The following is a 456,968-nucleotide window of genomic DNA, read 5'->3' as shown; positions in this document are numbered from 1 at the left end:
GCTCGCCGGCCACCACCAGGTAGCCGTACAGGAACACAAAGAAGTTCAGGCCAATCTGCAGGTCCAGCACGGAATCGACCAGCATGGCGGCGGCTTCGATGACCAAAAAGAGGCACACCGCCGCGTCGCGGCGGGCCCAGCGCTGCGTAAAGGGCCAACCCAGCAGCCCCAGCAGCAATAACACGCCCGGCACCCCGCCTCCCAGCAGCGACTGCACGTATTGATTGTGCACCTCGACGCGGTTTTCGGCCCGCAAACCTAGGCTCTGCCAGTCGTACTGCGCCATCATGGCGTCACGTACGTCGGCCGGACCCACGCCCAGCATCCAATGGCCCTCCACAACGTTGCTGGCCGTTTGGAGGGCGGCCAGGCGGCGGGCCACCGAGTACTCATTGATGTCGTGGCCCTGGGTGTACTGCTCTACGTCCCAGAGCGTGCCATTCACCCGCTCGTGCACCGTGGGCAGCACCTGGTAGGCCAGCCACGGGGCCAACGCCAACGCTGCCAGCAAGGCCAGCCCCAGGGCCAGATGCCGCCGGGCCAGCACGCGCAGGGCCAGGGCCAGCAGCCCGGCATAAAACACCAGCAGGCCAGTGCGATACGCCAGTACGTGCAGGGTGAGCGCTGCCACAGCCGCCGCTACTAGCAGCCCCGCGCGCAACACGCGCCCGGCCCGCGGGTTGCTCCGCAGCAACAGCCCTGCGAAGAACGCCAGCGCCAGCATCACCCCAAACGCAATGTGGAAGATGTGCGTGATGGCCGGCATGTTTTGCCCTACGCGAATGGCCTCGGCCGCCGCCGCGGTGTTGAGCAGGTATTGCCCCAGCGTGCCCAGGCCCACGGCAGCCGTGCCCAGCACAAACGTGCTGCCCACCACCAGCCGTTGCCAGCTCGCCAGTGGTACGGCCACGGCAAAAGCCAGCGGCACGCCCAGCCACACCAGGTCACGGTACAGCTCGTGGCGCCAGGTGGCCCAGTTGCTGGTGTAGAGCCCGGTCAATAAAAGAAAAGCCGGGATGGCGGCTGCGCGCATGGCGGCGCCATTACGAAAATACCGGGGCAGGGCCCGCAAGAAGTCAGGATTGGTCAGGGCCGCTACCACGCCCACAATGGGCGCAATGGCAATGAGGGCCCGCGAAGCCAGCAGCCCCGCGATGCCCGCCACGCAGGCCAGCAATAGCAGGTATTGTGAAAGTCGGCCGGACAGATAGTACTGCACTGAAAAAGAACGAAAGAAAAACGTTGGCGAGCGCAAGAACGGCATAGCTCAGCCAAGCCGTATGCGGCCGCCCGATTTTACCAGCCGCTGGCCAGCACGTCGGCCACGTGCAGGCATTTAAGCGGCAGCTTTTCGCGCTTGATGTAGGACTCCAGGTGCATGAGGCAGCTCACGTCGGTGCTCACGAGGTAGTCGGCGCCGGTGTCGAGGGCGTGCTCTACTTTCTGCTGAGCCATGGCCACCGAAATGGCCTCAAACTTCACCGCAAACGTGCCGCCGAACCCACAGCAGGTAGTGGTTTCGGCCATTTCGATTCGTTCCAGCCCCTCCACGGCGTCGAGCAGCTGCCGGGGCTGCGGCCGGATGCCGCACTCGCGCAGGGCCGAGCAGGAGTCGTGGTAGGTGTATTTGCCCGCCAGCCGGGCGCCCGGCACCGCCGCCACGCCCAGCACATCCACCAGGAATTCGGTCAGCTCATACACGCGGCCCTGCACGCCCCGGCAGGCCGCTTGCTGCGGCGTGCCGGCAAACAGTTCGGAGTAACTATTGCGCACCATGCCCACGCAGGAGGCCGAAGGACTCACCACATAGCGCGGCCCGGCCGTGGCAGGCGGCGCGGCAAAATCGGCCAGAAATTTTTCAGCTACGGCGCGGCTCTGGTCGTGGTAGCCGGCGTTGTAGGCGGGCTGGCCGCAGCAGGTCTGGGCCGGGTTGTAGTTGACCGTGACGCCTACTTTTTCCAGCACCTTCACCATGTTCAGGGCCGTGGTGGGGTAAAGCTGGTCGACGAAGCAGGGAATGAAAATATCGACGGTGGGCATTAGGCTAAGTAATTAAAAAAGCAGGCAAGCTAGTGCCCGGCAAACACGGGTTGGCTGAGCAGTTGGGCTTCGTGAAAGGCGGCCATGTTCAGGCCCGTGGGCACGCCCTGCTCCGCCAGAAACGCGACCAAGTTCTCCGTCGCCATGTTGCCCGTCAGCTCGTCGGCCGCCATGGGACAGCCGCCGAAGCCGCCCAGGGCCCCGTCGAAGCGGCGGCAGCCGGCCTCGTAGGCGGCGGCCACTTTCTCGCGCCAGGTGCCGGGCGTGGTGTGCAGGTGCGCCCCAAACTCTATCTGCGGGTATGCCGGAATCAGGGCCGAGAACAGCGGGGCAATGGTGGCCGCGGAAGACGTGCCCACCGTGTCGGACAAGGCCACGATGCGCACGCCCAGCGCCGCCAGCTGCCGGGTAAAATCCGTCACGATTTCCGGGCTCCAGGCATCGCCGTAGGGGTTGCCAAAGCCCATCGAGAGGTACACCACCAGCGTTTTGCCGTTGCGCTCGCACAGCGCGTGCATGGCGGCCACGTCGGCCAGGGCCTCGGGCGTGCTTTGGTTGGTGTTGCGCCGCTGGAAGGTTTCCGACACCGACAGCGGGAAGCCCAGGTAGCTGATTTCGGGGTGCTGGGCGGCGGTTTCGGCCCCGCGCAGGTTGGCCACAATGGCCAGCAGCTTGGTTTTGGTGTTAGTTAAGTCGAGACCGGCCAGCACCTCGGCCGTATCGCGCAGTTGCGGAATAGCTTTTGGCGATACGAACGAGCCGAAATCGAGCGTATCGAAACCGACTTGCAGCAGGGCGTTGAGGTAGGCGGTTTTGGTAGCCGTCGGGATAAAGTCGTGCAGGCCCTGCATGGCGTCGCGCGGGCATTCGATAAGCTTCATGGGAGCAAAATAGGGGGTGGGAGGGGCCGTAAAGGTAGCAGCCGATGGGGGCGGGGGGAAGCCCTGCTCCCGAACTAGCCACCGGCCGCCATTGTTGGGAGGAATGCTTTTCAAAAGGAATGTGAATGCCGCGCGGCCGACTACCCAGCCGCGCGCCCGCGTGTGGTGGGGTTTATTCGCCGTGGCTTTGCTAGGCCTGGGCGGCTGCAGCAAGCAGCAAACCCTGCAGGCACTCTTTCAAAAATCGACCCCGCACGAAGCCTACGCCCGCCAGCTGCACCAGGCCGGCCTCGACCAGCGCCCGGCCGGTCGGGCCTGGCTAGGGGCGGCTTCCCAGGCCCTGCGCGACTCCTTAGTGGTCACACTACCCTTTGCCGAAACGGGCTATTTCCGCCCCGAGCGGCCCACGGCGGCAAGCTACCGCTACGCTGTGCGCGCCGGCGAGCAAGTTCATGTGAGCCTGGCCCTGGCGCCGGGCGTGAATGCCCGGGCGTTCGTCGATGCCTTTGAAGTGGGCCCGGGCCGGCGCCTGCTGCCCCTGGCCAGCGCCGACACCTTGGTGCTCGATTTCCGCTACCGGGCCGAAAACGATGGCCAGCACCTGCTGCGCCTGCAGCCCGAGTTGCTGGCCGCCGGTCGCTACACCCTACGCCTGAGCCGCGAGCCCAGCCTAAGCGTGTTTCCGGTGCAGGGCCGGACCGATGCGGCCGTGGGCAGCTTCTGGGGCGCCGCGCGCGACGCCGGGGCCCGCCAGCACGAGGGCATCGACATCTTCGCGCCGCGGGGCACGCCCGCTGTGGCCGCTGTGGCCGGCTACATTACCCGCACCGGCGAAACGCCGCTGGGCGGCCGCGTGGTGTGGCTGGCGGCCGATGGCCGTCCCGACCACCTCTACTACGCCCACCTTGATAAACAGCTCGTGACGCCCGGCCAACGCGTGCAGCCCGGCGACACCCTGGGCCTGGTGGGCAACACCGGCAACGCCCGCACCACCGTGCCGCACCTTCACTTCGGCATCTACCGCGGCGGCCGCGGCGCCCTCGACCCCTTTCCGTTTGTACAGCGTCCGGCCGCCCCGGCCCCCACGCCGGCCGGCCCCGACCGCCGCGGCGAGTTTGTGCGCCTGCGCAAAGGCGCTGCTCTGCAAGCCACGCCTTCTTCGAAGACAAACCGTCAGGCCGAGTTGGCCGCCATGCCGGCCCGCGTGCCGCTGCTGGTGCTGGGGCAGCAGGGCGCAGCTTTGCGCGTGCAACTGCCCTCGGGCGAGGTAGGCTACGTGCCGGCGCAAGGCGTGGTGGCCGCGGCTGCCGCCCCGCTGCGCCGCCTGAGCCTGAGTGGCCTCACCGAGCTGCATGCGGGCCCAGCTGCCACGGCGCCGGCCATTGGCGCGCTGGCGGCCGGCACGGCGGTGGCCGTGCTGGGCCAGGCCCAAGCCTACAGCTTGGTGCGCGGCCCCCGGGGCGAAACCGGCTGGGCCGTGCTGTAGGCAACTCCGCTGGGCTGGTTTCGTTAGGAAGTGGGGCCGTACTTTGCGGCCATCCGGTGTGCGGCTTTCGCTCCTACGCCGGCATCACCCTCACTCCACCCAGCACCATGGCTGATTCTTCTTCCAACTTCGCCGACATCGCGGCCTCCCTGCTCAACAAGCTCTCCGGCGGCGTCGAGCTGAGCTGCGCCTTCGACCAGGTCGAACTGCAAGTGCCCAACGCCCAGAATCCCAACGCCCCCGCCGCCACTTGGAAGCTCAACGGCTCGGTGCGCATCCGCACGCGCGGCGAGCAGCCCAGCGCCCCCCAACTGCCGGCCAGCCCCTCCGAGCCCGGTGCCTAGCGTCCTCGAAATTGATGCCCAGCTGGTCATCACCTGGAATGGCCACCCGCTGCAGCTGGCGGCGGCCGGCACCTATCTCATCCTGAACATTCCCAGCCAGCAGGTGCTCGACCAGCTCACCGCCGGCCCGCCCAAAGCGCCCGGGGCGCCCAAAGTGCCCAAGCCGCCGGGGCCCGACCCGCTGCAGCAAATCAACGACCTGGCCCGGCAGTTGGGCTGGGTGCTCGACCTGCGCGTGGGCGGCAAAACCTACGTCACTTTCGGGGTGCAGCGCACGCCCAAAATCACCCTCAACGCCGTGTTGGGCAAGATTGGCTCATTCTTTAAATAACAAGACACACCGGCCCCTATTAGCCGCCCTGCTGAGCGCAGCCGAAGCATCTCTACCGCAATAGTAAATCTGATTACTTGCGCAGTAGAGATGCTTCGGCTGCGCTCAGCATGACGGCCATTATAAAAGGCCAAATTCGGGTTTTTTGCAACTAATTTTTGCGCGATTAGTTTCGGTACTATACCCCTTGGTACCCCCCGATGAACCCCGAGAATAACCCCGATAACCAGGTCGGCGCGCGGCGGCGCCCGTCGCCGTTTGGCCGCATCGAGCGGCTGCCGCCGTTGGCGGTGGCGCTGTATCTGGCGCTGCTGGCTATCACGGTCATGTTTTTTGTGCTGATTGTGGCCTACGTGGCGGCCCGGCTGCGAAGCGGCGTGCCCACGGGACTGCATCCGCTGCCGCGTTACTTCTCGCTGAGCACCATTGTACTGGTGCTTAGCAGCTACACCATGGCCCAGGCGCCGCGCCTCTACGCGCAAGACGACCTGGGCAGCCTGGCGCGCTGCCTGGGGTCCACACTATTGCTGGGCTGCGTGTTTGCCGGCCTGCAGGGGCTGGGCTGGCGCGAACTGCTGGCGCACGGCGTGCCGTTTGGCGGCCCAGGTGGCAAAAGCAGCGGACAGTTCGTTTACCTGATTTCGGCCTTGCACGTGGCGCACTTGCTGGGCGGTATGCTCTTTTTGCTGGCCTTTCTGCTGCGCGTCATTCACAACGAGCGCGACGCCGTCCGCACCCTTGTTTTCATCCGCAACCCCTACTACCGGCGCCAGCTGCGCCTGCTAGGCACCTATTGGCACTTTGTCGACGTGCTGTGGGTGGTGTTGTTTGCGGTATTTCTGTTTATGTATTGAGAAGTGAGAGGGTGAGGATTGGGACGGTAGAAGTTAGTGTTAATACATTGATTATCACAGTATTGCTTCTCGCTACGGAATCACCTCCAGCCAGCCCTTAAACCGGCGGCCGTCGGTGTAGGTGATGAAATAGTAGAACATGCCGCCGCTGCCGGTACCCGGCCAGTGAAAATCCCGGTCGGTGGACTCGAAAACCTGCTGGCCCCAGCGCGAGAAAATGCGGATGTTGGTGAACTGCGAGTCGCAGAAATTGGGCGGGAGCTCGGGCAGGCGGAATTCGTCGTTTTGCCCGTCGCGGTTGGGCGTGATGACGTTGTAGAGCTTCACGGCCACGGTGTCGGGGCTTTTCACGCGCAGGCGCACGCGCTGTACCTGCGGTAGCGGCCGGCAAGTCGCGTCAATCAGCTGGAAGGCCACCACCAGGTCACGGTGCAGGTTGGCAGCGGCGCAGCTCACGTCCCATCGGAAGGTGCCCGTGGCCACCCCACTGCCGTTTTGGGCCACGAAGCGCATGCCCGCGCTGCCCAGGTCGAAGCCTTCCTTGCCATCAGAGGCCGTGCCCGTGGCCATGAGTGTGAGCCCGTCGCGGTCGGGGTCGACGCCGTTGAACGTGGCCGTATACGTCTGGCCCAGGGGCAGTACTACCTCGGGCAGGTCCGCACCATTTTTGGGCGCAGGAAGGTCGGAGGTGAGGGTAGGGGGGCGGTTGGCGTAGCGCACCACAATGGGCACGCTCACCGTGGCGGCCTGGCGTTCCGAGCACGGCGAAGTAGCTGCTGCAAACTGAAAATTGAACACCGAATCGGCGCCTACAGCCCGGCAATCGACGCGCCAGGTGAAGCGCCCGCGCTGCTGGTTGGCCTGCGTGCCCTGCGACAGCGTGGCCCCCAGGCTAGCCGGATTGAAGCCCTGGCCGGTCATTTCCAGTTGAATGGGGTCGTTGTCGGGGTCGGTGCCGGTCACGTCGAAGCTCACCAGGTCGCCCACGCGGGCGTGCAGGGGCAGGGTGGGGCCGGCCGTGGTCACGAGCTGCGGGGGCGAGTTGGGCGGGGGCACGGCCGTGAAGGCCACGCGCACGGTGTCGCGCTTGGGCAGGCTGCAGCCGTCGTCGCCCACCACCACGTCCAGCAAAAACACCCGCCCGCGCGAATTCAGGCATTCGGGAAAGCAGAGCGTGGCCGTGAGCGTGTCGGGGGCGCCGGGGCTGCGCACGGCGCCGGTAGTGGAGGTGGTGAAATTCGGCAGCAGCCCCGTAAAGTTGACCGGGCTCAGCGTCAGGGTGAGGCGCGTGTTGGGGTCGGGGTCGGTGAAGCGCAGGCGCACGCAGCGGTTGCCGCCGGGCACGAAGCGCAACGTGTCGCGCCCGGGCCGGTAGATGCCGGCGCCGGTAGCCGTGGGCTGAAGCACTATCCGGGGCTTGGTGTTGGTGGGGCAGGCCAGGGCCATAAGCTGGAAATCGCGCCGGCATTCCCCAATCTTTTCGCCCCGCCGATACTCTGCGCAGCGCACCCCAAACACAAACAAGCCCTGGTTGGTGGGGCGCACCGTGAGGCGCCCGGTGCGGCGGTCGATGCGCAGCGTGGGCGCGCCCGGAATCTGGTTGGTGGTGCTCAGGCCCGGATTCCAGCTGATGTCGGAATACGGGGCGGGCTGGGCCGAGGCGGGCTTCGGGGTGTTGGTGTCGGCGTGGCCGTTGAGCGGCGTCACCAGGTCGTATACCAAGGAGTCGCCGTCGGCATCGCGCCCCCCGAAGTCGTAGTAAAACAGCTCGTTGATGCAGGCGTAGTCGGCCAGCGGCGGGAAGATGCGCGGCGTGGAATCATAGAAAGGGCTGCCGCGGCGCACCACGGCCGGAAACTCCAGGTAAAACGTCTGGGCCGCGTTGCCGGGCGCCACAATGTTGCTGATGCTGTTGTTGCGGCAGCAGCGCTCCACGGCCACGTAGTAGCCGGCGGCGTTGGTGTAAGTGTTGGCCGATAGGGTAATATTCTTGCTGTACACCAGCCGGCGGGTACTAAGCGAGGGCTGGGCGCAGGCCGGGTTGGTGTAGTTGACGAAGGTGTTGCTGGTGAGGGGCAGCACCACGTTGGCCATGCGCGAATTGGAGCCTTTCTCGAAGATGCTGGCCGTCAGGTCGGCGTCGAGGGCGCTGGCGCTGCCGTACACCGCGTCGAAGTACAGATTAAGCACCAGCGTATACGAGTCGCCGGTGTTGTGTACCAGTTCCATTTCGCCGCCCACGATGTGTGTGGCCCGCGCCGGCCCGGCCAGCAGCAGCCAGCCAAGTAGCAGCAATACCAGCCGCAACGCGCCAGGCAGACGAAAGCGAAAGGGCATGGGTACCGGAGTAAGCGTCCTAAAATCCTGATTTAAAACCGAAATATACAGCTGCCTCGGTCAACTTCGAATGGAAAGTTGTCGTTTGCCGACGGGCGCCGCCGCCGTACCTTCGAAGGCCAACCGGCCTGAAGCCTAACCCACCTTTCTGTCAATTTGTTGCTCCCCTTCAGCTTATGCGCTTTCTTTTTTACGCTCTTGCTCTGAGTAGCTTGTTTATTGCGCCGGGCCGGGCTACGGCCCAAACGGCGCCACCGCAGCCCGCGACCCGGCCGGCCGGCCCCGTCGAGCTGAATGCCGGCCAGCTTTGCGCGGCGGCCCATGTGCGCGCTGCCCAGCGCACGGCCACCTCGTCGGTGTCGCACCGGCGCAAGATGGACCGCTACGACGTGAAGTACTACAAGCTGGATTTGGCGATGGAAAACAACTCGCTGAACGTGGCCGGCTTGGTGTGGATGCGCGTGCGGGTGGGCGCTCAGGCGCTCGACTCCCTGGCCTTTGAGCTGTACCAGGCCCCAACTGGCTCTCCGGCCGGCACGGCCACCATGCTTATCGACTCGGTGGTGGTGAACGGGCGCCGCTCGCCCGGCATCCGCCGCGCCGGGCCCGATGCCACGGCGGCGCTGGCCCAGCCCGCAGCGGCCAATTCGCTCGCCGACGCCCGCATCTACTACCACGGCACGGCCCCGAGCGGCAACTCCGCCGCCATTGGCAACGGCCTGAGCACCCGCAGCACGGTGCACCTCGACACCTACCAGGGGGCGCCCGATTTTGCTTATAACCTCACTTGGTCGTTGTCGGAGCCGTTTTCGGCCCACGAGTGGTTCCCCTGCAAGCAGGTGCTCACCGACAAAGCCGACTCCTCCGACGTGTGGGTTACGACCACCTTGCCCAACAAGGTGGGCTCCAACGGCGTGCTCGTGCGCAGCGTGCCGCTGGCCGGCAACAAGATGCGCTACGAGTGGAAATCGCGCCACCCCATTGATTATTATCTTATTTCGGTGTCGGTGGCGCCCTACGTGGAGTACGTGACCACGGCCCACCCGGCGGGCGGGCCGGCGGTGCCCATCGTGAGCTACCTCTACAACCAGAATTACCTAAACTACTGGCAGTCAGACATCAATCAAACCGCGGGTTTCATCGAAAATTATTCGGCGTTGGTAGGGCTGTACCCATTCGCTGACGAGAAATACGGCCACACCTCGGCCCCCATCTACGGCGGCATGGAGCACCAAACCATGACCACCCAGGACGGCTTCAGCTTCACGCTCGACGCTCACGAGCTGTTTCACCAGTGGTTTGGCGACAACGTGACCTGCGCCAGCTGGGAGCACATCTGGCTGAACGAAAGCTTTGCTTCTTACGGCGAGTATCTGTCGTTACAGGCCTTCCGGCCCAGCGACGCCCGGCCCTGGATGGACAACGCCCACCTCTACGCCCTGCAAAACCAGGGCACCATCTACGTGGCCGATACCACCAACGTGGGCCGCATTTTCGACTATTACCTGACCTATAAAAAAGGCGCTGGCGTGGTGCACATGCTGCGCTATCTGCTCAACGATGACACCAAATTCTTCCGGGCCCTGCGCACCTACCAAACGCAGTACCGCGGCTCCACGGCCCGCACCGCCGACTTGCAGCGCATCTTCGAAGCCGAAGCGGGCCGGCCGCTGGGATATTTCTTCCAGCAGTGGTTCTGGGGCGGCGGCTACCCCATTTTCAACGTGCGCTGGAACCAAAGCGGCAACAACCTCGTGCTGCGCGTGAACGAAACCGTGACGCAAGCATCCATCACGCCCTTCTTTGAGACGGATGTGGACTACCGCCTCACCTTTTCTAACGGCACTACCCAAACCGTGCGCCGCCGCCAAACCACGGCTACCCAAACCTTCGCCCTGACGGTGAGCGGCAACGTAACCGCCATCACCGTCGACCCCGACCAATGGGTGCTCGACGCGCCCGGCCCTACGCCCGTGCGCGACAACACACTGCTGGCATCTCGGCCGGCGGCCACGGCTGCGCTTCCGGTCTATCCCAATCCCTGCCACGAGCAATTGCAGCTGCCCGCCACTGCGGCCACCGCGGCCGAGGTGCGCGACGCCACCGGGCGGCTGGTGCTGCGCCAGCCCTTGGCAGGCGCCCAGCCTCAACTCATCACCCACAGTTTGGTGCCCGGCTTGTACCAGCTGCGCTTGGTTGGCGCGCAGGGAGAGCTCCTGGGCCAAACCCGTTTCGCGAAAGAATAACTCCTGCCGGGGCAAACGCAACAAGGGCAGCAAGCACGTACGCTTGCTGCCCTTGTTGCGTCTTAATATCCTCAAAAAGTGTCGTGGAATTCGCGGATGCGGGCTTGCGCGTCGGCATCGGCCGGGGGAGCGTCCAGCAGGTTGCTCAGGAGTTCTTCAAACGGACGAGCCGGCGTAAAGCAGGGGTCGAATACGGCGTTGCTGGCCAAGCGGATGAAGAACGGCGCCCCGTCGACGGCCACCAGGTCGATGGTGATGAGGCCGAAGCGCTGGTTGCAATGGCCCGTGTGGGGGCAGTCGGTGGGGTTGGGCTTGAAGAGCTGCTTGAGCGTGATTTCGGTGTGGCCGGCGCCGCGCCGGGTGCCGCGGTCGGCACAGGCGCGGTGGTAGCCTTGCGCAAGCAGGCGCTCGCCCAGATGCTCGAAGAAATGGCGGAAATTGCCGGGCCCGATGCTGGGGTCGTAGAACAGCAGCGCGCCCCGGCGGCCCTTTTCCGCCAGTAGTTCTACGCGCAGGCCGCGGCTGCCCGCGGCGCCGCCTTTGCGCAGGTGGTAGGCTTTGTAGTAGGGCCCCAGCCAGTTCAGAAACACCCGCTGCTCCACCCAGCGGGCGTGCCGCTTGGCCTGGCCCGGGGTCAGCTTCACGGCCCGCCACGGGGCTTGCGCTTTCGCCCGCTGCGGGCGGAAAAGTTTCTGGAGGAAGTCGAACAAGGGTGGAAAGGTTAGTGGAGTCGAAACACGGGCTGGTAGAAATAGTTTCGGGGTGGGGCAGAAGCCAGGGCCGCATTTTCGTCCAGCCCCGCATGGCTTAACCCATACGAAGCCACAAAAAAGCCAGCTCCCTGGCGAGGAAGCCGGCTTTTGATAATGAGATTAATAAGCCCGAGATGGCTGTGTTTATTTCACCCGCGTCCAGGTTTGCGACTTGCCAATGAGCGAGAAGCCGATGTAGCCTTTCACTTCCATGGTGTTGGCGTTTTCCATCTTCATGTAGCAGGAGTAGGTTTTGCCGCTTTCGGGGTCGTAGATTTTGCCATCGTCCCACTTGTTGTCGCTGTCGTACTTAAAACCCTGCATGAACACCAGGCCCAGGCGGGGGCGGCTGCGCAGCTTGGGGTCTGGGTTCTGGGAGTCGGTTTTGGGTTTGCCGGTGGCCGGGTCGTTGGGCGTGGTCAGGCTTACAATTTTGCCGCACAGCTTATCGCCGCACTTGTAGATTTCAAACGTGGCTTTCTTCTCCGAGTTCGTCCACACCCCCAGCGGAGACATGGATTGGGCCGAGGCCATGCGGGCGGCGCCCAGCACGAGGAGAACAAACAAGAGCAGGGTTTTTTTCATTGTAAAATGAAGATTGGGTGAGATTTCGAAGAAAAGGTAAGGGAAAAATATCCGGAAGCTGAACCAGGGGCTTCGCTCAGCCCTTAGGCAAGTTTACGGCCAAGTTCGAAGCCACAACATGGGGGGCAAATTTTTTGGCCGGCAAGCTAAAATTAATAGCACTGTAAATCAGGCCTAAAGCCGCGCTGCGGGCCAAATAGCCCGAAAATAGGCCCGCAAATTTTGAACCTTACCCCCTGCTATTAACTTTACCGCTCAGTAGTGAGTGCTACGGCCTCGCTCAAGCAGCCCTAAGGTGCTGGGCCGCGCGAGCAGAGGTTATGTCGAACGTAAAGAAAGGAGGTACAAAATGTCTAGTAGTCCCAACCAAATCCTGCCAAGCCTGTCGAATGTCGTACGCTTCACCGCAGTACGCGCCTAACAACAGCTTCGTGGGGTAGCTCCTAAGGCTTCCCACATTCGGCCAGGTCTTATCTTAAAAGACGCCGGAACTGTACCCCAGTTTCGCCGCTTGGTAAGATTTGAAGGATTAGATGCCCGGTTTGCCCAGTCGCCCTTCAGTGGGACGGCAGAGGCAGGCCGGGCATCGCTGCGTTTAGGCCTTTGTGGGAATAGCTTATTCGCTTAACGCTTGCGAGTAGTAACTCTGGGCTTAGCGGCGGGCTTGCTCGCTGCCTTCTTCGCTGCTACTTTCTTTTTCGCAGGTGCCTTGGCCGCCGCCGTGGTTTTAGGGGCAGTGCGCTTTTTAGCGGCGGTGGCTTTTCGGGCAGCAGCGGCTTTAGCTGGCTTCGCATACTTTTTGGTGGGCAGCTTTTGCGGCAAGGCCGGGGCGAGCACCTCGGCCGTGGCGGCCACGGGCACGTCGTGCACCGGCAGGGCTGCTATTGGCGTTTTGCGGGGCGTGGCAGGTTCGGATTTTGGTCGGGCGGCGGTCACCTCACCAGCGCCCAGCACGCGTCGCACTTGCATGAAGCGCCGCTCGTAGTCGGAATCTTCTACCTGGCTCACTTTCACGAAGGGCTCGCGGCGCCCCGACGAGGCGTGCACGAAGCGCAACGGCACCTCGCCCCGCTTCGAGATGACGATGCCCGCGTGCCCGGGCGTGGTGCTGGTGCTGGCCGTGCCAGTGAATACCACAATGTCGCCGGGCTGAGCCTCGGCGCGGGGCACGGGCCGTCCCACGTCGATGAGCAAAGCCGTGGAGTGCGGCACGGCCACCCCAAAATGCGCAAATGTGTACATGATGAACCCCGAGCAGTCGAAGCCGGTGAGGGGTGAGGTGCCCGCATACACGTAGGGGGTGCCGCGCTGAGCCAACCCAAAGGCCACAAGGCTGTCGGCGCGGGCGGCCAGGCCGGGCCGGGGCGGTTCGCGCAGGCTGGCAAAAGCTGAAGTGGGGGGTGGCGCTTTAACGCTCTTTGACTGGGGCGTGCGGTGGCCGAGGCGCGGGAGCACCAGCACCATCAGGGCCATAAGCCCAGCGAAAGCCATCCATACAAAGCGCATATACAAGAAGGTAACAGTGGTGCCGGCTCAGTTTAGCGCGGCCTTGGCTCCTAACGGGACGGCTGCCCGTTGGGTTAGGGGCAGCGGCGGGGTGTATTTTGCAGGCTCGAATTCATTCACAACGCTGTCAATGCTCATAAAAACTCCCACCTTCCTTTCCGCCGCCCTGCTGGCCGGTGCTATTTCGTCCCAGGCCCGCCCCGCAGCGGCTGTGCCCACCCTGCGCTACTCGCTGGCCATGCCGGCTCCGCAAACGCATTATTTTGAGGTGAAAATGGAGCTCGGCGGCTTCCCGGCCGAGTACACCGACGTGAAAATGCCGGTGTGGGCGCCGGGCTCCTATCTGGTGCGTGAGTACTCCAAAAACGTGGAAGGCTTCCAGGCCCGCACGGCCGACGGAAAAGCGCTGGCCTTCGAGAAAATCAACAAGAATACCTGGCGGGTGAAGCACCCCAAGCAGGCCAATTTCACGGTGAGCTACCGCGTGTACGCCTTCGAGCTGAGCGTGCGCACCTCCTTCGTCGATGCCGACCACGGCTACCTCAACGGCAGCAGCGTGTTTATGTACCCGGCCGACAACAAGATGCTGGGCAGCACCGTGGTGGTGCAGCCCGCCGCCGGCTGGTCGCAGGTGAGCACCGCGCTGCGCCCCAGCACCGGCAAGTTCACCTACAAAGCCGTGAGCTACGACGAGCTGGCCGACTCGCCCATGGAAATCGGCAACCACAAAGTGCTGGAGTTTACCGCCAACGGCACGCCCCACCAAGTGGCCATGTACGGCACCTACCAGGCCGACGACGCCAAAGTGGTGGCCGAAATGAAAAAGGTATGTGAGGAAGCGCACCGCGTGGTGGGCCAGAACCCGCTCGACCATTATCTCTTCATCGTGCACAACCTGGAACGCGGCGGCGGCGGCCTGGAGCACCTGTACTCGACCACGTTGGAGGTGGGCCGCACCACTTACAGCACCGATGCGGGCATGAAGTCCTTCCTGGGCTTGGTGGCGCACGAGTACTTCCACCTCTGGAACGTGAAGCGCATCCGCCCGATGGCGCTGGGCCCGTTCAACTACGACCAGGAAAACTACACCCACATGCTGTGGGTGAGCGAGGGCATGACCGAATACTACTCCAAGCAGATTCTGGAGCGCGCCGGCGTGCTTTCAAAAGAGGAGTACCTGGGCAAGCTGGCCAACGCCATTGGGGAGGTGGAAAACACGCCCGGCAACAAGGTGCAGTCGGCCGCCGAGTCGAGCTTCGATGCCTGGATTAAGTATTACCGGCCCAACGAAAACGCAGCCAACACCCAAATCAGCTACTACTCAAAGGGCGACCTGATTGGTACCTGGCTCGACCTCAACATTGCGCAGGCCACTCAGGGCCAAAAGCACCTCGACGACGTGTTTCGCCTGCTCTACGACACCTACTACAAGAAGGCCGGCCGCGGCTTCACCGACAAAGAATACGAAGACGCCGTGGCCACGGTAGCTGGCCGCCGCTTCGACGAGTTCTTCCAGAACAGCGTGTACGGCACCAAAACCATCGACTACGCCACGGCCCTCGGCTACGCCGGCCTCAGCCTGACCAGCGCCCCGCTTACCACCTCCGGCACGCTGGGCGCTACTTTTTCGAACCGCACCGGCAAGCTGCTGGTGACCAGCGTGCTGCGCGACGGCGCCGCCTGGAACACCGGCCTGAACGTGAACGACGAAGTCTTGCTCATCAACGGCGTGGCGCCCAGCGAAGAATCGGTGAAGTCGCTGCTCAGCGGCTCGGTGGGCAACGAGGTGGCCCTGCAGGTGCGCCGCGACGGCCTGCCCCGCGAGCTGAAAATCAAGATGGCCGCCAACACTGACGTGAAATACACCATTCAGCCGGTAGCCAACCCCACTGCCGCCCAGCAGAAGGTGCTGGCCAAGTGGCTCGGCAAAGCATAAGTAGCTTTATAATCAGGGAAACAAAAAGCCCCGTGCAGTTGGCACGGGGCTTTTTTATTGTATATGAGTCAGAAAAAACGTCATGCAGAGCGCAGCGAAGCATCTCGCTCAGGGAAGTGACTCATTTCACATGCAACGAAGCGGGCGAGATGCTTCGCTGCGCTCAGCATGACGTTCTTACTTAATGCGCTTCAGCGCCACCTCGCGCACGGGCGCAATTACCAGAGGCACTTTTTCCACCTTCACCGACGAGGTGTCGAGGCCGAAGTATTGGTCTTCGGAGGCGATGAACTGGCGGATGTAGAAGTAGGCCTGCATCACCAGTTTCTCCAGCGTCGGGAAGTCGTTTTCGATGCTGAGGAATTTCTCCAGCACCACGAAACGGAAGTCGCCGGTCACGTGCTGCTTGTTCAGAGACTCGTAGCGCGAGGTGATGTCTACTTCCTTATTGCGCACCAGGTCTTCAATTACCTTTCTGAAATACAGGTTGATACGCTGCTGCACCCGGAAGCCCAGGCGGAAGTTGATGCGGAAAACGTCGTCTTTGGCCACTTCGGTCACCTTGTACTCCATCGTGTACGGCTCGTCGGTGGTGTCGACGTGAATAAACCAGTAGATATCAGCGCGCTTAGGGCGCTTTTGGAAGATGGAATAGATGATTTTCTGCTCAATCTCGGTGCTGCGCTCGGCCGAGGTAAGGAACACCAGGTGGGTGGAGTATTTCGGAATGGAATCGTCGTCGCTGAGCTGCTTGAGGGCATCGACGTAGGGCTCGAGGCGCACGAATTCGGTGAGGCGGCGCTTGATGTAGTACGACTTAAGCCACACGTACATTACCCCCATCAGCGTGGAGCCAATGGCCAGCGACACCCAGCCGCCGTGCGGGAACTTCACCAGGTTGGCAATGAGGAAGGAGCCTTCGATGAGGCCATATACAACCGTGAACAGCAGGATGAGGGGCAGGGCCACCCGCTTCATGCGTAGCCACATGGTAAGCAAAATGGTGGTCATCAACATAGTGAGCGTGATGGCCAGGCCGTAAGCCGCTTCCATGTTGGTCGATTCGCGGAAGTAGAGCACCACCCCGATGCAGCCCAGCAGCAACAGCCGGTTCATGCTCGGCACGAAGAGCTGGCCCTTCACGTCGGTGGGGTAGTTGAGCCTCACTTTCGGCCACATATTCAGGCGAATAGCCTCAGCCACCAGCGTAAACGAACCCGTGATAAGCGCCTGCGAGGCAATGATGGCCGCAATGGTGGCCACGCTGATGCCGATGAGCAGAAACCACTGCGGCATGAGTGCATAGAACGGGTTTTTGCCGTTCAACATCTGGCCCTGGTGCTGCAGCAGCCAGGCGCCCTGGCCCAGGTAGTTAAGCAGCAGCGTGGTCTTTACAAAAGTCCAGCTGATGCGGATGTTACCCTTGCCGCAGTGGCCCAAGTCCGAGTACAGCGCCTCGGCCCCCGTGGTGCACAGAAACACCGAACCCAGCAGCCAGAATCCCCCGGGGTAGCGCACCAGCAAATCGTAGGCGTAGTAGGGGTTGATGGCCTTGAGGATGACAGGGTTCTGCACTATCCAGATGGTGCCCAGCACGCCCAGCATCGTAAACCACAGGAACATGATGGGACCGAAGGCCTTGCCTACTATCTGAGTGCCAAAGCTTTGCAGCAAGAACAGCCCCGCGATGATGCCAATGACGATGTACACCACCATGTCCTGCGTGAGGTGCGGAAACACGTTCTTGAGCCCCTCAACCGCCGACGACACCGAGATGGGCGGCGTAATCACACCATCGGCCAGCAGCGAGGCGCCGCCGATGATGGCCACGGCCGAGAGCCAGGCCCCGCGCCGCCGCACCAGGGCGTAGAGCGAGAAAATGCCGCCTTCCCCGTTGTTGTCCGCGTTCAGGGTGAGCAGCACGTACTTGACGGTGGTTTGCAGCGTCAGCGTCCAGATGACGCAGGAAATGCCACCAAGCACAAGGTGGGCGTCAATCAAATCGGGCACGCGCCCGCTCTTGAGGATGGACGACATCACGTAGAGCGGCGAGGTGCCGATGTCGCCGTAAATAATGCCGAGCGCAATAAGAAGCCCAGCGCCGGATATAGCGGTGTGCGAATGTTTGGAATCCATAATGGAAAAACGATTGTCTGCAGCGGCTACTGACCAACTGAATTACGGGGCGCGAAGGTAGCAGCCAAGCTGCTGCCGTGCGCTTACGAAGCTGCCCAGAAAAAGGCGAACTAATTAGCCGGCAAGGTATTATTATTTGCAGAAGCTTCGCTTTCTGCTGCAGCCTGGGCCTCGCGGGCGGCTTGCTGCATGGCGGCATCGGCCGCGGCGAGCAGGGCAGCGGCTTCGCGGGCGGCGTGGTCGTGCACCCGAAAGATGCGGCGGTTCACCTCGGCGCTGAGGCTTTGCCAGGGTGCAGGCTCGCCGGGGAGGGCAAAATTGAGGGCCTCGCGGCCCAGGCGGTGCAGGCGCAGGCGGTTGGTGCCGCGGTGACCGTAGGCCAGCAGCAGTGCCGTGAGGGCCATGCCCGTCATGGCTGGCCCGGTCCGCAGCCAGTTTTGCAGGAAGGCTATCATCACCCCCGCCAGGCCCAGCGCGCCCAGCAGATACCACAAAATCCACTTAACCGGCGTGAGCTCGGCGCGCTCCAGCTCGCGCAACGCAAACTCCTGCCCGCGCACCGTGAGCGAGGTGCCCGTGAGCGTGACGCGGCCGTCCTTGCTCTGTACCGTGGGCAGCGGAGGCAGCGGAGCCACTTCCTCCGGCGGCGCGGGGGCGGGCTGGTACACCGGCCCGCTGGCCGGGCTGGCGGCCGCGTCCGTCAGCAAAGCGGCCCCGGAAATGGGTTCCGGGGCCACGGGGGCTGATTCAGCCGGGGGCTGGTTATCAACGTTGTTCATGGGTTTGGCTGACGCAGAAAGGGTGGAGGTGCGCGTCCAGGTGGGCGGCGCGGTGCGCGTGGCGGCGGAGGCCCGGGTGGGCGCGGCCGCCGCCACGGCGGTCCCTCAGTTGTTCACTTTCAGCAGCTCCACGTCGAAAATCAGCGCGGTGTCGCCGGGGATGTCGCGGCCCGCGCCGCGCTTGCCGTAGGCCAGGTCGGAGGGGATGTAAAGGCGCCACTTCGAGCCTTCGGGCATGAGCTGCAGGGCTTCGGTCCAGCCGGCAATCACCTGGTTCACACCGAAGGTAGCGGGCTGGCCGCGCTGGTAGCTGCTGTCGAATACCTTGCCGTTAATCAGGGTGCCGTGGTAGTGGGTGGTCACCTTGGAGCTGGGGCCAGGCTTGGGGCCGCTGCCTTCCTTGATGACTTCGTACTGCAGGCCGCTGGGCAGGGTGGTGACGCCCGACTTGTGGGCGTTTTCGGCGAGGAAGGCTTCGCCTTCGGCTTTGTTGTTGTTCATGGCGTTAGGGTCTTGGTCGTCTTCGGCACCGCCCATTTGCTCCTGCAGCTGCTGCATGGCGGCTTGCATCTGCTCCTGGGTGAGGCGGCTGGGGAGGCCCTGCAGGCCTTCTTTGAGGGCGCCGGCCAGGGTGTCGATGTCCAGGTCGAGGCCTTGCTGGGCAAAATTGCGGGCCAGGTCGCGGCCAATGATGTAGCTCACCTGAGCCTGATGGGAATCGAGGTTCATAAGAAACCGGGGGTGCGTTGGGGCTGACGGGCGGGGCCGCAGCCGGTGAAAAAATAGCTCAACGGGTTACGCCGTTGCAAAGCGAAAGTTCCAAAAGCCGGGCCGAACCCATGAGGCCCGCCGCATTGGCCGATTCTCGAACAAACCGAAAGCAAAAAAGCCCGGCCGGAGGGCGGGGCTTTTTTGCAAAACAGGCGGAATGGTAGCCGCAGGGCTACAAAAGGGCTTAGCAGTAGTGCGCGTGGTCGTCGTCGCCGTCGAAGAAGAACGTCAGGTCCAGGTCGGCCAGTTTGGCAGCCAGGTAGCTCACGCCGCCCAGCAGCAGCAACGAAGAGAAGGAGAGGGCAGTGGTGGACTTTTTCATCGGATAACGCGAATAGCATTAGTGGTTGATTCGGGTGCAAAGATACGGCTCAGCGGCTAAAATGTTAGGCATGCAGCATAAAATTAACATCGATGGCACAAATGCGAATGGAAAAGACACAATTTGAAATGGATTTTCTAGCAAAGAAGACAACCTTTGAATCAGTCATTTAACCCGCCAACACCATGGAGCTACGCATTACCAATCTTTCCAAAACCTACCCCAACGGCACGCGGGCCCTGCGTGGCGTCACGCTCACCATTCCGAACGGCATGTTCGGCCTGCTGGGACCCAATGGCGCGGGCAAGAGCAGCCTCATGCGCACCATTGCCACCTTGCAGGAACCTGACACGGGCAGCATCATGCTCGGCGACATCGACGTGCTAACCCAGAAAGATGAAGTGCGCAAGGTGCTGGGCTACCTGCCGCAGGAATTTGGCCTCTACCCTGGTATCTCAGCCGAGGTGCTGCTCGATTACTTTGCCGGCCTCAAGGGCATCCGCGATGCGGCCGAGCGCAAGCTGGCGGTGGAAAGCTTGCTGCAGCAAACCAACCTGTGGGCGGCCCGCAAGAAGGCCGTGGGCGGCTACTCGGGCGGGATGCGCCAGCGCTTCGGCATTGCGGTGGCGCTGCTGGGCGCCCCGCAGCTCATCATCGTGGACGAGCCCACGGCTGGCCTCGACCCCACCGAGCGCAACCGCTTCCTGGATTTGCTGAGCGAGATAGGGGAGAATGTGGTGGTGATTCTGAGCACGCACATCGTGGAAGACGTGACCGAGCTGTGCCCCAACATGGCCATCATCGCGGGCGGCGAGGTGGTGGCCACGGGCTCGCCCAACGAGGTGATTGGCGAAATCAGGGGCAAGGTGTACCGCACCAAAACGGAGAAGGCAGCACTGGCCCAGCTCAAATCCGAATACGAGGTGATTTCCTCGAAGCTGGTGGCCGGGCAGCCCATCGTGCGGGTGTTCAGCGAGGTGCCCATCAACGGGCAGTTTCAGCCGGCCGAGGCCACGCTGGAAGACGTGTATTTCCACCGCTTGGCGCGGCGGGAGCAGGCGGTCCACTAAACACATCGTTGTCATGCTAACGAAGGAAGCATCTTATCACGGCTGCCCTCGTCGGATTTGCAAACCCTTGAGCCGCAGGCGTGATAAGGTCCTTCGCTGCGCTCAGGATGACATACTTATACATCATGTTCCTGCAAACGCTTCGCTTTGAGCTGCGCTACCGCTTCACGCAGCCCACGACCTACCTCTACTTCGGGGTCTTCGCCCTGTTCGCGTTTCTGTCGCAGACCGTGGACGACTTTGGGTTCAACTCCAGCCCCAAGGTGCACGTGAACGCGCCCGATGCGCTGGCCCAGCTATTTCTGGTGTCCTCCATTTTCGGCATGTTCATCACGGCCGCGCTGCTGGGCACGCCCATATACCGCGACGATAAAGACCAGATGATCGGGCTACTTTATACCACGCCGCTGCCCAAGTGGGGCTACCTGGGTGGGCGCTTTGTGGGCTCGCTGCTGGCCATGTGGTTTGTGCAGGCGGGCACGACGGCGGGCGCGCTGCTGGGCATGTTGGCGCCCTGGGTGGAGGCCACCAAGCTGGGGCCGGTGCAGCCGCTGGCGCTGCTGGTGCCTCTGGTGGCGGTGGGCTGGGCCAACGCCTTGTTTGCGGGCTGCCTGTTTTTTGCGGCTTACCTAGTGTTTCGCTCGCCGTTGGTGGTATATCTGGGGGGCATTGTGCTGTTTGTGGGCTACCAGCTGTCGCTGCAATTTAGCCAGCGGGTGACCAGCGACTTCCTCTTTGCCATGCTCGACCCCTTCGGCATCGTGGCCAAAAACCTGGACGTGAAGTACTGGACCATTGCCGAGCGAAACACGCAGCTGGCCAACTACCTCGGCGGCTTTCTGCTGGCCAACCGCCTGCTGTACATGGGCATTGGGCTGGTGGTACTGGGGGTGGCCTGCGCTACGTTCCGGCTGGCGCTGCCCCGCACCCGGGCTGCCAAGGCCGGGCCCGCCGAGGCACCGCCGGCCGTGGTGGCCGGGGCGGGGCTGCGGCGCACGGCCCCCGCGTTTGGCGCAGGGCTGAGTGGCTGGCAACTGCGCCGATTGGTGCGGGTGCAGGTGGCCAACGTGGTGAAGGCGTGGCCGTTTCGGGTGCTGGCGCTGCTGGGCACAGTGTACGTGCTGTTCAACTTCTACTGGACCTATCACGACATGCGCGGCGTGCAGCTGCCCGTCACCTACCAGATTCTGAACGTCATCAACACCAACTTTACCCTCTACCTGTTCGTCATCATCACCATATACGCCGGCGAGCTGGTGTGGCGGGAGCGGGAAACGCGCCTGCAGGGGGTGTTTGATGCGCTGCCGTTTGCCAGCTGGCTGCCTTTCGTCAGCAAGCTGCTGGCACTGGTGCTGGTGAGCGCCATGCTCACGGCTGCGCAACTGGTGGTGGGCATGGCCGTGCAGGCTTTTCTCGACCCAAGTTTGATTGAGCCGCTGCTGTACCTGAAGAACTTCCTGATTCAGCTGGCCTCGCTCACGGTGCTGTGCACGCTGGCGCTGGTGGTGCAAACCGTGGCCAACAACAAATATGTGGGCCATGCGCTGATGCTGGTGTACTACGCGGTGGTATTTCTGCTGGCCGATGCGCTGGGGCTGCACCACGCCATGCTCAAATTTGGGGCGGCCGTGCCCTACACCTATTCAGATATGAATGGCTACGGACACCTGGCGGCTCCGCTCTTGTTCATCAACCTCTACTACCTGGCCGGGGCAGCCCTGCTGGGGCTGCTGGCCAGCCTGCTGTGGGTGCGCGGCAACGACACCGGCGCCCGCACCCGTCTGCGCCTGGCTGCGCAACGGCTGCGCGCCCCGGGCATGCGGCCGGCCGTGCTGCTGGCCGCGCTGGCGGTGCTCACGGCCGGCGGTTGGGTGTTTTATAATGCCAACGTGCTGAACGAGTTTGTGACGCCTCGCGGCCTGGAGGCCCGGCAGGCCCGCAAGGAACGGCAGTACAAGCAGCTGGAAAACCTGGCCCAGCCCAAAATCACGGCCGTGGCGGCGAAGGTCGACCTGTTCCCGACGGCCAGCCCCCGCGGCTACCGCCTGCACCTCGACTACACCCTGCACAACCAGACCACCCGCCCGCTCGACTCGCTGCTGGTGAACTACGACCCCAGCCGCAGCATCCGGCGCGTGCTGGCCACGCCCGGCCGTTCGGCCCGCGTGTTGTTCGACGACCCGGTGGCAGGCCTGCGCCTGTTTCGGCTGGCGCAGCCGCTGGCGCCCGGCGACTCGCTCACACTGGCTTACGACGAGGACTACCGGGCCCGGGGCTTTAGTTCGCGCCTGAATGGGACGGGCGTGTTCGACTGGGCCAACATTTCGCCCGAGGACCGCCTCACTGAAAACGGCACCTTCCTGGATTTGGTAAGCCTGCGCATTGGCTACCAGCCCGATGGCGAACTGGAAGAAGACGAGGCCCGCCACCGCCAGGGCCTGGGACCCAAGGAGCGCACGCCCCGCCTCAACGACCCACGCGGCCGCATGCAGGCCGGCTTTGCCCGCGACGCCGACCGGGTGCGCTTCGAGGCCACCCTCAGCACCGATGCCGACCAGCGCGCCGTGACGGCCGGCTACCTCGACCGGGAATGGACCCAGGGCGGCCGCCGCTACTTCCACTACCGCATGGACCAGCCCATTCAGCCGCTCATCAGCGTGCTCTCGGCTCGCTTCAAGGAATATAAAACGCAGTGGCAGAGCCCGGCCGGCGGCCCGCCGGTGGCCATTGAAATATACTACGACCCGCACCACCCCGCCAACGTGCGCCGCATGGCCCAGGCCCTGAGCGACGGCCTGGCGTATTACACCAAAGCCTTCGGGCCCTACCAGTACCGCCAAATCCGGCTGCTGGAGTTTCCGCGCTACAAGTCCTTCGCCCAGAGCTACGCCAACACCATTCAGACTTCGGAAAGCGCGGGCTTTATTGATGATTTGCGCGACAAAACCACGCCGGACCTTACCTATTTCATCACCAGCCACGAGCTGGGCCACCAGTGGTGGGGCCACCAGACCGTGGGCGCCAATGTGCAGGGCGGCAGTGTGTTGTCGGAGTCGCTGTCGGAGTATTCGGCCATTATGAACGCCAAGCACGCCTTCACGCCCAACCAGATGCAGCAGTTCATGCGCCGCGAGCTGATGAACTACCTCATGGGCCGCCGCAGTGAGCGCAAGAAGGAGCTGCCGCTCATGCTCTGCGAAAATCAGCCCTACATTCACTACTACAAGGGCGGCATGGTGTTCTACGCCCTGCAGGACTACATCGGGGAAGAGAAGCTGAACGCGGCGCTGCGCGAATTTCTGGCCGCCAACCACCAGAGCCGTCCGCCCTATCCCACATCGACCGACCTGATGGCCTACCTGCGCCGCGCCACGCCTGACTCGCTGCAGTACCTGCTGCGCGACCAGTTCGAGCAAATTACGCTTTACAAAAACGAGCTGAAGGACGCCACTTACACCCCGCGCCCCGATGGCCGCTACGACGTGGCCATGACTATCAAGGCCGAAAAAGTGCACGCCGACAGCCTCGGCAACGAGAGCCCTGCCAAGCTGGCCGACTACGTAGAAGTTGGCGTTTTCGGGCCCGACCAAACCCCCGGCGGCGAGGTATGGGACGTGCGCGGCAAGGCCCTGCTGCTGCGCAAGGTCAAGCTCAGCAAGCCCGAGGAAACCCTGCATTTCGTGGTGAATGAGAAGCCCGCCAAAGCTGGCGTCGACCCCTACCAGAAGCTGATTGACCGGTTTTATTACGACAACGTGAAGCCGCTGGAAGAAAAGAAAACTGGCGCGAAGGCGGTGGCGGCAAAGTAGCCAGCGACTGATGGTAGGTGGAATTGTGTCTTAAACTAATTCACTTAGCTTTAACATGTTGATGCCTTGTCTCAAATGAAATTTATTGACTCTTCTCTTTTCTCGATGAATCCACTCACTCTCTTCACCCGCCGTCAGTTCTGCCTGTTGCTGCTGGTACTCCTGCTGCCCAGGCTCGGGCATACCCAAACGGCTGCCACCCCTTACCCCGGCCTGGTGCAGCCCGCCGACGCACCGGTGCCCCTCTACTGCACGCCCGGCACCGAGGCGCGGGCGGCCGCTATGGCCGCCCGTTGCGCGGCTGCCCTTAAGTGGATGCAACAGCCCGCGCAGCTGGGCTTTGCGCCCCGCGTGACCATGCTTGTGCTGGGCAAAGCCGACTGGGCGCGCTACGCTGGCAAGGGCCAAGTATTAGGAATGCCGCACACCAACGGCCCCGCCGTGCTGGTGGTGGCGGGCGAAGATAATGAGCTGTGGCAGCACACGCTGCCGCCCACCGACCAGCTGCCCGCCGCCCTGGCGCAGCGCGTAAAAACGCTTTACCGCACCCCAACAGGTCAGCTCTCGGCCGGCAAGATGTTCGACCTGACGGTCGTGCACGAACTGGCTCACTTGGCCTACCGGCAGGCCCGGCTCAACCGCCCGCGCTACTGGTTGGAAGAACAGTTCTGCAACCTGCTGCTGCATACCTTCATTGCCAGCCAGGAACCGGCCCAGCTACCCGCGCTCGAAACTTTCCCCGAAGCCGTGGTGCAGGGCACCGACCGGGCCACCCTTAAGTATACTTCGCTAGCCGACTTCGACCGGTATTATAACCTGATGGAGCGCGAGCAGCCCATGCTCTATGGCTGGTACCAGTGCCGCCTGCACCGGGCCGCCGCCCGCATCTATGATGCTCAGCCCGACGGCCCGCATGCCCTGCACCAGCTGTGGGTGGCCCTGAAGGATAGCCAAGCCACCTACACCGATGCCCAGCTGGCGGACATGCTCAGAACCAAAGTAAGCCCCGAACTGGCCCAGGTACTAACGAACTGGTAGCCCGCTGGTCAGCTTAAAATCCGAAGCCCGCGACTTCCCGCACCTCGCCTGCCGCCAGGTCGCCCAGCCAGATGTCGCCCACTCGCACGCGCAGCAAGCGCAGGGTGGGGAAGCCCACCGCCGCCGTCATCTTGCGCACCTGCCGGAATTTGCCCTCCGTCACGATGATGCTCACCCACGACGTGGGCCCGTGCCGGTCGTCGCGGATTTTGCGGGTGCGGGGCGGGAAAACGGGGGCAGGGTCGAGGCGGCGGGCCTGGCAGGGGGTGGTTTGGTACTTCACGCCGTGGATGCCGATTTCGACGCCGGTTTGCAGCTGAGCCAGGGCCGCGTCGGTTACCAGGCCGTCGACTTGGGCGTAATATTCCTTCTCAAAGTGGCGGCTGCGCACCAGTTCGCTGGTGCGCCCGTCGGTGGTGAGCAGGAGCAGGCCTTCGCTGTCCTCGTCGAGCCGGCCAATGGCCATGATGCCTTCGGGGAAATCATAAAATTCGCCCAGCTTCTTCTTCTTGGCCTCGCCCACAAACTGGCTCAGGTAGCCGTAGGGCTTGTGAATAAGAAAGTGGCGGTGCGACATGAAGCAGAAAGCAATAGCGGGAATTTTCAACTCTCAGGCAGCCGGGTGGCAAGAGCCCAGCCTGCTGAACGAAGCCGCAAAAATAGCTTTTGAACTCCGGCTGTGTCCGGCTACCTCGCGGTGGAATCATCAGCCCGTAAGCTACCGCAGCTCTTCAATCTCGACACGCTGGTTGCGGGCGTCGGGCGTGGGATAAAGCAGGTGGGTATCGCCGTAGCCCACGGTTTGGAGCCGGGCCGCCGCGGTGCCGGCCTGCACCAGGTAGGCTTGCACGGTCCGGGCGCGCTGTTCCGACAAAACCAGGTTTTTGGCGGCTTCGCCGATGCGGTCGGTGTGGCCGGCAATGCGCAGGCGCAGCGTGGGCCGGGCCCGAAGCGTGGCGGCGAGCTGGTCGAGGGCCGGGCCGGATTCGGGCTTTAGGACGGCCGTGGCCGTGCGAAACAGCACCGTGGGCAACACCACGGGCGCTGCGCTGGGGCGGGCCACAGCGGGCGGCGCCCGGCGGGGCGCAGGCTTGGGGGCCGCTGGTAGCACCCGCACCGTGAGCGGCACTGGGCGGCTGCGCGAGGTGGCATAGTAGCCCTGCGTCACGTAAAAGGTGGTGGTTTTCTGCAGCTTCACACGGAAACTGTTGCCGCTGGCCAGCTTGTGCTGCCGGGCCGAGTCGGCAAACCACTCCACCTCGCGGCCCGACACGTGCAGCGTGCTCTCGGCCCCGGCGGGCACTGCGGGCGCCGATTTCAGGCGGATGCGGTACAATGTGAACAGGCCGCTGTTGCAGTCGCCCCGGGGCTGGTAGGTGGCGCGGCCGCTGAGGCTTTCGTCGGCGGGGTTGTAGGTGAGGGCGAGGCTACCCTGGCACCAGAAGCCACCCTCGGAGGCGCGCTGGCTGATGATGCGGGCGTGAATGAGGCTAAGCGCGCGGCCGGCTTGCGTGCCGCGCATTTCAAAATCACCCGTAAAATCGGGCCGGGCGTCGCTCCGCTGGTACAGCTCGCCGCTAACGGTGTTGCCCGGCCCGGCCCGCAGCACCAGCTGCGCCGACCAGCTGCCTACCCGCGGCGGCGTCACTTCCACCCCCTGCCAGGTCCCGCTCAGGTCCTGGCCGTGTGCTGGCGCGGCCAGCCCCACGGCCGCACTGCCCAAAAGAAAGAGAAAGGCCGCCTTCAAAGGTTAGGGCTGCTTTTTGGTGGCCCCAGGCATTTGCACCGCCTTTATCTGCTGCGCCACCTCCACCATAGGCGCCACCCAAATATCCTTTTCGTGCGCCTTGAGGTAGCGCAGCAACTGGCGGTGCGCGGGCAACGCCACGTTCAGCGAATGCCCGCCGCCCACGCCATGAAACAGAAACACCAGCAGCGTGTGCGACTGCTGCGCCTGCTTCACCAGGTCAATCAGGTACTGCCCGTTCTGGCCGTTGATGGAGTAAGCGTCCACGTTGCTCAAGTCGACCTGGGCGACGGTTTGCAGGCCCGGCGCCACGCCGCGGGCGGCCACGAAATCGTTTTTCAGCTGGTCGTAGAACTTCACACCGCCAATCTGCAGGTCGCCGCAGGGGTAGGCGAAGGTGCGAGAGGTGCGGCCATCGATGGCAGTGAGAAGCGTGTTGTTGGCCCGGATTTCATCCACGGCCCGGCCTAAGGTGTAAGTGTGCAGGTCGTGGTCGGGCGTCACGAAGGCGCGGCCGGGCAGGCTGCCGTCACAAGGGTGGAACAGGGCGTGGTTGCCCAGCTCATGCCCGCGCTTGGCGGCAGCCCGCCACTCGGGCAGGCGCTTGGTGACCACCGGCGAGGAACCGATGAGGTAGAAGGTGCCCCGCAACTTGGCTGAATCAAGCGCTGGCACCACGTTATCAAGGTCTACGTCGATGGCGTCGTCGTAAGTCAGCACCACGGCGCACTGCTTGTTGTGCCAGGAGTTGGGCGCAGGTGAGGTTTGGGCCGGGGCCGCGCCGGTAGCTAGCAGGCCGATGGCGAGCGCGAGGAGTAGAAATTTCATTACAGCAAAGTGGTTTAGATGCGCACTTCAACGGCCATGCCGAACGCAGGGAAGCATCTTTACCGCAATAGTAAACCCTTTCAATTGGATTACTGCGGCGGCAAAGATGCTTCCCTACGTACGGCATGGCCGTTCTATTTGCTTGCTGGCCACCCTGCCTAAGCCAGCTATTCTACTTCACTTCTTCCACTTCCACGCGGCGGTTGCGCACGTCGGGTGAGGGGTGAAGTGGGCGGGTGTCGCCGTAGCCAATGGTGCTAATGCGCTCGGCTGCAATGCCGGCCTTCACCAGGTAAGCTTTCACCGCTTCGGCCCGCTGCTCGCTCAGTACTTGGTTCTTATCAGGTTCGCCCACCTTGTCGGCGTGGCCCGATACACGGATTTGCAGCGTAGGCCGGCTTTTCAGCTCAGCCGCCAGCTGGTCAAGCGCTGGGCTGGACTCGGGCAGCAATTCCGGCTTGCCCACCTTGAATAGCACCGTGGGCAGCACCACGGGCGTGGTCGAAATCAGGGGCGCGGCCGGGGCGGGGCGGGCCGTATCGGGCGCAGGCACGGGCGGTGGGGGCGGGGCAGGCGTGGCGGTTTTCGGCGGAGTGCCCGTTACTTTGATGGTGACGGGTACGGCCGAGCTTTCCTTGGTGGGGTAGTAGCCCTGCGTGATATAGAAGGTGGTGGTTTTGTTGAGCTTGGTGCGGTAAGTGTTGCCGGTGTTCACCGGCTGCTTCAGTTCGGCGTCGGCGTACCAGAGCACGTTGCGGCCCGACACGCGCAGGCTACTCTCAACGCTAGCCGGCACCGTAGCGGCCGATTTTAGCTTGACGCGGTAGAGCGTGAGCGTGCCCACGCTGCAATCGTTGTGCGGGCGGTAGGTGGCGTGGCCGGTGAGTTTCTCCAGGGCCGGGTCGTAGGTGAAAGTGATGGAGCCGTCGCACCAGTAGCTGCCGGGCGTCCAGCCGGTTTCGTTCAGCTTGTTCACATGCTCCAGGCGCAGGCCCGTGGCGGTGCGGGTGCCCTTCATCTGGAAGGTGACCGTGACATTCGGTTGGTCGCCCACTTCTTCGTAGAGAATGCCAAAGGCATCCGGGCCTTTGCCTTGCTGCAGGCGCAACAGCGAAGGCCAGTATTTGTCGGGTTGGGAAGTTTCGTTTTCCACGCCCTGCCAGATGCCCGACAGGGAGGGGGTGGCGGTTTGGGCTTGGGCAGGGGCCGACAGGAACAGGGCCCCGATGCCATACCAAAAGCAGCGTTTCATTGCGGCAATCAATAAGCTCAGTAGATGGGTGGATGCGCTAATAGACGCAGCGCCAAAACCGAGAGTTGCCCCAGAAAGGTGCCCGACCAAGCAGAACCATTTCAGAACGTCATGCTGAGCGCAGCCGAAGCATCTCGCGTGCTGAAGTAAATAATTACTCCTGCGGCAGAGATGCTTCGGCTGCGCTCAGCATGACGTTTTTTTCAATGCATCCAGCTACCCCAGGTACGCCATGTCCTCGGCGCTGAGCTGGATTTCGGCCGCTTTCAGGTTCTCACGCAAGTGCGCCAACGACGACGTGCCGGGAATGGGCAGCAGCCAGGGCGACCGGTGCAGCAGCCAGGCAATGTTGAGTTGGGCCTCCGTCACGCCTTTTTGCCGGGCCAGTTCGGCCAGCCTGTCGCCGGCTTTGGGCAGGCCATGCACCAGCGAAAAGAAAGGAATCAGTGGAATGCCGTGCTTCTCGCACAAATCCAACACTTCCTCGCCGCCGGGGTTGGCGCCGTGAGGCAGCGTCACGGTGGTGCGCTGCGCGTAGCTGTACATATTCTCCACGGTGGCAATAGGGCCTTGCTGTAGCCCGGCTTCCAGCTCGGCGCGGGTCACGTTGCTCAGCCCAACGTGCAGGATTTTGCCTTCACGCTGCATCTCAAACATAGCCCCCAGCTGCTCATTCAGCGGCACCGGGCCGTGGCCCATCAGCCGCAGGTGTACCAGCTGAATCTGCTCGCGCCGCAGCGTGCGCAGGTTGTTGTCGATGCTGGTGCGCAGGTTATCGGGGGTGTTGAAGGGCACCCAGCTTTTGTCGGGCCGGCGGGTGGCGCCCACTTTGGTGCAAATCACCAGGTCGGCCGGGTAGGGGTGCAGGGCCTCGGCAATGAGGCGGTTGGTCACGTCTTCGCCGTAGTAGTCGGCCGTGTCGAGGAAATTGACCCCACTGGCCACAGCGGTTTTCAGGATTTCCAGCGCTTGCGAGCGGTCAGCGGGCTCGCCCCAGATGTCGGGGCCGGTGAGGCGCATGGTGCCGTAGCCCAGGCGGCTGACGGTGAGCGGCTGAGCGGAGTGTTGGGCAATGGTGATGGTGGACATGAGAAAGGTTGAGGTATTTGGATAAGGGGAGGACGGTTTGGCGGCCGGGATATTTGACACACGAAAAGCCGTCTGTCATGCAGCGCGCAGCAAAGCATCTCTACTGTAGAGTAATTATTTACTTCAGCACGCGAGATGCTTCGCTGCGCGCTGCATGACGGGGCATGCTTGGCAGAAAGATTGATGCGAACTTCGCCCCCCATGAAGTCTTACCACTCGCCCTGGCAGCGCCCTTTGCAACGGTTCTACTGGCACTCGGTGCTGGCCCTGACGGTCTTTTTCATGGTGGGCACCCTGCTGTTGGTGCTGCTGGTGCGCGGCACCTTATCGGGCGCCGACATACGGCTGGCCCTGCAAGTGGGCGGGCCGGTGGGCCTGCTGGTGGCCGCTCTGGAGGTGTACGTGTACCCGCCGCTGTTTGCGCGGCTGCGGCTGGGCGCGCGGCTGGCGCTGGGCCTGCTGCTCTACTTGGCAGGCTTCTGGCTGCTGCTATTCCTCATCCGCCGCATCTTTGCGCCGGGCCCCGGCAATATTCTGCTGGATGCCCTTGATGCCGAGGGCTTCCGGGGCTGGCGCAGCCTGGCTGTGGGGCCCGAGGGCCGGGCCTTCGTGCGCCTGCTCACCGGCTACGGCATCCTCAGCTTGTTTACCTCGCTGCTCTACCAACTCAGCAACAAGATTGGCCGGCCGGCCTTGCTGCGGTTGTTTCTGGGCCGCTACCACCACCCGGTGGCCGAGCAGCGCATCTTTCTGTTTGTGGATGTGAAAGGCTCGACCACCCTGGCCGAGCAGCTGGGCAACGAGCGGTACAGCCAGTTTATCCGTGACTTCTTCTTCGACATGGGCGCGCCCATTGTGGCGCACCGGGGCGAGATTTACCAGTACGTGGGCGATGAAGTCGTGGTCACCTGGGAATGGAAAACCGGCATCGGGCGGGCGCGCTGCGTGGGCTGCTTCTTCGCCATGCAGCAGGCCATCGACCTGCGCCGCACCTACTACCTGCGCACCTACGGCACCGTGCCCGTCTTCAAAGCCGGCCTGCACGGCGGCCCGGTGATGGCCACCCAGGTGGGCGCCGTCAAAACCGAACTGGTGTTCCACGGCGACGTGCTCAACACCACCGCCCGCATCGAGGCCCAGTGCAACGCCCTCCACAGCCGCCTGCTGCTTTCTGCGTCGCTCTACGACGCCCTGCCGCACCCGCCCGAATTCCGCTTCGAGGCCAAGGGCGAGTTTCCGTTGCGCGGCAAGGCCGGCACGGTGGCCTTGTATTCGGCCGAAACCAAGGCCTGAGAAATCGGACGGCGGCTGGTTACCGAGCCGCGCGGAAGCCACCCGCCGATGCTAATTCCCCGGCGCTGTCGGGCTGAGCAACCGCAACTTGCGTGCCTCCAAGCTTGTGCTGCTTCCGCTACAGCTGGGCCGGGCTGCCAACCTTTGGCTTGAACCGACAGTTCTACTCGCTGAAACCAAGCCGAAATGGACCTCACCGAAACCCCTGCTCGCACCCGGCCCTACGTCATCGCGTGGGTATTCTCGCTCATTTTTTACTTCCTCGAATACGCCGTGCGTTCCGGGCCGGCGGTGATGATACCGGAGTTAGCGCGCACGTTCGGGGTCGATGCGGTGGGCGTGGGGGCCATTTTGGGCACGTATTACTACACCTACTCGGTGACCGGCCTGGTGGCGGGAGTGGCCCTCGACCGCACGGGCGCGAAGTACGCGCTGCCCACGGGCATTGCCATGGTGGCGCTGGGCTGCCTGCTGTTTGCGCTGCCCGGGGCCACGGCCGGCAACAGCGGCCGGCTGCTGCAGGGCGCCGGGTCGGCGTTTGCGTTCACGGGGTCGGTGTACCTGGCGTCGCGCGGGTTTCGGGCGCAGTCGTTGGCCACGGCTATTGGGGCCACGCAGTGCCTGGGCATGCTGGGCGGGGCGCTGGGGCAGTCGCTGGTGGGGCCGCTCATTCACGGAGGTTTCGACGTACGCGTGTTCTGGGTGTTGATGGGCCTGGCCAACCTGGCCACCGGCGTGGCCTTGTACTTCATCACCCCCAACGATGCCAACGAGCAAGCCCGCCAACCCGCAGCGCAAGGCGGCCTGCTGCAGCCCTACAAAATCGTGTTCAGCAACCCGCAGTCCTACCTCTGCGGCCTGGTGGCGGGCTTGCTGTTTGCGCCCACTACCATTTTCGCCATGAACTGGGGCGTGGCCGCCCTGCAGCAGGACCAGCGCCTGAGCTACGCCGCTGCCATCTGGGCCTGCTCTATGGTGCCGCTTGGCTGGGTGGTGGGCTGCCCGGCACTGGGCTGGCTGGCCGACCGCCTGGGCCGCCGCAAGCCGGTTATCTGGCTGGGGGCTGGCGGCATGGTGCTGCTGGGCCTGCAGCAGCTCTACCTGCCCGCGCTGCTGCCGCTGCCGGTCAGCCTGCTGCTGTTTGGCATCGCCTCGGGCGCGGCCATGATTCCCTATTCCATCATTAAAGAAGCCAACCCCGACCACGTGAAAGGCAGCGCCACCGGGGCCATGAACTTCCTCACCTTCGGCGTGTCGGCCGTGCTGGGGCCGCTGTTTGCCCGCCTCTATGGCCAAAGCCTAGGCCTGGCCGACCCCGCCGCGCACTTCGAACGTGGCGGCCTGTTCTGGATAGCCTGCACCTGCCTGGCCCTCTTGGCCAGCCTGCTGCTGCGCGAAACCGGGGCCGCCGCGCGCCCGGCAACCTCAATGCCGGCCACAAATCCCAGCCCAGCCCTGACCTAATCCAACTCAACGGTTTGGGCACAATTCGCTTTCGCTCAAGAAGGCCGCGACGTAGCAGCAAGCGCCCACGCCGGGTGGTACCGCCGGCAAGTGCGGCTTCAGTCCCGTTGTACCATCACCAGCCAGTTCGACTGCCGGGCCGTTTCGCTGCGGCGGTGGCCCAGCCTTACCACCTGGCCACCGGCCCGGTACCAGCCTTCGTCCCAGTCGCCCATGTCGAGGTAAAGCGCATTGTGGGCGCCCAACTCCCGCAGGTCGTCGCCAAATTGCCTTAGGGTGAGGTTGTCGGCCACGCTTTCCACCACCGCATACCGATGGCCCGCCATTTCTACCAGCGCCCGGCGTTGAAACACGCTGCCGCCCGCCGCATGCACGCTCCGGCCCTGGTACACCAGCAGCTCCTGGAGCAGCAGCGTGCCCTGTTTTCGTTGAATGCGTTCCATTTCCGTGCGAAGCCGTGGCTGCCCTTCCGGAATCCGGCTTATCGTGAGGCTGTCGCCCACCAGCGTCAGCATGCCGTTCAGGAATCCCACTTTGGCGCGGGCCTGTAGCTCGCGGCCGTTGCACACCAGCAAATCCAGGGGCTGGTTGGTGTCCAAATCGGTGTAAGCGGCAGCCACGCTCAGCTTGTTGCGGTCGTCGGCCACGTCTGGCCGGGTGGTTACGAGCTGCAGGGCCAGGCCCTGGGGGTGAAAAAGGGAATACTGGTTGCCGTTGGCTGTGGTTTTGCCTTCCAGCCGCACCGCGGGCGCCCGGCTGCTACAAGCCCAGAAGGCCGGCAGCAGGCTTAGCAGTAGAAGGTTATTGAGGGCGCGCATAATCGCAAATAAGGGCCACGCGGGCCAAATTGCCGCAAGTGGTTGCAATTACCCAAAGCGGCACTCGGTTCGAAATTTCCTTGAGCTGCCGACTCACGCGCCGGGTTGAATCGGTTCCGGCTCAATGCCTTGCCGGCTCTTTTTGAGCACCGGCTGTTTGGCCTTGCCCCCGGGGCGGCCTTTCTTGAAGGTGATGGTCCAGATGCTGTCGTAGTCGTCATCGGGCCATTCCTGCGGCTCGGCAATGCCCAGAGCCTCGGCAATGCGCACAATGTTGTGATGCTCCCACACCAGCAGCACGGTGCCGCGCAGGCGTCGCAGCTCCTTCACCAGCCCCTTCACTTCATCGGGTGCGTAGTCGCTGTTGATGGTCAGGTTGTGTTGCACGGCGTAGGGCAGCACGGTTTGCATCATGCGCACGCGGGTGGTTTCTTCCTTGTCGGTGCCGATGCACGGCACATAAGTGAAATCGGGCGGCCGGGGCAGGAGTTCGTTGAGCACGTCGGGCAGGGCCAGCGCCCGCGCCAGGCCTTCGGCCGAAAGGTTGTCGCCCTCGGTGGGCTTCTCGCCGTGCCGGATAATCACAATCCGCAGCAGAGGCCCTTTGGGTATGGGCGGCGCCTTGGGTTCTACCGGGTTGAGGTGGTAGAGCAGCAGCAGTTTGGCCCTGTCCAGTTCGTTGAAATGGGTAATCATGAAGCGCAAGCAAAAATTTATGAAGCGGTAGACGGGCAAAGTAAGCCCGCACTACGCTAGCTGCGGCATACTTGCCCGCCGGTATCAGGGTTGCAAACACGGCCCCGCCCGGCCCCCTAGCCGTGGCAATGGCGCTGAAGCGGCACAGCAACTGTACTGCCACGCAATTGGCGCTGCGGCTGGCTAAGGAGGTATTAAAAAGCCCGTAGAAAAAACTACGGGCTTTGTAAGTCTGCTTCACCAAAAGAGCTCCCGGGCATTGCCGGTTTTAGCTTTTCTTCTTGGCATTAAACTGCTTGTCAACCTTTTTCAGCAACATGCCAACCTGACCTTTATAATAATAGATAAAGGTTTCGCTGAAATCATCGAAAACGTACTTGTCGCCGCTGTTCAATTCTTGTACGTACAGGTCAACCGAGGTCGTAGTCATCACCCGGGTACTTCCCCCGGGACTGCCCGTGCCGATGGTGTTGCCGGTGGTGCCCTGAAAGGTCCCGTCCGCCACCGAGTTGAAGGAACTCTGCATGAGCATGTACTTGTACCCGTGCTCCTGGTAATAAGCCACCGAGTCCAGCGTCGTGATGCGGTGCGCGTAGGGGTAAAGCTTCGCGGCTTCCTGCAACTGCTTATTGGCCTCCGGAAAAACATCGTTGTGCTTTTTCTTGAGGAAATAATTGCGGCGTTGGATGCCCCAGCCTTTAGGGCCTTCGGGGGGCAACGTCAAGGGCTGGTACTTCACAAACAGCAGCTTTTCCTGCGGCAGGTCGTCGGGCAGCTTCTTTTTGATGACGCCGTTCGACTTCTTAAGGATGGCACCCGGCGACGTGTCCGGGCTGGCCGTGGGCATGGGCACCGGCTGGAGCATGGCCGGAGCCTGCGAAAAACCGGGAAGTGCCAACGCAATGGCGGCGCAGGTGCAGATGAGGGTAAATGGTTTTTTCATGCGATGAGTTTTAGCTTGAAAGGTAGGCGAAAGAAGGCCAACCTCAACATTGAAACACCATCAACAGAAGCGACAGTCTAAGTTGCTGGTTAATGGATCCCCCGCGCCCTTCGCTGCCACTTGCGTGGCGGGGGAGGCGAGTGAAGCTACCTGCAAAGCGACAAAATAGGACGGTTGCCGGGTGCCCTAAACAGGGTAAGGCTGCCAGAACGAATTCCGACAGCCTTATCGTAGTCCTTGGTGCCTTGGCCTTTGCTGCCGGCTGTAACCCCTTAGCGCAGGGGCGTTTTGAGCTTCACGAAATAAATGCGGTTCAAATCCACCTTGCCGGTGGCGGGCAGGGTTTTGGTCGCAAATCCATTGGCTCCGTTATCCACCACGCCAAAATCGTCGTCGTTGGAAATGGCCAGCATGTCGTTGCCGATGATGGTGAGGCCCTCGGCTTTGTCGTGCGGGTATACGGGCGAAATGTCGGTGAGCAGGTCTAGCACCAGCGTTTTGGTTACCGGCACGATGCCGGCCGTAGTCAGACCGGCGCGGTCTTTCAACTGCTCCACCGTGAGGCCGCCGTAGAGCTTGCCGGCGGCAGTGTTGGCGGCATCGGAGATGTCCGTGGCGCCGGCGAGGTCGAATTTATACACTCGCTTAAAAGTGGCCGGCGACGTTGTATTGCCCCCGTAGAGCCCGTCGCGCTCCAAGGCCAGAAAAGTGGTGTTGGTGATGGCCACAATTTCGCTGCACCCGGTCAGGCTGGCGTTTTCCATCAAATAGGCAAACTGCTTGGTGGCGCCGGTGGCGATATCGAACGTGAGCACGCGCAACACCACCGAACCCGAAACGGCGCTCGACGACGGGTTGTACAGGGGCGACTGCATGAGGCCCACCAGCGTTTTGCCATCGGGCGTGATGGTCAGGCCTTCCATGCCCCGGTTGGGGCGGCGGCGGGCCAGCACCAGGGGCAGCGTGCGGCCCCCGGTGCCTGTGCCGAAGGGATTGATGCGCTCGATGGTTTTGCCGGTGGCATCGAAATGGGCGATGTGTGGGCCGTACTCGTCGCTAATCCAAAAGGAGCCATCGGCGGCCAGTACGAGGCCTTCCGAGTCGATGCCGTCGGCGCTGGGCGCGAGGGCCTGGCCCGTGAGGTCGAGGGCAGTTTCGCCGGTGCTGCCTTGGCCGGAAGGGTTAGGGAGGCCGGTGAGGGGCTGGCCCGCCGCGTTTTTCAGCAGGATGGTTTGCTCCAGCGTTAGCTGCCCGTCTTTCATCCGGAACTTGCCAATCTGGGGCGTAAAGTCGGCTTTGCCGAAGATGATGGAGTTGGCTGCCACCCCCGCCGCATTCGGGCCGCGGTCGGTAAGCAGGTAAAACACCGCGGGGTCGTTGGGGTCTTGGGCAATGGACGAGCCAAAGCCGCCATTGTAGAGCACCGTCCCGTTCGGAGCCGTCGACAGCACCCTAGGGTTGGCCGCTTCGGCAAAAGCCGGGTAGGTGATGGCTGGCGTTGTCACCTGGTCATCATCCTTTTTGCAGCTGCCGAGCAGGGCGCTACCAACCAGAATACCACCAACAACCCGAAGCAACGGGTAAGACTTAATTTGCATAAAGCGGGTAAGAAAAATGAATTATCCCGCAAAGCTCCGCTCGTGGTGTTTCTCTAATATTATGGTTGCGCTATGGTTGTTTGGTAGCCAGTTGGTAGGTGTTTCCATCCCCCGCGCCCCCGCCGCCTCTTGCGTGGCTGAAGAGGCGGGAGAAGCTGCTCAGAAATTTCTCAATCCGAACAAGAAGCTGTAAAGGGTCGCAAGTCCAAATGTTCCTTGTAGCCCGTAATCTTCTATTTCTTTAGTTTGGCCATTAGTGTAACGAATGGTCAAATAAGCAGTTTGCGAATCAGTATAATCAACTTGATAATTATCTTCTAGTAGTGGCAAATTAAGATTAGTTAATAGTTTGTTTAAATAATTGAGCTCTGACTTTGTCATTATTAAATTGAAATCGCCCTTTTTTTCGACGTACTCAATCCCCTTATAGCTAACCGAGCCGTCCTGTTTGATAATAAGTTGAAAAACAGGGCATGTCCCAAAATACTGTGTTGTCGAAAACTTGATTGATTCAATTTTGAGTTTTGAAGGATGAGAAGCATAAACTATTGGTTTGGCATCTAGCACAGACAACGTGTCGTGAGTTACAGTGTACGCTAGTCGAATTCCCCAACCTCCGGTCTTCAAACGAGGAATCTTTGCTGTCAAGCAATACATAACTAAGTAATCCAGATTTGACTTCGAGTAGATTGCCCATGACGTTGTACCTCCGTGCATCCAATAATCAAGAGGATGGCCAATATCTACTTTGGAATAGTGCTTATGGTCGCTTGCAAGTATGAGGAATAGGTCATGAACACCTCGTTTGCCCTCGTCAACAGATGCAGCTGCAAATAGGTCTATTTTTCCATCATGATTGAAGTCGGCTTTTAACCAATACTTCGGGTCAGAAGCCGGCAAAGCGGTACTATCTTTTATGATAGAATTTACTTCTTTCAGTTGAAAAGACTTGTAATGATATCTGTGCTTTAGGTAAGCTTCAATACTAGCCTTACTGCGCAAAGTGTCAATCTGAGCATTTGCAGTTGAGTACTGAAGAATCAGCAAAAGTGTTAGCAAGGATTTCAGTGTCATAAATATCAAACTACCTATAAAAGAAAAGGAAGCTGCCTACACCTAGACAGCTTCCTTTCAGATGCCAAAGACTATAAGATTACATATTCCGCCGGTACTGGCCCCCAACCTCAAACAGCGCGTTCGTAATCTGCCCCAGCGAGCAGAATTTCACCGTTTCCATGAGCTCGGCGAAGAGGTTGCCGTTGGCCACGGCCACTTGCTGCAGGCGCTTGAGGCGGGCCTCGGTCTGGTCGGCGTTGCGGGTGTGCAGGTTTTGCAGCATCTCGATTTGGTACTGCTTTTCCTCCTCCGTGGCGCGGATGACCTCGGCCGGCACCACCGTGGGCGAGCCCTTCGACGAGAGGAAGGTATTCACGCCGATGATGGGGTACTCGCCGGTGTGCTTCAGCATCTCGTAGTGCATGCTTTCCTCCTGGATTTTGCCGCGCTGGTACATAGTTTCCATGGCCCCGAGCACGCCGCCGCGCTCCGTGATGCGGTCAAATTCGGCCAGCACCGCCTCTTCCACCAGGTCGGTGAGCTCCTCGATGATGAAGGAGCCTTGCAGCGGGTTTTCGTTTTTGGCCAGGCCCAGCTCCCGGTTGATGATGAGCTGAATGGCCATTGCCCGGCGCACCGACTCCTCGGTGGGCGTGGTGATGGCCTCGTCGTAGGCGTTGGTGTGCAGGGAGTTGCAGTTGTCGTAGATGGCGTAAAGCGCCTGCAGCGTGGTGCGGATGTCGTTGAAGTCGATTTCCTGGGCGTGCAGGCTGCGGCCCGAGGTCTGGATGTGGTACTTCAGCATCTGGCTGCGGGCGTCGGCGCCGTACTTCAGCTTCATGGCCTTGGCCCAGATGCGGCGCGCCACCCGCCCAATCACGGCGTACTCCGGGTCGATGCCGTTGGAGAAGAAGAAGCTCAGGTTCGGCGCGAAGTCGTTGACACTCATGCCGCGGCTCACGTAGTACTCCACAAACGTGAAGCCGTTGGAGAGCGTGAGGGCCAGCTGGGTGATGGGGTTGGCGCCGGCCTCGGCGATGTGGTAGCCGGAGATGGACACGGAATAGAAATTCCGCACCTTCTGCTGGATGAAGTACTCCTGCACGTCGCCCATCAGGCGCAGGGCAAACTCGGTGCTGAAGATGCAGGTGTTCTGGGCCTGGTCTTCCTTCAGAATGTCGGCCTGCACGGTGCCGCGCACCTGCGTCAGCGTGCGCGCCTTGATGTCGGCGTACACGTCGGCGGGCAGCACCTGGTCACCGGTCACGCCGAGCAGCATCAGGCCCAGGCCGTCGTTGCCGGCCGGCAGCTCGCCCTGGTAGCGGGGGCGGGACAGGTTCTTCTCCGCGTAAATCTGGTCGATTTTGGCGTCGACCTCGGCTTCCAGGCCCTGCTCCTTGATGTATAGCTCGCACTGCTGGTCGATGGCCGCGTTCATGAAAAACGCCGCCAGCTGCGCCGCCGGGCCGTTGATGGTCATCGACACCGAGGTGCTGGGGTTGGCCAGGTTGAAGCCCGAATACAGCTTCTTGGCATCATCAAGGCAGCAGATGCTCACGCCCGCGTTGCCGATTTTTCCATAGATGTCGGGCCGGTGGTCGGGGTCTTCGCCGTAGAGCGTCACCGAGTCAAACGCCGTGCTCAGGCGCTTGGCCGGCAGGCCCATGCTCACGTAGTGGAAGCGGCGGTTGGTGCGCTCCGGCCCGCCTTCACCAGCAAACATGCGGGTCGGGTCTTCGCCCTCGCGCTTGAAGGGGAACACGCCGGCCGTGTAGGGGAATTCGCCGGGGAAGTTTTCCTGCATGGCCCAGCGCAGGCGGTCGCCCCAGCCGGCGTAGCGCGGCGTGGCCACCTTCGGAATGTCGTTGCCCGACAGCGACTTGGTGTGCGTTTTCACCCGGATTTCCTTGCCGCGCACCGAGTACACGTACTCCGGGTTGCGGTAGTTCTGCAGGGTGCTTTCCCAGTTTTCCAGGATGGCCTGGCTGTCGGCGTCGAGGCGGCGGAGCTGGGTTTGCTTGTTCTTGGCAAACTCCTCCACCATGCTGTCGGCGCTCTTTTTCTCGTCGCGGTAGTGCTCTTCGAGCTTGGCAAAGGCGCCGGCTACTTCCGCAATCTGGGCCTGCTCACGCACGCGCTGGTCGTAGGCGCGGTTGGTTTCGGCAATCTCGGAGAGGTAGCGGGTGCGGTGCGGCGGGATGATGTAAATCTTCTCCGAGTCCTCGGCGCTGGTTTCCAGGTGCGAGGCGAAGGTGGCGCCCGTTTTGGTTTCCAGCATCTTCAGCACCGCCCGGTACAGGCGGTTCATGCCCGGGTCATTAAACTGCGAGGCGATGGTGCCGAACACCGGCATTTGGTCGGTGGGCGTGTCCCAGAGGCCGTGGTTGCGCTGGTACTGCTTGCGCACGTCGCGCAGGGCGTCCTGCGCCCCGCGCTTGTCAAACTTGTTCAGGGCAATGACGTCGGCGAAATCGAGCATGTCGATTTTCTCCAGCTGCGTGGCCGCGCCGTACTCGGGCGTCATCACGTACAGGCTGGCGTCGGAGTGCTCGATGATTTCGGTGTCGGACTGCCCAATACCCGAAGTCTCCAGAATAATCAAATCGTAGTTGGCGGCGCGCACCACGTCCACGGCATCCTGCACGTAGCGCGACAGCGCGAGGTTGCTCTGGCGCGTGGCCAGGCTGCGCATGTACACCCGCGGCGAGTTGATGGAGTTCATCCGAATCCGGTCGCCGAGCAGCGCGCCGCCCGTCTTTCGCTTGCTGGGGTCGACGGAAATAATGGCAATGGTCTTCTCCGGAAAATCAAACAGGAAGCGCCGCACCAGCTCATCCACCAGCGACGACTTGCCCGCGCCGCCCGTGCCCGTGATGCCCAGAATGGGAGCTTGGCTTGTTTTGGGTTTTTGGGTTTCGGTGGTTGGCTGGCTCGTGCCGTTCTCAGCTTTCTGGAAATCCGAAACCAACTGCGACTTCACGCGCTCAAATTCCTCGGGGAAGTTCTCGGCGGCCGAAATCAGGCGGCCGATGCTGCGGGCGTCCTTGTCCTGCACGTGCTTGGCTTCACCGTTCAAGTTTTGCCCGGTGGGGAAGTCAGCCTTCTCAAGCAAGTCATTAATCATGCCCTGCAGCCCCAATGCGCGGCCGTCGTCGGGCGAGTAGATGCGAGTGATGCCGTACCCCATCAGCTCCTCAATCTCGCTGGGCAGAATCACGCCGCCGCCGCCACCGAAGATTTTGATATGGCCCGCGCCGCGCTCCTTCAGCAGGTCATACATGTACTTGAAGTACTCGTTGTGCCCGCCCTGGTAGCTGGTAATGGCAATGGCCTGGGCATCTTCCTGAATGGCGCAGTCCACAATTTCCTGCACCGAGCGGTTGTGCCCGAGGTGAATCACCTCCGCGCCGCTGCTCTGAATAATGCGGCGCATGATGTTAATGGCGGCATCGTGGCCATCGAACAAAGCGGCGGCCGTGACGATGCGAACGTGATTCTGAGGCTTGTAAGGCGCGGTGGGAGCGGGGTGCATATAACAAGGAGTAGCGCGGACTTACAGTCCGCGGCTGTGAGGATAGAAAACGCAGGCGAAGGTACGAAAAAGCCCCGGCGAGGGTGGCCGAGGCTTTTCGCACTGCTGAAGAAATGGAGCCTACTTATACTCCTGAACGGCCAGATACATGCTGACATTGACCGGAAGAGTCCGCCACTCTGCCTCACTTTTGTCACGCACCAGCACGCGGTGACCTACCGACGGAAAGGCACCCGGGCCGCTCAGCGCCCCACGTTTGGGGCCGCCTTTGGGGTCCAGCTTTTCTCCTTCCAACCATTGGATACCCGCGGCCACCGTCTGCCCTTTGCGAAGCTCAATATTATAAGAGCGCAAATCCAGACTGGCCCAGCCGGTTTGCTGGCTGGGCAGCGTAAACTGAATATCGTCGGTAAGCAGTTGGCGCGTGGGCTTGTCGTTGGTTAACTCATAGAGGACAAATCGGAACCGGACGGGCTTAAAATCATTCTGGCTGACGTAGAAACGAAAACTGTCGACGTAGCAGCTGCGGCGTACCGGCAGCACTGTGGCCACTTCCCAGCCACGTTCATCGCTGGCCACAGTGAGGGTAGAATCCCGGATTTTAGTAGTCCAATAGGCAATTCCTCCTACCGCAGTTCGGCCCATGATGGCTGGCTTCAACTGGGGATGGCGCACATGCACTTCGTTCAGCGATTGGGCTTGCGGCTGCAAGCGCCAAACAGCCCCCGATTCTGCCCTCAATTGGCCTACCGTTATCCGCAACGCCCGAAAACCAACGCAGGAAATAACTACAGAATCAAGGCTGGGCAGAGTGCTGGGCACCGCAAAGGCAAAGCGTCCGCTTTCATCGGCCGTCGACCCAAGAGCCTTGCCTCTGATGCCAACCGTGGCAAAAGCCACCGGTTTGTCTGAGGAAGCCGCGAGTACGCGTCCTCTTAGCTCCTGCGCCCGAATTGCTAGGTTGGCCCACAAGCAGTTGGTAAGCACTAATAAAAAAAGTCGTTTTAGCATCACAATAGACAAATAGAAACCCCCGCTGCTTTCATCGCTAGGCAGTGGAGGGAGCTAACAATCTGGCGTAAGGTTGCTTTTTTCAACAAAAACGCCCCGGCATTTCGGCCGGGGCGTTTCAAAATCAAATTACAAAAGCCTATTGCCCCTGAATGGCATTCACCCCGGCCTGGGCCACGGCATGGTCGTCCTCCACGGTGCTGCCCGATACGCCGATGGCGCCAATCACACGGTTGCCCGAGTCCATGATAGGGATGCCACCGGGGAAGCTGATGAGGCCGCCGTTGGAATGCTCAATGTTGTAGAGCGGGCCGCCGGGCTGGGCCAGCTTGCCGATTTCCCCGGTGGGCATGTCGAAGTAGCGGGCAGTTTTGGCCTTCTTAATGGAAATGTCCAGCGAGCCCAGCCAGGCGTCGTCCATTCGGGCGAAGGCGGTGAGGTTGGCGCCGGCATCCACTACGGCAATGTTCATTTTGACGCCCATGTCGAGGGCTTTCTGGTGCGCGGCCTTGATGGCGGCCTGGGCCTGTTCGAGGGTAATGCCCATGAAGATGAATCGGAAACGGGTGAGTAGAGACATTCCCGTAACGGCCTAGCCCCGGTTTCGTTTCCCGGCCCGCGCCATCTTATCCAAAATGGTGCGGCGGACTCAGCTCCAGGCGCCAAACAAGGGCGGTTATGACGGCCAGCACCACAAAGCCCCAGGCCACGTGCGTGGGCTGGGCCCCCTGCACCGTGAGGTCGAAAGGGTCGCTGATGCAGCCCAGGATAAGGGAAAAGAGCAGGAGCCCCATTATCAGCAGGTGCAGGAACTCGTACATGGAAAAATAAGGCAGCTTGAAGACGGCAATAAAAAGGCCTCCCAGCAGCCAGGGCGCCATGATGGTACTGAACACCATGCGTCGACGGTTCCGAAACTGCATCAGCGTGTGCGAGTCGTGCGCCTGCAGGAAGGGCACTGTGGCCAGCCGACCGACGATGAGCTGGATGGCTCCCGCCAGCAGGGCCACGGCCGTATTCGCAATGCTGCCGAGGCGCATTATCCAATCGGGCACGTACCAAAAACCCTCCTGGCGTAGCGAATCGGCCAGCAGCGCGCCGAGTATGGCATTGCAGGCGTGAAAGGCAATCCAGAGCAGCAAAAGCTTGAAAATGCCCGGACGAGCCCTTTCGCGCTTCCAGTACCACAGGAATGCCACAAAGCCAAACACCAGGCACAACAGCGGCCCGATGCCGTACACGGCAATGATGCGGTGCTGCGTCCACTCGCCGTCGGCCATGATGTAGTTGATGCGGCTGGGCTCCCAGTTGCCCCGCAAGTGCAAGCGCTTCGACAACGCAAACTTGGCTACCTGGTGCACGCCCCACACGAGGTAATAGGCCAGCACGTAGATGGCGGTGCTGTTGAGGGCCGCCATCCGAAACTTTTGACGGTCGGCGGAGCTGAGTGGGCCCGACTCAATGGCAGAGGCGGTCGGTTGCATGTAGAGATAAAAAAATAGCGCAATCAGGATACAATCGACAAAACTAACCCGGGTCGCCCGATTCTGACAAGCTGAACCTTGATTGGGGCACGGGCGGCGGCTGGCTTTTGCGCCCCGGCCGTCGTACCTTTGGGCTCTGAAAAACCGCCCTCTGTGAAGAATATCCGCAATTTTTGCATCATTGCCCACATCGACCACGGCAAAAGCACCCTGGCCGACCGCCTGCTTGAGTTTACCAGCACCGTGGCCAAGCGCGACATGCAGGCCCAGCTGCTCGACAACATGGACCTGGAGCGCGAGCGGGGCATCACCATCAAGAGCCACGCCATCCAGATGCAGTATCCTTATAAAGGGGAACTGTACACGCTGAACCTGATTGACACCCCCGGCCACGTCGACTTCAGCTACGAAGTGAGCCGCAGCATCGCCGCCTGCGAAGGCGCCCTGCTCATCGTGGATGCTTCGCAAGGCATTGAAGCCCAGACCATTTCCAACCTATACCTCGCCATCGGGGCCGACTTGGAAATCATTCCGGTGCTCAATAAAATCGACCTTCCGCACGCCATGCCGGAGGAAGTGACCGACGAAATCGTGGACCTCATCGGCTGCAAGCCGGAGGACATCATCCACGCCTCGGGCAAGGCCGGCATTGGCATCGAGAACATCCTGAACGCCATCTGCGAGCGGGTGCCCGCGCCGAAAGGCGACCCCAACGCCCCGCTGCAAGCCCTTATTTTCGACTCCGTTTTCAACTCCTACCGTGGCATCGAGGTACTGTTCCGCATCAAGAACGGCACCATGCGCAAGGGCGACAAGCTGCGCTTCATGGCCACCGGCAAGGAGTACGGCGCCGACGAAATCGGCGTGCTCAAGCTCAACCAGGAAGCCCGCCAGGAGGTGAGCGCCGGCGACGTGGGCTACCTCATCTCGGGCATCAAGGAAGCCCGCGAGGTGAAGGTGGGCGACACCATCACCCACGTCAACAACCCCACGCCCGAAGCCATCCAGGGCTTCGCCGACGTGAAGCCAATGGTATTCGCCGGCATCTATCCGGTTGACACCACCGAGTACGAAGAGCTGCGCTCCAGCATGGAAAAGCTGCAGCTCAACGACGCCTCGCTGGTGTGGGAGCCCGAAACCTCGGTGGCCCTGGGCTTTGGCTTCCGCTGCGGCTTCCTGGGCATGCTGCACATGGAAATCGTGCAGGAGCGCCTCGAGCGCGAGTTCAACATGACGGTCATTACGACCGTGCCCAGCGTGCAATTCCACGCCACCGGCACCAAGGACCAGGAACTGGTCATCAACGCGCCCTCCGACATGCCGGAGCCGAACCTCATTAAGCACATCGAGGAGCCCTACATCAAGGCCCAGATTATCACGGCGTCGGAGTACGTGGGTGCCATCATCACGCTGTGCATGGACAAGCGCGGCATCATCAAGGGCCAGAGCTACCTGACTTCCGAGCGGGTGGAAATGAGCTTTGAGTTGCCGCTGTCGGAAATCGTGTTCGACTTCTTCGACAAGCTCAAATCCATCAGCCGTGGCTACGCCTCGCTCGACTACGAGCTGATTGGCTTCCGCGAATCCGACATGGTGAAGCTCGACGTGATGCTGAACGGTGAGAAGGTCGACGCTCTTTCTGCCATTGTGCACCGCTCCAAGAGCTACGAATGGGGCAAGCGCCTCTGCGAGAAGCTGCGCGAGCTGCTGCCCCGCCAGATGTTCGACATCGCCATTCAGGCGTCCATCGGCCAGAAAATTATCGCCCGCGAAACCGTGAAAGCCCTGCGCAAAAACGTAATTGCCAAGTGCTACGGCGGCGACATCAGCCGCAAGCGCAAACTGCTCGAAAAGCAGAAGGAGGGCAAAAAACGGATGCGTTCCGTGGGCTCCGTCGAAATTCCGCAAGAGGCGTTTCTGGCAGTGCTTAAAATTGATTAACGAAAAAAGGCGGCTCCATTGGGGGCCGCCTTTTTTGTTTCTGGTATTTGACTTAATACGAAGTGGCCGGAGCCAGATTTTGATTGGGACCTTCTACCGGACCAACGTATTGCACCTCATTAGAGAAGCCCCACAAGGGAATGAAAATGATGCCCAGGAAAATAAGTGCCAGATAGTTGCCAATGCCATACTTACCATATGCTTTGGCAAAGCTGACATAGAGCGTGATGCCGAAGTAAATATTGACCAATGGGATGAAAAGCAAAATGATTTTCCATGCCTCGCGACCGACAATCTCCTGCATCACAATGATGTTATAAATAGGAATAATGGCAGCCCATCCAGGCTTGCCTGCTTTTACGAAGAGCTTCCAAAGGCCCGCGATGACCAGGATGAATACAGCAAGCTCAATAAGTAGAAAAAAGAGAATGCCAGCTACTGAAGTTTGGTTTTCCATGAAAGATGGGTGGATGAAGATGAAGGCGGAAAAGACGATTGTGGCCGCCAATGTATTGACTATTTGCCAAAACCAAACACTTAAATGACGCTTTGTATGAATAATGACTTTCCCGTAACAATGACCTCCAACCTCATCGACGGCAAGCAAACGGCCGAAGACATCAAAGTTGAAATTGCCGCCGAAGTGACAGCCCTAAAAGCTGCCGGCCAAAAGGTGCCCCACCTCGCTGCTATTCTAGTGGGCCACGACGGCGGCTCCGAAACCTACGTGCGCAACAAGGTGCTGGCCTGCGAACGGGTGGGCTTTGCCTCTACGTTGCTGCGCTACGAGGATGACATCACCGAAGCTGAACTGCTGGCCAAAGTGAATGAGCTGAACCACGACCCTGAAATCGACGGCTTCATTGTACAGCTCCCCTTGCCTAAGCACATCGACCCTGAGAAAGTCATCGAGGCCATCCGGCCCGAGAAAGACGTGGACGGCTTTCACCCCATGAACACCGGCCGCATGGTGGCCGGCTTGCCCGCACTGCTGCCCGCCACGCCCTCGGGCATTGTGGAATTGCTCAGCCGCCATGGCATAAAAACCAGCGGCAAGCACGCGGTGGTGATTGGCCGGTCCAATATTGTGGGCACGCCCGTTAGCATATTACTGGCTAAGAACTTGGACACAGCCAACTGCACGGTTACTTTATGCCACTCGCGTACCGAAAACCTGGCCGAAATCTGCCGCACGGCCGACATTGTGGTGGCCGCCATTGGCCGGCCCGAGTTTGTGACGGCCGACATGGTGCGGCCCGGCGCCGTGGTGATTGACGTGGGCACGACCCGTGTGGCCGACGCCAGCAAGAAAAGCGGCTACGCCCTGAAAGGCGATGTGAATTTTGCCGAGGTGGCGCCCTTGGCATCGGCCATTACGCCGGTGCCCGGCGGGGTGGGCCCCATGACCATTGCCATGCTTTTGCTGAACACTTTGCGGGCCGCGAAGGGTGAAATTTACCCCAAGCCGGCCAACTGATTTTTTAGGAATATTTGGTTATCGGGTTCCAAGGCTGTACTTTTAAAGTCCGGCCTTGGAACACTGTGTTCTATGGTCAGCGTTTGGACTGTTTAGTTTCTAAGCGCGTTTTTAGATATGATAGAAGTGAATCTAATTTATCCTGAAATAATTGTACCTTCCGATGAACGGCAAGCCGGCGAGCAAGGTGTTCTGCTGCCCGTAATGGAGCAGTTCTACACCATTCAAGGTGAGGGATACAACACGGGGAGGGCTGCTTATTTCATCCGGCTGGGTGGCTGCGACGTAGGTTGCCACTGGTGCGACGTGAAAGAATCGTGGGATGCCGATGCGCACCCGCGGCAGTCGGTAGCGCAACTGGTAGAAAACGTGCTGGCCTACCCTGGGCGCAACGTTGTCATTACGGGCGGCGAACCGCTGATGCACGACCTGGGGCCGCTCACGGCGGCGCTGCAAGCTGCGGGCTGCCGCACCTGGATTGAAACCTCAGGCGCCCACCCGCTGTCCGGCAGCTGGGACTGGGTGTGCGTGTCGCCTAAGAAATTCAAAGCCCCGCTGCCCGAAGTGCTGGCCGCGGCCCACGAGTTAAAAATCATCGTGTTTAACAAGCACGACTTCACCTGGGCTGAGGAACACGCGGCCTTGGTACCTTCGACTACGCGCTTATACTTGCAACCTGAATGGAGCCGGGCCACGGCTATGACGCCCGAGCTGGTTGAATATGTGAAGCAGCACCCGCAATGGCAGGTTTCGCTGCAAACTCATAAGTATCTGGACATCCCTTAGCGTACCTTATGCGTCGCAATACAATGTTGGGGGCATTGCGCCTCGGAGTGATGAGCTTGCTGTGCCTGACAGTGGCCGAAACGGCCCAGGCCCAGCTGACGCCCAAGGTGCAAACCCCCACCAACACAAAGGCGCGGTCGCTGCTGGAAAAAGCCCAGCAGCAAACCAAGGAGCGCGACTTTGTGAAGGCCGTGGAAACGCTGAACCAGCTCAACGAGAAGTTTCCCTCCTTTGGTGAAGCCTTCCTGCTGAAAGGGTCGCTGTTGAAAGCCATGGGCGACAACCGCAACGCCATGGCTGCCTACCGCGACGGCCTGGGCAAGGTGCCGCTCGAAGCTTCGCACGCTTCAGAGTATCAGCTTTTGGGGGATTTGGCTCTGAGCTACGGCGACTACCAAACCGCCCTCGACGCCTATAAGAACCTGCTTAAGGTGGCACCCAAGACGCAGAAAAACCTGGCCAAGTCGCAGCGCCAGCTGCTCACCTGTGAGTTTGCGCTGAACGCCATGAAGCATCCGGTGGGCGAGGCGCCGGTGGCGTTGCCTTCGCCCATGAATTCCTTCAAGTTTCAGTACTTCCCGGCGCTGACGGCCGACAACCGCTTCCTGCTCTTCACAGGCCGGCCGGCGGCCAGCAGCGGTGAGGACCTATATGTGAGCCGCCAAAGCAAAGACGGCAGCCTGGGCGCTCCGGTGCCCATCTCGCCGGCCATCAACAGCAGCTACAACGAGGGCGCGGGCTCCATTTCGGGCGACGGCAAAACGCTGGTATTTGCCTCCTGCGACCGGCCTAAAGCCATCGGCAACTGCGACCTGTACATCTCGCGCCGCACCGGCAACAACTGGAGCACGCCCGTGAACCTGGGCACCAACGTGAATTCTACAGAGTGGGACTCGCAGCCCTCGCTGTCGGCCGACGGCCGCACGCTGTACTTCACCTCGACGCGCCGTGGGGGCCAGGGCCAGGAAGATATTTACGTGACCACGCTGCAGCCCGATGGCACCTGGAGCATGGCCCAAAACGTAGGCACGCCAGTGAACACGGCCGGCAAAGACATGGCCCCGTTCATCCACGCCAGCGGCACCACGCTGTATTACGTGACCGATGGGTTGGTGGGCATGGGCGGCCTCGACGTGTTTCGCTGCGAGAAAAACGCCAACGGCAGCTGGAGCGAGCCACGCAACCTGGGCTACCCGCTCAATACCTTCGAGAACGAGGCCTCACTTTTCATCACTTCCGACAACCAGAAGGGGTTCTGCTCGCGCACCAAGGCTTCGGACGAGCCGCCGGGGGGCTACCGCCTGGCCCGCGAGCGGCCGGTGGAGTTGTTCAGCTTTGCCGTACCCCAGCCCGTGAAGGCCCGCGAAACCAGTACATACACCCAAGGGCGCGTGTTTGACGCCAACACCAAGAAGCCGCTCAAGGCTGAAGTCAAGCTCTACGACCTGGATACCGACGTGCTTACTCAGTTCGTGACCTCCGACCCCGAGTACGGCGACTACACCGTGGTGCTCAACGAAGGCCACCATTACGCCATGTACGCCTCGGCCGATAAGTACCTGCTCAAAAGCCTCAGCTTCGACTATTCCAACCAGCACACCTTCGACCCACTCGCGCTGGATATTTACCTGGAGCCCGTGCGCTCGGGCCGGAGCGTGGTGTTGAATAACCTGTTTTTCGATACCAATAAGTACGACCTCAAGCCCCAGTCGCGCACCGAGCTCAACCGGCTGATTGAATTCATGCGGCAGTACCGCGACGTGCAGATTGAAGTGTCGGGCTACACCGATAACGTGGGTTCGCCCGAGGCCAACATTCAGCTCTCGCAGCGCCGGGCCCAGGCCGTGGTGGAGTACCTGTCCAGCCACGGCGTCTCCATCAACCGGCTCCGGTCGAAGGGCTACGGCGAAGGTCACCCCCTCGCTGCCAACGATACCGAAGCCCACCGCCAGCTAAACCGGCGCATTGAGCTACATATTTTGTAAGTCGCCCGGTCTTCGAATGTTCTTAAAGGCCTCTGGTGGAAGTTTCCGCCGGAGGCCTTTTTACTTAAAGCAAGGCTTTAAGTAAGTGAAAATATTATAGCATTCGCGCTCAACAAAAATATGAATCTTCCGCTGAGGCAATTTTTTTTGATTTCAGGGAGCTGTTTTTTTAATTTCAAAAATGGATTTATAATCAGGAACTTATAGTGAGATAGAAAAACGAATCAAATAAAAAAGTGATATAAAAGTGGTTTTTTGTGCAAGTGAAAATTGTGACTACGTTTGGATAGGTCAACCGCTTCAAAATGACCCTTGACAACACGTTTCACCATTAACCCTTTCATACCATGAAAAACTTGTTCCTGGCCACCTGCCTTGCCACAAGCGTTTGCTCGAGCCCGGCGATGGCCGCCGGCCCTGGCGACGGCTCTTACTCGCCGGCCATGATGACCCGCGCCACCACGCTCACCCGGGCCCTGGCGCGGCACATCCACTTCAACGAGGCGCAGTACCTCGCCGTGAAGCAGCTGCACCTGAATATGCTCACCGAGCGCCGCGACTTGGAAATCCTGCTCAACGGCGCCAGCGCCGAGGAGCGCGACACCCGCCTAGCCGAAGCCCAGCAGCGCTATGAATTTGAACTGGCTGCGCTGCTGCAGCCCCAGCAACTGGTGGCGTACCAGTCGCTGCGCAACAACTTCACCGCGCACCGCATCAAGTAAGCTTTCGTGGCAGCCCCGATTCGCAAAGAAGCGGGGCTGCATCGCCGCACCTTATGAAACGCTTTGAATACCGATTGCTGGACACCGTGAGTGGTTTTTTCAGCGGCATCGACTACCAGGAACTAACCAATCACCTGAACGCCCTGGGACGGGAAGGGTGGGAGGTGGTTTCCGTTGTGGACACCATGTTCACGTCGCATCAAACCCGCGGTTTGCTTATTACCCTCAAGCGCGAATACTAGCTCGAAGGATTCCTCGCAGGAGGTACAACGCAAAAAAGCAGGGCCCTGAAACGAATTCGTTTCAGGGCCCTGCTTTTTTAGTATCCGAAAGCGTTTACGCGCGAGCGTCGATGCTCACGTAGTCACGCTCCAGCTCGCCGGTGTAAATCTGGCGGGGACGGCCGATGGGCTCTTTGTTTTCGCGCATCTCTTTCCACTGGGCAATCCAGCCGGGGAGGCGGCCCAAGGCGAACATTACCGTGAACATCTCGGTGGGGATGCCCAGGGCTTTGTAGATGATGCCCGAGTAGAAGTCCACGTTCGGGTACAGCTTGCGCGAGATGAAGTACTCGTCGGTGAGGGCAGCTTGCTCCAGTTCCTGCGCGATTTTCAGCAGGGGGCTGTCCTGCAGGCCGAGGGCTTGCAGCACTTCGTCGGCGGCCTTTTTGATGATGGTGGCGCGGGGGTCGAAGTTCTTGTACACGCGGTGGCCGAAGCCCATGAGGCGGAACGAATCGTTCTTGTCCTTGGCCTTGGCGATGAACTTGCTGGTGTCGCCGCCGTCGGCCTCAATGGCTTCCAGCATTTCGATAACTTCCTGGTTGGCACCGCCGTGCAGGGGGCCCCACAGGGCGTTGATGCCGGCCGATACCGAACCGTAGAGGCTGGCGTTGGCCGAGCCTACGAGGCGCACCGTGCTGGTGGAGCAGTTTTGCTCGTGGTCGGCGTGCAGGATGAGGAGCTTGTTGAGGGCGCTTACCACTACCGGGTTGATTTCGTACTTCTCGGTGGGGAAGCTGAACATCATGTAGAGGAAGTTCGCGCAATAGTCCATGTCGTTGCGCGGGTAGTTCAGCGGGTGGCCCATGTTGTTCTTGTAGGTCCAGGCCGCGATGGTCGGCATCTTCGCCAGCAGGCGGATGATGTTGAGCTCCATCTCCTCGGGGCTCAGGTCCGGCGACACGCTCTGCGGGTAGAAGCCGGTGAGGGCGCAGATGAGCGACGACAGGATGGCCATGGGGTGCGTGGCCGAGGGGAAGCCGTCGAAAATCTTGCGCATGTCCTCGTGCACCAGCGTGTGCTTGGTGATTTGGCCGCTGAAGTTGTCGAGCTCGGCCTTGGTGGGCAGAGCGCCGTAAATCAGCAGGTAGGCCACTTCGAGGAAGCTCGACTTCTCAGCCAGCTGCTCGATGGGATAGCCGCGGTAGCGCAGAATGCCTTCTTCGCCGTCGAGGAAAGTGATGGCGCTTTTGGTGGCGCCGGTGTTTTTGTAGCCCGAATCGAGGGTCACGTAGCCGGTTTGGTCGCGCAGCTTGCCGATGTCGAAAGCTTTTTCGTGTTCGGTGCCTTCAATGACGGGCAAGGTAATAGACTTGCCGTCGAGGATGAGTTCAGCGGTTTCTGCCATGGGCGGGAGGGGTGAGGAAAAAATACGGTGCGAAACTAACGCATAAGCCGTAAGCCGGGAAATTTCCAGGCTTGCTACGACCTGTTCACTACAAAGCAAGGCCCCGCTTGGTTTCGCAAAACGGCCCAAAAACCTGCCTGAGTGCCCTCGGCATCGTTTGCGAAGATTTAGCGGTGCTACCGGTTAAATCGACGTTAAAGCCGAATTATTTGCCAATGCAGAACTGCGTAAAAATGCTTGTGAGCAAGTCTTCGGAGGAGATTTCGCCGGTAATCTCGCCCAACGCAGCCAGGGCGTGGCGCAGGTCGGCGGCCAGCAGTTCGGTGCCGCGCCCGGTATCGAGGCCGGTTTGCACGGCCGCAAGGTGAGCAGCGGCCGTTTCCAGGGCCCGGGCGTGGCGCACGTTGGTGACGATGGTAGCCGAGGCCGTGTTTTCCAGCGCCGAGCCCCGCACCTGGGCTACTAAGGCCGCTTGCAGCGTCTCCAGGCCTTGGTTCTGACCGGCGGACAGCAACACCAGCGGCGTTTGCCCGGCGCCGAATGCTTGCTCAAACGCCCGGATGGTTTCCGCCAAGGCTAAGTCCGTTTTGTTGCCAACGGCAAGCACTGGTAAATCTAAACCAGCGGTTAACTCTTGCATTTCAGCTTGAACCTCTGCTGGAGCCAGTTCGGATAAGTCGAACAAGTACAGCAGCATAGCTGCCTGCTTCACGCGCTGGCGAGTGCGCTGTACCCCAATGGCTTCGACCTCATCAGCCGGGTTGTCGCGCAGGCCGGCGGTGTCCACAAAGCGGAAGCGCAGACCGTCGATGCTCACCTCATCCTCGATGAAGTCGCGGGTGGTGCCGGGAATGGCCGACACGATGGCGCGCTCCTCGCGCAGCAGCGCGTTGAGCAGGGTAGACTTGCCCGCGTTGGGCCGGCCGGCAATGACAGCCGTAATGCCGTTTTTAATGACGTTACCGAGCTCGAAGGAGCGGAGCAGGCCCAGCACTACGCCGCGCACTTCGGCCAGCAGCCGGGCTAGGCCGGTGCGGTCGGCAAACTCGACGTCTTCTTCGCCAAAGTCCAGTTCCAGTTCCAGTAGCGCCGCAAACTGCACCAGCCGGGCGCGCAGGTCGCGCAGCTCCTGCGAGAAACCGCCACGTAATTGGTTCAGGGCTACCTTATGGCTGAGGGCCGAGTCGGCGGCAATAAGGTCGGCCACAGCTTCGGCCTGAGCCAGGTCCATGGCGCCGTTCAGGAAGGCGCGCTTGGTAAACTCCCCGGCTTCGGCCAGGCGGGCGCCGTGGCGCAGGAGCAGGGCCAGCACCTGGCGCACCACATAGTCGGAGCCGTGGCAGCTGATTTCGACCACGTCTTCGCGGGTGAAGGAGCGGGGCGCCCGGTACAGGGCCACCACCACTTCATCGATGATTTCACCGGTGTCCGGGTCACGCAGGGTGCCGTAGTGCAGGGTGTGACCGGCAGCCTGGGTCAGGCTTTTCTTGGAGAAAACCGCCGCCGTAATGACCACCGCCGCTGGGCCCGACAAGCGTACCACGGCCAGAGCGCCCGCGCCGGGCGGCGTCGATAGAGCGACGATGGTATCGGAGAAAATTGTCTGAACCACGGATTCGGCGGATTTATCGGATTGGTCGGATTTTATCGGTGGCGCCTGCTGGATGGGCTTACTCCGTCACAAACAAATTGCGGCTCACTTCGGCTGAAATAAGCGCCGTGCGCTCTTGGTTTATCTTAAGCTCGAAAGAGTTATCAAATGCCACCTTGTCCAGCACTTCAACCACAGCGCCGAGCTGCAGCCCCACTTTGTCGAGGTATTGCAGGAAGGGAGCAGTGGTATTTTTAACGGCGCACAAGGTGCCGTGGTCGCCGGGGCAGAGGTCGGCCAGCAGGCGGTGGGCGGGGCGCCGAATGGCGCCGTCCTCGGCCGGAATGGGGTCGCCGTGGGGGTCGAGGGCGGGGTGGCCCAGGAAGGCATCGAGCCGGCGCATGAGCAAGGGCGACTGCACGTGCTCCAGCTCCTCGGCCACATCGTGCACCTCATCCCAGCTAAAACCAAGCTGCTGCACCAGAAATACTTCCCAAAGCCGGTGCTTGCGGATAGTGAGCAGGGCCAGCCGCTGTCCCTCGGCCGTGAGCTGCACGCCGCGGTACCGCTCGTAGTTCAGCAGGTTTTTCTCGGACAACCGCCGTAGCATGTCCGTGACGGAAGGGGCCCGGGTGGCCAGCGCCGCCGCAATGCGGTTGGTACTAACGCCCGTGGCTTCGGGCTCTTCCTCGGCCAGCTTGAAAATGGCTTTTAAGTAGTTTTCTTCGGTTTGACTGGGCATGCAATACAAAGAACGTCATGTTGAGCGCACCGAAGCATCTCTACTGCTGTACTAATCATTTAGTATTGCGGTAGAGATGCTTCGGCTGCGCTCAGCATGACAGGCAACCTACCATTTAATCAGCGCCGAGGCCCAGGTGAAGCCGGAGCCGAAGGCGGCCAGGCACACGAGGTCGCCGCGCTTGATTTTTCCTTCCTGCACGGCTTCGCTTAGGGCGATGGGCACGGAGGCGGCGGTGGTGTTGCCGTAGCGCTGGATGTTGCTGAACACCTTGTCGTCGGTCAGGCCCATTTTCTGCTGCACGTACTGCGTGATGCGCAGGTTGGCCTGGTGCGGGATGAGCATGTCGACATCAGAGGGCTGATAGCCGTTCTGGTCCAGGGCCTCTTTGATGACCTGCGGGAAGCGCACCACGGCGTGCTTAAACACGTTCTGGCCGTTCATGTAGGGGTAGAGGTCTTGCTTGTTAGCTACCACGTATTCAACACGATTGTCACGGTTTGAGCCGGGCTCTTTCACAATGAGCTCCTCTGCGTGCTCGCCCTGCGCGTGCAGGTGGGTGCTGAGAATGCCCTGGCCTTCGGTTGTGCTGGGACGCACCACCACGGCGCCCGCGCCATCGCCGAAGATGACCGAGACGCCGCGGCCTTCGGGCGACTTATCCAGGCCGGAGGAGTGAATTTCGGAGCCCACCACCAGCACGGTGTCGTACATGCCGGTGCGCACAAACTGGTCGGCCACCGAGAGGGCATAGATGAAGCCCGAGCACTGGTTGCGCACGTCGAGGGCGGGGCAGTTGTTGGTCATGCCCAACTCGCGCTGCAGGAGCACGCCGGAGCCCGGGAAGAAGTAGTCGGGCGAAAGCGTGGCAAATACTATCATCTGCACGTCGTTGGCCTCCACGCCGGCCATTTCCAGGGCCTTGCGGGCGGCGTTGGCGCCCATGTTGGCGGTGGTGTCTTTGCCTTCCTCAAACCAGCGGCGCTCCTGAATGCCGGTCCGCTCCTGAATCCAGGCGTCGGAGGTGTTCATGAGGGATTCGAGCTCGGTGTTTTTCACCACCCGGCTGGGAACGTAGTGGCCGACTCCGGCGATGTAAGAATGACGTAGCGTAGCCATGGGCTGATGGAAGTGAAGTGGGAATTCTGAGAGGATTAGCGCCTGTTGGGCGTGTACTCAACCAGAATGGTTGACGCAAAATGGGCGCAAAGGTGGCGGTTTAAAACAGAGAATCCAGCAAAAGCCACAATTTTTTGCCTTCGGAAGCCCAAAGCGCATCAGCAGGAATGCCATCGGAATAGAAATTGGCCCGGCGCAGCTGCGCCACCAAAGCCGGCGCATCGAGCGGACGGGCAAAGTCAACTTCTAGCCCGGCGCCGTGCTCCCGAATGAGGGCGCCCCAAAGGGGATTGGGCGTGGCCAGCACGGGCAGGCCGTGGGCCAGGTACTCGAATAGCTTGGTGGGCCGGCACCGCTCGGTGCTGATGTGCGGGCGGTAGGGCAGCAGGCCCACATGGCTCCGACCTATTTCAGCCACAATTTGCTGGTGGGGCACCAGCGCGGCACCGCCAATCAGTTTCACCCATGCCGGCTTTTGGACCACCACGTTGTGCAACCACTCGAGCACCTCCGGCTGCTGGCAGTAGCCGATGATGGTGAGTTGCACCCCGCCCGGCCACGCCGCGTGCAACTGCTCGGCGAAGGCAATGGCCTCCCGCACCCCATTCAGCTCCGAGATGGTGCCGGAGTAAAGCAGGCACAGGGGCTCGCCAGGTGGCGGCAGGGCCCGCGGCTGCACGGCGCTGATTTCGTCGGGGGCGGGTTGGTATTTGTTTTCGAGTACCAGCACCCGGCCGGCCGGCAGTTGTTCTAGAAAAGGCAATTCATTGGCATAGCTGGCTTCGGCCAGCAGCACAGCGGCGGCGCGGCGCGCGGCGCGGCTCTCGACCCAGCGCAGGCCAGCCGCCAGCGCGCGTTTCAGGTAGCCGTGGTACACCTGCTGCGTCGAAACGTTCAGGGCGTAATTTTCGCGGATGTCATAGATGAATTTCCGGCTCCGGCCCAGCCGCTGCCAGAGCAGCGTGAGCGGCAGCAGTTCCGGCGCATGCACCACGACCAGGGCGGGCTTCAACTGCTGCAGCAGCTGCCAGTAGCGCCATTGCGCTGCCAGTCGGCCCAGGCTCAGGCGGGAACCTTCAAAAATGCCGTGCTGCTGTACCACCGAAGTCTCGTTGGCTTCGCTAGTACCATCCTGCCTCTCCGGGCCGCGCCCCGCTACGTGCACCCGCACGCGGGGCCGCGCTCGCAGGCTTTCGGCAAACTTGCCCCGCATACGGGTGTCGTCGACCGGCTTCAGCACCGACGCCAGCAATACCACGAAATCAGAACCTGCGGAGCCTAACACGGGCCAAAGATGCTAGTTTTGCTGATTCTAAGCCGCTGCGAGTCTTTCGGTACGGCGCTCTCCCTTCATTAAGCTAATCTGATAATGGCTAACCTGCAATCCCAAATTGAAGCCGCTTGGGCCGACCGTGCCCTGCTCCAAACCCCTGAAACCAAAGCCGCCATCGAGCACGTCATCGAGGAGCTTGACAAAGGCCGCCTGCGTGTGGCCGAGCCGCCTGCCGAAGATGGAGGCGAGTGGACCATCAACGAATGGGTGAAGAAGGCCGTGATTCTGTACTTCCCCATCCGTCAGATGAGCACCCAGGAAGTGGGGCCCTTCGAGTACCACGACAAGATGCTGCTTAAAACCGACTACGCCGGGCAGCAGGTGCGCGTGGTGCCACCCGCCGTGGCCCGCTACGGCGCCTTCCTGGCTTCGGGCGTTATCCTCATGCCCAGCTATACCAACATCGGTGCCTACGTGGGCGAGGGCACTATGGTGGACACCTGGGCTACTGTGGGCAGCTGCGCTCAAGTGGGCAAGGGCGTACACCTGAGCGGTGGTGTGGGCCTCGGCGGCGTGCTGGAGCCCGTGCAGGCGGCCCCCGTCATCATCGAAGACGGCGCCTTCATCGGCTCGCGCAGCATCCTCGTGGAAGGCTGCCGCATCGGCAAAGAGGCCGTGATTGGCGCGGGCGTCACCATCACCGGCAGCACTAAAATTATTGACGTGACCGGTGCCGAGCCCAAGGAATATAAAGGCTACGTGCCACCGCGCTCGGTGGTCATCCCCGGCTCCATTAACAAGCAGTTCCCTGCCGGCGAGTACCAGGTGCCGTGTGCCCTCATCATCGGTCAGCGCAAACCCAGCACAGATTTGAAGACGTCGCTTAATGACGCGCTGCGCGATTTTGGCGTTAGCGTGTAAGCTGAAAGCCATGCGGGAATTCAAGCTGAGCAACAGATATTTTTGGCGAGAATTTGCCCTATCTAATCTGATTTTCGGCTCGATTATATTCTTGCTAAGTATCACGAGGTTTAAGGGTTCGTCTCCCATTTTACCAGTCGCTGTGCTGCTGATAGTTAATGTTTGCAACATAATCAACTACCTCATCTGGCCGCCACTGAAGGAAATTATCATCGAACCGGCTACGCAAGAATTAATTTACAAATTGCTTTGGCGGCATCCGGTGAAGGTTAAACTAAACCAACTGACGGTCAATGTGGGAAGCTGGGCAACGCGTGGCGGCACCCAAACCGGCCTGTTATTTCACAAAGGCTTCGAATTGTTGTTTCGCGCTGCTAAAGGGCCTTGGAAGGAAAATGATTTAGCCGAGATTCGGCAGCTTGCTACCTCAATTCGGAATATTTAATAACCAGAAAAGGCCGCTTCTTAGGAAGCGGCCTTTTCATTTCTCAGATTCCTCGCTACACTCGGAATGACAACTACACCCCCGCCTTCAGCTTCTCGCCAAACAGGGCCTTCACCTTTTCCACCTTGGGGCGGGCCACAAACTGGCAGTAGGGCTCGTGGCCGTGCAGGTTAAAGTAATTCTGGTGGTAATCCTCGGCGGGGTAGAAGGCCGGGGCGGGCAGAATTTCTGTCACCACAGGGTTGGGGAAGGCCTGGTTGTCGTTGAGCTTCTTCTTGTACTCCTCGGCCAGCTGCTTCTGCTCCTCGTTGTGGTAGTAGATGCCCGAGCGGTACTGCGTGCCCACGTCGTTGCCCTGGCGGTTGAGGGTGGTGGGGTCGTGGGTTTTCCAAAAGATTTCAAGCAGCTCTTTGTAGTTGATAACGGCCGGGTCGAAGGTGATGTCGATGACCTCGTTGTGGCCAGTGAGGCCGCTGCATACTTCTTTATAAGTGGGGTTGGCAATGCGGCCGCCGGTGTAGCCGGATACCACTTTCTCCACCCCCTTCAGGTTCTGAAAAACGGCCTCGACGCACCAGAAGCAGCCGGCGCCAAATGTTGCATGTTGCATGGGTAGGAAATTAATTCGTTGGTGTTGGTAACAACGCGGTAGACGCAGCTGTGGTTATTTCCTTACATCGTGCCCGCGTCTGTCATTGCGAGCGGAACGCAGTGAAGCGCGGCAATCCCTCCTCTCAGCCGCGACCAGCCCTGAGTTGTGACGAAGCATTTTAAAAACGCATAAAGCCCCGACGCCGGTGAGGTGTCGGGGCTTTGTCACAATAGAAGGCTAGTCGCTGAGAACAGGACGGATTGCTTCGTCGTGCCTCCTCGCAATGACAAACTGTACGCTTACTTCCGCAGCCGCTCGGCCACCACCAGCTCTTTCGAGCCGGCCGTGTGTTGGTAGAAACCTTCGCCCGACTTCACGCCCAGGCGGCCGGCCGTCACCATGTTCACCAGCAGGGGGCAGGGGGCGTACTTGGGGTTGCCCAGGCCCTCGTGCAGCACCCGCAGAATGGCCAGGCACACGTCGAGCCCGATAAAGTCGGCCAGCTGCAGCGGGCCCATGGGGTGGGCCATGCCCAGCTTCATCACCGTGTCTATTTCCTCCACGCCCGCCACGCCCTCGTGCAGCGTGATGATGGCCTCGTTAATCATCGGCATCAGAATGCGGTTGGCCACGAAGCCGGGGTAGTCATTCACCTCGGTGGGCGTTTTACCCAGCTGGCGCGAGAGGTCCATCACTTTTTGCGTCACCTCATCCGACGTGGCGTAGCCGCGAATTACCTCCACCAGCTTCATCACCGGCACAGGGTTCATGAAGTGCATACCGATTACCTGCGCGGGCCGCTTGGTGACGGCCGCAATCTTAGTAATCGAAATCGACGAGGTATTCGAAGCTAAAATGGCTTCGGCGGGGGCGTGCTGGTCCAGGTCGCGGAATATTTGCAGCTTGAGGTCCACGTTTTCGGTGGCGGCTTCCACCACCAGCTGGGCGTTGGCCACGCCCTCGGCCAGCGAGGTGAAGGTGCGCAAACGGCCCAGGGTGGCCGTTTTGTCGTCTTCGCTCAACGTGGCTTTGGCCACCTGACGGTCGAGGTTTTTGGTGATGGTGCCCAGGGCGCGGTCGAGGGCCGGCTGGTTGATGTCGATGAGGGACACAGCAAAGCCGTGCTGCGCAAATACGTGGGCAATGCCGTTGCCCATGGTGCCGGAGCCGATTACGGCGACGTTCATAACTAACAACTGAAAGGGTGGGTGGGAATGCAGGTGCGGGCCAGTGGCCGGGCCCGACAAAGCTACAGCAGCAAGGGCAACCGCCATTTTGTTTGCCCGCAACCAAATTTTTTTCCAATTAATATATCCTTTTGAAAACACCCGCGTACAATGCGGCATAGTCTGTTTCTTTCACCTCCTTCACACACACACTAGCCATGGGCAACCTCCTGTATATCATCGCCGTCATCCTCATCATCATTTGGGCTGTTAGCTACTTTGGTGGCTACTACACGGGCGGCATCATTCACACCCTGCTGGTTATTGCCATCATCGCCGTACTGCTGCGTGTTATCAGCGGCCGAAGCGCGGTGTAAGCATCCCTTTGGGTTAACTTTAAAAACACAAAAAAGCCGTGCTGATTCGTCAGCACGGCTTTTTTGTGTTTAAATCGACACCGTTCGACTATCGGCCGATGTTGTACAAAAAGCAAAAGCGCAGGTTCAGCCCGGGGTAGAGCGAAAAAGCGGAACTGCCAAAGTTGTACAGGCCCAGGATATCGACGGCCGCCCTTTCGCCCAATTGCGAACGGTAGCCGATACCGGCCAGGGGCGAAGTCACGGTTCTATTTAATTTAACGAGGTAATTGTACTGGTCGTAACCGGCCAATTGCGCGTTGGTGACTTCGTACTCGGCGTGCAAAAAGAATTCTTTGTACACGATGTATTGCGCAAAGGCTTTAAATCCGAGGCTGCTGCTGGAGAGGCTGTTGGCGCCGCTGGCCGTAAGCGTACCCGACGGGGTGGGGTACGTGAAACCATAGGTGCGATAGAAGCTTTCCGGCGAAAGCGAATAGTTGTTGTAGGAGTAAGAAAGGCCCGGACCGATGGCGAGCTTATCGGTAACGCGAAAGCCCAGAGCCGGCGCCAAGCTGGCGTTGAAATTGCCGATGCCGTCCACCGACGTGTAGCCCAAGCCCAGGTTGGCGTAAATAAATTTCTTCGTCGGTGGCTTGTCCTCGGCACCGCCCGCCTTGGTGTTTTGACGGTTTGGGAAGTCCAGGCCCGACGGAGCATCGGGGGTGGGGCGAGCTTCCGGCTGCGGCTCCTGCGCGGGAGCCGGGGCCTCCGGCGTGGTGGCCGGGGCAGGAGTGGGCTCCACGGGGCGGGGCTGCGCGGGCGGCGGGCCGGGAGGCGCCGAGTTCAGCACGGGCTTGTCCTGAGCCTGGGCTCGGTGGGCCGGCAGGTAAGCCACGCCCAGCAGCAACACCAGCGGAAGCAAATGACGTTTCATGGGAAGAATATCGGAATGAGAAGGAAAGATGGCGATGAATGGGTTAACAGTCGATGAAATAACGAAAGTTAACCCATCCATCGTTCGGCCATCCGTCGAATACTTATGCCAATTGGTACATTTTCTGGCGCTGCGCTTTCAGCGTTTCGTCGGCCAGGTATTCTTCGTAGTTCATACGGCGGTCGATGATGCCGTCCGGGGTCAGTTCGATGATGCGGTTGGCCACGGTGTCGATGAACTGCAAGTCGTGCGAAGCGAAGAGCAGCGAGCCCGTGAAGTCCTTCAGGCCGTTGTTCAGGGCCTGAATGCTTTCCAAGTCGAGGTGGTTCGTGGGGTCGTCGAGCACCAGCACGTTGCCGCTTTCCAGCATCATCTTGCTCAGCATGCAGCGCACCTTCTCGCCGCCGCTCAGCACGTTGGGCTTTTTCTGCGATTCCTCACCCGAAAACAGCATCCGGCCCAGCCAGCCGCGCACGAAGCTTTCGTCTTTCTCCACCGAGTATTGGCGCAGCCAATCCACGAGGTTCATGTTGTCGGCCTGGAAAAAGGCGGAGTTTTCCTTGGGGAAGTAGCTGGGCGTGATGGTGGTGCCCCACTTGTAGTCGCCTTTGTCGGCCTTGGTTTCGCCAAAGATGATGTCGAACAGCAAGGAAGCGGCCCGGTCGTCGCGGCCCACAATGGCCACTTTGTCGCCCTTATCGAGGTTAAAGGTTACGTTCTTGAGCACCGGCACGCCGTCCACGCTCTTGCTCACGCCTTCCACGCTCAGCAGCTGGTTGCCGGCTTCGCGTTCGGGCTTGAAGGCGATGTAGGGGTAGCGGCGCGAAGAGGGCTTGATTTCCTCCAGCGTGAGCTTTTGCAGCAGCTTCTGGCGGCTGGTGGCTTGCTTCGATTTCGAGGCGTTGGCCGAGAAGCGGCGCACAAACTCTTCCAACTCCTTGCGCTTGTCCTCGGTTTTCTTGTTCACTTCCTGCTTCTGGCGCAGCGCCAGCTGGCTGCTCTCGTACCAGAAGGAGTAGTTGCCGGGGTACATCGTGATTTTCGAGAAGTCCAGGTCGGCCATGTAGTTGCACACAGCGTCGAGGAAGTGGCGGTCGTGGCTCACCACAATCACGGTGTTCTCGAAGTTATCGAGGAAGTTTTCGAGCCAGAGCACGCTCTCGGCGTCGAGGTTGTTGGTCGGTTCGTCGAGCAGCAGCACGTCGGGGTTGCCAAACAGGGCCTGGGCCAGCAGCACGCGCACCTTCTCGCTGGCGCCGAGGTCGGCCATGAGCGAGTAGTGCTTGTCTTCGGTAATGCCAAGGCCCGAGAGCAGTTCGGCCGCCTTGTACTCGGCGTCCCAGCCTTCCATGTCGGCAAATTCGCTTTCAAGCACGCCCAGGCGCTCGCCGTCGGCGTCGGTGGCCGTGCCCGCGTCGTACTTGGCGTAGAGGGCGTCCTTTTCGGTCATCACCTCGGCCAGGCGCTGGTGGCCCTGAATGACGGTTTTCAGCACTTCCTGGTCGTCGTAAGCAAACTGGTTCTGCTTGAGCACGGCCAGGCGCTGGCCGGCGGGCATTTCCACCGAGCCGGTGTTGGGCTCAATCTCGCCCGAGAGGATTTTCAGGAACGTGGATTTGCCCGCGCCATTGGCCCCGATGAGGCCGTACACGTTGCCGGGCAGGAATTTAACGGTGACGTCTTCAAACAGCACGCGCTTGCCGTAGCGCAGGCTCACATTGGAGGTGGAAATCATTCAACTAACGAGAAAGAGGAAATAAAAAGGCGCAGGGAGCGCCGCCGGCCGCAAAATTACGCACGATGCCGGCGTCGGCGCATTTTATCAAACGGGTAGCAGCGCAAATAAGTGCCTGTCAGGCCGGTGCCTGCACAACCCCGCGCGGACCAAGGCAGTATAATAAGAGAACATCGTGGCATCCGCACCACTTTTTTTCCACACCTACCTTCAAATCGAATTTCCAATGGCAACTGCATCTTCTTCCGCATTAAAAGGCTCGGCCGCTCGTTCGGCCCGCCGCATGGCGGCGCTGCGCGCCACCGCTGAAAATAATGGCGTGCGTTATGGCATCTACACCGGTGTCGTCCTGATAGTGTACTTGGTGATAGCTGCCGTGACCGGCTTTTTGGGCAATATTGAAGCCAGCGCGCTCAACGGTGCCATCATCGTGACGGGTGTGGTGCTTTCCATCCGCCACCTGCGCATGACCAAAGGAGCCCACATGGGCTACCTCGAAGGCTATGGCACGGGCATTGTGACGGCGCTGGTAGCTTCCGTGATGCTGGGCGCTGCTTTCTGGGTGCTGGGCGGCGTTAGCCACCAGGCCATTGCCCAAATCCGCACCCGCGACCTGTTTGGCGCCGACCTGGGCGTGCTCATCAGCGGCCTGGGCATTATTCTTATGGGCGCCATGACCGGCGTTATCACCTCGCTCATCGCCATGCAGTACTACCGCTCCGACGATGAAGAGCAGACGGTTGCTGAACGGAATAAAGACTAAGGTTCATAACCTGCACACTAAAAGGGCCAGCTCATTGAGCTGGCCCTTTTAGTGTGCAGGTTAATTGTTTATGGCAATAATAAGAACAAGTAGACTAATCCAGAAACTAAACACTATCTTGCGGCCGTTAAGAACAAATCCAAACATCTTCCCTGTCAAATATTTGTTTTTTATGTGCAAGTCCAACGCCATACTGCTGACACTCCTGTTAGCCGGCGTCTCCTTCGGCGCACAAGCCCAAATGGCAGACCGGCTGAGCGAACACCCCACGTTCGGCAAAGCCGTGAATGCCGATGCCCAAGTGGCCACCCGCGAAATGGTGACCCGCCTGCACCTCAACGAGGGGCAGTACCTGAAGCTGTTGCCGCTGAACCGCACCAAGCTGGCCGGCCTCAACAGCATCAACCGCGACTACAAGAACGACGAAGCTACCCGTGCTTCCAAAACCGCCGAACTCGAAGCCCAGTACGAACAGGAGTGCAGCCGCATTCTCACGCCGTCGCAGCTGAGCCAGCTGCAGCAAGACAACAACCAGCCCGCCACAGCGCCCGCCACTTCGGGCAACGGATTGGGTTAATAATTCCCCGTTTTAGCAAATAAAAAGCCCCGGCACTTGTTGCCGGGGCTTTTTATTATGGTTGCGCAGTAGGCTTCAGTGGGTCCGTCAGTACCTCCGTGACGGTGCCGAGGGGGCCGAAGCGCAGGCTGAGGCAGGCCGCGCTGGAACGTGGATGCCGGGCTTCGCACTGCGTGCCGGGCTCTAGGTAGTAGTAATATACTTTCTCGGTGTTGGCGCGCAATTCTTCTTCGTCGGGCGGGCCAAGCAGGGCGGTTACGTCGTTGGCGCGGGCTTCGTAGAGCTGTTCTTTGGCGCGCGCCAGGGCCGGCACGGCGGCGCGGCGCAGGTTGCGGCAGGCATAGGGGTCGGCCCGCCAGGCGGCCGCATCAAAGCCTTCGACTTTGGGCAGCGCATGGCCGCAACCGCTCAGGCACACCCAGCCCAACGCCCAGACAGCGGCGCAGCACAAAGATTTGGCAGAAAGAAAAAGCTTCGGCATTAACAGGAAGGTGTAGGGACGGCGCGCAGGAAACCGCTTAAAAATTGACGAAACTAAGCACTAAATTTGGCACGATGCTGTATAATGCCCTTACCTGGGATAAATAGAATAAGAGTAATTAGCTATCAGCGATGGAAGTAAAAAAAATAGTGACCTTGCTGCTGGCGGGCGCCTGGCTGGGGGTGGCGCCGGTGGCGGCCCAGTCGGGGCCGGCGGCCGTGGCAGCACTGCCCGCGGCGGCGCGGCAGGCTTACTATCAGGCCGCTTTTGAGCAGCGGGCCGCGCAGCTTTATGCCAACCTGCGGCTGGGGGCCACGGGGCTGTCGTTGCCGGTGTTTCGGGAGGGGCTGGTGGGTTACTACAACTTGCAAAAAGCCGGCGGTTCGTCGGTGCTCACGCTCATTGATTTCAGCCGGCCGAGCCAACAGAAGCGGCTATGGGTGATTGACGTGGCCCGCGCCAAAGTGCTGTTTCACACCTTGGTGGCGCACGGCAAGGCCAGCGGGGGCGATGTGCCGGTGGCGTTTTCGAACAAAGACGGCTCGGAGATGAGCAGCCTGGGTTTCTACCGCACGGCGCCCACTACCTACACGGGTAAACACGGCCTGTCGCTGAAAATCCGGGGCCTCGACCCCGGCTTCAATACCAACGCCGAAAGCCGGGCGGTGGTGGTGCACGGGGCCGAGTATGTGTGCGAGGATTTTGTGAAAGCCCACGGCCGGCTGGGGCGCAGCCAGGGCTGTCCGGCCCTGCCGGTGGCCGAAACGGCGGCCATCGTGAAGGCCATCAAGGGCGGGAGCGTGGTGTACTTGCACGGCCCGGCCACGGCCGGCTACCGCTCGCAGTGGCTCAACCTGAACACGGCGGTGGCGGCTTACGCGGGCCTGCAGCAGGGCGGAGGCGCGGCCGGCGTCAACTGAGCAGCATAACCAGAACGAGAAGCGTGCGTTATAAGCGCGAACCGGCTTGTGCAATGGCCGGTTCGCGCTTTTTTCATCACCCTTTTCCTTCCTAGCTATGCGTCTTAATCTCCGCGTCATCATTGCCCTCATCGTGGCGGCGGTGTCCCTGTTCGGTTACTTTTTCAATACCTCGAAAAACGAGGTGACCGGCGAAACCCAGCACGTGAACATGAGCGCCGACCAGGAAATTGCCCTGGGCGTGCAGGCGGCGCCAGAAATGGCCGCCCAGTACGGTGGCGAAAGCACCGACGCCCGCGCCACGGCCGCCGTGCAGGCCGTGGGCCAAAAAATAGTGGCCAGCACCAAGGCCGGCCAAACGCCCTACCGCTTCCAGTTCCATTTGCTGGCCGACGACCAGACCATCAACGCCTTCGCGCTGCCCGGCGGGCAGGTGTTCATCACGAAGGGCATCCTGAACAAGCTGACCTCGGAGGCCCAACTGGCGGGCGTGCTGGCGCACGAAATCGGCCACGTAGTGGCTCGCCACTCGGCTGAGCAAGTGGCCAAATCGAACCTGACGCAGGGCCTGGCCGGTGCGGCCGGCATTGCTTCCTACGACCCCAACAACCCCGGTAGCTCGGTGGCCAAAGCGGCCATTGCGGCCGCAATTGCCAAGGTGGTGAACCTGCGCTTCGGCCGCGAAGACGAGCTGGAGGCCGACCGCCTGGCCGTCGACTTCACGCCCCAGGCCGGCTACGACCCCCGCGCCATGATTCAGGTGATGCAGATGCTGCAGCAGCAGGGCGGCCGCAGCTCCACCCCCGAGTTCCTCAGCACCCACCCCGACCCCGGCAACCGCATCGGGGAGCTGCAGAAAGAAATTGCGGCGGAGTTCCCGCAGGGCGTCCCGGCCGGCCTGAAGCAGTAGGGAGGCGCCTGTCATTGCGAGGCCGCAGGCTGTGGCAATCCGTCCTGTTCTCAGCGACCAGCTTTCTATTGTTACCAAGCTCTAATACAAAGCCCCGGTACCGTAGTGGTGCCGGGGCTTTCTGGTAAAAGGACGTGTTTGGTATTGACAGGAAGGATTAGCTACGCTGTCCTTCGGTTGCCACGGCCTGCGGCCTCGCAATGACAGGCGTGTATGTGGCGACAGACTACTAAAAATTAGGTGGCGTCAGGTTTTTAAAGTGGCCGTTCAAGCGCACCCGGTCCTTGAGGCGCTCGGTTTCGAGAACGACGGGCAGGATGGTGTCGAGGTGTTCGCGCACCATCTCCTGGCGCTCCTGCTCGCTGGTGGTGGCCAGCAGCTGGTATTCCTGGTCGGTGCTGAAGCCGATGTGGTGGGCCACGTCGAAGATGCAGTAGTCGGGGGCCAGTTCCAGCAGCAGCTTGCGCAAGCCCAGCGCCTCGTAGAGCTGGCGCACCTGGCGGGTGATGATGTCGCGTAGCACGGGGTCGGCCACGTCGTCCTGCACCACGTCTTCGACGAGGCCGCCGGCGTAGAGCTTGCCGGGGGCCTGGCGGTAGAACTTGTTGATGCGGAACACGCCCACGGCCCGGGTACGGATGTCGAGCTCGCCGCTGGCATAGGTTTGCTCCACGCTGATGAGGCGCATTTCGGTGCCCAGCTCGCTGAGGGAATTGTCGAGGTAGGGCGGAATGCCGAAGGTGGTATTCTGCTCAATGCATTCGCGCACGAGCTGGCGGTAGCGCGGCTCGAAGATGTGCAGGTTCAGCTTTTCGCCCGGAAAAACCACCAGATTGAGCGGAAACAAGGGCAGCAGGCGGGCCATGGGTGCAGGGAAGGTGGGGGCGAGGGGCGGAAGCGGGCAATGGGGCAAGCAGGTAACAGCAAAGCCCGGCCTTTGGGTTTGGGTGAGTGGGTGGCCCCAAGCCGAAAGGGCGGCAAGGTAGGCGGGAAAGCCGAAACCCGGCGCGCCACGCTACTTTTGCTCCAATGTCATCGGCCAAACCCACCCCCCTGATTCCTGATTTTTCGATATTGCTCAAGCAAGCCGGGCGCCTGTTGCTGCAAGTGGTGGCGGCGCTATTTCTGACCTCGGTGGCCTGGGTGCTGATGTACCGCTGGGTGGCTCCGCCCGCGACCTGGCTGATGCTCGACCGACGCGCGCACGCGCCGGTGGGGCTGGGCTACTACGGCATTCAGCCCGACCCGCGCCACATCAACTACCAGTTCCGAACCCTGGACGAAGTGGCGCCCTCGGTACCGCTGGCCCTGGTGGCGGCCGAGGACCAGCGCTTCCTCATCCACCACGGCTTCGATTTCGATGCCCTCACCAAGGCCGCCAAGCGCAACTGGAACCGCGCCGAGGGCAAGCCCGTGGTAGGCGGCAGCACCATCTCGCAGCAGGTGGCCAAAAACGTGTTTCTGTGGCAGGGACGGAGCTACGTGCGCAAGGCCGCCGAAGCCTACTTCACGGTGCTGATTGAGTTTTTGTGGAACAAGCGGCGCATCATGGAGATGTACCTGAGCGTGGCCGAGATGGGCGACTGCACCTTTGGGGTAGAGGCGGCCAGCTTGCGCTACTTCGGCAAGCACGCCAGCCAGGTGAGCCCAGCTGAGGCCGCGCTGCTGGCCGGCGTGCTGCCCAACCCGCTGCGCTTCCGTGCCTCCAACCCCGGGCCAGTGGCGCGGGCCAAGCAGCTGCGGGTGCTGCGCAACATGAAGCGGCTGGGCGGGACGCAGTTTGTGGCGGAGATATTGAAGTAGGGAATAGGGAGTAAGGGATAAGCAATAGGGAAAAAGGAACGTCATGCTGCGCGCAGCCGAAGCATCTCTACCGCATAACTAACTCAATCGGCGCAGTAGAAGCAGGAGGGATGCTTCGACTGCGCGCAGCATGACGTTCTTTTGTTGGCATGAAGCACAAATACATTCTTCAACTGCTACTATTCAGCGGTGTAGGTTTGGTCGGCTGCACCGCCATGCGCCCCGCCGCTACCGCCGCCGCCCCGGCCGCCGCGCGACGGGCCATCGTGCAGCTGCTCACGACGCAGACGGCGGCCTGGAACCGGGGCGACATTCCCGGATTTATGGAGGGCTACTGGAAGTCAGACTCGCTGGTGTTTATCGGGCGGAAGGGGCCGACTTATGGCTGGCAGCCAACGCTGGATAATTACCGCAAGGGCTACCCCGATGCGGCCGCCATGGGCCAGTTGGCTTTCTCAGGACTGCAGGTTACACTGCTGGCGCCCACGGCCGCGCAGGTGGTGGGCCGCTGGCACCTGGCTCGGCCCGCCGCGGGCGACGTGGGCGGGTACTTTCTGCTGGTGCTGCGGCAGTTTGACGGACAGTGGAAAGTGGTAGCCGACCATACCAACAGTGCACAGTAGGCGTTGCGTACTGCGGGGCCTGATGGCCCGCTACGAATAGAAAAGCCCGGCCAGCATCTTGAGCTGACCGGGCTTTTCAGTAACCCACCGATGGAGTTTTCAAGCATCAGGCTTCGGCCAGCACTTTCTTCATGAGCTGCACGGCGTAGGGCTGGAAGGTGACGCCGGCCACGGTACTGCTCACTCTCAGGGTGAAGGCGTAGGCCGTGGCCACTACCTTATCAACCACGCCATTCAGGTCGCCGTCGAATTCCTGCCAGCCAAACACGCCTTGCTGATTGGTGGGGAAGGAAGCGTGCAGCAGGTTTTGCAGGCTGTCGGGCGACTGGCTGCCGGCCTGCTCCAACTCGGTGCCGCCACCGGCCACTTTCTGGCCGGTGCCCAGGCCCGCGAAGCTGGTGCCGTGGCTTTGCAGCCCGCCATTGTTTTTGACCACGATTTTGCTGATGGCTATTTCGGGGGCGCCGGGGGCCTTTATGCCCACGGCCCAGGCCTGGAGGGTAGCCGCTGAGGCGTTGGCGTAGTCGTGGCCCCGGGCCACCCAGGCGTTGTAGTCGCTTCCGCCCACGGCGCTGGGGAAGCTGCCCGTCACGAACCGCGCGTACTGCTGGCCGCTGCCGGTTTCGATGCCGCCGCCTGTGAGCAGGCAGCCGTCGGCCACCTGCGCAGTGGCCGAGTCGGCGCCGATGGTGGGGTTGCTTCCCTGGGCAGAGGTGCAAACGATTTTCAACAAGTTGGCCGGGTCGTGCACGCCCAGTGCGTAGGCCACAAGGGCGGCCCCGCCCGGCGAGGGAATCATGCAGTCGTGCGACACGGTTTGCCAGCCATTAACGGCCTGGGCGGAATCCAGGGTCGGAAAGCAGGCGGTGAGGAAGTCGGGGCCGCTGGGGTCGAGCCAGGCTCCGCCGCCGATAATCTTGTAGCCGGCGTCGACGGTGGCCGTCACGGTGTTGTATTGGTAGGCCGTGAGCGGGCCGTAGCTGGAAAAGACAACTGGATTTTCGAGGCTGTGCTTCAGTAGGCACAGGTCGAGGTAGTGCTTGAGGACGGCGCTGGCCGTGGCGTTGCTGGCCAGCCGCCACCATTCGGTGGATTTGTAGAGGGCCCGTACCGAGGACGCGTCGCAGGTAGCCAGCCAGGCTTTGATGGAAGCTTCGTCGGCTAAATCGAGGCCGGCCAGGGCGCTGACAGTGCCGCCCAACGCCTTGAGTTCTTGCTTGAGGGAACTGGAACCGGCGGCAACTTTAGAGTCGTGGGCCGCTTTGGCCACGGCCGACATGCTGCCAATGCCATCGTAATTGGCCTTAATTTCACTGGATAAGGTCTCCTTTTGGGCGAATGTGCTGGCGCTACTTTGAATGACGATGGACAACGTGCCGCCTAAAATGACTCCCAGCACCACGTGAGTGCCGTGGGTTTTGGTGAAGGCCTCGGCATCGGCCAAGGTTCGGATGGCGTTGAGCGCATCTACCGCCGCGGTGTTGATATTGGCGGCAATTGCGGTGGGGTCGTCGCTTTGGGAAAACAGCAGCGTGCCGCTGGTGAGGTCGGACGTATAGTTGGAGTAAGTGGTTTTGGAGGTCGTGTCCGTTTCCTTTTCGTAGTCGACCGCGACCGAGCCGCTGTAGACACCGTAGCTGCCCTCAATGCCCAGCGAAAGGGCGGTTTTGGTATAGGAGCTCTGCGACGACTCTTCCTGGCTGAACTGATGATGAAAGCCGTTGGAGGAAGTGGAGCTAATTACCTGGTCGGGCGTGAGGGGGCTGCGTCGCGAATCGAGGAGGTTGTAAAGAATCTGGGTGGGGTCTTCGGCCACGCGCGGGTCGAGGGCATTGAAAGACCTCAACAGAAAGTCGATGGGTTGGCTAGAGTCGTTGGCTTGCTGCATGGCGAAAGAGATGAAGGGGTTGTGGTTGGAAGATTTGCGAAAAAGGCCTGCTAATGCACCGATTGACACGGGAACGAGACTGACCGGAGTGGCCGGAAAACCGTGTTTTCGATTTGCGCCCGGCGGGTTAAGAACCAGCGCAAGCGCTACCATAGCACCGCAAAGGAAGCGGATGCTGCCCCGCGGCCAGCCACGTAGATTTACCTGATTTTGTGGGTAATTCTACCCGTTTTTAGGCGTCAGGCTCGGCATGTGGCGATGAAACAGATTTCAAGTGACGCTTCACCGCTCCAGGCTTTTCCAGCCGGGCTGGCTACTACCAAAGAAGGCGTCATCATTGGTACCAGGGCTCCAGCCTCAGCGCCGCGCGGCGGCTATGCTCCGAAAAGGCTACGCTCGGCCTGGCCCACATCAGCAGGAAGTAGTCGACCCGCGCCGGTGGCCGCTTTATACTTGGCTGCTCGACTCGTTTGGCCCCAGCCTGCTAGTAGAGCTGGGCGAGCCACGTGCGGCCGGGTAGGAGAGGTATCATTCTAAAAGCAAAAAGCCTGCTCCAAACCAGAGCAGGCTTATTCTATATTTAATAGCAGGTACCACTGCACCGCTCGCCGGCTGATAACAGTAGTTACAAAAGTGACAAAGGCAGCAATGTCGTTGGTGAGGTGTCGCGGGCTCTCTTGTTTTCGCGTTTCTACCCCACTAGCCCCAGGCCCGCCGCGTGCGCAGCTGCCGCAGCATAGTCCGTTTCCAGCACCATGGGTACGTTTACGCGGCCCAACTCCTCGATGATGGGGCCGACAAGCGCGGCCCGCTCGGGAATCTGCACATCGCGGATGTAAATGGCTTTGATGCGGCCGGGGTGGCGGCGCACCACCTCGCGGTAGATGCGGGCGTCTTCCTGGCCGCTGTCGCCGCATAGCACGAAAGGCAGCGCGGGGTAGGTGGTGAGAATGTCGTCGATTTCGTGGAGCTTGTGGGCGAAGTGAATGGCGGCCGAGCCCGTGACGCCGGCCGGCACGGGGGCCTTGGGGCGGGCAATGCTGAGGTCGCGCAGCAGGAGGGGGCCGGAGGGAATGTCGTGCAGCTTCAGAAACTCGGCCAGCAGGTCGTAGAGGTTCCAGGGGCTGCTGCTCACGTAGAAGAACGGGTTGTCGGGGCGGCCGGTGCCGCCGCGCTGGAGCTGGCGGTAGAACTCGGCCACGCCCGCGAAGGGCTGTTTCGATTGGGCGTTGCTGAAGAGCACGCGGCCCAGCATCTTGACAATGTTGGTAGCGCTGGTTTCGAACACCGTGTCGTCGAGGTCGGAAATCACGCCGAATTCGGCGCCGGGGGGAGGCACCAGCACGTGGGCGGCCGTGGCAATGGCCTTCGCGGGCAAGGTGAGGAAAGAGGGCAGCCGGGCCACCCGCACCGGCACGGGGTACCAGAGGAAGTTGACGGGCGCGGGCAGGGCCTGCGGCTCGATGACGAGGGTGAAGTAGCCCTCGTCGTCGGTGCTCACGAGGTGCTGGCTGCCGTCGGGCAGCTCGGCCACGAGGTCGGCCCCGGCCACTTCGCGGCTATTGAAGCGGCGCACCATGCTGCGGAAGTTTTGCCAGCGGGTATCGGTGGCCGTGGCGGCCGTCAGACCAGGGTCGGCCAACAGGCGGCCTTTGATGTAGAACTTTTGGGCGGTGCCGTAGCTGCGGTAGGCGTCGATTTGCAAGGGACGCAGCCAGCCGCGTCGGGCTGAGAAACGGGTGAACAGGTGGTCAGTCCATTCCGAAATGTTGGACAGGGCTTTGGGCAACTTCATGGGGCAAACCTACGGCCGAGCGGCTGTAGCGTGGACTCTGCGAGTCCGCGCATGCCGGAACGTTCTACCAGGCGCGGACTCGCAGTGTCCACGCTACAGCCAGCCGCTCAGCCTCCTTTTGCGTAGAAGCTCAACCTTGAATTCCCGTTCTGTTCTCAGTTCTATGTCCACCGCCACTGCTGCTCATCCCAAAACCCGTAAGAAAAAGCTTCTCCCGCAGGAAGAGGCCCACATTGTGTACAAAGACCCCGCCCGCCAGGCCGAGATGGCGGGCCTGCGCTATGCCACCGACCAGGGCAAGGGCATCAGCCGCAAGCCTACACGGGCAGGCCATTTTGCGTATTATGACGCAAAAGGCGAAAAAATAACCGATGATAAAACGCTGACCCGCATCAGCAGCTTCGTGATTCCGCCGGCCTGGACGGACGTTTGGATTTCGCCCTCAGCCAACACTCACTTGCAGGTGACGGGCCACGACACGCTCGGCCGAAAACAGTACCGCTACCACCCGGCCTGGGACGAGATGCGCAGCCTCACCAAGTTTTCGCGGCTGCGCACCTTCGGCGAAAAGCTGGCCCCCCTGCGCGAGCAGCTTCGCAAAGACCTGAAGCGCCCCGACCTCGACCGCGAGAAAGTGGTGGCCCTCGTGCTCACGCTCATGGACCAATCGTTTATCCGCGTGGGCAGCAAGGAATACGCCAAGAAAAACGGCAAAACCAAGCCCAGCTACGGCCTGAGTACCTTGCAAGACAAGCACGTAGCTATTGATGGGGCCGACGTGCGATTCAACTTCGTGGGCAAGAAAGGCGTGGCCCACGACGTGACCCTGCACGACGCCCGCCTGGCCCGGCTGGTGCGCAAGTGCAAAGAGATTCCCGGCCAGCACCTGTTTCAGTACTACACGGCCGACGGCCAGCGCCACGCCCTCGAATCGGGCGACGTTAACGAGTACCTGCACCGCCACACCGGCCTCCAGCTCTCAGCCAAAGACTTCCGTACCTGGGGCGGCACTGTGAAAATGGTGGAGTGCCTTGAAGCGGTACTGCAAGGGGAGCCCGACCTAGCCCCCGAAAAAGTGGTGAAGAAGGCAGTTAAGGAAGTCGCCACTGGCCTGGGCAACACGCCCACGGTGTGCTCGAAATACTACATTCACCCCCAAGTGGTGGAGCTGTTCAAGTCGGGCCAGCTCATCGAATACCTGCGCAAGCACGACGCCGAAGCTAAGGCCGGGGACCTGCTGTCGCCCGTGGAGCGGCTGGTGCTGAAAATGCTGGAGCAGGCGTAGCGAAGCTGTAGCGTGGACGCTGCGAGTCCGCGCATGGGCAGATGTTCGCCCCGGCGCGGACTCGCAGCGTCCACGCTACAACCTCGCCGGGCTCCGCACTTTTCCTTATTCCTCCGGCGGCTTGTCATATGCCCGCTTTGCTGGGGCGCTTTCCTGGATGAAGCGGATTCCGTGATGGCCGTTGGCAGCCTTCAAGTCGTCCTGGCCTGTACCGCCGTAAACGCGAATTTGGGGCTTACTAACGCCACGTACAGCATGGTTTTCAACAATAACCACGTCATCGCCGGCCAGCGCTTCCAGGTCAATGCGGCGCGTTTCGGCAGGCAGGAAGGCGCGGCGGTACAAGGGCGCCGCGGCAGCCGAGGCTGATACGAGCTGCACGGATACCACCGTGGAATCGGCGTAGCGCTGGATGAGAAACCGCTCGGCTTGGGCCGTGCCGCCTATGCACGGGCGCTTGGCCAGCAGTAGGTAAAAGTCATCGGCCAGCGCGGGTAGCTTATTCCGCCGGGCTTGCAGCGCGGCGCCGAGGCGCGGGCCTTCGAGGGCAAAAGCGGTGGGAGGCAGCTGGTGCAGGGCCCGGGTGATGAGCGAATCGGGCAGGCGGCGCTGCAAGTCTTGGGCGGCAGACCGGAACTGGTTTCGATTGAGCTCATTGAGCCCGCGTTGGTCGAGGTAGTGGCCGGAACTCATCAGGCCGGCTGGGTGCTTGTAGCGCGGCGCAAACGTGACCCAATGGCGCAGAAACAAGTGGCCCACCAGCCAGCCCAGTGCCCCGTCATCGAGGCGGTAGAACACCATGTCGCGGTCCTTGGGCAGGGCAGTGAGGGTGACACGGCCGCCGCGGCCGGGGCGACTCAGGGCCCAGCTCCACTGGCCGGGGTGCCGGTCCCAGTCGCCCATCCATCCATCTAGTAGGCGGGCGCGCAGCAGGGCCGGCTGGTCGATGCGGTGGGTGGGGCTGGCAAAAACCGCTGCAAAGGCCTTGGTGCTGTTGACGACGGTTGCCGGCGCCGGCTGGAGCGGGGCCGCTTTTTCCTCCAAGAAAGCCAGCTGGCCCCGGAAGTGCACCAGCGAATCGGTTTGAAAAGCCGGGTCGTCGGCCCGCACGTAGAACAGGCGGGGGTTGGCATGCGGCACCCCCGCCGCCTCGGCCAGCGGCGGCACCACTAGGCCAGCGTAAGGGTTAGTGGAGGAAATGTTGTCGCGCAGCACGTTCACCAAAAACGTGCCCCGCAGTACCTGTGGCGTGGCCCGAACGGGGTCTTTGTCGACGGTGCGCACCACGTAGCTGCGGCCGTCGGAGGCGGCTAGGTTCAGGCTGGTGCTGTTAAAGCCACCGCCCACTTTGCCGGGGCTCAGGCCGCCGGGCAGCACTGTGCCCAGCCGCAGCACCGGGGCCGAAACCGGCACTGCCCATGTGGGGCGGTGGTGCTGGCCCACTAGCGCGTTATAGAGGCTGCCGTGCCGGGCGTATTGGCGGCCGGCCGTGGCGCCGCGCACGCTGTCGGCCGTGAGCGGCAGTGGCTGGGAAGCGTCGAGCCGGGCATCGGGCTGAAAAAACTGGCGGCGTACGCAGCCCGTGCTCAGGAGCAACGCGGCCAAAACGCCCGCCAGATGAAAAGAAGTGCGCAAGCGAAGCGTGGGCAAAAGCGGAATAAAAAGTTAGCTGAGCATTGAACGGCGCTGGGCCGAAAAAAGCCACGGCGCTGGCGCGGTTTGGTTAATTTTTATCGTCGGTGTTGCTGCCGACTCCCCGCTCGACGGGTGTATGGCGCCGGCGCGAGAGGTAAGGCTGCCCCCGCTCCACCGCCGAAAAGTTGGACGATTCCTGCGGGTAGTACCGCAGGCGCCCGGCGCTACCTTCGGGCAGCAGCTGGTTGCGGCCCTCGCCGCCATAAAGGCGTAGCGGCAGGGCACGCCCCGCGCCGGTGGTGTGCACCTCAAACACGTCGTCGCCGCCCAGCCCGTCGAGAGTCAGCTGGTGCGTTTCGTTGTGGAAGTAGGTGCGCCGGAAGCGCAGCGTATCGGCCGTGGTAGGCAGGTGGTGCGCGGCGGTGAAGATTTGCACCGTGGTCGAATCGGGGTAGCGGTGCACCACATAGCGGTCGGCCTGGGCGGTGCCCCCCAGGTTGGGCTTGCGGGCCAGGGTCAGGTAAAAGGCATCGGCGGCTTGGGCCAGGGCCTCGCGCCGGGCCTGGAGGCGGCTGCCCAGGCGCTGCCCTTCGAGGGCATACACGGCGGGCGGCAGGCGGCGCATGGCCCGCGCAATAAGCGAATCGGGCAGGCGCTTTTGCAAGTCAGCGGCCATGCGCTGGAAGTCGGCCCGCCGGAGCTGCGACAGCCCGTGCTGGTCGATAAATTCGGCTTGAAATACCAGGCCCGGCATGTAGCCGTAGTGCGCGTGAAAAGTGTGGAACTGCGGTGCAATGAAGCGCCGCGAGGCCAGCCACGGCACCAGGCCGTCGTCGAAGCGGAAATACACTTGGTCACGGTCTTTGGGAATGCTGCGGTAGCGCACCCGGCCGCCGGCCTCCTCGAATTCGGCCCAGTCCCACTGCCGCTCGTGCCGGTCCCAGTCGCCGAGCCAGATATCGAGCAGCCGGGCGCGCAGGAAGGCGGGCTGGTCGATGTAGTGACCGGGGTTGAAGTACATTTTCTTCAGCACGTTCTCGCCGCCCACAAAATTGGTGGTGCCGGCTAGGTCGGGCGTGGCCGAGGCCAGCTCCTCGTACTTCTCTTCCAGCAGCGCCACCTTGCCCCGAAACCGCTCCGACATCGAGCCCAACCCGGTTTCGTCGGGCCGCACATATACCAGGTGGGGGCGGGTGTGGGGCACGCCCGCCGCCTGGGCCAGCGGCGGCACCGTGAGGGCGCCGTAGGGCATGGCGGCCGAGGTGGCGTCGCGCACCACGCTCAGCACAAAGGTGGGGCGCAGCACTTTGGGCAGGGTTTTTTGCGGGTCTTTGTCGAGGGCGCGCAGGGCGTACTCGCGCTTCTGGCGGCCCACCAGGGTGGCACTGATGCTCTGGTAGCCACCGCCGGCTTTGTCGAACTTCAGGCCACCCGGCGCGGCCGAGGCCAGGCGCAGCACCGGCACCGTGGCTGGCGCGGCCCACACCCGCCGGTAGTGCCGGCCCCAGAATAAGCAGTAGAAACCCGAGTGGCGGTTGTACTGGCGGCCGGCCGTGGCTAGCACCGAGTCGGCCGAGGCGGGCAGGGCCGCCGCGCTGCCGGGCCCCACGCGGGCATCGGGCTGAAAGAAGTTGCGGCGCGCGCAGCCGGTAGTGACCACGAGCCCCACCCCCAGCGCGGCCAGCAGGCGCCGGCTCCGCGGAGGCAAACAAAAAAACAAGTGCAGCATTCAGGCAAAAAGATGGGCGGATACAGGCCTTTAACGCAAGCTGGCGCGAAAGGTCGGCCGTTGCATCTTGGAATGCGCAGGGCGTGGCTTGCCTTCGCCCGCCGGTGGAGCAGCGCACTTGCGGCGGGTACCAACGGGGTAGCAGGACATGCCCTGTGCCGCCAAGCCGCCACAAAACACTTCGGGCGGCACAACCGTAGCCGCCGGTTTTGCGCTATACCCGAAGCAGGTGCTACGGCCCAGCTCCTTTGTGTTTTGGGCAGCGCCGCTGTCTACCATCGTTTATGCTTGGGTTTGTGAATTTGCGCACCTGGATTTTTTGCGGGGCCTGGGGCCTTGTGGCGCAGCAACTTACGGCGTGTAGTAGCCCGGCCCCGGCCCGGCCGGCCGCCGTGCACTGGGATGCCGATTCGACCTCGGTGCGGGTGCCGGCCGGGCCGCAGTACGCCCGCGGGGCCGTGTGGCGGTTCTTCTGGGGCCAGCACTACCGCGGCATCTGGAACACCCCCGTGACGGCGCCGGTGCTGCGCCTGGCCTCGGCCGAGCGCGACAGCCTACTGCCCCTCCGCGCCGGGGGCAGCTACCAAAGCCGCACCCTGCGCCTGCGCACAACCAAAGGCTACCAGTTTGTGCTGCGCTCCATCGATAAGGACATGAGCGCGGCCCTGCCCGTGGGCTGGAAGCGCAACCTGCTGCGCGGCCTCATGAAAGACCAAACCAGCGCCACGCTGCCCTACGGTGCCTACGTGGCCGCCCGCTTGGCGGCCGCCGCCGGCGTGTACCACGCCAATCCGCGCCTGGTGTATCTGCCCGACGACCCCTTTCTTGGGCAATTCCGGGCCAGCTACGCCAACGCTCTTTACCTCTTGGAAGAGCGCCCTGAGGGCGACCAGCGGCACGCCCACAGCTTCGGCTTCTCGCCGGCCATCTATAACAGCCGACACTTGCTCACGGTGCTGCGAAAACGGCCGAATGCCAGCGTCGACCCACACGCTTTTTTGCGGGCTCGCCTGCTTGATATGTGGCTGGGCGACTGGAGCCGGCGCGAAGACCAGTGGCGCTGGGCCAGCTTCCCCGGGCCCGGTGGCACCCGTTTTCGGCCCATTCCGCGCGACCGGGACCAGGCGTTTTTTCGGTTCGATGACGGGGTGCTGACGCGGGTGCTGTCGTGGTTTCTGACTAAGTTTCAGAGCTTCCACACCACCATGCGGCTGAGCAATGTGGACGCCCTCACCATCACCGCCCGCAACCTCGACCGCACCCTGCTGAGCCCCCTCAGTTCCGCTGATTTTCGCGCCGAAGCCGATTCGTTGCAAAAACGCCTTAGCGATGCAGTGATTGACGAGGCACTCAAAGCCGGCCCGGCCGAAACCCGGGCCGTTATTGCCGCAGAACTGGCGCCGTTGCTGCGTGCCCGCCGGGCCCAGCTGGCGGCGGTAGCGCAGCGGTACTTCGAAATTCTAAGCACCGAGGCCTGGGTGGTGGGCACCGACCACGCCGAGCGGTTTGTGCTGAGCGGCGCAGGGCCGGGCCGCCTGCGGGTGCAGCTGCTGGCCATCCGGAAAAACCAAGCAGACAGCCTGATACTGGAACGCGTGTACGACCCGCAAACCACCAAGCAGCTGAACCTGTACGGCCTTGCCGGCGATGATGAATTTCGCATTGCGCCCGATGCGGCCGTGGGGGTGCGGGTGGGCATCTACGGCGGCCTGGGCCAAAATCAGATTACTATACATTCTTTGGCAGGTTCTAAAGCCACGGCCGGGCCTTCGCCCGGCTTTACTTTATACACCAGCAACGCAGCTGCTACAGAATCGGGCGGCCTTGCCACACAGCCCGACGCGCACCCCGAGCTAACCAACAACGCCCTGGGTTGGGTGAAGCATTACCGGCTAGATGATTGAATAGGTGAAAGCAACCCGGCCAGCGGCTCTACGCCGTCGAGGGTGCCCGTGCTGCTCAGCACCTGGAAGCGCGCAAACAGCTCTTCGGCGTACCATTTTTCGCGTCGCGTGAGCTGGATAACCTCGCGGTGCCGTGCGTCCTTATAGGCGTATTCCTGCATGGCCCGGGCCGATTCCCACACGCTGAACGTGGCCTGCCGTACCAGCGGCAACTCTCCCAGGCCAATGGCTGCCCGCACGCCCACGGCCTGGGCCAGCGCCGCACTGGTAGGCTCCACAAACTGCCAGAAACGCGGCGTTTTGCGCCAGCGGATGCTGGCGCGCGTGAGCACGGCCACAGGGCCGGGCTCGTTGGTGGCTGCGGTGGGTTGGAACGGCGCCTGGCCGTCCCACAAGCCTTGGGCCTTGAGGGGCGCGAGGTGTACCGTCCAGGTTTCGGCGCTACGCTGCTGATAAGCCGCCCAGAGCGGGTGCTGAGCAAAAAATGCCTCGGCTGCCGCGGCGTCGTCCCATACGGCCATGAAGCCGTAGCGCCGCAGGTTGGGCCAAAAGCCAAAGCCATTGTTGGCCCCGCTGCCCATCAGCTTGAAAAACCGAAGGCCCGGCACCCGCTTAAGTTGGGGCGGAGCCGTGCCCATCTGAGCCAGGGCCCAGCGCGCATGGCCCGGGCGGAAAGTGAAAACAGTGAGGGTGGTGAGCGGCATATTAAGGTTTCAATCAACAAAAAAAGGCCGGAATTGCTTCCGGCCTTTTCGCAAACCGCGGCTGGCGCGATACTACTTGGGAATGACTACCGATTGGCGGTCAGCGCTGGGCTGGTCACGTTCGCCAGTAATGACGGCTTTGGCGTAGGTGTAGGCGCGCAGTAGGGTGGAGTTGGGCGAATCCCAGAACTCACCTTTGGTGATGGTCACCTTTAGCAGGGCAATGTTCGGGTCGTCGGAGCCTTTGGGGAACCAGCCGCGCAGACCTTCGCTCCACAGCTCTTTGATTTTGGCCTGGTCGGTCACCACCTGGGCCGTGCCCGTGATGGCCACGTAGAGGTTGTCGTCGGGCTTGGAATAGCCCAGGCTGACGTGGCGGTCCTGATGTAGCTCGTCTACTTTCTGCGAATCTTTTTCGGTGAAAAACCACAGCGTGCCATCCTGCTCGGGCTGGGAGGTATACATGGGGCGCGAGTGCAGCTCATTGCCGTTCTCGATGGTGGTCATCATCGCAATTTTGATGTCCTTGATTTTCTCGACGAGTTTGGTTACGTCGTGGCTTACGGCAACTTGGTCGGCCATGGGAGTGGGGTGTTAAGGGAAACGGTGAGGATAGGAAAGTGCTTGGTTTACGGCCCCGGGCGGCAGTTGTTTCCAATTGGTTAGACTTACGGCCGACTTTCCGGTTGCTATGCCAATGAATTTCCTGGCCCACCTCTTCCTCTCCGGCTCCGCTGCTGCGCCCGCCTACGCCGACGTGCTGCTGGGCCAGTTCATTGCCGACTCCGTGCCCGGGCGCCAGCTCGAAAAGTACCCGCCCGCCGTGCAGGCCGGCATCCGCCTGCACCGCGCCATCGACACCTTCACCGACCAGCACCCCGTGGTGCGGCGCAGCACCCAGCGCCTGCGCGAAGCCGGCTACGGCAAGTACGCCGGCGTGATTTCCGACATGTTTCTGGACCACTTTCTGGCTCGCAACTTCCCGGAGCTTTCCTCCGAAACCCTCTCAGATTTTACTCGGCGCGTTTACGCGGTACTACAGGCGCGTGAAGCCGAAATGCCGCCCCGCGTGCAGCAATTCTTCCCCCATTTGGTGCAGCACAACTGGCTGCTGGGCTACGCCGAAACCGCCGGCATCGCCCGCGCCCTCAGCGGCCTGAGCCGCCGGGCCCTGGCCGGTTCGGGCATGGAAACGGCGGTGGGGGAGCTGGAGGCTAATTATGAAGCGTACGAAACGGATTTTTGGGAGTTTTTTCCGGAGTTGCAGGCGATGGCAGCCAGTTTGTTAGCGGGCTCTAACCAAAGCTAAACGGTCGTGCTGCCAATAGTAATGCCCGGGCCGGGCAAAGGGCGCCCCACCTGCTTCCCTAAGGTCTTGCGCGTCACACTCGCACGGCGCGGTTGAGTGGTTGCGCTCGCACGTGGTCCGCACGGGGCCAATACGGAGAACCCCGTAGCCAGCCGTCACTTGTTGCGTCTGTTCAAAGTTGTTCAGTTCCCCGTCTTCCCAGGAGTGGTGATAGTTAGCGCATCCGACGCGCATGGCCAACAACGAATCAACGATTGGCCCGGTGCGCAAAATGTGGAGCGTGCGAATGATGCCGTAGTCCGGATTGCCGGAGCGTTTGTATTCGATGGTGAGCAGCAATTCCGGCTCGCCTTGCCGGTCTACATTGGCCGTATCAAGCTCCACGGAGCGGCCGTACACCTGCGGGATTTCTACCCACGCACTGTCGGAATAAGGCTTGTAAAAGACGGACGCGTAGCCCTCATCATCGTGCGCAAGCACGTATTTGCCAAATAGCAGGGTCGTGTCGCGATAAGACGAAAAAGGCTTTTCCGGCAGTGAAGTTGTTCCTGGCTTGGCCGGGCGTGGGGCGGGAGTAGAGGGCGCTGGCAAAGCGCTGACTGGCTGGCCTTCTTTCTCCGCGCGCCTGGATAGATGACTGCAACCAATTGCCAGCCAACTCGTGAGCAACGTAAGAAGGCTGAGCCAGACTACCCCGCACGGACGGCGCTCACTCATATGTCATTGTGGAATTATCGGGCAGGTTCCCACAGCTCTACCTTGTTGCCTTCGGCGTCCATGATGTGAACGAATTTGCCGTAGTCATAGCTCGCAATTTCATCAAGGACGGTCACGCCATTGACGCGCAGTTTCTCCACCAGGCCTTCGATGTTCTGCACCCGGTAGTTAATCATAAACGGCTTTGCGGACGGTGCGAAATAGTCGCTGCCGGTTTTAAAAGGGCTCCACTGCAGTTGCGTCACTTCTTCGGGCCGCTCCACGTTCCGGGAATCAAACGTCGCACCCCATTCTGTCACCTCAAAACCCAGGTTTTTAGCGTACCACTCCCGCGTTTCCTGCGGGGTGTCGCTGAAAAAGAAGATGCCGCCGATGCCCACTACTTTCGGAGTGATTTCGGATGACACCGATGCATTATTCAGCTCGTTTCGAAGCTCTTCCATATAAATCGTGTGCTGGGGGACGGAGAGGATTTGTGGAGGCCTGAAAGTAGCGGATTTTATTTGATGCTAAAAATATTGTCTTTTATTAAATTGCTACAGTAACTAATTTGATTGGCGAGTTTGGGTTCTTGGCAAAACAAAAAGCCCCCGCACTGCGCAGTGCGGGGGCTTTTTTAATAAAAGGAAGTGTCTGGCGTAGTCAGGACGGATTGCCGCGCTTCGCTCGCAATGACAATCCACCAATCCGCTATTAGTGGTGGTGGCCGCCTTCGCCGTGCACGTGGCCGTGAGCCAGCTCCTCGGCCGAGGCATCGCGGACGTCCTGAATTTTACCGTGGAAGTGCATCACCATGCCGGCCAGCGGGTGGTTGAAATCCATTTTAACAGCCGAGTCACCGATGCTCACCACTTTGGCTTGCATGTGGTTGCCTTCGTTGTCGGCCATGGGCAGGAAGTTGCCGGGCTGCAGCATCTCGTCGTCGAGCTTGCCGTCGATGAGGAATACTTCTTTGGGGATTTCAACCAGCGCCTGCTCGTCGTAGTCGCCGTAGGCCTGGTCGGGGGTGAGGCTGAACTGGAACTCGTCGCCGGGGTTTTTGCCGTTGAGCTGGGCCTCAAACTCCTCGGGCAGGCCGCTGTGGCCGAAGAGGAACACCATGGGCGAGTCGGCTTCGGCCGATTCTACCAATACCTTGTCCTGGTTTTCGTCGGTCACGCTGAGGTCGTAGGTGATGGTAACGACTTTGTTTTCGCTGATTGCAGCCATGAGTTTTAAAAGGAATGTGGGGAGAAGTACGAGCCCGCTCAGGCGGCAGGTGCACAAAGAAAGGAAGTTCTATCCGGAACGAAAGACGGACCGGGCGTTCAATACCGAAATTTTGAAAAATAGGCCGTCATGCTGAGCGCAGTCGAAGCATCTCGCCTGCAATAGTAAAATAATTACTACCTCACGCGAGATGCTTCGACTGCGCTCAGCATGACGGCCTGATAATTAGCCGAAACCCTATGCCGGCATCGCCTTCAATTCGCGGCTCCAGAAACGGTGCTTCTTAATGGCGGCGATGAACTTCGGGGCCAGTCCACCCACCTGCGCTTCGGAGCTGGTTACCACGCCGTCGGCGGTCAGGATGTCTTCGGCGCCGGGGTAGGCGGCGGCTTGTAGTAGTTCGATGCCGGCGCCCGAGGCCGCCAGGGGCTTGCAGTGGCGGAAGGCCTCATTCACGAAGCGCACGGCGTCGGGATTTTGCTTGAGTGCGGTTACGCTTTTCTCGCCGCCGGCCACATACACGGCATCAAACAGCACCGAGGCGGTGGAATGGAACGTGCCATTCACCAGCAATTGCTCACCGCCCAGGCCCGTGACCGAGCCCAGGTGGGTGGCAATGATGGCGCTCTGCGCACCTTCGTCCATCAGCGCTTTCATCAGGTTGCCGATGGCAAGAACGTCGGCGCCGTCGGTGGCCAGAATGGCGATGTGGCGGGTTTTGATGCTGGCTTTGCCGGTATTGATGGGGCTGTCGGGCGCAACGCTGAGCGTGGGCGAGCTGGCGCTGCCGACCTTCACCGGCTCCGATTGGTAGTGGGCGGCTTCGCCATCGGCGGGTACGGCCAGGTTCAGCTGCACGCTGTCGGCGGTGGGCACCGTGGCGCCCAGGCCTTCGGCCACGCGGCGGGCCAGGTCGGCATCTACCTGGGCCAGCTGCAGGATGGTGCGGTTGCGCACAAATTCCTTCTGCACGTGGCTGAGCTCGAAGCGCAGGGCTTTCACAATGTGCATCTTCTCGGCGTCGGACTGGCTGTTCCAAAACAGCTTGGCCTGGCTGTAGTGGTCGACAAACGACTTGCTGCGGAGGCGGATTTTGTGGCCCTCCACGCGCTCGTGCACGGTGTTGAAGCCGCCCTCGCTTTGCTTGGCCTGCTGCGGGTAGCCATCGTTCAGCTGATTCACGCCGTAGGCCACTTGGCCTTTGTTGATGGTTTGGCGCATGTGGCCGTCGCGCTGGTTGTTGCGGATAGGGGCCAGCGAGCGGTTAATCGGAATCTCGTGGAAATTGGGGCCGCCGAGGCGCTTGAGCTGGGTGTCGAGGTAGGAAAACAGGCGGCCCTGCAGCAGCGGGTCGTTCGAGAAATCGATGCCCGGCACGATGTGGCTCAGGCAGAAGGCCACCTGCTCGGTTTCGGCGAAGTAATTGTCGACGTTGCGGTTGAGTACCATTTTGCCGATTTTCTGCACCGGCACCAACTCTTCCGGAATCAGCTTGGTCGAGTCCAGGATGTCGAAGTTGAACTTGCGCTCGTCTTCTTCGGCCACCACTTGTACGCCCAGCTCCCACTCGGGGTAGGCGCCCATTTCGATGCAGTTCCACAAATCGCGGCGGTGGAAGTCGGGGTCTTTGCCCGAAATCTGCTGGGCTTCTTCCCAAGCCACGGCGTGGGTGCCAAGCAGCGGCTTCCAGTGAAATTTCACAAACACCGACTTGCCCTCGGCGTTCACCATGCGGAAGGTGTGCACGCCGAAGCCTTCCATCATGCGCAGGCTGCGCGGCAGGGCGCGGTCGCTCATGGCCCAGAGCAGCATGTGGGTGCTTTCGGGATTGGCCGAGATGAAGTCGTAGAACGTGTCGTGGGCCGAGGCGGCCTGCGGAATCTCATTGTGCGGCTCGGGCTTCACGGCGTGGATGAGGTCGGGAAACTTGATGGCGTCCTGGATGAAGAACACCGGGATGTTATTGCCCACCAGGTCGTACACGCCTTCTTCGGTGTAGAATTTCACGGCAAAGCCGCGCACGTCGCGAGCCAGGTCGGAGGAGCCGCGCGAACCGGCCACCGTGGAAAAGCGCGTGAAAACCGGCGTCACAGCGCCAGGCTGTAGGAAAGCGGCGCGGCTGAACTCGCTGGCGTTGCCGTAGGCCTCAAAATAGCCGTGGGCAGCCACGCCACGGGCGTGCACCACCCGCTCGGGAATGCGCTCGTGGTCGAAATGCGTGATTTTCTCGCGCAGCAAAAAGTCCTCGAGCAGGGAGGGGCCGCGTTCACCGGCCTTTAGTGAATTCTGGTCGTCGTTGACGCGCAGCCCTTGGTTAGAAGTGAGAAACTGGCCGTAGCCGTCGTCAGTGTTTTTGGCGAGGTCAGCCGTTTTGGCGGTACTGACGGTGTCTTCGTGGGTTTGTTTGGCTACGGGTTTCTTACTCATGGAAAGGAGGATTGACGGTTTACTGCTGACTGAACGGGGTTTGTAGTGACGAGGTTGGGCAGTTTTTTGCGCTTTACGCGACTGCTTGAGCCACGCTGCTGGTTATCGTTTGACGGTCAGGCCAAGCGCCGCATCTAACGAGGAGTATGTTCAGGAAAGCTGTAAAAGAAATAAGCCGAACAAGGCAGTAAGGAAGAGGAAAGCCAGTAGCAGCGCCATGAGTAAATAACCTCGTTTCGGCGCGGCGCGTACCGTAGGCGTTGCTTTCCTCCTTAAAATCATTTCTTTCCAATGCACCCGAATACTTTAAACTCTGCGGTGGTTCTGCTGCTCAGCGGCACCCTGCTGGCCGCCTGCCAATCCGACCCGCCTACCACCGAACGCGAAGCCGTTAACAAAGAGGCTGTGGTGAAAACCAATGCGGACACGGCGAAAACCGCGGCCGCCGCAGCCGATACCATGGGCCTCCCGGCTGGTTCTGTTCCGACTATCGGCAGCCCGAAGCTGCTCTTCACCCTCGACGACGCCCACAACACGCCCGACGGCCTGGCGCTGGCCCCCAACGGCCACCTCATTCTCTCGGTGCCCAACCTGGCCGACAATTCTAAGCCGGCCTCGCTGATGGAAATTGACGGCTCCACCATCAAGCCCTACGCCACCAACCTGCCCGTGGAGCCCACCACCCAAAAGGCGGCCCCCATGGACCTAGCCTTCGGGCCCGATGGCAACCTCTACTACGCCGAAAACCAGTACGAAAACAGCAAGGATTTCAAATCGCGCCTGATGCGGGTGGAAGTGAAAAACGGCAAGCCCGGCGCCATCACCACCGTGGTGGACGGCTTCGCGCTGGCTAACGCGGTGGTGTGGAAGGGCAACACGATTTACGTGACTGACAGCCAATGGGACCTGCCCGACAACGCCCAAGGCAGTGCCATTATGAAATTTTCGCTGGCCGAGCTGAGCAAGGGCACCGTGCACCTCAAGCCCAAAACCAAAGACCCGCACGTGCTGGCCATGTTCACCACCACGGTGAACGAAACCGGCGTGGACAACGGCGCCGATGGCATGGACTACGACAGCAAGGGCAACTTATACACCGGCAGCTTCGGCGATGGTAAGCTCTACAAGGTATCATTGAAGCCCGATGGCAGCCTGGCCAAGCAGGAAACCCTGACGCTGAGCGGCAAGCAGATTCCCTGCGTAGATGGCCTCATCATTGACCGGGCCACCGATAAAATGTACCTCTGCAACTCCCGCGAAAACGCCATTGAAGTGGTAGACCTGCGCAATGGAAACAAGGTGACCACCCTGGCCCAAAACCCCGACACCGACGGCAGCGGCGGCAAGCTCGACCAGCCCGCCGAGGTGCTGCTCAAGGGCAAGCGCCTTTATATCTCCGACTATGACAACCCGGTGAAGCACTTTGCCAACACCAAATCGGACGCCCCGCACACCATGTCGGTGATTGATTTGCCTTAGGTGTTTTTTTGAGGAAAAGACTGTCATGCAGAGCGCAGCGAAGCATCTCGCGTGCAACAGTAACTAAGTACTACCCCAAGCGAGATGCTTCGCTGCGCTCTGCATGACGTTTAAGCATCAGTTCCTGATACTCCCCGCCGGCCTGTGCCGGCGGGGATTTTTATTTTCAAACAGGGCTAGCTTTGGGATTCCAAATCTGTGTTTTCAGTTCTTCTTTTCAGATGAAACAATTCCTTGTTCGTCGGGCCGCTCTGGCCGGGGCCTTTTCAATGCTGACGGCTGCTGCCTGGGCCCAAAACCCCGGCACCCAATGGACCAAAGACGGCTACGGCTACCTGCAGGTGCGCCCCGACTCCGTGGTGCAGCTCGACATCCGCCAACCCGGCCAGACGCGCACGCTGCTCAGCAAGCGCCAACTCACGCCCGCCGGCCAGACTAAGCCGCTCGGCGTGCGGCGCGTGGCGCTGTCGGATGACGGACGGCTAATTCTGCTGAATACCAACACCAAGAAGGTGTGGCGTTACGATACCCGCGGCGATTACTGGGTGTACGACACCGGCAGCAAGCAGCTCACGCAGCTGGGCAAGGGCCGGCCGGAGGCCTCGCTGATGTTTGCCAAGTTCTCGCCCGATGGCCGCAGGGTGGCCTACGTAAGCGGCCACAACCTCTTCGTCGAAAACCTGGCCGACCACGCCATCACCCAGCTCACCACCGATGGCACTGACAAACTCATCAACGGCACCTTCGACTGGGTGTACGAGGAGGAGCTGGACTGCCGCGACGGCTTCCGCTGGAGCCCCGACGGCCAGCACCTGGCCTACTGGCAGCTCGACGCCCGCAAGACGCCCAACTACCTCATGCTGAACACCACGGATGCACTGTATCCGTTCACAGTGCCGGTGGAATACCCCGTGGTGGGCGAGGACCCCAGCCGCTGCCGCATCGGTGTGGTGGCCGTGGGCGGTGGCGACACCAAGTGGATGGACGTGCCCGGCGACGCCGTGCAGCACTACATCCCGCGCATGGAGTGGGCTGGCGCCAACGAGCTGATTATTCAGCAGCTGAACCGCCGCCAGAACGAGAGCAAGCTCATGCTGTGTACTGCCGCCACCGGCGCCACCAAAACCATTTACACCGACACCGACAAGGCCTGGGTGGAAGCCAAGGACCAGCCCGTGGGCTGGGACTGGCTGCAGGGCGGCAAAAGCTTCGTGTGGGTGAGCGAGAAAGACGGCTGGCGCCACCTCTACCAGATTGACCGCAGCGGCAAGGAGAAGCTCCTCACGCCCGGCAACTACGACGTGGTGAGCGTGGAAGGCATCAGCGAAGCCACCGGCACCATCTACTTTCTGGCCTCGCCCACCAATGCTACCCAGCGCTACCTCTACAAAGTGCCGCTGAAAGGTGGCAAGGCCGAGCGCGTGACGCCCGCCGCCCTCAGCGGCACCAACAGCTACGAGGTGTCGCCAAACGGCAAGGTGGCACTGCACCGCTACGCCAGCGCCGGCAGCTACCCGGTGGCCGACGTGGTGGACCTGCCCGCCCACAAGCGCCTGAGCGGTGGTGAGATGCCCGAGCAGGCCAAGAAGATAAAAATGCCCAAAACTGAGTTCTTTCAGGTGAAAACCGCCGATGGCGTGACCCTGGACGGCTGGATGGTGAAGCCTACCAACTTCGACCCCGCCAAAAAGTACCCCATTGTGTTCATGGTGTACGGCGAGCCGGCCCGCCAAACGGTGCTCGACAACTTCGGCGTGAGCAGCAACCGCCTCTACCAAGGCAGCATGGCCGACGACGGCTACATCTACGCCTCGCTCGACAACCGTGGCGCCCCGGCCCCTCGCGGCCGCGAGTTCCGCAAGGCCATCTACCACAATCTGGGCATGCTCAACATCCGCGACCAGGCCATGGGCGCCAAGGAAGTGCTGAAAAACAGTTGGGTGGATACCAGCCGCGTGGCCGTGTGGGGCTGGAGCGGCGGTGGCAGCTCCACGCTCAGCCTCATGTTCCAGTACCCGCAGATTTATAAAACCGGCATCAGCATCGCAGCAGTCGACAACCAGCTGAACTACGACAACATCTACCAGGAGCGCTACATGGGCCTGCTGCCCGAAGACAAGCACTACTTCGTGGACAACTCGGCCTTGGCCCACGCCAGTAAACTGCGCGGTAACCTACTCCTCATCCACGGCACCGGCGACGATAACGTGCACTACAACAACGCCGAGCAAATGATAAATGAGTTGGTGAAGCACGGCAAAACCTTTCAGATGATGGCCTACCCCAACCGCACCCACGGCATCTCGGAAGGCGAGGGCACCAGCAAGCACCTGGCCGCTACTTACACCAAGTTCCTGAAGGAAAACTGCCCTCCTGGTGGGCGGTAGGCGCACCCTGAGGCCATAACCTCACCCCCGGCCCCTCTCCTTGGGGAGAGGGGAGCCTATCGATTATAAACGAAAATCCCGGTCCATTAATGAGCCGGGATTTTCTATTTTATGTCTTCTACTTAGCGCTGCCGTAGCTCCCCTCTCCCAAGGAGAGGGGCCGGGGGTGAGGTTAATCCTGCAGTTCCCAGGCCGTCCGGTACCCGCCAATCTGCTCCACGTACTCTATCAGGGCCTTGAAGAACGGGTGGGCGCTGAGCGTGGAAGAGTCGCCCACGAGCAGCAGTTTACGGCGCGCACGCGTCATGCCCACGTTCATGCGGCGGATGTCGCTCAGGAAGCCGATTTCGCCGTGGTTGTTGCTGCGGGTGAGGGTGATGGCGATGATGTCGCGCTCCTGGCCCTGGAAGGAATCCACGGTGCCCACACTGAGCTGGCGGTGCAGCATGAGGCCACTGAGCTCGTCGTTTTCCTCTATGGCGTCCTTTAGGTAGTTAATTTGGGCGCGGTAGGGGGCGATGACGCCGATGCTGAGCGGGTCGTCCTCGTGGTCGGCGGGGTCGTAGGGCTCCAGCAGTTGGGCCAAGCGCTTGAGCAGCAGGTCGGCTTCCTCGGGGTTGGCGGTGGAGCGGCTTTCGGGGATGGTGATTTCCTGGAAGCCGAAGCCGGCCGTGTCGAGGAATTCCACGGGCAGGTCGGGGGCGAATTTCAGGTCGTAGGCGTCGAGGCCGGCGTGGCGCACGGTTTCGTAAGCTTCGAGCTTGCCGTCGTAGAACTGGTCGGAGCTGAACTGCATGATTTGCTCGTGCATGCGGTACTGCACCGTGAGCATGCGGGCCGTGGCCGGCTGGCGCTTAATGCACTTCTCGAACAGCGTTTCGCGCAGCTCGCCCGCTTTTTCACTTTTCACGGTGGGCGGCAGCTGGTGGTGGTCGCCGGCCAGCACCACGCGGTTGGCCTTGGCAATGGGAATCCAGCAGCCCGGCTCCAGGGCCTGGGCGGCCTCGTCGATGAACACCGTTTCGTAGGTGAGGTGGCGGATGTTGCGGTTGGCAGCGCCCACCAGCGTGCAGGTGATTACCTGTACCGATTCGAGCAAATCCTCGGTGATGTAACGCTCTAGGTCGTCGGCCTGCTGAAACAGCATGCGCGCTTCCTCCTTGAGCTGGCGGCGGTGCTGCTGCTCCTCCCAACCAAAGTTGCGCACGTACTTGCTGGCGGTTTCGCGGTACTGGTCGGCCGTCTGGCGCATCGAGCGCATCTCGTTGTAGCTCTTGTGGTTCATCACCTGCGCATCGAGCGTGTGCTCCAGCAGCAGGTCGCTCACCCGCGAGGGGTTGCCCATGCGGATGACGTTGACGCCGCGCTCGGCCAGCTTTTCGGTGAGCAGGTCCACGGCCGTGTTGCTGGGGGCGCATACCAGCACGCGCCGCTCGCGCCGGATGGTTTCCAAAATGGCCTGCACCAGCGTGGTGGTTTTTCCGGTGCCGGGCGGGCCGTGAATGATGGCCACGTCTTTAGCGGCCATGACGTGGCGCACGGCGGCCAGCTGCGACTCGTTGAGCGGGCTGGGGTAGAACAAATCCGAAGCCTTTTCCTCGCGGAAACGGGCCTCGCGGGCGCCCAGAATGGTGTCGCGCAACTCGGCCAGGCGGTCGCCGTAGGCGCCCATAACCTTGCCCAGGGCGTAGTCCATCTCGCGGTAGCTCACCTCGTCGAAGGTGAGGTCGATGCCCAGCTTATTGCCTTCAATGGCCCAGTCGGGCAGGTCTTCCTTGGTGGTGGCCAGGGTCAGTTTGTTGCGGCGCACGCTGGTGATGACACCGCTCAGGGTGGGCCGGTCGGTGGCCGAGCGGCCGGGCACGTTGCCAAATAGCGAGGCGTTCTTGCCCACCTGAAACAGGTGCAGCCCTTGCTGCCCGGCGGGCCGTTCCAACTCCAGCACCAGCTTGCCGCCGAAGCCGATGTCTTCCTTGCTGATGGTGACGGGGTACCAGGTGAGGCCGCGTTGCTGACGCTCCTGAATGCTGGCCTTGGCGTTTTTGAGCTTGAATTGCTCCAGGTCCTCCTGCTGCTCCAGCTTCATCAAAGCCTGCACGTGGCGCAGCTCCTTTTCGAGGGCGTAGGGGTCGGAGGGGGTGAAAGTGAGGTCGGACAAAAGAATATGGCTTGATTTCGTTGGTTGGATAACAACGAAAAAGTAAAATGAGTGGCCGAAAGGCACCAGAAAAGAGCGGCCGTTTTTAATTCATGGTCGGCCTGAATTCAGGCAATAGGTGAGCAATGACCTGAATGGAATCGCCGCGCTCCACGTGAAGGGCCGGCGCTTCGGACCAAAGAAACCCCACGCCACCTACGCGCAAGCGGTGTCGGCCGGGGCCGATTACACGCGCATACCTGCTAGAATTATCGGCAAAGGTATGGGCGCCGTCAATGGTGATGAGGGCGCCGGGAAAAGGCCTAAGCTTGCCGTCGGGCTCTTGAATGTCCACTCCGCCTGTGATAACCGGGTCAGCGGCGAGATTGGTGCGGCGCAAGCGATTGAGGGTAACCGGTGGCCCCACCCACTTCCCTTGCTTTTGGTGGGGGGAATAGTGGCGCACGTACTCCTGCGCTTTGGCTTGGCCTTGCTCGTAACTCAGGATGTGAATTACTTTCCCGCCCTGGCAGCCTGCCAACGCTCCCGTTGCGAGGAGGAAAGCAAGCTTAATGCTGCGAAAGGACAGGCAAATTGGAGTGCTCACAGCCAAATGTAGGAGAATGCTGCTTAAACGGTAACAACGATGCCCGCCGCGCCGGCAAGCATTGCTGCCTACTTGGAAGCTTGCTCGCAGACCCCATAAGCCTCCTGGTTCGCTACAAACAGGGAACTGCCGTATGAGCAACCACTTTAACACTCTTCAATTCCAATGGCTGACCCTGCCAAGCCCCCGCTGCCCGGCCCCGACCTGCTCACCGACGGCATTCCGCTCGCCGACCTCGCCGATGGCGCCACGGCCACCGGCCACGCCCTGGGCGAACCCGTTCTGCTGGCTCGGCGCGGGGAGGAAATCTTCGCCATCTCGGCCAAATGCAGCCACCTGGGCGCGCCGCTAGGCAAGGGCTTGCTGGTGGATGACACCGTGCGCTGCCCCTGGCATCACGCCTGCTTCAGCCTGCGCACCGGCGAGGCCCTACGCGCCCCCGCCCTCGACCCGCTGCCCTGTTGGACGGTGACCCAGCGCGACGGCCGCGCCTTCGTTACCGGCAAACAAACCCGCGACCCACTGGCGCCCGTCGGCCCCACCGAAAAGCAGGCTTACCCCGTCGCCGTGGTCATCATTGGGGCGGGCGCGGCGGGCAGCGCGGCGGCCGAAATGCTGCGTCGCGAAGGCTACGAGGGAAGTATCACCATGCTCGACGGCGAAGCCGAAGCACCCTACGACCGGACCATGCTATCCAAGAGCTTCCCGGCTGATGAGAAAAAGCCGGTAAGCTTGCGGCCCGCTGATTTTTACGCCCTGCACAACATTGAGCTGGTACGCGGAGAAGTGTCCCGCATTGAAGTGCCTGGTCGCCGCGTGCTGCTGGCTGACGGCGCGGCGCATGCCTACGACCGGCTACTTTTGGCCACCGGCGCCTCGCCCTTATCGCTAGACATTCCGGGCCATGACCTGCCGCACGTGCACGTGCTGCGCTCCTTGGCCGACCACCACGCCATTGCGACCAGTGCCGCCGCGGCGAAGCGGGCGGTGGTGCTGGGCGCCAGCTTTATTGGGCTGGAAGTGGCGGCGGCCCTGCGCACCAAAGGTTTGGAGGTGCACGTGGTGGCGCCCGACGAACTACCTCTGGCGAAAGTACTGGGACCGGAACTGGGCGAAATCGTGCGGAAGCTACACCAAGACAAAGGCGTATTTTTTCATCTGGAGCAAAAGGCCACCCGCATCGAAGCCGACGCGGTGACCTTGGAAAACGGCGACCGACTGCCGGCCGATTTGGTGGTGGCCGGCATCGGCGTGCGGCCCCGGCTGGCATTGGCGGAAACCGCTGGGCTGGCGCTCGACAAGGGCGTGAGTGTGAACGAATACCTCGAAACCAGTGCGCCGGGCGTCTTCGCAGCCGGCGACATTGCTCGTTGGCCCGACCCACACTCAGGCCAGAACATCCGGGTGGAGCACTGGGTGGTGGCCCAGCGCCAGGGCCAGACGGCCGCCCGCAACATGCTGGGCCAGCGCGAGAAATTTGAGGCCGTGCCCTTCTTCTGGAGCAAACATTACGACCTCTCCGTTCGCTACGTGGGCCACGCCGAAAAGTGGGACGAAGCCCAGGTGAGCGGCGATTTGGCCAAGCAGGAGTTCTCTATTGCGTACAAAGCCGGCGGCAAAACCATGGCCGTGGCCAGCGTGAAGCGCGACGTGGACAACCTGAAAGCCGAAGTGGCCCTGGAAGCCGACGACGCGGACGCGCTGGCGGCGTTACTAGATGGTGAAAAGGCGGCTCAAGCCGGATAATGAAGGGCCGTCCTGCTGAGCGTAGCCGAAGCATCTCGCTCGCGCCGTCTGTCATGCTGACAAAGGAAGCAACTTATCACCACTGAACGACAGTCGTTCTTACTTGATAAGGTCCTTCGTCTCTGCTCGAGTCGCAGAATGCTCAGGATGACAGACGGCGCGGTAGAGATGCTTCGGCTGCGCTCAGCAGGACGGCCCTTCGGGTCAAATGAAACTGGGTTTCGCGCTACACCTCCAGTTTTTGCCCCTGAATGGCCTTGGCCATTAGTTCCGGAAACTTAGCCGGCGTGCAGGCGAAGCTGGGAATGCCCAGCGCCGCCAGTTGCTCGGCCACGCGGCGGTCGAAGCTCGGGGCACCGTCGTCGCTCAGGGCCAGCAGCACCACCACGTTCACGCCGGCAGCTTTGAGGGCAGCGGCGCGCTTTATCATTTCCTTCTCGTTGCCGCCCTCGTAGAGGTCGGTGATGAGGACAAGGATGGTGTCGGTAGGGCGCGAAATTAGTTGCTGGCAGTAGGTGAGGGCCAGGTTGATGTCGGTGCCGCCGCCTAATTGTACGCCGAAAAGCAGGTCCACTGGGTCGTGCAGGTTTTCGCTCAGGTTCACCACGGCCGTGTCGAACACCACCATGTGGGTTTTCACGGCTTTGAGCGAGGCCAGCACCGCCCCAAACACGCCTGCATAAACAACAGATGAGGCCATCGAGCCGCTTTGGTCCACGCAGAGCACGATTTCCTTTAGTGCCTGCCCGCGCCGGCCGAAACCCACCAGCCGCTCCGGAATCACGGTTTTGTGGGCAGCCTGGTAGTGCTTGAGGTTGGCCCGAATGGTGGCGCCCCAGTCGATTTCGTGGTAGCGCGGGCGCGGGTTGCGCACGGCCCGGCTCAGGGCGCCCTGCACGGCTTGGCGCAGCGGGTTGGCTAGCTTTTTTTCCAGCTCGCGCACCACTTTGGTGATGACCTCGCGGGCCGTTGCCTTGGCCTTCTGCGGCATTACCCGGCTCAAGGACATCAGCGTGCCCACCAAGTGCACGTCGGCCTGCACCGTGCGCAGAATCTCGGGCTCCAGCAGCAGCTGGTTCAGGCCCAGGCGCGTCATGGCGTCTTGCTGCATCACGGCCACCACTTCGGTGGGAAAGTACTCCCGAATGTCGCCCAGCCAGCGGCTCACGCGCGGCGCGGAGCCGCCCAAACCTGCTTTCCGCTCCGATTTGTCGCCGTCGTAGAGGGCGGTGAGCACGTCGTCCATGCGGCCGTAGTCGGGCGGCAGGGGCACGGCGTCGGCCGCGTCGGCGGCACTGCCGAGCACGAGTTTCCAGCGGGTAGGAGTGGAGGAGGACATGGGCGGGCGTAGTCGGGAAGTTGGCGGCCGTAAATATGGGAATGAGGCAGCTGAAAATGCAGAGACGCGACACTTCGCGTCTCCCCCTTGAACGACATCGTCCGCACGGGAGCCGCGAAGTATCGCGTCTCTACAGCTTTACCGGTCTTTATACCGCCACGCTGTCCACCGCCTTGGCTAGTGCGGTAGGCTCCAGGTCGGGGATGCTGGTGCCTTCCACCCGCACCACTTCCACATCGGTGAGGCCGATGAAGCCCAGCACCGGCTTCAGGTAGGGCGCCATGAAATCGTAGGCGGCCATGGGGGAGCCGCCGGAATACACGCCGCCGCTGGCTAGGGCGAGGTACACCTTTTTGCCCGTGAGCAGGCCTTGGGGGCCATTGGGACCATACTTGAAAGTGACCCCGGCCCGCACCACGTGGTCGAGCCAGGCCTTGAGCGAGGAGGAGATGCTGAAATTGTACATGGGCGAGCCAATGACCAGCACATCGGCCGCCAGCACCTCGTCAATCACCTCATCGGAGTGCTGCACGGCGGTAGCCTGGCCGGGCGTGCGGGCTTCGGCCGGCGTGAAGATGCCCTGCACAAAAACCTCTTCGAGGTGGGGCAGCGGGTGGTTGCTGAGGTTGCGCTCGTGCACCGTGCTGCCGGGGTGGGCGGCCAGGAGCTTGGCCACAATTTGATGGCCCAGCCGGGCGCTGTAGGAATTGGAACGGGGGCTGGAAATGATGTGCAGAATATGCATGATGGAGTGGGGCCAGCCGCAATGGTGTGGGCTGACTGGCCCGGCAAACCTATCTGCCCCTCAAGCCCAATTCCTAGGTGATTCTCAAAACAGTACCGGTACTGCAAACAGTAGCTTTCTGGCCCACAGTTCGTTGCGCGGCCGCTCGTCCGGCCCTGGCAAACTTCCCGGCCGGCCGTTGGTAGTAGAGCCAAACGACTATTTCTGCTATGGCTCCCGAAACAGTTGCGCCCCGTGCCGCCTCCGTTCAACTCGACTTCTCCCGCGCCGGCGAGTGCCGCAGTGCCCACCGGTCGGTGCGCGACACCCTGGATGTGGTGGGTGGCAAGTGGAAACTGGTGATTCTGGCGGCGCTGGCGGAGCGCAAATACCGCTTTAAGGAGTTGAGCCGGGCCCTCGGTATTTCACCCAGCATGCTCTCCAAGGAGCTGCAGGAGATGGAAATGGACCGGCTGGTGACGCGCACCGTGCTCAACACCACGCCCCAAACCGTGGAATACGAGGTGACTGAATACAGCAAAACCCTCGGGGAGGTGCTACAGGCCCTGCGCAACTGGGGCGAGATGCACCACGAAACCATCGTGGGGAAAAAGCGGCAGGCAGTGCGTTAGGCTGCGCTAAAAGAGCGTCATGCAGAGCGCAGCGAAGCATCTCGCCAGCACAACTAATTTCCTTAGATTGAGTCACTCTTGCACGCGAGATGCTTCGCTGCGCTCTGCATGACGGTCACACCCCCAGCAACTCCCGCAGCCCTGGCAGCACCAGCGCCCCGCGCTCCCAGTCGAAATCCTCCGCCTCTGTTGCGGCCGCAACTGGCGCATCGGAACTGGCAATCTCCAGAATCTGCCGCCGCTCGGGCAGCGAGAAGTCGGTGAAGGCGCGGCGGAGCAGCGGCACGATTTCGCGAAAAGTTTCTTCGTTTAGGTCACCTAACCAGCCATCCAGCAGGTCGAACAGCTCGCGGTGGTGAATGAGCAGCAGGCCCGAGCCGCGCAGGAAGCCCTCAATCCAGGCGGTGGCGTAATCTGTGGGCTGGGCAGGGGCCAGGGCCAGGCCGAGGGCCGTGGCGGTATCGTCCGGGTCGGTTTGCTGTGCGTCGAATAGCAGGCGAGTGGCGGCGCCGGCCAGCAGGCCGTTGCTGGCCGGGTTGCGCTGCACAGCGGCCAGAGCGGCGTACCAGTCGGCTTCGTGCGCGTCGTTTTGCAGCAGGCGGATGGCCTGGTGGGTGGCTTCGAGACGGGCTAAAAGGGCCTTGGCCGCATCGTAATCGAGGCCGACGCAGGCGACGGGCAGGCCGATGCACAGGCGTGGCACCAGTTGCTGCACCACTTGGGCTACTTGGGCGGTATCGGTGCGGCGCACATTGCCATAGCGTAGCACCTGGGCCAGCGGGGGCAGGGCGGCCAGCAGGTGGGTCACGTCGCGGGTGTCGGCCCCAATGGTTTCGAGCCGGGCCACCAGCGCCGGAATGGCTGGCCCCAGGTCGGCGCGCAGGGCTTCTTCGAGTAACGTGCTCACGGCTTCGAGGCTGGTGGCTTCGGCGGCGCGAGCGGTGGCGCGGGCGGCGGCGGCTGCCAGCACGGTATTGCCCCAGCGGCCGGCTTCTATCACAGCCAGAGCCATTTCGGGCTCCCATTCCAGCGTCCAGAGCTCGTGGAAGGTGCCGCTTTTGCCCGACACTTCCTCCGGCTCGCCCCAGTTGATGTCGAGCAGGCGCAGGCGGTGCAGCAGGTGGCTGCGGTCGAGTTGGGCGGGCTGGCGCAGGTCGAGGTCGAGCGGCTTGGCCACGGCTTCGGGTTTGAGGCGTAGCGTTTTCTGCTGCTGGGCCAGGTCTTGCTGCAGGGGCGTAGCGGGCAGGCCGGCGGGCACCTCGCCCAGCTTGTGTCCAATCACTAGCTCCTTGTGCACTAGCGCCAATGGCTCGGCGTAGCCTCCGCCCAAAATGGCCACGGCAGCTTCCTGCAACTCATCAATGCCCGGCAGGGCCAGCCCGCGCACACTGGCCAGCGCCGCCGCCAGCCGCACGCCCTCAATGGCGTGGGCCGAGGAGGCGTCCACGTCCTGCCCGCGCAGCAGGCGGGTGGCGCGCACCATCCAGTGCGTGAGCACCTCAGCGCGGGGCTGAGCAAAAAGCAGTTCGTACCAGGCCGGCGACAGCACCCCCGCGCCGTAGCCCGAGCTAAACGACAGCCGCTCGTAGGTCCACGGAATCCAGGTGGTTTCGGTGGGCACTTTCTTCAGGCCTTTCAGCCGGGCTTTATCTTCCTTTTTCAGCAGTTCGGCTTGCAGCACCGGCGCGTGCCAGGCCCCGCACACTGCCGCCACCCGCGGGTAGCCCTGGGCCAGGGTAGCACGCAGGGTTTCGCGCATGAAGGCCTCGCGCAGCAGGGTTTCTTCGGTTTCGGGGCGTTTTAGCTCCTCCCGCAGGGCCGTCATCAGGTCCAGCACCACGGCAAAGGTATCGGCGTTCCCGGGGGCGTGCTCCAGGTGGGTTTCCCACCACTGCTCCGAGTCGGTATAGCCGGCCAGGCGGGCAATGTAGGCCACAGGGTCGGTGTCGGGTTCGACCTCCGGTGCTTCACCCCCTTCAGCAGAAACAGGAGTCGCTTCGGCGCCTGAAGCTTCGTCATACTCCCGAGCCGGTGCATCCACTTCGGGGGAAAGGGGAGTGGGGGGAGGGGTTTCGCCAAGCGGCATCAAAGCTGCTTCCCGCATTCCAAACCGCAAACTCATTGGCAAGTCCATGCACCGCACGTGCGCCGCATTACGCGCCGCCCAGTGCACCGCCTGCCACTCCGGCGAAAACTCCGCGAATGGCAGAAACGAAGCCTGCCCTTGCAGCTTGGGGTTATACACTAGCAGCGCCACGGGCGGCACCAGTTCGGGGTTGGTGGCGGTGGCCAGGGCGCTTTCGGCATCGGCGGGGCATTCGAGCAGAATGATGTCGGGCCGGAAGTCGTCGAGCGCCGCTACCAGGCTGGCAGCGCTGCCGGGGCCGTGGTGGCGAATGCCGAACAGGCGGAGGTCGGAAGGCATAGGGCGGAAATGCAGGGCAGGGGCTGCAAATGAACAACACCCCGCCCAACCCTTCCCGCGTTTTAAGTAAAACTTTCGTCAATCAGCTCCTTGTTGAGGACGGCCCCGGCCTTGGAGCCCGCCGCCACGGCGGCCGCTACGGCCCGCATGGGCGTGGTGTTGTCGCCGGCTGCGTACACGCCTGCCACGCTGGTGCGCTGAAAATCATCCACCTGCACGTAGCCCATCTCCGTGATGGCGCAGCCCAGCTGCTGAGCCAGCGTGCCGGGAAGTGCGAAGGGCACGCGGGCAAAAACCCCATCGAGCGGGTAGCTGCTGCCATCGGCCAGCTGCACGGCGCGGAGTTGGCCTTGGTCGTGCGCAAGGCCGCGGATGGGCGTTTCGACCACGCCAACTAGGTGGCGGGCCAACGTGGCCCGCTGGGATTCAGTGAGCGTGGCCGGGCCGTCGGTAAACAACGTGAGCTGGGCAGACCATTGCCGAATTAACCGAGCAAATTCAAAGCCCACGTCGCCATTTCCGAGCACGCCTAGGCGCTGGTCGGCCACTTCGTAGCCGTGGCAGTAGGGGCAGTGTAGCACCGAGATGCCCCAGCACTCAGCAAAGCCCGGCAAGGCGGGCAGCATGTCGGTAATGCCGGTGGCCAGCACCACTTTCCGGGCCTTAATGCTAGTGCCAGCGGCCGTTTCGATGCGGAAACCGCCCTCGACGGACGCGGCTGTCAGCGCCTCGTCGGCCCGTAACTCGATGGTGGGGTACTGTAGCACCTGCTCAATGGCCCGGGCGCGTAGGGCCGCCGGCGTGGCGCCATCCTGCGTGAGGAAGTTGTGCGAATGGGGCGTCTGGCGGTTGCAGGGCCGGCCGGTGTCGAGGATTAGCACCCGGCGGCGGGCGCGGCCCAGGGCCATGGCAGCGGAAAGACCGGCGTAGCTCCCGCCGATAATTAGAATGTCAAATTCTTGCATGAAAAGGAAGGTTGAAAGCAGCCGCGCTACCTGCGGGCCATTGGGGCTGACGCGGGCTGGCGAACCTCCTTACAGCGTTAGTTATGATGTTGGAGCTATAGGCTAGCGGCGGATGCCAAATAGGCAGAGGTCGAAAGGCTTAGTTGTTACAGCGGAGCGATAAATACTAGGCGTAGATAGAAATTGGAATCACTTGAAGTACTGGTCCCGCAATTGTGGTATTAATCTCAACATCCTTCAATCCATGCTGCGCTAAATTCCGAAATCCCGAAAAGAATTTTTCTAGCATTGGAGGTGAAAAATTGCCTAAACTTGTTTTTCTAAGAAGATTAATTTCTTCATCGGCTGAAGTAATGACTCTAATAGTCTTTCCTAGAACGTAAAAATCTCCATCGACTATATCAGATAGAGAAGGGTCATTTAGATAGTCCCTATCAATAGTTAAAACAACCTTAAATTCCTCTTTGCCTTTGTTGTCACCTACTAGGTCAAGGCTACCTTCTAATTTTAGTTGTTTGACTAATATTTCAAACTGGTTGATAAGCTTGCTGTCGGATTGTTCTTTGGACTTATTAGTCTTATTCGAATGATTGTTTTCTTGAAATTCTTGAATAAGTTTGAATAAAGCCAAATGGCTTTCTAATGCATCTATAGCTGGATTCTTTCGAAGAGTAGCTTTAAATAGGATAAAATCACCAGTGTTAGATTGCAATATATTCTCTTTTTTACAAAGATTTTTCTCTTCTAACAAGGATATTAATTTGCCGAAAAGTGAGTTTGGAGTGTGAATTTTTTTAGTCTCAGATGCTACTTCATTTCCATCTTTATTGTTTTTGCCAGCTTCACCTGACATTTTAATTCCTAGAAATGCAAATACATTATTTAGACCAACTTCTCCTTGCGACTTTAGCGCTGTTTCGATTGAGGTTGAAGAAACAGTTTTCAATGTTTGAAAATGGCTGAATCCATCTTCTAACATGGCGAGTATGTCAAATACATACTTTTGATTTAGATAAATAGGGATTGGGAATTTCGTCATAATGTTGGTGGGTGTATAGTAATTGATTATCAAAAATTATTCCACCACCTCCCGGCACGCCCGGTACAAGTCCTTCCAGCCTTCGCGCTCCTTCACCACGGTTTCGAGGTATTCGAGCCACACCACGCGGTCGGGGGCGGGGTCTTTGATGACGGCGCCGGTGAGGCCGGCGGCCAGGTCGGGCGCGCGCAGGGTGCCGTCGCCGAAGTAGGCGGCCAGGGCCAGGCCGGCGTTCATCACCGAGATGGCCTCGCCAGTGCTGAGCGTGCCGCTGGGGCTCTTAAGCTTGGTTTTGCCGTTGTCGGTCACGCCTTGGCGCAGCTCCCGGAACACGGTGACGAGGCGGCTGATTTCGGCTAGGGCAGGGGCTTCCACGGGCAGCTGAAGGGCCTGGCCCTGCTTAGCCACGCGGGTTTGCACGATGTGCACTTCCTCGGCCAGGGTGGCGGGCAGGGGCAGCACCACGGCGTTGAAGCGACGGCGCAGGGCGCTGCTCAGCTCGTTCACGCCCCGGTCCCGGTCGTTGGCCGTGGCGATGACGTTGAAGCCCTGCCGGGCCTGAATTTCGGTGCTCAACTCGGGGATGGGCAGCACTTTCTCAGACAGCATGGTGAGCAGCGTATCCTGCACATCGGAGGGGATGCGCGTCAGTTCTTCGATGCGGACGAGCTGGCCGGTTTCCATGCCCTGGTAAAGGGGGCTGGGCACCAGCGCGCCTAGTGTGGGGCCTTCGGCCAGCAGGCGGGCGTAGTTCCAGGAGTAGCGCAGGCTGTCTTCGGCGGTGCCGGCGGTGCCCTGCACCAGCAGGTTGGTATGCCCGCTGATGGCCGCCGTCAGGTGCTCGCTCACCCAGCTTTTGGCCGTGCCGGGCACGCCCAGCAGCAGCAGGGCGCGGTCCGTAGCCAGGGTGGCCACGGCAATTTCCATCAGCCGCCGCTGGCCGATGTACTTGGGCTCCACCTCAAACCCGTTGTCGAGCTTGCCGCCCAGTAAGTACGTCACCACCGCCCAGGGCGAAAGCTGCCAGCCCGGCGGCTTGGGGCGGTCCTGGTCGAGGGCTTTGAGGGCGGCGAGCTCTTCGGCGTAGAGGTCTTCGGCGTGGGGGCGGAGCAGGGCGGTGGGCGTCATGGAGTTTGGGGGTGTGAGGGCAGGAGGGTGTGGGGGTAGGAGTTTATTTGGCGTCATGCCGAGCGCAGCACCTTTACTGCGCAACGCAATTATTTACCATTGCGGTAAAGATGCTTCGTTGCGCTCGGCATGACGTGCTGTTTTGATGACGTTCCGTTTTCATGACGTTCCGTTTTCATGACGTTCTGATTTATCGAATTCACTCGCTCAGCGACCCTTCCAAGTCGGCCTGGAAGCGCAGGGTGTCGGTGAATTCGTGGAGTTGAGGAAGGAAGGTCTGGTGTAGGTCGGGAATGACTTCAGCTTGCTGAATGATGGCTGCCGAATCGGCGGGAGAAGTACTGGGAGCCACAGTTTGGGGCAGCAGCCACGCCAACTGGCGCAGGTGGTAGGGCGGCGCATTGACCTGGTACAGGGTGGCCGTGTTGGCCAACTGGCTGGCAATAGCCCTCACAACTGCCAGACTGAAAGCGCGGGGCCAGGGCGCGGGCACCAAGCCGAGGTCCTGCGTCCAATTGGGCACCTGGCGGCGCACACGCTCTAAAATTGGCTCAAGCACCAGCTCCTGCCGGGCCTTGTCGGGAAGCATAGCAGCCAAGGAAATCCAGTCGATGCCCCGGTCACCGTGGGCTTTTTCCAGGGCCGGCCGCTCGTTCAGCCACAGGCTAAGAAAGGCAGCGGCAAAGTCCGAATCCCGGTGCAGCAGCGTGCTTTGGCCCCAGGCCGAGAGCAGTGGGAGTGCCCATTCCGAAGCCAGGGCCGCAGCCAGAAGTTCAGCCGGCGTCAGGCCGAGGTGGGCGGTCCAGCGGCGGGGCGGCAGCAGGGTCAGCAGGTTGGCGAGGCGAGCGGTGGCGGGCCCCACGGCCGTTTTAAACGTAGCCCCATAAGGCGACAGAAAACGGGCATTTTTCTCCTCAATGCCATCGGCCAGCCAGGACTTGTCCCAGGCCTCGGGGAGGATAACGTCGAGCTCCGGCTTGCCCAGGCCCAGCAGCTTGCGCTTGGCCGTGAGTAGCGGCGCGGCCCGAGCCCACAGCCGCTCGGTGAGCGCCGCTCCTGGCAGCTGCACCAGCAGCTCAGCGGCTAGCCGACGCACGTCCTGGCCGCGGGCTTTCAGCAGGGCCTCCAGCGCGGGCTCGGCGTCGGGGTGCAGGTGCCCCGCCAGAATTTCGAGGAAGGCCTCCTGCGCCTTGGCCGGCTCGGCGGGCAGGGCGGCCAGGAGCAGCGCGCGGGCCTCGTCGGGGGCCAGGGCGAAGCGTTCGGCCAGCCAGGCGCGGCGCTGGGGCAGCGTGCCGGTTTCCCAGGTTTCGGTGGTGGCCGGACTGCTTGCAGCGGGGGCAGCGACATCGGCCAATTTGGCCCAATCGGGGTTTTGCCGGCTCAGCCAGAGGCCGCGTGCGCCCAGCACCGGCCCCAGCGCCGCCCGCGTATCAGCCGAGCGAACGGCGTGGTGCAGCAGCGGCACCAGCAGGGCCGGCGGCACCCGCAAATCGCGGCCCGCCAAGCGGGTGAGGTAGTCGGGTAGCAGCTCCAGATGCAAGTTGTTGACGAGCATCTGGTGCAGGTGGGCCGTGCCCTTGGGGCCCACCACCGGTAGCAGTTCGGGCGGCGCGGGCGCAAGGGCGGGCGTGGTAGCTGTAGCGGGCCGGTGGCCGGCCTTGCGCATGAGGGCCAGGGTACCGGCAGCCAGCAGGAGCTGCTGCTCAGGCGAAGCAGCGGGCGTGGGGAAGGCGGGAACGGTTTCGCCGCTTTGGCGCGTGCCGAGCAGGGCAATGCGAAGGAGCTGAGCGGCACTGGGTAATACCGCTGCGCCCGTGGGGGCTTTATCCTCTAATTCTTTGGCTTCGGGAGAGAGAAAACCAGACTTACTTCTGATGTCAGTGGGGTTGAAATCGGACTCACGAACGGGCCTTTCTTCCTTATCAGTGAATGCGGCAAAGGGGAAAGCCCCAGGAGGCGAAACACCCAACCAGCTGCTCAGCGGCCGAAACGCCTGCCCATCCCACTCGCCAAACAGCGTCAGCGGCTGTCCTCCACTTTCGGCTAGCAGCTGCCAGCCAAAGTCCTCATCGGTGAGGCGCAACGGCAGCGTGCCGGTTTCGGTGGCATGGTTCAGCTGCCAGCGGCCATCGGGCAGGGGCGTGGGCAGCACCTCGCTGAGAGTGGCGGGCCACTCGCGCAGCCAGGGCAGGCGGGCCATGGCGTCGGCGTAGTCGTATAGCAACTGGCTGATGGTTTGACCGGCAGGTACAGCGCCGAGCGGCACGGTACCATCAAACTTCACCTGAACCGGCGCGGCGCGCAAGGGCAGCAGGCCGGGGTAAAAAGCCAGCTCACCCAAGTAGCTGCCGTGCGGGATGAACGGCGTGCCAAAGGGCTGCCCGCCGAAGGAAAACTCCAGCACCAACGCGGTACGGCCGGTGTGACGGCCGTGCAGCCAGGTGCGGCGGGCGGTGAGCCGGTCTTCCTCCCAGCGGAATTGGCCCAGTATGCGCCAGGCATCGGCCACGGGCGGCGCAGTAGCCAGGAGGTCCTCTTTTTTGAGGTTGACGCCGACTTGCTGGAGGATTTCCGGCCGAGCCTCGGGGCTGAGCTGGGGTAGGTTCTGAAAGGCACGCACTAAAAGGTACAGCTCGCCCAGGCGGCCGAGCATGCGGGCCGGCCAGTCGGCGTGAGCATGGCGCAGGGTGGCCAGCTCGCGCACAACTGCAGCCAGGCCAGGCAACTGGTTGTCGACCAGGCGGGCGGCCTGGCTTTCCCAGAACTTCGCGGGCTGCTGGTCGAGGGTGGCCAGGCCGGCCCGCATTAGGTCCTCGAGCCAGGCGGCTAGGTCTTCAGCCCCGGCGGCCATGCGGGCCATGCGCTTGGCGTCGACATTGAGGCCAGCTGGTTTTGCCGGCTCATCGGCTGCCTCCGGGGTCGTAGTGCCGTCCAGGACAGCCGTAGCATCTGCCGAATCATCCTTATCGAGCAGAGCGGCTGCGGCCGCTGCTTTGGGGGCTTTCGCAACGGGCGTGGTTTTCTCGGCCTTTTTCTCCTGCGTTTGCTGGCGCTTGCTGAGCCACTCTTCCAGCCATGCCGGCGGCGTGCTTCCCGCCAGCAGTTCCGGCTGGCGGGCCATGAGCAGGAGCAGGCCGGCCCCGTGCTTGCAGGGAAACACCCGGCTCGGGCAGCTGCATTTAAAGGCGGGCTCCGTGAGGTCGATGCCGGTGAGGTAGGGCTTGCTACCGCTGCCGGCGCACTCGCCCCAGGCGGCCGTATCGGTCCGGCCCAGGTTGGCCCATTTGGCGGGTTTTAGCAGCTCCTGGCCCCGTTTCAGGGTGCCGGGGTCGGTGATGAGGGCCTGGGCTTGCGCTTCGGTGAAGGATATCATGGGAGCGGGGTAGGCGCCAAATGTAGGAGGATTTGCCGGTCTGAATGAACAGAATAAATCTGTCATCCTGAGCGCAGCGAAGGACCTTTTCATCGAATAACACTTGGCATCAACGGCTACCGCTCAAAAGTGAGATGGTCCTCCGTTGCGTTCAAGATGACAGACGTATTGTAATCAGCCTCACCTGAAAAAATCTGCCGGGTCGGCCTGGCTCAGGTACTGCTGCAGGTGCGGCAAAGTATCAAAATGAGGCAACACGCAGGTCATAAAATCGGCTACGGCCGCTGGCCCGCTGGCGTAGGCCACAAACGTGTGCCCACCCTCGCCAAACTCCAGCTCCTCCAGCAGCCCGGGCTGCTTTTCCTCGATGATGGTTTCGATGTGCTCGGCCCAGGAGTCGGCCGTGCCGCCAAAGCCGTAGTGCTGGAACAGTTGGTAATAGTCGTCCAGCCCGCCCACGTCGGCGAAGATGAGCAGTTGGTATTCGGGCTGCACCGCCGGCGGTGCGGCCGTGACCTGGAAAGGAAAAGTAGCGGACATGGCGGTGAAAGTACGGCTTACTTGCGCCGCCGGCGCACCAGCAACAGGCCCAGACAGGCCACCGCCAATGCCGCAATCAGGGCGTCGCGCACGAAATGGCCTTGCTTGGCTTCCGCTACTTCGGCTTCGAGGTCGCGCTGTTTGGCGAGCTGCTGTTTTTCGCGCTGGCGCAGGTTTTGGGTTTCGTTTTCCAATTCCAGCAGGCGCTGGGCAGTGAGGTTGCGGTCGTCGCGGGAAGTGCTTTCCAGCTTGGTGGTAGTGGCGGCCAGCCGCACCGAAGTGGTGGTGGCTTTCTGGGCCGTCTCGTTGAGCACGTCCACAATTTGCTGGTCCTTGTCGACGATGCCCTGCAGAGCATCTACCACTTCCTGCAAGTCCTTTTTGGAGGGCTTGTTGCCGAACAGGCTGTGGCGCTGGGCGCTGGCTTCGGCGTAGCGCCGCGTGAGCTCGGCCCGCTGTTGGAGCAGGCCGGGCAGACGACTGTCGGGCGTCACGGCCGGGGCCTGGGCGGCGCTGAGCAGGGGTAGCAGGGACGCCGCCGCGAAGCAAAACCGAAACATAAGCTGCTGTGTAGTTCTTTGTAGGCCGGAAAACAGTGGAGAAAACGGCATTGGTATGAAGAAAATCCAGTTAATGAAAAAAGCCAGCGTCCTGCTGCTGGCCGCATTGGGCGTGTGGGGCTGCGAAACCATCCGTCCGAAAACTCCGCCCACCTACGGCGGCGCCGTGTCGGAGGGCCTGCACGAAAAAGGCGCGAGCGGCGTGCTGCCCTTCCTCGTTAAGGAAACCAGCACCGACACCACCTACGGCTTTACGGAAACCAACCCCGTGCGAGTTGGCGGCGGCAAGGAGGCTGGCGCCCGCAACCAGCAGCGTTACCTCAACGCGCTACTAGGTCCCAAAGGGCAGCCTATTGAATACCAGCTCGAAGGCAGCTGCTGCGCTTTTAAAATAGAGGCGGGCGGTGTGCTCAATGAAGGCCAGCTCGACATCTATTCCGTTACCTGGAAAGGCCGGAAAGAACCGCTGAAACTCTACCTCAACATGTACGAAGAGGGCGCGTTGGCCGCACCCATGGGGCTCACTGCGGCCCGGTAGCGGGTATGGCGCAACTCAGTTGGCTTTCGCCAGCCGTCCGGCGTAAAACATGAAAAGACTATTGCCATTCCTTTCGCTGCTGACGGCCAGCTGCGGAAGCTGCGAGCAGGTGCAGCTCACGCCCGACGAACGGGCCTGGTTTCCGGCGCATCCCAAAGGCAGCACCATCAGCTTCCGCAGCAACCGCGGCCATGCCAACACCATGACCCTGCTGGAGCAGCGCGAATGGTTCAGCAACACCGACTGCAACCAGCTGGAATCGGGGTCTTACCAGCCCATCCACGTGCAGTACGGCTTGGAGTCTGCTACGCTGTACGACCCCAAGCGGCCCTATTTCAGCATTGTGGCCGATAAAATCAGGCCCGACGTGCCTGCCCGGCTGCAGCTTAGCATGGCCGGCCTGGACTACCCGCTGCCCGCCGGCCAGAAAATTGGTCCCACCGACGTGCTGGTGCCGGAGCCCTGCCACCTGAGCAGCGGCAAAACCTATCCCGGTGCCTTTGTTTTTCGCGACGGCCAAAACGCCAAAAACTACGGCTCCGGCCGCATGAAATCCTTCCATTGGGACAAGCAGGCCGGCCTGATTCGCTACGAGCTGGCCGACGGGGAAGTGTTTGAGCGGGTGGGGGAGTAGAGTGATTCAGAGGAGAGGTTTCCGCCAAACTGATGTAAAATCTCTCCTTTAGCGGTAATTTTAACCTTGTTCTACCGCCGAAGCTTATGCCTGCCCGCTATTTTCCACGCCTCGCGGCCCTCGCCACCGACGCCACCGCCACGCCGGCCGACCAGCTCCCGCGCCTGCGCAAGCTGCTCGAAGCCGTGCTGCGCGACGAGTACAAGCGCCGCGGCGTGAGCTTTGGCAACCTCAGTCAGGCCATCGGTTTCGTGGCGTATGAGCACGAGCTCACGGGCCGCCTGCGCCACCAGCTGCAGGCTTTGCGTCTGAGCGCCAACCTGGTGCTGCACGAAAGCTACCCCGGTACCGCAGCCGAAGTCGTTTCTGGCTTCAATGCGGTGGTAGAACTAATTGAGCAGCTCAACGGCGTGCTCTACGACGGCCCGGCCCTGCAGCTGCCGCCCGATGCTGGCCTGGAAGAAAACGAGCAGGCCGCCTTCGAAGCCGCGCTGGCGGCCCAGGCGGCGGCCCCGCTGCCGCCCGCTACGCCCCTCGAGGCCTGGCGCGTGCACGTGCTGGCCACCAACCTGGCCACTGGCGAGCTGACGGTGGAAATGAATCAGCCCGCCGACGGCCGGCCCGCCGGCCCGTTCGACGTGGTGCTGCCCGAAGCCTACGCCGGCCTGCTGCCCACGGCCGCCGCGCTGCACCCCACGTTGCACCTCATCGGCCCGGTGCTGCTGCCCGATGGCCGCGTGCAGCCGCGCCGCGTGGTGCTCGAGCCCGACTACCTCATCAGCGTAACCACCGTGGCCGAATGCGCCCAAAAGGATGGCACCATCCCCGAGTGGGCTCTTATTAGCGCCTTTTTGCCCGATGAAATATCGCGCCCGCTGGTGCTCGGTAACCTGGTGAACATGCTGCTGGACGAAGAAGTGAGCCATGCCGCCCGCAACGAGGAGCTGAAAAGCCAGCGCAAAGATTCCGAAGTGAAGGAGCGCATGGCTGCGTTGTCGAACCTGCTGGAAAAAGGCCGGCCCGGCCAGGGTTTCGCAAGAAATAGCTTCACCGGAATTGAAAACACGTTTGATGCCGCTGCCAGCACTAACGTGGCTGATGAGCCAGGCACCAAGCCCCAGGCACTAGGCACTTCCGACTTCGACCTCGAGCACTTCCTTCACAAGCGCCTGTTCCGCCTCGCGCCGCTGTCGCTGAGCACGCTGCCTGAGTTTCAGACCCGCAACGGCGTGCCGGAGCTGTTCAACGACCTGCGCCGCCACCACGCCACCCTGCGCGATACCCAGCGGCGCGGCTTCGTGGCCGACAGCCGCACCGGCTACCAGCAGCAGCGCTTGCGCGTGGCCGACTGCTTCCTCGAACCCACCTTCCTCTCGGCCACCTACGGCCTGCAGGGCCGCCTCGACCTGTTGCACGAAAGCAACACCGGCTACGACCTCATCGAGTTGAAGAGCTCGAAATCGGTGCCCAGCGGCCCGCCCTGGACCAACCACACCGCCCAGGCCCAGCTCTACCGTCTGCTGCTGGAGTCGGTGTTCGGGGCCGACGGCGAAACCGCCGGCCGGGGCCGCACCAGCATTCTGTATTCCAGCGCTGCCGATGGCCAGAGCGCCGTGCGCCGCGTTGACCAGGACCAAGCCCTGATTGACCGCCTGCTCAACGCCCGCAATCAATTGGTGGGGGTGGAGCTGCAGCTGGCCCGCGCCACCGGCCCCCGCCAGACGCGGCAGCTGCTCACGCCCGTTATCAAACCTGACCTGAGCGGGCTGCCCAGCTTCGGCCGCGACAAAGCCCAGCACGTGGCCAACGCCTGGGCCGCGGCCGACCTGGTGGAACGCGCCTACTGCCTGGAGCTGATTCGCTTCTCGGCCCGCGAGATGCGCCTCACCCTGCTCGGCGACGAGGCCCGCCCCGGCGATGCTGGCGGGCAGGCCGGCCTCTGGCTGCTGCCCCAGGCCCGCAAACATCAAAACTTCAGCCTGCTCGATGAGCTGGAATTAATTGAAGACCAAAGCAATGCCGACGACGAAGCCCGCGACGGCCTTGGCCCGCACCTGGTGTTTCAGCGCCCGGCCGGTGGGCGCGAAGTCAACTTCCGAGCCGGCGACACGCTGATTCTCTACCCGCGCCGCAAGGCCGGCGTGGCGCCCGACCAGGCTGCGCCCCTTAGCGTCCTCGATGCCCAGGTAGTGAAAGTGGTGCTGGCCGAGGACCTCGGCACCGACGGCCGCGTGGTGCTTTCCATCCGAAACCGGCGGCTGGCCCCGCGCTACCTGCACGGCCACTCGCACTGGGCCCTGGAACCCGACACCTACGATACCTTCCGCCGCGAGTGGGCCAGCATTTCGGCCTTCCTAAGTTTGGCGCCGGAGCGCCGCCAGCGGCTGTTGGCCCGCACTGCCCCCCGTCGGCCCGAGCCCGAATTCTGGACACCGGCCTCGCCGCCCGCTACCACGGCGCCCGAGGTGGTGGCCCGCGCCTTGGCCGCACCCGATTGGTTTGTGCTCTGCGGCCCGCCCGGCACCGGCAAAACCCGCGCCGTGCTACGCGAACTGGCCGAGCGGCTTTACAAGCAGGACAAGCACACGCTGCTGGCCGCCTACACCAACCGCGCCGTGGATGAAATCTGCGAGCAGCTGGTGGCGGCCGGGCTGCCCTTTATTCGGGTGGGCTCGCGGCTGGGCACGGCGCCGCACTACCGGCCCTATTTGCTCGATAACATGCTGCGCGACTGCGCCACGCGCCAGGCCGTGCGCGACCGGCTCAAGAACTGCCCGTTTTACGTGGGTACCGTGGCCAGCCTGCTGGGCAAGCCCGAGCTGTTCACCCTCAAGCAGTTCGACCTGGCCGTGGTGGATGAAGCCAGCCAGGTGCTCGAAGCGCCCATGCTGAGCCTGCTCTCCAAAGTCAATAAGTTCATCCTCATCGGCGACCATCGCCAGCTGCCGGCCGTGGTCACGCAGGAGCCCGAAGCCAGCGCCGTGGCCGAGGAGGTGGCTGAGCTGCTGCAGCAGGAGCTGGGCCTCAGCAACCTGCGCAATTCCTACTTCGAGCGGCTGTTCAAAAAAGCCGAAGCGCAGTGGCCCCACGCCCACGGCACCCTCGCCGACCACTACCGCATGCACACCGAACTGGTGGCGCTGGTGAACGACGACTTCTACAACGGCCTGCTGCGCTGCCCCATGCCCTGGCAGCACGAGCCCCTGAACCGCGCCACCTGGCCCGCACCCACCGATGCCTTCACCGAGCAGCTGTACGCCCGGCGCCTGGTGTTTGTGCCCACGCGCCGCCAGCCCGAAGATTTATCCATGAAAGAATCGGCCCAGGAGGCCGACCTGGCGGCCCGCACCGCCGCCTACGTGGTGCAGGGCTACGGGCCCGATTTCAACCCCGAAACCACGCTGGGCATCATTGCCAGCTACCGCAACCAGGCGGCCCTTATCCGAGCCCGGCTGGCGGCACTAGCGGCAGAGCTGAAGCTGCCCACGCTAACGCAGGTGAGCGTGGATACCGTGGAGCGCTACCAAGGCTCGCAGCGTGACGTCATTGTGGTGAGTTTCTGCTGCCACCACGAGCACCAACTGGAGCTGATGGTGTCGCCCAACGAGGACGGCACCGTCGACCGCAAGCTCAACGTGGCTCTCACGCGGGCGCGGCAGCAGCTGGTGCTGCTCGGCAATGAGGAGATTCTGCGCCGGGCCCCGCACCACGCCGCGCTGCTGGCACGGGTGGGTGGGGCCTGAAGGCACTGCGCTGGCTATTGAATGTCAACCAGCTCGACCTCGAACCGCAGCACCGTGTTGGGCGGAATGGAACCGGCCTGCTGGTCTTTGTAGCCCAGCGCTGAGGGGATTAGCAATACGCTTTTCTCGCCTTTGCGCATGAGCGCAATGCCTTCGTCCCACCCTTTGATAACCTGGTTATTGCCCAGTACGAAGCTGATGGGCGTGTACCGGTTCTTGGAAGCATCGAAAACTTTGCCATCGAGAAACGTACCGGTATAGAGCACCGAAACCGTTTTGCCCGCCACCGCTTTCTGCGCCGTGGGCACCGTCGTCACAGGCACGTAGTATAGGCCTGAAGCCTGGCGCTGCGCGTTGGTGATGTTATTGTCGGCGATGTACTTCTTGATGTGGCCTTCATCGACGGCCGCGTAATCAACGGTTTCTTCTTTCTGGCAAGCGGTGGTGACCACCGCGGCCGAGCCCAGCAGCACGGGGAATAAGAGCCGGAGCAAGCCGGTTGAAAAAGGAAATTTCATGTGTTTTTTTAAGTAAAAATAAGGGTGACCTGCCATGGTTTGCATGAAGCCGGTCGGTTAAGGCGGCTTTCGTCCTTGTTGGCAGCTTCCGAACTATCTAAAAAAGCCGGTGACCAGGCATAGTGCTGGCCACCGGCTTCTCATGGGCGCATCGGCGCATTGGGCACTTAGCGCACGTCCACTACCTCCACTTCAAAGCGCAGCACGGTATTGGGGGCAATGCGGGTGCTGGCGCCCTGCGGCCCGTAGGCCAAGCCCGACGGAATCAGCAGTTCCGCCTTATCGCCTTTGTGCATCAGGGCAATGCCTTCCTCGAAGCCGGCAATCAGCTGCCCCCGGCCCAGGGTAAATGTGAGCGGCGAGCTGGGCGTGGAAGCATCGAACACCGTGCCGGCCGCATCGAGCAGGTGCCCGGTGTACTGCACCACCACCGTGGAGCCAATGGCCGGCCGCACCGCATTCGCGTTGGTAACGACGGGCAGGAAGTACAGCCCCGACGTTTGTTTTTGCGCCGTGGTGATGTTCTTGCTGGTTAGGTAGCTCGTAATCAGGTTGTCATCTACTGCTTTGTAATCGACCACTTCCACCTCAAAGCGCACCACCGAATTGGCCGGGATAAGGCCGTTGCCCGTCGAAGCGCCATAAGCCAGGCGGGACGGAATCAGCAGCTCGGCCTTGTCGCCGATGTGCATCAGGGAAATGCCTTGCTCAAACCCGGAAATCAGCTGCCCGGCGCCCACCACAAAGGTCACGGGCAGGTTGTTATGGCGCGATGAGGCGTCGAACACCGTGCCGGCCGCATCGAGCAGGTGCGCCGTGTAGAGCACCGATACGTAGGAGCCCACGGCCACCTTTGTAGCGTTCGGGTTGGTTCGCACCGGTAGGAAATAAAGCCCCGAGGCCTGCTCCTGAGCCGTGGTGATGTTGTTGGCGGTCAGATAGTCCTTAATCAAGCCCTGGTCGCGGGCACTGTAGTCCTGAATTTCGGGCTCATCTTTCTTGCAGGAAGTCGTGGCCAGGCTGGCCGCGCCGAGCAGCAACAGGAAAAAGAACCGGAGCAGGCCGGGAGCAAAAAGAAATTTCATAGCAGTTTTTTGGTAAAAATAGCACCGGGCCGCCAAAGCCTTCCCGGCTGGCCAGACCCACGTTGGCCCTAACCTGACGTGCCAAGCCATTCGTTCCGGGCGGTGGAGCGGGCCCTCACCATGCCCTCCGCCAGCAAAGCCAGCGCCACGCCACCGGTATAGGCCAGCAGGTCGGCCCACTCAAAATGGTTGCCCAGCAGCACGGCCACCAGCCGGTGGTGTTGCCAGCCCAGCAACGCCAGCAGATGAAAATATTGCAGGCACTCTATCAGATATGAGATGAGCAGCACCCCCATAGCCGCGCGCTTGGGCGATATCAGAAGGCCACCGCGCACCAGGCAGTAAAGGAAGATGGGAGCCAGAACATCCCCCACGTAGGGCCGAATGATTGTATCGTGCAGGAAAAGCGCAATGAGGGTTTCCAGTATCAACAATGTGCTGGCACAGAGCAAATACCACTTATTTATTCGTAGCTGCATGCCCATTCTAGCTGTGCAAAAAATGCATCGGGCAGCGTTTGGGCAACGGCTGCGAACCCACCGCGGCGGCTTGGTCCAGCGGTGGGGCATTCAGAGCCTGAATGCGGCCTTGATACTCGGCCGGCAACATGGCGTTTTTGGCCCATTGGCTGACCGGCCACTGCTTGGTGAGGCGGTAGGCGGTCACGGCCGGGCTTATCAGGCCCCCAGGCGGCAAGTCGAGCATCTCTCGCACGGCTGGCGGCACCACCAGGCCCTGCACGGCCCGTAGCAAGTGGTAGCGGGGGCCGCCCAGGTGCTTGTGGTATTGCACATATAAGTCTTTTGTATAGGAGCTCAGCAAGAGATTTTGGGCCAGGTGCTGCTGCCGGGCCACTTGCCAGGCTGCGTAAGTAGTGGGCAAATCGGGGATGCCCATGCGCTGGCCCACCCGTGTGAATACGGCCATAATTTCGGCGCACTCAGCCTCGGTGAGCGGCCGCTCCAGTACCTCAAATGCCCGAATGGAATAGCCTATCAGCATGAACAGCACGTCGCGGTAGGCCCAGTCGGGGATGGCCCGGCCGCGCTTGGCCTCCACCGCGCCGTGAATGGCGGCGATGGTGTCGATGGCCTTCTCGGCCCCGGCGCGGTCGGCAAACACGATACGGCGGGCGTAGTCGACGGTGGAGAACAGGCGGTCGAGCGGGTCGGCGGGCAGGCGGCCGGTGAAATAGAGCCAGTCCACGGCCTTATTCAAGGCAAACTCGGCCGCCGCACCGGCGAAAATGAAAAGCACCGTATCGGCCGAGCCCCAGATGCGGCGCACAATGGAATCGGGAGCAACGAAATAGTTCATGGTGAAAAAGAACTTTGAGTTGCAAAGTTAATGGATGTTCTGATTCCACACTTATGGTGAGAAGCGATGGCCTACCTCATGAGCCAAAATGAGGGGAGCATTAGCCCGTTTCTTGTATCGGTAATGTCGGATTTTTAGCTTGACAAATACTGCCAGTTAGCTACAATCCTGCTTTTAAAAGCCTGGGGCAACGCTTCTAAAAGTCCTTTTCTGAAAAAAGTTAGATTGTCTGTCGGCACAGAGCCAAATACTTTTGGACAAATCCACTGGTTCTCACTTCACCGCGCTATGGAAAAGTTATTCAGCACCATTCTGTATGGTATTGCCGTAATCAGTTGTGTCAGTTGTAAGAAGGAAGAGGTAGAGGAGCCAGCGTGTAGCGACCATTGCACCACAATAGTGGGGCGTTTCACCACCGATAACCGCGCCACCCCGCTTGCCGGATTGCCGGTCCGCATGCAGTGGGTACGTTGGAAAGGTGCCTTCAGCACAGACGTCCGGACTAAAGCCAAAACGGTGACGGATGCCCAAGGAAATTACCGCCTCAATTTCTATGTAAAAGAGGATGAGTTGAAAGATGGCTATTTCGAAGTTTGCTATTCGGGTGATGCCAGCAAGTACATCCTTGACCGTGACCAAACGGGAGCTAGCTGGCTGGGCCTGAGCCGGGATACAGTCATTGTAAGTGATTGGCTTCTGCCCCGTAAAGCGTTTGTCCATCCGGAAATCACCAATGCCGCGCAGATTGTGGGCGATTACTGGGGCGAATACGGCTTTGCGAACGGAGCCTACCGCGGCCGCGGGCGTTTCACTTATGCCGTCGTATTCACTTTCAACCAATTGCCAAGCGGCAATATCGAAGTGGCCGCAAACCAACCAGTCGATTTAAAAAGCTTTAAAACGGTCAATGGTCAGTTGGTAGTAGCGCACGATACCGTTCGGCTGGCTCCTGGAGCTACCTATGTGCATCGAGTTACTTATTGAATATCCTGACTTTCACTTAGCTACGGAAAGGTCGCTGCGTGCGTCTTTCCCGTAGCTAGCCGCACGAAATTTACGCCGCTGACTGGGCGGCGACACCACGTATCGCGGGCTGCATATCCAGCCGCGGCAGGGCATGGCGCTAATTTTCCTGAACAGCCTCTTCCACGAATGTAGCGAAGTGACGCAGGGCGTGAAGTACGTGCTGCGCTCAAACGTTATTTACCGGACGGAGGGAGTTTAAGGAAATCCAATAACCGTTTTAATCTGTCTGCTACAGCTTATGGACCATTTCCAGTGACAAGTTGGCTAATCACAAATTCCTTGTTATCTGCAGTTGTCCAACTGCCAAACGGATACAATGATTGATTGGTAATTACGAAGAATGAGGTGTTTTTATACTTGGCAATTAATTCACTTAATTCAGTAGAGCCTTGAAAATTATTCGCATCCAGTGTCACTAAAAGGTACTGCCGTTTAGCGATGTTAATAATTTGGTTGTCGCCAATGATGTTCCAGCCCAATTTCTGATTTGCCTTTATGTTATTCGTGACAAAGGCAATAAGAAGCAGCCTGTTATCAACAGTTGTCTTTGGCGAGCCAGATGCTAACAGGCAATTATTTGCTGCTTTGATGCTGGTGTATGTTGTGTCACAACAATCGCAGCTATTAACAGCCTGAAGAGAACTGCGGCAGCCGAAACATCCAAGTGCGAGAAGCAAACTGAATGTTGCGGCGATTTTCATGGCTATGCAGATAATGAATATTAAGCTAATGATTCCGCTGCTGGTTCTACTATCGCCTTAGGCTTGTGCCGGTAGAAATACAGTATCAGCAGCGGCAGCAGCGTGAGCTCGGCCACCACGCCAAAAAGCAGCGTGAGGCCGATGAGCAGGCCCACGTAAAACGTGCCGTCGAAGGACGAGAACAGCAGGGTGGAGAAGCCGCCCACCAGGATGAGCGAAGTGACGATAACCGCCTTGCCGGCCAGCAGGTAGGTGTGCTTCACGGCTCGGAACAGGTTGGGCTCGTGGGCGAGCGTGAGGCGCAGCTTGCTGATAAAGTGGATGGTATCATCGACGGCGATGCCGAAGGCGATGGTGAAGATGATGCTGGTGCTCACCTTCATGCTCACGCCGGCCAGGCCCATCACACCGGCCACAATGAGGATGGGCACGAGGTTGGGGATGAGCACCACCACCGTCATGCGCAGCGAGCGGAACAGGGCCAGCACAATGAGCGTGACCATCAGCACGTCGATGCTCATGCCGGTTATCATATTCAGCGTGAGGTTCTCGTTGTTCTTGTCAATCAGGTTGCTTGAGCCGGTGAGGCGGGTACGCAGCACGGTGCTGTCGATGCTCGTGCGCAGGTAGCGGCGCAGGCCCTCGTTCAGGGCATCGGCGCGGATGCTGCCCACGTCGGCCATGCGGCCGGTGAGGCGGCCCGCGCTGCCGTCGGGCAGGGCGAGGGCACTGAACTCGGGCTTTTTGCGGAAGAGCTTGAGTTTGCCGCGCAGGCGGGCCAGTTCGGCCGAATCGGCTGGAAGACGGTACTCGGCCAGGCCACCGCCATTGAAGGCTTTGCGCACCGACTTCACCAGTGTGACGGGCGAGGCGGCGAAGCGCAGGCCGTAGGTGCGCTGCAGGTAACCTTCAATCTGCTCCGTCTGGCGCAGCACCGTGAGGTCATAAATGTCGCGTCCGCCGGCCGGTTTTAGCTCCAATTCGAAGGGCCGGACGCCGGCGAACTTCTGCTCAAAAAAGGCAAAATCCAGCCTCACGGGGTCGTTTTTCGACAAGTCATCGAGCAAGGAGGAATTGATGCGGACCCGTGTAGCCAGGCCGATGGAGGCGGCCAGCACCAGCGCACTCACGGCAAAAATCAAGCGTCGCCGCACCAGCACCGTGCGAAACAGGCGGCCCAGCACGCCGTCCCAGCTGTGGCCCTGCTGGCGCGGCACCCGCAGCTGCGGCTTGCGCAGCAGCAAGAGCAGCGCCGGCAGCAGCGTGAAGCTGAGCACAAACGCCAGCAGCACCGCAATGCCCGTGAACAGCCCAAAGTTGTAAATAGGCCGGATGGTGCTGGTCATCAGCGTGAAAAAGCCCAGGCTGGTAGTGAGCGCCGACAGCCCCGAACCGAAGCCCGATTCCTTGAGCGTGACCCGCAACGCGTCGCGCTTGCTGGCGCCGTAGCCCAGCTCGCTCACGTAGCGCGTGATGATGTGCACCGTGTCGGAAGTGCCCACCACGAACATCATCACCGGCAGCAGAGCCGTCATCAGGTCGATGCTCACGCCGCAGGCGCCCATCACGCCCAGCCCCCACAAAATGGCGCCCAGCACCACCACCAGCGGCAGCACCACGCCCCACCAGGTCCGGAACGTGAACCAGAGCAGGCCCGTGACGAGCAGTACCGACAAGCTCATGAACACGGCCAGTTCCCATTGCAGCCGGTCCACAAAAACCGATTGGGCCACGGCGCGCCCGGCGAAGTGGTATTCATTTTCGGGGACTTTTAGCTTGGCCAGCCCGCTGCGCAGGCTAGCCAGCAGCGAGTCGCCGGGCGGCTTTTTGAGGTCGGGCGTGGTTTGGATAACCAGCGTGACGGCCCGCGCGTCGGGGCTGAACACGTTGCCGACGAGGCCGGGCGTGCGGTAAATCAGCGTGGAATCCTGGGCGCGCCGGGCGGGCTCGTCGGGGTGCAGGTAGGGCAGGCTGAAGAAACCCAGCCCCTCCACCACGGGGTTGCTGATGGTGGTGGGGGAGGTGACGGCCACCACGTGCCGCTCGCGCCGGGCAAGGCGGGTGAGGGAGTCGACGCGCCGGATAAAATCGGGCGCGAATACGGTCTGGCCGGTGGGCGCCTCCAGCCCCAGCAGCAGGTAGTCGTTGTCGTTGCCGAAGCGGCGGGTGTAGCCCTGGTAGTAGTCCAGGTCGGGGTCGCCGGCGGGGTAGAAGTCGTTGAAATTATAATTGAAGCGCAGCTGCGCCACATAATAGGCACTCAGGGCAGACAACAGCCCCAGCACGAGCAAGGCCAGATGAGCAATACGACGAAGGGGCATGCGGAAACGGGGCCGGCGGCCGGCAGGAGGGTGGCCCGCAGCATTACGCGGACGTTGGGATTTAGTCGAGCCGTTGTATCTTTCAGCTACGAACCCCAACAACCATCCAACCATGAAAAAGTCCCTGCTCGCCCTCGCCCTGTTCGCCGTTGCCGGCACCACTGCCTTCGCCCACGACGGCCATGACAAAGACGGCAAAAAAGGCAAGAAAGCCGCTTGCTCGACCGAAGCAAAAGCTTCCTGCTCCAAAGACATGAAGGGCGGCATGGCCGGCGGCCACTCCTGCTGCATGAAAGGCGGCAAAACCGCCGCTGCACCGGCTGCTGCCAAATCAGAAGTGGCGGTTAAACAATAGCTGCGCAGGGTTTCGGCCCGCAATAGATAAAAAAAAGCCCCGTCGGCATAGTCCGGCGGGGCTTTTTTCTGCTACCAAAGCTGTTTGGAATATCGGCATTGGGACCGGCTGCTTGCCTGATATCTGGCTTTCTAAGCCGCATCATCCACAAAATCAGTGGAATTCGCTAAAACCCGAGCCTATCCGTGGCCTAGTGCACGGCGTTGGTTTTCTTGCAGCAGTCGGGCAGGCGGTTGTAGGCGCGGGCGTCGGCGGTGAGGTCGTCGGCGTCGTAGCCGGTTTTTTGCACGGCGGTGCGCAGGGCAGCGGGCGTGGTTTTGTCGGCCTTGTAGGTGACGGTTACTACCTGCGTCGGCACGTCGAGCACTGCGCTTTGCACGCCCTTCTCATAAGCCAGGCTTTTTTCAATGCGGGCTTTGCACATGTCGCACACGGCGGAAGTTTTGAATTTCACCGTGGCCAGGCCGTTAGCCGAAGCCTGAGCAGTTGCTGGCGCTGTTGTGGCGGGCGCCTGGGCCTGAGCCGAGATGCTGAGCAGCGACAGAAACGAAAGGGAAAGCGAGAGGAGGAATTTCATAATCGAAGATTAAAAGCGGGTGACGGCAGTCTAACAAAATTGCTGCCGGAAAAATTTGGGATGAAGCCTCAGCCGGCCGCCCTACTCTATGCGGTAGCGCAAGCCTGCATAAGTCAGGCGGCCATACACGGGCCCCCACACCATGGCCGCGTCAAACGTAGGCCCGAACGGGTTGGAAGCACCCTCGATGGGGTTGGGCTGGCGGTAGTTGGTCAGGTTTTCCACGCCCGCATACAGCTCCAGCCGCTTGAAAGCACGCGTGAGCTGGGCGTTGAGCAAGGCGTAGCGGGGCGTGGTTTCGGGGCTATACTCCTGCGCCGCGCCGTGGGCGTGCGCAGCCGTGATGTGCGCCACCGGCCGCTGCCCAAACCATTGCACTGTGAAATCGCCGCGCCACTTATCGAAGGCGCTGGCATAGCCCATGTTCAGGAAGGCGCGGTGGGCGGGGGTGAGGGGCTTGGGCAGCAATACGTTGTCGTAGGTGGTGCGCACGTCGAGGTACTTGTAGGCGCCTTTCACCTGCAGGCCTTTCAATGGTTCCAGCTGCAGTTCGGCCTGCAGGCTGCGGGCGAAGGAGCGGGCTCCCGGCGCCAGGTTGTCGAGGGTAATGATGCTGGGCGCCGTGTACATGTCGGCCACCACTTGGTTCTGAAACTCGGTGTGGTAGTAATCGAGCACGAACGTGGCGGGGTGACCGAGGGCCGTGAAGTACTGCGTGGCGCTGCCGCCCAGGTTCCAGGCTTTTTCGGGCTGCAGGTTGGGGGCAATGACGAACTCGCGGGCGCTGGCCAGCACGGCGGCGTTGTCGGCAATGGGGTTGGCCACCCGGAAGCCCCGGCCGGCGGCGGCCCGCAGCACGGTATTTTTTAGTACGTCGTACTTCAGGTTTAGCCTGGGCGTCACCTGCCAGCCGTAGAGGTTGTGGCGGTCGGCGCGCAGGCCGGCCACCACGGTCAGGTTGCGGCTGTTCTGGTAGGTGTACTCGGCGAAGGCGCCAGGCACCAGCTCGCGGCGGGTGCGGTGCTCGCGGGCCTCTACGTCGGCCGGCGTTTCGATGACGTAGCGGCGGCCGGCGGTGAGGCGCTCGTCGTAGTTGTCATACAAAAAGCTCAGGCCCGTGCGGTACACATGCGCCGTGTTGCCCAGCGCGCTCTGGAACAGCAGCGTGGCCTGCCCGGTGCGCTGCCGCCCGTCGTAGCTGCGCGAGGATGGGTTTGTCACGAAGTAAAAAGGCTCGCTCGGGTCGTGGTCGGTGTGCAGGGTCTGGTAGCCGTAGGAATACCGCGAGGTGAAGTCGTGGTCGGTACCCGTGAGCAGCAAACCCAGGCTTTGGAAGGGGCGGCTGGGCCAGGTGTAGGAGGTTTTGGCGTAGCCCGTGTAGCGGGTAGTGGCCTGCGTGGTGCCGTAGCTCTGCGTGAAGGCTTCGGCGCCGGTGTCGCGGAAATCGAGCTGGCCACCCTGCCGGGTTTCGCGCAGCGCGCCCAGGCCCACTTCGCTCACCCAGCCTTTGCCCGAGAGGTACTTCCACTTATTAAAGGCGTTAAACTGCGTGGCCAGCGGCAAATCCAGGAAACCGTCCTTGTTGCGGTCCACGCGGTTGCCGAGGTGGTCGGTGTGCAGCAGCAGCACGGTGCTCCACTTGGCGTTTAGGCGGGCCGAGGTGTTCAGGTTGACGTCAAACTTGCCGAGGTCGTTGGCGTAGGCGTTGAACAACAGCTGGTCGGTTTTCTCCGGCTCCTTCAGCTTCACGTTTATTTGGCCCGAAATAGCCTCGTAGCCGTTCACCACCGAGCCCGTGCCCTTGATGATTTCGATGTTGTCAATCCAGGGCCCGGCCAGGTAGCCCAGGCGGTAGGGGGCGGCCAGCCCGCGCAGGGCCGGCTGGTTGTCCACGGTCAGCAGCGAGTAGCTGCCATCCAAGCCCAGCAGCTGAATCTGCTTGGCCCCTGACACCGCATCCGACGTCGTCACCTCCACCGAGGCATTGGTTTCGAAGCTCTCGGCCAGGTTGCAGCAGGCCGATTTGGTGAGGTCGCGGCTGGAAATGACCTGCGTGTGGGCCGGCGTCAGCGAGGAGTAGGCGGGCGCGCGGTCCGTCACCGTCACCTCGCCCAATTCCTGCCCGGGGCGCAGGGCTGCCCGCAGGTAGGGGGCGCCGGTGGCGGGCACCGCCAGCGTATCGGCCCGGTAGCCTAGGGCCTGCACCACCAGCCGCGAGGCTGCCCGCGCCGGCCGAGGCAAGGTGAAATGCCCGCCCGCATCCGAAGTAGTGGTGATAACCGGGGCATTAGCGTCTTCGGCATCAAAGAGCCAGCGCAGCACGGCGCCGGGCAGGGGCGTGCCCTTGCCGGCCTCGGTCACTTCGCCCCGCACCGGGGCAATGGTTTGGGCTTGGGTAGCGCCCGGCACCAGGCCGGCCGCTATGCCTGCCACGAGGGCCAAAGGCGGGACTATCCCGCGAATAGGTTTCATAAGGTCTGTAAGTTAAGGCTTTCTGAATAATAGGCGGCCACCGCCGCCCTGCCGCCCCGGCGCAGCGAAGCCGCCGGGCGCATTTTCAGAAAACCCTAAACCACCAGCGTACAGACAAACGCCAGCAAGCCGCGTCCGCCCAGCGGGGGCGGTGACGAATCGGCCGCGAACCAGCGTGGCGTGCTGGCAGGAGGCAGCGCGGCCGAAACCAGCGCCGGCCAGGCCGGCGCTGTAGGCAGCAGGGCCGGGCCCGGCAGGGGCAGCAGCACTTTAGCCGTTAGCTCGTGGGCCGGCGTGGTAAGCTTATGCAGCTGCTTGCTGAAGTCGCAGCAGTTGTCTTTGGCCGTGGGTTTGGCCGGCGTCATGTCAGCCGTGCAGCCCTGCAAGTCGGCCCGCCCGGCCACCGTCAGGGCCACCGTGCTGCGGCCGCTCATGCGGCAGGTCAGGCGCTGCACCGTGAGGCCCACCGAGGTGGTGAGCACCAGCACAGCCAGCAGCAGGCTGACGAGGCGACGGAACAATGTATAGCGCGGCATGACTACCGCAAAGATACTATCGGCCGGCCGCTGACTGCGGTGTGAAAATCGGGCTGGCTCGGTACAACATCGTGGCCAGCATTGGCTGCGTTAGCGTTGCGTCTTGCTTCCTTTTTCTCAGCCTGACAGATTGTCAAATTACATATAGCCGACCGCAATCAGGTAATTCAATGCCTTTAATATCGGTGCAAAAAGTGCCTTTCCGGGTGCATTTTCGCTGTTTTTCTTTTGTGGTAAGAAATGGTAAATTGTGGTTGAATTTCAAAATCAGTCCCGTACATTTGCATATATCGCCTCCTTCTCCTGGCGACTAAAGCCTATGAATCTGTTGTCCGGCGAATACGAATGCAAGCTTGACCCCAAGGGGCGGCTTGTGTTGCCGGCCAAAGTGAAAGGCAACCTGCCGGAGCAATCCGGCAACCAACTCGTGCTGGTGCGCGGCTTCGAGCCCTGCCTGGTGCTCTATCCCCGGTCCGCATGGCAGGTCATCCACGAGAAAGTGATGGCACTGGACGAATTCAACGAGGAATACCGGCAGTTTCAGCGCAACTTTTTCCGGGGCATGACCGAAGTAGAGTTGGATTCCATCAGCCGATTTATGCTGCCGCGCACCATGTTGCGCTACGCCGGCATCGAGAAAGAAGCCATTATTGTGGGCCTGGGCAACCGTTGTGAAATTTGGGACCCGGCCCGCTACGACGAATTCCTGATTAAAGACCAGCAAAGCTTTAGTAAGTTGGCCCAGAAGTTTTTGTCGGTTGAAACGCCCGCCCCCGGCGGCCCCGCAGCATGAGCGACTACGCCAACGATATTGCCTACCACCGCCCCGTGATGCTAGCCCAGTGCCTGGCCGGGCTCGACCTGCGCCCCGACGGCCGCTACGTCGACGTGACCTTCGGTGGGGGAGGGCACTCGGCCCGCATCCTCGAAAAGCTTACTACCGGCCACCTCTACAGCTTCGACCAGGATGCCGACGCAGAAGCAGAGGCACAGAAGCTCATTCGGCCACAGTTTACATTTGTAAAGGCTAACTTCCGGGATTTAACATCTGAATTACAGGCACGTAATGCTTTGCCGGTAGATGGCCTGTTGGCCGACCTGGGCGTGAGTTCACACCAGTTCGACACGCCTGAGCGGGGCTTTTCGACCCGTTTTGATGGCCCGCTCGACATGCGCATGGACCCCGACGGCCCGCTCACGGCGGCCGACGTGCTGAACGATTACAAGGAGGCCGACCTGCACCGCATCTTCGGCATGTACGGCGAAGTGACCAACGCCCGCACCCTGGCCCAGGCCGTGGCCGCCGGGCGCAGGGGCCGGCGCCTCGAAACCATTGGCGAGCTGAAGCAGGCTATTCAAGCCTGCACGCCGCGTGGGAAGGAAAACAAGTACCTCGCGCAGGTTTTTCAGGCCTTGCGCATCGAGGTGAACCAGGAGATGGAAGCCCTGCAGGAGATGCTGCTGCAAACGGCCGAGGTGCTGCGCCCGGGGGGGCGTCTGGTGGTGATGAGCTACCATTCGCTGGAAGACCGGCTGGTGAAAAACTTCATCGCCAAGGGCAAATTTTTTGGAGCCGTCGAAAAAGACTTCTTTGGCAATGAAAGCAAGCCCTTTGAGGCCCTCAACCGCAAGCCCGAGGAAGCCGATGCCGCCGAAATTGCGCTGAATAGCCGGGCGCGGAGTGCTAAATTGCGGGTTGCAATCAAAAAATAAGAGGTAGCCATGGCCGCCAATACGCTCAGACCCACCGACAGCCCGCGCCGGGCCAACGTGCCCCGCGAGGTAGCCCCGCCGGCGCCCGAAGTGCTGCCCGAGGCCGCCGTGGTGGAGGTACCCGCGCCCGAACCCGCGCCAGCCCCCGAGCCGGCCCCGGTGCGTGAAAAGCGCCCCCGCAAGCCCGCCCCCGAGCCGACCCGGCCGCGTAGCTCGTGGAGCCTGTTTTCGCTGCTCGACCGGCTTACCAGCGTCGACAGCTTGTTTCGGGATGGCCTGCCGGTGCGCTACCTGCCCAAGCTATTGTTTGTGATGCTGCTGGTGCTGGTTTACATCGGCAACACGCACTATGGCAACCGCATGAACCGCAATATCCTGCGCCTCAAGCAGGAAACCGAAGACCTGCGCGCCGACTATACCACGTTGAAGTCGGACTACATGGAGGCCAGCAAGCAGAGCGAGGTGGCGCGCAGAGTGGCCGCCTTTGGCTTGGTAGAAAGCTCTTCGCCGCCCTTCCGCATCACGGTGCCCAAGGGCCACCTCGATGCCGCGGAGCTGGAGCTGATGCCCGTGCTCACGGCCGACACTTTGGCCGCCCGCGCCGCCCGCGACTCGGCCGCCGCCGAGCAGGCTGATGTGCAGGCCGGCCGGCGCCGGCGCGAAGCGTCGGAGAACGGCGTGGACAGCGGCCCCGAAATCATTGCTCCGCCCCAGGTCCTGGACGGCGACTCGGCCGCAACGGCTACGCCCGTGGCGCGGCCGGCAGTAGCCCCCCGGACAACGGCTCCCAAAGCCAAGACCAAGCCTACCAAACCGGCTGCCAGCCCCAGAAAAAATGCTGCTGGCAGCAAGGCCAATGCCAAGGCGAAGCCCGCCGCTTCTAAGCCTGCGGCGCGCAAAGCCAAGCCCTCTGATAAGAAAGCCGTTAGAAGCCATTCCCGATGAAAGGCAGCGTTAAAAAATCCATCGTCACGCGAGTGCGGCTGGCCTTTTTGGGGGTAGCTGTGTTTTCGTCGGCGATATTCTGGAAAGCCACCAAAATTCAGTTTCAGGAGGGCGCCAAGTGGCGGGCGCTGGAGCAGGAGCGGCGCATCAGCTACCAGGCGGTGCCGGCCACGCGCGGCAACATCTATTCTGACAACGAGAGCATTATGGCGACCTCGCTGCCTTTCTATCGGGTGGCCTGGGACCCGGGCGTGGTCGATGACGAGGTGTTTAAGGCCAACGTGGACTCGCTGGCTTACCGGCTGTCCCACTTCTTCGGCGACCGCAGCGTGCAGGAGTACAAGCGGCGCTTGATAAACGCGCGCACCGCCAAGATGCGCTACATCCGCCTCAACTCGCGTCAAATCAACTTTCAGGAAAAGAAGCTGTTGGCCAACTGGCCCATTTTTCGGGCCAAGCGCAACCGGGGCGGCGCCATTTTCGAGAAAGTAGACAAGCGCTTCCGCCCGTTTGGCGGGTTGGCGCAGCGCACCATTGGCTTTGTGAACGAGGACAAGCACGGTGCGGGCCTGGAATACACCTTCGAGCAGAGCCTGGCTGGCAAGCCGGGCGAGGCCCTGTTTGAGCGCGTACCGGGCGGCGTGAAACCGGTGTTCGACGGCACCGAAATAAAGCCCCTGCCGGGCTACGACATCAAAACCACGCTCGACATCAACCTGCAGGACGTAGCCGAAAACGCCCTCTACAAGTCGTTGGTCGACAACAACGCCCAGTACGGCTGCGTGATTCTGATGGAAGTGGCTACCGGCGAAATCAAGGCGGTGGCCAATCTGGGCAAGGCGTCGGACGATACTTATAAGGAAGACTACAACTACGCATTTGCCGACCAGGGCCGCACCGAGCCGGGCTCCACGTTCAAGCTGGCCTCGATGATGGCCCTGTTTGAAGCCCGGCCCGAGGTGACCCTCGACGACATGGTGGACACCGGCAACGGCCGCATGTACGTGGGCGGGGCCGTGAAATCGGATTCGCACGGCTACGGCCGCATCACGGTGCAGCAGGTGTTCGAGAAGTCGAGCAACATCGGCGTAGCCAAGCTGGTGGACAAATACTTCTCGGCCAACCCCACCGAGTACACTGACTACCTCAAGAAGTTCGGCCTCGATAAGCCCCTGGGCTTCCAGATGGCCGGCGAGGCGCTGCCCTACGTGAAAGACCCCAAGGACCGCAGCTGGAGCCGCACCTCGCTCACCACCATGAGCATTGGCTACGAGTTGAAGCTGGCCCCGCTGCAAACGCTGGCCTTCTACAACGCCGTGGCCAACGGCGGCGTGAAAATGCAGCCCATGATAGTGCGCGAAATCAAGCAGGCCGACCAGGTGCTGCAGCGCAACGAGCCCCGGGTGCTGAATCAAAAAATCTGCTCCGACGCCACGTTGGCAAAGGTGAAGGCCATGATGGAAGGCGTGGTGCTGGCCGGCACGGCCCGCAGCATCCGGCCCAAGGACTACAGCATAGCCGGCAAAACCGGTACGGCCTGGAAGTTCAAAAACGGGCAGTACACGAAGACGTATTCCACCAGCTTTTGCGGCTACTTCCCGGCCGACAAGCCCAAATACAGCTGCATTGTGGTGGTCGACTCGCCCCGCAACGGCCGCATCTACGGCGCCGATGTGGCCGCGCCGGTGTTCCGCGAAGTGGCCGACAAGTGCATGGCCCGCGACCTGCTGAGCCAGCGCCCCCTGCTGGCCAAGGCCCGCCTGAACAAGAGCCACGTGCCCCTGGTGCGTGCCGGCATGCAAGACGAGCTGGCGCTGGTGTGCCAGAAGCTGGGCCTGGCCGGCAACACCCAGGCTACCGGCGGCGAGGAATGGGTGCGGGCCGCCTCCGACACGGCTTTCCACGCCCGCACTGTCGCCCTGGTGGTGAACCCCGTGCGCACCGGCCGCGTGCCGCAGGTGCGCGGGCTGAGCTTGCGCGACGCGCTTTTCTTGCTGGAAAACCGGGGCCTGCACGTGCGGGCCGTGGGCACGGGCCGCGTGCGGGAGCAGTCGCTGGCCGTGGGCACGCCCATCAAGCGCGGCGATATCATCACCCTGAACCTGGCGGAATCGGGCCCGCGCCTGGCTGCTCCGCAGGCACTTCCCGAGCCTGAGCACACCGACCTGGCTGAAAACAAGCTGCTGGTACCCGCAGAGATGGAAGCTGCCGCCAAGGAGCGCAAGTCGTTCACCAACCGCGAGAAGGCCAATGTGCAAACCGCCGTGGCCGAGCACTCGGCTGGTGTAAAACCGAATGCAAAGGCTGCTAAGCCGGCTGCTTCATCAACTGCTAAATCTGCCGCTAGCGGTGCGAAAACCACTGATAAAGCCAAGGTTTCAAATTCGCCGAAAGAGGGTCGCTCAACTACTTCGGACAAAAACAATAAAAAGAACGCGCCAAAGCCCGTCGTGCGGCGGGCCTAAACAACTTTATAATCACCCCTGATTCGTCTGGCTCCCCTCTCCCCACGGACAGGGGCCGGGGTGAGGCTCAACCCACATGATTTCCCTACCGCTCTTTTCGCTGCTCACCGATGTACCCGTGCTCAGCCAGCACGGCCCCACCGATGTGCCCATCACCGGCCTTACGCTCGACTCGCGCGAGGCAGCGCCGGGCGTGGCCTTTTTTGCCCTGCGCGGCACCGCCACCGACGGTCATAAGTTTATCGAAGGCGCGGTAGAAAAAGGACTGGCCGCCGTGGTGTGCGAAGTACTGCCGGCCGTGCTAAACCCCGCCACGGCCTACGTGCTGGTGAAGGACAGCGCCGAAGCCCTGGGCCACATGGCCGCCGCGTTTCACGGGCACCCCTCGCGGCAGCTAAAGCTGGTGGGGGTGACGGGTACCAACGGCAAGACCACCTGTGCCACCCTGCTGCACAAGCTGCTGCGCGAGTTGGGCTACCACTGCGGCCTGCTGAGCACGGTGCAGAACCAGATTGACGAAGAAATCATCCCGAGCACCCACACCACGCCCGACGCCATCCGGCTGAATGCGCTGCTGGCCCGCATGGTGGCAGCCGGCTGCACCCACGCCTGCATGGAAGTTAGCAGCCACTCGGTGGCGCAGCACCGCGTCACGGGCCTGCGCTTCGCGGGCGGCGTGTTCACCAATCTTACGCACGACCACCTCGACTACCACGGCACTTTTGACAATTACCTGAAGGCCAAAAAGGGCTTCTTCGATGCGCTGCCCAAAACTGCTTTCGCCCTCACCAACGCCGACGACAAGCGCGGCCCGGTGATGCTGCAAAACACCGTTGCCCGCCGCGAAACCTACTCGCTGCGCGGGGCGGCCACCTTCCGGGCCAAGCTGGTGGCCAACGAAGTGCACGGCCTGCATCTCGAAATCGACGGCCGCGAAATACTGTTCCGTCTCATCGGCGTGTTCAATGCCTACAACCTGCTGGCCGTGTACGGCGCGGCCGTGTTGCTGGGCGAAGACCCCACTGAGGTACTCACTATCCTCTCGGGCCTGACTACGGCGCCTGGCCGCTTCGAGCCGGTGCTGTCGGGGCAGCAGGCCATCACGGGCATCATCGACTACGCCCACACCCCCGACGCACTTGAAAACGTGCTGCAAACCCTGCACGAAATACGCCAGCCCAGCCAGCACATCATCACGGTAGTGGGCTGCGGTGGCAACCGCGACGCGGCCAAGCGCCCCATCATGGCCAACCTGGCCGCCCGCTTGTCCAACAAAGTCGTCCTCACCTCAGACAACCCGCGCTTCGAAGACCCGCTCGAAATCCTGGCCCAAATGCAGGCCGGCGTGACCGCGCCCGACTCCGCCAAAGTGCAGACCGTGCCCGACCGCCGCGCCGCCATCGAAACCGCCGTGGCGTTGGCCGGCCCGAATGATATTGTGCTGGTGGCCGGCAAAGGCCACGAAAATTATCAGGACATTCGCGGCGTAAAGTCACACTTTGACGATAAGGAAGTGTTGACCGAAGTTTTTACTCAATTAAATAAGTAGCGTTGTGTCGTCTTTGATTCTCCTGTCATCCTGAGCGCAGCGAAGGACCTTATCACCGCAGAACGAGAGGTTCTGACTTGATAAGGTCCTTCGCTGCGCTCAGGATGACAGGCGGCGCATAGTACGCAGAACGCCTACCAGACTCCCCCGAATGCTTTATTACCTTTTCCGTTACCTGCACGAACATTTCCACCTGCCCGGCGCCGGGGTGTTTCAGTACACCACGTTCCGGGCCGGGCTGGCGGTCGTGATTTCCCTGCTCATCGCCCAAACCTTTGGCCACCGCCTCATCAAGCTGCTGCAGCGCAAGCAGGTGGGCGAAAGCATCCGCGACCTAGGCCTGCAGGGCCAAAACGAGAAGAAAGGCACGCCCACCATGGGCGGCCTCATCATCATTCTGGCCATTCTGGTGCCGGTGATTTTGCTGGCTCGCCTGCGTAATATCTACATCATTCTCATGATACTGAGCACGGTGTGGTTGGGCTTGATTGGCTTCCTGGACGACTACATCAAGGTGTTTCGTAAAAACAAAGAGGGGCTGAGCGGGCGCTTTAAGGTGCTGGGCCAAGTGGGCCTCGGCATCACGGTGGGCTGGGTATTGTTTTATAGCAATGAAATCACCGTGCGCGAGTACCTGCTGCCCAACGGCACGTTCTCAGCCATCGAGGCCAGCAAGGTGTTCAAAGACGTGCACCTGATGATTACCACGGTGCCATTTATGAAGAACAACGAGCTGAACTACGGTGACCTGTTTGCCTCGGCCGGTACGCTCTTCAACGGCCTCTACGGCCTGCTCTACATCCCCATCGTCATCTTCCTGATAACGGCGGTGAGCAACGGTGCCAACATCACCGACGGCCTCGACGGGCTGGCAGCGGGCACCTCGGCCATCATCGGCGTCACGCTGGCCATTTTCGCTTTCGTGAGCGGCAACGCGCTACTGGCTGATTACCTCGACGTCATGTTCATCCCGGATTCGGGCGAATTGGTTATTTTCTGCACGGCATTCGTGGGCGCGTGCATCGGCTTCTTGTGGTACAACAGCTACCCGGCGCAGGTATTTATGGGCGACACGGGCTCGCTGGCGCTGGGCGGCATCATTGCAGTGCTGGCCCTCATTGTGCGCAAGGAATTGCTGATTCCGGTACTGTGCGGTGTGTTTCTGATTGAAAACCTGTCGGTCATTGTGCAGGTGAGCTACTTCAAATACACCCGCAAAAAGTACGGTGAGGGGCGCCGCCTGTTGCGCATGTCGCCCCTGCACCACCACTACCAGAAACTCGGCTACCACGAATCCAAAATTGTGTCGCGCTTCTGGATTGTGGGCATCATGCTGGCCGTTATTACCTTGGTTACGCTGAAGCTGCGCTAGAAAATACCTGTCATCCTGAGCGGAGCGAAGGACCTTATCACGGTCGCGCCGCCTCAGTCAGTTTAAGTAACCGTGATAAGATGCTTCGCTTAGCTCAGCATGACTGACCAGAAGAACATCGTCATCCTCGGAGCCGCCGAAAGCGGGGTGGGGGCCGCGCTGCTAGCCCAAGCCAAGGGCCACACGGTATTCGTGTCGGACCGCGGCACCATTCAACCCGATTATAAGCAGCAGCTCACCCAGGCCGGCATTGCCTTCGAAGAAAACCAGCACACGCTGGACCGTATTCTACAAGCCGATGAAGTGGTGAAAAGCCCCGGCATCCCCGAGAAAGCGCCCGTGATTCAGGCGCTGCGCGAGAAGCAGATTCCGGTCATTTCCGAGATTGAGTTTGCCGGGCGCTACACCCGCGCCAAGTGCATCTGCATCACCGGTACCAACGGCAAAACCACCACCACCTTGCTCACTTATCACCTGCTGAAGGAAGCGGGCCTGCGCGTGGGCCTGGCCGGCAATGTGGGCTTCTCACTGGCTGAGCAGGTGATTGAAGACAAGTTCGACTACTATGTGGTGGAGCTGAGCAGCTTCCAGCTGGATGACACCCAAGATTTTCAGCCCTGGGTGGCCATTCTGCTCAACATCACCCCCGACCACCTCGACCGGTACGGCTACTCGCTCGAAAACTACGCCCAGGCCAAGCTGCGCATCACCCGCAACCTCGACAGCAGCGGCGCTTTCATCTACAACGCCGACGATGAGGTGACGGGCAAATATTTCCAATCGGCTTTCATGGCCGCGCAGCAGTTGCCGTTCAGCCTTCACCACCGGCCCGATGCCTGGCTGGCCGGCTACTACACCGGCGAAGACACGCTTTGCACCAACCTGGCGCCGGGCCTCAGCGAGGACGGCGGCGTGGAAATCAGTATTGCCCGCTCGCCCCTCATCGGCCAGCACAACCGCCAGAACACCCTGGCCGCCGTGCTCGCCGCCCGCGTGGCCGGCCTCGAAGCCGAACAGATTGAGGCCGCCCTGGCCACCTTCCGCAATGCCGACCACCGCCTGCAGCTGGTGGGCGAAATCAACGGTGCGCGCTACATCAACGACAGCAAGGCCACCAACGTGGAAGCTGCCTGGTATGCCCTCGACGGCATTCATGAGCCTATCATTTGGATTGCCGGCGGCACCGACAAGGGCAACGACTACAGCAGCCTGCTCAGCCTGGCCGAACACCGCGTGAAGGCCCTTATCTGCCTCGGCGTGGATAATACCAAGCTACATACCACGTTCGACCCCATTGTGCCGCACGTGGAGGAAACCCAAAGCATGAAGGACGCCGTGCAACGCGCCGCTGCTCTCGCCGCCCCCGGCGACGTGGTGCTGCTTTCGCCCTGCTGCGCCAGCTTCGACCTTTTCAAGAACTACGAAGACCGGGGCCGGCAATTCGCCGCCGCCGTCGGTGAATTAGGTAACGAGGGTAAGAAGGTAGGAGGGTAGGAGTTTCCTGCTTCAACCCTGCTAACACCTCCTATCCCCATACCCTCCTTCCCTCATACCCCAACGCCATGGAACCCGTAAAAATCTGGCTGCAGCGCAACCTCAAAGGCGACCCTATTTTGTGGGCCATAGTGTTGCTGTTTTCCTTCATCAGCATCGCGGTGGTGTATTCGGCCACTGGCACGCTGGCCTACCGCAACGAAATGCACGGCCGCTCCGGCTCGGCCGTGGAGATGATTGCGCTCAAGCACACGGCCCTGATTGTGGCCGGGCTGGGGCTGATGTGGCTGGCCCACCGCGTCGACTACCGCTACTACTCGCGCCTGGCGCTGTACGCGCTGCTCATTTCGGTGCCGCTGCTGCTGTTCACCTACCTGCTGGGCGGCGAAACCAATGGCGCCTCGCGCTGGATGACCATCCCGGTCATCAACCAAACCTTCCAGCCCTCCGACTTGGCCAAGCTGGCCCTGATTTCGCACCTGGCCAGCATGCTTAGCCGCCGCCAGCAGCATTTGGAAGACTTCTGGAGCACGCTCTTTCCGGTAATGCTGTGGGTGGGCATCATCTGCGGCCTCATCGCCCTCACCAACGCCTCCACGGCTTCGCTGCTGTTTGCTACCTGCCTGCTGCTCATGTTCATCGGCCGGGTGCCGCTGCGGCAGATGCTGGTGATGGTGGTCATTGGCGTGACGGTGGGTGGCACGGCCCTGGCCAGCGGGCAGCGCTGGAAAACGGTGCAGTCGCGCCTCACCAACTTCTCCGACCCTACCAAGAAAACGCCCTTCCAGCTCGAACACAGCTACATCGCCATTGCCACCGGCGGCATCGCCGGCAAAGGCCCTGGCAAAAGCACCGAGCGCAATATTCTGCCGCACCCGTATTCCGACTTTATCTACGCCATCATCATCGAAGAGTACGGCCTGATTGGCGGCGCCGTGGTGCTGCTGCTCTACATGGCCTTTCTCTATCGAGGGCTAAAAACGGTGATGAACAGTTACGGCGCCTTTGGCGGGCTATTATCAGCGGGGCTTAGTTTTAGTCTCGTGATGCAAGCGTTGGTAAACATGGGCGTGGCCGTGGGGCTGGGCCCCATTACCGGCCTGCCGCTCCCGCTGCTGAGCATGGGCGGCACCTCGCTCATTTTCACCGGCATCAGCATCGGCATCATCCTGGCCGTGAGCCGCGGCGAACCCGAAGTGCGCCCCATGGTGGGCGAAGACCCCGACGCGGCCCGCATCCCCAGCCAGCGCACGGCGTATGCGTAGCCGTTCTGGTTGTCAGTTATTCGTTGTTAGTTGTCAGTTTCGGCTACTTCTGGCTCCGTTAAAAGCTGACAACCGACAACGAACAACTGACAACCAAACATGAAATTCATCATCTCCGGCGGCGGCACGGGCGGGCACATCTTCCCGGCCGTGGCCATTGCCAACGAATTGCGCCAGCGCCTGCCCGACGCCGAGATTCTGTTTGTGGGCGCTAACGGCCGCATGGAAATGACCCGCGTGCCCGAAGCTGGCTATAAAATTGTGGGCCTCGACATTACCGGGCTGCAGCGCCGCCTCACGCCCAAAAACCTGCTGTTTCCGGTGCGGGTGTTCCGCTCGGTGCGCAAGGCCGGTAAACTGATTGAGGAATTCCGGCCCGATGCCGTGGTGGGAGTGGGGGGCTACGCCTCGGCGCCCGTGCTGCTGGCAGCCACCTCCCGCGCTATTCCAGCCCTGATTCAGGAGCAAAACTCCTATGCGGGCCTGGTGAACAAGCTGCTGGCCAAGCGGGTGAACAAGATTTGCGTGGCCTACGACGGCATGGAAAAGTTTTTCCCGAAGGACAAGCTCATCCTCACCGGCAACCCCGTGCGCACCGAAATAGCCAGCGGCGACCGCGCCGAAGCCATCAAGTTCTTTGACCTCGACCCCAGTAAAAAAACGATTTTGGTGATAGGTGGGAGCCTCGGCGCCCGTACCCTCAACCTGGCCACCGCCGCCGCCATTTCGCGCTTGCGCGACGCCGGCATCCAACTGCTCTGGCAAACGGGCAAGCTCTATTTCCCCGAAGCCCGCCAGCAAGCCGACCAGCCTCACAACCTGCACGCGCTGGAGTTCATCCAGCGCATGGATTTGGCCTACGCCGCCGCCGATGTGGTCATTAGCCGCGCCGGGGCCCTATCGGTCTCCGAACTTTGCCTTACCGGCAAGGCCAGCATTCTAGTGCCCTCGCCCAATGTGGCCGAAGACCACCAAACCAAAAACGCCCTCGCTCTGGTAAGCAAAGGTGCCGCCGTGCTCATTACCGACGAGCACGCCCCGTCGCGCCTCTACGACGAAGCCCTGCGCCTGCTGGCCGACCCCGAACGCCAAAAACAGCTCAGCACTCGCGTGCGCGAACTGGCCCGGCCCAACGCCACGGCTACGATTGTGGATGAACTGCTGAATTTGATAAAGAAGTAAAACGGAAAAAGAACGTCATGGCTTGGCTGCGCTCGACGTGATGTTCAATCAAACCCCACCGTAAGAATTTGAACCAGTTCCCCTACGTTTTCTTTCTTGGCATCGGCGGCATCGGCATGTCGGCACTGGCGCGCTGGTTTCAGGCCAACGGCCACCAGGTAAGTGGCTACGACAAAACTGAAACGCCGCTGACGCGCGCCCTGACCGCCGAAGGCATTGCCGTGCACTATGCCGATGCGGTGGAGAACATTCCAGCCGCCGTGCGCGAAAACCGCGACCAGACCCTTGTCGTTCTCACGCCCGCCATTCCGGCCGACAGCGTGGAGTGGGCGTGGCTGCGGGAGCGGGGCTACGACATCCGCAAGCGCAGCCAGGTGTTGGGCGTGCTCACGCAGGGTCGCTATACCATTGCCGTGGCCGGCACCCACGGCAAGACCACCACCAGCAGCATGGTGGCTCACCTGTTGCACAACGCTGGCCTCGACGCGGGCGCCTTTCTCGGCGGCATTGCCGTTAACCTGGGCAGCAACCTGTTGTTGCCCGCCACGCCCGAGGCCCCCATTGTGGTGGAGGCCGATGAGTACGACCGCAGCTTCTTGACTTTGTTTCCGGATGTGGCCATCGTCACGAGCACCGATGCCGACCACCTCGACATCTACGGCGACAAAGACGCGCTGGTAGAATCTTTCCGCCGGTTTGTAGCTCAAATTAAGCCTGGCGGCACCCTGCTCATCAACCACACCGCCGACCCCAGCGTGGCCGCCGCCGCGCCGGCCGGCACGCGCGTCATCCGCTACGGCCTCAATGCCGAGCAGGGCCCGGACCTGTTTGCCGCCAACATCACGGCCGAAGGCCACCAGTTCCACTTCGACCTGCACGGCCCCCAAGGCACCGTGGCCGACCTGGAACTGGCCGTGCCCGGCTACCACAACGTGGAAAACATGCTGGCCGCCGCTAGCGTGGCTCAGTTGCAGGGCGTGACGCCCGAGAAGCTACGCGCCGCTGTGGCCGCGTATCGGGGGGTAAAGCGCCGGTTTGAATTTGTCGTAACAACGCCCAAAAACGTCTATCTGGACGACTATGCCCATCATCCGCGGGAGATTGAGGCCTTTTTGCGCTCGGTGCGGGCCCTATATCCGGGCAAGCGGTTGCGCGTTATTTTTCAGCCGCACCTCTTCACCCGCACCCGCGACTTTGCCGAGGGCTTTTCTCAAAGCTTAAGTATTGCAGATGAGGTATTTTTGTTGGATATTTACCCAGCCCGTGAGAAGCCGCTGCCGGGTATAACTTCCGCAATCCTTTTGGCCGACATCGCCGCTCCCGTCAAAGCCATCCGCACCAAAGAAGAAGTGCTGGCTGCCGCGCAATCCGACGCGGATTTTGACGTTCTGGCCACAGTGGGCGCCGGCGACATCGACACGCTGGTGCCGCAACTAAAATCCATCCTTACCGAGCGCTGGAAATAAGCGTTGCCACTGGCCAGGTGCTTTGCCCGCCAGCGGCTTAAATCTACCAATCCCTTTAAATCATCCTGCTTTGGACCGCACCGTTAGAAACCTACTTGTTGCCGCTGCTTGCCTCCTGGTGCTGGGCGGGCTGGGCGTATTTGCCGTGGTGCGCCAAGCCACCCGGCCCGTGAGCGAAGTGCGCGTTAACATCGCCAACGAGTTCGACAACTACTTCATCAGCGAGCGCGGCGTCACGGCCCTGCTCACCAAAGGCGGCAAGGAGCCCGTGCTGGGCAGCCGCCCCGAGGGCCCGCGCCTCCGCGAGCTGGAAGCCCGCCTAAAGGCCCACCCCTTCGTGCGCGAGGCCCAGGTGTACCGCGACCTAGGCGGCAACCTGCATGCCGACGTGCGCCAAAACCGCCCCATTGCCCGCCTCACGCACCCCGACACCCGCCTCGATACCTACGTCGACGCAGAGGGCCATACGCTGCCGCTATCGCCCCTGTTTACGGCCCGCGTGGCCACCGTGGCGAGGGCCAATGGTGCCAACCTACCAACTGGATTTTTCCAGGATAGCACCGGGCGTCGCTATCTGGAGTTTTTGCGCTACGTAGACGAGCATGAATTCTGGAAAGCCCAGGTTTCGGAGGTATTCATTGAACCAAGTGGCAAGCTTTCGTTCACGCAGCAAGTGGGCGACCAACGAATAGAATTCGGGCTGCCCGAAAATATTTCTGAAAAATTTGCGAAGCTGATGGTATTTTACCGTCAAATTCCCTCAGTTTTGGGGTGGGACACCTACCACCGCGTAAACGTAGAATACCAAAATCAAATTATTTGCGAATAGTAATTCGCTGAAACATAGGCCATAAGGCCGCTGTTTTCTTGTTTCCAACTCACCGCTTCTTCACTGCTCGCCAGCACTGTTCCCATGCAACAAGATAAAATCGTCGTCGGGCTCGACATTGGTACCACAAAAATTTGTGCCCTGGTGGGCCGCAAAAACGAGTTCGGCAAACTCGAAATCCTGGGCATGGGCAAGGCCGTGTCTGAGGGGGTTTCGCGCGGCATCGTGCTCAACATCGACAAGACCGTAGACGCCATTAAACGGGCCATTCGGCAGGCCGAAGAACAATCCGGAATTAGCATTGGAGTGGTAAACGTCGGCATTGCCGGCCAGCACATCAAGAGCCTCCAACACAACGGCAGCATCACGCGCAACTCGCACGACACCATCGGGCCCGACGACGTGAACCGCCTCACGCAGGACATGTACCGGCTGGTGACCCAGCCCGGCTCGCAAATCATCCACGTGATGCCGCAGGACTACAAAGTGGACTACGAGGAAGGCATCGCCGACCCAGTGGGCTACGAAGGCGTGCGCCTGGAAGGCAACTTCCACATCATCACCGCCCAGAGCACGGCCATCAACAACATCAACAAGTGCGTGACCAAGGCCGGCCTCGAAATCGCCGACCTTATTCTGGAACCGCTGGCCAGCTCCATGTCCATCCTCTCGGAGGAGGAGAAGGAAGCCGGCGTGGCTTTGATTGACATTGGCGGCGGGACCACCGACCTGGCCGTGTTCAAGGACGGCATCATCCGCCACGCGGCGGTGCTGCCATTTGGCGGCAACATCATCACGCAGGACATCAAGGCCGGCTGCAACGTGGCCCCCGGCCAGGCCGAGCAGCTGAAGGTAAAGTTCGGCAAAGCCATTGCCCAGGAAGCCAGCGACTATGAAATCGTGAGCATCCCCGGCCTGCCCAACCGTCCGCCCAAAGAAGTTTCGCTGAAAAACCTGGCGTACATCATTGAGGCCCGCATGTCGGAAATCATGGAGCTGGTGTATGCCGAAATCTACCGCATGGGCCTGCACGACAAGCTGTCAGCGGGCATTGTGCTCACCGGCGGCGGCTCGCAGCTGCAGAACCTGGAGCAGCTCACCGAGTACATCACCGGCCTCGACACCCGCATTGGCTACCCCAACCAGCACCTCGGCAAGAGCCGCATCGAAGCGGTGAAATCGCCGATGTACGCCACTACCGTGGGCCTGGTGCTGTCGGGCTACCATTCGCTCGATGAGCGCAACCTCTCGCGCACGCCCTACGACTACGAAGAGCAGCTACACGCTGCCCCGGCTTACTACGCCCCGCAACCGGCTGCGGCTCCCGCACCGGCGCCGGCTCCGGCCGAACCTCGTGCGGTGGTGCCCGCCGCGCCGGCCCCGGCTTCGGCGCCCGAACCGGCCCCGGTTAAAAAGGAGCCCGGTGCTGCCAGCCGCTTTTTCCGCGACATCATCAGCCGCACCAAAGGGCTGCTGATTGACGACTACGACGATAAACAGTACTAAATCTGCCTGTCATGCTGAGGAACGAAGCAACTTCTCACGGCTGCGTTTATCAGAGTCATTAACCCAGTGCGGCGCGGGCGCGATGAGTTGTTTCGCTTCGCTCAACATGACATTTTTCTTATGAATTACAAATTCGATATTCCGGCCCAGAATAAATCCATCATCAAGGTGATTGGTGTGGGGGGCGGGGGCTCCAATGCCGTGAAGCACATGCACAAGCAGGGCATCAAGGACGTGGAGTTCATCATCTGCAATACCGACCACCAGGCGCTGCAAAGCTCCACGGTGCCCAACAAGCTGCAAATTGGCGTTGACCTGACCGAAGGCCTCGGCGCGGGTGCCAAGCCGGAGCGAGGCCGCCAAGCTGCCATTGAGAGCAAGGAGCAGATTCGCGACTTGCTCAACCAAGGCACCAAGATGCTGTTCATCACGGCCGGTATGGGCGGTGGTACCGGCACGGGCGCGGCCCCGGTGATTGCGCAAGTGGCGCAGGAGCTGGGCATTCTCACGGTGGGCATCGTGACGGCGCCGTTCATGTTTGAAGGCAAGAAGAAGCGCCAGCAGGCCGAAGAGGGCATCAAGGCCCTGAGCGAACACTGCGACACGGTGCTGGTGATTCTCAACGACAAGCTGCCGCAGATTTACGGCAACCTGACGATGGGCGCCGCTTTTGCCAAAGCTGATACGGTACTGACCACGGCCGCCAAGTCCATTGCCGAAATCATTACGGTGACGGCCGACGTGAACGTTGACTTTGAAGACGTGAAAACGGTGATGAAGGACAGCGGTGCTGCCGTGATGGGCAGCAGCGTGACCGAAGGCGAAAACCGCGCCCGCCGCGCCGCCGAGGAAGCCCTGAACTCGCCGCTGCTCAACAACACCGACATTCACGGAGCACAGCGCATTCTGCTCTCCATCATGTCGGGCGCCGAGCACGAGCTGGAAATGGACGAACTGACGGAAATCACGGAATACATCCAGGAGAAAGCCGGGCAAGACGCCGAAATGATTTTCGGCCACGGCATTGATGAGTCGCTGGGCCAGAGCATCCGGGTGACGGTAATTGCCACAGGCTTTGCCCGCGAGGCGCATTCCATCACCACGCCCGCCATGGGTGGTGCTGCCGCTGCCGAGCCGGTTGCTGCCGCACCGGTGGCTGAGGTTCCGCGCCCGGAAGCCCAAGCTCCCAGCGCTCCGGCGGCTGCCAGCGCGGCACCGTTTGTGCCCAGCTTCGGTGCCCCAGAGCCGGCGCGCGTGACGTTCGACCTGAACGGCCCCTCGGCCCACACGGCCCCTCCGCTGGCAGGTATTCCGGCCACTGCGCCCGGTGAGCCTGTGCTGACTTCCAACGCGCCCGTTCCGGCGCCCGAGCCAGCCGCAGCTGCCGGTCGCCCGCGCCCGGCCATGGATGCCCAGGCGCTGGAGCGCCGGCGCCGCCTGCAGGAGCTCAGCAACGGCCTGCCGCCCGAAGCCGTGAGCCAGTACGACACGCCCGCTTACCTGCGCCGCCAGGTGAAGCTGGAGAACGTGGAGCCCAGCTCGGCCCAGAATATCTCGCGCTTCAACCTGTCGGACGACAACGAGCTGCTGGGCGACAACCGCTTCCTGCACGACAACGTGGACTAATTGAGTTGCTTCATTAGCGCTAACCAAAAAAGCCCGCCACTGAAATTTTAGTGGCGGGCTTTTTTGGTTAGCGCTGAAATTTGCGGCTAAGCGTTGGGCGTGGCGTAAAAGTCGAAGTGCTTGTATTTCAGCATGTCTTCCTTGCGCGTGATGGGAATGATGTCGGTGGTGGCCACAAAATCGGTGAAATAGAACAGGGAGTAGCCAAGGGATTCCAGCAGGTTGAATTGCTCGAATTTCTCTTCATCAGAGTTCTTGCCGAAACATTCGGAAATGATAACGGGCTTGTATTTGGTGATGAGCCCGGCAATGGAGCGAATGATTTCCTTGTCGTAGCCTTCGGTGTCGATTTTGATGAGCGTAAGCTTGTTGAGGAAGTCGGGATACTCTTTTTCGAGGAAAGCTTCGAGGTTGACGCCTTTGATTTTCGTGCTGAGGGAGTACTTGCCGTGTTTGTTGCTGGCGGTTTTGGAGATGCCGCCGTTGTTAAAGGACGCCTCGGAAGAATTGTAGTAGAACTCGTCGTCTTGCTCGGAGATGGCGAGGTTGTGGGCCCCGATGCGCACCAGCCCGGGATTGAGCGTGGCGTTGCGCTGCAAAATTTCGAACACGTAGGGGTTGGGGTCGAAGCCGAGGGTGAGGCCGGTGGGGCCGGTGGCCAACGCCATTTGCACGGTGGTATGGCCAATGTTGGCACCGATATCGATGGCAAAATCACCGGGATGGAGAAATTTCTTGAAGAAATCGACCGTCTCTTTGGTGAAAACCTTCTTCTCTACCAGCGGATTTTCCCAGTTCGCAAACTGCACCTGCCCGTTGCCGATGCCGGGAATGGCAAACGTATCGAGCACCATGGGGTGCTTTTGCGTGATGCGGCGGGCCATCTTCCGCTTAAAGGAATTAACGAGGTAGTTAAACATACAGGTCGGAACTGGAGGTGGGCGAGGGAAATAATTAGCAGCCCAAATGTAGAAGGTTTTATTCGTGTGAATTTGAAAGACCAGCTCCTTAGCTTTGTGAAGGCATCGGGCCTTTTGATAGCGAGCTATTCCGCGTTGTATGGTTTTGGGGTTTCGACGCTGGTTGTTATTGCTGCCTTTGCTGGTTTTGCTGGGGTTGTTTTTATACATGACGGCCACCGGATTTGGCGGAACCTCCGATTCGGTGTACTACCAATGGGCGGCCCATACCTGGCGCGAAAGCGGGCAACTCCTGGCCCCCGACGGGCGGCCCTACCGCTACTGGGGGCCTTTGTACCCGCTGCTGCTGGCTTGGTTTTACGGTCCGGCGGGGGTGCGGGTGCTGCACGGGGCCGCGCTGCTTAGTTACCTGGGGCTTTGGACGCGGATAGGCGAGCGGCTGTTGCCGGCTGGGCGCCGTGGGTGGCTGCCGTGGCTGCTGGCGCTGAGTGCGGCGCTACTGGTGCCGGCCAAGTACGTGTGGTCGGAAACGGTGTTTGGGGCGTTGGGGGCGGTTTATTTCTGGGCCCTGCTGAACTGGACCCGGCAAAAACAGCTAGGCTGGCTATGGGTGGCCACGGCGGCAGGGTTTCTGCTGCCGCTGCAGCGCACGGCGGGTTTGTTTTTGCTGGCCGGGGCCTGGGCGGGGTTGGTGCTCACGGGGCAATGGCAGGGAAAGTGGCGGCCGCTGCTATTGCACGCGGTGGGCTGCGTGATAGGTGGCCTGGCCTGGAATTATTACGCCGAGGTGTTGGCGGGGCCCAAGCTTTACCAAGCCACGCGGCCCTGGGATGCCCTGGGTTCGGTGGCCGACTACGGCTTTGTGCTGGTGCGGTGGCTGCTGCCACTGGGAGCTTCGTGGCGAGACGCGCTGCCGGGCCTGTGGGCGGTAGCGCTGCCGGTGCTACTGGCTTGCCTGTTTCCTTATAAAAAAGCAGAAAAGCAGGTTGGCGCCCCTTTGCCCGCCGAAACGGGTGGAGCAAGGGCTCGGGCGGAACTGCGAATGTTGTGGTGGGCGGTACTGGTGAACATCGCAGCCCTGCTGCTGGCCACGGGGGCCTTGCGCGCGGCCACGGGGCCCCACAATGCCGAGCGTTATTGCGCGGCGCTGGTGGGGCCAGTGGTGCTGCTGGTGCTGGCGCGCTGGCCAAATGCTGCGGAACTTCCGAGTCGGTACGAAAAGTCGTTTCGCTGGCTGGGAAGGAGTGTGCTTGCCGTATGGTTGGCCTATTCGGCGGTGCGGGCCGGGCACAATGCGCTGCAGTTGCGGGCCCGGCCGGCCATGCCGTGGCCGGATGCTACGGGGCAGGGCCGGCTTGTGAAATAAAAGTAGCCACAGCAAAAAGGGCAAACCCGCTTGCCTATCAGGCTTTGGCGTAAGTGAATTTGTCTTTCCAGCGTTCCAGGGGGGCTTCCAACCAGGCCCAGGAAGCTGCCGCCATGGCCAGCAGCAGGGGCGTCAGCACCAGCACCGTTGGTATGGGGGCCAGCCAGAACTCGCGTAAGGCCGGCCCACTTGCCATGGTGGCCGGAAATAGTCGAAAAATGGCGCGTTGGAAGAACACGGGCAGCAGCAGGTGGTAGAGGTAGCAGCCGTAGCTGCGGCGGCCCACCCATTGCAACACCGGGTGCAGCAGGAAGCCATTGCGCGGCTGGTAGTCGGCATCTGGGGTGCGCAGTACCCAGGCCAGCGTGAGGAACCCGGCTACACTGCCCAGGCTAGTGTACGTCAGCAGCCACAGTTCCTGATTTTCCGAGCCTATCAGGTGCGTGAGGCCCCACAGGCTTACCCAAATGGCCCATGCTAGCACCACCCAGGGGCCGCGCGCAAGGGCCTGCACCCTCGGCCGGTGCTCCACGATGCGCAGCACGGCGCCAGTGGCAAACATGTCGAGGCAGGCGGGCAGCAGCACCAGCACGAAGCCCGACGTAAACCAAGCAGTCCAAACCGCCCGAAACAGCAGACCCGCCGCTGCTAACGCCAGAAAGGGGGCTACCCGGCGTCCCAGCAAGCCCAGCAGCAGGGGCCACACCAGGTAAAACTGCTCATCGACGGCCATGGTCCAGTAGTGGCCCACGCCCTCGCCCCAGTGCTGCAGGCGGTAAAATAGCAGGTTGGAAAACGGCAGTACAAACCAGCCCGGGTACTGGTGCAGCGTGGCCAGTGGCAGCGCGGCGCCCAGGGCCAGCGCCAGGTAGTAGGGCGGCAGGATGCGCAGCACCCGCCGCGCATAGAACGTGCGCAGGCGCCGGCCCCAGCCCGCGGGCGCCCCGGGGTGCACCTGCTGCTTCCAGACGATGCCCGAAATCAGGTAGCCGCTGAGCACGAAAAAGGTGATGCGCCCCATTTCGCCCACCGGAAACGGCAGGTGCGTCCAGTGCCCGAGGATGACCAGCCACACCGCAATGGCGCGCAGGCCGTTGAGCGTGGGGCGGTAGAGCAGGGGCGAAGCCGGGAGCGCAGTGCTGGAAGGAATCAAAACAAAAACGTCATGCTGAGCGAAGTCGAAGCATCTCGCGTGCGCAACGCAATTAGTTACTGCTGCACGCGAGATGCTTCGACTTCGCTCAGCATGACGTTCTTCTAAAAGACTTTATTTACCAAAAGGCCTTAGCCCATGGTGTGGTACACGGCCTGCACGTCGTCGTCTTCCTCAAACTTTTCGATGAGCTTTTCGACTTCTTCGGCCTGCTCGTCGGTGAGGCTTACGGTGGTATTGGGCACGCGCTGCAAGGTGGCGCTCACCACGTTGAGGCCCTTGCCGTCGAGGGCTTTTTGCAGCTGGCCGAAATCGGTGAAGGCCGACTCTACGACAATGTACTGGTGCTCGGCGCCGTGCTCGTCTTCCTCGGTGGTTTCGTACACGTCTTCGGCTCCGAAGTCAATCAGCTCCAGCTCCAGCTCGTCGCGGTCGAGACCGGCGGCGTCGAGCTTAAATACGCCCTTGCGGGTGAAGGTATAGTCCGACGAGCCGGCGGTGCCCAGGGCGCCGTTGCCGCGGTTGAAGTACATGCGCACGTTGCTCACGGTGCGGGTGGGGTTGTCGGTGGCGGTTTCCACCACGATGGCCACGCCGTGGGGGCCGTAGCCTTCGTACACTACTTCCTGGTAGTCTTTCTCGTCCTTGCCGGTGGCGCGCTTGATGGCGGCTTCCACCCGGTCCTTAGGCATGTTCACGCCCTTGGCGTTTTGCATGGCCGTGCGCAGGCGGGCGTTGGTGTCGGGGTTGGGGCCGGATTCCTTCACGGCCATCACGATTTCTTTGCCAATGCGGGTGAAGTCTTTCGACATTCGGTCCCACCGCTTCATTTTGCGGCCTTTGCGAAATTCAAACGCGCGTCCCATAGGGGGTCAATTAACTAAGTAACAAGGAGCTATTTACGATGCCGTGCCGGCTACCGCGCAGGCGGAAAAGCGGAAACGGGCCGCAAGTTAGCCAGAACAAACGAGGGCAGCCAAATACGGCGCGCAACCCGGCTTATTTGCGCTTGGTCGCTGATTTTGCGCGGGCCTTGGGCGACTTGCCGGGGGCTTTGGGGGGCGTAGCCACCAGCTCGTACTCGCCCCGATTGCCCACAGGGTAGCCAAAAATGGTGATGCTGAGGCGCCGCGTGTCGGGCTGGAAACGAAAGGTGCCGCGCTGCACGTCGCTGCCTTTCAAGTCGCTGAACGCAAACCGGATGCTGTCGCCCGTCAGGATATAGGTGCCGGTTTGGTTGAAATAATAGGGCTTGCCCGAGGCCACGATGCTCAGGTGCTTTTCGTAGCCGCCGTCGGCGCGCAGGGTGAGGGTACCGCCCACGCCGCTCACCCGCGTGGGCGGGCCCGCGCTGGTGGTGTCGTACACGGTATAGGCGGTATAGGTGTAGGTGCTATAGAAAGTTGGCGGTACCGGGTCGGTGGTTTGGGCCTTTGATGGGCTCACACAAAACAGGCCAGCAAGCAGCGGGACAAGCAGAAAAATGCGCATAGAAATAGTAGAAACAGGGCCGCCGGCATTTTCGCATTTGCCAAGGGCTTGTGTTGCGAAGGTAAACCCGCGGCCGGCTCCTGGGCCCGCCGCGGGTTTGGCAAAAACAGAGCCGGCAATGTTTATTTACTTGAATAAATAAGAGCAATTTTCAAACCAGCTGCCGCGAAATGGAAACGAACTTCATTAGCGAAAGATTACCCGCGACGGTCCAGCACTTTGTTGCCTGCGTCCAACGCTTCACCAGTGGCGTCGTCTGGCTTGTGCTCATAGCGGCAGGCCCCGCGCTGGCAGCTCCGTCCCCGCCCGATACGGCGCAGGTGCGGGCGCTGCTGCACCAGGCCCAGAACCTGCTGCGGGCCGGCCAGCACGAGGCCGCGCAGCCCCTGTTGCAACAGGCCCAGGGCCTGGCGCACCGCCTGCATTTTGCGCCCGGCGAAATTGAAAGCTTGCGCGTGCTGGGCAAGGCCCAACTGGTGCACGGCAGCTTCGCCGAGGCCCGCGCCTACCTCGCGCAGGGCGTGGCCCTGGCCCGGCGCACACCCGGCCAGCCGCACCTGGCCGATGTGCTGCTTACCCTGGGGCAGGTGGCCAACGAGCAGGACGACTACCCCGGCGCCCTGCGCGCCTGCGAGGAAGCCCTGCGCCTCTACCACGCGCAGGGCGCGCTGCGCGACGAAGCCCGAACCCGCAACGGCCTGGGCATCATTTACAGCAGCCGGGGCGACTTTCCGCGGGCGCTGGCCATGCTGCTGCCGGCCCTGCGCCTCACCCAGCAATTGCAGGACAGCGCCTTGCAGGCCAACTGCCTCACCAACCTGGGGGCCGTGTATTTTCGCCACAACCAGTACCGGGAGGCCCAGCAGTACTTCCGGCAAGCCCTGCCGCTGGTGCGCCGCGGCCCCGACCTGGGCGCGCTGGCCGACTGCCTGACCAACCTGGCGGCCGCGCACCAGCAATTGGGCGAGCTGGCGCCAGCCGAAACGTTTTATAAAGAAGCCATTAAGGTGTCGGAGCAGGCCGGCGAGCGGGCGCAGCTGGGCGTGGTGCTGAGCGACTACGCCCAGCTGCAAACCGAGCAAAAGCGGCTCCCCGCCGCGCAAGCCACGTTGGAGCGAGCCCGCGCGCTGCTGGAAAATTCGGGCGATAATGGCACACTGGCGGCCACATTAGTAGCGCTAGGGCAGCTGCACCAAAAGCTGGGCCACGCGGCCGAGGCCGAAGCCCAGGCCCGGCGGGCGCTGGCGCTGGCCGCGCCCATTCAGGACTGGAGCGTGATGGAAACGGCCGGGCAACTGCTGGCCAGTCTGCTGAAGCAGCGCGGCGACTATCGGCAGGCCCTCACGTATGCCGAGCTGGCCCACGCCGCCCACGATACCCTGTTCACACAATCAAAAGCTGAGGAGATGGGGCGCCTGCAGGGCGACTTCCAGCTTAGCCAGGAGCGGGCCCGGGCGCAGGCCCTGGCCCGCACCGGCGAGGCCCAGCAGCAGCGCCTGCAAGCCCAGCAGCGCCAGCTCTGGGGGCTGGGGCTGGGTTTGGCCGTGGTGGCCGCTGCCGGGTTGGCGTTGTGGCGCCTGAACCGCCTGCTGGGCCACAAAAACCGGCAGATTGAATTGCAACGGGCCGAGCTGACGGAGCTGAATGCGACGAAGGACCGGCTATTTTCCATCATCGGGCACGATTTGCGGGGGCCGTTGCATTCGCTGCACGCCTTCGTGGAGCTGCTGGACGGCCCCCCGCTGCCGCCCGCTAAGCTCAGCCAGTACACCCAGCGCCTCACGCGCACTCTCGACAACACCCTGGCCCTGCTCGAAAACCTGCTGAATTGGGCCGCGCTGCAAATGCGGGCCAGTGCCCCCATCCGGCCCGAAAACTTGAACCTGGCCAGCCTGGTGGAAGAAAACATCGGCCTGCTCTCGCCCGCGGCGGAGGCGGCCGATGTCACGCTCACAAATCGCCTGATGGGGGAGGTGCACGCCTGGGCCGACCCTGCTGCCGTGCGGCTGGTGCTGCGCAACCTGCTGTCCAACGCTATCAAATTTACGCCGGCAGGTGGCACGGTGAGCGTTTCGGCTACCCACGAAAACGGCCTTTGGCAACTGGCCGTGGCCGATACCGGCCGGGGCCTGCCAGCACCCACCACCCTCCAGCCCCTGCGGCCCGAGGCCCTGGAGCGCCGCACCGGCGAGGCCGGGCAGGCCCGCAGCACCGGCCTGGGCCTGCTGCTGAGCCGCGACATGGCTACCCGCACCGGCGGCCAGCTGTGGGTGGCCAGCGCCGGCCCCGGCCAGGGCACCACTTTCACGCTGCACCTGCCCGCGGCCGAGCAGCCCGCCGCCTACGCCCGCTTGGAGGGATGACGGCTGAGCAGCCGCTGCTGCACCACTTGTTGCAGCACGGCGTCGCGGAAGGTGCTGCCCAGCGGCACCTCTGCGCCGCGCACGCGCACCTCCTGGTTGGTGACGGCCTCAATGTGCCGGGCATTTACAAGAAACGAGCGGTGCGTGCGCACAAACAGGGCGGGGGGCAGTTGCTCTTCCATGTGCTTGAGGTTGACCAGGGTGATGTGTACCGTGCCGTCGAGTAGGTGCACCTTCACGAAGTCGCGCATGGCTTCCACGTAGGCCACCTCGGCGTAGTGCAGCTTCAGAAACTGGAATTCGGTGCGGATGAAGAAAGTGTCATCCTCGTCCGTGGGTTCAGGGCTGCTGGTGGCGGGTTGTGCGGCGTCGGCAGCCCGGGCCCGGAGCAGTAGCAGGGCCTTGTCGATGGCCCGGAGAAAGCGGTCGAAGCGCAGGGGCTTCACCAGGAAATCTACGGCATCGAGGTCGTAAGTGGGCAGGGCGTACTCGGGGTGGGAAGTCATGAAGATGACCAACGGCGGCTGGCGCAGGGCCCGCACCAATTCCAGCCCGTTGAGCTCGGGTAGCTCGATGTCGCTGATGAGGATGTCGACGGGCTCGCGGTTCAGGTGCTCAAAAGCGGCCAGGGCGTTTTCGTGGCAGCCGCATAGCGTCAGCGACGGCACACGGGCCACGTAGCTGCTCACGAGGTCGCCCACCAGCGGGTCATCGTCGAGCACCAGGCAACTGAAAGGGGGAGGGGCAGCGGAAGGCATAGGCAGGCAAAATAAGAAGCAGCGTGCCGGTTCTCTGTACCCAGAAACGTTGCTGCGGGCTGCAAGGCATTATTACGGGGACTGAGGAGCAGTGCAAGGTATAGCCCCGCCAGGCTTTGTTATTCGCCGATGCAAAACTCCGTCCGTCGACTTTATAAAAGCTTTGCTAGACTGCACTTAGAAGCTGCCGGTTGGCGGCAGTAGTTTTCGGGCGAACCCACGCCGCTGTTTCCGGCAATTTCACGGGCTGCTTTCCAAGCTTATGAAATCCTCCGAACGCACGAAAGGAAATTTTCTGCTCAAGTGGCACCGCCTGCCGTGGGTGGCCGCCTCATGCCGGCGAGGCACCGACGCAGCTCCTGCTTCGGTCTGGCTCGCGCTGCTGCACCGGCTGGCATGTTTAGCTGGCCGCTGGCGGGGCCGTATGATGGAAAGGGCTGGGAAGACCTGATGGCCTTTCCCAGGGTTCTTGTATGACAACATTTAATCAATGAACAGCATGTCCACTCGCGTTTTCCTTTGTTCAGCCGTGTTGCCAGCGTTGCTGCTGGTGTCGGCTGCGGCTTTTGCCCAACCCGCTTACAGTGGCCCTCCCGGCGCCGAAGTCTACAAAAAAGCGCAGCAGCTGGAAGCGGCCGGCAACAAGGCCGCCGCAGCCGCGGCCTATCAGCAGGCGTACCAGGCCTACATGAGCGTCGACGATTCAGACGGCATGATTAAGGCCCTGGCCAAGAAAAACGCCCTGGCCGGGGCCGCGGCTGCCCCGCGGCCGACAGCCGCCAGTCCCGCGCCGGCCGCTCGGACGGCGGCCATGGCCGCACCCCGCCCTGCGGCGGCTGGCCCTGCGCCGGTGCAGCCCGTGGCGGGGGCCGTGAACGGCGGCCGGCCGGTGGGCCTGTTTTTCATGACGCGCTACTGGATAGCCACCCGCTCCTTGGAAAAATCAACTTACTATTTTGCCCCCAACGGCCAAGTGTACGTCGACCCCAAGGGCTTTTCGGCGGCGGAACTAGCGGCTCTTCCGGCCAGTTCGCGCGGCAGCTACAGCGTGGTGGGCAACAAGCTCAGCGTGCGCTGGGCCAGCGGCCAAACCTCCAGCAGCGAAGTAGAGCCCCAAGCCACCACATTCAGTTGGGACATGGGTATTTTCCTGGCCGGAAAGCCATTTCAAAGCCCCAGCCAGCTCGCGGGTTCCTTCGAGGGGGGCAACTCCATCAGCACCAGCAGCGGTAGTGCTTCGGCGGTGAGCAGCCTCACATTCCGGCCCGACGGCACTTACAGCGGTGGTGGTGCGTCAAGCTTCGGGGGGCGCAACGAGGCGGGGGCTAAGACTTACAGTGCCGGTAGCACCAGCAGCAACAGCGGCCGCTGGAGCCTGAGCGGCTGGCTGCTAACGCTGACCGACGCGCAGGGCCGCACTACCCGCGGCGTGGCCTTTCCGGTGGAACGAAACGACAAAACCGGCCAGGTAACGCGGTTTTACTTCGATAATGTGGCCTACAAGCGGCTCTGACCAAGAAGCCAGCTACGGCGCGCCTAGCTGTTTCCGGGGCCGCTGGTTTGCCCGCTGGAGTTGCCCGCGCTATTTTGACAGCCCTTTTGGGCGTTCTCACCCTTTTTCCCTTTTATGAAAACACCTTACTACGCACTCCTGCTTGCTGCACTAGCAGGCCCGGCTTTTGGCCAATCGAAAACCACAAAGAAGTTGGCCCCACCCGTGGCCACCCGCTCGGCCGCGCCCGCAACCCGGTCCGTTTCTGGCAGCTTGCCGGCCAAGTTTTTCGGCACCTACACCTACACGGTGTACCTGATTTACGAACCCAAATACAGCAGCAAGCCCACCAACACGCGCGGTGTGGGAGGCACCCTCACGCTGGGGTCGGCCGGGCGCTACGAGAAGAAGCTGACGTTTCCGGGCCCCTATGGCACCAACCATTTCGACGAAGCGGGTAGTTACACCATCAAGGGCAACAACATCGAGTTCACCTACTCTGACTCCAAGGGCAAGCCGGTGACCTACGGTGGCACGTTCAATTACAACGAGCCCGCCCTGGCCCTCTCAATGATTTTGAACCAGGAAGCCGATGGCGGTCGGGAAGTTTTTGGGCTGGTGGTGAAGGGTTCGGAAACGGTGAAGCGCACCTTCAACGACGACGGCACCGTGAAAATGGGCGACTAAACCCAAGCAAAGGGTGTATACCAAAGACGCAAAGGGGCGGCACTTCTGCATGAAGTGCCGCCCCTTTGCGTCTTTAGTGATTCGCTACTATTGGTTACAAACGCATTGGCGCTTTGCGACTTCTACGTCAATTAGTCACCAACTCCTCCCCGGTACAGCGGCGGCGGGGTAGGCGATTGGTAGCCTCTGGGCTTTTTCAGCGAAGCATTGTAAGCTTTGCGGTAGGTTTTGGCGGCTTTGCGGTTTTTACGCCGTCCGCCAGTAAGCAGCCACGCTGCGCCCGCCACCAGCAGGCTGCCGCCAATGACGGCGGCCTTGAGGGGCAGGGTGTCTTTGGGTGCGGGCGGGAGGTGCTCCACCCCGCTGGCGTCGGTGCGGGCGGGCTCGTGCACGTAGCGGCCGTGGCTGGGCACGGGGTAATTATCGGCCAGGGCGCGCAGGCCAGCTGCCGCCTCGGGACCGGTGATGACCGGGCCGTGGCCGCAGCCAATGGCCTTAGGCTCCAGGTCGGCCAAGGCTTGCACCGATTGGCGCGCGGCCTGCCAGTCGTAGTTGAACGGCGTGCCGGCGCGGCTGATTTTGGGCAGCCCCAGCAGCACGGCCGGCACCGAGTCGTGGTGGCAGGTGGCGAAGGCGTCAGCACCAATCAGCACCCGGTCGGCGTCGCGGAAGAAGGCCAGCTGGCCGGGCGCGTGGCCCGGTACGTGCAGCCAGCGCCAATTCATGAGGAAAGGCGTGCTGGGGTCGTCGGCATCGAGCGCCTGCACCCGGTCTTCGAGGTTGGGCAGCTGGGTGGGGAAGAAGCGGCTCATAAAAGCCAGCGAGCCGCCCACGGTGGGGTCGCGTGGTGGGTACAAGGCTTGGCCGGTCACGTAGGGCAGCTCCAGCGGGTGTACCACCACGGGCACGTTCCAGTGGTCGGCCAGCTCCTTGGCCGAGCCTAGGTGGTCGAGGTGGCCGTGGGTGAGAATGATGGCTTCGGGGTGGGTGCCGGGGTAGAAGAGCTTGTCGGCGGCGGCAATGATGGTTTTGGCGCTGCCGGGCAAGCCCGTGTCAATCAGCACCCACTCGCCGGGGGTGCCGGTTTCGACGAAGTACACGTTGACAAAGCGCTGAATGCGGAGCTGGGTGACGCCAGCAGCTACGGTATCCATAAGGTGGGCGGGGTAGGAGGGTGAATGGAAAGATGTGCTTCTGCATACGGGAAAACCGGCGAAAAGGAGGTGCTAAGCTCAACCGGAAAAAAATGTTGGAGCGGCTGTAACGAATCGGCCCGACCCAGGTACTCCCTGCACCAACCGCCGCCGAGGTGGCACCTTAATTAAAAAACACATCCACAGCTCACCTAAATCCTTCTCCATGAAAACCCTTTTTTCTGCACTCGCTCTCCACTGCCTGGCCCTGGCCGCCACGGCCCAAACCACTGCCGAGCCCCAGTTTACCAGCACCTGCCAGGAAGGCCGCGGCTGGCGCAACGATGGCGAAAACAAGCAGTTTTGCGAAACCCGGGACCTGACCATGGCCGCGCCCGCTGGCCAGCCCCTGCGTATTGAGGGCGGGGCCAACGGCGGCATCACGGTGCACGGCTGGGACGGTCCCAACGTACGCATCCGGGCCAAAGTAACGAGCTGGGCCAGCACCGAAGCCGAAGCGCAGGCCCGCGTGAAAAGCGTGAGCATTGCCACCGCCAACAACCAGGTGCAGGCCACCTCGACGGAACAAAATGAGCATTACGCCGTGAGCTACGAGGTATTTGTGCCCCGCCAAACGGCCCTGGCCCTCAACACCACTAACGGCGGCATCAACCTCGACCACTTGCTGGGCGAGGTGAAATTTCACGCCACCAACGGCGGCGTGACGCTCCAGAGTCTGGGTGGCCAGGTGACGGGCCAAACCGTGAACGGCGGGCTAAATATCAAGCTTAGCGGCAGCAAATGGGACGGCAAAGGCCTCGACGTGGAAACCACCAACGGCGGCATTCACTGGACCGTGCCGTCGGATTATTCGGCGCAGCTGTTCACCAGCACCAACGTGGGCAGCATCCGGGCCAACATGGCGGTCACCAAATCGGGCTTCCTGCGGCGCGAACTGGCCACCACGCTGGGCAAAGGCGGCGCCCCCGTGCGCGCCGTAACCACCAACGGGGGCGTGACGGTGGAGCAGGTCACGCGCAATTAGGCGCTATAATTAGTTTAGTATAACGTCATGCCGAGCGCAGCCTAGGCATCTCGCGTGGGGTATTAAACCCCTATCTCCTGTCATCCTGAGCGAAGGACCTGCTCACGTCAGAATAAGTTGTTCTGACGTGAGCAGGTCCTTCGCTGCGCTCAGGATGATAGACGGCGCACACGGGATGCCTCGGTTGCATTTGGCATGCGCTTTATGCCGTGACTGTATGCCTCAGCAGCCGCAGCTGAAATCGGGGTAGTCGGCGTAGCCGGGCGCGGGCTTATCGTCGAGCCGAATGAGGTGGTCGAGACGGATTTCCTCGCCCGATTTCAGGCGCATGTACTCCACCTTGTCGCGGATGAACAAGGTTTCAATCACGCCCGAACCCAGGCAGAGCTGGCGCAGGTCGTTGAAATACTGCAAGTCGACGCGGCGGCGCTGGGTGGCGGCGGCTTCGAGGTGGTCGTAGTAGTTGCAGTCGATGGGTTTATAGTCGGTATTCATGGCGAGTTGGCTGGATTAGCCGGAATAGTACGTAATTGCGGGCAACATAATCTACCCGATGTTACGAAATGCAATTGGCGCCGGTGCAGGGCTGGCCATAGCAGTACTACTGCCTTTCTCGGGCCATGGCCAGGTGGGGCAGCCGGCCCAAACCGCAACGGTAACCACGAGCATGCCGTTGCAGTTGCCGCTGGTGTTCTCGCTGAACGTACTACCCCAGCACCTGTCGGCCGATGACTCACTGGCCCGGCTGCATTACGCCCGGCAACACGTGAAAACGGTGGTGATGCGGCAGTCTGGCCGCCGCGATACAACGGATTACTTCGAGCTGGACCGGCGGGGCAACCAAACCCTGATTGCCAAGCCGTATTTCGGCCAACACCGACGGCAGCGCTTCGACAAGCAGAATCGGCTGGTGGCCCTGGACGTGCTGCCCATGCCCGACGACCCGCGGGGCTCGCAAACCGTGTTCGAGCCCGCTAAGCAATTGTATACGACCTACGCGCTGGTGGGGCAACCCGACCCCGTGCTCTGGCAGCAAACGCACCAGACGCAGCGCGGCGATACCGTGACGCTGGACGCGCTGTTCCAGCCCCTGCCCGGCATGGCCGGCGCGTCGGCCCGGCAGCGGCTGCAGGTGCGCAGCTACCCGCTGGGCCGCGATACTACCGCCACGATAACTGTGACTTACGATGCGGCCGACCAGCCCACCGAATTTTTGGCGAACTACGCCGTGAAGCGGACGAGGCTGTTAGTAGAGACCGGAAAGCTGGACTTCCGGCCGGCGCTGTCTGCGGGCGTAACGCCCACGCCCGAGCTGCTGCGGCAGGCCCGCCACCGGCGGGCCCGCTTCGTGCCGGGCAACCGCTACGAGTATGATGCGCAAGGCCTGCTTGTGCGCGCCGCCTATATGGCTGATACCACCGAAGGGCCCAGGCTGCCGTCGAAATCGAGTGCTAAGGATGGCAGTTGGTCGATGACTATGCGCAGCGAAACGCGCTTGTCGGGCTACGTCACGCGCTACGTGCGCAACGCGGCGGGGCAGCTGACGCGCGAGGAACGCAACTATCAGCTGCGTACCGGCACTGCCGACGCCACGGCTCGGCAGCTGTACAGGCCTTCGGTCATCAGCTATGAATACGATGCCAAAGGCCTGCTGCTGCGCAAAACAGACAGCGCTAGCCTGAATGGCAAGCCCTCGGTGTATGAGTATGAATACACTTTTTATTAAGTTGGCTTCCGATGGATTCGAGACTTGGTTGAAATAAACAGTTGGCCAATAGGAGGCGAACAGCTAACGGTGGCGCATCCAAAGGTGGTGCTTTATCTTCGCCGCACCACCCAAACCACCCACTCAATGACGCCCACCTCTTCCCCAACCGCCGAGCTCAACCTCGAAGCCAACTCGCTTTCCACCGCTACCGGCGCTTCCCCACAAAAGCATGACGGCAAGCGCCCGATGTTCTACGAGTTCAAGCCCTCGGAAACCATCAAAGCCCAACACGGCACCCAGCTGCGCTGCAAAACCTGGGAGGCCGAAGCCGCCCTGCGCATGCTGGAAAACAACATCGACCCGGCCGTGAGCCTGGTGTATGACGAGCTGATTGTGTACGGCGGTGCCGGCCGCGCCGCCCGCAACTGGAAGGAGTATCAAACCATCGTGAAGACCCTGAAGGAGTTGGAGGCCGACGAAACTATGCTGGTGCAAAGCGGCAAGGCCGTGGGCGTGCTCAAAACCTGGCCCCACGCCCCGCGCGTGCTCATCGCCAATAGCAACATCGTACCCGCCTGGAGCACCCAGGAATATTTCGACGAGCTTGATAAAATGGGCCTGATGATGTATGGCCAGATGACGGCCGGCTCCTGGATTTACATTGCCACCCAAGGCATTTTGCAGGGCACTTATGAAACCTTCGCGGCCATGGCCGATAAGCATTTCGGCGGCAGCCTGCGCGGCACCATTACCGTCACGGCTGGCCTCGGCGGCATGAGCGGCGCCCAGCCCCTGGCCGTGACCATGAACGACGGCGTGTGCCTCGTCATTGAGCCCATCGACGAGCGGGTGAAGCAAAAGGTGCGAGAAGGCTACGTGGACGAGCAGGCGCGCGACCTCACCCACGCCCTGGAGCTGTGCGAGCAAGCCAAAGCCGATGGCAAGGGCTGGTCCGTCGGCCTTACCGGCAACGCCGCCACCGTGCTGCCGCGCCTGCTGGAACTGGGCTTCCAGGCCGACATCGTGACCGACCAAACCTCGGCCCACGACCTGATGGACTACATTCCCGAAGGCGATATCAACGAAGTACTGGCCCTGCGCGCCAGCAACCCCGAGGAGTTCAAGCGCCAGGCGCTGGCCGCCATCGTGAAGCACGTGGAGGCCATTCTGGAGATGCAGCGGCGCGGCACCATCGCCGTGGACTACGGCAACAACCTGCGCGGCCAGGCCGAGAAAGGCGGCTTGAACGTGCGCGACGAGGCTGGCCAGTTCCTGTACCCCGGCTTCGTGCCCGGATACATTCGCCCGCTGTTCTGCGAAGGCAAAGGACCCTTCCGCTGGGCTGCCCTCAGCGGCGACCCGCAGGACATTCTGCGCATCGACCGCGCCCTGCTCGAAACCTTCCCCGAGAATAAAATGCTGGCCCGCTGGATTGAAAAGGCCCAGGCCAAGGTGCCCTTTATTGGCCTTCCGGCCCGCGTGTGCTGGCTGGGCTACGGCGAGCGCGAGAAGTTCGGCCTCGTCATCAACGACCTCGTGGCGCGGGGCGAGGTAAAGGCGCCCATCGTCATCGGCCGCGACCACCTCGACTGCGGCTCGGTGGCTTCGCCCAACCGCGAAACCGAAGGCATGAAGGACGGCTCTGACGCTGTGGCGGACTGGCCCCTGCTCAACGCCCTGGCCAACTGTGCCAGCGGCGCCGACTGGGTGAGCCTGCATAACGGCGGCGGCGTGGGCATCGGCAACAGCACCCACTCCGGCATGGTGATAGTGGCCACGGGTACCCCCGAAAAAGCCGAGCGCCTGCGCCGCGTCCTCACCACCGACCCCGGCATGGGCATCTTCCGCCACGCCGATGCCGGCTACGAGCTGGCCCAAGACGTGGCCCGCGAGCGCGGGGCAAAGATTCCGTCGATGAAGTAGAAGCAGAGTATTCGCCAAAGGCAGCCCGTCCTGCTGAGCGCAGCCGAAGCATCTCTACCGCAATACTAAAATTGATTAGTTGCCTGGTAAAGATGCTTCGACTGCGCTTAGCATGACGTTTTTATAGTCTGCCTCAACAACAAGCGCAAGCCGAAAAAAGCAAAATGCCCCCGAAACGGTTAAGCTACCTGCGGCAGCAATTCGCGCCGCTCATCACGCTTAAACTTTCACATCATGAACATTGGAATCATCGGCGCCGGCCACATCGGCAGCGCCCTGGCCGTTCGCCTCACGAGCCTCGGCCACTCGGTTAAAATCGCCAACTCCCGCGGCCCCGAAACGCTGGGCGACGTGGCGCAGAAAACCGGCGCTACCCCCGTCACGGCCGAAGAAGCGGCTAAGGGCGCCGACCTTATCGTGGTGACCATCCCGCTGAAAAACATCCCCGACCTGCCCAAGGACCTGTTTGCCGGCGTGCCCGCCGAGGTGCCCATCATCGACACGAGCAATTACTACCCCATGCTGCGCGATGGCCAGATTGCGGAGCTCGAAACTGGCGACCTCACCGAGAGCGAGTGGGTACAGCAGCACCTGGGCCGCCCGGTGGTAAAGGTGTTCAACAACATCTACGCCGACCACCTGCAAAACAAAGGTGTTGCCGCCGGCACGCCCGGCCGCATTGCCCTGCCCGTAGCCTCTGACGATGCTGCCGCCAAGCAAAAAGTAATGGCCCTGGTGGAAGAACTGGGCTTCGACGCCGTGGACGACGGCACCCTGCACGAGTCGTGGCGCCAGCAGCCCGGCACCCCGTCCTACGGCGCCGACATGCCTGCCGATAAGCTGCGCGAGCATTTCGCCAGCCTTGGTTCCAAACGCACCGAGGCCCAGCACGCCGAGTACAAAGCCAACCACGCCAAAACCGAGCAGGCCATGGCCGACCAGGGCATCAAGCTGAAGTAGCTTATTGGCGCTCAAACTACAAAAAAGCCTCACCGATTGGTGGGGCTTTTTTGTAGTTTGAGCGCCAGGCGTAGCGGCTGCTATTGGGCGGAAATAGGGAATGACTAGCGGCAGCGTTATTCGTATTGCTGCACGGCCAGGTACATGCTCACATTGCCCGCGTACTTTTCCCAGGCGGCCTGGCTTTTCTGGCGGATAAGGGTGCGGTTTATCAGCGTGGGGAGCAGCACTGGGCCGCTGAGGCGCTGGCTTTTGGGGGTGGCTTTTTCGCCTTGCAGCCACTGAATGCCCGCCGCTACGGTCTGGCCTTTGGTGAGGTATAGGTTGTAGCGGCGCAAGTCGAGGCCCACCCAGCCGGTGCGCTGGTTGGGCACAAGGAACTGAATGTCATCGTTGACCAGTAGGCGGTCGGGCTTGCCGTGCTGCACATCGTAAAGCAGAAAGCGCAGGCGCAGGGAGCGGAATTCGTTGTGAGCGAAATACACCCGGAAGCTGTCGACGAAGCTGTTTTTGCGCACCGGTACCATGGTGGCCAGTTCCCAGCCGCGCACATCGCGCACGTCGGCGGCGCTGTCGGTGGTCCACTGCAGGGGCGAAAACGTGCTGCGGCATCCTATGAAGCCAGGTTTCAGCTGCGCGTGGCGCACGTGCACCTCCTGCAGCTCCTGGCTCATGGGCTGCAGGGTCCACACAGCGCCGGGGCGCTGCAGCTGCGCCACCGTGAGGCGTAGCGAACGGAAGCCCACGCAGGAAATAATGACCGAATCGGCGGCAGTCAGGGTGGGAGGGGGCGCGAAGGCAAAGCGCCCCGTTGCATCGGCCGTGGTGCCGATGGCTTTGCCCTTTACGCCAACGGTGGCAAAGGCCACGGGCTGGCCCGAGGCGGCTTGTACGCGGCCCGCCAGGGGCGGGGCCTGGGCGGTGGCGCGGGAAGGCAGAAGGCTGGTTAATGCCAGCAGGAGAAGCAGAAAAAGGCGGGGCAGCATGAGCAAACAGAGTTGAAGTTGCCCAATAGATACCTAATGGCCTGGTTTCGTTGCCTGACCGCTGGTTACAGCTTTTGCGCGGCCACGCCTTCCGTCGTAATCTTCACCGGCTGAATGCGGCCATGTGCATCAAAAACCAGCTTGTCGATGCAGGTCACGCGGTGGTTGTGGTCGGTTTCGCCCAGCGGCCGGCGGTGGTACACGATGTACCACTCGTCCTTGCCCGGTACCTGAATGACGGAGTGGTGCCCGGCACCGGTGGCCACGGCCGGGTCTTGCTGCAGGATTTTGCCCACCCGCCGGAACGGCCCCAGCGGCGAATCGGCCACGGCGTACGCCACGGAGTAGTCGGGCAGGCCCCAGCCGCCTTCCGACCACATAAAATAGTACTTGCCGCCGCGCCGGAACATGAAAGGGCCCTCCACGTAGTGCTCCGGCGTTATTTCCTTGTAGGTGCTGCCGTCGGGGAAGGGCAACAGACCGGTAAAATCCGGCTTGAGGCGCGTGATGTTGCAATGCGACCAGCCGCCGTAAATCAGGTAGTACTGCCCGTCGGTGTCGCGGAAGGCAAACTGGTCGATGGGTTGGGCACCGTTCTGAATGGTGCCGATGAGCGGCTTGCCCAGGTAGTCACGAAACGGCCCCTCCGGCCGGTCGGCCACCGCCACCCCGATGCCGCCCACTTCGCCCTCGTGCACGTCGTTGGCCCCGAAAAACAGGTAGTAGCGCTGGTCCTTCTGCACGATGGACGGCGCCCACAGGGCCCGCCGGGCCCATTTCACGCTGGCCGTGTCGATGATGCGCGGGTGCTTGGTCCAGTGCACCAGGTCGGGCGAGGAGAAAGCATCCATGAACACCTGCTCCTTGTACGGCGCCGAATAGGTGGGGTAAATCCAGCACTGCCGGCCGAAAATAGTGGCCTCGGGGTCGGCGTACCAGCCAGGAAACAGCGGGTTGCCCGACCGGACCGTGCTGGTTTTCGTTGGGCTGGCGGATTGTGAAAAAGCAGCGCGTGGCAGGAGGGAAGCCGCAAGGGAGGCGGCAAACAGCAGGCATTTCATAGCTGCATAATTACGCTGAAATTTGCCGGCGTACTAGCTGATTGGTAGCCCTGAAGGCCCTGATACGGTGCAACAAACGTTGGCAGTGCCATGGGCGAAAAAGACCGCGCTGCATCGGCCATGCGCCCCATGCCTTGCGTATGCGTGCGCTTAGGCCCGCCTCAATACCCAAAAATGCAAGAAGAAAAACGCCTCGCCGAAGCCCACGATGATACCGCTCGTTGGAAGCAATTCGGCCCTTACCTTACCGAGCGTCAGTGGGGCACCGTGCGCGAAGACTACTCGCCTCACGGCGACGCCTGGAACTACGTGGGCCACGACATGGCCCGCGCCTACGCCTACCGCTGGGGCGAGGAAGGCCTCGGCGGCATTTCCGACGACCAGCAGCTGTTCTGCTTTGCCCTGGGCTTCTGGAACGGGCAGGACAACCAGCTGAAGGAGCGCCTCTTCGGCCTCACCAACCCCGAGGGCAACCACGGCGAAGATGTGAAGGAGCAATACTACTACCTCGACAGCACGCCCACGCACTCCTACATGCGCATGCTGTACAAGTACCCGCAGCAGGCGTTCCCCTACGAACGGCTGCGCGCCGAAAACGCCCGCCGCACCCGCAAGGAGCCCGAATTTGAGTTGCTCGACACGGGCATCTTCGACGAAAACCGCTACTTCGACGTGTTCATCGAATACGCCAAAGCCGGCCCGCAGGACCTGCTCATCAAGGTCACTGCCCACAACCGCGGCCCCGAAGCCGCGCCGCTTACCGTGCTGCCGCAGCTCTGGTTTCGCAACACCTGGACGCTGGGCTACGACGACCATCGCCCCGAAATTCGCCGCATGGCGCCCGATGCCCTCGAAGCCGAGCACCGCGACCTGGGCCGCTACTGGCTCTACTGCGACCAGCCTGCCGAGCTGCTTTTCTGTGAAAACGAAACCAGCCCCACGCTTTTCGGCAAAAAGCGCAAGCGCAAAAACAAGGCTCACCGCTACTACAAAGACGGCATCAACGAGTACGTGGTGCAGGGCCAGGCCACGGCCGTGAACCCCACCGGGCGCGGCACCAAGGCCGCCGCGCACTACCAGTTCACTGTGGAGCCCGGCCAGTCTCAGGTGGTGCGCCTGCGGCTCAGCCAGCCCACGCACGAATCCCCTTTTGCCGATTTCGATGAAGTTTTTGCCCAGCGCAAGCACGAGGCCGACCAGTTTTACAACTGCATTCAGGAAGGCCTGAGCAGTGCTGATGCCCGCAATGTGCAGCGCCAGGCTTTCGCCGGCATGCTCTGGAGCAAGCAGTTCTATTATTACGACGTTAGCCAGTGGCTCGACGGTGACCCCGCCCGGCCCGCGCCGCCCGCCCAGCGCCTCACCGGCCGCAACCACACCTGGCGTCACCTGCACAACGCCGACCTCATATCCATGCCCGACAAGTGGGAATATCCCTGGTACGCGGCCTGGGACCTGGCCTTCCACTGCCTGCCCCTGGCCATGGTGGACAGCACCTTTGCCAAGCACCAGCTGCGCCTGCTGTGCCAAGACGGCTACCTGCACCCCAATGGCCAGATGCCGGCCTACGAGTGGCATTTTAGCGACGTGAATGCGCCCGTGCACGCCTGGGCCACCTGGCGCGTGTATCAGATGGACTGCAAGCTGCACGGGCGGCCCGACACCGAATTCCTCGAAGCCGTGTTCCAGAAGCTGGTGATGACCTTCACCTGGTGGGTGAACCGCAAGGACCGTGACGAGCGCAACATCTTCGAGGGCGGCTTCCTGGGCATGGACAACATCGGCGTGTTCGACCGCTCGGCGCCGCTGCCCACCGGCGGCAAAATCGAGCAGAGCGACGGCACCTCCTGGATGGCCATGTTCTCGCTCAACCTCATGCGCATGGCCCTGGAGCTGGCCCGCACCACGCCCGTGTACCAGGAAATGGCCGTAAAATTCTTTGAGCACTTCCTGCACATTGCCGAAGCCATGACGCGCGGCGGGGGCGGCCACTTCAACCTCTGGGACGACGAGGACCAGTTTTACTACGACGTGCTGCACGCCCCCGACGACACCCGCACCCGCCTGCGCATCCGCTCAATGGTGGGCCTCATTCCGCTCTTTGCCGTCGAGGTGATTGACGACGAGCTGCTGGCCACCGTACCCGAATTCCATGCCCGGGCCTTGGCCTTGTTGCAGCGCCGCCCGCGCCTGGCCGAGCTGGTGAGCCGCTGGCAGGAGCCCGGCCACGGCGCCCGCCACCTCATGGGCCTGATGCGCCGCAGCCGCCTGCGCAGCGTGCTCACCCGCATGCTCGACGAAACCGAATTTCTTTCCGACCACGGCATCCGCTCGCTCTCGCGCTACCACCTGGACAATCCCTATCACTACCACTTGGGCGAAGCCGACAGCGTTTCGGTGCACTACGTGGCCGGCGAGGCCGACTCCGACATGTTTGGTGGCAACTCCAACTGGCGTGGCCCCGTGTGGTTTCCAGTCAATTGTCTGATAATTGAGTCGTTGCAGCGCTTCCATAGCTACTACGGTGACGGTTTCACGGTGGAATATCCCACCGGCTCGGGCCAGCAGCACACCCTGGCGCAGGTGGCCGACGCACTCTCTGCCCGCTTGGCCCGCCTGTTTCTCAAGGATGAAAACGGCCGCCGCCCCGCACTCGGCGCCTCCGAAATAGAGCAAACTGACCCGCACTTCCGCGATTACCTGCTCTTCCACGAATACTTCCACGGCGACGACGGCCACGGCCTCGGCGCCAGCCACCAGACCGGCTGGACGGGCTTGGTGGTGCGGCTGCTGGAAAAGGCGAAGTAGAGCGGAGCATTCAGCCCGTCATGCAGAGCGCAGCGAAGCATCTCGCGTGCAAGAGTAAACCAATCGGTTGAATTGCATTGAGCACGCGAGATACTTCGCTGCGCTCTGCATGACGTTTACTTTCTGACCACCTCATTCTGATTTAGTCCACCGCCACCGAACCAACCACCGGCGGCCCTGCCACCTCCGCCCGCATACGCGGCAGGCTTTGAGGGAATTCGCGCTGCAAAAACACCACCAGCCCCTCGCGCACCAGGCAGCGCAGGTCCCAGAGGGCGCTGGCGTTGGCGGCGCTCACCAGGGCGCGCAGCTCCAGGGTGCGCTCTTTCGAGTCCGTCACCTGCAGCACGCACACGCGCTGGTCCCAGAGCGGGCTGGCTTCGAGCAAGCGGCGCAGCTCGGCGCGCAGGGCGTCGATGGGCACCGTGTAGTCGGTTTGGAGGAAGATGGCGCCGGTGAGGCGGGCGCTGGTGCGCGTCCAGTTTTGGAAGGGCTTTTCGATGAAGTAGTTGAGCGGCAGCACCAGCCGGCGCTCGTCCCAGATGCTGAGCACTACATACGTGAAGGTGATTTCTTCCACGCGTCCCCACTCGCCCTCCACCACCAGTACATCATCAATGCGAATGGGCTGGGTGAAGGCAATCTGAAACCCTGCCAGCAAGTTGCTGATTGAGCGCTGCGCCGCGAAGCCCACAATGACGCTGGCAATCCCGGCCGACGTAAGCAGGCCCGTGCCCAGTCGCCGCACCGTTTCGAAGCTCATCAGCACCAGTCCCACGGCCACAAACGCCACCAGCGAAGCCGCCAATTTCTTCAGAAACTGCAGCTGCGTGAACAGTTTGCGCACCCGCAGGTTGTCGGGCGCGCCGAGCTGGTAGCGGCGCTGCACCAAGTCCTGCGCCACGTCCAAGGCCTTTATTAAGCCCCAGGCAAAGGTCAGAATCAGGGTGAACTCCACGACGCGGCGCAGCACCTCGAAGGGCTTGGGCGGCAGCGGCACCAGCGGTAACAGCAGCGACACGGCCAGCACCGGCAAAAACCACGCGCTGGCCGCCCGCAGGTGCCGGCCCACGGAGCGCGCCAAGGCCGAATCCTCGCGCCGGTCGTAGGCCCGCAGCAGCCCAAAACTCACAAACCGCACCAGCAGCCCGACCGCCAGCCCGCCCAGCAGTACAGCCAGGCCCGTGACTACATCAGGAAAATGAGAAAACAGATGAGCGAGACGTTCATTCATAAAAAAACTGGCAACGCAAGCCGCGCCGGGCCGCCCGCCGGGGCGCAAGGTGTACCCCGCCCGGCCCCGAAAGGTTAGTGCTGGGCGAACGCAGCCGGTGATAGTGGGCATGAGCATCGCCTGATATTTGCCGCATGAAACGCTTACTGCTCCCCGCGTTGCTGCTGCTCATAAGCAGCTGTGCCACCACTTCCCGCCTGGCCGTGCCCGCAGCCATCCCGGCCGACATGCGGGCCGAGCCGTGGGTGCTGTTCGATTCGGCGCGCCAGCGGGCGGTGCCGGTGGTGCTTTACCTTCCCACCGGTGCCAATACCAGGAGCCGGCTAAAGCCCGCCATTCTCAGCCACGGCTATGGCGGGCAAAATACCGCTTACACCTTTCTGGCCCGAACCCTGGTGGCACACGGCTACCTGGTTGCCAGCATCCAGCACGAACTGCCCACTGACGCGCCCATGCCCACTACGGGCGAAGTGCGCGTTGTTCGCCGCCCGTGGTGGGAGCGCGGGGCACAAAACATCGAATTTGTGCGCCAGGCACTGCACCGCCGCTACCGCCGCCTGCAAGCGAACCGCTTGTTGCTGGCCGGCCATTCCAACGGCGGCGACATCTCGATGCTGTACGTGGCCGAGCACCCGGGCCGCGTCGCACGCGTCATCTCGCTCGACAACCGGCGCGTGCCGTTGCCCCGGGCCCGGCGGCCCCGCGTGCTGTCGTTGCGCTCCTCCGACCAGGTGGCCGACCCCGGCGTGCTGCCCACGCCCGCCGAGCAGCGGCAATTTGGCACCGTCATCTTGCCCCTTCCTCATACCATTCACAACGACATGTGGGACGGGGCCACCGAGGCTCAGAAGGTAGAGATGAAGGAAGCCGTGGCGCGCTTTCTAACGAATTGAACTTCCGAACCGCACCCGCTCGGTGGGGAAAGCTTATCTTTTTAACATCTGGTCACCGAAATTTTGGCTACTGCCGGGTGGCTAACGGGACACTTGCTGCTTTGAGCGAATTATTGCGGGGGCTAATCGAAAAGTGGCCCCGGCATGAGTCAATTTATTCGGGTTTAGATATAAATTTGACACTTAATTCAAGCCGATGTTAGCGCAACAGGTATTTCAGAAATCTAGAGCGGTGGTACTGGTGTCGCACCGCGAGTCGTGGGCCGGGGAGTTCTCCGAAATAGCCCGGCGCATTTGCGCCGCCGCCGGCCCCGCCATTTTGCGCATCGACCACATCGGCTCCACCGCCGTGCCGGACCTGTGCGCCAAAGACGTCATCGACATTCAGATTACCGTAGCCGACCTCGACGATGTGACCGGGCTGACGCATCCGCTCTGGCAGGCCGGTTTCCGGCAAGGTGCCTTCGAGTACGATGTGTACCACGCTCTGCCCGAGCATTCGGACGAGCTGCGCAAGCTCTACCTGCGCGAGCCCCTGGGTGGGCGCCGCACCCACATTCACGTGCGCGAAGCCGGGCGCTTCAATGCTCGGTTTGCCTTGCTGTTTCGGGACTACCTGCGGGCCTACGCGCCAGCCCGCCAAGAATATGAACTGCTGAAAAGCCGCGCCGCCACCGTTTTCCCCGACAGCATCGAAGGCTACCTATTCCTGAAAGAACCCGTCTTTCACCTCATCTATCAGGCCGCGGAGTGCTGGGCCGAGAAGGTGCGCTGGAAGGCGGCGCCAGAACTCAGCTAAAGGTCGGATGCCTTACAGTGCCCGCCCGATGGCCTCGCGCAACCGCGTTAGGTTGTCGGTGTATTCCTGGTCGTAGGTGAAGCGGCCCTGCCGGTCGATGACGGCCGTGGTGGGGTAGCCCAGCACTCCGAACTGCCGGGCCACCTCGCTCCCTTCGGGCAGCACCGCGAAGCCGAAGTCGCCGCGCGTGGCCAGAAACTTGCGCAGCGCCTCGGGCTTGTCGCGCGCCACCGACACGAACACCACATCGGGGTTGGCGCCATAAGCGGCCGTGAGCGTTTTGAGGTTCGGCATTTCCTCGATGCAGTAAGGGCAGCGGATAAACCAGAAATTCACCACTACCACCTTGCCCCGCAAGTCGGCCAGTGCCACCGGCTGGCCCGTGCGCACATCCACGCCGCTGAAGGCGGGGGCGGCCGTGCCGAAGGTGCGCGCCGGCGACAGGGCCTGCGTGCGCACAGCGTCGGGCGTGTCGGCAGGGCGCAGCGAAATAGATGTGAAGGCGCGCCCCTGCGATTGGTGGTCGTAGACGGCAAACTGGCCGGTGCTCAGCTTGGCCTTGAACTCGTCCTTGGAAATGACGTGGCCGTCCACGTCTTTGAACACGGTGGTTTTCGTGACTTTGGCGCGTTGCGCGGCGGCGGGCAGCGCGGCCAGCAGCAGGGCCGTCCACAGGTAGGGTCGCATCATGCGGAGCAAGTTAGGAAGAAGTAAGCGGTGGCTAGCGGGCCACGTGCAGCCGCACGACTTCGCCTTTGGCTGAGCGCAGGCACAGCACGTAAGACCCGGGCGCCAAGTGCGCGAGGCCCGTTAGCTGATGAGCACCGGTGCCATCGGGCAGGGTTTGCCGCAAGGCGATGCGGCCCATTGCATCCACCAGCTCGGCCTGCAGCTCGCCGGTGAGGCTCGCGGGCAAGGCCAGCTCCAGGTAGTCGGCGAAGGGCACAGGCCAGGCCTGGACTACCGTTGTTGGGCTTGCCACCAGCGGCGGCGAAAATTCCAGGACGCCCACATCGGGCGGAGTGGCGCGCGGCTGGCCGGCAAGGTCGGTGGCCACCAGCTTTACGAGCGTGCCTGCCCGGGCCAGGGCCGGGTTAGTGGGCCGCAGGTCTGAGCCGGGCGCAAATTGGGGGTCGAGGTCGCGCGAGTGCTTTTCCTGCTGCGTCAGGGCCTTCCAGTCGGCCAGGGTTTGGCCCACAAAGGGCGTAGCCGTGGACGTACCCTCCACGTGGACGTGGCCCACATCGCCCTGGGGCACGCTGTTCAGCACATAGTCGTTGTGGTCGAGGCGCAGATTGGTGGCGGTGGCGGCCCCTTGGTTGCGGGGGACGTCGACGTGCACCAGCAAGGCCGACCGCGGGCCGCTGGTGGGCGTAGTGGCCACCAGCACGTTGTTAACGGCCTCTACCGGGCCATGCGAGGGCTGCGCACAACCCAGAATCAAGTTCGTCAATCCTACGCCCGGGGTGGCCACATTGCTAAGGGCCACGGTGTTGTTGGCCACCAGGTATTGGTTGGTAGGCGCATTGGTCACCATGAAGTAAAGTCCCTGCACGGAGCCCTCCACACGGAAGGGGTAAGTGGGAGCGGCGTTGTAGTACAGGTTCTGCACCTGGTTGTTGAACACCTGCACGTCGGCCGGCGGCGCGAGGTAGTTGGTGCCCGCTCCGGCGGTCTGGTAAATCCGAATGCCATAAATGCCCGTGAAGCTGGCCGTCACGTTGGGCAGTAGGTACTCCAGGTTGTCGAGGCGGTTGCGGGCAATCACGGTGGGCTGCGGCCCCACCACGTCGGAAAGGTAAATGCCGCACAGCTGGTCGTTGGAGCCCACCAAGCCCCGAATCACCGAGTCGTGCACGCGCAAGCCATTTAGCCGGTTGGCGTAGATGCCATTGGTGCCCTCAATGCGGGTGGTTTGGCCGATGCTGCGGGCGGCGCCCGAGCCAATGGTGACGTGGCTGATTTCCACGTCGTAGTCCGGCATATTCTGATAGTCCGATTTTAGCCGGATGCCCTCGTTGACGTGGTCGATGGTGATGTTTTCGTAGCGGATATGGCCGTTTACCCGGGCCGTATCGCCCTGTCCCAGGTTGGCATACAGTGTGCTTTGCTGGTAGATGCCCCGGGTGAATTCCGACGAATTGCCCAGCCGAATGGCGCAGTTGCGGATGGTGACATTGCGGCACCCGGCCACATTGTCGCGGTTGCTCAGCTGGTAGCCCACAACGGGGCCGGTGGTGCCGGGCACGATGTCGATGCCATCAAAAGTAAAATTACTGGCCCCGGAGAGGGCAATGCCGATGTTTTCCGACTGGATGGCGGGGTTGGCCCCGGCCCCCGCGCCCCGCCGAAAAACCACGGCGTGCGAATTGGTGCCCCGCAGCCACGGCGGCGCCTCCACAAAGCGCTGGCCGGGCGTGGCCTCAAACGTGGTGGGGCCGGCCGTGCCGCCCTCGTTGAGCGCCCAGATGGCTTCGGTAAACGAACTGAACGAGCGCGCCGAGCTGGGCTGCTGCCGGTCGATGGCGTAGGTGCCGGCCAGGGGCGGCAGCGCGCCGGCAATGAACTGCACGTTGTCGAACGCGGCCGGCAATTCGCGCAGCACAGCCCGATTTACCCACGTGAAAACGAAGCGCTGCGTGGTGCCCGCCAGGGCCGGGCTTAGCCGAATTTGCAGCGAGGTGAACACCGCGGGGCCGGCTGGGTTGGGCGTGCCGGTGACGCTGTATACCTGCGGCAGTTGCAGCGGCTCGACACCACCCAGGGGCAGAAACGTAGTAGGTGCCTGAAAGATGGTGAATCGGCCCTCGGTGCGCATATCCAGCCGCAGGAAAAACGTGCTGGTCCCGGCCGGAAAGGTGACATCGCAGTACAAGTGCGTCGCGTCGTTCACATTGGGAACGGGGGCATACGCTGTGGCGCTGCCCGAGGCAAAAGCGGCTTGCTGGCCCAGCCAGCGCGCGCCGTTGCCCGCCTGCGTTCCCCGAAACCAGTTCAGCCCGGCCTGGCCACCGACCTGGCGAAACGGGCCCAATCCGTTTTCAAAATCCTCGGATAGCAGCACCGTCTGGCAGTAGGCGGAGGTTGCGCTTAAAAGTAGAAAAAAGAAAAGTAAGCGTGTAATCACTGGCAAACAGAATAATAGATAGTGAAACCGTGAAGTTACGACCAGCACATGTGTCACAGCCCTCTTTCTGAATTCCAAGACCAGCCTCAAGAGATGGGTTGACGCGAACCCCATTGCCACCAAGTGCTAGTGTTCGCGTATCGATAACCGGCCTGCAAGCGCCATCAGCTGCTGCTCCCGCCCACTAAAACTCTAACCGCCAAAGTGGCTGCATAGACAGAGAGAAGTTGCCCGGCAAATGTGCTTACCCCGGCAGGGCCCGCAGGGCCGCGAGGGCTTCCTGGGTTTTGCGACGGTATTTGCGAGCTTCGCGGGCGTTGTCGTCGTCACGGTCGGTTTCGCGGTTAGGCACCGGAATGCCGTTGGCGAAATAGGCGAGCAGCGTTTGGCGCAGGGCGGGGGTAAGGCGCCGGAACTTGTGCTTATGCAGCCGGCGCAGCAGTTCGCCGTAGGTGCGGTCGGCCAGAACGTAGGCGGTGGGTTGGGTGGGCGCGCCGGTGTCGAGGTTGTTATCGGCCAGCGGGCGGGTGCGGGAGGTGTCGGCGGGCTGTTCCTTCACCAAAGTGCGAAACCGGGCCTCCGAATCTTGGTAGCTGCGGTGGAACTGCAGGGCCCCCGGCACGTCGGGCAAGGTGAAGGCGTAGGGCTTGAGCGGGCCGATTTTGGGCAGCACACGCAGCACGTTGGCCATCAGCTTGGCGCCGAAGCCCGGCCGCTCGTAGTCATTGCCGAACTCGCGGCGGTACTGCCGGCGGTTGGCGTGGTAGAGTGAATCGCCGCGTCGGGCGCGTGGGCTCAGCGCCCGGATTTCATCGTGCTTGTGGTGCCAGGCGGCGCGGGCGGCGGCCGGCAGCAGCTGGTTCACCGCGAAGCGAAACATGATGATGCTGGCATCCACGCTCAGAAAAATCTGCTTCATCTCGATGCCGTAGGTTTGGCGGAAAGCCCGCTCCATCACCGGCTTGCTCACCCGAAAGCCAATGGCCTTGTGATATTTCTGGCTCTGGTAGCGCCCCGCGGCCACCTGCACCACGTCGAAGGAAAACTCCATCTCGGTGTGCCGCACGCGCGACTGCTCGTAGGTTACCACCGGCCCGAACTTGGCTTTTAAGTCCGGATACACCGTGGGGATAATCAGGTTGGTACCCTCGGGGTGGCCCACGTTGTCGGCCGCGTAGTGGGCCAGCGCGCCCAAGGCAAAGGCGTACTCGTTGCGGTTGCGGGCCTCGCGCAGCAGGTTGCGCACGAAATCGCCGGAGCGCACGTAGTGGGTCAGGTTGGTGAAGAGGCTGGAGCCCAGTGGGTAATAGCCCATGTCCTGCAAAATGGCCCCGCCGTAGGCGTAGCTCTTGGCCATGTTCATCTCCTTGGCCGTGCCGCCGGGGTAGTGGCGCTCGAGCTGGGGCGCGATGCAGTCGGCCCAGGCCGTGTCGACGATGGCCTGATGGGTAAGCACCGAGTAGGCGGCGGCCGGCGCGGCGGGCGCGGCCAACAGCAAAAGCAACAGCAGGCGAAACAGCATGAAAGGGGGCATACGAAAAAACTAACCTCGGCAACGTGGAAACGGCCGGGGGCGTTGTCGTGAAGAATAGGGCCGTGGCATTTACAAACTTTAGTTAGCTGCTTGCTACAATAATTCACCGGCCTGCTGCCGTTGTGCGCCCAGGCCGGAGCGAAGAACAGCCGGCACCCTTCGCGTATGAAATCCAGTGTCCTGGCCCTGCTCTTGCTGGCCGGCTTGCGGGGCTGCTTTGCCCAAAACGTAGCGTCAGACAGTACCTCTGGCAAGACGAAAAAAGCCGCGGCGGAACACTTCTCCGCGCCCGCTTACCATGCCACCCTGCGGCGCTTCACGGCCCGGCGCCTGCGGCTGGCGGCGCGCTACCGGCAGGCGGCTACGCGCCCAGCCCGGGCCGCCCGGCTGGCCGAAGCGCGGGAGCTGCTGCTCACGGCCCTCGACAGCACCATCTTTCCGGCCTGGGAGGGCACGCCGTGGGCGTTTTACGGCACCAGCTGGGAGCCACGGCGCGGGCGCATTGCCTGCGGCTACTTCGTCACCACGTCGCTGCACGATGCCGGGCTGCGCCTGCAGCGCACCGTGCTGGCCAAGCAAACGTCGGAGTGCATTATCAAAAATCTGACTTCGGAAGCCCACATCACCCGCTACTGGGGCGTGGAGTCGGCCGATTTCGTGCAGCAGGTGCGGGCCTTGGGGCCGGGCCTTTACGTGCTCGGGCTCGACTTTCACGTGGCTTTCCTACGAGTGCGCGAGGGCGGCGCTGTGCAAATGGTGCACTCTTCTTACCTGGGCCCTGGTACGGTGGTGCGCGAGGCGGCCGAGAGCAGCGCGGCAATTGGCTCAAAGTACCGCGTGCTGGGCAAGGTGTCGGATGACGATGCTTTCGTGCGCCGCTGGCTGCTGGGCGAGGCGCTGGCCGTGCACGGCGCCACCGTGAAGGAGTAGGAGCGAAGCAAACGACCGTCATGCAGCGCGCAGCGAAGCATCTCGCGTGTGGGAGTAAACCAATCGATTGAGTCACTCTTGCACGCGAGATGCTTCGCTGCGCTCTGCATGACGGTTCTTTGCCTAACTTGGCAGCCTTCCCACCTTCATCCAGCTGCCTATGTCACAAGCTGCTACGCTGCCGCCCGTTTCCATCCCCAGCCGCGCGGCCGTGACGCGGGTGCAAGCCATCGACGTGGTGCGTGGGCTGGTGATGGTCATCATGGCCCTCGACCACATCCGCGAGTTCTGGAGCCCTACCCGCGTACGGCCTGAGGACGTGACGCAGGCGTCGGCCTTGCTGTTTTTCACGCGTTGGGTCACGCACTTTTGCGCGCCCACGTTTGTGTTTCTCTCGGGCTGCAGCATCTACCTGCTAGAGCAAAAGCTGGGCAGCCGCAAGCGCCTGAGTGGCTTTTTGCTCACCCGCGGGCTGTGGCTGGTGCTGCTGGAAGTGGTGGTTATCAATGGTATCCTGCAATGGGGCGCTTACAACCTCATTCTGCTGCAAGTCATCTGGGCCATTGGCTGGGGTATGGTGGTGCTGGCGGGGCTGGTGTGGCTGCCGCGCGGCGTGCTGGCGGCGCTGGCCTTCGTGATTATTGCGGGGCACAACCTGCTGCCGAATATCCAGCCCGTCACGACTGATAACGCGGTGTGGGCGCTGCTGCACAACAGCCCATTTCTGCTGCCGCTGCGGGGGCTGCCGCCGCTGCTGGTGCCCTATTCCTTTTTGCCCTGGCTGGGGCTGATGCTGGCAGGCTACGCGGTGGGGCCGTGGTTTCGGCTGCCGTTGGCGGCGCGCAACCGGCGCCTGCGCCTGGCCGGCACGGCGCTGCTGGTGCTGTTTGTGGCGCTGCGGGCCACCAACTGGTACGGCGACCCGCAGCCCTGGAGTGTGCAGCCGCGTGGAATGCTCTACACAGTCCTCTCTTTCATCAACATCACCAAATACCCGCCCTCACTGTTATTTGTCTGCCTCACGCAGGGGGTGGCACTGTGGCTGCTGAGCATCTCCGAAACGGCCACCGGCCAGCTCAGCCGCTGGCTGCGCACCTTCGGGCAGGTGCCGTTTTTCTACTACCTGCTGCACCTGCTGCTCATCAGCGGGGCCGCCTGGGTGTGGAGCTACCTGGCATATGGCCAGCCCTTCAACTTCTCCTTTGCCGAGCCCAAAGACTGGCTCGCCGGCTACGAGCCCAGCCTGGCACGGGCCTACGCCGTGTGGGCAGGCGTGATATTTACGCTGTACTGGCCCTGCCGCTGGTACCGGGGCTACAAGCAGCGGCATAGCTACTGGTGGCTGTCGTACTTGTAGCCGGGCTCGGGCAAGAAAGGCCGCGGGTAAACCCAGGGCGCTGAATTTCGTTTGGGCAACATTACCCCAATGTTGCGCTTATGAAATTTCTTGCCTCGCTGGCCCTTGCGGGCTCCTTGCTCACCGCCGCGGCACCTGCGGCCGTGGCTCAAACCAAAGCCACTTCGCCCTACCACACCCGCTTCGCCGTCGATGGCCCCATCGTGCTGGGCCTGGGGGCTGCAAGTGCGTTTGGCCTCTACCGCGTGCAGCAGAAAAGCGGGCTCAGCGATGCCGAAGCTGCCGCCCTGCGCAAGGAAGACGTGCCTGCCTTCGACCGCTTCTCGGCCGGCTGGTACAGCGACAACTGGCAAACAGCCAGCGACCTGCTGTGCTACCCTACACTGGTTATCGCGCCCGGCCTGCTGGCTCTGAATGACGACGTGCGCGGCCGCTACGGTCAGATTTTAGGCCTCTACGTGCAAACCATGCTGGCTTCCGATGCCCTGTTTACCACGTCGGTGGGCAACATCTACCGCTACCGGCCCTACCTCTACGGCACCGAGGGCGGCGGCGGCCGCACGGGTAAAATAGCTACCAACTCATTCTTTGCCGGCCACACCGCCCACACGGCTACCGCCACCTTCTTCGCCGCTAAGGTGCTGCACGACTTCAACCCCGGCTACGAAGGCGAAGGCCTGGTGTGGGGCGCGGCCGCAGTGGTGCCCGCTGCCGTGGCCTACAGCCGCATCAAGGCCGGCAAGCACTTTCTTTCCGACAACATTGTGGGCTACGCGGTGGGGGCCACCATGGGCATTGTGGTGCCGCAGCTGCACAAGGAAGCCGGCCGCGCCGGGGTGTCGCTCGTGCCCATGCAGGGCCTGAACGTGAACGGCTACGCCTACAGCGGCTTCGTACTGTCGAAGCAACTGTAGACGGCACAAGCCGGGCAGCTCTTATTTCACGGCGCCCGTGCTCACCTCGCCCGTCGTTTTATTCACCTCGAAGCGGGCGCTGTTGGGCATGCGCTTGGCCCAGTCGCGGCGGGGCACCAGCACCTGCCAGGTAGGCCCGTTGTCGTTCACGCGGGCCGAATCGACCACGTAGAGCGCTGCGTTGGGCAGAGTTTTGACGTAATCGGCCGTGAGGGTGCGGGCCTGGGCCTCGGTTTTGGGAGCATCCGGCTGGGCTGTTTCAGCCGATGCTTGCGCGGGAGTTTGCGTGGCCGTGTTGGCTGGCGGGCTTTGCTGGCAGCCGGCCAGTACGAGCGCCGCGCCGAGGGACAGATAGGAGAGGAGAGTAGGCATGGGGCAAAGCTAATGCTGCTGCTGCGGGAAATTTTGCAAGGGGCAGCGTTGCTGAAACGGTTTAGGGCGTAAATTGACCCGGATTTAACCACCCGGTTTCACTCATTCCCAACCCTTTCACCACCCCATTCCCTCTTCCACCTATGAGGCCTTTTTACGCACGCCCCTGGCTGCTTTTGCTCACCCTGCTCGGGTTTACACGGCTGGCCCAGGCCCAGATTGAGCCCGCCGCGCAGTACACCACCCTCACGCCGGCCCAGCTCATGGCCTGGACCAGCACCGGCCCCACCGCCCTGCCGGCCAACGTGAGCACCGTGCCCCTGGCCACCCGCCAAAACTCCCTGGCCCCGCAGCTCAACCCCAACCAGAGCTTCAACTCCAAGGTGAACTGGTGCCCCGACGGCATGAACAACTTCGTGGGCTACCTCAACGAGCAGCCCCAGTTCAACCTCTACAACTTCACACACTGGCAGTACATCGACGTGTTTACGTGGTTTGCCAGCCCCATCGGCATTCCGTGCCGCCCTTGGGTGGAGGCGGCCCATCGCAACGGCGTGAAGATGATTGGTACCGTGTTTACCGACCGGGCCGGCTTCCAGACCCTGCTGCAGAAAGACGCCAGCGGCAACTACATCGGGGCCCAAAAGCTCATCGCCGTGGCCAACTACTACGGCTTCGATGGCTGGTTTTTCAATGCCGAGTCGGCCATGACCTTTGCCGAGGTGACGGAGCTGCGCAACCTGCTGAAGCAGCTGCAGGTGCTGAAGCCGGCCGGTATGGAAATTCACTGGTACGACGCGCTGATTTCCAGCGGCACCGTGACCTACCAGAACACGTTCAACGCCACCAATTCGCCCTTCGTGCAGGACGGCACCGACCGGGTGAGCGATGCCATCTTCACCAACTATTTCTGGATTTACGGCAGCACGTTCACCACGGCGGTGGCCCGCGCCAACGCCGTGGGCCGCAGCCCCTACGACGTGTACACCGGCGCCGACATCTGGCCCGGCCGCAACCCGCAGCAGCTGTTTCCCTTCTACACCTACCAGGGCACGCCCAACAGCGGCTGGATGGACAACTACTACAGCGGCGGCAACCTGACCGCGCCGCTGACGTCGCTGGCCGTGTTTGCCCCCAACATCACCTACAACGGCGGTCTGAGCAGCTTCAACAGCAACCCGGCCGACTACGCCCGCTTCTACAACGGCGAAGTGAAGCTGTTTTCGGGCGACGACCTCGACATTACCACCGCCGACGCCACCGGCGCCTGGAAAGGCTTCGGCTACTACCAGCCGGTGCGCTGCGCCATCACGGCGCTGCCATTCGAAACCAACTTCTGCGTGGGCCAGGGCAAGATTTTCGCCAACAACGGCGTGGTGGCTGTGAAGGGCTGGACCGATATGGCCAAGCAGGCCATCATGCCCTCGTGGCAATGGGCGCGAAGCGGCGCCAGCAACGTGGCCGCCCGCTTCGATTTCAGCCGGGCCTGGTACGGCGGCACCAGCGTGCAGCTGAGCGGCAGCCTGGCCGCCGGCGCCAGCACCACCGTCAAGCTCTACCAAACCAAGCTGCCCATCACGGCCACCACCAACCTCGACCTCGTGTACAAAGGCCGCGCCGCTGGTGCCAGCAGCACGCGCCTCGCCCTGTACTTCAGCGACAACCTGACCACGCCCGAGTACCTCGACGTGCCCGCCCTGGCCGACACGCTGTGGGCCAGCAGCACGCTGTCGCTGGCAGCCTACGCCAACCGCGAGTTGGCCATCATTGGCGTGCAGGCCAATTCGACCGCCGCCCTGGCAGCCTACCGCTTCAACATGGGCAAGCTGAAAATTTACAACGGTACGGCACCCGCGGCAGCGCCGGTGGCCAACTTCGCCGCCACCGCCACCACGGTGCTCACCGGCCAAACGGTGACCTTTGCCAACTCCTCGACCAACGCCAGCAGCTACACCTGGAGCCTGCCCGGCGCCACGGTCACGAGCAGCACCGCCGTGCACGCCACCGCCACCTACGCCACCGCCGGAACCTACTCCGTGACGCTGACGGCCAGCAACGGCACCGCCCAGAACGTGCTTACCCGCACCGCTTACATCACCGTACTCACGGCCCCGCCCGCCGGCGCCAACACCTCGCTCAACTTCGACGGCGTGAGCAAGTACGTCGATGCCGGCGTCATCAACCTCAGCGGCGCCGCCCTCAGCCTGGAGTGCTGGGTGAAGCCCACCACGTTCAAGGCCACCTCGCCTTTCATTTCGAGCCTGCTGGGCATGGAAGACGGCGGCGCCAACACGGCCATGCTGCGCCTCGGCGATGCCGGCATCGACCCCAGCCAGGTGCAGTTTGTGGTGCAGATTGGCAGCACCACGCGCAAGCTCACCTCGGTGGCCCGCCTCACGGCCGGGCAGTGGACGCACCTGGCCGGCACCTACGACGGCAGCACCATGCGCCTGTATGTGAACGGTGTGCTCGATAATTCGCTGGCCGCTACCGGCAACGTGGTGGCTAACGCGGCCTTCTCGCTGGCCCGCAACTACGCCGCCCCGCGCGGCCTCGACGGCCGCCTCGACGAGGCCCGCGCCTGGACCCGCGCCCTCACCGCCGCCGAAGTGCAGGCCAATGCCTGCGGCGTAACGCTGCCCGCCGCCGGCCTGGCCGGCTACTGGCGCCTGAACGACTCGCCCAACCTGACCACCGCCGACGCCTCGGGCAACAACCACACCGGCAACCTCACCAACATGGGCCCCAGCGACTGGTCCACGGACGTGCCCAGCCAGTGCCCTACCATCACCGGCCTGCTGCCCCGCCGGGCGGCCGACGGCCTGCAGGTGCAGGTGCTCGGCAACCCCGTGCCCGGCAGCCAGGCCGAAATTGAAATCAGCGGCGCCCAGGGCCAGCCCGTGGTGCTGAGCTTGCGCAATGTGCTGGGTGCCGTGGTCTGGCAGCAGGAGCTGGCCCCCACCACGAACCGGACCAGCATTGCGGTGCCGCGTGCGGCGGGCCTCTACGTGCTGCGCGCGCGCACGGCCACGCAGGAGGCTTCGGTGAAACTGATGCGGCAATAAACCGCCGTTTTGCTAATAACCAAAAGGGCCTCCGGTGTCGGAGGCCCTTTTTTTATGCGTTTGCCGGTGCGAGCAATGCGGCGCTTTCTACCAGCGAAGCGCCCCGGGCCCGCAAATCGGCCTGCGCGGTGGCCCAGCCCTCGGCCGAGATGGCCCGGGTGGCATCGGTGACCACGGTGGTGCCGAAGCCGGCCGCCAGCGCGTCCAGCGCCGAGTAGTACACGCAGTAGTCAGCCGCCAGGCCGGCCACAAACACCTCAGTCACGCCCCGGCCGCGCAGGTAGTCGGCCAGGCCGGTGCTTTTGCGGTGGCCGTTGTCGAAGAAGGCACTGTAGCTGTCGATGTCTACGGAAGTGCCTTTGCGAAAAATGGCCTCGATGCGCTCGTCCGCAGGGCGGGGGCCAGCTCGGCGCCGGGGCCGGCTTGGGTGCAGTGGTCGGGCCACAACACCTGGGGCAGGCCGTGCAGGTCAATCTGCTCGAACACCTGGCGGCCAGCGTGGCTGCTGGCAAAGCTCTCGTGGCCCGTGGGGTGCCAGTCCTGCGTGGCCACCACTAATTCGAACTGCAGCTGCAACTCATTGACCAGCGGAATGATGGCGTCGCCCTCGGGCACAGCCAGCCGGCCACCGGGCAAGAAGTCGTTTTGAATGTCGATGAGCAGCAGGGCTTTCATAGAGTCGGAAATTCAGATTATGTGATAGGTAAACCAAGCATTTCGCCCGGTGTTACGTCCATACGTGCGTAATCTCACTTTTACTTGTTCCGACATGCCCGACCTTCAGCAGCACATCGTACTCGTTACCGGCGCCACGTCCGGTATTGGCCAAGTCACGGCCACCGCGCTGGCCCGCATGGGTGCCCACGTCGTTATTCTAGCCCGCAACGAGGCCAAGGCCCGTGCCACTCAGCAGGAAATCCGGGCCGCGGCGGGCCACGACCGGGTAGACGTGCTGCTGGCCGACCTCGCCGACCAGGGCCAGGTGCGCCGCGCCGCCGCCGAGTTCAACGCCCGCTACCCGCGCCTCGACGTGCTGGTGAACAACGCCGGGCTCATCTTCGGCGCCGAGCGCCAGCTCTCGCCCGACGGCCACGAGCTGGGCCTGGCCACCAATCACCTAGGGCCCTTCCTGCTCACGGCCCTGCTCTTCGACAAGCTGCGCGCCAGCCCGGCGGCCCGTGTGGTCAACCTGGCCTCGATGGCCTACCGCGTGGCCAAGCCCGATTTGACGGATATTCAGTCGGAGAAAAGCTATGGAGCCATGCGCGTCTACGGCAACACCAAGCTTTACAACATTATGTTCACGCAGGAGCTGGCCCGCCGGCTGCGCGCCCACGGCATAGCCAACGTGACAACCAATGCCGTGCACCCCGGCGTGGTGGCCACCCGCTTTGGCGACAGCGCCGGCGGCTGGCTGGGCAAGCTCACAGCTCTGGCTCGCCCGTTCATGATTTCCGTAGAAAAGGGCGCTGAAACCAGCATTTTCCTGGCTTCGGCACCCGAGGCGGCCTCGGTGAGCGGCGGCTTTTTCGACAAGAAAAAGGCCGTGCCCGTGAAATCTTCCTTCAACACCCCCGAGCATGCCCGGCAGCTCTGGCAGCTCAGCGAGCAGCTCACCGGTGTGTCGTTTCTCGACTAAGCGACGCTACTTGGCGGCGGCCGGGTCGGCTGCGTCCAGCACGCTGGCCCAGCCGGCTTCGGTGTAGGGCTTCTGGGCCGAAACGGCGGTTTTGAGGGCCGCTGCCAGGGGTGGGGCCGCCGCCTGCAGCGATTTGGTGCTGAGCTTGACGGGCGTCAGCGGCCCGTCGGGGGCTTTGAGGAAGTACTCCGGCGCGTCCTCGATTTCATCTACCGGGGCCCCGTCGCTGTACATGCCCTGAAAGCTGGGCTTTTTAATGGTTTTGACAAAGTGCTTCAGCAGCGTGTAGCGCCCGGCGTGCAGCACTTCCACGTAGTCGAGGTGCTGGCTGCCCACCGTGGCCTCCGTGAAGCGCCGAAACAGCCGCTGCCGGGCCGGGCCGGTATTGGAAGCGGGCTCGCTGAGGACGAAAGCCGCCACTTGGTGGTCGTCAAGCTCGATGGAGTCGTTGGCCGGCGCCGGGCGGTACATGAGGAGGCGGTGCTCCAGCACGTCGTACTTCATCAGAAAAGGCTTTATCGGCAGCTTGTTGTTGAGCGTGACCTCGGCCGCCAGCCAGCGGTTGTCGGCGTAGGGCGAGCCCAGGGTGCCCGGCTTGGTGCTGCGCGTGAGCAGGTGCTGGGCGCCGTTGGTAAGGTCGGTCAGGCTGCCGAACTCGTTCGAGCCCACCTTGCTGTAGTCGCGTTGCACGGCCGGGTTGTTCACGATTTGCGCTTGCACGTGCAGGCCTGTTAAGGCCAGTCCTGCCGCAAGCAGTAGTTCAAGCTTCATAAAATTTGAACGGATAGGGGCGCGTTGGTAACGGTTTGCGGCAGTAGGCCTAAAGAAACGAACCGGCGGCTCTACTTCACGGTAGCCGGGTCGGCCGCATCAAGCACGGCAGCCCAGTCGGCGTCGGTTTTGGGCTTTTTGGCATCGGCGCTGGCCTTCAAGGCCGCTGCCAGGGCCAGGGCCGCGCCCTGCAAGGGCTTCAGCGCCAGCTTCAGGGGCACGAGTTGGGCCTCGGGCGTGAGCAGGTAGTACACCGTTTTATCCTCGATTTCGTCGTAGTGGCTGTCGGTGTTGTAAGCGCCTTGGTAGTTAGCTTTTTTGAGCGTTTTGAGGTAATGCTTCAGCAGGGTGTAGCGGCCCTGGTGCAGCACTTCCACGTAATCCTGCTTGTGGTTGGCGGTGGGGGCTTCGGCAAAGCGCCGGAATACGCGCTGGCGGGCGGGGCCGAGCGCCGTGGCGGGCTCATTGAGCACAAAACGCACCACGCGGGTGTCGTCGAGCTGCAGCGAGTCGGTGGGCCGGGCGGGCGCCCGCATCAGCAGGCGGTGCTCCAGCACGTCGTATTTCAGCGGCACCGGCGCCAGGGGCAGGTTGTTGGTAAGGGTAATCTGGGCCGGGAGCCAGCGGGCGTCGGCGTAGGGCGAACCCTTGAAGCCGTCGGCCGTGCCGCGGGGCACCACGGCAGGGGCCCCGGCCGCCAGGGCATTCAGGTTGGTTTGGGCGGCGGCGTCTTGCTGCGCGTGGGCAAGGCCGGTGGTAAAAAGCAGGCCCAGCAGGGCAAAGTGGCGGAAGTTCATAAGCAATGATAACGGGCGGCGCGAATGCCGGTCCCAATTTATTCTTTTTTTCGGAGTAGCGCCCTTTCTCCGGCCCAACGGCCTGCAGGAGTGGGGCTCAGGGAGTATTGCCCGGCTCGGGAACAGCACTTTGCATCGCCCGCCACTCGTCTTCCAGAATGCCCATTTCCACCAGGCTCCAGTAGTCGTCGCCGTGGCGCACCACGTCGCGCAGCACGCCCTCCTGCCGGAAGCCGCACTTGAGGTAGCATTTGATGGCGGCGTGGTTGAAATCGTACACGCCCAGGCTGATGCGGTGCAGCTGCAAGTCCTCAAACCCAATGCGTAGCAGGGCCCGCACCATGCCCTGGCAGATGCCGCGGCGGCGCTCCGTGCTTTTGCCTACCAGCACGCGGGTGATGCGGCCGGCGCGGTCGCGCTGGCTGATGCCGCCCAGCGAAATGTGGCCCACGGTGAGGCCTGTTTTTGTTTCTACGGCTTTGTAAATGAACACGTCGGGGTCGTGCACGTTGTTGGCGCCCTCGATGTACCAGCTCAGCCCGGCTTCCGAGAGAGGGAAGGAAAACATGGAGCCGCTCCATTCCTTCATCAAACGCTCGTCGTCGACCCATTCCATGAGCTGGGTGAAATCGTCGGAGGTGAAGGGTTGCAGTTCAATCATGGCAATCTAAAATAAGCAGAAGAATAAGGCCGCAAGGTAGGCGCCGCGGCGGGCCCGGCTGCCAACAATCTGGCCCGGGGGCGCGTTAGCGGCCTGTTTTTCCTTCCTATCCGTTCCATGAACTTAGCTCAGAACACTATTTTGCTTACCGGTGGCGCCTCGGGCATCGGCCTGGCCCTGGCCGTGCGCTTCCTGCAAGCCGGCAGCACCGTCATCATTGTAGGCCGCCGGGCCGATAAACTGGCCGAGGCCCAGCAGCTGCACCCCGCCCTCATCACCCGGGTGGCCGACGTGGCCGACGCCGCCGAACGCACGGAACTGGCCCGCTGGGCCACCGCCACCTACCCCAACCTGAACGTGCTGGTCAACAACGCCGGCATCCAGAATCGCGTGCAGCTCACCGACGAAAATGCCGACTGGGACACGCGCCGCCAGGAAATCGTCATCAACGTGGAGGCGCCCATACACCTGGCCACACTGCTCATTCCGCACCTGCGGCAGCAGGCCCGGGCGGCCATCATCAATGTCACGTCGGGCTTGTCGTTTTCGCCGGCGGCCTTTGTGCCCATCTATAGCGCCACCAAGGCGGCGCTGCATTCCTTCACGCTCTCGTTGCGCCACCAGCTCAAGCCCACCGGCATTGCGGTGCTCGAAATTGTGCCGCCGGCCGTGAACACCGACCTCGGCGGGCCCGGGCTGCACACCTTTGGCGTAGATGTGAATGAGTTTGCCGATTCGGTGATGGCCCGCCTGGCTGCGGGCGAAGAAGAAGTGGGCTACGGCACCTCGGAGCAAGCCCGTCTGGCCTCGCGGGCGGAGCTGGATGAACGGTTTCGGATGATGAATAACCGGTAAAATGGTTAATTCGAACTATAAATAAAGAACGTCATGCTGAGCGCAGTCGAAGCATCTCGCGTGCTGAAGTAATTATTTACTCTTGCCCGCGAGATGCTTCGACTGCGCTCAGCATGACGTTTTAATTGTCAGCGAGCGTGACTAATGTCCTACGCGTTAGTCGTCGTGGTCAGGGTCACCTCAATGTTGCCGCGGGTGGCGCGCGAGTAGGGGCACACTTGGTGGGCCTTGGCTACCAGTTCTTCGGCTTGCTTTTGGTCCATGTTGGGAATGTTCACAATCAGGTCGACGGCCAGGCCGAAATTCTCGCCGTCTTTGCCGAAGCTCACGTCGGCTTCCACCGTGCTGCCGGTGATGGGGGTTTTGGCCATGCGGGCCACCAGGTTCAGGGCGCCGTCGAAGCAGGCCGAATAGCCGGCGGCAAACAGCTGCTCGGGGTTGGTGGTGTTGGGTTTGCCGGGGCCGCCCATCTCCTTAGGGGTGCTCAGGGGCAGGTCAATCACGTTGTCGGACGAGATGGCGCGGCCGTCGCGGCCCCCAGTGGTTTTGGCTTTGGCGGTATACAGGCGTTGGATGCTCATGGTTGGGTTTGGTAAAAAAGAGGTTTTGGAGTAAAAATGCCGGAACGGCGTCAGGATAACATGGTCATAATCTGGCGCAACTGCGTGCGTAGCGCCACCATTTCGGACTCGCTCAGCTGCATTTTCTCGGCCAGCTGCACCGGAATAGTGGCGGCCTGGGCTTGCAGCGCGCGGCCGGCGGGCGTCAGCGCCACCAGCACCGAACGCTCGTCGCGGGCGTCGCGGCGGCGGCTCAGCCACTGGCGTTGCTCCATGCGCTTGAGCAAGGGCGTGAGCGTGCCCGAATCGAGCAGCAGGTTCTCGCCCAGCTGCTTCACCGTCAGTTCCTCATGCTCCCACAGCAGCAGCAGCACGAGGTATTGCGGGTAGGTCACGTCGAGGCTTTCGAGCAGCGGCTGGTAGGCTTTGGTAATGAGCCGCGACAGCGCATACACCGAAAAGCACAGCTGGTTGTCCAGCTTGAGCATGGGATTAAAGGCCGAGTCGGGGAGCTTTTTCATGGCTTTCGAGACAACAAGACAAAATTAGTTGTTTAAGTTTTAATTGCGCACAATTTAATAATTGTAACAATGAGTTCTTGTTGATTATCAGAGCAAAAAAATAACGTCATGCAGAGCGCAGCGAAGCATCTCGCGTGCAGTAGTAACTCAATCGTATGAATTGCTACCCCACGCGAGATGCTTCGCTGCGCTCTGCATGACGTTCTACATTGCCCCAGCGCCTCACGCGTCCAGCTTCAGCGCCTCGCGGCTGCGCTCACGCACCGCGGCCGTCAGGGCAGGGTCGTTGGCCAGTGGCTGGCCGAAGGAGGGCACCAGCTGCTTGAAGCGGGCCTGCCACTCGGGCGACTTTGCCCTTTCAGGGAAGCACTTCTGCACCAAATCGAGCATGATGGCCACGGCGGTGCTGGCGCCCGGCGAGGCGCCCAGCAGCGCCGCAATGGAGCCGTCGGCCGAGGTCACCATCTCGGTACCGAATTCGAGCACGCCGCCCTGCTTTTTATCCTTTTTGATGACCTGCACGCGCTGGCCGGCCACTTCCAGCTGCCAGTCGGCGGGATTGGCGCCGGGGTAGTACTCGCGCAGGGCGGCTGTGCGCTCCTCCGGTGACTGCAGCACCTGGCCGATGAGGTACTTGGTGAGGCCCAAGTTGCGGGCGCCGGCGTAGAGCAGCGGCCGGATGTTGCCCAGCTCGATGGAGCGGAACAAATCGGTGTAGGAGCCCCGCTTCAAAAACTTGGTGCTGAAGCCCGCGTAGGGCCCAAACAGCAGCTCTTTCTGCCCGTTTATCTGGCGTGAGTCGAGGTGGGGCATCGACATGGGCGGCGAACCCACGGCCGGCTTGCCGTACACCTTGGCCTCGTGCCGGGCTATCACGGCGGGGTTGCGGCACTTCAGCCACTGCCCGCTCACGGGGAAGCCGCCGAAGCCGTTGGCCTCCGGGATACCCGACTTTTCGAGCAGCGGCAACGAGCCCCCGCCGGCCCCGATGAACACGAAGCGCGCCCGCACCTTGCGGCTCTCGCCGGTGGCGAGGTTGCGCACCTTCACCCGCCAGATGCCGTCGGGCTTGTGCCGGAAGTCTTCCACTTCGTGGTTCAGGTTAAAGTCGACACCGGGCAGGCTTTTCACGTGGTTCGACAAAGCCCGGGTGAGGGCGCCAAAGTTAACGTCGGTACCGATGGGCATGCGCGTGGCGGCTACTGGCGTGGCACGGTCGCGACCCTCCATCACCAAAGGAATCCACTGGGCAATTTGCTCGGGGTCTTCGCTGAATTCCATGCCATGGAACAGGGGCGAGTGCAGCAGCGCGGCGTGGCGCTTGCGCAGGTATTCCACGTTGGCCGCGCCCCACACAAAGCTCATGTGCGGGATGGTGCGGATGAAGGACTCGGGGTCGGGCAGCACGCCTTCCAGCGCCAGCGAAGCCCAGAATTGCTTACTCACTTCAAACTGCTCGGCAATTTTATCGGCCTTGCTGATGTCGATGGAGCCATCGGGCCGCTCGGGCGTGTAGTTGAGCTCGCAAAAGGCCGAGTGGCCGGTGCCGGCGTTGTTCCAGGCGTCGGAGCTTTCGGCGGCCACGGCATCGAGGCGCTCGTAGCCGGCAATGGTGAGGGTGGGGTCGAGGGCTTTGAGCAGCACGCAAAGGGTGGCGCTCATGATGCCCGCGCCAATTACGATGACGTCGGTGACGGGCTTGTCGGGGTTGGGGGTACTTGGAGTCATAGCGAAACGAAAGGGGAGGACCCTCCGCCATACGGCAGAAGGCGGCGCCGGGCTGCCCCCGGGCAAAAAAACGGTGTTCCTACCTTGCGCCCCCAATTGCAAGCCCCAGCTTACACATCCCACCCATGCCCGACCTCGACCTGCCGCTCCTTATCCTGCCTACCCGCGCCGATGCTGCCGATGCTACCACCCCGCGCCTGCTCATCATTTACACCGGCGGCACGGTGGGCATGGCCCTGAACCGCAGTGGCGGCCTGGTGCCCATGAAATTCGGCCGCCTCGACCGCAAGATGCCCGAACTCACCCGCCTGCCATTCCGGCTGGAGCTGCTCAGCTTGCCCGCGCCCATCGACAGCAGCAACGTGACGCCCCAGGACTGGCTGTACCTGGCCCAACTCATCGGCCACCACTACGCCGATTTCGACGGCTTTGTGGTGCTGCACGGTACCGACACCATGGCCTATTCGGCGGCGGCGCTGAGCTATATTCTGGAAAATCTGGGCAAGCCGGTCGTGTTTACAGGGGCGCAGGTACCCGTGGGCGCCAACCGTTCCGATGCCCAGCGCAACCTCATCACGGCGCTCGAAATTGCCGCCGCGCGCCACGCCCGGGCCGGCACCGTGCGCGTGCCCGAGGTGTGCGTGTTTTTCAACGACATCCTCATCCGCGGCACCCGGGCCAAGAAGGTCGAAAGCCAGCAGTTTGCCGCCTTCAAGAGCGAGAATTACCCGCCGCTGGCCCGCGCCGGCATCGGCCTGGAGTTCGACGACAAAAGCATCCGCCTGCTGCCCGCTTCCCGCCTCAAGGTGCACGAGGCCCTCGAAACCGGCGTGGCCGTGCTGCCGCTGTTTCCGGGCATCACCGAGGCGGTGGTGTCGGCGGTGCTGGGAGTGCCGGGCCTGCGCGGCTGCGTGCTCGAAACCTACGGCTCGGGCAATGCGCCTACAGCCGAGTGGTTCCTTAGTTGCCTGGCCGAGGCCCGGCAACGTGGCGTGTGGCTCCTGAACGTGAGCCAGTGCGAAGAAGGCCGCGTGGTGCAGGGCAAGTACGAAACCAGCGCCCGCTTCACAGAACTGGGCATTGTGGGCGGCGAAGACATCACCACCGAAGCCGCCGTCACCAAGCTCATGTTCGTGCTGGGCCTCGGGCTGGGCGAGGAGCGCACCCGGGAGCTGCTCATGCAGGATTTGCGCGGCGAAATCACGCTGTGATTGTAGTTGTCAGATGTTGGTTGTCAGTTGTTAGGTAAATGGATGCGCACAAAACTGACAACAGGCAACCAACAACTGACAACTAGCTTCTATCTTTGCCCCATCAACCACAACCTAGAGAGGTGTCCGAGTGGTCGAAGGAGCACGCCTGGAAAGTGTGTATGGGCCTCAAGCTCATCGTGGGTTCGAATCCCATCCTCTCTGCTGAATAAAAGAAAAAGCCTTGAAAAACGCTGTAAGAAGCATTTTCAAGGCTTTTTGCTTTTGCATCCTTACCGTGCCCTTAGCGCTACAAGTTCCGTACAGTTAACCGGAAGCCCGAAGCTAGTGGGCCAATGTGACAGGCTTCTTCGGCGGATGCATGGCCCCGTAGCTGGCCCACATGCCTAGCACAAACAGCCCCAGTCCCGCAAAGGCAGGCGCTAGGTGAACAAAGTCGGTGTAGCCGATGAGTGGGTGCACGCCGATGGCCGTGGCAAAGCCCACGGTGCCCGTCAGGGCCAGCACCTGCCAGAGGCTCCGACTTGGCGACCCGCACCACACGCACAAAAACAAGGCGAGCCCGCAGCTGGTGAGGGCGCCACCAAAACCAGCCCGGTTGTGGGCGATGAGCGGTACCAGGTGCGGGCTGAGCGTCATTAGTTGCTTCACTGTCAGGTTTAGGTAGTGCAAGTCCTGGGGCACGAACACCCGCGTCATGCTCATCAGAATGATGGTGGTGCCGGCCAGAAACATGCCCACACCCACGGCCATCAGGCTGGCCCGGCCCAGCCCGGCCCGCGTGGCCCAGCGCCCGGCAAACGCCGGCCGCAGCAACTGCCGCAGGTGCCGCGGGCCACGCAACTGCCCATACGTCCGCACCAGGCCCAGCCCAAACACGGGCAGCAACATGGCCGTGGCCGTGCCGTGCCACGAATCGAAGTACCCATAGCCTAAGTAGGCCAGGAAGCTGCTAAACCCTAATATTCCGCTGAGCACCAGCACCCACCAGGCCCAAGCCTGACCTTGCCGCAAGGGAAACTCAGCCAGCCAGCAGTAGAGCAGCCCCGTGGCCGCCACGGCCCCACCAAAAGCAGCCCGGTCGTGAAACATAAAGTGCAGAATGCGGCCGTCGGCGGCGCCGCAGACTTGGGCGGCCACCACACCCAGGTAGGCCACATCGTGCGGCAGCAGCTGCTGGGTGGCTGCCAGAAACAAGGCGAAGCCGCCGCTCAGCATCAGGCAGATGCCCACCAGGGTGAGCAGGCGTCGCCCGTCGCCGAGCAGCGCCGGTAAGAATTCCTGCTGTTCGGCCAGGTCGGCCTGCGCGCGTGTTTCCATGGCAAAAAATGTTAAAAGCCCAGCGTTGTAGGCTCCACGCCTTGCTGCGCGAAGTAGGGGTCGAGGCGCTTGGCCAGCTGCGGCCAGTGGTGGTGCGGGATGGCCGGGTAGAGGTGGTGCTCCAGGTGGTACAAATGCTCGGCCGCCACCAACGACGCCACCCGGCCCCGAAACAGGCGCGTTTGCCACAGCACGTTTTGCTCGCGCGGCCGGTGCGGGATGTAGGAGGTGATGAGGGGCAGCAGCCAGCTGCCCAGCAACATTAGGCCCCCGTAGATGAGCAGCACCGGGTGGCCCAGCGCGGCCAGTACACCGGCCAGGGCCACTATTAGCACGCAAGCCAGCCCTTCCAGGCGCACCCAGCGCTTGTCGTCCAGCGCGTGGCGCAAGGCCCAGAAATACAGCTTGAAATTGTAGATAACCCCTTCGCACAACGCGCCGAACAACGACATGCCGGCCGCGGCGCCCTCAATGTCGTCGGGGGCGGGGTAGCGGGCGTGGTGGTGCAGGTGGGCCAGGCGGTAGGCGTGGCCGCTGCGCAATGCCAGCAGCTCGATGATGCTCAGGAAGAAGTCGTTCATGCCCCGGCGCAAGCCCAGGTTGGCGTGCACCAAATCGTGGGAGGTGGAGCCATAAGTCACGAAGCTCAGGCCCATCAGCATGGCCACGGCCGGCACCCACCAGCCCAGTGCCGCAAAGCCGAAATAAGCCGCCGCGTAGCCAAAAGGCAGCGCCAGCGTCAGGACGCGCTGGCGGTTGGTGAGGGGCACCAGGTCCGCAAACTGCCGGGCCGGTGGCAGGCCAACCGTACTCGCCGTGGGGGGATGGTGGGGCATAGGCGTGGGGCGTTTGGGGTGAACAGCAGGCTGATAAGCAAAGTAAACCGAAATGCGCTAAGCTTGCTGTGCTCTTGTGTCGCGTGCGGAAACAGACGTTCTGCTTAAGCACAAAAAAGCCCGTATCCAAGCTGGAAACGGGCTTATTTGTTGTTAAAAAGCGTGCTGTTACTTCACTACTTCCAGCCAGCCTTTCCAGGTCTGGCCCGAGGCGCTGCGCAGTTGGAAGTAGTACACGCCGGGGGCTACGTTGGCGTCGCTGCCCCAGCCCTGGGTGTAGTTGTCCTGCTCGAACACCTTGCGGCCCCAGCGCGTGAAGATTTGCACCGAAACCGGCTCCCGGGTCACGTAGGGCCGGAAATCGTCGTTGATACCGTCGGCGTTCGGGGTGATGACGTTGGGTAGCTTGAACTCACGGGCGGGAGCTACCTCCAGCGTTAGGGTGGCAGTGATGGGGCAGCCGGTGGCCGTCACGTCGGCGCTCAGGCGCACGGTGTAGGTGCCGGGGGCAGCGTAGGTGTGCGTGGGGGTGAGGCCGGTGCCGGTCTGGCCGTCGCCGAAGTCCCAGCGGCGGTTGCTGAGCGGCAGCACGCTTTGCAGGGTATCGGCGAAGGCGACGGGCTGGCCATCAACCGGCAGGCGCGGGTTGGCACGCAGCAGAATCTGCGGCACGCCCAGGCGCGTGACGGTGGTGGTGGCAGTGCCCGAGCAGCCAGCGGCCGTGGTCACGCGCACGGTGTAGGTGGTGGTGGTGGCGGGGTTGGCCGTCACGGTGCGGCCGGTGGTGCTGCTCAGGCCCGTGGCCGGGCTCCAGGTGTAGGTGGCTCCGGTGCCCGCGTCGGTGGCGGTGAGAGTGGCTGAAGTGCCGGGGCAAAGCGGCGCAGCGGTCGGAATTGAAATGTTCAGGGCGCTACGCACGTTCACCACAATGGTGTCGCGGCTGACGCATCCGCCGCCGATGGTGGTTGCCGTCACGATATATTGCGTGGTGGCGGCGGGCGTGGCCACCACCGTGGGGCCACTGGTGGTATTCAGGCCGGTGGCCGGGCTCCACACGTAAGTGGCCGACTGCACGGGCGTGGCGCCCGTCACGGTGAGCGTGGCCGAGGAGCCGGGGCACACCGTCACGTCAGGGCCGAGGGCGGCCCGGGGCAGGCCAAACACCGTCACGGTATCGCGCCCGATGACGGCGGCCTGGCAGCTGGTCGAGTCGTAGGCGGTGAGCGTGATGGGGTAGCGGCCGGGCGTGGTGTAGGTTACGCTCACGTTGTTGGGCTGCGTGGAGGTCTGACCGTTGCCGAAGTTCCAGGTGGTGCCGTTGTTGCTGGGGTTGGCGCGGGTGAAGGTGACGGTGAGCGGCGCGCAACCCGTGCGGGTATTCGGCACGCTGTTAGCGGCCGGCGTGAAGTTGGCATCGAGCCGGGCAATGTCCATCTTGAACGCTGCTGCGTTAGTGCCGGCCCCGTTGCCAATGGCGCGGGCGTAAGCATTGGCCGTGAGCGGAATAGTGGGCGGAGTACCGCCCGACTGCTGAGCCCGGATGCAAATGGCTTGGTAAATGATGCCGCGCTTGTCGAAGCGTGAGGTGCCGCCGTCGACGTGGGTGGTGCCGGTGCCGTAGTAGCTGCCGTACACCAGCCGCCGGGCGTTGGGCGAAAGCTGCATCAGGTAGAGGTAGCCGTAGGTATTGAGGTTGGCTTCCGAAGCACTGCCGCTGGTGCTGTTGCTCACGGTGCGCAACAGCGCGTCCGGGGTGGTGGGCATGCCCGCGATGCTGCTGGCGCCGTAGCCCGAGAGCAGTACGTTGCCGCAGTTATCCACCAGGAAGGCCGTGGGGGCCAGGTTGGTAGGGTAGGGGTTGGCGCTGGTGGGCGTGCCCGCGCCGTTGCCGAACACGGTGGAGTAACTGGTGGTGGTGAGGGCGGCGTTCATTTTGTGGATGAACTGCCGGCTGTTGGCGTTGCGGTAGGTGCCGGCCGTCACGGGGTAGGCGCCGTTGGTTTGGCCCAGTACGTACACCGCGCCGCGGCGGTCGAGCTGCACGAAGTAGGCCTGGTCGTAGCTGCTGGTACCCAGGAAGGTGGTTTGCTGCACCACCACGCCCGGCGCCACCAGGCTGGGGGCCAGCCGAGCCACGAAGCCATCGGCAATGCCGCCGCGGTAGGTGGCGTTCAGGCCGTTGGCTGAGTTGGGCAGGCTGGTGCTGGTGGTGCCGCCGGCCACGTACACGGTGGCCACGCTGTCGAGCTGAATGCTGTAGCCGGCGTCGTCGCCGGTGCCGCCCAGATAGGTGCTCCAGCCCACGGCGCTCAGGCTGGCATTCAGCTTCATCACCACGGCCTCGTGCCCGCCGCGCAGGGTGTTGCCGCCGGTGGTGGGGAAGTTGGTGGAGCGCGTCACCGACGTGAAGTAGATGTTGTCCTGGCGGTCGGTTATTACGTCGCCCCGGAAGTCGTCGCCGAAGTTGGCGTAGAGGTTGCTGAGGGTGCTCATCTGCCCATCGGCGGCGCTGCCGCCCACGTAGGTGGCGCCCATCAGCTGGCTGCCGTTGGGGTTGAGCTTGGCCAGTACCAGGTCGGCGGTGCCGCCGTTGAAGGTGCGGTCGTAGGGCGTCACGCCGGTGGGCATGGGGAAGTTGGTGCTGGCCGTCGAGCCCAGAATCACCAGCTCGTTGGCCCGGTTCACCACCAGGCTGTGGGCGTAGTCGTCGTCGTTGCCGCCGAGGTAGGTGGCGTAAAGCAAGCTGCCGGCGCTGGAAGTGGCAGCCGGGTTGTACTTGCTGATGACCATGTCGATGGCCGCGTTGTAGCTCACGTCATACGCCCCGGTCGTGACGGGGTAGCCGGTGCGGAAAATGATGCCGCCGGTGTAGAGGTTGCCCAGCGTGTCGTGGGTGGCGGTGTAGCCCCAGTTCTGGCCCGTCGAGCCCGAATAAGTAGCATACACCAGCACCGGGTCGATGGTGAGGGGTTTGCTGTGGTCGTAGCCCTTGGGCAGACCGAAGCTAACCGTGTGCTGCGGGCCCAACACGTACTGGCAGGGCACGGCCACGCGGCGGCCGTCAATCACCTGGTAGGCATAGGGCTTTTGCTCGGTTACCTGGCCCACGCTGGTGCCAATTTGCAGCGCGCCATCCACCACCCGCAACGACTCCTGCCCCTCGTAGCGGAGCTTGATGCGCGAAGCATCGGCCCCGGCGGCAACTTCAAAGTCGTACTCCATCGAGGCGCCGTGCGCGTACAGGTGCAGGTCGGTGCCGGGGTAGAGCTGGCGGTAGCGCACGTCGGCGTAGCCGGGCACGTTGGTGGCCCAGCGGGCCGAGTTGCTGCCCAAAAAGTAGTTGGACGGCGCGCCGGTGGGGTGGGCACCGCTCACGGCAGCGTCGGGGTTGGCGCCCACGAAGTTTACGGCGTAGGCGTGGGCCTTCACGCGGGCGGTGCGGGCGGCGGCGCGGTTGTGGTGCAGGTGGTCGGCCTGGCGGGCGTCGTAGCGGGCCACCAGCAAGCGGGTTTTCTCCAGAAAGAGCTGGCCGGCGGGCACATCGGCCGCAAACAGCACCGGCTGGGCCCACTGCCGCTGGTTGGGGATGAAGCGCAAAGTGGCCGGCGCGCTGGGGGTGGCCACCGGCCCGGGAGCCGAAGCCAGCGCGGCCGAAGTAATGGATAATAAAGTACTGCCGAGGCCGAGCCAACGCGTAACAATACGACGCATGAAAAGGGGGGAAGGTGGGAGGAAAGAACTTAAAACCGGCATAAAAAGGCCCTGCTGGGGGCAGGGCCTAGCTATCCGGCCGCAAAGGTCCGGTTTATTGTCGGATTTATTGTCCAGGTTCTCGATTTGATAATCTCAAATCCCTCTTGTGTCCGCTGCCCTTATTCGCTGAATTGCGCAACTATTTGATGAGCTGCGCAACCGTCTTTTTGAGCGCCTCGCCGCGTAGGTTTAGGGCAACAATTTTGCCGTTGGGGTCTACCAGAAAATTCTGCGGTATGGCTTGTACATAATAACGGGCTGCGGCTTTGCCGGCCGGGGCTTCCGAATCCAGCACCTGCGTCCACGGCATCTTATCGTCCTGTACCGCCTTTAGCCACTTCGCCCGGGCCGTGGGCGCATCGATGGAAACGCCCAGCACGTCAAAATTGCGCCCCTTGTATTCGGCATATACGCGGGCCACATTGGGGTTTTCGGCCCGGCAGGGGCCGCACCAGCTGGCCCAGAAATCGACCAGCACGTACTTGCCCCGGTAGCTGTGCAGGGCCACGGCTTGGCCTTCAGGGTTATAGAGCGTGAAATCCGGCGCCGGCATCCCAACGGCAAGCGCATCGGGGGCGCTGAGTTTCTCCGCAATTTTCTGGCCTTGCGCACTGGTCCGCAAGGCCGGCGACAGCACGCTGAAAAGTTGTTTCGACAAGCGTTTGTTCTCCTTGGCGTTGCTGATGAGGTCGAGCTGCTGCAGGCTAACCAATGAAGCGGAATGCGCCATGATAAAGGCCGAATCCACGGCGTTGCGGTCGCGCGCGATGGCGGCCCGGCGCAGGGCCCGGTCCTCCCGATACGCGGCCGACTGGCGTTGCGCAGGCGTGGCAGCCTCAGATTCGGCGTCGAGCTGCTTGACGCGCTGCACAATCGGCTGCTTCAGCGTCAACAGCTGTTGCCATTCGGTGGTGAGGGGTGGGGCCTCGAGGCGCGCGTTTTTAAGCGAATCAGGACTGGTGAACGTGATAGTACCTGCTTCGAGGTAAAAACCGGATTTTTCGTCTGCTGACCAGGAGTATTGAGGACGATGCCCTTGTTGGGCCAGGGCCAGAGAGGCGCGTCCCGGACCAGGCGAAGTGCCCCTGATTTCAAACCGTCCGCCGACGACGCTGGCCGAATCGGTGATTTCGCCGTTTCGGTACAGGTATACTTTGGCGGGCGGTTGGATGCCAGCACCGAGTTGGCCTTGCAGGATGAAGGCCACCGGGCCTTGCGCCGCGCTTACGCCCGGCAACAGAAGTAGCAAACTCAACAGGCCCTGGTGCATGGAGAAAAGCGAAACAAAGGTGAAAAGAACGGCAACCTCAATGGAGCCACAGGTGGACCCTGAACCATTATCCAAGATCAGCCCGAAAAAATGTTAACGGCGGCATTCGGCCACGCGGTGGCACTGTTGTGCTTCTGGGGCAACGCAAACGCCCAAAACCCGTTACCTTCCCCGGCGCAAACCCTTCACCCTTCGCGCGCCCCCTTTATGACCCCAACCCCGACGCCTCCTGCCGCCGCTGGTGCGGTAGAAAAAGACAACAAGCGCATCACCACCGGCTGGACCTTCTACGACTGGGCCAACTCAGTATACCCGCTGGTGATAACCAGCTCCATCTTCCCGATTTACTGGGGCGGTGTCACCCAGGAAATCAACAAGTCCGACATCGTCAACTTTCTGGGTTTTGATGTGCCGGGCTCCTCGCTGCTTACCTATGCCATTTCGGCTGCCTTCCTCATCATCGCGCTGGTGAGTCCTTTTCTGACCTCGCTGGCCGACTATTCAGGGCGCAAGAAGCTGTTTCTGCAAATCTTCTGCTACCTGGGCGCGGCCTCGTGCGCGGCACTGTATTTCTTCACAACGGACACGCTCACGCTCAGTACGTTCATCTTCATTGCAGCCACGGTAGGTTTTTCAGGCAGTATCGTGTTCTACAACTCCTACCTGCCCATCATCAGCAGCGAGGAAAAGTTCGATTCACTCTCAGCCCGGGGCTTCTCCATGGGCTACATCGGCTCGGTGCTGCTGCTGGTTATTTGCCTGGGCATCATCATGGGCCCACACATTGCGGGTGGCCCCGAGGGCGTGGCCCTGTTTGGCATGAGCACCGGCGAGGCTACCCGCCTGAGCTTCCTGCTCACCGGGCTGTGGTGGGTGGGTTTTGCCCAGATTCCGTTTTTCACCCTGCCGCCCGACACCGGCCGCCCCGCCGACGCCCCCGCCAGCTCCGACGGCTGGCTGCTCAACGGCTTCCGCGAGCTGGGCAAGGTGTGGGACCAACTCAAGCAGTTGCCCAACCTCAAGCGCTTTCTGCTGGCTTACTTCACCTACAACATGGGCGTGCAAACGGTGATGTACGTGGCCACCATCTTCGGCGACAAGGTACTAAAGCTCGATAGCACCTCGCTCATTGTCACCATCTTGCTCCTGCAAATTGTGGGCATTCTCGGGGCCTGGCTCTTCGCCAAGCTCTCCGAACGCATTGGCAATACGCGGGCCCTGAGCTGGGCGGTGTTCATCTGGATGCTGATTTGCGTGGCCGGCTACTACGTGCAGGCAGGCTGGAGCTTCTACGCCCTGGCGTCGGTCATCGGCCTCACCATGGGGGCGGTGCAAAGCCTCTCGCGCAGCACTTACTCCAAGATTATACCCGAAAACACGCCCAATACAGCTGCCTATTTCAGTTTTTTTGACGTGGTGGAAAAGTTGGGCATTGTCATCGGTACGCTCTCATTTGGCCTCATTGGCCAAATCACCGGCTCGATGCGCAATAGCATCCTGTCGCTCATCGTGTTTTTCATCCTGGGACTGGCCTTTCTGCTGAGCTTGCGCGGCAAGAAGCTGCGCGAGGACTCGCTGGGTCCGGTATCGGTTCCCGGCCCGCCGCCGGCCTCGGCCGCCGCGGAGATGGGCGCTCCGATGACGCGCTAGCTGCCCGTTCGCGTACTTTGCCAGCAACATTCTCTCTCCCTATTCTTCATGTACACATCTTCCATCCAGCAAAACATCCTGGCCGAGCTCAACCACGAGCTCACGCAAACCCGCCGCATCCTCGAACGGGTACCCTACGAGCAAGCCGACTACAAGCCGCACCCCAAAAGCATGAGCCTGTGGCAGCTGGCCACCCACGTGGTGAACCTGCTGTCCTTCAACACGCTTTTCGTCACCCACGACTCGCGCGACTTCCTCGACCCCAACGCGCCCAAGCCCGGCCCCACGCCCACCAGCCTAGAAGAACTGCTGGCACGCTTCGACGAATACAGCGCCACCCTGAAGCAGGAGCTACAGCAAAGCGACGACGAGAAGCTGACGCAAAAATTCAAGCTGCACCGCGGCGAGCACGTGGTATTTGACTACCCGAAAGCCACCGCCATCCGCATAATGGGCCTCAACCACAGCATCCACCACCGCGGCCAACTCACGGTATATCTGCGCTTGCTTGACATTCCGGTGCCCGGCCTGTACGGCCCCAGCGCGGACGAGAAATAGGAAACCGTCTGTCATTGCGAGGAGGGGCCGTCATTGCGAGCACAGCGAAGCAATCCGTCCTGTCAACACCAGACACGTTCTTAAGCGACAAAGCCCCGGTACCGCAATGGCGCCGGAGCTTTTTAATTGGCTTTGTCACAACGCAGGGCTTGTCGCTTATGTGAGGACGGATTGCCACGCTGCGCTCGCAATGACAGTTCCGCCTAGCGCAATTACAGCCAATTACCGACCAAACACCTTCGCCCCACCAATCCACGTCTGCAGCACCTTGGCGCCGCGTAGCTGCTCGTTGGGCGCGGTCAACAAATCAGTATCCAGCACCACGAAATCGGCCAGCATGCCAGGCTTGATTTGGCCCTTGCGCTTTTCCTCAAAGGCGGCGTGGGCCGCCCAGGTGGTCATGCCACGCAGCGCATCGGGGCGGCTGATAGCATTTTCCATCTGGAAGCCGGCGGCGGGGTAGTTCTTGGCATCCTGCCGCGCCACAGCGGCGTGGAAGCCAAACAGCGGGTTGATATTCTCTACCGGGAAATCGGAGCCCAGCGCCAGTTGGCCGTACTGCTTCAGCAATTCTTTGTAAGCGTAAGCGGTTTTTAGGCGCTCGGCGCCCAGCCGCTCGCCAGCCCAGTACATGTCCGAAGTGGCGTGGGTGGGCTGCACCGAGGGCACGATGCCGTATTGCCCGAACTTCGGCATGTCGGCTGGGGTGATGACCTGGGCGTGCTCAATGCGCCAGCGGCGGTCTTTCTGGCCCTTCAGCGCCTCGCCGTAGATGTTAAGGATGATGCGGTTGGCCGAGTCGCCGATGGCGTGGGTGTTCATCTGGAATTTCGACGCGGCCAACTGCTTCGCTAAATTCCGGTATTCCTTCACGGTTTGAATCAGAAAGCCGGTTTCTTTGGGTTTATCGGCGTAAGGCTTCACCAGGCAGGCGCCGCGCGAACCCAGGGCGCCGTCGGCGTACACTTTAAAGGAAGCAACGGTGAGTTGGTCGGTGCGAATGGGGCCTTTTTTCAGGTAATACGCCACGTTATCCGGTGTTGCGGACGCCATGGCGTTAATGCGCAGGTGCAGCTGGCCGGCTTTCTGGAGCGAATCCAGCACGTTGATATCAATTCTATGAAGGCCCGCTTCGGTCAGGCTGGTAAGGCCCACAGCGAGGCAGTTCTGCTGGGCCTGCAACAGCAACGGGGTGTCTTCGGCGGCCGTGGTCACCGGGTACACATTATCCAACAAGCCCTTGGCCTTGTCAAGCAGCAGGCCGGTGAGGCGGCCTTGGGCATCGCGCCCAATCACGCCGCCACTGATGGTGGTGCGGGACGTGATGCCCGCCAGGTCCAGCAGTTTCTGGTTGACGAGGGCGGCGTGGCCGTCGACGCGGGAGATAAATACCGGCACGTCGGGAAACAGGCGGTCCAAGGTGTCTTTGGTGGGAAACTGCTTGGTGGGCCAGTCGTTCTGGTCCCAGCCATTGCCCGTTAACCAGCGCGCGTTGGGGTATTTCCGGCGGGTTTCCTGCAGTCGTTGGATGACTTCCGGCCAAGAGTTGGTCCCCACCAAATCGGCCCCGGACAGGCCCGCTGCGTAGTGGTAGAAGTGGCAGTGCGCGTCGTGGAAGCCAGGGTAGATGAACTTGCCGCCTGCGTCCACTTCCTGCGCCGCCTGGTACTTCGCCTTTAGGTCCGCGGCCGCACCCACCGCCACGAATTTGCCATCTTTCACCACAAAGGCTTCGGCTTTGGAGAAAGCAGAATCGACGGTATAAACCGTAGCATTGGTCACCAGTAAGTCCACCGCCTCGCGCTTGGCGCCGCAGCCGCTGAGCAGCGCCAGGGCCATGAGGAACGCAGGAAGTTTCGTAGAAAAAAGGCGTGTAGAAAAATCCATGCAATGCAATTAAGAGGTTAAAAAAGAACGTCATGCCGAGCGTAGTCGAGGCATCTCGCGTGCAATAGTAACCCTTAACAAATAGATTACTACTCCACGTGAGATGCTTCGGCTGCGCTCAGCATGACGTCCCGAAAGAACGCACCGTTAGAATCTGCGGAATCCGTTAAATCTGCAGAAACTGCGGTCCTTACTCGAAGCGCATGTGCTTCACCGACTCACCCGAGAACTGCAGCTCCTGCAACGACTCGATGCCGATTTGCAGGTGCTGCTTCACAAAATTGGCCGTCACTTTCGAGTCCGACTCCGAGGTTTTCACGCCCTCGGGCGTCATCGGGTTGTCGCTCACCAGCAGCAGGGCGCCGTGCGGGATGTCGTTCATGAAGCCGCACACGAAAATGGTGGCCGTTTCCATGTCCACGGCCAGGGCGCGCACCCGGCGCAGGTATTCCTTGAACTCCTGGTCGTGCTCCCACACGCGGCGGTTGGTGGTGTACACGGTGCCGGTGTAGTAGTCCAGCTCGTGCTTCTTAATCATCGACGACACGGCGCGCTGCAGGCGGAAGGAGGGCAGGGCCGGAATTTCCTTGGGCAGGTAGTCGTCGGAGGTACCGTCGCCGCGGATGGCGGCAATGGGCAGCACCAGGTCGCCGAGCTTGGTTTTTTTCAGGCCGCCGCATTTGCCCAGAAACAGGGCCGCCTTGGGCTTGATGGCTGAGAGCAAATCCATCACCGTAGCGGCCATGGGCGAGCCCATGCCGAAGTTGATGATGGTGATGCCGTTGGCCGTGGCCGTTTGCATGGGCTTGTCGGTGCCGCGCACTTCGGTGCCAAACTGCTCAGCAAACATGTACACGTAGTTGCTGAAGTTGGTGAGCAGGATGTACTGCCCAAACTCGTTGAGGGGCACGCCCGTGTAGCGGGGCAGCCAGTTATTGACGATTTCTTCTTTGGTCTTCATAAAGGTGTGGGAGTGGCTGAATGGCTAAGGGTGGGAGTGAGAAAAGGGTACGGGTTTCGGAGTCACTTAGCCACTCGGTTGCTCAGTCACTCAATTACCCGACCCCTACCTTTGGAGGTGATGCAAGCCCTGGACCTGCCGCCTTTCGAGGCCAAACTTACGCAATCGGCCACAAATCAGCCACTCATCTGGGACATTCTCCGGCGCAAGCATGTCGTGCTCACGCCCGAGGAGTGGGTGCGCCAGCACGTAGTGCATTATTTAATCAACGACCTCGGCTACCCGCGCGGCCTGCTGGCCCTGGAGCGCGGCCTGCGCTACAACCAGCGCCAAAAGCGCACCGACCTGCTAGCTCTCGACCCCGCCGGCCAGCCCCTGCTGCTAGTGGAGTGCAAAGCCCCCAGCGTAACAATAGATGCCAAAGTGGCTCAGCAGGCGGCCACCTACAACCAGACCATCGGAGCCCCGCTGCTGCTGCTCACCAACGGCTTGGTGCACTACTGTTGGCGCGTTGATTTTGTGAGCCGGACCAATGAGCGCCTGGCAGAAATCCCAGCGTTTGCGGCAGCGGTGAATTATTTATAGGGTGAGTTTACGAAACTCATTGCCACCGCGCATTTCGTAAACTTCCATCAGTAGACGAGTTTCGTAAACTCTATACTCACGAAGTGCACTCATTGCATCATACATAAAGGATTGCGAGAGCGTATGGAATAGTCGTTTAGGAAACCGAGCGTTTAAACAGTCCACCCTTACATCGAGGCAATGCGAGCCGCAAACGGCCGAGCGGCGTCCGGCCCTTATTTTCGTCTGCATGGAGTCTGCACGTTCCCTCCTCGAACCAGAAAAGGCGCCACTCCCCGCGCTGCGCGTTAAGGTGGTGCGCCGAAGCGGGCGCTCCTACCAACCGGCTGTTGCCAATGCGCTGCTGGTGCTGGCGTTGGGCAGCGTGGCGCTCTTTTATTTTTTGAATGACCGGGAAATAGCTGTTCCTGCGTTCCTGGTAGGCGCCGGGGCATTGCTGCTCTGCCTCGGGGCGGTGTTGCTCAATGGCCTAGCATCGGCGTATGCGCGGCGGCAGGCCGGGGAAATCATCTTCCGGCGCGACACCGTTACCCTTCGCTGGGGAGCGGACGAATGGACCCTTCCCCACCACCACCTCGTGGCGCTGCGGCTCCACTTCTCGGCAGGGTGGAACACGCCTCCGGCGCTGCGGACATGGGGCCACTCGGTGACCATTGCGTGGGAGGGCCGGGTGGCGTCGTTCGTGCTGCTGGACGTGCCGCCGGATGCGCGCGAGCGGCTGTTTGCGCTGAACGTCACCAGCCGCGCCATTCACCTGCCGTGGTGGAATCAGCCTACCGGCGCGTTGATGAACGATATAGCGGAGAGCGCCTACCTCTTTTTCTCTTAGGTTAGAGTTTACGCAAAGGGTAGTCATCTTAAACAAATCTCAAACCTGTTCCAGAAAAAAACAGACAAGTCAACTACTTATATAACCGGTTATCCACCAGGCCATTCACATAAAACTGCACGCAGGCGCGCAGCTCGTCGCCGTATTTTTTCACCAACGCCGGGTCAGGCTTGGCCACCGGCTCGGTGGGTATGAAATGGTCCTGGTAGGGATAAAGCCGGACTTCGTTCTTGTTGGTCAGCTCGGTCACGAAATCGGAATGCACCAGGTAGTAAGACTCGCCGTCGCGGAACAGGGCCCGGCCAGGGCTACTGGCATCAAACACCGAGGAGCCGAAGGGCAGCAGCAACTTTTGCTCCTGCGGCAGCCCCAGCACGTCGAGCACCGAAGCCGGTACGTCGGCCTGCTGGCTGATGCGGTGCGGGTTGGCAGGAGGCAGGGGCTGGCCGGGCCGATAGAATAGCAGCGGGGTTTTGTGCTGGCCCAGCACGTTTTGGTAGCTGGGCTGGTCGCTCTGGGAGGTGTGGTCGGCCGTGAGCACAAACAGCGTGCGCGCAAACCAGGGCTCCCGGCTGGCCGCCCGGAAAAAGCGCCGCAATGCCAAATCGGTGTAAGCAATGGTGGGGTGAATGGGCTGCGTGCCCGCCGGAAACCGCCCTTTGTGCTGCGCCGGAATGGTGAACGGGTCGTGAGCGCTGAGGGTGAAAAGCGTGGCAAAAAACGGCTGCTTGGTGGCCGAGAGCTGCCGGTTGAAGTACTGCAGGTAGGGCTCGTCGAAAATGCCCCAGTGGCCGTCGTAGTCAGGGCTCTTGGCTCCGCTGGGGTATTCGTTCAGGCCGTAGTAGCGCTGCATGCCGGCAATGCCGCTGAACATATCAAAGCCCATGGTGCCGTTGGTGCCGGCGTGGTACATGGCCGTGGCGTAGCCGTTGCGGCCCAGTATTTCGCCCAGCCCGTGCATTTCCGCCGTCTGGAAGCTGGAGGTGATGAAGGGCTCGTCCATCAGCGAAGGCAGTCCCGAGAGCACGGCCGGCAGCGCCTCAATGGAGCGGCGGCCGTTGGCATAGTTATCGCGCATGAGCAGCGCGCCGGGCGCCGTAGCCAGTGAATCGAAGAATGGCGTGAACCCGCCGCGCCCGCCATTTTCCACGCCGGTGTATTCCGAGCCGAAGCTTTCGAGCAGGAGAATTACCACGTTGTTGGCCACTGGCGCCCCGTCCCGCTTCGGCAGTGGCGCGGCTGCTAAAGCAGGCCGCAGCGCAGCTTCGGAGGCGAAGTAGTTCACGCGCTCAATGGGCACTTCATCGAACGACTTCAGCACCGTGAACGTGCTGTTCAGCGTCAGGTGGCCCAGCACGGCGGGCTGCTGCTCAAATGCGATGCCCGTGCGCAACGGCTTCAGCTGCCAGCCACCGCGCAGGCCCAGCACCACCAGGCCCACCACCAGCGCAAATTCCAGTCCCCGCCCCAGCCACTGAAGCCCCCGCGGAGGCTGCACCGCCAGTTCGGCCCTTGTGGGCATGGGGCACAGGCGCCACAGCAGGTAGCCAAGCCCCAGCAGCGGAATGGCCAGGTACCAGTAGTGCAGCCCAATCTGACCAGCCTGCCGGGCCAGGTCGTCGCTGATGGTGTGCCACTCGTTGCTCAGCCGCCGGCCAATGAACTTAAAGTACTGCCAGTCGATGATGTTGAGCAAAAAGCCCAGCAAATTCACCAGCACAAACAGTGCGCGCAAGCCCTCCTGCCCCGCCCGGCTGCGCACGGGCAGCAGCAATGAAAACAGCACCAGCGGCAGGTTCAGCCAGAGCAAGGCTGCCACATCAAAGCGCAGCCCGTGCACAAAAGCCAGCAGCACCGACCCCGCGTCAACGCCACGAAACGTGGCGAAGTTGAACGCATAAAAGCCCAACCGCAGCAGCGTGTACACGCCCATGAGCAAGGCAAAGCGGCGCAGCAACAGGCGAACGGCAGGCGAGGGAAGCATTAAAAAGAAGACGACAGTTGATGTAAAAAGATGCTTAGATAGCAGGCAAAGGTGAAACGGACGGGTTGACCAGCAGTGAACTACGGAAACTTACCCCTATATTCCAGACATGAAAGCACTGTATGCCACTGGTTTCCTTCTATTCCCACTGCTGATGGGGTGCCAAGCCGATACTTCTGAAGCACCCAAACCGGCAGAGCCCACGCCGCGGGTTTACGTGCACTTTCAGCTCACCGGCGCCAAGGATGCCTTTATCACGTATAAAGTCCAGACCCATCCACTCCAGAACCGCGACTCCGTGGCGGGCTCGACCTGGTATTCCGTCATAAAAGACAATTGGGATACCATGCGTCCGGTGCAGCTGCGTCCGCGCGAATTCTTCGAAGCCTCCATTAATTTCCCTACTTGCGGTGGCGTTAGACAAGTATTTCCGGTCGGAGCCAAAATTTTGGGAGAAATGATAGTGGACGGCGAAGTGCGTCAGAGAACGGAGTTTACGGCTAACCCTACGGCCGTGAATCCGCCCGAATGGATTCGGTTCTCGCTATCCTACAACGATTTGCATTAAGGACGGGCCGCCAGTTTTAGGTCCCGCCACCGCTGGCTGGCCGCCAGCCCATGGCCAAATAAAAAGCCTTCCCGATTTGGTTCGGGAGGGCTTTTTATTTGGCCATGGGCCTAGTTATGGGTTTTGCTAAACGGCAGCGCCTTCCAGCACCGACTCCACGCTTACCAGCGGCAGGTTCCAGGCTTCGGCTACGCCTTTGTACACCACTTCGCCGTGCACCACGTTCAGGCCGAGGCGCAGGGCCTCGTCGCGGCGGCAGGCTTCCTGCCAGCCCTGGTTGGCCAGTTTCACGGCGTAGGGCAGGGTGGCGTTAGTCAGGGCAAGGGTGCTGGTGTAGGGCACCGCGCCGGGCATGTTGGCCACGCAGTAGTGCACCACGTCATCGATGATGAAGGTGGGGTTTTCGTGGGTGGTGGGGTGGCAGGTTTCGATGCAGCCGCCCTGGTCCACGGCCACGTCCACCACTACGGTGCCCGGGCGCATGGTTTTCAGCATGTCGCGGGTGATGAGGTGCGGGGCCTTGGCGCCGGGAATCAGCACCGCGCCCACAATCAGGTCGGCCGTCTTGATGGCTTCGCGGATGTTGTACTCGTTCGAGTACTGCGTCACCACGTTTTTGGGCATGAAGTCATCCAACTCGCGCAGGCGGTTCAGGTTGATGTCCATCACCGTCACCTGCGCGCCGAGGCCGGCGGCTACTTTCGCAGCCTGCGTGCCCACGATGCCGGCGCCCAGCACCAGCACGTGTGCGGGCTTCACGCCGGGCACGCCGCCCAGCAGAATGCCGCGGCCTTTGAGGGGTTTCTCGAGGTACTTGGCGCCTTCCTGCGGAGCCATGCGGCCAGCCACTTCGCTCATCGGAATGAGCAGGGGCAGGGCGCGGTTGCTGAGCTCCACCGTTTCGTAAGCGAGGCAGATGGCCTTGCGCTCAATCATGGCGTGGGTCAACTCCTCGCCGCTGGCAAAGTGGAAGTAGGTGAACAGCAGTTGGTTCTCCTTGATGAGGGGATACTCCTCGGCAATCGGCTCCTTTACCTTGATAATCATCTCGGCCTGCTCGTACACATCGGCGATGGTGGGCAGGATGGTGGCGCCGGCCGTCTGGTACTCCTCGTCGGAGAAGCCCGAGCCTTCGCCGGCATTGTGCTGCACCAGCAGGGTGTGGCCGTGCTTGCGCAGCTCGGCTACGCCAGCGGGGGTGAGGCCGACGCGGTTTTCGTTGTTTTTAATCTCCTTAGGAACGCCGATTATCATAAAAAGGGGGAGGGTTGGAGGTGGAGTGGGAGGTGAGTTTTCGAGACGCAAAGATAAGGGCCCCGGTTCCCTCGTTCCGCGCAGGATTTGGGCTTATTCCGGGGCTTCGGCCAGCAGTGCGTTCAGGTCGAGGGCGCGGGTGTACATCTGCACCTCGCCCGCGGCGGTCAGGGGCCATTGCTCGCGCGGCCGGTCCCAGTACAGCTCCACGCCGTTGCCGTCGGGGTCGTCGAGGTAAATGGCTTCCGACACGCCGTGGTCGGCCGAGCCCGTGATGGGGTACTTCGCCAGCGCCAGCTGCTTCAGCGCCCCCGCCAGCTCAGCCCGCGTGGCATACAAAATAGCCGTGTGGTACAGCCCCGCACCGTGCTTGCGCGCGGGCGGGCCGCCCAGGCTATTCCAAGTGTTCAGCCCGATGTGATGGTGGTAGCCGCCCGCCGAAATAAAGGCCACTTGATTGCCAAACCGCTGCACCACCTGAAAACCCAGAATGTCGCGGTAAAAGCCGAGGGCTTTATCAATATCCGTGACCTGCAGGTGCACGTGTCCGATGCGCGTTTGCGCGGGCACTACGTAGGCGTCGCTGGCCGCCGGGGTTCCGTTGTTCATTGAGTTCTCCATATTGCAAAGTTACACATAAATAATGTACATACATTAATTGGGTTGCAGTTGTTAGTCGGCCGGATTGAATTTAAATCGGTGCCTCAGTTATTTGCGCAGCAGCGAACAGTTGCTGAGTTACTTAGGCAACACAAGTTCCCTTTTTAAAGGGCAGTCAATTGCTAGAAAGCGTCCCTGAACTTTCGGCAGCAGGTTGCCGCAGAGCAAGGAAAATTCAACAAAGGGGGCTGCTGCTACGGCAGAAACCGCAGCAATCCAGCCAATCAATGCCAAGGCATCCCAGTGATGCCTGCCGCTTTGAGTAGCAAGGCTTTTTAAAAGCCACGAGGTGGCCGATAATAAAACCACAAACCTGAAAATAAGCCAAGTAATCCTTCGCGTTAAGTCCCACTGCACCGTGCCGGCCATGATGCTGCCCTGCCCGTTGGCACGCACGCTACCGGTAATGCGTAGCTCGGGCGACGTATCCGGCACCAGCCGCCGGGCTACCATCTTAAACCGCGCGTCATCCATTTCAAGCCACAAATACAGTTCGTTGTCGCCTGCGCCGATTCTTCGGAACGACGGTTGGACAGCCGGCAACGGGTTCACCGCTTGAAGTCGGCCCTGCAGGTCGGCTGGTGGCAGGCGACTATACCACCGGAAAGCCCTCTCAGGAAACAGGCAGCGACGAAGCGCTTCGGTCAATTTCACGGTGATACGGCGGTAAGTAAAGCGGAGAAGCAACCTAACAAAAAAAGCCCCGCCGCAATGGCAGGGCTTCTAAATTTCAACGTCGACAAAATTGGCGGAATTCGAAAAATCCGCGCCAATCTGTGGTTCTTACTTAAACGGCACGGCCGTGCCGCTTTCCTTCACCATGCTGTTGCCGCTGAGGTCGCGCACGATGTTGGCTTTCAGTGTGATTTTGGCGTCGCCGCTCACGTCGTTCGAGGAAATTGTCACCACGTCGCTCACCTGGCCGAGCTGGCGCTGGCTATAGAGCAGTTCCACCACTTCGCTCTGGCCGGGGGCAATGGGCTTGGGCGTGGCCTTGTAGCCCACGCAGTAGCAGCCCGAGGTGAGGGCGCCAAGCACCAGCTCAGTTTTGCCGGTGTTTTTGATGGTGAAGCGGGCCGCGGGCTGCTGGCCGGCTTCCAGCTTGCCGAAATCGTGGCTGGTGCGGTCTATCACGAGGTGGGGCGAGGCGGCCAGCTGGGCGGGCGTGAGCGTGGGCTTCATCTGCTCCTTGGTGAGCACCGAACCTTTGATGGTGAGCACCTTGCTAGGTTCAGCAGCATTGCTGGTCACGGTCACCGTTTTGTTGAACACGCCGGGGCGACCGGCGCTGCTGTACATGGCCTTGATGATGCCGGTTTTGCCGGGCAGAACGGGCGTTTTGGTCCAGTCGGGGGTGGTGCAGCCGCAGCTGGCCTGCACGTTGGCAATGACCACGGGCTGGGTGCCGGTGTTCTTGAACTTGAATTCGTAGGTAGCCATCGTGCCCTCGGGCACGTTGCCGAAGTCGTGGTTGTCGGTTTCAAACTTCATCACGCCCTGGGCGTGGGCCGTGATGGCAAAAGCCAGCAGGCAGAGGGTAAAAAGACGTTTCATGAGAAAAATTGAAAGTCGTTGGAAATCAAAAAAGCAAGCACCAAAGGCGGCAAAATGGTTTCAGGTGGCCCACGCAATTGGTGAACAAACGTCGGGCGTCAATTCTTAACCCCGGTGGGCTACCCTTTCCACCCCAAATATACGGTCAAAGCCCTCGCACCACCTAGCCGGCCCCGATTCCGTATTTTTGCAGCGTGGCTCCGGCCCTTCGCCCTTTCTCTCTAAGAATTCCCACTTCCGTTCCCGTATTCTATGTCAGCTGCTGAAACTGCCCAACCTGTGCTAGGCGCGCCCCTCACCAAGGCCGATTTTCTCACCGATTACCGCCTGGCCTGGGAAAGCCGGCACGCCTCATTGGCCGGCCGCAAGGAAGTGTTTATGGGCAAAGCCAAGTTTGGCATCTTCGGCGATGGCAAGGAAGTGCCGCAGCTGGCCATGGCCCGCGCCTTCCAGAACGGCGACTTCCGCGCCGGCTACTACCGCGACCAGACCTTCATGGTGGCCATTGGCGAGCTCACCTGGCAGCAGTACTTCGCCCAGCTCTACGCCAACCCCGACGCCGAGGCCGAGCCCGCCACTGCTGGCCGCGCCATGAATGGCCACTTCGCCACCCGCATGCTCGACGACGACGGCAACCTCAAGCCGCTCGTCAACAGCAAGAATTCTTCGGCCGACATCTCGCCCACCGGCGGCCAGATGCCGCGACTGCTGGGGTTGGCCTACGCATCCAAATTGTTCCGCCAAAACCCCGAGCTGCACCAGTTCACCGACCTGTCCACCAATGGTAATGAGGTAGCCTTCGGCACCATCGGCAACGCCAGCACCTCAGAGGGCATGTTCTTTGAGACGCTGAATGCGGCTGGCGTGCTGCAGGTGCCCCTGCTGGTAAGCGTGTGGGACGACCATTACGGCATCTCGGTGCCGGCCGAGTACCAGACCACCAAGCAGAGCATTTCGGCCATCATGGCGGGCCTGCAGCGCGAGGGCGAAGGGGAGCAGGGCTTTGAGATTTTTGTGGTGCGTGGCTGGGACTACGCCGGCCTGCTCGATACCTACCAGCGTGCCGCCGCCGTGTGCCGCGAGCAGCACGTGCCCGTGCTCGTCCACGTCACGGAGCTTACGCAGCCGCAGGGCCACAGCACCAGCGGCTCGCACGAGCGCTACAAGAGCAAGGACCGGCTGCACTGGGAAGAAACCCACGACTGCCTGCACAAGCTGCGCGAATGGCTGCTAGCTGAGGGCCACGCCACCGAGCTGGAGCTGGACGACATCGAAAAAACCGCTGCCGCAACCATTAAAACCGCCCGTACGGCCGCTTGGGCTGCCTTCTTCGACCCCATCAAGGCCGAGCGCGACGAGGCCGTGGCCATGCTGGAAAAGCTGGTGGCCGACACCGGCACCGAGAACTCGCTGCACGATATGGTGGAGCAGCTGAAAGCCAACCCCACGCCCATCAGGGCCGACATTGTGCGGACCCTGCGCCGGGTGCTGCGCGCCGTGCGCAACGAGAAGCGCAGCTTTGGACGCCGCGTGGTGCAGCGCCACCTGGAACAGCTGCTGGCCGAAAACGCCGACCGCTACAATTCCAACCTGTTCAGCCAGAGCGAGTACGCAGTGGGCAATATTGAGGAAGTGGCCGCCTCCTTCGCACCCGATGCCGCGCAGGTCGACGGCCGCGAGGTGCTGCAGGCTTGCTTCGACGCCAACTTCCAGCGCGACCCCAGCATCTTCGCCATTGGCGAGGACGTGGGCAAAATTGGCGACGTGAACCAGGCCTTTGCCGGCTTGCAGGAGAAGTTCGGCGAGCTGCGCATCACCGACACCGGCATCCGCGAGTGCACCATCGTAGGGCAGGGCATCGGGGCGGCGCTGCGTGGCCTGCGCCCCATCACCGAAATTCAGTACCTCGACTACCTGCTCTACGCCATCCAGATTCTGAGCGACGACCTGGCCTGCCTGCAGTACCGCACCAAGGGTGGCCAGAAGGCCCCGCTCATTGTGCGCACCCGCGGGCACCGCTTGGAGGGCATCTGGCACTCGGGCTCGCCCATGCAAATGATTCTGGGCAGCATCCGGGGCATGCACGTGTGCGTGCCTCGCAACATGACACAGGCGGCCGGCTTCTACAACACGCTGCTGCGTAGCGACGAACCCGCCTTGGTGATTGAGTGCCTGAACGGCTACCGTCTGAAAGAAACCATTCCCAGCAACGTGGGCGAGTTCACGCTGCCACTGGGCCGCCCCGAGGTTCTGAAGCAGGGCACCGACGTAACGGTAGTAACCTACGGCTCGATGTGTCGCATTGTGATGGACGCCGCCAAGCAGCTGGCCGAGGTCGGCATTTCCGTGGAAGTAATCGACGTGCAGACCCTGCTGCCTTTCGACACCGACCAGCTGATTGCCGACAGCCTGCAGAAAACCAACCGCGTGGTGTTTGCCGACGAAGACGTGCCCGGTGGGGCCACCGCCTTCATGATGCAGCAGGTTCTGGATGAGCAGGGTGCCTACCGCTACTTGGACTCGCAGCCGCGCTGCCTGGCCGCGCAGCCCCACCGCCCGGCCTACAGCTCCGACGGCGACTACTTCAGCAAACCCAACACCGAAGACGTGTTCGACACGGTGTACGAGCTGATGAGCGAGGTAGCCCCGGAGAAATTCCCCGATATCTACTAATCCGAAAAAGAAAGGGGCTACTTAGCCCCTTTCAAAGTCACATCGGTAGTTGTCACGGTGTTGCTCCTGTTCAGCGCCCGGTCCATGATGGTGATTTCAAACCGGAAGGTATCGCCGGGGTAGAACGGGGCACCGTCGACGCTGAGGGGCAGGGCGTAGGTGAGGGTGCCTTTGAGCGGGGCCGGGCGTGAGCCCTCCTTCTCGAGGTGCAGGAAACGACCGTTGTATTCGCCCTCTACGCCGCCGGCATTGACAAACTTCGTGTAGGTGTAGTTGCCAGCATTGCCATTCCGCTTATATGGCTGAATGGAGTAATTGTAGGCGTAGCCGCGGTTATTGAAGCCGCCGGTGGTGGCGTTGAAGGGCGCTACTTTGATGTCATCATCGGACAGACCCAGGTCGCCGTCGCCGTCGCGAAAATCAACCGAAAACTTGAGTGTGTCGATGGCGGTAAGTGTCCCGGTGGGCACCACCACCATGTCCACTGACTTGAAATCAATGGCCGGCACCACCGGATAATCAGGGGCACTGAGGCAGCTGCTGAGGCCCAGGCCGGCCAGGGCGGAGCAGGCAATGGTGAGGGTACGAAACAGGTTCATAATAGCAGAAAGTGAAAAGACAGCCAAACAACGCCGAACAAGGCGCCAAAGTACGTTTTTCTCAACGAATAGCCGCACGCGTTGGTTCGGCATGCGTTGCTAACCACCAGGTTTGCTCATGAGTTTCCGCGAAGATTTTCTGCGTCGCCTGCCGACGTTAAATGAGGACGAGTTTGAAGCCACTGCGTTGGCCCTTTTCCGGCACCAGGCGGCGCACTGCCCGCCTTATGCCGAGTACCTGGCGCAGCTGGGCCGAAACCCCGCTGCCGTGGCCCGGCTCACGGATATTCCATTTCTGCCCATCGAGTTTTTTAAAACCCATGAGGTGCGGACCGAGCCTGCTGGTTGGGAAGCGCAGGAGCTATTTCTAAGCAGCGGTACCACGCTGCAGCAGCGCAGCCGCCACCTTGTGCGCGACCCCGCGCTGTATCGCAAAAACGCCGCCCGCATTTTCGAGCAGGCATATGGCCCACTCTCAGGCTGGACGTTTCTGGCGCTACTGCCCTCGTATCTGGAGCAGGGAAATTCCTCGCTGGTGGCGATGGTCGATTATTTTGCCCAACAGTCTGGCCAAACCCAGCCCGCCTTTTTCCTGCACGACCACGCCGCCCTGCGCGCCGCCCTGGCTGAGGCCAAGCAGCAGCCCAGCCGCCGCGTCATGCTCATTGGGGTGAGCTACGCGCTGCTAGATTTCGCGGCCGAAGCCGGCCCGGCGCCGGAATTGCAAGGGCTTACCGTACTCGAAACCGGCGGCATGAAGGGCCGCCGCCGCGAAATGATACGCGAGGAGCTGCACGCCGAATTGCAGCAGGCCTTCGGCCCGGCCGGCATCCACTCCGAATACGGTATGACCGAGCTGCTGAGCCAGGCCTACTCGCTGGGCGACGGTCGTTTTCACTGCCCCGCGCCGCTGCGGGTGCTGCTACGCGACCCATCCGACCCGTTTTCAATTGGGAATAGGGGAGACGGGGCCATCAATGTGATTGACTTGGCCAACATTGACTCCTGCGCCTTCATCGAAACCAAGGACCTGGCCCGGATGCACCCGGACGGCAGTTTTGAAGTGTTGGGCCGAATGGATAACTCAGACGTGCGGGGGTGCAATCAGCTGGTGTAAGGACTGAATTTGCGTTGTTATTGTAACACAAAGCTGTTTGTGTAACTTACTGTGGCTTACCCATGCGCGTGTGTATTTGAATATTGTTTCTATTATTGTTATATGAAAAATATTCTGCTTTTGGCGCTATCATTAACATTGTGTTTTAATGTATGCGCTCAAATTCCTTCAACGACGGCAAAAATTCAAAGCTATATTGACTCTATCGGCAAAAGCAATGACCGTCGGCTTGTTTCAGCCTCAATGTTTCCGGCTTTTGCAAACGGACATAATTTTGAATGGAGAACCAATATGTGGACGAATAAAAAGCATAAATTGCTGTGGGTAGAGCATATCATTCCGGATTCCATATCTAGGGTGTTTTTTTACTGCAAGGATTCTTTAATTTTTGCATCCGAGCGTACTTATGACACAAAAAGTGCTCCTGGAATTAAGAAAAATATTTTTAGAAATATTTTCTTCTATCAGGCAAGAATAATTGAAGACACCATGCCAGGAAATAATAACAATACTGCTGCCTTTTACATTAATGAGAGCAGAAAGTATTTAAGGCTATCAAAAAATACCAAATAGGTTTATTTTATATGTATATAATATCATGATTATCAGTATTATATACGAGATAAATGGAAATTTAAATAAATACTGACCAATAAAAATGGCCCCGGAATCTGTAGATTCCGGGGCCATTTTTATTGGTCCACATGTATAGAAACTCTACTTGCCTGCAAATGCCTTAGCGTCGCTTTCCGAAATGGTGTCGTCGCTCATAATTACGAGGCGCTCCACCACGTTGCGCAGTTCGCGGATGTTACCGCGCCAGTCGAGGCCTTGCAGGTAGCTCATGGCCGCGTCATCAATTTTCTTGGGCTTGGTGCCGTAGTCGGCGGCGATGTCGTTGAGGAACTTTTGCACCAGTTCGGGCACGTCTTCGCGGCGGTCGTTGAGGGCCGGCACTTTGATGACGATGACCGAGAGGCGGTGGTAAAGGTCTTCGCGGAAGTTCTTGTCGGCAATTTCCTGGAGCAGGTCCTTGTTGGTGGCGGCGAGCACGCGCACGTTCACCGAGATTTCCTTTTCGCCGCCCACTCGGGTGATTTTGTTTTCCTGCAGGGCGCGCAGCACCTTGGCCTGGGCCGAAAGGCTCATGTCGCCGATTTCGTCGAGGAAGAGCGTGCCGCCGTCGGCCTGCTCGAACTTGCCGATGCGCTGCTTCACGGCCGAGGTGAAGGAGCCTTTTTCGTGGCCGAACAGCTCGCTTTCGATGAGCTCCGACGGAATGGCGGCGCAGTTTACTTCCACCATCGGGCCCTGGGCGCGGTTGCTGAGCTCGTGCAACTGGCGGGCCACCATCTCCTTGCCGGCGCCGTTGGGGCCGGTGATAAGCACGCGGGCATCGGTGGGCGCCACTTTTTCGATGGCTTTGCGCACAGTGCCCAGGGCGGCCGAGGAGCCTATCATCTCGGAGCCTTTGGACGTGACAGACAGCTTCTTTTTCAGCGTCTTGGTCTCGGTGGCCAGCTTGGTCCGGTCGAGGGCGTTGCGCACGGTCACGAGCAGGCGGTTGAGGTCGGGCGGCTTGGGCAGGAAGTCATAGGCGCCTTTCTTGGTAGCTTCCACGGCTGTGTCGATGTTGCCATGGGCCGACACCATGATGAAGGCAGCGTCGGTGCCCATTTTCTGGGCGCGCTCCAGCACTTCGAGGCCGTCCATCTTGGGCATGCGGATGTCGCAGAGCACCACATCGTACTTCTGCTGAATGAGCAGGTCGAGGCCGGAGGGGCCGTCTTCGGCCTGGTCTACTTTGTAGTCTTCAAATTCAAGAATCTCCTTCAGCGTGTTGCGGATGGCTTTTTCGTCGTCGATAATGAGGATGCGGGGCATGGGGCGGGAACTGCGTTTAAAAGCAAAGGGAGCGGCGCGAAGGTAACGAAAAGCGGCGCTAGGAGTTTAAGGGCTGGAATCTACGTTCCGCTGGCGCGCGTCTCCGGCGCGTGCCGACTGGGCCCGAGTCTCCGACTCGCCGTTGAATGACCCGCGTCGCACGTCGCGCCTCCTGTCCCGAGCCGGAGGCTCGAACTCAGTCGGCACGCGTCGAAGACGCGCGCCAGCGGCGGGTCCTGTTTAAACAGTTGCCTATCTACTTTCGCTTTTCTCAATCACAATTCCTGCATGAAAAACCACCTCACTCGCCCGGCGCTGCTGGCGGCAGCTCTGGCCGGTAGCTTCGGCCTTTACTCTCTCACCAGCCGGCCCGCCGTGGTGGCCGATGCTGGCAACGCTGGCCTGAAGCTGCCGGCCGGCTTTGGCGCGCTGGTGGTGGCCGAAACCGGTGCCCGGGCCCGGCACCTGGCCGTGACGCCCCAGGGAACCATCTACGTAAAGCTGAACCGGGTGAAAGATGGCAAAGGCATCCTGAAATTGACGCCCGGCGCCAACGGCAAAGCCACTGTGACGGGCGGCTTCGGCAGCTACGGCGGCACGGGTATTTACGCCAAAGACGGCTACCTCTACGCTTCGTCGGACGAGGACGTGTACCGCTACAAGCTCGACGCGAAAGGGGAGGTAACTAACCCCGCGCAGCCCGAAAAAATCGTGAGCGGCCTGCTGAACCGCGGCGAGCACGAAAGCAAGTCCATCGTGCTCGACAACGCCGGCAACCTTTACGTGAACGTAGGTGCCTATTCTAATTCATGCCAGGTGAAGGACCGGGAAAAGGGCTCGATGGGCCGGCCGGGCTGCCCGATTCTGGACTCGGCGGGCGGCATCTGGCAGTTCCGGGCCGATAAACTGAATCAGCAGTACGGCAACGGCACTCGCTATGCCACCGGCCTGCGCAACGTAGTGGGCCTCGACTGGAATGCGCAGGCCAACCAGCTGTTTGTGATGCAACACGGCCGCGACCAGCTGCACGACATCTTCCCCAGCATGTACACCACCAAGCAGTCGGCCGAGCTGCCTGCCGAATGCCTTTACGGGCTGAGCAAAGGCGCCAACGCCGGCTGGCCCTACCTGTACTACGACGGGGTAAAAAAGCAGAAAATACTGGCCCCTGAGTACGGCGGCGATGGCCAGAAGCTGGCCGATGCCAAGTACCTGGAGCCCGCCGCGGCCTACCCTGGCCACACCGCCCCCGACGGCCTGTTGTTCTACACCGGCACCATGTTTCCGGCCAAATACCGCAACGGCGCCTTCATCGCCTTCCACGGCTCCTGGAACCGGGCACCGGAGCCCCAGAAAGGCTATTACGTGGTGTTTCAGCCCTTCAAAAACGGCAAGCCCAGCGGGTCTTGGGAGGTGTTTGCCGATAATTTCGCTGGCTCGGCGGAGAAGGTGGCCAGCGGCCGCGCCGACCACAAGCCCTGCGGCCTGGCCCAAGGCCCCGACGGCTCGCTCTACGTGAGTGACGATAAGGCCGGCACCATCTACCGCATTGTGTACAACCAGAAATAAGCCCTTTCGTGAAAAAGCTTAGTGTCCTCCTATCCCTGTTGCTGCTGAGCAGCGGAGTTGCTTTTGCCCAGAAAAAAACGACTGCTAAGACGCCGGCCAAAAAGCCCACGGCCGGCGTGTCGTCCGCGCTGCTGGCGGCCGGCAAAGCCGTTTATGTACAGAACTGCCTCAGTTGCCACCAGGCCGACGGCGGCGGCGTGGATGGCATGAACCCACCGCTCACCAAAACCGACTACGTGCTGGGCGACAAGCCCCGCCTGATTGGCGTGCTGGTGAACGGCCTGAAAGGGGTGGAAATCAACGGCGAGGAGTACCGCAGCGTGATGCCCGCTCAAACCCACCTCAGCGACCAGCAGATGGCCGACGTGCTCACCTACGTGCGCAACAGCTTCGGCAACAAAGCCAGCGCCGTGACCGTGGCCGAGGTGAAGGCCATGCGCGCAAAAGCGCTGAAGTAATATGATTGATGCCCGTCATGCCTCGGCTGCGCTCGGCATGACAGCTCACTGATTAAATAGTAAAAAGGCCCTTCCCGCACGGGAAGGGCCTTTTTAATGCTAGGTGATGAGTCTGTAAGCCGGGTTCTGTGCGTGGCCGAAGCCACGTCCCCACCATTTATCTAGGCCAGTCGTTGCCGAAAGGCTCCATCAACCTACCCGCTGGCGCCGGACGAGCCGCCCGGTGCCGGTGCTGCCGAAGCAGCGCCGGCGTACCAGCTTATTTGGTCTTTCAACCCCTGAGGTTTACCCAGCCGGGACGGTCACCCGCCCGCTGGTGCGCTCTTACCGCACCTTTTCACCCTTACCTGTTGGCGGATTGGTGGGTAGGTGGGTAGGCGGGATGTTTAAACAACAACCCACTAATCCGCTAATCCACTGCTCCGCCTTCCGGCGGTAATTTTCTGTGGCACTGGCTGTCCTGGTTTGCATTATACGCGCCAGTCCTTCCCGTTAGGAAGCAGGGTGCTCTGCGTTGCCCGGACTTTCCTCGTCGCCCTTCTTGCGTTGGGCGCCGCGGTGGGGCGACCCATCACAGTAGCAAAGGTACATCGCAAAGCCGAGGCGCAATCCCTTCGTCAGGCGGTTTCCATTTCGGCCGTTGCCGGGCTGATGACAGAGGAAACTCTGGACACGGAATTGGCTGGGAACCCCCCGCGCTTGGCGTGCTCACGAATCATTTCTTCGTTGGGAGCGTCGTAAACGCAATAAATTTTATCGTTGGTGACGTAGCTGTGGTTCCACTGAATTTGTGGGCCCATTTCGTTTAAGACCCCGCACGAGGTTTGCGAAATGGCTTTTAACTGCTCGGGAGTGAGGTTGCCGGCGCCAGGAATTTCTCGTTCAATCACGTACTGAGGCATGGGAAGCGGATTTAAAGTGAGACATAGTGCAATATAAATATTAAATTAAGATTGCCTGCTCCCTCGAAATCGTATTTTACTTTCCCTCCCACACATTGTCTTTTGGGTAGCTGTCGGGCACCAGGGTGCTGCCCAGGGTAATGCGTTTCAGGGGCTGCTTGGTGGCAACGGGCACTGTGACGGACGTAGCTCCGGTTTCCCAAACGCCGATGCTGCGGTGGATTTTCTGGGTCGTGTTGTCGGCGAAGGTGAGGGTGAGGTCCACGGGCACGGGCTTGCGGCCCTTGGCGGTTATCAAGAGGTCGTAGCCGGTGGCGGTTTTATTCACGGCCGAGATGGCTAGGTCGGGGTAGCCGCCGTCGAAGAACCAGCGCTGCCAGAACCAGTTGAGGTTGCGACCCGCGCCGGTGTTCATCGAGTTAAAGAAGTCGTAGGGCAGGGGGTGTTTGCCATTCCAACTGCTGATGTAGGTGTGCAGGGCTTTGGTAAACAGCTCGTCGCCGAGCAGGTCCCTCACGTAGAGGTAGCCCAGGGCAGGTTTGGGGTAGGAGTTCAGGAAGAAGGCGCCGCCGTTTTGCTGGGTGCTGGGCGTGATGATGGGCAGGTCGCCTTCGGAGCCGGCGTTGTCGGCGTAGGGCTTGATGCCGTAATTGTCGTCCACCTTGGGGTCAATCATGGAGGAAATCAGCCACTCGCCGATGGTGGCCCAGCCCTCGTCCATCCAGCCGTACTTCGTCTCGTTGATGCCCATGTAGAAGGGGAACATCGTGTGGAAGATTTCGTGGTCGGTGAGGGTGATGGCGTCCTCGCGGGTATCGGTGGGGTTGTCGTTCACCATCATGGGGTACTCCATCTGGTCTAGGCCGTCGAACACCGTTTCGTGGGCGTAGGGGAAGGGCCACTTCGGAAACTGGTAGCTCATGGCCTCCACCGTTTTACGGCTGAAGTTGATGACTTCCTTGTAATCCTCGTGCTTGGGGTTGTACACGGCGTCGACGCGGGTGCGGCGCTTAGTGGCGGGGTCCACCACCAGGCTGGTGCTTTGCCACACGTAGTGGTCGGCGGTGGCAAACACAAAGTCGGTCACATTCCTGGCCTCGAAGCGCCAGGTGTTCTGGTCGGCCTGCGGGGTGATGTCGCGCCGCCGGGCGTCGTCTTCGCTGATGATGCTCACCACGGCGTCTTTCTGCTCGGCCTCGCGCAGGCGCTGGGCGTACTTGGGCGCGAGCACCTGGGCGGCGTTGGTGAGGTCGCCGGTGGCCCACACCACGAAGTTTTTGGGCACCGTGACAGCGGCTTTGAAGTTGCAGAAGTCGTTGTAGAACTCCTGGTCGCCGGTATAAGGCACGCGGTTCCAGCCGTCGAGGTCGTCGTACACGGCAATGCGCGGGAAGAAGTAGGCCACGAACGCCGCGCCTGGTTCAATCTCGCCGGTGCGCTGGTGCGAGCCCTTGTTCAGGATGTAGGAATAGGTGGCGCGCACCGTGGCTACCTGGTGCGGCCCCAGCGCCCGCCGCAGCGCCACCGGCATATTGGTGCCGTTAATGGGTAGCTTGCCCACGTCGAAATTCTCCCCGTTGATGGTCAGGTTGAGGATTTTGACACCCTCGCCAATATCCTCGGGCGCGAAGGCTTTGCTGCGGGGCGCGCCCTTTTGGTAAAGGTTGGGGTAGAGCTTGAACCAGAGCTGGCGCAGCGAGTCGGGGCTGTTGTTGAAATACTTGATATCCACCGTGCCGGCTACGCGTCGGCTCGCCGGGTCGAAGTTTACGGCCAGGTCGTAGTCGGCCGCGTTTTGCCAGTAGCTGGGGCCGGGCTGGCCGCTGGAGCTGCGGGTGCCCTTGGCGTAGAGGGGCTCAAAGTTGCGGGGCAGGGGGAGTGTAGGCTGGGCCAGGGTGGCCAGCGGGAAAAGCAGCAGGGCTGCGGGTAGGAAACGCATGAAGCAGGAAAAGCAAGAGAAGCGGCAGCAGCGCCGCCAAAGCCCAAAGAACGGAGAACGGCGCGAAAGGACGCACAGCCGAACGACTTAGGGGCGGGGCCCGCCCCCGCTCAGCATTTAACGACTCCGCCATATGTGCTCAGGCACACGGTCGGGAGCAAGCCCTGCCCTATATCGGGCTACACCCGCACCAGGCCTGCGGGAGTTAGCTCCTGCTCGCCCTGCCAACGGTAGGCCACCAGCTCGCCGCCCTTGGCCACGCTATAGTCGAGGCACACAGAATGAGGCGTGAGTAAGCGGGGCTCGCCGCGCAGCCAGTAGTGGCCGAAGAAAACGGGCGTTTCATCCTGGTAGTAGGCGGGGCTGGGCAGGGCGGCCACATCCACAGGCTGGCCGGCCAGGGCCTCGATGGGCTCCAGGAAATAGTCGTCGTAGGTGGCGGAGGTGGGGTCGCGCCACCAGGCCGTGCGCATCTTGGTGCGGCGGTGGCCGTCCTTGTCGAAAAAATGATGGTCGCCGGGCAGGTCGGTTTCGTGGCCTTTGAGGGTGATTTCGACGGCGTTCAGTTCCGCTGAGCCCTTGCGGCTGGCCCGCAACAGGAACTCCGGCGTCAGGCGGTCGTGGGGCAGCCATTGGCGCAATTGGGCGATGTAGCGGGCGTCCCAGCAGGCGTGCACCACGCGCAGGCCGGGCAGCTCCAGAAACAGCGGCAGCCGCATGAACCAGGCCAGGTAGTCGCGCCACTCGGCAAACAACTCCTTGCCATTGAAGGCGCGAACAGTTTCAATATGCTGCAAAATGTGGTGCGGCAAGTGGGGCCGCAGGTGCCCGCCGCTGGGGTCGAAGGTCCAGAAGTTAAGGGCGTTGAACTCGTGATTACCCATCACGGCCAGGGCCGCGCCGCCGTCCACCATGCCGCGCACGATTAGCAGCGTCTCGCGGATGGCCGGGCCGCGGTCGATGAAATCGCCCAAAAAAATTACCTGGCGCCCGCCGTTGTGGCGGTATACCCCTGCGGCGTCGGGGGCATAGTCGAGTTTGGCCAGGAGCTGCCGCAGCTCGGCCGCGTGTCCGTGAATGTCGCCGATAAGGTCGTACATGGGGCAGGGTAGGTGGGTGGAGGGTAGTAAAAACGAACAGTCGGCCGGGCCTTAGTCCGCCACCCTAAAGGCAGCGAAGGACCTTCTCACGTGCGAACAAGTCGTTTTAACGTGAAAAGGTCCTTCGCTGCCCACCGAATGACAGGCAATGTTATTCGGCCAAAGCCATCCTTTACTTCAGCCGCACCAGCGTGGCGCCGAAGCCGAACTTGCCCTTCTGCGCGTCCTCGAAGAACTTGATGTCCTTGTTGCGACTCAGCTGGCGGTGGATTTCCTTGCGCAGCGTGCCATTGCCGAGGCCGTGGATGAACACAATCTCGTGCATGTTGGTAGCCAGCGCGCGGCTCAGCGCATCCTCAAACGCATCGAGCTGCAGGCGCAGAATGGCCGTGTTGCTCAGTTCCTCTTTGTTGTCGGGGCGCAGGGCTTCGAGGTGCAGGTCGAACTCATGGGGCGGAGCTACCACGGGCGCGGCCGGCTTGGGCGGCGCTGCGGCGGCTACTACGGCGGCCGGTTTGGCGGGAGCATCGCCGCTGAGCTGGGCCTTGAGCGCGGCGGCGTCCACGCCGGCCGGTTTGGCCGGGGCAGCGGGGACTGGCGCTTCTTCGGCTAGCTTTTCCGGGGCGATGGCCGCGGCCGCCTTTTCGTCGAGCTGAAACAGGTAGGCGTCTTTGCCAATCACCGGTGCGGGCTTCTGGCTACCGTAGAACGTGCTGGCCTTAAAGGCCTGACGCTTGGTAATGAGCTCATACGCCGCGTCGCCGTTGAGCTTGGTGGGCAGCAGCTGAAATACGGCAGCGGGCCAGGTTTCGAAATCTTTCAGGTGCAGGAAGGAGAGGGCCTTGCTGCTGGCCTTGGGCCCGAGCTTGTCGGCGGCCAGGGCGCGGTAGGGGCGGGCGCTGGTTTCTTCGCCGTAGGTGAATAGCACGTCGGCCTCGGTGTTGTTGATGAGCGTGACGGCCAGCAGCTCCGGCGACTGATGCACCAGGGCTAGAAACAGGCCCTTGGCCGCGGCCGCCTGCTTGCTGGTGTTGCTGGCCGGGCCGCTGCCGGCCGGTTTGGCTATGCCTGCGCCGCTGGAGGCCGCCGCGGCCAGCGCCTGCTGCAGCGAGGGCTGCGCCGGTTTGGCTGGGCCGGCGGGCTGGGCCTGCGGGCGCTTGGTATTGTCTTTTTTGCTGGCGTTGGCGTTGCGGCCGGGCTGCTGGCCGGGGCCGTAGTTGGGGGCCGCGCGGTCGAAGTTCTTGCCTTCTTCCTGGGCCACTACCACTACCTCGCGCCGCAGCACGGGAATGGTAAAGTCGTTATCGATGGCTACTTCCACCAGCTCGCTGTCGAGCAAGCGGGTAACAATGCCTTCTTCGGTGCCGGTCAAGAGCCGGACTCTGTCTCCTACGTTCATAATGCTAAGGGTTTGCGCCGGGCGGCGCGGTTCTCAGGGAAATACGGAACTGGGCCCGCACCCGGACGGATTCGTCAAAAGTAAGGCCGCGGCCCGCACTACATGTAGAGCCCGTGGAAGCCAAACCCGTTCCGTGGGTTGTATTCCAGGGCCGGGGCAGGCAGGTGGAAAATGCTAAGGGCGTAAAACACCTTTTTCAGCAACGGGCTGCGGGTGGGAATGCGGCGCAGGTCGACATCGACCGACAAATAGAACTGCCGGTAGGGGCGCAGGCCGGCCGCGGCGTTGGTGCCGTCGTCGTTGTACACCATGTCCTGGCCGCCGTAGCCCAGGGCCGGCTGCAGCCAGCGCGGCCAGCGGTTGCCGGGCCGCAGAAAGGCACCCACGTCGGTGCAGAGCCAGTAGGTTTGGCCGTTGTAGTCTTTGAGCAGGCGCTCTGCCACGGTTTTGCCCAGCACGTTGGGGCGCTGCTTGGCGTAGCTGGTGAGGTGAAATGACCATTTGGGCATGATGCGCACGTCGTGCCAGGCCAGCTGCTGGGCCAGCAGCCCGGCCGAGCCCAGGAAGTTGGCGGCCAGGTCGGTGGCCGAGGCCCCGTAAGCCGGGTCGCGGCCGTCGAGCAGCTCAATGGGGCTCTGCACCACGAAACCCACGAAGGAGCCGTACCAAATGGCTTTTTTCTCGCTCAACCCAGCCCAGCGCAGCATATCGACGGCGCCGCGGCTTTCCTGAAAGGCGCCCCAAAAGTGCCCGCATTTGTCGAGCTGCTGCCACTCGGGCAGGTCGTTGAACCAGTGCAACGGCACCCGCTCGCCGGTGTACCAGGAGGTGGTGAGGCCGGTGTAGAGCACACCGTAGCTCAGGGCCGAGCCGCCCACCACCAGCCGCAGCCGGCGCCGCCGCTGCGCCAGCGAATCGGTGGGGGCCGCAGCCTGCCGCGCGGTGGTGTCGGCGCGGAGGGGCTGGGCGCTGGCGGCGGGCCCGCCGAGTAAGAAACTGCCCGCCGCCAAGCCCATCAGGCACCCGTGCCGCAAGGGAACAAAAAAGCGGCGAACAAACTTCATAGCAACGCGAATACGCTGCAAAGGTAGGCCGCCCGGCGCGCTCACTTCGAAGCGGGTGCTTATCTTGCGCTATCGTTTGCACACGCACGCGCCGGTCCTTCATTCATCCCACCAAAAATTCCCCCAATGCAAACATTTACCCGATTAGCCACCCTGCTGCTGAGCCTGCTGGCTTGGGCAGCCCAGTCCCAGGTGGTGACTACCTCGCCGGTATTCTTCACCGATACCACGCCCGTCACCATCACCTTCGACGCCACGCAGGGCAACGGCGCGCTGGCAAACTTCACCGGCAACGTCTACATCTGGACCGGCACTGTCACCAACCTGAGCAGCAGCCCCACTAACTGGCGCAACGTGCACAGCCCCAGCTTCAGCACGGCCGACCCCACGGCCCTGATGACGCGCGATGCCAGCAACCCCAACCTCTACCGCATCACCTTCACGCCCCGGACGTACTACCCCATTCCGGCGGGCGAAACGCTGCTGCGGCTGGGCATGATTTTTAAAAATGCCGACGGCTCTCTGGTGGGCCGGGCTTCGGGCGGTGGCGACATTTTCGTGGACGCCGCCCAGGCGGGCCTCACGGCGCGCATCACCAGCCCGGCGCCCGGAAATGGTGGCAACCCGCTTTTTGTGAATCAGAACGCGCAGGTAAGTGTGACGGGCACCGCTTCTGCCTCATCTAATTTGGCATTCAGCCTGAATGGCACGCAGGTGGCCACCCAGGCCAACGCCACTACGCTCACCAGCAACGTGACCATTGCCCAGACGGGCCGCAGCGTGGTGCGCTTCACGGCCACCAGCGGTACCTCCACGGCTGTCGACTCCATCGTATTTGTGGTGCGGCCTACCGTGACGGTGGCGGCCCTGCCGGCCGGTACCAAGGACGGCATCACCTACCTGAACGGCGGCACCTCGGTGATTCTGAACCTGACGGCGCCCAACAAGCAGTTTGTGTACGCCATTGGCGAGTTCAACAACTGGCAGACGCTTAACTCGGCCTTCATGAACCGCACGCCCGATGGCAACAACTGGTGGGTGCAAATCAACGGCCTGACGCCCGGCCGTGAGTACGCTTACCAGTACTTGGTGGACGGCGCCCTGCGCGTGGCCGACCCGTACTGCGAAAAAATCCTCGACCCGAACGACGACCGGTTCATCCCGGCCATCACCTACCCCAACCTGAAGCCTTACCCCACGGGCTCAACTACGGGCATCGTGTCGATACTGCAAACCAACCAGACGCCTTATGTGTGGACGGCCACCAACTTCCAGCGCCCCAGCCGCGCCGATTTGGTGATTTATGAGCTGCACCTGCGCGACTTCCTTTCTACCAGCCATGACTTCCAGCGCCTGCGCGATACGCTGACCTACATCTCGCGTCTGGGCATTAATGCCATCGAACTGATGCCCATCAACGAGTTCGACGGCAACGATAACTGGGGCTACAGCCCCGATTTCTACTTCGCGCCCGACAAATACTACGGCACCAAAACGGCCCTGAAGCAGCTCATCGACGAGTGCCACCGCCGCGGCATTGCCGTGATTCTGGACATGGTGTTGAACCACTCCACCGGCCAAAGCCCCATGGTGCAGCTCTACGCCGACGCCAGCGGCAACCCCGCCGCCAACAACCCCTGGTTCAACCAGACGGCGCCGCACCCCTACAGTGTGTACAACGACCTGAACCACGAGAGCGCGCTCACCAAGTACTTTTCGAAGCAGGTGATGACTTTCTGGCTGCAGGAATACCACATCGACGGCTACCGGTTTGACCTGGCCGGCGGATTCACGCAACGCCCCAGCACCACCAGCACCTACGGCAACTACGACCAGTCGCGCATCAACATCTGGCTGGATTACTACCAGCACATGATGAGCGTCGACCCCACGATGTACCCCATCCTGGAGCACTTCCCTGACAACTCGGAGGGCAGCACGCTGGCCAACGCCGGCCTGATGCTGTGGGGCAACGCCAACTACAACTACAACGAGGCCACCATGGGCTACCTGGCCGGCTCCAACTTCAGCTACGGCTACTACGGCAGCACCGCCCAGGGCGGCCGCGGCTGGAACAGCCCCAACCTGGTGACCTACATGGAAAGCCACGACGAGGAGCGCCTGATGTACAAGAACCTCACCTTTGGCAACTCCAACGGCTCCTACACCACCCGCGACCTCAACACGGCCCTGGCGCGCATCGAGCTGGCCTCGGCCTTCTTCTTCACCGTGCCCGGCCCCAAAATGGTGTGGCAGTTCGGCGAGCTGGGCTACGACAAGTCCATCTTCATGTGCTCGAATGGCACGGTGCCCACGCCCTACGGCAACGACCAGTGCAAGCTCAGCGCCAAGCCCGACGTGTGGCCTTACTACCAGAACGCCAACCGCCGCCAGCTCTTCGAGGTGCAGCGCGCCCTTATCAACCTCAAGAAAAAGGAGCCCGTGTTCGAAAACCCTACCACCTACACGCAGTCCTTGGCTGGCGCCGGCAAAACCATTCACCTGAGCAATGCCAACACCAACGTGACCATTGTGGGCAACTTCGATGTGGTGTCGACGACGGTAGACCCGGCCTTCCAGAGCACCGGTAAGTGGTATAACTACCTCACCGGCGACAGTATCAACGTGAGCAACGTGAACGCCCTGCTCACCCTGCAGCCCGGCGCCTATGCCGTGTACACTTCGCGCCGCATCCGCAAGGCTACGCTGCTGAACGCCCGCTCTCAGGCCGCCACGGTCCTGCAGCTCTCCGCCGCTCCCAACCCGGCCACCGGCACCACGCTGGTGAACTACGAGCTGCCCACGCCGGCCGCTGTCACCGTCACCGTGCAAAACGTGCTGGGCGCCACCGTGCGCACCCTGGCCACGGGTCTGGCGCAGTCGGCCGGCCCGCACAGCCTGAGCCTGCCCGTCGAGGGCCTGGCCGCCGGGGTATACCTCGTGCGTCTGCAAACGCCGCAGTACACGCAAACCATCCGGTTGGTAGTGCAGCGCTAGGCTGAGAATTATTTGAATAAAAAAGGCCGCTTCTGCAAAGAAGCGGCCTTTTTTGTGTGGTTTGGGCGGGCTGCCGGCTTTTCGCCGGCTGTCCGCTTGTCGTGAGCGTGGAACTGTACTTGCGACAAGCGGACAGCCGGCGAAAAGCCGGCAGCCCGCGCGGTTAGCGGTTATCCTCGTGGTAGCCCACCAGGTCGTCGATAGGGGAGCGGATGATTTTGCCCACTTCCATGCCGTGGCTTTTGGCTACCTGCGTCAGCACGTCGCGGAAGTTGTAGCCCACCGAGCCGATGCAGTTGAAGGTGTATTCCTGGTAGCGCGGGTAGTGCAGCACCAGGTTTTGGAAGAAGGCCTCGAAGCCTTCGTGCACGATTTCGCGGCAGTAGGGCACGTTGTTGTGGTCGTAGGCAAACTTGGCGAAGCTGGCCAAAAAGCGGTTGGGCAGCGGCTGGTTATAGAGGCGGTCGAGAATCTCGTTGCGCGTGCCCAAGTGATACTCTTCCTTGAGGGCCTCCTGCAGGCCGTCGGGCAGCAGGCCGCGCAGGTAGTCGCGCAGCAGGCGCTTGCCGAAGTAAGAGCCCGAGCCCTCGTCGCCCAGGAAATAACCCAGCGAATCGACGTTGTAAGTGATTTTCTCGCCATCGTAAAGGCAGGAGTTGGTGCCCGTGCCGAGAATGGCGGCAAAGCCCGGCTTGCGGCCCAGCAGCGCGCGGGCGGCAGCCAGCAGGTCTTCGGTCACGTGGGCTTTACAGTTCGGGAAGAGCTTGCGCAGGGCGGCGGCAATCACCTCGGCCTTTTGGGCCGACGATACCCCGGCACCGTAGAAATACACGTCCGTCACCTGTTCGCGGGGCAGCGTGTCGGGCAGGTTTTTCTCCAGCGAAGCCACAATGCCGGCCGTGTCGATGAAGTCAGGATTGTAGCCTTCGGTGTTGAAATAAACGCGGTTGTTGGCGTCGTCGAGCTGGCACCAGCTGCACTTGGTGGAGCCGCCATCGGCAATTAGAATCATAGAAAACAGGTTGGGTTGGGAGCGACTGCGAAAGTAGTGATGAACCACCGACCAGCCATTAAAAAAGCCCTGTCGACGCGCGGCAGGGCTTTTTTAATGGCATTCATCAGTGAGAACAATCCATGCTACTGGATGGTGTACGTCAGCGTGTTTATGTTCAGCTTGATGGTTTTCACGCCGGCAGTTGTAACAGCAATGTTGGGGCCGTTGACCACTACGGGGCCGCCCGTGCTGGAGCTGCTGCCGTAGTTCAGCGTCCAGGCACCATCGGCCCGGAATTTGAACTCACCCGCGTTCATGTTCCGCGTCACATCGAAGGTGTTGGTGGTGCAGTTGTAGGTCATGGGCAAGTCCGTGTTCCAGTCTACACCAGCGGTGCCAATGATGGACCACGTGTGCGAGCCAGCCGGGGGCAAGCACACCGTGTACGAAGTTGCCGTGAGCGGCACGGGGTTCGACACAAAGGTGTGAGCATCAGAACCGGCCACAGCCGCTACGCGGGCAAACACGGGCGTAGCCGTACCAGCCTTCAGGCCAAGGGTAGTCAGCGCCGTATTCAGGTCGCTCACCGTGATGGTTTTGGAAGTGCCGCTGCCACCATCAATGATGGCGGGATAGCCAAAGCCGTCGGCTGTTTTCGACAGCTGCAGCTGGTAAGTAACGGCCGGCGTCTTGGTGTAAGCCGTGCCATTTAGGTTCAGCTTCACGGGCGTCCAGGTGTAGGTGATGGCGTTTTGGGAGCCATTGGCCTGGGCCAGCACCAGCGTGTTCGCCGAAGCCGTCAGGGTGGGGGTTGCCGAAGGGGTTACGGTCACCTTGTCTTCGTCCTTTTGGCAGGAAGCCAGGGTGGCTACTGCAAAAGCAACGGCCGTGACTTGGGTAAGCCAGTTTTTCATGATGGGATTTTTGATTGAATTGGTGAGGGTCAGCATTCCGATATACGCTTGGCTGCAACACGCTGGATTTGGCAAAAGTGCCAACTCAGCAACACGTATTGATTGTGGCAAGCGCAGGAATCTGTGGGCATAAAACAAGCAAGCGAAGAGGCTGAACCGGTACGGGCCGGTTCAGCCTCGCTTGGTCTTAGTAACCGGGGTTCTGCTTCAGGTTGGGGTTGGTTGTCAGGTCCGAAGCCGGCAGCGGGAACAGCTTGTACTTGGCATCGACGCCCTGCCCGGCTGCTACCCCGCCTTTCCAGGGCCAGAGGTAGGTGTTTTCGGTGAACTTGCCGTAGCGAATGAGGTCGCTGCGGCGGGTGCCTTCCCAGTGCATTTCGCGAGCGCGCTCATCCAGGATGAAGTCGCTGGTCATCTGGACATCGGTGATGTCGGCCGAGCTGGTGCCGGTGAGGGGGAAACCAAATGCGCGGCGGCGGATTTGGTTCACGTAGCCCAGGGCCGTGGCGCGGTCGGCATTGCCGCGGGTGGCGGCTTCGGCGTAAATGAGCATCATGTCGGCCAGGCGCAGCATCGGGAAGTCAACGCTCGAGAAATTCTGAGCGCCCCCTTGGGCCGCACCGGTCGAAGTGATATTGCGGTATTTCAACACGCCCAGGCCCTGAGTAAACTGGCTGAGGTCGTTGATGGCCAGCGTCTGGCCCTGGGTATAGAACCGGCCGCGGCGGTCGCGGGCCGTGTCGCCCCCGGCCAGGAAGAACTTATCGAACAGTGCGCTGGTGGTGCGCAGGCCGCCCCAACCCGTGGTCTGGCCCACTTTACGCTGCCAGTTGGCATCGGCGCCGCTCGTGGCCCCGTTCACCAGGAAGGTGGTGCCGCCGTAGCTCTGCACGCTGTTCACGTCAAAAATCACCGGCCAGATGATTTCGTTTTTAGCCGGCGCCAGGTTGTTATCAGCCAAGAACAAGCGGCCGTAGGCCGACGCCGCCGGGGCAGCCGTGCTGTTCAGCGAGTAGCCTGATTTAATCACTGCATCTGCCTCGGCAGCCGCTTTGGCGTACTGCGGCGTGCCAGTGTACACCGCGGCGTTCAGGTAAAGCCGAGCCAGCATGCCGTGGGCCGCAGCCTGGTCTACGCGGCCGTACTCGTTGCTCCGGGCCGGGGCAAGGTCGGTGGTCAGGGCCGTCAGTTCGCTTTCCACGAAGTTGTAGAGCTGCTGCCGGGTGTAGTACACCGGCAGTGCACCGCCCACCACGTCGTTCTCGGTCACGAACGGACCGTTGCCAAACAAGTCGATGATGTGCATGTACGCCACGGCCCGCAGGAACCGGGCTTCGGCCCGGTACACCTTGCCTTGGGCCACGTCGCCGCCCAGGCGGCTGCTAAGCTTGTCGTCGGTAGACTCGCGCAGAAACTCGTTGCAAAGAGCAATTTCGGTGTAGATGCGGCTGTAAATACCGCGGGTCAGCGGGTCGGTGGCGTCCCAGTTCATGCGGTGCCACTCCTGCACGCCCGGGTCGTTCCAGGCAATTACAGCTTCGTCGGTGGTCAACTCCTGGGCGCTCCACCACTGGCGAATATAATCCGAGGTGCCGGCGTCGATGCCGCCGATGTCACTCGAGCTGGGGCCTGTAGAGCCGGTGAGAGCGAAGCCGCCGTAGAGTTTGGCCAGCACCTGCTTGTAGCCGGCCAAGCCGGTGTACACCTTGTCGGGCGTGAGCTCGTACTTCGGCGTCTGGTCCAGGTCTTTGGTGCACGAAGTGCTGAGGGCCATGAGGGCGGTGCTCAGCGAGAGGGCCGTCAGCCCCCGGTAAACCATGTTTTTCATGAGTCGTGGTGGGAATTAGATGCCGAGGGCAATGCCGAGCGTGTAGGTGCGGGCACGCGGATAGAAGTTGGAATCGATGCCGCCCGATACTTCGGGGTCAACACCTTTGTACTTGGTAACAAGGAAGGCGTTCTGCACGTTCGCCGTGATGCGCAGCGACGAGGCGCCGAGCACCTTGCCCACGTTGTAACCCAGCGAAATGTTTTCGGCGCGCAGGAACGAAGCGTTCTGCACGTAGTAGTCCGAGAACAGCTGCTGGCGGGTAAAGCCGGTGTTCAGCACGTCGGGGCTCAGGTTGCTCACGAACAGGGTCGAGCCCTGAGCGTTGGCGTATGTGCCGAAGTTGGCAGCGTTGGAGTTGTATACGTAGTTGCCCACGTTGCCGCGCAGCGTGAAGGCAAACACCAGCTTTTTGTAGGTCAGGTTCGAGCTGAAGCCGAGCGTCACGAGCGGAGCCGACTGCTTGTAGTGCACATAGTCAGCGTCGTTGATGATGCCGTCACCGTTGCGGTCCACGTACAGACCTTCCACGGGCCGGCCGTCGGCGCCATACACCTGCTGGGCCACAAAGAACGAGTTGATGGGGTAGCCCACCGACTGAATCTGGATGGTGTTGCCGGTGCCGCCGCCGATGCCGCCCACTTTGTAGCCGGCGAAGTTCTCCTGCTGCGGGCCCAGGTCCGTGATTTTGTTCACGTTGTAGGCGCCGTTCAGGTTCACGTCCCAGTTCAGGTCGGTGCTGCGCAGCACACCGTAGTTCAAGCCCACTTCAATGCCGCGGTTGCGCAGCGAGCCAATGTTTTTGTTGAGGATGTTGGTCAGGTTCGAGCCTGCTGCAAAAGTAACGGAAGCCAGCAGGTCGGTGGCCTTGCGCTCGTACACGTCGATGGTGGCCGTCAGGCGGTTATCCAGGAAGCCCAGGTCCAGGCCGGCGTTGAGGGTGTTGGTGTTTTCCCAGTGCAGCGTGGAGTTGTAGCCTTGGGGTGCGTACGTGGGTACCACCGTCGATACGCCACCCAGCGGGTAGGAAGTCGACGAGCCGCTGATGACGTAGCGGGGCTGCGTGTCGTAGTAGCCGCCAATTTCCTGCTGGCCGGTGCGGCCGTAGCCCACGCGGATTTTGAATTCCGAGAACAGCTTGCTGTCTTTCAGGAACTCCTCGTTTTTCACGCGCCAGGCCAGGCCCAGGGCCGGGAACCAGCCGCTGCGCTCTTTCTCAGCAAAGCGCGAGGTCCGGTCGTTGCGCAGGGTAGCCGTCAGCAGGTACTTGTCTTTCACGTTCATCGTGGCACGAGCAAAGTACGACAGAATTACGAGCTTACCGTAGTAACCCGCCGTGGTCAGCGTATCGGCCGGGTTGTATTTCGTGGTGCGGTTGTAGCGGTAGGTCAAGAAGTTGGGGCCTTCCGATACAAAGCTCTGGTAGGCGTGGCCGGCTTGCACGTCGAACCGCGTGCCGCCCACCTGCTTGCCGTAGGCCAGGTAAGCTTCCAGCAGCTTCATGTCTTTGTTCTGGGCGTATTGGCTGTAGCTGCCATTCAGGCCGGCGTTGGTAGCCGCGGCCGCCGAGGGGTTGAAAGTGCCAAAGTCCGTGGGCTGAATTGTCTTGCTGCCGTTGCTGCGCGACACGTCGAGGCCCAGGTTCAAGTTAGCCCGCAGGCCTTCAATGCCGTGCACCTTATAGTCGAACTGCACGTTGCCGATGAGGCGCTTCACCCGGCTGTTGTCGTTCGTGTTATTCAGCGCGGCCACGGGGTTGCCCGGGGCGTTGCCCAGCGGCTGGCCCACCGAGTTGGTGAACTGGTTATAGCCGCCGTAGCGTGCCAGGCGCGACTCGGTCGACTGCACCGGCTGCGTGGGGTCGTACAGGGCGGCGTTGGCCACCGTGCCGTAGTCCACAAAACGGTTGTCGAGAACAGCCCCTTTGGCATTGATGTCGATGCGCAGGTGGTTGTCGAGCAGGGTAGGCGTGAGGCTTACCGAGCCCGAGTTACGCTTCAGGCTGTTGGTGATGACAATGCCTTCCTGGTAGAGGTTGCCGTAGGAAACGCGGAAGGGGACCTTCTTGGCCACGGTGCCAATCAGGCTCACGGTGTTGTCGTAAACGGCAGCCGTGCGGAAAATTTCATTCTGCCAGTTGGTGTTGGCCGTGCCCAAAGTCGCGTATTGCGAAGGCGCGCCGTTGGCTTGCACGAGGCTGCGGAACTGGTCGGTGCTCAGCGTTTCGTAGCGACGGGCCACGGTGGCCACGCCCAGCTGCGAGTTCAGCTCCACACGCAGCTTTTCGCCTTGCAGGCCCTTTTTGGTGGTCACGAGGATAACGCCCCCCGAGGCACGGTTGCCATAGATGGCCGTGGCCGAAGCATCCTTCAGCACCGTCAGCGTTTCAATGTCGCTGGGGTTAATCAGCGAAAGCGGGTTGGAAGAACCTTTGATTTCGTCCTTGTCTACCGGCACCCCGTCAATCACATACAGCGGGTCGCTGTTGGCATTGAGCGAGGTGTTGCCGCGAATGCGGATGGTGGTACCGGTACCAGGGGCGCCGCCGGCGGAGGTAATGGCCACACCGGCCACCTTGCCCTGAATCAGCTGCTCGGGGTTGGTTACCTGGCCCTTCACAAACTGGCGGGAATCGATAGCGGCCACGGCCCCGGTGATGTCCTGACGGCGCTGCGTGCCGTAGCCCACCACCACCGCTTCCGACAGCTGAGTGGTGTTTTCGGTGAGGCCTGCCGACACTTCCGTGTTCTGGCCGGCTACCACCGTAACGGGGCGGCGCACCGAGTTGTAGCCCACAAACGAGATAACCAGGGTTTGCGGACCGGCCGGCACGTTCTGAATGCTGTAGGTGCCGTCCACGTTAGACGAGCCGCCCAGCGTGGTGCCGTCGATGAGGACGGTGGCGCCGGGAATGCCTTCGTTTTTGCCATCGGTAATGCGGCCGCTAACCGAGCCGGTTTGGGCCTGGGCCGCCAAGGGCAAGCCAAAGGCAGCGAACAGTAGCAGAAACAATAGTTTCGCTAGATAGTGGTGTTTCATGGGAAACGTTTGTTGGTGGGAAAATGGAGTGGTGGGAGTGTAGGTAAAACCAGTGGTAGAAGGATGAGAGCTTTTAGGGGGCGCAAGTTACCCTGAAAACAGCATTAACGCCTATGTATGACGACTTTCGGAGCAAAATCCGGCCTTGAAAAAAGTAGGTATGACGAATAAATCTAAAAGTGAATTTGAGATGCTTTTTAGGTAGTAAACTGTTGAATTATAAAAGTTTAAGCTTATAAAGCTCGGAAAACAGTGATTTCCCCAATTATTACGCTAAAGTAGTCATCTGCAAACGATTGCACAAAGGTTTGAAAGGATAATTTCTCAGGACGCTTTTTTTCTTTTTTCTCAATTTTTTTCGGTGACTTTTTAGAAATCTTTTCTTCGACGAGAAAAGCCTGCCGCTAAATCCGGCCATTAGTTTTCCGAGTACACCTCCGAGCAGGTCGTTGGTTCCAGGCGGAAGGGGCGACGGGCAAGCCCAACGGTATGCACCGACGCTTCATACTTCTGACGAGTAGCTTTTGTTTTTGTTTCGCGCCCGGCCGTTTGCAGCCTCTGGCGAGTTGATTTACGGTAAAAAGCCTTAATTGGTATAGCACTTGCAAGGTGCAAACTGTTCGCCAAACGCATTGCAGAACGAATCGCTGCTTGTTACTTTTGGCTTTTCCCTAGAAAATGAAAAAGCACTTACTGCTCGTTGCCTTGCTCGTGGCTACCGCCGGGTTTGGCGCCGCGGCCCAGTCCCGGCCGGGCAACCGCAAACCCGTTCCCAAGGGCAAAAGCAAGCAGGCACCCGGCACCAAAGGCACCCCCAAAGCCCCGCCCGTGTACTCGCCCATTCAGGCGGGCCGCGCAGACGAAGACGCGCCCCCGCCCATGGTGGTGAGCAAGGTGAAAATCAAAAAGCCCGTGCTGGTGTACTACGAGGAGCCCGCGCCCGGCAAATCGGTGCAGCAGCTCATCATGGCCGAAGAGCACCTGGGCCTGCTTAAAACCCTCGACCTGGAGCACCTCATGAGCCGCCGCGAGGTGTTCGTGGACGGCCTGGGTAACCTGGCCCTGCCCGGCTCCGACGTGAACAAGTACCGCCTGCTGGGCACCAGCGCCGTGGCCGAAGACACCCGCCGCCCCGCCGGCGACGGCCGCAGCTTCTACTCCCGCCTGAAAGTACCGGCCTCGTCGTTCCTCTACGTAGTCCGCGAGTCGGCCGAAGAGTACCGCCACTTCATCAAAGGGCCACAGAAGAAAGGCTCCCTGCTTGACTTCCAGGCCAACGGCTTGCCGGGCATCGACTCGGTGCGGGCCGTATACACGCTGCGCAAGATGGATGCTTCGGAGCGCGGCGCCGGCAGCGGCGAAACCATTCGATGAGCACACTTATTAGGCCTTGTAAGCGGCTGCGGCAAGCCGGACTGTATGGCCTGCTGCTGGCTGCAGTGGTTACGCCAGTGGCCGGGCAAACCATCCTCAAGCTCGACCAGGTGCCGGCCGCCACGCCGTCCACCGACACCTTGTTCGTGGCCGGCTCTTTCAACAGCTGGAACCCGCACTCGAAGCCATACGCGCTGCGCAAAAACGCCGACGGCACCTATCAGGTAACCCTGCCTCCAGGCCTTGGTGCGGTAGAATACAAGTTCACCCGCGGCAGCTGGGCAACGGTTGAAATAGACGATAAAAACCAGGGCATCGCCAACCGCAAGGCCGATTTGGCCAGCACGAAAGAGGTGCACCACCGTGTTTTGGCTTGGGACGACCAAAGCGGTGAGGCCGCCAAGCCGCGCCCGCACACGGCCTCGCCGCAGGTGCACACACTGGCGGCGTCTTTCAACATGCCGCAGTTGGGCAGGCAGCGGCGGGTACTGGTGTATCTGCCGGCCGATTACAATAAACAACCCGCGCGGCGCTACCCGGTGCTGTACCTGCACGACGGCCAGAACGTGTTCGACGAAGCCACCAGCTACGGCGGCGAGTGGGGCGTGGACGAAACCCTGGATAAGCTGCGCCAAACCGGTCAGGATGCCACGGGCAGCATTGTGGTGGCCGTCGACAACGGCAACGAGTTTCGCTCCGACGAATACATTCCCTGGCGCAGTACCCAGCCCGAGCTCCAGGGCCAGGCGCACCAGGGCGGGCAGGGCAGTCAGTATGTTGACTTTCTGGTCAAAACCCTGAAGCCCTACGTCGATGCCCACTACCGCACCCGGCTTGGGGCCGCGCAGACGGGCATTGCGGGTTCCAGCCTGGGCGGACTCATATCGGTGTATGCCGCGCTGAAATACCCGAAGGTCTTCGGGGAAGTAGGGGTGTTTTCGCCGGCCTTCTGGGTGTGCAATGATTCTTTAAAAGCGTTTGCCAGAAAGCACCCCGCAGCGCCCACGGCCCGGTTCTACTTCGTGTGCGGGCCCAAAGAGTCCGAAACCATGCTGCCGCTAATGACGCAGTGGCGCGACGAGCTGCGCGCCGAAGGAGTGCCGGCTGGCAACATTTCCTTTTATGCTCCGACCGATGGCGAGCACCGCGAATGGTTTTGGCGGCGGGAATTTCCGGCAGCCTATCGGTTTCTATTTCAACCCGCAGCAAAAACCAACCAATCAGGTAGTAAGCGCTAGCATAGGCCATGTGTTTGGGAAAGCGCCGATTGTTATTGTTGTGCCTCTGGCAACAAATTATTGCCAAGGTCGTATAAAAATTTGCCTGTATTTGCCGGTATTACAACAAACAGGCTATACCTTTGCATCGCACCTCCAAAAGAAGTGTCCCTTTGATATGACTTTTCAGCGTACTTCCCAAGCTTGGTGGTGGCAGTTCCGAAACCTCGGACCGGCCTGCCTGTGCGCTCGGTGAAATCACGCCTGATTTCGCTTATTCCCACAAAAAGCCCGGCCCCTCGCCGGGCTTTTTGCATTTCCAATCCCTACCCACGCACAAGCTGAAGCTTATGCTCCCACTAACCACCCGCCACCGCCGCCTGCTGGCCGACACCGTGACCCCGGTGGGCCTCTACCTGCGGCTGCGCGACCAATATTCCAACTGCCTGCTGCTGGAAAGCGCCGATTACCACGGCCAGCAAAACGCCTTCAGCTACCTTGTGTGCGAGCCGCTGGCCACGTTTGAGCTGCGCCGGGGCGGCGAGCTGCACCAGCAACTGCCCGGCGCAGCTCCAACCCGCGAACAGTTGGCTTCGCCCCGCGCGGCCCTGGCCCGCCTGCGCGACTTTGCCGCCGCTTTTGCGCCCGACGAAACGGCCGCCAAGCTGCCCTTTATCAGCACCGGACTATTCGGCTACATCGGCTACGAGGCGGTGCAAAGCTTCGAGGACGTGCAGTTGGCGACGGACAAGGTACCGGCCGGCGACATTCCACTTATACGCTACGGCGTGTATCGCTACGTTATTGCCTTCAACCATTTCCGGCAGGAGCTACACTTGTTTGAGCACGGCGTGGCGGGCGAGGAAAACGCGGCGCCTGACGGCCTCGACCGGCTCGAAAACCTGGTGCGCAACCCCAGCGTGCCCAGCTTCGGCTTTGCCACGGTGGGAGAGGAGCAAAGCAACCAGACCGACGCCGAGTTTCTGGCGCGGCTGGCGCAGGGCCAAGCACACTGCCGACGCGGAGATGTATTTCAGATTGTGCTGTCGCGCCGGTTTCAGCAGGGATTTTCGGGCGATGAGTTCAACGTGTACCGGGCGCTGCGCTCCATCAATCCATCGCCCTACCTGTTTTATTTCGACTACGGCGACTACAAAATCTTTGGCTCCTCGCCCGAGGCGCAGGTGCTGGTGCAAGGCCGTGAGGCCAGCCTGTTTCCCATAGCCGGCACCTACCGCCGCACCGGCGACGACGCGGCCGATGCCGCCGCCGCCCAGCGCCTCGCCGCCGACCCCAAGGAAAACGCCGAACACGTGATGCTGGTGGACCTGGCCCGCAACGACCTGGCCCGCCACGGCACCAACGTGCAGGTGCGCACGCTGCGCGAAATCCAGTTTTACTCCCACGTCATTCACCTGGTCAGCAAAGTCACGGCCGAACTGCCCGAAAACACGGATACCCTGCAAGTCGTGGCCGACACGTTCCCGGCCGGCACGCTGTCGGGCGCACCCAAGCACCGCGCCATCCAGTTGATTGACGGGCTGGAGCCCACGGCCCGGGGCTACTACGGTGGCTGCCTGGGCCACTTAGGCTTCGACGGCAGCTTCAACCACGCCATCATGATTCGCTCGTTTCTGAGCACCGGCAACCAGTTGTATTTCCAGGCCGGCGCGGGCGTGGTGGCGGCCTCCAACGTGCAGTCGGAGCTGGAGGAAGTGCACCACAAGCTGGGAGCCCTGCGCGCGGCCTTGCGCGCGGCCGAAGCGGTTAACTAGTGATGACCATGAAAATTCTCGTTCTCGATAACTACGACTCCTTCACCTACAACCTGGTGCAGCTGCTGCGCGAACTTGGTCACGGCCCCTACCTGACGGTGGTGCGCAACGACCAGCTCACGCTGGAAGCCGTGGCAGATTACGACGCCATCCTGCTTTCGCCTGGCCCCGGCGTGCCGGCCGAGGCGGGCCTAATGCCGGCCATCATCAAGCAATACGCGCCTACTAAACGGATTTTGGGCGTGTGCCTGGGCCATCAGGGCCTGGCTGAAAGCTTTGGCGCCGAGCTGTACAACATTCCGGCCGTGCTGCATGGCGTGGCCAATGAAGCTGAAGTGACCGTGCCTAATGAGCGGCTATTTGCCGGCCTGCCCGAGCGGTTTCAGGTAGGGCGCTACCACTCCTGGGCGGTGAGGCCTGAGTCAGTGCCCGCCACTCTGGAAGTAACCGCCCGCGACGCCAACGGCGAAGTACTGGCCTTCCGCCACCGCGAGTTTGACGTGCGCGGGGTGCAGTTTCACCCCGAAAGCATCCTCACCGAGCACGGTGCCCAGATGCTGGCCAACTGGCTGGCGTAGCTATATGCAGCAAATAGGTGGTCATGCTGAGCGAAGCCGAAGCATCACTACCTCAACAGTAATTAATCGTGCTGAAACGAAGCGGTAGAAATGCTTCGGCTTCGCTCAGCATGACGTTCAAAGGCCCATGGCCATCCCAAACGCTTGAAACAGATTCTCACCAAGCTTTTCGACCACCAGCCCCTGACCCACGCCGAGGCCCACGCCGCCATGCGCCAACTGGGCGAGGGTGGCGCCAACCCAGCCGAAACGGCGGCCTTCCTGGCGGTGTACCGCATGCGGCCCATCACCGTGGCCGAGCTGGCCGGCTTCCGTCAGGCTTTGCTCGACCTCAGCCGCGACCCGCAGCTGGGCACCCACGAGGTGCTGGATATTGTAGGGACGGGTGGCGACGGCAAAAACACGCTCAACATCTCTACGCTGGCTTGCTTCATTGTGGCCGGGGCGGGGGTGAAGGTGGCCAAGCACGGCAACTTCGGGGTGTCGTCGGTGTCGGGCGCTTCCAACGTGCTGGCTCATTTCGGCTACGATTTTGAGGCCGGCCCCGACCAGCTGCGGCGGCAGCTCGACCGGGCGGGCATCTGCTTTTTGCACGCGCCCGCTTTCCATCCGGCCATGCGCCACGCCGGGCCGGTGCGGCGGGAGTTGGGCCTGCGCACCTTCTTCAACATCCTCGGCCCGCTGGTGAACCCGGCCCGGCCCGCGGCCCAGCTGCTGGGCGTGTTTAGCCTAGAGTTGCAGCGCCTTTACCACTACCTCATGCAGCCCACCGGCACGCGCTACGCCGTGGTGCACGCCCTCGATGGCTACGACGAGCTGGCCCTCACCGGCCCGGCCAAGGTGGTTTCTTCCTTTGCCGGAGAGCGTCTGCTAACGCCTGAAACCTTGGGCCTGGCTGCCTGCACGGCTACCGACCTGGCCGGCGGAAGCACGGTGGAAGCCGCCGCCGAACTGTTTTTCGACGTATTGTCCGGCAGGGGCAGCGTGGCGCAGCGCAGCGTCGTGACGGCCAATGCGGCCCTGGCCTTGCAGTGCGCCCGCCCTGAGCTTACCTGGGAAGCTGCCCTGGCCCAAAGCCGCGAGTCGCTGGACTCGGGCGCAGCGAAACGAGCGTTTGAAACAATGCTTTCCATCAAGTAAAAAGCAGGACGACAAGTTGATTGTCCATTCCTCACTTCCATAAAGTAATGTCCACCATCCTCGATACCATCGTCGCCCACAAGCGCAAGGAAATTGCTTCCCGCCGCGAGCTGCGGCCCGTTAAATTGCTGGAAAGCAGCTTGTATTTCAATGCGCAGCCGCTGTCGCTGCGCCAGTACCTCACGCGGGCCAACAGCAGCGGCCTTATTGCCGAATTCAAACGCAAGTCGCCCTCCAAGGGCTGGATAAACCGCTACGCCCCCGTGGAGCGCACCACGCTGGGCTACATGCAGGCTGGTGCGGCGGCGCTGTCGGTCCTCACCGATGCCGAATTTTTTGGTGGCCAGAACGAGGACCTGACCACGGCCCGGCGCTTCAATTTCTGCCCCATCCTGCGCAAGGATTTTGTGGTTGACGAGTACCAGGTGCTCGAAGCCAAAAGCATCGGGGCCGATGCCGTGCTGCTGATTGCGGCCGTGCTCGCGCCGGCGGAAATTGACCGGCTGGGGCGGCTTGCCCGCTCCCTGGGCCTGGAAGTGCTGCTTGAAGTGCACGACGCCGAGGAACTGGCCCGCTCGGCCAACGCCGACGCGGTCAGCCTCATTGGCGTCAACAACCGTAACCTGCACGACTTCAGCCTGAGCTTGGATACCTCGTTGGCGCTGGCGGAGGCCATCCCGGCGGAGTTTGTGAAAGTATCGGAAAGCGGCATTTCCAGCGCCCAGGCTATTGGGCAGCTGCGCGCAGCCGGCTACCGGGGCTTTCTGCTGGGCGAGGCGTTCATGCGACACGCTCGGCCCGAGCGGGCCTGCGCCGCGCTGGTGCAGGAACTGGTGGCCTTGCCCAAAACGACGGTCCCAGCATAATCCTCTTGCTTAAAAGCATCATGAAAACCCCTCGCCCCAACCTGGCCGCTCTTGTCCAGGCCACTGGTGTGGCCGGTGCCTCGGCGCCAACCGGCGCGGATGCTCCGCCGCGGCTGCTGGTAAAGGTGTGTGGCATGCGCGACGCCGATGCGCTAACCAAGGTGGCCGCGCTGAAACCGGATTTTCTGGGGTTCATTTTCGCGCCGGCTTCACCGCGCTTCGTGGGCGCGGCGCTGGTGCCAGAGCAGTTGCAGGCGCTGCCACCCGCTATTTGGAAAGTGGGCGTTTTTGTGAACGAAACCACCGACCATATTCTGCAAACCGCGGAGCACTTTGGCTTGGCGGCGGTGCAGCTGCACGGCCACGAAACACCCGCCCAGTGCGCCGCGCTGAGCGAAGCAGGGCTGCTGGTGATGAAAGCCTTTTCGGTAGGGGAGGCGGTTGATTTTGCTGCGCTGCTGCCTTATGTGCCGCATTGCGACTATTTTCTCTTTGATGCCAAAGGGGCTGCACCCGGCGGCAATGGCCTCGTTTTCAATTGGAAATTGCTTCAAGGCTACAACCTGCCCGTGCCCTATTTCCTGGCCGGCGGCCTGGGCCTGGAACACGCTGCCGAACTGGCGGCGCTGCGCCTGCCCGGCCTGGCCGGCGTCGATTTAAACAGTGGATTTGAAACTGCGCCGGGCGTGAAAAATGCCACCCGCCTGGCCCAAATGCTCACGCAACTGCGCTCCGGCGCTTCCTTTCTATGAATCCTGCCACTTCCTATCAGCAACCCAGCGCCCGGGGCTACTACGGCGAGTTTGGCGGCGCCTTTGTGCCCGAAATGCTCTACCCAAACGTGGAAGAGCTGCGCACGCGCTACCTCGACATTCTGGCCGACCCAACCTTCCAGGCTGAGCTGAACCAGCTATTGCGAGACTACGTGGGCCGGCCAACACCCCTGTTTGAGGCCAAACGCTTGTCGGCCAAGTACGGCACCCGCATTTTCCTCAAGCGCGAAGACCTGTGCCACACCGGCGCCCATAAAATCAACAACACCGTGGGCCAGATTCTGCTGGCCAAGCGGCTGGGCAAGAAGCGCATCATAGCCGAAACCGGGGCCGGGCAACACGGCGTGGCCACGGCCACGGTGTGCGCCCTCATGGGCCTGCCCTGCGTAGTGTACATGGGCGCCGTGGATATGGAGCGCCAGGCGCCCAACGTGGCCCGCATGCGCCTGCTCGGGGCCGAGGTGCGCCGCGCCGAAAGCGGCAGCCAAACCCTGAAAGACGCCACCAACGAGGCCATCCGCGACTGGATTGCCAACCCCGTCGACACCCACTACATCATTGGTTCCGTCGTTGGCCCGCACCCGTACCCCGATTTGGTGGCCCGCCTGCAGGCCGTCATCAGCGAAGAGATGCGCAAGCAGTTGCTGGAGCAAACTGGAACCGAGTTGCCCGACTACGTGGTGGCCTGCGTGGGCGGGGGCTCCAACGCGGCCGGCGCGTTCTACCATTTTCTCGATGAGCCCTCCGTGCGCCTTATCGCCGTGGAGGCGGCCGGCCACGGCGTCGACTCCGGCCACTCGGCGGCCACGTCGGTGCTGGGCAAGCCGGGCATAATCCACGGCAGCCGCACGCTGCTCATGCAGGACGAGCACGGCCAGATAACTGAACCTTATTCGCTGAGCGCAGGGCTTGACTACCCCGGCATCGGGCCGCTGCATGCGCACCTGGGCGCCTCGGGCCGGGCTGAGTTCGTAGCCATCACCGACGACGAGGCCCTGGCGGCCGTGGCGGAGCTGAGCCGCTTCGAAGGCATTATTCCGGCGCTGGAAACGGCGCACGCGCTGGCAGCCCTTGGCCAGCTCGGCGCCGGGCCTCAGGAAGTGGTGGTGGTGAACCTCTCCGGCCGTGGCGACAAGGACCTGGAAACCTACCTTAAGAATCTGGACAAGCTCATTTAGCGCAGAGATGAATAGAATTGCCCAAGCCTTTGCCAGCAAGCAAAACCTGCTGAATACCTATTTCACCGCGGGCTACCCCAGCCTGCACGACACCATTCCACTAGCGAAAGCCCTGGTAGAAGCCGGAGCCGACATCCTGGAAATCGGCATGCCCTTCTCCGACCCGCTGGCCGATGGTCCGGTCATTCAGGGGAGCAGCACAGTGGCCCTGGCCAATGGCATGAACCTGCCGGTGCTGTTTGAGCAGTTAAAGGAATTGCGGACGGCAGTGCCCACTACGCCCGTGCTGCTCATGGGCTACCTTAACCCGGTGATGCAGTTTGGCATCGAAAACTTCTTGAAGCGCGCCGCAGAAGTGGGCGTTGACGGCCTCATTCTGCCTGATTTACCCCTTGATGAATACGAGGAGCAGTACCACGCGCTGTTCCAGCAATACGGACTGAAAGCCGTTTTCCTCATCACGCCGCAAACCTCGGAAGAGCGTATTCGCCGACTCGATGCGCTGTCGGATGCCTTTCTCTACCTCGTGTCGGGCCCCGGCACCACGGGTGGTACCACTTTGCCTGATGCCGAAGCCCAACAGCAGTATTTCGAGCGCATCGCGGGCATGAACCTGAAGAATCCGCGTCTCATCGGCTTCGGCATTGCCGACAAAGCCGGCTTCGACCGCGCCTGCCAGTATGCCAATGGCGCCATCATTGGCTCCGCCCTCATTCGGGCGCTGGATGGGGCCGACGATGCGCCGGCGGCGGCCGCCCGCTTTGTGCGAGGAATCCGGCAGGCATAGTGACCATAAGCAATTGTCATCCTGAGCAGTGCGAAGGACCTTGTCACCGCTGAACGATAAGTGGCAATTTTACTTGCGCAGTCGTGAAAAGGTCCTTCGCTGCACTCAGGATGACAGGCAAAAAATTAATCCAAAGCAACTTCCACCGTGATAATCCAACTCGAAAAAAACGCTTCCGTTGCCGCCATCACCGAGCACCTGAAGCAGCAGGGCTACAAGGCCACCGAAGTCACCACCCAGCACGCGCACTACCTGGTGGCCATCGGCAAGCAGGAATTTGACATCCGCACCATCGGCCAGCTGCCGGGCGTGCGCGACGTGCACCGCGTGAGCGACGATTACAAGCTGGTGAGCCGCAAGTGGCGCGTGCAGCCCACTGTGCTCGACCTGGGCGACGGCGTGACCATCGGCGAGGGCTCACTGGCCATCTGCGCCGGCCCTTGCAGCATCGAGAGTGAGGCCCAGATGGAAAAGGTGATGGCCCACCTGCTCGAAAACGATGTGCGGCTGATGCGCGGCGGTGTGTTCAAGCCCCGCTCATCGCCCTACGCCTTCCGCGGCTTGGGCATGGAAGGGCTGAAGGTATTCCACCGCATGGCCCGCGAACGGGGCATCAAAATCGTGACCGAGGTGATGCAGGTGTCGCAGGTAGAGGAAATGCACGACTACGTGGACGTGTTCCAGGTGGGCGCCCGCAACACCCAGAACTTCAATCTGCTCGACGCGCTGGGCGGTGTCGACAAGCCTGTGCTGCTCAAGCGCGGCATTTCGGGCACCATCGAGGAGCTGTTGTCGTCGGCTGAGTACGTGTTTTCGGGTGGCAACGAGAAGCTGATTCTCTGCGAGCGCGGCATTCGCACCTTCGAAACGGCCAGCCGCAATACCTTGGATTTGAACGCAGTGCCCATTCTTAAGGCGAAAAGCCACCTGCCGGTTATTGTTGACCCCTCACACGGGATTGGCATCCGGGAGTTTGTGCCTCAGATGGCTTTGGCCGGCGTGCTGGCCGGGGCCGACGGCATCGTGTACGAAACCCACGAAACGCCCGAAACCGCCGCTTCGGACGGCGCCCAGACGCTGGACTTCGACGAGTCGGCGCGGCTGATTCGCAACCTGCGCCGCGTGTACCAGTTGCGTGGCGAGCTGGAATAGCGAAAAATTAATGAAGCGGAATGCTTGCATTTCCGGAAAACCTCCCTACATTCGTCCCAATCATGCGCCACCTATTCGTCAATTGCTTTAATTACCAGATGACCCCCTGCAAACAGGGCGGACACGGGCTGCGATTGGCGCTACCGGAAGAAAAGGCATGAAACCCGACTTTCGACTGTAACCTTCAAAAGCCCGAATCCGAAAGGATGTCGGGCTTTTTTTTCGCCCGACCTGTCCTTTCTCTTACCAACTACCTTGCTCAACTAGCTATGTTCACCAACCCGCATTCTGCTGCCGCCACCCAAGACCAACGCACCTGGAAAGTGTTGTTCGACCGCCAGACCGCCCTGCTGCACCGGCGGGCCGCCCCGGCGTTCAACCAGGGCCTGGCCCGGCTGGGCTACCGGCGCGAGGCCATTCCCGACATTGCGGAGCTGAGCGCCGTGGTGCGCGAGGAAACGGGGTGGCAGCTGGTGCCCGTGGGACGGCCGTTCGAGCCCGCTGCCTTCTTCGCCCTGCTGGCCGATCGCAAGTTCCCGATTGTGACGCGCATCCGGCCCATGCACAACTTCGACTTCAGTCCCGAGCCCGACTTGTTCCACGACTTGTTCGGCCACGTGCCCATGCTGCTCGATGAAGGCCTGGCCAATTTCCTGCACGAGCTGGGCCAAGCCTACCAGGCGCAGCCCGAAGGCTCGAAGGCCCGGGAGCAGCTGTGGGCGCTGTATTTCTTCACGGCCGAATTCGGGCTGGTGCAGCATGAGGGCAAGCCGTTGCTCTACGGGGCCGGCCTCTTGTCGTCGGCGGGCGAAATTCACCACTGCGTGAATGAAAACACGCCCCGCCCGGTATTCGACCTGGCTACGGTGCTGCGCACCCCCGTAACTGGCGCCCGCTACCAAAACCAGTACTTCGTGCTGCCCGCCTGGGAGCAGCTCACCGAGTGCGTAGAGGAGTTGGCCGGCATGTTGGCAAGCCGTTGAAAATAAATCGGCTGTCATCCTGAGCGCAGCGAAGGACCTTCTCACGCCAGAACATTCCGACGTGAGAAGGTCTTTCGCTGCGCTCAGGATGACGGGTGGTTTCTCAATACCCCCAGCCCAGGCGGCGGTACACGAAGTGCAGTAGCCACAGCGGCCCGATGAGCAGAAACTGCAGGTCCTTGAGGAAGCTGGGTTTCTTGCCTTCCACCTTGTGGCCCCAGAACTGGCCCACCCAGGCCAGCGCGAAGATGATGAGGCAAATGGCCCACAGCGGTAGCACTGCCGCGCCTGCCACCACGCGCAATGCTGCGGCCATGGCCACCCACACCAGTACCATGCCTAGGGCCAGCCGCCCGCTCAGCCGCACGTAGTAGAGCAAGGCCAGCGCCATCACCAACGTGCCACAGTTCAGCCAGGGACTGATGGCGGCAATGGCGGCTGGCACCGGCACCGACCACAGCAAACCGATGAGCGAAAACATAATCAGCGGCACGCACACCCAGTGCACCAGCTTGTTGGTGGGGTTTTGGTGGCTTTCGCCGTATTCTGAAAGCAGGGCGGGAAGGGTGGCCATGATGGGTGTGGGAATTTGGTAGGAGTGAGCAGGGGCCAACAAATTAGCAATAAAAAAAGCCTTCCTGTTCAGGAAGGCTTTTTTGCATCTGGCAATACCAACACTACACTTTCACCTTGAAGCGGCCGCGTAGGTAAGCCAGCGCGTGCTCGTGCGCCTTGCGGGCGTCCTCCTTCTTATACTTCGGATTAGAGGGGTTGGCGAAGGCGTGGTCGGCATCGTAGCTCTCTACAGTGAGGCTCTTGCCGGCCGACGACATATCCTTCTTGAACTGAGCCACCACTTCGGGGCTAATCCACTTGTCTTGGCTGGCAAATATGCCCAGTACATCGGAGTTCAGGGTTTTGAGCTTGGCCACGTCTTTCTCCGGCATGCCGTAATACATGACACAGCCCACCGTCTGCTTGCCGCCGAGCAGGGCTTCCTGCAGGCTCCAGCCGCCGCCGAAGCACCAGCCGATGCTGGCCAACTGAGCTTTGGGGCCGGCGTACATTTGGGCTCCTTTGAGGATGGCCACGGCGCGCTCGGTTTTCACCTCGCCCATGTACTTGCCGGCGTCTTCGGGCGTGGTGGCCACTTTGCCATCGTAGAGGTCTACGGCAATGACGTTGACGCCGGGCAGCTCCGCGGCGAAGGTGGCGGCTTCCTTCTTGATGTAGTCGTTCAGGCCCCACCACTCGTGGATGACGAATAGGTACTTGTTGCTCGATTTGGCGCTCTTGATTTCGAAGCCTTTGCCGGTGCTGCCGTCGGGCGTTTTGAAGGTAATTTCCTGCCCCGCGCCCTCGTACACATAAGGCAGAGGCGAATCGTGGCCGCCCGAGAAGTCCTTGTCGGTGGCCAGCATGGCAAAGGCTTCGGTGGCCGAGGCCGAGAGGTTGCCGGCAGGCCGGGCGCAGCAGCTGGCCATTTTCTGGGCCGAAGCTGAAAACGTCAGGCTCAGTAGCGCAGCCCCAAGGGTAAGCAGTTTTTTCATGGGTTTTAGCAGAAATGAAACGGATGAGCAAGCGCAACAGCTAATCTGGCAAAACTTCCCGCGCGGCGCTGCGAAGTTGAGGCATTTCCCGAGCTGCCCGGCCGTGCAGTGCTGCCGAAGAGGTGGTACTCAGGGCCAGTTCGGCCGCGGCCAGCACCTCGGCTGCCAATTCGGGATAGGGCAGGGCCAAGCGCGTGGCGGCGCTTAGGGCGTAGGCGCGAATGGCCACCGGCTCGGCCGGCGACCCCAGCAGGCGCAGGCAGGTATCGAAGGCGAGGGCCTGCCATTCTTCGGGCACGGGCACGAACTGCAGCAGCCGCGCCACGCTGCGCCGCACGGCCGGGTGCGCCTCGCTGCCCGGCTGGGCCGAGGCCAACAGGCCGGGCAGGTGCGGCACCAACCACCGCGGCCGCCGCTCGCCCACCCAGCCCAGCACATCGGCGGCCAGCTGCTGCTCCCGTGGCGCCCCGTACCAAAACAGGTGCAGCAGCTCCGCCAACCCGCTGGGGGCAGCGCAGGCGTAGTCCGTGAGCCGCTTGGTTTGGCGGGCCGAATGTTCGCGCAGCAGTTCCTCGCGGAGGTTCATGCGGGCAAGGTAGCCATGGAGCGCACTAGTTGCTTCTACTGCGTCCGCACGGCCGCGCCCAGCTCGGTAAGCAGCGCAAACAAGCCCACGTAGGTCCGGTTCAAATAAATGAAATGCTCGGAGCCGCGCGGCTCGCGCTGCTTGCGCAAATCGGGGTCGGCCATCAGGTCGTCGCCTAGGGCGTAGAGGGCGGTCATGTAGGCGGGGTCGCCAAAATCGAAGGAGGGTTGGCGGAAGGGGCGGCCCACCAGCTCCAGCGACGTCTGCATGGTGCGTAGGTAGAGAACTTGCATCGCCGGGGCGTCGGTGGCGCGCAGCACGCCGGCCTGGGTGAGCAGCGCCGTCAGGCGGGCTTCATCGGCTATGGTTTCGGGGGCCAGCAGGGCAGTGAATAACTGGTACACATCGGCCGGTACTTCTTTCACGCAGCCGAAATCGAGCACGCCAAGCGTGCCACCGTTCTCGCTACGCATCAGGAAGTTGCCGGGGTGTGGGTCGGCGTGCAGGCGGTGCAGCTCGTTGAACTGAAACTGGTAGAAGTCCCACAACGCCTGGCCAATCTGGTTGCGCACTTCCTGGCTGGGCTTAGTGGCAAGGAACTCCTTTAAGTGTTGGCCGCCGAGCCAGTCCATGGTGAGGATGCGGGCCGTGGAATACTCCGGGTAGTAGCTGGGAAACTGCAGGTTCGGGAGGCCCCGGCACTCGTTCGCTATTTCCTGGCCGCGCCGCAGTTCCAGCTTGTAGTCAGTTTCTTCGAGCAGGCGCGTTTCCACTTCCTCCAGGTAGGGACGCACCTGTGCCTCGTTCAGGCCCATGATGCGCAAGGCAATGGGCTTCACCAGCCGGATATCTGACTTGATACTATCGGCCACGCCGGGGTATTGCACCTTCACCGCCAGCGCTTTGCCATCCTTGCGGGCAAAGTGCACTTGCCCAATGCTGGCCGCCTGCCGCGCTTCGGGCTCAAATTCATCAAACAGCTGATAGGGCGACTTCCCAAACGCATCCCGAAACGCCTTCACCACCAGCGGGCCCGACAGGGGTGGAGTAGAATACTGGGCCTGGGCAAACTGCTCGGCGTAGGCCGTGGGCAGCATGTTTTTCTCCATGGCCAGCATCTGGGCCACTTTCAGCACCGAGCCCTTCATCTCGCTCAAGGTGCCGTAAAGCTCGGCGGCGTTGGCAGCGTGCAGGTCTTCGGTGGTCGACTCGGCCCCCACAGCCTTCTTGGCGTAGTGCTTGATGTAATTGGTGCCCACATTGAAGCCGGTTTTGGCGAAGCGGGTGGCGCGGGCCACCTTGGTGGTAGGCAGCGAGTTCTGAGATTCGTCGGACATGAGGACAGAATGCCGGATATAGAAACGAAACGTCATGCCGAGCGCAGCCGAGGCATCCCGCGTGCAGCAGTAATTCAATTGTCAAGCGAAGCGAGCGAGATGCCTCGGCTGCGCTCGGCATGACCGACAGTGTGCCCTTTAACGCCGCACCAGAAACCGCACGAAATCCACGGCCGAATCGAGGGTGTTGCGGCCTACCAGGTCGAAGCTCAGCGTCACGGCTTTTTCCACGGCGGCGTCGGTACGCTCGAAGTTCACGGTATCGTCTTTGGCGAAGAAGCCCAACACAAACAGCGCTTGCTGCCAGAAGAAACGCGGGTAGCCGTCCTGCACCAGCGGCCGGTTGGCTATTTCGCCGCTTACCCGGCCATCGGCTAGCAAATCGGTCACAAACCGCTCAAAGTCCTGGCGGAAGTCATCCAGCACGCGGGGCGTGAGGGCTGGCACCCGATGCAGCGAGCGGCGCAGGCTCATCAGCGCATACGAGCGGTTGCTTTTCAGAATTTCCAGCAGCGTGTAATAGAAGGCCAGCAGCTTTTCGCGGCTGCCGTAGCTCTCCCACACGGGCTCAGCCGCAGCCGTTTCGCGGGCCTGACGGCCGAAATCGGCCCAGATTTCGCGGTCGATGGCGTCGAAATTGGGGTAGTGCTGATAGAACTCGGCCTCCGCCACGCCCAACTGCTGGGTGAGCTTAAACACCGATTGCGGCGGGCGGCCTTCGTTGAGCACGAAGTCGAGGTAAGCTTGTTTAATGCGGTCCTTTTCCATGCCAGTATAACCGCTTCGGCCGCTGTACGGTTCGGGCTGTAGCGCGGACTTTCAGTCCGCGAGTAAGAAACCTTTTCGCAACTCACGCGGGCTAAAAGTCCGCGCTACGAAGCCGCATTGCGCGCCGTCCGAATGGCCTCAACGGCTCGCTCACGGGCAAACTTATGCTCGAAAATAGGAGCAGGGTAAGCGGGCGTGCCCAGCTCGGGCACCCAGCGCTTCACGTATTCCAGTTCAGGGTCTACTTTTTCGAGTTGGCTTTGGGGACTGTATACCCGGAACCAGGGCGCGGCCACGGCGCCGGTGCCGGCCATCCACTGCCAGTTGCCCACGTTGTTGGCCAACTCGTAGTCCAGCAGCTTATCGGCAAAATATTTTTCGCCCCAGCGCCAGTCGATGAACAAATGCTTCACCAAAAAGCCCGCTGTGGCAATGCGCACGCGGTTTGGCAAGTAGCCCGTGGCGTTGAGCTCGCGCATGCCAGCGTCGACCAGCGGGTAGCCGGTGCGCCCCTCGCACCAGGCCCGAAACTCCTTCTCGTTGTTGCGGTAGGGAATGTGGCGCATCTTGGGGTCGTAAGCTTCAGTGGCCGTGAAGGGAAAGTGCCAGAGCAGCATCATAAAAAAGTCGCGCCAGCTGATTTCGGCCAGCAGCTTTGGGTTCAGGGCCCGGGCTTGGCGCACCACCTGCCGCACACTCAGCGTGCCAAAACGCAGCTGCACCGAGATGCGCGTGCTGCCGTTTTGCAGAGCGGGCGTGTTGCGGGTTTTATGATAATTGCGCACCACGGCTTCGGCGGGCAGGTCGGCGGTGGGCACGTACTGCTCTTTGCGCACAAACCCCATGCTTTCGAGTGTGGGCCGCGGGCCGGCTTTGTCGGCCGCCAGCGCAGCCAGATTGGTTTTCGTGAAAGCATCTGCCGAGCCGTAGGGCAGCAGCATGTCATCGGTAAGGCGGTCCAGGTAGGCTTTGTGGTAGGCGCCGAATACCTTGGGCACCGTGCCCGATTTGGTCATAATTTCATTCTTGGCGAAGATGACCTGGTCTTTGTAGAGATAGAAATCCACGCTGTGACGACCCAACATCTCGCCCACCTCACCGTCGCGCCGGGTGGCGTAGGGTTCGTAGTCTTCATTAGTATGCACGGCAGCCACGTCAAATTCCTTCACAAGCTGTTCCAGCACTTTCACTGGCTTGCCGTAGCGTGCGAGGAAGGTGCCCCCAGCCGCCTGAGTTTGCCGCGCCAACCGTTCCACCTCGTCGTAAATGAAGGTGAGTCGGGCGTCGGCCTTGTCGGGCAGGCAGTCCAGAATGTCAGAATCGTAGATGAACAGCGGCACCACCGGCAAGCCGCTCGCGAGGGCGGCAGCTAAGCCCGCGTTATCGTGGATGCGCAGGTCGCGCCGGTGCCAGAAGATGCAGATTTTCATGGTTGTTTAGAGTTGCGGAAACCATCTGTCATCCTGAGCGCAGCGAAGGACCTTGTCACGATTGAATTGCTTGCACTCACGTGTTAAGGTCCTTCGCTGCGCTCAGGATGACAGATGGGTTTATATGCCAATGCCTTACTTCAATTTCCCCATGCCGCCATCCACGGCCAGCACTTGCCCGGTCATGAACGAGCTGTGGTCCGACAGCAGGAACGACGCGGTGTAAGCCAAATCCTCGGGCTGGCCGATGCGCTGCAGAGGGTGCCGCTTAGCGCCCGCTTCCGCCTTCTCCGGCGAATTCAGCAGCGGTGCAGCCAGGGGCGTGTTGGTGAGCGAGGGCACGATGCAGTTCACCCGCACGCCGCTGGCGGCGTACTCGGCCGCAAGGGCACGTGTGAGGCCCTCCACGGCCGCTTTCGCGGTGGCAATACTGGCGTGAAAGCTCATGCCCGTATCGGCTGCCACGGTGCTAAACAGCACGACGGATGCTCCGCCTTCGGCCTTTTTCAGCCGCTTGATAGTGGCCTGAACAACGCGGACAGCACCCAGTACATTCAAGTCGAAATCAGCTGCAAAATCGGCCACCGGAACGCGCACAAACGGCCGCAGCTTGATGCTGCCAGGGCAGTACACCACGCCGTGCAACACCTCGGGCAGTGCGTCGAAGGCTGTGCTCACTTCCTGCGTCGCGTCGTAGTCGAAGTGGGTGGTGTTCAGAGCCGCCAGCTCCGGCGAGCGGTGGCGCGAGGCCGTGAACAGATTGGCGCCTAGGCCGCTGAGCAGTGTGGCCGTGGCCAGGCCGATGCCTGACGAAGCGCCGATGATGAGAATGTTCTTGTCAGAAAATTGCATACGAATAAGCTGGTAAGTAAGCTGCATGACAGGGCACCCGCTTCATTAGCGAGTAACCAATTCAAGGCGCAGCAAGCTGAGCCATTGGCATACTAAATACAAGCCGAATTGTTCGGCAGCATGCAGTTGAATTAGTGCCGACTATCGGTTAATAATTTGTTAATACTAGCGCCTCCAAGCTGGCAATTGGTCTTTTATAGTCGCTGCAAACGTTTGTTGTGAAAAATCAGCCAGCCTTTGGCGTAGTTTCGCCGTAAGCGCGCACATCACCCCACCAGCCTCTATGAACATAACTAAACTTTTGGTCGCCAACCGCGGCGAAATTGCCATTCGCGTGATGCGGGCGGCGAGTGAACTCAACATTCCCACCGTGGCCCTCTACACCTACGAGGACCGGTACTCGCAGCACCGCTACAAGGCTGACGAGGCTTACCAAATTGGCCGCGACGACGAGCCGCTGAAGCCGTATCTGGACATCGAGGGCGTCATTCGCATCGCCAAGGAAAACGGGGCCAACGCCATTCACCCCGGCTACGGATTCCTCTCCGAAAACGCCACGCTTTCGCGCCGTTGCGCCGAGGAAGGCATCATTTTCGTGGGACCGCGACCCGAGGTGATGGAAGCCTTGGGCGACAAGGTGGCCGCCAAGGAAGTGGCCCAGCAGTGCCAGGTACCCCAGATTGAAAGCAGCGAAACCGACCTGGTCGACTTCGAAACCGCCAAGGCCGAGGCCCAGCGCATCGGCTACCCCGTGATGCTGAAGGCGGCGGCCGGCGGCGGCGGGCGCGGCATGCGCATCATCCGCGACGATGAGCAGCTGGAGAAAGGCTTCTTCGAGGCGCGGAATGAGGCCAAGAACGCCTTTGGCGACGACACCGTGTTCCTGGAGAAGTTTGTGGAGCGGCCCAAGCACATTGAGATTCAGCTCGTGGGTGACCACCACGGCAACCTCGTGCACCTCTACGAGCGGGATTGCTCCGTGCAGCGCCGCTTTCAGAAAGTGGTGGAAGTGGCCCCAGCCATGAACCTGCCCGACCACCAGCGCCACTTGCTCTATGAGTACGCCCTGCGCATCGGCCGGGCCGTGGGCTACGACAACGTGGGAACCGTCGAGTTCCTGGTGAACCCCGAAGCGGACCGGATTTACTTCATCGAAGTAAACCCCCGCATCCAGGTGGAGCACACGGTGACCGAGATGATTACCGGCATCGACCTGATTAAAACCCAGCTCTACATCGCCGCCAACTACAAGCTCAGCGACCCCGAAATCGGCTTGGGCCCCGACGTGATGCCCCTGCGTGCCGGCTTTGCCGTGCAGTGCCGCGTGACGACGGAAAACCCGGAAAACGACTTCAAGCCCGACTACGGCACCATCGTGGCTTACCGCTCGGCTGGCGGCTTTGGCATCCGCCTCGATGAGGGCTCGGTGTACCAGGGCGCGGTGGTGTCGCCGTTTTTCGATTCGATGCTGGTCAAAATCTCGGCCCACGCGTCCACACTGCACGGTGCGGCCCAAAAGATGCTGCGCGCGCTCGATGAATTCCGGATTCGCGGGGTGAAAACCAATATTCCGTTCCTGAAGAACATCGTGGGCAGCGAGGAATTTCAGACCGGCCACGCCACCGTCGACTTCATTAAGGACCGGCCCGAGCTGTTTCGCTTCGAAACGCGCAAGGACCGCGCCACGCGCCTGCTCAGCTACATCGGCGAAACGGTGGTGAACGGCAACCCCGACGTGCGCAACCTGCTCGACCCGCGCGCCAACCCGCGCCGCCCCCACCTGCCACACTTCGACGCTCACGCCGAACCCGCCCCCGGCACCAAGCAAAAGCTTGCCGAACTAGGCCCCGAAAAGTTTGCCGAGTGGCTGCGCGCCGAGCCGCTCGTACACTACACCGATACCACCCTGCGCGACGCCCACCAAAGCCTGCTTGCCACCCGCATGCGCACCTGGGACATGCTTAAAGTCGCCCGCGCCTACGCCCAGCAGCACCCCCAAACCTTCAGCATGGAGGTATGGGGCGGCGCCACCTTCGATGTGGCCCTGCGCTTCCTGCACGAAGACCCCTGGGAGCGTCTGGCCAAGCTACGCGAAGCCATCCCGAACATCTTGCTGCAAATGCTCATCCGCGGGGCCAACGGCGTGGGATACAAAGCCTATCCCGATAACCTGACCGAGCGATTTGTGCAGCAGGCGGCCGAAACCGGCGTCGATGTATTCCGCATTTTCGACTCGCTGAACTGGATGAAGGGCATGGAAGCCTGCATCGGTTTCGTGCGCAACAAGACCGACCGGCTGGCCGAAGCCAGCATCTGCTACACCGGGGACATCATGGACCCGAAGCGCACCAAGTACACGCTTGAGTATTACCTCAAGCTCGCCAAGCAGCTCGAAGACGCCGGCGCCCACATTCTCTGCATCAAGGACATGGCCGGCTTGCTCAAGCCCTACGCCGCCACCGAGCTGATTCAGGGCCTCCGCGACACGGTGAAGCTGCCCATTCACCTGCACACCCACGACACATCCTCCCTGCAACCGGCTACTTATGCCAAGGCCGTGGAGGCCGGCGTCAATGTCATTGACGTGGCCATTGGTTCGCTCTCAGGCCTCACCTCGCAGCCCAACTTCAACTCGGTGGTGGAAATGTTCCGGGGCACTCCGCGCCATCGCGAGTTCAATCAGCATTCGCTCAACGAGTTTAGCGACTATTGGGAAGCCGTGCGCGAGATGTACTACCCCTTCGAGTCGGGCCTGAAAGCGGGTACCTCGGAGGTGTTTCAGCACGAGATTCCGGGCGGGCAATACTCCAACCTGCGCCCGCAGGCGGCCTCGCTGGGCCTGCTCGACAAGTTCGAGGAAGTGAAGCAGCGCTTCGCCGATGTGAACCAAATGTTTGGCGACATCGTGAAGGTGACGCCCAGCTCCAAAGTGGTAGGCGACATGGCCTTGTTCATGGTGAGCAACAACCTCACGCCCCAGGATGTAATGGAAAAAGGGGAGGGCCTGAACTTCCCCGAATCAGTGCGTGAGCTGTTCCGCGGCGACATCGGGCAGCCCGAAGGCGGCTGGCCCGCCGAACTGCAAAAGCTCATTCTCAAGAACGAAACGCCCTTCACCGACCGGCCTAATGAGCACCTTGCGCCCATCGACTTTGACAAGGAGTGGGCCGGGTTCCAAGGGAAGTTCCCCGGCGCCAAGTTCACCGATTTGTTGTCGTGGCTGCTCTATCCCAAGGTATTTGAGGAGTATTGGGCTTTCCGGCAGAAGTACGGCAACGTGAGCAAACTGCCCACTTCCACCTTCTTCTACGGCTTGAAATCGGGCGAGGAAACCATCATCGAAATTGCCCGGGGCAAGTCGGTGATTGTGCGCCTGGAGTCCATTGGCGACATCAACGAGGAGGGCTGTCGTACCATTTTCTTCACCCTCAACGGCCAAACCCGCAACGTGCAGGTGCGCGACCAGTCGGTGGCCGTAACCAAGGTCAGCAACCCCAAAGTCGACAAAAACAACCCCCGCCAGGTGGGCGCGCCGCTGCAAGGCATGCTGAGCAAGGTACTGGTGAAGGCCGGCCAGGCTGCACCCAAAAACACGCCGCTCTTCGTCATCGAGGCCATGAAGATGGAAACCACCATCACCGCCCCGCAAGACCTCACCGTGGCCGACATCAACCTGCCCGAAGGCACCCGCGTGAGCGCCGACGACTTGGTGCTGACCCTGGGCTAAAAAGCAGTAGCGCAGAATTTTAGTCCGCGTCCCCATGCCATTTAGCATCGTTTGGGGCGCGGACTAAAAGTCCGCGCTACTTTTCGGCCCCAATCCCCCAATATCTCTGATGAAACAATTACTTCTCCTCGGCGCGCTGCTAGCCACCCTGCCGGCCGTGGCCCAGAAAAAAGCCGCCAAACCTGCGCCTAAAACTGCCACCGTCTCCGCCGCTACCGTCAGCCGGGTCGTTAATGCCCTGGCTGCCGACGACATGCAGGGCCGCGGTACCGGCCAGGCCGGCGGTGCCAAAGCTGCCCAGTTTTTGGCCGCCGAATTCAAGCGCATCGGCCTCAAGCCTCTCCCCGGCCAGACGGGTTTTGAACAGAATTTCACCTTATATAAAAGCCAACCCGGCCCCACCACGGTGGTGCTAAATGGCCAGACCGTCGACTCCAAACAGGTAATGATGGCCGGCGGCCTGACCAGCCTCAACTGGACCAGCGAAGATGCCAAACCGGTGGAAGTTGTGCGCGTGGCACCCGGCGAAAAAGCCAAGCTGGGCCGCCTGCTGCATCCCACGGCCAACACTTTGGTCATCGTGGACACCACGCACACCCGGGAGCTTGCCGGGCTGGCCAACTACCTACGCCAAGGCACCATGAGCGCCGAGGCGCCGCAGCCTTTTGCCACCGTCATCGTGCTGGCTACGGTGCCACCCGCCGTCACCTACCGCATTAGCGCTACCTCGGCCGTACTGCCCTTAGAGCAGCGCAACGTGGTGGGCATGCTGCCCGGCCGCGACCCCAAGCGCTCCAAGGAAAACGTGGTGTTTGCCGGTCACTACGACCACCTGGGCATTCTCAAGCCCACGACAGCCGGCGACTCCATCGCCAACGGCGCCGACGACGATGCCAGCGGCACTACCGCCGTGGTGGCGCTGGCCGAGTACTTCAAAAAGAAAAACGACAGCGCCCGTCCGCTCATTTTCGCGGCTTTCGCCGCCGAGGAAGTCGGTGGCTTTGGCTCCCAGTATTTTTCCAAACAGCTCGACCCGCAGCAGGTGGTGGCCATGTTCAACATTGAGATGATTGGCAAGGAAGCTAAGTTTGGGCCCAACACCGCCTTCATCACCGGCTACGAGCGGTCCGACTTCGGCAAGTTGCTGCAAGCCAACCTGGCCGGCAGCAAGTTTCGCTTCGAGCCCGACCCGTACCCCGAGCAAAACCTATTCTACCGCTCCGACAATGCCACCCTGGCCCGCCTTGGCGTGCCGGCGCACACCATCAGCACCGACCAGATTCCAACCGATGGCCTCTACCACAGCGTCGACGACGAAGTGGAAACCCTGAACCTCGCCAACATGACGGCCGTCATTCAGGCCATTGCGCAGAGCGCCACTGGCATCGTGTCGGGCAAGCAAACGCCCACGCGCATCCCGCCGCTGACGGATGATAAGTAGTCATCGCCTGTCATTGCGAGGCCGCAGGCCGTGGCAATCCGTCCTGTCAAAACCAAACACATTCTAATGTGACAAAGCCCCGGCACCGTAATGGCGCCGGGGCTTTTTTTATTGGCCTAGCACAGTTCTAAGCTGGTCGCTGCGAAAGGGACGATTTGCTTCGGCGGCGCCTCGCAATGACAACGCGCCACTCCGCCACTCCACCAACCCACCTAATGCAAGTACACCGCTTCCAGCCGCGCCACCGGCACATTAGCGGCGTCGTAAAGGCGGAGCGTGTCGCCGCTGATGCGATAGGTGCGTGACTGCGCCAGGGCGCGGGTAAAGGCATTTTCGGTTTCTATGGCGGCACAGCTCATGCGCGTGCTCATCAGCGGGCTGAAAGTCAGTTCGTCGGCCTTTTCGCTGAAAAAGCTGCCGCGGAAGCGGTTGCAGCTGCCGTTGCCCTCGGCAGTGCCGTCGGTGCGGAGCGTGAGGTAAGGCTCGCGGGTATCGGCCGGCAGGCGCACAGGCTGGCCCGCCAATTCGCGCGGCACCCAATGGGTTTCGCGCAGGGCCGCGGCTGGGGCTTGCCGGATGGGTGGGGTCGTGGCGGTTTTTTCCTGAGGTGGATGAGTCTGACAACCAACGGCTGCAGCCGCTAGAAACAAAAGGAAGAGGCGCATAAGCAAAGGGATAAGCGGCTGATTTTACGCAAAAAAGCCTGCGTTACTACGCAGGCTTTTTGTGTGTCGTTACCCGGAAGGATGCTACCGCCCCACTTTGAACGTGAGGCCCGCGCCCACCGTGGAGGTACCGGCGGCCAGGCCGCTGATGGCCTGCCCGGCCGTTACGTCGACGCGCATCTGCGGGATGGGGCGCCAGTAGAGGCCCGTGGTGGTGCCGGTGCTCAGGTTGGAGCGGCCACCGCCGTAAGCTTCCACAAAGAAGCCGGTTTTGTCGGTGAGCGGGCCGTTGAGGGCCAGCGTGCCCAGGAACTGGCCGTTCGAAATGTCTTTGGCGGTGAGGCCGCGTTGGCTGAAACCAAAGTTGGCTTCGAGGCCGAACCGCTCGCCGATTTGCTCGCTCACGAGCAGGCGGCCGCCGGGGGCCCAGGTGCTGCTGCGCAGGCCGGCGCTGCCGGTGTTGGGCACAGCCGCCTCCACCAGAATGGCTACCTGGGTGCGAGTGTCATAGTTAGGCGAGAGCATGAGCTTGGTGCCTACCACTACCGGCGCGTAGCCCTTGGCTACTACGTTGCCCGCTTCCGTGAGGACGGTGGGCCCGTTGTGCAGGTAGCCCTGCGTCACGCGCAGCTCCATGCTGTTGAAGAAACCAACACGCAGCGTGCCTGCGCTCTGACTCTGGGCCAGGCCCGCGCCGCCAAACTGGCGCTGGAAACCCGTTTCGAGCTGCACACGGCCGGGCTGCAGTACCTGGGCCGTGATGGTTTGGCCGGGACGGTCGGCGCGAATATTCCGTACGAAGGGAGCGTCCGTGTTAGGGTTGTTTTCCTCGGCGGTGTTTTGGGCCAGGGTGAGGCCGGGGACGCTCAGCAGAGCGGCGGCGGCCAGCAGAGTGGTCTTTCGCATGTTACCCAGACCCTGCCCGCTACGACATCGTTCATTTTAAGTTGCAAATACCTGAATTTTCATCAAATAATTATAATGTTATGGCACAAAGTGCCAGTATTTGGCTAAATAAAACTTACTCCGTACAATTGTTTTACTTATGAAAAAGAATATTTTGCCTACCTTTTTAGCGCTTGGACTACTGGCCGCACACCCCATTTTTGCCCAGCAAACCCTACCGCTTTATACCGAAACCATCCCGGATTCGAAGCCCAGCGCGGTGCAGGAAACCAGCGTGACGTTGGCCAATGGCGGCGTGCGCATCTCCAATGTGGTGCAGCCCAACCTCACCGTGTTTCTGCCCCCAGCGGGCACGGCCAACGGCACGGCTGTCATCATTTGTCCCGGGGGCGGCTACGCCCGCCTCTCCATCGACCACGAGGGCTACGACGTGGCCAAGCGCCTGAACGAGATGGGCATCACAGCCTTCGTGCTGAAATACCGCCTGCCCAACGACCAAAGCCAGCCCGACAAGTCCATTGCGCCGCTGCTCGATGCCCAACAGGCCCTGCGCCTGGTGCGCCAACAGGCGGCCAAGTACCGCCTCAACCCCGAGCGCATCGGCCTGATGGGCTTTTCGGCCGGTGGGCACCTGGCGGCGTGGGCGGGCACTCAATTTGCCCGGCCCGTCGGCAACAACCCCGGTCCGGAATCGGTGCGGCCTGCGTTTCTAATGCTGTTGTACCCCGTTATTAGCTTCAACGACACGCTCAAGCACGGCGGCTCACGCGACAACCTGCTCGGCAAAACGCCGACGCCCTCGCAGATAAGCCAGTATTCCAACGAGTTGCAGGTGACGGCCCAGACGCCGCCCACCTTTCTAGTGCACGCGCAGGATGATAAAACAGTGCCCGTCAACAACAGCATCGTGTTCTACCAAGCCTGTCTGCGCCACGGCGTGCCCGCCGAGATGCACCTCTACCCCAAAGGCGGCCACGGCTTTGGCCTGAACAACAAAACCACCAAAGACCTCTGGACCGACCGCCTGCGCAACTGGCTTGATGCCAACGGCTGGCTGACCAAGTAAGACCCAGCATAATCTGAACGAGGCAGGGGCAGTATCTGCCCCTGCCTCGTTGGAGGTAACGGCTGTATTAAACCACTACCGCCTCCAACTCCCGCTCAATTTCGCCAAACAGCGGCCGGCTGTTGACATCAGCCCGTACGCACTGTTGTTGGATTGCCTGCAGCTGCGCCAGCGCTTTGGCAGTGCTGGGCGTGGGGGCGCAGTGAGCCAGCAGTTCCTCCAGCAGGCACCCGAAGGCCCGCACCTCCAGTCGCTGGAGCGCCATTGCCAACTCGACCTCATTTGCCTCGAAAAAGCAGGCGGCACCAAAGTCGCCCAGCAGGGCATTGCCCTCGGCGGTAACTAGAATGTTGTGAGCGTATAAGTCGCCGTGCAGGATGCCTTGTGCGTGCAAGTGCCCGGCCGCAGCGGCAATGCCCCGGGCAATATCCAGTGCCGTTTCCGGACTGAAAGCAGTGCCGGGGCTATACACGTCGCGGGTACAGGTAGCCAGGCTGGGCGGGCCGGCCAGGTTGCTAAATGCGTCATCAATCAGTTCCAATATTAAGCCTTCAGCGCCCGTGGGGTGGCCGGTTACGCGGCCCAGCACGGCAATGAGGTTAGGGTGGGCGCCGGCCTTGATGGTGGCCAGCATTTCGCAATGGGGCAGTCCGTCGCTGGTCACGGCGCCTTTGAAGAGTTTTACCGCCACATCTTCATCATCCACGTTGGGCTGCTCCCAGCGGGCGCGGGAAATAACGCCCGACGCGCCCTCCCCCAACTGCTGTTCGATGGTGAGTTGGTCCCAGGCAATGTCACCAATGGTGTGCAGTGTTTCAGCAGCGGCTTCCAACGGGCGCGAAAACGGGTTTCCGGCATAGGCTAGCCACGAGAGGCGCGTCAGGCTCAACAGCCACGCGGGCAGCTCGGTGAGCTGGTTGGCGGCAATGCGCAGCAGTTCCAGTTTGGTGCATTGGGCGAGCGTCTGGGGCAGCGCGCGCAGCTGGTTGCCGGCCAGCATCAGCTTTTGTAGCTCCTGGCAATTGCCAATTTCGGCCGGTAGGGCTTCAAGTTGGTTATCGGTGAGGATGAGCCAGCGCAGGGCAGCAGGGAGGGCCGCCCCTGGCAGCGTGCGAATTTGGTTGGCCTTAAAGCCTACCATGCTCAAATTAGGGCATTGGCCCAGCACGACAGGTACTTCAGTGAATAGGTTATCGGAGCAAAACAGCACTTGCAGCCGGTGCAGGCGCGGCAAGTCGTCGGGCAAAGTAGTGAGCCGGTTGCCGGAAAGGTTAAGGATTTCCAGCGTGTCGGCGAGGTCGAAGATTTCGCGCGGAAACTCGGTGAGGCCGGCACTCAGGTCGAGGCGGGTGAGGCCGTGGAGCTCGCCGGCGCGCAGTTGGGCTAGGGTGTGCATGGGGGCAAAGGTCGATAGGAAAGCGCTAGGCCAGACTTATAGCTTCGTTTGGCCTCACGCATAGAGAGTTCCTGGTCAGCTTTTAACCCTGAAAAGGTGAACCCAGGTTACTGGAGTATCCGAGGGTTCAAAACCGACGTTAACACGAATGCTTCTTAATCTCCAGTTAAGATTATTTATAAGATTGCTGAATCAAATATTTGCTGTTCCATTCGTACCATTCACCGCCCACGTAGCAGTATTTGTCCAGTCCCAAGTTGATTATCGGGAATACCCCTTTTATTTTTTGCTTTGCCTCATTCTTGGTTTTAGCATCAACAATCATGAGCGTTTGAGAAATGGTTTTCTCCGAACTGTAAAAGATATTTCCATTTTGGTCAAATGTTAGAACAGTATCGAGGTCGTGCTGATAATTGGGTTTTGGTTTATTAACCGATTTTCTTTCATCGTGAAACTTTATGGCTAACTTATAAGTGGCAATACTATTTCCCATCAAGCTTAAAGTCGCTTCGTGAATAGTTGTCTTCGCACTTGCCTTTATCAAAGCAGGTGTTGGTTTGCTATAATCCATAAACTCTGTATCAAATAAGGAGCTGATATGGAGAGATTCATACATATTTCGATGGCGAACAGATAGAATTAGCGTTTTGGCAGCATGTAGTCCAACCCCAGCGCGAAAGGAATAGGTAATTAGTAGAAAATTCTTGTTAATAAGATATACAGTATCAAGGTGATTGATATTCCCAATGTGAATAGCATTGTTTGCGCATTTTATGGTTAATGTAGCTCCGTAATTAAGAGGCATCACCTCAATCAGTTGCTTGCTACCATCTAATGATTCAATAGTAAACGCTTGACCATGCGATGAGCCGGCGAACAGCCCAATAATCAGTGCCGAAAGCATGATTATGCGTATCAATTTGGCTTTCATCGTTCTACCGTTTTCATAAAAAAAGTGTAGTAGTCGTGGATATTCCTCACGCCTCTACCACTTCCCCCGTCCCGAAATAATAAATAAGCCCGCGCACTTCCGCGTACCCCAGCTGTTCAAATAGCGTGGCATAATTGCGCAGCAGGCGCTTGTGCTGCTCCAGCGGCGGGGGCAGGCGGAAATCGAGCAGCGTGACGCGCCCGCCGAGGCGGTGGTGCTCTTCGAGGGAGGGTTCGAGCACCACGCGGTCGGGCTTGTAGTCGCGCAGCTTCACGCCACCCACCAATATTTCGCGCTCGGTTTCCACGCTCAGGTGCGGGGCGAAGTAGGGGGCCAGACGCGGGTCGCTCACCAGCGTTTCGAGGCTCTCCACCAGCGCCGGCCGCTCGCGGGCGCTCAGGATACCCTCGGCCACGAGCTGGCTGGCCACGCGGCCCACGTCGGCCGCCGTGAGCAGGCGGCGCAAGGCGAAGTGCAGCTTGCGGTTCCACTCGCCCTGCGCTTTTTGCTCATCAAAATCGAAGAGCGTGGTGGCATGGCGGCGCAGCTTCAGGCGGTCTTCCCAGGGCGCGGCGGCCAGATTTGTGAGTTCGTAAGAGTTGGTTTTTGGTTCTTGATTCTTGGTTTTCTGCTCCGCCTGACTGCCTTGGGAGAGGACGAAGGACACCCGGTCTTCTTGCCACTGGCCGCGGCTCAGTAGGTAACCGTGCAGCAGGTCGGCCACGGTGCGGGCAGCGGCCGTGGGGACGGTTTCCAGCTCGTCGGTTTTGGTAGTTTTTTTGTCGTCGGGGCGCTTGCTGATAACGTAGAGGCGGTGGCGCGGCCGGGTGAAGGCCACATAGAGCGTATTCAGCCCTTCAAGAAAAGTTTTCTCGCGCTCCTCGTCGTACTGCGCCCCCAGAGCCGTATGCTGGATGCCCTTGCTGAGGCTCACCACCGCCACGTCAGGCATCTGCTCAATGGGCTTCTGGCCCGCCTCCAGGTGGCCCCAGAGCAGGGTGCCGCGGTGCGGCTCCAGGCTCCAGTCGGCAAAGGGCACAATTACCACCCCGTAGGCCAAACCCTTGGCCTTGTGCACCGTGGTGATGGTGATGGCCTCGCGCCCGCCCGGTGCGTTGATGCTGATGCGCCCCTTGCGCTCCTCCCAATAAGTGAGGAAGTTGCCCAGGTTGTTGCCAAAGCGCAGGCTGAATTCCAGGGTCAAATCGAGGAAGCGGAACAGGTAGTCGCTCTCCCCGTTGCGCCCCAGCAGCCCAAACAGATTCAGCAGCCGCTCGGCCAGCTCGTACAGCCCCAAGTTGCCGGTTTCCTGCTCGCGCACGTCGTAGCCCAGGTCGCGCAGCTCGTCGAAAAATGAGGTGCCGCCCGCCGCGTTGGCCACCTCGGCAATGTGTCGGGCGCGCGCCGGCGTGGGGGCCAGCCCGCGCACCACCTTGTCCACGAGCAGCAGGGCTTCGGCCCGCGCCAGCGTGTCGGCCGGCTGGTGCAGCACCCGCAGAACGCTCACCAGCAGGTTCACCACCTCCGCAAATTCCAGCGCTAGCGAGTCAGCCGAAATAATGGCGTAGCCCCGCTCTTTCAGGAACTTAGCAATGATTTTACTGGCGTAGCGCGTACGGCACAGCACCGAAATATCGGCCAGCGCGTAGCCATCGCGCAGAGCCTGTTCCACCAGCTGCAGGGTGAGGTAGCAGGTGCTCTCATCGTAGCCCAGCAGCGCCTCGGCCGCGTGGCCAGGCAGGGGCTCGGCGGTGTAAGCGCCGGCGGCGGGGTCGTAGAGCAGGGCGGGGGCGTCCTTTTGAGTAAACAACAATTCCACGTGCCCCTGCTGGTCGGCCCGCTGCGACTCCGGTGCCTGCTGCCCAAAATGCGCGTCGAAAATGCCCGTCACCAGCCCCAGGGCCTCGTGCCGCTCACTCACCGCTTTAAAGAAGGCGTTATTGAAATCAATGATTTCCCGTGCCGAGCGGTAGTTCACCTGCAAAGCCTTGGGCTCCAGCTTGCCGCGAAACGCCTCGTAGCGGCCACGCAGCAGCTCGCGCATCTCGGGCTCGCGGGCGCGGGCGGCCAGGGCCTCGGTGTTGCCTTGGTGCAGGCGCAGAATCTGTTCCATCTCGCCCCCGCGCCAGCGGTAAATGGCCTGCTTGGCGTCGCCCACCGCCAGGCTGCTATGCCCGTTGGCCAGCGTGTTTTCCACCAGCGGCAGCAGGTTGTTCCACTGCAAAACGGACGTGTCCTGAAACTCGTCAATCAGAATATGCTCGTATTTTTCGCCCAGCCGCTCGTACAAAAACGGCACCGGTTCAGTAAGCACAATGCTGGCAATTCTTCGGTTAAATTCCGATATCAGAACAACGTTGCGCTCACGGCTAATTTGCTCGACAATCTTATTTAATTCACTCAATAACGAAGCGTGAAATAAATACGGCTGCATGGCTGCCAGCAACACATAATTTGGCAAATAATCAGCCCGCAATTTGTCCAATGTTGCTACCAGTTGGCATAACGGCTCTTTCACTGCATCCACCCGCTCCCGGTCGGCGGCAGTTTTTATTTTGCCGCTGTACCATTTGTCATCGGCCAGGGTGGTGCGCACGTAGCTGTTTGGTCCGGCGTCGGGGGCAAGCAAGTCCACGCCCTTCTGCACGTAGCCAAAAATGCCGCGCTTGCCCTGAAAAAAGTCGGCCTCCGTGGCGCCCGCCGCATCCAGCACCGCCAGCGCCACCTCCCGCGTCTGGGTAAAGGCCGCCTCAATCTCGGTCCGCCGCGCCCGGATTTCCTTGTCCAGCCGCCGGAAATCAGCCAAACTCAACTTGTCGAGCTGCGCCACTGCCTCCTGCACCGTCTCATTAAATAGCACCCGCCCGAAACCCGCCAGCTCCTCCGGCAGTCGGCTCCAGCTTTTGCCCTCGTCGGCCTGCCCCAGTGCATATTCCGCCAGCGTTTGCGACAGCAGTTTGCTGTTCGGGTCGCGGTTCACCTTATCTAGCAGCGCCGCCACGGCGCTTTGCAGCACCGCATCGGTATCCAGTTCCACCTCAAACGTGGCCGGTAAGCCCAATTCCCGGGTAAAAGCCGTCACAATTCGCTGCACGAATGAATCAATGGTACTCACCCCAAAATCGGCGTAGTGATACAACACCAGCCGAAACGTCTCGGCTGCTCGCCGTCGCACCTCCGTTTCCGGTAGCTTCAACTCGGCCGCAATGTCGGCCAGCAACCCATCGGGTTTGCCACCTTCCGGGTAGGAGAACCGCCGCAGTGCCCCCACAATGCGCTCCTTCATTTCCCCCGCCGCATCGTTGGTAAATGTGATGGCCAGCACGCGCTTGAAATATGCTGGGTCGTCGGCTCCTAGTGCCAGCAGCAGGTATTCTTTCGTTAATTGGTAGGTCTTACCAGAGCCCGCCGAGGAGGAGTAGATGCGGAAGGAGGGAGGCATAATCTTTATTAAAACGCTGAAATGCTAATTCCAGAAATTAAATTAATTCCGTCGCCAGACACCAAAGAAGCAAAAGCGGTTGTTGGGTATCAATGGAATGATGTGGCCGGAACGAGACACAAATTAGGCGGCGAACCAATCGGCGAATTTGTAGAACATCCGTTATGTATGATGTGCAAACAACCGATGACCTGTTACGCAACTATTGATTCAATCGGAGACGACTACGATTTAGCAGACTGCTCCGTAATAAATGTTTTTGTATGCCTGAATTGCGGCACTACAAGTAGTCAAATTGACCAAGCACATGCTTGAAATTGATTCACGCAGGTTTCAGCCAACTCACCATCTCTGCCGTCACGCGCACGGGCCGGCCGCTTTTGGGGTCGAGCAGCACCCACGTCGTCTCAGCCTCACACAGTAGCACCTCGTCGGCGGCGCGGGTAAGGCGAGTGTAGCGCAGCGACGTGGCGCCACTCGTCTCGCCCACCCAGGTGGTGGCCCGCAGTGTCTCACCCGCAAAGGCCGATTGCAAGTAGCGAATCCGGTGCTCGCGCACCACCCAGATGATTTGTTCGCGCAACTCGGTCGGGCAAATGCTCAGCCAGTGCGCCCCGGCCACGTCCTGCACCCAACGCACATACTCCACGTTGTTGGCGTGGCCCAGCGCATCGATAGCGCTGGCAGGCACCTGAAATTCGTGAGAAAAGGCGTGGGCAGGGGCGTCTGGCATGGGGGCGTAGGTTTCGAGGATATGGAAGCCAATTACAAAAGAACGTCATGCTGAGCGCAGCCAAAGCATCTTATGTGTGTAGTAGCTCAATCATTCAATGAAGTACGCCAGATGCCTCGGCTGCGCTTGGCATGACGTCTTATTGCTCAGGAGACACTGCAGCCGCCTTTCTCAGCCTGCATCGAAAAAAATATCTATCGACTTGGTCATTTGGAAATTCTGCCTATCTTTGACGCAACCTAAGAAACCAAGCCACGGTGGCCCAAAAGCTTAGGGAAATTCCACAACCAACCACCATGCCCACCGGAAAGGTAAAATTCTTTAATGACACCAAAGGCTTCGGTTTCATTAAAAACGACGAAACTGGCGAAGACATCTTCGTTCACATCAGCGACCTGCAGGTTAGCTCGATTCGTGAAAACGACCACGTGCAATACGAAGTAGCTCAGGGCAAAAAAGGCCCGAATGCTGTAAAAGTATCGCTGATTTAATTCAGCCTTAGTTTTGCTATCCTAAGAAAGCCCGCCTTTGGCGGGCTTTTTTTTGTGCCGTTTAGGCGAGTCAAGCACTTTTTGTCATCCTGAGCGCAGCGAAGGACCTTGTCACGCTAGCATCAATTAACAATTTAAAACGCTCAGGCGTGAGAAGGCCCTTCGCTGCGCTCAGGATGACAGGCGAAGAATATACTTGAGCCCCATATTAGCTTTTCTCAAATAAAAACCCTACCTTTGCACCCGCATTTGAGGACGGCCCAAGTCCGCGTAAGCCTGAGAGAGGCGCTAACGCATTGGCCGCGTTGTTTTTTGGTTGTTTTTTCCCGCCTGAATGTGAACAGGTAGAAGGTGGGGAAACGTCGCTGAGTACGGCTGTTTTCGGAGCGAAGTCTCTTTATCCCCTTTATCAATTCCACATTCATGGAAGCTGAAAAAACTGTGGTTCGTTTCGACGAGCTGAACCTCTCCGAGGAAGTACAACGCGCCATCACCGAGATGGGCTACGAGGAAGCCTCGCCTATTCAGGCCGGTGCCATCCCGGTGCTGCTCGAAGGCCGCGACGTAATTGGCCAAGCCCAGACGGGCACCGGCAAAACCGCCGCCTTCTCCATTCCCATTATTGAAGCCGTCGATGCCGACAGCCGCGATGTGCAAGCCATCGTGCTGTGCCCCACGCGCGAGCTGGCCGTGCAGGTGTCGGGCGAAATCCAGAAGCTGGGCAAGCACAAGCGCGGCCTGGCCGTGGTGCCGATTTACGGCGGTAGCTCTTATGACCGTCAGTTCCGCGCCCTGGAGCGCGGCGTGCAAATCGTGATTGGCACGCCCGGCCGGGTGATGGACCACATCGAGCGCGGCACCCTGAAGCTGGACAAAACCACGAAAATCATCCTCGACGAAGCCGACGAGATGCTCGACATGGGCTTCCGCGAGGACATTGAGTACGTGCTCAGCAAAATGCCCGAGGAGCGCCAGACGGTGTTTTTCTCGGCCACGATGAGCAAGCCCATCATGGAACTCACCAAGAAGTACCAGCGCGACCCGCAGCTGGTGAAGGTGAACCACCAAGCCATGACGGTGAACAACATCGAGCAGAGCTACTTCGAGGTTCGCGGCCCCCAGAAAAAGGATGTGCTGACCCGCGTGCTCGACATGTACAACCTGAAGTCGACCTTCGTGTTCGCCAACACCAAGCGCATGGTGGACGAAATCGTGGCCGACTTGCAAGCCAAAGGCTACTTCGCCGAAGGCCTGCACGGCGACATGGGCCAGCAACAGCGCCAGAACACGCTCGATAAATTCCGCAAAGGCACACTCGAAGTGCTGGTAGCCACCGACGTAGCCGCCCGCGGCATCGACGTAGACAACGTGGAGGCCGTGTTCAACTATGACCTGCCGGCCGACGAGGAGTACTACGTGCACCGCATCGGCCGCACGGGCCGCGCCGGCAAGAGCGGCCGCGCCTTCACTTTCGTAAGTGGCCGCGACATCTACAAGCTGCGCGACATCATGCGCTTCACCAAGGCCCAGATTAAGCTGGAGCAGGTGCCGTCGTTTGCCGACGTGTCGGAGGTGAAAACCACGCTGTTCCTCGGTCAGATTAAGGAGGTTATTGAAAAGGGCAACCTCGAGAAATACGTGGGCCGCGTGCAGCGCCTGCTCGACCAGAGCGAAGACATCACTTCGCTCGATATCGCCGCCGCGCTGCTGAAAATGACCATGAAGGAAGACAAGCGCGCTGAGCAGAGCCTCGACGCCGGCCGTGAGAAGGGCGCTGCCCGCCCTGGATTCACGCGCTTGTTTGTGACGATGGGCAAGAAAGACCGGATTCACCCGCGCGACATCGTGGACCTGATTTCGGAGTCGACCAACCTGGCCGGCGCTAAAGTGGGCGACATCGCCCTCTACGACAAGTTCAGCTTTGTGGAAGTACCGTCGGACTACGCCGATGAGATTGTGAGCAAGCTGGGCCGCACTAGCATCCAAGGTTCGCCGGTGAGCTTCAGCATTGCTACCCCTGTACAGGAAGGCGAGGCTAAGCAGGAAGGCAACAACCGCGGCCCCGGTGGCTTCGGCGGTGACCGTGGCGAGCGTCGCGCTTTCGGCGGCGAGCGCCGTGAGGGTGGCTACGGTGGCGGCTACAAAGGCAACCGCGGCGGCTTCGGCGGCGAGCGCCGCGAAGGCGGCTATGGCGGTGGCTACAAAGGCAACCGCGACGGCGGCAGCGGCTACGGCAACCGCCCGAGCTACGGCGAGCGTCGCGAAGGCGGCTACGGCAAGTCGGGCTACGGCAACAAGGGTGGCTACGGCGACCGGCCCAGCTACGGCAACAAGCCGAACTACGGCACGCCCCGCGAGTACGATACGACCCGCGCCCCGCGTACGCCCCGCAACGAGAGCTTTGATGAATAGTATTAAGGCAAATTATCTGGGTTAACCAGTAGTGACGATTTAGTGTGTTTATAAAAGAAGAAGGTTAGAAGGCAAAAAAGCCGCTCATTGAGCGGCTTTTTTGTTGGGTTATAGCAAGGTAGGCGCTAGAAACTATTTCGACGAATCGCGCAGGGCTTTGATTTTGTCGTGGCCTTCTACCACACCTTGGTATTGCTTCTCGATTACCGATTTCAACGCGGAAGGCAGGCCCTCAGCTTTCAGTGCGGTTTGGTAGGCTTTCTTGGCGTAGTCTTCGCCGCGCTCACACTCGGCGAGGATGCTGTGGCGGTCTTTGCCGGTCACAGCCGATTTCAGGTCAATCCAGGTGCGGTGGATGGCACCGGTGATGGAGCCTTGTGCGCCTTCGTTGGTGTCGGGCTTGAGGTCGAGCTTGAACATCTGGTCTTCCAGCTCAGTGAGGTAGCTCGAACGCTGAGCGGCGAAGTGTTTGAACGTGTCTTTCAGGTCGGCATCCTGCACGTCGGTCATGGCCTCGGCGTAGCCTTTCTGGCCGTCTTTGAGGGTTTCTACCAGTTCGTTGAGCAGGGCTTGCGTGGCTTTGGCTTCCATTGGAAAGGGAAAATTTAAGGTGAAAGTTTGTGCCTTCCTTTACTCCCTGTCCGCGTGGAAGGTTACACGGCTACTGTGGGCGGTTGAGCCATGGCGCGGCCGGCCAGGAAACCCGTAGTCCAGGCTGCCTGGAAGTTGAAGCCGCCGGTAATGCCATCAATGTCCAGCACCTCGCCGGCAAAATAAAGCCCCGGCACGCGGCGGCTCTGCATGGTTTTAAGGTCGATTTCATCGAGCGAAACGCCCCCGCAAGTCACGAACTCTTCTTTATAAGTGGTTTTGCCCCGCACCGCGAGCGGTGAGCGAAGCAGCAATTCCAGCAGGCGGTTTTGGGTTTTGGCCGGCACGTCGCTCCAACGTAGCTCCGGGCCGATGCCAGCCTGCTCGGTCAGGTTGCGCCAGAGGCGTTGCGGCAGGCCGAATTGGGGGTTGGAGGCCACGGTTTTCTTGCCGTTTTCCTGCCGAAACTGCTGCAGCCAGGGCCGCAGGGTTTCTTCGGTGAACGCGGGAATCCAGTTAATAAGCGCAGTGCCGACGTAGCCCAGCTCGCTCAGGCGCCGGGCGCCCCAGGCCGACAGCTTGAGCACGGCCGGGCCGCTCACGCCCCAGTGCGTAACCAGCAGCGGCCCCTCGTATTGGAGCTTTTCGCCGGCCAGCACCACCCGGGCCTGGGGCACGCTTACGCCCATTAGCTCGCTCAGGGGAGAGTTAGGTACGTTAAAAGTGAAAAGCGACGGCACTGGCTCGGCAATTGTGTGGCCCAGGGCGCGCAGCCAATCGTAGTTGGCACTCTTGGGGTTGCCGCCGGTGGCGATGAGCAAGCGGTTTACCAGCAGTGTTTCCCCAATTTTTGCAGCCCCACTGCCCGTAATTTTCAGGGCGAAGCCGCCTTCCGGCAGCGGTTGTATCTCGTCGACACCTACATTGGTGACAATGCGCACGCCGGCTTGGCGGGCAGCTTCTTCCAGGGCGTGGGCAATGGTTTCGCTGCTGTCGGTGGTGGGAAACATGCGGCCGTCGGCCTCGGTTTTGAGCGTCACGCCGCGCCGGGCAAACCAGGCAATGGTATCGGCCACGCCAAATTGCTGGAAGGCTGCTTTCAGTTGCTTGCTGCCGCGAGGGTAGTGCGCCACGAGTTGGGCAGCGGTGTCGCAGGCGTGGGTCACGTTGCAGCGACCGCCGCCCGAGATTCGCACTTTGCTGAGCAGCTTGCCCGTTTTTTCCAGCAAAAGCACCTGCAAACCGGGGTTAGCCTCGGCGCAGGCAATGGCCCCGAAGAAGCCAGCCGCGCCGCCGCCCAGTACGGCAACAAGAGGACGAGAGGCGTCAATATTCACCCCGCAAAGGTACAGCCGACGAGACGCCTAGCAGTGCGCCAACGCTCCCAGCACGTCGTCGTGCTGAAACTGGTAGGGCAGGAGCGAGCGCACCAAACTACTGTCAATGGTTTTGCCGGTGCAGCCATCCTCGTCTTTGAACGTGGGTGGCTCCAATTTAAGGTACTGGGCCGCCGCCGGGTAAAAATCGCGCCGCAACGGGTGCTGGTCGGCACAAACGTTGAAAGTATGCCCCCAGACCTTATGCCGGATGATGGCCGAAAGCACGCCTACTACATCGGTGAGGTGCACCAGGTTGACGGGCGCGTTGCCCTGGCCCAGGTCTTGGCGGCCGGCCAGGAAGCGGCCGGGGGCGCGGTCGGGGCCCATGAGGCCGCCCAGGCGCACCACGGTGCTTTTCCACTGGCCGTAGCGTGGCACGAAGTGGCCCTCGGCGCGCAGCACATCGGAAGCCGCGTCGCGGGTGCTGATGGCATCGGCCTCGCGCATCACGCGCGACTCGTTGGGGTACACGCTGGTGGAACTCACAAAAAGCACGTGGGGCGTGCCCGCCGTGGCCACCGCCCGGTGCACGGGACGCAACAAGGCAGGGTAGGCACCCGCCGCCGCGGCCCGGGGCGGCACGTTGAGCACCAGCACATCGGCCGCTTTGAGCAAGCGCATGAGCAGGGCCTCCGAAGCAGCGTCAAACTCGTGGCCCAGCCGAAGCAAGTGCGGCTGAATGCCCGCCGCTTCCAGCGTGGCCATGGTTTCGGGCGTGGTGGTGGTGCCCAGCACCACGTGGCCGTCGGCGGCCAGGGAGCGCGCCAAGGCCAGCCCCAGCCAGCCGCAGCCCAAAACTAAAACGGTGGGGAGTTCCGCTCCCGATGTCGTGCTCGCGGAGTCCCCGGAAATGGAACTTGTCATGTCAGCCCAACAAATAAATAGCCTTAATGGCACGAAGGTGCGAAGAAAAGAGGGAATACTATATTCGGCAACCAAAATAATGCGCCAGGGCCTACTGTTGTGGCTGGCTAGCCGGCTTCTAGTACCTTCGGGCGGCGGACTGTGCCGCACTTCCCACCCTCATTCTGCTCCCGCATGAATACTCCCTACACGCAGCCCATGCTGCGCGACAACGCGCTGGCTGGCAAAACCATCATTGTGACCGGCGGCGGCACCGGCCTGGGCCGGGCCATGACGACTTATTTCCTGCGGCTCGGCGCCAATGTCACCATCAGCAGCCGCAAGCTGGACGTGCTGGAAAAAACTGCCGAGGAACTGCGCCAGCAAACCGGCGGCCGGGTGCTGGCCGTGGCTTGCGACGTGCGCAAATACGACGAAGTGGAAGCCATGCTGGAGCGCACCATCCAAGAGTTTGGCGGCGTCGACGTGCTGCTGAATAACGCAGCTGGTAACTTCATTAGCCCCACCGAGCGCCTGAGCCACAAGGCCTTCGATGTGATTGTCGACATCGTGCTACGCGGCTCTTACAATTGCACGCTGGCCGTGGGCAAGCGCTGGATTGCCGACAAAAAGCCCGGTACCATTCTGAACATTGTCACCACCTACGCCTCTGTAGGCTCGGCTTTTGTGGTGCCCTCGGCTACTGCGAAGGCCGGCGTGCTCGCCATGACACGCTCCCTGGCCGTGGAGTGGGCCAAGTATGGCATCCGTTCCAACGCCATTGCGCCAGGCCCATTCCCGACCGAAGGCGCCTGGAGCCGCCTGTTTCCCGAGCCCCTGGCCAGCAAGCTTGACCCGGCAGCCAGCGTGCCCCTTAAGCGCGTGGGCCAGTACCAGGAACTGGCTAACTTGGCCGCTTATCTGGTATCGGACTTCTCGGCTTATGTGAACGGCGAGGTTGTGACCATCGACGGCGGCGAATGGCTGAACGGCGCTGGTGAATTCAACAAGCTGGAAATGCTGACGCCCGAAATGTGGGACCAGATTGAAAAGACGATGAGAAGGTAATTTTTATCTCTCGTCATCCTGAGCGCAGCGAAGGACCTTATCACGTTAGGAGTAAAATTCAAACGTGATAAGGTCCTTCGCTGCGCTCAGGATGACGAGAGATAAAAACTATAGTTTGTAGTCCTTATAATCTTTCGAGAATTCCTCAAGCGGGATATTCTGGTTGGGAACTACGTCGAGGAATTCGAATTTTTCAAACAGCCCCTTGTCATCGTTCACCTGCACCACGGTGGGCAGATAGGTTTTTGGGTCGACGCAAAGAATAGTGCGGCGGCCGTAGGCATTGGGCACTTGCAACACTTTGCCTTCGGGAATCTTCTCGCCGATAGTGAGGTCGTTGCGTGTAATAACGCGGTATTCGCCGCAGCCAAACCGCTCGGCTACCGACTCGATGGTTTCGTTTTTGCCGGCCTTGTAGCTCACGTAGCGAAACTGCGGGAAGTCGGAACGCAGCACGTAGTTGGTGCGGCCTTGCAGCGTGGTGTCGCCAACGTAGCGAAACGACTTGCTGTAAGAATTGTCCTGCCGCAGGCCGGTGGTACGCAACAAATCCGAAATAGTGCCGAAACCAGCCTGCAGCGCCGTGTGGTGCTGGTTGGCGCGCATGAGCTTGCCGTTTGGGTCGAGGCTGAGGGTTACGTAGGGGAAACTGGCCGGGTACACCCAGGCATCGCCGCCGTTTTGGCCCTGCAGCCAGAGCACTTCCACACCTTTCTGGTTTTTAATGTAAATGCGCAGTGGCTTGTAGGTCAGCTTCATGACGCTACGGGCCTGGTTGATATTGCCGCCGATGCGTTCCTGGGCTTTCACCACGCAACGTAAGGTCTTCAAGCCCTCAATGGCGGTACTCATTCGTGACGTGAGTTGCTCGGTCGTAATGGCGGGAGGAGGAGTTGCCGCGCTCAAAACGAAAAACAAACCTGCGCCGCCAGCCAATGCGCCGAAAAGACGCCGAATAGATTGTGGGTTACCCATCATGTTAAAACAACCAGAGCGAATAGATGCAGAAAATTAATTTAAACTGATGTGCGGAAAACGTGACGCGGTGCTGTCAAAAATAAATAACTCGTCAATTTCCACGCCCTGCAAATGCGGGTAAAGCGGAAACTGTTCCACCACGGCCTGCACGGCGGCAGCATCGTCCCCGTTTATCGTCACCCAGCCGCGGCTGCGGTCGCTGCTGATGGCGTATACCTCCACTACTTTCTCGTTGAGCAATTGATTGATGAAGGCACGGTGCTCCGGTATCAGTGAAATAAATTCCTCATCAAAAGTTTCCGGTAAGCGAATGGAAACGACAAACGTGGGCATAGAAAACGGGAAAAATAATTACGAGTGGCCCAATTCAGCCACGCTGGGCAGTGCCACATCGCCCTCGGCGGGGCGGGCGACATTGTCGGGGCTGGATGTAGCCGCCCCAGCCGGTGTGAGGCTGCGGCCATGCTGTTCCCAGTCGCGAAATTTGGTGATTTCTGTCTGGAACTTGACGACAAACCAACTGACCAAACTCAAGTCATCAAGAAAACCCACTACCGGAATAAAATCGGGAACCAGGTCGATGGGTGAAAGGACGTAAAGCAGCACGGCCAGGCCCGAAATAATGGTGCTTGTGGAAATGTCGCGGTAATCGCCGCTGATGTAGCTGCGCACCAGTCGCACCAGCGTAAGCGCCACATCAAAAAGCTGCCGAAACTTATTGTCTTTGCTATCCTTAACGGCAAGCTTATCGGCTACTTCGTTGAGAACGGTAACTACCTTGAAGGGGCGGCCCAGAAGCTTGGTTGCGCGTCCAATAAAAACGTTGAACAACGCGTTTCTGGAGAGTTTGAGGCCTTTTTCGGCGAGAGAGGACATGGTGTGAAGCAATGAGTGAGGCTGACTTTACGCGCAAGCCTCCCCGGGCGTTGTTAAACAGCTTTCAAACACCGTGCCCAGCCCCACTACCGTTCGAACAGCGGCGTAGTGCCGCCCACCCAATCTTTGTCTTTGTTGAAATCAACCCCAATCATTTCGCCGCGGCTTAGGCGGCTCAGGCCAGTCAGCAATTGCGGGCGCGTTTCACCCTCAGGCCAGATGTAGAGCAGGCGAATCTCGCATTTCACCAAGCCATCGGGCGATTGCACCACGGGCTCATAATCAACTTTGCGTTGCAATAAATAATTCTGCTTATCGGCCAGCGCATCCAATTCCGGCGCCGTGACGTGAAGCCGCACGCCGGCCCCTGCAAAGGAGAATAGCGGCTTTAAAACATAATTTTCTAAATCGGCCGGATATTCTTCAAGCTCGTGCAGAAAATAGCTGGGCGGCACAAATGGACCATGCAGAAAGGGAAGGGTGAATTTGCTGATGCGGAAAAACCAGTTTGGGTGCCCAACCCATTTAACATCAACGTCATCGGTTAAGTTGAACTCGGTTTTTAGCTCCGGGTAGCGTGCCAGCTCATCGAAGATAATGCGGTTATAAATTCGCTTGATTTCGATTTCGCGGCCGTTTTTTTCATAGAATAGTTTCCGTCCCCGCTTGCGAATTTTGGTGATGCACACGGCATCAATTCCCCAGAATTTTTTGCTCAACGCAAAGTCGATGCGCGTCTTCTGCTTTTCCGGAAACAGCTCCAACAGAATGACATTTTCGGCAGGCTGGTCGGCCAAAATAAATTCGCGCATCCGCTTCTGATAGGCATCAAAATCAGGAACTTCGATAAAGGGCGTCACCGAATCCGGAATGGGAAAGTGGCGCGCGAACACACCCGGCAGCCAGGACTGAAATGCATAGAGCGACGGAAAGCCTTGCATCTCAATCAGCTGGGGTTCCAGCTCTCCGTTGGCATTGCGGCATACAGCGAAATCGAAAGTCAGGAATTCGGGACGCGCGTCTTCGTTGGGCACGCGCTGATGCGCTGGAATTGAGGGCTCTGTTAATTCCTTAAAATTAGGCTGCTCAATAACCTTAATTATGGTTTCACCGGCGGTAATTAATTTGTCACGCAGGCCGGCGGGGACGAAAACCGGAGTTTCGGCAACCCGGAAATCCAGCTGGCCGGGCAGCTGCTGCTCAATGTCGGCCAGCATTTCCTGATAGCGAGCGGGGGAGAAGGCGGAGTTGAATATGTGGCGGGGTTCCGGAATCATGAGCAGGAAGCAGCTACGGACAAGAATTAAGCAGCGGTGGGTTGGCCAAGTTCGGCCAAGGCGCGGCGCAGGAAGGTGGGCACCACCACCGATTCGGTGTGCTCAATGGTGGTGGGGTCGGCCAGCAGGCGAACCATTTCGTGGTACTTGGCCTCGCCGTAGGTGCTGATGACCTGCTGCTTGCGCTCGTCGGTGAGCATGTAGCGCAGCATGCCCTCGCCGTCGGCCTCGGGATGAAACTGGGTGCCAATGACTTCGGGCGTGAACCGGATGGCCATCACAGCGCGCTCCAGCGGCACATGCGGGCGCTCTTTCTCCAGGCACAGCACTCGGGCGCCAAAGGCATTCAGGCGGTCCATGTCGAGGTTGGTGAGCTGGTAGTCGCGCGAGTCGACGATATAGAACGGTTCGGGCAGGCCTTGCAGCACAGGCTCGGCCTGACCGGCGGGGGTGAGGTGGACTGGCAATACCCCAAACGAGGTGGACTTGCGCCGGCCTACGGTGCCCATACCCAAGTGCCGGCTCACAAGCTGGAAGGAGTGGCAGATGAGCAGCAGGTGTTTCTTGTTTTCCTGGGTCTGGTTGTGGGCCAGCAGCGCGTCGATGAAGTCGAAGTACTGACGCTCCCAGAGCTCGTCAGATGCTAGCGGGCTACCGGGGCCGCCGCTGGAAATGTAGATGTCGTAGTCCAGGTTGGGTACAACGTTTTCGGCCCTCACGTTATAGGTATCAACGTCGAACGTGAGGCCGTTTTCGGCCGCGCTGCGGGCCAGCAGCTGCCGGATGCAGCGCATGCCTTCGTTGCGGGCGTTGTCGTACATATCCAGAATGGCAACCCGAATAGCTTCCATAATTTGCTTAGTAAAATAGGACGTTCCGCCTAAAAGTATAGAAAAAGGCCAGGCTGGAGCCCAGCTAAAAAAGAAGCAACGCCAACCGGACGGCTGGCGTTGCTTAGGCAAAGATAATAAGGCTACAGTCCGTGCGTCGTCTCGGCGAGAATGTAGTCAACCACCTTGCTCAGGTCGTTGGTTTCGCGGAAAACCTGGAGCTGGCGGTCGGCGCCGGTGCCCATCTCCATCATTTTCAGCACGTATTCTACTTCGTGCCGGCTGCCAAGGTCGTCCACCACGTCGTCGATGAAGTCGAGCAGTTCCAGAATGAGCTTCTTAGTGGGCACTTCTTCCTGGATGCCGAAGTCAATCATGTTGCCGTCGAGGCCGTAGCGGGCGGCGCGCCACTTATTTTCCTTGATGAGGGCGCTGCGGTAAATGCGGAAGTTAAGGTTCTGAGCCTTGAGCTTGTAGATTTTGGCCACCAGCGCCTGCATGACGGCGGCCACGGCGATGGTTTCGTCGGCGCGCATCATCATGTCGCAGATGCGGTATTCGATGGTGTCGAAGAAAGGGTGCAGGCGCACGTCCCACCAGATTTTCTTGCCGTTGTCGATGCAGCCGGTTTTGATGAGCAGTTGCACAAACTCATCGTAGTCGCTGGCGCTGTGGAAAAAGCCCGGAATGCCCGTGCGCGGGAACCGCTCGAACACCTTGGTGCGGAATGACTTATAACCCGTTTCGCGGCCTTCCCAGAACGGCGAGTTGGTGCTCAGCGCGAACAAGTGCGGCAGGAAATACCGCAGCGTATTCATCATGTACACGCCCATTTCGCGGTTTTCGATGCCCACGTGCACGTGCATGCCGAAAACTAGGTTGGAGCGGGCGGCTTCCTGCAGTTCCTCCACAATCTTGTCGTAGCGGGCATCGGGCGTGATGGGCTGCTCCTGCCAGCGCGAAAACGGGTGCGTGCCCGCCGCGCCAATTTTCAGCCCTTGCCGGTCGGCCAGCTCTATCACCTGGCGGCGCAGGTGCAGCACCTCGGTGCGGGCCTCGGTGATGTTGTGGCAGATGTTGGTGCCCACCTCCACCACGGCCTGGTGCATCTCGGCTTTCACCTGTTCCTGCAGCGTGACGCGGCCGCCCTCCACAATCTGCGAAAGGTGGGAGCGGAGCTCCCGGGTTTCGGGGTCAATGGTCTGGAATTCTTCCTCGATGCCGAGGGTAAACGTGGGCATAGCCATGGGGCAGGACGAATACGAAAATGACAAGGGTAGAATGCTATTCCTCCGGCGCACGCGGTTTGTGCGCCGGAGGAACAAGCACAGACAATCGACTATTCGCCCTTCTTGGTCGTCGCTTTCTTAGCCGCTGGCGCCTTTGGAGCAGCAGCTTTGGCAGCGGCGGGGGCTTTGGCGGCAGCAGGGGCTTTGGCGGCTGCAGGCTTTTTAGCCGGTGCGGCAGCTTTCTTAGCGGCCGACTGCTCGCTGGCCGATACTTCGCCGGTGGGCGGCTCGGGCGTGGGGGCACCGGCGGCTTTCTTCGCCGCTGCTTTTTTGGCGGCGGGCTGCGGGGCGCCGGTGGCACCCAGGTCGTTGGTTTCGCGCACCGACTGGCCCATCTGCACGTTGGCGCCGATGGTGGGCGAGCCTTTGGGAGCGGCGCGCACCGAGTCTTGCACGAAGGTGCCCCAGGTCAGGTTGGTGCGGCCGGGGCGGTGGGCCTTGGCCCGCTCGATGGCCAGCTGGGCGGCGTGCTCCACCACCCACTCGAAGTTCTCAGCGCCTACCGAGTTGATGTCGGCGTCGGGGGCAGGGTTGCCGAAGTCGATGGCAATGGGCACGCCGTTGCGCACGGCAAATTCCACGGTGTTGAAGTCGTAGCCCAGGCCCTGGCACAGGCGCAGGGTGTAGTCCTTAATGGTGTCGAGCAGCTTCTGGCCGGCTTCGCCCTCGGTTTTCATCGTGGTCTGGTACCGCTCGTGGGGGGCGTTGCGGGGCTCGTAGGGCATGATGAGCACGTGCTTACCGCCCAGGCAGTAGCAACGGAAGTAGTCCTCGAACTCAATGGCTTCCTGGTAAAGCATCACCAGCTGGCCGGTTTCGTCGTAGGCGCGCCAGGCTTGCTCGGGGTTGTCTACTTTGTACACGCTCTTCCAGCCGCCGCCGGCGTGGGGCTTCATAAAGGCCGGGAAACCGATGTGGTCGAAGGCTTTCTGCCAGTCGAACAAGGCCAGGTTGCGGAAGGAATTTTCGGTAGTGTCGTCGGGGCGGTGCTTGCTGGGGAGCAGCAGGGTTTTGGGCACCGGCACGCCGAGCTGCACGGCCAGCGCGTTGTTGAAAAACTTCTCGTCGGCGCTCCACCAGAAGGAGTTGTTGATGACCACCGTGCCGGTGAGGGCCGCGTTTTTCAGGTAGGCGCGGTAGAAGGGCACGTCTTGCGAAATGCGGTCGATGATGACGTCGTAGCCGCAGGGCACGGCCTGCTCCACCTGCTCAATGTTCACGAACTCGGCCGTGATGCCGTCCACGGCTTTCTGGTTCACGCGGTCGACGAAGGCCTGCGGAAAGGTGTTTTCCTGACCAAAGAGGATACCGATTTTTTTCATGGGGAAAGGGTTTTGGCAGCGCTTAGGCTAGCGGGGGTTGGTGAAGAAATAGGGGTAAAGAGGGGTTAAGCAATGGTGCTCAGGTACTGCGGAAACATTTCTCGCCACACCGGCCAGTCGTGGTTACCAAAGGGCTTCACGTCGAGCGTGTGGCGAATGCCCTTCTGGCTCAGCAGGTGCGACATCTGGAAGTTGGCATCCTTGCAGAAGTCATGCTCGGCGGTGCCCAGAATGATATTCATCCACTGAAAATGCTCGCTGTGGGCGTTGGGAATGAACTCGGGTGGGTTGTTGAAATAAACGTTGTCGTCGTGGTAGCCATCCACGAACTGCCGGATGTCGAAGGCGGCGCCCATGGTGAAGAGGTGGGCCACCTGATTGGGGTGACGGAAGGCAAAATTCAGCGCGTGAAAGCCGCCGAAGCTGCAGCCGGCCACGCCAATCTTATCGACGTGACACTCGTGCTGCAGCATGGGCACCAGCTCGTCGCTCAGAAACTGGTCGTAAAAAACGTGGTTTTTCACCCGCACATCGGGCGGCAGGTGCTTGGCGTACCACGAATGTGCGTCGATGCTGTCGATGCAAAACAGCTTCACCTTGCCGGCCTCCACCAGCGGGCGGGCCGCTTCGATGAGCTTGAAATCACGGGCTTCGTTGTCGTGGCCCCCGGAGGTCGGGAAAATCACCACCGGGTAGCCCCAGGTACCGAAAACCAGCATGTCGATGTCCTGGCCGAGGTGGTGAGAATAGAAGCGGCGGTGTTGTTCTTGCACGGGAATGGCGGTGAGGGTGAAGCCGCCAGTGTGGTGCGGCGCGGCAAACTAGTCAAGAAATGATGGACCTACTGCATTTAACCAGTTTAATTTTGCGTGCTTGCGGTCTTTCCCACGGCCGCCGTTACTTTGTTTGATGCTTTCAGAAATTCCTGCCTCCGAAACGTCGCCCCTGGTCACCCGGCTGTGCCGGGAAGTGCTAACGTCCAACTTTCTGGCGCGCGATGTGGAGGTGAGCATTCTGCTGCCCCCGGCCGGTTTGGCAGCCTCCGCGCCTTACCCCGTGCTCTACCTCAACGACGGCCAGGACCTGGAGCGGCTGGGCCTGCAAGCCACCCTCGATACCTTATATAGTAAGGAGGCCGTCCGGCCCTTTGTGCTGGTGGCGCCCCACGCCAATGAGCTGCGCACACAAGAGTACGGCACCGCGGCGCACGCCGACTTCAATGGCCGCGGTAGCCTGGCCGGAGCGTATTCCGAATTTTTGCGGCACGAACTGCTGCCTTTTGCGCAAGCCAATTACCACGCCTCGGCCGAACCTACCGAGGCCGTGATGGCGGGCTTTTCGCTCGGAGGCTTGTCGGCGTTTGATTTGGTGTGGCACCACCCCGAGTGCTTCACGCGGGCCGGTGTGTTTTCGGGCTCGTTCTGGTGGCGGCAGCGGGCCGTGGGGGCCGGCTACACGCCCGCCGACCGCATTATGCACGGCCTCGTGCGGGCTGGGCAGTTGCACCCGCAGCACCGCTTCTGGCTGCAAACCGGCACCCTTGATGAGCGCGGCGACCGCAACGAAAACGGCGTCATCGATTCCATCGAAGACTGCCTCGACCTCATCGAAGAGCTACGCAAAACCGGCCTGGACCTGGCGCAATCCCTGCGTTACGTGCAGATTGAAGGCGGCCACCACCACCCCGACACCTGGGGCCGGGTGATGCCCGACTTCCTGGTTTGGGCCTTTGGGCAGGAGCAGGGTGCGCGAGAATTGCCCGCGCCACTGCCTGTGGTGCGCCTGTGCTTCGACTCGCATTTGGCGCCATCCATCTTGCCATCCACCGCGCCGGGACCGGTCGAAATTCTGCCATTAGTGCTGCCTACCGATGCAGCTCCGGCGCAACCCGCGCCAATAGAAACCGCCGTTCTAACTCACCAAACGTTTGCCATTATGTCAATTGCGCGACCCGCCGAAGGCGATTTTCTGCCCTACGCCGCCGGCTACATCAACCAGATTCCCGAAGACATAAGCCCGCTGGATGCCCTGCGCACCCAGCCGGCAGAAATCCGCGCGGTATTCGCCAACCTGAGCGAGGAGCAGGCCGAAAAAGCTTACGCCGAAGGCAAGTGGACGCTCAAAGAAATGCTGCTGCATCAGATTGATACCGAGCGAGTATTTGCCTATCGCGCGATGCGCTTCGCCCGCGCCGACAGCCAGGACCTACCTGGTTTTGAGCAGGACGACTACGTGGCCCACAGCGGCGCCAATGCCCGCCCCATTGCCAGCCTGCTGGCCGAGTACGACGCCACTCGGGCCGCCACGCTGGCCTTGTTCGAGAGCTTCACCGAGGAGCAGCTGAACCGGCGCGGCACCGCCAACGGTGGCCCGGCCACAGTGCGGGCGCTGCTCTACATTGTGCCCGGCCACGAGCGGCACCACCTCAACATTATTCGCGAGCGGTACCTGCCCATTATTTAACGCACTGGCAGTTTTAATCGCCAAAATTTCTACCTTCGCTCCCCACAACGCCACGGCCCTGCTGTGCGTTGAACCTGCGGAAATTCACCTCAACCCAACTAGTTCTTTTCAATCATGGCCAAAGCCCAAGACGCCCGTAAAGAGAAAAAGAAAGAGCCCGCCAAAACCATGAAGGAGAAAAAAGCGGAGAAAGACGAGAAAAAAGCCGCCCGTGCCCGCAAACAGGAGTAGTCTGAACCACGGATTCGCCCGGATTATTCGGATTCCGCGGATTTTGTGAAAGTCTGATAAGCTGAAAGTCCAAGGATTCAGAAAGGCCACCTGTAAGGTGGCCTTTCTTTTTAGGCTTCTTCTAACTCGCAGCCGTTTATAAAATCCGCGAAATCCGAATAAGCCGGGCCAATCCATGTTTCAGATAGTGTAATAGGGCTCTTTCTCCTTGTTGTGGTGCCGGATGTAACCGTGCAAAGTCAACTTTATCAGCGTTTGGAAGGCCCGGCGCTTGCCCATGTTCACAAGCTTCATGTATTGCGCTAGGGTAATGCGGGGGTGGGTTTTCAGGTACTCAATAACGGCTAGCTCCTGCTTGTTGAGCGGGATTTTTTCAAAGCGCGCCTCGGGTTGCTGACGCTCCAGCAGCTTCTCGGTGAGGCCGCTGGTTTGTACGCTGGCGTCGCGCACGCGCACGTAGCCGCGCCAGTCATCGGGGGCCACCTGGGCGCGGTGGGGCTTGTTGAGGCTTTCGGGCACCGTCACAATGATGACGGTACGGTCGTCTTCCTCCACTTCCTGAAAGCGCAGCGTGGTGAGCGGCGGCTCCACGTAGTGCTGCGCGGCTTCGCGGAGCACAAACAATTCTTCCTCCGGGTCGCGCACGCCCAGGATGCGGCCGGCATCATCAACGCCCACCAGCACCTGCCCGCCTCGTGTGTTTGCCAGCGAAACCAGCGTGCGCGAAATGCGGTGGGGGTGGGTAGTTTTTTGCTTGAATTCCAACTCCTCGCCCTCGCCCCGCGCAATCAGTTTGTGTAAATCCATGCCTTCTTATACGTGAACCGAGCATAAAAAATGCCGCTCCGGTTTCCCGAAGCGGCATTTTCTGTTTTGCAACTAATGGCCTTAGAAGGGCAGGTCGTTGTCGTCGTCGCTGGCGATGGGGGCCGCCGAAGGCTGGGCACGCAGCGAGGGATTCTGGTTTTGGGCAGCGGGGCGGGGAGCCGACTGTTGCTGGCCACCGCCGTAGCTGGCACCACCGGCAGCCTCAATTTTCCAGGCTTCGAGGTTGGTGAAGTACAGCATCTGGCCGTTTTTGTTGAAGCCGCGGCCGCGGAGGTTGAACGTCACCTTCACTTCATCCCCGATTTTGTAAGGGTCGATGAGGCTGGTTTTGTCCTGAACCATTTGAAACTTAATATGCTCGGGATACTGGCCGTCCTGGACTTCCAGCACGAACTCGCGCTTGCGAAACTTTTCGCTTACCTGCTGTTCGTCAAAGATTTCGTGCAGCCGGCCGGTTACGTCGTATGCCATAAAACTGGGGGTGTTTTGGTATTAAAAAACTTGAACATCAAACCTACGAAAAAAAACACTATCGGGCCGCCAGCCGTTCCCTCAACCTACCTTTACTGCCCATTTAAGCCGCTTATTTCCCAAAAATGTTTGCACTCGCCATCCACGGCGGAGCCGGCACCATTGCCCGCGCCTCCCTCTCTCCCGACGCTGAGCGCGAGTACCGCGCGGCCCTCGAAACTGCCCTCAACACCGGCTATGACCTGCTGCGCGATGGCGCCGCCGCCCTCGACGCCGTGGAAGCCGCCGTGCGCAGCCTCGAAGACTGCCCGCTCTTCAACGCCGGGCGCGGGGCCGTGTTCACGCACGAGGGCCACCACGAGATGGATGCCGCCCTCATGAGCGGCCACAACCGCCTGGCCGGCGCCGTGACCGGCGTCCGTCAGGTGCAAAACCCCATCCGAGCCGCCCGCCTGGTGATGGAAAAAACCGAACACGTGCTGCTGGGCTACCCCGGCGCCGACGAGCTGGCCCGCGAATACGGCTTGCCCCTGCAGCCAAAGGAATATTTTTTCACCCAGCACCGCTACAACCAGCTGCAGGAAGCCCTACGCGAAGGCCGCATGCGCCTCGACCACAGTCAGGCCCGCCCCGTGCCCGCCACTGAGGCACCCGCCACCGCGCCGCTCGAAGAACCCGAAAAATTCACTGAGCCTGTTGAGCCCGACCCCAACTGGAAAAAAGGCACCGTGGGCGCCGTGGCTCGCGACCAGCACGGCCACTTGGCCGCCGCCACCAGCACCGGCGGCATGACCAACAAGCGCTACTCCCGCATCGGCGACACGCCGATTATAGGTGCTGGCACCTGGGCCGACGAACGCTGCGCCATCAGTTGCACCGGCAATGGCGAGTATTTCATTAGGGCCGTAGCGGCTTACGACGTGGCTTGTTTGATGGAATACAAGGGTTTGTCGCTGGAAGAAGCCTGCCGCATTGTGGTACAGGATAAGCTGGCCCCCGTGGGTGGCGAGGGCGGCCTGATTGCTGTGGACGCCGCTGGGATTATCACGCTGCCGTTTAATTCGGAAGGCATGTACCGCGCCAGTCGGGTGGCAGGCGGAGAGGCGCTGGTGGCTATATATAAGGAGTAGTCGTAGCGATAGCGCCAGTTTTGAGTGTTGAGCGAAAGCTAGAACGTCATGCTGAGCGCAGCCGAAGCATCTCTACTGCTGAAGTAAATAATTACTGTTGCGATAGAGATGCTTCGGCTGCGCTCAGCATGACGTTTCTTTTTGTCACCTGTGATTATAGCTACCAGCTATAGTGCACCAGCGGCCGAATCCGCCGGTCGTAAATTTCCCGCACGGCTTGCATCTGTTCGGCCGACAGCGGGGGCAAATCGGCCGCTTGCAGGTTAGAGAGAATCTGCTCGGGGCGGGAGGCACCGGGGATGACGCAGCTCACTTCGTCGAACATCAGAATCCAGCGCAGAGCTAGGGCGGCCAGCGGGGCTTGGTCGCCGAGGGCTTGTTTCAGCTCATTCACGGCCGCGAGGCCCGTTTCGTAGTCGACACCGGAGAAGGTTTCGCCGCGGTCGAAGGCTTCGCCGTGGCGGTTGAAGGCGCGGTGGTCGTCGGGTGCGAAGTGGGTGTCGAGCGAGAACTTGCCGGTGAGCAGGCCGCTGGCCAGGGGCACGCGCACGATGAGGCCGACGTCGCGGCGGGCGGCTTCTTTGAAAAACAGCTCCGGCGGACGCTGACGGAACATGTTGAAAATAACCTGCACCGTGGTCACGTTCGGGAATTCAATGGCTTTTAGGCCTTCCTCCACTTTTTCGATGCTCACGCCGAGGTGCTGAATTTTGCCTTCCTCGCGCAGGCGGTCGAATAATTCGAAGATTTCGGGCCGATAGTACACGTCGGTAGGTGGGCAATGCAGCTGAATCAAATCGATGGTTTCCAGCTGCATGTTGCGCAGACTGTCTTCCACAAACTGGCGCAGCGCGGCGGGCTGGTAGGCATCGGCCGTGTGGGGCTGGAAGCGGCGTCCGCATTTGGTGGCCACGTAGAGGCGTTCGGAGCGGGCGCGCACGAGGCGGCCCACGGCTTTCTCACTTTCGCCGTCGCCGTACACATCGGCCGTGTCGATGAAATTGATGCCGGCATCGACGGCCGCGTTCAGGATGCGGTCGGCATTTTCGTGGCTGAACGATTCGCCCCATTTGCCGCCCACCTGCCAGGTGCCGAGGCTAATTTCAGAAATGGAAAATCCGGTTTTGCCGAGTTTGCGGTAGTTCATTTTTTTAGACTCTATATAATAAGGTATGTTTTGTGATGGGCGCACCCGCGTATGCATCTGCGGCGCAGGTGTGCCGGCAAGTTAAGAGTACGCAACCGCTCTGCTTCTCGGCAATAAAAAGCCCGCCCGTTGAGGAAACGAGCGGGCTTCTCTTGGTTTTAAGTGCAGAAACTTACTCTGCTGTCGAGGTAGCCGCCAGGGCCTCCGCGGCAACCTTCTCTGCCTCGGGCGTGGCCGTATGTAGGGGCAAGGCTTCCTTGCTAGCGTAGAATTTACGTTCCCGGATGTCATACACGTTGCCTTTGGCCAGCACGTGCATGGTCACGTTTTCGATGGAAAGCACTGTGCCTTTCTTGGCAGCGGCGGCGTTGTTGTGCTGAATGCCGTGACCGTCGAGGATGATAACCAGGTTAGAGCCAATGGTTTCGACCCAGTTGCCCTCGGTGATGAGCACGCCGGTGTCTTCGCCCAGCCCGATGCCAATAAGCTTGGGGTGCAAGGCCACCGACTCGATGAGCCGACCAAAGCGGCCGCGCTTCACGAAGTGTGAGTCGACAATGGCCGCCGGCAGCAGGCCCAGCCCAACGCCCATTTTCACAGCGCCCTTCAGCAGGGCATCCGGCACCGAGCCGCCGCGAATCATGTGCTGCGACATAGCCATGGCCCCGGCGCTGGTGCCAGCAATCACAAAGTTTGGCTCGGCGTAGTAGCGCTGAATAATGCGGTCGAGGAAGTCGGTTTCGCCGAACATCTCGCGCAGCCGCGACTGGTTGCCGCCCGAAAACATGATGACGTCAGCCGCCAGCATGCGCTCCAAATACTCCGGCTGGCGGGCATCTTCGGGCGTGCGAATGTCCATGATGCCCACGTTCAGGCAATTGAGCATGGCGAAAGAGCCGGTGTATATCGGCCCTACTTCTTCCGGAATCATGGAGGCGGTGGTAATGACCTCAATGCGCGGGTCAATTTTGCCCGATTCGAGCACGATGCGCTTGAGGATGCCCAACTCGAAGAAGTTGAGGTAGTACTTGCGGCGGGTTTTCGGATTGGGGTAGGTACCCTTGTCCTCGTTGCCGCCAACGGCGATGAGCTTGCCGAGAGGGATGATGCTTTTCAACGGATGCGGGGATAACTGAGAAATGCGTGAGGAAGGGCCGCCGGGGCAGCCGGGTGGGAGTAAAGCCCGCGCAAAGGTCGGGCCGGGCAACCAAATAATTAGGTTATACCTGTTCGCTTAACAAGGCATCAATCGTGCCGGTTGCGACGGAGTGGTAGTTGGGCCGGGCTTTCGCATAAATAGTCCGGGCCCGGGTGCGGCCGTTGGGCGTGGCCAGGAGCGCCCGGTAGAGCGGCACCAGGAATTTGCGCCGGCCCACGTGCAGCAGAAATTTTTCCAGCGCCGGCTCTGCTGCCGCGTGGCCCGCCCGCAGCGTGTGCGGAAACCAGGCGGCCAGAATTTCGGCATTGCCGGAAGCGGTGAAATGAAACGCCTCGTCGAGCGCCCCGAGTTGCGCAGCCGAAAGCGTGGACGGGAGGCCGTGCAGGAAGTGCACCCACTCATGGCTGCTCCAGTCGGTGGTAGCCGGCAGAAGGGCAGAGGGGGCCGCGCCGCTTTGCAACTGAGCCAGCGTTTGGTCCACGGCATCGAAGCGGCGCGAACTAACGGCCGGAGCGTTGGGGGGCAGGCCGGGGCCGTCGACCCAGGCGGCCAGGTTAAGCTTGGCTTCAAGGCCGGGCTCCTGGTCTAGCAGCTCGGCGCGGAGGTAGTGCAGGAAGGTGGCCGTGTCCATGGCCTGAAAGCTGAAGCGGGCGAAGTACTCCTTGATAAAGGCATCGAGCCGCGGTCGGCCCACCAGCGACTCCAGCGTGAGCAGGAGCGCGCAGCCTTTCTCATAGGCAATTTCCGTGAGGCCTTCGTCGGGGTCGCGGCTGGCTAAGGCGAGGTGCAGGTGGGTATCGGGGCTGGATACTCCAATTTCATCAATGGTGTGGTGCAGGGCCGCCCGGCCCAGCACTTGGAGCATGTCGGCATACTCGCTGCCATACAAATGTTCCATGATGCGCCGCTCGAAATAGACTGTAAAGCCTTCATTCAACCAGAAATCATTCCACGTTGCATTTGTAACGAGGTTGCCCGACCACGAGTGCGCTAGCTCGTGCGCCACCAAACTAGTCAGGCTGCGGTCGCCGGCCAGGATGGTTGGTGTAACAAATGTTAATCGAGGGTTCTCCATGCCGCCGAAGGGGAAGGAGGGGGGCAGCACCAGCAAATCGTACCGTTCCCAGCGGTAAGGGCCGTAGAGTTCTTCGGCGGCGGCCACCATTTTTTCCAGGTCCGCAAATTCATGAGTGGCTACCGGCAGCGTGGCGGGTTCGGCGTAGATGCCGGTGCGGTGGCTGAGCGGCGCGAACGCAAGGTCGCCTACTGCCAGCGCCATGAGGTAGGCCGGGATGGGCTGGGCCATGCGGAAATGGTACTCGCCGCTGGCGCTAAGCTGCGGGTTCTCGGCGCTCATCAAGGCCAGCAAATGCGCCGGCACGCGCACCGTGGCCTCGTAGGTGAAGCGGATGCCGGGCGAGTCCTGACAAGGCAGCCAGGTGCGCGCCAGAATGGCCTGCGACTGCGTGAACAGGAAGGGCTGGGTGCCGGCCGTTTGCTCAGGTGCCAGCCACTGCAAAGCGGCCGCCGTGGGAGCCGTGCGGTAGTGAATCCGGACGGCCGTCACGGCCGGCGTCAGCTCGACACGTAGGGCCTGGCCCAGCACCCGGTCGGCCGCTTCGTCGAGGGTGAAGTTAGCGGCCGTCGTCGCGCCGTTAGCCTCCAGCACTTCGACGGCTTCAATGGTCAGGTCGCGGGTGTCGAAAACAATTTCTTCGGCCGCGCTGGGTTCGGCCAGCTGCCAGGTGGCACTGCCGCTGAGAGTGTGGGAGCCGAAGTCGACGGTGAGGTGAAGGGCCAGGTGCTGCACCCGGGCCGCGCTGCGGCTGGCGGAGCTGTGCGGGTCGGTGGGCAGGGCAATGGGTTGAGGCAAGGATGAATTCATAAACAGGAATTAAGAGGCGCTGCAAAGCGAATTGAACGGTAGGCCTGGCAAGGGGATGCTTCACCAAGTAGGCGGTGGTAGAAGCCGGTCTTTGCGGCAGAGTTACGAAGGTTGGCACGATTCCGGACATGGCGGTGGTTGGCCACTGCATCGGAATGGCGTACTTTGTGGCCGGACTGCCGACGGGCGGCCCAGGCAACCCCGCCTTCCGGTTGGCAGTACACTGCCCCAACGGTTGGGTTCGCCCGGCTTTTCCCGTTCACATTTCCAGTTTCAATGTCCTTCCTGATTCGATTCACTTCCTTGGTCTGGGTTCTGTTGGTCGCGGCCTTCAGCAGCATCGCGCTGCAGTCCTGCGGTTCCGACAATAACTCCGACAATAACTCCGAGTCCGCTGCCGGCACCACCCAAAGCGCCGACTCCTCGGTTGCCGTGGTGGGCCCCCAGCCCCTCATCGACAGCACCTACGTCATCAAAACCTTCCAGGGCGAGCCCGCTTTTAAGGCCCAGCTGCTGCCGGCGCGCCGCTTCTACCGGGAGCGAGGGTTCCGGCTAGGCTGGTTTAAGGACCACCAACTGGTGAAGCGGGCGGAGGATTTGCAGGCCATCATTGCTAAAGCAGCAGAAGAAGGGTTGAACCCTAAAGACTACCAAGTCAAAGACTTTAAGAAATTATTCGGCGAGCTGAACCAGGCTCGTTCCGATACCGCGCGCCGCAACGCGCTGGAGCAGCAAATCGACGTGGCCCTGACGGGCACCTACATGAAATGGGCCAACGACTACTACCGGGGCATCGCCAATCCGCGCGATACCAAGAGCACGTCGTGGCAAGTCAAACCGAATAAAATCAAGCTGAACAAGGCCCTGGCCACCTTCCTGGGCGACCGCAAAAGTCGCTACAACTACTACGAGTTTGCCCCGCTGCACCCCGAGTACGACCAGCTCAAGAAGGCCCTCGCCACCTACCGCGCCCAGGAACGGGCAGGCGGCTGGCCCCTCTTGCCCGCCAATCTCAACCTGAAGCCGGGCCAGTCGTCGCCGGCCGTGGCCCTGCTGCGCAAGCGTCTGCTCGATAGCGCCGGCGGTGAGGCCGCCGCGTCGCTGCCCGCCGATTCGGCCAAGCACGGCGCCGGGCCCGCCGCCTACCTCTACGACCCCGAAGTGGTAGCCGCGGTAAAATTATTTCAACAGGACGCCGGCCTCAAGCCCACCGGCATTGTGAGCGGCGAAACCCTCCGGCAGCTCAACGTGCCCATCGGCACGCGCATCGACCAGCTTATTCTGAACATGGAGCGCTGGCGCTGGCTGCCCAAAAAGTTTGAGCCAAACTACCTTTTGGTGAACATCCCGGAGTACACGCTCCACGTGGTTGAGGACGGCAAAGAGGCTTTCAACATGCCCGTGATTGTGGGGAAGGTGCTCCACGAAACCCCGGTCTTCAGCGACAAGATGGAGTACGTGGTATTGGCTCCTTATTGGAATGTGCCCTTCAGCATCATCGACAACGAGCTGCGCGATAAGCTGGTGGCCGACCCCCATTACCTCGACCGTCTCGACATGGAAGTGGTGAAGGGCTGGGGCCGCAAAGCCACCCCCGTCGACCCCGCCAGCGTCGACTGGGCCAACGTGACGCAGTCCACTTTCAAGTACACGCTGCGCCGCCGCCCGGGCCCCAAAAACGACCTTGGCGACGTGAAATTTCTCTTCCCCAACTCCCAGGACATTTACCTGCACGACACCCCCCACGATGAGCTGTTTTCGCAGAGCAACCGCAGCTTCAGCCACGGCTGCGTGCGCGTGGCCGAGCCCATCAAGCTGGCCACCTACCTGCTGCGCAACCGCCCTGAATGGGACCGGCAAACCATCCTCGACAGCATCGCCACGCGCCACGAGAAGTACATCACGCTGAAAGAAAAGCTGCCCGTGTACCTGGTGTATTTCACGGCATGGGCCGATGCGGCCGGCCACCCGCACTTCCGCGACGACATCTACGGGCTCGACAAAAAGCTAGCGAAAGAATATTTCAATTAGCGACGGCACGGCCCAATAGCGCCCTGCTTGGAGTAGCTAAAACTGAAAAAGGCCCAAAAGCAAAGGCCCGGCAACCGAATGGTTGCCGGGCCTTTGCTTTTCCATTGGTCATGAAGCGTAGCCACTAAGCTGATAACATTTGTTTCGGAACAAGCATAGGTACAATAACCATTCTCATTATTTACAAATGACACTCGCATTGGCAGCGAAGATATTCATTTGTAAACACCGAGCCATTTTTAAGAGCTCAAGCAAGTTCATGCTAGAACCGCTACATTTGTAATCAAAAGGATGCAGAATGGTTGAACGTATTAGGACACTATTAGAAACCCGGCAACTAACGCCCACCCAGTTTGCTGATGCCATTGGCGTGGCGCGCCCAATAGTGAGCCATATCCTCTCGGGCCGCAACAAACCCAGCCTGGAAGTTGTGCAGCGGATTTTGGCCGCCATGCCCGACCTATCGATGCCATGGCTGCTAAACGGCACGGGCCCCATGCTGGCTACGGCTGTGCCAACGGCGCCCGCCGCACCTGTGAATTTGGCTTCTGCCGCTCACGAAAATGCCACAAAAGCTCCTCTGCTACAAGCTACACCGCCGGTGCCCTTAGCAGCTAGCAGCGAGCCACAAACTGGGGCATCAGTGCCGCGCAAAACACCTCCTGCTGACGCTGCCAAACCAATGCCCCGCCGTTTTACAGCATCACTTAAGAAAGCAGCGCCCGAAACGGGCGATAGTGCTGTGGCAGATGCGCCAGCTGATGCTAATCTGTCAACGGACGCAACTACGGTGTCGGCTCCAGTGCCTTCGCTTACTACAAGGGAAACCATTGTTGAGTCTGAACCTATTGAGCCTACCGCTGCGGTAGCTCAAGAACCTGTAATCTCACCGGAGCCTGCGCCAGCTGCTAGCTCTTCCGCAGCAGCCCTTTTTGCCGGAACCGAAAAGCCTATCCGCCGAATTGTGATTTTTTACCGGGACGGTTCCTTCGCCGACTATCAGCCCGAATAGCTACCTTCTTATAACTGTACCGCTTCAATCGAGCCAAGCCGTTTCTGCAAAGTGCAGAGGCAGCTTGGCTCAATTCTTTTGATATGTGCCTGCACACTTAATGGGTAAAAGGGGCGACTTTCTCGTAGTCTTTACCGCTTTGAAATCAACGCTGGCCGCATTTAGCCGCAATGGGTATGGGCCGCTGAGTCTATGCCAAATAAGCAATTCTCTACTATTGTGGCCTCACTTTTGAAAAATTGTATCACATGGTTTTGTTCAATTTGTCATGCTGTACAGTCGATGGACAATCGAGTCTTTATAGCTAGTACGTCATTTGAGTTATCTGCTGATAAAGCCATATATTTCATTATCCAATGTGCTAATTTCTGTAGGCTCTGAAATGGATGGCGTATTAATGGTAAAGTTTGTACTATAAGTAAGTGTTTTTCATGAACTTACTGACTGCTAACGCAAGTACTGGATTGGGTTGTTTTGTTGCTTTGTTTAAGCTTTAAGGTAAACTATTATACAGTGCTTAGTTCTAAAGTAATGAGCGTTTATGATGGGATGAGAATGCAGGGCGCGAGTGTAAAATGCTAATGGAATTGACTAAGCAGCCGTTTTTAGGAGTCCAAATCTACTGACAGGCCACGGATGCTGAATACTAAATAAGCGAGACATATCGGGCGCACCTTTAAGAAACGCCGCGCACCCAATGGCGTTGCAGTTTTCTTCAGCAGAGCCCGCTACTGACGCGAGCCATTATCATGCGCTGCTCCTTCATGGCGTGGCGGGCAAGCAAAGCGGGGCTTAGTCGTATGTTATCAAATGTAAATGGAGGAAGCAGGCAAGCCAGGCCTGAGAGGATGGCTCCGCTTGAGGCAGGTGCGTAGCCTGCGGCTTTGCTTGCAAACACCTGCAACGCCCAGGCACTGGTTGCGCGTTTCGCGACGGTGGGCTACCTTCGTGGTATGAAACTGACTCGCACGAACCTTTGGTTGGCCGCCGCTACGGCCATGCTCCTGACGGCCTCCTGTTCCCAGGCCCCCGATGCCGCTGAAGCGGAAAAAGACCCTTCGGCAGATGCCGCTTACAAGCGTGCCCACCGGGCCGAAGGCTACCGCGAGGCTCAGCGCTCCAACGTCACCCGCAACTAAACCTGCAGTCGGCCACGCTCTGGCTGGTTAGGCTGCACCCAAAAAATAGAAGCCCCGACCAGTTGCTGGTCGGGGCTTTTGCGTGTGTGTCCGTAGGTGGCCGTCGTTGGCGGAGTGCCTTATGCACCCACGGCAGTAAGGGCGGGGGAAGGCACCGGGGCGGTTTCCAAATCCGGCAGGCTGATGCCGGCCAGCAGGTCGCGCTCCAGCAAGTCGGCCCAGGTGCGGAGGTAAAGCACCACGTCGTCGCGCTGGTTGTGGCGAAGGGCGTCGCGGCGCTCAAACGGAATGGCGGCCCGAATAACCGGGTCGGAAATGCGTTCGAGGTGGGTGAGGTCGCGGCGGCTGAAGCCCAACGCCAGCATCTCGTCGATGGTTTGGTCGATGGGTAGGCCGCTGGTGGGGCAGTAGTCCACAAGCTGCCGCTCCCAGTCGCCGTAGCGCTGCATGGCGCGGGCGTGGATTTCGGCCTTGGTAAGGCGGGTGATGGTTTGGGCAAGGTGGCCGCAGTTGCAGCTGCCCATGTGGCCCCACTGGTAGGGCGCTTGGGTGGCGAGGCGCTGGGCCGTGTCGCGCAGGGCCTGAATGACGGGGAGCGTGGGCTGGGCCATTGTCAGTAGTCAGTAATAGGTATCAAGTATTAAGACTGAATTTGCCGATGCGGCACCGGCTTGCATACCAGCCGGCGGCAATCAGCTTAAAAAGCAAAAAGGCCCGGAAAAAGTTTTTCCGGGCCTTTTTGCTTTTCAATCGACTACTGTACTACTAAAGAGCGCCATGCTACGCGCAGCAGGACGTTTCTTCGGGGGCGTCGCGGCACACGCGCTGCTTAGAACGAGCCGCGGCGTGTGCCGCCGGCTTCGCCCCGGCGACGGCCGCCGAAATCACGGTCGCCACCCTCGCGGTTGCCGCCCACGTTCACGCGGGCGCCACCGCTGCCGAAGCGGCGCGCCGTGTCGGACTGGCCGCTGCCGGGAGCAGCCGCCGGCCGGCTGCGCTCACCGTTGGAACGGCCACCGCCGCTGTTGCCGGCGCTGCCGCTGGGCCGTTCGCCACGGCCACCACCGGAGCGCCCGCCGCCCTGACCACCGCCCGAGCGGCCGCCACCACCGTTGCCGCCTTCGCGGGGGCCGCGGGGCGGGCGGCCTGCCGGGCCTTTGGGCCGAATGATGCGCTCGTTGCCGTGCAGCATCACGGGCTTGATGCGCCCGGAGTCGAAGGGGTGCTCGTCCACGTCAATCTGGCGGCGGATGAGCTTCTGAATGTCCTGCAGGTAGGCCCGCTCCTCATCTTCGACGAAGGAGAAGGCGGTGCCGAAGGCGCCGGCCCGGCCGGTGCGGCCAATGCGGTGCACGTAGGTTTCGGGCTCGTTCGGGATTTCGTAGTTGATGACGTGGGTCAGCTCGTCCACGTCGATGCCGCGGGCGGCGATGTCGGTGGCCACCAGCACGCGGGTGCTGCCGGATTTAAAGTTGGCAAGGGCGCGCTGGCGGTGGTTCTGGCTTTTGTTGCCGTGAATGGCTTCGGCCGGAATCGAGTTCGCCGCCAAGGCTTTCACCACCTTATCGGCCCCGTGCTTGGTGCGGGTGAACACCAGCACGCGCTTGATGTCCTTGTCTTGCAGGATGTGGCGCAGGAGAGCGGGCTTGTCGTTGTTTTCCACGAGGTACACCGACTGCGTCACGGTATCGGCAGTGCTGCTGACTGGCGTCACGGCCACGCGCACGGGGTTGGGACGCAGGATGCTGGCGGCTAGCTCCTGAATCTGGCCGGGCATGGTGGCCGAGAAAAACAGCGTCTGGCGCTTGGCGGGCAGCTTGGGCAGAATGCGCTTGATGTCGTGAATGAAACCCATGTCAAGCATGCGGTCGGCTTCGTCGAGCACGAACACCTCGATTTGACGCAGGTCAACGAAGCCCTGGTTCATGAGGTCGAGCAAGCGGCCGGGCGTGGCAATGAGCACCTCCACGCCGCGCTTGAGCGCCTGCACCTGCGGGTGCTGGCCCACGCCGCCGAAGATAACCGTGTGCCGAATCTGGCTCAGGTGGCGGCCGTAGGCGCCAAAGCTTTCGTTAATCTGGATGGCCAGCTCGCGGGTGGGCGTGAGCACGAGGCAGCGAATGGCGCGCGAGGAGTGGTTGGACACCTGGGCCGTGCGGTGCAGCACTTGCAGGATGGGCACGGTGAAAGCGGCCGTTTTACCGGTGCCCGTTTGGGCCACGCCCAACAGGTCTTTGCCTTCGAGCACGTGCGGAATGGCCTGCTCCTGGATAGGGGTAGGGTTGGTGTAGCCTTCCTCTTTAAGAGCTTTGAGGATGGGGTCAATCAGGTTTAAATCGTCAAACGTCATGCGAATAGCAAGTTGTTAGCGCGGAGGCATTAAAGGGCAACTCCGCAGGCAGGATGTTTGCGAACAGTAGTTCGCAGAATAAATGGTTCAGCCTACGGCGTGACGTAGGCCGGCATGGCCACGCCGGGCGAAACCGGGCGTGGGTGGGGTTGGCGGCTCGTCGGAGGCCGTCAGATTCCCGGGCTGAGGAGGAATTGGGGTGAGGTGCGCTTACTTGCGGAGGCAGCCGAGGCGCGGGGCTTTGCCCGAGGCGGCCGGGCAACGGGCTGCTCCGACGGCGGCCCTGGTGTGCACAAAGGTACAACACAGACGCGCCAACACCGGTTAGACCTTTCGCAGAAGCCCTAACGAACCGTGGAGACTCTCTTAATAACCTCGCCAACGGTGCCAGCCAACGGACAACGCGCGCCCAGGTATGGCGCTACAATTTGAAAACACCCTTGCCAGCTCGCTTAACCACAGTTCTGTTCGACCTCGACGACACCTTGTTCGACCACATCGCCACGGCGCGCGCCGCCTTGCGGGCCAGCGCTGCCCCGTTGGCTTTCTTCCAAACAGTCGATTTTGAAGGGTTTTATAAGCTTTATAGCGAATTGCTGGAAGAATACCACGCCCTGCTGATGGCGGGCCGTTGCACTTATGAAGAAGCTCGCCTGCGACGGTTTGAGCGCCTGCTGGCGCCGTACTGGGCTACAGCCACCGCAGCAGAATTCAATGATTTTATGCGCGCCAACCAGTGGCACTACTCCCGCCTGCGCCAGCCAGTGGCCGGCGCGCTGGCCCTGTTGCAAGCCCTAAAGCCGCGCTACCGCATTGGCATTGTCACCAACAACCGCACGGCGGAGCAGGAAGAGAAGCTGGCTTTTCTGAGCATGACCGATTTCGTGGATGCCCTGATTACCTCGGAGGAAGTAGGGGTGCCCAAGCCCAACCCCCGCATTTTCGAGGTAGCCTTGAAGCGGCTGGGCGCCCGGCCAGAGCAAACCGTGCTGGTGGGCGACAACTGGCAGGCCGATGTGCTGGGCGCACTGGCCGTGGGCATTCGGCCGGTGTGGCTCAACCGGTTGGGCACGAAGCAGGCTTTGCCGCACGTGGCTGCAATCAGCAGCTTCGAACCGCTGGAAGCCGCGCTGCGGGCCGTCGTTTCGGCCGATTGAAAACTTCAGGACGGCTTTTTTGCTTCGCTTTCCGTTCTTTGGGAGCACCAGTAATTTTCTTTCATCCTTCCGCCACCATGCAAATTATCGAGCGCACCCGCGTTTTCAACGGTCATTACAAGGTCAACCAACTCATTGTGCAGGACGGCGACGCGCAGCTTAAGCGCGAGCAGTTTGCGCCCGGCAAGGCCGTGGCTGCCCTGGTCTACGACACGGCCCGGCAGGTATACGTGCTCACCCGCCAATTCCGCATTGGCCCGGAAAAAGAAATTCTGGAGCTGGCCGCCGGCATGATTGACCACGACGAAGCGCCCGAAACGGCCGTGCGCCGCGAAATTCACGAGGAGCTGGGCTACGAAATTGACCGGCTCGAAGAAATAGTGCAGATGTGGCCCTCGCCGGGCACGAGCTCGGAGGCCATCACGATATACTACGCCGAGGTGAGCCACAAAACCGGCGCCGGCGGCGGCCTCATCGAGGAAAACGAAAAAATTGAGATGGTCGACTTCACCTGGGACGCCCTGGTGGCCGAGCCGCTGCAGGATGCCAAGACGATGATTGCCGTGCAATGGGCGCAGCTGCGGAAACGGTAGCGGGCACCCGCCAGGGCGTCATGGTTTCGGCGTGAAGAATGAGTGCCTCGGCCAGCGGACTGACGGGCAAATCCACGAAGCGGACGCGGTAGTGCATCTCTTCGGCCGAGGATACTTCGCGGCTGCCGAAGCGGATGACGCGGCGCAGGCGCTGGGCGTTGGGCCAGTCGCGCAGGGCCACGGCGTTGCCGAAGGCGAAGGCATTGGCCGGAATGCTGTAGCCCAACACCAGCGGGCCGCTGTCGATGTCGCCTTCGCTGGTTTCGTAGCTGCCGGCCCGCTCGCTGTAGAGGCGGATGGCGCCCCAATTGGTGCTGAACTGTGCCTGATAGCGGCGGTACTGCTCGGCCGCGTAGCCCGGCGCAAAGCGGTAGAGGAAGAAAATGCTCCAGCCCAGATGCGAGCCGCGCGGCTCTTGGGCGGCCTGGTGGCGCGTGGCTGGCTTGGAAAGGAGCAGGCCAGTGGCGGGGTCGGTGAGATGCTGGCGGGCGTAGGCCACCCATTGCTGGCAGAAAGCCCGGTAGGGGCTGCCCGTCAACTCGCTGTGGAGCTGGAGCGAAGCCAGGGCCACGGTATTGTCGGGCACCCACACGCCGCCGGGGTATGATTCGAGGCAGTGGTTGGGCGCAGCGGCAAGCCGGCGGTGCAGCGTGGCCGAAAGCGAATCGTGCAATGCCTGGTAGGGGGAGGCGGGGTCGAGCAGGCGGTGGCAGCCCAGCATCAGGTTGAGGTGGCCCAGGTAGAGGACGGAGGTTACCGAGTCGGACCTGACGAAGGCATTGGAGTTGCGGAAAGCCTGGGCAACGCTGCCAGTCAGCATTTTGGCAATGGCCAGCTGCGTGTAGTGTGCAGCTTCGGGCCGAAAGGTGCTGTCCAGCTGGCTTATGTTGGTGAAGGCATACACCGCATACGAGAGCGAAAACAAGGACCATTCGGCATTGCCCAGCGCATTGAGTTCGGCCGACTCATTTTGCGGCGAGCGGATAATTCGCTCGAGGTAATGCGCTTTCCGGCGCAGCTCCGCCGGTGCCGGGTAGTGGTAGCTGGGCCGGCTAAACGCGGCCCAGAGCCCAAGCACCAACACGCCAATAACAAGCGCAATTTTCCGTTTCATCTGGCTGCAACCGCTACTGCTCGCTCATTATTGTATAAAAAAACGGGGCGGAATTCGTTGCATGCGAATGCCGCCCCGCTGGACGCACGACGGACAGGTGTTACTGCGCGGCCGGCAGCGTCAGGATGTAGTCAAAGGTTTGGTACAGCTTGGCGTCGCGAATGCTGACGTTGAGCTCCTGCGCCTCCATTTTGGGGAAGGGAAGCACGGTTTTGCCCTGGTAGAGGTCGCGGCCGAAGAAGCGGCCGGTGCCGGCGGGCAGCGTCTGGGCAAATACCTCCTTGCCGGCTTTATCGGTAACGGTGAGGGTGAGGTTGGACATTTCCACGCCCTTCGGACCCTGGCGGTGCACCGTGACCACCAGCGCTCCACCGGGCGGAATGGCCGCCAAGCGGCGCTGGTAGGTGCTATCGGCCCAGTCTTTGAGCTTGCGCAGGGCGTCGATTTCCTTGAGCATGTCGGCCGCTGAACGGTAGCCAAGGCGGGTAAACGAGCCGTCAACTTCCTGCTCCTCGTCGGTGTTTTTAGTCACGTTCTGCACATAGGGCGACTCGGAGTCGCGCTGGGCAAAAGTGTAGCGCTTGCGGCCTTTGGCGGCTTTGCCGGTAGGTTGGGCCAGCACCGAGCCAGCCCCCAGCAGGAGCAAGCTCAGCAGTAGAAAAGAGCGCATCGCGCGGGGTATAAACTGCATAATTAAAAGGTCAAGAGGGAATGAAATAAGAAAGAACAAACAGGTTGATAATTGGGTGAGCAAAGAACGGAAAACCGCGCCAGAATCCAGCAAAACACCTCCTGGCCGAAATTGGACTGCCACCCTGGCCCAGCGTTATTGATTTAAGGATAATACGCCCGTAAACGCCGCATCATACCAGGCAAGGAACTTTGAAAGCAGGATTTTTCACCGCTTCTAACCCTTCCTGCTATGTACTTCCCGGCCTTGATTGCGGGGTTGCGCCGCCTGGGGCGCTGGCTCGTGTATGAGTTGTTTCAGCTGGCGCTGTGGGTGGCGTTTTTGTTGCACACGGTGAGCAGCCTGCGCTCGGCGTTTGGCGGCGGCGGGGCGCTGGGCCGGCTGCGGCCGGGGCCAGCCATCCGACCGCGCCGCAGCCCCGGGCCCGCGCGGGGCGGCCGGTTCACGCCAGCCGCTGCCGCATGAGCACAGCCTTTGTTTCCTTGCCCGAAAGCCCTGCAGCACCGGCCCGCCCGCGTCGCAAGCGCCGGGTGCAGGTGGCCGTCATCTCCGATGTGCACCTGGGCACCTACGGCTGCCACGCCCGCGAACTGCTGCGCTACCTCAAAAGCATTCGGCCGCAGGTGCTGGTGCTCAACGGCGACATTGTCGACATCTGGCAGTTCAGCAAAAACTACTGGCCGCCGGCCCACATGCGGGTGGTGCGCTACCTGGCCGGCCTGGCCGCCAAGGGCGTGCGCATTCATTACCTCACCGGCAACCACGACGAGCTGCTGCGCAAGTTTGCCGGCCTGAAGCTGGGCCATTTCCGCCTCGCCAACAAGCTGGTGCTCGACCTGCCGCATGGCCGCACCTGGCTGTTTCACGGCGACGTGTTCGACGTGACCATGCGGCACTCGCGCTGGCTGGCCAAACTCGGCGGCCACGGCTACGACCTGCTGATTCTGATTAACCGTTTTGTAAACTATGGCCTGGCCAAGCTGGGCCGGCCCCGCGTGGCGCTGAGCAAGCTGGTGAAGGAGCGGGTGAAAACCGCCGTGGCTGCCGTGAGCAACTTCGAGGAAACGGCTGCCGCCATTGCCGCCGACGAAGGCTACCGCTACGTGGCTTGCGGCCACATACACCAGCCCGAAATCAAGCCCCTGACCACCGGAAAAGGGGAGGTGACCTACCTTAACTCGGGCGACTGGGTCGAAAACCTGACAGCTCTGGAATACACCGAAGCCGCCGGCTGGCAGCTCTATTACTACAACGAGGACCCCGCCATGCAGGCCTCGCCGGAAGCCGAAGCCGCCGATGCCGCCGAGGAACTGGCCGATGCCGACCCGGCCGCGCTGCTGGAAGGCTTGCTGCTGGAGTTTAAGATTAAGTGAAATGGGGTTTTGGGCATTGAAAAACGGTTGTCATCCTGAGTGCAGCAAAGACCTTATTAAGCTTCAATGACTTATTCAAACGTGAGAAGGTCCTTCGTCTCTGTTTTAATCGCAGAATGCTCAGGATGACAGCAGGCCCCAGCCCCTGCTACACCGACTACCTAAATTAAATGCCCCGAATTCTCTACGCCATCCAAGGCACCGGCAACGGCCACCTGAGCCGCGCCCTCGACGTGGTCCCGCTGCTGCGCAGCCGCTGCGACCAGCTCGATATTCTGATAAGCGGCCCGCCGGCCGATTTGCCGCTGGTATTTGACGTGAAGTACCGGGCCCAGGGCATGGGTTTTTTGTTTGGCAAGAAGGGCGGCATCAACTTCGTGAAGACGTTCTGGCAGTTCAATTCGGCCAAATTCGTGAGCGAAGTGCGCCACCTGCCGGTGGAAAGCTATGACTTGGTTATCAGTGACTTTGAGCCGGTGAGCAGCTGGGCCTGCAAGCTGCGCGAGGTGCCCTGCGTGGCCCTGAGCCACCAAAGCGCCGTGTTGCATCCTGCCGCTCCCCGGCCCGAGCGGGAAGACCCGGCCGGCCGTGCCGTGCTGAAGCACTACGCGCCGAGCACGGCGCGCTACGGGTTTCATTTTCAGGAATACGGGCAGGGTATTTCTACGCCCGTCATCCGCCAGCAGGTGCGCGAACTCAACCCCACTAATGAAGGCCATTACACGGTGTATTTGCCGGCTTATGAAGAGGAAATACTGGTGGAGCGTCTGCAATACCTGAGCCGCAGCACGCGCTGGGAGGTGTTCAGCAAGCACAGCCAGATGCCGGCCACCTACGGCAACGTGCGCGTATGGCCGGTGAGCGGCAGCGCCTTTCTCGACAGCCTAGCCCGAGCTGCCGGCGTGCTGTGCGGCGCCGGTTTCGAAACGCCCGCGGAGGCACTTTTTTTAGGTAAAAAGCTGCTGGTGATGCCCATGAAACAGCAATATGAGCAGCAGTGCAATGCGGCGGCTTTGGCCCAGATGGGTGTACCGGTCATTAAAAACTTTAAAGACAAAAACTTGGACAAAGTAGACCAGTGGCTGCACCGCGACGACACCGTGCCCGTAAACTACCCCGACCACACGGCCGACGTGCTGGATGCGGTGCTGCGGGAGCAGCTGCCGGGCAGTGGAGTACAAAAGTTGAACGGTGCACCCAATAAGAACGTCATGCTGAGCGCAGCCGAAGCATCTCTACCGCAATAGTGAAATCAGTTATATGAATCACGTTGCGCGGTAGAGATGCTTCGACTCGGCTGCGCCTCCGCTCAGCACGACGTTCCGCTTATGTTGCTAAAGCCTCCATCTGCGTTATTCTGTTTTACGTTCTAAACGCCCTTCCGCGCCCTGCGCATGATAAAGCTACCGCCCCGCTACGACGAGCCGCTCCCGGCCGCCTTCTTCCCGTCCTCGGCGCCGCTGCCGTTTTCCCGCGCCGATTTTGGGCCCGATTTTCATTGGGGCGCCTCGGCCGCGGCTTACCAAACGGAGGGCGCCTGGCAGCACCAGGGCAAGGGGCCCAGCATCTGGGACGATTTCACGCGCCGCAAGGGCGTGGTTCGGCGCAACGAGCACGGGCGCGTGGCAGCGGATTTCTACAACCGCTACGAAACCGACCTTGACCTGGCCGCCAAAATGGGCCTGACGGACTTTCGGTTTTCAGCCGCCTGGGCGCGGGTGCTGCCCGAAGGCATTGGCGCGGTGAACCGCCGCGGCCTCGATTTTTATGACCGGCTGGTGGATGCTTGCCTGGAGCGCGACCTGCGCCCCTGGCTCACGCTCTACCACTGGGACTTGCCCAGCGCCCTGCAGGCCCGGGGCGGCTGGACCAACCGCAACATCGTGGGCTGGTTTTCGGAATATGCCCAGCTCATGGCCCGCCGCCTTGGCGACCGGGTGGCGCACTGGTGCGTGCTCAACGAGCCCATGGTGTTTGTGGGCGCGGGCCACCTGCTGGGCATTCACGCGCCGGGCCGGCGACACCTGGGAGCGTTTCTGGCGGCGGCCCACCACGCCACGCTAGCCCAGGCCGAAGGGGGGCGCGCCCTGCGCGCCTTGCTGCCCGAATCGGCCGAAATTGGCACTACGTTTTCGTGCTCTTACACGGTGCCCTACCGCCCCGGCAATGCCTACGACGAAGCCGCCACCCGCCGCGCCGACGCCCTGCTCAACCGCTTTTTCGTAGAGCCCACGCTCGGCCTGGGCTACCCGGTGGCCGAACTGCCCGCCCTGCGCTGGCTGCTCGACCGCTATCAGAAGCCCGGCGACGAGCAGCGCCTCAAGTTCGATTTCGACTTCTGGGGCATCCAGAACTACACCCGCGAAGTGGTGAAATTTTCGCCCTGGCTGCCGTTGCAATGGGCCACTCTGGTGCCCGCCATGCAGCGGGGCGTGCCCTTCACCGACATGGGCTGGGAGGTGTATCCAGAGTCCATCTACCACATGCTCAAGCAGTATGCGGCTTACCCCAACGCTCCCAAGCTGATTATCACCGAAAGTGGTTCGGCCTTCCCCGATGATGTAGTGGCGGGCCGTGTGCCCGACGCGGCCCGCCGCGCCTACCTGCAGGCGGCCATCGGCCAGGTGCTGCGGGCCCGGCGCGAGGGCGTGGACGTGGGCGGCTATTTTGCCTGGAGCCTGACCGATAATTTCGAATGGGCCGAGGGCTATGGTCCCCGCTTTGGCCTCATCCACGTCGATTACGAGACGCAGGAGCGCATTTTGAAGGACTCGGGGCGTTGGTATAAGAAGTTTTTGGGCGGCTCAGCGGTAGAGAACAAGGCCGCGGTAGCGTTGCAGCCTGGAACAGTACAGTCCCACTAAAACGGTCATGCCGGGGGCAGCCGGGGCATCTCGCGTGTAGCAGTAATCCTGACGATTGGATTGCGTTGCGCACGCGAGATGCCTCGGCTGCGCTCGACATGACAGAAGGCTGTCTTCTTACAGCAGCATGTCCCGACAGTTCACAAACTTGTCAATTAACAGTTCCGGTTGTTGCTCGTCGAACTCTCCAAACCCCAGCACGAACGCGGGGGCCGGCTGTACGAATTTGATGGCTGCATTCACGGCGTCGAGATAGGGGCGGAGGCGGCTTTGGTCGCCCTCGGCAGCGGCAAATTCAGCGTCCCAGCGCAGGAGCTCTGGGTCTTTGCGCACCAGGAAGGGAATGACAAAGGGAATGAAGCGGCTGAAAATCGGGTTTTCATCGGCCGTCAGGCGAGTGTCGGGCCAGAGGTGGAATTCGCCAAACGAGGCCGGCGGCACAACCACAAAAGATGCCTTTTCCACGGTCATCTCCGCGAACATCTCTAGCCTGTTGGGCTGGGCATAGAACTGCGCGTAGGCCGCGTACCACACCGTAATTCCGGCCTGATTTACCAGTTGGTAGGGATGGAAAGTGCTGGCCAGGCCCAAGCCGCCGTGGTTGCCAATTACCAGGTTATACAGCTCGCCAAACTTCGTTAAATCAGAAGATTGACGGTAGGGTTGGCTAGTGAGGCCGTAGAGGTAGAAGCTGGCGAAATCGTTGAGGGACGGACCGGAGGGAGCGGTTTGGGGGATGGTATCGGGCAAAATGCAATTGACCGGTGAAAGTGAATCCGGCTAGGACAAAATTCGGAAGATTATTCATTCTTGATATCATCAGGCGCTTTATCTAGGAAATCCAAAGTTCTTCCGATTGCTTGATATGCCAGTTGCCGTTTGTTTTTTCTACCAATAGGATTTCGCCGAATCCACAATTACCGCCGCAACTCATGTCATACCTGAGCAATGCCTTGGTCTTCGTCGCGTTGAATACAATTTTTGAGAAGCGAACGGTCGTGCGCTCCCAGTCAAACGGCCTTTTATGATTTGTAGGGCGCATGGTGATTTTGGCAGTGCAAAGCTGAAAATCAGCAGGTACTATGCCTGATTGCAAGGTGTTAAGTTGGTGAATGGCGATAGATGTATCACTTAGCACGACCTGAGAAAACAGTGAATTAATTCTGATATTTAATCTGGCAAAAGCGTCGGTTGTGTCTGCAGATTGTGATAGCTGAGGCAAGGTGAAAGGAACGAGCCCCCGGCGCAAATCCGTACCCAAATAAATTGTCTCAAACCGAGCGCTATCATTGAAAAGGCGGTTTTGCTGGACTGCTTCTAATTCTTTTCGAACAGTCTCATAATGCTGAAATTCCACGGTGCTTACTTTGTAATCAGAGCTTTGTGGGAATTGTCGTTGGAGTTCTGCCCGAATTTGTTCATTGGCGCTATCGGGCAAGTAGCTACTATAGAAATGCTGCTCAATTAGTTCAATAAGCACTTGGTTGTAAAGTCGCTTTTCAGGGTCGGTATGCGTGCAGGGGCATTCCTTGAAAGTGACAGGTCGTGGCTTCGAACACATGGTTAGCAGCAGGAGCAGGATAAAAAGGGTTTCATAGGTGATTTTATATTGCTGCGCGACAAAAGAAGCTGATGTAGCTTGCCAACCCTTGCGCCCTGCTTCCCAACGCTGTGCAATCTGCAATAGTCTATGCTCCTCACCATCTCCACCACTTACCAGCCCGCCACCGACCTCGGCTACCTGCTGCACAAAAACCCCGCGCGCCTGCAAAGTATCGAAATTGCCGGCGGTCAGGCTCACATCTTCTATCCTGAAGCCACCACTGAGCGCTGCACCGCCGCCCTGCTACTCGACCTCGACCCCGTGGGCCTCGTGCGAGGCAAGGGTGGCGCGTCCGGCGAAGGCTTTGCGCTGGAGCAATACGTGAACGACCGGCCCTACGTGGCCTCGTCCTTCCTGAGCGCGGCCCTTAGCAAAGCCTACGGCACTGCCATGAACGGCACCTGCAAAGACAAGCCCGACCTACCCGCCCAAGCCCTGCCGCTGGCCGTGAAAGTGGCCGTCGTATCGGCGCCCGGCCCTGACTGGCCGCGCCGCCTCTTCGAGCCGCTGGGCTACGAGGTGGACATCGAAACCACCCCGCTCGACCCCACCGTACCGGAGTGGGGCGACAGCCGCTATTACACCCTGCACCTGCGCCACGCCGGCCTGCGGCTGCAAGACGTGCTCACCCACCTCTACGTGCTGCTCCCGGTGCTCGACAACGACAAGCACTACTACATCGGCGAGCACGAGGCCGAGAAGCTGCTGCATCGCGGCGGCGACTGGCTGCCCCAGCACCCGGAGCGCGGCTTCATCACGCGTCGCTACCTGCGCTACCTGGCCGCCTACGTGAACCCGACACTGGAGCGGCTAATGGAAGGAGATGAAAGTAGCGTGGACTCTGCGAGTCCGCGCATGGAAGAACATGAAAGCAGCTCAGTAGAAACTACGGCGGCGCAAGTGACAGACGATGCCATGCGCGGACTTGCCGACTCCACGCTACAGCCCAAGCTCTCCCTCCACGACCTCCGCCTGCAGCAAGTAGCCCACGAAATCTACCAGTTGGCTCCCAAGCGCGTGCTCGACCTGGGCTGCGGCGAGGGCAAGCTGCTGCGTCTACTCCTGCGCCAGCCCAAAATTGAGTACATCCTCGGCATGGACGTCTCGCACCAGGCGCTGGCCCGCGCCGCCCAGCGCCTGCACCTCGACGAGATGCCCCCGCGCCAGCGCACCCGCATCGACCTCATCCAGGGTTCGCTGCTTTACCGCGACGAGCGCCTCGCCGGCTTCGACGTGGCGGCCCTGGTCGAAGTCATCGAGCATCTCGACGAAAACCGCCTCGCCGCCCTCGAAGCCGTGGTATTTCGCCAGGCCCGCCCGGCGCACGTCTTCGTCACCAGCCCCAACGCCGACTACAATCAGCTCTTCGAAAAGCTCAACGCCGGCGAATTCCGCCACGACGACCACCGCTTCGAATGGTCCCGCGCCGAGTTTGCCGCCTGGGCCGCCGGCGTGGCCGAGCGGCACGGGTATCAGCTGCGGCTGGAGAGCATGGGGGAGGAGGTAGAAGGCGTGGGCGCTCCCTCGCAGATGGCGGTGTTTGGTATTGAAACCAATTAAAAAGTCAGAAGCTCAAATTTTGCCAAACCAAAATTTGATAAAAAGCTGATTGGACTTGGACGAGTAGCATTTGAGGCTGTTGGGTCAGCACCCGCATCAATTAATAAACGAAAGACTCGTTTCAGTTGGCTCAAGAGAATTCCATTTTCTATGGCGGCGCTTGGATGATTAATCATCTGCTTGGAATCCAGAATGGCTCTGTGTAGAGCAGAGTTTCCATACGAGTCAATTGCATTCGCATCTGCGCCTTGGCTCAAAACCCGGGATAAAAGCCTAATTCCTTCTTCAAATCGTGTTTCTTCTTTTGACAGCGTGTAAGAATTATAAATCACAGCCATAATGCAATCGTGCAGAACCGGAGCATTCCATTGATTTACGGTAGACTGCTCTACAAAACTTACTTTGGCTCCATTATCAATTAAAAAATCGGCAATCTGAAAGTTTCCGACTTTGAAAGAGACTTGAAGCGGTGACTGTCCATCGTCTTTTTTAGGTGGTGCTGAACTGCAGACATTGGCTAATTCAGGATTGGCTTTTATTGATAAGAAAACTTGTTCTGCATTACCGGTTCTTATATTCTTAAACAGTGTTTTGATTTCCTTTTTCAGCATGCTTATTCACTGTCCAGCGACTGTCTAACAATTTGAGATTCCTCTTTTCTGTCTTTTTTGCGCCGCTCGGCTTTTAATTCCTTAGCCCAATTACAGGTATCCGAGCCGAAACCCATTTCCCCACTACCATAATAAGCTATGGTGGACCCCTGTTTCGTCATCAGTCCATTCATAAAGCAAGTATCATAGCCGCAGTCATGCTTTGAGTACGTGCCGAAATTTCGATGATTTAACTTCTTGCTTTCCAAAATTCGTTGCTGATTGTGCCGAATATTTTCCCAAACTTGATTTTTGTCAGCAACGGTCAGATTTTCGCCCAGAGTCATAACCGCCAGATAGGTTCGTGGGTCTTTCAATTGCAGAAACTCAAACGTCTTCGCAAACGCCGCCACAGCCACTTGCCGCAGCTTAAGTTTCTCTTCGAGGCTCAGCTTCGTGGTTTCCACAATGGAGCGAAATAGGCCCAACGTATTGAAGTCCGTGAACTTCTTGTGATTCTCAATCAGGTGCAGGTACTCGCCGTAAGTGAGCGTGTTGAATTGCTTGCCGACTTTCATAATAATGCTTCAGTTGTGGGTAGCCGTGCCTAACCTTGTATACGGCAACTCTACGCCTTGTCCTTTCCAATGCCCCAAGATACCCTCAAGCTCCCTGAACTCTCCCTCATCCTCCTCATCGGCAGCACGGGCGCAGGCAAGTCCACGTTTGCGCGGCGCTTGTTCAAGCCCACGGAAATAGTGTCCTCCGATGCCTGCCGGGGCTTGGTGGCCGACGATGAAAACGACCAATCGGCCAGCAAAGACGCCTTTGAGCTGCTGCACTACCTGGTGGCCAAGCGCCTGAAGCGCGGGCTGCTCACCGTGGTCGATGCCACCAACGTGCAGGCCGAGGGCCGCAAGCCCCTGGTGGCCCTGGCCCGCCAATACCACGTGCTGCCCGTGGCCATCGTGCTCGACGTGCCCGAATCCGTCGCCCAGGAGCGCAACGCCCAGCGCCCCGACCGCCGCCACATGGGCCGGCACGTCATTGCCCGCCACCGCCAGGACCTGCGCCGCAGCCTGCGCAGTCTGAAAGAAGAAGGCTTCCGGCACATCCACCACCTGCGCAACGTGGGCGAAATCGACGCCGTCCAGTCCATCACCCGCGACCGCCTTTACAACAACCGCCAGGAGGAAACCGGCCCCTTCGACATCATCGGCGACGTGCACGGCTGCTACGAGGAGCTGCGCGCGCTGCTGGAGCAGCTGGGGTATCAGGTGTTGGAAGAGCCCATTAATGACGTGCGGGATTTGGGCGTGCGGGTGGTGGCGCCGGTGGCTGTTCAGGCGGGCGCCTCACCCCCTGACCCCCTCTCCGAAAGAGGAGAGGGGACACCGGACATGCACAGTTATGCACCTGTTGAACGCATCCCCTCTCCTTTATCGGAGAGGGGGCCGGGGGGTGAGGCGCCCGCCCGAACGACCCGCAAAGCCGTCTTCCTCGGCGACCTCGTGGACCGCGGCCCGGCTTCCCCGCAGGTCCTGCGCCTCGTGATGAGCATGGTGCGCGACGGCATCGCTCTGTGCGTGCCCGGCAACCACGACATCAAGCTTCTGCGCCACCTCAACGGCAAAAACGTCACCGTCAACCACGGCCTGGCCGAAACCCTGACCCAGCTCGAAACCGAGCCCGAAGCCTTCAAAAGCGAGGTGCGGCGCTTCCTCGACGGCCTGGTGAGCCACTACGTTCTCGACGGCGGCAAGCTGGTGGTGGCCCACGCCGGCCTGCCCGAGGAGATGCAGGGCCGCGGCTCGGGTGCCGTGCGGGCCTTCGCGCTGTTTGGTGAAAGCACCGGCGAGATTGACGAATTCGGCCTGCCCGTGCGCTACGAATGGGCCCGCGAGTACCGGGGCCGCGCCATCGTCGCCTTCGGCCACACGCCCGTGCCCGACGCCGAATGGCTCAACAACACCATCGACCTCGACACCGGCTGCGTGTTCGGCGGCCGCCTCACCGCCCTGCGCTACCCCGAGCGCGAGCTCGTGGCCGTGCCCGCCGCGCAGGTCTACTGCGAGCCCGTGCGCCCGCTCAACTACCGCGCCCTGCAGGCACAAGCCCAGCACGAGCTAACCGCTGATAACGAACAACCAACCACCACCGCCCAGCACGAACAAGACGACCTGCTCGACATCCGCGACGTCACCGGCAAGCAGTTCATCGAAACCCGGCTGATGCGCGGCGTCACCATCCGCGAGGAAAACGCCGTAGCTGCCCTGGAGGTGATGTCGCGCTTCGCCCTGCACCCCAAGTGGCTGCTGTACCTGCCGCCCACCATGTCGCCCACCGAAACCTCGGCCCTGCCCGACCTGCTCGAACACCCCGCCGAAGCGTTCGACTACTACAAGCGCCTCGGCGTGGAGCGCGTGGTGTGCGAAGAAAAGCACATGGGCAGCCGCGTGGTCGTAGTGCTGGGCCGCGACGAAGCCGCCATCCAGCGCCGCATGGGGCTGGATGGCGAGGGCATCGGCAAGTGCTACACCCGCACCGGCCGCAACTTCTTCACCGACGCCGCCCTCGAAACCGCCTTCCTCGCCCGCCTGCGCGACGCCCTGAACACCGCCGGCTTCTGGGAGAAATTCGACACCGACTGGGTCTGCCTCGATGCCGAGCTGCTGCCGTGGTCGGCCAAAGCCCAGGAGCTGGTGAAAAACCAGTACGCCGCCGTGGCCGCCGCCGCCAATGCCGCCCTGCCCCAGGTCGAAGCCGCGCTCACCGAAGCCGCCGCCCGCCACCTCGACGGCGCCGAAGCCCTGTTGGCCCGCACCACCGCCCGCCGCCACGCCGCCACCCATTACGCCGACGCCTACCGCCGCTACTGCTGGCCCGTCCTCTCGCTCGACGACCTCAAGCTGGCGCCCTTCCACCTGCTCGCCACCGAAGGCCGCACCTACTTCGACCGCGACCACGCCTGGCACATGGAAACCCTGCGCTCCCTCGCCCTCGCCGACCCCGGCCTGCTCCGCGCCACGCCCTACCGCGTCGTCCCCCTCCAGGACCCCGCCGAAGTCGAAGCCGCCATCCAGTGGTGGACCGACCTCACCGCCGCCGGGGGCGAAGGCATGGTGGTGAAACCCTACGACTTCGTGCCCCAAGACAAAGGCGGCCTGCTCCAGCCCGCCCTCAAATGCCGCGGCCGCGAGTACCTGCGCATCATCTACGGCCCCGACTACCTGCTGCCCGGCAACCTCGACCGCCTCCGCCAGCGCAACGTGAAAGCCAAGCGCAACCTCGCCCTGCGCGAGTTTGCCCTCGGTGTGGAGGGCCTGGAACGCTTCGTGGCCCGGCAGCCCCTGCGCCGGGTGCATCAGTGCGTCTTCGGTGTGCTAGCGCTGGAAAGCGAAGCCGTGGACCCGCGGCTGTAGGTGGGCAGAACGAGGATGTGCCTTTTAATTAGAATTGAATGATGCGCCGAATCTACAAAGTGCTTGTTGCCAGTGTCGGGGTAGGGCTGGGCTTACAACAATGTGCGCCAAAGAAAACAGAGCCCGAACAATACGTAGCTCCTCCAGAATTTAGGGCCTTCCTTGAGTATAATCAGAAAAGGCAAAAGGAAATACAGCAGCTCTTTAAAATAGCACCCTTGCCCTTGCCGTTGCTCTATAAGGAAGACAGTGCAGGAGTAGGCAAGAATTTCAAAATTGAAGCTGGCAGAAAAGCACTGGGTTTGACCAAGTCGGAAATAGTGTTGCGCAATCCCTATGCGGCAAAGCCATTTCCCTTGTCGTATTCCATAATTTATAAAAACGACTTAGTAACTCTGTTCGAGCCAGGCTATTTCGCGTGCTACAGTATTGAAAACCAAGTCAGAGATTTGGATTTTGAGCGCCGGCTAAATACCAGGCGGTTTCAATACCACTGGCTGATTAACGGGCAATTAGTAGGGCTGTCGGAGGGAAAATACTATGCCTTTGGCTCCATTAATGGGTGGGAGCCTTACAGTGCCGAGGTTCCGTTTAATAGACAGCCTAAATTGTTTGAAGACGAGCGTTATCTATCCTTCCTGACGTGTAATGGTGAGTTTGGCGGCGAAGTTTATTTCTATGACAAGCTTCGCCGCAATTATTACATGACGGGAGCTACCTGCCCGAATTCCATTATCAAACAGGATGGTAAATACTTTGTGCTCTCCTCTTTAGGCCACATGATGGGCGGCGCTGACCTGCAAGTGATTGCGGAACCCGCCAAGCTCAGGCGCTGGAAGGGAATGCAGAAGCCGCAGGACCGAAAATTTGACTATGGAACACATGCTCCCGATACAACCGGCGCAAGTCAGGTCCATTCAGTATTTGAATTTTATGGCTTGCAGGTATTTTCCACTTTTCGGTTAGAAGGGCACACGTATTATATGGTGAACTGGGAGTCGAAAACCTTTCTGGCCACCATTGAAAAAAATGTTATTACTCTTGTTGACCCGCTATTTAACGATGCCTTATATACCCACAACCCGGTGACAATAAACTACACACCGGATTTAGTACTAATGAACATGGATTTCTATGGCCTTGCTCAAGAAAAAGAAGTGGCTTGCATTCTGATTACTGGTTCACATTTGATGAAAATAAATTGGAACGATGAAAAAAGCAACAAGGCAATAATTTATGGCAATTAGGTAATTAAACATGGTTAGTCGCATCCAAACTGCTCTCGCCCAGCTCGAAGCCGCCCACGGTATTCGCATCCTTTACGCCTGCGAGGCGGGCAGCCGCGCCTGGGGCTTTCCGTCGCCCGATTCGGATTTCGACGTGCGTTTAATTTACTGCCATCCACCAGCTTGGTACCTCACCCTCGACGAAGGCCGCGACACCCTCAATTTCCCCGTTGATGATGAGCTGGACCTAGCCGGGTGGGAGCTGCGCAAGGCCCTGCGTCTGATGCGCGCTTCCAACGCCGCGTTGTTTGAGTGGCTGCAGTCGCCGGTGGTATACCACGAGGCGCTGCATTTTCGTGCGAAACTGGCGCCGCTGTGGCCTGCCGCCTTTAATCGCAAAGCTGGCTTGCACCATTACCTGGGCCAGCTGCGGCGCGGCGTGGAGGAGGACCTAGTGGGGGATGAAGTCCGCCTGAAACGCCTGTTCTACGCCCTACGCTCGGCATTGGCCGCCCGCTGGATACGGGAGCGACCCACCGTGCCGCCCATGGAATTGGCGCCGCTGCGGGAATTGCTGCCTGCCACGCTGCAAAGCGACGTAGACGACTTGATAACCCGAAAGGCCACCGCTAACGAAAAAACCGTGGTGTCGCATCCGGCCGCATTGGTCAAATTTCTGCAAGCCGAACTGGGGGCTGGCCAGGCAGCGCGAGAAACCTTGCCGCTGTTGCGGCCGGGAAGCGTAGCCTGCGAATTGAATGCGGTATTTCAAGCCCTGATTAGCGAGGCATTTGCACAGTAGTTCGAGTGAATAATCTTATGTTGACCATTGCCGACCTGCGCCATCAAAATTTAATTCTTTTCGAAGCCATTAGCGGCAGCCGGGCTTATGGCACCAATCTACCGCATTCCGATACCGATTTAAAGGGCGTCTTTATCTTACCCGAAGACCAGTTTTACGGCCTTGATTATGTACCGCAGGTAGCCAATGAAACCAACGACGAGGTGTTTTACGAACTGCGTCGCTTTGTGGAATTATTATTGAAAAATAACCCCACGGTGCTCGAATTATTAGGCACTCCGGCTGACTGTGTAGTTTATAGGCATGCATTGTTCGAGCAATTTCACGCCGCAGATTTCCTTTCCAAGCTCTGCCGGCAAAGCTTCGCCGAATACGCCGTGGCGCAAATCCGCAAAGCCAAAGGCTTGAACAAGAAAATAAACCATCCCGAGCCGCCGGCGCGCAAGTCGGTACTTGATTTTTGCTACGTAACGGTGGGCGCTGGGGCGCAGCCGGTAGCCACCTGGCTGGCGCGCAATGGTTTCAATATGGCGCAGTGCGGCCTGGCCAACGTGCCGCACCTCACCGATTTATATGCTTTATTCGTCGATGCCACGCCGGAGCGTCGGCATCACTACCGCGGCCTCGTGCGCGACCCCGAAACGTCGCAGGACGTGCTGCTCTCAGCTGTGCCAAAAGGGGAGGAGCCAGTCGCCTATTTATCCTTCAATCGCAACGGCTATAGCACGTACTGCCGGGCATTTCGCGAATACTGGGAGTGGGTGGAGAAGCGTAACGCTGAGCGCTATCAAAACACCGTGCAGCATGGTAAAAATTACGACGCTAAAAACATGCTGCATGTATTTAGGCTACTGCAGATGGCCGAGGAAATTGCTGTTAGTGGCGAATTGCATGTACGCCGCCCAAACCGGGAGTTTCTGCTTGCAATTCGGCGAGGTGAGTTTGAATATGAAGAGCTTGTAGCCGAGGCCGAGAAACTAGTGGTGCGAGTGGAAGCGGCGTTTGCTGCGTCTGCGTTGCCAGAAGCCCCGGATAAGGAGTTAGCCGAACAGCTATTGCGCCGGGCGCGCCGGAGTTTCTATCAGGTAAGCTAAACCACCTGTTGGCAATAGGTATGGTGTAAGCCTATAAAAATATGTATCACAAGTTTCAATAATTATTGAAACTTGTGATACATTTGCTGCGCCCGCTGTAGCCGCCGGAACGGGCCGGTTGGCGCTTTCCCACGGGTGGCATAAGCATGAAAGCACCGAAGTTGGTCATTGCCGGAGGCAACGGATTTTTGGGCCGCCACCTGCGCCGGCATTTCCTGCAGTTGGGATATCGGGTAGTCGTCATCGCTCGAAGCGTGGCGCCAGGGCCCGACTTCTGTCGGTGGGATGCCCAAAAACCGGGCCCCTGGGCCGCTGAATTGGAGGGCGCCGACATATTGGTAAACCTGGCTGGCCGCACCGTCGATTGCCGGTACAATGAGGCCAACAAACGCGACATCATCGCCAGTCGCGTCGACAGTACCCGCGTGCTGGGCCAGGCTGTGGCCAGCTGCGCCGTGCCGCCCAAAGTGTGGCTCAATTCCTCCACGGCCACTATTTATGCCGATACCCAAGGCGCCCAGCCGGCCAACACCGAAGCCGCTGGCACCATTGGCAGTGGGTTTTCGGTAGAGGTTGCCACGGCCTGGGAGCAGGCTTTTGGGGAGTCTAACACACCTAGTACCCGTCGGCTAGCCCTGCGTACATCCATCGTGCTGGGAACCGACGGCGGGGCCTTCCCGGTGATGGCCCGGCTGGCGCGGCTGGGCTTGTGCACGCCGCAGGGCACCGGGCGGCAGTGGGTGAGCTGGCTGCACATCCAGGATTTTTGCCGCGCCGTGGAATTCTTGGCGACCAAAACCGAAGAAGCGGGGCCATTCAACCTGTGCGCGCCCAACCCGTTGACCAATCAAGATTTTAACAGCTTGTTGTGCCAGAAACTGCGTCCGTTGCTACGGCTGCCGCAGCCGAAGTGGCTGCTGGAAATCGGAGCCTTTGTGCTGCGCACCGAAACGGAATTGATATTGAAAAGCCGCAAAGTGTACCCCGAGCGGCTGCTTAACCTGGGATTTAAGTTCGAGCATCCAACCTGCGCGACTGCGGTAGCTGATTTGCTCTCAACCAAGCAAGCCAAATAAGTTATGGCATCCGATAACAAAGTAAAAAAGCCCGTTTTGGGGCTCTGGCTTGCTTTGAGTGGAGGTGTTTTGTGCCTCAACCCATATTCTTTGGTCTTTGCCGTTCCAATTACTTTACTAGGTATATGCTTAATATGGGCTTCGGAAATAGAAATTCAGTCCAAGCTTATATTTTCCATATTGCCTTGTCCGCTTCCGTTAAGCTTTTATTTATTGCTTCTAAGCGCCTATTAGGTGAGCCGTCATGCCGCAGGGAAAATCTGATTATCAAAGCGAACAACTTACGCTGGCCGAAGCCAAAGCCCAGTTCATTCACACCTGGGGTGTAACTGGGGCCAATTGGGGCGTGAGCAAAACGCTGGCCCAGGTGCATGCCTTGTTGTTGGTGAGCCCCACGGCCCTGAGCACCGAAGACCTGATGGCCCAACTCAAAATATCGCGCGGCAATGCCAGCATGACCGTTCGCGAGTTGCTGGATTGGGGCTTGATTTACAAAGAACTGCGACCCGGCGAACGCCGCGAGTTCTTCGTGGCCGAAAAGGATATGCTGCAAGTCACGCGCTGCATCATCCGGGCCCGCAAGCGCCGCGAGCTCGACCAGATGAAACGCAGCATCGACCAGCTGGCTGCCCTGCCCGGCGATGCCGCCGATGCCGACTACCGCGCCTTCCACACGGCCCTGACCGACATCCAGCAGCTCGCCAACGCGTCGGACAAGTTGCTTTCCCGGCTCATGCAAGCGGAAAAAAGCTGGTTCTGGAACACATTCCTTAAGCTGTTTATGTAGCCGCCCAGCTACCTTGCACCCATGCAATCCTCCCTTGAAGCCGCGGCCCGCGCGGCCCTGTTGGGCCTGGCGGTAGGCGACGCCCTCGGCGTGCCCGTTGAGTTTTTGTCCCGTGTCGCCCGCCAGCAAGACCCCGTGACCGGCATGCGCGCCTACGGCACGCACCGCCAGTCAGCCGGCACCTGGTCCGATGACTCGTCGCTGACATTTTGCCTGGCCGAAACTTTAGCCCTGCCCGGCGGCCTCAAGAACGGTCTGCCCGATTTGAACGACTTCGCCCAGCGCAGCATCAATTGGCTCTACAAGTCCTACTGGACGGCTCACGGTGAGACCTTCGACGTTGGCAATGCTACCCGCACCGCCATCGGCCGCCTGCAACGTGGGACTGAGCCAACGAAGGCCGGCCCGAATTTGGAGTCTGACAATGGTAATGGGGCACTGATGCGGATTCTGCCCCTGGTTTTCCACGACACCTGGCGTGCCGAAGCCTTAGATTTAAACGCGGCCTGGGCCCTAACCGAGGCCGTAGCCAGCGTCACGCATGGGCACCCACGGTCCACGCTGGGCTGCTTTCTATATCTGCTGGTAGCGCGGGGGTTACTGAGTGGTTTTGGCATCGCCGCGTCGGTAGAACAAGCCAGAACGGCGGGATACAATTGGCTTCAAACCCAAGCAAAAGGGCCGGTCTTCTATGAATGGCCTCATTACCGCAGGGTCTTGGACGGAACATTGCTTGACCAACCGGAAAGCACCATCTCTTCCTCTGGCTACGTCGTCGATACCCTCGAAGCTGCCCTATGGTGCCTATTGGAGCATGACACTTACGCCGCCACCGTGCTGGCCGCCGTGAACCTGGGCGACGACACCGATACCACCGGCGCCGTGGCCGGGGGCCTGGCCGGGCTAGCGTATGGCGAAGCCGCCATTCCGGCCGAATGGCTGGCCGTACTGGCCCGCAGAGCAGATATTGAAGACTTAGCGCAGCGTTTGGCGGCAGGCCAGTAGCCCCTCAGCGCTTCCCGGTCTGGAAATCCGTTACCAGCAGCTCCTCATCGCAGAAGCTATACTCAGCCGGTACGTTGGAGCTGAGCAGCAGCGTGCGCCCCGCGCGGGTGGCCTCCACGTGCTCCTGGTACCAGGCCACGCCGGTGGCGTCGAGGTTGGTGGTGGGCTCATCCAGCAGCAGCAGCGGCGCAGCGGCATACAGGGCCAAGCCTAGTTTAAGCCTTTGCTTCATGCCCGAGGAAAACTCGCGCACCAGCTGGTGGCGGCCCTTCTCCAGGTACATAATGTCAATAAGCCTTTCGAGCGATACCCCAGCCTGCAGGGGCTTGAACTGGGTATGAAAGCGGAGCAGCTCCAGAAGCGTCAGCTCCTCCAGCAGCTCCAGGTAGGGGGCGGCGTAGGCCAGGTGCTGCGGCACGTCCTCTACCGCCACGGGGCGGCCGGATAAGGTGTAGGCCAAAGCGCCTTCGGTGGGCAGCAGCTGGCCCGCAATGGTGTTTAGGAGCGTACTCTTGCCGGCGCCGTTGGGGCCCAGCACGGCCGTGGCGCTGCCCGGCCGGAAAGCCCGCGTGAGGCCCCGGAAAATCCAGTCGCGCTGGAAGCGCTTGCCCAGGCCGGTGGCTTCAATCTGCAATTGGTGATGAGCTAGGAACAACGAGCAATGGTGCGGAGCGGAGACCCAAACGGTGCCTTGCTCATTGCCAATTGCTCATCGAAGTTATTCGCCTTCTTCCTCGTCGCGCTTGCGCTTGCTGGGGCCTTTGATGATGCCGCGCGAAGCCGCCCGAATGAAATCGACCGCAAAGTCGCGCTCAGTGGAGGCCGGCACTTCGACCTCAATGCGGGCCAGGGCTTCCTGCGTGTTCAAGCCGCCCAGGTAGAGCAGGCGGTACAGGTTCTGAATGGCGTACACTTGCTCGTCGTCATAGCCGCGGCGGCGCAGGCCCACCGAGTTGATGCCGGCGTAGGTGAGGGGCTCGCGGGCGGCCTTCACGTAGGGCGGCACGTCTTTGCGCACCAGCGAGCCGCCGCCGATGAAAGCGTGCGCCCCGATGTTGACGAACTGCTGCACCAGCGTGCCGCCGCCCACAATGGCCCAGTCGCCGATGCTGACGTGCCCGGCAATCTGCGTAGCGCCCGAAATCACGCAATGGTCGCCGATGAGGCAGTCGTGGGCCACGTGCACGTAGGCCTGCAGCAGGCAATGCGCGCCCACGCGGGTTTCGCCCCGGTCCACGGTGCCGCGGTTCACGGTCACGTACTCGCGCAGCACGGTGTAGTCGCCCACGTGGGCCGTGGTTTGCTCGCCGGCAAACTTTAAGTCCTGCGGAATGCCCGCCACCACGGCGCCCGGAAATATCTGGCAGTGTGCCCCAATGCGGGCCCCGTTCATGATGGTAACGTTGGGCCCAATCCAAGTGCCTTCCCCGATTTCAACGTCCGCCGCAATGGTCGTAAACGGGTCAACGGTGACGCCTTCCGCCAGGCGGGCATCGGGGTGAATAGAGGCGAGGGGGGAAAGCATAAAAACAGTTAACAGTTAACAGTTAACAGTTGACAGTTATGAAGTGAAGTCGAACAAAAGATGCTCATTGCTCACTGATAACTGATAACTGAAACTAAGCGTCCTTGCGGACAATAGCGGCGCTCATTTCGGCTTCGCACACCACTTTGCCGTTCACGAAGGCCTGGCCGCGCATCTTGGCAATGCCGCGCTTGATGGGCGCCAGCAGCTGGCAGCTATACACGATGGTATCGCCGGGCAGCACGCGCTTGCGGAAGCGGGCATTCTCGATGCCCAGGAAGTACTGCCAGTAGTTTTCGGGGTCCGACACGGTATTCATCACGAGGATGCCGCCGGTTTGAGCCAGGCCCTCAATCTGAAGCACGCCTGGCATCACTGGGTTGCCGGGGAAGTGGCCGTTGAAGAAGGGCTCGTTCATGGTCACGTTTTTCACCGCCGTCACCACTTGGTCATCGAGGTGAATCACCTTGTCAATCAGCAGGAAGGGGTAGCGGTGGGGCAGCACCTGCATGATGCGGTTGATGTCCATCACCGGCTCGCGGCTGGGGTCGTAAGCCGGCACTGGGTTGCTCCGGGCCTCCAGCATCTTCTTCTTGATTTTCTTGGCAAATGCCACGTTGGCCGCGTGGCCGGGCCGGGCGGCCAGAATCTGGCCCTTCAGCGGGCGGCCCACCAGGGCGAGGTCGCCCACGAGGTCGAGCAGCTTGTGGCGGGCGGGCTCGTTTTTGTGGCGCAGGTCCACGTTGTTGAGAATGCCTTCTTTCTTCACCGACACGCGGGGCTTGCCGAGCATCTTGGCCAAGTCGGTCAGTTCGTCGTCGCTCACCACGCGGTCCACCACCACAATGGCGTTGGAGAGGTCGCCGCCGCGAATGAGGTTGTTTTTGTAGAGCATTTCCAGCTCGTGCAAAAAGCAGAACGTGCGCGAAGAAGCAATTTCGTCGCCGAACTGGTTGATGTCGGCCAGCGTGGCGTGTTGCGAGCCCAGCACCGGCGAGTTGTAGTCCACCATCACCGTGAGGCGGTAGTCGGACAAGGGGAGGGCCGCAATTTCTACGCCGCGGGCATTGTCCACGTAGCGGATGCTTTCCGGAATTTCGTAGTAGTTGCGCAGGGCGTTTTGCTCCTGCAAGCCCACGGTTTCGAGGGCCTTGATGAACTCAGCCGACGACCCGTCCATGATGGGCGGCTCGGGGCCAGACAATTGAATCAGCACGTTGTCGAGCTGCAGGCCCACGAGGGCGGCCAGCGTGTGCTCCACGGTGTTGACGCGGGCGCCGTTTTGCTCGATGGTGGTGCCGCGGCTCAGGTCCACCACGTTGTCCACGTCGGCGTCGACGGTGGGCTGGCCGGGCAAATCAACCCGTTGAAACTTAAAGCCGTGGCCGACGGGTGCGGGGCAAAACGTCATGGTGGCTTCCACGCCGGTGTGCAGTCCGATGCCGCGCACCGTCACGGGCGCCTGAATGGTGTGTTGCTTGTCGTTCATTATGGTCGGTTTTTGGTTTTCGGTTTTTGGTTTTTGGGCTTTTAGGCCAATCGACGAGCAACTGGGACCAAAAACCAAAAACCGAAAACCAAAAACCGATGCAAAGCTAGGGCTTTTCCGTCGCGTTTTTAGCCTTCTCCAGCTCCGCTACGCGCTGTTCCAGCTCGGGCAGGCGGCGGAACACGATTTGGGCGCGCTGGTTTTGCTTGAAATCGAAGGCGGTGGAGCCCTGCAGGATGGTGCCTTCCTGCTTCACGTTCTTGCCCACGCCCGACTGGGCCGTGACGGTCGTTTTGTTGGCCAGCGTAACGTGGCCGGCCAGGCCCACCTGGCCGGCCAGCACGCACTGGTCGCCGACTTTGGCGGAGCCGGCAATGCCGGTCTGGGCCGCGATGACGGTGTTTTGGCCGATTTCCACGTTGTGGGCCAGCTGCACGAGGTTGTCGATTTTGCTGCCCCGGCCCACCCGCGTCGAGCCCAGCGTGGCGCAGTCGACGGTGGCGTTAGCGCCGATGCTCACGAAGTCCTCAAGCACCACGTTGCCGATTTGCGGAATGGCCTTGTAGGAGCCATCGGGCTGTGGCGCGAAGCCGAAACCATCGGAGCCGATAACGGCGCCGGCTTTGATGACGCAGAACTTGCCAATCACCGTGTCGGGGTAAATCTTGGCCCCGGCGTGAATGATGCTGCCCTCGCCGATGGTCACTCGGTCGCCGACGTAGGCGTGGGGGAATACCAGCACATTGTCGCCCAGCTTGCACTGCTCGCCGATGTAGGAAAAAGCCCCGCGGTAGTGCCCCGCGCCAATTTCCGACGACTTGCCGATAAACGCCGGCTCCTCCACACCGCGCTTGCCGGTGCGGGTGGCTTGGGCGTAGAACTCCAGCAGCTGGCTAAAGGCCGTGTAGGGGTTCTCAACCCGAATGAGGGCCGGTTGGATGGCCTGTTTCAGTGCCAGCGCCTGGCTCACGATGACGGCCGAGGCGCCGGTTTCGTAGAGAAACGGCTCGTATTTAGCGTTGGAGAGGAAGGTGAGGGAGCCGGCCTGGGCTTCTTCAATCTTGGCCAGGCTGGAAATGCGCAGGGTGGCGTCGCCTTCCACGGTGCCCCCAAGCACCTCGGCAATTTGCTGAACGGTAAATTCCATGGGGGCGAAATTAGTTGTCAGTTGTTGGTTGTCAGTTGTCAGGTCGCCAATGTAAGCCCCTTGTTAAGGCCTGATAACTGACAACCAACAACTGACAACTAAACTATTTCCTTCGGGTAGCAGATGTAGAACTTCTCCACCCGCTGGCTGAGGGCGCGGATGTTGGGCAGGTCGGAAGCCTCCATCACGTTCACCACGTCGCCTTTCTTGGTCAGGATTTCGATGGGCTCGCCGCTGGGATTGTAGGCGCTGTTGCTCAGGCGGCCCGGAATCATGAGCAGCTCGGCTTCCTCGGGCGAGAGTTTGAATTTTTCCTCAATCAGCTCACGGATGCCGAGGCGGAATTCCTCATCGAAGGGCTCGGGCGCCAGCACGATTTTGAGCAGGTTGCGATGCAGAATGCTCTTGGCCAAGTAGCTGAGCACTACATCGGGGTGGCTAGCCCAGGACTTGATGGCCGACCAAATGTCGTAGTCATCAAGCTCCACGAAGTGGCTGAGGATTTTCTCGTCTTTCTCGAACTCGGCCAGGCTCACGGCGCGGCCTAAGAAGTAGCCCAGGCAGGTGTTGGCAGGCACCTCTACGCCGCGGCGGGCCAGGTCGCGGGCCCGTTGCACAACGCGAATGACCATTTGCTCGGCCGAGGTGACAGTTTTGTGCAGGTATACCTGCCAGTACATCAAGCGGCGGCTTACCAGAAAATTCTCGACCGAGTAAACGGCTTTTTCTTCGAGCACCAGCCGCTCGTCGTGCACGCGCAGCATTTTAATGAGGCGGTCGGCGCCGGGGCGGCCTTCCTCTACGCCGGTATAGAAAGAGTCGCGGTTGAGGTAGTCGAGGCGGTCCATGTCGAGCTGGCTGCTCACCAGCTGATGAAAGAACGGCCGTCCGTAAGTGCCGTCAAACATCGAAATGGCCAGGCTCAGCTTGCCATGAAACTCGGCGTTGAGCCGCTGCATCAGAAAAAGCGAAAGCTGCTCGTGTGGCACGTCCTGGAAAATGGCCGTTTCCAGGGCGTGGGAGAGGGGGCCGTGGCCCACGTCGTGTAGCAGGATGGCCGCCATGGCCGCCTCGCCTTCGGCCGCCGAAATCTTCACGCCCTTGTCCTTGAGCGTGCGCAGGGCCAATGACATGAGGTGCATGGCGCCCAGCGCGTGGTGAAAGCGCGTGTGCAGCGCTCCCGGATACACAAACCCCGTGAGCCCCAGTTGCTGAATACGCCGCAGCCGCTGAAAGTAGCGGTGCTCGATAAGGTCGAACAGAAATTCAGTGGGGATGGTGACGAAGCCGTAAACGGGGTCGTTGAAAATTTTCTTTTTGTTCACTGTCGAAGTTGAAGGCAGGGCAGGGAAAGGGCAGGAGTGGAATGGAAGCGCAAGAACGGCATGCCTGGCTTGGCGAAATACATTTGCCCTTTGTAAGCCCATCAGATTTGGTTAGTAAAATTTTGTCGCCATCTTTGTAATGCATTAACCAATCGGTTAAACCACCCAGGCAATGGACCCGCAAAAACGCTCAACCGAAGAACTGATTTTGGAAGCCGCGCAGGCGGTATTTCTGGAAAAAGGCCTGGCTGGGGCGCGCATGCAGGAAATTGCCGACCGTGCCGGCATCAACAAAGCCTTGTTGCACTATTACTTCCGCAGCAAGGAGAAGCTCTCGGCCATCATCATCAGCCGAACCATCGGCATCATCATGCCCCGCATGATGGGTGTGTTGGCCACCGACCAGGACTTGTTCGACAAGATTCGCGAGATGGTGCACACCTTCATCGGCTTCATCAGCCGCAACAGCTTCTTGCCATTGTTCGTGGTTAATGAAATTAACCGCAACCCGCACTTCTTTTTCACCTCCGCGATTAAGCAGGAGCGGACCTACCTCGACAAATTCCGCCAGCAGGTGGACGAGGCTGTGGCCGCGGGCCGCATCCGGCCCATCACCGCCACGCAGCTCATGATGAACATGATGTCGATGCTCATCTTTCCTTTTTTGGGTAAGCCGGTTTTTCAAGCGGGTTTGGGGCTGTCAGACGAAGAGTTTCAGCAGGAGATGGAGCGGCGGCGCACCGACGTGGCCGATTTCATCATCCGGTCGATTCAGGTTTAATATTTTTTTGCCCACTCCTTAACCAAGTAGTTAAAGTGTATGGATAAGAAACGAAAAATGCTGCTGGTGCTTTGCCTTGTGGCCCGCGCGGCCTTGGGCCAGCCCGCCGTGCCGCCCGCCTCTGGCCCCGTGCTGACCCTGGCGCATTGTTATGATTTGGCGCAAGTCCAGGCCCCGCTCCGCAAGCAAATTGCGCTCAACAACGCTCAGGCCGCCAACAACACTGCTCGGCTAGCTACCCAATTGCGCCTGCCGCAGCTGGCCATCAACGGCCAGGCCAGTTACCAGAGCGAGGTGACGAAAATTCCTCTTGAAGGACCGGGCATTAATATCCCGACGCTGTCAAAAGACCAGTATCGGCTGACGCTGGACGCCAGCCAAACCCTGTTTGACGGCGGCACCACCCGCCGCCAGCAGGAGCTGGAAACCCTGGCCAGCCAGGTAAACAACCAGCAGGTCGAGGTGAACTTGTTTCGGCTGCGCGAACAGGTAAACGGCCTATACTTCGGCGCCTTGCTCAGTGAGGAAACCGCCCGCCTGCGCCAAGGCCTGCGGGCCGACTTGCTGCAGCGCCGCAAAGCCTTGCTGGCTCGCCGCGCCAACGGTGTAGCTACTGGCCAAGACGTGGCCCGCCTCGATGCCGAGGTGCTGAACCTCGACCAGCAGTTACGCGAGCTGGCCACCACCCGCGCCGGCCTGTTGCGCCAGTTGGGCGAGCTGCTGGGCCAAGCCCTGAGTCCGGACACTCGCCTGACCACGCCCACTGAGCTGCCCCCCGCGGCTCCGCGGCCCGAGCTCTCCCTGTATGCGCAACAGAAAGCACTGCTGACCGGGCAACAACAGCTCAGTGATGCGCGCCTGGCGCCGCGGCTAAGTGCCTTCGGGCAGGTAGGCTACGGCCGGCCCACGCTCAACTTTCTGCGCAACGACTTTCACGGCTACGGCTTGGCCGGCCTGCGCTTGAACTGGAACCTGAGCAACTATTACACCCGGCGGCAAGACCGGGAAGCCATACGGCTGGGCCAGGAGGCCGTGGCCGTGCAGCAGACCAACTTTGAGCAAAGCCAGCGGGTGGCCCTCGCCGGCCAACAAACGGCTGTGGAACGCTACCAAACTCTGCTGGCGACGGATGCCGAGCTTATTGCCCTGCGTGAGAAAATTCAGGCCACGGCCGCTGTGCAGCTCGATAACGGCATCATCGGCTTCAGCGACTATTTCACCGAAGCCAACAACCTGAGTTTAGCGCGCCTCAACCAGCAGTTGCACCTCCTACAATTGCTGCAGGCGCAGGCCGATTACTCGCTTATCCTAGGCGCTTCCTCTCGACCCCGATAACCAGCCGCTACTCATGGAAGTCATCATTGCCCTGCTGTGGCCGCTGCTGTTTATGCCCACCATCACGGGCTACATGGCCACTAGCCACGGCCGCTCTTTCTGGCGCTGGTTTGGCTTGGGATGCGTCCTGCCTTACCTGTCCTTGTTCGTTATCAGCTACGTCGTGCACCGCGACCGGCGCCGCTCCCGGGCCACTGCCACCAACCCTTCTAATTTCAATCAGCCATGAACGTTCGGCCTTATTTTGCTTTCGTTTTACCGGCCAATGCGCTGCTGGCCATGGGTTTGCTCGCGGGCTGCCAAACCGAGGAGCCCCGCTTCGATGCTTCGGGCAATTTCGAAACCACCGAATATGTGGTGGCCGCCAAGGCCCAAGGCCAGTTGCTGCGTCTGGCCGTGACGGAGGGCGACGAGCTGCCCGCCGGCCGCGAAGTCGGCGTCATCGACACCACCCAGCTCTACCTGCGCAAGCGCCAGTTGCAAGCCAGCACTCGCGCCGTGCGCCAGCAAACGCCCAACGTTTCGGCCCAGCTCGGCGCCCTGGCTCAGCAGCTGGCCAACCTGCAACGCGAACGCCATCGCGTGGTCAACCTGGTTAAGGCCGATGCCGTGCCCAGCAAGCAGCTTGATGACATTGATTATCAGATTGCGACGGCCCGTCAGCAGCTGGCCGCTCAGCGTTCGGCCCTGAGCACACAGGCCAGCGGTACTGCCGCGCAATCGGCCCCGCTGCAGGAACAGGTGAGGCAAGTAGTTGACCAGCTGCGCCAAAGTCGGGTCACCAATCCCGTGGCCGGCACCGTGCTCACTGTGTACGTGGAGCCTAGCGAAGTGGTGAACTACGGCCAGCCGCTCTACAAAATAGGCGACACGAAAACTCTGATTCTGCGTGCCTACGTGGCCGGCGACCAACTCACTTGCGTGAAGCTGCGCCAGCCGGTGAAGGTGCTAGTAGACGCGCCCGGGGGCAAGCGCCGCGAATATGACGGCCGCGTGCAGTGGATTTCGAGCAAGTCGGAATTCACGCCTAAGGTTATTCAAACCAAAGAGGACCGGGTGAATCTGGTGTACGCCCTCAAAATAGCCGTGCCAAACGATGGCAGCCTGAAAATTGGCATGCCGGCGGATGTGCTGTTTTAAATGTTGGTCAACTAAATGATAAACCGTCATGCAGAGCGCAGCGAAGCATCTCGCGTGCGCAACGCAATTAGTTACTTCCCCACGCGAGATGCTTCGCTGCGCTCTGCATGACGGTCTAAATCTGTTCCATATCATCCCTGCCCATGCCCGCCGTCGAACTAACCAACATCAGCAAAGCCTACGGTGCCACCCAGGCAGTGCGCAACGTTAGTTTGACCGTGGAGCCAGGCGAGTTGTTCGGCCTCATCGGCCCCGACGGTGCTGGCAAAACCACGCTGTTTCGCATTCTGGCTACGCTGCTACTGGCCGATGCGGGCACGGCCACCGTGGCTAAGCACGACGTGGTGCGCGAATTCCGCGCCATCCGCAATGTGGTGGGCTACATGCCGGGCCGTTTCTCACTCTACCAGGACCTGACGGTGCAGGAAAACCTGGAATTTTTTGCGGCGGTGTTTCGCACCACGGTGCGGGAGAATTATGAGTTGGTGCGCGACATTTATGAGCAACTGGTGCCTTTCAAAGACCGGAGGGCAGGGGCCTTATCGGGCGGCATGAAGCAAAAGCTGGCCTTGTGCTGCGCCCTCATTCACAAACCCGAACTGCTGCTACTCGACGAGCCCACTACCGGCGTGGATGCCGTGTCGCGGCAAGAGTTCTGGCACATGCTAAGCACGCTCAAGGAGCGGGGCATTACCATCGTGGTTTCCACGCCTTACATGGACGAGGCCGCCCTGTGCGAGCGGGTGGCGCTGCTGCAAACCGGCCAGGTGCTGCGCGTTGATACGCCCGCTGCGCTGCGCGAATCCTATCCTTGGCCGCTGTATGCGGTGCGGGCCGCCCGCATGCACCCACTGCTGCAGGACTTGCGTGCCTACCCGGCCGCGCACAGCTGCTACGCATTTGGCGAAACCGCCCACCTGAGTTTGGCCCAGCCCGATGCGGCAGCCGAGGCCCACCTCAAGGCCTACCTCACCGCCAAAGGCCACCACGACGTGTCCGTGGCGCCGGTGCCGGCCACCATCGAAGACACATTCATGGATTTGCTGCAAACCCACCATTCCGCACCCGTTTCATGAAAACTGCTGCCATTGGTCCGGTCATTCGCTGCGAGAAGCTCACCAAGCGCTTCGGCGCCTTCACGGCTGTGGATGCCATTAGCTTCGCCGTAGCGCCGGGCGAGATTTTCGGTTTCTTGGGCGCTAATGGGGCTGGCAAAACCACGGCCATGCGCATGCTCTGCGGCCTGCTGGGGCCTACGGAGGGCGCCGCGTCGGTGGCGGGCTTTGATGTGTTTACCCAAGCCGAGCGCATCAAGCAGCACATTGGCTACATGAGCCAAAAGTTCTCGCTCTACGAAGACCTGACCGTGCGCGAAAACATTCGCTTCTACGGTGGCATCTATGGCCTGAAAACCGCTGCCATCCGCGAGAAAACCGATGCATTGCTCCAGCGCTTAGGCCTGGAAGCCGAGCGCAACACGCTGGTCGGCAGCCTACCACTGGGCTGGAAGCAGAAACTGGCCTTCTCAGTGGCCCTGTTTCACGACCCGGCTGTGGTGTTTCTCGACGAGCCTACGGGCGGCGTCGACCCCATCACCCGCCGCCAGTTCTGGGACCTGATTTACGAGGCGGCGGCCCGCGGCGTCACCGTTTTCATCACCACTCACTACATGGACGAAGCCGAGTACTGTGACCGGGTCAGCATCATGGTCGACGGCAAAATCGAAGCGTTGGACAAGCCCGCCGGCCTTAAGCAACAGTTCGGCGTGAGCACGATGGATGAGGTGTTTCTGCACCTGGCGCGGGGTGCGAAAAACGTGGAATGATAGTAATGACAACGCCAAAAAACTTCAGGCAGAGCGCAGGGAAGCATCTCGCGTGCTTTAGCTAATTACTTGTTGCGAATGAGATGCTTCGCTGCGCTCTGCCTGACGTTCACCTAATGAAATAAATTAGATGAAAGCTTTCCTGATGTTCGTGCGGAAAGAGTCTTACCACATTTTCCGCGACCCGCGCACACTACTCATCCTCTTTGGCATGCCCGTGGCGCTGGTCACCCTGTTCGGCTTTGCCCTCACCAACGAAATCAAGAACGCCGACGTAGCTGTGCTCGATTTCGACCACGGCGTGCACGCCCGACAGGTGCAAAACCGGCTGTTTTCGTCGGGCTACTTTGGGCTGCGCGACTACGCCCGGAACTACCCCGACGTGGCGGCTGCCTTCCGCCGGGGCCACGTGAAGTTGGCCGTAGTATTCCCAGCAGGCTTTTCCAGCGACTTCGACCACCTGGGCCACGCCCAAGTGCAACTGGTAGCCGATGCCTCTGACCAGAACACGGCCATCAGCCTGGTGAACTACGCCACGGCCATCATCCGCAGCTACGAGCAAGAAGTTGCCCCACATCGCTCCGGCAGCCCCGGCCCGCGGGTGGAGGCCGTGGCCCGCCTCTATTTCAACCCCGGCCTGAAGGCGGCCTACACCTTCGTGCCCGGCACCATGGCCCTGATTCTGCTGCTGGTGTCGGCCATGCTCACCAGCATCACCATTGCCCGCGAAAAGGAAACCGGCACCATGGAAGTGCTGCTCGTGTCGCCCATGCGGCAACTGCCCATCATCATCGGCAAGATTCTGCCTTACTTCCTGCTATCTTTCGTCAACGGCCTCATCATCCTGGCCTTGGGGGTGTGGGTGCTGCACATTCCGGAGCGCGGCAGCTTGGCCTTGCTCATCCTCGAAACGCTGCTTTACATCCTGGTGGCCCTCACACTGGGCGTGTTGATTTCGACGCGGGCGGCCTCGCAGCAAACAGCCATGCTCACGTCCATGCTGGGCTTGCTGCTGCCTACGCTCATTCTCAGCGGTTTCTTGTTTCCCATTGAGAGCATGCCGTTGCCGCTGCAAACTGTCTCGCGCCTCATTCCCGCGCGCTACTTCATTGTCATCCTCAAAGGCATCATGATAAAAGGCTTGGGGCTGCGCGAGCTCTGGCGCGAAACTGCCGTGCTCTTTGGCATGGCCGGCGGGCTGTTGTTGCTGGCCCTGGGCTCGTTGAAAAACCGGCTGGCATGACGTTTTGAACATATAATTTCCTTGCCATGCGTACCGTCTGGTTTCTAATCGAAAAAGAAGTGCGGCAACTGCGGCGCAACCGCACGCTGCTGGCCTTGCTGCTGGTGGCGCCTATCATGCAGCTCGTGTTGCTGTCCTTCGCCGCCAACTACGAAATCAAGAACCTGAACCTGGCCGTGGTCGACCAGGACCACAGCCCCGCCGCCCGGCGCCTGCTCGACAAGTTTCAGTACACGCCCTACTTCCGGCTGGTGCAGGTGCGGCCCAGCAGCGCGGCCGCCGACCAGGACCTGCTCAGCGGCCGCGCCGATTTGGTGCTCGTCTTTCCGCCCCGCTTCGAGCGCGACTTGGTGCGGGGCGGGCAGGCCCGGGTGCAGTTGCTCGTCAATGCCCTCGACAACGTAAAGGCTGGGCTGGCCAGCTCTTACGCCAGCAGCATCGTGCAGGCCTACCAGGGCGAGGTGCGGCCGGCCACCGTGGCGGCCGCGGTGGGGGAGGTGCGCGGCCTGGAAGTGGTACCCGCCTACTGGTACAACCCGCTGTTGAACTACAAAACCTTCATGGTGCCGGGCATCCTGGTTGAAATCATAAGCCTGATTGTGATGATGGTAACGACGCTCAACATCGTGCGCGAAAAGGAAATCGGCACTATAGAACAGCTCAACGTGACGCCTATTCGCAAGTGGCAGTTCATTTTGGGCAAGCTGTTGCCGTTTTGGGTGGCGGGCTTGTACCAGTTCACAATTGGGCTGCTGCTGGCGCGTTTCCTGTTTCACGTGCCCATGGTGGGCAGTGTGGCGCTGCTCTACGGCATCATGGCCGTGTTTCTGGTGGTGCCGCTGGGGCTGGGGCTGCTCATTTCCTCGGCCAGCCAAACGCAGCAGCAGGCGCTGTTTGTGGCTTTTTTCTTCCTGATTATCTTCATCTTGCTCTGTGGCCTGTTCACACCCATCGAGTACATGCCAGCTTGGGCCCGAGCTTTCGACCGCGTCAATCCCTTGGTGTACATTATTGACATTGCCCGACGCATCCTGCTAAAAGGCAGCACCTTGCGCGACGTGCTCCAGCCCGTGCTTACCTTGCTGGGCATGGCCGTGCTGGTAAATGCGCTGGCTGTGTGGCGCTACCGCAAAACCTCGGGCTAACCTAGGCGCGGATGTTGGTCGGCAAAGGGCGACTTTTGGTCGAAAAAATCAATTTGAGCGGTAGGAGGTTACCAGAAACAGGCAACATTTACGGCGCCAGTCCGTCAATGACTTGATGCAATGCCGCCGCGGAGCGGTTTGGCTGAGCTCGACAATTAAATTTCTTACCAGCCGTTAGCGGCATTGCTTTTACCAAAACCGCCCAGGCTGTCCCCATTCTCATTATGCAACAAACATCCATTCTCTGGGCCGACGACGAAATCGACTTGCTCAAGCCGCACCTGCTGTTTCTCAAGGAGAAAGGCTACGACGTGACGCCCGTGAACAGCGGCGCCGATGCCATCGAGGAAATCCAGGAAAAGACCTACGACCTCGTGTTTCTCGATGAGAACATGCCTGGCCTTACTGGTCTCGAAACGCTGAGCGAAATCAAAGCCATTCGGCCCACTGTACCCGTGGTGATGATTACCAAGAGCGAAGAAGAGCACATCATGGAATCGGCAATCGGCGCCAAAATCGCCGACTACCTCATTAAGCCGGTGAACCCTAGCCAGATTTTGCTGTCGGTGAAGAAGGTACTCGACAACAAGCGCCTCGTGAGCGAAGCTACGAACTCGGGCTACCAGCGTGACTTCCGCCAGCTTGGCATGCAGCTGTCCGACCGTCTTTCGCCTTCGGAGTGGGCCGATGTATACAAGAAACTGGTGTACTGGGAGCTGGAAATCAACGAAACCGAAGGCAAGAGCATGGCTGAGGTTTTCAACATGCAGAAGGACGAAGCCAATACCTACTTCGGCCGCTTCATCACAGAGAATTACGAGGACTGGGTAAATGGCGACGACAAGGACGCCCCACTCATGTCGCACCAACTGTTCAAGGAGCGGGTATTCCCCACGTTGAAGGCCACCGGCGACACGCCCGTGTACTTTGTGCTCATCGACAACCTGCGCTACGACCAGTGGAAGGTGCTGGAACCCATCATCACCGAGTTTTTCACGGTGGACAGCGAGGAGATGTACTACGCCATCCTTCCGACCACCACGGCCTACGCGCGCAATGCCATTTTCTCGGGCATGATGCCGGGCGAGATTCAGAAGAAATACCCCAACCTGTGGGTGACCGACGACGACGACGAGGGCAAAAACCTGCACGAGGCCGAGTTCATGGAAATCAACTTCCAGAAGAACAACCAGAAGCATAAGCACAGCTACAACAAGGTAACCAACCTGCAGGCCGGCAAGGACTTGCTGGGCAAGATGAGTAACCTGCACAACAATTACAAGTGCAACGTCATCGTCTACAACTTCGTGGATATGCTTTCGCACGCCCGCACCGACATGGCCATGATTCGAGAGCTGGCGGCCGACGAATCAGCCTACCGCAGCATTACCCGCTCGTGGTTTCTGCACTCGCCGCTGTACGAGATGATGCAAACCATTGCCGAGAAAAAAGGCAAGCTCATCATCACCACCGACCACGGCACCATCCGCTGCAAGCGTCCCTACAAGATTGTGGGCGACCGCAACACCAATACCAACCTGCGCTACAAGCACGGCAAAAACCTGGGTTTCGACGACTCACGCGACGTGTACGTGGTGCGCAAGCCGGAAAGCATTTTCCTGCCGCGCGAAAACGTGAGCACGGCCTACGTATTCACCATTGGCGACTATTTCTTCGCCTACCCCAATAACTATAACTACTACGTGAACTACTACAAGGACACGTTCCAGCACGGCGGTATCTCATTGGAGGAGTGTATTATACCGTATGTCACGCTAACGGCGAAAGGGTAATACGTTTCGGCGATAAAAAAAGAAGCCGTAGGCCTGATTCAGGCCTACGGCTTCTTTTTTTATCGCCTAATTACACTTTATTTTTTAACTATCCAGCATTAACCTTTCGAAATTCAACACCATGTATTCGTTTTAAAAATCCTTGTTGCTGGAGTAATTCGAAAAGCGCAAGCATTTCTTTGAATGGATGTTGGAAGACAGAAGCTAAATGCTTGTATTTATTCGTGGTTACAAGGAATTTATAGAAAAAATATGGGTCGATGTTCTCTAATGAATCAATTGTTCCAAGTGAAACTTCAAGCTCTTGATTGGTAACTCGATTAATGAATAAGCAATGTTCGCCATGCACCTCGAAAGTCCAGTTATCTGACAAAGTTTCGATGTCGCTATTCTGGATGCAGTCGTAATTCCCGTTTTCTATTTCCGCAAACTGCGGTTGGTTGGTTTCGGATAAAACTTTACCGATGAGAATTCGCGCAAGAGCAGCCCGCTCATCCATAGCGCTAAGGATTTCTCTAATCGTGCTTTGTGCCAAATCCATAAAATAGCTCAATTAAAAAGCACGAATGTGGTTACCATGCAGTGTCATTTTGACTACAGTCACATAGTCCCAACATTATCAAAAGCCTTCTGCATAAACCAGTCCGCCAATTAAGCAGTCAAAATCCGTTTCTTACGCCGTCAGTTGGCGATAAAATCACGCAGCGTGCTGCTCGAAAATTGGATTTGGGGTTGGCGGGCGTGGTGCTAAAGGCAGGGTTACTCTATAAAATCTAATTCTGGATTCGAAAATACTGGTACACGTCGGCGTCGAAGTTTTGAATTTCCACTGTCAGGCTTTCGCCGGACGCCAGCCTGTCGAGGTCGTCGGTGGTGCCCCGCCGCCCATGTTGCGCAGCGACTGGGTCACGCGCTTGTTCTCAGTGAACATGTGGTTTTGAACGTAAAAAAGCTCCCCGTTCAGTGCTGCCCAGAGCAACACTGAACGGGGAGCTTTTCTGCTCGCTACGCTTACTTCAGCTTATCGAGGGCCGCCTTCAGGCGCGGCAGCGCGGCCTTGATGGAATCCACCGTTTCGGCGCCCACCGAGGCGCGGAACCACGGCTCCGTGGGCGCCGAGCCGAAGGCACTGAACGGTACCAGCGCCAGCTTGGCTTCCGAAATCAGGTAGGACGTCAGCTCCTTGGTGGTGCTGAGCACGGTGCCGTCGGGGGCGGTGCGGCCCAGTACGTCAATCTGGGCAGTGAGGTAGATGGCGCCGGCCGGGACCACGGCATCCACCGGATAGCCTTGGCTTTGCAGCTCTTTCAGGCCATCGAACAAGGCTTGCAGCGAGGTTTGCAGGCGGCCTTTGATGCTGGTCAGAAACTCATCGACGGCGGCGGTCTGGGGCAGGAACTTGCCGGTGGCAACCTGCTCGGCTTTCGGCGCCCAGGCCCCCACGTGGCCCAGAATGGCCTTCATCTTATCGATAATGAAGGCCGGCCCGAAGCTGTAGCCCACGCGCACGCCGGTGGCGGCAAAGCACTTGGAGGTGCCGTCGATGTAGATGACGTAGTCGCGCAGCTCGGGGCGCAGGCTTACCGGGTCGTAATGTTTGGTCTGGCCGAAGGTGAGCAGCCAGTAAATCTGGTCGTAGAGCACGTAGAGCGGCTTCTCGTCGGGCCCCCGGCGCTTGTTCTCAGCAATCACCAAGTCGCAGATTTCTTCCAGGCCCTGCTTCGAGAACACCGTGCCCGTGGGGTTCAGCGGCGAGCACAGCGCCAGCAGCGTGGCGCCGGGCAGGTGCGGGGCCAGGTCGGCGGCGGTGGGCATGAAATTGTTTTCGGCTTGGGTGGGCACGGCCACCGGCGTGGCGCCCACCAGGTGGCAGTAGTGGTTGTTGTTCCAGCTGGGCAGCGGGAATATCACCCGGTCGCCGGGGTCTACCACGGCGCGGTAGGTGGCGTAAATGAGCGGGCGCGAGCCGCCCGCAATCAGAACGTCATTCGGGTTGTAGCTAAGGCCCTGGCGGGCCTGCAGAAAGGCTGCCACGCTATTGCGCAGCTCGCCCATGCCCGCGGCGGGCGGGTAGTTGGTTTGGCCGGCCTGATAGGCTTCGATGATGCCGGCCGTGAGCCCCGCCGGAATCGGGAAAATTTTAGAATCGAAGTCGCCAATGGTCAGGTTGCAGATGTTGGCGCCCTGGCGCACCTGCTCGCTGACCTGGTTGCCAATTCGAATGATTTCGGAGCCGATGAGGCCGGCTGCCATCTGAGATACTTGCATGGAAATGTCGGTAAACGTAAAGCCGCAACGGCGTGCGAAGGTACAGGGCAGGGCGGGTAAAGCTGAAATAAGAACGAAAACGGCTGTCATCCTGAGCCCAGCAAAGCACCTTGCCCCGCCGGAGCAAATGATGCCCGAACGTGCTAAGGTCCTTCGTTGCGCTCAGCATGACAGCCGTTTCCGGTTCCTCGTGAGGCTCCGGCTTTATGACCCCCCAGCCCGGCGTAGCTCGTCGTCGGCCCCGGCGGCGCGTTTGCGGGCGGCGGCTACTTTGCTGCTACCGAAGCGGTAGGTGAAGGCAGCCGTGGCCACGCGCGTATCCTGGCGCAGGCGGAAGCTTTCCGTGAAGCTGTCGTAAACCGACGTGGAGCGAATGGGCGCGGTGTAAAGCACGTCGGCCACGTTTAGCCGGAGGGTGGCCTGCTTGGCCCAGAAGCTGCGTTGCAGGCCCAGCAGCAGCTGCCCACGCGGCTGGGCACGCTCGAAGCCCCAGATTTCGCCCGATTGAAACGTGCCGTTCAGCTCGCCCGACCAGCCACGGGGCAGGTTGAAGGTATTGTTGGCGGTGAGGATGCACGCCGGCTGCTGGCGGTCGAGGGCCGTGCCTGCCAGATTGCCCCGGAACCGGGAGTAGTAAAACACGCCGTTGGCGTACAGCGTCCACCATTTCACCGGTTCCAGGGGCGCGGTGAGGGTCAGGGCATAGTAGTCCTGGGTGGTCAGGTTCACGTCGCGGTTCACCACCTGCCGGCCCCCGTCGGGAGCAGGCTGCACCACCGCCACAATGGGCTTATCGGTCTGGGCGTAGCTTAGGGCGGCGCTGAACTTCTGGCGGAAGGTGTAGGTAAAATCGAAATTATAGCTCGTTTGAGCCACCAAGTCGGGGTTCCCGGAGCGGTAGGAGGTGGCGTCGAAGTACGAGCGCAAGGGGTTGAGCTGGCCGTAATTAGGCCGGTCGATGCGCCGACTGGCCGTCAGGGCCAGCGTGTTTTGCGCGTTGAGCGTGCGTTGCACCGAAGCCGAAGGAAAGAACTGCAGGTAGTTCTGCTCGCGGAGCCGCTCCCCGGCCAGCTCCGTTTGAATGCGAGCCTGCTCAATTCGAAGCCCAACCTGAAAGGTGGTTTTGGCGGCTGCACTGCGCAGGTTGGCGTACGCGGCCCGCACTTGCTCCGAGTAGTTGAAATTGGTGGAAACTGACGGATTATAGGCGCCGTTGTTTAAGAAAACCACATTGTTGGCCGAATTCACCATTGTTGTTTTCGCGCCCATGTCGAGGCGGGCCCGTCGGGGCAGTGGCTGGCTGAAATCAACCTTCAGGGCCGCAATTTTCAATTCGCTAAGCTGGTCGCCCGTGAGTAGATTCGATGCCGCCAGTGGGTGCTGGTAAAGGGTGCTCAGGGCCAGCGTGCGCGTGGTATTGTAGCGGGCAAAATCAGCATCGGCCGTGAGGGTTGCCGCCGCGGCCGAATCGGCAAAGGCGTGGCGGAAATTGAGGTTGGCGCTGCCGCTGGGCCGCCAAATGTCCTGGTGCGTGGTAGAGCTGTTGCGGCTGGCCAGTGCCCCTCCGGCATCATTAAACTCGGTTTGGCTCGTATTAACGGAGTTGGTCTGGCTGAGCAGGCTGGTCAGCGACAAGCCCAGCAGGGAAGCTTTCGTCAGGTTGATATCCGCGCCGAACCTGGCGCTGTGCGACTCCAAATCCAACACGCGCTTGCCCGCAATAGTCCCGCTCACGGCTGGCAGCCCACCCTGGGCTGCGTACTGCCTGTCAAACTCCTGGCGCGCATAATCCCGGCGGTTGACGTAAGTATAATTGCCGTAGTAGTTCACATTTTTGCGACGGTGGTTGAGGCCCAAGCCGGCCGTGAACTTACCGTATTCACCCCGGCCGTAACTCGCATTGGCGTTGCCGTTGGTGCCCAGGCGCTGGTCTTTTTTAAGGTAGATGGCGATGACGCCCGCGCCGCCCTGGGCATCATATTGGGCCGGCGGGTTGGTCAACAGCTCCACGCTTTGCACCTGCTCGGCAGGCAGGGCGCGCAGGTAGCTGGCCAATTCCTCGCCGGTTAGCGGCACCCTCTTGCCGTCTACCACCAGAAGCAGGCCCTGGCGGCCACGCAGGCCCAGGTTGTTGCCGGCGTCCAGCGTTACGCCCGGGGAGCGGCCCAGCACGTCCAGCGTGGTGGCCCCGCCCGAGAGCGGGCTGTCGGCCACGTTCACCACCGTGCGGCCTGCCTGGTGCTCAAACAGCGGCTTGCGGGCCGTCACAGTCACTTCTTTGAGGGCAGTGGCCTGGCTCGTGGCCAACACTATGGCTGGCAGCGTGATGCCGTCCGTCGTCAGGTTGAAAGGAGCGCTCCAATAGCGTTGAAACCCCACCTGACTCACCGAGACCAGATAGCGCCGGCCGCCCAACGCCTCCAGCCTGAAAGTGCCTTTCTGGTCGCTGAACTCCGTTTTCACCACCACCGAGTCGGCCGCGCGGTGCAACGTCACGGTAGCAAATTCCACGGGCGGCCCAGCAGGGGAGGCCACTGTGCCGCTCACGCCTGGCAGACTCTGGGCCGACAAGGCCAGCGGCGTCGCCAGCAGCAAGCAGCTTATCCAACGGCCAGTTTTGAATGGGAAGAAATGCCGCCAAACGGGTAAAAAAAGTGGCATGCCGGGCAATATGGGTAGAATCTGGAGAGAAAGCCGCTGCTTCGGGCGCTGCTAAAAAAGCTGATAGCGCCTTTTAGCTGAACACTTTAAGCATGGCAAAGAGCGTAAAGGTGTGATATTCTCTTCGATTATCCAATGCTGGGCATCCAGCTTCCCCTTTGCCGCCGGTAAATTTGCCAGATGCTACCCCAAACCCTTACCGTGCCCACGTTGGCCGATTTGCCCGCCGCCGCCCAAGCCCTGCGCGCGGCCATTGCCGATTCCGGCTGCACCGTGGTGGCCTTCGAAGGCGAGATGGGCGCGGGCAAAACCACCCTCATCAGCGCCCTGGCCGCGGCCCTCGGCGTGACCGATGACGTGAGCAGCCCCACCTTCGCGCTGGTGAACGAGTACCGCGACGGCCGCCAGCAGCCCGTGTATCACTTCGATTTCTACCGCATCAACTCCGTGACGGAAGCTGAACAGATGGGCGCCGCCGAGTACTTCGATTCGGGGTATCTTTGCTTGGTAGAATGGCCTGCCCGTGTGGCCGATTTATTGCCTACGCCCCGGCTCGAAGTGCGCCTCGCAGTGCGCGACGACCAAAGCCGGCAAATTGAATTAATAATAATTGATTAGGAATTAAAATTGCTAGCAAACAGCCGGTCATGCAAAGCGCAGTGAAATAACTCGAGTGCCACTACTAATTCAATCGATTAATTTACTGTGCTACACAAGATGCTTCGCTGCGCACTGCACGACGTGTAAATTTCATTAGACCACACCTTATAATTATTAATTCATAATTAATAATTTCAACAAAAATGCCCGAACAGCTGCCTTCCGGTTTTGAGTCCCTGGCCACAAGCCGCGCCTATTTCACCCAGGAATCGATGCTGGCGGTGGAGACGCGCAAGCGCAAGCTCTTTATCGGCCTGCCGCGCGAAACTTCACTGCAGGAAAACCGCCTGGGCCTCACGCCTGAAGCAGTGCAGCACCTCGTGAGCGCGGGCCACGAAGTGGTAATGGAAGCTGGTGCCGGCGAGCCCAGCAAGTACGCCGACCACGCCTACTCCGAGGCCGGCGCCCAGATTGCCTACTCTACCGAGGAAGTGTTCAAGGCGGATATTCTGCTGAAGGTGGCCCCGCCCACGCTGGAGGAAATTGAGCTGCTGCACGCCGGCCAAACCCTGATTTCGGCCTTGCAAATGGGCTCGATGACGCCGGAATACATCGCGGCCCTGTCGCGCAAGAAAATCAACGCCATTGGCTTCGAGCTGATGAAGGACCCCAGCGGCGCCCGCCCCGTGGTGCGCGCCATGAGCGAAATTGCGGGCTCGACGGTGATGCTGATTGCAGCCGAATACCTGGCCCGTTCCAACGAGGGCAAGGGCATCATTTTGGGCGGCATCACGGGCGTGCCGCCGTCGCAGGTGGTTATTCTTGGGGCCGGCACGGTGGCCGAGTACGCCGCCCGCGCCGCCACCGGCCTCGGGGCCGAAGTGAAGGTGTTCGACAACCACCTCTACAAGCTGCGCCGCCTCAAGCACAACTTGGGCATGCAGCTCTACACCAGCACCCTGGATACGTTTGCCCTAAGCCAGCAAATCCGGCGGGCCGATGTTGTTATTGGCGCGCTAGCGGTTGAAGATGGCCGCATTCCTTTCATGGTGCCCGAAGAAATGGTGGCCAGCATGTCGCCCGGCTCCATTATTATCGACGTGAGCATCGACCAGGGCGGCTGCTTCGAAACCAGCGAGATGACCAGCCACAGCAATCCGGTGTTCCGCAAGTACGACGTCATCCACTACAGTGTGCCCAACATAGCCTCACGCGTGCCTCGCACCGCCACCAACGCGCTGAGCAACATCTTCACGCCCATTCTGCAGGAAATCAGCCAGCACGGCGGCATCAACGAAGTGCTGTTCACTAATGAGCATTTCCGCAGTGGTGTCTACATCTACCGCGGCTCGCTCACCAATTCAATGATTGCGAAAAAGTTTAATTTGCGATACAAGGAATTAGGGCTGCTGATTGCGGTGCGGAATTAACAAAAGGCGTTTAGGAACATAATTGCTGAAATAAATATGCACGCCTGCAAAATATTTTTTATTTCAACAATTGTTTGTCTATCAGCCTGTCACCGCAATAGGTCAATTATATCTGTAGGCTATAAGGATGGTGGTAATTTGCAAAGAGGGGACAAAGTCTTATTGAACGGTTTTACTGTTGGAGAAGTACTAGATTATCATTTTGTTCCTAAAACCGTATTTGTAGATTTATTGATGGAAGATGGAGTTAAGATTCCTTTTAACTCACGATTTATCATCAATAAATCTCTTTTAGGCTCGTCAAGTATAATTATCAAGCCATCCAGTAGTGACAAGTTTATAACGAATATGGATACTGTGATGGGCGTTTCGTATAGCGCACCCGTTTTTGATTCTATTAATCAGAAGAAAGCTAAAGTAGGATTCCAGAAAATTGCAGAAGGTTTATCAGAAGTAGTTCAGGCATTTGGTTCGGATTCAATAAGTAACCCTAAATAGTTTTTAATTACCATAAGCTATTTAATTAGCAACACCTTCCACGCCTCCACGAGCCGACCCTCCACCAAAAACTGCCGCCCTAACTGCAGCAGTTGTTTCTTAAGCTCCGGCGCGTCGTCGCGGTGTTTATTAATTAAATAAGCCACCATCGGTTCGGATTTAAATTCTTCGACCTGCTCAGGCGTGGGCAGTGCAGCGCGCTCGATGTTAGCCAGGCGGCCCAGCTCGTTGCCGGTGAGGACGTCGGAGTTGCGCAGGTGCTCGGGCAACTGGTCAATGCCAATGCCGACGTGGCGGTTGGGCTTGGGCACTTCGAAGAGGCTCGCGCCGCTGGCCCGGCAGTACCAGTCGCCGCCGAGGCGGGCCACAGCATCTAGCTTGAAGGGGTCGATGCCGGTGGCGTCGGGCAAGAGAATATCCTGGCGGAAATGGGCGCGCACCACGCGGCAGATGATGAGGTTGCCGGCGCCGTGGTTCTGGCCCAGCTCAATTATTTGCTCCACCACGCACTCGAAGGCGGCCGGGGCTTCGGCCACGCGGGGCGGGCGCACTTGCTCCGAAGCCAGTTCCGTGAGGCCGGCTTTGGTGAATTCGTTGACGCCCTTTTCGTACTCGGTGCTGGCCAGCGACATTTGCTCCACCAGCGGAAAATCGCAGATGTTGATAACGACTTCCGGCACCTCGCGCACGTTTTGCAGGGTGTGTTTCTGGGTGTTGTCGCGTACGCGGTTGGCCGGCGAGAACACGAGAATGGGCGGGTTGGCGCTGAAGGCGTTGAAGAAGCTGTAGGGGCTCAGGTTCACGCGGCCTTCGGCATCAATGGTGCTGGCGAAGGCCACCGGGCGCGGGGCCACAGCCCCCACCATGAAGGGATGCCACTGGGCGGGCGTGAGGTCGGTGGGAGTGAGGGAGTGGAACGACGGAGTGAAAGCGGGCATGAGCGGGAAAAGCGCGAAAACGAAACGGTTGGTCAAAGCTAAGTAGCTTGGCCGCATGAAACGGACTTTATCGGCGCTGCTCCTACTGTTCGCAGTGCGGGGGATGAATCCCGCCGCCGCCCAAAGCCTGACCGCCGATACCGTCCGGCTGCGCCAACACCTGGAGCTGCTCACCTCCACGCCGCAGCCGCGCAACTACCAGCACCCAGCTGTGCTCGATTCGATGGCGGCATACATTGCCCGCCAGCTGCGGGGTGCCGGGGCACACGAAATAGGGGAGCAGCCCTACACCGTGCGAGGCCAGAGCTACCGCAACGTGCTCGGTTCCTTCGGCCCCGCTGACGGGCCGCGCCTGGTTGTGGGAGCGCATTATGACGTGTGCGGCGACCAACCCGGCGCCGACGACAACGGCACCGGCGTAGCCGCCCTGCTGGAGCTGGCCCGCCTGCTGGGCCAGCAACCAACTCTGCCGTACCGCGTCGACCTGGTGGCCTATACATTGGAAGAGCCGCCGTTTTTTCGGACTAACAATATGGGTAGCTACGTGCATGCCGCCGCGCTACACGCAGCCCGCGTACCGGTGCGCGGTATGGTGGCGCTCGAAATGCTGGGCTACTATGACGACCGTCGCGGCACGCAGCATTACCCCATCGCCCCGCTGAAATACATTTACGGAAGCCGGGGCAACTACGTGACGGTGGCCCAAAAATTCGGCAACGGCCGCTTTGGGAGGCAGTTTGCGCGATACTACCGGCGGGCTGCCGCGCTGCCGGTCAAACGCTTCAAGGCGCCGGCCTGGCTGCCAGGAATTGATTTTTCCGACCACCTCAACTACTGGAAATTCAGCTACCCCGCTGTGCTGCTGACGGATACCGCATTCTACCGCAACCGCAGCTACCACGAAACCTCCGACACCCTGAATCGGCTCGACATGCGCCGCCTGGGGCTGGCTGTAGATGCCTTGCTGGCGGTGGTCACGGCGCATTAAGGGCGTCTTTTACGTGCCGCCTCGCCTATGCCGTCTTTGCAGTGGGCTCCGCAATGCGTGCGATAGGCGGAATGGCGTCGGTGCGTGCTTACATTCCGCTTTTAATTCACGCCTCGCATGGAAGCCCAGCGCATCTCAGCCCCCGAAACCCCGGCGGCCGTCGCCCACGACAACAACAGTGTCGACGAAAAAACCATTTGGAAAGTCATCACCGCTTCGTCGGTGGGCACGGTCATCGAGTGGTACGACTTTTACATTTTCGGCTCGCTGGCAGCCATCATAGGGCCGGTGCTGTTTGGCGCAAAGGGCAAGCCCGAGGACACCTTGCTGGGCGCGCTGGCCGTATTCGGGGCGGGTTTTGTGGTGCGGCCGTTTGGGGCGCTGGTGTTTGGGCGCATCGGCGACATGATAGGGCGGAAGTACACTTTCCTGCTCACGCTGCTGATGATGGGCGGCGCCACCGTGGCCACCGGCCTGGTGCCGAGCTACGACAAAATTGGCCTGCTGGCGCCCAGCATCGTGCTGGTGTTGCGCCTGCTGCAAGGCTTAGCCCTGGGCGGCGAGTACGGCGGGGCCGCCACCTACGTGGCCGAATACGCCCCCGACAAACGCCGTGGCTACTTCACCAGCTACATCCAGATTACGGCCACCGCCGGCCTCATTTTGAGCATTCTCGTCATTGTGCTCACCAAAAAAGCCATGCCCGAGGCTGATTTCAAAGACTGGGGCTGGCGCATTCCCTTCCTGCTGTCGGGCGTGCTGATTGTGGCTTCCTACTACATCCGCCAGCAGCTGCACGAGTCACCGTTGTTTGCCAAAGCCAAGGCCGAGGGCAAAACCAGCCGCAACCCCATTGCCGAAACCTTTGGCAACCCCGTGAACCGCCGGCTGGTGCTCATCGCCCTGTTTGGGGCTACCATGGGGCAGGGTGTGGTGTTCTACACCAGCCAGTTCTACGCGTATTCCTTCATGCAAAACACGCTGAAGCTGGACTTGGTCGACGCCAGCATTGTCCTGGTGGCAAGCATGGTGGTGGCCACGCCGCTGTTTGTGTACTTCGGCTCGCTCTCCGACCGCATCGGGCGCAAGCGCATCATCATGGCCGGCATGCTGTGCGCGGCCCTGTTCACCATTCCGCTGTTTTACGGGCTCAAAGCCTACGCCGGTCCGCTCACCGAAACGGTACCCGCAACTGTGGATGCGGCCGGCCAGGCAGTGGCCGCCGTGCAAAAAGCCCTCGCGCCCAACCTGCCCATGATGACGCTGCTCACGTTCTTTCTGGTGCTATTTGTTACGATGGTGTATGGCCCCATTGCCGCCTATCTGGTCGAGCTGTTTCCCACCAAGGTGCGCTACACCTCGCTATCGGTGCCCTACCACATTGGCAACGGCATCTTCGGCGGCTTTGTGCCACTGGTGGCCACCTGGATTGCGGTGTGGGCGAAGGCTCAGCCGGCCGGCACCTTCACGCATGAGCACGCCGCCCTGACGGGGCTGATTTACCCGGTAGTTGTAGCAGGCTTGTGCTGGATTATCGGCTCGGCGCTGATGAAAGACACTCGCGACGTGCGAATTATGGATTGAATGCGAGCCAGAGATGCAAAATGTGGCGTTTCTATGCTTTCAAACAATACTCTCATTTTTCGCACTAATCCTCTCAATCCTTGCTGCCAGGCTGTTTTTTTGTGCAAAAAGGCTTCTATTTGCCAGTAAGAACCTGCCTTCATTCCAACTATCCCCGCTATGTCAGTCTCCCGCATTCGCACGCTTGAAGAATACCACGCCGCTTACCAAAAATCCGTTGAGGACCCCGACGCGTTCTGGGCTGATGTAGCCGAGCCGTTTACCTGGCGTAAAAAGTGGGACACGGTGCGCAGCGGTGAGTTTTCGCCGGCCGGCGAGAGCAAGTGGTTCGACGGCGCCCGCCTCAACATCACCGAGAACTGTCTCGACCGCCACCTAGCATTGCGCGGCAACAAGCTGGCCCTCATTTTTGAACCCAACGACCCCAAAACCCGCCACCTGCGCCTGACCTACCGCGAGCTGTACCAGCAGGTCTGCCAGTTTGCCAACGTGCTGCACGCCAATGGCGTAGAGAAAGGCGACCGGGTCATCATCTACCTGCCCATGATTCCGCAGCTGGCCATTGCCGTGCTGGCCTGCGCCCGCATCGGGGCGGTGCACTCGGTGGTATTTGCGGGCTTCTCGGCCACGGCCATTGCCGACCGCGTGAACGACGCCGACGCCCATTTCGTCCTCACGGCTGATGGCCTCAATCGCGGCCCCAAGCAGATTCCGGTAAAATCGGTGGTAGACGAGGCCTTGCTGCACTGCCCCGGCGTGCGCCGCGTCATTGTGGTGGAGCATCTGGGCTGGCCGGTGCACATGCAGCCCGGCCGCGACGTGTGGTACCACGAGGAAGCCCAGGGCGTGCCCCTGACCTGCCCGGCCGAAGAAATGAAGGCCGAAGACCCGCTGTTCATCCTCTACACCAGCGGCAGCACGGGCAAACCCAAGGGCGTGGTGCACACCACCGCCGGCTACATGGTGTGGGCCGACTACACCTTCCGCAATGTGTTTCAGGTGGAGGAAAACGACGTGTACTGGTGTACCGCCGACATTGGCTGGGTGACGGGCCACACGTATTTGCTCTACGGCCCGCTGCTGGCCGGCAGCACCAGCCTGCAGTTCGAAGGCGTGCCCACTTACCCCGACGCCGGCCGCTTCTGGGAGGTCATCGACAAGCACAACGTCACTATCTTCTACACCGCGCCCACGGCCATCCGCAGCCTCATGGCCACGCCGTTGGACAACGTGCTTAGCTACTCGCTCAGCAGCTTGCGCGTGCTCGGTTCGGTGGGCGAGCCCATCAACGAGGAAGCCTGGCACTGGTACCATACGCACATCGGCAAGGGCCGCTGCCCCGTTGTAGACACGTGGTGGCAGACCGAAACCGGCGGCATCATGCTCTCGGCCCTGGCCGACATCACGCCCAGCGTGCCCGCCCGCGCCGGCCTGCCGCTGCCCGGCGTGCAGCCCGTGCTGCTCAACCAAGATGGCACCGAAATCGAAGGCAACGACCAGGAGGGCTACCTCGCCATCAAAGCCAGCTGGCCGGCTGTCATTCGCACCACCTGGGGCGACCATGAACGCGCCCGGCAAACCTACTTCCAGCCCTATCCTGGCTACTACTTCACCGGCGATGGCGCCCGGCGCGACGAGCAGGGCCTCTACCGCATCATCGGCCGCGTCGATGATGTCATCAACGTTTCGGGCCACCGCTTTGGCACGGCCGAAATCGAAAACGCCATCAACCAGAACGAGCACGTGGTAGAGTCAGCCGTGGTGGGCTACCCGCACGACGTGAAAGGGCAGGGCATCTACGCCTACGTCATCTGCCAGGGCGGCCCGCCCAAAGACGCCGCCGAGGCCCGGAAATGGGAGTCCAGCATCATCGAAACCGTGGTGGCCGAAATTGGCAAAATCGCCAAGCCCGACAAGATTCAGCTCGTCTCGGGCCTGCCCAAAACCCGCTCTGGCAAAATCATGCGCCGCATCCTGCGCAAAGTAGCCGAGGGCGAAACCTCGAACTTGGGCGACGTAACCACTTTGCTTGACCCGGCTGTGGTAGATGAGATTCTAACGGGCCGAAAGTAACAGGCGCAGCATAAAACAAAAAGCCGGCTCATTGAGCCGGCTTTTTGTTTAGTAGCCAATAAGGCTGATGCAGGGTTTAGCGTCTGCTGCCGGATTTGTAATTGCCGCGGGCCACATATTTGTCCGAACGGTCATTCTTCGGCATCAGCCAATACACGAGGCCGGCCGTGACTGCGGCGGCAGTGGCAATCTTCACCAGCATGCCGCTGCGGTCGTGTTTCCACTGGGCGTTGTAGCCTTTCTCGGCCCAGATGTTGGGCACGGTGCCGTGGGCCAGGTCGTCGATGATGCCTTCCACGACGTTGATTTTGTCGGCCATCAGCAGCGGCAGCCAGTGCCGGTAGTCGTTTTCGCTGTAGTGGAAAGCCATGCGCCGAATCATGCCGCTGAGCCCGGAGGGCGGCACCGAGTTGCCGACTACCGCCGTATAGTCGGGCCGCTCGATGGAGTGCAGCACCTCACGTTCGAGCGGCTGCTGGGTGGGGCGCACCCAGGAGCGGCCGTCGTGCTCCTCGCCGGTCCGGTGCCGGTTGGGGTAGGTGGGTTCGTTTTTAGGGTCGGCGTCGATGCCCCAGCCGGGGATGTGGGCGAAATCTTCTGCGGTCTTTTTCATAGTGAGCGGCATTAGGCGTTAGCAGTGGGGGGAATGAGGACCGGCTTGATGATGTTGTCGAGCTTGGCCGAGAACATGCGGTAGCCATCGGCCACGTCCTCCAGCGGAATGCGGTGCGTAATCAACTCGCTGGGCTTGAGGATGCCGTTCATGACGTGGTCAATCAGGCGGGGCAGGTGGCGCTTCACCGAGGCTTGGTTGCCGCGCATGGTGATGCCTTTGTTCATCATGTTGCCGATGGGCACCAGGTTGTCGGTGGGCCCGTACACGCCCACGATGGATATCACGCCGCCCTTGCGCACCGAGTTGATGGCCCAGTGCAGGGCCGTGGCCGAGCCGGCTTGCAGCAGCGTTTTGCGGCCGGTGATGGTTTGCATGGCGTTGCCGGCGGCCTCGGCCCCCACGGCGTCGATGCAGGCGTCGGCCCCAATCCAATCGGTGGTTTTCTTGATGAACATCACCGGGTCGTCCATGTCCTTCTCGAAGTTGTAGGCTTCGCATTTGGCGAAGTTCTGGGCGAATTCCAGCCGGTAGTCTTCTTTGTCGATGATGATGACGCGGCCCGCGCCAAACAGCCAGCAGCAACGGGCCGCCATGATGCCCACGGGGCCCGCGCCAAATACCACCACCGTGTCGCCGGGCTGAATGCCGGCCATTTCGGCGGCCTGGTAGCCGGTCGGGGTGATGTCGGTGAGCAACACGGCATCATCCAGGCTCATGCCCGCCGGAATGACGGTGGGGCCGAAGTTGGCGTAGGGCACCCGTGCGTATTCGGCCTGGCCGCCGTTGTGGCCGCCCCCCGTGTGCGCATACCCCAGGAAGCCGCCCACGGCCGTGGCCTCGGAATTGGATTCGTGGCAGTTGCCAAACATGCCCTGCTTGCAGAAAATGCAGCGGCCGCAGGCAATGTTGAAGGGCACGAGCACCCGGTCGCCCACCTTCACCTCGGTAACTTCGGAGCCGATTTCGACGATTTCGCCGACGAACTCGTGGCCGAACGTCATGCCGACGCGGGTGTCGGGCACGTTGCCGTTGTAGAGGTGCAGGTCGGACCCGCAGATGCACGTGCGCAGCACCTTCACGATGGCATCCTCGGGATGCAGAATGGTGGGCATGGGCTTTTGAACGGCGCGGACCCTTTTCGGGCCCCTGAAATCCATTGCTAACATAGCGGAAAGGGTTAAGTGTGGAAAGGTTTGTTGTCTCTCTCTCTTTACTTTCCGGCTTGCCCTTAGTTGCCCAAAATCAGCATTAAAGCGTAAAATACGTGTTTCCCTAAGTTTCAAACGGACAAGTACGTAGGCACAAATCCGGAGCCGCGCTGGTTACTCCACCACCAACTGCCGGGTGAGCGCCGCGCCGGTGGCCAGTTCGCGCAGCCGGAGCACGTAAAGACCCGAAGTTAAACCAGTTGGCAACGCCAGCGCCTCGGTGCCAGCTGTGTGATGCACCGTTTGGGCCGGCGCCACGGTGCGGCCTAAAGCGTCGATAATGGTCAGCGAAAGTAGTTTGGCCGGTCCGCTCAGGTACAACATGGGAACTGTGCCGCGGCTGGTTGGATTCGGCGCCAATTCGGCCATCAAGTCAACCAACAGTTCCGCGCGCGCCGCCAGCGGGGTAAAGCTGCCCTCGTCGGCGCCGATATCGGGGCGGGTGGCATTGCGCGTATCAAAGTCGATGTCGGTGGTCACGGGGAGGCTGGTGGCCGTGAGGGAGGTGCCGCCGCCTTCAGCGCGGGTGGGCTGGCCGGCCTGCAGGTGCGGGTCGGTGGTGGCATTCACGAAGGGCGGCAGTTCCGTGAGGGAAGCCTGCTCCACCGTGGGCACGCGGGCCTTGTACTGGGCCAGCGTTTGGTCGAGGCCGGCGGGCGTGGTGCCCACGGCCGCGCCGTAGAAGATGGGCTTTTCGTCTGAGGGCGGGCCGGCGTAGTAAATGTTGTTGTTGGTGCCCGTGGCCAAGCTGGTCATCACTGTATTGTTCTTGAAGAATGCCGCCGCAATGCCGCCCCCGCCCGTTGGCAGGCCGCTCACCAGGTTCACGAAGATGTTGTTGCGCAAGTCCACCGTTTGCCCGCCCGACATGTACAGCGCCCCGCTTTTATTGGCCGGATTAGTAGCGGCGTAGCTGACGACCACCGTGTTGTGGTAGGCGTAGCTATTGCCTCCGCGGAAGCTGAACGCCCGCACCGACGTACCCGCCCCGCTGGCAGCCGCCCGCACGTCGTAAATCATGTTGTTGGCCAGGTAATTATTCGTGCCGCTGGTGATATCAAAGCCCGCCGCGAACCCGCTGGTGCCTAGTGCTTCAATGTCATAAGCCTTGTTGCGCAGGAAGCGGTGCGTGGTGCCGCTGCCTACGTAATAGCCCATCACGATGCCGGTAGTGCCGCTGCCGCTCAGGGCGTGCACGCGGCAATCGGTCACGTCAACGCTGTTGGTGGTGCCGGTTGAATAGATGCCGTACACGCCGCTGGTGCCCGTCACGCCATTTACCTCCGTGTTGGATACCCGCGCGTTGGTCTGCCGGCTCAGATAAATACCATAGGTGGAAAAGGCAATGCCGCCGGGTGTGCCCGCCGGCGGTACCCCAATGCTTAGTACCCGGCTGGGTAGTAGAAAACCAGCCACTGGGCCGGGAAAAGGCCCAATTTCGGTGCCTTCGTCGGGCAGGGTCGCGGTGCCTTCCAGGTCGTAGCCGTAGGAGCAGTTCTGCACCGTGAGGCCATAGAAATGGTTGTTATTATTGCCTCCGTTGAGCATGGCCACGCCGTTGGTGCGGTTGGTATTGGCTCGGTTCAGCGTGATGGTAGCGTCGCGGAAGGTGTTATTGGTGGCTCCGTTTTGAAGCAAAATTCCGTTTTCGAGCTGCTGTGCAGCCGTGGTATTGGCACTATTGTCTTCCACGTCGATGCCGATGAACTGCACGTAGTCGGCGCCGTCCAGCGTCAGGACGGCGTCGGTAGTACCCGTGCCGGTACCCGTGATTTTGGGATTGGTGCCAGTGCCGCTTTTCTGGAAAATGATGGGCCCGGCGGCCGTGCCGCTGACCGTAATTGGCGGCACTATCTCATTATAATTGCCACCCACCACCATGAAGGTGACCCCGCCAGGCGCTACGCCGGCTGCATTTAAAGCCGTGACGGCCGCCGTGAACGAGGGGTAATCGACTGGGCCTACGCAGGGTGGGCAAATGCGCCGGATGCCGCCCAACTGCGCATGGGCATTGGGCGCCGCAGCCAGCAGCACTATCCCCAACAAAAAACTCTGTACTAGATTTTTCATGTGAGCGGGCGGAAGATGATGTAACATTTAGAAGTCTAAATGTAACCATTTGCCGCATTCCGCCGCGTTTATCCAAACACTTTCACCTTTTCGCCCTTGCGCTTGGTGCGTAAGTGGTTGCGGATAATCTGTTGAATATCCTTGTTGTCGGTATACTCCGTGATAACCTCCCGGAAATCAGCCAGCTTGCGCGCCGAGAAACTCTCATCCACGTAGCCAAAGCCGCGGTAGCGTCCGTTCTCAATTAGCACGATGCTTTTCTCCAGTTCGGTGCGGCCCGGCCCTATCACCACGAAGCTTTCGTGCTCGTAGCTGATGCTGTCGATGGCCTCGTCCACGCGCAGGTTGTAGCTTTCCGGCGGCTCCTGGCCCACGCAGGCGCCCTGGCAGCGGTGCACCTGGTAGTCGAAGCAGGGCCCGTTGGTTTTATACAGCCCGCACAGCTTCTGGCAGAGGTTGTACTTGGCCACCTTGTGGTAGAGAAAGCCCTGGGCCTTGTACTGATTGCCCAGCGCGATGATGGGAATTTCGGCGTTGCGCGCATCTGCGCGGCCATAAGCCAGGCGCTTATAGCCCTGCTCATCGGTGCGCAGGTAGATGCCGGCCGGAAACACCGAGCGCCGCTGGGCTCGGTTATAAGCCGGCTTCATCTGCTTAATCAGGTGCGACTCATACAGCAGCGCCACCAGCTCCGAGCCGGTCAGTTCCCAGGTAATGTCGGCAATGGAATTCTTAAATTCCAGGCTCTTACGCGACTTCACATCCACCGCGAAGTGCTGCTGAATGCGCTTGTAAATGTTGATGCTCTTGCCCACGTAAATCACCTCCCCGGCCTCGTTGTGGAAGTAGTACACCCCCGTGGCCTGCGGCAGGTTCGCCACCACCGAGGCCGGCAGCAGCGGCGGCATCAGCGCTTCCTTAATAGCCGTTTGCACGGCGGCCACGCGCTTGGGCGAAGGCTTCTTGGTGCCGTCGGGCCGGCGGCCGGCGGGGGCCAGGGCGTCTACGCGGGCCAGGGTGTGGCTGGTGTCCTGGCCGTGGGGCAGGTCCTGGCTTTCGTTCGTGATGGCCAGCAGCTTGCCGAAGAGCAGGGCCGTGGCGTGGGCGTCGCCAGCGGCGCGGTGCCGGTCCTGCAGCGGAATGCCGATGTTCTTGCACAGCTTGCCCAAGCTGTAGCTGGGCTGGCCCGGAATCAGGCTGCGCGATAAGCGCACAGTGCACAGCGTTTTGCGCGAATAGTTGTAACCCAGGTCGGCAAATTCCTTCTTCAGAAACGAGTAGTCGAACCGCACGTTGTGAGCCACAAACACGCAGCCCTCGGTCATTTCCACCACCTTGCGCGCTACCTCGTGGAACTTGGGCGCGTCGCTCACCATGTCATTCGTAATGCCCGTGAGCTGGGTGATGAACGGCGGAATGGCCCGCCCGGGATTGAGCAGCGTGGCGTACTCATCCACGATTTTTTCGCCGTCGTGGATGTAGATGGCTATTTCGGTGATGCGGTCCTGGGTGGGCTGCCCACCGGTGGTTTCAAGGTCGATAATGGCGTACAAATCGCGGCGCGGAAGGTGGTCGGTAGGAAAGCTAACAAACTTAGCCCCGTAGAAGGTTGCAAGAAAAAAGGCCGCCCCGTGTGGGGCGGCCTTTTTCAGTGGTTACATTCATAAAGAGCGTCATGCAGCGCACAGCGAATCATCTCGCGTGCGCAACGCACTTATTTACGACTGCGCGCGAGATGCTTCACTGCGCGCTGCATGACGCTCAGAATTACTTCGCCTGCCCTTTAAGCAGCGTAATCTTGTTCTTAGCCGCCAGAATCTGGCCGTGCTGCTGCTCTACTACCGAGCGCACCTCGGCGGGCAGGTCTGCTTTCAGCGCGGTTTCGTAGGCGGTGAGGGCGGTGGCATCGCCAGTTTCGCACTCGCCCAGAATGGCGGCGTCGCTCTGGCCGGTGATGGCCGATTTCAGGTTAATCCAGCCCCGGTGCACGGCAGCGGCAGCTTCGGTCACCGCGGCTTCAATACTGCCCGTGGCATCGCCGGCCACGCCCAGACGGCTGGCTTGCTGCTGCAGCTGCGACTCAAACTGCGCGCGTTGTTGCGACAGGTGGCTTAGCTCGGCTTTGATTTGGGGGTTGCTGGCGCCTTCGGCGGCTTCCTGGTAGCCTTTGGCACCGGTGTGGGCGATGGCGAGCAGTTCGGAGAAGGCGGCGGTTGAATTGTTGGTCGTAGCCATTGGAAAGGAAGGAATGGTGAATGGAAAGGTGTTTAGCTATACTGGCATGCGCGCCAGGGAGTTGCAACAAAATCCGGCCATTCAACCATGGCTACATTCGCTTAATCATATGCCAAAACGTGCCCCAGGCCTTGCGCACGCCACCGGGCTTGTCGTCCGATTTGTCCTTGGGCGTGTCCTCGCCCTCGGCCACATCGCCAAGCAGGAAGCCCCACGGTTCGGTGGTTTTATTCGCATCCAGCACCACCTTGAGCACGGCCACCAACGGGATGCTCAGAATCATGCCCGGGGTGCCCCACAGCTCGCCGCCCAGAATCAGGGCCACAATGGCGGCCATGGGGTTGATGCTCACTTTTGAGCCCGTCACCATGGGCGTAATGAAGTTGCCCTCCAGAAACTGCACCACCATAAACACCCCCACCACGGCCGCCGCCTTGCCGATGGAGCCGGTTTCGACCAACGTAATCAGGGCCGGAATGCTGGCCCCAATCATGATGCCGATGTAAGGAATGACAGCCAGCACCGAGGCGAAAATGGCGAAGAAGATGGCAAACTTCACGCCCAGCAGCAGCAGCCCGACGGCGTTGAGCACCGACACGATGACGATGACCGTGAACAAGCCCTGAATGTAAGCCTGCACGACCGTCTGGATGCCGTCCATGGTGTGCAGCACGGTGGTGCGCTTGTCGGGCGCCACAAAGCGGAACATGAACTGCCGCATGTGGTCGCGGTAGTACAGAAAGCAGAAAATGTAGATGGGCACCAGCGTGGTCACGCTGAGCGCCGCGGCCGTGGTGCTCAGCGTGGAACCCAGGTAGCCGCCGGCCGATTTCTTGATGCTCTTCATGGAAGTATCAATCAGCTCTTCCTTGCTCATGGGCTGGTAGCCAAACTTCACGCTGGCCCACTGCTGCAGCTGGTCGAAGTAAGCAATGCTCTTATCCTGCAGCTTGGGCCACTCGTCGCGCAGGTCCATGAGCTGCGTGCCAAACAGGTAGAACAGCCCCGCCACGGACCCAATCACCACCAGCAGCGCGATGATGATGGCCCAGATGCGGGGCACATTGCGGGCTTCGAGCCGCGTGACGAGCGGCAGCAGCAGCACCGAGAGCAAGCCCGCATACAAGATGGGCAGCAGCACCCCGTCGAGCTTGTGCAGCACAAACACCAGCAGCGACAGGCCAATGAGCAAAAACGTGTAGTACACCACCGGCGCCTGCTTCACTTCGGCTGGCGCGTGGTGCTGCGAGGGCGAGGGAATGTTGCGGGGCAGGTTGAAATTATTGGGGCGGGGGAGCGTAGAAGGGGGCTGCATTCGAAATAAGAGAGTCGTGAGGGTTGGCGTGAACCCCGGCGGGGGCACCGGTGTTGGCAGCTAAAGAATTTGGCGGGTTTGGCTAAGCTGCTTGGCGGGGCCGGCTTGGCTTGCCGCCGTTTTTTGCGTTATTTTACTGCCAAACTGCCCCGCTTACGTATTTTTTGGAATGAACGACGAACAATTACCGCTCGCGCCCGCCAAGGCCCCCGACCACGGCTACACCGAAGACAGCATCCGCTCGCTCGACTGGCGCGAACACATCCGCCTGCGCCCCGGTATGTACATCGGCAAGCTCGGCGACGGTTCAGCTTCCGACGACGGCATCTACGTGCTGGTGAAAGAGGTGGTCGATAACTGCATCGACGAGCACGTGATGGGCCACGGCCGCACCATCGACATCAAAATCTCGGACAGCCGCGTGCAGGTGCGCGACTACGGCCGCGGCATTCCGCTGGGCAAGGTGGTGGATGTGGTAAGCAAAATCAACACCGGCGGCAAGTACGACAGCAAGGTGTTCCAGAAGTCCGTGGGCCTCAACGGCGTGGGTACTAAAGCTGTGAACGCCCTCAGCAGCCACTTCCTGGTGCAAAGCGTGCGCGACGGCGTGATGAAAGCCGCCGAGTTTTCGCAGGGCCAGCTCACTGCCGACCCCAAGCCCCAGAAAACCAGCCAGCGCAACGGCACGCTCATCACCTTCCAGCCCGACGACACGATTTTCCGGAATTACCGCTTCATCCCGGAGTACCTCGAAAGCCAGATTCGCAACTACTGCTACCTCAACGCCGGCCTCACCATCCACTTCAACGGCCAGCGCTACGAAGCCAAAAACGGCCTGCTCGACCTGCTGCTGGACAAAACCGACGCCGAAGGCCGCCGCTACGACGTCATCCACCTAAAAGGGGAGGACATTGAGATGGCGATGACCCACGGCAACGACTACGGCGAGGAATACTACTCCTTCGTGAACGGCCAATACACCACGCAGGGCGGCACCCACCTGGCCGCCTTCCGTGAGGCCGTGGTGAAGACCGTGCGCGAATTCTATAAAAAGGACTACGACGCCTCCGACATCCGCGGTAGCATTGTGGGGGCTATTTCGGTGCGGGTGCAGGAGCCCGTGTTCGAGAGCCAGACCAAAACCAAGCTCGGCTCCATCAACATGGAGCCCGAGGGCAGCGATGGCCCGGTGCGTCCGGTGCGTAGCTTCATTGTCGACTTCGTGAAGGAGCAGCTCGACAACTACCTGCACAAGAACCCCGCCGCCGCCGAGGCCCTCAAAAAGCGCATCGAGCAGAGCGAGCGCGAACGCAAGGACATGGCCGGCGTGAAAAAGCTCGCCAATCAGCGCGCCAAGAAAGCCAACCTGCACAACCGCAAGCTGCGCGACTGCCGCTTCCACCTGGGCGAAAACGCCAAGGACGGCGCCGAAAAAGAGCCGCTCACCACGCTCTTCATCACCGAGGGCGACTCCGCCTCGGGCTCCATCACCAAGAGCCGCAACGTGGAGCTAGAAGCCGTGTTCAGCCTGCGCGGCAAGCCGCTGAACTGCTTCGGCCTCAAGAAGAAAATTGTGTACGAGAACGAGGAGCTGAACCTGCTGCAGCACGCCCTCAACATCGAAGAAGGCATCGAAGGCCTGCGCTACAACCGCGTGGTCATCGCCACCGATGCCGACGTCGACGGCATGCACATCCGCCTGCTGCTGCTCACCTTCTTCCTGCAGTTCTTCCCCGACCTTGTGCGCAACGGCCACGTGTTCATCCTCGAAACGCCGCTGTTCCGCGTGCGCAACAAGAAGGAAACCATCTACTGCTACACCGAAACCGAGAAGCAGGCGGCCATGAAGAAGCTGGGCAAAAACCCCGAAATCACCCGCTTTAAGGGCTTGGGTGAGATTTCGCCCGACGAGTTCGGCAAGTTTATCGGCGAGAACATCAAGCTCGAGCCCGTAATTCTGCAGTCGGACCGCAGCATTCAGCAGGTGCTGACGTACTACATGGGCAAGAATACGCCTGCCCGCCAGGAATTTATCATCGAAAACCTGCGGCTGGAAAAAGACCTGATTACGTCCGACGTGCTGCCCGCTGCTGAGGTGGTAGAAGTTGAGTAATGTTCCCAGAATAACACTGCCGCCGCCCCCAATACTCAACTGTTGTATTCAAGCGGTATAGACCCAATTCCTATTCAGATATATTGCCATGTTTCATTCCTGATTTTGGAAAAAATAGGCTATTCAAGCTGATGAACGTTAAAAATTAATTAAATCAGCAGTTGGGATTTGGGAATAATAAATTTTTATGCGTACGTTTGAAGCGTCGGACAGGGGTAGACTGTTCGGCAAATTCCACGGAAAAGCCCGGACCTTTGGTTCGGGCTTTTTTCGTGCGCTTCGGTTTGAAAAGGATTGTTCAGCTTGCTGGGGTTTCGGCTCACAGGTTTGGCTATTTTATTTAGCTTGCTTATTGCTGCAAAAATGCCGTAATTTGAAGCAGCTCCCTGTTTAGCCTTTGCCAGGCTGCGAAGCAATAAATTAGTTTCGCTAATAATATTGGGAACTTTCCAGCGGCAGCAATAATTGTGAATTGTTGCGCTCCGCGCTGATTCCGGTATTTTTGACGGCACTTCGCCGACCTCATTCGTTTACCTCGTGGCTACTCTCGATACTCCCGCCTCCGACGCTCCCGACCAAGATTTTTTGCAACCCGGCGACTCGGTGGATTTTGATTTGGGCGCCTTCTCGCCCGCCGCAGCCGAAGATGCCGTGGAGCCGGCCAACGCGGCGGAAACCACCGATGGCGAACCAGCAGGGGATGAAGCCGATGAAGCGGCCCCGCTGGCGGCCGATTTGTTCGGCCAGTTCACGCCGGAAGTAGAGGCGCCGCCCGTGACCGAGCCCGAAACCGAGGAGGAACCCAAGTTTGCCCCCGGCGAAACCATCCACGACGTGGCCACCGTGCGCGGCATGTACCAGAACTGGTTTCTGGACTATGCCTCCTACGTGATTCTGGAGCGCGCCGTGCCGGCCATCGAGGACGGCCTCAAGCCCGTGCAGCGGCGCATTCTGCACGCCATGAAGGAGATGGACGATGGCCGCTTCAACAAAGTGGCCAACGTCATTGGTCAGACCATGCAGTACCACCCCCACGGCGACGCCAGCATCGGCGACGCCATGGTGAACCTGGGCCAGAAAGACCTGCTCATCGAAACCCAGGGCAACTGGGGTGACGTGCGCACCGGCGACGGCGCCGCCGCGCCTCGCTACATCGAGGCCCGCCTTTCGAAGTTTGCGCTCGACGTGGTGTTCAACCCCGACACCACCGAGTGGCAGCTCAGCTACGACGGCCGCAAGCGCGAGCCCACCACGCTGCCCGTGAAGTTCCCGCTGTTGCTGGCGCAGGGCGTGGAAGGCATTGCCGTGGGCTTGAGCACCAAGATTATGCCCCACAACTTCCAGGAGTTGTGCCGGGCCAGCATCGACCTGCTGAAAGGACGCGAAGTACAGCTGTTTCCGGACTTTTCGACCGGCGGCTTGTGCGACGTGAGTAATTACAACTCAGGCCTGCGCGGTGCCAAAATCCGTCTGCGCGCCACCATCGAGAAGGTCGACAAGACCCTGCTGGTCATCCGCGACATTCCCTACGGCACCACCACCACGGCGCTGATGGAAAGCATCGTGAAAGCCAGCGAGGCCAACAAAATCAAGATTAAGAAGGTGGTCGACAACACGGCCGCCAACGTGGAAATTCAGGTGCACCTGCCCACCGGCATCTCGCCCGACTTGACCATGGACGCGCTGTACGCCTTCACCGACTGCGAAATCAGCATCTCGCCCAACACCTGCGTCATTATCGACGAGAAGCCGCGCTTTGTGGGCGTGGAGGAGGTGCTGCGCCTCAGCACCCGGGCCACGGTGCGGCTGCTGGAGCGCGAGCTGGAAATCCGCCAGGACGAGCTGTGGGAAAAGTGGCACAACGCCTCGCTGGAGAAGATTTTCATCGAAAACCGCATCTACCGCAAGATTGAGGAGTGCGAAAGCTGGGAGGAAATCCTTGAGACCATCGACAAAGGCCTGAAGAAATTTGTGCGCATAGAAGGGGAGAAGGCCCGGGCCGACGACCAGCGCATTGTGCTGCGCCGCGCCATCACGGAAGAAGACCTCACGCGCCTCACCGAAATCCGCATCAAGCGCATTTCGAAGTACGACGGCTTCAAGGCCGACGAGTACTTGCAGCGCCTCGAAACTGAACTGGCCGAGGTGGCCGACCACCTGGCCAACCTCACGCGCTACGCCATCCGGTACTTCGAGGGCCTGTTGAAAAAGTACGGCGCCGGCCGCGAACGTAAAACCCAGCTCCGCACCTTCGACGTGGTGACAGCCCAGAAAGTGGCCGTGGCCAACCAGAAGCTCTACGTGAACTACGCCGACGGCTTCGTGGGCTACGGCCTGAAAAAGGACGAACACGCCGTGACCATCTGCGACTGCTCCGACCTGGATGACATCATCGCCATCCGGCGCGACGGCACCTTCACGGTGAGCAAAATCGCCGAGAAGACCTTCGTGGGCAAGGACATCCTGCACGTGGGCGTGTACAACAAGAACGACGACCGTTTGGTGTACAACATGGTGTACCTCGACGGTGCCTCGGGCATTTCATTTGCCAAGCGCTTCCTGGTGTCAGGCATCACGCGCGACAAAGTTTACGACCTCACCAAGGGCACCAAGGGCACCAAGACGCTCTACCTCACGGCGAACCCCAACTCGGAGTCGGAAATTGTGAGCATTCAGCTCAGCGACAAGGCGCCGGCGCGGGTGAAGCAATTCGACTTCGACTTTGCCGACTTGGCCATCAAAGGCAAGGGCTCGATGGGCAACATCGTAACCAAGCAGCCCATCAAGAAAATCACGCAGAAGTCATTGGGCGATTCCACCTTGGGCGGGCGCGAGATGTTCTTCGACAGCGTAGTGGGCCGCCTCACCACCGCCGCGCACGGCCGGTACCTGGGCGCCTTCGACACCGACGACACCATCCTGGTGGTGTTCAAAGACGGCAGCTACGAGCTGACACCGCCCGACCCGGCTATCCACTTCGACGTGCCCAACATTCTCTTGTTGCGCAAGTTCGAGGCCGACACCGTCCTTTCGACGGTGTACATGGATGGCGAAACCAAGCTGCACTACGTGAAGCGGTTTAAGATTGAAACCAGCACGCTGAGCAAGCGTTTTACCTTCATTTCGGAAACCAAAGGCTCGAAGCTGTTGGCCGTGACGGCTAATCCCGAGCCGCTGGTGGAGCTAAAGGTGCAGAAAGACAAAAAGGCCGACAAGGAAACCGAAAAAATCGCCTTGCACGAGTTCATCGACGTGAAGGGCTGGAAGGCCATGGGCAATAAGCTCAACTATTACAAAATCCACGCCCTCACCCTGCTCACCGACGAAGGCCCCGAGCCGCAGCGGCGTGAGGTAGCCAAAAAACGCGCCCTGCCCAAAGCTGCCGATACCGCTGCTGCACCCGAAGCGCCCCGCCCCGAGCCCACCGGCCCGGTGGACGTGACCGCCGAGGAAGTGGCCCGCGCCCAGGAGTTGCTGAAGCGGCCCAAGGCGCAGCTGGGCTTGTTGTTTTAGCAGCGGCTTGTGGCTAGGCAAATTCCTGTACCTGCACCAGCCAAAGCGGGCCTTTCCGCACGATGAACATTCACCTGTTCTCGTGCCGTTCTTTGCTCGAAATCGCAAGCTCTTAGTTGATTTGTCTGGTGAATTGGTTGGCTGTCGGTCGAAGGATACTATACGGGGTGGCCTTGGTGGGCTGCGCTGCGCCCACCTGGGCGCAGCCGGCCAAGCACAGAGTGCCGGCCGTACGCGTGGCTCCGCCGCCGGCTACCGACCCGCCGGCCGTGCGTGTGAAACTGTTCCAGGCCGCCCGGCTCACCAACCAGTTCAAGGATTCGGAAGCGCTGGCCGTGTATCAGGAAGTGTTGAGCACCGTGCCCAACCACTACCTGGCCCTGTGGCAGGCGGCCGTGCTCAGTGCCCGCATCGGCGGGCGCTACTCCGACGAAACCCGCAAAGCCGCTTACTTCGACGCCGCCCGCCAATACGCCGACCGCGCCCTGCTGCTGCGCCCCGAAGGCGGCGAAAGCAACTACGCCGTAGCCGTGGCGCTCTTCAGCCAGGCCACGCTCTATCGAGCTGGCGCGCGCCTGCACGCCTTCCGCGACCTGCGCTCGCACGTATACCTGGCCACCGAGAAGCGGCCTGATTTGCCCGAAGCCTGGCAGTTGCTGGGCCGTTGGCAGTACCGCGTGGCGCACTACAACCTGCTAGAGCGCCTTTACAGCAAGCTGGTGCTGGGCGATGTACCCGACGGCGGCGACAGTCGCGAGGCCATGGACGACCTGGAAAAAGCACATCGCCTGGCGCCCAACAACCTGCAATTTTGCTACGACCTGGCCCGCATGTGCCGCTACCAGGGCCGTCGCCGCCGGGCCATCGAGGTGCTGCGCGAAGCCGATAAAATCCCGCCCATCACCAGCGACGACCTCGTAGTGAGCCGCCTGTGCCGGAAAATGCTCCCGCCGCTGCTTCGCGCCGCTGCCCGCCACCAAAAGCGGCAGGACAGCCAGCCGGAACCTGTGACAGCCAACGCCCCGAACCAACCCGCCGACACCGCCGGAAAAAAGACGAAGTGAGCGGATATTTCGGTTAGCTGGCTCCCTAGCTCTTTTCTTTGCAGTCCTTCACTGGGCCCATCATGTCGAAAACTCGGTTTTTCAGTTCGCTTGCCTTGCCCCTGCTGGGGTGGGCGGTTTCGGCCTGCCAAACCGCGCCCGACGAGCGTGCCGATACGTTGGTCAACTTGGCCACCGTGCAAAGCGGCCCCCGCGTGCAGGCCGATGAGTTGAACGGTGCCATTGAGCGCGCCCCCCAGAATACGGCCCTGCTGGCTAAGCGGGCCACCCTGCGCCTGGCCGCTGGCCAGCCCCGCGCGGCCCTCGCCGACGTCGAGGCGGCCCTGGCTATTGATGACACCGACGGCAGCCTTTATTTCCTGCAAGCACGTACGTTCCGGGCACTGGGCCAGCTCAAGGAAGCGCTGGCCGCCGCGCGCCAAGCGGCCGAGCACGGATTTGGTGGCCCCGAATTGCCCTTGCTGGTAGGGGAGACGCACCTAGCCGCCCGCAACTACCCCGCCGCTCTCGACAACCTCGACCGCACCTTACGCCTCGACCCTGACCAGCCAGCGGCGCTCTTCTACAAAGGCTTGGCCTACGCCGCCACTGCTGACACCAGTACCGCTGTGCAGTATCTGCAGGACGCCCTGGCCCGTGACCCCCGCGAGCCTGAAATTCTGCATCAGCTGGCTTTCTTGCTGAATGCCTGGCGCATTCCGGAAGAAGCGGCCAAGTACGCCGCCCAGGGTATGAAGCTCGATACCACTTCGGGCCTGCTGCGCTACGACTACGGCCGCCAGCTGGAGCTGCAGGGCCGCCCCGACAGTGCCCTGTGGTACTACCGCCGCGCCCTGGCCCTCGATACCACCGTGTATCGGGCCGACTACCGCCTGGGTCTCGCAGCCGCCAAAACCCGGCAGCCGGCCGCTGTCATCCAGCACCTCACCCGCGCCCTGCGCCGCAACCCGCGCCTGCCCGAAGCTCGCGCCCTGCTCGCCGAAGCCCTCGAAACGCAGAACCGTCTGCCCGAAGCGCTGGCCCAATACCGCCAACTGGTAGCCGAAAACCCCGGCAACGCGCACTGGACCTTCAAAGTCTGGAAAACCAACGAACGGGTGCAGGCTTCACTGCCCGACAGCCTGCGCACCACACCGCGCTACTACTACCGCCGCCCGGTTGCGCCGGCCCGGCCGCAGCCCATTGCCCCGCTGCCGGCCCGCGCCCCTAGCGCCGACTAGCGCTCCATGGCATTTTCTGCTCAGCTAATGGGTTAGCCTTGTTGCGCATTTGCTAACTTGCGCCTGCTTTGCCGCTCTGGCAACCTTTTAGTATCAGTATGCTCAATATCACGCTCCCCGACGGCTCGCTGCGCCAGCTCGCCGACGGCGCCAGCGGCTACGACCTGGCCGCCAGCATCTCCGAAGGCCTCGCCCGCAACGCCTTGGCCGTTTCGGTCAACGGCGAAGTTCGCGACCTCCACCGCCCCTTGCCTGACAACGCGCAGGTCAGCATCCTCACCTGGAACGACGACTCCGGCAAATCCACCTACTGGCACTCTTCGGCCCACCTCATGGCCGAGGCGCTGGAAGCACTGTACCCCGGCGTGAAGCTGGCCATCGGCCCGGCCATTGAAAACGGTTTCTACTACGACGTCGACCTCGGCGAAGGCCGCAGCATCAGCAGCGAAGACTTCCCCGAAATCGAGAAGAAAATGCTGGAGCTGGCCAAAAACAAAAGCCAGTACATCCGCAAGGAAGTCTCGAAAGCCGACGCCATTGCCTACTTCACCGAGAAGCAGGACCCCTACAAGCTGGAGCTGCTCGAAAACCTCGAAGACGGCAACATCACCTTCTACACGCAGGGCGGCTTCACCGACCTCTGCCGCGGCCCGCACATCCCCGACACCGGCACCATTAAGGCGGCCAAGCTGATGAACGTGGCCGGCGCCTACTGGCGCGGCGATGAGAAGAACAAGCAGCTCACGCGACTCTATGGCATCACCTTCCCCAAAGCCAAGGACCTCGCCGAGTACCTCGAGCGCCTCGAGGAAGCCAAACGCCGCGACCACCGCAAGCTCGGCAAAGAGCTGAAGCTGTTCGCTTTCTCCGAGAAGGTAGGAGCGGGCCTGCCCCTGTGGCTGCCCAAAGGCACCGCCCTGCGCGAGCGCCTCGAGCAGTTCCTGCGCAAAGCTCAGGTGAAAGCCGGCTACTCGCCCGTAGTGACCCCTCACATTGGCTCCAAGGAGCTGTATGTGACGAGCGGCCACTACGAGAAGTACGGCGCCGACTCGTTCCAGCCCATCAAGACGCCTAACCCCGGTGAGGAGTTCTTGCTCAAGCCGATGAACTGCCCGCACCACTGCGAAATCTACAAAACCGAGCCCCGCAGCTACCGCGACCTGCCCGTGCGCCTCGCCGAGTTCGGCACCGTGTATCGCTACGAGCAGTCGGGCGAGCTGCACGGCCTCACCCGCGTGCGCGGGTTCACGCAGGACGATGCCCACATCTTCTGCCGTCCCGACCAAGTGCTGGAGGAGTTCACCAAGGTGATTGACATCGTGCTCTACGTCCTCAAGGCCCTGGATTTCCCCGACTTCACGGCCCAGATTTCGCTGCGCGACCCCGAGAACAAAACCAAGTACATCGGCTCCGACGAAAACTGGGAGAAGGCCGAAGCTGCCATTCAGCAAGCCGCCCTCGAAAAAGGCCTCAACACCGTCACCGAATACGGCGAGGCTGCCTTCTACGGCCCCAAGCTTGACTTTATGGTGCGCGACGCCATCGGCCGCCGCTGGCAGTTGGGCACCATTCAGGTCGACTACAACCTGCCCGAGCGTTTCGACCTCGAATACACCGCCGCCGACAACTCCAAGCAGCGCCCGGTGATGATTCACCGCGCCCCGTTCGGCTCCCTGGAGCGTTTCGTGGCCGTGCTCATCGAGCACTGCGGTGGCAACTTCCCGCTCTGGCTCACGCCCGAGCAGTTCATCGTGCTGCCCATCTCCGACAAGTACAGCGACTACGCCTATCAGGTGAAAGCCCAGTTGGAGCAGCACGACCTGCGCGGCACTGTCGATGGCCGCGATGAGCGCATCGGCCGCAAAATCCGCGATGCCGAAATGGGCAAAATCCCTTACCTGCTGGTAGTAGGCGAGAAGGAAGCCCAAGACAATATCATCTCTGTGCGCAAGCACGGCGAAGGCGACCTCGGTTCCATGCCGCTCGAAGCCTTCGTGAAAAGCGTGCAAAGCCAGATGGTGGACGCCATGTAAGCTGGGCACGAGCTAAAACAAAGAAGCCTCGCTAGTACTAGCGAGGCTTCTTTGTTTTAGCTCGTGCCTGATAATAGCTTGTTGGAGAAAATGGGCTAGTAGTGAATGTCAAAGGTGCCGTCTGTGACGGTGCTGGCCGGGAGGCTGGTGGTGCTATACCCCAGGAAGTCAAAGGTGCCGCGGAGCGTTTTAGCAGTGGGGTCAGAGGCGGTAATGGTCAGCGCCCCGTTTATCGTGGCCGACGACGGAACATAGTTCGTGGTGTACTCCACCAGCCGGGTGTAGCCGTCGAACCGGGCATAAGTAGCATAGAAAGCGTAGGGGTCGGCGGCATTCCGTGTAACGTTGTAAGTGCCTGTCTGGTAGTTGTTATTCTTAATGGTGAAGTAGACATAGTCGATAACCGTACCATTCGTTACCGTTGCGGTGATGGAAATCGGGTTGCTGAGCATACTGCCAGTCAGATTAGTGGCGCGGTAATTAACCCCGTTCACTCGCCAGGTCACCACGCCGTGGGGCGTGCCGTCGCCCGCTACTTTCACTTGGCCCATGTCAGTGGTTTGGCCTCCTGCCACCGTGACGGGCTTTGGGGCGGGAGCCACATAGCCGCGCGTGGGTTGAACAGTGACCGTGTAAGCCCCAACTTGTACCCCGTTGAAGGTAAAGGCACCGGTGGTGGCGTCGCTGGTAGTCGTGCTAATCGTTTTATTCGACTGGTCGTTCAGCATCACTGTTGCAGCCGCATCAATCGGCGTAATGACGCCCGTCACATTGCCGGTGTTGGGGGTAGCCGCTTCTTTTTTGGAGCAAGCACCGGCCGCTAGCACACCCAGCACCGTGAGGCTGGCAATAATCGGTCGGAAAATAGTAGCGAAAGACATCAATGTATTATCTGGTTGATTTGGTGAGATTAATTATTAGCCGTTGCATAAGCAGTAAAGATAAGCTGCGAGAATTGCACTTAGTCTATGTGTTTGATTTGGCAAAGTATAGCTAGTAGCACTGTATGTCCAGCACTTTATTGGGCTGCCACATTGGTTATGGTAACCCTCTATTTTGGAGCCTGATAAAATTCCTTTTTTCTCAGCTTGCCTTTGCCAATATAAATACCGATATTTGCCCCCTGATTGCCTAGGCCTACCCGGCCGAAAGCCGTCTGAAACCCATTCCCCGCCACTTTTTTAGCAGGAGGACCCCAGCCATAGCAGCCCCGAACCGTCGGTACGTGCCCCGCCAGCAGGTGGAAGAGCCGTTCAAAATCAACCAAAAAATCACCGCTCGCGAAGTACGCCTGGTGGGCGAAAACGTCGAGCAAGGTATTTATTCCATCGACCAGGCTCGCCGCATGGCGCAGGAGCAAAACCTCGACCTAGTCGAGATTTCGCCTACGGCCACGCCGCCCGTTTGCCGCGTCATCGACTACTCGAAGTTCAAATACGAGCAGAAGAAGAAGACTCGCGAGCTGAAGGCCAAGCAAACCAAGGTCGTTATCAAGGAAATCCGCTTCGGCCCCAACACCGACGAGCACGACTTCGCCTTCAAGGTGAAGCACGCCCAGGAATTCCTTCGCGAAGGCGCCAAAATCAAGAGCTACGTGCACTTTGTGGGCCGCAGCATCGTGTTCAAGGAGCGCGGCGAAATCCTGCTGCTCAAGTTTGCCCAGGCCCTCGAGGACCTTGCCAAAGTGGAGCAACTGCCCAAGCTGGAAGGCAAGCGCATGTTCCTCTACCTCGCGCCCAAAGCCGCTGCCGTAGCGAAACCCGCCGCGAAGCCCGCTGCGGCTGCCGCGCCCGACAAGGACAAGAAGGCTGCCAAACCGGCTGAAGCCACCGACAAGACCTCCCAAACGGCTCCGGCTACCACCGACGCCGCCGAATAGATTTTACCCGGTTGCGGATGGCTTTCCGACCCCCGGTCGGCGAGCAATCAACAATCAACAACCAACCCTCCAACAACCACTACAATGCCGAAAGTAAAGACGAAATCCGGTGCTAAGAAGCGCTTTGCGCTCACCGGAACGGGCAAGGTGAAGCGGAAGCACGCCTTCAAATCGCACATTCTGACCAAGAAGACCACCAAGCAGAAGCGTGGCCTGACCCACACGGGCCTGGTAAGCAGCGCCGACATGGGCCGCGTGCGTCAGATGCTCAATTTCTAGAGTTTACGAGGGGAGGGCAAGCGAGTAGGAGTTAATTCTGCCAACGACCCCTGCCCTCATACCCTCTAACCCTCATACCCAATTTTCACCAGGCTTCCGGCTCTAAGACCTTAATCCCGTCGCCGGCTGCCAAAAACTTTCAAGGTTATGCCAAGAAGTGTCAACCACGTGGCCTCGCGCCACCGTCGGAAAAAAGTAATGCGTTTGGCGAAGGGCTATTACGGCCGTCGCAAAAACGTGTGGACCGTAGCGAAAAACGCCGTTGAAAAAGGCCTCGTTTACGCTTATCGGGACCGCAAAGTAAAGAAGCGCGAATTCCGCGCCCTCTGGATTCAGCGTATCAACGCCGGTGCTCGTGAGCACGGCCTGTCGTATTCGCAGCTGATGGGCGGCCTGAAAAAGGCTGGCATCGAGCTCAACCGCAAAGTGCTGGCCGACCTGGCCCTGAACCACCCCGAAGCCTTCAAAGGCATCGTGGAAAAGGTAAAGTAATTGCCGTTGGCCGTTATTAAAGCAAGAAAACGTTGAGCCTAGGGTTCAGCGTTTTCTTGTTTTGGGCCTATTCGCCCGGTTTAAGCCGTTCCGTTCAGCCTTGTTTCTGGGTTTTTACCAGTATAAGGCATCCCACAGAAAAGCATAAATGAAAAAAACCGCTTCGGCACTAAGCCAAAACGGTTTTTGAAGTAGCGGGGACGAGAGTTGAACTCGTGACCTCAGGGTTATGAATCCTGTGCTCTAACCAACTGAGCTACCCCGCCGGGTTTTGTGGGTGCAAAGGTAACGCGCCAATCGGCCCCCACGCAAGGCTTGGGGCTAAAAAACTGTATTTCTCTTGCGCTCCACCGGTTTTTGGCCGGTCGTGATTTGGGCGCCTTTGTTTTTCATTCTATGGCTTTGCCTGATATTCAGTCCAAAACGCGCTTCGTGGTGGAATACCCCATCAACGCTTCTCCCAAAATTCTTTTTCCTTATTTGGCTACGGCCTCGGGCCTCTCGCAGTGGTTTTGCGACGATGTGCGCTACGTGGAAGGGCAACGCCTCAATTTTATCTGGGATAACGACAACCACTACGCCGAGATTTCGGGCCAGCGCCTGAATAAGGCTGTGCGGTTTGTTTTCCTCGACGAACAGCGCCAGTCGGTGCCCGACGCGAATTTTCTGGAATTCACCCTCGATTCCTCCCAGGTAACGGATGAAGTATACTTACGCGTGATTGATTACTCGGCGCCCCACGACCCCCGCGAGCAGCACGAAATGTGGGAAGGCCTCGTGAGCAAGCTGCGGGAGCAGGTAGGGGGGTAGGGCCACTATTAGGCCAGCGCGGGGGATTTATCGCCCCAGCGGTACTTTTTTTGCCTCGCCATCGTTTTGCCAGTCCGGGGCTGCACTACTGCTCGGAGGCGCGTTCTATGCTTAAGAAGCTCGACAAACTCATTTTAAAGGCCTTTGCCGGGCCGTTTCTGCTCACGTTTGCCGTGGTGCAGTTCATTTTGCTCACGCACACGCTGCTCAAATACCTCGACGATATCATCGGCAAGGACTTGGGCACGGGGGTGCTGCTGCAGCTGCTGTTTTATTTCAGTGTGCTGATTGTGCCCATTTCGCTGCCGCTGGCCGTGTTGCTGTCGTCGCTGATGACCTACGGCAACTTGGGCGAGCACCACGAGTTGACGGCCATTAAGGCTTCGGGCATTGCGCTGACGCGCATTCTGCGCCCGGTGTTGCTGCTCACGGCGGCGCTGGCTGTGGGTGCCTTTTGGTTTAACGAAACCATTGTACCCCGCGCCAATCTGAAGGCCTACAGCCTGCTTTGGGACGTGCGGCAGCAGAAGCTGGCGCTGGACATCCGGGAGGGTGTTTTCTACAACGGCATTCCCGGTTACACCATTAAGGTGGACAAGAAAACGGGCGGGAACGGCGACCGGCTGCACGGCGTCATGATTTACGACCATACCCAGAAATCGGGCAACGCCACGGTGATGCTGGCCGATTCGGGCCGCATGTTCACGCGCTTTAATGGCGGGTATCTGGGGTTGGAGCTCTTTCACGGCCACAACTACGTGGAGCAGCCCGACGCGCAGGACCGGGCGGGCGCCAGCTTCATCCGCCAAGCATTTGACCACAATACGGTCACGTTTTCGCTCGCGTCTTTTGGCATGAGCCGCACCAAGGAGGAGCTGTTCAAGCAAAACCGGATGATGCTCAACATCCCGCAGCTGCACTACGCCACCGATTCGGTGCAGAAGAAGCTGCACCACGAGGAGAAGTTGCTGCCGGTGCAAATGAATGCCTATTATTCCTTCGTGCGCTTCGATACCACCGGCCGGCAGGCGGGGCGCAAAGTGGAGAGCTGGCAGGTGCCCCCGGCCCGACTGGCGCCGAATTCGGCCTCGGTCATTGAGCAAGCGGTGAACCGGGCCCGCAACTTGAAAACCTACGCCGACTCCTCGGCTGAGCGGCTGACGGACTTGGCTAAGAACTCGGCCCTGTTTCGCATCGAGGTATACCGCAAATACTCGCAGTCGGTAGCCGTGCTGCTGATGTTCCTGATTGGCGCCCCGCTCGGTTCCATCATCAAGAAAGGCGGCCTGGGCGTGCCCATTCTGATTTCCATTTTGTTCTTCATCGTGTACTACGTGCTCAGCATCATGGGCGAGAAGTATGGGCGCGAGTTTGTGATGCCGGTGGGCCTGGGCATGTGGATGTCGAACCTGGTGCTGCTGCCGGCTGGGCTGTTCTTCCTGTATCAGGCCTACAACGACTCCGGCTTGCTGGAACTGGACTTCTGGCGTCGCTTGCCCCAACGGGTGGGCATTCCGGCATTGCGCAAAATCACTGAGCCGGAAGAAGAGCTGGTAGCGTGATAATTCGCCGGCGTCACGAAATTTCCAATTACCGCTTTTATCCTGTTTTTAAATTCCGTACCTTTGCGGCACCCCGATGTACGGGGTTATCATTTTCTTTTTCATCTTAATCCAAAGACGGGGTAATTCCTATCAGCCGATGAAACTCACCACCGAAGCCAAGCAGGACATTTTCGAAAAGAACAGCCTGCAGAAAGCCAAAACCGATACCGGTTCGGCCGAGTCGCAGATTGCGCTCTTCACCCACCGCATCAACCACCTGACCGAGCACCTCAAGGTGAACAAGAAGGACCACAGCACCCGCCTGGGCCTGCTGAAGCTGGTAGGTAAGCGCCGCAGCATGCTGGATTACCTGCAGCACCGCGAAATCAACCGCTACCGCGCCATCATCAAGGAGCTGGGCATCCGCAAGTAAGTCCAGATTCTGAGAGTAGGGAGCCTTCCAACGAAGGTTCCCTACTCTTTTTTTGTTCGGGTTGGTTTGGCGCCGAGGCCGCTCCCGATGGTTGGTTTTATCGGCGCACGCTGTTGTATTTACTTATGAGTAACGGGGGCCGCTGGCGGCGCTCGTTTTTGGCTGCTCGCCCGCTGTCGCTTTTTCAAGCAAACCCCGCTGATGTCCCAACCCCACGCCATTACCAAAACTCTGGCGCTGCCCGACGGCCGCGTCCTGTCCATCGAAACCGGCCGGCTGGCCAAATTCGCCGACGGCGCCGTCGTGGTCCGCCTCGGCGACACCATGCTGCTCGCTACGGTTGTGTCGGCCCCGAGCCAACGCGAAGGCGTCGACTTCCTGCCGCTGTCGGTCGATTATCAGGAGAAATTCGGTTCGGCCGGCCGCATTCCCGGCTCGTTTCAGCGCCGCGAAGGCCGCCTGAGCGACTACGAGGTGCTGATTTGCCGCCTCGTCGACCGCATTCTGCGGCCGATGTTCCCCAAAGACTACCATTACGAGGTGCAGGTGATGATATCGCTCATCTCGGCCGATAAAGAAGTGCAGCCCGACGCACTGGCCGCACTGGCCGCCTCGGCTGCGCTCTCGATTACCGACATTCCGTTTGCTGGTCCGATTTCGGAAGTGCGCGTGGCGCGCATCGACGGTCAGTTCCAGATTAACCCCAAAACCAGCGACCTGGAGCGCGCCGACATGGACCTCATCGTGGGTGCTACCGGCGACTCAGTGGCCATGGTGGAAGGCGAGATGAAGGAAGTGAGCGAGGAAGAAATGGTAGCCGCCATTGCCTACGCTCACGAAGCCATCAAGGCTCAGGTGCAGCTGCAGAAGGAGCTGGCCGAGGCCGTGGGCCGCACGCCGGAGTCGGCGCCCCGCGAGTACCCCAAATACGAGGAGAATGAAGCGCTGAAGCAGCTTATCCACGACGGCATCTACCAGGGTGCTTACGACGTGGCCCGCTCGGGCAACACCAGCAAGGCCGGCCGCAAGGAAGGCTTTTCGGGCGTGAAAAAGGCGTTCCTCGACAAGCTGGTTGCCGAGCAGCCGGAGCTGGACATGAAGATGTTCAGCCGCTACTACGGTTCGGCCGAGAAGAAAGCCATTCGCGACATGATGGTGAAGGAGCGGGTGCGCCTCGACGGCCGCCAGCTGACCGAAATCCGCCCCATCTGGTCGGAAATCAACTACCTGCCCGGCGCGCACGGCTCGGCCATCTTCACCCGCGGCGAAACCCAGAGCCTGACCACGGCCACGCTCGGCACCAAGCTCGACGAGCAAATCATCGACCAGCCCCTGACCCGCGGCTTCAACCGCTTCATGCTGCACTACAACTTCCCCGGTTTCTCGACCGGTGAGGTGAAGCCCAACCGCGGCGCCGGCCGTCGCGAAATCGGCCATGGCAACCTGGCCATGCGCTCGCTCAAGCAGGTACTGCCCTCGGAAGAAGAAAACCCCTACACCATCCGCATCGTGTCGGACATCCTGGAGTCGAACGGCTCTAGTTCGATGGCGACGGTATGCGCCGGCTCGCTGGCCCTGATGGACGCTGGCGTGAAAGTGCGCTCGGCCGTGGCTGGTATTGCCATGGGCCTGGTGCAGGACAAGGAAACCGGTGAATATGCCGTGTTGAGCGACATTCTCGGCGACGAGGACCACCTAGGCGACATGGACTTCAAGGTGACCGGCACGGAGAAAGGCATTTGCGCCTGCCAGATGGACATCAAAATCCAGGGCCTGAGCAACGAAATTCTGACCGCTGCGCTGCACCAGGCTCGTGAGGGCCGCCTGCACATCCTGCGCGAAATGGCCAAGACGATTTCGGCCCCGGCTCCGGAGCTGAAGCCTCACACCCCGCGTTCGCACAAGATGCTCATCGACAAAGAGTTTATTGGTGCAGTAATCGGGCCGGGCGGCAAAGTGATTCAGCAGATTCAGAAGGACACCAACGCCACGGTGATTATCGAGGAGAAGGACGAGAAGGGCCACGTGAGCATCTACGCCTCCAACCAGGAGGACATGCAGGGCGCCATCGACCGGATTCGCGCTATCGCGGCTCAGCCCGAAGTGGGCGAGGTGTACAAAGGCAAAGTGCGGAGCATTCAGCCCTACGGCGCTTTCGTGGAGATTATGCCGGGCAAAGACGGCCTGCTGCACATCTCGGAAGTGACGCACGAGCGGATTCAGTCGCTGGAAGGCTTGTTGGAAGTGGGGCAGGACATTGACGTGAAACTGGTGGAAATCGATAAGAAAACCGGCAAGTACCGCCTCTCGCGTAAGGTGCTGCTGCCGAAACCGGAAGGTGCGGCGGCCAGCAACGGCGCGGCCAAAGCCTAGCCCAGTACCCCGGTGCCGAACTAATGTCAGGGGGAGTCTGTTGGCTTCCTCTGACTTAGGGACTGGCCGGGCGGCTTTTTCTTACGTATAACCCCATCAGATATCGTTCTTACCTAGTCCCATGAGACAGCTAAAAATTAGTAAGCAGATTACCAACCGCGAAAGTCAGTCGCTGGACAAGTACCTCCAGGAGATTGGCAAGGTTGATTTGCTCACGCCCGACGAGGAGGTAACGCTCGCGCAGCGTATTCGCGACGGGGACCAGCAAGCATTAGAAAAATTGACGAAGGCTAACCTGCGCTTCGTGGTGTCGGTGGCTAAGCAGTATCAGAACCAGGGTCTTAGCTTGGGTGACCTCATCAACGAGGGCAACCTCGGCCTCATCAAAGCGGCTAAGCGCTTCGATGAAACCCGCGGTTTTAAATTCATTTCCTACGCCGTGTGGTGGATTCGTCAGTCCATCCTGCAGGCCCTGGCCGAGCAGAGCCGCATCGTGCGTCTGCCCCTGAATCGGGTGGGTTCGCTGAATAAAATCAGCAAATCGTTCTCGGAACTGGAGCAGAAATTCGAGCGCGAGCCTTCGCCGGAGGAAATTGCCGAAGTGTTGGAACTGACCACTTCGGAAGTGGTGGACACGCTGAAAATCTCGGGCCGCCACGTGTCGGTGGATGCGCCGTTTGTGCAGGGCGAGGAAAACCGTCTGCTCGACGTGCTCGAAAACGAGGACGAAGAGTCGCCGGACATGGCCCTGATGAATGACTCGCTCCGTAAGGAAGTGCAGCGTGCCTTGAGCACGCTCACGAAGCGCGAGGCTGATGTTATCACGCTGTACTTCGGCCTGAACGGCGAAGCGGCGTTGACGCTGGAAGAAATTGGCGAGAAATTCAACCTGACCCGCGAGCGGGTGCGTCAGATTAAAGAGAAGGCTATCCGTCGGTTGCGGCACACGTCGCGCTCGAAAGCGCTGAAGCCTTATCTCGGCTAATCAATTAGTTTTGCAGAATGAAAAACCCCGACCGTTAGGTTGGGGTTTTTTGTACGGTTTCGCGCTTGCCGGCGTCTACCGGGTTGTGCGTGAGGTTCTGCTTCGCGTGCCGGTTGCGCCGACAGCTACCTAATTCATCGTTCAACGATACGCGAAGCAGGGCTTCGCGCTACAGTACAATGTCTGAACACATCAAATGCCTGATTATCGGCTCCGGCCCGGCCGGTTACACGGCCGCCATCTACGCCGCCCGCGCTAACATGGCGCCCGTTATGTACATGGGTTTGCAGCCCGGCGGGCAGCTTACCATCACCAACGACGTGGAGAATTTCCCCGGCTACCCCGATGGCATCATGGGCCCGGAAATGATGGAAGACCTGAAAAAGCAGGCCACCCGCTTCGGCACGGATATCCGCTACGGTATTGCCACGGCGGTAGACTTCTCGGTGACGCCGCGCCGCGTGACCATTGACGAAACCACGGAGCTGACGGCGGACGCGGTGATTATTGCCACCGGTGCCTCGGCCAAATGGCTGGGGCTGCCTTCGGAGGCCAAGCTGAATGGTTCGGGTGTTTCGGCCTGCGCGGTTTGCGACGGGTTTTTCTATCGGGGACAGGAAGTAGCCATTGTGGGCGCCGGCGATACCGCTGCGGAAGAGGCGACCTACCTCGCCAACCTGGCGAGCAAGGTGACCATGATAGTGCGCAAGGGCGAGATGAAGGCCTCGAAAATCATGCAGAAGCGCGTGCTGGAAAACCCCAAGATTGAGGTGCTTTTCAACACGGTGACCGATGAGATTTTGGGCGAGCACAGCGTGGAAGGGGTGCGCGTGAAAAACGTGCTGACGCACGAAACGCGCGAGATTCTGCTGACGGGTTTTTTCGTAGCCATTGGGCACGAGCCGAATTCAAAGATTTTCCAGCCCTACCTGCATCACGACGAGCAGGGCTATTTGAAGACCATCCCCGGCAGCAGCAAAACCAATATTGACGGCGTGTTTGCCTGCGGCGACGTGCAGGATTACACCTACCGGCAGGCTGTGACGGCCGCTGGCTCGGGCTGCATGGCGGCCCTGGATGCTGAGCGCTACCTGACAGCAGTCGGCATACACTAAATTCGCACCCGGAACGTCATGCAGAGCGCAGCGAAGCATCTTTACCGCTATTGTAATTCAAGCAAAGGAATTGCGTTGTGCGGTAAAGATGCTTCGCTGCGCTCTGCATGACGTTCTGGATGCTAGCTAACAAATTCTGCTTTTGACTTTCCTGAAAACAATATATTGGCGCCCGGCGCTGCTGTTGCTGGCGCTTCTGCTGCTGCTCGTCGGCTTGAGCCCGGCGCAGGCCCAGCGCCGCAAGCCGCCGCGCCCCAAGGCCAAGGCTGGCAGCACGTCCGGCAAATCGGACTTCTTCCGCATCAAAACACCCAAGATGCGCTACGTGCGCCCGGATACCACCACGGTAATTGAAACCGAGGAAATTCCGGACGAAAACTCGGACGCCGCGAAGTCCATCTACTTCAACCCGGCCAAGAAGCTCAGCATTGTGAGCGAGGACACCACCACGCTGGATGAGGGCGGGCAGGAAATCGTGGAAATGTCGGAGGAGGTGCTCATTGACTCCTCTTGGATAAAGGTGGCGGGCTACTATTCCATCTGGGACACGCACCGGGTGAACCCTTACCGCGTGGACGGCCGCAGCTACCGCGACTCGCTGAAGCTGCACCTCACCGACCCACCCCGGCAGCGCTACGCCAAGATGCCGCTCGTGACCACGCCCATCACTTCGGGCTTCGCCTTCCGGGGCTACCGCTGGCACTACGGCATGGACCTGGACCTGGAAACCGGCGACTCGGTGCGGGCCGTGTTCGATGGCGTGGTGCGCATCCAAGCCTGGGACGGCGGCGGCTATGGCAACTACATTCTGGTGCGCCACTACAACGGCCTCGAAACCGTGTACGGCCACCTGAGCAAGGCGCTGGTGCCGGTGGGTACCTTCGTGAAGGCCGGGCAGCTCATTGGCTACGGGGGCAGCACGGGGCGCAGCACGGGCTCGCACCTGCACTTCGAGGTGCGCTATCAGGGCAACCCCATTAACCCCACGCTGATGTATGACTTTCCCGGCTATAAGCTGCGGAAGGACAATTTCACCATTACCTCGGCGCTGTTCAACTACTACAGCCGCGCGCTGGGGCACCGAAGCAGCGGCAGCCGCAGCGGCTCGCCCTCGCGGGCCCGGCAAACAGTTACGCACCGGGTGCGCTCGGGCGATACAATGTCGGAAGTGGCCGAGCGGTATGGGGTGCGCGTGAGCACCCTGCGCAAGCTGAACCCGGGCGTGCGAACCTTGCAGCCGGGCAAGAAGCTGCGGATTAAGTAAGCCTGCCAAGGCAAAAAAGAACGTCAAGCCGAGCGCAGCCGAGGCATCTCGCTCACTTCGTCACACGATTAGATTGCGTTGCGCACGCGAGATGCCTCGGCTGCGCTCGGCTTGACGTTGCTATTTGACATTTCGATTAACCTTCCCACCCAACTATCCCATGAAACTCGACATCCTGGCCCTGGGCGCCCACCCCGACGACGTTGAAATGTCTTGCACCGGCACGCTGCTGGCCGCGATGGCCGTGGGCAAAAAGGTTGGTATTGTCGACTTCACGCGGGGGGAACTGGGCACGCGCGGCACTCCCGAAACCCGGGCCGAGGAAGCGGCGGCGTCCAATAAAATTCTGGGCATCGACATTCGTGAGAACCTGGGCATGGCCGATGGCTTCTTCCGCAACGACCGGGAGCACCAGCTACAACTTATCGCGGCCATCCGGCGCTACCAGCCTGAGGTGGTGCTGGCCAACGCCATAAATGACCGGCACCCCGACCACGGCAAGGCCGCCCAGCTGGCCATCGACGCCTGCTTCCTCAGCGGCCTGCGTATGATTGAAACCCTCGGACCCGACGGCCAGCCCCAGGAAGCCTGGCGGCCCAAAAACGTGTACCATTACATCCAGGACCGGCAGTTGCCGCCCGCGTTTGTAGTCGATATCACGCCGCATTGGGCGAAGAAGTGGGAAGCCATTCAGGCCTTCAAAACCCAGTTCTTCAACCCCGACCTCGACGCGCCTCAAACCTATCTGTCCAGCCAGGCCTTCGGCCGGTTTATGGAGGCGCGGGCGCGGGAATTCGGTCACATCATCGGCGTCGAGTTTGGCGAAGGCTTCACCGTGGCGCGCCCGGTGGGCGTGCGCGAGGTGGGGGATTTGCTGTAGCGGGCGCCCGAATCAGGAGCGTTACCCGAAACAATTGCAATACCAGCAACCAAAACGGTCCCGGTCGCGAAAGCAGCCGGGACCGTTTTTGGTTACAGCCACGACTTAGGCAATCGGTATAGTAATGAGTACTTGATTAGCAAGTAGACGCACCTTCTTGAAACCGGTCATTTAATATCCCCATCACGCCTTGTAGCCGTTTGTGAGCCACTTTTTGGTGTGGATGCGCGCTTCGATGGCCAGGCCTATAGCTGCGTGGCCCCGTTTCCGCCCACGCCCCAGTATTGTTCCAACTGGCTGACGTGCAGCTGAACGTGGACGGGCGCGACATTGCCGCAAAGTGCGCCGGCTGGAAGTGTACGTGAAGAAAGCTGCTGGCTGGTGCCGCATGGCAGAGCCGGGGACCGAAGTTGATGAAAAGATGTTCCCCTTACGCCTTTGAGTTGGTTCGCTGCCGTTTCAGCAGTTAGGCCCGCCCAATCTGCCCCAGGTGCGTGTCTTTAAAACCGCTGACGTATTTCAGGCCGTAACCTAGCACCCGGTCGAAGGCGCTGTGGAAGAGCAGCACGGTGCCCACCAGCATCAACAGCGGCAGCCCCAGCGCCCAGCCGGCCAGCCCCAGCGCCACGGCCAGCGCCTTGTGGTGCATCAGGTTGTAGCTGAAGGTGCCCGTGCGGGGCCCGGCCAGGTAGCCCAGCATGCTGAGGTCGGGCAGCAGGAAGGTAGCTGGCAGCACCCACCAGGCGTAGGGCAATTGGGTAAATACCACCACGGCCAGCAGCATTTCGGCCAGTTCTTCGGTTTTTAGCAGGTTTTTCATGGCGCAAAAGTTTGAGTTGTTTGATGACTCAAAATTCTGGCGGCCGCCTGCTGTGTGTCGTTAACAAAAGCTAATAAATGCGGGGCTATTTACCACCGCTGCCCCGCGTCACCCGCGCCCGAATGCGGCTCAGCGACACCGGTGTGATGCCCAGGTAATTTGCCACCAAGTGCTGTGGGATACGCTCCAGAATCTTGGTTTTGCCGCTGCGCAGCAGGGCCAGGTACCGCTCCTCGGGCGAAAGCAGCAGTTGCTCCACCAGCCGGGCGTCGGTGCCCAACAGGTGGTATTCGGCCACGAGCCGGCCAAACCGCTCGTACACCGGCCATTCGTCGTAGAGCCGCCGCAGCACGGCGTAGTCGAACACCACCAATTCGCAGTCGGTCAGGGCCTGAATGCTGAGTTGGCTGGGCTGGCTGGTGAGGCAGCCGGGGTAGTCGCCCATGAGGTGGTTTTCGAAGAAGAAATACGTGGTGCGCTCCTCGCCATCGGGACGGGGGTAGTAGAGCCGGCAGGCCCCGTGCAGCAGCAGGGCCAGTTGGGGCCGTCGCTGGCCGGCCTCCACAAAGTGCGCGCCCCGCGCCAGCTGATACGGCCGTAGTTCCGCCGCCAGCGGCGCCCACTCGGCATCGCTGAGCGCGGGTATGAAGCGTTGAATGTAGGTGCGGAGGGGGTGGAGCATGGCATGGTAAAGGTCGTACCAAAGGGCAATACATGCGCGTTGAGCTTGCCGGGAAGCAACGAGCCCGTGCGTGCGACCGAAACCCTAATGAAACCAAAGGAAATATTTCCCCGTTTCCAAGGAAATATTTCCCATATTTGGGAAAGAATTAGTTTGCTAGTACCTATGACTGCCCACGCCACCCCGCCCGTCGCCGTGTATTCGCCCGCCTTGCGCGGCCTGCAAGCCACCGTGGCCGATTCCTTCGCCCTCGTGATGGAAGCCCGCACCGGTGTGCCCGCCAAAACGGCCTTCGACGTGGGCACGCTCCTGCAGCTGCAAGCCCAGGAACTGGCCGACCTGCTCCACACCACCACCAAAACCCTGCGCGCCTACCGCGACGGCAAAAAGCGCCTCGGCCCGGCCGCCAGCGAGCAAATTCTCAAATTGCTGGCCCTGGCCGCCCACGGCGAGGAAGTGTTCGGCAGCCTGCCCGCCTTCCGTCGCTGGCTCGACAAGCCCGCCTACGGCCTCGACAACCAGCCCCCGTTGGCCCTGCTCGAAACCAGCGGCGGCATCGACCTGGTGGCCGACGAGGTAGCCCGCATTGCCCACGGCGACCTGGCGTAAAGTGGAAATTTACCGCATCTGCCTCGCTAAATATGCCGGCGAGCTCGTGGCCTCCGGCAACCCCGGCCGCTGGAACCTGCGCGGCCAGCTGGTCATCTACGCCGCCGGCAGTCGCGCCTTAGCCTGCCTCGAAAACGTGGTGCACCGCAGCGGCGAAGGTCTCAACAGCCTCTTCAAAGTGGTCCGCATCGAGGTGCCCGATTCTCTTGCCATTGAAGAATTGACGCTGGAACAGATGCCCGACGAATGGCAGCTACCACGCCACTACGCCCGCTGCCAACCCCTGGGCGACGATTGGTACCGCCGCCAGCAGGCGGCCGTGCTGCGCGTGCCTTCTTCTATCATAGCCCACGAGCACAATTACGTGCTCAACACCCGCCATCCGGATTTTGCGCATGTGCGCATCGTGGGCTGGGAAGACTTTGTGTTTGACCCACGGATTAAAGAGGTATAAAAAAAGCCCGGCTGCCCGGGCTTTTTTTTAGAGCACAATTACCGCACTCCTAAGCGATTTCGCCGCCAACCGGAAGCCTCGGCGCCGGCCGTTTCACTTGTCGCGGCAGCCGCTTTGGGTTTCTTGGTTTCCAGTAGCAGGGCACCCAGCGCAGCGGCTACCTTGGCCGTGGCTTCGTCGGGAGCGGCGGGGGCGAGGTTGGCGGGGCTGAAATGGTCCTTGATGAAATTGGTATCGAAGTCGCCGCTCACGAAGGCGGGGTGCGTCAGCACGTAGCGACCGAAGCCTAGCGTAGTTTCAATGCCCGTGATTTGATACTCCTCGATGGCGCGCAGCATGCGGGCAATGGCCTCGGCGCGGTCGGCCCCGAAGGTGACCAGCTTGGCAATCATCGGGTCGTAATAAATCGGAATGTCCATGCCCTGCTCGAAGCCGTCGTCGACGCGCACGCCGGGGCCCTGGGGGCGCACGTAGGTGGTGAGCGTGCCGATATCGGGCAGGAAGTTGTTTTGCGGGTCTTCGGCGTACACGCGCAGCTCCAGGGCGTGGCCGGTAATGGTGAGGTCGTCCTGTGCGAAGGGCAGCGGGTAGCCTTCGGCTACGCGGATTTGCTCCTTCACCAGGTCGAGGCCGGTGATTTGCTCCGTGACGGGGTGCTCCACCTGCAGGCGGGTATTCATCTCCAGGAAGTAGAAGTTGCGCTTGTCGTCGAGCAGGAATTCCACGGTGCCGGCACCGGCGTAGTTGCAGGCGCGGGCCACGTCCACGGCGCAGCGGCCCATGGCGGCGCGCAGCTCGGGCGTGAGCACTGAGGAGGGCGCTTCTTCAATCACCTTCTGGTGGCGGCGCTGAATGCTGCACTCGCGCTCAAATAAGTGCACGATGTTACCATGCTCGTCGCCCAGTACCTGGATTTCGATGTGACGGGGGCCGGTCACGAACTTTTCAATGAACACTGCCCCGTCGCCAAACGCCGACACGGCCTCATTGATGGCCAGCTGCATCTGTTCCTCAAACTCGGCGGCCCCGTTCACGATGCGCATGCCCTTACCGCCGCCGCCGGCCGAGGCTTTAATCAGAATAGGAAAGCCAACCTCCTCGGCAATCTGCTTGGCAGCGGCCACGTCGGAAATGGCTTCGGCCGTGCCTGGCACCAGCGGAATATTATAAGCCTGCACCGCCTGCTTGGCCGAAAGCTTGTCCCCCATGATTTCCATGGCCTCGGGGCTTGGGCCCACGAAAATCAGGCCCGCCTCGCGCACCATGCGCGCAAAGCCGGCATTCTCCGAGAGAAAGCCGTAGCCGGGGTGAATGGCATCGACGCCCAGCTCGCGGCACACTTCAATGATTTTGTCGCCGCGCAGGTAGCTGTCTTTGCTGGCGGGCGGGCCCACGCACACGGCCTCGTCGGCGTAGCGCACGTGCAGGGCGTTGCGGTCGGCCTCGGAGTAGATGGCGACGGTGGCAATGCCCATTTCCTTGGCCGAGCGCAGGACGCGCAGGGCGATTTCGCCGCGGTTGGCAACAAGCAGTTTGGTGATTTTTTTCATGAAGTGGTGCGGGTACTGAAACGCAAGTAGGATGGGAGGGCGCGAAGATACTGAGCCGGCGCGGCGCAGCCCACGGCAGCCGGCCGCTTAATCCTGCCAGAGTTGCCGGCCGCCGCGCGTGCGCCAGCCCTGTTCGGTACGCTCCAGCAGCGGGCGCCAGGGCTGACCATTGGGCGCAGGTTTTCGCACCCCGGCCGGGTAGCTGGCGGGCAAGTCCGGGTTAAACGGCTGGCCTTGCAACGAATAGCCCAGCGGCTGGCCCTGGTGCTCGCCTACCGCGCCGCCATGCCATTGCTGGGGCCGCTTGTCAAACCGGGCGGGCGCCAGCACCCGGCCCGTGCGGGAGTCACGCAGGCCGTAGCCCTGCAGGCCGAGCGACAGCAACAGCGGCTCGGGCTCGCCTGGCAACGTACCATAGTATGGCATGCCGAGCTGACCGGCGCTGAAAGGGTCGAACAGCTCCAGCGGGTCCACCGCTTGCAACAGGTCGTGGTGCGCGGTGCTGAAACCGTAATAGCGAAGTTCCTCCGGCTGGGGCGGCAGCACCCAGCGGCCCACCGAATCGATGATGCCATAATTCGAACCGATTTTCACTAACGCCCGGCCCTGCCAGAAAGCCCCGGCCTGGGCGAAGCTGCCGGCAAAAGCGGGGCGACCATCGGGCCGAAGGTAGCCCACCGTGGCCGAATCCGGGAAATGCGCTTCGGTGGAATAGGTGCGTTGGTTTTCCACCGCTCGCGCTGGGGCCGCACTGTAACGGCGCAGCAGTCCGGCCACATCGGGCAGGCTGATGGGCGCGGAACTTAGGGGCAGGTGGTAGCGGCCCAACGTGTCGATGAGGCCATACAGGAGTTGCCCCTGCTCCACGGCCACCACCCACAAGCTGTTGGGCCCCACGGCCCGCATCAGGGCATAAAGCGGCGGTGTGATTTCGCGGCCGCGCTCGTCGAGCAGGCCGTAGCGGCGGGCGGGGCCGTTGAGGCTTTCAATCACATCCCAGCTATGGGGCAGTCCCGACGCGGTGGCCGCTTCCTGGTCTTCGAACTTCGTATCGGCCCAGTGCCAGTAGGCCAGCCGGCCCGGCAGGACCGGTTTCATCCCCCCAAAGCGGTAGGCGGTGAGGCGGTGCCCCTTTGCATCAAACAACGCACACTGGCCGTGGTGGCAGTAGCGAATGGCTTCCAACTCCCGTGAAATGCCGTCGCGGCTCACCGACACCAGCCGGTGCGGCAACAGCCAGTTCACCTTCTGGGCCACGTAAAGGGGGCTGCTCCCAAAAAGGGTGGCACGGAAATTCACGTCGGGGTCGTAGGCGCGACGTCGCAGCAGGCGCGGCGGCACGGCGGGGGCGCGCGGCCCCAGCGGCACGGTGAAAACGCCTCCCGGCTGTTGCGCCGCCAGCTCGGTTTCCATTGCCTCTATGGCTACTAGCTCGCGTTGCTCGGAGAGGTGCGCGGGGCGGTTCAGGGCCTGCCAGCCACCGTCGGCAGTAGCAGCAATGGCCTGCTTGGCCGTCGCCAACAACTGCTCGCCGCGGGCATTAAGCAAAAAAGCTGCGCCGCCTGGGCGAGTGGGTCGAAAATCCAAAGCCCAGTAGCGGCTGCCGTCTTCGTTCGACGACAGATTTCCGTAGCGCAGGTTCCAGTTCGGTACCCAGCGGGGAAGCGGGCCTTGGGGATAAGGTGGCCGGTGTTTCGGGGCCATCGGCTGCGGGACGGGCGCCATCTCGGCTTGCAACAGCAGCCCCGCTCCGAAGCGCGGCGGCTCGGTCTCGAACACCGGCCGAATCCAGACCCGACCGGTGGTATCGGCAAAGCCCCACAACTGGCCCTGGCGAAAGGGAACCAGGCCGCCCGGCGGCTCGGGCACGGCCCGTACCGTGGCCACGGGGCGCAGGGGCCAGCCGCCGGGCGGGGGCAGGTCCTGGGCTAACGCGCTCCACGGAAACAGGAGCAGGGGTAGTGGCAGACGCAGAAAAAAGGCTGACATCACGGGAAGACGGGTGTTGAGGCAGTTGAAATAGCCTGAAAATATATAGTTTACCGTCGTGCTGATGAATCCCTAGACAGCATTAAAGGAGCACCGCCACCTCGCGGCACAAGCGGCCACTTTCTCAATCTAACATAAAATTTTCGCCCATCGGCGGCCGGCATTGCTGCCGTAAAGAAATTGCGAAACCGCAGCCCGGCCGCAAACCTGCGCGCCATTACCCGGTTGTTATGCCCAAATTATGTACAACCGCCACGCGGGAAGTACCTTTGTGCTTAGGCAGGTATTGGCTAACGCCAAGACCGACTTCCCCGCCCACCACCCATTTTTCACCTCATTTCCGTTTTTTCAGTGGATATATTCGACCGGATTCAGGCCAACCGTGGCCCGCTGGGCTCGCACTCGCACTATGCGCACGGCTACTTCATGTTCCCCAAGCTCGAAGGCGAAGCCGGGCCCCACATGGGCTTCCGCGGCCGGAAAATGCTGAACTGGAGCCTCAACAACTACCTGGGCCTGGCCAACCATCCCGAAGTGCGGAAAGTGGATGCCGAGGCGGCGGCCGAGTACGGCATGGCCCTGCCCATGGGCGCCCGCATGATGAGCGGCAACTCCAACTACCACGAGCAACTCGAAGACCAACTGTCGGAGTTCGTGCATAAGCCTGCCACCTGCCTGCTCAACTTCGGCTACCAGGGCGTGGTGTCTATCATTGATTCGCTCGTGGGCCGCCACGACGTGATTGTGTACGACGCCGAGTCGCACGCCTGCATCATCGACGGGGTGCGCCTGCACGCCGGCAAGCGCTTCGTGTACCGCCACAACGACATGGCCAGCCTAGAGAAGCAGCTCACCGCTGCCAAGCGCATCACCGACGAAACCGGTGGTGGCATCCTCGTCATCACCGAGGGTGTGTTCGGCATGTCGGGCAACCAGGGCGACCTGCGCGGCGTGGTGGCGCTGAAAGAAAAGTTCAGCTTCCGCCTGTTCGTTGACGATGCTCACGGTTTTGGCACGATGGGCCCCACGGGGGCCGGTACGGGCGAAGCGCAAGGCATTCAGGACGGCATCGACATCTATTTTTCGACCTTCGCCAAGAGCATGGCAAGCATCGGTGCCTTCGTCTCGGGGCCCGAAAGCGTGATTGAATATTTGCGTTACAACATGCGCAGCCAGATTTTCGCCAAATCGCTGCCCATGCCCCTCGTAGTGGGCGCCATCAAGCGTTTGGAGCTCCTCCGCACCAAGCCGGAGCTGCGCGAAAATCTCTGGACCATCGTGCACGCCATTCAGAACGGCCTGCGCGAAAAAGGCTTCAACATCGGCACCACCACCTCGCCCGTGACGCCGGTGCTGCTGGAAGGCGAAATCCCCGACGCGACCCAGATTACGCTGGATTTGCGTGAGAATCACCACATTTTCTGCTCCATAGTGGTGTATCCGGTGGTGCCCAAGGGCGTGATTATGCTGCGCATCATCCCCACGGCGGTGCACACCCTGGAGGATGTAGCGGAAACGATTACGGCGTTTGAGGCCGTGGCCGATAAGCTCAAAAAGGGCCTCTACAGCCGCACCACGGCCGTCCCGCAGGCCGTTTAAATGTTGGTTTGCTAATCTGACTAGCGCCGGCTTTCTGCGAGGAAGGCCGGCGTTTGCTTTTGCACTATACCTAGAAAGCAGAGAGGGGCGCGAAAAGCGAAAAGGGCCTTTTTAAAACTAAAATCGGCCTCTGAAAGCAGGGGAGGGGGTTTTGAAAAAAAAGTGAAAAACTTGCTTGTATTTGAAACCCCTGTATATTAGGGCCGTCTTAGCACTACAATAGACTCATTTTTCACCCCAACCCCAAACCCCCAATGAACAATTTCAGCAAACTGAAAGACCTCGTGATGTCGCTCGAAGACGATTTCTCGAAATTCTACGACAAGCAAAATGCTGCCGCTGGCACCCGCGTGCGCAAAGGCATGCAGGAGCTGAAGACGATGGCCCAGGAGTTCCGCACCGAGGTGCAGAACACCAAGAACGCCGCCGCAGGCGCTGCTAAAGGCGGTGCTGCTGGTGGTGCTACCAAGGCTGCTCCGGCTAAGAAAGCTGCTGGCGCTGCCAGCGGTGCAAAAGCCGCTCCGGCCAAGAAAGCCGCTGCTAAGAAGTAATCCAGACCACGGATTCGACGGATTTTTCGGATTCGTCGGATTTTGTGGACGACAGAAAAAGGCCCTGCCGGTTGGCAGGGCCTTTTTTGTGGTTAACTATTCGACCGTCATGCCGAGCGCAGCCGAGGCATCTTGCATGTAGTAGTAATCAAAATCGTTGGGCCGATTGAATTAAGTGCCGCACGCGAGATGCCTCGGCTGCGCTTGGCATGACGGTCTGGTTATTTACACCAACTCCACCAGAAAGTAGTTCTTCTTGCCTTTCTGCACCACGAGGTACTTGCCAGCAAGCGGCTGCAACGACGCCACAGTTGCATCGGGCGAGGCTACCTTTTCGCGGTTGATGCTGACGCCGCCAGACTGAATCATCCTGCGGGCCTCGCCTTTTGAGGGAAAGATTCCCAGCTGCGTGAAGTCGCTGAGAAAGGTAGCAGCGTTGAGGTCGGCCAGCTCGGCACGAGGCACGCGCAGGTGCGGCACGCCGGCGAACACGTCGAGCAAGGTGGCTTCATCGAGCGAGGCGAGGTCGCCGCCGCCAAACAGAACCTGCGAGGCGGCAATGGCGGCTTCGGCGGCTTCGGCCGAGTGCACGCGGGTGGTCACGTCTTTGGCCAGGGCCTTTTGCAAGGTTCGCAGGTGCGGGGCGGCGTTGTGCTCGGCTTCGAGGGCTTCAATTTCCTCCTGGCTCAACAGCGTGAATACGCGGATGAGGCGCGGGGCATCGGCATCGGCCGAGTTGAGGAAGAACTGGTAGAACTGGTAGGGCGAGGTCATCGTGGCATCGAGCCAGACGGTGCCGGTTTCAGACTTGCCATACTTGGTGCCGTCGGCCTTGGTGATGAGCTGGCCGGTGAGGGCGTAGGCTTTGGCTTCGGTGCCCTCGGCGTTGGCCACGCGGCGAATGAGCTCGGTGCCGGTAGTGATGTTGCCCCACTGGTCGGAAGCGCCCATTTGCAGCGTGACGCCCAGGGTTTTATTGAGGTGCACGAAGTCGTAGCCCTGCAGCAATTGGTAGCTGAACTCGGTGTAGCTGAGGCCGTCGGCGCCGCTTTCTTCGGTGTTGATGCGACGCTTCACCGAGTCCTTGGCCATCATGTAGTTAACGGTGAGGTGCTTGCCTACCTCGCGCAGGAACTGCAGGAAGCCGAACTCCTTGAACCAGTCGTAGTTGTTTACCACCAGCGCGCCGGTGGGCCCTTCGGAGAAATCGAGAAACTTCTCCAGCTGAGCCTGAATGCCGGCCTGGTTGCGGCGCAGGGTGGTTTCGTCGAGCAGGTTGCGCTCGGCTGACTTGCCGCTGGGGTCGCCAATCATGCCGGTGGCGCCGCCCACCAGGGCCACCGGGCGGTGACCGGCGCGCTGCAGGTGCACCAGCAGCATGATGGTGGCCAGGTTGCCGATGTGCAGCGAGGCGGCCGTGGGGTCGAAGCCGATGTAGCCCGAGATGGGCGCGTTCGTGGCGAGGTGTTCGGCGGTACCGGGCATGGCGTCGTGAAACATGCCGCGCCAGGTCAGTTCTTCAATCAGGGACATGGATTTGTCGGGACTTGGGGTCTGGGGAACTTAGGAACTTGGTTGGAAGCGTTAACCAAAAACCAGTCTTGAGAATAAGGGCGCAAAGGTAGGGCGAGGGTTAGCCAAGGCCTAATTTTGTGTCGGGTCCGAGAGCCAAGACCCTCCGTTCCCCATCCCCTATGCCCCAATTAGAAGCCGACGCGATACTCAAGCAGCTGCAGCAGCGGCAGTTTCAGCCCGTGTATTTTTTGCAGGGCGAGGAGCCGTACTACATCGACGTAGTAGCCGATTTGATTGAAAAAACCGCCCTGGCCGAGCACGAGCGCAGCTTCAACCAGGTGGTGGTGTACGGCAAGGACGTGGACGTGACGGCCATTCTGGGGCAGGCCAAGCGGTTTCCGATGATGGCCGAGCGTAGCGTTGTCATTGTGAAGGAAGCCCAGACGGTAGCCGACCTGGAGCAAGAGCGGAGTTGGCCTTTTCTGGAGGCCTACCTGAAAAACCCGCTGCCGAGCACCGTGCTGGTGTTTTGCTACAAGCACAAAACGCTGGACTCGCGCAAGAAGCTGGGCAAGCTACTGGCGGGCAAAGACTCGCCGGCCGTGCTCATGACCAGCAAAAAGCTCTACGACAGCCAGGTGCCGCAGTGGCTTACGGCCAACGTGCGGGCGCGCGGGCTGCAGATTACGGGGCAGGCCACGGCCATGCTGGCCGAGTACATCGGGGCCGACCTGGGCCGGCTGGCCAATGAGGTAGATAAGCTGGTGCTCAACCTCAAACCCAATCAGCCGATTGATGATGAGCTGGTGCAGCGCATGGTGGGCATCAGCAAGGACTACAACATTTTCGAACTGCAAAAGGCGTTGGTGCAGCGCGACGTGCTTAAGGCCAACCGCATTCTGGCTTACTTCGCTGCCAACCCCAAGGCCAACCCGCTCATCCCGAACCTCACGCTGCTGTTCAACTTTTTCACCAAGTTGCTGGTGCTGCACCAGGCCGGCGCCAACCCGCCCGATGGCGTGTACAAGAGCCTGGGCATCGTGAACAGCTTCGCCCAGAAGGAGTACCAACAGGCCCTGCGCGCCTACCCGCTGGCGCAGGTGGTGAGCATCATCCACGACATTCGGCGGGCCGATGCGCAGAGTAAGGGCATCGAAAGCGGCTCGATGGACGAGGCCGAGATTCTGAGGGAACTGGTGTGGCTGATTCTGCACCCGGTGCCGGCCGGGGTGTTGGGGTAACACTTGGGCCGTAGGCACCGTAGAAATCAGACTTTCACCTCAAAACTGATTTCACTCATGAATAATACCCTTGGTGGCTTGATTTCCGGCCTATTTGGCGGCCGCACGAACGAAGATGGTACCCGCGCTGCTGGCTCTACTGGTGGCAGCTTGGTAAAAGGCGCCCTGCTAGCGGCCGGTGCTGCATACCTGTACAAGCGCTATAAGAATGGCAACCTGAACATTCCCGGCACCGCGCCCAAGTTTAAATAGTCGTTCGGCTTAGGCCGTTGTTTGAGAATAAGAATGCCCCGGTAGCAACTGCTGCCAGGGCATTCGCGCTTTTATCGACGTTACCTTGTCGTTGTTTCATCAAATAATCCCAAGCTCAAACGTGGCACGGGGCTGCCACTGCTGCCCGTCGTGCCGGAAAAGTGTGATGTTGTGCACGGTAAAAGTGCCGGTGTAGGACCGGGCCGCGAATTGCTCACGCAGCGCCGTTACCTGTGCGGGTGGCAGGTCGCGGGTAGCCAGCGTGAGGTGCGGCGTGAAGGGCCGGTTTTCCGGCTGCACTTCCGGCAGGTGCGCCTTGCACCACGCCATCAGCGCGGCATGGAAGGATTGCAGCGCCTCGGCCTCGCTCACATGCACGAACAGCGTGCGGTTGCCGAACCACGCAAATCCATCCAGGCTCACGGAGAAGGGCTGCTGCGTGGCGACAAAAGCAGCCAACACGGCTGTGCAAGCGGCCTCGAATTCGTCGGGCTGACGCAGCGGCGGAACCAGGGTTATGTGCGGCGGCAGGCGTACGGCGTTGCGGCTGCCGGTGAGGCGGTGCACTTCCTGCTTCAGGGCCCATGTTTCAGAAAACACGGGTTCGGGCGGCAGCAGGGCCACCAAGTAGAGGGCATTCATGGACGCGGGCTATTTCGAGGGCTGAACCGGAAACTTCTCAAACAAGGCAGCCACGGCGTCATCAATGCGCTTGGTGAGCTTGTCGGCCTTGGGGCTGAGCACGCTCTTTACCGAGCCTTGCCAGATAAGCTCCTGCCGGGCGGCATCCACAACCTCGACCGTGGCGGTGCCTTCTTCGTAGCGGCCCACCACCACGTCCTGACTCTGCCAGTGGTAGTTGCGCTGCCCAAGGTAGATGGGGGCGTCACGCAGGCTGGTTTCGCGGGTTTGCACCTTGTCCTGCGTGACCACACCAATGTTCACCAGCAAATCGGGTGAAGCCGAGGGCTGGTAGCCGCGCCGCTGCATTTCACGGCCAATGGCTTGCTTGAGGATTTCGATACCGGTGCCAGGGCCTTGGAATGCGGCCTCGTTTCGGGCCGTTACATCTAAGAAATTATAGGTTTTGTAGCTCTTGAAATCAACGTTGGGCGCTTGCTCGGTGTGCTGTACTTGTTCGGCGGCACAGCCCCCGAGGGCCAGCAGGAGCAGGAGGAAGTAGGTTTTCACGGGCGGGAGGAGTGGAGTAGGTTCACCTATACGTTCCTCCCGACTGATGGTCAACCTTGCTGGCTTCGTCACGGCCCTTTCGGCTGCCGCGCCAGTTGCTGCCTGCCGCGGTCTGCAAGGTGCGAACCAAGTAATAACGGGGCTGGGGCAAACAGTGGGGAAATGAATACCTATCAATTGGCAGGTCCGTGGCCTGGGACACATAACTAGCCTGCATAGCAAGTAGTGGCCAGAAACCGGCCAACAGCGGGCCTAGGCAGCGGGCGCGAGCTAGGTGGAAAGTAAAATTCAAGAAACTGATTATTCGTCAACAGAATCTGTGGCTGTCGCTTCCACGATGATGCCTACTATGCAAGCCACTACCCGGTAGTCAGCCGCAGGTATCTCGCGCACGCCAGCCAGTAGATTCGTTAACGTAGTTTCGCTTAGTTCGGGAAATGTTTCCGGTTCCTGCCGGAGCGAATTTAAGGTTATCAGCGGGCGCTTCTGGCGTGGTCGGCGTGGGCGTTCGCGTAGCGACTGAAGCGCTGGCCGTAATAAATTCAGGCAACGATGAGCAAGGTCGTCGTAGTCCGGTACTGTTTCGGAAGCGGCAGAAGTGGTAGGCGAAATATCACCGAACAGCCCCTCCGCTTGCTTCAATAAATTTGCGCGCTCGGACCCGGCCCGCGCCGATTTGACCTGGTGCTTAATTAAAAACTCCATTACTTTCAGGGCCCGGGCTTTGCGGGGCGGCAATAGTGCGCGCTCGGCTTGGCGGAACAGGATAACCTGGGCTTGCAGATGCGCCTGCACCGCTGGGTCGAATACACTCACCGCCACCGAGTCGGGGCGAAGGGTTTCGCGCAGATGGGTACAGATGGTGCGCAGGTCGGTGGTGAAGTTTGGCTCAGCGTTGGGCCGCCACAGCACCCATCGGGGAGGACGGCTAGCTTCGCCGGGCAAGGCAAAAAAGCTCCACGGGGTAGGGCTGGCCAACAGGTTGATGCGGCACAAGGCCCCGGCGGTCAGGTCTGCTACCTGCGCGTACACCTCGGGCGGTACCAGCGCCGTGGGGCCTTCTACCAATTCGCGCACCAACTGAAAGCTGTCGGTGAGGCCAGCCCACTGGCTGGCTTCCCGTTGCGCAACCGCTTCGGGCCGTAGGGCGTCGAATAGCTCTTCTTCGCCCAATATTTCGTCGGAATGAACTAAGGCCTCAGGCTCGGTAGGCAGGTCCAGGTTACCGCCAATGAGCGCGTGGGCCACGCCAATGACTTCGCGCAGACGCTGGTCGGCGTTGAGCTGCAGCAATTCCGGGTCGCGAGGCCAGAAAATGTTAATGGTGGTGTGGGGGCTGTCGAGGCGTTCGACCCGGCCCTGCCGCTGCTCAGCCAGCCGTAGCACGCCGGGCATGTCGAGCAGCACGATGGCCGACGCCTGCTGCAGGTTAATGGACTCCGCAACGGCATCGGAACAAAGGGCTACCGTTTGTTTTTTGGCCGAACCGAGGGCAAAGTCGCTGCGCAGTTGAGCCTGGGCTTTCTTATCGTGGCCGCTTACTACGTAAGCCGTGACGGAAGGTCTGTCCGCTTGGTCAATCAGGTGACGCAGGTAGTCTAATGTAATAAGCCGTTGGTCAAAAGCCAGCACCAACGGGTGCGTCGCCAGCAGCCCGTATAGTAACCGGGCTTTGCTGTGCTCGCGGCTGGGTTGCAACTGGCGCGCCAAGGTTCCGATGGCTTCGTAAGTAGCCATTTCGTCTTCGCAAGCCTGCACGTAGGCGTCCCTGTCCCACAACCATTGCTGTTCTGGAAACCATTTGGGATTGAAGACGGCGTTGATGCGCGGCAGCAGCCGGCCCGGCTCGCCTTGTAAAACACCACGTAGTCGGCCAATCATGTTGCCCGTGGGCTTTTTGGTGGTCTGAAAACCACCGTTGTATTCGGCCGCTTCCGCCGTGCCGTAAATCAGTTCCAGCAATGCGGGCGTGGAAGAGCGCAGCCGGTGGCGGACCAGGTATTCATTCAAGTGCGAGGCCAGTCGGACCTGCTGGGTAAAATATTCCCGGATTTCCGCTTCCGTATTGAGCGAGTAAACCGGCGGCCGTACGCGCCGCAGGTGCAACAAACCGCGAAGCTGGGTGGCCAGTTGATTAATCTGCGCTATGCGGGCCAGGTCTTCCGCACTGCTTTCCACCTGGTACCATTCGCCAACTGCAAGAGGGAAGCGGCAACGTTCGCCCAAGCGGTTGCGGTACGCGTCCGGCTCCAGCGCAATGTTCTCGTTAAGCTGCCGCTTGGTGCGCCGAACCAGAAACTGCCGCACGTAGTCGCGGAGCTGCCCCAGCATGTTGCGGTTGATGGTGCCGAAGCGTGATTGCCACAAGCGTTTATAAGCCGCGAGTTGGTCGTCGGGCAGGTTGTCAACGTCTAGCAATTCTAGCAGGCGAAGCAAGTCTTGTGGGCGCTGGTTGATAGGAGTGGCTGTTGCCAGAATGGCGTACTGCCCGGCATGGGCTCCCAGGGCCTCGCTGCGGTTGGAAGTGGCCCGAATGAACCGGTGGGCCTCGTCCACAATGAGAATATCGGCCAGGGCCAAATCGGCGCGAGCCTTAAGGTAAGAAGGCTGCTTGGGGTTACTCAGCTTGCCCATCGACACAGGGTAGGCGCTGAGCATTCCCACGTCGCGCAACTCAGTTAGCCAGTCTTCGCACACGGCCGGAGGCGACACCACCACCACATTGGCGCGGGAGCCGTGTCCGCGCTCAATCAGCTGTTGCATGAGCGCCAACCGCAGCGTGCTTATAAGTCGTGTTTTGCCAGAGCCTGTAGGGTCGGCAATCAGTACGTTGCCCTGTGCGTGCAGGATAAGCAGGGCTTGCGCTAGGCCGTCGCGTTGCGACGGCCACAAGGGAATGGCCTTCGCCTCCCAAAGCAATTGCTCGATTTTAGCAAGCCATTTGCCCCGGCGCAACTCGGCCACGGCCCGGGCCAGTGCTTCCTGCCAAGAAGTAGGCTGGATGAGCTTTTCCAGTAGTTCGAGCAAAGCCGGGGTGTAAGTCGTGCTGCTATCCCAGAAGTTTGTGGCCGCCAGTTTGCAGTCATCGTACTGTTCTCGCTCGTGCAAATGCGCGCTGGTACGGGCCACGCGTAGGTTAGCTTCCGGCTGATAACGCGTACCGTTGTCGCTGAGGTTGCTGGAGCCCACCGTCGCATGTTCGGCCCCAATATAGATTTTGGCGTGCAGGTGGTCGGCTGCCCGAACTTGCAGCCGGCCTTCGCGCAGTAGCTGGGCCGTGCGCAATACTGCTCCAAGCTGGATGATGGAAAATCGCCGTTCCAGCCAATAGTTGCGAATTTCCTGCGCCACTGCCACCTTAGGCCAGTTTTTACGGGCTCGGCCCTCCGGGGCAAATCCTAGCGTTAGCCGTACCCGATGGCCTTCGGGCAAGTCGATGAGCCCAAACAGTTCGATTATGAAGCTAAGCGAAGTGAAGCCCGTAACGGCTAGGAAATCCGGTGAGGCGCGCAAGTCGGCTTCGAGCAGCGGAAACACCTGCCGCCGTTCAGGTGGGTAGTTCACCGGAAATTTTGAGTGGTCGGGCCACGTCATGCGGGTAGGCATCGCGCTTTCGCCGGAATCGGTGAACAACGCAGGAGCGGGGGGCTGCAGTTTTGGCAGCTTGGGGCGGCGATGATGGAACGGCATTGCGTAGTGGTAGAGGAGAAGACTTTTTGACTTTCCGAAGCTTCGCAATATATAAGGCCATAGTGGGTACTCATGTCTTACACGCTTACCTATCAACAATGAAAGCCGCGTTTCTGCGTTGCCTGGGCAACCTACGGGCTTTTATCGCTACTTTTGGCGAGTTCCCGGGCCCGGTGCGGCCCCTCCACGACAGGTATTTTCATGAAGCTATTTCCCCGGCTGGCGCTGGCCGCCACGCTGAGCGCCGCGGCGCCCTACGCGGCCCAGGCCCAGCAAACCCAGGTTTTTGCCTCCGACGAACGTCATTTTCAGGAAGGGTTAGAGCTGTTCGACCGCGGGCAGTACGGCGCGGCCCAGGAGGCGTTTCGGCAGTACCTGGCCATTGAGCCGGTGCACAGCAGCATGGCCGGGCCCAATGCCGGCGACCGCACCGCCGATGCCGAGTACTACTATGCCGTGAGCGGCCTCTACCTCTCGCACCCCGACGCCGAGGGCCTGATTCTGGATTTTGCGGCCCGCCACCCGGCGCACCCGCGCGCCGCCTCGGCCTATTTCGAACTGGGTAAGTTCTACTTCGACCAGAAAAACTACGAGTCGGCCATCCGCTACTTCGCCAAGGTAGCGCCCGACAACCTGAGCAACGACCAGCGCGCCGAATCCGACTTCAAGCTGGCCTACAGCTACTTCGAGCAGAAGGACTACGAAAAGGCCCGCCTGCTCTTCGACCGCAACAAGCAGGTGCAGAGCCAGTACAAATACGCCAGCTCCTACTACGCCGGCTACCTGGGCTACCGCGCCGGGGACTACGCCGCCGCCCGCGCCGACCTCTCCGTGGCTGAGCAAAACGACGCCTACAAGCCCGTGGTGCCGGCCGTGATGACCCAGATTTATTACCGCGAGGGAAACTACGACGGCCTCATCGGCTACGCGACCAAGGCCTTGCAAAACACCCCGCCGCCGCAGAACGCCGACGAAATCCAGCTGCTGCTCGGCGACGCCTACTACCAGAAGGGCCAGTATAAGGAAGCCGCCGAAAACTTCGACAAGTACGCCAGCCTGCACAAGGGCAAGATTGAGCCGGCGCTGGAGTACAAGATTGGCTTTGCTAACTACAAGATGGGCGACTTCAAGGGCGCCATCGCCAGCCTGCGCAACGTGGCCGTGCGCCGCGACTCGCTGGGCCAGAATGCTGCCTACCACCTGGGGTTGAGCTATATCCAGACCAACCAGAAGCCCCAGGCCGTGACGGCCTTCGACGCTGCCCGCCAGGCCACATTCGACAAGAATATTGCCGAAAACGCCACCCTCAAGCTGGGCCAGGTGCAGTACGAGCTGGGCAACCTGCCCGAAACCATTGCCGTGCTGCGCGACTTCCGCAAGAAATTTCCGCGCTCGAAAAACCAGCCGGTGGTGGACGATTTGCTAAGCAAAAGCTTTTTGTCCTCGACCGACTACAGCCAGGCGCTGACCTACCTTGAAAGCATCGACGACCGGAGTGCCCAACTTGACGCTACCTACCAGCGCGTGGCTTATTCCCAAGCCGCCACGCTTTACAACAACGGCAACTACGCCGAGGCGCTGCCTTTGCTGGACAAGTCGCTGAAATTTCCTTCGGATGATGCCCTGCGCGCCGCCGCCCAGGTGCTGCGCGGTGAGATTTTCAGCGTGGGCCAGCAGTACCCCGATGCCATCACGGCCTACGTAGCGGCGGCCCGCTCGGCCCGGCAGGGCGGCGTGAGCGCCGAGGAAAAGGATTTCGAGCAGAAGGCCCGCTACGGTCTGGGCTACGCCTATTACAACACCAAGCAGTACGATAAGGCCCGCCCGCAATTCAACGCCTTCCTGAGCGACGCGGCGGCCAAGCCCGACGACCCCAACTACTACGACGCCACCCTGCGCCTGGCCGATACTTATTACATCGCCAAAAGCTACCCGCAGGCGCTCGACCTCTACGACAAGGTCATCAAGGCCAACGCGGCTGACAAGGACTACGCCTATTATCAGAAGGGCCGCACGCTGGGCCTGATGGGCCGCCGCGAGGAAGCCAATAGCACCCTGGCCGCGCTGCTCAAAACCAGCCCGAACTCGCGTTACGCTGAGGAAGCGGTGTTCCAACAGGCGCAGTTGGCGTTCGAGGCCGGGGAATACCAGCCGGCCGTCGATGGCTTCACCCGCCTCATCGCCAACCGACCTAACAGCGCCCTCATCCCGCAGGCGCTGCAGAAGCGCGGTGTGGCCTACGCCAACCTCGAGCAGCAGGACAAGGCCGTGGCCGACTTCCAGAAAGTGCTGACCGACTACCCACGCAGCGAGGCTGCCTCGCAGGCCATCTACAGCCTGCAGGAAAGCCTCACCGCCCTGGGCCGCACCGAGGAGTTCGACGCCGCGCTGGCATCGTTCAAGCTGCAAAACCCCGACAGCAAGGCCACCGAGAGCGTGGAGTTTGAAGCGGCGAAGTCGCTGTATCTGGCTGAGAAATATAAGCCGGCCATCCTGCGCCTGGAGTCGTACTTGAAGCAGTACCCGCAGTCGGCCCTGGGGCCGGACGCCCGCTTTTTCCTGGCCGATTCGTACGTGAAAACCGGCGACCGTCAGCAGGGCCTGACCCGCCTGCGCGACGTGGTGACCGAGGGCAAGAGCGAGTTTGTGAACCGCGCCGTGGGCCGCCTGGCCGACCTCGAATACGAAAACAAGAATTACGCCGAGGCCGCCAAGTACTACGAGCGCCTGCGCGGCGCCAGCACCAACCGCCGCGAGGTGGCCAACGCCACCCTGGGCCTGATGCGCAGCCTCTACGAAACCGGCGACTACGCCGGCACCCGCCGCGCGGCCGAGGAACTACGCGCCCAGGCCGGCGCCACCGCCAATGCCACCAACGCCGCCTTGCTTTACCTAGGCAAGGCCAGCTACCGCACCGAAAACTACGACCAGGCCGCCACCGAACTGGCCGCCGCCGTGGCCGCCGCGCCCAACGACGTGAACGGCGCCGAAGCCCAGTATTTTCTGGCCCAGACGCTGTTCAAGCAGAAGAAAAACGAGGAAGCCATTGCCGCCGCGCTAAAAGTGAATTCCAGCTACAGCAGCTACGCGCTGTGGCAGGGCCGGGCCTTCCTGCTGGTGGCCGACGTGTACGCAGCTGAGGGCGACAACTTCCAGGCCCGTGGCACCCTGAATTCGCTCATCGACAACAATTTCCCGGTGGCCGAGGTGGTGGAAGCCGCCAAGCAGCGCCTGAAAACGCTGGGCGCCGACCAGCCCGAGGAAACCGAGCCGGCCAAGCCCGCCCCCAAAACGCCCGCCAAATCACCGGCCAAAACCCCCGCGCCGACCAAAGCCACCACGCCGGCTACCAAGCCCGCCACCACGCCGGCCCCGGCCAAGGGCAAAGCCGCCGTGCCCCGCACCAACCTGCGCGGCACCACCACGGCCCCAGCCGACACGGCCACCCAGCGCTAAGCCCGGCGTATTTTCTCATTGACTAATCATTTGCTGATGAAGCGTTTGTTGACAATTAATCGTTTGCCGCAAGCCCGCCGGGGCGCGGGCTGGGCGCTGGCCGCGGCCCTGGTAGCTGGTGCGGCCCCGGCCGCCCTGGCCCAGCCCACCAAGCCCAGAACCTCGGGCAAGATTGAAGAGGCTGAGATTGAAATCGTGACGGACCGGGCCAACCAGTTGCCCGTCGCCACCCGCAACTTCAGCAAAATCGCGCTGCCCGAACCGCCTAAGGTGGAGCGCAAGGTCAGCTATACTTTCCCGGATTTCCGCCTGCCCGCCAACCGGCTCAACCCTTCGGTGAAGGTGCTCACCATCCGGGCCGAGGAACCCACGCCGCTCACCGGCAACCTCGTGAAGGTGGGCATCGGCAACTACGGCACGTTTTACGGGCGCGGCTATTTCCACAGCACCCGCAACACCGACCACGCCTACGGCCTGGACATTAAGCACGTCAACTCCCTGAACGGGCCCGTGGACGGCAAAAACTCCGGCGTAGCCGAAACCAGCGCCCAACTCATGGGCGAGTTGTACCGGGGCACCGCCGCCTTCGGCGCAAACCTCGACCTGGGCCGCGAGCGGTACAACTTCTACGGCTATGAAAAGGCCGCCAATGGTGCAGCCTTCGTCACGCCCGAGAACAGCGACATCAAGCAGGTATTCAACCGCTTCGGTGTGAAGGCTTACGCCCACAACCGCGACCCCGAGCAGCAGCTGCAATACGACGCCAGCCTGGGCTACCGCTTCTGGAACGACGTTTTCGCGGCCAATGAAAACGATGTGCGCCTCAACGCTAAAGTGGGCTACGCGCTGGGCGAGTCGAGCCGCATCACGCTGAATGCCGACGCTTCCTTTATCTCGGAGAAAGACCTTCCGGTGGCTACCCGCCTGCAGCCCGCGCCCACGGAGCAGGTGTCGCGGACGCGCACCTTCGTGCAGGCCACGCCGGCCTACGAGTTTCTGCGCAACAACATTGCCTTCTCGGTGGGCGCCACGGTGGGCTACTCGTCCGACACGGCCACCAGCGTAAGCAAGGGGGTGATTTACCCGGCCGTGCGCCTCGGCTACACCATCGAGCCCGAGAAGTTCATGGTGTACGCCGGCCTGGGCGGCGCCCTGCAGCGCGTGACGCGCTACGACCTGAGCACCGAAAACCCCTGGCTGAACCGTGGCCTGAACGTGGCTGATACCCACCGCGGCCCCACTATTTATGCCGGTTTCACGTCCACGCCCGCCCGCGGGCTGGAGTTCAACGTAAAGGCTACGTATGCGCGTGACCGCAACCTGTACTTCTATGCGAACAATGCCATCGACCCGTCCCGGTTCGACTTGGTGTATGACCAGAACGCCACGGGCGTGCTCAACATCCACGGCGAGCTGCTCTACAACGCGGCCGAAAAATTCCGCCTCGGCACACGCATGGATTACAACAAGTACGCCCTCAAAAACTTGCCGCAGCCTTTCCACCGGCCCGAGTTTCAGGGCTCGGTGTTTGGCACTTACAACGTGTTTGAGAAGCTGATGGTGGGCGTGGAAGGCTATTTCTACTCGGCTAGCTATGGCATCAGCTACCGGCAAGCCACCACGGCGAGCCCTTTCCGGACGGCCGATTTTTACCGCGCCACCGACCCGATTATCGACCTGAATCTGCGCGCCGATTACCGCATTACGCCAAAAATATCCATCTTTGTAATGGGTAATAACCTCGCAAACCGCCAGTACCAGCGCTTCTACGGCTATCCGGTGAAGGGCATCAACGTGATTGGCGGCGCGAGCTATTCCTTTTAAAATTTGGGTCTTAGGTACTTGGGGTCTTGGGAACTTGGTTTTTAACCACCGACGCTCCATAATCTAAGCACCCAAGGCCCCGAGTCCTCAAGACCCCAAAATGCATCTAGCCGACCACATCCGCCCCTTGCTCCGCGACCACGACTGCGTGATTATTCCGGATTTTGGGGGCCTCGTGGCCGATGCATCGCCGGCCCGCGCTCAGCCCGGCCGCCAGGCCCTGAGCCCGCCCACCAAGCTGGTGGCCTTCAACCAGGCCCTGACCCGCAACGACGGCCTGCTGGTCGATGCCCTCAGCCAGCACCTGGGCATGCCTATTTCCCAGGCTCGCGAAGCCGTGCGCGCCGCCGTGGCCGGCCTCAAAAAGGAGCTTGACGAAACCAACCGCACCGAGCTGCCTGGCATCGGCATTTTCCGCCGGGCCGCTGGCCGGGGGCTGGCTTTCGAGTACACCGGCACCGACAACCTGCTGGCTTCTGCCTTTGGCTTGCCCGAGTTAGTAGCCCGGCCCGTGCGGGCGGCCAGCGCGCGCGACAAGCGTCCGCAACCGGTTTTGCGCGGGGCTGGCGCCCGGCGCACGCGGCTGGCCCGCCTGTTGCCCGGCAGCATTATTGCCGTAGCCGCGAGCTTGTTGATTCTGGCCAATTACCAGTTTCTGCAGAACCGGGGCTACGTGGCTTCTCGCTGGCAGGTCCAGTTACCCAAGGTAGAGTGGCAACCCAGCTCGTCCGCGACTGTCTCTGCTACGGAGCCCCAGCAGGCCACCCTAGCCCAGCACAGCTTCGGCGACAACTCTCTTCCCACGGAAGGGATGACGCCGGTGGAGACCTCAGCCGCTACCACCTCGGCCACCAGCGTTGCTCCGGTAGCCACGCTGCCCGAAGCACCCGCTACCGAGGCGTCAGCAACGGAAGGCCCCGCCAATGCGACACCCGCACCAGTCGTTGCTACAGATTCCAAAGCAGGAAGCAAAGCTGAAGCTCCGGCTGCTTCCAAATTGGCTGAAAAAACTGCTACATCGCCCGCCCCCAAAGTGGAGCCCGTTGCGACTACGCCCGCCGCGCCCGTGGCCAAAGCCCCCGCCGCACCCGCCACGACAATTAAATACCGCACCGGCCGTTACTACGTCATCGCCGCCGCCTACACCACTTTGGCCAACGCCGAGAAGGGCCGCAAAAACCTGGCTCATGCCGGCCACAAGGCGCGCATCATTCTGCCGCCCCCGGGCAGCCGCCTGTTCCGCCTCACGGCCGGCGACTATGCCGACCTGCCTTCGGCTCAGCGCGAAGCCCAGCGCCTGCGCATCAGCACGCACTGCGACTACAACACCCTGAAATTCTAACTCCCCGCATGTCCGCATTCCTCCTGCAAGTGGCGCCCGCCGCTGTCGATACCGCTACTGCTGTTGCCGCTGCCCCCGTTGCCGATACCAGTGTCCCCGTCATCGACCTCCTGATGCGCGGCGGCTGGATTATGATTCCGCTGGTGGCGCTGTCCATCCTTTCGGTTTACATCATCATCGAGCGCTACTTCACCATCCGCCGCGCCGCCGGCGACCCCGACACATTCATGAACGGCATCCGCTCGCTCATGGTGAAGGGCGACCTGGCCGGCGCCAAGCTGCTGTGCGCCCAAACGGCCTCGCCGCTGGCCCGCATGGTGGAAAAGGGCCTGCGCCGCATCGGCCTGCCGCTCAAGGAAATCGAAACCAGCGTGGAAAACGTGGGCAAGATTGAAATCGCCCGCCTTGAAAAAAACATCAGCATCCTGGGCATCATCGCCGGCATCGCGCCCATGATTGGCTTCGTGGGTACCATCATCGGCGTTATCAAGATTTTCTACTCCATTGCCGCTACCAAAGAGTTCGGCATCCCGCAGGTGGCCGACGGCCTCTACGTGAAGCTGGTTACCTCGGCCACGGGCCTCATTGTCGGCATCATCGCCCACGTGGGCTACCACTGGCTCAGCATCCTTGTGGAGCGCATGGTGTTCCGCATGGAAAACTCGGCCATCGAGTTCATGGACATTCTGCAGGATAATTAATCTAAGCCGCAAGCCGCAAGCCGCAAGCTATAAGCCAATTAAGGCTGTGCTTGCAGCTTGCGGCTTATAGCTTGCAGCTAAAAAACAATGAATCTTTCCCGCCGCCATCGCCTCACCTCGCACGTCGAAACCGGGGCCATGAACGACATCATGTTCTTCCTGATGTTGTTCTTTTTGATTGCGTCGACGCTGGTTAACCCCAACGTTATTAAGCTGTTGCTGCCAAATGCTAAATCAAGCAAGCAGGTGATGAAGCAGCCAATCACCGTGTCGGTGGATGCAGCCGGTACCTACTACGTCAACAAAAAGCCGGTGAACCCCACGGCCATTGAGTCGGAACTGGTGGCCCTGGTTGGTAACGTGCCCAGCACCGAGCAGCCCACCGTGGTGCTGCGGGTGGATAACTCGTTGAACGTTCAGAAGCTGGTTGACATTCTGGAAATAGGCAACCGCCTCAAGCTGAAAATGGTGATGGCCACGCAGGCCCAACAGGCCGCGGGCAAGTAAGACGATTTCGACGCATTCAGCGTATCATTTCCATGGCAATTGACTATCGAGAACCGCACCGGCGCGAAGGCCTGATTGGCACCCTGGTTGTTCACGGGGTGCTGTTGCTGCTGTTCATGTTCATGGTGTTTAAGGGGCCGAACCCGCCGCTGGCCCCGTTGGCCGGGGGCGACGGCGTCGAGCTGAACTACGGCCTCGACGAAGCCGGCTCGGGCGACGTGCAGAGTATGGCAACGGCCAACAACTCGCCCAACCGCCAAGACAGCCGTCCGCCCGTTGCCAGCCCCGACCCGCAGCCGCGCCCCGCCGCGGCCGCCACGCCCGACCCCACGCCGCCCTCGCAGGAAAAAATTGTGACCAGCGAAGCCGAGGAAAGCCCCGTGGCAGCGCCACCCGTCGAAACGCCCGCTCCGCCCAAGGAAGAAGTGAAAGTGGCACCCAAGCCCAAGCGACAGGTGGCCGTTACGTTCTCGCCTAAAGGCAGCGCCACCGGCGGAGGTAACGGCGTAAATGGCAGCAGCAATGCGCCTACCGGCAATAACAACGGCGACCGTCCCGGCGCCGTGGGCGACCAAGGCGACCCCAACGGCTCGCTCGACGCCAAGGCGCTGTACGGTAACCCCGGCCGCGGTGGCTCGGGCAGCAGCCCCGGCAGCGGCGGCCTGGAGATGAGCGGCTGGGCGTTTGAGAGCACTCCGCGCCCGGAGTCCATCGACGACAACCCTGGTATTATCCGATTCAAGATAAAAATATCGGAGGAAGGCGATGTGGAAAGCGTGACCAAAGTTTCGGGCAACGTGTCGCCGGCCCAGGAGCGACTGGTGCGCGATGCTCTGCTCAACGCTACGTTCCGCCGTACCAATTCCGGCTCGGGTGGTGCCACCGGCTTCATCACTTACCGATTTAAATAGAAGCCGTCGATTTGATTTGGAAGCCCCGTTGCCGGTGTGGTGACGGGGCTTTTTTATTGACAAGCTGTACTTGGCTAGTAATTTTATCGCCCGTTCACCTTGGGCTGGCGCCCGCGCACCAATGACCTATTCCGAAACCCTGGCCTACCTCTACGAACAACTGCCCATGTTTCAGCGCGTGGGAGCGGCGGGCTTCAAGAAAGGGCTGGGCAACACGCTGGCCCTGGCCGAAGCGCTGGGCCACCCGGAGCGCCAGTTTCGGATCGTGCACGTGGCGGGCACCAACGGCAAGGGTAGCAGCTCGCATATGCTAGCGGCTGCACTGCAAGCCGCCGGCTACAAGGTGGGGCTCTACACCTCGCCGCACCTGCGCGAGTTCACGGAGCGCATCCGCGTGAATGGGCAGGAGCTGCCGCCCGACTACCTGGTGGACTGGGTGGCGCGCTGGAAGCCTTTATTTGAACAAGTGCAGCCGTCGTTTTTCGAGATGTGCGTGGCGCTGGCCTTCGCCTATTTTGCCGAGCAGCGGGTCGACATCGCCATCATCGAAGTGGGGCTCGGCGGCCGGTTCGATTCTACGAACATCATCACGCCGCTGGTCTCGCTCATCACCAACATCAGCTTCGACCACCAGGCCTTGCTAGGCAACACGCTGCCCGAAATCGCGGGCGAGAAAGCGGGCATCATCAAGCCCGGCGTGCCCGTTGTGGTCAGCCAGACGCAGCCGGAAGTTGCACCCGTCTTCGAGCGCGAAGCGGCTAGCAAGCTAGCCCACCTCGTTTTTGCTGACCAGATATATCAGGCCACTTTCTCTGGGGAGCCCGTGCCGGAAACCGGCCTGCGCCACGTGAACGTGACGCAACACGGCCGGCCCTACCTGCCCAACGCTGAGCTGGGCCTGCCCGGCGACTACCAGCAGCACAACCTGCCCGGCGTGCTGGCCACGCTGGATGAATTGCGCGCCTTGGGTTTCCGCCTCACGGAGGCCGCTGTGCGTACCGGCCTGCGGCAAGTCACGCAGCTCACCGGGCTGAAGGGCCGCTGGAGCATTCTCGGCCAGCGCCCACTAGTGGTGTGCGATACGGGCCACAACGCGGCCGGCCTGGGCATGGTGATGCGCCAGCTGCTTCGCGTGCCGCACCAGCGCCTGCACCTTGTTATTGGTACCGTGAATGACAAGGACGTGGCGGGTATGCTGGCTATGTTGCCCCCGGAGGCGACCTACTATTTTTGCGCGGCCAACATTCCACGGGCCCTGCCGGCTCCCGAACTGGCACAGCAAGCCGCTGAACTCGGCCTGGCGGGCCAGCCTTACGCGTCGGTGCCGGCCGCCGTGGCCGCCGCCCGCGCTGCCGCCGCGCCAGCGGATGTAGTCTTCATTGGCGGCAGCACTTTTGTGGTGGCCGAAGTTGAAGAGCTTTATCAATAATTAAAAAATGGAAGAATAAGACCAGACAGGTCCTGTTCCTTTTCATTCATCATCCTCACTGATTTTTCAATTTGCCTCGCGTTAAACTTCAGCGTTTTCAAGACAACGCTTCCCGTCCCGACATTATCGAGCCGGGCAAACCTGAATACGAGCAGCTTGGTGGCCGCTGGCGCACCGATTTTTTCCGTGAACCCCACCCGCTGACCTTAGAAGTGGGCTGCGGCAAGGGCGAATACACCGTGGGCCTGGCCCAGCGGCACCCGCAACGCAATTTTCTGGGCCTCGACATCAAAGGCGAGCGCATCTGGCGCGGCAGCACCCGCGCCGAGGAAATGGGCCTGACCAACGTGGGCTTCGTGCGGATGCGGGCCGAGGCGCTGGCAGCGCAGTTTGGCCCGGGCGAGCTGTCGGAAATCTGGATTACGTTTCCCGACCCGCGCCCGCGCGACCGCGACATCAAGCGCCGGCTTACCTCACCACGCTTTCTGGCCCTGTATGAGCAGCTGCTAACGCCGGGCGGCCTGCTCCACCTCAAAACCGACAACGAGGGCCTTTTTGAGTACACGCTGGAAACGCTGGCGGCTCAGCCCGGCGCCCGCATTGAGCGGTTGACCCGCGACCTCTACGCCGAAACCGACCCGGCTTTCACCGAGACGCAGGCCATTCAAACTAATTTCGAGGGAAAGTATCGGGCGATAGGTGTGCCCATAAAGTACGTGCAGTTCCGACTGACGTAGGAGATACGTCTAATTAAATTGCGCCGGGGCCTGCCCGTCATTGAACGACACCTAAGCTGGACGTTCAATGACGGCAGGCCCCGGCGCTGCTTTATTCATAGAATTTGCTAAACGTCGAGCAACTTACTATACTTCCAACGCTTCAAAAACCGCTTCCAGCTGGTCAAAATCACGCAGGCCGGGTTTCACTTCATCACCCGAGGGGAAAGAAAGCCCAGCCAGCGGCAGCTGCGTTGCCAGTGCCTGGGCCTTTTCGGGGTGGAGGCCGGGGCCTAGCCACAGCGGCCGCTCCTGCGCCAACTGGTTTAAAGCGGCAACGGGCGCTTCGGTAGCCTTCCCGTTCAGTTCCAGTACCCAGCCAACGACGGCAGAGGCCGCCTCGGGCACGTTGTCCGTGTCGGTCAGTTCCACGTACACCGGCGGCGCAATTTCGGCCAACTCAGCCGGTGAACGATAGGAGCGGAGCAGCACGGCATCGAGGCTGCAATCAGCAGCTACGGCGTTGATTTCGGGGGCACTGAGCCGGTCAAATTCGCCAATTAGTTCCACACCGGCTACCCAGCCGGCCAGTTCTTTCACGGTGCGGGTGTCAAGGGCGCCAGGCAGGGCGGGGTCGAGTATAAAGGTGAACTTGTCGGCGCCCATGCCGGCGCAGTAGCGGGCATCGGAGAGGTTGTTGATGCCGCGGATGAGGAGAGGAACGAGGTGAGGCACTGGGGAAAAGCGAGGAGCGCGGCGGCGAGGCCGTCGTAAAAAGATAGGGGCGATGGAGCCTGGCGCAAAAGTAGGGCCGCCCGGCCCGTACCGCAGCGGGGCGAGCGGCTGTATCTTCGCTGCCATGAACGCAACCCGCCGCGCCCCGCTGCTCGCTCCGTCCTTTCTGGCCGCCGACTTGGCCAACCTGCAAGCCGAAACCGAGCGGCTGGCCGATAGTGCCGCCGACTGGCTGCACTTCGACGTGATGGACGGGCGTTTCGTGCCCAACATTTCCTTCGGCCTACCCGTGCTGCAGGCCGTGGCCAAGTACGCCAAGCAGCCCATCGATGTGCATTTGATGATAGAGGAGCCCCAGCACTACCTGGCGCAGTTCCGCGACGCGGGCGCCTCCAGTATCACGGTGCACTACGAAGCCTGCCCTCACCTGCACCGCGTGGTGCAGCAAATCAAGCAACTGGGCTGCCGGGCCGGCGTGGCCCTGAACCCGCACACGCCGGTAGCACTGCTCGAAGACATTGCGGCCGACCTCGACGTGGTGCTGGTGATGTCGGTGAACCCCGGTTTTGGGGGGCAGGCCTTCATCCCGAACACGCTGAAAAAAGTGGCCATGCTTAAAGAATTGCTGGTCGATTGCGGCTCCGATGCGCTGATTGAGGTGGACGGCGGCGTGAGCCTGGCCAACGCCGGGCCGCTGGTAGAAGCCGGGGCCGACGTGCTGGTGGCCGGCAACTTCGTGTTTAGCGCGCCCGAGGGGCCGGTGGCCACGCTGGCGCGCATGCGCGACTACCTCACCAATCTGGAAACCGCCGAGCTCAACGCCGGGGCGCGCCGCAAACAATAGGGGCCGATATTCGGCGTTTTCCCGGTCGTGAAACAACTACTTACTTCTGTCTGCCGCTGATGAGGCTTCTTTTCAATGTCCCGGCAACGGCCTGCTGCCTCGTGTTGCTGCTGGCTACGCCCGATGTGCAGGCGCAGAACCCAGCAGGGGCCGCCCCCGCGCAAGCCGGAACCATCACCCTGACGGGCACCTTGCGCGACACCAACGGCCAGCCCCTGGAACTGGCCTCGGTAGGAGTGGAAGGGCAGCCGGGCGGTGCCAATACCACGGCAGAAGGGTTTTTCTCGCTAACGGTGCGGGTGCCCGCTTCGGGGCAGGCGGTGCTGGTGGTGCGCCGGCTGGGCTTTTTGCCGTTGCGAATTCCGATGCGCCTGCCCGCCGACGCCGGTAAGCCGCTGGCCCTCGTCATGCGGCTCGATACCAAAGCGCTGGGCGGCGTGAAGGTGACGGCCCGCTCCGACCAGGCCGACACCCGCGAACAGGTGAGCATCACGCGCATCGACCCGCGTGCGGCCAAGGAAATTCCCTCGCCGTTTGGCGACTTCAACGCCATTCTCAAAACGTTGCCCGGCGTGCAGTCGAACAACGAGCTGACCAGCACCTACAACGTGCGCGGCGGCAACTACGACGAAAACCTGGTGTACGTCAACGGCTTCGAGATTTATCGTCCGTTTCTGGTGACTTCAGCGCAACAGGAGGGCTTGAGCTTCGTGAATGCCGACCTGGTGAAGCAGGTGGAATTCAGCAGCGGCGGCTGGCAGCCTAAGTACGGCGATAAGCTGGCCTCGGTGCTGAGCGTGGATTACAAAACGCCCGAGAAGTTTGCGGCCTCGCTCACGGCCAGCTTGGTGGGCGGAGCCGCCCACGCCGAGGCCCGGTCGGCCAACGGCCGGGTGAGCTACCTAGCCGGTGTGCGCTACAAAAACGCGCAGTACGTCCTCAGCTCGCTGCGCCAACAGCAGGGCGGCTACAACCCGACCTTCTATGACGCGCAGGCATACGTGAACATCGGTCTGGGCAAGAAGGAGGATATGCAGCGCACCTCGTTGGGCCTGCTGGGCGTGGTGGCGCACAACGACTACCGCTTCTCACCCGAAACCGGCCAGGCCACCTTCTCGACCAACACCAACCAGTTCACCCGCGTCTTCATTGCGTACGACGGGCGAGAGCGCATGCAGTTCGATACCTACCAGAGCGGCTTCAACCTGAAGCACGACTTCTCGTCGCGTCTGCAAATGGAGCTGCTAGGCTCGGCGCTTATTTCGCGCGAATTTGAGCTGCGCGACGTGGAAGCTGCCTACACCTTCGCTGACATTAACCGCGACCCTACCTCACGCGACTTCAACCAGGCGGTGCGGCAGCGCAATATTGGCTCGCAGTTCCGGCACTCGCGCAACTTCCTCACGGCCCGCATCTTCACCGCCGAAACCCGCGGCCGCTGGACGCCTGGCAGCGCGCACACCGTGCGCTGGGGCGCTAAAGTGGGACGCGAGAAAATCAGCGATACCCTCAATGAGTACAGCTTCGCCGACTCGGCCGACTTCGTGCCCGACGCGCGCCGCCTGCGCCTGGTTTCCGATTTGAGTTTGCTCAGCACCCGCAGCCAGGGTTTTGTGCAGGATACCTGGGCTTTCGACACGCTGCGCACTCTCACTTATGGCGCCCGGGCCCACTATTGGAGCACCAACGGCCAACTGGTATTCAGCCCCCGCGTGCAATACTCGCAAATCAGCCGCCGGCACCCCAACCGCTCGTTCCGGGCCGCCGTGGGCGTGTATTACCAGCCGCCGTTCTACCGCGAACTGCGCGACCAGACTACCATCAGCCAGGGTGTGCAGCAAGCGTATCTGAACCCCGAGCTGCGGGCTCAGAAGTCCTACCACTTCATCGTGGGCGAGGAAATCAATTTCAAGCAGTTCGGCCGTCCCTTCAAGTTCACGGCCGAGGCGTATTACAAGTACCTCACCGACGTGGTGCCCTACGACGTGGACAACGTGCGCCTGCGCTACTTCGCCAAAAACAATGCCCGCGCCTACGCCGCCGGCTTCGACACGCGCCTAAGCGGCGAGTTCGTGAAAGGAGCGGAGTCCTGGTTTAGTTTGGGGGTGCTCACCACCCGCGAAAACGTGGACGGCGACTCCATCAACGTGCTCGACGGCAAGGGCAACATCACCGGCCGCGAGCCCAAGGGCTACATCCGCCGCCCGCAGGACCAGCGCCTGAACCTTGGCATTTTCTTCCAGGACCACCTGCCCAATAACCCCTCGGTGCGCGGCTACGTGAACCTGGTGTTCGGCACCGGCCTGCCCTTCAGCCCGCCCAACGAGCCCGACCTGCGCGGCACCGCCGACTTGGTGCGCAGCTATAAGCGCGTCGACTTGGGCTTCTCCAAAGTCATTGGCCTGAAAAACATCAATGCGCCCAAGCCCCATTTCTACAGTTTCGAAAGTCTCTGGCTGGGCCTTGAAATCCTCAACGTTTTGGCCGCCAACAACGTGGCTGGCTACAGCTACCTGCAGGACGTGAACGGCCGCACTTACGCCGTGCCCAGCTACCTGTCGCAGCGCGTAGTGAACCTGCGCCTGATTGCGCGTTTTTAAGGAATTAATCATTGCCTGTCGTCCTGAATGCAGCGAAGGCCCCTCCATATAAGAATTATTTTACTGTTGGTGAGAGGGGCCTTCGCAGCGTTCAGGCTGGCAGACATTAATTCAAATTGCCTTAATAAAAACTGATTCGCTTGGCGGAAAATCAATAAAACTTCGCTTGAACTTGTCAGTTTGGCAAACGGCCGTACCTTTGCGCCACAATGAACGCACCCACTTTCCCCATTTTCACTGTTGCGCTGCCGAAATCGGCCGGGCTCACTGTGCACGGGATGAAAGGCCATCACCACCATCTGTGGGGGGCCGGGCTGTGCGCCGGGTGCTAGCCTAGCACCGGCCGCCCGCGCCTCCACCGCCGCGCCCCGGCGTGCTGTGCGCCGGGTGTTTTCTTACTTTTTTGCGGGATTTGCTGCCTTCCGGCCCGTTGCGCCGTAGTAGAGCTTTCGCGGACCTTCCAAGCGAGGTTCGGCCCGTTTCGCTTTCATTTCATGCTCCGTTTAGCCATCCAAAAGTCCGGTCGCCTGAGCGAGGATTCCCTCGCGCTCATTCGCGAATGCGGCATTAGCTTCATCAGCAGCTCCTACAAGCTCAAAACCGAAGCCACCAATTTCCCACTCGAAATCCTGTTTTTGCGCGATGACGACATCCCCGGCTACGTGCAGGACGGCGTGGCTGACTTGGGCATTGTGGGCCAGAACGTGCTGGTTGAGGCCGGCTACCCCAACCTGGAAGTCGAAGCCCTGGGCTTTAGCAAGTGCCGCCTCAGCCTGGCTGTGCCGCGGGCCGCAAGCTACGATTCTGTTGAATCTCTGCAGGGCAAAAACATTGCTACCTCGTACCCCACCATATTGGGCCGTTACCTGGCCGGACACGGGGTACAAGCTAATTTGCACACCATCAGCGGTTCGGTGGAAATTGCGCCCAGCATCGGCCTGGCTGAGGCCATCTGCGACATTGTGAGCAGCGGCTCCACCTTGCTCGGCAACGGCCTGCGCGAAGTCGAAACCGTGTTTCGCTCCGAGGCCGTGCTCATTGCCCAGCCCAACCTAAGTGCCGAACAAACCGAGCTGCTGGAGCAGCTGCGCTTCCGCATGCAGGCCGTGCGCCGCGCCAAGCGGAGCAAGTACATTTTGCTGAATGCCCCCTTGACGGCCCTGGAAGAGGTGCGCCGCCTGCTGCCGGGCATTAAGTCGCCCACGGTTACGCCGCTGGCCGAACCCGGCTGGGTGTCGGTGCAGTCGGTGGTGCAGGAAGACGAATTTTGGCACATTACCAGCCAGCTCAAGGCCGTAGGGGCCGAGGGCATCCTGGTGCTGCCCATTGAAAAGATGATTGCCTAGCCCTGCCATGCAAGTCTATTCTTATCCCGACCCCAGCGCCTGGCCTGCCTTGCTACAGCGCCCCGCCGCGGCCGAAGCGCCGCAGGTGGCGGCCCGCGTGCGCGACATCTTTGCCCAGGTGCAAGCCGGCGGAGATGCTGCGTTACTTGCCCTGACTGCGCAATTCGATAAAGCAAGTCTCACCAGCGTGCGCGTGACGGAGGCAGAATTTGCGGCCGCTGCGGGGCAGGTGCCGGTAGAGCTACAGGCCGCCATTCGCCAAGCCAAGGCCAACATCGAAGCCTTTCACGCCGCCCAGCGCGAGCCCGAGTTGCGCGTCGAAACCATGCCGGGGGTGGCATGTGCCCGCCGCGCCGTGCCGGTGCAGCGCATAGGCCTCTACGTGCCGGGTGGCTCGGCTCCGCTGTTCAGCACCCTGCTCATGCTGGGCGTGCCCGCCCGTTTGGCCGGCTGCCCCGAAGTTGTGGTGTGCACGCCCCCGCAAGCCGACGGCACGGTGAGCCCGGTGATTCTGTTCGTAGCCCAGCTGCTGGGCATCGACAGCGTAGTGAAAGCAGGGGGCGCCCAAGCCGTGGCGGCCCTGGCTTTGGGCACGGCCAGCGTGCCTGCAGTAGATAAGATTTTCGGCCCTGGCAACCGCTACGTGACGGCCGCCAAGCAGTTGGCCGCGGCCGAGTACGGGGTAGCCATTGACATGCCCGCTGGCCCCTCGGAAGTACTCGTCATGGCCGACGAAAGTGCCAATCCGGTATTCGTGGCGGCCGACTTGCTTTCGCAAGCCGAGCACGGGCCCGATTCGCAGGTTATTCTGCTGAGCACTTCGCAGAAGTTAATTGAGCAGGTTCAGACTGAACTCGACCGTCAGCTCGCCGGGCTGCCGCGCCGCGCGGTAGCCGCCGAAGCGCTGGCCAACAGCCGGGCCATTCTGCTGCCTGATGCCCGGGCCATGCTGGCTTTTTCGAACAAATATGCCCCGGAGCATCTCATCCTGGCCACTGACGAGGCCGATGCCTGGGTGGGTGGCGTCACGAACGCGGGTTCGGTGTTTTTGGGCCACCTCACGCCGGAATCCGTGGGCGACTACGCCTCGGGTACCAACCACACTTTGCCTACCGGCGGCTATGCCCGGCAGTACAGCGGGGTGTCGCTCGATTCGTTCGTTAAAAAAATAACGTTTCAACGACTCACGTCCCAGGGCTTGAAAAGCTTAGCGCCGGTGGTTGAAACCATGGCAGAAGCCGAAGGGCTCTCGGCGCACGCCCGGGCCGTTAGCCTGCGACTCACCTCTATGGCCGACAACGTTGCCCCGGAAACAGATGCACCCAATACCGCTTCAGACGCATTGGCAGGCCTCATTCGCCCCAATGTGGAACGAATGCAGCCCTATTCCTCGGCCCGCGACGAATTTGAAGGCATGGCTCCGGTTATGCTCGATGCCAATGAAAACAGCCTGGGCTCCGTGGGCCCCGATGATTTCAGTCGCTACCCCGACCCACACCAGCGCGCCATCAAGGCCGACTTGGCCAAGTTAAAAGGCCTGACACCAGAGAATATTTTCCTCGGGAACGGTTCCGACGAAGCCATCGACCTGCTGGTACGCCTTACGTGTGTGCCCGGCCAGGACAGCATTGTGGTGTGCCCGCCCACCTATGGTATGTACGAGGTGGCAGCTAACCTGAACGATGTGCGCGTCGAGCGACTGCCGCTCACCCCCGACTTTCAGTTACCGGCCGATGCGGCGGCGCGGCTGGTCCAGTCCACAGCCAAGTTGCTTTTTCTGTGCTCGCCCAACAATCCCACGGGAAATCTGCTGGCTCAGGAAGCCATTGAAAGCATCCTGGCTTCTTTCAACGGCTTGGTAATTGTTGATGAAGCGTATGCCGACTTTGCCAATGCCCCCAGCTGGACCACGCGCCTGGCAGAGTTTCCCCGCCTGGTCGTACTCCAAACGTTTTCCAAGGCCTGGGGCCTGGCTGGCCTGCGGCTGGGCGTGGCGTATGCAGCACCCGTGCTCATTGCCTACCTCAACAAAATAAAGCCGCCTTACAACATTTCCGCGGCCACGCAGCAACACGCCTTGGCCGCCTTGGCCGCCGCCCCACAACTTTCGGAGCTGCGCGCCAAACTCCTGCGTGGTCGGGCTTTTCTGGCCGAGCACCTGCCTGCACTGCCCATTGTAGAGCACGTTTTTCCTTCGGACGCCAACTTTTTGCTCGTACGTTTCAACGTGGACGCCACCCGCGTATACGACCAGCTGCGTGCCCGCGGCATCGTGGTGCGCAATCGAACCAGCCAGCCCGGCTGTGCCGGCTGCTTGCGCCTCACCGTGGGCACCGACGCCGAAAACACCCGTTTGCTGCAAGCGCTGGCTGAGATAGGAGCAAAGCAGCCTGTTGAAAAGGCCCGCCAATAAACGCGCACTCCCCATTCGACTTTCGTCAACCGAAAACTTCATTGCATTGAAAAAGGCCCTTTTCATCGACCGCGACGGCACCATTCTCATCGAGCCACAGCCGAGCCAGCAGGTCGACAGCCTCGATAAATTTGCTTTCCTGCCCGGCTGCATCAGCGGACTGGCGCGCATTGCGCGCGAACTGCCGGAATACGAGTTGGTGCTTGTCACCAACCAAGACGGCTTGGGTACCACCAGCTTCCCCGAAGAAACGTTCTGGCCCGCCCACCGGCTCATGCAGGAGATTTTAGCCGGCGAGGGAATCCATTTCGCCGCCGAGCACATCGACCGTAGCTTTCCGCACGAAGGCTTGGCTACGCGCAAGCCCGGCCTCGGCCTGCTGGGCCGTTACCTTGACCCCGCCAACGAATACGACTTGGCCAATTCCTATGTCATCGGCGACCGCCTGACCGATGTAGAGTTGGCCGAGAATCTCGGGGCCCAAGCCATATTAATAGGAGAGGAGCCCAACGAACGCGCTGCTCTCGCCACGACCAGCTGGGACGATATATACCACTTCCTGCGTTACCCGGCCCGCGTGGCAACCATCGAGCGGAATACCAATGAAACACAGATTGCCATCCGGCTTAACTTGGATGGCACGGGAAAAACGGAAATAAAAACCGGACTGGGTTTTTTCGACCACATGCTCGAACAGCTAGGACGACACAGTGGAGTTGATTTGTCCATAAGTGTAAATGGTGATTTGCACATTGATGAACACCACACCGTTGAAGACACTGCATTGGCACTCGGTACGGCTTTCTCGCAAGCGTTGGGCGACAAACGTGGTCTGGCCCGCTACGGCTTCCTGTTGCCGATGGATGAAGCCTTGGCGCAGGCGGCCATCGACTTTTCAGGCCGGCCCTGGTTGGTGTGGGACGCAGAGTTTCGGCGTGAAAAGGTGGGGGATTTGCCGACGGAATTGTTCTTCCATTTCTTCAAATCATTTACCGATAACGCCCGTGCCACGCTCAATATCTCCTGCCAGGGCGACAATGAGCACCATAAAATTGAAGCCATTTTCAAAGCTGTGGCTAAAGCCATCAAGATGGCATTGCAACGCGAGGAATCTATGAGTATTCCCAGCACTAAAGGAATTCTTTAGTCAAATGTATAATAACATTTAGGCATCCTTTACTTATTGCACAAATGTATTGATAGGCTCTTATGCAAATAGCAGTAGTTGACTACAAAGGGGGAAACGTACAGTCCGTACTGTTTGCCTTAGAACGATTGGGAGCTAGCGCTACGCTCACCGCCGACCCGGAAACTTTGCGCAAGGCCGACAAGGTGTTGTTTCCAGGGGAAGGAGAAGCAGCATCGGCCATGCAGTCGCTGCGAGCCTCCGGCCTCGACCGGGTGCTACCCACCCTGACACAGCCTTTCCTGGGCATCTGCTTGGGCATGCAGCTACTCGGCGAACACAGCGAAGAAAACGACACCCCCTTGTTAGGGCTGCTGCCTTTTCGAGTACGCCGGTTTGTGCCCGATGCAGCCCATAAAGTGCCACACATGGGCTGGAATAATCTCCAGGCTTTACAAGGCCCCTTATTTGCAGGCCTGACGGAGGCCGACCACGTGTACTTCGTGCACAGCTATTATGCGCCGGTTGGGGCCTATACCACGGCCCAAGCAGCCCATCCAGCGCCCTTTAGCGCGGCGGTGCAGCACGGAAATTTCCATGGGGTGCAGTTCCACACGGAAAAAAGCGGCGCGGCCGGCACACGCATTCTGGCCAATTTTTTAAATCTTTAATCGCCTCTTAGGCTCTTCCCATTGGAAATAATTCCCGCGATTGATTTGCTGAACGGTCAGTGTGTGCGACTCAGCGCCGGTGATTTTGCCCGCCAAACCACCTACGACGCCGACCCCGTGGCTGTGGCGCAGCGCTTTGCCGACGCGGGCCTGCGCCGTCTGCACCTCGTCGATTTGGACGGGGCCCGGGCGGGGCGCCCGGTGAATTTATCCGTTTTGGAAGCCATTGCGCGCCAAACGTCCTTGGATATCGATGCCGGCGGCGGCATTCAGACCGACGCCGCCCTAGCGCAGGTGCTGGCGGCTGGGGCGGCGCACGCCACCGCGGGCAGCCTGGCGGTGCGCGAGCCTGCAACAGTGCAGGGCTGGCTGGCGCGCCACGGAGCTGGCACCATTTTTCTAGGTGCTGATTTCAAGGACGAGCACATAATGATTAACGCCTGGCTTGACCAAAGCACACTGACGCTGCGTGGTTTCATTGCCGATTTTTTGGCGGCTGGTGGCACCACGTTCATTTGCACCGATGTCAGCAAGGACGGGCTCTTGCAAGGGCCCGCGCTGGCCACCTACCAGGGGTTAATTGCAGCGTTTCCCGAGGCCCGGTTCATTGCCAGCGGTGGCGTCACCACCATCGCCGACCTCGAACGGCTGGCCGAGGCGGGCCTGCAGGGGGCCATCATCGGCAAGGCCCTCTACGAAGGCACAATTGCCCTGGCCGACTTGCGCCGTTTCCTCTAATTTTCACCCACCGGCTCGTATTCGGCCGGTTTGTTCTGTGCCGGCATGATTAAAAAGCGCTTGATACCTTGTCTTGACGTGCGCGATGGCCGCACCGTGAAAGGCATCCAGTTCGAAGGCCTGCGCGATGCGGGCGACCCTATTGCCCTGGCCGCGCGTTATGCCCAGGAGGGGGCCGACGAGTTGGTATTTCTTGACATTACGGCTACCAATCAGCGCCGCCAGCCGCTCACCGACCTAGTGCGGGAGGTGGCCCGTGTGCTTGACATTCCTTTCACCGTGGGCGGCGGCATCAGCAGTATCGCCGACGTGGAAGCCCTACTGCTGAGCGGGGCCGACAAAGTGTCCATTAACTCCGCTGCGCTGGCCCGGCCGGCTTTTATACGGGAATTGGCCCAGCGTTTCGGCTCGCAGTGCATTGTGGTGGCCGTTGATGCCCGGCTGGTGGAAGGCGAGTGGCAGGTGATGACGCGCGCCGGCACCCAGCCCACCGGCCGCGAGGCAGTGGCCTGGTGCCGCGAAGCCGCTGATTTGGGGGCCGGGGAACTGTTGCTCACTTCCATGAGCCACGACGGCACGAAAGCAGGATTTGCTTTGGATTTGACGCGTGCGGTGAGCGATGCTGTACCGGTGCCCGTCATTGCGTCGGGCGGTGCCGGACAACCCGCTGATTTTACCGCCGTGTTTGAAGCCGGAGGGGCTGATGCTGCTTTGGCTGCCAGTATTTTCCATTTCAACGAAACGGCTTTACCGACCCTTAAGCAATACCTGTACGACGCCGGCATTCCCGTTCGCCTCTAGGGTGGGCCCATTGCCTAATCCTGACAAGACAGCAAGTTTTCCGGCTACAATCCGTCAATTACAATCGAAGATGTCAAGTCTTTCAAACCAATCAGCTGAGCTTCAATTTGACCTCGCTACGGGCCTGGCTCCGGCGATTATTCAGGACGCCGACACCGGCCAGGTGCTGATGCTCGGCTACCTGAACCAGGAGGCCTGGGCGAAAACGCAGCGTGAGGGACGCGTCACTTTTTTTTCGCGCTCGAAAAACCGGCTCTGGACGAAAGGCGAATCCAGCGGCAATTTCCTGCAGGTGGTAAGCTCCCACGTTGATTGTGACGCCGACACGGTTTTAATTCGGGTGCTGCCGGCCGGGCCGACGTGCCACCGGGGTACGGTGAGTTGCTTCGTGCAGCCTGAAGAGAAAACTGCTCCTGCAGCGGCAGTTGGGTTTCTGGCCAGCCTGGAGCGGCTTATTAAAGAACGTAAGGAGTTCCCCGAGCAAGCACCCACATCCTACACAGTATCCCTCTTTAAAAAGGGCATGCCCAAAATTGCGCAAAAAGTAGGGGAGGAAGCCGTTGAAACGGTTATTGACGCCGTAGCCGGGCACCGCGACTCACTGCCAGGAGAAGTAGCCGATTTGCTGTATCACCTGCTCGTATTGCTGTCCGCTGCGGAACTGCCACTATCGGAAGTAATAGCTGTGTTGCAAGAGCGGCACAGGTTGCCCAATACGCGGCATCTGAACGAACAATGAAAGGCGAGCTACTGGTGAACGACCCGTAGCTCGCCGTGTGCTTATTGTTCTCTTGCTCTTATCTGCCTTCTGATTTTTTCCAGCAAGGCCTGGGCGATAATGATGTCGTCCTCCTCTAATACTGACAACGTAGTGTTCAAACCGGGGCCGCTGATTTGCAGCTGATAAACCGGGGCGTGGGTATTAGTTGAAACTGGTGGTTGAGAAAGTGGCTCAGTTCGTGTGGGAGATGTAGCTACCTCTTGCATTGCGGGCGCATGCGTAAGTGCCGCCGGGCTGCTGTACTCTTGTGCTAGGGGCGCATCGGTGGTTGCGTGGTCTGGCTCCTCGTTGTCGGAAAATAGGCCAAACAGGTTAGCTATTGCATCAGTCGTTGGCTTCCGGCCCGTTGGTGCATTTGCTGTTGGCGTATTGGGAAAGGAGTTATCGTAAGCGGGGCTGTCGGGGCTGGTTTCTTTAGCTGCTTCCCCATTTGTAGAAGCAAGAAGGCCTACACCCGGCTGTGCTGGAATGAAAGCCGATTGTGTTAGTACCGGCGAGGAGAGCTCGCGCCGGGGTTGTTGTTGGGTTGCGGCCGCATCTATGTCGGCCATGGTATTGCGGTCGTCAAGCAGGTTGACCATTCGGCAGCCATCCACAAAAGCTTTTGCTACTCCTTGGGCGTTGATTTCCTCTACGCCAAACTCGCGGATAAGCATGACGTCGAGCATTTGCACGGGTAGTTCACGCAGCCTGAATTTCCGGCATATCTGCGCAAACAGCGGGGGAGTTAAGAACGCTTCACGGTGAAAGAGTAATTCCTCCTTTTTGTCGTAGGCGTGTTTTATTCGCTTAAAGAGTGTAGTGGTGCTAAGCAGCTCTCGTTTGCTCGTGAGCAGTCCAAATTTCACTGCTGAGCCAATGATGGCTTTAAAAGACCCACTCACTTTGCGGTTGAGTTTGCGGGCCGCTGTTTCGATTTCGCACTTGCCACCGGTGTCGTCCACCACTTCGGCTAGTTCCCAGGCTCCGGCATATGAGGTACGAGGGTAATCAATGAGTTTAGGCATTCGTTAGGGTAAAAAAAAGTTTAAAAAATTTAAACATTTTATACTATTTAGTACTTACATTATAATCATTGTGTTTCGAGACAAATTCATTGAATAAGTATAGTTATAGTGAGAATGCATGACGATATGTAATTATATACTAAAGTTATAAGTCTTTGGTTAATTTGTGCTGCGAGGCATAAGAAGCTTAGTTTCTATGGTAGCTTAGGTTAAAGGTCAGCGCACAAGCAAGGTGATTACACAGTAAATAAGAGTACAAAAATCCTTCGAATTTATAAACTTTTTTTTACCTATTTTTGAAACATGACCTGTAGCTCTGCGACGCAACAGTATATACTTTATCAACCCATAACATGTTACCGAAACCATGGTAGTAAAAATAGGAGAGTAGCCCAGCCCTCAAACCCGTCATTAAAAAATCACTAAGACAAACAGCGAAACCAATACACTATACTTACAATATCATCAGCAAAGAATTTTTATTCCACAGGAGATTACACTGGAGCAAAAAATCAACACACCAGCAAATGAATGCAAACATTGCCACTAGTTATTAGGAGCCAAAAAATTGCCAGAATCGCAAGTCAAAATCAGCTCAACATAACACCGGTATTGAATTGGCTTGATAACTACATCAAAAACTTAGGAAACTAAAGGACTTCATGGAGCTCTACAATCCATGCAACTCTACATCCACCAGAATGGACCAGACACACCCTTAAAGAATTATAAAACCGACAACATATTCTTGTCTTATAATTTATATTATGTTAAATTGATTATGAAAAATATAAAAGAAATGGGCCCAACCACCATTGGCTGGGCCCTTCCCTTCTAAGACTCGGGAATCGTTTACTTCTTATTCAACTGCTCCAAACGCGCATTCAAACGCTCAGAGTCGGCGGTACGGCCCAAACGGAAGTACACCTTCTGCAATGACGAAAGCGAGTTGCGGTCCTGAGGCTGCAATTCCAAGGCTTTCTCAAAGTATGGCACCGACGCTTGGAAATACTTCTTGCCGTCAGCTTCCAACTTCTTACCAGTCGTCTGATACGACTTCAGGTCCATTTTGCTGGCCTTGGTGTAAGCTTCCGCGGCCTTATTGTAGTTGTAGACGCCTAGGTTGTACTGAGCATCAAAGTTATTGGGGTCCAACTCCACGGCTTTCTTGTAGTCAGCCAGAGCCAAATCATTTTTCTTCTGCTGGTCGTACATCGAACCACGCACCGCGTACAAGTTGGAGTTCGACGGGTCAGCCGCAATAGCCTTGCTGATTTTATCTAGAGCGTCGCTTCCCTTACCACTTGCCAAAGACAGGTTAAGGTCTTCAAGCATGAAGTTTTTATTGTTGGGATATGCTGCCAAAGCTTGCTGCAGCACTTTAGCGGCTTCGGCATCGTCTTTTTGCTGTTTTGCCATTTGGAAAAGGCGCGAATACAAAGTCGTGGACTTATAGTTCATGCCCAGCAACTGATTGTAGCTTGCCTTCGCTCCGGCATAATCCTGCTTTGCCTCATAGGCATAAGCCGAATACAGTACCGCAGTGGTATCCTGGGGCTTAATCTTAGATGCTAGCTTGTAGCTTTCGATAGCCTTGTCATAGTCTTTGGCGTTGTAGCTGTTCACGGCATCGTTGAAAGCGTGGCCATACAGATTATCCAGACGGGTAACAGCCTGCTTACCAAATTCACCGTCCTTGGTATCCAACTCGATGGTTTTGGCAAACGATTCATATGCCTTCTGTACCCCCTCGCCGGGCTGCAGCTGCTTGCTGTAAATCGGGCTTTCCATCATGCCCTGGTAAATTTCACCACGGGTATACCAGGTTTTGGCTTTGCCACTGGTTTTCTCGTTCACAATGGCCTTATCGATATCTGTACGGGCTTTGTCAAGCAGGCCGGAGCGCTGGTTGAGAATGGCGTTGGTAACTGCCGAAGTTTGAGCAGAAACAACAGCGGGTGCGCCTGCCAGCAGTGCTGCACCAACAGCGGCCATCAAAATAGTCTTCTTCATAAGTTTGGGAATGTGCTTGCTTTGCGGATGCCGTTAATTCACGAAATACACAAAAGGCGAAGCGAAAAAAAGAAACGGTTAGGGTGAGTGATAAGCTTGCCCAACGCGCCTCAAACCCCGAGGCCATGCATTGAGTTCGCCAAAAATAAACGGGGCAGCCCAAATGGACTGCCCCGCTCCTACTTCAGCAATTATGCCAAGTCTTCATCGTCATCGGCATCTTGCTCGTCATCAGCGTCGTCCTCGTCGGCATCATCCTCCAAGTCTTCATCGTCATCTAGCAAGTCGTCTTCGCCGCCATCGGCTAGGGCGTTCAGCACACCCTGGCTCCCATCTGCGGAGCCCACAGCATCGGTGGCCTCCAAAGCAGCTACGGCATTTTCGTCTTCTTTCTCTTCAGCTTGCACTTTGGCTACCGAAGAGATTTCGTCGTTACCGCTGATTTTAATCAACCGAACTCCTTGCGTAGCTCGACCAATAATGCGCAGGTCACTTACGCGCAGACGGATGGTGATGCCAGACTTATTAATAATCATCAAGTCGTCACCATCGTTTACATCCTTGATGGCCACCAGTTTACCGGTTTTATCGGTAATCTTCATGGCCTTCACCCCTTTTCCCCCTCGCTTGGTTACGCGGAAATCTTCTATTTCGCTGCGCTTGCCGAAGCCGTTCTCACTCACCACCAGCAGCTCCTGCGTGGGGTCGGCCACACAGACCATGCCCACTACGCGGTTGCCGGGCACATCTTCGAGACGAATGCCCCGCACGCCGGCAGCCGAGCGGCCCATGGAGCGGGCCTCGCTTTCATTGAAACGCACCGCACGGCCCGTGCGCGAGGCCAAAATCACCTCTGCGTTGGGCGTGAGCAGCTGCACATCCAGAATACGGTCGCCTTCGTTGATGGTGATGGCATTGATACCAGCCGAACGCGGGCGCGAATACGCTTCCAGTGGCGTCTTCTTCACTGTGCCCTGTTCGGTGCAGAACATCAGGTAAGTGTTTTCGAGGTAATCAGGGTCTTTCAGGCCACGCACGTTAAGCACAGAGCGCACCTTGTCTTCGCGCGGTATCTCGATGAGGTTCTGAATGGGCAAGCCTTTGGTGGCCTTCCCTCCTTCCGGCACCTCGTATACCTTCAGCCAGAACACCCGGCCCAGTTCCGTAAAGAACAGCAGGTATTCGTGCGTAGTAGCCACGAACAGGTGCTCCGTGAAGTCATCCTTCTTCGACAGGGCGCCGCGCGAACCTGCGCCGCCGCGGCCCTGGGCGCGATATTCGTCCAGGTTGGTGCGCTTGATGTAGCCCTCACGGCTGATGGTGATGACCATGGCCTCGTCCGCAATCATGTCCTCAGTCGAGAAATCACCACCTTGGTAGTTGATTTCCGTACGGCGGGCATCGCCATAACGCTCGCGGATGTCTTCCAGCTCGGTTTTGATAATGCCACGCTGCAGTTCTTCCGACTCCAGTACCGACTTCAGGTAGTCGATGAGCTTCATCAGCTCGTTGTACTCGGCCACGATTTTGTCGCGTTCCAGACCAGTGAGGCGCTGCAGACGCATGTCCAGAATGGCGCGGGCTTGCACTTCGCTCAGGGCGAAACGCTCGATGAGTTGGCCACGGGCTACCTCAGGGTCGCGCGAGCCGCGGATGAGGGCAATGACCTCGTCGAGGTGGTCGAGGGCAATGAGCAGGCCTTCCAAGATGTGGGCACGCTTTTGCGCTTCGGCCAGCTCGTACTTGGTGCGGCGCACGATAACCTCGCCGCGGTGTTCCACAAAGTACTGGATGAGCTGTTGGAGGTTCAGCGTCATGGGGCGGCCCTTTACCAGGCACACGTTGTTGACGCCGAACGAGCTTTGCAGCTGCGTGTACTTGAACAGGTTGTTGAGCACCACGCTGGGCATGGCGTCACGCTTGAGGTCGTACACGATGCGCATGCCGTCGCGGTCGGACTCGTCGCGCAGGTCCGAAATACCCTCGATTTTCTTCTCGTTGATGAGCGCAGCGGTTTTCTCAATCATCGACGCCTTGTTCACCATGTAGGGAATTTCGGTGACGACGATTTGCTCCTTGCCCGTCTTTGTGGTTTCGAAGGTGGCTTTGGCGCGCATTACCACGCGGCCACGGCCTGTTTCGAAGGCCTGCTTCACGCCCTCGTAGCCATAGATGATGCCGCCGGTGGGGAAATCCGGCGCTGTCACGTACTGCATCAACTCGGCCACCGTGATGTCCGGGTTGTCGAGGTAGGCAATGATACCGTTCACGACTTCGGTGAGGTTGTGCGGGGCCATGTTGGTGGCCATGCCCACGGCAATGCCCGACGTGCCGTTCACCAGCAGGTTGGGGAACTTGGCCGGCAACACGCTCGGCTCTTCGAGCGAGTCGTCGAAGTTGGGCTGGAAGTCCACCGTGTCCTTGTCGAGGTCGCCGAGCATTTCATCGGCGATGCGCTTGAGGCGGGCCTCGGTGTAGCGCATGGCCGCCGGCGAGTCGCCATCGACGGAGCCGAAGTTACCCTGGCCGTCCACGAGTGGGTAGCGCAGGCTCCAGCCCTGGGCCATACGCACCATGGTGTCGTACACCGAGGTATCGCCGTGCGGGTGGTATTTACCAAGTACTTCGCCCACGATACGGGCCGACTTCTTGTAGGATTTGTTGTAGCCCACGCCCAGCTCGCTCATGCCATAAAGCACGCGCCGGTGCACGGGCTTAAGGCCGTCGCGCACATCGGGCAGGGCCCGCGAGATGATAACCGACATCGAGTAGTCGATGTAGGCGCCCCGCATCTCGTCTTCGATGTTTATCGGAATGATTTTTTCGCCTTCAGCCATTGAGGGGGTTGATAGGCGACTCAAAAAATACCCTGAAAAGGTACCTAAAAGCCGCAGGGTGAATGGTTCTTTGTATGCGTGCGAAGATACGACAAAAAGGCCACAACGGCAAGCGCTGTGGCCTTTTTTGCGGGTTTGAGTAGGACTATTTCAACGTCTTGCTCTTATCCTGCGGATTCTTACCGGCTTTAGGATTATAGGTCTTAATTTTTTGCCCAATGGCCGGGTTTTGCATCTTCCATAAGGGTTGCCCGCGGTACTTTACGCCGCTGTGCATGTGCACCTTGCGGGTGTGGCACGACTCGATGGGGCACGTGCGGCAACTCGCGGCCCCCAACAGCAACAGGCAAATACTCAGGCGCAACGTCAGCTTCATGGCACAAAGGTAAGGATGACTATACGGGGGCCGGCAAAACCAGGCCGCTCTCCCCCATCAGGCCTGCCCTTCCCACTCAGCTAAAAAGCGGGTCACGAAGCCTTCCATATAGGCGTGACGCTCTTCGGCCACGGCGCGGGCGGCGGGCGTCTGCAGGCGGTTCTTGAGGTGCAGTAGCTTTTCGTAGAAGTGATTGATGGTGGGCGCGGTGCTCTTTTGGTAGCTGGCAAAGCTCTCGTGCGTGACGGGCGCCACTGCGGGGTCGTGCAGGGGCCGGCCTTTGTGGCCGCCGTAGGCAAAGGCCCGGGCAATGCCAACGGCCCCGATGGCATCGAGCCGGTCGGCGTCCTGCACCAGCGCCGCTTCCACCGACGAAACCGGCGTTTCCACGCCCAGGCCCTTGAAGGACACTTCGCGGATAATGGTTTCAACCTGGGTAATCAGCTCCTCCGGCGCATGCTGGCTGAGAAGCCAGGCGCGGGCGGCCCGGGGCCCGGCTTCGTAGTCTCCGCCGTGAAACTTCCAGTCGGCAATATCGTGCAACAGCGCGCCGAGCTCAGTTAATTGTTGGTTGGCTTCGGGAGAATTAGCGGCCAGTTGGCGCGCCATGAGCCACACGCGCCGGATATGGGCCCAGTCGTGCCCACTGCCCTCGTCGGCAAATTTTTGCTCAATGAACTGCGCGGTGGCGTTTACTAAATCCATGTGTTCGGTAGCTGCTAAAAAACCAGTTTTGGGAAGCAAGTTAGCACCCACTTAAGCCACAAAAATTCGGATTGTAGCTGCCAAAAGGCAACCGATTGGTGCCGAGGGTCGTTTCTTCGCACCTTCTTACAACGCCCGCGTATGCTGCTTCGCCCCCTCCTCTCTTTGGCCCTGCTGGCAGAGCTGGCCGTGCTGCCCCGGTTGGCTACGGCCCAAACTCCGGTTCCGACTGATACTACCCACAAGTACCAGAACCCGCCCGGGGCACTAGCCCCGCCCAAAAAATCGTTTTTCCGAAGCAAGGGGTTTCGCGCAACCATTATTCCCGCGGCATTGATTGGCTACGGCGCTAGCACCATTTACGGCAATGGACTCTACAGTTCCTACCAAGCCAAGCGTGCCATCAGAAGCGAATTCGGCACCTACCGCAACCACACCGACGACTACTTACAGTGGGCACCGTACCTGGAAATACCCGGCGTGCTGCTGGCTGGCGTCGAGTCGCGCAACGACCGACTCAATCTGGCCTTGGTGGTCGCCAAGAGCGAACTCATCATGCTCGGCTCGGTGTACATCGTAAAAACGCTCACCCACATTCAACGGCCCGACTCGTCGGACCACCTCTCCTTCCCGTCGGGCCATACGGCTCAGGCGTTTCTGGCGGCCAGCATCGTCCACGCAGAGTTTCGCGACAAGAGCCAATGGTACGGCGTGGGCGCCTACGCCCTGGCCACCAGCGTAGCCGCATTCCGAATGATAAACAACAAGCACTGGCAGTCCGACGTGGTGGCCGGCGCGGGCTTTGGCATTCTATCGGCGCACATGGCCTACCTCTCCCACCGCAACCGTTGGGGCCGCAAACCCGGCGGCCGCGGCATTGGTGAAACAAGCCTGCTACCCGTGTGGACGCCCACCGGTGGCATGGGCTTGTGCTTTAATTGGCGACCGAAGTAATACTACTTCAGGCCCCCACAACACTTATTGTTGCGTAAGCTCAGTATCAGTCGTTTCCGAATCTAGTTAGTTGCCGTAATGCTAGTCGTAGCCCCGAGGCGTCCGCGCAGCAAGTCGGCAGCGGCTTCCAGCAATGGCAGGTCAGCCGTGCGTTCTTGGCAGCGTTGCGTGTCGTAATGACAAAGCGTGCCTATTGGGCTGCCTGAAGCGTCGAGAATCGGTACTCCGCAATAGGAAACCACGGACGTATGGATTTGCTGCGCGGATGAGTCGGTGGACGCATCCTGAATTTCAAGTGGCGCCTGCTGCCGCCCAACGAGTGAACAGTACGTCACCGCCATCGGCACGTCGTCGCCCCGTTGCACGCTGGGCTCGTAACGGTCAAAGAGCGCCTCGTTGCGCAACATTTCCCCATCGAAGCGAAAGACGCCTGTGTAACGATGCGGGGTGCGGCTATTCAAATACTGCAAGGCCGCGTGGAGGCCATCAGTTCGCAGCAAAGTGCTGAACTCTTGAATTTCGGGCTGCATAAATGAAATAGCTATTGGTGTGAGGGATATTAGGTACACCCACGGGCACACCAAGCAAAGACCCCATGCAAACACGTCGTTCACATGGGGTCTCAATTACCTGGAGCCGCCTGTCGGACTCGAACCAACGACCCTCTGATTACAAGTCAGAAGCTCTACCAACTGAGCTAAGGCGGCGGGTTGGTGGTGCAAAAGTAGCCTATCAACAGCCTTCCGCCAACGGTGCGCTTTGATTTATTGAAAAAAAGCGCCCCGGCGAGCAATTCACCGGGGCGCTTTGCGTGTAAGCCAAAGGATTACCTGACTTAGCTACGAATCATTTTCAGCTGCTTCTTGAGCGCATCAATGCGCTTCTGCCCCTCGGCGATGCGGCCCTGGTACTCCTCACGCAGCTGGCTTGCATTCTTAGAGCGAGCAAAGAAGTCGAGGTTGGTTTGCAGGGTGGCGGCGTCGTTTTCCAGCTCGTTGATTTCCTTGCGCAGGGCCATTTCCTTGCGCGTGAGCTGCTGCTGGGCGTGCGGACGGGCCTTGAGACGGGCCACCTCAGTTTGGAACAGCAGGTTAGAACGGTCTTCGTAGCTCAGGCCGGGCACCTGGTCGAGATATTTGCCCAGGAGCTTCAGCAACTGGTCTTCGCTGGCGTCGCCGGTGCCGCGGTTGGGCTCGGCATCGTTGGCGTCGAAAGCCGTCGACCAGTCGGTCAGGATGGCGCGGAAGCCTTCTAGGGTGCCGGGATTATCCGCGCCGAGAGCGTTCACCTGCTCGCCAATCTGGGCAAGGTGAGCCGTCTGCTCAGCCGAAGCCTGCTGCGCTTTCTCCTCGCGCTGACGGAACTCCTGCTTGGGACGCTCAAATACGGCATCGCAGGCAGCACGGAAGCGGTGCCACAGCTTGTCGGCCAGCTTATCGGGCACGCGGCCCACTTCCTTCCACTCCTTTTGCACCCGGATAATGGTCTGGCGGGCGGCGTCCTGGTCGGGGTTGTTCTGGGCTTCCTCGGCCTGGTCGATAAGGGCCTGCTTGGCCTTCACGTTGGCCGATTTCTCGTTGTCGAGCGACTTGAAGAAATCATTCTTACGGTTGAAGAAAGCCTTATAGGCGGCCCAGTACTGCTTGTTCAGGGCATCGGCCTGGGCGCGGGGCACGAGGCCAGCGGCTTCCCACTCGGCTTTGATTTCCTGCAGCTCGTCGGTTTTCGAGCGCCACAGGTTCACACGGTCGGTATCGAAGGTAGCGAAGGGCAGCACACGCTCGAGCAGGGCCTGCTTCACCACAAGGTTGGCTTTCTCCTGGGTCGAGCGTTGGTCCACGAACTCCTTACGGCGCTGGTGCAGCACGTCGGAAGCGGCAATGAAGCGCTGCCACAGCGGCTCGCGCTGGTCGTTCGGCACAGGGCCAATGTTCTTCCAGTCTTCGTGCAGCTTGGTCAGCTCGTCGAGGGCTTTGTTGATGCCGGGGGCATCAGCCAGGGCCTCGGCGCGCTTGATGAGGGCTTCTTTGGCTTCCTGGTTGCGGCGGCGGTCCAGGTCCTTCATTTGCAGGAACTGGCCCTGCTTGCTGTAGTAAATGTCGAGCAGGCCGTGGTAGGTGTCCCAGATGGACTGGCTGTCGGTCTGGGGCACGGCGCCGGTGGCTTTCCACTCGGCTTGCAGGGCTTTAAGCTTGGCCGAGCTGTCCTTGGTTTCGGCCGCTTCCACGAGGCCGCGGAGCTGGTCGAGCAGGGCGCGCTTTTTGGTGAGGTTGTCGGCGCGGCTGGCGTCCTCGGCTTTGGCATCCTTGGCGCGGTTCTCGCGGAATTCCTGCAGGGCCTTGTTCAGCTCCTGCTGGCCCTCGGGCTGCTGGAAGGCAAACGCCTCCGCGCCTTCACCGCCTTCGGCAAATTTCTGGCGAGCGGCGGTGCGGGCCAGGCCCACATTGGCTTCGTACTGGCGGGTGAGGTCCTGAATCTGCTTGCGGTTGCGTCGTGCATCGGGCCGGCGCAGCAAGCCTACCAGGTACGAAGCCTGAGCCGGCAGGTCAAGGGTAGTAAAATCCGGGGCGGGCGTTTCGGGTACGTAAGTTTCTTCGCCTTCGCTTTGCCCGGTGGGCTCCTCTCCTGCTTCAATGGCGGCCACGTTGGCCGGGGCAGCATTCAGCGGAGTTTCTTCCGACGTGGTGATGTGGGCCACACCCTGGGGAGCATTTTCCAACTCCTCGGCTGAATGCAGTGCCACCGTGGGCACAGCAGGAGCAGTCTCTTCCACCGTCGCGGGCTCGCCCGTACCGCTAAGGCTGGTTTCGGGGTCAGCAATAGGTGCAGGAGCAGCACTGGCAATTTGTTCCTGAGCGGGCAATGCCTCGGGCTGGGGCGTTTCGACCACGCTGGAGGTCATGTCGGCGCCGTAGTGGGCCACGGCCCGGGCCTGGGGAGCCGACATGTCGCTGCCGTCCACGGATACCTCATTGGGCACGTGCTGCGCGGTTTCTTCGGCGGCTTTAGCCTCGGGCGTGCCGGGAGCGGGCGCGCTGGCGGGGGCCGGCGCGGCGGGCGCATCAGCAGGGGCCTCGGCCGTACCGGCGCCGGCAGGCTGGTTGGCGGGGAGCTCGGGGGTGCCCTGCGCGGGCAGCTCCGTTTGGCCGCCGGCCGCGTCGCCAGGTGCGTCGGCTCCAGCCGAACGGCTTTGAATTTCAGCCAGGCGGCGTTGCAAAATGGACATCCGGTCTTCGGCAGACGCGTCGGGGCCGCCGGCTTGCGGGGCAGTGGGGTTTTCTTCAGCAGCCATAAATCTTCGTAAAAGCCAGCCCTGTGCTATAGGGCCAGAGGAGCGCGCAAAAAAAGTAGAAACAAAAAGGAAAATATTATCCGCCTACCGGTATCAATTCAGGCGGGGGTCGACGGGGTAGTTGGCCAAAACCTTGAACCGCCCGCCTTTCTCCCGCAGAATATCGCGCCAGAAGGCATCCGATGCCAAAGTAAACACTTTCCCGGCGCTTGCGGGGTGTCGTATCCAACTCTGGCCTTGCAATTCGCCGGCCAGCTGGCCGGCCGACCAACCCGAATAGCCTGCAAAGAGGCGAATTTCATCGGCCGTAACGGCGCCGCTCCCCAACAGGCCCAGCAGCAGCTCAAAGTCGCCGCCCCAGTACACGTCCTGGCCTAAGTCCTGCGCGCCGGGCAAATCGGCGCGGCGATGCAGGTAGTGTAGGGTGTTTGGCTCAACGGGGCCGCCCATGTAAAGAGGCAGGTCGCCGGCCGCTGTGGCGAGGTGCGTGGGCAAGTCTAGCACATCCCCGAGGGTGAGGTTGGTGAGGCGGTTCAGCACAAGGCCAAATGAGCCATCCTCGGGCTCGTCGCGGCAAAGAAGCACCACGCTACGTTCAAAATTGGGGTCGCCCAGAAAGGGCTGAGAGATGAGCAAGGTTCCTGGGCGCATAAGAAGAAAGTCAGGAGGAAGAGAATAAGTGGGGCACCATGGCCTTTGGAGAAGGCACCCGGCCGGAGCGCCTTCGGCGGCGGTAGTAACTTGCGGCGCCAACACCGCCCGGCTATGGCCCAGCCGGGTTAAATAAGACTATAGGCCGGTTAAAAATGTTCCGTAGGGTTATACGGCGGCCCAGGCCTGCCGGGCCACCGCCCGTGCGCATTTCCTTTGCATTCATGAACGACACGCAACTCGCCGATTTACGCAAAACCTACTCGCAGCGCACTCTAGCCGAAACTGATGTGCTGCCCGACGCCGTGCAGCAGTTCCGGCAGTGGCTGGACGAAGCCCTGGCCGCTAAACTCGATGAGCCCACCGCCCTCACGCTCAGCACTGTGAACGCAGCCGGGCAGCCCTCTTCGCGCGTGGTGTTGCTCAAAGGCCTGCCTGACGACGCCGGCTTCTTGTTTTACACCAACTACGATTCCCGCAAGGGGCAGGAACTAGCCGAGCAGCCGCTAGCCGCGCTCAACTTTTTCTGGCCCGGCCTGGAACGCCAGGTGCGCGTGGAAGGCCGCGTGGAGAAAGCGCCCCCAGCCATGTCGACCGAATATTTTCAGAGCCGGCCCCGCGGTAGCCAGCTCGGCGCCTGGGCCTCGCCGCAGAGCCAGGTAATTGGCAGCCGGGAAGAACTGGAAGCGCGCGAGCAGGAATTGGAGGAACAATTCAAAGGGCAGGACCCACTACCCCGGCCCGAGAATTGGGGCGGCTACATCCTGCGCCCGCACCGCGTGGAGTTCTGGCAGGGCCGCCCAAGCCGCCTGCACGACCGAATAGTGTACGAGCGCGCCGGCCAGGGCTGGCAGCGCAGCCGCTTGGCACCGTGAGGAAAGTGTTGAATGTTGCGGTTTAAGTGTTTAAATACCCTAATAGCTGCTCAATATTTCCCAAGGAACCTCCTACTTCGCCATTCAACCCTCAAAACCCAACATTCAAAACTACCCTCTCCCCTTGGCTGAAATTCAACCCGTACGCGGCTGGCGCTACAACCCCACCCTCAGCATCAACATCGATGCGCTTGTGTCGCCGCTGTTTGATGTGGTGTCGGCTAAACAGCGGGAAGCACTGTATCACAACCCGCTGAACTCCATTCACCTCACCGTACCGGGCGACGCCGACCCAGCCGCCGCCGCTGCTATACGCCTAGCTGAGTGGAAAGCCTCGGGCGTGTTGCGGCAGGATGAAATGCCGGGCATCTATGTTTATTACCAGTACTTCCGCCTACCAGGGAGTACGCGCGAGTATTGCCGCAAGGGCTTTATGTGCCACATCAGGGCTTACGATTGGGCCGAGAATGTGGTGCTGCGACATGAAAACACCTTGCCCGCTTCGGTGAACGACCGGGCCGAGCTACTGGCCCGCACGCAGTTTCAGACCAGTGCCACCCATGGCCTGTACCGCGACGACGATTTCGAGCTGGAAAACTACCTCGACGAAGCCATGCGCTCGCCGCTCTACGAAACAGTGGAAGACTACCAGGGGGCGCGCGACGTACTGGCCGTAATTAATGACGCGTCCATTATTCGCCGGTTTCAGGCAGTGCTGGAAGCAAAGGAGGTGATTTTGGCCGATGGCCACCACCGCTACGAAGGCTCGCTGGCCTACCGCCAGGCCCGGGAGCTGGCCGCCAACGGCACTGTCACCGGCCGCGAGCCCTGGAACTACCACCTCATGTACCTCACCAACGCGGCCGCTGACGACCTCCGGATTTTGCCTACCCATCGCCTGCTGCTGGAGTTGCCCAACGGCCATACCGTGCCGGACATGCTGCGAGCACTGGAAACCTATTTTGTCGTCACGCCCAAGGAAGACGCCAATGACCTGCCCGAAATCATTGCCGGCAAGCCGTGGGCGTTTGGTCTGTATCTGGCCGGCCAAGCTTACAAGCTGCGCCTGCGCCCCGAAGCCCACACTCTGCTGGACTGGCCAACCACGCCACAGGTGAAGGCACTGGATTTGACAGTGCTGCATTATTTCGTATTTCAGCAAGTGCTGGGCGTGATGGGAGCCGATGCCCAGCGGGCGTGGCCGGGCGTGGCCTACGTGCGCAACCTGTTCGACTGCCTGCAGCGGGTGGACCGCGGTGAGGCTGTGGCGGCGTTTATTGTGAACGAGGTGACCATGGCCGAAGTGGAAGCCGTGTGCCACTCCGGCGCCGTGATGCCCCCAAAATCAACGTTTTTCTACCCCAAAACCATCGGTGGCTTTCTCTTTAGCAGCATTGCCGACGACGAAACCGGCAATCCATTTGCCGAATATTTTCAAGCCTCTGCCCTACCCGCGTGAAACTCATTCTTGCATCTAATTCGCCCCGTCGTCGCCAACTGCTGTCCGACCTTGGGTTGCGCTATGAAATCCGTCTGGTGGATGTGGACGAGGAGTTTCCAGACCACCTGCGCCGGGCCGAGGTAGCCGAATATTTGGCTGCCCGCAAAGCCGCTGCCTACGTGGCAACCCTTGCCCCCGACGAAGTAGTGCTCACAGCCGACACCATTGTGTGCCTCGACGACGTCGTGTTGAACAAGCCCGCCGACGTGGCCGAGGCTACCGCCATGCTCACCCGCCTGCAGGGCCGGTCGCACGAGGTATTTACCGGAGTCTGCCTGCGCACCGGCAATGGGCGCGAAGTACTGTTTTCTGACCAAACCACCGTGCATTTCCGCCCGCTGTCGCCTGCCGAAATCAGCCATTACATCGAAACCGCTAAACCCTTCGACAAGGCCGGCGCCTATGGCGCGCAGGACTGGATTGGCATGGTGGGCGTGACGCGCCTTGAAGGTTCTTACTTTAACGTGATGGGGCTGCCCGTGCATCGGGTTTGGGAAGAGCTGGAGAATTTGCTTGGCCCAGCCGCCGCCTGGAATGGCCTTAATACTGCACCTGCTGATTTTAAAGCAGGATGACGTTACCCAGAATTACATTTTGGTTGCTCCTGGGAGCAGTAATAATTGCCGCTACGTCCGGCTTCGCTGCGGTAGTATTCCGAACTGTGGATTGGGCTGAAGCCTGGTCGTTGGATGTCATTTTCCCGTTTTATAACTGGCGTACGCGTGCCTTCTCGGGCTCCGACTTTTCACGGCTCGGCGCAGGCTTAGCCTGGGTTTGCTGCACAAGCAACCTAATAGCCGTAGTGGTTTTAACTACGGCCGCGGGCCGTAGGGAATTTGACTTACTCAAGCTGGAAGTTGGCGATTCATGGCACCAATTGCGGCAAGGCTTGCGGCTAAATGCCGTGGAGCGACGCTGGGCCGGTGGCCTATTAATAATCCTCACCGCCCTACGGATATTCTTCAGCCTCACCAATCCGGAGTACGATGACGCGGTATCCTACGAGGTATTTGTGAGCAAGGGCCTGTTTGCAACCAGCGCATACTATCCTATTCCCAACAACCACGTTTTCTCCAACACCATCAGCTGGCTGTTTTACCAGCTTAACCCCGGTTTTTGGTGGAGCATGCGGCTCCCCGTGCTGCTCATCAGCACAGTGGCTACGGTGGGGTGGTTTGCCATGCTGCGGCTGCGGCTGGGTTTTCGGGCGACCGTGGTGGCAACGGCGGGGTTTGGGTGGCTGCAGCTCAGCCTGTACCATGCGGGCGTCGGGCGCGGCTACTGGCTGCTTATTGGGCTGGCGGGGGTTGTTTTCTACTCCGTCCTGCGTTTGGGCGAGGGCACGGCTAGGCCGCGCGCGGCCTGGCTGGCGCTGGCGGTGTCAGGCATCGTGGGCGGCTATACCGTGCCCACGTTTGCTTACGTGCTGGCTTCGGCCTTTTCGTGGCTGGCGCTCCGTTTCATTTGCAGAGGCCAGTGGCTCCATTTGGCGGCCGCAGCCTTTGTGGGCGGCGTGGTAGGCGCAGGAATTGTGGTGCTGTACTCTCCGCTACTGCTGGTATCTGGCTTTGATAAATTGGTGGGCAACGGGTACGTGGCCCCTTTGGAGCCGGCCGTTTTCTGGGCGGGATTTCCGGCCTACATCTGGCACAACGAAGGTTTCCTGGCCGGACAGCGCACACTCGGCGCGCTTATCACCCTGCCCGTGCTGGGGCTGGTGGGCTGGATGTTCTATCTGGCTCGTAAAGGTCAACTGGCCTATGTGCAAGCCGCTCGTTTGAGGCAACTGGGACTGCCTGCGTTGTGGTTTATAGGGCTGCCTTACGTTATCATCGCATTCCAGCACGTGTTTCCTCCTGAGCGCGTGATGCTGTACAAGGCCTGCTTCTTTTTCATGCTGCTGGGCTTAGTGGTCGATTGGGCACTGCTTCGCTGGCCCGCGTCGTGGCTTTTGCGCCGCTCTTTGACTACGCTGGCCATCCTGTTTGCTACTTACGAAACCTATGCCGTGGTGCGCGTCAATCCCGCGGCGCGCAGCACCAATGACTCATACCACGCCGGCTTGCGCTGGCTGGCCGCCCACGCGCCCGGCCCGGTGCTTATTCCCGAGCCCACCCACAATCTATTCTTTCGGTTTTACGCCCATTCCGAGGAGCGCCAGCGCCCGTGGCATTTCGACAACTTGCAGCAACCCGGCGTGCGCTACCGCTATGTTGTAGCCTTTCCTAGTGACCGGGGCTTCTTCAAACCGCGCTTCCCGTTTGCGCCGGCCTATCACAATGCGGAAGTCGATATTTACGTGGTGCCGGCTGATTTCCCTTTGCAGGCCAACGCCTGGAGGCACGACTAGCCTTTATCCGCGGGCTACAAGCGCGATACCGGCTACTATCAGCACCAGGCCGCCCAACTGGGCCAGCGTGATACTTTCGCGCAGAAACCCCAGTCCCAACAGCGCCGTGAGTAACACCGAACCACCCACAATTACCGGCGTGCCTACCGACGAGTTGACGCCCCGCTGAAACACCACAAAGGTCAGAATTTCGGCCAGCCCCACGCCCACCCCTGCCAGCGCCGCCAGCCCCAGCCCGCGCGGGCTCAGCGGCAGCGGAGCACCCTGCATCTTCAGGCGCAGCAGCCAAATGGCTCCCAGCGCGGCGGCCACCAGTTGCAGCACCACTGCCCCCACCGCCGGCGGCAGGTGGTTGGAGGCTAGTTTGATAAACAAGTTGTACTGCGCCAGGCAGAAGGCGGTGAGCAAGGCAAGCGGCAGCCAGTTCATGCGCGGTGGGCTTCAAACCAGTTGATAGTTGCGGTATTCGCCCAGGCGGTAGCCGGTGGCCCGTTCGAGCCAGTGCTTTAGCCGGTCCTTGAAGCGGTAGCGGTTACGGGTCATGTCGTGCTCGTACTGCCAGTTTTGCTGCCTAATGCGGGCCGCCAGCACCGCCGGGTGTGTGCCCGTGAAACGCAGCAGCGAATCAACCTGGCTGTAGTCAAACTCGGCGGCGGGCACCACGTTTTGGGCCACCCAATCGTCGGAATGCCACAGCTTGTTGAAGGTTTCCTGCTTGCGCTGCATGGCGGCCGGCGCCTTTACCCAGCCGTAGTGGTGCACGGTGGCGTCGAGCAGCTTCACGCGGAGCTTCTGGTTGTCGCCTTTGCGGAAGCCCTGCGCGTCGCGATACGAATACACGCCAATGCCCGGCCGCACGATGCGGATTTCGCGACGGTACCAGCGGTAAGAGTCGCCCACGTAGTCGTAAGAACCATAAAAGTGGCGGTAGTTCAGCAGCAGGCCATCTACCGTTTTATCGTTCTTCCAGCGCTCCATGCCGGCCCGGATGGCCGGGTAGTCGGCTTCGTGTAACACCTCGTCGGCTTGCAGGTAAATGGCCCAGTCAGCATCGGCGGGCACGGCGGCCAGGGCTTTGTCGGTTTCCACGGCCAGCACCCGGCCGCCCTCACGCAGGGTATTGTCCCACACGGTTTCGATAATGCGGATTTTAGGCGAGCCGATGCTTAGCACTAATGCAAGAGTGTCGTCCTCAGAGTTGCCGACGGCAACGACGACTTCATCGCACAATGGCAGCAACGAGTTGATGCTTTCGACCGCCGGGTAGTCGAATTTGATGGCGTTGCGGACGAAGGTGAAGCCGACTACTTTCATTGAGATTTTAAATGGGAGTTCAGCCTAATGCACCTTTAAATCTAAATAGAGACCTAGTGGAGCATATGAACCCGGTTTTCTTTCTGATTATCCTCGCTGTGGTAGGTGCTTTGCTCTTGATGTTTGGCAAAGCCATCGACTATGAGGATGAGCTTTTTCGTCAAAATGCAGTTCGGACACAAGGAATAATCGTGACAAACAAGACCTGCTGGGGACGAATCGTAGTTATCCGGCCGGTTGTTCGATTCACAACTCAGCAAGGCGAAGTTGTAGAAGCTTTAGACGAAAAAGGCTTGGCTTTAGCTGTTCCTAGATTCGCCGAAGGCCAGAGTATAGTTCTGCTTTATGACAAACAGAATCCAAGAAATTTCCGAATTGTCACCAGCGGAGCTTTTTCACTAGGAGCACACTCACCGCAGCTTTTCCTTCAAAATCTCCATTTCCATGGCCGGCGCAATCCGCTCGTACAGCACATTGTAAGCCGCTTCGGTAATAGGCATGTTCACCTTGAGCTTCTTGTTCAGCTCATGAATGGACTTCACGGCGTAGTAGCCCTCGGCTATCATATTCATTTCCAGTTGAGCCGATTTCACGGTGTAGCCGCGCCCTACCATGCTGCCGAAGGTACGGTTGCGCGAGAACTGCGAGTAAGCCGTCACCAGCAAGTCGCCAAGGTAGGCCGAGGCCGAGAGGTCGCGTGGCTGCGGGTTAATGGCTTGCAGAAAACGACGGATTTCCTGCACCGCGTTGCTCACCAGCACGGCCAGGAAGTTGTCGCCGTAGCCCAGGCCGTGGGCAATGCCGCCGGTGAGGGCAATAATGTTTTTCATCACCGCGCAGTATTCGATGCCGTCGAGGTCGGCGGCCGGGTGGGCGCTTACGAAGCGGTTGCGCAGCAGCTCGCAAAACTCCAGCGCCAGCCCGGCGTCGGGCGAGCCGATGGTGAGGTAGCTCTGCTTTTCCAGGGCCACCTCTTCGGCGTGGCAGGGACCGGCGATGACGCCCAACTGGTGGCGCCCCAGCCGGAAACGCTCGGCCACGTAGTCGGTTACGAGCTGGTTTTTGCTCGGAATCATGCCCTTGATGGCTGACACCACGCGCTTATGCTTCAGCGCGTCGCGGTCCAGCTTATCCAGCACCGGCTGCACAAAGGCAGCGGGCACGGCCAGCACCAGCCAGTCGGCTTCTTCGATGGCGTCTTCTAGGTCGGTGGTGGGGTACACGCGGTTCAGGTCGAACTGCACCGCCGAGAGGTAGCGCGGGTTGTGGCGGGTGCGCAGCAGGTGCTGCACGTCGTCCTTGGCGCGCAGCCACCAGTCGACGCGGGCGCCGTTTTCGCTGAGGATTTTGGTGAGGGCGGTGGCCCAGGAGCCGCCGCCGAGCATGGCAATTTTTTCCAAGAGGACAGAGTTGGAGTGGGAAGTCGTCCGCAAAGAAAGCACGAACGTCCTGCCGCGCGGCGCGCAACAGGACGTTCGGGGCCTTTCCGCCGATTTCGTGTGCTTTATTTATCCGAGTCGCCGTTGTCTTTCAGCGCCTCCTTGTTCAGGCTCTTTTCATCTTTGATGTCGACCACGGCTTTGTCCTTAAGCGTCTTGGCCACGGCCCGGAACGGCCCGCTCACCACTTGTTCGCCGGCCTTCACCCCGCTCAGGATTTCAATATTCTGGAAGTCGCTGATACCGGTTTTCACCGGCGTCATCATGGCCTTGCCGTCGCGCACCACAAACACCACTTCCTGAATCTGGGCCTTGGGCGCAGCGGGCTTGTTGTCCACCACGGTCACTTTGCCCTTGCCGCCCTCGTCTTCTTCCTTGGCCACCTTTTTGAGGTCGGTGGAGTCGGAGCGCGTGGTCACGGCAGCCAGCGGCACGCTCAGCACGCCGTTTTTACGGTCGGTGATGATGTCGACCGAAGCCGTCATGCCCGGGCGGAAGGGCACGATGGTTTGGCCGCGTACGGTACGCACAAGGTGTTTGTAGCTCTCGGGCAGCAGGCGGATGCGCACCTCAAACTCGGTCACGGCTTCGGCCGTGAGGGCGTCCTTGGCTGTGTTGGCAATGTTGGTGACGAGGCCGCGGAACTTCTCATCCTTGCTGCTATAGGCGTCTACCTCCACTTCCACCGAGTCGCCGAGGTTCACGTTGTTCACATCGTTCTCGTTCACGTTCACGCGCACCTCCATGTTGTTGAGGTTGGCAATGCGCATAATTTCAGTGCCGGCCATTTGGGTGGTGCCCACCACGCGCTCGCCTTTCTTCACGTTCAGCTTGCTGATGGTGCCGCTTACCGGGGCGTAGATGGTGGTTTTGTTGAGGTTTTTGCGGGCTTCTTCCAGCGAGGCAGAAGCCGCATTCACGGTGCTCTGTGAGGCCCGAATCTGCTGGCGGGCGCTGTTGATTTCCTCCTGCGAGGCATTGTAGGCAGCCTGGCTGGCCTCGTAGTCAGCCTGCGAAATCACCTTTTGCTTGTAGAGCGAAGCGTTGCGGCGGTAGGTCAGCTCGGTTTGCTTGGCCGAGGCCAGCAGTTGCTGCAGGCGCGCCTGGGCCTGGCCAACGTTGGCACGCTGCGTGCCCACTTGCGCGCTCTGCATGTTCACCTGGGCCTGGTAGTTGTCGGGCCTAATGCGCAACAGTAACTGCCCTTTGCGCACGGAGTCACCCTCCTGCACATAGAGCTCGGTGATTTCGCCGGAAACGTCGGGCGATATTTTCACCTCGGTTTCGGGCTGCACTTTGCCCGAAGCACTTACTTTCTCCACAATATTGGCCGGACCAGCTTTCGCCACCAGCACTTCTACGCCGCTGGGCTTGCCCACCCAGCCTTTTTTCTTCGCCACGCTATAGCCCACCAACAGCACCAGCACCAAGCCCCCCAGAATATACAGTAAACGGTTGTTTTTCATTTGTTAGTTGTCAGTTTTTTGTTGTCAGTTGTCAGTCGAAAGCAGCGCCCGTTATCATCACCGTTAGAAAACACTAACAACTGACAACGAGCAACTAACAACTAATTACAAAGTCAGCGGCTTGCCCTGGTAAAAGTCGAGCACCTTCCGGCGGAAGATGTAGCTGAACTTGGCTTGAATGCGGTTCGACTCGGCAAACGTCAGGTTGTTTTTGGCGATGTTGAACTCAGTGCCGTTCAGCAGGCCGTTGTTGAAACGGATTTCCGAGTTGCGCTGCGTGAGCGTGAGGGCCGCCACTTGCCGCTTGGCCGCCGCGTATTGCAGCTGGGCCGCGCGGGCATCGGCGTAGGCCTGCTCGATGCTTTGGCGCAGGGTGAGGCGGGCCTGTTCTGCGCGCACGTTCTGGGCCTGCTCGTTGATGATGGCGCGCTGCACGCCGGTGCGCACCTGCAAGCCGTTGAAAATTGGCACGTTCAGCTGCAAGGCAATCTGCTGGCCCAGATTCTGGTTCAGCTGGTCCCAGAAGCCCTGCGGCAAGCTGATAATGTTGCGCTGGTAGGTGGTCACGGTGAGCGGGGTCTGCACACCGCCGTTGTTCACGAAAAACGTGGTGCGCCGGGCCGTCGAATCATTGCCGATGGACGTGACCGTACGCACCGACGAGTAGCCCGAAAACACCTGCCCCGTCAGGGCCAGGCGTGGGTAGTAGCCGCCACGGGCCACCTCGGTGCCGCGGCGGGCACTCTGCACCCGCAGCTCCGCCGCCTGTATTTCGGGCAAACGGCCCGCCGCCGACTGGTAAGTGGCGTTCAAATCCAGCGCGAAGGCCCCTTCCTCGTCGGGGTCAGGCAGTTGGGGCACGGCAATGGCAAAGCCGGCCGCGTTGGCCGGGTCGATGTTCATGAGTTGCAGCAGCGACAGGCGGGCCAGGTCGGCCTGGTTTTGGGCAGTCACCACGTTCAGTTCATCCGTGGCCAGCTGCGACTGACTGTCGAGCAGCGTGCTCTCCGGGATGCTGCCGGCCTTGAGCAAAATCTTGGTGCGGGCAATCTGTTCTTGGTCGCTAGCAACTCGGGTTTGGTTGGCGCGCACCAGCTCCTGGGCCAGTACCAACTGAAGGAAGGCCGAGGCGACGTTCAAACTGAGGTCGTTGCGGGCCTTCTCGATGTCGGCCAGGCTGGCTTTGTAATCCAGATCGTTGCGCTTGATGGTGTTGCGCAGCTGAAAACCCTGGAACAACGTGAGCTGCGCAATGCCGGCAAAGTTGTTGGCCCGCACGGTGCTGCTCTGGAACTCGTAAGTGAGGGGGTTCACGCTCGTGCCGTACTGCCAACTCTGCGAGCCGCTCAAGTTTGCCGAGGGCAAAAGGGCCGCGCGGCTCTGGCGCAGAATCTGCTGGTTGTTTTGGGCCTGCAGCTCGCTTAGGCGCACGTTCAGGTTGTGGGCCAGGGCGTAGTCTACGGCCGCCTGTAGGGTCCAGGGGCCGGAGGGCAGGGCCTGGGCCGAGCCGCTGGGCGCCGAGGCCGGCGGTGCGCCCGGCACGGCCGGGGTTTGGGCCCGGGCTGCCGGGGCCAGCGCCATCGCGCCCGCCAGGCCGGCCAGGAGCCGTCGCTTCATCGAAGCTGAGGGGGTAGTCCGTTGTTTCATCTTGCAGAAAAGTAGGGTCTCGGAAGTGGCAGTAGCAGGAATGGTGACGTAATCGGCAATTCGCAAATTTTATTACCCAGCGGCTTAATCCAGCGTGGGAATGTAGGTGATGTGCTGCACCCAGCTTAGCTGGCGCAGGTAGGCCAGCGAAATGTCCTTGATGGGGCTGTCCATTTCGATGAACTGCCGGGCCGCGTCGTTGCGACCCTTGCGGCTCACAAACATGGTGGCGATGTTGCACTGGTCGTGGGCAATGACCGAGGCGATAAAGGCAATGGAGCCCGGCACGTCGTCAGCGTCGATGATGAGGGTGTGCAGCGCGCCCGAAAAATCGGCCGGAAACCCGTCCACCTCCACAATGCGGATAACGCCCCCGCCCCGGCTCTGGCCCACCACTTCCACCCGCCGCCCGGTGGCCCCATCCAGCAAATTCAGCTTAATGGTGTTGGGGTGCATGGTGGAGGCATTGCCCACGCCTTGAAAAGTATACTGCAAGCCAGCTTCAGCCGCGTAGTCGAAGGCGGTGCGAATGCGGGTGTCGTCGGGGGCGTAGCCCAGCAGGCCGGCCACAATGGCGCGGTCGGAGCCGTGGCCCTCGTAGGTACGCGCAAAGGAGTTGTAGAAAGTGATGACCGCCTCGGTGGGCACAGCGCCCAGAATGCGGATGGCCGCACGGGCAATGCGCACCACGCCGGCCGTGTGCGAGGAGCTCGGCCCAATCATCACGGGACCAATCATATCAAAAATGCTGGATTTTTCGGCCATGCGCGAATTCCCGTCAGTGGTTGCGGGGTTAAAAGTAGCGGACGAAGGCTGAATATGAATGGGTCAGGACGCGGCGAGTCGCTACGGTTCTGGTATTGCAAGGGGCAGAGACGCGACGGAAACGCCACAGTTGCAAAATGTTCGGCACGCCGCGCAAACGTGCGTATTGGAACCTCAGTATTTTGACGATATTTGTCGCCGCCGCCACCCACGGCTTTTCCCACCTCACCCCTCTTACTACTATGTCCGCCCCACCCACCCCGGACGAATTTTCGCCAGCTGTGTTGGCGCAGTTGCGCCGGCTCCAGGAAAAATACGTTCCCGATGGCCAGGACCTGGCCGCTTACCTTGAAGGTCTCTACCACGCCAAGTACATTAACTACTGGGATTATATCGAGTTAGACACTTTACTCTCCCTTCAACGTCCGCTCACCAACTTGCCCGACGAGCGGATTTTCATCATGTACCACCAGATTTCGGAGCTGTATTTCAAGCTCTGCCTCTGCGAGTACGAGCAAATCGGCGACCTGAAAACGCCGACGCTGGGCGAAATTGTACTGCGCCTGGGCCGCATCAACCGCTACTTCGAAAACCTCATCGACTCGTTCGATGTGATGGTCGACGGCATGGACAAGCAGCAGTTTCTCGACTTCCGCATGTCGCTCATGCCGGCGTCGGGCTTTCAGAGCGTGCAATACCGCATGATTGAAATTGCCAGCACCGCGCTCGAAAACCTCACCGACCAGGTGAAGCGCCAGACCCTGGGCGAAGCCTCGGCCCACGATTTTGACCAGCTGCTGGGCTGCATCTACTGGAAAGCCGGTGCTACCATCGAAGCCAGTGGCGCCAAAGCCCTCACCCTCATCGAGTTCGAGCGCAAGTACACTGCCGACCTCGTGCGCCACGCCGCCGCCTTCCACGACCGCAACGTGTGGGCCGTGGTGCAGCGTCTGCCCGAGGCCGACCGCCACCACCCCCGCCTGCTGCGCGCCCTGCGCCAGCTCGACGTGAGCGTGAACGTGAACTGGCCGCTGATGCACTTCAAATCGGCGGTTCGCTACCTGCAGCGCAACCCCGTGGACGTGGCCGCCACCGGCGGTACGAACTGGCGCAGCTACCTGCCGCCCAAGTTTCAGCGCCGCATTTTCTACCCCCAGCTCTGGAGTGCCCAAGAGCTCGAAGACTGGGGCAAAGGCTGGGTAGAAAGCGTGCTGGAAGAAGGCGTGAGGGCAGCTTAGCTTTTCCAATCTGTCGTCGGCTTGCATTTATGCGCAGCAAGGGCTGGATAACAGTAGCATTGGCCTTGGGGCTGGGCAGCCACCGTTCAGCGCACGGGCAAGCACAGCTAGCCAGCGTATATCATGTAGACAACCAACAAGGCGTGGTTTTCCTGTATGCGGAAAACCACGCCTTTGTGCCTTATACCATACGCCTCTCGGCCAAGCTGGTGAACATGCGCAGCACCGACCCGCTGCCCCTGCGCCTGGTGGTATTTCCGGCCAAGCAGCCCCAACTGTTGACGACTTTCACCTACACGCCGGGGGAACTGTATTCGTACCATTACAACTACCCAGCCCAGCTGGGCATCTACAACTCCCGCCCCGCCGACACGACGTACGTGTACCGCTACCCTTGCGACACGATACCGAGGGTGCGTACTGTTACATCCGAATCCAACAGTAAGCATACGGCCACCAAGCACCACGACTATGCGTTCGATGTGCCAGCAGGTACACCCGTGTTTGCGGCCCGAAATGGCATCGTGGTCAATTTCAGGGAAGATGCGCGCAAAAACACCCAAACCTCTTCTAATTTTATTACGGTTTTCCACGAAGACGGCAGCTACGCCACCTACTTCAACATTGCCCCGAGCAGTGTGGGCGTCACGATAGGGCAATACGTGAATAATGGCCAGCGCCTGGCCACGTCTGACAGCCGAAGCAAACCCAAGCCCCTGGTATTTGTGGTGTGTTTCCCCGGCGAAATCACGCCGGTGGAGTTGCCGGTTCGATTCGCCGGCGAAAACCAGCCGCCTGTACGGCCGTAAAGCCTGGCATCCCCCTGCTCTCACGGAACCCCGCTGCCATGACCGACGAAGAACAAAAAATCATAGACACCTCGCTTGACCAAGCCCGGAAGCTGCACGACAACATGCGGCAAATGTGGGACGGCGACACCCTGGCCACTTTTTATTACGGCGTGATTTCGGGGGCCATAGCCCGCAGCGGGCCCGAGGTGGCCCAGGCCCTCACCGCTATGCTCACCGAAGTGTACGCCAATACCGCCAAGTCGCACGTCGACCTGGGCAAGCTGGCCAACGGCTTCGCTAATGGTCGGGCCGACGCGTCGACTACGACAACGCCGGAAACGCCCATGGCATAAGGCTGGCCGTAGCGGTTATTCGTGATTTAAGTGTCCTTTCTCAGCCTTGGTTTCGCTCATGCGCCAATACACCAGCAGGGAAATAAAGGCACAGGCCGTCACGTACCAATAGAACCATTCTTCCACGCCCTGCTCCTTGGCATATAGTGCCACGTATTCGGCGGTGCCGCCGAAAATGGCCACCGTGAGGGCGAAGGGCAGGCCCACCCCCAGGGCCCGAATTTCGGTGGGAAACAGCTCGGCCTTCACCACAGCATTAATGGAGGTGTAGCCGCTCACCACAAACAGCGCAGCCACCAGCAGGCCCGCCGCCAGCCAGGCGTTGTGCGTGTGGGCCAAGGCGCGCAGCACCGGCACCGTGCCCAATGTGGCCCCGATGCCGAACATCAGCAGCACCGGCCGCCGACCAATTTTATCGGAAACAGCGCCCAACAAGGGCTGAAAAAACAGCGCCACCGTCATTACCCCAAAGGAAATGACGGTGGCTGCTTCCTTGGTAAAACCGGAGGTATTGACCAGAAATTTCTGCGCGTAGGTGGTGAAGGTGTAGAAAGCCAGCGTGCCGCCCAGCGTCAGCCCCACCACCGTCAGCACTGCCTTCGGGTATTGAAGCAAAACATTGATTTGACTGGGGCTGCTGCTCGAAGCTGTAGCTTGAGCAGCGGCAACGCCCTCCTTTTGCATGTGCTGGGCAAACGCGGCGGTTTCGCCCATGTGGGTGCGTAAGTATAGCGCCCCGAGAGCGGCCAGGGCACCCATGATGAAAGGAATGCGCCAGCCCCACGCACCTAGTTGCGCCGGGGTGAGGAGTTGCTGCAGGGCCAGCAGCAGCACCAGTGCTAGCAACTGCCCGCCCATGAGCGTGAGATATTGGAAACTGGACCAAAAGCCGCGGTGCCGGGCCCCGGCCATCTCGCTCAGATAGGTGGCCGAGGTGCCGTACTCGCCGCCCACACTGAGCCCTTGCACCAGCCGGGCCAGCAGCAAAAGGGCAGGCGCCGCCACGCCAATGGTGGCGTAGCCCGGCGCCACGGCAATGAGCAGCGAGCCACTGGCCATGAGGCGCACCGATAGCAATAGTGCGGCGCGGCGGCCGTGCCGGTCGGCATAGGCCCCCAAAAGCCAGGCACCCAATGGGCGCATCAAAAACCCAACTGCAAAGATGGCGGCGGTGTTAAGGAGCTTGGCCGTGTCGTCGCCGCTGGGGAAAAAGACTGGCGCGAAATAAAGTGCGAACCCCGAGTAGGCATACCAGTCGTACCATTCAACGAGGTTGCCAATGGACCCGCTCACAATGGAACGGAGGCGTGAGCTAGGCACTACAGAAGTTGTCATGTCGCAAATAAAGAAACGGAGTGGACCTGCGCAGTGCTTTCGGTGGGAGTGATTAATGTGTGCTAATGAAAGGAAGAAACCTCTCGTGTTTGCTGGCAGTTGGCTGGCCGTGTGGCATTCGGATTTCTCATCCTCCTACCTTTGTTAGATTAATTTAAAACCTGAGACTACTGAAGGATAGAAACCTTTCATATTACACAAATGGATAAAAAAGAAGTTGAGATTTTGTTAGCGCCTGAGCTGGCATTTGATGAATTTGAACGTTATGAGGCAATTTTACGCCAAGCAGGAATTCAGCCCGGCGAAGCAGATTATGTGCATATACAGCGTCGCTCAATAGATGCCCGCGGACGTCAACCCTTGGTCAGACTACGCGCGACTGTATACACAAATGAATCACCTAACGACTTGTTTGGCCCTTGGTTTACTTATCCAAATGTTAAACATGTAACTCGTCGAGTTTTGATAATCGGCGCCGGTCCGGCTGGTCTTTTTGCTGCCCTTCGCTGCATTGAGCTTGGCCTCAAGCCCATTGTACTGGAGCGTGGCCTCGACGTGCGTGCCCGCCGTCGCGACCTGGCGGCCATCAACAAAGAGCAAACTGTAAACCCCGATTCCAACTACTGCTTCGGGGAAGGCGGCGCGGGCACTTACTCCGATGGCAAGCTGTACACGCGTGCCACGAAGCGCGGCGATGTGGGCCGTGTGCTACGGCGGCTGGTGCAGCATGGCGCCACGCCCGACATTCTCGTGGACGCCCACCCCCACATCGGTACCAACAAACTCCCCGCCGTGGTGCAAGCTCTGCGCGAGGCTATCATCGAGGCCGGTGGTGAGGTCCGGTTCGACACCCGAGTGACGGACCTGGTGCTGGAGCAAAACCGACTGCGCGGGGTGGTTACGGCTGCGGGCGACGTGGTGGAGGCCGAGGCCACCATTCTGGCCACCGGCCACTCGGCCCGCGACATTTACGAACTGCTCGACCGCCGCGGCGTGCTCATCGAGGCCAAGCCCTTTGCCATGGGCGTGCGCGTGGAGCACCCGCAAGCGCTGATTGACCAGGCGCAGTACCGGCGCACCGAGCGCGGCCTACTGCCGGCGGCATCATACTCCCTGGTGCACCAGACCGAAGTGCAGGGCCGACAGCGGGGCGTGTTTTCGTTTTGCATGTGCCCGGGCGGGTTTATTGTGCCGGCGGCCACGGCGCCCGGCGAAGTGGTGGTGAATGGCATGAGCCCAAGCCGCCGCGACTCCCGCTTTGCCAATTCCGGTATTGTGGCCGCGGTGGAGCTCGAAGATTTGGACCTGCGCCAGCACGGCGCCCTGGCCGGCCTGCGCTTTCAGCAAGCCCTGGAACAGCGGGCCTGCCTGGCCGCTGGCGGCACCCAGCAGGCCCCGGCCCAGCTACTAGGCGACTTTCTGAAGAACAAAATCTCGGGCCAACTGCTGGAAACGTCGTACCAGCCGGGCCTGGTGTCGGTGCGCATGGACGAGGTGCTGGGGCCGGTGCTGGCCGAGCGGCTTCGCCAGGGCTTCCGCGATTTTGGCCGCAAAATTCCGGGCTACGCCACCAACGCGGCCCAGATTGTGGGCGTGGAAAGCCGGACGTCGGCCCCGGTGCGTATCCCGCGCGACAAAGAAACTTTGCAGCATCCGGTCGTGGCGGGTTTGTTTCCCTGCGGCGAGGGCGCGGGCTATGCCGGCGGCATCGTGTCGGCGGCCATGGACGGTGAGCGGTGCGCCGAAGCGGTTTTAGCGGTTTTGTCGTAGAAGGAGAAACGGCATTCCGAGCGGCGGCCCGGTAATCAATTCCGAGCCGCTCGGCCAGCTGCATTCTCACCTGACATTTCCTCCCATGAAAAAGACCTTAGTTCTCGGTGCTTCCGACAATCCGGCCCGCTACTCCTTTCGGGCAGCGCACATGCTCAAAAACCACGGCCACGAGGTGGTGCCCGTCGGCATCCGCAAGGGCGTGGTGGCGGGCATGGACATCCATATCGACCGGCCCCAGGAGAAAGACATCGACACGGTGACGCTGTACGTGGGTCCGCAAAACCAACCGGCCTGGTACGATTACATCCTCGACCTTAAGCCCAAGCGCATTCTGTTCAACCCCGGCACCGAAAACCCTGAGTTGGAGCGCCTGGCCCAGCAGCGCGGCATCCGAACCGAAGAAGCCTGCACGCTGGTGCTGCTGTCCATCGGCCAGTATTAATTAAGACGAATAGGTTTTTGAAAGCGCTGTCGATTTACCTCGGCAGCGCTTTTTTGCTTCCAGCGTTCTGCCCAATCATTCCTCCAGCGGCCAGCCGCCCCCGGGCACCAACGACACAAAAACAATTTGCCCCACTGCCCACTGCCCGGTGGGCTGGCGCACCCGCACCGTGTTTTCAGACAAGGCTACTTCCACTTCGTCGTGGTTGCCGAAGTAGCGCACGGTCGTCACCGTCCCCTTCAGCCCCGGCTTGGTGAGCGACAACTGGAATGCCTCGGGGCGCACCAGTAGCGCAGCAGCCGCCGCGTGACGAGGCGCTAGCTGGCGGCGGGCCACGCCACGCACCAAGTTGTAATCGCCAAACAACGCCGCGGTGTACTCGTTGGCAGGCTGGCGGTAAATCTGTTCGGGCGAACCCTGCTGCACGATGTGGCCCTGGTGCAATACCAGAATTTCATCGGCCCAGGGCAGGGTATCGGCCGCATCGTGCGAAACGAGCAGGCAGGTGATGCCGAGGCGGGTGCCCAGCTCGTCGATAATGCTTTGCAGCGTGCGCTTGTGGCCGCGGTCGAGGTTGGAGAAGGGTTCGTCGAGCAGCAGCAGGCGCGGAGCGCCCAGCAGCAGCCGGGCCAGCGCCACGCGCTGCTGCTCGCCGCCCGAGAGCTGGTCGGTGCGGCGCTGCATGAGGTGGTCGATGCGGCAGAGGGCATACAGGGCCTGGGCCTCGGCCGGGGGCCGCTTGTTGGCGTAGCGCAGCACCTGCTCCACGCGCAGGGAGTGCGGCAGGTCGGACTTTTGCGAGAGGTAGGCTACGCCGGGGTGGCCGGGCACCAGCACTTCCACGGGGCCACGCACCCGGTCGCCGCTCACGCGCACCTCGCCGGCGCTGGGCTGAATGAGCCCGGCGATGATTTGCAGCAGTGTGCTTTTGCCGGTGCCCGACTCGCCCGCCAGCGCCAGCCGGTGATGCGCCGGCTGGCGAAAGCTAATGTTCTGCAGCACCCGGTTGCCGTGTTCCTCCAAGCTGATACCCGAAACCGTGAGGAACTCCATGCCAGTCAATTCAATCGAAAACAAATGAAACGGCAGCCGGAGGCAAAAAAGAACAGCGCCCCCGAAAGCCGCCGCAAGCTACGCCGGACCGCCCGAGCAAACGGGGACGAAAGTAAAATTCCGCATGTTTTAGGCCTGATTTCGTACCACAGGCCGCGCAAGGAGCCGGTTACTTTGTTACGAAATTCTGCTTGCCTGTTCGCACCTTTTGCCATGTCACCCTCCCCCACCAATACCACCCTCGAAATTGAAGGCATGAGCTGCGCCGCCTGCGCAGCGGCCGTTGAGAAGTCGTTGGCGCGCACCCCCGGCGTGCAAAGCGCCGTGGTGAACTACGCCACCGAAAAAGCCACCGTACAGTATTTGCCCGAGGTGGCTACGCCGGCCACGCTCAAGGCCGCGGTTGAAAACGCGGGCTACGGCGTGGTGGAGCGGGCCCCGGCCGCCGACGCTGCCGCGCGTCAGGCCGAAACCGACCAGCAAAAAGCCGCTGCTTACGCCCAGCTGAAACGGCGCTTTTGGGTGGCGGCCGGCCTAGCTGCCCTCATTATGCCCCTAAGCATGCTCATGCTGTGGCCCGCCGCCCTGCAGCATTTGAACATGCGATGGCTGAATGTGGCCCTGCTCCTGCTCACGCTGCCAGTGCTGCTTTTCAGCGGCGCCTCCTTTTATAGCTCCGCCTGGAAAAACCTGCGCCACCGCACGGCCAACATGGACACGCTGATTGCCCTGGGCACTGGCGCAGCCTTTATATATAGTGTGGCTGCCACGCTGGCGCCAGGCTTTTTCACCCGGCGCGGGCTGATGCCGGAAGTTTATTACGACACCACTGCCACAATCATTGCCCTCATTTTGCTGGGCAAGGTGCTGGAGCTGCGCGCCAAAACCCAGACCTCGGCCGCCATGCGTGCCCTGCTGGGCCTGCAGGCCCGCACGGCCCGCCTCGTGCGCCCAAGCGGGGAGGAAGTGGACGTGCCCATCGAGCGCGTGCAGGTGGGCGACATCGTGTTGGTGCGCCCCGGCGAAAAAGTGGCTACCGACGGCGTCATCACCGAGGGCAACTCTGCCCTTGACGAAGCCATGCTGACCGGCGAAAGCCTGCCCGTAACCAAAAAAACCGGCGATGCCGTGTTTGGCGCCACGCTCAACAAGACCGGCTCTTTCCGCTTTCGGGTCACGAAGATTGGGGCCGATACCCTGCTGGCCCAGATTGTGAAACTGGTTGAAGACGCGCAGGGCAGTCGCGCGCCCATTCAGCGCCTGGCCGATAAGGTGAGCGCCGTGTTTGTGCCCACGGTGGTGGCCATTGCGCTGCTCACGTTCGCGGTGTGGTTCATATTGGCCCCGGCCGAGCACCGGCTGCCGCTGGCATTGGTCAATTTCGTGGCCGTGCTCATTATTGCCTGTCCCTGCGCCTTGGGGCTGGCCACGCCCACGGCCATCATGGTGGGCACGGGCAAGGGCGCCGAGTACGGCGTGCTCATCCGCAACGCCGAGGCTTTGGAAAAAGCCCACCAGGTGAACACCGTGCTACTCGACAAAACCGGCACCATCACCCAGGGCGAGCCGGCTGTGACCGATTTTTGGGCTGTGGCCGGCCAGTCGGTGCCGGTGCTGCTTTCGCAGGTGGCGGCCGTCGAGCGGCTGTCGGAGCACCCGCTGGCGGCGGCCGTGGTGCGCTACGCCGAAGCGCAACGGGCCGAGCCGCTGGTCGCTACCGATTTCCAAGCCCTCGAAGGCCGGGGCGTCGCAGCCTCCGTGGCCGGGGTGCCCGTGCGCATCGGCAATGCCCGGTTGCTGACGGAGGCAGGCATCAGCATTTCGCCGGAAATCAGTGGCCAGGCCGACATCTTACTTAAGCAAGCCAAAACGGTGCTTTACGTGGCGGTAGCCGGCCGGGCCATGGCCCTTATCGGCGTGGCCGATACCGTGCGGCCCACCTCGGCCGCGGCAATCAGCAAACTCCAGGCCTTGGGACTGGAAGTAGTGATGATGACCGGCGACAACGCGGCTACCGCGACTCAGGTAGCCGCCGAAGTTGGCATCACGCGATTCTTTGCCGAAGTGCTGCCGGCCGATAAAGCCGCTCAGGTGCGTGCCCTGCAGGCCGAAGGGCGAACGGTGGCCATGGTGGGCGACGGCATCAACGATGCGCCGGCGCTGGCTCAGGCCGACATCGGCCTGGCCATGGCCGCCGGCACCGACGTGGCACTGGAAGCCGCCGGCATCACCCTCATGCGCTCCGATTTGCAGAGCGTGGTCACGGCCATCGAGCTGTCGCGCCAAACCATCCGGGTCATTCGTCAGAACCTGTTTTTTGCCTTTATCTATAATACGCTGGGCATTCCCATTGCGGCCGGGGTGCTGTATCCGGTGTTTGGGGTGCTGCTGTCGCCCATGCTGGCGGCGGGGGCCATGGCGCTAAGTTCTGTGTCGGTGCTCACCAATTCGCTGCGGTTGCGCCGCTTTCAGGCAGCGCAATAAATGCGCTTTGACGGTCATGCAGAGCGCAGCGCACCCTCTTTACAGCAGTAGTATATAAGTTCGTTGCGCGGTAAAGAGGCTTCGCTGCGCTCTGCATGACGTTTTTAAGCCCTGCAACCCTCCTGCCGCCTATATTTGTGGTATTACGGTGATGGATTTCCACCGCGAACCGCCGGAGCCCTCCGCTCCGCGCTGATGATTCCTACCGCCCGGACGGCCACAAGGGCCGCGTCGCCTAGCTCATCACGTTCGCCGCCATGCCTGCTTCTTTCGATTTTGCCCGCCTTCTGCCCATCCGCTTGCGCCGCGCGGGCACTGTCTCCGTGCTGTTGTTCCTGCTACGCTGGCTGCTCATCAGTGGTATAATTGGCGGGCTGGTCGGCACGGCTTCAGCCGGATTTTTAGTAGCGCTAGACTGGGTGACGCGTTGGCGCGAAGCCCACCCGTGGGCACTGGCGCTGCTGCCGGGCGCGGGCCTGCTTATTGGCTTGGCTTACCATTACTTTGGCCAGGAGGCGGTACGGGGCAATAATTTGATTTTGGATGAAATCCACCAGCCCCGCCGGCTGGTTCCGTTGCGGCTGCTGCCGCTGGTGCTGGGCGGCACGCTGGCCACGCACTTGTTCGGCGGCTCGGCGGGCCGCGAGGGCACGGCTGTGCAAATGGGCGGGGCGCTGGCCGACCAGCTCACCCGTGCGTTGGGCCTGCGCCCGCGCGACCGCCGTCTGCTGCTCATTGCGGGCATGAGCGCGGGATTTGCCTCCGTATTTGGTACGCCACTGGCCGGCGCGGTTTTCGGGCTGGAAGTATTCCTTTTGGGTTCCATTCGCTACGAGGCCCTGCTGCCCAGCTTCCTGGCTGCCGTGCTGGCCGATGCCGTGACGCGGGCCTGGGGGGTGGGCCACACGCACTACCCTATGCTGCCAGCAATGCCGCTTACGGCTCTTTCGTTGGGGGGCACGCTGCTGGTGGGTGGGCTCTGCGGGGTGGTGGCGCGCGGCTTTGCTGGGCTCACGCACGCCATCACCGGTTTTTTTCGGCGCATTGCCTATGCACCACTCCGGCCAGTAGTGGGCGGAGCGCTGCTAGTGCCGCTGCTTTGGGCCCTGGGTGCCAATCGGTTTGGCGGCTTGGGCATCCCGGTCATTGTGGAAAGCTTCCAACATCCGCTGCCCCCCACCGATTGGGCCATAAAACTGGCCCTGACGGCCCTTACCCTGGGCTGCGGCTTCAAGGGCGGCGAGGTAACGCCCCTGTTCTTCATTGGGGCGGCATTGGGGAGTGCGCTGGCCGTGGTGCTGCCTCTGCCAGTGGCTTTGCTGGCGGCCCTGGGCTTTGTGGGGGTGTTTGCCGGGGCGGCCAATACCCCACTGGCCTGCACTCTGATGGGCCTGGAATTATTTGGCAGCCAGGCCGGCATCTACCTGGCCCTCGCCTGCGTGGTGGCATACTTATTATCAGGGCACCGCGGCATCTACGGTTCGCAGGTAATCGGCCAGGCCAAGCACTTGCGCCTGGGCCGCCAGCAGGGCAAGCGGTTGGGCGAGCTTTAGCGCTTATCCTAAAGGTGGAAACGTTACTCCTGGTATGTCAACTACTCCTCACATCTTGTTTCGCGCTTCAAGCGCACCAGGTGTGAGGTTCCGGCGCCAGGCAAGGCGGAAATTTTATGAAGCACAGCCTCGCAGCGTTCTTGCTAAATCTTTTTTTCTTGCCTGCAGGCAACCCTTCACGCGCATTCGGCATCTGACGCGCTAACTCACCCGCTTTTCTGCTTTTTGCCCACTCCTACCGTGACCGAAGTCGAACTCATTGCCGCCTGCGTGCGCGGCGAGCACCGGGCCCAGCGCCAGCTCTACGACCGACTGGCCGGGCTCATGCTCACCGTATGCCGCCGCTACCTCAAGCGCCGTGAAGACGCCGAGGAAGCCTTGATTTTAGGTTTTGCCAAGATGTTCCGGGCCCTGCCCAACTACCGCTTCGAAGGCAGCTTTGAGGGCTGGGTGCGGCGCATCATGGTGAACGAGGCGCTGATGCAGCTGCGCCAACGCGAAATGATGACGGTGTCGTTTGAGGATTTTGCTCAGCCCGAAAACCTGGCCACCACTGCCGCCACCGCCGACACCCAGCTACAGGCCGAAGACCTGATGCACCTGCTGGCCACCCTGCCGGTGGGCTACCGCACGGTCTTCAACCTCTACGCCTTGGAAGGCTACGGCCACCAGGAAATTGCCGAGCTGCTGGGCATCAGCGAGGGCACGAGCAAGTCGCAGCTCAGCAAGGCCCGCGCCATGCTGCAGCGCCGCGTCAGCTTCGCCGCCGTAGCAGCCGAATGACCCGCGGCCGGGCTTTTTTCAACCACGATTTCTAGCTACCGATAGATATGCCTCCCGAAAATATTGATGATTTATTCCGCGACAAGCTCGACGGCCACGCTTCGCCGCCCGGCGCCGACCTGTGGGCCCGCCTGCGGGCCCACGTGCCCGCCGAGGCGGCTTCTACGCCCGAGCCCGCACCGGAACGCCTCGACCAGCTTTTCCAGAAAGGCCTGAGCCAACACGCCACCCCGCCCCGCCGCGAGCTCTGGGAACGCCTCGAAGACGAGCACCTGCGCCCCCGCCAGCGCCGCGCCGCCGCATGGTGGCCCATGGCCATGGCCGCTGCCGTAGCGCTGTTGCTGCTGGTAGGCGGTGGCCTGTGGCTAGGTTCGCCCACCGGAAATATGCCGGCTGGCAGCGTGGCTTCGCAGTCGGCGCCGAATGGGCGTAATGCGGCTTCACAATCCGCATCTCCCAGCATCGGTCCGGCTATTCTTGATAAGGAGGGCGTAGCCGCCGCGTCGCAGCAGGAAGCTGTGACAGCAACCGCTGCCCCTGAAACAGCCGGCCAGGAAAATATTTTGGCACCGGTGCAGAAAAATGCAACCATCCGGGCAACCCGGCCCGCGGCCCTCGCATCTACCCCATCAGAAGCCAGCAAAGCAGCCCGCGAGCAGTCTTCCCGCCCCTTGAAAGGCAGCATCCGGCAGTTGGACGCGACTACCGAACCCGCCCCGCAAGTGGCCCGCAATTCCACTCCGCCCGCTATACAGCCGGCCCCTTCTTTCGATGCTGACGAGCACCAAAAGAACCTGGAAAACGCCCCGGTATTGGCCCAGGCTCCCAATCCTAACCCGGCTGCGGAAAACGTCCCGGCCACGGCCAGCGGGCTCATCACAGTAGATGTGCGCGCCGGCGATGCCCGCTCTGCCAAGGCCACCACGTCGGCCCTGGCTTCGGCCGAAGCCCCGGCTGAGCGCAAGCGCCTGGGTGGGCGGCTGCTCCAACAGGCCGGCCGCCTGGTGCGGGGCGAGCAGGTGACGCTCGCCGAGCTCGCCGGCCTGCCCGACAACGTGACGGTGCGGGCCACCGTGGCCGGGCGCACGGTCACCAAATCCATTCAATTGTAATTCACTTCTTCTCTTTTAGAAATCATGCAACGCGCTTTTCTCCCCTCTTTTCTGCTGCTAACCGCCCTCACGGCCGGGCTGAACGAGGCCCGCGCCACCCGCCTGGCGCTGCCCGCCACGGTGCAAGACACCATTGTGATGCGCCTGCCCAACCGGGCCACCCTCACCCTAACGGTGCGCGACGCGGCCCAGCTGCGCCAGCTCAAAAACTACCACCTCGACTCGCTCACCACCCGCCTGGCCACCTACATCACGCAGGCCGAGGCCGCCGCCAAAGCCGGCGCCACCAACCAGGTAACGATGCGCTTCTACCCCGACAAGGACCAGCCCGGCCAGAACCTGCCCGAGGAAATCCGCATCACGGCCCACAAGCCCGGCACCGATGGCACCAAAGGCCCCACCAAAACGCAGGTGTTTCTGAACAAGAAGTTCGGCATTACCACCTACAACAAGGGCGACGGCGAAAACTCCATCACCATCGACACGAACGGCAGCGCCAGTGCCACCGCGAAAGGCGACTCGACGAAACGCGCCAACCGGAAAGACCGCCACACCGTCGACCTGCACGTCGAGTTCGGCTACAACACCTTCGTCAATTCAGCGTCCAACGCTGTCAGCTCGGGTCCTCCTTCGTTGCGCTATTGGTCCTTGTTCGGTGGGTCGGGCATGACGGGCATCGGCCTCGATTATGTACAGCCCCTGGCTTACAGCAAGCGCGCCAAGCTGGCCCTCACCTTCGGCCCCGAGTTTGTGAGCAACAGCTTCATGCTGCGCGGCAATGACCAGTGGGTGAAGAACGGCAACTTGACGACTGCTGAGCGCGCCCCCGACAGCAAGCAGATTGACGATTCCAAACTTGTCATCAACTCCCTGAACCTGCCTCTTATGCTTCGCCTGAAGCTGCGCAACAAAGCCGATAAGCGGACCCTATCGGCCGGCATTGGCGCCTTTGGTGGCTACCGCGTGGGCGGCAACATCACCACGGAATACAAGCTGGCCGGCAGCGACAACAAACACGAAGACAAGCTGCGCGGCGACCTCAACGTGAATGACTGGCAGTATGGCCTGCAAGGCGAGCTGGGCTTCCACTTCCTCCGGTTTTATGCCAAGTACAACCTGAACGAAGTATTCAAGGAAAACCAGGGTCCCCAAACCCACGCCCTCAGCTTCGGCTTCCGCTTTATCGGTTTTTAAGTGAGTTAATTCTAAAAAAAGCGTCCTGGTTTTCCAGGGCGCTTTTTTGTTGCCGTTTGTCATCTGAAGCGCCGGAGAAAACCTTGTCACGCCAGCGTAATTTCTCCGGTATGACAAGGACCTTCGCAACGCTCAGGATGATGGGCAAAATTTTATTGACCCCGAAAAAAATTATCCAGCAGAATGGCGGCCGAGATGGCCACATTCAAGCTTTCGGCCCGACCGGCGGCGCCGCGCGGGATGTGCAGGCGCCGCGTGAGGGCCGCCGCCACGCCCGGCGTGAGGCCGTGCGACTCGGAACCCATTACGAGCACGCCGCGGGGCTGCAGCTGCACGCGGTGCACGTTGTCGCCTTCCAGGTCGGCGCCGAAGATGCCTGTGCCGGCGGGCAGCGTGGGCAGCCAGGCGGCGAGGTCGCGTTCCCACACGGGCACGCGGGCGAAGGCGCCCATGGTGGCGGACACGGTTTTGGGAGCAAAGGCGTCGGCGCAGCCCGGACTGAGCACCACCCCGGCCAGGCCGTACCAGTCGGCCAGGCGCAGCAAGGTGCCCAGGTTGCCGGGGTCGCGCACTTCGTCGAGTGCCAGCAACAATTGACTTTCGGGCAGCGTTAGGGGCAACGGTGCCTCGGCGGGCAGGCGGGCCACGGCCAGGGCCGTGGTGTTGTTGGCCAAGGTGCCCAGTTGGGTGAGCTCGGTTTCCGATACCAGGGTTAGCGGCAGCCGGGCCGGAAGTTGGGCCCGATTTTGGGTAGCAAATTCGGCCGTGGCCAGCAGCTGTTCCGTTTCCAGGTCGGAACTTAGCAGCTCCAACACGTTTTTTCCGCCCTCCACCAGAAACGCGCCGTGGCGTTGCCGGTACTTCTTTTGGTGCAGCGACTGCACGTATTTGCCTAGTGCTTTTGAAACCATTGTTCTCAACGTATTTTTCAAAGCTACGGCCCTGGCGCCGGCTGGGGCCGGTGCTGGGCCTGACGCTGCTGGCAGCCTGCTCGCCGTTTAAGCTGCTGAAGCCGGGCCAGCGCCTGCTCAGCCGCGTCGAAATCAAGGGCGTAGAGCAGGCCGACAAAGAACGCCTCACCGCGCTGGCCCAGCAAAAACCCAACTCCCGCTTTCCGCTGCCCAAGCTGGCCATCTACCAGCTGGGCCACAATTTTTACGACTCGACGCGCATTAAGAACAAGCTGCGCGCCATTCAGGCCGATTACGCCGAGAAGATGCGCGCGGCCGGCACCGACTCGGCAAAGCTGGGCAAGCTCATCGGCCAGCGCGAGCGCAAGGTGACCCGCAAGCAGCTGGCCCTCGACAAGGGCAACGCCATTATGCGCCTGGGCGAGGCGCCAGTGGTGTACGACTCCGCCCTGACGCGCCGGTCGGTAGAGCAAATGACCACGTTCCTGCGCTCGCAGGGCTTTTTCCGGGCCCGCGTGACGGCCACCGACACGGCCCGCTACCACCGTGGCCTAGTGCTGCGGGCCATCAAAGCCCTGGGCTCGGTTTTTCCGGGGAAGTCCGACTCGCTGGACCGCGTGAAGCAGTACCGGCGCGTGACCGTGAGCTACCAGATTCACGAAGGCCAACCTTTTCTGTATCGCCTGCAGGCGCCTAGCATCCCCGATTCGGGCGTGGCCGCTGTGGTGCGGCGGGGCCAGGGGGCCTCGCTGCTGCACGAAAACGAACGGTACAACGAAGACCTCATCGGCCAGGAGCGCACCCGGCTCGAAACCCTGCTCAAAAACGCGGGCTACTTCGATTTCCGCCAGCAGTTCATCACCCTGGAGGCCGACACCAGCTACGAGAAGTTCACGGTGCGGCTGCGCACGTTCATTGCCAACCCCGGCCCCAATCAGGGCCACCGCGTGTACACCGTGAAACAGGTGCGCTTCATCACGGATGCTGGCGTGGGTCGCACTCTGCGCAACGCCGCCGGCGACACCCTGCGCCGCGCCGGCACGCCGGGCGCCCTGCGCGCCCGGCCCAGCCTGGGCCTGCGCACCGATACCACCGTGACGGATTCCATCCGCTTTGCGGCTTACGACCAGAAATTCAGCACTAGCCTACTGGCCCGCAAGGTGTTGGTGCGCCCCGGCCAGCGCTACAATCTGGCCAACACCCTGCAAACCCAGCGCCTGCTGGCCGACCTCGACATGTTCCGGTTCAATACCGTGAACTACCGCAAGGTGGCCGACCCGCCCGCCGCCGACAGCGCGGGCCTGCATCCGAGCACGGGTGAACTGGTGGCCGTGATAAACGCCTCGCCAGCGCCCAAGTTTTCGGAAACCACCGAGGTGGGCGGCACCTTCGTGGCCAACCTGGTGGGGCCATTTGCCAACATACGCCTGAAAACCCGCAATCCCTTTGGCGGGGCCGAGGTGTTGGAAGTGGGCCTGCGCGCCGGTTTTGAAGGCCAGCTCACGCGCCTTGTGACGGATGACAATTCCCTGCAAGCGGTTTATACCACGCAGTTGGGCGCCACTGCGTCGTTGATATTGCCGCAGTTCCTGGTGCCCTTTCGCACGAATTATTTCCTGACGCACTACAACCCCAAAACCCGTTTCACCCTGTCCGAAACGTTTGTGAAGCGGCCCGAATACATCCGCTCCAATTTCGAGTTTGCCTACGATTACATCTGGCAACGCTCAACCTTCCATCAATATGTTTTCTCGCCGGTGGTCATCACCTTGGTGAATTCCATCTACGTCAACCCCGCTTTCCAGAGCCAGCTAGAGCTTTTTCGAGACACGCAGGGCTCTTCGTTGATTCGTTCGTTCAGCAAGCAGATTGAGCCTAGCATCAGTTTTACTTCGCTCTATAATTCCAACGATTTCAACGAAACCCGTAACGCCCGCTACCTCCGGCTGTTTGTAGAACTAGGCGGACTCACGCGCCATTTGTACAAGGATGCGCTGTATTCCAGCACAAAGTTGAATGTGTATGATTTTGCCCGCTTGAATGTCGACTACCGCCGGTATTATCGCCTCAGCCCCCAAACCTACTTTGCCTGGCGCCTGAATGGCGGGGCGGTGCACGCCCTCACCCGCACTTATGACCCGGATACCAACTACGACGCCTATATTATACCCTACGATAAGTCGTTTTTTGCCGGCGGCTCCACCAGCTTGCGCGCTTGGGCTCCGCGCCGCCTCGGGCCGGGCGGCTACACGCCCCGCCTGATTAAAACGGGTGAGCGCGACTTTATTTCCGAGCAGCCGGGCGAACTGCTGCTCGAAGGCAGCGCCGAATATCGGTTTCCGATTTACAGCTTTATCAAAGGGGCCGTCTTCACCGATTTCGGCAACGTGTGGGGCCTGCAGGAGCGCAAGGAACAAAGGCCCACCGAACCAAACTACGGCGAGTACCTGCGGAAGGACGCGCAGTTTCAGCTCAACACGTTCTACAAGCAGATAGCCGCCGATGCGGGCTTTGGCGTTCGTTTCGACTTCACCTTTCTCATCCTCCGCCTCGACCTAGCCACTAAGATTTACGACCCCACGGCTCCCACCGGACAAAATTGGGCCTTGCGCTATTTCAACAGCAGAGCTAACCCCATTGCCTTCAACCTCGGCATTGGCTACCCCTTCTAAATGCCAAAAAAGGAAAAGGAGTAAAAGCCTACGGGACCAAGCGAAGAATATCTGTTTCTGCTTGGTCCCGTAGGCTTTTACTCCTTTTCCTTTCTACTAATATTCCAGCAACTCCCCCAGCGCCACCGATACCTTGGCGGCACTAGGAAGCATCTGCTTCTCCAGGTCCACGTTCAGGGCAATGGCCGGCAGATTGGCCGCGCCGAGGGTGAACACCGGCGCATCCAGCGCTTCGAAGCAGTGGCGCTGAATGCGGCCAGCAAGGCTTTCGGCGAAGCTGTTCATGAGCGGCTCTTCGGTGAGCACCAGCACCTTGCCGTGGCGGCGGGTGGCGGCCGTCACGGCGTCGAAATCAAGCGGGTTGAGGGTGCGCAGGTCGAGGATTTCGACCTGGCCGGGAAAGTCTCGGCTTGCAGCTTTCGCCCAGTGCACACCCATGCCGTAGGTGACGACGAGGGCGGTTTCGCCGCGGCGCAGCTTATCGGCGTCGGCTTCCTGAGCCACGGCGGCCTGGCCCAACGGCACCACGTAGCCAGCGGCCGGCTCCACGGTTTTGGCGTCTTCGGTGCCCGGCACCTTGCTCCAGTACAGGCCTTTGTGCTCCAGCATCACCACCGGGTTGGGGTCGAGGAAGGCGGCGCGCATGAGGCCTTTCATGTCGGCCGCGTTGCTGGGGTACACCACCTTGATGCCGCGAATGGTGAGCAAGGTGCTTTCGATGGAGCCCGAATGGTAGGGCCCGCCGCCGCCGTAAGCGCCGATGGGCACGCGGATAAGCGCCGGAATCGGAAACTTGCCCATGGTGAGGTAGCAGGACTTCGACAGCTCTTCCACCAGCTGGTTCAGGGCCGGCCAGATGTAGTCAGCAAACTGGATTTCGACGATGGGCCGGGCGCCCACGGCCGCCATGCCGGCCGTGCTGCCCACGATGTAAGCCTCCTGAATGGGCGTGTTGAACACGCGCGCGTCGCCGTACTTCTTGGCCAGCAATGCAGCCTCGCGGAACACGCCGCCCAGCTCCCCACCCACGTCCTGCCCGTAGAACAGCGCCTCTGGGAATTCGCGCAGGATGTCGTCTACCGCGTGCAGGGCGGCATCCACCATCAGCGCCTTTTCGGCGCCGGCGGGGCTACGTTCGCCCGCCTCGGCCGTCACGGTCGGCGTGGCAAACTCGTGGTCGGCAAAGGTGGCCGGGTCGGGGTTGGGCGCGGCCAGGGCTTCGTTCCAATCTGCCAGCACTGTGGCGCGGGCCTCGGCCTGTAGCCCATCCAGCTCCTCCTCCGAGAAACCACCGGCCAGCAGCTGCTGGTGCAGGCGCGGCAGCGGGTCCTGAGTTTGGTGGTTGGCCAAGTCGTTGCGGTACCACTCGCGGCGCACGCCACTGGTGTGGTGGCCCAGCAAGGGGCATTTGGCGTGCACCAGCACCGGCCCGCGCCGGGCCCGCACGTGCGCAAACGCCTCGGCGAGGCCCGCGTAGGATGAGCCAAAATCGGCCCCGTCCACCTGCAGGCGGCGCAGGCCGGGGAAGCCGGCCGCAAACTCATAGGCGTTCATTGCCCGCATTTCCCGGCCGGTGGCCGAGATGCCCCAGTCGTTGTCCTGCACCAGGTAGATGATGGGCAATTGGTGCAGAATGGCCATTTGCAGTGCTTCTGCCACTTCGCCTTCGGTCATGGCCCCGTCGCCGATGGAGCACAGGGCGAGCGAGGCATTGCTGGTCAGCCGTTCGCGCGAAGCCTTGAATTCCTCGCTGCTGTTCGCCAGCTGCTCGCCGCCCACCGACTCCAGATACTTGATGGCGTGGGCCATGCCCGTGGCCGGAATGGCCTGCATGCCGGTGGCCGAGCTTTGGTGCGGAATAACCGGGGCGCCCGTCCGGCGCAGCGAGGGGTGCGAATAATACGTGCGGCCGCCGCTGAAGGGGTCGTCGCGCTTGGCCATGAGCTGCAGCATCAACTCGTAGGGGCGCAAGCCCAGGCCCAGCAGCATGGCGTCGTCGCGGTAGTAGGGCGAGGCAAAATCGGTTTCGCGCAGGTGAAAGGCCGCGGCCAGCTGCACGGCTTCGTGGCCGCGGGCGGTGGCGTGCACATAGCGGGCCGAAATGGCTTTTTGCTCCTCGTAGAGGTCGGCCATGGCAGCGGCCGTGTGCATGAGGCGGTAGGCACGGCGCAACAATTCCGGGCTGAGCGGGGCCGGGCCGGGGGCCGGGGCGGCCGTGAAAGCGGCCGCAGCGGCTGCAGCAGCGCTGGCTACGCGGGGGTTGGGCAGGTCGGTGGTTTCGGGGGCGGTGGGAGCAGCAAATTCAGACATCAGCGGCATGGCGGGTGAGGCTGCAAAAGTACGCCCATTGTGCGGCCGTATCTTTGCTCACGCTTTGCTAAGCCCAGCAGGCCGCTCCGTGCGGCGTTTTTTGCTCAACCTTAAGTGATTTCTGCGGTGAATTCTTCTGAGCTACCGGCCTCCTCTCCCACCATCCGTCCCGAAATTGAAGCCTGGCTGGCCGATTTTCAGCTGCGCCTTTGCCAGCAGCTCGAAACCGCCGATGCCGGCCCGGCCCACTTCCTCACCGATGCCTGGCAGCGCGAAGGTGGCGGCGGTGGCCGCTCCAAGGTGCTGGAGCACGGCCGCATTCTCGAAAAGGGCGGCGTCGGCTTTTCGGCCGTGTGGGGCGCCATGAGCGAGGCCGCCGCCCGGCAGCTGCACATGCCCGACCCGCACTTTTATGCCACCGGTGTGAGCGTGGTGCTGCATCCGCGCAGCCCGCGCGTGCCCATCATCCACATGAACGTGCGCTACTTCGAAGCCGGCAACGGCGAGTCCTGGTTCGGCGGCGGCATCGACCTGACCCCCATTTACGTGGACGAAACGCAGGCCCGCCGCTTTCACCAGCGCTTGCGCGAGGTGTGCGACCGCCACAACCCGGCCTACTACCCCAAGTTCACGCGCTGGGCCGACACCTACTTTTACCTGCCCCACCGGAAGGAAACCCGCGGCGTGGGCGGCATATTTTACGACCGCCTCACCGTGGGGCCCGACGGCACAGCCGAGGAGCTATTCGCCTTTATGCGCGACGTGGCCGAGCTATTTGGCCCCGTTTATACCGAGCTGATGGCCGAAAACCACGCTCTGCCATACGGCGAGCGTGAAGAAGCCTGGCAAACCCTGCGCCGTGCCCGCTACGCCGAATTCAACCTGGCCTTCGACCGCGGCACGCGCTTCGGCCTCGAAACCGGCGGCCGCACCGAATCCATTCTCATGAGCCTGCCCCCGCGCACCGGCTGGGCCTACAACCCGGCTCCGCCCGCGCCCGGCACCCCCGAGGCAACGACGCTGGCCTGGCTGCGCCAGGGCGTTGACTGGCTGACCGATGCCCCTTCCCATGCTTGAATCCATCAAGGAGCTGGACCGGGCCGTGCTGCTGGCAATCAACCGCGCCCATTTTCCTGCACTCGATACGGTCATGGTACTGGCGTCCAACCGCTTGGTGTGGTTCCCGCTATACGCGGTGCTCATCGGTTGGCTTATCTACCATTTCCGGCGCGGGGCGTGGCTGCTGCTTCCGCTGGTGGTGGCGGCCGTGGCCCTGGCCGATAGCATCACCAGCCGCATTTTCAAACCCTTTTTCGGGCGCCCCCGCCCTTGTCACGACGCCGCGCTTTTTGCCCGGCTGCATTTGCCTGACGGCTGCGGCGGTCAGTTCGGCTTTTTGTCTTCGCACGCAGCCAACTCCATGGCCCTGGCGGTATTCCTGGCGGTAGCGCTGCCGGCGGGCCGTTTTCGCATTCTCAAAATTGCCCTATTTATCTGGGCATTTTTACTATCGTACAGCCGCATGTATCTTGGGGCGCATTATCCCACTGATGTAATTGGTGGGGCCGCCATTGGGGCGCTGCTGGGCTGGGGCGCTGCCCTCGCCTACCAGCAACTGGTGCCCCGGAGATGGCCTAGCCGAGAATAAACTTCTGCAAATGGATACCACTGCGCGACGATTTTTATTCTTACTCTCCAGCACTCGTCGCATGGGCAATAGTGAGCAGCTGGCATATTGTGCCGCGCACCACTTGCCACCCAACGCCACCCAGCAGTGGCTGCACTTACAGGACTACCCCCTGCCTTATTTTGTGGATATGCGCCACCACACGCCCTATCCGCTCCCCACCGGCAACGCCCTGGTGTTGCTCGAAGCAACGCTGGCCGCCACCGACCTGGTGCTGGTGGCGCCCCTTTACTGGTACAGCTTGCCCGTGCACGCCAAGCATTACCTCGACTATTGGAGTGCCTGGCTGCGCACGCCCGGCCTCGAATTTAGGGAGCAAATGCAGGGCAAAACGCTGTGGAGCATTGTCGTAAGCAGCGGCGACCAAACCGAAGTCCAACCCCTGGAAGCCACCCTCATCCTCACCGCCAACTACATGAAAATGCCCTGGGGCGGCATGCTCTACGGCACCGGCTCCCGACCCAACGACATTCAGGACGATGCACCAGCCTTGGAAAGGGCCAAAGCATTCTTTAAGCCGGTTACAAAACTGGGTGATACCATTCAGATGCCTATGCCGGAAATAAAAAAAAGCCCGCAGGATTAGCTGCGGGCTTTTTTTTAATTTCCAGGTGCGCTACTTGGCGGGCCGGCGGTTGCCTGTATGGCCGTCGCCCCGGTCGCCGTCGCCGGGCTTGCTGGTCTTTTTAGAATTGTGCTTGTCGTCCTGCGATAAGGACTTGTGGATATCAACGGAATGCTCAATCTGGCCGTCTTTGTCGCGGCGGACGTAGCGCTTATCCCCCTCGTGGGGTTCTATTAATTCGCGTTTAGACATGGTGCGGAAGGACTTTGTGGAAGATTTAGTAGTTACGCAGCCCCCGCGCCGAAGTTGTCAGGCCCTTTGTGCCAACAACTTGGTTACGTACTTGCCCACGATGTCGAATTCCAGGTTCACCGTTTCGCCGGCTTGCAGCTGCTGGAAGCTGGTGTGCTCGTAAGTGTACGGGATGATGGCCACGGTGAAGCCATCGTCGGTGCTCTCAAAGCACGTCAGGCTGGTCCCGTTCACGCAGATGGAGCCTTTCTCGACCGTGAGGCGGCTGGGGCCGGGCGCGTGCCGAAAACGAAACAGCCACGAACCCTGCTGGTCCGTCACGCTGGTGCAGGTGGCCGTGGCGTCGACGTGGCCCTGCACAATGTGGCCGTCGAAACGGCCGTTGGCGGCCAGGCAGCGCTCCAGATTCACGTGGCGGCCGGGCACCCACTGGCTCAGGTTGGTGACGCGCAAGGTTTCGTCAATGGCCGTCACCACGTGGGTGCCCGCGGCCGCATCCACGGCTACCACCGTGAGGCATACGCCGTCGTGGGCCACGCTCTGGTCGATTTTTAGCTCGGCGGCAAAGGGCGAAGCCACCGTGAAGTGGCGGTTGCTGCCTTCATTGGCTACGGCCACAATGGTGCCGAGGGCCTCAATAATTCCGGTAAACATGTGGGGTAATGGAACAGGGTTGGCAGAACTTGCTGCTGATACCGCCGGCCCGCCCAAAGCGGCTCCGGCCCCAGCGGCCAATTCCTTTTACATACAAAGAACGGCATCCCGAACCCGAGATGCCGTTCACGATGCCCAACCAGTTTGTAGACAGTTGGGTTATTTATCGGCCTTTTCAAAGGCGCGCCAATCCAGTTCGCCGGTTTCCTTGCGGCGCAGGAAATAGCTCTGGTCGTCGTCCTTGTTTTTGCCAAAGGTCAGGTCAGCCCGGCACGAGAGGCACTTCACGGAAGTGTACTTGTATTTGCCCTGCGCCACGCGGCTGGTCAGGTCCAGGTTATCGGAACCGCAGAGGCCGCAGGCGGCCACGTCGGGAAAGCTGAGTCGGTCGTATTCGGCCACGGTTTCGTGGAAATTACTGCCTTCCACGGTGAAGTGAAACTGGCGGCGCCCAATGCGCTTGGTAGTCATCATCTGCAACATTCTAACTGCAATCAAACGGGTGAATTGATGCTTTAAAATTACAAATTATTAGCCTCAAAAACAAGTAGCTATGCGTTCATCAGGGCATAAAAAAACTCCCGCGAAGGAGCTTTTTTAGAACGCTCGCAATGAGCTTATTGCTGCACAAATTTTACCGTTTGGCGGCTCGTGCCGGCGCTCACTTCGCAGGTGTAGGCACCCTTGGCCAACCGCGCCGTGCGCAGCGGCAGCTCGCGGCTACTTGTGGCTGGCAGCTGCTGTTGCAGCACCACGGCGCCGCGCGCATCCAGCACCCGCACCCGCAAGGGCTGGCCCTGCAGCCCGGCTGGCAGCACCAGCGTCAGGGGGCCGTCGCCGGTGGGGTTGGGATACAGCCCGAGAGTTTCAGCCGTTGCGGAACTGGCTTTGGCAGCCAGGGGCGCCGTTGGGTGCAGGGCGTTGTAGGCCGTCACGAAATTCGGGATGCCGTAGCCAAGGGAATTGTCTGGATTGTTGGCCTGCGACGCCGTGCTGCGCAGGGCCGCGATGACCTGCTGCGCCGTGAGCGTAGGGTTGGCCTGCCAAAACCCGGCCGCCATGCCCGCCAGAATGGGGCACGCATAGGAGGTTCCGCTGCCGCGGAATGCACCGCCGTTGGGTGCCAGCACCGCCGCTGCCAGGCCCATGGCCGACAAGGTAGGTTTGATGCGTCCATCCGACGTGGGCCCGTAAGAACTGAAGTAGGCCCGGTTGCCCAGGGAATCAACCGCTCCTACCGACATAATCGAATCGGCATCAGCCGGGGCCGAGATGTAGTGCCAGGGGTCGTCGCCCTCGTTGCCGGCGGCATTCACCACCAGCATGCCAACGCGCGCAGCAAATGTGGCCGCCCGCGTGCTGATGGCCGTGCGGCCGTTCATGTCGGCGTAGGTATAGGACGGCGAAGGGGCGTCGAACTCGGTGTAGCCCAGCGAGGAGCTGATGACATCAACCCCGGCCGAGTCGGCGTACTCGGCGGCGGCCAGCCAGTTGGCTTCTTCCACGGGGTGCTCCGAATACACGTCCTCGGTGATGCACAGGTGGAACGTCGCTTTGGGAGCCGTGCCGATGTAAAACCCGGCCTGATTGGCCGCAATGGCCGACACGCAGTTGGTGCCGTGGCTGTTGCGCAGGTACACGCTGGTGCCGCCATCCACGAAGTTGCGGGTGCTGGCCAGCCGATTTTCCAGGTACACGGGCTGCATAGCCGGAATCTGGTCGACGCCGGGGAAGCCCGCGTCGAACACGGCAATCTGCATACCATCGCCGCGGTAACCCGCGTCGTGCATGGCGGTGGCGCCAATTTGCAGGGCCTGGCGGTAGGCCGGGCCGTACTGGGCGCGGGTGGCCTGCGTGCGGTTCACCGCGGGCGGCACCTGTATGGGTGGCGCAATGGGCGCGGGCGTTTGGGAATATCGGTTAAGCGTGGTGGCCCGGCGCACAATGGGCAGCGCGGAAATGCGGCCCAAAGTGGCCGAATCGCAGGACACGAGCACGGCGTTAAACCAGCGCGAGGTATAGACCACACGCGGATTGCCGGCCACGCTGCGGATTTGGGTAACGTAGGCAGGGTTT

At 60.9% G+C, this 456,968-nt stretch carries 380 protein-coding genes, 3 tRNA genes, 1 other RNA gene, 4 pseudogenes and 1 riboswitch (2 of these 389 only partly in view); of the genes and pseudogenes, 190 read left to right on the top strand and 198 right to left on the bottom strand.

Annotated elements, in window-relative coordinates; all coding sequences use genetic code 11:
• From I2I01_RS23500 to I2I01_RS03215, 3 genes are all read right to left on the bottom strand, one after another.
• Positions 1 to 1,219, bottom strand: partial view of an O-antigen ligase family protein gene (locus I2I01_RS23500; RefSeq protein ID WP_196284970.1) — the 5' portion only. Its footprint begins 77 nt before the window's first position; only the first 1,219 of its 1,296 coding nucleotides appear in the window; its start codon is at positions 1,217 to 1,219; the stop codon falls past the left edge of the window.
• A gap of 77 nt (positions 1,220 to 1,296) precedes the next feature.
• Entirely contained in the window at positions 1,297 to 2,040 is a 744-nt protein-coding gene (locus I2I01_RS03220; protein WP_196284969.1) for a (Fe-S)-binding protein, read from the bottom strand.
• A gap of 29 nt (positions 2,041 to 2,069) precedes the next feature.
• Positions 2,070 to 2,921, bottom strand: a complete 852-nt coding sequence (locus tag I2I01_RS03215; RefSeq protein WP_196284968.1) for a hydroxymethylglutaryl-CoA lyase — start codon at positions 2,919 to 2,921, stop codon at positions 2,070 to 2,072.
• 103 nt (positions 2,922 to 3,024) lie between these two features.
• Here I2I01_RS03215 and I2I01_RS03210 point away from each other — a divergent pair, with 103 nt between their 5' ends.
• The 4 genes from I2I01_RS03210 to I2I01_RS03195 all read left to right on the top strand — a co-directional run bounded on the left by I2I01_RS03210 (position 3,025) and on the right by I2I01_RS03195 (position 5,936).
• On the top strand, positions 3,025 to 4,407 hold the full coding sequence (locus I2I01_RS03210; protein WP_196284967.1) for a M23 family metallopeptidase: 1,383 nt from the start codon (positions 3,025 to 3,027) through the stop codon (positions 4,405 to 4,407).
• 107 nt (positions 4,408 to 4,514) lie between these two features.
• Positions 4,515 to 4,751 (top strand): hypothetical protein, encoded by a 237-nt coding sequence (locus I2I01_RS03205; protein ID WP_196284966.1) that lies wholly within the window; start codon positions 4,515 to 4,517, stop codon positions 4,749 to 4,751.
• A complete protein-coding gene (locus I2I01_RS03200) occupies positions 4,744 to 5,082 on the top strand; it encodes a hypothetical protein (RefSeq protein WP_196284965.1) in 339 nt (112 codons plus the stop codon). Before I2I01_RS03205 ends, I2I01_RS03200 begins: the two co-directional genes overlap by 8 nt.
• Before the next feature lie 200 nt (positions 5,083 to 5,282).
• On the top strand, positions 5,283 to 5,936 hold the full coding sequence (locus I2I01_RS03195; protein WP_196284964.1) for a cytochrome c oxidase subunit 3: 654 nt from the start codon (positions 5,283 to 5,285) through the stop codon (positions 5,934 to 5,936).
• Between the two features lie 72 nt (positions 5,937 to 6,008).
• Here I2I01_RS03195 and I2I01_RS03190 read toward each other — a convergent pair whose 3' ends face one another.
• Positions 6,009 to 8,273, bottom strand: coding sequence for a T9SS type B sorting domain-containing protein (locus I2I01_RS03190; protein WP_196284963.1), 2,265 nt, complete (start codon positions 8,271 to 8,273; stop codon positions 6,009 to 6,011).
• A gap of 176 nt (positions 8,274 to 8,449) precedes the next feature.
• Between I2I01_RS03190 and I2I01_RS03185 the strand changes: the two genes are divergently transcribed.
• Entirely contained in the window at positions 8,450 to 10,519 is a 2,070-nt protein-coding gene (locus I2I01_RS03185; RefSeq protein WP_196284962.1) for a M1 family metallopeptidase, read from the top strand.
• A 71-nt stretch (positions 10,520 to 10,590) separates the two neighbouring features.
• Here I2I01_RS03185 and I2I01_RS03180 read toward each other — a convergent pair whose 3' ends face one another.
• The 3 genes from I2I01_RS03180 to I2I01_RS03170 all read right to left on the bottom strand — a co-directional run bounded on the left by I2I01_RS03180 (position 10,591) and on the right by I2I01_RS03170 (position 13,362).
• Entirely contained in the window at positions 10,591 to 11,229 is a 639-nt protein-coding gene (locus I2I01_RS03180) for a hypothetical protein (RefSeq protein WP_196284961.1), read from the bottom strand.
• A gap of 186 nt (positions 11,230 to 11,415) precedes the next feature.
• The gene (locus I2I01_RS03175; protein ID WP_196284960.1) at positions 11,416 to 11,856 is read right to left on the bottom strand and encodes a DUF2147 domain-containing protein; all 441 of its coding nucleotides are present in this window, start codon (positions 11,854 to 11,856) and stop codon (positions 11,416 to 11,418) included.
• Positions 11,857 to 12,480: 624 nt separating this feature from the next.
• Positions 12,481 to 13,362 carry a C40 family peptidase gene (locus I2I01_RS03170; protein ID WP_196284959.1) on the bottom strand — a complete coding sequence of 294 codons (882 nt, stop codon included), beginning with the start codon at positions 13,360 to 13,362 and terminating at the stop codon, positions 12,481 to 12,483.
• Between the two features lie 130 nt (positions 13,363 to 13,492).
• Here I2I01_RS03170 and I2I01_RS03165 point away from each other — a divergent pair, with 130 nt between their 5' ends.
• The gene (locus I2I01_RS03165; protein WP_211537792.1) at positions 13,493 to 15,298 is read left to right on the top strand and encodes a M61 family metallopeptidase; all 1,806 of its coding nucleotides are present in this window, start codon (positions 13,493 to 13,495) and stop codon (positions 15,296 to 15,298) included.
• 177 nt (positions 15,299 to 15,475) lie between these two features.
• On the opposite strand, the gene I2I01_RS03160 is transcribed toward I2I01_RS03165, so the two are convergent.
• The 4 genes from I2I01_RS03160 to I2I01_RS03145 all read right to left on the bottom strand — a co-directional run bounded on the left by I2I01_RS03160 (position 15,476) and on the right by I2I01_RS03145 (position 19,306).
• Complete coding sequence (locus I2I01_RS03160) at positions 15,476 to 17,434, bottom strand: KUP/HAK/KT family potassium transporter (protein ID WP_196284958.1); 1,959 nt, start codon at positions 17,432 to 17,434, stop codon at positions 15,476 to 15,478.
• Between the two features lie 110 nt (positions 17,435 to 17,544).
• A complete protein-coding gene (locus I2I01_RS03155) occupies positions 17,545 to 18,213 on the bottom strand; it encodes a hypothetical protein (RefSeq protein ID WP_196284957.1) in 669 nt (222 codons plus the stop codon).
• Positions 18,214 to 18,318: 105 nt separating this feature from the next.
• A complete protein-coding gene (locus I2I01_RS03150) occupies positions 18,319 to 18,942 on the bottom strand; it encodes an FKBP-type peptidyl-prolyl cis-trans isomerase (protein WP_196284956.1) in 624 nt (207 codons plus the stop codon).
• Positions 18,943 to 19,168: 226 nt separating this feature from the next.
• Positions 19,169 to 19,306, bottom strand: coding sequence for a hypothetical protein (locus I2I01_RS03145; protein WP_196284955.1), 138 nt, complete (start codon positions 19,304 to 19,306; stop codon positions 19,169 to 19,171).
• 185 nt (positions 19,307 to 19,491) lie between these two features.
• Here I2I01_RS03145 and I2I01_RS03140 point away from each other — a divergent pair, with 185 nt between their 5' ends.
• The 3 genes from I2I01_RS03140 (at position 19,492) to I2I01_RS03130 (ending at position 25,223) form a co-directional block, all read left to right on the top strand.
• Positions 19,492 to 20,376, top strand: a complete 885-nt coding sequence (locus I2I01_RS03140; RefSeq protein ID WP_196284954.1) for an ABC transporter ATP-binding protein — start codon at positions 19,492 to 19,494, stop codon at positions 20,374 to 20,376.
• A 107-nt stretch (positions 20,377 to 20,483) separates the two neighbouring features.
• Complete coding sequence (locus tag I2I01_RS03135) at positions 20,484 to 24,185, top strand: M1 family aminopeptidase (RefSeq protein WP_196284953.1); 3,702 nt, start codon at positions 20,484 to 20,486, stop codon at positions 24,183 to 24,185.
• Between the two features lie 105 nt (positions 24,186 to 24,290).
• On the top strand, positions 24,291 to 25,223 hold the full coding sequence (locus tag I2I01_RS03130) for a hypothetical protein (RefSeq protein ID WP_196284952.1): 933 nt from the start codon (positions 24,291 to 24,293) through the stop codon (positions 25,221 to 25,223).
• Positions 25,224 to 25,236: 13 nt separating this feature from the next.
• Here I2I01_RS03130 and I2I01_RS03125 read toward each other — a convergent pair whose 3' ends face one another.
• The 5 genes from I2I01_RS03125 to I2I01_RS03105 form a co-directional block, all read right to left on the bottom strand.
• Positions 25,237 to 25,800, bottom strand: a complete 564-nt coding sequence (locus I2I01_RS03125) for a pseudouridine synthase (RefSeq protein WP_196284951.1) — start codon at positions 25,798 to 25,800, stop codon at positions 25,237 to 25,239.
• A gap of 141 nt (positions 25,801 to 25,941) precedes the next feature.
• Positions 25,942 to 26,946 carry an OmpA family protein gene (locus I2I01_RS03120; protein ID WP_196284950.1) on the bottom strand — a complete coding sequence of 335 codons (1,005 nt, stop codon included), beginning with the start codon at positions 26,944 to 26,946 and terminating at the stop codon, positions 25,942 to 25,944.
• Between the two features lie 27 nt (positions 26,947 to 26,973).
• Positions 26,974 to 27,798, bottom strand: a complete 825-nt coding sequence (locus I2I01_RS03115) for a polysaccharide deacetylase family protein (RefSeq protein ID WP_196284949.1) — start codon at positions 27,796 to 27,798, stop codon at positions 26,974 to 26,976.
• A gap of 172 nt (positions 27,799 to 27,970) precedes the next feature.
• Positions 27,971 to 29,050, bottom strand: a complete 1,080-nt coding sequence (locus I2I01_RS03110; RefSeq protein WP_196284948.1) for an OmpA family protein — start codon at positions 29,048 to 29,050, stop codon at positions 27,971 to 27,973.
• A 216-nt stretch (positions 29,051 to 29,266) separates the two neighbouring features.
• On the bottom strand, positions 29,267 to 30,139 hold the full coding sequence (locus I2I01_RS03105) for an aldo/keto reductase (RefSeq protein WP_196284947.1): 873 nt from the start codon (positions 30,137 to 30,139) through the stop codon (positions 29,267 to 29,269).
• A 201-nt stretch (positions 30,140 to 30,340) separates the two neighbouring features.
• Here I2I01_RS03105 and I2I01_RS03100 point away from each other — a divergent pair, with 201 nt between their 5' ends.
• Together I2I01_RS03100 and I2I01_RS03095 are read left to right on the top strand one after the other, a co-directional pair.
• Positions 30,341 to 31,432 carry an adenylate/guanylate cyclase domain-containing protein gene (locus tag I2I01_RS03100; RefSeq protein ID WP_196284946.1) on the top strand — a complete coding sequence of 364 codons (1,092 nt, stop codon included), beginning with the start codon at positions 30,341 to 30,343 and terminating at the stop codon, positions 31,430 to 31,432.
• A 186-nt stretch (positions 31,433 to 31,618) separates the two neighbouring features.
• The gene (locus I2I01_RS03095) at positions 31,619 to 32,896 is read left to right on the top strand and encodes an MFS transporter (protein WP_196284945.1); all 1,278 of its coding nucleotides are present in this window, start codon (positions 31,619 to 31,621) and stop codon (positions 32,894 to 32,896) included.
• Positions 32,897 to 32,994: 98 nt separating this feature from the next.
• Here the strand turns inward: I2I01_RS03095 and I2I01_RS03090 are convergent, their stop codons facing one another.
• The 9 genes from I2I01_RS03090 to I2I01_RS03050 form a co-directional block, all read right to left on the bottom strand.
• The gene (locus I2I01_RS03090; protein ID WP_196284944.1) at positions 32,995 to 33,714 is read right to left on the bottom strand and encodes a hypothetical protein; all 720 of its coding nucleotides are present in this window, start codon (positions 33,712 to 33,714) and stop codon (positions 32,995 to 32,997) included.
• 93 nt (positions 33,715 to 33,807) lie between these two features.
• A complete protein-coding gene (locus tag I2I01_RS03085) occupies positions 33,808 to 34,410 on the bottom strand; it encodes a histidine phosphatase family protein (RefSeq protein WP_196284943.1) in 603 nt (200 codons plus the stop codon).
• Between the two features lie 268 nt (positions 34,411 to 34,678).
• Entirely contained in the window at positions 34,679 to 35,353 is a 675-nt protein-coding gene (locus I2I01_RS03080) for a hypothetical protein (protein ID WP_196284942.1), read from the bottom strand.
• A 272-nt stretch (positions 35,354 to 35,625) separates the two neighbouring features.
• Positions 35,626 to 36,951, bottom strand: coding sequence for an esterase-like activity of phytase family protein (locus I2I01_RS03075; RefSeq protein ID WP_196284941.1), 1,326 nt, complete (start codon positions 36,949 to 36,951; stop codon positions 35,626 to 35,628).
• Between the two features lie 159 nt (positions 36,952 to 37,110).
• Positions 37,111 to 38,025 carry a DUF6438 domain-containing protein gene (locus tag I2I01_RS03070; protein WP_196284940.1) on the bottom strand — a complete coding sequence of 305 codons (915 nt, stop codon included), beginning with the start codon at positions 38,023 to 38,025 and terminating at the stop codon, positions 37,111 to 37,113.
• A gap of 79 nt (positions 38,026 to 38,104) precedes the next feature.
• Entirely contained in the window at positions 38,105 to 41,539 is a 3,435-nt protein-coding gene (locus tag I2I01_RS03065; protein ID WP_196284939.1) for a methylmalonyl-CoA mutase family protein, read from the bottom strand.
• Positions 41,540 to 41,659: 120 nt separating this feature from the next.
• The gene (locus tag I2I01_RS03060; RefSeq protein ID WP_196284938.1) at positions 41,660 to 42,550 is read right to left on the bottom strand and encodes a carboxypeptidase-like regulatory domain-containing protein; all 891 of its coding nucleotides are present in this window, start codon (positions 42,548 to 42,550) and stop codon (positions 41,660 to 41,662) included.
• Between the two features lie 139 nt (positions 42,551 to 42,689).
• On the bottom strand, positions 42,690 to 43,097 hold the full coding sequence (locus I2I01_RS03055) for a GlcG/HbpS family heme-binding protein (protein ID WP_196285563.1): 408 nt from the start codon (positions 43,095 to 43,097) through the stop codon (positions 42,690 to 42,692).
• Between the two features lie 79 nt (positions 43,098 to 43,176).
• Positions 43,177 to 44,034: a hypothetical protein gene (locus tag I2I01_RS03050; protein ID WP_196284937.1), complete on the bottom strand. Its 858-nt coding sequence runs from the start codon at positions 44,032 to 44,034 to the stop codon at positions 43,177 to 43,179.
• A gap of 153 nt (positions 44,035 to 44,187) precedes the next feature.
• Between I2I01_RS03050 and lepA the strand changes: the two genes are divergently transcribed.
• Entirely contained in the window at positions 44,188 to 45,975 is a 1,788-nt protein-coding gene (lepA, locus tag I2I01_RS03045; protein WP_196284936.1) for a translation elongation factor 4, read from the top strand.
• Positions 45,976 to 46,027: 52 nt separating this feature from the next.
• On the opposite strand, the gene I2I01_RS03040 is transcribed toward lepA, so the two are convergent.
• Positions 46,028 to 46,432 carry a DUF5684 domain-containing protein gene (locus I2I01_RS03040; protein ID WP_196284935.1) on the bottom strand — a complete coding sequence of 135 codons (405 nt, stop codon included), beginning with the start codon at positions 46,430 to 46,432 and terminating at the stop codon, positions 46,028 to 46,030.
• A 120-nt stretch (positions 46,433 to 46,552) separates the two neighbouring features.
• Here I2I01_RS03040 and I2I01_RS03035 point away from each other — a divergent pair, with 120 nt between their 5' ends.
• The 5 genes from I2I01_RS03035 to I2I01_RS03015 all read left to right on the top strand — a co-directional run bounded on the left by I2I01_RS03035 (position 46,553) and on the right by I2I01_RS03015 (position 51,187).
• A complete protein-coding gene (locus I2I01_RS03035; protein WP_196284934.1) occupies positions 46,553 to 47,452 on the top strand; it encodes a bifunctional 5,10-methylenetetrahydrofolate dehydrogenase/5,10-methenyltetrahydrofolate cyclohydrolase in 900 nt (299 codons plus the stop codon).
• A 204-nt stretch (positions 47,453 to 47,656) separates the two neighbouring features.
• Positions 47,657 to 48,238, top strand: a complete 582-nt coding sequence (locus tag I2I01_RS03030; RefSeq protein ID WP_211537790.1) for a 7-carboxy-7-deazaguanine synthase QueE — start codon at positions 47,657 to 47,659, stop codon at positions 48,236 to 48,238.
• 8 nt (positions 48,239 to 48,246) lie between these two features.
• Entirely contained in the window at positions 48,247 to 50,223 is a 1,977-nt protein-coding gene (locus I2I01_RS03025) for an OmpA family protein (RefSeq protein ID WP_211537789.1), read from the top strand.
• 347 nt (positions 50,224 to 50,570) lie between these two features.
• On the top strand, positions 50,571 to 50,945 hold the full coding sequence (locus I2I01_RS03020; protein WP_196284932.1) for a hypothetical protein: 375 nt from the start codon (positions 50,571 to 50,573) through the stop codon (positions 50,943 to 50,945).
• 53 nt (positions 50,946 to 50,998) lie between these two features.
• Complete coding sequence (locus I2I01_RS03015) at positions 50,999 to 51,187, top strand: DUF4177 domain-containing protein (RefSeq protein ID WP_196284931.1); 189 nt, start codon at positions 50,999 to 51,001, stop codon at positions 51,185 to 51,187.
• A 94-nt stretch (positions 51,188 to 51,281) separates the two neighbouring features.
• On the opposite strand, the gene I2I01_RS03010 is transcribed toward I2I01_RS03015, so the two are convergent.
• The 5 genes from I2I01_RS03010 to I2I01_RS02990 form a co-directional block, all read right to left on the bottom strand.
• Entirely contained in the window at positions 51,282 to 52,574 is a 1,293-nt protein-coding gene (locus I2I01_RS03010) for a citrate synthase (RefSeq protein WP_196284930.1), read from the bottom strand.
• Positions 52,575 to 52,779: 205 nt separating this feature from the next.
• Positions 52,780 to 54,186 carry a tRNA uridine-5-carboxymethylaminomethyl(34) synthesis GTPase MnmE gene (gene mnmE / locus I2I01_RS03005; RefSeq protein WP_196284929.1) on the bottom strand — a complete coding sequence of 469 codons (1,407 nt, stop codon included), beginning with the start codon at positions 54,184 to 54,186 and terminating at the stop codon, positions 52,780 to 52,782.
• A 58-nt stretch (positions 54,187 to 54,244) separates the two neighbouring features.
• Complete coding sequence (locus tag I2I01_RS03000) at positions 54,245 to 54,907, bottom strand: metal-dependent transcriptional regulator (RefSeq protein ID WP_196284928.1); 663 nt, start codon at positions 54,905 to 54,907, stop codon at positions 54,245 to 54,247.
• A 108-nt stretch (positions 54,908 to 55,015) separates the two neighbouring features.
• On the bottom strand, positions 55,016 to 56,026 hold the full coding sequence (locus tag I2I01_RS02995; RefSeq protein WP_196284927.1) for a 3-oxoacyl-ACP synthase III family protein: 1,011 nt from the start codon (positions 56,024 to 56,026) through the stop codon (positions 55,016 to 55,018).
• A gap of 100 nt (positions 56,027 to 56,126) precedes the next feature.
• Entirely contained in the window at positions 56,127 to 57,311 is a 1,185-nt protein-coding gene (locus tag I2I01_RS02990) for a glycosyltransferase (protein WP_196284926.1), read from the bottom strand.
• 84 nt (positions 57,312 to 57,395) lie between these two features.
• On the opposite strand from I2I01_RS02990, the gene I2I01_RS02985 reads away from it, so the two are divergent.
• The gene (locus tag I2I01_RS02985) at positions 57,396 to 58,220 is read left to right on the top strand and encodes a 2,3,4,5-tetrahydropyridine-2,6-dicarboxylate N-succinyltransferase (protein WP_196284925.1); all 825 of its coding nucleotides are present in this window, start codon (positions 57,396 to 57,398) and stop codon (positions 58,218 to 58,220) included.
• 142 nt (positions 58,221 to 58,362) lie between these two features.
• Positions 58,363 to 58,665 (top strand): hypothetical protein, encoded by a 303-nt coding sequence (locus I2I01_RS02980; protein ID WP_196284924.1) that lies wholly within the window; start codon positions 58,363 to 58,365, stop codon positions 58,663 to 58,665.
• 73 nt (positions 58,666 to 58,738) lie between these two features.
• Here I2I01_RS02980 and msrA read toward each other — a convergent pair whose 3' ends face one another.
• Both msrA and I2I01_RS02970 read right to left on the bottom strand, forming a co-directional pair.
• Entirely contained in the window at positions 58,739 to 59,275 is a 537-nt protein-coding gene (gene msrA / locus I2I01_RS02975; protein ID WP_196284923.1) for a peptide-methionine (S)-S-oxide reductase MsrA, read from the bottom strand.
• Between the two features lie 281 nt (positions 59,276 to 59,556).
• Positions 59,557 to 60,444, bottom strand: coding sequence for a 3-hydroxyacyl-CoA dehydrogenase family protein (locus I2I01_RS02970; protein WP_196284922.1), 888 nt, complete (start codon positions 60,442 to 60,444; stop codon positions 59,557 to 59,559).
• Between the two features lie 197 nt (positions 60,445 to 60,641).
• Between I2I01_RS02970 and I2I01_RS02965 the strand changes: the two genes are divergently transcribed.
• Positions 60,642 to 60,800 carry a lmo0937 family membrane protein gene (locus I2I01_RS02965; RefSeq protein WP_196284921.1) on the top strand — a complete coding sequence of 53 codons (159 nt, stop codon included), beginning with the start codon at positions 60,642 to 60,644 and terminating at the stop codon, positions 60,798 to 60,800.
• Positions 60,801 to 60,888: 88 nt separating this feature from the next.
• Here I2I01_RS02965 and I2I01_RS02960 read toward each other — a convergent pair whose 3' ends face one another.
• Positions 60,889 to 61,716, bottom strand: coding sequence for a hypothetical protein (locus I2I01_RS02960; protein ID WP_196284920.1), 828 nt, complete (start codon positions 61,714 to 61,716; stop codon positions 60,889 to 60,891).
• Between the two features lie 103 nt (positions 61,717 to 61,819).
• Complete coding sequence (locus I2I01_RS02955; protein WP_196284919.1) at positions 61,820 to 63,451, bottom strand: ABC-F family ATP-binding cassette domain-containing protein; 1,632 nt, start codon at positions 63,449 to 63,451, stop codon at positions 61,820 to 61,822.
• A 226-nt stretch (positions 63,452 to 63,677) separates the two neighbouring features.
• Between I2I01_RS02955 and I2I01_RS02950 the strand changes: the two genes are divergently transcribed.
• Entirely contained in the window at positions 63,678 to 64,214 is a 537-nt protein-coding gene (locus tag I2I01_RS02950; protein ID WP_196284918.1) for a DUF4199 domain-containing protein, read from the top strand.
• Between the two features lie 172 nt (positions 64,215 to 64,386).
• On the top strand, positions 64,387 to 64,791 hold the full coding sequence (locus tag I2I01_RS02945; RefSeq protein ID WP_196284917.1) for a hypothetical protein: 405 nt from the start codon (positions 64,387 to 64,389) through the stop codon (positions 64,789 to 64,791).
• 55 nt (positions 64,792 to 64,846) lie between these two features.
• On the opposite strand, the gene I2I01_RS02940 is transcribed toward I2I01_RS02945, so the two are convergent.
• Positions 64,847 to 65,272, bottom strand: coding sequence for a hypothetical protein (locus I2I01_RS02940; RefSeq protein WP_196284916.1), 426 nt, complete (start codon positions 65,270 to 65,272; stop codon positions 64,847 to 64,849).
• Positions 65,273 to 65,403: 131 nt separating this feature from the next.
• Here I2I01_RS02940 and I2I01_RS02935 point away from each other — a divergent pair, with 131 nt between their 5' ends.
• Both I2I01_RS02935 and I2I01_RS02930 read left to right on the top strand, forming a co-directional pair.
• Positions 65,404 to 66,192 carry a murein L,D-transpeptidase catalytic domain family protein gene (locus I2I01_RS02935; protein WP_196284915.1) on the top strand — a complete coding sequence of 263 codons (789 nt, stop codon included), beginning with the start codon at positions 65,404 to 65,406 and terminating at the stop codon, positions 66,190 to 66,192.
• 97 nt (positions 66,193 to 66,289) lie between these two features.
• Positions 66,290 to 67,102 (top strand): M48 family metallopeptidase, encoded by an 813-nt coding sequence (locus I2I01_RS02930; protein ID WP_196284914.1) that lies wholly within the window; start codon positions 66,290 to 66,292, stop codon positions 67,100 to 67,102.
• A gap of 229 nt (positions 67,103 to 67,331) precedes the next feature.
• On the opposite strand, the gene I2I01_RS02925 is transcribed toward I2I01_RS02930, so the two are convergent.
• Positions 67,332 to 67,967, bottom strand: a complete 636-nt coding sequence (locus I2I01_RS02925) for an LON peptidase substrate-binding domain-containing protein (RefSeq protein WP_196284913.1) — start codon at positions 67,965 to 67,967, stop codon at positions 67,332 to 67,334.
• Between the two features lie 164 nt (positions 67,968 to 68,131).
• On the opposite strand from I2I01_RS02925, the gene mtgA reads away from it, so the two are divergent.
• Positions 68,132 to 68,905: a monofunctional biosynthetic peptidoglycan transglycosylase gene (gene mtgA / locus I2I01_RS02920; RefSeq protein ID WP_211537787.1), complete on the top strand. Its 774-nt coding sequence runs from the start codon at positions 68,132 to 68,134 to the stop codon at positions 68,903 to 68,905.
• A 149-nt stretch (positions 68,906 to 69,054) separates the two neighbouring features.
• On the top strand, positions 69,055 to 69,528 hold the full coding sequence (locus I2I01_RS02915) for a YybH family protein (RefSeq protein WP_196284912.1): 474 nt from the start codon (positions 69,055 to 69,057) through the stop codon (positions 69,526 to 69,528).
• 106 nt (positions 69,529 to 69,634) lie between these two features.
• On the opposite strand, the gene I2I01_RS02910 is transcribed toward I2I01_RS02915, so the two are convergent.
• Both I2I01_RS02910 and I2I01_RS02905 read right to left on the bottom strand, forming a co-directional pair.
• The gene (locus I2I01_RS02910) at positions 69,635 to 71,416 is read right to left on the bottom strand and encodes an MAC/perforin domain-containing protein (RefSeq protein WP_196284911.1); all 1,782 of its coding nucleotides are present in this window, start codon (positions 71,414 to 71,416) and stop codon (positions 69,635 to 69,637) included.
• A gap of 691 nt (positions 71,417 to 72,107) precedes the next feature.
• On the bottom strand, positions 72,108 to 73,211 hold the full coding sequence (locus tag I2I01_RS02905; RefSeq protein WP_196284910.1) for an App1 family protein: 1,104 nt from the start codon (positions 73,209 to 73,211) through the stop codon (positions 72,108 to 72,110).
• Positions 73,212 to 73,374: 163 nt separating this feature from the next.
• On the opposite strand from I2I01_RS02905, the gene I2I01_RS02900 reads away from it, so the two are divergent.
• Positions 73,375 to 74,496, top strand: coding sequence for a DNA topoisomerase IB (locus I2I01_RS02900; RefSeq protein WP_196284909.1), 1,122 nt, complete (start codon positions 73,375 to 73,377; stop codon positions 74,494 to 74,496).
• Positions 74,497 to 74,601: 105 nt separating this feature from the next.
• Here I2I01_RS02900 and I2I01_RS02895 read toward each other — a convergent pair whose 3' ends face one another.
• Together I2I01_RS02895 and I2I01_RS02890 are read right to left on the bottom strand one after the other, a co-directional pair.
• Complete coding sequence (locus I2I01_RS02895) at positions 74,602 to 76,146, bottom strand: hypothetical protein (RefSeq protein ID WP_196284908.1); 1,545 nt, start codon at positions 76,144 to 76,146, stop codon at positions 74,602 to 74,604.
• 73 nt (positions 76,147 to 76,219) lie between these two features.
• Positions 76,220 to 77,839: a hypothetical protein gene (locus I2I01_RS02890; RefSeq protein ID WP_196284907.1), complete on the bottom strand. Its 1,620-nt coding sequence runs from the start codon at positions 77,837 to 77,839 to the stop codon at positions 76,220 to 76,222.
• 317 nt (positions 77,840 to 78,156) lie between these two features.
• Here I2I01_RS02890 and I2I01_RS02885 point away from each other — a divergent pair, with 317 nt between their 5' ends.
• Positions 78,157 to 79,764, top strand: a complete 1,608-nt coding sequence (locus I2I01_RS02885; protein WP_196284906.1) for a hypothetical protein — start codon at positions 78,157 to 78,159, stop codon at positions 79,762 to 79,764.
• Here I2I01_RS02885 and I2I01_RS02880 read toward each other — a convergent pair.
• The gene (locus tag I2I01_RS02880) at positions 79,746 to 80,468 is read right to left on the bottom strand and encodes a spheroidene monooxygenase (RefSeq protein WP_196284905.1); all 723 of its coding nucleotides are present in this window, start codon (positions 80,466 to 80,468) and stop codon (positions 79,746 to 79,748) included. The genes I2I01_RS02885 and I2I01_RS02880 overlap by 19 nt on opposite strands.
• A 72-nt stretch (positions 80,469 to 80,540) precedes the next feature.
• A complete protein-coding gene (locus I2I01_RS02875; protein WP_196284904.1) occupies positions 80,541 to 81,050 on the bottom strand; it encodes a pyridoxamine 5'-phosphate oxidase family protein in 510 nt (169 codons plus the stop codon).
• Between the two features lie 109 nt (positions 81,051 to 81,159).
• Here I2I01_RS02875 and I2I01_RS02870 point away from each other — a divergent pair, with 109 nt between their 5' ends.
• A complete protein-coding gene (locus I2I01_RS02870) occupies positions 81,160 to 81,777 on the top strand; it encodes an acyl carrier protein phosphodiesterase (protein ID WP_211537785.1) in 618 nt (205 codons plus the stop codon).
• Here the strand turns inward: I2I01_RS02870 and I2I01_RS02865 are convergent.
• The 4 genes from I2I01_RS02865 to I2I01_RS02850 form a co-directional block, all read right to left on the bottom strand.
• Positions 81,754 to 82,494, bottom strand: coding sequence for a hypothetical protein (locus tag I2I01_RS02865; protein WP_196284903.1), 741 nt, complete (start codon positions 82,492 to 82,494; stop codon positions 81,754 to 81,756). The two genes, I2I01_RS02870 and I2I01_RS02865, sit on opposite strands and share 24 nt — an antisense overlap.
• A 14-nt stretch (positions 82,495 to 82,508) precedes the next feature.
• Positions 82,509 to 82,937, bottom strand: coding sequence for a VOC family protein (locus tag I2I01_RS02860; protein WP_196284902.1), 429 nt, complete (start codon positions 82,935 to 82,937; stop codon positions 82,509 to 82,511).
• A 250-nt stretch (positions 82,938 to 83,187) separates the two neighbouring features.
• Positions 83,188 to 83,703 carry an FKBP-type peptidyl-prolyl cis-trans isomerase gene (locus I2I01_RS02855; protein WP_196284901.1) on the bottom strand — a complete coding sequence of 172 codons (516 nt, stop codon included), beginning with the start codon at positions 83,701 to 83,703 and terminating at the stop codon, positions 83,188 to 83,190.
• A gap of 237 nt (positions 83,704 to 83,940) precedes the next feature.
• The gene (locus tag I2I01_RS02850) at positions 83,941 to 86,130 is read right to left on the bottom strand and encodes a catalase (RefSeq protein WP_196284900.1); all 2,190 of its coding nucleotides are present in this window, start codon (positions 86,128 to 86,130) and stop codon (positions 83,941 to 83,943) included.
• Positions 86,131 to 86,448: 318 nt separating this feature from the next.
• Between I2I01_RS02850 and I2I01_RS02845 the strand changes: the two genes are divergently transcribed.
• Together I2I01_RS02845 and I2I01_RS02840 are read left to right on the top strand one after the other, a co-directional pair.
• Positions 86,449 to 87,609: an SMP-30/gluconolactonase/LRE family protein gene (locus tag I2I01_RS02845; protein WP_211537784.1), complete on the top strand. Its 1,161-nt coding sequence runs from the start codon at positions 86,449 to 86,451 to the stop codon at positions 87,607 to 87,609.
• Between the two features lie 221 nt (positions 87,610 to 87,830).
• Positions 87,831 to 89,996, top strand: coding sequence for a S9 family peptidase (locus I2I01_RS02840; protein ID WP_196284899.1), 2,166 nt, complete (start codon positions 87,831 to 87,833; stop codon positions 89,994 to 89,996).
• A gap of 172 nt (positions 89,997 to 90,168) precedes the next feature.
• Here the strand turns inward: I2I01_RS02840 and I2I01_RS02835 are convergent, their stop codons facing one another.
• Positions 90,169 to 92,154: an AAA domain-containing protein gene (locus I2I01_RS02835; protein ID WP_211537783.1), complete on the bottom strand. Its 1,986-nt coding sequence runs from the start codon at positions 92,152 to 92,154 to the stop codon at positions 90,169 to 90,171.
• Between the two features lie 85 nt (positions 92,155 to 92,239).
• Complete coding sequence (locus I2I01_RS02830; protein WP_196284898.1) at positions 92,240 to 92,740, bottom strand: hypothetical protein; 501 nt, start codon at positions 92,738 to 92,740, stop codon at positions 92,240 to 92,242.
• Positions 92,741 to 92,905: 165 nt separating this feature from the next.
• Here I2I01_RS02830 and I2I01_RS02825 point away from each other — a divergent pair, with 165 nt between their 5' ends.
• Complete coding sequence (locus I2I01_RS02825) at positions 92,906 to 94,486, top strand: FAD-dependent oxidoreductase (RefSeq protein WP_196284897.1); 1,581 nt, start codon at positions 92,906 to 92,908, stop codon at positions 94,484 to 94,486.
• A 226-nt stretch (positions 94,487 to 94,712) separates the two neighbouring features.
• Here the strand turns inward: I2I01_RS02825 and I2I01_RS02820 are convergent, their stop codons facing one another.
• A complete protein-coding gene (locus tag I2I01_RS02820; protein WP_196284896.1) occupies positions 94,713 to 95,825 on the bottom strand; it encodes a VWA domain-containing protein in 1,113 nt (370 codons plus the stop codon).
• A gap of 148 nt (positions 95,826 to 95,973) precedes the next feature.
• Positions 95,974 to 96,570, bottom strand: a complete 597-nt coding sequence (locus I2I01_RS02815; RefSeq protein WP_211537782.1) for an FMN-dependent NADH-azoreductase — start codon at positions 96,568 to 96,570, stop codon at positions 95,974 to 95,976.
• A 209-nt stretch (positions 96,571 to 96,779) separates the two neighbouring features.
• Here I2I01_RS02815 and I2I01_RS02810 point away from each other — a divergent pair, with 209 nt between their 5' ends.
• Positions 96,780 to 97,181 (top strand): winged helix-turn-helix transcriptional regulator, encoded by a 402-nt coding sequence (locus I2I01_RS02810; protein WP_196284895.1) that lies wholly within the window; start codon positions 96,780 to 96,782, stop codon positions 97,179 to 97,181.
• Between the two features lie 115 nt (positions 97,182 to 97,296).
• Here I2I01_RS02810 and I2I01_RS02805 read toward each other — a convergent pair whose 3' ends face one another.
• The 7 genes from I2I01_RS02805 to I2I01_RS02775 form a co-directional block, all read right to left on the bottom strand.
• The gene (locus I2I01_RS02805) at positions 97,297 to 99,606 is read right to left on the bottom strand and encodes a DUF5682 family protein (RefSeq protein WP_196284894.1); all 2,310 of its coding nucleotides are present in this window, start codon (positions 99,604 to 99,606) and stop codon (positions 97,297 to 97,299) included.
• Between the two features lie 62 nt (positions 99,607 to 99,668).
• On the bottom strand, positions 99,669 to 100,571 hold the full coding sequence (locus tag I2I01_RS02800; protein WP_196284893.1) for an NAD(P)/FAD-dependent oxidoreductase: 903 nt from the start codon (positions 100,569 to 100,571) through the stop codon (positions 99,669 to 99,671).
• Positions 100,572 to 100,737: 166 nt separating this feature from the next.
• Positions 100,738 to 101,610 (bottom strand): DUF6414 family protein, encoded by an 873-nt coding sequence (locus I2I01_RS02795; RefSeq protein ID WP_196284892.1) that lies wholly within the window; start codon positions 101,608 to 101,610, stop codon positions 100,738 to 100,740.
• A gap of 36 nt (positions 101,611 to 101,646) precedes the next feature.
• Positions 101,647 to 102,738 (bottom strand): ATP-binding protein, encoded by a 1,092-nt coding sequence (locus I2I01_RS02790; RefSeq protein WP_196284891.1) that lies wholly within the window; start codon positions 102,736 to 102,738, stop codon positions 101,647 to 101,649.
• A 199-nt stretch (positions 102,739 to 102,937) separates the two neighbouring features.
• The gene (locus I2I01_RS02785; protein ID WP_196284890.1) at positions 102,938 to 106,111 is read right to left on the bottom strand and encodes a DUF5691 domain-containing protein; all 3,174 of its coding nucleotides are present in this window, start codon (positions 106,109 to 106,111) and stop codon (positions 102,938 to 102,940) included.
• Positions 106,112 to 106,291: 180 nt separating this feature from the next.
• The gene (locus tag I2I01_RS02780; RefSeq protein ID WP_196284889.1) at positions 106,292 to 106,651 is read right to left on the bottom strand and encodes an Imm51 family immunity protein; all 360 of its coding nucleotides are present in this window, start codon (positions 106,649 to 106,651) and stop codon (positions 106,292 to 106,294) included.
• A 17-nt stretch (positions 106,652 to 106,668) separates the two neighbouring features.
• Entirely contained in the window at positions 106,669 to 107,211 is a 543-nt protein-coding gene (locus I2I01_RS02775; RefSeq protein ID WP_196284888.1) for a hypothetical protein, read from the bottom strand.
• Positions 107,212 to 107,284: 73 nt separating this feature from the next.
• On the opposite strand from I2I01_RS02775, the gene I2I01_RS02770 reads away from it, so the two are divergent.
• The 3 genes from I2I01_RS02770 (at position 107,285) to I2I01_RS02760 (ending at position 112,126) form a co-directional block, all read left to right on the top strand.
• Entirely contained in the window at positions 107,285 to 107,749 is a 465-nt protein-coding gene (locus I2I01_RS02770; RefSeq protein WP_196284887.1) for a hypothetical protein, read from the top strand.
• A gap of 49 nt (positions 107,750 to 107,798) precedes the next feature.
• Positions 107,799 to 108,383, top strand: a complete 585-nt coding sequence (locus I2I01_RS02765) for a hypothetical protein (protein ID WP_196284886.1) — start codon at positions 107,799 to 107,801, stop codon at positions 108,381 to 108,383.
• Positions 108,384 to 108,469: 86 nt separating this feature from the next.
• Positions 108,470 to 112,126, top strand: a complete 3,657-nt coding sequence (locus tag I2I01_RS02760) for an AAA domain-containing protein (protein ID WP_196284885.1) — start codon at positions 108,470 to 108,472, stop codon at positions 112,124 to 112,126.
• A gap of 14 nt (positions 112,127 to 112,140) precedes the next feature.
• On the opposite strand, the gene I2I01_RS02755 is transcribed toward I2I01_RS02760, so the two are convergent.
• From I2I01_RS02755 to I2I01_RS02740, 4 genes are all read right to left on the bottom strand, one after another.
• Positions 112,141 to 112,644: an FKBP-type peptidyl-prolyl cis-trans isomerase gene (locus tag I2I01_RS02755; protein ID WP_230678861.1), complete on the bottom strand. Its 504-nt coding sequence runs from the start codon at positions 112,642 to 112,644 to the stop codon at positions 112,141 to 112,143.
• Between the two features lie 167 nt (positions 112,645 to 112,811).
• Positions 112,812 to 113,729, bottom strand: a complete 918-nt coding sequence (locus I2I01_RS02750; protein WP_196284883.1) for an FKBP-type peptidyl-prolyl cis-trans isomerase — start codon at positions 113,727 to 113,729, stop codon at positions 112,812 to 112,814.
• Positions 113,730 to 113,797: 68 nt separating this feature from the next.
• Positions 113,798 to 114,163, bottom strand: coding sequence for a ribosomal maturation YjgA family protein (locus tag I2I01_RS02745; RefSeq protein ID WP_196284882.1), 366 nt, complete (start codon positions 114,161 to 114,163; stop codon positions 113,798 to 113,800).
• A gap of 52 nt (positions 114,164 to 114,215) precedes the next feature.
• On the bottom strand, positions 114,216 to 115,046 hold the full coding sequence (locus I2I01_RS02740; RefSeq protein WP_196284881.1) for an oxygenase MpaB family protein: 831 nt from the start codon (positions 115,044 to 115,046) through the stop codon (positions 114,216 to 114,218).
• 288 nt (positions 115,047 to 115,334) lie between these two features.
• On the opposite strand from I2I01_RS02740, the gene I2I01_RS02735 reads away from it, so the two are divergent.
• Positions 115,335 to 116,030, top strand: a complete 696-nt coding sequence (locus tag I2I01_RS02735) for a hypothetical protein (RefSeq protein WP_196284880.1) — start codon at positions 115,335 to 115,337, stop codon at positions 116,028 to 116,030.
• A 278-nt stretch (positions 116,031 to 116,308) separates the two neighbouring features.
• On the opposite strand, the gene I2I01_RS02730 is transcribed toward I2I01_RS02735, so the two are convergent.
• Complete coding sequence (locus I2I01_RS02730; RefSeq protein WP_196284879.1) at positions 116,309 to 116,773, bottom strand: hypothetical protein; 465 nt, start codon at positions 116,771 to 116,773, stop codon at positions 116,309 to 116,311.
• A gap of 20 nt (positions 116,774 to 116,793) precedes the next feature.
• Positions 116,794 to 119,094 (bottom strand): efflux RND transporter permease subunit, encoded by a 2,301-nt coding sequence (locus tag I2I01_RS02725; RefSeq protein WP_196284878.1) that lies wholly within the window; start codon positions 119,092 to 119,094, stop codon positions 116,794 to 116,796.
• A 112-nt stretch (positions 119,095 to 119,206) separates the two neighbouring features.
• On the opposite strand from I2I01_RS02725, the gene I2I01_RS02720 reads away from it, so the two are divergent.
• Positions 119,207 to 119,449: a hypothetical protein gene (locus I2I01_RS02720; RefSeq protein WP_196284877.1), complete on the top strand. Its 243-nt coding sequence runs from the start codon at positions 119,207 to 119,209 to the stop codon at positions 119,447 to 119,449.
• A gap of 190 nt (positions 119,450 to 119,639) precedes the next feature.
• Here I2I01_RS02720 and I2I01_RS02715 read toward each other — a convergent pair whose 3' ends face one another.
• From I2I01_RS02715 to I2I01_RS02705, 3 genes are all read right to left on the bottom strand, one after another.
• The gene (locus I2I01_RS02715; RefSeq protein ID WP_196284876.1) at positions 119,640 to 120,026 is read right to left on the bottom strand and encodes a heavy-metal-associated domain-containing protein; all 387 of its coding nucleotides are present in this window, start codon (positions 120,024 to 120,026) and stop codon (positions 119,640 to 119,642) included.
• Between the two features lie 81 nt (positions 120,027 to 120,107).
• Complete coding sequence (locus I2I01_RS02710; protein WP_196284875.1) at positions 120,108 to 122,498, bottom strand: TonB-dependent receptor; 2,391 nt, start codon at positions 122,496 to 122,498, stop codon at positions 120,108 to 120,110.
• 95 nt (positions 122,499 to 122,593) lie between these two features.
• On the bottom strand, positions 122,594 to 123,034 hold the full coding sequence (locus I2I01_RS02705) for a hypothetical protein (protein ID WP_196284874.1): 441 nt from the start codon (positions 123,032 to 123,034) through the stop codon (positions 122,594 to 122,596).
• 319 nt (positions 123,035 to 123,353) lie between these two features.
• Between I2I01_RS02705 and mraZ the strand changes: the two genes are divergently transcribed.
• The 13 genes from mraZ (at position 123,354) to ftsZ (ending at position 140,446) form a co-directional block, all read left to right on the top strand.
• Positions 123,354 to 123,827, top strand: coding sequence for a division/cell wall cluster transcriptional repressor MraZ (mraZ, locus tag I2I01_RS02700; protein WP_196284873.1), 474 nt, complete (start codon positions 123,354 to 123,356; stop codon positions 123,825 to 123,827).
• Entirely contained in the window at positions 123,824 to 124,747 is a 924-nt protein-coding gene (rsmH, locus tag I2I01_RS02695) for a 16S rRNA (cytosine(1402)-N(4))-methyltransferase RsmH (RefSeq protein ID WP_196284872.1), read from the top strand. Before mraZ ends, rsmH begins: the two co-directional genes overlap by 4 nt.
• Before the next feature lie 9 nt (positions 124,748 to 124,756).
• Positions 124,757 to 125,692, top strand: coding sequence for an FtsL-like putative cell division protein (locus I2I01_RS02690; protein ID WP_196284871.1), 936 nt, complete (start codon positions 124,757 to 124,759; stop codon positions 125,690 to 125,692).
• Entirely contained in the window at positions 125,689 to 128,157 is a 2,469-nt protein-coding gene (locus tag I2I01_RS02685) for a penicillin-binding protein (RefSeq protein ID WP_196284870.1), read from the top strand. The genes I2I01_RS02690 and I2I01_RS02685 overlap by 4 nt, the downstream gene beginning before the upstream one ends.
• A gap of 76 nt (positions 128,158 to 128,233) precedes the next feature.
• Complete coding sequence (locus I2I01_RS02680) at positions 128,234 to 129,706, top strand: UDP-N-acetylmuramoyl-L-alanyl-D-glutamate--2,6-diaminopimelate ligase (protein WP_196284869.1); 1,473 nt, start codon at positions 128,234 to 128,236, stop codon at positions 129,704 to 129,706.
• A 151-nt stretch (positions 129,707 to 129,857) separates the two neighbouring features.
• Positions 129,858 to 131,078, top strand: a complete 1,221-nt coding sequence (gene mraY, locus I2I01_RS02675; RefSeq protein ID WP_196284868.1) for a phospho-N-acetylmuramoyl-pentapeptide-transferase — start codon at positions 129,858 to 129,860, stop codon at positions 131,076 to 131,078.
• A gap of 99 nt (positions 131,079 to 131,177) precedes the next feature.
• On the top strand, positions 131,178 to 132,572 hold the full coding sequence (gene murD / locus I2I01_RS02670; protein WP_196284867.1) for a UDP-N-acetylmuramoyl-L-alanine--D-glutamate ligase: 1,395 nt from the start codon (positions 131,178 to 131,180) through the stop codon (positions 132,570 to 132,572).
• Between the two features lie 68 nt (positions 132,573 to 132,640).
• Complete coding sequence (locus tag I2I01_RS02665; protein WP_196284866.1) at positions 132,641 to 133,837, top strand: FtsW/RodA/SpoVE family cell cycle protein; 1,197 nt, start codon at positions 132,641 to 132,643, stop codon at positions 133,835 to 133,837.
• Positions 133,838 to 133,936: 99 nt separating this feature from the next.
• Complete coding sequence (gene murG / locus I2I01_RS02660; RefSeq protein WP_196284865.1) at positions 133,937 to 135,019, top strand: undecaprenyldiphospho-muramoylpentapeptide beta-N-acetylglucosaminyltransferase; 1,083 nt, start codon at positions 133,937 to 133,939, stop codon at positions 135,017 to 135,019.
• A gap of 68 nt (positions 135,020 to 135,087) precedes the next feature.
• Complete coding sequence (gene murC / locus I2I01_RS02655) at positions 135,088 to 136,485, top strand: UDP-N-acetylmuramate--L-alanine ligase (protein ID WP_196284864.1); 1,398 nt, start codon at positions 135,088 to 135,090, stop codon at positions 136,483 to 136,485.
• A gap of 70 nt (positions 136,486 to 136,555) precedes the next feature.
• Positions 136,556 to 137,314 (top strand): cell division protein FtsQ/DivIB, encoded by a 759-nt coding sequence (locus I2I01_RS02650; protein ID WP_196284863.1) that lies wholly within the window; start codon positions 136,556 to 136,558, stop codon positions 137,312 to 137,314.
• An 84-nt stretch (positions 137,315 to 137,398) separates the two neighbouring features.
• Positions 137,399 to 138,820: a cell division protein FtsA gene (ftsA, locus tag I2I01_RS02645; protein ID WP_196284862.1), complete on the top strand. Its 1,422-nt coding sequence runs from the start codon at positions 137,399 to 137,401 to the stop codon at positions 138,818 to 138,820.
• Positions 138,821 to 138,940: 120 nt separating this feature from the next.
• A complete protein-coding gene (ftsZ, locus tag I2I01_RS02640) occupies positions 138,941 to 140,446 on the top strand; it encodes a cell division protein FtsZ (protein ID WP_196284861.1) in 1,506 nt (501 codons plus the stop codon).
• Positions 140,447 to 140,532: 86 nt separating this feature from the next.
• Here ftsZ and I2I01_RS02635 read toward each other — a convergent pair whose 3' ends face one another.
• Positions 140,533 to 141,366, bottom strand: coding sequence for an FkbM family methyltransferase (locus I2I01_RS02635; RefSeq protein WP_196284860.1), 834 nt, complete (start codon positions 141,364 to 141,366; stop codon positions 140,533 to 140,535).
• 208 nt (positions 141,367 to 141,574) lie between these two features.
• On the opposite strand from I2I01_RS02635, the gene I2I01_RS02630 reads away from it, so the two are divergent.
• Positions 141,575 to 142,732, top strand: a complete 1,158-nt coding sequence (locus I2I01_RS02630; RefSeq protein ID WP_196284859.1) for a hypothetical protein — start codon at positions 141,575 to 141,577, stop codon at positions 142,730 to 142,732.
• Positions 142,733 to 142,769: 37 nt separating this feature from the next.
• Here I2I01_RS02630 and I2I01_RS02625 read toward each other — a convergent pair whose 3' ends face one another.
• The 3 genes from I2I01_RS02625 to I2I01_RS02615 form a co-directional block, all read right to left on the bottom strand.
• Entirely contained in the window at positions 142,770 to 143,885 is a 1,116-nt protein-coding gene (locus I2I01_RS02625; protein ID WP_196284858.1) for an acyltransferase family protein, read from the bottom strand.
• A 131-nt stretch (positions 143,886 to 144,016) separates the two neighbouring features.
• The gene (locus I2I01_RS02620) at positions 144,017 to 144,751 is read right to left on the bottom strand and encodes a YebC/PmpR family DNA-binding transcriptional regulator (RefSeq protein WP_196284857.1); all 735 of its coding nucleotides are present in this window, start codon (positions 144,749 to 144,751) and stop codon (positions 144,017 to 144,019) included.
• A gap of 133 nt (positions 144,752 to 144,884) precedes the next feature.
• A complete protein-coding gene (locus I2I01_RS02615) occupies positions 144,885 to 145,376 on the bottom strand; it encodes a hypothetical protein (protein ID WP_196284856.1) in 492 nt (163 codons plus the stop codon).
• A gap of 263 nt (positions 145,377 to 145,639) precedes the next feature.
• Between I2I01_RS02615 and I2I01_RS02610 the strand changes: the two genes are divergently transcribed.
• The gene (locus tag I2I01_RS02610; protein ID WP_196284855.1) at positions 145,640 to 147,739 is read left to right on the top strand and encodes an ATP-binding protein; all 2,100 of its coding nucleotides are present in this window, start codon (positions 145,640 to 145,642) and stop codon (positions 147,737 to 147,739) included.
• On the opposite strand, the gene I2I01_RS02605 is transcribed toward I2I01_RS02610, so the two are convergent.
• Positions 147,718 to 148,497, bottom strand: a complete 780-nt coding sequence (locus I2I01_RS02605; protein WP_196284854.1) for a LytR/AlgR family response regulator transcription factor — start codon at positions 148,495 to 148,497, stop codon at positions 147,718 to 147,720. The genes I2I01_RS02610 and I2I01_RS02605 overlap by 22 nt on opposite strands.
• Positions 148,498 to 148,996: 499 nt before the next feature.
• Here I2I01_RS02605 and I2I01_RS02600 point away from each other — a divergent pair, with 499 nt between their 5' ends.
• On the top strand, positions 148,997 to 150,010 hold the full coding sequence (locus I2I01_RS02600; RefSeq protein ID WP_196284853.1) for a hypothetical protein: 1,014 nt from the start codon (positions 148,997 to 148,999) through the stop codon (positions 150,008 to 150,010).
• A gap of 114 nt (positions 150,011 to 150,124) precedes the next feature.
• Complete coding sequence (locus I2I01_RS02595) at positions 150,125 to 150,676, top strand: hypothetical protein (protein WP_196284852.1); 552 nt, start codon at positions 150,125 to 150,127, stop codon at positions 150,674 to 150,676.
• A 131-nt stretch (positions 150,677 to 150,807) separates the two neighbouring features.
• Here I2I01_RS02595 and I2I01_RS02590 read toward each other — a convergent pair whose 3' ends face one another.
• Positions 150,808 to 151,830, bottom strand: a complete 1,023-nt coding sequence (locus I2I01_RS02590; RefSeq protein WP_196284851.1) for an MBL fold metallo-hydrolase — start codon at positions 151,828 to 151,830, stop codon at positions 150,808 to 150,810.
• 205 nt (positions 151,831 to 152,035) lie between these two features.
• Between I2I01_RS02590 and I2I01_RS02585 the strand changes: the two genes are divergently transcribed.
• On the top strand, positions 152,036 to 152,854 hold the full coding sequence (locus I2I01_RS02585; protein WP_196284850.1) for a DUF4097 family beta strand repeat-containing protein: 819 nt from the start codon (positions 152,036 to 152,038) through the stop codon (positions 152,852 to 152,854).
• A 222-nt stretch (positions 152,855 to 153,076) separates the two neighbouring features.
• On the opposite strand, the gene I2I01_RS02580 is transcribed toward I2I01_RS02585, so the two are convergent.
• Positions 153,077 to 153,349 (bottom strand): hypothetical protein, encoded by a 273-nt coding sequence (locus tag I2I01_RS02580; RefSeq protein WP_196284849.1) that lies wholly within the window; start codon positions 153,347 to 153,349, stop codon positions 153,077 to 153,079.
• 58 nt (positions 153,350 to 153,407) lie between these two features.
• Between I2I01_RS02580 and I2I01_RS02575 the strand changes: the two genes are divergently transcribed.
• The 3 genes and pseudogenes from I2I01_RS02575 to I2I01_RS02565 form a co-directional block, all read left to right on the top strand.
• Positions 153,408 to 154,580 (top strand): RHS repeat domain-containing protein, encoded by a 1,173-nt coding sequence (locus I2I01_RS02575; protein ID WP_196284848.1) that lies wholly within the window; start codon positions 153,408 to 153,410, stop codon positions 154,578 to 154,580.
• A gap of 126 nt (positions 154,581 to 154,706) precedes the next feature.
• A complete protein-coding gene (gene hutU, locus I2I01_RS02570) occupies positions 154,707 to 156,485 on the top strand; it encodes a urocanate hydratase (RefSeq protein WP_196284847.1) in 1,779 nt (592 codons plus the stop codon).
• 222 nt (positions 156,486 to 156,707) lie between these two features.
• Positions 156,708 to 157,445: pseudogene (locus tag I2I01_RS02565) on the top strand (NADPH-dependent F420 reductase); the annotation flags it as partial.
• A gap of 116 nt (positions 157,446 to 157,561) precedes the next feature.
• On the opposite strand, the gene I2I01_RS02560 reads toward I2I01_RS02565, so the two are convergent.
• Together I2I01_RS02560 and I2I01_RS02555 are read right to left on the bottom strand one after the other, a co-directional pair.
• Positions 157,562 to 158,431: a carboxypeptidase-like regulatory domain-containing protein gene (locus tag I2I01_RS02560; protein WP_196284845.1), complete on the bottom strand. Its 870-nt coding sequence runs from the start codon at positions 158,429 to 158,431 to the stop codon at positions 157,562 to 157,564.
• Positions 158,432 to 158,496: 65 nt separating this feature from the next.
• Positions 158,497 to 159,492: a glycoside hydrolase family 43 protein gene (locus I2I01_RS02555; RefSeq protein ID WP_196284844.1), complete on the bottom strand. Its 996-nt coding sequence runs from the start codon at positions 159,490 to 159,492 to the stop codon at positions 158,497 to 158,499.
• 174 nt (positions 159,493 to 159,666) lie between these two features.
• Between I2I01_RS02555 and I2I01_RS02550 the strand changes: the two genes are divergently transcribed.
• Complete coding sequence (locus I2I01_RS02550; RefSeq protein ID WP_196284843.1) at positions 159,667 to 162,300, top strand: MGH1-like glycoside hydrolase domain-containing protein; 2,634 nt, start codon at positions 159,667 to 159,669, stop codon at positions 162,298 to 162,300.
• Between the two features lie 142 nt (positions 162,301 to 162,442).
• On the opposite strand, the gene I2I01_RS02545 is transcribed toward I2I01_RS02550, so the two are convergent.
• Positions 162,443 to 163,534, bottom strand: a complete 1,092-nt coding sequence (locus I2I01_RS02545; protein ID WP_196284842.1) for a mechanosensitive ion channel family protein — start codon at positions 163,532 to 163,534, stop codon at positions 162,443 to 162,445.
• 134 nt (positions 163,535 to 163,668) lie between these two features.
• On the opposite strand from I2I01_RS02545, the gene I2I01_RS02540 reads away from it, so the two are divergent.
• Together I2I01_RS02540 and I2I01_RS02535 are read left to right on the top strand one after the other, a co-directional pair.
• Entirely contained in the window at positions 163,669 to 164,427 is a 759-nt protein-coding gene (locus I2I01_RS02540; protein ID WP_196284841.1) for an alpha/beta hydrolase, read from the top strand.
• A 196-nt stretch (positions 164,428 to 164,623) separates the two neighbouring features.
• Complete coding sequence (locus tag I2I01_RS02535) at positions 164,624 to 165,226, top strand: GrpB family protein (protein ID WP_196284840.1); 603 nt, start codon at positions 164,624 to 164,626, stop codon at positions 165,224 to 165,226.
• A gap of 12 nt (positions 165,227 to 165,238) precedes the next feature.
• Here I2I01_RS02535 and I2I01_RS02530 read toward each other — a convergent pair whose 3' ends face one another.
• The 3 genes from I2I01_RS02530 to I2I01_RS02520 all read right to left on the bottom strand — a co-directional run bounded on the left by I2I01_RS02530 (position 165,239) and on the right by I2I01_RS02520 (position 169,875).
• Positions 165,239 to 165,916 carry a TlpA family protein disulfide reductase gene (locus I2I01_RS02530; protein ID WP_196284839.1) on the bottom strand — a complete coding sequence of 226 codons (678 nt, stop codon included), beginning with the start codon at positions 165,914 to 165,916 and terminating at the stop codon, positions 165,239 to 165,241.
• 31 nt (positions 165,917 to 165,947) lie between these two features.
• Positions 165,948 to 168,290 (bottom strand): hypothetical protein, encoded by a 2,343-nt coding sequence (locus I2I01_RS02525; protein ID WP_196284838.1) that lies wholly within the window; start codon positions 168,288 to 168,290, stop codon positions 165,948 to 165,950.
• A 307-nt stretch (positions 168,291 to 168,597) separates the two neighbouring features.
• Positions 168,598 to 169,875 (bottom strand): zinc dependent phospholipase C family protein, encoded by a 1,278-nt coding sequence (locus I2I01_RS02520; protein WP_196284837.1) that lies wholly within the window; start codon positions 169,873 to 169,875, stop codon positions 168,598 to 168,600.
• Positions 169,876 to 170,052: 177 nt separating this feature from the next.
• Here I2I01_RS02520 and I2I01_RS02515 point away from each other — a divergent pair, with 177 nt between their 5' ends.
• The 3 genes from I2I01_RS02515 to I2I01_RS02505 all read left to right on the top strand — a co-directional run bounded on the left by I2I01_RS02515 (position 170,053) and on the right by I2I01_RS02505 (position 173,088).
• Positions 170,053 to 170,817, top strand: coding sequence for a hypothetical protein (locus I2I01_RS02515; RefSeq protein ID WP_196284836.1), 765 nt, complete (start codon positions 170,053 to 170,055; stop codon positions 170,815 to 170,817).
• Positions 170,818 to 170,977: 160 nt separating this feature from the next.
• A complete protein-coding gene (locus tag I2I01_RS02510; RefSeq protein ID WP_196284835.1) occupies positions 170,978 to 172,174 on the top strand; it encodes a DUF1624 domain-containing protein in 1,197 nt (398 codons plus the stop codon).
• An 80-nt stretch (positions 172,175 to 172,254) separates the two neighbouring features.
• Positions 172,255 to 173,088, top strand: coding sequence for a phosphatase PAP2 family protein (locus I2I01_RS02505; RefSeq protein ID WP_196284834.1), 834 nt, complete (start codon positions 172,255 to 172,257; stop codon positions 173,086 to 173,088).
• Positions 173,089 to 173,109: 21 nt separating this feature from the next.
• On the opposite strand, the gene I2I01_RS02500 is transcribed toward I2I01_RS02505, so the two are convergent.
• Positions 173,110 to 173,460, bottom strand: a complete 351-nt coding sequence (locus I2I01_RS02500; RefSeq protein ID WP_196284833.1) for a hypothetical protein — start codon at positions 173,458 to 173,460, stop codon at positions 173,110 to 173,112.
• A 143-nt stretch (positions 173,461 to 173,603) separates the two neighbouring features.
• On the opposite strand from I2I01_RS02500, the gene I2I01_RS02495 reads away from it, so the two are divergent.
• Positions 173,604 to 176,525 carry an endo-beta-N-acetylglucosaminidase gene (locus I2I01_RS02495; RefSeq protein WP_196284832.1) on the top strand — a complete coding sequence of 974 codons (2,922 nt, stop codon included), beginning with the start codon at positions 173,604 to 173,606 and terminating at the stop codon, positions 176,523 to 176,525.
• Positions 176,526 to 176,577: 52 nt separating this feature from the next.
• Here I2I01_RS02495 and I2I01_RS23495 read toward each other — a convergent pair whose 3' ends face one another.
• Complete coding sequence (locus tag I2I01_RS23495) at positions 176,578 to 176,970, bottom strand: isochorismatase family protein (RefSeq protein ID WP_317196846.1); 393 nt, start codon at positions 176,968 to 176,970, stop codon at positions 176,578 to 176,580.
• Positions 176,871 to 177,200, bottom strand: coding sequence for an isochorismatase family protein (locus I2I01_RS23490; RefSeq protein WP_317196845.1), 330 nt, complete (start codon positions 177,198 to 177,200; stop codon positions 176,871 to 176,873). The genes I2I01_RS23495 and I2I01_RS23490 overlap by 100 nt, the downstream gene beginning before the upstream one ends.
• Positions 177,201 to 177,294: 94 nt before the next feature.
• Here I2I01_RS23490 and I2I01_RS02485 point away from each other — a divergent pair, with 94 nt between their 5' ends.
• On the top strand, positions 177,295 to 178,164 hold the full coding sequence (locus I2I01_RS02485; RefSeq protein WP_196284831.1) for an SDR family oxidoreductase: 870 nt from the start codon (positions 177,295 to 177,297) through the stop codon (positions 178,162 to 178,164).
• 6 nt (positions 178,165 to 178,170) lie between these two features.
• Here I2I01_RS02485 and I2I01_RS02480 read toward each other — a convergent pair whose 3' ends face one another.
• The 3 genes from I2I01_RS02480 to I2I01_RS02470 form a co-directional block, all read right to left on the bottom strand.
• Positions 178,171 to 178,935, bottom strand: coding sequence for a hypothetical protein (locus I2I01_RS02480; RefSeq protein ID WP_196284830.1), 765 nt, complete (start codon positions 178,933 to 178,935; stop codon positions 178,171 to 178,173).
• 71 nt (positions 178,936 to 179,006) lie between these two features.
• Positions 179,007 to 179,732 (bottom strand): hypothetical protein, encoded by a 726-nt coding sequence (locus tag I2I01_RS02475; protein WP_196284829.1) that lies wholly within the window; start codon positions 179,730 to 179,732, stop codon positions 179,007 to 179,009.
• 97 nt (positions 179,733 to 179,829) lie between these two features.
• Positions 179,830 to 180,393: a GNAT family N-acetyltransferase gene (locus tag I2I01_RS02470; protein WP_196284828.1), complete on the bottom strand. Its 564-nt coding sequence runs from the start codon at positions 180,391 to 180,393 to the stop codon at positions 179,830 to 179,832.
• A 117-nt stretch (positions 180,394 to 180,510) separates the two neighbouring features.
• On the opposite strand from I2I01_RS02470, the gene I2I01_RS02465 reads away from it, so the two are divergent.
• Positions 180,511 to 181,248, top strand: a complete 738-nt coding sequence (locus tag I2I01_RS02465; protein WP_196284827.1) for an SDR family oxidoreductase — start codon at positions 180,511 to 180,513, stop codon at positions 181,246 to 181,248.
• A gap of 149 nt (positions 181,249 to 181,397) precedes the next feature.
• Here the strand turns inward: I2I01_RS02465 and I2I01_RS02460 are convergent, their stop codons facing one another.
• The 3 genes from I2I01_RS02460 to mqo all read right to left on the bottom strand — a co-directional run bounded on the left by I2I01_RS02460 (position 181,398) and on the right by mqo (position 184,057).
• On the bottom strand, positions 181,398 to 181,829 hold the full coding sequence (locus tag I2I01_RS02460) for an organic hydroperoxide resistance protein (protein ID WP_196284826.1): 432 nt from the start codon (positions 181,827 to 181,829) through the stop codon (positions 181,398 to 181,400).
• 50 nt (positions 181,830 to 181,879) lie between these two features.
• Positions 181,880 to 182,329, bottom strand: a complete 450-nt coding sequence (locus I2I01_RS02455; protein ID WP_196284825.1) for a MarR family winged helix-turn-helix transcriptional regulator — start codon at positions 182,327 to 182,329, stop codon at positions 181,880 to 181,882.
• 222 nt (positions 182,330 to 182,551) lie between these two features.
• Positions 182,552 to 184,057, bottom strand: a complete 1,506-nt coding sequence (mqo, locus tag I2I01_RS02450; protein WP_196284824.1) for a malate dehydrogenase (quinone) — start codon at positions 184,055 to 184,057, stop codon at positions 182,552 to 182,554.
• 125 nt (positions 184,058 to 184,182) lie between these two features.
• On the opposite strand from mqo, the gene I2I01_RS02445 reads away from it, so the two are divergent.
• Positions 184,183 to 185,268 (top strand): asparaginase, encoded by a 1,086-nt coding sequence (locus tag I2I01_RS02445; protein ID WP_196284823.1) that lies wholly within the window; start codon positions 184,183 to 184,185, stop codon positions 185,266 to 185,268.
• 116 nt (positions 185,269 to 185,384) lie between these two features.
• Positions 185,385 to 185,472, top strand: a tRNA-Ser gene (locus tag I2I01_RS02440).
• A gap of 120 nt (positions 185,473 to 185,592) precedes the next feature.
• Here the strand turns inward: I2I01_RS02440 and I2I01_RS02435 are convergent.
• The 4 genes from I2I01_RS02435 to I2I01_RS02420 form a co-directional block, all read right to left on the bottom strand.
• Positions 185,593 to 186,588: a hypothetical protein gene (locus I2I01_RS02435; RefSeq protein ID WP_196284822.1), complete on the bottom strand. Its 996-nt coding sequence runs from the start codon at positions 186,586 to 186,588 to the stop codon at positions 185,593 to 185,595.
• A gap of 11 nt (positions 186,589 to 186,599) precedes the next feature.
• The gene (locus I2I01_RS02430; RefSeq protein ID WP_196284821.1) at positions 186,600 to 187,424 is read right to left on the bottom strand and encodes a fatty acid desaturase family protein; all 825 of its coding nucleotides are present in this window, start codon (positions 187,422 to 187,424) and stop codon (positions 186,600 to 186,602) included.
• A 168-nt stretch (positions 187,425 to 187,592) separates the two neighbouring features.
• Positions 187,593 to 191,135, bottom strand: coding sequence for a DUF7948 domain-containing protein (locus I2I01_RS02425; protein WP_196284820.1), 3,543 nt, complete (start codon positions 191,133 to 191,135; stop codon positions 187,593 to 187,595).
• A gap of 181 nt (positions 191,136 to 191,316) precedes the next feature.
• Positions 191,317 to 192,447 carry a TlpA disulfide reductase family protein gene (locus tag I2I01_RS02420; RefSeq protein ID WP_196284819.1) on the bottom strand — a complete coding sequence of 377 codons (1,131 nt, stop codon included), beginning with the start codon at positions 192,445 to 192,447 and terminating at the stop codon, positions 191,317 to 191,319.
• A 207-nt stretch (positions 192,448 to 192,654) separates the two neighbouring features.
• Here I2I01_RS02420 and I2I01_RS02415 point away from each other — a divergent pair, with 207 nt between their 5' ends.
• Positions 192,655 to 194,097 carry an MFS transporter gene (locus I2I01_RS02415; RefSeq protein ID WP_196284818.1) on the top strand — a complete coding sequence of 481 codons (1,443 nt, stop codon included), beginning with the start codon at positions 192,655 to 192,657 and terminating at the stop codon, positions 194,095 to 194,097.
• Positions 194,098 to 194,145: 48 nt separating this feature from the next.
• Entirely contained in the window at positions 194,146 to 194,655 is a 510-nt protein-coding gene (locus tag I2I01_RS02410; protein ID WP_196284817.1) for a DinB family protein, read from the top strand.
• A 222-nt stretch (positions 194,656 to 194,877) separates the two neighbouring features.
• On the opposite strand, the gene I2I01_RS02405 is transcribed toward I2I01_RS02410, so the two are convergent.
• On the bottom strand, positions 194,878 to 196,494 hold the full coding sequence (locus I2I01_RS02405) for an amidohydrolase (protein WP_211537778.1): 1,617 nt from the start codon (positions 196,492 to 196,494) through the stop codon (positions 194,878 to 194,880).
• 238 nt (positions 196,495 to 196,732) lie between these two features.
• A complete protein-coding gene (locus I2I01_RS02400) occupies positions 196,733 to 197,503 on the bottom strand; it encodes an AMP nucleosidase (RefSeq protein WP_196284815.1) in 771 nt (256 codons plus the stop codon).
• A 120-nt stretch (positions 197,504 to 197,623) separates the two neighbouring features.
• Here I2I01_RS02400 and I2I01_RS02395 point away from each other — a divergent pair, with 120 nt between their 5' ends.
• Both I2I01_RS02395 and I2I01_RS02390 read left to right on the top strand, forming a co-directional pair.
• Entirely contained in the window at positions 197,624 to 198,088 is a 465-nt protein-coding gene (locus I2I01_RS02395; protein ID WP_196284814.1) for a type I restriction enzyme HsdR N-terminal domain-containing protein, read from the top strand.
• Between the two features lie 229 nt (positions 198,089 to 198,317).
• Positions 198,318 to 198,917 (top strand): hypothetical protein, encoded by a 600-nt coding sequence (locus I2I01_RS02390; protein ID WP_196284813.1) that lies wholly within the window; start codon positions 198,318 to 198,320, stop codon positions 198,915 to 198,917.
• A 73-nt stretch (positions 198,918 to 198,990) separates the two neighbouring features.
• Here the strand turns inward: I2I01_RS02390 and I2I01_RS02385 are convergent, their stop codons facing one another.
• Positions 198,991 to 200,901, bottom strand: a complete 1,911-nt coding sequence (locus I2I01_RS02385) for an LTA synthase family protein (RefSeq protein WP_196284812.1) — start codon at positions 200,899 to 200,901, stop codon at positions 198,991 to 198,993.
• Positions 200,902 to 201,010: 109 nt separating this feature from the next.
• On the opposite strand from I2I01_RS02385, the gene I2I01_RS02380 reads away from it, so the two are divergent.
• Positions 201,011 to 201,469: a hypothetical protein gene (locus I2I01_RS02380; RefSeq protein WP_196284811.1), complete on the top strand. Its 459-nt coding sequence runs from the start codon at positions 201,011 to 201,013 to the stop codon at positions 201,467 to 201,469.
• 126 nt (positions 201,470 to 201,595) lie between these two features.
• Here I2I01_RS02380 and ald read toward each other — a convergent pair whose 3' ends face one another.
• From ald to I2I01_RS02360, 4 genes are all read right to left on the bottom strand, one after another.
• Positions 201,596 to 202,723 carry an alanine dehydrogenase gene (gene ald, locus I2I01_RS02375; protein WP_196284810.1) on the bottom strand — a complete coding sequence of 376 codons (1,128 nt, stop codon included), beginning with the start codon at positions 202,721 to 202,723 and terminating at the stop codon, positions 201,596 to 201,598.
• Between the two features lie 93 nt (positions 202,724 to 202,816).
• The gene (locus tag I2I01_RS02370; RefSeq protein ID WP_196284809.1) at positions 202,817 to 203,332 is read right to left on the bottom strand and encodes a VOC family protein; all 516 of its coding nucleotides are present in this window, start codon (positions 203,330 to 203,332) and stop codon (positions 202,817 to 202,819) included.
• A 129-nt stretch (positions 203,333 to 203,461) separates the two neighbouring features.
• Positions 203,462 to 204,037, bottom strand: a complete 576-nt coding sequence (locus tag I2I01_RS02365) for a hypothetical protein (protein WP_196284808.1) — start codon at positions 204,035 to 204,037, stop codon at positions 203,462 to 203,464.
• Between the two features lie 129 nt (positions 204,038 to 204,166).
• On the bottom strand, positions 204,167 to 204,937 hold the full coding sequence (locus tag I2I01_RS02360; protein ID WP_196284807.1) for a DUF1573 domain-containing protein: 771 nt from the start codon (positions 204,935 to 204,937) through the stop codon (positions 204,167 to 204,169).
• 252 nt (positions 204,938 to 205,189) lie between these two features.
• Between I2I01_RS02360 and I2I01_RS02355 the strand changes: the two genes are divergently transcribed.
• The gene (locus I2I01_RS02355) at positions 205,190 to 207,610 is read left to right on the top strand and encodes an alpha-ketoacid dehydrogenase subunit alpha/beta (RefSeq protein ID WP_196284806.1); all 2,421 of its coding nucleotides are present in this window, start codon (positions 205,190 to 205,192) and stop codon (positions 207,608 to 207,610) included.
• A gap of 17 nt (positions 207,611 to 207,627) precedes the next feature.
• On the opposite strand, the gene I2I01_RS02350 is transcribed toward I2I01_RS02355, so the two are convergent.
• Positions 207,628 to 208,209, bottom strand: a complete 582-nt coding sequence (locus tag I2I01_RS02350; RefSeq protein ID WP_196284805.1) for a hypothetical protein — start codon at positions 208,207 to 208,209, stop codon at positions 207,628 to 207,630.
• Between the two features lie 118 nt (positions 208,210 to 208,327).
• Here I2I01_RS02350 and I2I01_RS02345 point away from each other — a divergent pair, with 118 nt between their 5' ends.
• Positions 208,328 to 209,326: an acyl-CoA synthetase family protein gene (locus I2I01_RS02345; RefSeq protein WP_196284804.1), complete on the top strand. Its 999-nt coding sequence runs from the start codon at positions 208,328 to 208,330 to the stop codon at positions 209,324 to 209,326.
• 102 nt (positions 209,327 to 209,428) lie between these two features.
• Positions 209,429 to 209,899, top strand: a complete 471-nt coding sequence (locus tag I2I01_RS02340; protein ID WP_196284803.1) for a hypothetical protein — start codon at positions 209,429 to 209,431, stop codon at positions 209,897 to 209,899.
• A gap of 144 nt (positions 209,900 to 210,043) precedes the next feature.
• On the opposite strand, the gene I2I01_RS02335 is transcribed toward I2I01_RS02340, so the two are convergent.
• Positions 210,044 to 211,210, bottom strand: coding sequence for a sigma-54-dependent transcriptional regulator (locus I2I01_RS02335; RefSeq protein ID WP_196284802.1), 1,167 nt, complete (start codon positions 211,208 to 211,210; stop codon positions 210,044 to 210,046).
• 288 nt (positions 211,211 to 211,498) lie between these two features.
• On the opposite strand from I2I01_RS02335, the gene I2I01_RS02330 reads away from it, so the two are divergent.
• Together I2I01_RS02330 and I2I01_RS02325 are read left to right on the top strand one after the other, a co-directional pair.
• On the top strand, positions 211,499 to 212,779 hold the full coding sequence (locus I2I01_RS02330; RefSeq protein ID WP_196284801.1) for a PQQ-dependent sugar dehydrogenase: 1,281 nt from the start codon (positions 211,499 to 211,501) through the stop codon (positions 212,777 to 212,779).
• Positions 212,780 to 212,787: 8 nt separating this feature from the next.
• Complete coding sequence (locus tag I2I01_RS02325; RefSeq protein WP_196284800.1) at positions 212,788 to 213,237, top strand: c-type cytochrome; 450 nt, start codon at positions 212,788 to 212,790, stop codon at positions 213,235 to 213,237.
• 99 nt (positions 213,238 to 213,336) lie between these two features.
• Here I2I01_RS02325 and rnpB read toward each other — a convergent pair.
• The 6 genes from rnpB to I2I01_RS02295 form a co-directional block, all read right to left on the bottom strand.
• Positions 213,337 to 213,812, bottom strand: an RNA gene (gene rnpB / locus I2I01_RS02320) — RNase P RNA component class A.
• Between the two features lie 42 nt (positions 213,813 to 213,854).
• Positions 213,855 to 214,139, bottom strand: coding sequence for a DUF4242 domain-containing protein (locus tag I2I01_RS02315; protein ID WP_196284799.1), 285 nt, complete (start codon positions 214,137 to 214,139; stop codon positions 213,855 to 213,857).
• Between the two features lie 76 nt (positions 214,140 to 214,215).
• Positions 214,216 to 216,078: a M1 family metallopeptidase gene (locus I2I01_RS02310; RefSeq protein WP_196284798.1), complete on the bottom strand. Its 1,863-nt coding sequence runs from the start codon at positions 216,076 to 216,078 to the stop codon at positions 214,216 to 214,218.
• A 179-nt stretch (positions 216,079 to 216,257) separates the two neighbouring features.
• On the bottom strand, positions 216,258 to 217,178 hold the full coding sequence (locus I2I01_RS02305) for a metallophosphoesterase (RefSeq protein ID WP_196284797.1): 921 nt from the start codon (positions 217,176 to 217,178) through the stop codon (positions 216,258 to 216,260).
• 172 nt (positions 217,179 to 217,350) lie between these two features.
• On the bottom strand, positions 217,351 to 218,550 hold the full coding sequence (locus I2I01_RS02300; RefSeq protein ID WP_211537777.1) for a Smr/MutS family protein: 1,200 nt from the start codon (positions 218,548 to 218,550) through the stop codon (positions 217,351 to 217,353).
• A gap of 125 nt (positions 218,551 to 218,675) precedes the next feature.
• On the bottom strand, positions 218,676 to 219,641 hold the full coding sequence (locus tag I2I01_RS02295; protein WP_211537776.1) for a DUF2279 domain-containing protein: 966 nt from the start codon (positions 219,639 to 219,641) through the stop codon (positions 218,676 to 218,678).
• A gap of 126 nt (positions 219,642 to 219,767) precedes the next feature.
• Here I2I01_RS02295 and I2I01_RS02290 point away from each other — a divergent pair, with 126 nt between their 5' ends.
• Positions 219,768 to 222,638, top strand: a complete 2,871-nt coding sequence (locus tag I2I01_RS02290) for a DUF4961 domain-containing protein (RefSeq protein WP_196284795.1) — start codon at positions 219,768 to 219,770, stop codon at positions 222,636 to 222,638.
• Positions 222,639 to 222,801: 163 nt separating this feature from the next.
• Here I2I01_RS02290 and I2I01_RS02285 read toward each other — a convergent pair whose 3' ends face one another.
• From I2I01_RS02285 to I2I01_RS02270, 4 genes are all read right to left on the bottom strand, one after another.
• The gene (locus tag I2I01_RS02285; RefSeq protein WP_196284794.1) at positions 222,802 to 223,650 is read right to left on the bottom strand and encodes an N-acetylglucosamine kinase; all 849 of its coding nucleotides are present in this window, start codon (positions 223,648 to 223,650) and stop codon (positions 222,802 to 222,804) included.
• A gap of 125 nt (positions 223,651 to 223,775) precedes the next feature.
• Positions 223,776 to 224,546 (bottom strand): SusE domain-containing protein, encoded by a 771-nt coding sequence (locus tag I2I01_RS02280; protein ID WP_196284793.1) that lies wholly within the window; start codon positions 224,544 to 224,546, stop codon positions 223,776 to 223,778.
• A 187-nt stretch (positions 224,547 to 224,733) separates the two neighbouring features.
• A complete protein-coding gene (locus tag I2I01_RS02275; RefSeq protein ID WP_211537775.1) occupies positions 224,734 to 226,374 on the bottom strand; it encodes a RagB/SusD family nutrient uptake outer membrane protein in 1,641 nt (546 codons plus the stop codon).
• 15 nt (positions 226,375 to 226,389) lie between these two features.
• Positions 226,390 to 229,413 carry a SusC/RagA family TonB-linked outer membrane protein gene (locus I2I01_RS02270; RefSeq protein WP_196284792.1) on the bottom strand — a complete coding sequence of 1,008 codons (3,024 nt, stop codon included), beginning with the start codon at positions 229,411 to 229,413 and terminating at the stop codon, positions 226,390 to 226,392.
• 678 nt (positions 229,414 to 230,091) lie between these two features.
• Between I2I01_RS02270 and I2I01_RS02265 the strand changes: the two genes are divergently transcribed.
• The 11 genes from I2I01_RS02265 (at position 230,092) to I2I01_RS02215 (ending at position 241,236) form a co-directional block, all read left to right on the top strand.
• A complete protein-coding gene (locus I2I01_RS02265; protein ID WP_196284791.1) occupies positions 230,092 to 230,787 on the top strand; it encodes a hypothetical protein in 696 nt (231 codons plus the stop codon).
• Complete coding sequence (locus tag I2I01_RS02260) at positions 230,784 to 232,025, top strand: alpha/beta hydrolase (protein WP_196284790.1); 1,242 nt, start codon at positions 230,784 to 230,786, stop codon at positions 232,023 to 232,025. The genes I2I01_RS02265 and I2I01_RS02260 overlap by 4 nt, the downstream gene beginning before the upstream one ends.
• 329 nt (positions 232,026 to 232,354) lie before the next feature.
• The gene (locus I2I01_RS02255) at positions 232,355 to 233,779 is read left to right on the top strand and encodes an anthranilate synthase component I family protein (protein ID WP_196284789.1); all 1,425 of its coding nucleotides are present in this window, start codon (positions 232,355 to 232,357) and stop codon (positions 233,777 to 233,779) included.
• A gap of 8 nt (positions 233,780 to 233,787) precedes the next feature.
• Positions 233,788 to 234,357, top strand: coding sequence for an anthranilate synthase component II (locus tag I2I01_RS02250; protein ID WP_196284788.1), 570 nt, complete (start codon positions 233,788 to 233,790; stop codon positions 234,355 to 234,357).
• A gap of 144 nt (positions 234,358 to 234,501) precedes the next feature.
• A complete protein-coding gene (gene trpD / locus I2I01_RS02245) occupies positions 234,502 to 235,497 on the top strand; it encodes an anthranilate phosphoribosyltransferase (protein WP_196284787.1) in 996 nt (331 codons plus the stop codon).
• A 47-nt stretch (positions 235,498 to 235,544) separates the two neighbouring features.
• Positions 235,545 to 236,363, top strand: coding sequence for an indole-3-glycerol phosphate synthase TrpC (trpC, locus tag I2I01_RS02240; protein WP_196284786.1), 819 nt, complete (start codon positions 235,545 to 235,547; stop codon positions 236,361 to 236,363).
• Between the two features lie 20 nt (positions 236,364 to 236,383).
• On the top strand, positions 236,384 to 237,115 hold the full coding sequence (locus tag I2I01_RS02235) for a phosphoribosylanthranilate isomerase (protein WP_196284785.1): 732 nt from the start codon (positions 236,384 to 236,386) through the stop codon (positions 237,113 to 237,115).
• Positions 237,112 to 238,314: a tryptophan synthase subunit beta gene (trpB, locus tag I2I01_RS02230; RefSeq protein WP_196284784.1), complete on the top strand. Its 1,203-nt coding sequence runs from the start codon at positions 237,112 to 237,114 to the stop codon at positions 238,312 to 238,314. Before I2I01_RS02235 ends, trpB begins: the two co-directional genes overlap by 4 nt.
• Positions 238,315 to 238,321: 7 nt before the next feature.
• Positions 238,322 to 239,101, top strand: coding sequence for a tryptophan synthase subunit alpha (gene trpA / locus I2I01_RS02225; protein WP_196284783.1), 780 nt, complete (start codon positions 238,322 to 238,324; stop codon positions 239,099 to 239,101).
• 147 nt (positions 239,102 to 239,248) lie between these two features.
• A complete protein-coding gene (aroF, locus tag I2I01_RS02220; RefSeq protein WP_196284782.1) occupies positions 239,249 to 240,253 on the top strand; it encodes a 3-deoxy-7-phosphoheptulonate synthase in 1,005 nt (334 codons plus the stop codon).
• Between the two features lie 269 nt (positions 240,254 to 240,522).
• Positions 240,523 to 241,236, top strand: a complete 714-nt coding sequence (locus I2I01_RS02215; RefSeq protein WP_196284781.1) for a phenylalanine-4-hydroxylase — start codon at positions 240,523 to 240,525, stop codon at positions 241,234 to 241,236.
• Positions 241,237 to 241,339: 103 nt separating this feature from the next.
• Here the strand turns inward: I2I01_RS02215 and I2I01_RS02210 are convergent, their stop codons facing one another.
• The 7 genes from I2I01_RS02210 to I2I01_RS02180 all read right to left on the bottom strand — a co-directional run bounded on the left by I2I01_RS02210 (position 241,340) and on the right by I2I01_RS02180 (position 247,759).
• Positions 241,340 to 241,810, bottom strand: a complete 471-nt coding sequence (locus tag I2I01_RS02210; RefSeq protein ID WP_196284780.1) for an Mpo1 family 2-hydroxy fatty acid dioxygenase — start codon at positions 241,808 to 241,810, stop codon at positions 241,340 to 241,342.
• 103 nt (positions 241,811 to 241,913) lie between these two features.
• Positions 241,914 to 242,786: a dienelactone hydrolase family protein gene (locus I2I01_RS02205; protein WP_196284779.1), complete on the bottom strand. Its 873-nt coding sequence runs from the start codon at positions 242,784 to 242,786 to the stop codon at positions 241,914 to 241,916.
• Between the two features lie 40 nt (positions 242,787 to 242,826).
• Positions 242,827 to 243,372 carry a hypothetical protein gene (locus tag I2I01_RS02200; protein ID WP_196284778.1) on the bottom strand — a complete coding sequence of 182 codons (546 nt, stop codon included), beginning with the start codon at positions 243,370 to 243,372 and terminating at the stop codon, positions 242,827 to 242,829.
• Between the two features lie 35 nt (positions 243,373 to 243,407).
• The gene (locus I2I01_RS02195) at positions 243,408 to 244,709 is read right to left on the bottom strand and encodes an ABC1 kinase family protein (protein WP_196284777.1); all 1,302 of its coding nucleotides are present in this window, start codon (positions 244,707 to 244,709) and stop codon (positions 243,408 to 243,410) included.
• Between the two features lie 138 nt (positions 244,710 to 244,847).
• Complete coding sequence (locus tag I2I01_RS02190) at positions 244,848 to 245,477, bottom strand: TetR/AcrR family transcriptional regulator (protein WP_196284776.1); 630 nt, start codon at positions 245,475 to 245,477, stop codon at positions 244,848 to 244,850.
• 104 nt (positions 245,478 to 245,581) lie between these two features.
• Positions 245,582 to 246,907 (bottom strand): cryptochrome/photolyase family protein, encoded by a 1,326-nt coding sequence (locus tag I2I01_RS02185; protein ID WP_196284775.1) that lies wholly within the window; start codon positions 246,905 to 246,907, stop codon positions 245,582 to 245,584.
• A gap of 135 nt (positions 246,908 to 247,042) precedes the next feature.
• Positions 247,043 to 247,759, bottom strand: a complete 717-nt coding sequence (locus tag I2I01_RS02180; RefSeq protein WP_196284774.1) for an SDR family NAD(P)-dependent oxidoreductase — start codon at positions 247,757 to 247,759, stop codon at positions 247,043 to 247,045.
• A gap of 283 nt (positions 247,760 to 248,042) precedes the next feature.
• Between I2I01_RS02180 and I2I01_RS02175 the strand changes: the two genes are divergently transcribed.
• Both I2I01_RS02175 and I2I01_RS02170 read left to right on the top strand, forming a co-directional pair.
• The gene (locus I2I01_RS02175) at positions 248,043 to 251,486 is read left to right on the top strand and encodes a pyruvate carboxylase (protein ID WP_196284773.1); all 3,444 of its coding nucleotides are present in this window, start codon (positions 248,043 to 248,045) and stop codon (positions 251,484 to 251,486) included.
• A gap of 109 nt (positions 251,487 to 251,595) precedes the next feature.
• Positions 251,596 to 252,927 (top strand): M20/M25/M40 family metallo-hydrolase, encoded by a 1,332-nt coding sequence (locus tag I2I01_RS02170; protein ID WP_196284772.1) that lies wholly within the window; start codon positions 251,596 to 251,598, stop codon positions 252,925 to 252,927.
• Positions 252,928 to 253,139: 212 nt separating this feature from the next.
• Here the strand turns inward: I2I01_RS02170 and I2I01_RS02165 are convergent, their stop codons facing one another.
• Entirely contained in the window at positions 253,140 to 253,592 is a 453-nt protein-coding gene (locus I2I01_RS02165; RefSeq protein ID WP_196284771.1) for an META domain-containing protein, read from the bottom strand.
• 84 nt (positions 253,593 to 253,676) lie between these two features.
• Positions 253,677 to 254,498, bottom strand: a complete 822-nt coding sequence (locus I2I01_RS02160) for a transporter (protein WP_196284770.1) — start codon at positions 254,496 to 254,498, stop codon at positions 253,677 to 253,679.
• A gap of 139 nt (positions 254,499 to 254,637) precedes the next feature.
• Between I2I01_RS02160 and I2I01_RS02155 the strand changes: the two genes are divergently transcribed.
• Complete coding sequence (locus tag I2I01_RS02155; RefSeq protein ID WP_196284769.1) at positions 254,638 to 255,564, top strand: alpha/beta hydrolase; 927 nt, start codon at positions 254,638 to 254,640, stop codon at positions 255,562 to 255,564.
• A 67-nt stretch (positions 255,565 to 255,631) separates the two neighbouring features.
• Here the strand turns inward: I2I01_RS02155 and I2I01_RS02150 are convergent, their stop codons facing one another.
• The 4 genes from I2I01_RS02150 to I2I01_RS02135 form a co-directional block, all read right to left on the bottom strand.
• Positions 255,632 to 256,960: a leucine-rich repeat-containing protein kinase family protein gene (locus I2I01_RS02150; protein WP_196284768.1), complete on the bottom strand. Its 1,329-nt coding sequence runs from the start codon at positions 256,958 to 256,960 to the stop codon at positions 255,632 to 255,634.
• A gap of 172 nt (positions 256,961 to 257,132) precedes the next feature.
• The gene (locus I2I01_RS02145) at positions 257,133 to 257,864 is read right to left on the bottom strand and encodes a hypothetical protein (protein WP_196284767.1); all 732 of its coding nucleotides are present in this window, start codon (positions 257,862 to 257,864) and stop codon (positions 257,133 to 257,135) included.
• Between the two features lie 73 nt (positions 257,865 to 257,937).
• A complete protein-coding gene (locus tag I2I01_RS02140) occupies positions 257,938 to 261,333 on the bottom strand; it encodes a UvrD-helicase domain-containing protein (RefSeq protein ID WP_196284766.1) in 3,396 nt (1,131 codons plus the stop codon).
• A gap of 322 nt (positions 261,334 to 261,655) precedes the next feature.
• Positions 261,656 to 262,066 (bottom strand): acyl-CoA thioesterase, encoded by a 411-nt coding sequence (locus tag I2I01_RS02135; protein WP_196284765.1) that lies wholly within the window; start codon positions 262,064 to 262,066, stop codon positions 261,656 to 261,658.
• Positions 262,067 to 262,362: 296 nt separating this feature from the next.
• Between I2I01_RS02135 and I2I01_RS02130 the strand changes: the two genes are divergently transcribed.
• Both I2I01_RS02130 and I2I01_RS02125 read left to right on the top strand, forming a co-directional pair.
• Positions 262,363 to 262,557 (top strand): cold-shock protein, encoded by a 195-nt coding sequence (locus tag I2I01_RS02130; protein WP_196284764.1) that lies wholly within the window; start codon positions 262,363 to 262,365, stop codon positions 262,555 to 262,557.
• 423 nt (positions 262,558 to 262,980) lie between these two features.
• Positions 262,981 to 264,969, top strand: a complete 1,989-nt coding sequence (locus tag I2I01_RS02125; RefSeq protein ID WP_196284763.1) for a DEAD/DEAH box helicase — start codon at positions 262,981 to 262,983, stop codon at positions 264,967 to 264,969.
• A 132-nt stretch (positions 264,970 to 265,101) separates the two neighbouring features.
• On the opposite strand, the gene I2I01_RS02120 is transcribed toward I2I01_RS02125, so the two are convergent.
• The 3 genes from I2I01_RS02120 to I2I01_RS02110 all read right to left on the bottom strand — a co-directional run bounded on the left by I2I01_RS02120 (position 265,102) and on the right by I2I01_RS02110 (position 267,734).
• Complete coding sequence (locus tag I2I01_RS02120) at positions 265,102 to 265,560, bottom strand: PA2169 family four-helix-bundle protein (RefSeq protein ID WP_196284762.1); 459 nt, start codon at positions 265,558 to 265,560, stop codon at positions 265,102 to 265,104.
• A 62-nt stretch (positions 265,561 to 265,622) separates the two neighbouring features.
• Entirely contained in the window at positions 265,623 to 266,897 is a 1,275-nt protein-coding gene (locus tag I2I01_RS02115; RefSeq protein WP_211537773.1) for a BaiN/RdsA family NAD(P)/FAD-dependent oxidoreductase, read from the bottom strand.
• 27 nt (positions 266,898 to 266,924) lie between these two features.
• Entirely contained in the window at positions 266,925 to 267,734 is an 810-nt protein-coding gene (locus I2I01_RS02110; RefSeq protein ID WP_196284761.1) for a Rossmann-fold NAD(P)-binding domain-containing protein, read from the bottom strand.
• 243 nt (positions 267,735 to 267,977) lie between these two features.
• On the opposite strand from I2I01_RS02110, the gene I2I01_RS02105 reads away from it, so the two are divergent.
• Positions 267,978 to 268,850 (top strand): SDR family oxidoreductase, encoded by an 873-nt coding sequence (locus I2I01_RS02105; RefSeq protein WP_196284760.1) that lies wholly within the window; start codon positions 267,978 to 267,980, stop codon positions 268,848 to 268,850.
• Positions 268,851 to 268,958: 108 nt separating this feature from the next.
• On the opposite strand, the gene I2I01_RS02100 is transcribed toward I2I01_RS02105, so the two are convergent.
• The 8 genes and pseudogenes from I2I01_RS02100 to I2I01_RS02065 form a co-directional block, all read right to left on the bottom strand.
• Complete coding sequence (locus I2I01_RS02100) at positions 268,959 to 269,702, bottom strand: DUF1571 domain-containing protein (protein ID WP_196284759.1); 744 nt, start codon at positions 269,700 to 269,702, stop codon at positions 268,959 to 268,961.
• 159 nt (positions 269,703 to 269,861) lie between these two features.
• The gene (locus I2I01_RS02095) at positions 269,862 to 270,161 is read right to left on the bottom strand and encodes a hypothetical protein (protein WP_196284758.1); all 300 of its coding nucleotides are present in this window, start codon (positions 270,159 to 270,161) and stop codon (positions 269,862 to 269,864) included.
• Positions 270,162 to 270,350: 189 nt separating this feature from the next.
• A pseudogene (locus tag I2I01_RS23100) lies at positions 270,351 to 270,473 on the bottom strand (YkvA family protein); the annotation flags it as partial.
• A gap of 317 nt (positions 270,474 to 270,790) precedes the next feature.
• Entirely contained in the window at positions 270,791 to 271,981 is a 1,191-nt protein-coding gene (locus I2I01_RS02085) for an ATP-grasp domain-containing protein (protein WP_196284756.1), read from the bottom strand.
• Positions 271,982 to 272,007: 26 nt separating this feature from the next.
• Entirely contained in the window at positions 272,008 to 272,832 is an 825-nt protein-coding gene (locus I2I01_RS02080) for a type 1 glutamine amidotransferase (RefSeq protein WP_196284755.1), read from the bottom strand.
• Positions 272,833 to 272,954: 122 nt separating this feature from the next.
• Positions 272,955 to 274,052 carry a carboxylate-amine ligase gene (locus tag I2I01_RS02075; RefSeq protein WP_196284754.1) on the bottom strand — a complete coding sequence of 366 codons (1,098 nt, stop codon included), beginning with the start codon at positions 274,050 to 274,052 and terminating at the stop codon, positions 272,955 to 272,957.
• Between the two features lie 98 nt (positions 274,053 to 274,150).
• Positions 274,151 to 275,422: an ATP-grasp domain-containing protein gene (locus I2I01_RS02070; protein WP_196284753.1), complete on the bottom strand. Its 1,272-nt coding sequence runs from the start codon at positions 275,420 to 275,422 to the stop codon at positions 274,151 to 274,153.
• Between the two features lie 65 nt (positions 275,423 to 275,487).
• A complete protein-coding gene (locus I2I01_RS02065; protein ID WP_196284752.1) occupies positions 275,488 to 276,195 on the bottom strand; it encodes an alpha/beta fold hydrolase in 708 nt (235 codons plus the stop codon).
• A gap of 136 nt (positions 276,196 to 276,331) precedes the next feature.
• Between I2I01_RS02065 and I2I01_RS23095 the strand changes: the two genes are divergently transcribed.
• Positions 276,332 to 277,885: an alpha/beta hydrolase-fold protein gene (locus tag I2I01_RS23095; RefSeq protein WP_211537772.1), complete on the top strand. Its 1,554-nt coding sequence runs from the start codon at positions 276,332 to 276,334 to the stop codon at positions 277,883 to 277,885.
• 411 nt (positions 277,886 to 278,296) lie between these two features.
• Here I2I01_RS23095 and I2I01_RS02050 read toward each other — a convergent pair whose 3' ends face one another.
• Both I2I01_RS02050 and I2I01_RS02045 read right to left on the bottom strand, forming a co-directional pair.
• Positions 278,297 to 278,923, bottom strand: a complete 627-nt coding sequence (locus I2I01_RS02050; protein ID WP_196284751.1) for an AlbA family DNA-binding domain-containing protein — start codon at positions 278,921 to 278,923, stop codon at positions 278,297 to 278,299.
• An 81-nt stretch (positions 278,924 to 279,004) separates the two neighbouring features.
• Positions 279,005 to 279,415, bottom strand: coding sequence for a DUF3127 domain-containing protein (locus I2I01_RS02045; RefSeq protein ID WP_196284750.1), 411 nt, complete (start codon positions 279,413 to 279,415; stop codon positions 279,005 to 279,007).
• Positions 279,416 to 279,540: 125 nt separating this feature from the next.
• Between I2I01_RS02045 and I2I01_RS02040 the strand changes: the two genes are divergently transcribed.
• Positions 279,541 to 280,545 (top strand): isoaspartyl peptidase/L-asparaginase family protein, encoded by a 1,005-nt coding sequence (locus I2I01_RS02040; RefSeq protein WP_196284749.1) that lies wholly within the window; start codon positions 279,541 to 279,543, stop codon positions 280,543 to 280,545.
• Between the two features lie 160 nt (positions 280,546 to 280,705).
• Here the strand turns inward: I2I01_RS02040 and I2I01_RS02035 are convergent, their stop codons facing one another.
• The 3 genes from I2I01_RS02035 to I2I01_RS02025 all read right to left on the bottom strand — a co-directional run bounded on the left by I2I01_RS02035 (position 280,706) and on the right by I2I01_RS02025 (position 284,736).
• On the bottom strand, positions 280,706 to 281,692 hold the full coding sequence (locus I2I01_RS02035) for an aldo/keto reductase (protein WP_196284748.1): 987 nt from the start codon (positions 281,690 to 281,692) through the stop codon (positions 280,706 to 280,708).
• Between the two features lie 172 nt (positions 281,693 to 281,864).
• Complete coding sequence (locus I2I01_RS02030; protein ID WP_196284747.1) at positions 281,865 to 282,809, bottom strand: cyanophycinase; 945 nt, start codon at positions 282,807 to 282,809, stop codon at positions 281,865 to 281,867.
• A gap of 103 nt (positions 282,810 to 282,912) precedes the next feature.
• Entirely contained in the window at positions 282,913 to 284,736 is a 1,824-nt protein-coding gene (locus I2I01_RS02025; protein ID WP_196284746.1) for a M1 family metallopeptidase, read from the bottom strand.
• Positions 284,737 to 285,012: 276 nt separating this feature from the next.
• On the opposite strand from I2I01_RS02025, the gene I2I01_RS02020 reads away from it, so the two are divergent.
• The 3 genes from I2I01_RS02020 (at position 285,013) to I2I01_RS02010 (ending at position 288,918) form a co-directional block, all read left to right on the top strand.
• Positions 285,013 to 286,767 (top strand): L,D-transpeptidase family protein, encoded by a 1,755-nt coding sequence (locus I2I01_RS02020; RefSeq protein WP_196284745.1) that lies wholly within the window; start codon positions 285,013 to 285,015, stop codon positions 286,765 to 286,767.
• Between the two features lie 298 nt (positions 286,768 to 287,065).
• Entirely contained in the window at positions 287,066 to 287,779 is a 714-nt protein-coding gene (locus tag I2I01_RS23630) for a helix-turn-helix domain-containing protein (RefSeq protein WP_196284744.1), read from the top strand.
• Between the two features lie 953 nt (positions 287,780 to 288,732).
• Positions 288,733 to 288,918: a hypothetical protein gene (locus I2I01_RS02010; RefSeq protein ID WP_196284743.1), complete on the top strand. Its 186-nt coding sequence runs from the start codon at positions 288,733 to 288,735 to the stop codon at positions 288,916 to 288,918.
• Positions 288,919 to 289,037: 119 nt separating this feature from the next.
• On the opposite strand, the gene I2I01_RS02005 is transcribed toward I2I01_RS02010, so the two are convergent.
• Together I2I01_RS02005 and I2I01_RS02000 are read right to left on the bottom strand one after the other, a co-directional pair.
• Positions 289,038 to 289,529, bottom strand: coding sequence for a hypothetical protein (locus I2I01_RS02005; protein ID WP_196284742.1), 492 nt, complete (start codon positions 289,527 to 289,529; stop codon positions 289,038 to 289,040).
• Between the two features lie 218 nt (positions 289,530 to 289,747).
• Positions 289,748 to 291,268, bottom strand: a complete 1,521-nt coding sequence (locus tag I2I01_RS02000) for a DEAD/DEAH box helicase (RefSeq protein WP_196284741.1) — start codon at positions 291,266 to 291,268, stop codon at positions 289,748 to 289,750.
• 440 nt (positions 291,269 to 291,708) lie between these two features.
• Here I2I01_RS02000 and I2I01_RS01995 point away from each other — a divergent pair, with 440 nt between their 5' ends.
• A complete protein-coding gene (locus I2I01_RS01995) occupies positions 291,709 to 292,425 on the top strand; it encodes an HAD family hydrolase (protein ID WP_196284740.1) in 717 nt (238 codons plus the stop codon).
• Between the two features lie 77 nt (positions 292,426 to 292,502).
• Positions 292,503 to 293,018 (top strand): NUDIX domain-containing protein, encoded by a 516-nt coding sequence (locus I2I01_RS01990; RefSeq protein ID WP_196284739.1) that lies wholly within the window; start codon positions 292,503 to 292,505, stop codon positions 293,016 to 293,018.
• Here the strand turns inward: I2I01_RS01990 and I2I01_RS01985 are convergent.
• Both I2I01_RS01985 and I2I01_RS01980 read right to left on the bottom strand, forming a co-directional pair.
• Positions 292,933 to 294,132, bottom strand: a complete 1,200-nt coding sequence (locus I2I01_RS01985; RefSeq protein WP_196284738.1) for a hypothetical protein — start codon at positions 294,130 to 294,132, stop codon at positions 292,933 to 292,935. The two genes, I2I01_RS01990 and I2I01_RS01985, sit on opposite strands and share 86 nt — an antisense overlap.
• Positions 294,133 to 294,232: 100 nt before the next feature.
• Positions 294,233 to 294,802 carry a hypothetical protein gene (locus I2I01_RS01980; protein WP_196284737.1) on the bottom strand — a complete coding sequence of 190 codons (570 nt, stop codon included), beginning with the start codon at positions 294,800 to 294,802 and terminating at the stop codon, positions 294,233 to 294,235.
• A 252-nt stretch (positions 294,803 to 295,054) separates the two neighbouring features.
• Between I2I01_RS01980 and I2I01_RS01975 the strand changes: the two genes are divergently transcribed.
• The 4 genes from I2I01_RS01975 (at position 295,055) to I2I01_RS01960 (ending at position 299,060) form a co-directional block, all read left to right on the top strand.
• Positions 295,055 to 295,288, top strand: a complete 234-nt coding sequence (locus I2I01_RS01975; RefSeq protein ID WP_196284736.1) for a hypothetical protein — start codon at positions 295,055 to 295,057, stop codon at positions 295,286 to 295,288.
• Positions 295,285 to 296,196: a UDP-2,3-diacylglucosamine diphosphatase gene (locus tag I2I01_RS01970; RefSeq protein ID WP_196284735.1), complete on the top strand. Its 912-nt coding sequence runs from the start codon at positions 295,285 to 295,287 to the stop codon at positions 296,194 to 296,196. The genes I2I01_RS01975 and I2I01_RS01970 overlap by 4 nt, the downstream gene beginning before the upstream one ends.
• Before the next feature lie 170 nt (positions 296,197 to 296,366).
• Positions 296,367 to 297,443 (top strand): glycosyltransferase family protein, encoded by a 1,077-nt coding sequence (locus I2I01_RS01965; protein WP_196284734.1) that lies wholly within the window; start codon positions 296,367 to 296,369, stop codon positions 297,441 to 297,443.
• A gap of 147 nt (positions 297,444 to 297,590) precedes the next feature.
• Positions 297,591 to 299,060: a GH1 family beta-glucosidase gene (locus tag I2I01_RS01960; protein ID WP_196284733.1), complete on the top strand. Its 1,470-nt coding sequence runs from the start codon at positions 297,591 to 297,593 to the stop codon at positions 299,058 to 299,060.
• Positions 299,061 to 299,177: 117 nt separating this feature from the next.
• Here I2I01_RS01960 and I2I01_RS01955 read toward each other — a convergent pair whose 3' ends face one another.
• Both I2I01_RS01955 and I2I01_RS01950 read right to left on the bottom strand, forming a co-directional pair.
• A complete protein-coding gene (locus I2I01_RS01955; protein ID WP_196284732.1) occupies positions 299,178 to 299,810 on the bottom strand; it encodes a hypothetical protein in 633 nt (210 codons plus the stop codon).
• An 82-nt stretch (positions 299,811 to 299,892) separates the two neighbouring features.
• The gene (locus tag I2I01_RS01950; protein WP_196284731.1) at positions 299,893 to 300,861 is read right to left on the bottom strand and encodes a hypothetical protein; all 969 of its coding nucleotides are present in this window, start codon (positions 300,859 to 300,861) and stop codon (positions 299,893 to 299,895) included.
• On the opposite strand from I2I01_RS01950, the gene I2I01_RS01945 reads away from it, so the two are divergent.
• Positions 300,751 to 302,223, top strand: a complete 1,473-nt coding sequence (locus tag I2I01_RS01945; protein WP_196284730.1) for a 3' terminal RNA ribose 2'-O-methyltransferase Hen1 — start codon at positions 300,751 to 300,753, stop codon at positions 302,221 to 302,223. The genes I2I01_RS01950 and I2I01_RS01945 overlap by 111 nt on opposite strands.
• Here I2I01_RS01945 and I2I01_RS01940 read toward each other — a convergent pair.
• Both I2I01_RS01940 and I2I01_RS01935 read right to left on the bottom strand, forming a co-directional pair.
• Positions 302,220 to 302,834, bottom strand: coding sequence for an ankyrin repeat domain-containing protein (locus tag I2I01_RS01940; RefSeq protein WP_196284729.1), 615 nt, complete (start codon positions 302,832 to 302,834; stop codon positions 302,220 to 302,222). The genes I2I01_RS01945 and I2I01_RS01940 overlap by 4 nt on opposite strands.
• Positions 302,835 to 302,836: 2 nt before the next feature.
• Positions 302,837 to 303,391 carry a hypothetical protein gene (locus tag I2I01_RS01935; protein ID WP_196284728.1) on the bottom strand — a complete coding sequence of 185 codons (555 nt, stop codon included), beginning with the start codon at positions 303,389 to 303,391 and terminating at the stop codon, positions 302,837 to 302,839.
• A 69-nt stretch (positions 303,392 to 303,460) separates the two neighbouring features.
• Here I2I01_RS01935 and I2I01_RS01930 point away from each other — a divergent pair, with 69 nt between their 5' ends.
• From I2I01_RS01930 to I2I01_RS01900, 7 genes are all read left to right on the top strand, one after another.
• Entirely contained in the window at positions 303,461 to 306,235 is a 2,775-nt protein-coding gene (locus tag I2I01_RS01930; RefSeq protein ID WP_196284727.1) for a polynucleotide kinase-phosphatase, read from the top strand.
• Between the two features lie 41 nt (positions 306,236 to 306,276).
• Complete coding sequence (locus tag I2I01_RS01925) at positions 306,277 to 307,482, top strand: hypothetical protein (RefSeq protein ID WP_196284726.1); 1,206 nt, start codon at positions 306,277 to 306,279, stop codon at positions 307,480 to 307,482.
• A gap of 10 nt (positions 307,483 to 307,492) precedes the next feature.
• Positions 307,493 to 308,263, top strand: coding sequence for a nucleotidyltransferase domain-containing protein (locus I2I01_RS01920; RefSeq protein WP_196284725.1), 771 nt, complete (start codon positions 307,493 to 307,495; stop codon positions 308,261 to 308,263).
• Between the two features lie 17 nt (positions 308,264 to 308,280).
• A complete protein-coding gene (locus I2I01_RS01915; protein WP_211537770.1) occupies positions 308,281 to 309,357 on the top strand; it encodes a DNA polymerase beta superfamily protein in 1,077 nt (358 codons plus the stop codon).
• 146 nt (positions 309,358 to 309,503) lie between these two features.
• Entirely contained in the window at positions 309,504 to 310,433 is a 930-nt protein-coding gene (locus tag I2I01_RS01910) for a TIGR01777 family oxidoreductase (RefSeq protein WP_196284724.1), read from the top strand.
• Positions 310,434 to 310,677: 244 nt separating this feature from the next.
• Entirely contained in the window at positions 310,678 to 311,220 is a 543-nt protein-coding gene (locus I2I01_RS01905; protein WP_211537769.1) for a GbsR/MarR family transcriptional regulator, read from the top strand.
• A gap of 21 nt (positions 311,221 to 311,241) precedes the next feature.
• On the top strand, positions 311,242 to 312,225 hold the full coding sequence (locus I2I01_RS01900) for an ADP-ribosylglycohydrolase family protein (protein WP_196284723.1): 984 nt from the start codon (positions 311,242 to 311,244) through the stop codon (positions 312,223 to 312,225).
• Between the two features lie 4 nt (positions 312,226 to 312,229).
• Here I2I01_RS01900 and I2I01_RS01895 read toward each other — a convergent pair whose 3' ends face one another.
• The 5 genes from I2I01_RS01895 to I2I01_RS01875 all read right to left on the bottom strand — a co-directional run bounded on the left by I2I01_RS01895 (position 312,230) and on the right by I2I01_RS01875 (position 317,711).
• A complete protein-coding gene (locus tag I2I01_RS01895; protein WP_211537768.1) occupies positions 312,230 to 312,880 on the bottom strand; it encodes an ABC transporter ATP-binding protein in 651 nt (216 codons plus the stop codon).
• 63 nt (positions 312,881 to 312,943) lie between these two features.
• Positions 312,944 to 313,750, bottom strand: a complete 807-nt coding sequence (gene lpxA, locus I2I01_RS01890; protein ID WP_196284722.1) for an acyl-ACP--UDP-N-acetylglucosamine O-acyltransferase — start codon at positions 313,748 to 313,750, stop codon at positions 312,944 to 312,946.
• 94 nt (positions 313,751 to 313,844) lie between these two features.
• On the bottom strand, positions 313,845 to 315,239 hold the full coding sequence (locus tag I2I01_RS01885; RefSeq protein WP_196284721.1) for a bifunctional UDP-3-O-[3-hydroxymyristoyl] N-acetylglucosamine deacetylase/3-hydroxyacyl-ACP dehydratase: 1,395 nt from the start codon (positions 315,237 to 315,239) through the stop codon (positions 313,845 to 313,847).
• A 106-nt stretch (positions 315,240 to 315,345) separates the two neighbouring features.
• Complete coding sequence (lpxD, locus tag I2I01_RS01880; RefSeq protein WP_196284720.1) at positions 315,346 to 316,386, bottom strand: UDP-3-O-(3-hydroxymyristoyl)glucosamine N-acyltransferase; 1,041 nt, start codon at positions 316,384 to 316,386, stop codon at positions 315,346 to 315,348.
• A 98-nt stretch (positions 316,387 to 316,484) separates the two neighbouring features.
• A complete protein-coding gene (locus tag I2I01_RS01875) occupies positions 316,485 to 317,711 on the bottom strand; it encodes an HD domain-containing protein (protein ID WP_211537767.1) in 1,227 nt (408 codons plus the stop codon).
• A gap of 172 nt (positions 317,712 to 317,883) precedes the next feature.
• Here I2I01_RS01875 and I2I01_RS01870 point away from each other — a divergent pair, with 172 nt between their 5' ends.
• The 9 genes from I2I01_RS01870 (at position 317,884) to porX (ending at position 326,973) form a co-directional block, all read left to right on the top strand.
• Positions 317,884 to 318,492, top strand: a complete 609-nt coding sequence (locus I2I01_RS01870) for a TetR/AcrR family transcriptional regulator (protein ID WP_196284718.1) — start codon at positions 317,884 to 317,886, stop codon at positions 318,490 to 318,492.
• A 39-nt stretch (positions 318,493 to 318,531) separates the two neighbouring features.
• Positions 318,532 to 319,827 (top strand): TolC family protein, encoded by a 1,296-nt coding sequence (locus tag I2I01_RS01865; RefSeq protein WP_196284717.1) that lies wholly within the window; start codon positions 318,532 to 318,534, stop codon positions 319,825 to 319,827.
• A 13-nt stretch (positions 319,828 to 319,840) separates the two neighbouring features.
• A complete protein-coding gene (locus tag I2I01_RS01860) occupies positions 319,841 to 320,056 on the top strand; it encodes a hypothetical protein (RefSeq protein WP_196284716.1) in 216 nt (71 codons plus the stop codon).
• A complete protein-coding gene (locus I2I01_RS01855; RefSeq protein WP_211537766.1) occupies positions 320,053 to 320,967 on the top strand; it encodes an HlyD family secretion protein in 915 nt (304 codons plus the stop codon). Before I2I01_RS01860 ends, I2I01_RS01855 begins: the two co-directional genes overlap by 4 nt.
• A 143-nt stretch (positions 320,968 to 321,110) precedes the next feature.
• Positions 321,111 to 322,043, top strand: a complete 933-nt coding sequence (locus tag I2I01_RS01850) for an ABC transporter ATP-binding protein (protein WP_196284715.1) — start codon at positions 321,111 to 321,113, stop codon at positions 322,041 to 322,043.
• On the top strand, positions 322,040 to 322,792 hold the full coding sequence (locus I2I01_RS01845; RefSeq protein ID WP_196284714.1) for an ABC transporter ATP-binding protein: 753 nt from the start codon (positions 322,040 to 322,042) through the stop codon (positions 322,790 to 322,792). Before I2I01_RS01850 ends, I2I01_RS01845 begins: the two co-directional genes overlap by 4 nt.
• Before the next feature lie 130 nt (positions 322,793 to 322,922).
• Positions 322,923 to 324,035: an ABC transporter permease gene (locus I2I01_RS01840; protein ID WP_196284713.1), complete on the top strand. Its 1,113-nt coding sequence runs from the start codon at positions 322,923 to 322,925 to the stop codon at positions 324,033 to 324,035.
• A gap of 26 nt (positions 324,036 to 324,061) precedes the next feature.
• Complete coding sequence (locus tag I2I01_RS01835; RefSeq protein ID WP_196284712.1) at positions 324,062 to 325,180, top strand: ABC transporter permease; 1,119 nt, start codon at positions 324,062 to 324,064, stop codon at positions 325,178 to 325,180.
• A 224-nt stretch (positions 325,181 to 325,404) separates the two neighbouring features.
• A complete protein-coding gene (gene porX, locus I2I01_RS01830) occupies positions 325,405 to 326,973 on the top strand; it encodes a T9SS response regulator signal transducer PorX (RefSeq protein WP_196284711.1) in 1,569 nt (522 codons plus the stop codon).
• An 88-nt stretch (positions 326,974 to 327,061) separates the two neighbouring features.
• Here porX and I2I01_RS01825 read toward each other — a convergent pair whose 3' ends face one another.
• From I2I01_RS01825 to I2I01_RS01815, 3 genes are all read right to left on the bottom strand, one after another.
• Positions 327,062 to 327,514: a DUF6896 domain-containing protein gene (locus I2I01_RS01825; protein WP_196284710.1), complete on the bottom strand. Its 453-nt coding sequence runs from the start codon at positions 327,512 to 327,514 to the stop codon at positions 327,062 to 327,064.
• A gap of 470 nt (positions 327,515 to 327,984) precedes the next feature.
• Positions 327,985 to 329,241 carry a pyridoxal phosphate-dependent aminotransferase gene (locus I2I01_RS01820; protein ID WP_196284709.1) on the bottom strand — a complete coding sequence of 419 codons (1,257 nt, stop codon included), beginning with the start codon at positions 329,239 to 329,241 and terminating at the stop codon, positions 327,985 to 327,987.
• A gap of 204 nt (positions 329,242 to 329,445) precedes the next feature.
• Positions 329,446 to 331,902 (bottom strand): outer membrane beta-barrel protein, encoded by a 2,457-nt coding sequence (locus I2I01_RS01815; RefSeq protein ID WP_196284708.1) that lies wholly within the window; start codon positions 331,900 to 331,902, stop codon positions 329,446 to 329,448.
• Positions 331,903 to 332,082: 180 nt separating this feature from the next.
• On the opposite strand from I2I01_RS01815, the gene tsaE reads away from it, so the two are divergent.
• From tsaE to I2I01_RS01800, 3 genes are all read left to right on the top strand, one after another.
• On the top strand, positions 332,083 to 332,520 hold the full coding sequence (tsaE, locus tag I2I01_RS01810; protein ID WP_196284707.1) for a tRNA (adenosine(37)-N6)-threonylcarbamoyltransferase complex ATPase subunit type 1 TsaE: 438 nt from the start codon (positions 332,083 to 332,085) through the stop codon (positions 332,518 to 332,520).
• A 185-nt stretch (positions 332,521 to 332,705) separates the two neighbouring features.
• Positions 332,706 to 333,932: an alanine dehydrogenase gene (locus I2I01_RS01805; RefSeq protein ID WP_196284706.1), complete on the top strand. Its 1,227-nt coding sequence runs from the start codon at positions 332,706 to 332,708 to the stop codon at positions 333,930 to 333,932.
• Positions 333,933 to 333,968: 36 nt separating this feature from the next.
• Positions 333,969 to 334,430 (top strand): MlaD family protein, encoded by a 462-nt coding sequence (locus I2I01_RS01800; protein WP_196284705.1) that lies wholly within the window; start codon positions 333,969 to 333,971, stop codon positions 334,428 to 334,430.
• Positions 334,431 to 334,447: 17 nt separating this feature from the next.
• Here the strand turns inward: I2I01_RS01800 and I2I01_RS01795 are convergent, their stop codons facing one another.
• On the bottom strand, positions 334,448 to 335,368 hold the full coding sequence (locus tag I2I01_RS01795; RefSeq protein WP_196284704.1) for a flavin reductase family protein: 921 nt from the start codon (positions 335,366 to 335,368) through the stop codon (positions 334,448 to 334,450).
• A 55-nt stretch (positions 335,369 to 335,423) separates the two neighbouring features.
• Here I2I01_RS01795 and I2I01_RS01790 point away from each other — a divergent pair, with 55 nt between their 5' ends.
• The 3 genes from I2I01_RS01790 to acs all read left to right on the top strand — a co-directional run bounded on the left by I2I01_RS01790 (position 335,424) and on the right by acs (position 340,013).
• On the top strand, positions 335,424 to 336,356 hold the full coding sequence (locus tag I2I01_RS01790; protein WP_196284703.1) for a M28 family peptidase: 933 nt from the start codon (positions 335,424 to 335,426) through the stop codon (positions 336,354 to 336,356).
• 117 nt (positions 336,357 to 336,473) lie between these two features.
• Positions 336,474 to 337,940 (top strand): MFS transporter, encoded by a 1,467-nt coding sequence (locus I2I01_RS01785; RefSeq protein WP_196284702.1) that lies wholly within the window; start codon positions 336,474 to 336,476, stop codon positions 337,938 to 337,940.
• 159 nt (positions 337,941 to 338,099) lie between these two features.
• Positions 338,100 to 340,013 carry an acetate--CoA ligase gene (gene acs / locus I2I01_RS01780; RefSeq protein WP_196284701.1) on the top strand — a complete coding sequence of 638 codons (1,914 nt, stop codon included), beginning with the start codon at positions 338,100 to 338,102 and terminating at the stop codon, positions 340,011 to 340,013.
• Positions 340,014 to 340,089: 76 nt separating this feature from the next.
• On the opposite strand, the gene I2I01_RS01775 is transcribed toward acs, so the two are convergent.
• The 6 genes from I2I01_RS01775 to I2I01_RS01750 form a co-directional block, all read right to left on the bottom strand.
• Entirely contained in the window at positions 340,090 to 340,626 is a 537-nt protein-coding gene (locus I2I01_RS01775) for a hypothetical protein (protein ID WP_196284700.1), read from the bottom strand.
• Positions 340,627 to 340,637: 11 nt separating this feature from the next.
• Complete coding sequence (locus I2I01_RS01770; protein ID WP_196284699.1) at positions 340,638 to 341,795, bottom strand: zinc-dependent alcohol dehydrogenase; 1,158 nt, start codon at positions 341,793 to 341,795, stop codon at positions 340,638 to 340,640.
• Between the two features lie 156 nt (positions 341,796 to 341,951).
• Positions 341,952 to 343,907, bottom strand: a complete 1,956-nt coding sequence (locus I2I01_RS01765) for a right-handed parallel beta-helix repeat-containing protein (protein ID WP_196284698.1) — start codon at positions 343,905 to 343,907, stop codon at positions 341,952 to 341,954.
• 68 nt (positions 343,908 to 343,975) lie between these two features.
• Positions 343,976 to 345,460, bottom strand: a complete 1,485-nt coding sequence (locus I2I01_RS01760) for an exonuclease domain-containing protein (protein WP_196284697.1) — start codon at positions 345,458 to 345,460, stop codon at positions 343,976 to 343,978.
• Positions 345,461 to 345,674: 214 nt separating this feature from the next.
• On the bottom strand, positions 345,675 to 346,142 hold the full coding sequence (locus I2I01_RS01755; RefSeq protein ID WP_196284696.1) for a PA2169 family four-helix-bundle protein: 468 nt from the start codon (positions 346,140 to 346,142) through the stop codon (positions 345,675 to 345,677).
• A 91-nt stretch (positions 346,143 to 346,233) separates the two neighbouring features.
• Positions 346,234 to 347,457: an AI-2E family transporter gene (locus tag I2I01_RS01750; RefSeq protein WP_196284695.1), complete on the bottom strand. Its 1,224-nt coding sequence runs from the start codon at positions 347,455 to 347,457 to the stop codon at positions 346,234 to 346,236.
• A gap of 169 nt (positions 347,458 to 347,626) precedes the next feature.
• Here I2I01_RS01750 and I2I01_RS01745 point away from each other — a divergent pair, with 169 nt between their 5' ends.
• From I2I01_RS01745 to thrS, 5 genes are all read left to right on the top strand, one after another.
• Complete coding sequence (locus I2I01_RS01745) at positions 347,627 to 349,570, top strand: DNA topoisomerase IV subunit B (RefSeq protein WP_196284694.1); 1,944 nt, start codon at positions 347,627 to 347,629, stop codon at positions 349,568 to 349,570.
• A gap of 774 nt (positions 349,571 to 350,344) precedes the next feature.
• Positions 350,345 to 353,083: a DNA gyrase/topoisomerase IV subunit A gene (locus tag I2I01_RS01740; RefSeq protein ID WP_394369262.1), complete on the top strand. Its 2,739-nt coding sequence runs from the start codon at positions 350,345 to 350,347 to the stop codon at positions 353,081 to 353,083.
• A 128-nt stretch (positions 353,084 to 353,211) separates the two neighbouring features.
• The gene (locus tag I2I01_RS01735; RefSeq protein ID WP_196284693.1) at positions 353,212 to 354,147 is read left to right on the top strand and encodes a tetratricopeptide repeat protein; all 936 of its coding nucleotides are present in this window, start codon (positions 353,212 to 353,214) and stop codon (positions 354,145 to 354,147) included.
• 38 nt (positions 354,148 to 354,185) lie between these two features.
• A complete protein-coding gene (locus tag I2I01_RS01730) occupies positions 354,186 to 355,367 on the top strand; it encodes a tetratricopeptide repeat protein (protein ID WP_196284692.1) in 1,182 nt (393 codons plus the stop codon).
• Between the two features lie 98 nt (positions 355,368 to 355,465).
• The gene (gene thrS / locus I2I01_RS01725; protein WP_196284691.1) at positions 355,466 to 357,400 is read left to right on the top strand and encodes a threonine--tRNA ligase; all 1,935 of its coding nucleotides are present in this window, start codon (positions 355,466 to 355,468) and stop codon (positions 357,398 to 357,400) included.
• Positions 357,401 to 357,495: 95 nt separating this feature from the next.
• On the opposite strand, the gene I2I01_RS01720 is transcribed toward thrS, so the two are convergent.
• On the bottom strand, positions 357,496 to 358,281 hold the full coding sequence (locus tag I2I01_RS01720) for a DUF6252 family protein (RefSeq protein WP_196284690.1): 786 nt from the start codon (positions 358,279 to 358,281) through the stop codon (positions 357,496 to 357,498).
• A 320-nt stretch (positions 358,282 to 358,601) separates the two neighbouring features.
• On the opposite strand from I2I01_RS01720, the pseudogene infC reads away from it, so the two are divergent.
• From infC to rplT, 3 genes and pseudogenes are all read left to right on the top strand, one after another.
• Positions 358,602 to 359,159, top strand: a pseudogene (infC, locus tag I2I01_RS01715) (translation initiation factor IF-3); the annotation flags it as partial.
• Positions 359,160 to 359,363: 204 nt separating this feature from the next.
• Positions 359,364 to 359,558: a 50S ribosomal protein L35 gene (gene rpmI, locus I2I01_RS01710; protein WP_196284689.1), complete on the top strand. Its 195-nt coding sequence runs from the start codon at positions 359,364 to 359,366 to the stop codon at positions 359,556 to 359,558.
• Between the two features lie 147 nt (positions 359,559 to 359,705).
• Positions 359,706 to 360,050: a 50S ribosomal protein L20 gene (gene rplT, locus I2I01_RS01705; RefSeq protein ID WP_196284688.1), complete on the top strand. Its 345-nt coding sequence runs from the start codon at positions 359,706 to 359,708 to the stop codon at positions 360,048 to 360,050.
• A 192-nt stretch (positions 360,051 to 360,242) separates the two neighbouring features.
• Here the strand turns inward: rplT and I2I01_RS01700 are convergent.
• Positions 360,243 to 360,316, bottom strand: a tRNA-Met gene (locus tag I2I01_RS01700).
• Between the two features lie 130 nt (positions 360,317 to 360,446).
• Here I2I01_RS01700 and I2I01_RS01695 point away from each other — a divergent pair.
• From I2I01_RS01695 to bshB1, 8 genes are all read left to right on the top strand, one after another.
• Complete coding sequence (locus I2I01_RS01695) at positions 360,447 to 360,860, top strand: START-like domain-containing protein (protein ID WP_196284687.1); 414 nt, start codon at positions 360,447 to 360,449, stop codon at positions 360,858 to 360,860.
• Positions 360,861 to 360,967: 107 nt separating this feature from the next.
• Positions 360,968 to 362,422, top strand: coding sequence for an LptF/LptG family permease (locus I2I01_RS01690; protein WP_196284686.1), 1,455 nt, complete (start codon positions 360,968 to 360,970; stop codon positions 362,420 to 362,422).
• A 139-nt stretch (positions 362,423 to 362,561) separates the two neighbouring features.
• The gene (gene rpsO, locus I2I01_RS01685; protein WP_196284685.1) at positions 362,562 to 362,837 is read left to right on the top strand and encodes a 30S ribosomal protein S15; all 276 of its coding nucleotides are present in this window, start codon (positions 362,562 to 362,564) and stop codon (positions 362,835 to 362,837) included.
• 201 nt (positions 362,838 to 363,038) lie between these two features.
• On the top strand, positions 363,039 to 365,210 hold the full coding sequence (gene pnp, locus I2I01_RS01680) for a polyribonucleotide nucleotidyltransferase (protein ID WP_196284684.1): 2,172 nt from the start codon (positions 363,039 to 363,041) through the stop codon (positions 365,208 to 365,210).
• Between the two features lie 121 nt (positions 365,211 to 365,331).
• Positions 365,332 to 366,195 (top strand): sigma-70 family RNA polymerase sigma factor, encoded by an 864-nt coding sequence (locus tag I2I01_RS01675; RefSeq protein ID WP_035566352.1) that lies wholly within the window; start codon positions 365,332 to 365,334, stop codon positions 366,193 to 366,195.
• Positions 366,196 to 366,374: 179 nt separating this feature from the next.
• Positions 366,375 to 367,310 carry a thioredoxin-disulfide reductase gene (gene trxB / locus I2I01_RS01670; protein ID WP_196284683.1) on the top strand — a complete coding sequence of 312 codons (936 nt, stop codon included), beginning with the start codon at positions 366,375 to 366,377 and terminating at the stop codon, positions 367,308 to 367,310.
• Between the two features lie 142 nt (positions 367,311 to 367,452).
• On the top strand, positions 367,453 to 368,574 hold the full coding sequence (locus tag I2I01_RS01665; protein ID WP_211537762.1) for a peptidoglycan DD-metalloendopeptidase family protein: 1,122 nt from the start codon (positions 367,453 to 367,455) through the stop codon (positions 368,572 to 368,574).
• A 160-nt stretch (positions 368,575 to 368,734) separates the two neighbouring features.
• Complete coding sequence (bshB1, locus tag I2I01_RS01660) at positions 368,735 to 369,454, top strand: bacillithiol biosynthesis deacetylase BshB1 (protein ID WP_196284682.1); 720 nt, start codon at positions 368,735 to 368,737, stop codon at positions 369,452 to 369,454.
• A 466-nt stretch (positions 369,455 to 369,920) separates the two neighbouring features.
• Here the strand turns inward: bshB1 and I2I01_RS01655 are convergent, their stop codons facing one another.
• On the bottom strand, positions 369,921 to 370,274 hold the full coding sequence (locus I2I01_RS01655) for a DUF4260 domain-containing protein (protein WP_196284681.1): 354 nt from the start codon (positions 370,272 to 370,274) through the stop codon (positions 369,921 to 369,923).
• A gap of 85 nt (positions 370,275 to 370,359) precedes the next feature.
• Positions 370,360 to 370,956 carry a Crp/Fnr family transcriptional regulator gene (locus I2I01_RS01650; protein WP_196284680.1) on the bottom strand — a complete coding sequence of 199 codons (597 nt, stop codon included), beginning with the start codon at positions 370,954 to 370,956 and terminating at the stop codon, positions 370,360 to 370,362.
• Positions 370,957 to 371,121: 165 nt separating this feature from the next.
• Between I2I01_RS01650 and parS the strand changes: the two genes are divergently transcribed.
• Together parS and I2I01_RS01640 are read left to right on the top strand one after the other, a co-directional pair.
• Positions 371,122 to 371,565 carry a type II RES/Xre toxin-antitoxin system antitoxin gene (parS, locus tag I2I01_RS01645; RefSeq protein ID WP_196284679.1) on the top strand — a complete coding sequence of 148 codons (444 nt, stop codon included), beginning with the start codon at positions 371,122 to 371,124 and terminating at the stop codon, positions 371,563 to 371,565.
• A 1-nt stretch (position 371,566) separates the two neighbouring features.
• The gene (locus I2I01_RS01640; RefSeq protein ID WP_196284678.1) at positions 371,567 to 372,019 is read left to right on the top strand and encodes an RES family NAD+ phosphorylase; all 453 of its coding nucleotides are present in this window, start codon (positions 371,567 to 371,569) and stop codon (positions 372,017 to 372,019) included.
• A 38-nt stretch (positions 372,020 to 372,057) separates the two neighbouring features.
• Here the strand turns inward: I2I01_RS01640 and accC are convergent, their stop codons facing one another.
• Positions 372,058 to 373,569 carry an acetyl-CoA carboxylase biotin carboxylase subunit gene (gene accC / locus I2I01_RS01635; protein ID WP_196284677.1) on the bottom strand — a complete coding sequence of 504 codons (1,512 nt, stop codon included), beginning with the start codon at positions 373,567 to 373,569 and terminating at the stop codon, positions 372,058 to 372,060.
• Positions 373,570 to 373,656: 87 nt separating this feature from the next.
• On the bottom strand, positions 373,657 to 375,558 hold the full coding sequence (locus tag I2I01_RS01630; RefSeq protein ID WP_196284676.1) for a WG repeat-containing protein: 1,902 nt from the start codon (positions 375,556 to 375,558) through the stop codon (positions 373,657 to 373,659).
• 351 nt (positions 375,559 to 375,909) lie between these two features.
• Between I2I01_RS01630 and I2I01_RS01625 the strand changes: the two genes are divergently transcribed.
• Positions 375,910 to 377,157: an aminotransferase class I/II-fold pyridoxal phosphate-dependent enzyme gene (locus I2I01_RS01625; protein WP_196284675.1), complete on the top strand. Its 1,248-nt coding sequence runs from the start codon at positions 375,910 to 375,912 to the stop codon at positions 377,155 to 377,157.
• 254 nt (positions 377,158 to 377,411) lie between these two features.
• A pseudogene (locus tag I2I01_RS23485) lies at positions 377,412 to 377,582 on the top strand (histone H1); the annotation flags it as partial.
• A gap of 351 nt (positions 377,583 to 377,933) precedes the next feature.
• On the opposite strand, the gene tyrS reads toward I2I01_RS23485, so the two are convergent.
• Complete coding sequence (tyrS, locus tag I2I01_RS01615; protein ID WP_196284673.1) at positions 377,934 to 379,241, bottom strand: tyrosine--tRNA ligase; 1,308 nt, start codon at positions 379,239 to 379,241, stop codon at positions 377,934 to 377,936.
• A 161-nt stretch (positions 379,242 to 379,402) separates the two neighbouring features.
• Here tyrS and holA point away from each other — a divergent pair, with 161 nt between their 5' ends.
• Both holA and I2I01_RS01605 read left to right on the top strand, forming a co-directional pair.
• The gene (holA, locus tag I2I01_RS01610) at positions 379,403 to 380,464 is read left to right on the top strand and encodes a DNA polymerase III subunit delta (RefSeq protein WP_196284672.1); all 1,062 of its coding nucleotides are present in this window, start codon (positions 379,403 to 379,405) and stop codon (positions 380,462 to 380,464) included.
• 57 nt (positions 380,465 to 380,521) lie between these two features.
• Positions 380,522 to 380,716, top strand: coding sequence for a hypothetical protein (locus I2I01_RS01605; protein ID WP_196284671.1), 195 nt, complete (start codon positions 380,522 to 380,524; stop codon positions 380,714 to 380,716).
• A 99-nt stretch (positions 380,717 to 380,815) separates the two neighbouring features.
• On the opposite strand, the gene I2I01_RS01600 is transcribed toward I2I01_RS01605, so the two are convergent.
• From I2I01_RS01600 to I2I01_RS01590, 3 genes are all read right to left on the bottom strand, one after another.
• Positions 380,816 to 381,358: a 2'-5' RNA ligase family protein gene (locus tag I2I01_RS01600; protein WP_196284670.1), complete on the bottom strand. Its 543-nt coding sequence runs from the start codon at positions 381,356 to 381,358 to the stop codon at positions 380,816 to 380,818.
• A 9-nt stretch (positions 381,359 to 381,367) separates the two neighbouring features.
• Complete coding sequence (locus I2I01_RS01595) at positions 381,368 to 381,907, bottom strand: DUF4136 domain-containing protein (RefSeq protein WP_196284669.1); 540 nt, start codon at positions 381,905 to 381,907, stop codon at positions 381,368 to 381,370.
• 300 nt (positions 381,908 to 382,207) lie between these two features.
• Positions 382,208 to 385,597, bottom strand: a complete 3,390-nt coding sequence (locus I2I01_RS01590) for an SNF2-related protein (protein ID WP_196284668.1) — start codon at positions 385,595 to 385,597, stop codon at positions 382,208 to 382,210.
• Positions 385,598 to 385,798: 201 nt separating this feature from the next.
• On the opposite strand from I2I01_RS01590, the gene I2I01_RS01585 reads away from it, so the two are divergent.
• From I2I01_RS01585 to trmB, 8 genes are all read left to right on the top strand, one after another.
• Positions 385,799 to 389,053, top strand: coding sequence for a tetratricopeptide repeat protein (locus tag I2I01_RS01585; RefSeq protein ID WP_196284667.1), 3,255 nt, complete (start codon positions 385,799 to 385,801; stop codon positions 389,051 to 389,053).
• Positions 389,054 to 389,089: 36 nt separating this feature from the next.
• Entirely contained in the window at positions 389,090 to 390,877 is a 1,788-nt protein-coding gene (locus I2I01_RS01580) for a TonB-dependent receptor (RefSeq protein ID WP_196284666.1), read from the top strand.
• Between the two features lie 100 nt (positions 390,878 to 390,977).
• Positions 390,978 to 392,219 (top strand): HU domain-containing protein, encoded by a 1,242-nt coding sequence (locus I2I01_RS01575; RefSeq protein WP_196284665.1) that lies wholly within the window; start codon positions 390,978 to 390,980, stop codon positions 392,217 to 392,219.
• 8 nt (positions 392,220 to 392,227) lie between these two features.
• Positions 392,228 to 392,920 (top strand): MotA/TolQ/ExbB proton channel family protein, encoded by a 693-nt coding sequence (locus I2I01_RS01570; protein ID WP_196284664.1) that lies wholly within the window; start codon positions 392,228 to 392,230, stop codon positions 392,918 to 392,920.
• Between the two features lie 87 nt (positions 392,921 to 393,007).
• Positions 393,008 to 393,427 carry an ExbD/TolR family protein gene (locus tag I2I01_RS01565; protein ID WP_196284663.1) on the top strand — a complete coding sequence of 140 codons (420 nt, stop codon included), beginning with the start codon at positions 393,008 to 393,010 and terminating at the stop codon, positions 393,425 to 393,427.
• Between the two features lie 32 nt (positions 393,428 to 393,459).
• Positions 393,460 to 394,338 carry a hypothetical protein gene (locus I2I01_RS01560; protein WP_196284662.1) on the top strand — a complete coding sequence of 293 codons (879 nt, stop codon included), beginning with the start codon at positions 393,460 to 393,462 and terminating at the stop codon, positions 394,336 to 394,338.
• Positions 394,339 to 394,459: 121 nt separating this feature from the next.
• Complete coding sequence (locus I2I01_RS01555; RefSeq protein ID WP_196284661.1) at positions 394,460 to 395,767, top strand: bifunctional folylpolyglutamate synthase/dihydrofolate synthase; 1,308 nt, start codon at positions 394,460 to 394,462, stop codon at positions 395,765 to 395,767.
• A 71-nt stretch (positions 395,768 to 395,838) separates the two neighbouring features.
• Complete coding sequence (trmB, locus tag I2I01_RS01550; protein WP_196284660.1) at positions 395,839 to 396,504, top strand: tRNA (guanosine(46)-N7)-methyltransferase TrmB; 666 nt, start codon at positions 395,839 to 395,841, stop codon at positions 396,502 to 396,504.
• Positions 396,505 to 396,630: 126 nt separating this feature from the next.
• Here the strand turns inward: trmB and I2I01_RS01545 are convergent, their stop codons facing one another.
• The gene (locus I2I01_RS01545; protein WP_196284659.1) at positions 396,631 to 397,218 is read right to left on the bottom strand and encodes a beta/alpha barrel domain-containing protein; all 588 of its coding nucleotides are present in this window, start codon (positions 397,216 to 397,218) and stop codon (positions 396,631 to 396,633) included.
• Positions 397,219 to 397,342: 124 nt separating this feature from the next.
• On the opposite strand from I2I01_RS01545, the gene rpe reads away from it, so the two are divergent.
• From rpe to hisIE, 9 genes are all read left to right on the top strand, one after another.
• Positions 397,343 to 398,062, top strand: coding sequence for a ribulose-phosphate 3-epimerase (gene rpe / locus I2I01_RS01540; RefSeq protein WP_196284658.1), 720 nt, complete (start codon positions 397,343 to 397,345; stop codon positions 398,060 to 398,062).
• Positions 398,063 to 398,121: 59 nt separating this feature from the next.
• On the top strand, positions 398,122 to 400,662 hold the full coding sequence (locus tag I2I01_RS01535) for a TonB-dependent receptor (RefSeq protein ID WP_196284657.1): 2,541 nt from the start codon (positions 398,122 to 398,124) through the stop codon (positions 400,660 to 400,662).
• 494 nt (positions 400,663 to 401,156) lie between these two features.
• On the top strand, positions 401,157 to 402,008 hold the full coding sequence (gene hisG, locus I2I01_RS01530; RefSeq protein ID WP_196284656.1) for an ATP phosphoribosyltransferase: 852 nt from the start codon (positions 401,157 to 401,159) through the stop codon (positions 402,006 to 402,008).
• A gap of 7 nt (positions 402,009 to 402,015) precedes the next feature.
• Entirely contained in the window at positions 402,016 to 404,421 is a 2,406-nt protein-coding gene (gene hisD, locus I2I01_RS23480) for a histidinol dehydrogenase (protein WP_211537761.1), read from the top strand.
• 46 nt (positions 404,422 to 404,467) lie between these two features.
• On the top strand, positions 404,468 to 405,568 hold the full coding sequence (gene hisB / locus I2I01_RS01515; protein WP_196284655.1) for a bifunctional histidinol-phosphatase/imidazoleglycerol-phosphate dehydratase HisB: 1,101 nt from the start codon (positions 404,468 to 404,470) through the stop codon (positions 405,566 to 405,568).
• Positions 405,569 to 405,630: 62 nt separating this feature from the next.
• The gene (gene hisH / locus I2I01_RS01510) at positions 405,631 to 406,218 is read left to right on the top strand and encodes an imidazole glycerol phosphate synthase subunit HisH (RefSeq protein WP_196284654.1); all 588 of its coding nucleotides are present in this window, start codon (positions 405,631 to 405,633) and stop codon (positions 406,216 to 406,218) included.
• A gap of 21 nt (positions 406,219 to 406,239) precedes the next feature.
• The gene (locus tag I2I01_RS01505) at positions 406,240 to 406,956 is read left to right on the top strand and encodes a 1-(5-phosphoribosyl)-5-[(5-phosphoribosylamino)methylideneamino]imidazole-4-carboxamide isomerase (protein ID WP_196284653.1); all 717 of its coding nucleotides are present in this window, start codon (positions 406,240 to 406,242) and stop codon (positions 406,954 to 406,956) included.
• Between the two features lie 45 nt (positions 406,957 to 407,001).
• Positions 407,002 to 407,757 (top strand): imidazole glycerol phosphate synthase subunit HisF, encoded by a 756-nt coding sequence (gene hisF / locus I2I01_RS01500; protein WP_196284652.1) that lies wholly within the window; start codon positions 407,002 to 407,004, stop codon positions 407,755 to 407,757.
• 70 nt (positions 407,758 to 407,827) lie between these two features.
• A complete protein-coding gene (hisIE, locus tag I2I01_RS01495; RefSeq protein WP_196285544.1) occupies positions 407,828 to 408,496 on the top strand; it encodes a bifunctional phosphoribosyl-AMP cyclohydrolase/phosphoribosyl-ATP diphosphatase HisIE in 669 nt (222 codons plus the stop codon).
• 41 nt (positions 408,497 to 408,537) lie between these two features.
• Here the strand turns inward: hisIE and I2I01_RS01490 are convergent, their stop codons facing one another.
• The 5 genes from I2I01_RS01490 to I2I01_RS01470 all read right to left on the bottom strand — a co-directional run bounded on the left by I2I01_RS01490 (position 408,538) and on the right by I2I01_RS01470 (position 415,476).
• Positions 408,538 to 409,545: a hypothetical protein gene (locus tag I2I01_RS01490; protein WP_196284651.1), complete on the bottom strand. Its 1,008-nt coding sequence runs from the start codon at positions 409,543 to 409,545 to the stop codon at positions 408,538 to 408,540.
• Positions 409,546 to 410,397: 852 nt separating this feature from the next.
• Complete coding sequence (locus tag I2I01_RS01485; RefSeq protein ID WP_196284650.1) at positions 410,398 to 411,558, bottom strand: tetratricopeptide repeat protein; 1,161 nt, start codon at positions 411,556 to 411,558, stop codon at positions 410,398 to 410,400.
• A 191-nt stretch (positions 411,559 to 411,749) separates the two neighbouring features.
• A complete protein-coding gene (gene gyrA, locus I2I01_RS01480; protein WP_196284649.1) occupies positions 411,750 to 414,395 on the bottom strand; it encodes a DNA gyrase subunit A in 2,646 nt (881 codons plus the stop codon).
• 145 nt (positions 414,396 to 414,540) lie between these two features.
• Positions 414,541 to 414,771 (bottom strand): hypothetical protein, encoded by a 231-nt coding sequence (locus I2I01_RS01475; protein WP_196284648.1) that lies wholly within the window; start codon positions 414,769 to 414,771, stop codon positions 414,541 to 414,543.
• Between the two features lie 57 nt (positions 414,772 to 414,828).
• Positions 414,829 to 415,476 (bottom strand): HD domain-containing protein, encoded by a 648-nt coding sequence (locus tag I2I01_RS01470; protein WP_196284647.1) that lies wholly within the window; start codon positions 415,474 to 415,476, stop codon positions 414,829 to 414,831.
• A gap of 141 nt (positions 415,477 to 415,617) precedes the next feature.
• Between I2I01_RS01470 and I2I01_RS01465 the strand changes: the two genes are divergently transcribed.
• Positions 415,618 to 416,430, top strand: coding sequence for a phosphatase PAP2 family protein (locus I2I01_RS01465; RefSeq protein ID WP_196284646.1), 813 nt, complete (start codon positions 415,618 to 415,620; stop codon positions 416,428 to 416,430).
• A gap of 62 nt (positions 416,431 to 416,492) precedes the next feature.
• Here I2I01_RS01465 and I2I01_RS01460 read toward each other — a convergent pair whose 3' ends face one another.
• The 4 genes from I2I01_RS01460 to I2I01_RS01445 form a co-directional block, all read right to left on the bottom strand.
• Positions 416,493 to 416,960, bottom strand: a complete 468-nt coding sequence (locus I2I01_RS01460) for a hypothetical protein (protein WP_196284645.1) — start codon at positions 416,958 to 416,960, stop codon at positions 416,493 to 416,495.
• A 101-nt stretch (positions 416,961 to 417,061) separates the two neighbouring features.
• Positions 417,062 to 417,137: transfer RNA gene (locus I2I01_RS01455), tRNA-Thr, on the bottom strand.
• Between the two features lie 128 nt (positions 417,138 to 417,265).
• Complete coding sequence (locus I2I01_RS01450; protein WP_196284644.1) at positions 417,266 to 419,722, bottom strand: DUF349 domain-containing protein; 2,457 nt, start codon at positions 419,720 to 419,722, stop codon at positions 417,266 to 417,268.
• Between the two features lie 93 nt (positions 419,723 to 419,815).
• Complete coding sequence (locus I2I01_RS01445) at positions 419,816 to 420,373, bottom strand: YqgE/AlgH family protein (RefSeq protein ID WP_196284643.1); 558 nt, start codon at positions 420,371 to 420,373, stop codon at positions 419,816 to 419,818.
• A 224-nt stretch (positions 420,374 to 420,597) separates the two neighbouring features.
• On the opposite strand from I2I01_RS01445, the gene pdxH reads away from it, so the two are divergent.
• The 4 genes from pdxH (at position 420,598) to I2I01_RS01425 (ending at position 425,099) form a co-directional block, all read left to right on the top strand.
• A complete protein-coding gene (gene pdxH / locus I2I01_RS01440) occupies positions 420,598 to 421,248 on the top strand; it encodes a pyridoxamine 5'-phosphate oxidase (RefSeq protein ID WP_196284642.1) in 651 nt (216 codons plus the stop codon).
• Positions 421,249 to 421,372: 124 nt separating this feature from the next.
• On the top strand, positions 421,373 to 422,707 hold the full coding sequence (locus tag I2I01_RS01435) for a DUF1015 domain-containing protein (RefSeq protein WP_196284641.1): 1,335 nt from the start codon (positions 421,373 to 421,375) through the stop codon (positions 422,705 to 422,707).
• Complete coding sequence (locus I2I01_RS01430; protein WP_196284640.1) at positions 422,704 to 423,324, top strand: Maf family nucleotide pyrophosphatase; 621 nt, start codon at positions 422,704 to 422,706, stop codon at positions 423,322 to 423,324. The genes I2I01_RS01435 and I2I01_RS01430 overlap by 4 nt, the downstream gene beginning before the upstream one ends.
• 329 nt (positions 423,325 to 423,653) lie before the next feature.
• Positions 423,654 to 425,099, top strand: a complete 1,446-nt coding sequence (locus tag I2I01_RS01425; protein WP_196284639.1) for a hypothetical protein — start codon at positions 423,654 to 423,656, stop codon at positions 425,097 to 425,099.
• A 3-nt stretch (positions 425,100 to 425,102) separates the two neighbouring features.
• Here the strand turns inward: I2I01_RS01425 and I2I01_RS01420 are convergent, their stop codons facing one another.
• From I2I01_RS01420 to sdaAB, 6 genes are all read right to left on the bottom strand, one after another.
• Positions 425,103 to 425,528 carry an EamA family transporter gene (locus I2I01_RS01420; protein ID WP_196284638.1) on the bottom strand — a complete coding sequence of 142 codons (426 nt, stop codon included), beginning with the start codon at positions 425,526 to 425,528 and terminating at the stop codon, positions 425,103 to 425,105.
• A 12-nt stretch (positions 425,529 to 425,540) separates the two neighbouring features.
• Positions 425,541 to 426,413, bottom strand: a complete 873-nt coding sequence (locus tag I2I01_RS01415) for a glycosyltransferase family protein (RefSeq protein ID WP_196284637.1) — start codon at positions 426,411 to 426,413, stop codon at positions 425,541 to 425,543.
• A 410-nt stretch (positions 426,414 to 426,823) separates the two neighbouring features.
• Complete coding sequence (locus I2I01_RS01410; RefSeq protein ID WP_211537759.1) at positions 426,824 to 427,813, bottom strand: NAD(P)H-dependent glycerol-3-phosphate dehydrogenase; 990 nt, start codon at positions 427,811 to 427,813, stop codon at positions 426,824 to 426,826.
• A 104-nt stretch (positions 427,814 to 427,917) separates the two neighbouring features.
• A complete protein-coding gene (locus tag I2I01_RS01405) occupies positions 427,918 to 429,318 on the bottom strand; it encodes an efflux RND transporter periplasmic adaptor subunit (RefSeq protein ID WP_196284636.1) in 1,401 nt (466 codons plus the stop codon).
• A gap of 105 nt (positions 429,319 to 429,423) precedes the next feature.
• The gene (locus I2I01_RS01400; protein WP_196284635.1) at positions 429,424 to 430,935 is read right to left on the bottom strand and encodes a TolC family protein; all 1,512 of its coding nucleotides are present in this window, start codon (positions 430,933 to 430,935) and stop codon (positions 429,424 to 429,426) included.
• Positions 430,936 to 431,049: 114 nt separating this feature from the next.
• Positions 431,050 to 431,730, bottom strand: coding sequence for an L-serine ammonia-lyase, iron-sulfur-dependent subunit beta (gene sdaAB, locus I2I01_RS01395; RefSeq protein WP_196284634.1), 681 nt, complete (start codon positions 431,728 to 431,730; stop codon positions 431,050 to 431,052).
• A gap of 242 nt (positions 431,731 to 431,972) precedes the next feature.
• Between sdaAB and I2I01_RS01390 the strand changes: the two genes are divergently transcribed.
• The 3 genes from I2I01_RS01390 to I2I01_RS01380 all read left to right on the top strand — a co-directional run bounded on the left by I2I01_RS01390 (position 431,973) and on the right by I2I01_RS01380 (position 434,112).
• Positions 431,973 to 432,968, top strand: a complete 996-nt coding sequence (locus I2I01_RS01390; RefSeq protein ID WP_196284633.1) for a tryptophan 2,3-dioxygenase family protein — start codon at positions 431,973 to 431,975, stop codon at positions 432,966 to 432,968.
• Between the two features lie 176 nt (positions 432,969 to 433,144).
• A complete protein-coding gene (locus I2I01_RS01385) occupies positions 433,145 to 433,777 on the top strand; it encodes a M23 family metallopeptidase (protein ID WP_196284632.1) in 633 nt (210 codons plus the stop codon).
• Between the two features lie 38 nt (positions 433,778 to 433,815).
• Positions 433,816 to 434,112, top strand: coding sequence for a hypothetical protein (locus tag I2I01_RS01380; protein WP_196284631.1), 297 nt, complete (start codon positions 433,816 to 433,818; stop codon positions 434,110 to 434,112).
• A 15-nt stretch (positions 434,113 to 434,127) separates the two neighbouring features.
• On the opposite strand, the gene I2I01_RS01375 is transcribed toward I2I01_RS01380, so the two are convergent.
• Complete coding sequence (locus tag I2I01_RS01375; RefSeq protein WP_196284630.1) at positions 434,128 to 435,447, bottom strand: MFS transporter; 1,320 nt, start codon at positions 435,445 to 435,447, stop codon at positions 434,128 to 434,130.
• A 201-nt stretch (positions 435,448 to 435,648) separates the two neighbouring features.
• Between I2I01_RS01375 and I2I01_RS01370 the strand changes: the two genes are divergently transcribed.
• Together I2I01_RS01370 and I2I01_RS01365 are read left to right on the top strand one after the other, a co-directional pair.
• Entirely contained in the window at positions 435,649 to 437,217 is a 1,569-nt protein-coding gene (locus I2I01_RS01370; protein WP_196284629.1) for an NAD(P)/FAD-dependent oxidoreductase, read from the top strand.
• Positions 437,218 to 437,302: 85 nt separating this feature from the next.
• The gene (locus I2I01_RS01365; protein ID WP_196284628.1) at positions 437,303 to 437,662 is read left to right on the top strand and encodes a CoA-binding protein; all 360 of its coding nucleotides are present in this window, start codon (positions 437,303 to 437,305) and stop codon (positions 437,660 to 437,662) included.
• Positions 437,663 to 437,737: 75 nt separating this feature from the next.
• Here I2I01_RS01365 and I2I01_RS01360 read toward each other — a convergent pair whose 3' ends face one another.
• Positions 437,738 to 438,715: an ABC transporter ATP-binding protein gene (locus I2I01_RS01360; protein WP_196284627.1), complete on the bottom strand. Its 978-nt coding sequence runs from the start codon at positions 438,713 to 438,715 to the stop codon at positions 437,738 to 437,740.
• Positions 438,716 to 438,928: 213 nt separating this feature from the next.
• Here I2I01_RS01360 and I2I01_RS01355 point away from each other — a divergent pair, with 213 nt between their 5' ends.
• From I2I01_RS01355 to I2I01_RS01335, 5 genes are all read left to right on the top strand, one after another.
• Entirely contained in the window at positions 438,929 to 441,199 is a 2,271-nt protein-coding gene (locus I2I01_RS01355; protein ID WP_196284626.1) for a heavy metal translocating P-type ATPase, read from the top strand.
• A 138-nt stretch (positions 441,200 to 441,337) separates the two neighbouring features.
• Positions 441,338 to 441,411: riboswitch (Fluoride riboswitch) on the top strand.
• Positions 441,412 to 441,456: 45 nt separating this feature from the next.
• Positions 441,457 to 442,752, top strand: coding sequence for a chloride channel protein (locus tag I2I01_RS01350; protein WP_196284625.1), 1,296 nt, complete (start codon positions 441,457 to 441,459; stop codon positions 442,750 to 442,752).
• Between the two features lie 225 nt (positions 442,753 to 442,977).
• Positions 442,978 to 443,535, top strand: a complete 558-nt coding sequence (locus I2I01_RS01345) for an RNA polymerase sigma factor (protein ID WP_211537758.1) — start codon at positions 442,978 to 442,980, stop codon at positions 443,533 to 443,535.
• A gap of 47 nt (positions 443,536 to 443,582) precedes the next feature.
• A complete protein-coding gene (locus I2I01_RS01340; protein ID WP_196284624.1) occupies positions 443,583 to 444,647 on the top strand; it encodes a hypothetical protein in 1,065 nt (354 codons plus the stop codon).
• Between the two features lie 24 nt (positions 444,648 to 444,671).
• Positions 444,672 to 445,841, top strand: a complete 1,170-nt coding sequence (locus I2I01_RS01335) for a porin family protein (RefSeq protein WP_196284623.1) — start codon at positions 444,672 to 444,674, stop codon at positions 445,839 to 445,841.
• A gap of 152 nt (positions 445,842 to 445,993) precedes the next feature.
• Here the strand turns inward: I2I01_RS01335 and I2I01_RS01330 are convergent, their stop codons facing one another.
• Complete coding sequence (locus tag I2I01_RS01330; protein ID WP_196284622.1) at positions 445,994 to 446,752, bottom strand: RNA methyltransferase; 759 nt, start codon at positions 446,750 to 446,752, stop codon at positions 445,994 to 445,996.
• Here I2I01_RS01330 and tamL point away from each other — a divergent pair.
• A complete protein-coding gene (tamL, locus tag I2I01_RS01325) occupies positions 446,743 to 449,424 on the top strand; it encodes a translocation and assembly module lipoprotein TamL (RefSeq protein ID WP_196284621.1) in 2,682 nt (893 codons plus the stop codon). The genes I2I01_RS01330 and tamL overlap by 10 nt on opposite strands.
• Before the next feature lie 96 nt (positions 449,425 to 449,520).
• On the opposite strand, the gene I2I01_RS01320 is transcribed toward tamL, so the two are convergent.
• On the bottom strand, positions 449,521 to 451,734 hold the full coding sequence (locus tag I2I01_RS01320; protein WP_211537757.1) for an alpha-ketoacid dehydrogenase subunit alpha/beta: 2,214 nt from the start codon (positions 451,732 to 451,734) through the stop codon (positions 449,521 to 449,523).
• 126 nt (positions 451,735 to 451,860) lie between these two features.
• On the opposite strand from I2I01_RS01320, the gene hemF reads away from it, so the two are divergent.
• Genes hemF through I2I01_RS01305 form a run of 3 tightly spaced genes read left to right on the top strand, consistent with a single transcriptional unit; the run spans position 451,861 to position 454,007 of the window.
• A complete protein-coding gene (gene hemF / locus I2I01_RS01315) occupies positions 451,861 to 452,811 on the top strand; it encodes an oxygen-dependent coproporphyrinogen oxidase (RefSeq protein WP_211537756.1) in 951 nt (316 codons plus the stop codon).
• Entirely contained in the window at positions 452,804 to 453,382 is a 579-nt protein-coding gene (locus tag I2I01_RS01310) for a phosphatase PAP2 family protein (RefSeq protein ID WP_196284620.1), read from the top strand. The genes hemF and I2I01_RS01310 overlap by 8 nt, the downstream gene beginning before the upstream one ends.
• A 10-nt stretch (positions 453,383 to 453,392) precedes the next feature.
• On the top strand, positions 453,393 to 454,007 hold the full coding sequence (locus I2I01_RS01305; RefSeq protein WP_196284619.1) for a flavodoxin family protein: 615 nt from the start codon (positions 453,393 to 453,395) through the stop codon (positions 454,005 to 454,007).
• Between the two features lie 30 nt (positions 454,008 to 454,037).
• Here I2I01_RS01305 and I2I01_RS01300 read toward each other — a convergent pair whose 3' ends face one another.
• The 4 genes from I2I01_RS01300 to I2I01_RS01285 all read right to left on the bottom strand — a co-directional run.
• Positions 454,038 to 454,238, bottom strand: a complete 201-nt coding sequence (locus I2I01_RS01300) for a hypothetical protein (RefSeq protein ID WP_196284618.1) — start codon at positions 454,236 to 454,238, stop codon at positions 454,038 to 454,040.
• Between the two features lie 57 nt (positions 454,239 to 454,295).
• Positions 454,296 to 454,892 carry a riboflavin synthase gene (locus I2I01_RS01295; RefSeq protein WP_196284617.1) on the bottom strand — a complete coding sequence of 199 codons (597 nt, stop codon included), beginning with the start codon at positions 454,890 to 454,892 and terminating at the stop codon, positions 454,296 to 454,298.
• A 159-nt stretch (positions 454,893 to 455,051) separates the two neighbouring features.
• Positions 455,052 to 455,366 (bottom strand): hypothetical protein, encoded by a 315-nt coding sequence (locus I2I01_RS01290; RefSeq protein ID WP_196284616.1) that lies wholly within the window; start codon positions 455,364 to 455,366, stop codon positions 455,052 to 455,054.
• Between the two features lie 143 nt (positions 455,367 to 455,509).
• On the bottom strand, positions 455,510 to 456,968 hold the 3' portion of the coding sequence (locus I2I01_RS01285) for a S8 family serine peptidase (protein ID WP_196284615.1). 221 nt of this gene lie beyond the right edge of the window; only the last 1,459 of its 1,680 coding nucleotides appear in the window; its start codon lies beyond the right edge, outside the window — the gene reads right to left on this strand; the stop codon is at positions 455,510 to 455,512.

Origin of the sequence: Hymenobacter properus (assembly GCF_015694735.1) — a bacterium.
Classification (GTDB): Bacteria; Bacteroidota; Bacteroidia; order Cytophagales; family Hymenobacteraceae; genus Hymenobacter; species Hymenobacter properus.
This window is presented reverse-complemented; position numbering and strand designations above follow the sequence as displayed.

What these genes read in the sequence shown, in the direction of transcription:
- I2I01_RS03220 (WP_196284969.1), bottom strand. Translation starts at nt 2,040, where the DNA reads ATGCCCACCGTCGATATTTTCATTCCCTGCTTCGTCGACCAGCTTTAC.
- I2I01_RS03215 (WP_196284968.1), bottom strand. Translation starts at nt 2,921, where the DNA reads ATGAAGCTTATCGAATGCCCGCGCGACGCCATGCAGGGCCTGCACGAC.
- I2I01_RS03210 (WP_196284967.1), top strand. Translation starts at nt 3,025, where the DNA reads ATGCTTTTCAAAAGGAATGTGAATGCCGCGCGGCCGACTACCCAGCCG.
- I2I01_RS03205 (WP_196284966.1), top strand. Translation starts at nt 4,515, where the DNA reads ATGGCTGATTCTTCTTCCAACTTCGCCGACATCGCGGCCTCCCTGCTC.
- I2I01_RS03195 (WP_196284964.1), top strand. Translation starts at nt 5,283, where the DNA reads ATGAACCCCGAGAATAACCCCGATAACCAGGTCGGCGCGCGGCGGCGC.
- I2I01_RS03190 (WP_196284963.1), bottom strand. Translation starts at nt 8,273, where the DNA reads ATGCCCTTTCGCTTTCGTCTGCCTGGCGCGTTGCGGCTGGTATTGCTG.
- I2I01_RS03185 (WP_196284962.1), top strand. Translation starts at nt 8,450, where the DNA reads ATGCGCTTTCTTTTTTACGCTCTTGCTCTGAGTAGCTTGTTTATTGCG.
- I2I01_RS03175 (WP_196284960.1), bottom strand. Translation starts at nt 11,856, where the DNA reads ATGAAAAAAACCCTGCTCTTGTTTGTTCTCCTCGTGCTGGGCGCCGCC.
- I2I01_RS03170 (WP_196284959.1), bottom strand. Translation starts at nt 13,362, where the DNA reads ATGCGCTTTGTATGGATGGCTTTCGCTGGGCTTATGGCCCTGATGGTG.
- I2I01_RS03165 (WP_211537792.1), top strand. Translation starts at nt 13,493, where the DNA reads ATGCTCATAAAAACTCCCACCTTCCTTTCCGCCGCCCTGCTGGCCGGT.
- I2I01_RS03160 (WP_196284958.1), bottom strand. Translation starts at nt 17,434, where the DNA reads ATGGATTCCAAACATTCGCACACCGCTATATCCGGCGCTGGGCTTCTT.
- I2I01_RS03155 (WP_196284957.1), bottom strand. Translation starts at nt 18,213, where the DNA reads ATGAACAACGTTGATAACCAGCCCCCGGCTGAATCAGCCCCCGTGGCC.
- I2I01_RS03150 (WP_196284956.1), bottom strand. Translation starts at nt 18,942, where the DNA reads ATGAACCTCGATTCCCATCAGGCTCAGGTGAGCTACATCATTGGCCGC.
- I2I01_RS03145 (WP_196284955.1), bottom strand. Translation starts at nt 19,306, where the DNA reads ATGAAAAAGTCCACCACTGCCCTCTCCTTCTCTTCGTTGCTGCTGCTG.
- I2I01_RS03140 (WP_196284954.1), top strand. Translation starts at nt 19,492, where the DNA reads ATGGAGCTACGCATTACCAATCTTTCCAAAACCTACCCCAACGGCACG.
- I2I01_RS03135 (WP_196284953.1), top strand. Translation starts at nt 20,484, where the DNA reads ATGACATACTTATACATCATGTTCCTGCAAACGCTTCGCTTTGAGCTG.
- I2I01_RS03130 (WP_196284952.1), top strand. Translation starts at nt 24,291, where the DNA reads ATGAATCCACTCACTCTCTTCACCCGCCGTCAGTTCTGCCTGTTGCTG.
- I2I01_RS03125 (WP_196284951.1), bottom strand. Translation starts at nt 25,800, where the DNA reads ATGTCGCACCGCCACTTTCTTATTCACAAGCCCTACGGCTACCTGAGC.
- I2I01_RS03115 (WP_196284949.1), bottom strand. Translation starts at nt 27,798, where the DNA reads ATGAAATTTCTACTCCTCGCGCTCGCCATCGGCCTGCTAGCTACCGGC.
- I2I01_RS03110 (WP_196284948.1), bottom strand. Translation starts at nt 29,050, where the DNA reads ATGAAACGCTGCTTTTGGTATGGCATCGGGGCCCTGTTCCTGTCGGCC.
- I2I01_RS03105 (WP_196284947.1), bottom strand. Translation starts at nt 30,139, where the DNA reads ATGTCCACCATCACCATTGCCCAACACTCCGCTCAGCCGCTCACCGTC.
- I2I01_RS03100 (WP_196284946.1), top strand. Translation starts at nt 30,341, where the DNA reads ATGAAGTCTTACCACTCGCCCTGGCAGCGCCCTTTGCAACGGTTCTAC.
- I2I01_RS03095 (WP_196284945.1), top strand. Translation starts at nt 31,619, where the DNA reads ATGGACCTCACCGAAACCCCTGCTCGCACCCGGCCCTACGTCATCGCG.
- I2I01_RS03090 (WP_196284944.1), bottom strand. Translation starts at nt 33,714, where the DNA reads ATGCGCGCCCTCAATAACCTTCTACTGCTAAGCCTGCTGCCGGCCTTC.
- I2I01_RS03085 (WP_196284943.1), bottom strand. Translation starts at nt 34,410, where the DNA reads ATGATTACCCATTTCAACGAACTGGACAGGGCCAAACTGCTGCTGCTC.
- I2I01_RS03080 (WP_196284942.1), bottom strand. Translation starts at nt 35,353, where the DNA reads ATGAAAAAACCATTTACCCTCATCTGCACCTGCGCCGCCATTGCGTTG.
- I2I01_RS03075 (WP_196284941.1), bottom strand. Translation starts at nt 36,951, where the DNA reads ATGCAAATTAAGTCTTACCCGTTGCTTCGGGTTGTTGGTGGTATTCTG.
- I2I01_RS03070 (WP_196284940.1), bottom strand. Translation starts at nt 38,025, where the DNA reads ATGACACTGAAATCCTTGCTAACACTTTTGCTGATTCTTCAGTACTCA.
- I2I01_RS03065 (WP_196284939.1), bottom strand. Translation starts at nt 41,539, where the DNA reads ATGCACCCCGCTCCCACCGCGCCTTACAAGCCTCAGAATCACGTTCGC.
- I2I01_RS03060 (WP_196284938.1), bottom strand. Translation starts at nt 42,550, where the DNA reads ATGCTAAAACGACTTTTTTTATTAGTGCTTACCAACTGCTTGTGGGCC.
- I2I01_RS03055 (WP_196285563.1), bottom strand. Translation starts at nt 43,097, where the DNA reads ATGGGCATTACCCTCGAACAGGCCCAGGCCGCCATCAAGGCCGCGCAC.
- I2I01_RS03050 (WP_196284937.1), bottom strand. Translation starts at nt 44,034, where the DNA reads ATGCAACCGACCGCCTCTGCCATTGAGTCGGGCCCACTCAGCTCCGCC.
- I2I01_RS03040 (WP_196284935.1), bottom strand. Translation starts at nt 46,432, where the DNA reads ATGGAAAACCAAACTTCAGTAGCTGGCATTCTCTTTTTTCTACTTATT.
- I2I01_RS03035 (WP_196284934.1), top strand. Translation starts at nt 46,553, where the DNA reads ATGACCTCCAACCTCATCGACGGCAAGCAAACGGCCGAAGACATCAAA.
- I2I01_RS03030 (WP_211537790.1), top strand. Translation starts at nt 47,657, where the DNA reads ATGGAGCAGTTCTACACCATTCAAGGTGAGGGATACAACACGGGGAGG.
- I2I01_RS03025 (WP_211537789.1), top strand. Translation starts at nt 48,247, where the DNA reads ATGCGTCGCAATACAATGTTGGGGGCATTGCGCCTCGGAGTGATGAGC.
- I2I01_RS03020 (WP_196284932.1), top strand. Translation starts at nt 50,571, where the DNA reads ATGAAAAACTTGTTCCTGGCCACCTGCCTTGCCACAAGCGTTTGCTCG.
- I2I01_RS03015 (WP_196284931.1), top strand. Translation starts at nt 50,999, where the DNA reads ATGAAACGCTTTGAATACCGATTGCTGGACACCGTGAGTGGTTTTTTC.
- I2I01_RS03010 (WP_196284930.1), bottom strand. Translation starts at nt 52,574, where the DNA reads ATGGCAGAAACCGCTGAACTCATCCTCGACGGCAAGTCTATTACCTTG.
- I2I01_RS03000 (WP_196284928.1), bottom strand. Translation starts at nt 54,907, where the DNA reads ATGCCCAGTCAAACCGAAGAAAACTACTTAAAAGCCATTTTCAAGCTG.
- I2I01_RS02995 (WP_196284927.1), bottom strand. Translation starts at nt 56,026, where the DNA reads ATGGCTACGCTACGTCATTCTTACATCGCCGGAGTCGGCCACTACGTT.
- I2I01_RS02985 (WP_196284925.1), top strand. Translation starts at nt 57,396, where the DNA reads ATGGCTAACCTGCAATCCCAAATTGAAGCCGCTTGGGCCGACCGTGCC.
- msrA (WP_196284923.1), bottom strand. Translation starts at nt 59,275, where the DNA reads ATGCAACATGCAACATTTGGCGCCGGCTGCTTCTGGTGCGTCGAGGCC.
- I2I01_RS02970 (WP_196284922.1), bottom strand. Translation starts at nt 60,444, where the DNA reads ATGAACGTCGCCGTAATCGGCTCCGGCACCATGGGCAACGGCATTGCC.
- I2I01_RS02965 (WP_196284921.1), top strand. Translation starts at nt 60,642, where the DNA reads ATGGGCAACCTCCTGTATATCATCGCCGTCATCCTCATCATCATTTGG.
- I2I01_RS02960 (WP_196284920.1), bottom strand. Translation starts at nt 61,716, where the DNA reads ATGAAACGTCATTTGCTTCCGCTGGTGTTGCTGCTGGGCGTGGCTTAC.
- I2I01_RS02955 (WP_196284919.1), bottom strand. Translation starts at nt 63,451, where the DNA reads ATGATTTCCACCTCCAATGTGAGCCTGCGCTACGGCAAGCGCGTGCTG.
- I2I01_RS02950 (WP_196284918.1), top strand. Translation starts at nt 63,678, where the DNA reads ATGGCAACTGCATCTTCTTCCGCATTAAAAGGCTCGGCCGCTCGTTCG.
- I2I01_RS02945 (WP_196284917.1), top strand. Translation starts at nt 64,387, where the DNA reads ATGTGCAAGTCCAACGCCATACTGCTGACACTCCTGTTAGCCGGCGTC.
- I2I01_RS02940 (WP_196284916.1), bottom strand. Translation starts at nt 65,272, where the DNA reads ATGCCGAAGCTTTTTCTTTCTGCCAAATCTTTGTGCTGCGCCGCTGTC.
- I2I01_RS02935 (WP_196284915.1), top strand. Translation starts at nt 65,404, where the DNA reads ATGGAAGTAAAAAAAATAGTGACCTTGCTGCTGGCGGGCGCCTGGCTG.
- I2I01_RS02930 (WP_196284914.1), top strand. Translation starts at nt 66,290, where the DNA reads ATGCGTCTTAATCTCCGCGTCATCATTGCCCTCATCGTGGCGGCGGTG.
- I2I01_RS02925 (WP_196284913.1), bottom strand. Translation starts at nt 67,967, where the DNA reads ATGGCCCGCCTGCTGCCCTTGTTTCCGCTCAATCTGGTGGTTTTTCCG.
- mtgA (WP_211537787.1), top strand. Translation starts at nt 68,132, where the DNA reads ATGTCATCGGCCAAACCCACCCCCCTGATTCCTGATTTTTCGATATTG.
- I2I01_RS02915 (WP_196284912.1), top strand. Translation starts at nt 69,055, where the DNA reads ATGAAGCACAAATACATTCTTCAACTGCTACTATTCAGCGGTGTAGGT.
- I2I01_RS02910 (WP_196284911.1), bottom strand. Translation starts at nt 71,416, where the DNA reads ATGCAGCAAGCCAACGACTCTAGCCAACCCATCGACTTTCTGTTGAGG.
- I2I01_RS02905 (WP_196284910.1), bottom strand. Translation starts at nt 73,211, where the DNA reads ATGAAGTTGCCCAAAGCCCTGTCCAACATTTCGGAATGGACTGACCAC.
- I2I01_RS02900 (WP_196284909.1), top strand. Translation starts at nt 73,375, where the DNA reads ATGTCCACCGCCACTGCTGCTCATCCCAAAACCCGTAAGAAAAAGCTT.
- I2I01_RS02880 (WP_196284905.1), bottom strand. Translation starts at nt 80,468, where the DNA reads ATGCCGCTCACCACCCTCACTGTTTTCACTTTCCGCCCGGGCCATGCG.
- I2I01_RS02875 (WP_196284904.1), bottom strand. Translation starts at nt 81,050, where the DNA reads ATGGCCGACCAAGTTGCCGTAAGCCACGACGTAACCAAACTCGTCGAG.
- I2I01_RS02870 (WP_211537785.1), top strand. Translation starts at nt 81,160, where the DNA reads ATGCCAATGAATTTCCTGGCCCACCTCTTCCTCTCCGGCTCCGCTGCT.
- I2I01_RS02865 (WP_196284903.1), bottom strand. Translation starts at nt 82,494, where the DNA reads ATGAGTGAGCGCCGTCCGTGCGGGGTAGTCTGGCTCAGCCTTCTTACG.
- I2I01_RS02860 (WP_196284902.1), bottom strand. Translation starts at nt 82,937, where the DNA reads ATGGAAGAGCTTCGAAACGAGCTGAATAATGCATCGGTGTCATCCGAA.
- I2I01_RS02855 (WP_196284901.1), bottom strand. Translation starts at nt 83,703, where the DNA reads ATGGCTGCAATCAGCGAAAACAAAGTCGTTACCATCACCTACGACCTC.
- I2I01_RS02850 (WP_196284900.1), bottom strand. Translation starts at nt 86,130, where the DNA reads ATGAGTAAGAAACCCGTAGCCAAACAAACCCACGAAGACACCGTCAGT.
- I2I01_RS02840 (WP_196284899.1), top strand. Translation starts at nt 87,831, where the DNA reads ATGAAACAATTCCTTGTTCGTCGGGCCGCTCTGGCCGGGGCCTTTTCA.
- I2I01_RS02825 (WP_196284897.1), top strand. Translation starts at nt 92,906, where the DNA reads ATGGCTGACCCTGCCAAGCCCCCGCTGCCCGGCCCCGACCTGCTCACC.
- I2I01_RS02820 (WP_196284896.1), bottom strand. Translation starts at nt 95,825, where the DNA reads ATGTCCTCCTCCACTCCTACCCGCTGGAAACTCGTGCTCGGCAGTGCC.
- I2I01_RS02815 (WP_211537782.1), bottom strand. Translation starts at nt 96,570, where the DNA reads ATGCATATTCTGCACATCATTTCCAGCCCCCGTTCCAATTCCTACAGC.
- I2I01_RS02810 (WP_196284895.1), top strand. Translation starts at nt 96,780, where the DNA reads ATGGCTCCCGAAACAGTTGCGCCCCGTGCCGCCTCCGTTCAACTCGAC.
- I2I01_RS02805 (WP_196284894.1), bottom strand. Translation starts at nt 99,606, where the DNA reads ATGCCTTCCGACCTCCGCCTGTTCGGCATTCGCCACCACGGCCCCGGC.
- I2I01_RS02800 (WP_196284893.1), bottom strand. Translation starts at nt 100,571, where the DNA reads ATGCAAGAATTTGACATTCTAATTATCGGCGGGAGCTACGCCGGTCTT.
- I2I01_RS02795 (WP_196284892.1), bottom strand. Translation starts at nt 101,610, where the DNA reads ATGACGAAATTCCCAATCCCTATTTATCTAAATCAAAAGTATGTATTT.
- I2I01_RS02790 (WP_196284891.1), bottom strand. Translation starts at nt 102,738, where the DNA reads ATGACGCCCACCGCCCTGCTCCGCCCCCACGCCGAAGACCTCTACGCC.
- I2I01_RS02785 (WP_196284890.1), bottom strand. Translation starts at nt 106,111, where the DNA reads ATGATATCCTTCACCGAAGCGCAAGCCCAGGCCCTCATCACCGACCCC.
- I2I01_RS02780 (WP_196284889.1), bottom strand. Translation starts at nt 106,651, where the DNA reads ATGTCCGCTACTTTTCCTTTCCAGGTCACGGCCGCACCGCCGGCGGTG.
- I2I01_RS02775 (WP_196284888.1), bottom strand. Translation starts at nt 107,211, where the DNA reads ATGTTTCGGTTTTGCTTCGCGGCGGCGTCCCTGCTACCCCTGCTCAGC.
- I2I01_RS02770 (WP_196284887.1), top strand. Translation starts at nt 107,285, where the DNA reads ATGAAAAAAGCCAGCGTCCTGCTGCTGGCCGCATTGGGCGTGTGGGGC.
- I2I01_RS02765 (WP_196284886.1), top strand. Translation starts at nt 107,799, where the DNA reads ATGAAAAGACTATTGCCATTCCTTTCGCTGCTGACGGCCAGCTGCGGA.
- I2I01_RS02760 (WP_196284885.1), top strand. Translation starts at nt 108,470, where the DNA reads ATGCCTGCCCGCTATTTTCCACGCCTCGCGGCCCTCGCCACCGACGCC.
- I2I01_RS02755 (WP_230678861.1), bottom strand. Translation starts at nt 112,644, where the DNA reads ATGAAATTTCCTTTTTCAACCGGCTTGCTCCGGCTCTTATTCCCCGTG.
- I2I01_RS02750 (WP_196284883.1), bottom strand. Translation starts at nt 113,729, where the DNA reads ATGAAATTTCTTTTTGCTCCCGGCCTGCTCCGGTTCTTTTTCCTGTTG.
- I2I01_RS02740 (WP_196284881.1), bottom strand. Translation starts at nt 115,046, where the DNA reads ATGAACTATTTCGTTGCTCCCGATTCCATTGTGCGCCGCATCTGGGGC.
- I2I01_RS02735 (WP_196284880.1), top strand. Translation starts at nt 115,335, where the DNA reads ATGGAAAAGTTATTCAGCACCATTCTGTATGGTATTGCCGTAATCAGT.
- I2I01_RS02730 (WP_196284879.1), bottom strand. Translation starts at nt 116,773, where the DNA reads ATGAAAATCGCCGCAACATTCAGTTTGCTTCTCGCACTTGGATGTTTC.
- I2I01_RS02725 (WP_196284878.1), bottom strand. Translation starts at nt 119,094, where the DNA reads ATGCCCCTTCGTCGTATTGCTCATCTGGCCTTGCTCGTGCTGGGGCTG.
- I2I01_RS02720 (WP_196284877.1), top strand. Translation starts at nt 119,207, where the DNA reads ATGAAAAAGTCCCTGCTCGCCCTCGCCCTGTTCGCCGTTGCCGGCACC.
- I2I01_RS02715 (WP_196284876.1), bottom strand. Translation starts at nt 120,026, where the DNA reads ATGAAATTCCTCCTCTCGCTTTCCCTTTCGTTTCTGTCGCTGCTCAGC.
- I2I01_RS02710 (WP_196284875.1), bottom strand. Translation starts at nt 122,498, where the DNA reads ATGAAACCTATTCGCGGGATAGTCCCGCCTTTGGCCCTCGTGGCAGGC.
- I2I01_RS02705 (WP_196284874.1), bottom strand. Translation starts at nt 123,034, where the DNA reads ATGCCGCGCTATACATTGTTCCGTCGCCTCGTCAGCCTGCTGCTGGCT.
- mraZ (WP_196284873.1), top strand. Translation starts at nt 123,354, where the DNA reads ATGAATCTGTTGTCCGGCGAATACGAATGCAAGCTTGACCCCAAGGGG.
- rsmH (WP_196284872.1), top strand. Translation starts at nt 123,824, where the DNA reads ATGAGCGACTACGCCAACGATATTGCCTACCACCGCCCCGTGATGCTA.
- I2I01_RS02690 (WP_196284871.1), top strand. Translation starts at nt 124,757, where the DNA reads ATGGCCGCCAATACGCTCAGACCCACCGACAGCCCGCGCCGGGCCAAC.
- I2I01_RS02685 (WP_196284870.1), top strand. Translation starts at nt 125,689, where the DNA reads ATGAAAGGCAGCGTTAAAAAATCCATCGTCACGCGAGTGCGGCTGGCC.
- I2I01_RS02680 (WP_196284869.1), top strand. Translation starts at nt 128,234, where the DNA reads ATGATTTCCCTACCGCTCTTTTCGCTGCTCACCGATGTACCCGTGCTC.
- mraY (WP_196284868.1), top strand. Translation starts at nt 129,858, where the DNA reads ATGCTTTATTACCTTTTCCGTTACCTGCACGAACATTTCCACCTGCCC.
- murD (WP_196284867.1), top strand. Translation starts at nt 131,178, where the DNA reads ATGACTGACCAGAAGAACATCGTCATCCTCGGAGCCGCCGAAAGCGGG.
- I2I01_RS02665 (WP_196284866.1), top strand. Translation starts at nt 132,641, where the DNA reads ATGGAACCCGTAAAAATCTGGCTGCAGCGCAACCTCAAAGGCGACCCT.
- murG (WP_196284865.1), top strand. Translation starts at nt 133,937, where the DNA reads ATGAAATTCATCATCTCCGGCGGCGGCACGGGCGGGCACATCTTCCCG.
- ftsA (WP_196284862.1), top strand. Translation starts at nt 137,399, where the DNA reads ATGCAACAAGATAAAATCGTCGTCGGGCTCGACATTGGTACCACAAAA.
- ftsZ (WP_196284861.1), top strand. Translation starts at nt 138,941, where the DNA reads ATGAATTACAAATTCGATATTCCGGCCCAGAATAAATCCATCATCAAG.
- I2I01_RS02635 (WP_196284860.1), bottom strand. Translation starts at nt 141,366, where the DNA reads ATGTTTAACTACCTCGTTAATTCCTTTAAGCGGAAGATGGCCCGCCGC.
- I2I01_RS02630 (WP_196284859.1), top strand. Translation starts at nt 141,575, where the DNA reads ATGACGGCCACCGGATTTGGCGGAACCTCCGATTCGGTGTACTACCAA.
- I2I01_RS02620 (WP_196284857.1), bottom strand. Translation starts at nt 144,751, where the DNA reads ATGGGACGCGCGTTTGAATTTCGCAAAGGCCGCAAAATGAAGCGGTGG.
- I2I01_RS02615 (WP_196284856.1), bottom strand. Translation starts at nt 145,376, where the DNA reads ATGCGCATTTTTCTGCTTGTCCCGCTGCTTGCTGGCCTGTTTTGTGTG.
- I2I01_RS02605 (WP_196284854.1), bottom strand. Translation starts at nt 148,497, where the DNA reads ATGCCTTCCGCTGCCCCTCCCCCTTTCAGTTGCCTGGTGCTCGACGAT.
- I2I01_RS02600 (WP_196284853.1), top strand. Translation starts at nt 148,997, where the DNA reads ATGTCCACTCGCGTTTTCCTTTGTTCAGCCGTGTTGCCAGCGTTGCTG.
- I2I01_RS02595 (WP_196284852.1), top strand. Translation starts at nt 150,125, where the DNA reads ATGAAAACACCTTACTACGCACTCCTGCTTGCTGCACTAGCAGGCCCG.
- I2I01_RS02590 (WP_196284851.1), bottom strand. Translation starts at nt 151,830, where the DNA reads ATGGATACCGTAGCTGCTGGCGTCACCCAGCTCCGCATTCAGCGCTTT.
- I2I01_RS02585 (WP_196284850.1), top strand. Translation starts at nt 152,036, where the DNA reads ATGAAAACCCTTTTTTCTGCACTCGCTCTCCACTGCCTGGCCCTGGCC.
- I2I01_RS02580 (WP_196284849.1), bottom strand. Translation starts at nt 153,349, where the DNA reads ATGAATACCGACTATAAACCCATCGACTGCAACTACTACGACCACCTC.
- I2I01_RS02575 (WP_196284848.1), top strand. Translation starts at nt 153,408, where the DNA reads ATGTTACGAAATGCAATTGGCGCCGGTGCAGGGCTGGCCATAGCAGTA.
- hutU (WP_196284847.1), top strand. Translation starts at nt 154,707, where the DNA reads ATGACGCCCACCTCTTCCCCAACCGCCGAGCTCAACCTCGAAGCCAAC.
- I2I01_RS02560 (WP_196284845.1), bottom strand. Translation starts at nt 158,431, where the DNA reads ATGCTGCCCCGCCTTTTTCTGCTTCTCCTGCTGGCATTAACCAGCCTT.
- I2I01_RS02555 (WP_196284844.1), bottom strand. Translation starts at nt 159,492, where the DNA reads ATGAAATGCCTGCTGTTTGCCGCCTCCCTTGCGGCTTCCCTCCTGCCA.
- I2I01_RS02550 (WP_196284843.1), top strand. Translation starts at nt 159,667, where the DNA reads ATGCAAGAAGAAAAACGCCTCGCCGAAGCCCACGATGATACCGCTCGT.
- I2I01_RS02545 (WP_196284842.1), bottom strand. Translation starts at nt 163,534, where the DNA reads ATGAATGAACGTCTCGCTCATCTGTTTTCTCATTTTCCTGATGTAGTC.
- I2I01_RS02540 (WP_196284841.1), top strand. Translation starts at nt 163,669, where the DNA reads ATGAAACGCTTACTGCTCCCCGCGTTGCTGCTGCTCATAAGCAGCTGT.
- I2I01_RS02535 (WP_196284840.1), top strand. Translation starts at nt 164,624, where the DNA reads ATGTTAGCGCAACAGGTATTTCAGAAATCTAGAGCGGTGGTACTGGTG.
- I2I01_RS02530 (WP_196284839.1), bottom strand. Translation starts at nt 165,916, where the DNA reads ATGATGCGACCCTACCTGTGGACGGCCCTGCTGCTGGCCGCGCTGCCC.
- I2I01_RS02520 (WP_196284837.1), bottom strand. Translation starts at nt 169,875, where the DNA reads ATGCTGTTTCGCCTGCTGTTGCTTTTGCTGTTGGCCGCGCCCGCCGCG.
- I2I01_RS02515 (WP_196284836.1), top strand. Translation starts at nt 170,053, where the DNA reads ATGAAATCCAGTGTCCTGGCCCTGCTCTTGCTGGCCGGCTTGCGGGGC.
- I2I01_RS02510 (WP_196284835.1), top strand. Translation starts at nt 170,978, where the DNA reads ATGTCACAAGCTGCTACGCTGCCGCCCGTTTCCATCCCCAGCCGCGCG.
- I2I01_RS02505 (WP_196284834.1), top strand. Translation starts at nt 172,255, where the DNA reads ATGAAATTTCTTGCCTCGCTGGCCCTTGCGGGCTCCTTGCTCACCGCC.
- I2I01_RS02500 (WP_196284833.1), bottom strand. Translation starts at nt 173,460, where the DNA reads ATGCCTACTCTCCTCTCCTATCTGTCCCTCGGCGCGGCGCTCGTACTG.
- I2I01_RS02495 (WP_196284832.1), top strand. Translation starts at nt 173,604, where the DNA reads ATGAGGCCTTTTTACGCACGCCCCTGGCTGCTTTTGCTCACCCTGCTC.
- I2I01_RS23490 (WP_317196845.1), bottom strand. Translation starts at nt 177,200, where the DNA reads ATGAAAGCCCTGCTGCTCATCGACATTCAAAACGACTTCTTGCCCGGT.
- I2I01_RS02485 (WP_196284831.1), top strand. Translation starts at nt 177,295, where the DNA reads ATGCCCGACCTTCAGCAGCACATCGTACTCGTTACCGGCGCCACGTCC.
- I2I01_RS02480 (WP_196284830.1), bottom strand. Translation starts at nt 178,935, where the DNA reads ATGAAGCTTGAACTACTGCTTGCGGCAGGACTGGCCTTAACAGGCCTG.
- I2I01_RS02475 (WP_196284829.1), bottom strand. Translation starts at nt 179,732, where the DNA reads ATGAACTTCCGCCACTTTGCCCTGCTGGGCCTGCTTTTTACCACCGGC.
- I2I01_RS02470 (WP_196284828.1), bottom strand. Translation starts at nt 180,393, where the DNA reads ATGATTGAACTGCAACCCTTCACCTCCGACGATTTCACCCAGCTCATG.
- I2I01_RS02465 (WP_196284827.1), top strand. Translation starts at nt 180,511, where the DNA reads ATGAACTTAGCTCAGAACACTATTTTGCTTACCGGTGGCGCCTCGGGC.
- I2I01_RS02460 (WP_196284826.1), bottom strand. Translation starts at nt 181,829, where the DNA reads ATGAGCATCCAACGCCTGTATACCGCCAAAGCCAAAACCACTGGGGGC.
- I2I01_RS02455 (WP_196284825.1), bottom strand. Translation starts at nt 182,329, where the DNA reads ATGAAAAAGCTCCCCGACTCGGCCTTTAATCCCATGCTCAAGCTGGAC.
- mqo (WP_196284824.1), bottom strand. Translation starts at nt 184,057, where the DNA reads ATGACTCCAAGTACCCCCAACCCCGACAAGCCCGTCACCGACGTCATC.
- I2I01_RS02445 (WP_196284823.1), top strand. Translation starts at nt 184,183, where the DNA reads ATGCCCGACCTCGACCTGCCGCTCCTTATCCTGCCTACCCGCGCCGAT.
- I2I01_RS02435 (WP_196284822.1), bottom strand. Translation starts at nt 186,588, where the DNA reads ATGGAAACACGCGCGCAGGCCGACCTGGCCGAACAGCAGGAATTCTTA.
- I2I01_RS02430 (WP_196284821.1), bottom strand. Translation starts at nt 187,424, where the DNA reads ATGCCCCACCATCCCCCCACGGCGAGTACGGTTGGCCTGCCACCGGCC.
- I2I01_RS02425 (WP_196284820.1), bottom strand. Translation starts at nt 191,135, where the DNA reads ATGCGTCGTATTGTTACGCGTTGGCTCGGCCTCGGCAGTACTTTATTA.
- I2I01_RS02420 (WP_196284819.1), bottom strand. Translation starts at nt 192,447, where the DNA reads ATGCACCAGGGCCTGTTGAGTTTGCTACTTCTGTTGCCGGGCGTAAGC.
- I2I01_RS02415 (WP_196284818.1), top strand. Translation starts at nt 192,655, where the DNA reads ATGACCCCAACCCCGACGCCTCCTGCCGCCGCTGGTGCGGTAGAAAAA.
- I2I01_RS02410 (WP_196284817.1), top strand. Translation starts at nt 194,146, where the DNA reads ATGTACACATCTTCCATCCAGCAAAACATCCTGGCCGAGCTCAACCAC.
- I2I01_RS02405 (WP_211537778.1), bottom strand. Translation starts at nt 196,494, where the DNA reads ATGGCCCTGGCGCTGCTCAGCGGCTGCGGCGCCAAGCGCGAGGCGGTG.
- I2I01_RS02400 (WP_196284815.1), bottom strand. Translation starts at nt 197,503, where the DNA reads ATGAAGACCAAAGAAGAAATCGTCAATAACTGGCTGCCCCGCTACACG.
- I2I01_RS02395 (WP_196284814.1), top strand. Translation starts at nt 197,624, where the DNA reads ATGCAAGCCCTGGACCTGCCGCCTTTCGAGGCCAAACTTACGCAATCG.
- I2I01_RS02390 (WP_196284813.1), top strand. Translation starts at nt 198,318, where the DNA reads ATGGAGTCTGCACGTTCCCTCCTCGAACCAGAAAAGGCGCCACTCCCC.
- I2I01_RS02385 (WP_196284812.1), bottom strand. Translation starts at nt 200,901, where the DNA reads ATGCTTCCCTCGCCTGCCGTTCGCCTGTTGCTGCGCCGCTTTGCCTTG.
- I2I01_RS02380 (WP_196284811.1), top strand. Translation starts at nt 201,011, where the DNA reads ATGAAAGCACTGTATGCCACTGGTTTCCTTCTATTCCCACTGCTGATG.
- ald (WP_196284810.1), bottom strand. Translation starts at nt 202,723, where the DNA reads ATGATAATCGGCGTTCCTAAGGAGATTAAAAACAACGAAAACCGCGTC.
- I2I01_RS02370 (WP_196284809.1), bottom strand. Translation starts at nt 203,332, where the DNA reads ATGAACAACGGAACCCCGGCGGCCAGCGACGCCTACGTAGTGCCCGCG.
- I2I01_RS02360 (WP_196284807.1), bottom strand. Translation starts at nt 204,937, where the DNA reads ATGAAACGTCTTTTTACCCTCTGCCTGCTGGCTTTTGCCATCACGGCC.
- I2I01_RS02355 (WP_196284806.1), top strand. Translation starts at nt 205,190, where the DNA reads ATGTCAGCTGCTGAAACTGCCCAACCTGTGCTAGGCGCGCCCCTCACC.
- I2I01_RS02350 (WP_196284805.1), bottom strand. Translation starts at nt 208,209, where the DNA reads ATGAACCTGTTTCGTACCCTCACCATTGCCTGCTCCGCCCTGGCCGGC.
- I2I01_RS02345 (WP_196284804.1), top strand. Translation starts at nt 208,328, where the DNA reads ATGAGTTTCCGCGAAGATTTTCTGCGTCGCCTGCCGACGTTAAATGAG.
- I2I01_RS02340 (WP_196284803.1), top strand. Translation starts at nt 209,429, where the DNA reads ATGAAAAATATTCTGCTTTTGGCGCTATCATTAACATTGTGTTTTAAT.
- I2I01_RS02335 (WP_196284802.1), bottom strand. Translation starts at nt 211,210, where the DNA reads ATGCCCCGCATCCTCATTATCGACGACGAAAAAGCCATCCGCAACACG.
- I2I01_RS02330 (WP_196284801.1), top strand. Translation starts at nt 211,499, where the DNA reads ATGAAAAACCACCTCACTCGCCCGGCGCTGCTGGCGGCAGCTCTGGCC.
- I2I01_RS02315 (WP_196284799.1), bottom strand. Translation starts at nt 214,139, where the DNA reads ATGCCTCAGTACGTGATTGAACGAGAAATTCCTGGCGCCGGCAACCTC.
- I2I01_RS02310 (WP_196284798.1), bottom strand. Translation starts at nt 216,078, where the DNA reads ATGCGTTTCCTACCCGCAGCCCTGCTGCTTTTCCCGCTGGCCACCCTG.
- I2I01_RS02305 (WP_196284797.1), bottom strand. Translation starts at nt 217,178, where the DNA reads ATGTACGACCTTATCGGCGACATTCACGGACACGCGGCCGAGCTGCGG.
- I2I01_RS02295 (WP_211537776.1), bottom strand. Translation starts at nt 219,641, where the DNA reads ATGAAGTTTGTTCGCCGCTTTTTTGTTCCCTTGCGGCACGGGTGCCTG.
- I2I01_RS02290 (WP_196284795.1), top strand. Translation starts at nt 219,768, where the DNA reads ATGCAAACATTTACCCGATTAGCCACCCTGCTGCTGAGCCTGCTGGCT.
- I2I01_RS02285 (WP_196284794.1), bottom strand. Translation starts at nt 223,650, where the DNA reads ATGATTCTAATTGCCGATGGCGGCTCCACCAAGTGCAGCTGGTGCCAG.
- I2I01_RS02280 (WP_196284793.1), bottom strand. Translation starts at nt 224,546, where the DNA reads ATGAAAAACTGGCTTACCCAAGTCACGGCCGTTGCTTTTGCAGTAGCC.
- I2I01_RS02275 (WP_211537775.1), bottom strand. Translation starts at nt 226,374, where the DNA reads ATGAAAAACATGGTTTACCGGGGGCTGACGGCCCTCTCGCTGAGCACC.
- I2I01_RS02270 (WP_196284792.1), bottom strand. Translation starts at nt 229,413, where the DNA reads ATGAAACACCACTATCTAGCGAAACTATTGTTTCTGCTACTGTTCGCT.
- I2I01_RS02265 (WP_196284791.1), top strand. Translation starts at nt 230,092, where the DNA reads ATGAAAAAGCACTTACTGCTCGTTGCCTTGCTCGTGGCTACCGCCGGG.
- I2I01_RS02260 (WP_196284790.1), top strand. Translation starts at nt 230,784, where the DNA reads ATGAGCACACTTATTAGGCCTTGTAAGCGGCTGCGGCAAGCCGGACTG.
- I2I01_RS02255 (WP_196284789.1), top strand. Translation starts at nt 232,355, where the DNA reads ATGCTCCCACTAACCACCCGCCACCGCCGCCTGCTGGCCGACACCGTG.
- I2I01_RS02250 (WP_196284788.1), top strand. Translation starts at nt 233,788, where the DNA reads ATGAAAATTCTCGTTCTCGATAACTACGACTCCTTCACCTACAACCTG.
- trpC (WP_196284786.1), top strand. Translation starts at nt 235,545, where the DNA reads ATGTCCACCATCCTCGATACCATCGTCGCCCACAAGCGCAAGGAAATT.
- I2I01_RS02235 (WP_196284785.1), top strand. Translation starts at nt 236,384, where the DNA reads ATGAAAACCCCTCGCCCCAACCTGGCCGCTCTTGTCCAGGCCACTGGT.
- trpB (WP_196284784.1), top strand. Translation starts at nt 237,112, where the DNA reads ATGAATCCTGCCACTTCCTATCAGCAACCCAGCGCCCGGGGCTACTAC.
- trpA (WP_196284783.1), top strand. Translation starts at nt 238,322, where the DNA reads ATGAATAGAATTGCCCAAGCCTTTGCCAGCAAGCAAAACCTGCTGAAT.
- I2I01_RS02215 (WP_196284781.1), top strand. Translation starts at nt 240,523, where the DNA reads ATGTTCACCAACCCGCATTCTGCTGCCGCCACCCAAGACCAACGCACC.
- I2I01_RS02210 (WP_196284780.1), bottom strand. Translation starts at nt 241,810, where the DNA reads ATGGCCACCCTTCCCGCCCTGCTTTCAGAATACGGCGAAAGCCACCAA.
- I2I01_RS02205 (WP_196284779.1), bottom strand. Translation starts at nt 242,786, where the DNA reads ATGAAAAAACTGCTTACCCTTGGGGCTGCGCTACTGAGCCTGACGTTT.
- I2I01_RS02200 (WP_196284778.1), bottom strand. Translation starts at nt 243,372, where the DNA reads ATGAACCTCCGCGAGGAACTGCTGCGCGAACATTCGGCCCGCCAAACC.
- I2I01_RS02195 (WP_196284777.1), bottom strand. Translation starts at nt 244,709, where the DNA reads ATGTCCGACGAATCTCAGAACTCGCTGCCTACCACCAAGGTGGCCCGC.
- I2I01_RS02190 (WP_196284776.1), bottom strand. Translation starts at nt 245,477, where the DNA reads ATGGAAAAGGACCGCATTAAACAAGCTTACCTCGACTTCGTGCTCAAC.
- I2I01_RS02185 (WP_196284775.1), bottom strand. Translation starts at nt 246,907, where the DNA reads ATGAAAATCTGCATCTTCTGGCACCGGCGCGACCTGCGCATCCACGAT.
- I2I01_RS02180 (WP_196284774.1), bottom strand. Translation starts at nt 247,759, where the DNA reads ATGCAATTTTCTGACAAGAACATTCTCATCATCGGCGCTTCGTCAGGC.
- I2I01_RS02175 (WP_196284773.1), top strand. Translation starts at nt 248,043, where the DNA reads ATGAACATAACTAAACTTTTGGTCGCCAACCGCGGCGAAATTGCCATT.
- I2I01_RS02170 (WP_196284772.1), top strand. Translation starts at nt 251,596, where the DNA reads ATGAAACAATTACTTCTCCTCGGCGCGCTGCTAGCCACCCTGCCGGCC.
- I2I01_RS02165 (WP_196284771.1), bottom strand. Translation starts at nt 253,592, where the DNA reads ATGCGCCTCTTCCTTTTGTTTCTAGCGGCTGCAGCCGTTGGTTGTCAG.
- I2I01_RS02160 (WP_196284770.1), bottom strand. Translation starts at nt 254,498, where the DNA reads ATGCGAAAGACCACTCTGCTGGCCGCCGCCGCTCTGCTGAGCGTCCCC.
- I2I01_RS02155 (WP_196284769.1), top strand. Translation starts at nt 254,638, where the DNA reads ATGAAAAAGAATATTTTGCCTACCTTTTTAGCGCTTGGACTACTGGCC.
- I2I01_RS02150 (WP_196284768.1), bottom strand. Translation starts at nt 256,960, where the DNA reads ATGCACACCCTAGCCCAACTGCGCGCCGGCGAGCTCCACGGCCTCACC.
- I2I01_RS02145 (WP_196284767.1), bottom strand. Translation starts at nt 257,864, where the DNA reads ATGCTTTCGGCACTGATTATTGGGCTGTTCGCCGGCTCATCGCATGGT.
- I2I01_RS02140 (WP_196284766.1), bottom strand. Translation starts at nt 261,333, where the DNA reads ATGCCTCCCTCCTTCCGCATCTACTCCTCCTCGGCGGGCTCTGGTAAG.
- I2I01_RS02135 (WP_196284765.1), bottom strand. Translation starts at nt 262,066, where the DNA reads ATGCCAGACGCCCCTGCCCACGCCTTTTCTCACGAATTTCAGGTGCCT.
- I2I01_RS02130 (WP_196284764.1), top strand. Translation starts at nt 262,363, where the DNA reads ATGCCCACCGGAAAGGTAAAATTCTTTAATGACACCAAAGGCTTCGGT.
- I2I01_RS02125 (WP_196284763.1), top strand. Translation starts at nt 262,981, where the DNA reads ATGGAAGCTGAAAAAACTGTGGTTCGTTTCGACGAGCTGAACCTCTCC.
- I2I01_RS02120 (WP_196284762.1), bottom strand. Translation starts at nt 265,560, where the DNA reads ATGGAAGCCAAAGCCACGCAAGCCCTGCTCAACGAACTGGTAGAAACC.
- I2I01_RS02105 (WP_196284760.1), top strand. Translation starts at nt 267,978, where the DNA reads ATGAATACTCCCTACACGCAGCCCATGCTGCGCGACAACGCGCTGGCT.
- I2I01_RS02100 (WP_196284759.1), bottom strand. Translation starts at nt 269,702, where the DNA reads ATGAGTACCGCCATTGAGGGCTTGAAGACCTTACGTTGCGTGGTGAAA.
- I2I01_RS02095 (WP_196284758.1), bottom strand. Translation starts at nt 270,161, where the DNA reads ATGCCCACGTTTGTCGTTTCCATTCGCTTACCGGAAACTTTTGATGAG.
- I2I01_RS02085 (WP_196284756.1), bottom strand. Translation starts at nt 271,981, where the DNA reads ATGATTCCGGAACCCCGCCACATATTCAACTCCGCCTTCTCCCCCGCT.
- I2I01_RS02080 (WP_196284755.1), bottom strand. Translation starts at nt 272,832, where the DNA reads ATGGAAGCTATTCGGGTTGCCATTCTGGATATGTACGACAACGCCCGC.
- I2I01_RS02075 (WP_196284754.1), bottom strand. Translation starts at nt 274,052, where the DNA reads ATGCCCACGTTTACCCTCGGCATCGAGGAAGAATTCCAGACCATTGAC.
- I2I01_RS02070 (WP_196284753.1), bottom strand. Translation starts at nt 275,422, where the DNA reads ATGAAAAAAATCGGTATCCTCTTTGGTCAGGAAAACACCTTTCCGCAG.
- I2I01_RS23095 (WP_211537772.1), top strand. Translation starts at nt 276,332, where the DNA reads ATGCTTTCAGAAATTCCTGCCTCCGAAACGTCGCCCCTGGTCACCCGG.
- I2I01_RS02050 (WP_196284751.1), bottom strand. Translation starts at nt 278,923, where the DNA reads ATGGATTTACACAAACTGATTGCGCGGGGCGAGGGCGAGGAGTTGGAA.
- I2I01_RS02045 (WP_196284750.1), bottom strand. Translation starts at nt 279,415, where the DNA reads ATGGCATACGACGTAACCGGCCGGCTGCACGAAATCTTTGACGAACAG.
- I2I01_RS02040 (WP_196284749.1), top strand. Translation starts at nt 279,541, where the DNA reads ATGTTTGCACTCGCCATCCACGGCGGAGCCGGCACCATTGCCCGCGCC.
- I2I01_RS02035 (WP_196284748.1), bottom strand. Translation starts at nt 281,692, where the DNA reads ATGAACTACCGCAAACTCGGCAAAACCGGATTTTCCATTTCTGAAATT.
- I2I01_RS02025 (WP_196284746.1), bottom strand. Translation starts at nt 284,736, where the DNA reads ATGAATTCATCCTTGCCTCAACCCATTGCCCTGCCCACCGACCCGCAC.
- I2I01_RS02020 (WP_196284745.1), top strand. Translation starts at nt 285,013, where the DNA reads ATGTCCTTCCTGATTCGATTCACTTCCTTGGTCTGGGTTCTGTTGGTC.
- I2I01_RS23630 (WP_196284744.1), top strand. Translation starts at nt 287,066, where the DNA reads ATGGTTGAACGTATTAGGACACTATTAGAAACCCGGCAACTAACGCCC.
- I2I01_RS02010 (WP_196284743.1), top strand. Translation starts at nt 288,733, where the DNA reads ATGAAACTGACTCGCACGAACCTTTGGTTGGCCGCCGCTACGGCCATG.
- I2I01_RS02005 (WP_196284742.1), bottom strand. Translation starts at nt 289,529, where the DNA reads ATGGCCCAGCCCACGCTCCCCGTCATTCAGGCCCTGCGCGACACGGCC.
- I2I01_RS02000 (WP_196284741.1), bottom strand. Translation starts at nt 291,268, where the DNA reads ATGACGTTTGACGATTTAAACCTGATTGACCCCATCCTCAAAGCTCTT.
- I2I01_RS01990 (WP_196284739.1), top strand. Translation starts at nt 292,503, where the DNA reads ATGCAAATTATCGAGCGCACCCGCGTTTTCAACGGTCATTACAAGGTC.
- I2I01_RS01985 (WP_196284738.1), bottom strand. Translation starts at nt 294,132, where the DNA reads ATGAAACGGAAAATTGCGCTTGTTATTGGCGTGTTGGTGCTTGGGCTC.
- I2I01_RS01980 (WP_196284737.1), bottom strand. Translation starts at nt 294,802, where the DNA reads ATGCGCTCTTTTCTACTGCTGAGCTTGCTCCTGCTGGGGGCTGGCTCG.
- I2I01_RS01975 (WP_196284736.1), top strand. Translation starts at nt 295,055, where the DNA reads ATGTACTTCCCGGCCTTGATTGCGGGGTTGCGCCGCCTGGGGCGCTGG.
- I2I01_RS01970 (WP_196284735.1), top strand. Translation starts at nt 295,285, where the DNA reads ATGAGCACAGCCTTTGTTTCCTTGCCCGAAAGCCCTGCAGCACCGGCC.
- I2I01_RS01965 (WP_196284734.1), top strand. Translation starts at nt 296,367, where the DNA reads ATGCCCCGAATTCTCTACGCCATCCAAGGCACCGGCAACGGCCACCTG.
- I2I01_RS01960 (WP_196284733.1), top strand. Translation starts at nt 297,591, where the DNA reads ATGATAAAGCTACCGCCCCGCTACGACGAGCCGCTCCCGGCCGCCTTC.
- I2I01_RS01945 (WP_196284730.1), top strand. Translation starts at nt 300,751, where the DNA reads ATGCTCCTCACCATCTCCACCACTTACCAGCCCGCCACCGACCTCGGC.
- I2I01_RS01940 (WP_196284729.1), bottom strand. Translation starts at nt 302,834, where the DNA reads ATGCTGAAAAAGGAAATCAAAACACTGTTTAAGAATATAAGAACCGGT.
- I2I01_RS01935 (WP_196284728.1), bottom strand. Translation starts at nt 303,391, where the DNA reads ATGAAAGTCGGCAAGCAATTCAACACGCTCACTTACGGCGAGTACCTG.
- I2I01_RS01930 (WP_196284727.1), top strand. Translation starts at nt 303,461, where the DNA reads ATGCCCCAAGATACCCTCAAGCTCCCTGAACTCTCCCTCATCCTCCTC.
- I2I01_RS01925 (WP_196284726.1), top strand. Translation starts at nt 306,277, where the DNA reads ATGCGCCGAATCTACAAAGTGCTTGTTGCCAGTGTCGGGGTAGGGCTG.
- I2I01_RS01920 (WP_196284725.1), top strand. Translation starts at nt 307,493, where the DNA reads ATGGTTAGTCGCATCCAAACTGCTCTCGCCCAGCTCGAAGCCGCCCAC.
- I2I01_RS01915 (WP_211537770.1), top strand. Translation starts at nt 308,281, where the DNA reads ATGTTGACCATTGCCGACCTGCGCCATCAAAATTTAATTCTTTTCGAA.
- I2I01_RS01910 (WP_196284724.1), top strand. Translation starts at nt 309,504, where the DNA reads ATGAAAGCACCGAAGTTGGTCATTGCCGGAGGCAACGGATTTTTGGGC.
- I2I01_RS01905 (WP_211537769.1), top strand. Translation starts at nt 310,678, where the DNA reads ATGCCGCAGGGAAAATCTGATTATCAAAGCGAACAACTTACGCTGGCC.
- I2I01_RS01900 (WP_196284723.1), top strand. Translation starts at nt 311,242, where the DNA reads ATGCAATCCTCCCTTGAAGCCGCGGCCCGCGCGGCCCTGTTGGGCCTG.
- lpxA (WP_196284722.1), bottom strand. Translation starts at nt 313,750, where the DNA reads ATGCTTTCCCCCCTCGCCTCTATTCACCCCGATGCCCGCCTGGCGGAA.
- I2I01_RS01885 (WP_196284721.1), bottom strand. Translation starts at nt 315,239, where the DNA reads ATGAACGACAAGCAACACACCATTCAGGCGCCCGTGACGGTGCGCGGC.
- lpxD (WP_196284720.1), bottom strand. Translation starts at nt 316,386, where the DNA reads ATGGAATTTACCGTTCAGCAAATTGCCGAGGTGCTTGGGGGCACCGTG.
- I2I01_RS01870 (WP_196284718.1), top strand. Translation starts at nt 317,884, where the DNA reads ATGGACCCGCAAAAACGCTCAACCGAAGAACTGATTTTGGAAGCCGCG.
- I2I01_RS01865 (WP_196284717.1), top strand. Translation starts at nt 318,532, where the DNA reads ATGGATAAGAAACGAAAAATGCTGCTGGTGCTTTGCCTTGTGGCCCGC.
- I2I01_RS01860 (WP_196284716.1), top strand. Translation starts at nt 319,841, where the DNA reads ATGGAAGTCATCATTGCCCTGCTGTGGCCGCTGCTGTTTATGCCCACC.
- I2I01_RS01855 (WP_211537766.1), top strand. Translation starts at nt 320,053, where the DNA reads ATGAACGTTCGGCCTTATTTTGCTTTCGTTTTACCGGCCAATGCGCTG.
- I2I01_RS01850 (WP_196284715.1), top strand. Translation starts at nt 321,111, where the DNA reads ATGCCCGCCGTCGAACTAACCAACATCAGCAAAGCCTACGGTGCCACC.
- I2I01_RS01845 (WP_196284714.1), top strand. Translation starts at nt 322,040, where the DNA reads ATGAAAACTGCTGCCATTGGTCCGGTCATTCGCTGCGAGAAGCTCACC.
- I2I01_RS01840 (WP_196284713.1), top strand. Translation starts at nt 322,923, where the DNA reads ATGAAAGCTTTCCTGATGTTCGTGCGGAAAGAGTCTTACCACATTTTC.
- I2I01_RS01835 (WP_196284712.1), top strand. Translation starts at nt 324,062, where the DNA reads ATGCGTACCGTCTGGTTTCTAATCGAAAAAGAAGTGCGGCAACTGCGG.
- porX (WP_196284711.1), top strand. Translation starts at nt 325,405, where the DNA reads ATGCAACAAACATCCATTCTCTGGGCCGACGACGAAATCGACTTGCTC.
- I2I01_RS01825 (WP_196284710.1), bottom strand. Translation starts at nt 327,514, where the DNA reads ATGGATTTGGCACAAAGCACGATTAGAGAAATCCTTAGCGCTATGGAT.
- I2I01_RS01820 (WP_196284709.1), bottom strand. Translation starts at nt 329,241, where the DNA reads ATGCAAGTATCTCAGATGGCAGCCGGCCTCATCGGCTCCGAAATCATT.
- I2I01_RS01815 (WP_196284708.1), bottom strand. Translation starts at nt 331,902, where the DNA reads ATGCCACTTTTTTTACCCGTTTGGCGGCATTTCTTCCCATTCAAAACT.
- tsaE (WP_196284707.1), top strand. Translation starts at nt 332,083, where the DNA reads ATGCTACCCCAAACCCTTACCGTGCCCACGTTGGCCGATTTGCCCGCC.
- I2I01_RS01805 (WP_196284706.1), top strand. Translation starts at nt 332,706, where the DNA reads ATGCCCGAACAGCTGCCTTCCGGTTTTGAGTCCCTGGCCACAAGCCGC.
- I2I01_RS01800 (WP_196284705.1), top strand. Translation starts at nt 333,969, where the DNA reads ATGCACGCCTGCAAAATATTTTTTATTTCAACAATTGTTTGTCTATCA.
- I2I01_RS01795 (WP_196284704.1), bottom strand. Translation starts at nt 335,368, where the DNA reads ATGCCCGCTTTCACTCCGTCGTTCCACTCCCTCACTCCCACCGACCTC.
- I2I01_RS01790 (WP_196284703.1), top strand. Translation starts at nt 335,424, where the DNA reads ATGAAACGGACTTTATCGGCGCTGCTCCTACTGTTCGCAGTGCGGGGG.
- I2I01_RS01785 (WP_196284702.1), top strand. Translation starts at nt 336,474, where the DNA reads ATGGAAGCCCAGCGCATCTCAGCCCCCGAAACCCCGGCGGCCGTCGCC.
- acs (WP_196284701.1), top strand. Translation starts at nt 338,100, where the DNA reads ATGTCAGTCTCCCGCATTCGCACGCTTGAAGAATACCACGCCGCTTAC.
- I2I01_RS01775 (WP_196284700.1), bottom strand. Translation starts at nt 340,626, where the DNA reads ATGAAAAAGACCGCAGAAGATTTCGCCCACATCCCCGGCTGGGGCATC.
- I2I01_RS01770 (WP_196284699.1), bottom strand. Translation starts at nt 341,795, where the DNA reads ATGTTAGCAATGGATTTCAGGGGCCCGAAAAGGGTCCGCGCCGTTCAA.
- I2I01_RS01765 (WP_196284698.1), bottom strand. Translation starts at nt 343,907, where the DNA reads ATGAAAAATCTAGTACAGAGTTTTTTGTTGGGGATAGTGCTGCTGGCT.
- I2I01_RS01755 (WP_196284696.1), bottom strand. Translation starts at nt 346,142, where the DNA reads ATGGCTACGACCAACAATTCAACCGCCGCCTTCTCCGAACTGCTCGCC.
- I2I01_RS01750 (WP_196284695.1), bottom strand. Translation starts at nt 347,457, where the DNA reads ATGCAGCCCCCTTCTACGCTCCCCCGCCCCAATAATTTCAACCTGCCC.
- I2I01_RS01745 (WP_196284694.1), top strand. Translation starts at nt 347,627, where the DNA reads ATGAACGACGAACAATTACCGCTCGCGCCCGCCAAGGCCCCCGACCAC.
- thrS (WP_196284691.1), top strand. Translation starts at nt 355,466, where the DNA reads ATGCTCAATATCACGCTCCCCGACGGCTCGCTGCGCCAGCTCGCCGAC.
- I2I01_RS01720 (WP_196284690.1), bottom strand. Translation starts at nt 358,281, where the DNA reads ATGTCTTTCGCTACTATTTTCCGACCGATTATTGCCAGCCTCACGGTG.
- rpmI (WP_196284689.1), top strand. Translation starts at nt 359,364, where the DNA reads ATGCCGAAAGTAAAGACGAAATCCGGTGCTAAGAAGCGCTTTGCGCTC.
- rplT (WP_196284688.1), top strand. Translation starts at nt 359,706, where the DNA reads ATGCCAAGAAGTGTCAACCACGTGGCCTCGCGCCACCGTCGGAAAAAA.
- I2I01_RS01695 (WP_196284687.1), top strand. Translation starts at nt 360,447, where the DNA reads ATGGCTTTGCCTGATATTCAGTCCAAAACGCGCTTCGTGGTGGAATAC.
- I2I01_RS01690 (WP_196284686.1), top strand. Translation starts at nt 360,968, where the DNA reads ATGCTTAAGAAGCTCGACAAACTCATTTTAAAGGCCTTTGCCGGGCCG.
- rpsO (WP_196284685.1), top strand. Translation starts at nt 362,562, where the DNA reads ATGAAACTCACCACCGAAGCCAAGCAGGACATTTTCGAAAAGAACAGC.
- pnp (WP_196284684.1), top strand. Translation starts at nt 363,039, where the DNA reads ATGTCCCAACCCCACGCCATTACCAAAACTCTGGCGCTGCCCGACGGC.
- I2I01_RS01675 (WP_035566352.1), top strand. Translation starts at nt 365,332, where the DNA reads ATGAGACAGCTAAAAATTAGTAAGCAGATTACCAACCGCGAAAGTCAG.
- trxB (WP_196284683.1), top strand. Translation starts at nt 366,375, where the DNA reads ATGTCTGAACACATCAAATGCCTGATTATCGGCTCCGGCCCGGCCGGT.
- bshB1 (WP_196284682.1), top strand. Translation starts at nt 368,735, where the DNA reads ATGAAACTCGACATCCTGGCCCTGGGCGCCCACCCCGACGACGTTGAA.
- I2I01_RS01655 (WP_196284681.1), bottom strand. Translation starts at nt 370,274, where the DNA reads ATGAAAAACCTGCTAAAAACCGAAGAACTGGCCGAAATGCTGCTGGCC.
- I2I01_RS01650 (WP_196284680.1), bottom strand. Translation starts at nt 370,956, where the DNA reads ATGCTCCACCCCCTCCGCACCTACATTCAACGCTTCATACCCGCGCTC.
- parS (WP_196284679.1), top strand. Translation starts at nt 371,122, where the DNA reads ATGACTGCCCACGCCACCCCGCCCGTCGCCGTGTATTCGCCCGCCTTG.
- accC (WP_196284677.1), bottom strand. Translation starts at nt 373,569, where the DNA reads ATGAAAAAAATCACCAAACTGCTTGTTGCCAACCGCGGCGAAATCGCC.
- I2I01_RS01630 (WP_196284676.1), bottom strand. Translation starts at nt 375,558, where the DNA reads ATGTCAGCCTTTTTTCTGCGTCTGCCACTACCCCTGCTCCTGTTTCCG.
- tyrS (WP_196284673.1), bottom strand. Translation starts at nt 379,241, where the DNA reads ATGTCCCTGATTGAAGAACTGACCTGGCGCGGCATGTTTCACGACGCC.
- holA (WP_196284672.1), top strand. Translation starts at nt 379,403, where the DNA reads ATGCCCCAATTAGAAGCCGACGCGATACTCAAGCAGCTGCAGCAGCGG.
- I2I01_RS01605 (WP_196284671.1), top strand. Translation starts at nt 380,522, where the DNA reads ATGAATAATACCCTTGGTGGCTTGATTTCCGGCCTATTTGGCGGCCGC.
- I2I01_RS01600 (WP_196284670.1), bottom strand. Translation starts at nt 381,358, where the DNA reads ATGAATGCCCTCTACTTGGTGGCCCTGCTGCCGCCCGAACCCGTGTTT.
- I2I01_RS01590 (WP_196284668.1), bottom strand. Translation starts at nt 385,597, where the DNA reads ATGCCGTTCCATCATCGCCGCCCCAAGCTGCCAAAACTGCAGCCCCCC.
- I2I01_RS01585 (WP_196284667.1), top strand. Translation starts at nt 385,799, where the DNA reads ATGAAGCTATTTCCCCGGCTGGCGCTGGCCGCCACGCTGAGCGCCGCG.
- I2I01_RS01580 (WP_196284666.1), top strand. Translation starts at nt 389,090, where the DNA reads ATGAAGCGTTTGTTGACAATTAATCGTTTGCCGCAAGCCCGCCGGGGC.
- I2I01_RS01575 (WP_196284665.1), top strand. Translation starts at nt 390,978, where the DNA reads ATGCATCTAGCCGACCACATCCGCCCCTTGCTCCGCGACCACGACTGC.
- I2I01_RS01570 (WP_196284664.1), top strand. Translation starts at nt 392,228, where the DNA reads ATGTCCGCATTCCTCCTGCAAGTGGCGCCCGCCGCTGTCGATACCGCT.
- I2I01_RS01565 (WP_196284663.1), top strand. Translation starts at nt 393,008, where the DNA reads ATGAATCTTTCCCGCCGCCATCGCCTCACCTCGCACGTCGAAACCGGG.
- I2I01_RS01560 (WP_196284662.1), top strand. Translation starts at nt 393,460, where the DNA reads ATGGCAATTGACTATCGAGAACCGCACCGGCGCGAAGGCCTGATTGGC.
- I2I01_RS01555 (WP_196284661.1), top strand. Translation starts at nt 394,460, where the DNA reads ATGACCTATTCCGAAACCCTGGCCTACCTCTACGAACAACTGCCCATG.
- rpe (WP_196284658.1), top strand. Translation starts at nt 397,343, where the DNA reads ATGAACGCAACCCGCCGCGCCCCGCTGCTCGCTCCGTCCTTTCTGGCC.
- I2I01_RS01535 (WP_196284657.1), top strand. Translation starts at nt 398,122, where the DNA reads ATGAGGCTTCTTTTCAATGTCCCGGCAACGGCCTGCTGCCTCGTGTTG.
- hisG (WP_196284656.1), top strand. Translation starts at nt 401,157, where the DNA reads ATGCTCCGTTTAGCCATCCAAAAGTCCGGTCGCCTGAGCGAGGATTCC.
- hisD (WP_211537761.1), top strand. Translation starts at nt 402,016, where the DNA reads ATGCAAGTCTATTCTTATCCCGACCCCAGCGCCTGGCCTGCCTTGCTA.
- hisH (WP_196284654.1), top strand. Translation starts at nt 405,631, where the DNA reads ATGCAAATAGCAGTAGTTGACTACAAAGGGGGAAACGTACAGTCCGTA.
- hisF (WP_196284652.1), top strand. Translation starts at nt 407,002, where the DNA reads ATGATTAAAAAGCGCTTGATACCTTGTCTTGACGTGCGCGATGGCCGC.
- hisIE (WP_196285544.1), top strand. Translation starts at nt 407,828, where the DNA reads ATGTCAAGTCTTTCAAACCAATCAGCTGAGCTTCAATTTGACCTCGCT.
- I2I01_RS01490 (WP_196284651.1), bottom strand. Translation starts at nt 409,545, where the DNA reads ATGCCTAAACTCATTGATTACCCTCGTACCTCATATGCCGGAGCCTGG.
- I2I01_RS01485 (WP_196284650.1), bottom strand. Translation starts at nt 411,558, where the DNA reads ATGAAGAAGACTATTTTGATGGCCGCTGTTGGTGCAGCACTGCTGGCA.
- gyrA (WP_196284649.1), bottom strand. Translation starts at nt 414,395, where the DNA reads ATGGCTGAAGGCGAAAAAATCATTCCGATAAACATCGAAGACGAGATG.
- I2I01_RS01475 (WP_196284648.1), bottom strand. Translation starts at nt 414,771, where the DNA reads ATGAAGCTGACGTTGCGCCTGAGTATTTGCCTGTTGCTGTTGGGGGCC.
- I2I01_RS01470 (WP_196284647.1), bottom strand. Translation starts at nt 415,476, where the DNA reads ATGGATTTAGTAAACGCCACCGCGCAGTTCATTGAGCAAAAATTTGCC.
- I2I01_RS01465 (WP_196284646.1), top strand. Translation starts at nt 415,618, where the DNA reads ATGCTGCTTCGCCCCCTCCTCTCTTTGGCCCTGCTGGCAGAGCTGGCC.
- I2I01_RS01460 (WP_196284645.1), bottom strand. Translation starts at nt 416,960, where the DNA reads ATGCAGCCCGAAATTCAAGAGTTCAGCACTTTGCTGCGAACTGATGGC.
- I2I01_RS01450 (WP_196284644.1), bottom strand. Translation starts at nt 419,722, where the DNA reads ATGGCTGCTGAAGAAAACCCCACTGCCCCGCAAGCCGGCGGCCCCGAC.
- I2I01_RS01445 (WP_196284643.1), bottom strand. Translation starts at nt 420,373, where the DNA reads ATGCGCCCAGGAACCTTGCTCATCTCTCAGCCCTTTCTGGGCGACCCC.
- pdxH (WP_196284642.1), top strand. Translation starts at nt 420,598, where the DNA reads ATGAACGACACGCAACTCGCCGATTTACGCAAAACCTACTCGCAGCGC.
- I2I01_RS01420 (WP_196284638.1), bottom strand. Translation starts at nt 425,528, where the DNA reads ATGAACTGGCTGCCGCTTGCCTTGCTCACCGCCTTCTGCCTGGCGCAG.
- I2I01_RS01415 (WP_196284637.1), bottom strand. Translation starts at nt 426,413, where the DNA reads ATGAAAGTAGTCGGCTTCACCTTCGTCCGCAACGCCATCAAATTCGAC.
- I2I01_RS01405 (WP_196284636.1), bottom strand. Translation starts at nt 429,318, where the DNA reads ATGAAAAACAACCGTTTACTGTATATTCTGGGGGGCTTGGTGCTGGTG.
- I2I01_RS01400 (WP_196284635.1), bottom strand. Translation starts at nt 430,935, where the DNA reads ATGAAGCGACGGCTCCTGGCCGGCCTGGCGGGCGCGATGGCGCTGGCC.
- sdaAB (WP_196284634.1), bottom strand. Translation starts at nt 431,730, where the DNA reads ATGGCCGAAAAATCCAGCATTTTTGATATGATTGGTCCCGTGATGATT.
- I2I01_RS01390 (WP_196284633.1), top strand. Translation starts at nt 431,973, where the DNA reads ATGTCCGCCCCACCCACCCCGGACGAATTTTCGCCAGCTGTGTTGGCG.
- I2I01_RS01380 (WP_196284631.1), top strand. Translation starts at nt 433,816, where the DNA reads ATGACCGACGAAGAACAAAAAATCATAGACACCTCGCTTGACCAAGCC.
- I2I01_RS01375 (WP_196284630.1), bottom strand. Translation starts at nt 435,447, where the DNA reads ATGACAACTTCTGTAGTGCCTAGCTCACGCCTCCGTTCCATTGTGAGC.
- I2I01_RS01370 (WP_196284629.1), top strand. Translation starts at nt 435,649, where the DNA reads ATGGATAAAAAAGAAGTTGAGATTTTGTTAGCGCCTGAGCTGGCATTT.
- I2I01_RS01365 (WP_196284628.1), top strand. Translation starts at nt 437,303, where the DNA reads ATGAAAAAGACCTTAGTTCTCGGTGCTTCCGACAATCCGGCCCGCTAC.
- I2I01_RS01360 (WP_196284627.1), bottom strand. Translation starts at nt 438,715, where the DNA reads ATGGAGTTCCTCACGGTTTCGGGTATCAGCTTGGAGGAACACGGCAAC.
- I2I01_RS01355 (WP_196284626.1), top strand. Translation starts at nt 438,929, where the DNA reads ATGTCACCCTCCCCCACCAATACCACCCTCGAAATTGAAGGCATGAGC.
- I2I01_RS01350 (WP_196284625.1), top strand. Translation starts at nt 441,457, where the DNA reads ATGCCTGCTTCTTTCGATTTTGCCCGCCTTCTGCCCATCCGCTTGCGC.
- I2I01_RS01340 (WP_196284624.1), top strand. Translation starts at nt 443,583, where the DNA reads ATGCCTCCCGAAAATATTGATGATTTATTCCGCGACAAGCTCGACGGC.
- I2I01_RS01335 (WP_196284623.1), top strand. Translation starts at nt 444,672, where the DNA reads ATGCAACGCGCTTTTCTCCCCTCTTTTCTGCTGCTAACCGCCCTCACG.
- I2I01_RS01330 (WP_196284622.1), bottom strand. Translation starts at nt 446,752, where the DNA reads ATGGTTTCAAAAGCACTAGGCAAATACGTGCAGTCGCTGCACCAAAAG.
- I2I01_RS01320 (WP_211537757.1), bottom strand. Translation starts at nt 451,734, where the DNA reads ATGTCTGAATTTGCTGCTCCCACCGCCCCCGAAACCACCGACCTGCCC.
- I2I01_RS01310 (WP_196284620.1), top strand. Translation starts at nt 452,804, where the DNA reads ATGCTTGAATCCATCAAGGAGCTGGACCGGGCCGTGCTGCTGGCAATC.
- I2I01_RS01305 (WP_196284619.1), top strand. Translation starts at nt 453,393, where the DNA reads ATGGATACCACTGCGCGACGATTTTTATTCTTACTCTCCAGCACTCGT.
- I2I01_RS01300 (WP_196284618.1), bottom strand. Translation starts at nt 454,238, where the DNA reads ATGTCTAAACGCGAATTAATAGAACCCCACGAGGGGGATAAGCGCTAC.
- I2I01_RS01295 (WP_196284617.1), bottom strand. Translation starts at nt 454,892, where the DNA reads ATGTTTACCGGAATTATTGAGGCCCTCGGCACCATTGTGGCCGTAGCC.
- I2I01_RS01290 (WP_196284616.1), bottom strand. Translation starts at nt 455,366, where the DNA reads ATGATGACTACCAAGCGCATTGGGCGCCGCCAGTTTCACTTCACCGTG.